The 451687-nt window shown below is 66.8% G+C and carries 399 protein-coding genes, 4 tRNA genes and 1 pseudogene (1 of these 404 cut by a window edge); 204 read left to right on the top strand and 200 right to left on the bottom strand.

Annotation, left to right across the window (positions count from 1 at the left end; all coding sequences use genetic code 11):
• The 4 genes from NOV65_RS04955 to NOV65_RS04940 all read left to right on the top strand — a co-directional run.
• On the top strand, nt 1-294 hold the final stretch of the coding sequence (locus tag NOV65_RS04955) for an alpha/beta fold hydrolase (RefSeq protein ID WP_257304833.1). It extends 540 nt beyond the left edge of the window; the window shows 294 of its 834 coding nt (coding positions 541-834); the start codon falls outside the window, past its left edge; it ends in the stop codon at nt 292-294.
• Nucleotides 295-356: 62 nt separating this feature from the next.
• Complete coding sequence (locus NOV65_RS04950; protein WP_257304831.1) at nt 357-914, top strand: DUF1003 domain-containing protein; 558 nt, start codon at nt 357-359, stop codon at nt 912-914.
• Nucleotides 915-1003: 89 nt separating this feature from the next.
• Nucleotides 1004-2356: a cardiolipin synthase gene (gene cls, locus NOV65_RS04945; RefSeq protein ID WP_257304830.1), complete on the top strand. Its 1353-nt coding sequence runs from the start codon at nt 1004-1006 to the stop codon at nt 2354-2356.
• A 224-nt stretch (nt 2357-2580) separates the two neighbouring features.
• Nucleotides 2581-2991, top strand: coding sequence for a hypothetical protein (locus NOV65_RS04940; RefSeq protein WP_257304828.1), 411 nt, complete (start codon nt 2581-2583; stop codon nt 2989-2991).
• 311 nt (nt 2992-3302) lie between these two features.
• On the opposite strand, the gene NOV65_RS04935 is transcribed toward NOV65_RS04940, so the two are convergent.
• The 3 genes from NOV65_RS04935 to NOV65_RS04925 all read right to left on the bottom strand — a co-directional run bounded on the left by NOV65_RS04935 (nt 3303) and on the right by NOV65_RS04925 (nt 5164).
• Nucleotides 3303-3393: transfer RNA gene (locus tag NOV65_RS04935), tRNA-Ser, on the bottom strand.
• Between the two features lie 76 nt (nt 3394-3469).
• Nucleotides 3470-4918, bottom strand: a complete 1449-nt coding sequence (locus tag NOV65_RS04930; protein WP_257304827.1) for an aminoacyl-histidine dipeptidase — start codon at nt 4916-4918, stop codon at nt 3470-3472.
• A 156-nt stretch (nt 4919-5074) separates the two neighbouring features.
• Nucleotides 5075-5164 (bottom strand) — tRNA-Ser (locus NOV65_RS04925).
• A 54-nt stretch (nt 5165-5218) separates the two neighbouring features.
• Between NOV65_RS04925 and NOV65_RS04920 the strand changes: the two genes are divergently transcribed.
• From NOV65_RS04920 to NOV65_RS04905, 4 genes are all read left to right on the top strand, one after another.
• The gene (locus tag NOV65_RS04920) at nt 5219-6301 is read left to right on the top strand and encodes a DUF2891 domain-containing protein (protein WP_257304826.1); all 1083 of its coding nucleotides are present in this window, start codon (nt 5219-5221) and stop codon (nt 6299-6301) included.
• A 214-nt stretch (nt 6302-6515) separates the two neighbouring features.
• A complete protein-coding gene (locus tag NOV65_RS04915; protein ID WP_257304825.1) occupies nt 6516-7970 on the top strand; it encodes a hypothetical protein in 1455 nt (484 codons plus the stop codon).
• A 39-nt stretch (nt 7971-8009) separates the two neighbouring features.
• Nucleotides 8010-10097: a hypothetical protein gene (locus tag NOV65_RS04910; protein WP_257304823.1), complete on the top strand. Its 2088-nt coding sequence runs from the start codon at nt 8010-8012 to the stop codon at nt 10095-10097.
• A gap of 11 nt (nt 10098-10108) precedes the next feature.
• Nucleotides 10109-11245, top strand: a complete 1137-nt coding sequence (locus NOV65_RS04905; RefSeq protein ID WP_257304822.1) for a PKD domain-containing protein — start codon at nt 10109-10111, stop codon at nt 11243-11245.
• A 9-nt stretch (nt 11246-11254) separates the two neighbouring features.
• Here the strand turns inward: NOV65_RS04905 and tadA are convergent, their stop codons facing one another.
• Nucleotides 11255-11710: a tRNA adenosine(34) deaminase TadA gene (gene tadA / locus NOV65_RS04900; protein WP_257304821.1), complete on the bottom strand. Its 456-nt coding sequence runs from the start codon at nt 11708-11710 to the stop codon at nt 11255-11257.
• Between the two features lie 203 nt (nt 11711-11913).
• Here tadA and carA point away from each other — a divergent pair, with 203 nt between their 5' ends.
• Together carA and carB are read left to right on the top strand one after the other, a co-directional pair.
• Nucleotides 11914-12996 (top strand): glutamine-hydrolyzing carbamoyl-phosphate synthase small subunit, encoded by a 1083-nt coding sequence (carA, locus tag NOV65_RS04895; protein WP_257304820.1) that lies wholly within the window; start codon nt 11914-11916, stop codon nt 12994-12996.
• Nucleotides 12989-16198, top strand: coding sequence for a carbamoyl-phosphate synthase large subunit (gene carB / locus NOV65_RS04890; RefSeq protein WP_257304819.1), 3210 nt, complete (start codon nt 12989-12991; stop codon nt 16196-16198). The genes carA and carB overlap by 8 nt, the downstream gene beginning before the upstream one ends.
• Nucleotides 16199-16261: 63 nt before the next feature.
• On the opposite strand, the gene NOV65_RS04885 is transcribed toward carB, so the two are convergent.
• Nucleotides 16262-17128, bottom strand: coding sequence for a tetratricopeptide repeat protein (locus NOV65_RS04885; RefSeq protein WP_257304815.1), 867 nt, complete (start codon nt 17126-17128; stop codon nt 16262-16264).
• 462 nt (nt 17129-17590) lie between these two features.
• Between NOV65_RS04885 and NOV65_RS04880 the strand changes: the two genes are divergently transcribed.
• The gene (locus NOV65_RS04880) at nt 17591-18001 is read left to right on the top strand and encodes a CoA-binding protein (RefSeq protein ID WP_257304814.1); all 411 of its coding nucleotides are present in this window, start codon (nt 17591-17593) and stop codon (nt 17999-18001) included.
• A gap of 80 nt (nt 18002-18081) precedes the next feature.
• Here the strand turns inward: NOV65_RS04880 and NOV65_RS04875 are convergent, their stop codons facing one another.
• Nucleotides 18082-19116, bottom strand: coding sequence for a hypothetical protein (locus NOV65_RS04875; RefSeq protein WP_257304812.1), 1035 nt, complete (start codon nt 19114-19116; stop codon nt 18082-18084).
• Between the two features lie 51 nt (nt 19117-19167).
• On the opposite strand from NOV65_RS04875, the gene NOV65_RS04870 reads away from it, so the two are divergent.
• From NOV65_RS04870 to NOV65_RS04850, 5 genes are all read left to right on the top strand, one after another.
• Nucleotides 19168-20067: an ACP S-malonyltransferase gene (locus NOV65_RS04870; protein ID WP_257304811.1), complete on the top strand. Its 900-nt coding sequence runs from the start codon at nt 19168-19170 to the stop codon at nt 20065-20067.
• 91 nt (nt 20068-20158) lie between these two features.
• The gene (locus NOV65_RS04865; RefSeq protein WP_257304810.1) at nt 20159-21934 is read left to right on the top strand and encodes an HD-GYP domain-containing protein; all 1776 of its coding nucleotides are present in this window, start codon (nt 20159-20161) and stop codon (nt 21932-21934) included.
• 22 nt (nt 21935-21956) lie between these two features.
• Nucleotides 21957-22484: a type II secretion system protein gene (locus NOV65_RS04860; RefSeq protein ID WP_257304808.1), complete on the top strand. Its 528-nt coding sequence runs from the start codon at nt 21957-21959 to the stop codon at nt 22482-22484.
• Between the two features lie 6 nt (nt 22485-22490).
• On the top strand, nt 22491-23639 hold the full coding sequence (locus tag NOV65_RS04855) for a D-alanyl-D-alanine carboxypeptidase/D-alanyl-D-alanine-endopeptidase (protein WP_257304807.1): 1149 nt from the start codon (nt 22491-22493) through the stop codon (nt 23637-23639).
• A 49-nt stretch (nt 23640-23688) separates the two neighbouring features.
• Complete coding sequence (locus NOV65_RS04850; protein ID WP_257304802.1) at nt 23689-24591, top strand: DMT family transporter; 903 nt, start codon at nt 23689-23691, stop codon at nt 24589-24591.
• Between the two features lie 22 nt (nt 24592-24613).
• Here the strand turns inward: NOV65_RS04850 and NOV65_RS04845 are convergent, their stop codons facing one another.
• The 3 genes from NOV65_RS04845 to NOV65_RS04835 are packed head-to-tail and all read right to left on the bottom strand — an operon-like array spanning nt 24614 to nt 29032.
• Complete coding sequence (locus NOV65_RS04845) at nt 24614-25924, bottom strand: carbohydrate porin (RefSeq protein WP_257304800.1); 1311 nt, start codon at nt 25922-25924, stop codon at nt 24614-24616.
• 53 nt (nt 25925-25977) lie between these two features.
• A complete protein-coding gene (locus NOV65_RS04840) occupies nt 25978-27276 on the bottom strand; it encodes an ABC transporter ATP-binding protein (protein WP_257304799.1) in 1299 nt (432 codons plus the stop codon).
• A 7-nt stretch (nt 27277-27283) separates the two neighbouring features.
• On the bottom strand, nt 27284-29032 hold the full coding sequence (locus tag NOV65_RS04835; protein ID WP_257304798.1) for an ABC transporter permease: 1749 nt from the start codon (nt 29030-29032) through the stop codon (nt 27284-27286).
• A gap of 294 nt (nt 29033-29326) precedes the next feature.
• Here NOV65_RS04835 and NOV65_RS15410 point away from each other — a divergent pair, with 294 nt between their 5' ends.
• Nucleotides 29327-32500, top strand: a complete 3174-nt coding sequence (locus NOV65_RS15410; RefSeq protein WP_306671938.1) for a serine/threonine-protein kinase — start codon at nt 29327-29329, stop codon at nt 32498-32500.
• Here NOV65_RS15410 and NOV65_RS04825 read toward each other — a convergent pair.
• Together NOV65_RS04825 and NOV65_RS04820 are read right to left on the bottom strand one after the other, a co-directional pair.
• A complete protein-coding gene (locus tag NOV65_RS04825; protein ID WP_257304797.1) occupies nt 32497-32850 on the bottom strand; it encodes a hypothetical protein in 354 nt (117 codons plus the stop codon). The genes NOV65_RS15410 and NOV65_RS04825 overlap by 4 nt on opposite strands.
• Before the next feature lie 24 nt (nt 32851-32874).
• Nucleotides 32875-33828 (bottom strand): AAA family ATPase, encoded by a 954-nt coding sequence (locus tag NOV65_RS04820; protein WP_257304796.1) that lies wholly within the window; start codon nt 33826-33828, stop codon nt 32875-32877.
• 165 nt (nt 33829-33993) lie between these two features.
• Here NOV65_RS04820 and NOV65_RS04815 point away from each other — a divergent pair, with 165 nt between their 5' ends.
• From NOV65_RS04815 to NOV65_RS04795, 5 genes are all read left to right on the top strand, one after another.
• Nucleotides 33994-35142, top strand: a complete 1149-nt coding sequence (locus tag NOV65_RS04815; RefSeq protein WP_257304795.1) for a thiolase family protein — start codon at nt 33994-33996, stop codon at nt 35140-35142.
• 34 nt (nt 35143-35176) lie between these two features.
• Nucleotides 35177-37540 (top strand): 3-hydroxyacyl-CoA dehydrogenase/enoyl-CoA hydratase family protein, encoded by a 2364-nt coding sequence (locus NOV65_RS04810; protein WP_257304794.1) that lies wholly within the window; start codon nt 35177-35179, stop codon nt 37538-37540.
• 128 nt (nt 37541-37668) lie between these two features.
• A complete protein-coding gene (locus tag NOV65_RS04805; RefSeq protein WP_257304792.1) occupies nt 37669-39711 on the top strand; it encodes an elongation factor G in 2043 nt (680 codons plus the stop codon).
• A gap of 202 nt (nt 39712-39913) precedes the next feature.
• Nucleotides 39914-41392 (top strand): DUF512 domain-containing protein, encoded by a 1479-nt coding sequence (locus tag NOV65_RS04800; protein WP_257304791.1) that lies wholly within the window; start codon nt 39914-39916, stop codon nt 41390-41392.
• A 32-nt stretch (nt 41393-41424) separates the two neighbouring features.
• On the top strand, nt 41425-42312 hold the full coding sequence (locus NOV65_RS04795; protein ID WP_257304789.1) for a DMT family transporter: 888 nt from the start codon (nt 41425-41427) through the stop codon (nt 42310-42312).
• A gap of 43 nt (nt 42313-42355) precedes the next feature.
• On the opposite strand, the gene NOV65_RS04790 is transcribed toward NOV65_RS04795, so the two are convergent.
• The 4 genes from NOV65_RS04790 to NOV65_RS04775 are packed head-to-tail and all read right to left on the bottom strand — an operon-like array spanning nt 42356 to nt 44989.
• A complete protein-coding gene (locus NOV65_RS04790; protein WP_257304788.1) occupies nt 42356-42850 on the bottom strand; it encodes an ExbD/TolR family protein in 495 nt (164 codons plus the stop codon).
• Nucleotides 42850-43350, bottom strand: coding sequence for an ExbD/TolR family protein (locus tag NOV65_RS04785; protein ID WP_257304786.1), 501 nt, complete (start codon nt 43348-43350; stop codon nt 42850-42852). The genes NOV65_RS04790 and NOV65_RS04785 overlap by 1 nt, the downstream gene beginning before the upstream one ends.
• 59 nt (nt 43351-43409) lie before the next feature.
• Complete coding sequence (locus tag NOV65_RS04780; RefSeq protein ID WP_257304785.1) at nt 43410-44138, bottom strand: MotA/TolQ/ExbB proton channel family protein; 729 nt, start codon at nt 44136-44138, stop codon at nt 43410-43412.
• 53 nt (nt 44139-44191) lie between these two features.
• Complete coding sequence (locus NOV65_RS04775; protein ID WP_257304784.1) at nt 44192-44989, bottom strand: energy transducer TonB; 798 nt, start codon at nt 44987-44989, stop codon at nt 44192-44194.
• Nucleotides 44990-45251: 262 nt separating this feature from the next.
• Between NOV65_RS04775 and tgt the strand changes: the two genes are divergently transcribed.
• The 3 genes from tgt to secD are packed head-to-tail and all read left to right on the top strand — an operon-like array spanning nt 45252 to nt 49615.
• Entirely contained in the window at nt 45252-46400 is a 1149-nt protein-coding gene (gene tgt / locus NOV65_RS04770; RefSeq protein ID WP_306671936.1) for a tRNA guanosine(34) transglycosylase Tgt, read from the top strand.
• On the top strand, nt 46401-46712 hold the full coding sequence (gene yajC / locus NOV65_RS04765) for a preprotein translocase subunit YajC (protein ID WP_257304783.1): 312 nt from the start codon (nt 46401-46403) through the stop codon (nt 46710-46712).
• Between the two features lie 56 nt (nt 46713-46768).
• Nucleotides 46769-49615: a protein translocase subunit SecD gene (gene secD / locus NOV65_RS04760; protein ID WP_257304781.1), complete on the top strand. Its 2847-nt coding sequence runs from the start codon at nt 46769-46771 to the stop codon at nt 49613-49615.
• Between the two features lie 194 nt (nt 49616-49809).
• On the opposite strand, the gene NOV65_RS04755 is transcribed toward secD, so the two are convergent.
• Nucleotides 49810-50841, bottom strand: a complete 1032-nt coding sequence (locus NOV65_RS04755) for an alpha/beta hydrolase family protein (protein WP_257304778.1) — start codon at nt 50839-50841, stop codon at nt 49810-49812.
• A gap of 164 nt (nt 50842-51005) precedes the next feature.
• Here NOV65_RS04755 and NOV65_RS04750 point away from each other — a divergent pair, with 164 nt between their 5' ends.
• Nucleotides 51006-52748, top strand: a complete 1743-nt coding sequence (locus NOV65_RS04750; protein ID WP_257304777.1) for a hypothetical protein — start codon at nt 51006-51008, stop codon at nt 52746-52748.
• On the opposite strand, the gene NOV65_RS04745 is transcribed toward NOV65_RS04750, so the two are convergent.
• Complete coding sequence (locus NOV65_RS04745; RefSeq protein WP_257304776.1) at nt 52741-53643, bottom strand: polysaccharide deacetylase family protein; 903 nt, start codon at nt 53641-53643, stop codon at nt 52741-52743. The genes NOV65_RS04750 and NOV65_RS04745 overlap by 8 nt on opposite strands.
• Before the next feature lie 122 nt (nt 53644-53765).
• On the opposite strand from NOV65_RS04745, the gene NOV65_RS04740 reads away from it, so the two are divergent.
• The 7 genes from NOV65_RS04740 (at nt 53766) to NOV65_RS04710 (ending at nt 60544) form a co-directional block, all read left to right on the top strand.
• The gene (locus NOV65_RS04740; protein WP_257304774.1) at nt 53766-54749 is read left to right on the top strand and encodes a hypothetical protein; all 984 of its coding nucleotides are present in this window, start codon (nt 53766-53768) and stop codon (nt 54747-54749) included.
• A gap of 137 nt (nt 54750-54886) precedes the next feature.
• The gene (locus NOV65_RS04735) at nt 54887-55363 is read left to right on the top strand and encodes a 4Fe-4S dicluster domain-containing protein (protein WP_257304773.1); all 477 of its coding nucleotides are present in this window, start codon (nt 54887-54889) and stop codon (nt 55361-55363) included.
• Between the two features lie 12 nt (nt 55364-55375).
• Entirely contained in the window at nt 55376-57226 is a 1851-nt protein-coding gene (locus tag NOV65_RS04730; protein ID WP_257304772.1) for an aldehyde ferredoxin oxidoreductase family protein, read from the top strand.
• Between the two features lie 15 nt (nt 57227-57241).
• Complete coding sequence (locus NOV65_RS04725) at nt 57242-58486, top strand: NAD(P)/FAD-dependent oxidoreductase (protein ID WP_257304771.1); 1245 nt, start codon at nt 57242-57244, stop codon at nt 58484-58486.
• Nucleotides 58483-58737, top strand: a complete 255-nt coding sequence (locus NOV65_RS04720) for a MoaD/ThiS family protein (RefSeq protein WP_257304770.1) — start codon at nt 58483-58485, stop codon at nt 58735-58737. The genes NOV65_RS04725 and NOV65_RS04720 overlap by 4 nt, the downstream gene beginning before the upstream one ends.
• On the top strand, nt 58737-59018 hold the full coding sequence (locus NOV65_RS04715) for a hypothetical protein (RefSeq protein WP_257304768.1): 282 nt from the start codon (nt 58737-58739) through the stop codon (nt 59016-59018). The genes NOV65_RS04720 and NOV65_RS04715 overlap by 1 nt, the downstream gene beginning before the upstream one ends.
• A gap of 53 nt (nt 59019-59071) precedes the next feature.
• Nucleotides 59072-60544, top strand: a complete 1473-nt coding sequence (locus NOV65_RS04710; RefSeq protein ID WP_257304767.1) for an MFS transporter — start codon at nt 59072-59074, stop codon at nt 60542-60544.
• Between the two features lie 11 nt (nt 60545-60555).
• Here NOV65_RS04710 and NOV65_RS04705 read toward each other — a convergent pair whose 3' ends face one another.
• The 4 genes from NOV65_RS04705 to NOV65_RS04690 are packed head-to-tail and all read right to left on the bottom strand — an operon-like array spanning nt 60556 to nt 65005.
• Nucleotides 60556-61251: a PilZ domain-containing protein gene (locus tag NOV65_RS04705; RefSeq protein WP_257304766.1), complete on the bottom strand. Its 696-nt coding sequence runs from the start codon at nt 61249-61251 to the stop codon at nt 60556-60558.
• 13 nt (nt 61252-61264) lie between these two features.
• Nucleotides 61265-62005 (bottom strand): metallophosphoesterase family protein, encoded by a 741-nt coding sequence (locus NOV65_RS04700; protein ID WP_257304764.1) that lies wholly within the window; start codon nt 62003-62005, stop codon nt 61265-61267.
• Nucleotides 62006-62033: 28 nt separating this feature from the next.
• A complete protein-coding gene (locus tag NOV65_RS04695; protein ID WP_257304763.1) occupies nt 62034-63185 on the bottom strand; it encodes a shikimate kinase in 1152 nt (383 codons plus the stop codon).
• 32 nt (nt 63186-63217) lie between these two features.
• On the bottom strand, nt 63218-65005 hold the full coding sequence (locus tag NOV65_RS04690; protein WP_257304761.1) for an ABC transporter ATP-binding protein: 1788 nt from the start codon (nt 65003-65005) through the stop codon (nt 63218-63220).
• A gap of 90 nt (nt 65006-65095) precedes the next feature.
• On the opposite strand from NOV65_RS04690, the gene NOV65_RS04685 reads away from it, so the two are divergent.
• Genes NOV65_RS04685 through NOV65_RS04670 form a run of 4 tightly spaced genes read left to right on the top strand, consistent with a single transcriptional unit; the run spans nt 65096 to nt 70224 of the window.
• Nucleotides 65096-66847 (top strand): M28 family peptidase, encoded by a 1752-nt coding sequence (locus tag NOV65_RS04685; protein ID WP_257304760.1) that lies wholly within the window; start codon nt 65096-65098, stop codon nt 66845-66847.
• Entirely contained in the window at nt 66844-67908 is a 1065-nt protein-coding gene (locus tag NOV65_RS04680) for a 3-dehydroquinate synthase (protein ID WP_257304759.1), read from the top strand. Before NOV65_RS04685 ends, NOV65_RS04680 begins: the two co-directional genes overlap by 4 nt.
• Nucleotides 67862-69763, top strand: a complete 1902-nt coding sequence (locus NOV65_RS04675) for a tetratricopeptide repeat protein (RefSeq protein WP_257304758.1) — start codon at nt 67862-67864, stop codon at nt 69761-69763. The genes NOV65_RS04680 and NOV65_RS04675 overlap by 47 nt, the downstream gene beginning before the upstream one ends.
• Nucleotides 69760-70224: a hypothetical protein gene (locus tag NOV65_RS04670; protein WP_257304757.1), complete on the top strand. Its 465-nt coding sequence runs from the start codon at nt 69760-69762 to the stop codon at nt 70222-70224. The genes NOV65_RS04675 and NOV65_RS04670 overlap by 4 nt, the downstream gene beginning before the upstream one ends.
• A 49-nt stretch (nt 70225-70273) precedes the next feature.
• Here the strand turns inward: NOV65_RS04670 and NOV65_RS04665 are convergent, their stop codons facing one another.
• The 5 genes from NOV65_RS04665 to NOV65_RS04645 form a co-directional block, all read right to left on the bottom strand.
• On the bottom strand, nt 70274-71104 hold the full coding sequence (locus NOV65_RS04665) for a S1/P1 nuclease (RefSeq protein WP_257304756.1): 831 nt from the start codon (nt 71102-71104) through the stop codon (nt 70274-70276).
• A gap of 6 nt (nt 71105-71110) precedes the next feature.
• Nucleotides 71111-71986: a signal peptidase I gene (gene lepB / locus NOV65_RS04660; protein ID WP_257304755.1), complete on the bottom strand. Its 876-nt coding sequence runs from the start codon at nt 71984-71986 to the stop codon at nt 71111-71113.
• A 21-nt stretch (nt 71987-72007) separates the two neighbouring features.
• A complete protein-coding gene (locus NOV65_RS04655; RefSeq protein WP_257304753.1) occupies nt 72008-72622 on the bottom strand; it encodes a hypothetical protein in 615 nt (204 codons plus the stop codon).
• Nucleotides 72622-75126, bottom strand: coding sequence for a Tex family protein (locus NOV65_RS04650; RefSeq protein WP_306672024.1), 2505 nt, complete (start codon nt 75124-75126; stop codon nt 72622-72624). Before NOV65_RS04650 ends, NOV65_RS04655 begins: the two co-directional genes overlap by 1 nt.
• 105 nt (nt 75127-75231) lie before the next feature.
• A complete protein-coding gene (locus NOV65_RS04645) occupies nt 75232-76242 on the bottom strand; it encodes a CobW family GTP-binding protein (RefSeq protein ID WP_257304750.1) in 1011 nt (336 codons plus the stop codon).
• A 45-nt stretch (nt 76243-76287) separates the two neighbouring features.
• Between NOV65_RS04645 and NOV65_RS15405 the strand changes: the two genes are divergently transcribed.
• Together NOV65_RS15405 and NOV65_RS04635 are read left to right on the top strand one after the other, a co-directional pair.
• Nucleotides 76288-77577, top strand: a complete 1290-nt coding sequence (locus NOV65_RS15405; protein ID WP_341849954.1) for a 3-deoxy-D-manno-octulosonic acid transferase — start codon at nt 76288-76290, stop codon at nt 77575-77577.
• Between the two features lie 23 nt (nt 77578-77600).
• A complete protein-coding gene (locus NOV65_RS04635; protein WP_257304749.1) occupies nt 77601-78512 on the top strand; it encodes an ATP-binding response regulator in 912 nt (303 codons plus the stop codon).
• A gap of 76 nt (nt 78513-78588) precedes the next feature.
• Here NOV65_RS04635 and trxA (NOV65_RS04630) read toward each other — a convergent pair whose 3' ends face one another.
• The 3 genes from trxA (NOV65_RS04630) to ribB are packed head-to-tail and all read right to left on the bottom strand — an operon-like array spanning nt 78589 to nt 80542.
• On the bottom strand, nt 78589-78909 hold the full coding sequence (gene trxA, locus NOV65_RS04630; protein WP_043483480.1) for a thioredoxin: 321 nt from the start codon (nt 78907-78909) through the stop codon (nt 78589-78591).
• Nucleotides 78910-78935: 26 nt separating this feature from the next.
• Nucleotides 78936-79430, bottom strand: a complete 495-nt coding sequence (locus NOV65_RS04625; RefSeq protein WP_257304748.1) for a Crp/Fnr family transcriptional regulator — start codon at nt 79428-79430, stop codon at nt 78936-78938.
• Complete coding sequence (gene ribB / locus NOV65_RS04620) at nt 79427-80542, bottom strand: 3,4-dihydroxy-2-butanone-4-phosphate synthase (protein ID WP_257304747.1); 1116 nt, start codon at nt 80540-80542, stop codon at nt 79427-79429. The genes NOV65_RS04625 and ribB overlap by 4 nt, the downstream gene beginning before the upstream one ends.
• Nucleotides 80543-80645: 103 nt before the next feature.
• Here ribB and NOV65_RS04615 point away from each other — a divergent pair, with 103 nt between their 5' ends.
• The 5 genes from NOV65_RS04615 (at nt 80646) to NOV65_RS04590 (ending at nt 89794) form a co-directional block, all read left to right on the top strand.
• Nucleotides 80646-81683 carry a DUF4388 domain-containing protein gene (locus NOV65_RS04615; RefSeq protein ID WP_257304745.1) on the top strand — a complete coding sequence of 346 codons (1038 nt, stop codon included), beginning with the start codon at nt 80646-80648 and terminating at the stop codon, nt 81681-81683.
• A gap of 114 nt (nt 81684-81797) precedes the next feature.
• Nucleotides 81798-82883, top strand: a complete 1086-nt coding sequence (locus NOV65_RS04610) for a hypothetical protein (RefSeq protein WP_257304744.1) — start codon at nt 81798-81800, stop codon at nt 82881-82883.
• On the top strand, nt 82880-83809 hold the full coding sequence (locus tag NOV65_RS04605; protein WP_257304743.1) for a cell division protein FtsX: 930 nt from the start codon (nt 82880-82882) through the stop codon (nt 83807-83809). Before NOV65_RS04610 ends, NOV65_RS04605 begins: the two co-directional genes overlap by 4 nt.
• Nucleotides 83810-84728: 919 nt before the next feature.
• Nucleotides 84729-89330, top strand: coding sequence for an RHS repeat domain-containing protein (locus tag NOV65_RS04595; RefSeq protein WP_257304742.1), 4602 nt, complete (start codon nt 84729-84731; stop codon nt 89328-89330).
• 113 nt (nt 89331-89443) lie between these two features.
• The gene (locus NOV65_RS04590) at nt 89444-89794 is read left to right on the top strand and encodes a hypothetical protein (RefSeq protein WP_257304741.1); all 351 of its coding nucleotides are present in this window, start codon (nt 89444-89446) and stop codon (nt 89792-89794) included.
• A gap of 454 nt (nt 89795-90248) precedes the next feature.
• Here the strand turns inward: NOV65_RS04590 and NOV65_RS04585 are convergent, their stop codons facing one another.
• From NOV65_RS04585 to murC, 3 genes are read right to left on the bottom strand one after another with little or no spacing between them, the layout of a single operon-like run.
• On the bottom strand, nt 90249-90830 hold the full coding sequence (locus tag NOV65_RS04585) for a UbiX family flavin prenyltransferase (protein ID WP_257304740.1): 582 nt from the start codon (nt 90828-90830) through the stop codon (nt 90249-90251).
• 23 nt (nt 90831-90853) lie between these two features.
• Entirely contained in the window at nt 90854-93481 is a 2628-nt protein-coding gene (locus NOV65_RS04580; RefSeq protein WP_257304739.1) for a M14 family zinc carboxypeptidase, read from the bottom strand.
• A 2-nt stretch (nt 93482-93483) separates the two neighbouring features.
• Complete coding sequence (gene murC, locus NOV65_RS04575) at nt 93484-94851, bottom strand: UDP-N-acetylmuramate--L-alanine ligase (protein ID WP_257304738.1); 1368 nt, start codon at nt 94849-94851, stop codon at nt 93484-93486.
• 367 nt (nt 94852-95218) lie between these two features.
• Between murC and NOV65_RS04570 the strand changes: the two genes are divergently transcribed.
• Nucleotides 95219-95818: a hypothetical protein gene (locus tag NOV65_RS04570; RefSeq protein ID WP_257304737.1), complete on the top strand. Its 600-nt coding sequence runs from the start codon at nt 95219-95221 to the stop codon at nt 95816-95818.
• A 62-nt stretch (nt 95819-95880) separates the two neighbouring features.
• Here NOV65_RS04570 and NOV65_RS04565 read toward each other — a convergent pair whose 3' ends face one another.
• Complete coding sequence (locus tag NOV65_RS04565; protein WP_257304736.1) at nt 95881-96828, bottom strand: diacylglycerol/lipid kinase family protein; 948 nt, start codon at nt 96826-96828, stop codon at nt 95881-95883.
• Nucleotides 96825-97694: an RluA family pseudouridine synthase gene (locus NOV65_RS04560; protein WP_257304735.1), complete on the bottom strand. Its 870-nt coding sequence runs from the start codon at nt 97692-97694 to the stop codon at nt 96825-96827. The genes NOV65_RS04565 and NOV65_RS04560 overlap by 4 nt, the downstream gene beginning before the upstream one ends.
• Nucleotides 97695-97781: 87 nt before the next feature.
• On the opposite strand from NOV65_RS04560, the gene NOV65_RS04555 reads away from it, so the two are divergent.
• Nucleotides 97782-100898, top strand: coding sequence for a C45 family autoproteolytic acyltransferase/hydrolase (locus NOV65_RS04555; RefSeq protein ID WP_257304734.1), 3117 nt, complete (start codon nt 97782-97784; stop codon nt 100896-100898).
• Nucleotides 100899-100956: 58 nt separating this feature from the next.
• Here the strand turns inward: NOV65_RS04555 and NOV65_RS04550 are convergent, their stop codons facing one another.
• The 3 genes from NOV65_RS04550 to NOV65_RS04540 form a co-directional block, all read right to left on the bottom strand.
• On the bottom strand, nt 100957-101547 hold the full coding sequence (locus tag NOV65_RS04550) for a peroxiredoxin (RefSeq protein ID WP_257304733.1): 591 nt from the start codon (nt 101545-101547) through the stop codon (nt 100957-100959).
• 144 nt (nt 101548-101691) lie between these two features.
• Nucleotides 101692-102210 (bottom strand): P-loop nucleotide/nucleoside kinase family protein, encoded by a 519-nt coding sequence (locus NOV65_RS04545; protein ID WP_257304732.1) that lies wholly within the window; start codon nt 102208-102210, stop codon nt 101692-101694.
• A gap of 193 nt (nt 102211-102403) precedes the next feature.
• Nucleotides 102404-102970 (bottom strand): TetR/AcrR family transcriptional regulator, encoded by a 567-nt coding sequence (locus NOV65_RS04540; RefSeq protein WP_257304731.1) that lies wholly within the window; start codon nt 102968-102970, stop codon nt 102404-102406.
• Between the two features lie 168 nt (nt 102971-103138).
• Here NOV65_RS04540 and NOV65_RS04535 point away from each other — a divergent pair, with 168 nt between their 5' ends.
• The gene (locus NOV65_RS04535) at nt 103139-104161 is read left to right on the top strand and encodes a saccharopine dehydrogenase NADP-binding domain-containing protein (RefSeq protein WP_257304730.1); all 1023 of its coding nucleotides are present in this window, start codon (nt 103139-103141) and stop codon (nt 104159-104161) included.
• A 10-nt stretch (nt 104162-104171) separates the two neighbouring features.
• Here NOV65_RS04535 and NOV65_RS04530 read toward each other — a convergent pair whose 3' ends face one another.
• The 14 genes from NOV65_RS04530 to NOV65_RS04470 all read right to left on the bottom strand — a co-directional run bounded on the left by NOV65_RS04530 (nt 104172) and on the right by NOV65_RS04470 (nt 116488).
• Entirely contained in the window at nt 104172-104645 is a 474-nt protein-coding gene (locus NOV65_RS04530; RefSeq protein WP_257304728.1) for a DUF1801 domain-containing protein, read from the bottom strand.
• A 169-nt stretch (nt 104646-104814) separates the two neighbouring features.
• Entirely contained in the window at nt 104815-105873 is a 1059-nt protein-coding gene (locus NOV65_RS04525; protein ID WP_257304727.1) for a medium chain dehydrogenase/reductase family protein, read from the bottom strand.
• 158 nt (nt 105874-106031) lie between these two features.
• A complete protein-coding gene (locus tag NOV65_RS15595) occupies nt 106032-106382 on the bottom strand; it encodes a GNAT family N-acetyltransferase (RefSeq protein WP_425250837.1) in 351 nt (116 codons plus the stop codon).
• A gap of 252 nt (nt 106383-106634) precedes the next feature.
• Nucleotides 106635-107210 carry a hypothetical protein gene (locus NOV65_RS04520; RefSeq protein WP_257304725.1) on the bottom strand — a complete coding sequence of 192 codons (576 nt, stop codon included), beginning with the start codon at nt 107208-107210 and terminating at the stop codon, nt 106635-106637.
• 145 nt (nt 107211-107355) lie between these two features.
• Entirely contained in the window at nt 107356-107958 is a 603-nt protein-coding gene (locus NOV65_RS04515; protein WP_257304724.1) for an outer membrane beta-barrel protein, read from the bottom strand.
• Between the two features lie 133 nt (nt 107959-108091).
• Entirely contained in the window at nt 108092-108466 is a 375-nt protein-coding gene (locus tag NOV65_RS04510) for a hypothetical protein (RefSeq protein WP_257304723.1), read from the bottom strand.
• Nucleotides 108467-108640: 174 nt separating this feature from the next.
• Nucleotides 108641-109387 (bottom strand): SAM-dependent methyltransferase, encoded by a 747-nt coding sequence (locus NOV65_RS04505; RefSeq protein WP_257304721.1) that lies wholly within the window; start codon nt 109385-109387, stop codon nt 108641-108643.
• Nucleotides 109388-110978: 1591 nt separating this feature from the next.
• Complete coding sequence (locus tag NOV65_RS04500) at nt 110979-111959, bottom strand: hypothetical protein (RefSeq protein ID WP_257304720.1); 981 nt, start codon at nt 111957-111959, stop codon at nt 110979-110981.
• A gap of 802 nt (nt 111960-112761) precedes the next feature.
• Complete coding sequence (locus NOV65_RS04495) at nt 112762-113289, bottom strand: hypothetical protein (protein ID WP_257304718.1); 528 nt, start codon at nt 113287-113289, stop codon at nt 112762-112764.
• Between the two features lie 27 nt (nt 113290-113316).
• Nucleotides 113317-113754, bottom strand: a complete 438-nt coding sequence (locus NOV65_RS04490; RefSeq protein ID WP_257304717.1) for a hypothetical protein — start codon at nt 113752-113754, stop codon at nt 113317-113319.
• A 124-nt stretch (nt 113755-113878) separates the two neighbouring features.
• Nucleotides 113879-114334: a GNAT family N-acetyltransferase gene (locus NOV65_RS04485; protein ID WP_257304716.1), complete on the bottom strand. Its 456-nt coding sequence runs from the start codon at nt 114332-114334 to the stop codon at nt 113879-113881.
• A 161-nt stretch (nt 114335-114495) separates the two neighbouring features.
• Nucleotides 114496-114900 carry a VOC family protein gene (locus NOV65_RS04480; protein ID WP_257304715.1) on the bottom strand — a complete coding sequence of 135 codons (405 nt, stop codon included), beginning with the start codon at nt 114898-114900 and terminating at the stop codon, nt 114496-114498.
• 189 nt (nt 114901-115089) lie between these two features.
• Entirely contained in the window at nt 115090-115581 is a 492-nt protein-coding gene (locus tag NOV65_RS04475) for a hypothetical protein (RefSeq protein ID WP_257304713.1), read from the bottom strand.
• A gap of 475 nt (nt 115582-116056) precedes the next feature.
• Nucleotides 116057-116488, bottom strand: a complete 432-nt coding sequence (locus NOV65_RS04470) for an RrF2 family transcriptional regulator (RefSeq protein ID WP_257304712.1) — start codon at nt 116486-116488, stop codon at nt 116057-116059.
• Between the two features lie 122 nt (nt 116489-116610).
• Here NOV65_RS04470 and cysK point away from each other — a divergent pair, with 122 nt between their 5' ends.
• The 9 genes from cysK (at nt 116611) to NOV65_RS04425 (ending at nt 127662) form a co-directional block, all read left to right on the top strand.
• A complete protein-coding gene (gene cysK / locus NOV65_RS04465) occupies nt 116611-117576 on the top strand; it encodes a cysteine synthase A (RefSeq protein ID WP_257304708.1) in 966 nt (321 codons plus the stop codon).
• 1 nt (nt 117577) lies between these two features.
• The gene (locus tag NOV65_RS04460; RefSeq protein ID WP_257304706.1) at nt 117578-118093 is read left to right on the top strand and encodes a DUF4395 domain-containing protein; all 516 of its coding nucleotides are present in this window, start codon (nt 117578-117580) and stop codon (nt 118091-118093) included.
• Nucleotides 118094-118146: 53 nt separating this feature from the next.
• On the top strand, nt 118147-118776 hold the full coding sequence (locus NOV65_RS04455) for a CAP domain-containing protein (protein WP_257304704.1): 630 nt from the start codon (nt 118147-118149) through the stop codon (nt 118774-118776).
• A 130-nt stretch (nt 118777-118906) separates the two neighbouring features.
• Nucleotides 118907-119596 carry a transporter gene (locus NOV65_RS04450; RefSeq protein ID WP_257304703.1) on the top strand — a complete coding sequence of 230 codons (690 nt, stop codon included), beginning with the start codon at nt 118907-118909 and terminating at the stop codon, nt 119594-119596.
• A gap of 41 nt (nt 119597-119637) precedes the next feature.
• Nucleotides 119638-120423, top strand: a complete 786-nt coding sequence (locus NOV65_RS04445; protein ID WP_257304701.1) for an MlaE family ABC transporter permease — start codon at nt 119638-119640, stop codon at nt 120421-120423.
• A complete protein-coding gene (locus NOV65_RS04440) occupies nt 120423-121088 on the top strand; it encodes an ATP-binding cassette domain-containing protein (protein ID WP_257304700.1) in 666 nt (221 codons plus the stop codon). The genes NOV65_RS04445 and NOV65_RS04440 overlap by 1 nt, the downstream gene beginning before the upstream one ends.
• Nucleotides 121085-122050: an MlaD family protein gene (locus tag NOV65_RS04435; protein WP_257304699.1), complete on the top strand. Its 966-nt coding sequence runs from the start codon at nt 121085-121087 to the stop codon at nt 122048-122050. The genes NOV65_RS04440 and NOV65_RS04435 overlap by 4 nt, the downstream gene beginning before the upstream one ends.
• Before the next feature lie 200 nt (nt 122051-122250).
• A complete protein-coding gene (locus NOV65_RS04430) occupies nt 122251-122805 on the top strand; it encodes an OsmC family protein (protein ID WP_257304698.1) in 555 nt (184 codons plus the stop codon).
• A 423-nt stretch (nt 122806-123228) separates the two neighbouring features.
• Nucleotides 123229-127662, top strand: coding sequence for a PAS domain S-box protein (locus NOV65_RS04425; protein ID WP_257304696.1), 4434 nt, complete (start codon nt 123229-123231; stop codon nt 127660-127662).
• 68 nt (nt 127663-127730) lie between these two features.
• Here the strand turns inward: NOV65_RS04425 and NOV65_RS04420 are convergent, their stop codons facing one another.
• Genes NOV65_RS04420 through NOV65_RS04410 form a run of 3 tightly spaced genes read right to left on the bottom strand, consistent with a single transcriptional unit; the run spans nt 127731 to nt 129579 of the window.
• A complete protein-coding gene (locus NOV65_RS04420) occupies nt 127731-128024 on the bottom strand; it encodes a YciI family protein (protein WP_257304694.1) in 294 nt (97 codons plus the stop codon).
• A gap of 23 nt (nt 128025-128047) precedes the next feature.
• Complete coding sequence (locus NOV65_RS04415; RefSeq protein ID WP_257304692.1) at nt 128048-128995, bottom strand: carbamate kinase; 948 nt, start codon at nt 128993-128995, stop codon at nt 128048-128050.
• A 50-nt stretch (nt 128996-129045) separates the two neighbouring features.
• Nucleotides 129046-129579, bottom strand: coding sequence for a GNAT family N-acetyltransferase (locus NOV65_RS04410; protein ID WP_257304690.1), 534 nt, complete (start codon nt 129577-129579; stop codon nt 129046-129048).
• 58 nt (nt 129580-129637) lie between these two features.
• On the opposite strand from NOV65_RS04410, the gene NOV65_RS04405 reads away from it, so the two are divergent.
• From NOV65_RS04405 to NOV65_RS04380, 6 genes are all read left to right on the top strand, one after another.
• Entirely contained in the window at nt 129638-130552 is a 915-nt protein-coding gene (locus tag NOV65_RS04405; RefSeq protein ID WP_257304688.1) for a glycine--tRNA ligase subunit alpha, read from the top strand.
• Nucleotides 130549-132651, top strand: coding sequence for a glycine--tRNA ligase subunit beta (gene glyS, locus NOV65_RS04400; protein ID WP_257304687.1), 2103 nt, complete (start codon nt 130549-130551; stop codon nt 132649-132651). The genes NOV65_RS04405 and glyS overlap by 4 nt, the downstream gene beginning before the upstream one ends.
• A 52-nt stretch (nt 132652-132703) precedes the next feature.
• The gene (locus NOV65_RS04395) at nt 132704-134494 is read left to right on the top strand and encodes a DUF1570 domain-containing protein (protein WP_257304686.1); all 1791 of its coding nucleotides are present in this window, start codon (nt 132704-132706) and stop codon (nt 134492-134494) included.
• Between the two features lie 95 nt (nt 134495-134589).
• Nucleotides 134590-136119: a glutamine-hydrolyzing GMP synthase gene (gene guaA / locus NOV65_RS04390; RefSeq protein WP_257304685.1), complete on the top strand. Its 1530-nt coding sequence runs from the start codon at nt 134590-134592 to the stop codon at nt 136117-136119.
• Nucleotides 136119-136565 (top strand): hypothetical protein, encoded by a 447-nt coding sequence (locus tag NOV65_RS04385; protein WP_257304683.1) that lies wholly within the window; start codon nt 136119-136121, stop codon nt 136563-136565. Before guaA ends, NOV65_RS04385 begins: the two co-directional genes overlap by 1 nt.
• 128 nt (nt 136566-136693) lie before the next feature.
• A complete protein-coding gene (locus tag NOV65_RS04380) occupies nt 136694-137776 on the top strand; it encodes an HD domain-containing phosphohydrolase (protein WP_257304682.1) in 1083 nt (360 codons plus the stop codon).
• Here NOV65_RS04380 and dsrP read toward each other — a convergent pair.
• The 11 genes from dsrP to NOV65_RS04325 form a co-directional block, all read right to left on the bottom strand.
• Nucleotides 137773-139026, bottom strand: a complete 1254-nt coding sequence (dsrP, locus tag NOV65_RS04375) for a sulfate reduction electron transfer complex DsrMKJOP subunit DsrP (protein ID WP_257304681.1) — start codon at nt 139024-139026, stop codon at nt 137773-137775. The two genes, NOV65_RS04380 and dsrP, sit on opposite strands and share 4 nt — an antisense overlap.
• A gap of 4 nt (nt 139027-139030) precedes the next feature.
• A complete protein-coding gene (locus NOV65_RS04370) occupies nt 139031-139963 on the bottom strand; it encodes a 4Fe-4S dicluster domain-containing protein (RefSeq protein ID WP_257304679.1) in 933 nt (310 codons plus the stop codon).
• Nucleotides 139960-140532, bottom strand: coding sequence for a cytochrome c3 family protein (locus NOV65_RS04365; RefSeq protein WP_257304677.1), 573 nt, complete (start codon nt 140530-140532; stop codon nt 139960-139962). The genes NOV65_RS04370 and NOV65_RS04365 overlap by 4 nt, the downstream gene beginning before the upstream one ends.
• A 77-nt stretch (nt 140533-140609) precedes the next feature.
• On the bottom strand, nt 140610-142412 hold the full coding sequence (locus tag NOV65_RS04360; protein WP_257304675.1) for a DUF2339 domain-containing protein: 1803 nt from the start codon (nt 142410-142412) through the stop codon (nt 140610-140612).
• A 364-nt stretch (nt 142413-142776) separates the two neighbouring features.
• Complete coding sequence (locus NOV65_RS04355) at nt 142777-144384, bottom strand: FAD-dependent oxidoreductase (protein ID WP_257304674.1); 1608 nt, start codon at nt 144382-144384, stop codon at nt 142777-142779.
• 10 nt (nt 144385-144394) lie between these two features.
• Entirely contained in the window at nt 144395-145936 is a 1542-nt protein-coding gene (locus tag NOV65_RS04350; protein WP_257304673.1) for a polyamine aminopropyltransferase, read from the bottom strand.
• A gap of 44 nt (nt 145937-145980) precedes the next feature.
• Nucleotides 145981-146340 carry a GxxExxY protein gene (locus NOV65_RS04345; protein ID WP_257304671.1) on the bottom strand — a complete coding sequence of 120 codons (360 nt, stop codon included), beginning with the start codon at nt 146338-146340 and terminating at the stop codon, nt 145981-145983.
• Between the two features lie 10 nt (nt 146341-146350).
• Complete coding sequence (locus NOV65_RS04340) at nt 146351-146569, bottom strand: DUF350 domain-containing protein (RefSeq protein WP_257304670.1); 219 nt, start codon at nt 146567-146569, stop codon at nt 146351-146353.
• Nucleotides 146569-146748, bottom strand: a complete 180-nt coding sequence (locus tag NOV65_RS04335; protein WP_243300654.1) for a hypothetical protein — start codon at nt 146746-146748, stop codon at nt 146569-146571. The genes NOV65_RS04340 and NOV65_RS04335 overlap by 1 nt, the downstream gene beginning before the upstream one ends.
• Entirely contained in the window at nt 146748-148778 is a 2031-nt protein-coding gene (locus NOV65_RS04330) for a DUF4178 domain-containing protein (RefSeq protein WP_257304667.1), read from the bottom strand. The genes NOV65_RS04335 and NOV65_RS04330 overlap by 1 nt, the downstream gene beginning before the upstream one ends.
• Before the next feature lie 26 nt (nt 148779-148804).
• Nucleotides 148805-149962 (bottom strand): pyridoxal phosphate-dependent aminotransferase, encoded by a 1158-nt coding sequence (locus tag NOV65_RS04325; protein ID WP_257304666.1) that lies wholly within the window; start codon nt 149960-149962, stop codon nt 148805-148807.
• 74 nt (nt 149963-150036) lie between these two features.
• Here NOV65_RS04325 and elbB point away from each other — a divergent pair, with 74 nt between their 5' ends.
• Nucleotides 150037-150714, top strand: coding sequence for an isoprenoid biosynthesis glyoxalase ElbB (gene elbB / locus NOV65_RS04320; protein WP_257304665.1), 678 nt, complete (start codon nt 150037-150039; stop codon nt 150712-150714).
• Here the strand turns inward: elbB and NOV65_RS04315 are convergent.
• Nucleotides 150711-151415, bottom strand: coding sequence for a hypothetical protein (locus tag NOV65_RS04315; protein WP_257304663.1), 705 nt, complete (start codon nt 151413-151415; stop codon nt 150711-150713). The two genes, elbB and NOV65_RS04315, sit on opposite strands and share 4 nt — an antisense overlap.
• A gap of 62 nt (nt 151416-151477) precedes the next feature.
• Here NOV65_RS04315 and NOV65_RS04310 point away from each other — a divergent pair, with 62 nt between their 5' ends.
• The 6 genes from NOV65_RS04310 (at nt 151478) to NOV65_RS04285 (ending at nt 156868) form a co-directional block, all read left to right on the top strand.
• Complete coding sequence (locus NOV65_RS04310; RefSeq protein ID WP_257304661.1) at nt 151478-152131, top strand: DUF2520 domain-containing protein; 654 nt, start codon at nt 151478-151480, stop codon at nt 152129-152131.
• Nucleotides 152132-152156: 25 nt separating this feature from the next.
• A complete protein-coding gene (locus NOV65_RS04305; protein WP_257304659.1) occupies nt 152157-153005 on the top strand; it encodes a DMT family transporter in 849 nt (282 codons plus the stop codon).
• Nucleotides 153002-153598: a tRNA isopentenyl-2-thiomethyl-A-37 hydroxylase MiaE gene (gene miaE / locus NOV65_RS04300; protein WP_257304658.1), complete on the top strand. Its 597-nt coding sequence runs from the start codon at nt 153002-153004 to the stop codon at nt 153596-153598. The genes NOV65_RS04305 and miaE overlap by 4 nt, the downstream gene beginning before the upstream one ends.
• An 80-nt stretch (nt 153599-153678) precedes the next feature.
• Nucleotides 153679-154380, top strand: coding sequence for a TetR/AcrR family transcriptional regulator (locus tag NOV65_RS04295; protein ID WP_257304657.1), 702 nt, complete (start codon nt 153679-153681; stop codon nt 154378-154380).
• A 20-nt stretch (nt 154381-154400) separates the two neighbouring features.
• Complete coding sequence (locus NOV65_RS04290) at nt 154401-156200, top strand: M61 family metallopeptidase (protein ID WP_257304656.1); 1800 nt, start codon at nt 154401-154403, stop codon at nt 156198-156200.
• The gene (locus NOV65_RS04285; RefSeq protein WP_257304654.1) at nt 156197-156868 is read left to right on the top strand and encodes a glycosyltransferase family 2 protein; all 672 of its coding nucleotides are present in this window, start codon (nt 156197-156199) and stop codon (nt 156866-156868) included. The genes NOV65_RS04290 and NOV65_RS04285 overlap by 4 nt, the downstream gene beginning before the upstream one ends.
• A gap of 97 nt (nt 156869-156965) precedes the next feature.
• Here NOV65_RS04285 and NOV65_RS04280 read toward each other — a convergent pair whose 3' ends face one another.
• Complete coding sequence (locus NOV65_RS04280) at nt 156966-159014, bottom strand: S1 family peptidase (protein ID WP_257304653.1); 2049 nt, start codon at nt 159012-159014, stop codon at nt 156966-156968.
• 161 nt (nt 159015-159175) lie between these two features.
• On the opposite strand from NOV65_RS04280, the gene NOV65_RS04275 reads away from it, so the two are divergent.
• The 6 genes from NOV65_RS04275 to NOV65_RS04250 all read left to right on the top strand — a co-directional run bounded on the left by NOV65_RS04275 (nt 159176) and on the right by NOV65_RS04250 (nt 164303).
• The gene (locus NOV65_RS04275) at nt 159176-160042 is read left to right on the top strand and encodes a ribonuclease HII (RefSeq protein WP_257304652.1); all 867 of its coding nucleotides are present in this window, start codon (nt 159176-159178) and stop codon (nt 160040-160042) included.
• Nucleotides 160039-160401 (top strand): NUDIX domain-containing protein, encoded by a 363-nt coding sequence (locus NOV65_RS04270; RefSeq protein WP_257304651.1) that lies wholly within the window; start codon nt 160039-160041, stop codon nt 160399-160401. The genes NOV65_RS04275 and NOV65_RS04270 overlap by 4 nt, the downstream gene beginning before the upstream one ends.
• A 56-nt stretch (nt 160402-160457) precedes the next feature.
• Nucleotides 160458-161738 carry a hypothetical protein gene (locus NOV65_RS04265; RefSeq protein ID WP_257304649.1) on the top strand — a complete coding sequence of 427 codons (1281 nt, stop codon included), beginning with the start codon at nt 160458-160460 and terminating at the stop codon, nt 161736-161738.
• Between the two features lie 66 nt (nt 161739-161804).
• Entirely contained in the window at nt 161805-162527 is a 723-nt protein-coding gene (pal, locus tag NOV65_RS04260) for a peptidoglycan-associated lipoprotein Pal (protein WP_257304647.1), read from the top strand.
• A gap of 74 nt (nt 162528-162601) precedes the next feature.
• The gene (locus NOV65_RS04255; protein WP_257304645.1) at nt 162602-163315 is read left to right on the top strand and encodes a tetratricopeptide repeat protein; all 714 of its coding nucleotides are present in this window, start codon (nt 162602-162604) and stop codon (nt 163313-163315) included.
• A gap of 4 nt (nt 163316-163319) precedes the next feature.
• Nucleotides 163320-164303 carry a GHMP family kinase ATP-binding protein gene (locus tag NOV65_RS04250; protein ID WP_257304644.1) on the top strand — a complete coding sequence of 328 codons (984 nt, stop codon included), beginning with the start codon at nt 163320-163322 and terminating at the stop codon, nt 164301-164303.
• Here the strand turns inward: NOV65_RS04250 and NOV65_RS04245 are convergent.
• On the bottom strand, nt 164272-165375 hold the full coding sequence (locus tag NOV65_RS04245) for an A/G-specific adenine glycosylase (RefSeq protein ID WP_257304642.1): 1104 nt from the start codon (nt 165373-165375) through the stop codon (nt 164272-164274). The genes NOV65_RS04250 and NOV65_RS04245 overlap by 32 nt on opposite strands.
• A 133-nt stretch (nt 165376-165508) precedes the next feature.
• On the opposite strand from NOV65_RS04245, the gene NOV65_RS04240 reads away from it, so the two are divergent.
• A complete protein-coding gene (locus NOV65_RS04240) occupies nt 165509-166918 on the top strand; it encodes a Kelch repeat-containing protein (RefSeq protein WP_257304640.1) in 1410 nt (469 codons plus the stop codon).
• Between the two features lie 77 nt (nt 166919-166995).
• On the opposite strand, the gene NOV65_RS04235 is transcribed toward NOV65_RS04240, so the two are convergent.
• The 3 genes from NOV65_RS04235 to aroF form a co-directional block, all read right to left on the bottom strand.
• A tRNA-Leu gene (locus NOV65_RS04235) sits at nt 166996-167081 on the bottom strand.
• 66 nt (nt 167082-167147) lie between these two features.
• Entirely contained in the window at nt 167148-167498 is a 351-nt protein-coding gene (gene secG, locus NOV65_RS04230) for a preprotein translocase subunit SecG (protein WP_257304639.1), read from the bottom strand.
• 38 nt (nt 167499-167536) lie between these two features.
• Nucleotides 167537-168568 (bottom strand): 3-deoxy-7-phosphoheptulonate synthase, encoded by a 1032-nt coding sequence (aroF, locus tag NOV65_RS04225; protein WP_257304637.1) that lies wholly within the window; start codon nt 168566-168568, stop codon nt 167537-167539.
• A 95-nt stretch (nt 168569-168663) separates the two neighbouring features.
• Here aroF and NOV65_RS04220 point away from each other — a divergent pair, with 95 nt between their 5' ends.
• Nucleotides 168664-169428 carry a hypothetical protein gene (locus tag NOV65_RS04220; RefSeq protein ID WP_257304636.1) on the top strand — a complete coding sequence of 255 codons (765 nt, stop codon included), beginning with the start codon at nt 168664-168666 and terminating at the stop codon, nt 169426-169428.
• The gene (locus NOV65_RS04215; RefSeq protein ID WP_257304635.1) at nt 169428-170168 is read left to right on the top strand and encodes a zf-TFIIB domain-containing protein; all 741 of its coding nucleotides are present in this window, start codon (nt 169428-169430) and stop codon (nt 170166-170168) included. Before NOV65_RS04220 ends, NOV65_RS04215 begins: the two co-directional genes overlap by 1 nt.
• Here NOV65_RS04215 and tpiA read toward each other — a convergent pair whose 3' ends face one another.
• From tpiA to NOV65_RS04200, 3 genes are all read right to left on the bottom strand, one after another.
• Nucleotides 170169-170903 carry a triose-phosphate isomerase gene (tpiA, locus tag NOV65_RS04210; protein ID WP_257304634.1) on the bottom strand — a complete coding sequence of 245 codons (735 nt, stop codon included), beginning with the start codon at nt 170901-170903 and terminating at the stop codon, nt 170169-170171.
• A gap of 117 nt (nt 170904-171020) precedes the next feature.
• Nucleotides 171021-172217 carry a phosphoglycerate kinase gene (locus NOV65_RS04205; RefSeq protein WP_257304632.1) on the bottom strand — a complete coding sequence of 399 codons (1197 nt, stop codon included), beginning with the start codon at nt 172215-172217 and terminating at the stop codon, nt 171021-171023.
• A gap of 67 nt (nt 172218-172284) precedes the next feature.
• A complete protein-coding gene (locus NOV65_RS04200; protein WP_257304631.1) occupies nt 172285-173010 on the bottom strand; it encodes a class I SAM-dependent methyltransferase in 726 nt (241 codons plus the stop codon).
• 104 nt (nt 173011-173114) lie between these two features.
• On the opposite strand from NOV65_RS04200, the gene rbfA reads away from it, so the two are divergent.
• Nucleotides 173115-173507, top strand: a complete 393-nt coding sequence (gene rbfA / locus NOV65_RS04195; protein ID WP_257304630.1) for a 30S ribosome-binding factor RbfA — start codon at nt 173115-173117, stop codon at nt 173505-173507.
• Entirely contained in the window at nt 173508-174404 is an 897-nt protein-coding gene (truB, locus tag NOV65_RS04190) for a tRNA pseudouridine(55) synthase TruB (protein WP_257304629.1), read from the top strand.
• Between the two features lie 89 nt (nt 174405-174493).
• On the opposite strand, the gene NOV65_RS04185 is transcribed toward truB, so the two are convergent.
• The 5 genes from NOV65_RS04185 to NOV65_RS04165 form a co-directional block, all read right to left on the bottom strand.
• Nucleotides 174494-176569, bottom strand: coding sequence for a bifunctional metallophosphatase/5'-nucleotidase (locus NOV65_RS04185; protein ID WP_257304627.1), 2076 nt, complete (start codon nt 176567-176569; stop codon nt 174494-174496).
• Nucleotides 176570-176967: 398 nt separating this feature from the next.
• Entirely contained in the window at nt 176968-177231 is a 264-nt protein-coding gene (locus NOV65_RS04180; protein ID WP_257304626.1) for a hypothetical protein, read from the bottom strand.
• A gap of 26 nt (nt 177232-177257) precedes the next feature.
• A complete protein-coding gene (locus NOV65_RS04175) occupies nt 177258-178688 on the bottom strand; it encodes a 2-oxoacid:acceptor oxidoreductase family protein (protein WP_257304624.1) in 1431 nt (476 codons plus the stop codon).
• Nucleotides 178685-180085 (bottom strand): 3-methyl-2-oxobutanoate dehydrogenase subunit VorB, encoded by a 1401-nt coding sequence (gene vorB / locus NOV65_RS04170; protein WP_257304622.1) that lies wholly within the window; start codon nt 180083-180085, stop codon nt 178685-178687. Before vorB ends, NOV65_RS04175 begins: the two co-directional genes overlap by 4 nt.
• Before the next feature lie 155 nt (nt 180086-180240).
• Nucleotides 180241-181119 (bottom strand): NAD(+)/NADH kinase, encoded by an 879-nt coding sequence (locus NOV65_RS04165; RefSeq protein ID WP_257304620.1) that lies wholly within the window; start codon nt 181117-181119, stop codon nt 180241-180243.
• Nucleotides 181120-181147: 28 nt separating this feature from the next.
• On the opposite strand from NOV65_RS04165, the gene NOV65_RS04160 reads away from it, so the two are divergent.
• Nucleotides 181148-183631, top strand: coding sequence for a penicillin-binding protein 1A (locus tag NOV65_RS04160; protein ID WP_257304619.1), 2484 nt, complete (start codon nt 181148-181150; stop codon nt 183629-183631).
• A gap of 73 nt (nt 183632-183704) precedes the next feature.
• Here the strand turns inward: NOV65_RS04160 and NOV65_RS04155 are convergent, their stop codons facing one another.
• Nucleotides 183705-185315, bottom strand: a complete 1611-nt coding sequence (locus NOV65_RS04155) for a DEAD/DEAH box helicase (RefSeq protein WP_257304617.1) — start codon at nt 185313-185315, stop codon at nt 183705-183707.
• 147 nt (nt 185316-185462) lie between these two features.
• Here NOV65_RS04155 and NOV65_RS15400 point away from each other — a divergent pair, with 147 nt between their 5' ends.
• From NOV65_RS15400 to dusB, 6 genes are all read left to right on the top strand, one after another.
• A complete protein-coding gene (locus NOV65_RS15400; RefSeq protein ID WP_306671933.1) occupies nt 185463-186521 on the top strand; it encodes an acyl-CoA thioesterase in 1059 nt (352 codons plus the stop codon).
• Between the two features lie 9 nt (nt 186522-186530).
• Nucleotides 186531-187007, top strand: coding sequence for a SixA phosphatase family protein (locus NOV65_RS04140; RefSeq protein WP_257304616.1), 477 nt, complete (start codon nt 186531-186533; stop codon nt 187005-187007).
• The gene (locus NOV65_RS04135) at nt 187004-187840 is read left to right on the top strand and encodes an alpha/beta hydrolase (RefSeq protein ID WP_257304615.1); all 837 of its coding nucleotides are present in this window, start codon (nt 187004-187006) and stop codon (nt 187838-187840) included. Before NOV65_RS04140 ends, NOV65_RS04135 begins: the two co-directional genes overlap by 4 nt.
• Before the next feature lie 97 nt (nt 187841-187937).
• Nucleotides 187938-189200: a transcription termination factor Rho gene (gene rho / locus NOV65_RS04130; RefSeq protein ID WP_257306008.1), complete on the top strand. Its 1263-nt coding sequence runs from the start codon at nt 187938-187940 to the stop codon at nt 189198-189200.
• Between the two features lie 2 nt (nt 189201-189202).
• The gene (locus NOV65_RS04125) at nt 189203-189814 is read left to right on the top strand and encodes a class I SAM-dependent methyltransferase (RefSeq protein WP_257304613.1); all 612 of its coding nucleotides are present in this window, start codon (nt 189203-189205) and stop codon (nt 189812-189814) included.
• 55 nt (nt 189815-189869) lie between these two features.
• Entirely contained in the window at nt 189870-190850 is a 981-nt protein-coding gene (gene dusB / locus NOV65_RS04120; RefSeq protein WP_257304611.1) for a tRNA dihydrouridine synthase DusB, read from the top strand.
• Between the two features lie 109 nt (nt 190851-190959).
• Here the strand turns inward: dusB and NOV65_RS04115 are convergent, their stop codons facing one another.
• The 5 genes from NOV65_RS04115 to NOV65_RS04095 form a co-directional block, all read right to left on the bottom strand.
• Nucleotides 190960-192429, bottom strand: coding sequence for a DUF853 domain-containing protein (locus NOV65_RS04115; protein WP_257304610.1), 1470 nt, complete (start codon nt 192427-192429; stop codon nt 190960-190962).
• A gap of 53 nt (nt 192430-192482) precedes the next feature.
• A complete protein-coding gene (locus NOV65_RS04110; protein ID WP_257304608.1) occupies nt 192483-193472 on the bottom strand; it encodes a cation diffusion facilitator family transporter in 990 nt (329 codons plus the stop codon).
• A gap of 148 nt (nt 193473-193620) precedes the next feature.
• Nucleotides 193621-194808, bottom strand: a complete 1188-nt coding sequence (locus NOV65_RS04105) for a hypothetical protein (RefSeq protein ID WP_257304607.1) — start codon at nt 194806-194808, stop codon at nt 193621-193623.
• Nucleotides 194805-195653: a bifunctional hydroxymethylpyrimidine kinase/phosphomethylpyrimidine kinase gene (locus NOV65_RS04100; protein WP_257304605.1), complete on the bottom strand. Its 849-nt coding sequence runs from the start codon at nt 195651-195653 to the stop codon at nt 194805-194807. Before NOV65_RS04100 ends, NOV65_RS04105 begins: the two co-directional genes overlap by 4 nt.
• Before the next feature lie 241 nt (nt 195654-195894).
• Nucleotides 195895-196191: an HU family DNA-binding protein gene (locus tag NOV65_RS04095; protein WP_257304604.1), complete on the bottom strand. Its 297-nt coding sequence runs from the start codon at nt 196189-196191 to the stop codon at nt 195895-195897.
• A gap of 420 nt (nt 196192-196611) precedes the next feature.
• Between NOV65_RS04095 and truA the strand changes: the two genes are divergently transcribed.
• Complete coding sequence (gene truA / locus NOV65_RS04090) at nt 196612-197403, top strand: tRNA pseudouridine(38-40) synthase TruA (RefSeq protein ID WP_257304602.1); 792 nt, start codon at nt 196612-196614, stop codon at nt 197401-197403.
• Nucleotides 197404-197414: 11 nt separating this feature from the next.
• Here the strand turns inward: truA and NOV65_RS04085 are convergent, their stop codons facing one another.
• The 7 genes from NOV65_RS04085 to NOV65_RS04055 all read right to left on the bottom strand — a co-directional run bounded on the left by NOV65_RS04085 (nt 197415) and on the right by NOV65_RS04055 (nt 203977).
• Nucleotides 197415-198122: a hypothetical protein gene (locus NOV65_RS04085; protein ID WP_257304600.1), complete on the bottom strand. Its 708-nt coding sequence runs from the start codon at nt 198120-198122 to the stop codon at nt 197415-197417.
• A 23-nt stretch (nt 198123-198145) separates the two neighbouring features.
• A complete protein-coding gene (locus tag NOV65_RS04080; RefSeq protein ID WP_257304598.1) occupies nt 198146-199270 on the bottom strand; it encodes a DUF4388 domain-containing protein in 1125 nt (374 codons plus the stop codon).
• A gap of 127 nt (nt 199271-199397) precedes the next feature.
• Nucleotides 199398-200387, bottom strand: coding sequence for a gluconeogenesis factor YvcK family protein (locus NOV65_RS04075; RefSeq protein WP_257304596.1), 990 nt, complete (start codon nt 200385-200387; stop codon nt 199398-199400).
• Nucleotides 200388-200406: 19 nt separating this feature from the next.
• Nucleotides 200407-200937: a tetratricopeptide repeat protein gene (locus tag NOV65_RS04070; RefSeq protein ID WP_257304595.1), complete on the bottom strand. Its 531-nt coding sequence runs from the start codon at nt 200935-200937 to the stop codon at nt 200407-200409.
• Between the two features lie 83 nt (nt 200938-201020).
• Nucleotides 201021-202211 (bottom strand): ABC transporter permease, encoded by a 1191-nt coding sequence (locus tag NOV65_RS04065; protein WP_257304593.1) that lies wholly within the window; start codon nt 202209-202211, stop codon nt 201021-201023.
• Complete coding sequence (locus NOV65_RS04060) at nt 202211-202972, bottom strand: ABC transporter ATP-binding protein (RefSeq protein ID WP_257304591.1); 762 nt, start codon at nt 202970-202972, stop codon at nt 202211-202213. Before NOV65_RS04060 ends, NOV65_RS04065 begins: the two co-directional genes overlap by 1 nt.
• 123 nt (nt 202973-203095) lie before the next feature.
• Complete coding sequence (locus NOV65_RS04055; RefSeq protein ID WP_257304589.1) at nt 203096-203977, bottom strand: undecaprenyl-diphosphate phosphatase; 882 nt, start codon at nt 203975-203977, stop codon at nt 203096-203098.
• A gap of 205 nt (nt 203978-204182) precedes the next feature.
• On the opposite strand from NOV65_RS04055, the gene NOV65_RS04050 reads away from it, so the two are divergent.
• On the top strand, nt 204183-205211 hold the full coding sequence (locus tag NOV65_RS04050) for a GntG family PLP-dependent aldolase (RefSeq protein WP_257304587.1): 1029 nt from the start codon (nt 204183-204185) through the stop codon (nt 205209-205211).
• Between the two features lie 3 nt (nt 205212-205214).
• Nucleotides 205215-206081, top strand: coding sequence for a periplasmic substrate-binding domain-containing protein (locus tag NOV65_RS04045; protein WP_257304585.1), 867 nt, complete (start codon nt 205215-205217; stop codon nt 206079-206081).
• A gap of 3 nt (nt 206082-206084) precedes the next feature.
• Here the strand turns inward: NOV65_RS04045 and NOV65_RS04040 are convergent, their stop codons facing one another.
• From NOV65_RS04040 to NOV65_RS04025, 4 genes are all read right to left on the bottom strand, one after another.
• Nucleotides 206085-206960, bottom strand: a complete 876-nt coding sequence (locus tag NOV65_RS04040) for a YicC family protein (RefSeq protein ID WP_257304584.1) — start codon at nt 206958-206960, stop codon at nt 206085-206087.
• A gap of 294 nt (nt 206961-207254) precedes the next feature.
• Nucleotides 207255-207857: a 3-isopropylmalate dehydratase small subunit gene (gene leuD / locus NOV65_RS04035; RefSeq protein WP_257304582.1), complete on the bottom strand. Its 603-nt coding sequence runs from the start codon at nt 207855-207857 to the stop codon at nt 207255-207257.
• Nucleotides 207857-209266, bottom strand: coding sequence for a 3-isopropylmalate dehydratase large subunit (gene leuC, locus NOV65_RS04030; RefSeq protein ID WP_257304580.1), 1410 nt, complete (start codon nt 209264-209266; stop codon nt 207857-207859). Before leuC ends, leuD begins: the two co-directional genes overlap by 1 nt.
• Nucleotides 209263-210183: a LysR family transcriptional regulator gene (locus tag NOV65_RS04025; protein ID WP_257304579.1), complete on the bottom strand. Its 921-nt coding sequence runs from the start codon at nt 210181-210183 to the stop codon at nt 209263-209265. The genes leuC and NOV65_RS04025 overlap by 4 nt, the downstream gene beginning before the upstream one ends.
• A 133-nt stretch (nt 210184-210316) precedes the next feature.
• Between NOV65_RS04025 and NOV65_RS04020 the strand changes: the two genes are divergently transcribed.
• The 9 genes from NOV65_RS04020 to NOV65_RS03980 all read left to right on the top strand — a co-directional run bounded on the left by NOV65_RS04020 (nt 210317) and on the right by NOV65_RS03980 (nt 220587).
• On the top strand, nt 210317-211879 hold the full coding sequence (locus NOV65_RS04020; protein WP_257304578.1) for a 2-isopropylmalate synthase: 1563 nt from the start codon (nt 210317-210319) through the stop codon (nt 211877-211879).
• A 4-nt stretch (nt 211880-211883) separates the two neighbouring features.
• Nucleotides 211884-212015 (top strand): hypothetical protein, encoded by a 132-nt coding sequence (locus tag NOV65_RS04015; protein WP_257304575.1) that lies wholly within the window; start codon nt 211884-211886, stop codon nt 212013-212015.
• A 2-nt stretch (nt 212016-212017) separates the two neighbouring features.
• On the top strand, nt 212018-213154 hold the full coding sequence (gene leuB / locus NOV65_RS04010; protein ID WP_257304573.1) for a 3-isopropylmalate dehydrogenase: 1137 nt from the start codon (nt 212018-212020) through the stop codon (nt 213152-213154).
• A gap of 312 nt (nt 213155-213466) precedes the next feature.
• On the top strand, nt 213467-213592 hold the full coding sequence (locus NOV65_RS04005; RefSeq protein WP_257304571.1) for a hypothetical protein: 126 nt from the start codon (nt 213467-213469) through the stop codon (nt 213590-213592).
• 106 nt (nt 213593-213698) lie between these two features.
• On the top strand, nt 213699-215387 hold the full coding sequence (gene ilvD / locus NOV65_RS04000; protein WP_257304569.1) for a dihydroxy-acid dehydratase: 1689 nt from the start codon (nt 213699-213701) through the stop codon (nt 215385-215387).
• A 10-nt stretch (nt 215388-215397) separates the two neighbouring features.
• Nucleotides 215398-217128: a biosynthetic-type acetolactate synthase large subunit gene (gene ilvB / locus NOV65_RS03995; RefSeq protein WP_257304567.1), complete on the top strand. Its 1731-nt coding sequence runs from the start codon at nt 215398-215400 to the stop codon at nt 217126-217128.
• Nucleotides 217129-217138: 10 nt separating this feature from the next.
• Nucleotides 217139-217678 (top strand): acetolactate synthase small subunit, encoded by a 540-nt coding sequence (gene ilvN / locus NOV65_RS03990; RefSeq protein ID WP_257304565.1) that lies wholly within the window; start codon nt 217139-217141, stop codon nt 217676-217678.
• A gap of 36 nt (nt 217679-217714) precedes the next feature.
• The gene (ilvC, locus tag NOV65_RS03985; protein WP_257304563.1) at nt 217715-218737 is read left to right on the top strand and encodes a ketol-acid reductoisomerase; all 1023 of its coding nucleotides are present in this window, start codon (nt 217715-217717) and stop codon (nt 218735-218737) included.
• 122 nt (nt 218738-218859) lie between these two features.
• Complete coding sequence (locus NOV65_RS03980; RefSeq protein WP_257304561.1) at nt 218860-220587, top strand: NAD(P)H-dependent flavin oxidoreductase; 1728 nt, start codon at nt 218860-218862, stop codon at nt 220585-220587.
• A 16-nt stretch (nt 220588-220603) separates the two neighbouring features.
• Here the strand turns inward: NOV65_RS03980 and NOV65_RS03975 are convergent, their stop codons facing one another.
• On the bottom strand, nt 220604-221428 hold the full coding sequence (locus NOV65_RS03975; protein ID WP_257304559.1) for a class I SAM-dependent methyltransferase: 825 nt from the start codon (nt 221426-221428) through the stop codon (nt 220604-220606).
• A gap of 194 nt (nt 221429-221622) precedes the next feature.
• Between NOV65_RS03975 and NOV65_RS03970 the strand changes: the two genes are divergently transcribed.
• Nucleotides 221623-222336: a hypothetical protein gene (locus NOV65_RS03970; protein ID WP_257304557.1), complete on the top strand. Its 714-nt coding sequence runs from the start codon at nt 221623-221625 to the stop codon at nt 222334-222336.
• A gap of 6 nt (nt 222337-222342) precedes the next feature.
• Here the strand turns inward: NOV65_RS03970 and NOV65_RS03965 are convergent, their stop codons facing one another.
• From NOV65_RS03965 to NOV65_RS03950, 4 genes are read right to left on the bottom strand one after another with little or no spacing between them, the layout of a single operon-like run.
• On the bottom strand, nt 222343-223323 hold the full coding sequence (locus tag NOV65_RS03965; protein WP_257304555.1) for a hypothetical protein: 981 nt from the start codon (nt 223321-223323) through the stop codon (nt 222343-222345).
• A 49-nt stretch (nt 223324-223372) separates the two neighbouring features.
• On the bottom strand, nt 223373-224737 hold the full coding sequence (gene radA, locus NOV65_RS03960) for a DNA repair protein RadA (RefSeq protein WP_257304554.1): 1365 nt from the start codon (nt 224735-224737) through the stop codon (nt 223373-223375).
• Entirely contained in the window at nt 224737-225135 is a 399-nt protein-coding gene (locus NOV65_RS03955; protein ID WP_257304552.1) for a cobalamin B12-binding domain-containing protein, read from the bottom strand. The genes radA and NOV65_RS03955 overlap by 1 nt, the downstream gene beginning before the upstream one ends.
• Before the next feature lie 20 nt (nt 225136-225155).
• The gene (locus NOV65_RS03950) at nt 225156-225611 is read right to left on the bottom strand and encodes a tRNA (cytidine(34)-2'-O)-methyltransferase (RefSeq protein WP_257304550.1); all 456 of its coding nucleotides are present in this window, start codon (nt 225609-225611) and stop codon (nt 225156-225158) included.
• An 11-nt stretch (nt 225612-225622) separates the two neighbouring features.
• Between NOV65_RS03950 and NOV65_RS03945 the strand changes: the two genes are divergently transcribed.
• The 9 genes from NOV65_RS03945 (at nt 225623) to mraY (ending at nt 235157) form a co-directional block, all read left to right on the top strand.
• A complete protein-coding gene (locus NOV65_RS03945; RefSeq protein WP_257304547.1) occupies nt 225623-225982 on the top strand; it encodes a histidine triad nucleotide-binding protein in 360 nt (119 codons plus the stop codon).
• 233 nt (nt 225983-226215) lie between these two features.
• A complete protein-coding gene (locus NOV65_RS03940) occupies nt 226216-226701 on the top strand; it encodes a division/cell wall cluster transcriptional repressor MraZ (RefSeq protein WP_257304545.1) in 486 nt (161 codons plus the stop codon).
• 2 nt (nt 226702-226703) lie between these two features.
• The gene (rsmH, locus tag NOV65_RS03935; RefSeq protein ID WP_257304543.1) at nt 226704-227666 is read left to right on the top strand and encodes a 16S rRNA (cytosine(1402)-N(4))-methyltransferase RsmH; all 963 of its coding nucleotides are present in this window, start codon (nt 226704-226706) and stop codon (nt 227664-227666) included.
• Nucleotides 227667-227677: 11 nt separating this feature from the next.
• Nucleotides 227678-228046, top strand: coding sequence for a hypothetical protein (locus NOV65_RS03930; protein ID WP_257304541.1), 369 nt, complete (start codon nt 227678-227680; stop codon nt 228044-228046).
• Between the two features lie 57 nt (nt 228047-228103).
• Nucleotides 228104-230245, top strand: coding sequence for a penicillin-binding transpeptidase domain-containing protein (locus tag NOV65_RS03925; RefSeq protein WP_257304538.1), 2142 nt, complete (start codon nt 228104-228106; stop codon nt 230243-230245).
• Nucleotides 230242-231699, top strand: coding sequence for a UDP-N-acetylmuramoyl-L-alanyl-D-glutamate--2,6-diaminopimelate ligase (locus NOV65_RS03920; protein ID WP_257304537.1), 1458 nt, complete (start codon nt 230242-230244; stop codon nt 231697-231699). The genes NOV65_RS03925 and NOV65_RS03920 overlap by 4 nt, the downstream gene beginning before the upstream one ends.
• Complete coding sequence (locus tag NOV65_RS15535) at nt 231696-232682, top strand: L-threonylcarbamoyladenylate synthase (protein WP_257304535.1); 987 nt, start codon at nt 231696-231698, stop codon at nt 232680-232682. The genes NOV65_RS03920 and NOV65_RS15535 overlap by 4 nt, the downstream gene beginning before the upstream one ends.
• On the top strand, nt 232679-234058 hold the full coding sequence (locus tag NOV65_RS03910; RefSeq protein ID WP_257304533.1) for a UDP-N-acetylmuramoyl-tripeptide--D-alanyl-D-alanine ligase: 1380 nt from the start codon (nt 232679-232681) through the stop codon (nt 234056-234058). The genes NOV65_RS15535 and NOV65_RS03910 overlap by 4 nt, the downstream gene beginning before the upstream one ends.
• A gap of 10 nt (nt 234059-234068) precedes the next feature.
• Entirely contained in the window at nt 234069-235157 is a 1089-nt protein-coding gene (mraY, locus tag NOV65_RS03905; RefSeq protein WP_257304530.1) for a phospho-N-acetylmuramoyl-pentapeptide-transferase, read from the top strand.
• Between the two features lie 205 nt (nt 235158-235362).
• Here the strand turns inward: mraY and NOV65_RS03900 are convergent, their stop codons facing one another.
• Together NOV65_RS03900 and NOV65_RS03895 are read right to left on the bottom strand one after the other, a co-directional pair.
• Nucleotides 235363-238692, bottom strand: coding sequence for a putative Ig domain-containing protein (locus NOV65_RS03900; protein ID WP_257304528.1), 3330 nt, complete (start codon nt 238690-238692; stop codon nt 235363-235365).
• Nucleotides 238693-238744: 52 nt separating this feature from the next.
• The gene (locus NOV65_RS03895) at nt 238745-241825 is read right to left on the bottom strand and encodes a TonB-dependent receptor (RefSeq protein ID WP_257304526.1); all 3081 of its coding nucleotides are present in this window, start codon (nt 241823-241825) and stop codon (nt 238745-238747) included.
• A 329-nt stretch (nt 241826-242154) separates the two neighbouring features.
• Here NOV65_RS03895 and NOV65_RS03890 point away from each other — a divergent pair, with 329 nt between their 5' ends.
• A complete protein-coding gene (locus NOV65_RS03890) occupies nt 242155-244938 on the top strand; it encodes an immunoglobulin domain-containing protein (RefSeq protein WP_257304525.1) in 2784 nt (927 codons plus the stop codon).
• A gap of 59 nt (nt 244939-244997) precedes the next feature.
• On the opposite strand, the gene NOV65_RS03885 is transcribed toward NOV65_RS03890, so the two are convergent.
• Nucleotides 244998-245756, bottom strand: coding sequence for an EAL domain-containing protein (locus NOV65_RS03885; RefSeq protein ID WP_257304522.1), 759 nt, complete (start codon nt 245754-245756; stop codon nt 244998-245000).
• Nucleotides 245757-245812: 56 nt separating this feature from the next.
• Between NOV65_RS03885 and murD the strand changes: the two genes are divergently transcribed.
• The 3 genes from murD (at nt 245813) to NOV65_RS03870 (ending at nt 249251) form a co-directional block, all read left to right on the top strand.
• Nucleotides 245813-247180, top strand: a complete 1368-nt coding sequence (murD, locus tag NOV65_RS03880; protein ID WP_306671932.1) for a UDP-N-acetylmuramoyl-L-alanine--D-glutamate ligase — start codon at nt 245813-245815, stop codon at nt 247178-247180.
• An 86-nt stretch (nt 247181-247266) separates the two neighbouring features.
• Nucleotides 247267-248694 carry an FAD-binding oxidoreductase gene (locus NOV65_RS03875; RefSeq protein WP_257304520.1) on the top strand — a complete coding sequence of 476 codons (1428 nt, stop codon included), beginning with the start codon at nt 247267-247269 and terminating at the stop codon, nt 248692-248694.
• Nucleotides 248695-248744: 50 nt separating this feature from the next.
• Nucleotides 248745-249251: a hypothetical protein gene (locus NOV65_RS03870; protein ID WP_257304519.1), complete on the top strand. Its 507-nt coding sequence runs from the start codon at nt 248745-248747 to the stop codon at nt 249249-249251.
• 72 nt (nt 249252-249323) lie between these two features.
• On the opposite strand, the gene NOV65_RS03865 is transcribed toward NOV65_RS03870, so the two are convergent.
• The 5 genes from NOV65_RS03865 to NOV65_RS03845 all read right to left on the bottom strand — a co-directional run bounded on the left by NOV65_RS03865 (nt 249324) and on the right by NOV65_RS03845 (nt 254816).
• Entirely contained in the window at nt 249324-251096 is a 1773-nt protein-coding gene (locus NOV65_RS03865; RefSeq protein WP_257304517.1) for a cytochrome c biogenesis protein, read from the bottom strand.
• Nucleotide 251097: 1 nt separating this feature from the next.
• Nucleotides 251098-252258, bottom strand: coding sequence for a cytochrome c biogenesis protein ResB (locus NOV65_RS03860; RefSeq protein WP_257304516.1), 1161 nt, complete (start codon nt 252256-252258; stop codon nt 251098-251100).
• Nucleotides 252251-252880 (bottom strand): hypothetical protein, encoded by a 630-nt coding sequence (locus tag NOV65_RS03855; RefSeq protein WP_257304514.1) that lies wholly within the window; start codon nt 252878-252880, stop codon nt 252251-252253. Before NOV65_RS03855 ends, NOV65_RS03860 begins: the two co-directional genes overlap by 8 nt.
• Before the next feature lie 101 nt (nt 252881-252981).
• Nucleotides 252982-253227: a 4a-hydroxytetrahydrobiopterin dehydratase gene (locus tag NOV65_RS03850; protein ID WP_257304512.1), complete on the bottom strand. Its 246-nt coding sequence runs from the start codon at nt 253225-253227 to the stop codon at nt 252982-252984.
• Nucleotides 253224-254816 (bottom strand): aromatic amino acid hydroxylase, encoded by a 1593-nt coding sequence (locus NOV65_RS03845; RefSeq protein ID WP_257304510.1) that lies wholly within the window; start codon nt 254814-254816, stop codon nt 253224-253226. The genes NOV65_RS03850 and NOV65_RS03845 overlap by 4 nt, the downstream gene beginning before the upstream one ends.
• A 94-nt stretch (nt 254817-254910) precedes the next feature.
• On the opposite strand from NOV65_RS03845, the gene NOV65_RS15385 reads away from it, so the two are divergent.
• Nucleotides 254911-255696, top strand: coding sequence for a TrmH family RNA methyltransferase (locus tag NOV65_RS15385; protein ID WP_306671931.1), 786 nt, complete (start codon nt 254911-254913; stop codon nt 255694-255696).
• Here NOV65_RS15385 and NOV65_RS03835 read toward each other — a convergent pair.
• Nucleotides 255693-256262, bottom strand: coding sequence for a thioredoxin family protein (locus tag NOV65_RS03835; protein ID WP_257304508.1), 570 nt, complete (start codon nt 256260-256262; stop codon nt 255693-255695). The genes NOV65_RS15385 and NOV65_RS03835 overlap by 4 nt on opposite strands.
• Before the next feature lie 99 nt (nt 256263-256361).
• On the opposite strand from NOV65_RS03835, the gene NOV65_RS03830 reads away from it, so the two are divergent.
• Entirely contained in the window at nt 256362-256871 is a 510-nt protein-coding gene (locus NOV65_RS03830) for a hypothetical protein (RefSeq protein WP_257304506.1), read from the top strand.
• Between the two features lie 36 nt (nt 256872-256907).
• On the opposite strand, the gene NOV65_RS03825 is transcribed toward NOV65_RS03830, so the two are convergent.
• Nucleotides 256908-257417 (bottom strand): GNAT family N-acetyltransferase, encoded by a 510-nt coding sequence (locus NOV65_RS03825; protein WP_257304504.1) that lies wholly within the window; start codon nt 257415-257417, stop codon nt 256908-256910.
• Between the two features lie 139 nt (nt 257418-257556).
• Between NOV65_RS03825 and NOV65_RS03820 the strand changes: the two genes are divergently transcribed.
• Both NOV65_RS03820 and NOV65_RS15380 read left to right on the top strand, forming a co-directional pair.
• Nucleotides 257557-258600 carry an NAD(P)-dependent alcohol dehydrogenase gene (locus NOV65_RS03820; protein WP_257304502.1) on the top strand — a complete coding sequence of 348 codons (1044 nt, stop codon included), beginning with the start codon at nt 257557-257559 and terminating at the stop codon, nt 258598-258600.
• A 109-nt stretch (nt 258601-258709) separates the two neighbouring features.
• Entirely contained in the window at nt 258710-261268 is a 2559-nt protein-coding gene (locus tag NOV65_RS15380) for a protein kinase domain-containing protein (RefSeq protein WP_306671930.1), read from the top strand.
• A 44-nt stretch (nt 261269-261312) separates the two neighbouring features.
• Here the strand turns inward: NOV65_RS15380 and NOV65_RS03810 are convergent, their stop codons facing one another.
• Nucleotides 261313-261873 (bottom strand): type 1 periplasmic-binding domain-containing protein, encoded by a 561-nt coding sequence (locus NOV65_RS03810; protein ID WP_257304500.1) that lies wholly within the window; start codon nt 261871-261873, stop codon nt 261313-261315.
• Nucleotides 261874-262130: 257 nt separating this feature from the next.
• On the opposite strand from NOV65_RS03810, the gene NOV65_RS03805 reads away from it, so the two are divergent.
• Nucleotides 262131-263081: a winged helix-turn-helix domain-containing protein gene (locus NOV65_RS03805; protein ID WP_257304498.1), complete on the top strand. Its 951-nt coding sequence runs from the start codon at nt 262131-262133 to the stop codon at nt 263079-263081.
• On the opposite strand, the gene NOV65_RS15590 is transcribed toward NOV65_RS03805, so the two are convergent.
• The 7 genes and pseudogenes from NOV65_RS15590 to NOV65_RS03775 all read right to left on the bottom strand — a co-directional run bounded on the left by NOV65_RS15590 (nt 263038) and on the right by NOV65_RS03775 (nt 269271).
• Nucleotides 263038-263403, bottom strand: a complete 366-nt coding sequence (locus tag NOV65_RS15590) for a nuclear transport factor 2 family protein (RefSeq protein ID WP_425250836.1) — start codon at nt 263401-263403, stop codon at nt 263038-263040. The two genes, NOV65_RS03805 and NOV65_RS15590, sit on opposite strands and share 44 nt — an antisense overlap.
• A gap of 84 nt (nt 263404-263487) precedes the next feature.
• Nucleotides 263488-264090 (bottom strand): annotated as a pseudogene (locus NOV65_RS15585) (DUF1572 family protein); the annotation flags it as partial.
• Nucleotides 264014-264532, bottom strand: coding sequence for a GNAT family N-acetyltransferase (locus NOV65_RS03795; RefSeq protein WP_257304495.1), 519 nt, complete (start codon nt 264530-264532; stop codon nt 264014-264016). The pseudogene NOV65_RS15585 and the gene NOV65_RS03795, both read right to left, overlap by 77 nt.
• Nucleotides 264533-264725: 193 nt before the next feature.
• Nucleotides 264726-265175 carry a YybH family protein gene (locus tag NOV65_RS03790; protein ID WP_257304493.1) on the bottom strand — a complete coding sequence of 150 codons (450 nt, stop codon included), beginning with the start codon at nt 265173-265175 and terminating at the stop codon, nt 264726-264728.
• Nucleotides 265176-265330: 155 nt separating this feature from the next.
• On the bottom strand, nt 265331-266623 hold the full coding sequence (locus tag NOV65_RS03785) for a dihydroorotase (protein WP_257304491.1): 1293 nt from the start codon (nt 266621-266623) through the stop codon (nt 265331-265333).
• A gap of 197 nt (nt 266624-266820) precedes the next feature.
• A complete protein-coding gene (gene guaB / locus NOV65_RS03780; RefSeq protein WP_257304489.1) occupies nt 266821-268281 on the bottom strand; it encodes an IMP dehydrogenase in 1461 nt (486 codons plus the stop codon).
• 51 nt (nt 268282-268332) lie between these two features.
• Nucleotides 268333-269271 carry an ABC transporter ATP-binding protein gene (locus NOV65_RS03775; protein WP_257304487.1) on the bottom strand — a complete coding sequence of 313 codons (939 nt, stop codon included), beginning with the start codon at nt 269269-269271 and terminating at the stop codon, nt 268333-268335.
• A gap of 149 nt (nt 269272-269420) precedes the next feature.
• Here NOV65_RS03775 and NOV65_RS03770 point away from each other — a divergent pair, with 149 nt between their 5' ends.
• Nucleotides 269421-269654, top strand: coding sequence for an HP1242/YdcH family protein (locus tag NOV65_RS03770; RefSeq protein ID WP_257304485.1), 234 nt, complete (start codon nt 269421-269423; stop codon nt 269652-269654).
• 67 nt (nt 269655-269721) lie between these two features.
• Here the strand turns inward: NOV65_RS03770 and hutI are convergent, their stop codons facing one another.
• Nucleotides 269722-270930: an imidazolonepropionase gene (gene hutI / locus NOV65_RS03765; protein ID WP_257304484.1), complete on the bottom strand. Its 1209-nt coding sequence runs from the start codon at nt 270928-270930 to the stop codon at nt 269722-269724.
• A gap of 108 nt (nt 270931-271038) precedes the next feature.
• Here hutI and NOV65_RS03760 point away from each other — a divergent pair, with 108 nt between their 5' ends.
• The 7 genes from NOV65_RS03760 to NOV65_RS03730 are packed head-to-tail and all read left to right on the top strand — an operon-like array spanning nt 271039 to nt 282310.
• Nucleotides 271039-273198: a hypothetical protein gene (locus NOV65_RS03760; protein WP_257304482.1), complete on the top strand. Its 2160-nt coding sequence runs from the start codon at nt 271039-271041 to the stop codon at nt 273196-273198.
• A complete protein-coding gene (locus NOV65_RS03755) occupies nt 273195-274139 on the top strand; it encodes a DUF1175 domain-containing protein (protein WP_257304480.1) in 945 nt (314 codons plus the stop codon). Before NOV65_RS03760 ends, NOV65_RS03755 begins: the two co-directional genes overlap by 4 nt.
• Nucleotide 274140: 1 nt before the next feature.
• Complete coding sequence (locus NOV65_RS03750; RefSeq protein ID WP_257304478.1) at nt 274141-278898, top strand: alpha-2-macroglobulin family protein; 4758 nt, start codon at nt 274141-274143, stop codon at nt 278896-278898.
• On the top strand, nt 278895-279758 hold the full coding sequence (locus tag NOV65_RS03745) for a hypothetical protein (protein WP_257304476.1): 864 nt from the start codon (nt 278895-278897) through the stop codon (nt 279756-279758). The genes NOV65_RS03750 and NOV65_RS03745 overlap by 4 nt, the downstream gene beginning before the upstream one ends.
• Entirely contained in the window at nt 279745-280575 is an 831-nt protein-coding gene (locus tag NOV65_RS03740) for a hypothetical protein (protein ID WP_257304474.1), read from the top strand. The genes NOV65_RS03745 and NOV65_RS03740 overlap by 14 nt, the downstream gene beginning before the upstream one ends.
• Nucleotides 280572-282053: a hypothetical protein gene (locus NOV65_RS03735; RefSeq protein WP_257304473.1), complete on the top strand. Its 1482-nt coding sequence runs from the start codon at nt 280572-280574 to the stop codon at nt 282051-282053. The genes NOV65_RS03740 and NOV65_RS03735 overlap by 4 nt, the downstream gene beginning before the upstream one ends.
• Entirely contained in the window at nt 282050-282310 is a 261-nt protein-coding gene (locus NOV65_RS03730) for a GIY-YIG nuclease family protein (protein ID WP_257304471.1), read from the top strand. Before NOV65_RS03735 ends, NOV65_RS03730 begins: the two co-directional genes overlap by 4 nt.
• Here the strand turns inward: NOV65_RS03730 and NOV65_RS03725 are convergent.
• From NOV65_RS03725 to NOV65_RS03710, 4 genes are all read right to left on the bottom strand, one after another.
• On the bottom strand, nt 282294-283148 hold the full coding sequence (locus tag NOV65_RS03725) for a hypothetical protein (protein WP_257304469.1): 855 nt from the start codon (nt 283146-283148) through the stop codon (nt 282294-282296). The genes NOV65_RS03730 and NOV65_RS03725 overlap by 17 nt on opposite strands.
• A 138-nt stretch (nt 283149-283286) precedes the next feature.
• Entirely contained in the window at nt 283287-284042 is a 756-nt protein-coding gene (locus tag NOV65_RS03720; RefSeq protein ID WP_257304467.1) for a hypothetical protein, read from the bottom strand.
• Nucleotides 284039-284725: a ribulose-phosphate 3-epimerase gene (gene rpe / locus NOV65_RS03715; RefSeq protein ID WP_257304463.1), complete on the bottom strand. Its 687-nt coding sequence runs from the start codon at nt 284723-284725 to the stop codon at nt 284039-284041. Before rpe ends, NOV65_RS03720 begins: the two co-directional genes overlap by 4 nt.
• A gap of 114 nt (nt 284726-284839) precedes the next feature.
• Complete coding sequence (locus NOV65_RS03710; protein WP_257304461.1) at nt 284840-286444, bottom strand: amidohydrolase; 1605 nt, start codon at nt 286442-286444, stop codon at nt 284840-284842.
• A gap of 79 nt (nt 286445-286523) precedes the next feature.
• Between NOV65_RS03710 and NOV65_RS03705 the strand changes: the two genes are divergently transcribed.
• The 5 genes from NOV65_RS03705 to NOV65_RS03685 all read left to right on the top strand — a co-directional run bounded on the left by NOV65_RS03705 (nt 286524) and on the right by NOV65_RS03685 (nt 293310).
• The gene (locus NOV65_RS03705; RefSeq protein WP_257304460.1) at nt 286524-288179 is read left to right on the top strand and encodes an acyl-CoA mutase large subunit family protein; all 1656 of its coding nucleotides are present in this window, start codon (nt 286524-286526) and stop codon (nt 288177-288179) included.
• Between the two features lie 109 nt (nt 288180-288288).
• Nucleotides 288289-288540: a hypothetical protein gene (locus NOV65_RS03700; protein ID WP_257304458.1), complete on the top strand. Its 252-nt coding sequence runs from the start codon at nt 288289-288291 to the stop codon at nt 288538-288540.
• A 218-nt stretch (nt 288541-288758) separates the two neighbouring features.
• Complete coding sequence (locus NOV65_RS03695; RefSeq protein ID WP_257304456.1) at nt 288759-290621, top strand: cytochrome b/b6 domain-containing protein; 1863 nt, start codon at nt 288759-288761, stop codon at nt 290619-290621.
• 52 nt (nt 290622-290673) lie between these two features.
• Nucleotides 290674-292848 (top strand): cytochrome b/b6 domain-containing protein, encoded by a 2175-nt coding sequence (locus tag NOV65_RS03690; protein WP_257304453.1) that lies wholly within the window; start codon nt 290674-290676, stop codon nt 292846-292848.
• A 228-nt stretch (nt 292849-293076) separates the two neighbouring features.
• The gene (locus tag NOV65_RS03685) at nt 293077-293310 is read left to right on the top strand and encodes a cytochrome c3 family protein (protein ID WP_257304451.1); all 234 of its coding nucleotides are present in this window, start codon (nt 293077-293079) and stop codon (nt 293308-293310) included.
• Nucleotides 293311-293374: 64 nt separating this feature from the next.
• On the opposite strand, the gene NOV65_RS03680 is transcribed toward NOV65_RS03685, so the two are convergent.
• From NOV65_RS03680 to coaE, 5 genes are read right to left on the bottom strand one after another with little or no spacing between them, the layout of a single operon-like run.
• Nucleotides 293375-295075, bottom strand: coding sequence for a phospho-sugar mutase (locus tag NOV65_RS03680; protein ID WP_257304449.1), 1701 nt, complete (start codon nt 295073-295075; stop codon nt 293375-293377).
• Between the two features lie 34 nt (nt 295076-295109).
• Nucleotides 295110-295730 carry an SAM-dependent methyltransferase gene (locus NOV65_RS03675; protein ID WP_257304446.1) on the bottom strand — a complete coding sequence of 207 codons (621 nt, stop codon included), beginning with the start codon at nt 295728-295730 and terminating at the stop codon, nt 295110-295112.
• A complete protein-coding gene (locus NOV65_RS03670) occupies nt 295730-297118 on the bottom strand; it encodes a TldD/PmbA family protein (protein ID WP_257304444.1) in 1389 nt (462 codons plus the stop codon). The genes NOV65_RS03675 and NOV65_RS03670 overlap by 1 nt, the downstream gene beginning before the upstream one ends.
• A 1-nt stretch (nt 297119) precedes the next feature.
• The gene (locus NOV65_RS03665) at nt 297120-297638 is read right to left on the bottom strand and encodes an O-acetyl-ADP-ribose deacetylase (protein ID WP_257304442.1); all 519 of its coding nucleotides are present in this window, start codon (nt 297636-297638) and stop codon (nt 297120-297122) included.
• Nucleotides 297635-299734 (bottom strand): dephospho-CoA kinase, encoded by a 2100-nt coding sequence (coaE, locus tag NOV65_RS03660; RefSeq protein WP_257304440.1) that lies wholly within the window; start codon nt 299732-299734, stop codon nt 297635-297637. Before coaE ends, NOV65_RS03665 begins: the two co-directional genes overlap by 4 nt.
• A gap of 237 nt (nt 299735-299971) precedes the next feature.
• Here coaE and NOV65_RS03655 point away from each other — a divergent pair, with 237 nt between their 5' ends.
• From NOV65_RS03655 to NOV65_RS03605, 11 genes are all read left to right on the top strand, one after another.
• Nucleotides 299972-301798 (top strand): hypothetical protein, encoded by a 1827-nt coding sequence (locus NOV65_RS03655; protein WP_257304439.1) that lies wholly within the window; start codon nt 299972-299974, stop codon nt 301796-301798.
• Complete coding sequence (locus NOV65_RS03650) at nt 301798-303777, top strand: hypothetical protein (protein ID WP_257304437.1); 1980 nt, start codon at nt 301798-301800, stop codon at nt 303775-303777. Before NOV65_RS03655 ends, NOV65_RS03650 begins: the two co-directional genes overlap by 1 nt.
• A 124-nt stretch (nt 303778-303901) precedes the next feature.
• Nucleotides 303902-304861 (top strand): acetyl-CoA carboxylase carboxyltransferase subunit alpha, encoded by a 960-nt coding sequence (locus NOV65_RS03645; RefSeq protein WP_257304436.1) that lies wholly within the window; start codon nt 303902-303904, stop codon nt 304859-304861.
• Nucleotides 304851-306530 (top strand): single-stranded-DNA-specific exonuclease RecJ, encoded by a 1680-nt coding sequence (locus tag NOV65_RS03640; RefSeq protein ID WP_257304433.1) that lies wholly within the window; start codon nt 304851-304853, stop codon nt 306528-306530. The genes NOV65_RS03645 and NOV65_RS03640 overlap by 11 nt, the downstream gene beginning before the upstream one ends.
• Nucleotides 306527-308275, top strand: a complete 1749-nt coding sequence (locus NOV65_RS03635) for a hypothetical protein (RefSeq protein WP_257304431.1) — start codon at nt 306527-306529, stop codon at nt 308273-308275. Before NOV65_RS03640 ends, NOV65_RS03635 begins: the two co-directional genes overlap by 4 nt.
• Before the next feature lie 52 nt (nt 308276-308327).
• Nucleotides 308328-311597, top strand: a complete 3270-nt coding sequence (locus tag NOV65_RS03630; protein ID WP_257304429.1) for a WD40/YVTN/BNR-like repeat-containing protein — start codon at nt 308328-308330, stop codon at nt 311595-311597.
• 51 nt (nt 311598-311648) lie between these two features.
• Entirely contained in the window at nt 311649-312386 is a 738-nt protein-coding gene (gene lptB, locus NOV65_RS03625) for an LPS export ABC transporter ATP-binding protein (RefSeq protein WP_257304427.1), read from the top strand.
• 2 nt (nt 312387-312388) lie between these two features.
• On the top strand, nt 312389-313954 hold the full coding sequence (gene rpoN / locus NOV65_RS03620) for an RNA polymerase factor sigma-54 (RefSeq protein ID WP_257304425.1): 1566 nt from the start codon (nt 312389-312391) through the stop codon (nt 313952-313954).
• A gap of 71 nt (nt 313955-314025) precedes the next feature.
• Nucleotides 314026-314349, top strand: a complete 324-nt coding sequence (hpf, locus tag NOV65_RS03615; RefSeq protein ID WP_257304423.1) for a ribosome hibernation-promoting factor, HPF/YfiA family — start codon at nt 314026-314028, stop codon at nt 314347-314349.
• Nucleotides 314350-314422: 73 nt separating this feature from the next.
• Entirely contained in the window at nt 314423-314587 is a 165-nt protein-coding gene (locus NOV65_RS03610; RefSeq protein ID WP_257304422.1) for a hypothetical protein, read from the top strand.
• Between the two features lie 2 nt (nt 314588-314589).
• Nucleotides 314590-315690 carry a CofH family radical SAM protein gene (locus NOV65_RS03605; RefSeq protein WP_257304420.1) on the top strand — a complete coding sequence of 367 codons (1101 nt, stop codon included), beginning with the start codon at nt 314590-314592 and terminating at the stop codon, nt 315688-315690.
• A 48-nt stretch (nt 315691-315738) separates the two neighbouring features.
• Here NOV65_RS03605 and NOV65_RS03600 read toward each other — a convergent pair whose 3' ends face one another.
• The gene (locus tag NOV65_RS03600) at nt 315739-316683 is read right to left on the bottom strand and encodes an ion channel (RefSeq protein ID WP_257304418.1); all 945 of its coding nucleotides are present in this window, start codon (nt 316681-316683) and stop codon (nt 315739-315741) included.
• Between the two features lie 120 nt (nt 316684-316803).
• On the opposite strand from NOV65_RS03600, the gene NOV65_RS03595 reads away from it, so the two are divergent.
• Complete coding sequence (locus NOV65_RS03595; RefSeq protein ID WP_257304387.1) at nt 316804-317346, top strand: GreA/GreB family elongation factor; 543 nt, start codon at nt 316804-316806, stop codon at nt 317344-317346.
• A gap of 12 nt (nt 317347-317358) precedes the next feature.
• Here the strand turns inward: NOV65_RS03595 and hisG are convergent, their stop codons facing one another.
• The 16 genes from hisG to NOV65_RS03515 all read right to left on the bottom strand — a co-directional run bounded on the left by hisG (nt 317359) and on the right by NOV65_RS03515 (nt 333278).
• Nucleotides 317359-318009: an ATP phosphoribosyltransferase gene (gene hisG / locus NOV65_RS03590; protein WP_257304386.1), complete on the bottom strand. Its 651-nt coding sequence runs from the start codon at nt 318007-318009 to the stop codon at nt 317359-317361.
• Nucleotides 318010-318257: 248 nt separating this feature from the next.
• On the bottom strand, nt 318258-319244 hold the full coding sequence (locus tag NOV65_RS03585) for an ATP phosphoribosyltransferase regulatory subunit (protein ID WP_257304384.1): 987 nt from the start codon (nt 319242-319244) through the stop codon (nt 318258-318260).
• Nucleotides 319244-319891, bottom strand: coding sequence for a bifunctional phosphoribosyl-AMP cyclohydrolase/phosphoribosyl-ATP diphosphatase HisIE (gene hisIE, locus NOV65_RS03580; RefSeq protein WP_257304382.1), 648 nt, complete (start codon nt 319889-319891; stop codon nt 319244-319246). The genes NOV65_RS03585 and hisIE overlap by 1 nt, the downstream gene beginning before the upstream one ends.
• Before the next feature lies 1 nt (nt 319892).
• The gene (hisF, locus tag NOV65_RS03575; RefSeq protein ID WP_257304379.1) at nt 319893-320645 is read right to left on the bottom strand and encodes an imidazole glycerol phosphate synthase subunit HisF; all 753 of its coding nucleotides are present in this window, start codon (nt 320643-320645) and stop codon (nt 319893-319895) included.
• Nucleotides 320645-321358, bottom strand: coding sequence for a 1-(5-phosphoribosyl)-5-[(5-phosphoribosylamino)methylideneamino] imidazole-4-carboxamide isomerase (locus NOV65_RS03570; RefSeq protein ID WP_257304377.1), 714 nt, complete (start codon nt 321356-321358; stop codon nt 320645-320647). The genes hisF and NOV65_RS03570 overlap by 1 nt, the downstream gene beginning before the upstream one ends.
• A gap of 13 nt (nt 321359-321371) precedes the next feature.
• Nucleotides 321372-322013 carry an imidazole glycerol phosphate synthase subunit HisH gene (hisH, locus tag NOV65_RS03565; protein WP_257304375.1) on the bottom strand — a complete coding sequence of 214 codons (642 nt, stop codon included), beginning with the start codon at nt 322011-322013 and terminating at the stop codon, nt 321372-321374.
• Nucleotides 322010-322594: an imidazoleglycerol-phosphate dehydratase HisB gene (hisB, locus tag NOV65_RS03560; RefSeq protein ID WP_257304373.1), complete on the bottom strand. Its 585-nt coding sequence runs from the start codon at nt 322592-322594 to the stop codon at nt 322010-322012. The genes hisH and hisB overlap by 4 nt, the downstream gene beginning before the upstream one ends.
• Nucleotides 322591-324366 carry an aminotransferase class I/II-fold pyridoxal phosphate-dependent enzyme gene (locus tag NOV65_RS03555; protein ID WP_257304371.1) on the bottom strand — a complete coding sequence of 592 codons (1776 nt, stop codon included), beginning with the start codon at nt 324364-324366 and terminating at the stop codon, nt 322591-322593. Before NOV65_RS03555 ends, hisB begins: the two co-directional genes overlap by 4 nt.
• Before the next feature lie 82 nt (nt 324367-324448).
• Nucleotides 324449-325786, bottom strand: a complete 1338-nt coding sequence (gene hisD, locus NOV65_RS03550) for a histidinol dehydrogenase (RefSeq protein WP_257304369.1) — start codon at nt 325784-325786, stop codon at nt 324449-324451.
• Nucleotides 325787-325847: 61 nt separating this feature from the next.
• Entirely contained in the window at nt 325848-326768 is a 921-nt protein-coding gene (gene lpxC / locus NOV65_RS03545) for a UDP-3-O-acyl-N-acetylglucosamine deacetylase (protein WP_257304367.1), read from the bottom strand.
• Nucleotides 326769-326892: 124 nt separating this feature from the next.
• Complete coding sequence (locus NOV65_RS03540; protein WP_257304365.1) at nt 326893-327597, bottom strand: IspD/TarI family cytidylyltransferase; 705 nt, start codon at nt 327595-327597, stop codon at nt 326893-326895.
• On the bottom strand, nt 327566-328411 hold the full coding sequence (locus NOV65_RS03535; protein ID WP_257304363.1) for an SPOR domain-containing protein: 846 nt from the start codon (nt 328409-328411) through the stop codon (nt 327566-327568). Before NOV65_RS03535 ends, NOV65_RS03540 begins: the two co-directional genes overlap by 32 nt.
• A 134-nt stretch (nt 328412-328545) precedes the next feature.
• Nucleotides 328546-330144 (bottom strand): DUF4388 domain-containing protein, encoded by a 1599-nt coding sequence (locus NOV65_RS03530; protein WP_257304361.1) that lies wholly within the window; start codon nt 330142-330144, stop codon nt 328546-328548.
• Entirely contained in the window at nt 330141-331340 is a 1200-nt protein-coding gene (gene tyrS / locus NOV65_RS03525; RefSeq protein ID WP_257304359.1) for a tyrosine--tRNA ligase, read from the bottom strand. The genes NOV65_RS03530 and tyrS overlap by 4 nt, the downstream gene beginning before the upstream one ends.
• 45 nt (nt 331341-331385) lie before the next feature.
• Entirely contained in the window at nt 331386-331937 is a 552-nt protein-coding gene (locus NOV65_RS03520; RefSeq protein WP_257304357.1) for a hypothetical protein, read from the bottom strand.
• Nucleotides 331938-331946: 9 nt separating this feature from the next.
• Entirely contained in the window at nt 331947-333278 is a 1332-nt protein-coding gene (locus NOV65_RS03515; RefSeq protein ID WP_257304355.1) for a PhoH family protein, read from the bottom strand.
• A 121-nt stretch (nt 333279-333399) separates the two neighbouring features.
• On the opposite strand from NOV65_RS03515, the gene NOV65_RS03510 reads away from it, so the two are divergent.
• From NOV65_RS03510 to NOV65_RS03495, 4 genes are all read left to right on the top strand, one after another.
• On the top strand, nt 333400-335514 hold the full coding sequence (locus NOV65_RS03510; RefSeq protein WP_257304353.1) for a prolyl oligopeptidase family serine peptidase: 2115 nt from the start codon (nt 333400-333402) through the stop codon (nt 335512-335514).
• Nucleotides 335515-335585: 71 nt separating this feature from the next.
• Nucleotides 335586-337727: a prolyl oligopeptidase family serine peptidase gene (locus tag NOV65_RS03505; protein ID WP_257304351.1), complete on the top strand. Its 2142-nt coding sequence runs from the start codon at nt 335586-335588 to the stop codon at nt 337725-337727.
• Between the two features lie 40 nt (nt 337728-337767).
• Nucleotides 337768-337843 (top strand) — tRNA-Thr (locus NOV65_RS03500).
• A 515-nt stretch (nt 337844-338358) separates the two neighbouring features.
• Nucleotides 338359-338532, top strand: coding sequence for a hypothetical protein (locus tag NOV65_RS03495; RefSeq protein ID WP_257304349.1), 174 nt, complete (start codon nt 338359-338361; stop codon nt 338530-338532).
• A 27-nt stretch (nt 338533-338559) separates the two neighbouring features.
• On the opposite strand, the gene NOV65_RS03490 is transcribed toward NOV65_RS03495, so the two are convergent.
• The 8 genes from NOV65_RS03490 to NOV65_RS03455 all read right to left on the bottom strand — a co-directional run bounded on the left by NOV65_RS03490 (nt 338560) and on the right by NOV65_RS03455 (nt 347179).
• Nucleotides 338560-338958, bottom strand: coding sequence for a YchJ family protein (locus NOV65_RS03490; protein ID WP_257304347.1), 399 nt, complete (start codon nt 338956-338958; stop codon nt 338560-338562).
• Between the two features lie 18 nt (nt 338959-338976).
• Complete coding sequence (locus NOV65_RS03485) at nt 338977-341706, bottom strand: WD40/YVTN/BNR-like repeat-containing protein (RefSeq protein ID WP_257304345.1); 2730 nt, start codon at nt 341704-341706, stop codon at nt 338977-338979.
• Nucleotides 341707-341787: 81 nt separating this feature from the next.
• Complete coding sequence (gene hutU, locus NOV65_RS03480; protein WP_257304343.1) at nt 341788-343452, bottom strand: urocanate hydratase; 1665 nt, start codon at nt 343450-343452, stop codon at nt 341788-341790.
• 51 nt (nt 343453-343503) lie between these two features.
• Entirely contained in the window at nt 343504-344364 is an 861-nt protein-coding gene (locus NOV65_RS03475) for an MBL fold metallo-hydrolase (RefSeq protein ID WP_257304341.1), read from the bottom strand.
• Between the two features lie 23 nt (nt 344365-344387).
• Nucleotides 344388-345377 (bottom strand): aldo/keto reductase, encoded by a 990-nt coding sequence (locus NOV65_RS03470; RefSeq protein ID WP_257304340.1) that lies wholly within the window; start codon nt 345375-345377, stop codon nt 344388-344390.
• Nucleotides 345378-345525: 148 nt separating this feature from the next.
• Entirely contained in the window at nt 345526-346176 is a 651-nt protein-coding gene (locus NOV65_RS03465) for an NAD(P)H-dependent oxidoreductase (RefSeq protein ID WP_257304337.1), read from the bottom strand.
• 30 nt (nt 346177-346206) lie between these two features.
• The gene (gene trxA / locus NOV65_RS03460; RefSeq protein ID WP_257304335.1) at nt 346207-346527 is read right to left on the bottom strand and encodes a thioredoxin; all 321 of its coding nucleotides are present in this window, start codon (nt 346525-346527) and stop codon (nt 346207-346209) included.
• 100 nt (nt 346528-346627) lie between these two features.
• Entirely contained in the window at nt 346628-347179 is a 552-nt protein-coding gene (locus tag NOV65_RS03455; protein ID WP_257304333.1) for a flavodoxin family protein, read from the bottom strand.
• Nucleotides 347180-347284: 105 nt separating this feature from the next.
• On the opposite strand from NOV65_RS03455, the gene NOV65_RS03450 reads away from it, so the two are divergent.
• Nucleotides 347285-347683 (top strand): winged helix-turn-helix transcriptional regulator, encoded by a 399-nt coding sequence (locus NOV65_RS03450; RefSeq protein ID WP_257304331.1) that lies wholly within the window; start codon nt 347285-347287, stop codon nt 347681-347683.
• An 81-nt stretch (nt 347684-347764) separates the two neighbouring features.
• On the opposite strand, the gene NOV65_RS03445 is transcribed toward NOV65_RS03450, so the two are convergent.
• The 6 genes from NOV65_RS03445 to NOV65_RS03420 all read right to left on the bottom strand — a co-directional run bounded on the left by NOV65_RS03445 (nt 347765) and on the right by NOV65_RS03420 (nt 354618).
• The gene (locus NOV65_RS03445; protein WP_257304329.1) at nt 347765-348319 is read right to left on the bottom strand and encodes a nucleotidyltransferase family protein; all 555 of its coding nucleotides are present in this window, start codon (nt 348317-348319) and stop codon (nt 347765-347767) included.
• On the bottom strand, nt 348316-349293 hold the full coding sequence (locus tag NOV65_RS03440) for an XdhC family protein (RefSeq protein WP_257304328.1): 978 nt from the start codon (nt 349291-349293) through the stop codon (nt 348316-348318). The genes NOV65_RS03445 and NOV65_RS03440 overlap by 4 nt, the downstream gene beginning before the upstream one ends.
• Nucleotides 349294-349322: 29 nt before the next feature.
• Complete coding sequence (locus NOV65_RS03435; protein ID WP_257304326.1) at nt 349323-351473, bottom strand: xanthine dehydrogenase family protein molybdopterin-binding subunit; 2151 nt, start codon at nt 351471-351473, stop codon at nt 349323-349325.
• Complete coding sequence (locus NOV65_RS03430) at nt 351470-351943, bottom strand: (2Fe-2S)-binding protein (RefSeq protein WP_257304324.1); 474 nt, start codon at nt 351941-351943, stop codon at nt 351470-351472. The genes NOV65_RS03435 and NOV65_RS03430 overlap by 4 nt, the downstream gene beginning before the upstream one ends.
• A 69-nt stretch (nt 351944-352012) precedes the next feature.
• Complete coding sequence (locus tag NOV65_RS03425; RefSeq protein WP_257304322.1) at nt 352013-354160, bottom strand: xanthine dehydrogenase family protein molybdopterin-binding subunit; 2148 nt, start codon at nt 354158-354160, stop codon at nt 352013-352015.
• Nucleotides 354157-354618: a (2Fe-2S)-binding protein gene (locus NOV65_RS03420; protein ID WP_257304320.1), complete on the bottom strand. Its 462-nt coding sequence runs from the start codon at nt 354616-354618 to the stop codon at nt 354157-354159. Before NOV65_RS03420 ends, NOV65_RS03425 begins: the two co-directional genes overlap by 4 nt.
• Before the next feature lie 136 nt (nt 354619-354754).
• Here NOV65_RS03420 and NOV65_RS03415 point away from each other — a divergent pair, with 136 nt between their 5' ends.
• Entirely contained in the window at nt 354755-355333 is a 579-nt protein-coding gene (locus NOV65_RS03415) for a peptidylprolyl isomerase (RefSeq protein WP_306671928.1), read from the top strand.
• On the opposite strand, the gene NOV65_RS03410 is transcribed toward NOV65_RS03415, so the two are convergent.
• On the bottom strand, nt 355308-356018 hold the full coding sequence (locus tag NOV65_RS03410; RefSeq protein ID WP_257304318.1) for a protein kinase family protein: 711 nt from the start codon (nt 356016-356018) through the stop codon (nt 355308-355310). The genes NOV65_RS03415 and NOV65_RS03410 overlap by 26 nt on opposite strands.
• A 305-nt stretch (nt 356019-356323) precedes the next feature.
• Here NOV65_RS03410 and NOV65_RS03405 point away from each other — a divergent pair, with 305 nt between their 5' ends.
• Nucleotides 356324-357445 (top strand): DUF2344 domain-containing protein, encoded by a 1122-nt coding sequence (locus NOV65_RS03405; RefSeq protein WP_257304316.1) that lies wholly within the window; start codon nt 356324-356326, stop codon nt 357443-357445.
• On the opposite strand, the gene ftsW is transcribed toward NOV65_RS03405, so the two are convergent.
• From ftsW to bshC, 7 genes are read right to left on the bottom strand one after another with little or no spacing between them, the layout of a single operon-like run.
• On the bottom strand, nt 357437-358555 hold the full coding sequence (gene ftsW, locus NOV65_RS03400) for a putative lipid II flippase FtsW (protein ID WP_257304314.1): 1119 nt from the start codon (nt 358553-358555) through the stop codon (nt 357437-357439). The genes NOV65_RS03405 and ftsW overlap by 9 nt on opposite strands.
• 3 nt (nt 358556-358558) lie before the next feature.
• Entirely contained in the window at nt 358559-359878 is a 1320-nt protein-coding gene (locus NOV65_RS03395; RefSeq protein WP_257304312.1) for a phosphohexomutase domain-containing protein, read from the bottom strand.
• A gap of 20 nt (nt 359879-359898) precedes the next feature.
• Nucleotides 359899-360720 (bottom strand): dihydropteroate synthase, encoded by an 822-nt coding sequence (folP, locus tag NOV65_RS03390; RefSeq protein ID WP_257304309.1) that lies wholly within the window; start codon nt 360718-360720, stop codon nt 359899-359901.
• Nucleotides 360717-362648 (bottom strand): ATP-dependent zinc metalloprotease FtsH, encoded by a 1932-nt coding sequence (gene ftsH / locus NOV65_RS03385; protein ID WP_425250828.1) that lies wholly within the window; start codon nt 362646-362648, stop codon nt 360717-360719. Before ftsH ends, folP begins: the two co-directional genes overlap by 4 nt.
• A 4-nt stretch (nt 362649-362652) precedes the next feature.
• The gene (gene tilS, locus NOV65_RS03380; protein WP_257304307.1) at nt 362653-363672 is read right to left on the bottom strand and encodes a tRNA lysidine(34) synthetase TilS; all 1020 of its coding nucleotides are present in this window, start codon (nt 363670-363672) and stop codon (nt 362653-362655) included.
• The gene (gene bshB1 / locus NOV65_RS03375; RefSeq protein WP_257304304.1) at nt 363669-364388 is read right to left on the bottom strand and encodes a bacillithiol biosynthesis deacetylase BshB1; all 720 of its coding nucleotides are present in this window, start codon (nt 364386-364388) and stop codon (nt 363669-363671) included. The genes tilS and bshB1 overlap by 4 nt, the downstream gene beginning before the upstream one ends.
• Nucleotides 364385-365560, bottom strand: coding sequence for a bacillithiol biosynthesis protein BshC (gene bshC, locus NOV65_RS03370; protein ID WP_257304301.1), 1176 nt, complete (start codon nt 365558-365560; stop codon nt 364385-364387). Before bshC ends, bshB1 begins: the two co-directional genes overlap by 4 nt.
• Before the next feature lie 80 nt (nt 365561-365640).
• Between bshC and NOV65_RS03365 the strand changes: the two genes are divergently transcribed.
• Entirely contained in the window at nt 365641-366114 is a 474-nt protein-coding gene (locus tag NOV65_RS03365) for a hypothetical protein (RefSeq protein ID WP_257304299.1), read from the top strand.
• A 30-nt stretch (nt 366115-366144) separates the two neighbouring features.
• Nucleotides 366145-367452 carry an MgtC/SapB family protein gene (locus tag NOV65_RS03360; protein ID WP_257304297.1) on the top strand — a complete coding sequence of 436 codons (1308 nt, stop codon included), beginning with the start codon at nt 366145-366147 and terminating at the stop codon, nt 367450-367452.
• Nucleotides 367453-367461: 9 nt separating this feature from the next.
• Here NOV65_RS03360 and NOV65_RS03355 read toward each other — a convergent pair whose 3' ends face one another.
• Nucleotides 367462-367647, bottom strand: coding sequence for a hypothetical protein (locus NOV65_RS03355; RefSeq protein ID WP_257304295.1), 186 nt, complete (start codon nt 367645-367647; stop codon nt 367462-367464).
• 147 nt (nt 367648-367794) lie between these two features.
• Here NOV65_RS03355 and NOV65_RS03350 point away from each other — a divergent pair, with 147 nt between their 5' ends.
• Genes NOV65_RS03350 through NOV65_RS03315 form a run of 8 tightly spaced genes read left to right on the top strand, consistent with a single transcriptional unit; the run spans nt 367795 to nt 374787 of the window.
• Nucleotides 367795-369126 (top strand): aldehyde dehydrogenase family protein, encoded by a 1332-nt coding sequence (locus NOV65_RS03350; protein ID WP_257304293.1) that lies wholly within the window; start codon nt 367795-367797, stop codon nt 369124-369126.
• Nucleotides 369127-369147: 21 nt separating this feature from the next.
• Complete coding sequence (locus tag NOV65_RS03345; protein WP_257304291.1) at nt 369148-369510, top strand: hypothetical protein; 363 nt, start codon at nt 369148-369150, stop codon at nt 369508-369510.
• Nucleotides 369507-370511 carry a phosphate acetyltransferase gene (gene pta, locus NOV65_RS03340; protein ID WP_257304289.1) on the top strand — a complete coding sequence of 335 codons (1005 nt, stop codon included), beginning with the start codon at nt 369507-369509 and terminating at the stop codon, nt 370509-370511. Before NOV65_RS03345 ends, pta begins: the two co-directional genes overlap by 4 nt.
• Entirely contained in the window at nt 370508-371089 is a 582-nt protein-coding gene (gene purN, locus NOV65_RS03335) for a phosphoribosylglycinamide formyltransferase (protein ID WP_257304286.1), read from the top strand. Before pta ends, purN begins: the two co-directional genes overlap by 4 nt.
• 9 nt (nt 371090-371098) lie before the next feature.
• Nucleotides 371099-372493, top strand: coding sequence for an NAD(P)H-hydrate dehydratase (locus NOV65_RS03330; protein ID WP_257304284.1), 1395 nt, complete (start codon nt 371099-371101; stop codon nt 372491-372493).
• Nucleotides 372486-372920 carry a tRNA (adenosine(37)-N6)-threonylcarbamoyltransferase complex ATPase subunit type 1 TsaE gene (tsaE, locus tag NOV65_RS03325; RefSeq protein ID WP_257304282.1) on the top strand — a complete coding sequence of 145 codons (435 nt, stop codon included), beginning with the start codon at nt 372486-372488 and terminating at the stop codon, nt 372918-372920. Before NOV65_RS03330 ends, tsaE begins: the two co-directional genes overlap by 8 nt.
• Before the next feature lie 6 nt (nt 372921-372926).
• The gene (locus tag NOV65_RS03320) at nt 372927-374225 is read left to right on the top strand and encodes a DNA recombination protein RmuC (RefSeq protein WP_257304280.1); all 1299 of its coding nucleotides are present in this window, start codon (nt 372927-372929) and stop codon (nt 374223-374225) included.
• 55 nt (nt 374226-374280) lie between these two features.
• On the top strand, nt 374281-374787 hold the full coding sequence (locus tag NOV65_RS03315; protein WP_257304279.1) for an HNH endonuclease: 507 nt from the start codon (nt 374281-374283) through the stop codon (nt 374785-374787).
• Between the two features lie 6 nt (nt 374788-374793).
• Here NOV65_RS03315 and NOV65_RS03310 read toward each other — a convergent pair whose 3' ends face one another.
• Nucleotides 374794-376074: a chorismate-binding protein gene (locus NOV65_RS03310; RefSeq protein ID WP_257304277.1), complete on the bottom strand. Its 1281-nt coding sequence runs from the start codon at nt 376072-376074 to the stop codon at nt 374794-374796.
• A 156-nt stretch (nt 376075-376230) separates the two neighbouring features.
• On the opposite strand from NOV65_RS03310, the gene NOV65_RS03305 reads away from it, so the two are divergent.
• The 3 genes from NOV65_RS03305 (at nt 376231) to NOV65_RS03295 (ending at nt 378916) form a co-directional block, all read left to right on the top strand.
• Complete coding sequence (locus NOV65_RS03305) at nt 376231-377703, top strand: leucyl aminopeptidase (protein ID WP_257304275.1); 1473 nt, start codon at nt 376231-376233, stop codon at nt 377701-377703.
• Nucleotides 377704-377852: 149 nt separating this feature from the next.
• The gene (locus tag NOV65_RS03300; RefSeq protein WP_026853675.1) at nt 377853-378149 is read left to right on the top strand and encodes an HU family DNA-binding protein; all 297 of its coding nucleotides are present in this window, start codon (nt 377853-377855) and stop codon (nt 378147-378149) included.
• A gap of 29 nt (nt 378150-378178) precedes the next feature.
• A complete protein-coding gene (locus NOV65_RS03295) occupies nt 378179-378916 on the top strand; it encodes a CsgG/HfaB family protein (RefSeq protein ID WP_257304273.1) in 738 nt (245 codons plus the stop codon).
• Nucleotides 378917-378923: 7 nt separating this feature from the next.
• Here NOV65_RS03295 and NOV65_RS03290 read toward each other — a convergent pair whose 3' ends face one another.
• From NOV65_RS03290 to NOV65_RS03275, 4 genes are read right to left on the bottom strand one after another with little or no spacing between them, the layout of a single operon-like run.
• The gene (locus tag NOV65_RS03290; protein WP_257304272.1) at nt 378924-379853 is read right to left on the bottom strand and encodes an alpha/beta hydrolase family protein; all 930 of its coding nucleotides are present in this window, start codon (nt 379851-379853) and stop codon (nt 378924-378926) included.
• Nucleotides 379854-379909: 56 nt separating this feature from the next.
• Nucleotides 379910-380194, bottom strand: a complete 285-nt coding sequence (locus NOV65_RS03285) for a 2Fe-2S iron-sulfur cluster-binding protein (RefSeq protein ID WP_257304270.1) — start codon at nt 380192-380194, stop codon at nt 379910-379912.
• A gap of 11 nt (nt 380195-380205) precedes the next feature.
• A complete protein-coding gene (locus NOV65_RS03280) occupies nt 380206-380631 on the bottom strand; it encodes a hypothetical protein (protein WP_257304268.1) in 426 nt (141 codons plus the stop codon).
• Nucleotides 380632-380677: 46 nt separating this feature from the next.
• Nucleotides 380678-381157 carry a hypothetical protein gene (locus NOV65_RS03275; protein WP_257304266.1) on the bottom strand — a complete coding sequence of 160 codons (480 nt, stop codon included), beginning with the start codon at nt 381155-381157 and terminating at the stop codon, nt 380678-380680.
• 56 nt (nt 381158-381213) lie between these two features.
• Between NOV65_RS03275 and NOV65_RS03270 the strand changes: the two genes are divergently transcribed.
• From NOV65_RS03270 to NOV65_RS03245, 6 genes are all read left to right on the top strand, one after another.
• A complete protein-coding gene (locus NOV65_RS03270; protein ID WP_257304264.1) occupies nt 381214-381681 on the top strand; it encodes a peptidylprolyl isomerase in 468 nt (155 codons plus the stop codon).
• Nucleotides 381682-381760: 79 nt separating this feature from the next.
• Nucleotides 381761-382330, top strand: a complete 570-nt coding sequence (locus tag NOV65_RS03265) for a DNA-3-methyladenine glycosylase I (RefSeq protein WP_257304263.1) — start codon at nt 381761-381763, stop codon at nt 382328-382330.
• A 21-nt stretch (nt 382331-382351) separates the two neighbouring features.
• Nucleotides 382352-384253 (top strand): methionine--tRNA ligase, encoded by a 1902-nt coding sequence (gene metG, locus NOV65_RS03260; RefSeq protein WP_257304261.1) that lies wholly within the window; start codon nt 382352-382354, stop codon nt 384251-384253.
• Complete coding sequence (locus NOV65_RS03255) at nt 384250-384591, top strand: hypothetical protein (protein WP_257304259.1); 342 nt, start codon at nt 384250-384252, stop codon at nt 384589-384591. The genes metG and NOV65_RS03255 overlap by 4 nt, the downstream gene beginning before the upstream one ends.
• 14 nt (nt 384592-384605) lie before the next feature.
• Complete coding sequence (locus tag NOV65_RS03250) at nt 384606-384929, top strand: arsenate reductase family protein (protein WP_257304257.1); 324 nt, start codon at nt 384606-384608, stop codon at nt 384927-384929.
• Between the two features lie 10 nt (nt 384930-384939).
• On the top strand, nt 384940-385716 hold the full coding sequence (locus tag NOV65_RS03245; protein ID WP_257304256.1) for an exodeoxyribonuclease III: 777 nt from the start codon (nt 384940-384942) through the stop codon (nt 385714-385716).
• A gap of 59 nt (nt 385717-385775) precedes the next feature.
• Here the strand turns inward: NOV65_RS03245 and NOV65_RS03240 are convergent, their stop codons facing one another.
• On the bottom strand, nt 385776-386798 hold the full coding sequence (locus tag NOV65_RS03240) for a carboxypeptidase regulatory-like domain-containing protein (RefSeq protein ID WP_257304254.1): 1023 nt from the start codon (nt 386796-386798) through the stop codon (nt 385776-385778).
• A 186-nt stretch (nt 386799-386984) separates the two neighbouring features.
• Here NOV65_RS03240 and NOV65_RS03235 point away from each other — a divergent pair, with 186 nt between their 5' ends.
• From NOV65_RS03235 to NOV65_RS03210, 6 genes are all read left to right on the top strand, one after another.
• On the top strand, nt 386985-387272 hold the full coding sequence (locus NOV65_RS03235) for a DUF1844 domain-containing protein (RefSeq protein ID WP_257304252.1): 288 nt from the start codon (nt 386985-386987) through the stop codon (nt 387270-387272).
• Nucleotides 387273-387283: 11 nt separating this feature from the next.
• Nucleotides 387284-389152 (top strand): tetratricopeptide repeat protein, encoded by a 1869-nt coding sequence (locus NOV65_RS03230; RefSeq protein WP_257304250.1) that lies wholly within the window; start codon nt 387284-387286, stop codon nt 389150-389152.
• A gap of 1 nt (nt 389153) precedes the next feature.
• Nucleotides 389154-390317 (top strand): DUF4388 domain-containing protein, encoded by a 1164-nt coding sequence (locus NOV65_RS03225; protein WP_257304248.1) that lies wholly within the window; start codon nt 389154-389156, stop codon nt 390315-390317.
• Nucleotides 390318-390326: 9 nt separating this feature from the next.
• Entirely contained in the window at nt 390327-390926 is a 600-nt protein-coding gene (locus tag NOV65_RS03220; RefSeq protein WP_257304246.1) for a thymidine kinase, read from the top strand.
• A gap of 167 nt (nt 390927-391093) precedes the next feature.
• Nucleotides 391094-392284: an acyl-CoA dehydrogenase family protein gene (locus NOV65_RS03215; RefSeq protein WP_257304244.1), complete on the top strand. Its 1191-nt coding sequence runs from the start codon at nt 391094-391096 to the stop codon at nt 392282-392284.
• Nucleotides 392285-392346: 62 nt separating this feature from the next.
• Entirely contained in the window at nt 392347-393330 is a 984-nt protein-coding gene (locus NOV65_RS03210; RefSeq protein WP_257304242.1) for a patatin-like phospholipase family protein, read from the top strand.
• Here NOV65_RS03210 and NOV65_RS03205 read toward each other — a convergent pair.
• A complete protein-coding gene (locus tag NOV65_RS03205; RefSeq protein WP_257304240.1) occupies nt 393327-393755 on the bottom strand; it encodes a universal stress protein in 429 nt (142 codons plus the stop codon). The genes NOV65_RS03210 and NOV65_RS03205 overlap by 4 nt on opposite strands.
• A gap of 116 nt (nt 393756-393871) precedes the next feature.
• On the opposite strand from NOV65_RS03205, the gene NOV65_RS03200 reads away from it, so the two are divergent.
• Both NOV65_RS03200 and NOV65_RS03195 read left to right on the top strand, forming a co-directional pair.
• Nucleotides 393872-394570, top strand: a complete 699-nt coding sequence (locus NOV65_RS03200; protein WP_257304238.1) for a pirin family protein — start codon at nt 393872-393874, stop codon at nt 394568-394570.
• Between the two features lie 9 nt (nt 394571-394579).
• A complete protein-coding gene (locus NOV65_RS03195) occupies nt 394580-395446 on the top strand; it encodes a pirin family protein (RefSeq protein WP_257304236.1) in 867 nt (288 codons plus the stop codon).
• Here NOV65_RS03195 and NOV65_RS03190 read toward each other — a convergent pair whose 3' ends face one another.
• Nucleotides 395447-396838 carry a replication-associated recombination protein A gene (locus tag NOV65_RS03190; RefSeq protein ID WP_257304234.1) on the bottom strand — a complete coding sequence of 464 codons (1392 nt, stop codon included), beginning with the start codon at nt 396836-396838 and terminating at the stop codon, nt 395447-395449.
• Between the two features lie 64 nt (nt 396839-396902).
• Between NOV65_RS03190 and NOV65_RS03185 the strand changes: the two genes are divergently transcribed.
• The 5 genes from NOV65_RS03185 to NOV65_RS03165 all read left to right on the top strand — a co-directional run bounded on the left by NOV65_RS03185 (nt 396903) and on the right by NOV65_RS03165 (nt 401999).
• Complete coding sequence (locus tag NOV65_RS03185; protein WP_257304232.1) at nt 396903-397418, top strand: hypothetical protein; 516 nt, start codon at nt 396903-396905, stop codon at nt 397416-397418.
• Between the two features lie 9 nt (nt 397419-397427).
• Nucleotides 397428-398615 carry an alanyl-tRNA editing protein gene (locus NOV65_RS03180; RefSeq protein ID WP_257304230.1) on the top strand — a complete coding sequence of 396 codons (1188 nt, stop codon included), beginning with the start codon at nt 397428-397430 and terminating at the stop codon, nt 398613-398615.
• Nucleotides 398616-398618: 3 nt separating this feature from the next.
• Nucleotides 398619-399464, top strand: a complete 846-nt coding sequence (locus NOV65_RS03175; RefSeq protein ID WP_257304228.1) for an alpha/beta hydrolase — start codon at nt 398619-398621, stop codon at nt 399462-399464.
• 4 nt (nt 399465-399468) lie between these two features.
• A complete protein-coding gene (locus NOV65_RS03170) occupies nt 399469-400629 on the top strand; it encodes a cysteine desulfurase family protein (RefSeq protein WP_257304226.1) in 1161 nt (386 codons plus the stop codon).
• A 110-nt stretch (nt 400630-400739) separates the two neighbouring features.
• The gene (locus tag NOV65_RS03165; RefSeq protein WP_257304224.1) at nt 400740-401999 is read left to right on the top strand and encodes a hypothetical protein; all 1260 of its coding nucleotides are present in this window, start codon (nt 400740-400742) and stop codon (nt 401997-401999) included.
• A 16-nt stretch (nt 402000-402015) separates the two neighbouring features.
• Here NOV65_RS03165 and NOV65_RS03160 read toward each other — a convergent pair whose 3' ends face one another.
• Together NOV65_RS03160 and NOV65_RS03155 are read right to left on the bottom strand one after the other, a co-directional pair.
• Complete coding sequence (locus tag NOV65_RS03160) at nt 402016-402990, bottom strand: YheT family hydrolase (protein ID WP_257304222.1); 975 nt, start codon at nt 402988-402990, stop codon at nt 402016-402018.
• Nucleotides 402991-403014: 24 nt separating this feature from the next.
• Entirely contained in the window at nt 403015-403575 is a 561-nt protein-coding gene (locus NOV65_RS03155) for a hypothetical protein (protein WP_257304220.1), read from the bottom strand.
• Between the two features lie 182 nt (nt 403576-403757).
• Here NOV65_RS03155 and NOV65_RS03150 point away from each other — a divergent pair, with 182 nt between their 5' ends.
• From NOV65_RS03150 to NOV65_RS03140, 3 genes are all read left to right on the top strand, one after another.
• Nucleotides 403758-406010, top strand: coding sequence for an NADP-dependent malic enzyme (locus tag NOV65_RS03150; protein WP_257304218.1), 2253 nt, complete (start codon nt 403758-403760; stop codon nt 406008-406010).
• Nucleotides 406011-406130: 120 nt separating this feature from the next.
• The gene (locus NOV65_RS03145; RefSeq protein WP_257304216.1) at nt 406131-406514 is read left to right on the top strand and encodes a DUF302 domain-containing protein; all 384 of its coding nucleotides are present in this window, start codon (nt 406131-406133) and stop codon (nt 406512-406514) included.
• Between the two features lie 64 nt (nt 406515-406578).
• Complete coding sequence (locus tag NOV65_RS03140; protein WP_257304214.1) at nt 406579-407025, top strand: PAS domain-containing protein; 447 nt, start codon at nt 406579-406581, stop codon at nt 407023-407025.
• Here the strand turns inward: NOV65_RS03140 and NOV65_RS03135 are convergent.
• The 3 genes from NOV65_RS03135 to NOV65_RS03125 are packed head-to-tail and all read right to left on the bottom strand — an operon-like array spanning nt 407022 to nt 410871.
• Nucleotides 407022-407819, bottom strand: coding sequence for a SirB1 family protein (locus NOV65_RS03135; RefSeq protein ID WP_257304212.1), 798 nt, complete (start codon nt 407817-407819; stop codon nt 407022-407024). The genes NOV65_RS03140 and NOV65_RS03135 overlap by 4 nt on opposite strands.
• Entirely contained in the window at nt 407819-408316 is a 498-nt protein-coding gene (locus tag NOV65_RS03130; RefSeq protein ID WP_257304210.1) for a hypothetical protein, read from the bottom strand. Before NOV65_RS03130 ends, NOV65_RS03135 begins: the two co-directional genes overlap by 1 nt.
• Entirely contained in the window at nt 408313-410871 is a 2559-nt protein-coding gene (locus tag NOV65_RS03125) for a SpoIIE family protein phosphatase (RefSeq protein WP_257304208.1), read from the bottom strand. Before NOV65_RS03125 ends, NOV65_RS03130 begins: the two co-directional genes overlap by 4 nt.
• A gap of 25 nt (nt 410872-410896) precedes the next feature.
• Between NOV65_RS03125 and NOV65_RS03120 the strand changes: the two genes are divergently transcribed.
• Entirely contained in the window at nt 410897-411631 is a 735-nt protein-coding gene (locus NOV65_RS03120) for an SDR family oxidoreductase (protein ID WP_257304206.1), read from the top strand.
• Nucleotides 411628-412296: a radical SAM protein gene (locus tag NOV65_RS03115; RefSeq protein WP_257304204.1), complete on the top strand. Its 669-nt coding sequence runs from the start codon at nt 411628-411630 to the stop codon at nt 412294-412296. The genes NOV65_RS03120 and NOV65_RS03115 overlap by 4 nt, the downstream gene beginning before the upstream one ends.
• Before the next feature lie 3 nt (nt 412297-412299).
• On the opposite strand, the gene NOV65_RS03110 is transcribed toward NOV65_RS03115, so the two are convergent.
• The 8 genes from NOV65_RS03110 to NOV65_RS03075 all read right to left on the bottom strand — a co-directional run bounded on the left by NOV65_RS03110 (nt 412300) and on the right by NOV65_RS03075 (nt 419641).
• Nucleotides 412300-413172, bottom strand: coding sequence for a DUF2911 domain-containing protein (locus tag NOV65_RS03110; RefSeq protein ID WP_257304202.1), 873 nt, complete (start codon nt 413170-413172; stop codon nt 412300-412302).
• Nucleotides 413165-415093 carry a site-specific recombinase gene (locus NOV65_RS03105; protein WP_257304201.1) on the bottom strand — a complete coding sequence of 643 codons (1929 nt, stop codon included), beginning with the start codon at nt 415091-415093 and terminating at the stop codon, nt 413165-413167. Before NOV65_RS03105 ends, NOV65_RS03110 begins: the two co-directional genes overlap by 8 nt.
• 38 nt (nt 415094-415131) lie before the next feature.
• Nucleotides 415132-415626: a hypothetical protein gene (locus tag NOV65_RS03100; protein WP_257304199.1), complete on the bottom strand. Its 495-nt coding sequence runs from the start codon at nt 415624-415626 to the stop codon at nt 415132-415134.
• Between the two features lie 7 nt (nt 415627-415633).
• On the bottom strand, nt 415634-416572 hold the full coding sequence (locus NOV65_RS03095; protein ID WP_257304197.1) for an arginase family protein: 939 nt from the start codon (nt 416570-416572) through the stop codon (nt 415634-415636).
• Nucleotides 416562-417242 carry a lysophospholipid acyltransferase family protein gene (locus tag NOV65_RS03090; protein ID WP_257304195.1) on the bottom strand — a complete coding sequence of 227 codons (681 nt, stop codon included), beginning with the start codon at nt 417240-417242 and terminating at the stop codon, nt 416562-416564. The genes NOV65_RS03095 and NOV65_RS03090 overlap by 11 nt, the downstream gene beginning before the upstream one ends.
• On the bottom strand, nt 417242-417778 hold the full coding sequence (locus NOV65_RS03085; RefSeq protein ID WP_257304193.1) for a GNAT family N-acetyltransferase: 537 nt from the start codon (nt 417776-417778) through the stop codon (nt 417242-417244). Before NOV65_RS03085 ends, NOV65_RS03090 begins: the two co-directional genes overlap by 1 nt.
• A 191-nt stretch (nt 417779-417969) precedes the next feature.
• Entirely contained in the window at nt 417970-418986 is a 1017-nt protein-coding gene (locus tag NOV65_RS03080; protein ID WP_257304191.1) for an inorganic phosphate transporter, read from the bottom strand.
• A 7-nt stretch (nt 418987-418993) separates the two neighbouring features.
• Entirely contained in the window at nt 418994-419641 is a 648-nt protein-coding gene (locus tag NOV65_RS03075; protein WP_257304189.1) for a DUF47 domain-containing protein, read from the bottom strand.
• Nucleotides 419642-419754: 113 nt separating this feature from the next.
• Here NOV65_RS03075 and NOV65_RS03070 point away from each other — a divergent pair, with 113 nt between their 5' ends.
• Complete coding sequence (locus NOV65_RS03070; RefSeq protein WP_257304187.1) at nt 419755-421107, top strand: sensor histidine kinase; 1353 nt, start codon at nt 419755-419757, stop codon at nt 421105-421107.
• Here the strand turns inward: NOV65_RS03070 and NOV65_RS03065 are convergent.
• The 6 genes from NOV65_RS03065 to NOV65_RS03040 form a co-directional block, all read right to left on the bottom strand.
• Nucleotides 421104-421808: a response regulator transcription factor gene (locus tag NOV65_RS03065; RefSeq protein ID WP_257304185.1), complete on the bottom strand. Its 705-nt coding sequence runs from the start codon at nt 421806-421808 to the stop codon at nt 421104-421106. The two genes, NOV65_RS03070 and NOV65_RS03065, sit on opposite strands and share 4 nt — an antisense overlap.
• A 14-nt stretch (nt 421809-421822) precedes the next feature.
• On the bottom strand, nt 421823-422488 hold the full coding sequence (gene phoU, locus NOV65_RS03060) for a phosphate signaling complex protein PhoU (protein ID WP_257304183.1): 666 nt from the start codon (nt 422486-422488) through the stop codon (nt 421823-421825).
• On the bottom strand, nt 422488-423270 hold the full coding sequence (pstB, locus tag NOV65_RS03055) for a phosphate ABC transporter ATP-binding protein PstB (RefSeq protein ID WP_257304182.1): 783 nt from the start codon (nt 423268-423270) through the stop codon (nt 422488-422490). Before pstB ends, phoU begins: the two co-directional genes overlap by 1 nt.
• The gene (gene pstA / locus NOV65_RS03050; RefSeq protein WP_257304180.1) at nt 423270-424148 is read right to left on the bottom strand and encodes a phosphate ABC transporter permease PstA; all 879 of its coding nucleotides are present in this window, start codon (nt 424146-424148) and stop codon (nt 423270-423272) included. The genes pstB and pstA overlap by 1 nt, the downstream gene beginning before the upstream one ends.
• Nucleotides 424148-425194 carry a phosphate ABC transporter permease subunit PstC gene (gene pstC, locus NOV65_RS03045; protein ID WP_257304178.1) on the bottom strand — a complete coding sequence of 349 codons (1047 nt, stop codon included), beginning with the start codon at nt 425192-425194 and terminating at the stop codon, nt 424148-424150. Before pstC ends, pstA begins: the two co-directional genes overlap by 1 nt.
• Before the next feature lie 68 nt (nt 425195-425262).
• Nucleotides 425263-426108 (bottom strand): phosphate ABC transporter substrate-binding protein, encoded by an 846-nt coding sequence (locus tag NOV65_RS03040; protein WP_257304176.1) that lies wholly within the window; start codon nt 426106-426108, stop codon nt 425263-425265.
• Between the two features lie 350 nt (nt 426109-426458).
• Between NOV65_RS03040 and NOV65_RS03035 the strand changes: the two genes are divergently transcribed.
• The 3 genes from NOV65_RS03035 to NOV65_RS03025 are packed head-to-tail and all read left to right on the top strand — an operon-like array spanning nt 426459 to nt 431742.
• Entirely contained in the window at nt 426459-428693 is a 2235-nt protein-coding gene (locus tag NOV65_RS03035; RefSeq protein ID WP_257304174.1) for a ribonuclease E/G, read from the top strand.
• A gap of 6 nt (nt 428694-428699) precedes the next feature.
• A complete protein-coding gene (locus NOV65_RS03030) occupies nt 428700-429422 on the top strand; it encodes a ZIP family metal transporter (RefSeq protein WP_257304172.1) in 723 nt (240 codons plus the stop codon).
• A 7-nt stretch (nt 429423-429429) separates the two neighbouring features.
• Nucleotides 429430-431742 (top strand): LPS-assembly protein LptD, encoded by a 2313-nt coding sequence (locus tag NOV65_RS03025; protein WP_257304170.1) that lies wholly within the window; start codon nt 429430-429432, stop codon nt 431740-431742.
• Between the two features lie 9 nt (nt 431743-431751).
• Here the strand turns inward: NOV65_RS03025 and alr are convergent, their stop codons facing one another.
• The 3 genes from alr to kdsB all read right to left on the bottom strand — a co-directional run bounded on the left by alr (nt 431752) and on the right by kdsB (nt 434714).
• Nucleotides 431752-432867 carry an alanine racemase gene (alr, locus tag NOV65_RS03020; protein ID WP_257304168.1) on the bottom strand — a complete coding sequence of 372 codons (1116 nt, stop codon included), beginning with the start codon at nt 432865-432867 and terminating at the stop codon, nt 431752-431754.
• Nucleotides 432868-432887: 20 nt separating this feature from the next.
• On the bottom strand, nt 432888-433856 hold the full coding sequence (gene trxB, locus NOV65_RS03015) for a thioredoxin-disulfide reductase (protein WP_257304166.1): 969 nt from the start codon (nt 433854-433856) through the stop codon (nt 432888-432890).
• Nucleotides 433857-433928: 72 nt separating this feature from the next.
• On the bottom strand, nt 433929-434714 hold the full coding sequence (kdsB, locus tag NOV65_RS03010; RefSeq protein ID WP_257304164.1) for a 3-deoxy-manno-octulosonate cytidylyltransferase: 786 nt from the start codon (nt 434712-434714) through the stop codon (nt 433929-433931).
• A gap of 146 nt (nt 434715-434860) precedes the next feature.
• Between kdsB and NOV65_RS03005 the strand changes: the two genes are divergently transcribed.
• The 7 genes from NOV65_RS03005 to NOV65_RS15530 are packed head-to-tail and all read left to right on the top strand — an operon-like array spanning nt 434861 to nt 444956.
• Nucleotides 434861-436891 (top strand): chemotaxis protein CheA, encoded by a 2031-nt coding sequence (locus NOV65_RS03005; RefSeq protein ID WP_257304163.1) that lies wholly within the window; start codon nt 434861-434863, stop codon nt 436889-436891.
• A complete protein-coding gene (locus tag NOV65_RS03000; protein WP_257304161.1) occupies nt 436884-437315 on the top strand; it encodes a chemotaxis protein CheW in 432 nt (143 codons plus the stop codon). Before NOV65_RS03005 ends, NOV65_RS03000 begins: the two co-directional genes overlap by 8 nt.
• A 50-nt stretch (nt 437316-437365) precedes the next feature.
• Complete coding sequence (locus tag NOV65_RS02995; RefSeq protein WP_257304158.1) at nt 437366-438367, top strand: beta-ketoacyl-ACP synthase III; 1002 nt, start codon at nt 437366-437368, stop codon at nt 438365-438367.
• 16 nt (nt 438368-438383) lie between these two features.
• Complete coding sequence (locus tag NOV65_RS02990) at nt 438384-438926, top strand: RsmD family RNA methyltransferase (protein WP_257304156.1); 543 nt, start codon at nt 438384-438386, stop codon at nt 438924-438926.
• Nucleotides 438877-441426, top strand: coding sequence for a methyl-accepting chemotaxis protein (locus tag NOV65_RS02985; RefSeq protein WP_257304154.1), 2550 nt, complete (start codon nt 438877-438879; stop codon nt 441424-441426). Before NOV65_RS02990 ends, NOV65_RS02985 begins: the two co-directional genes overlap by 50 nt.
• Nucleotides 441427-441471: 45 nt before the next feature.
• Nucleotides 441472-443142, top strand: coding sequence for a sensor histidine kinase (locus NOV65_RS02980; RefSeq protein WP_257304152.1), 1671 nt, complete (start codon nt 441472-441474; stop codon nt 443140-443142).
• Nucleotides 443139-444956 (top strand): response regulator, encoded by a 1818-nt coding sequence (locus NOV65_RS15530; RefSeq protein ID WP_257304148.1) that lies wholly within the window; start codon nt 443139-443141, stop codon nt 444954-444956. Before NOV65_RS02980 ends, NOV65_RS15530 begins: the two co-directional genes overlap by 4 nt.
• Here NOV65_RS15530 and NOV65_RS02970 read toward each other — a convergent pair.
• Nucleotides 444937-445647: a CoA transferase subunit A gene (locus tag NOV65_RS02970; protein ID WP_425250835.1), complete on the bottom strand. Its 711-nt coding sequence runs from the start codon at nt 445645-445647 to the stop codon at nt 444937-444939. The two genes, NOV65_RS15530 and NOV65_RS02970, sit on opposite strands and share 20 nt — an antisense overlap.
• An 82-nt stretch (nt 445648-445729) precedes the next feature.
• Here NOV65_RS02970 and NOV65_RS02965 point away from each other — a divergent pair, with 82 nt between their 5' ends.
• From NOV65_RS02965 to NOV65_RS02940, 6 genes are read left to right on the top strand one after another with little or no spacing between them, the layout of a single operon-like run.
• On the top strand, nt 445730-446803 hold the full coding sequence (locus NOV65_RS02965) for a TolB family protein (RefSeq protein ID WP_257304143.1): 1074 nt from the start codon (nt 445730-445732) through the stop codon (nt 446801-446803).
• Nucleotides 446800-447351 (top strand): D-glycero-alpha-D-manno-heptose-1,7-bisphosphate 7-phosphatase, encoded by a 552-nt coding sequence (locus NOV65_RS02960; protein ID WP_257304141.1) that lies wholly within the window; start codon nt 446800-446802, stop codon nt 447349-447351. The genes NOV65_RS02965 and NOV65_RS02960 overlap by 4 nt, the downstream gene beginning before the upstream one ends.
• On the top strand, nt 447348-448088 hold the full coding sequence (gene sfsA, locus NOV65_RS02955; RefSeq protein ID WP_257304140.1) for a DNA/RNA nuclease SfsA: 741 nt from the start codon (nt 447348-447350) through the stop codon (nt 448086-448088). The genes NOV65_RS02960 and sfsA overlap by 4 nt, the downstream gene beginning before the upstream one ends.
• A gap of 26 nt (nt 448089-448114) precedes the next feature.
• Entirely contained in the window at nt 448115-449230 is a 1116-nt protein-coding gene (gene gcvT / locus NOV65_RS02950; protein ID WP_257304138.1) for a glycine cleavage system aminomethyltransferase GcvT, read from the top strand.
• Nucleotides 449231-449279: 49 nt separating this feature from the next.
• A complete protein-coding gene (gene gcvH / locus NOV65_RS02945) occupies nt 449280-449666 on the top strand; it encodes a glycine cleavage system protein GcvH (RefSeq protein ID WP_257304136.1) in 387 nt (128 codons plus the stop codon).
• 4 nt (nt 449667-449670) lie between these two features.
• Nucleotides 449671-451650 (top strand): LysM peptidoglycan-binding domain-containing protein, encoded by a 1980-nt coding sequence (locus NOV65_RS02940; protein WP_257304134.1) that lies wholly within the window; start codon nt 449671-449673, stop codon nt 451648-451650.
• Nucleotides 451651-451687 lie beyond the last annotated feature (37 nt).

Genomic DNA, 451687 nt, shown 5'->3' with positions numbered 1-451687 from the left:
GGGGCTCTGTGGGGCATGGCTGATCGGCCGGATGCGAGCGCTCGACTCGGCCAGATCCGGGTTCCCACCCTTGTGATCACCAGCGCTGATGACACGGTCATTCCGCCCAGTGAATCGGCAGTCTTGGCTGGTTCCATACCCGGCGCCCAGCTCCGTGTCATCCCCCAGGCGGGCCATCTCGTGGCCTTCGAACGTGCCGATGCCTTCAATGAGGCCTTGAAGGACTGGCTTGATTCCGGAAGCGCCGTCTCCGGGCCCAGAGGGGCCATGTCGGTCAGCCACCAGCCGGGTTGAACCTTCCCTAGCCACAGGAGACCGGTCTGTGAGCCAACCGAAGGATTCCCCAGGGAGACACCATGCGCGAACCCCATGAGATCGCGGCCAAGCTGCTGGGCACGCCCTTCGAAGCCCTGGACGAGCGGACGCAGAAAGTGGCGCGGCATGTGGCCGGGCGAAGGCACATCACGCGGAACATCACGAAGGAAGTCGATGCCGGCAGCACCGTCGGCCAGCGTGCCGCGGATGCCGTGGCTTCCTTCGGGGGATCCTGGATCTTCGTCGGGCTCTTCGCCGGCACCATGGTCGTCTGGGTCGGGCTCAACGCGTTCCTCCTCATGAACCGCGGCAAAACGTTTGATCCGTACCCCTACATCCTCCTCAACCTCTTCCTCTCCATGCTGGCTGCCATACAGGCCCCGGTGATCCTCATGTCCCAGAACCGCCAATCGGAGAAGGACCGGATCCACGCCGAACACGACTACGAAGTGAACCTCAAGGCCGAGTTGGACATCATGCTGCTGCACGAAAAAATGGACCTGCTCCGGGAGACGCAGTGGGAGGAACTGCTGGCCATCCAGAAGGAACAGCTCAAGCTTCTGGCCCAGCTGGGCCCCGGGAAGACAACCTCCTCGTGAGCACCCATCCTTTCCAGGCGCACGCTGTTTCCCGGTGGCTCTCCCATCCACGGCACCGGCCGCACGATTGGGCGCGAGCATGGGAGTGGGTGGGCCTCACCCTCGCGTGCCTTCTCGCCTCGGCTTGTGCACGCCTGCCTGAAGTGAACTACCTGAAGGCGCCCCTCAATGCACCGGTGACACCGCGCGTTGTCGATGGCCAGGGAACCCTCAGCCACGAGGAGGCTTCGTCCCTGCTCACCAAGCGCCTCGGCCATTCCAAGGTGGATGCCAAGACGCTGGCCGGGCTCGAGGAGGCTGCCACAGGGCGGCCCCTCATCGCGGGGAACAAGGTCACCCTCCTCTTCGACGGCCCAAAGACCATCTCCGCGATGACGGCTGCGGTATCGGGTGCCAAGGACTCCATCAACCTGGAGACCTACATCTTCGATCAGGACCCCCTGGGCTTGACGTTCGCGGATCGGCTCATCGCCAAGCAGAAGGAAGGCGTCCAGGTCAGCATCATCTACGATTGCGTCGGCACACTGGGGACCCCGCAGGCCTTTTTCGACCGCATGCAGGAAGCGGGCATCCGCCTTCTCCCTTTCCATCCCGTGAGCCCTCTCCACCGCCCCTGGAACTGGCAGATCAACAACCGTGACCACCGGAAGATCCTGGTGGTGGATGGCAAGGTGGCTTTCGCGGGTGGCGTGAACATCACGGCGGCCTATTCCCGCAGCTCGCTGTTCCGGTCTCCACCCCAGGGCACCGCTCCAGCGGGGTGGCGGGATACCCACATCCAGATCGAGGGTCCGGCCGTCGCCGCCTTGCAATGGATGTTCCTGGACAACTGGGCCAGCCAGAAAGAGGGAGACCTGCCCGAGAGAGACTACTTCCCTGCGCTACCACCCGTGGGAGACAAGGTCCTGCGGGTTCTCAGGAGCGAGCCGGGAAGCAACCACGAAATCTTCAAGGCCTATTTCCTGGCCATCCAGGGCGCCACGAAATCCATCCACATCACCGCGGCCTATTTCATCCCGGATGTCCAGATCCTGAAGGCGCTCCTGGAGGCGGCCAGACGTGGCGTGGACGTGAAGATCATTCTGCCCAAGGCCTCCGACAGCTGGCTCACCACCCATGCCCGGCGTTCCTTCTACACCGAGATGCTGCGGGCGGGCATCAAGGTTCATGAACTGAGGGGCTCGGTGTTGCATGCCAAGACCGCCGTCATCGACGGTAGCTGGTCCACGGTCGGCTCCACCAACATGGATATGCGGAGCTTCCTCCACAACAAGGAGGTCAACGTGGTCGTCATGGGGGACGGCTTCGGGCGGGAGATGGAAGATGCCTTCGGTGAAGATCTGAAGGATTCCAACGAGATCACCCTCGCGCAATGGAAGCATCGCCCGGTAGGCCAGCGATTCACCGAGTGGTTTGCGAGGCTCCTCGCCTACTGGCTTTGAGGTGAGGTGAAGCCGGTTCCCATCGGGTACATCAACTGATCGAATTGATGGAGCCAAGACATCAGCATGATGGGGCCCACCCATGGCCGCCCCTTGAGCGGGGTCCTAAGCGCCTTTGCTGGCAGCGGGTAATGCTCTGGCATGGCATCTGCAAGTTCAGTGCGTGGTCGAGGAGGCCCCTCATGCAAAGACATTTGGCAAGACTGGTTCTACCCGCAGCGCTCATGGCGGTCGGTTGGGTTCCCGCCAGCGCCCAGATCCGCGTAGGCCTGGATTTCGGTGCAGTCCGTATCCGTATCGCCCCCGAGGCGCCACCGCCACCCCAAGTGGAGGTCCGCATGTCGCGGCCCAGCGGGAACTATGTCTGGATCAATGGCTACTGGGATCGCCAGGACGATCGCTGGGCCTGGGCCCCGGGACGTTGGGAAGAGCCCGTCCGCGGTTCAAGCTGGGTCAGGCCGCAGTACCGACACGAGGGCGAAGCCTATCGCTACGAGCCGGGACACTGGTCTCATCAGAGAATGGAGGAAGGCGAGGACTACAGCCGCTGGCGGCAGGAACATGGCCGGGGATCAGGTGGGCGCGGTCACCATGGGCGGGGTCACGAGCGGGATGATGGCCACCGGAACGACTGATCCCTTCCGACAGCCCCCCAGGCTGTCTCCAGGGGCCGCTAGCTGCCAGCATTTCAGTGACTTCGACCCCCCCCCACTTTCCGCCAAACAAGTGCGCCCGCCGATGGGTGAGGCGGAACGATTCTGGGGGATTCCCTCCGGGGCCACCGCTGCGCGGCGTCCCCTCCGGCCGCACGAAATGCTGGCACGCGGCTGATCCCTTCCGACAGCCCCCCGGGCTGTCCCCAGGGGCCGCTACCTGCCAGCATTTCAGTGACTTCGAATCCCCCACTCTCCGCCAAACAAGTGCGCCCGCCGATGGCGGGCGCTTTTGGCGGAGAGTGGGGGATTCGAACCCCCGAACGGCTTTTGACCGTTACACGATTTCCAATCGTGCTCCTTCAGCCACTCGGACAACTCTCCCGTGGCTCCGCGCGGAGGCGGAAGCAGCAAGGTTATCACGGCCCCTGGCTCTGGCCAAGGGCCGTGATCGGCAGGGCTACACGGCCTCGAGGACAGCGGCCAGCAGCTTCCAGAAGTTGCCCACGGAGGGCACGCTCACATGCTCATCGGGAGTGTGGACGTCCCACATGCTGGGACCGAAGGACACCATCTCCATCTCGGTGTACTTCTCGCCGATGAGGCCGCATTCCAGGCCGGCATGGATGGCCATGATCTCCAGCGGCTTGCCGAACACCTTCTGGTTGGTCTCGTTGACGATGCGGACCAGCGAGGCCTTGGGCTCGGGCTTCCAGCCGGGGTACCCGCCGGTGACGTGGGACTCGAACCCGCCCAGGGCGCAGGTGGCGGCGATGCGCTCGGACAGGGCCGCCCTCGAGGCGTTGATGGAGCTGCGGGTGAGGAGGTTCACTTCCACCTCATCCTCGCGGGTCTCGATCACGCCCATGTTCGTGGAGGTCTGCACCAGTCCCGGAATGTCCGGGCTCATGGCCTCGACGCCGTGGGGCAGGGCCAGCAACAGGCGGATCAGGGCATCGGTGTCGGCGCTGGACATGACCTGGGTGGCTTCCCCGGCTTCCAGAGCCAGGTGGAGGCCGGGATCGTGGGCACCGAGGGCAGCACGCCAGTGCGCTTCATGCTCCGCCAGGGCCGTCCTGAAGGCCTGCTCCTGCGCGGGATCCAGGAAGATCTGGGCCGAGGCCTCACGGGGGATGGCGTTGCGCTTGTTGCCACCCTTGATGGCGGCCAGGCTGAACGCGAAGGCCGGCTTCAGGGTGCCCAGGACCTGGGCGAGGATGCGGATGGCATTGCCCCGGCCGGCGTGGATGTCGATGCCGGAGTGGCCGCCCCGGAGGCCGAACACCTTCAGCCGGAAGGCCTTGGTGCCAGTGGGCGCGGCCGTGCGGGTGAGCTTGCGGGTCACGATGGTGTCCTCGCCGCCGGCGCACCCGATGGTGAGGTAGCCCTCCTCCTCGCTATCGAGGTTGAGGAGGAACTTCGCCTGGAGGCGGCCGGGCTGGAGCCCGTTGGCGCCGGTGAGGCCGGTTTCCTCGTCGATGGTGATCAGAGCCTCGATAGGGCCATGGGCGATGTCCTTGCTGGCGAGCACCGCCAGGGCCGCGGCCACGCCGATGCCGTTGTCGGCGCCAAGCGTCGTGCCCTTGGCCCGGAGCAGGTCTCCGTCCTTCCAGACCTTGATGGGATCCTTCAGGAAGTCGTGGCCGGTGCCCTCGTTCTGCTCGCAGACCATGTCCACGTGGGCCTGGAGGCAGACGGTGGGCCGGCCTTCCTTCCCCGGCGTGGCCTTCTTCCGGATGATCACATTGCCGACTTCGTCGCGCTCCACCTCGCAACCCAGAGCTTTGGCCTGATCCGCCACCCAGGCCGCGGCTGCGGCCTCGTTCTTGGACCCGCGGGGGATCTTCGACAATTCAAGGAAATAGGACCAGAACGTTTTCGGTTCAAGGGATTCGAGCAGTGCGTCCACAAAACCTCCGTATGCCCGGCCAGTCAGCCGGGGCGGTTCCGTCAACTGTACCGGCCGGCCGGTGGCCCGGGACGTGACAGGGATCACGGTGTGACACGATTTTCCAATCGTGCCTCCGCGGGCAATGCAGTGCGCCCCGCAGGGCGGGGCGCAAGGTGGCGGAGAGAGAGGGATTCGAACCCCCGAACAGGTTTCCCCGTCTCCGCATTTCGAGTGCGGTGCCATCAACCACTCGGCCATCTCTCCGGGACGCTCATTCTAGCAAACCGCCCGCTAGAATCCAGCATCCGGGAGGCGGTGATGGCTGCAAGGGCTTGGATGCTGGGGCTGGTGCTGGCGGGAGTCGCCCTGACGGCCCAGGAGGCTGACCTGGCGTTGACGGACGCGGCGGCGGACCGCTTCGCCGCGCTGGCGCTGAAATGCGCGCGGCAGGAGTACCCGAACAAGCTGGATCACGTGATGAACGGGGCAGAGGAGGTGAAGTCCCCGAAGGCGCTGCACCCGGCGTTCTACGGCTGTTTCGACTGGCACTCCTCGGTCCACGGGCACTGGATGCTGGTGCGCCTGCTGCGCACTCATCCCGGCATGGCCAGGGCCGCAGAGATTCGCGCGGTCCTGGATGAGAACCTGACGCCCGACCGCATCGCCGCCGAGGTGGCCTACTTCGGCCAGTCCGGGCGCCGGAGCTTCGAGCGCACCTATGGCTGGGCCTGGCTGCTCAAGCTGACGGCGGAGCTGAGGTCCTGGGATGCACCCGAGGCCCGGCGCTGGTCCGCCGCCCTGCAGCCGCTCGCCGACCGGGTCTCCGCGGCCTTCCTTGATTTCCTGCCGAAGCAGACCTATCCGATCCGCACCGGCGTGCATCCCAATTCGGCCTTCAGCCTGGATCTGGCGTTGGACTACGCGCGGGTCGCCAAGGACACCCGGCTGGAGGCGGCGATCCTGGACCGTGCCCTCAGCTGGTTCGGGAAGGACCGCCACGGGCCCCTCGCGTGGGAGCCGGGCGGGGAGGATTTCCTGTCGCCCTGCCTGGAAGAGGTCGCCCTCATGGCCCGCCTGCTGCCCCGGGACCGGTTCCACCGCTGGCTGGACGGCTTCCTGCCCGGCCTGCCGGGCACGCTGGCCCCCGCGACGGTCTCGGACCGGACAGACCCCAAGATCGTCCATCTGGATGGTCTGAACTTGAGCCGCGCCCGGGCTTTGTACGATCTGGCCCGGACCTTCGGACCGAAGGACCCCCGGCGGGCGGCCCTGATCCGCTGCGCCGACCGGCACGCCCGGGCCTCGCTACCCAATCTGGCCACCGGCAGCTACGAAGGGGAGCATTGGCTGGCCACCTTTGCCGTCCGCATGCTCGAGGCCAGGGGCACCGGTATCAGATAGATATCCCGAATGTGAAAAGATAACTTTAAGGTCGTCTACAATTTAGACTCGTGAAAAATACCATTCAAACCCTTGACTCACGGTCTCCTTCGCACGACCATCGGCAGGCATTGCCTGACATTGAGATGCAAGGTTAACGCCCGCAGAGAGTCCGCCGGTTCGGGTTTACCGATCCCTTCGACGGCTCCCCCGGGCCCTGCCGAGGGAGGTTTTCGTGAAATTTCGACATTATTCCATCGCCACCATGGCGCTCGTGAGCGTGTTCCCGCTCGCCACTCCGCTCCAGGCCTGCTGCGACGACTTCTGGAGCTGCGTCGGCGCCGTGGCCTCGGGGGGTCTCACCTGTGCGCTCGAAAGCCTGATCAACAGCATCAACTCCCTCATCCAGAACGTCGGGCGATTGGTGTCGACCCTGGGACAGCAGGCTGCCGATGTCGTCAACCTCGCCAAGGCGGAGTTGAACGGTGCCGCCGGGGATCTGCGCAACCTGGCCGGCCAGGCCGAAGGGGATTTCAACGCCGCGGTCCAGCTGGCCCAATCTGTAGTCAATGAGGGCAGTCGGCCGCAGGTGATGGCTCCCCATGTGGTGACCGGGGCCATGGCCCCGGTCGGTGGCGCGGGAGCGCGGGCCGGAGTGGCGGGCGTCCAGCCTCCGGGAGTCCGCCCCGCGGCGGCCACGCCGAAACCCGTGGCCGCGGGTACGGCCGCAACGGGCTCCATGGCCCGAATCGATCTCCCGGCCGAACCCCAGGAGGTGCAGGATGCCCTCCGGAGGGCCAAGGAGGCCATCGACGCCCTGCGCCCCGACGTGACCCAGCCCATCAATCAGGTTCGCCAGTTCGCCACTCAGGCGGAGCAGCAGGCGGCCTCCGCCGCCTCCTCCGCCGCGAACATCGCCCAGACCGCCCTGCTGGCCCCGCTTCAGACGCTGGGCAACATGCTCACGGATCTGGTGAACCATCCCGAGCGCATCTTCGATCCGAGCCGGATCGTGGATGACGCCATCACCCAGATCACCACCCAGGCCATCACCACCATGACCCAGGTGCATGACGCGGTGATGTCGCAGGCCAAAGCCACCCTCGATCAGGCGCAGCGGCCCATCCAGGACGCCCTGGACCGCGCCGCCGTGGCGAAGAAGATCGCCGACGCCATGCAGAAGGTCCAGCGCGCGAAGACGAAGTCCTCCTGTGATGCGCTTAACGCCCTGATCCCGCGCCAGCGTCTGGATGTGCGCGCCTTTACCCTCCATGTGGCCGGGGCTGCGCCCGCTCCGGGGATCATGGCCCTGAACCTGAACCAGCATAAGACCATGGCCATGGCGCCCTTCAACCGGACGGCGGCCTCGCGCTTGACCGCCAAGACCGTCGGCACCCAGATGGGCGCCAAGCTGAAGGGTCCCTGGCAGGAGTTCAAGCGCATCCAGGCCACAGCCCCCAAGGTGGACCCCGCGGCGAAGCCCCGGGTGGACGCCGAGATCTCCCGCCGCTTTGCCGGGAAGTCGGGGGCCGAGGCGGAGGCCGAGAGGCGGGCTCTGCTGAACGAGGCCCGCACGCGGTTCGCCAAGGATCCGGCGCTGCTCCGGAAAGTCGAAGCCATGCTCGACGGTGACCCGGTCATCAAGGGCCACCTCGGGGGCCCGCGCGGTCTCGCCGCGCGTGAGCAGTAGGACCTTGCCCAGGGTTTCCCCCCTGTCTGGGAGGCATGCTTGATCGACCGTTCTCTGCGGGCCTTCACCCTGGCCGCCACCGCCGCTTGCATCGCGGTGGCGGCCGAGGATGGATTCGAACTGAAGCCGCCTTCGGCACCCGGCGGACCCCTCCAGGGGACCGCCACGGCGCCTGCGGGAACGGAATGGGTGGTGGTCTTCTACCGCGTCGCGGGAGAGGAGGAGTTCTCCAGCTTCAACCTGGATGCCGGTCCCGATGGGGTCTCCTATGCCGGCCAGCTGCTGGCCACGGTTCCCAGCGGGGCGAAGCTTGAATACTACGCAGCTCTGCGCACGCCCTCCGGCATCAAGTACCTGCCCAAGGAGGCACCCGCCGCCTTTGCCAGCCTGCAGATGCCGGGCACGCTCGCGGCGCCCGCGACCGGGACGGGCGCCGCCCAGGCCCAGGCGGGTCAGGCGCCGCCGGTGCTCATGGGCCCGGATACGGGGGCCGGCACAGGCTCGGTCCCGGGTGGGCAGCCCCCAGTCCATGGCCCCATCTATGTCGACGGTGCCTATGAACGGGTGGCCCATCACCAGAATCCGGTACCCGGCGAGCCGCGGAATCTGGCGTCGGGCCAGATCCGGTTCGCCTATCAGAAGGACGAGGCGGGCCAGCAGGTGCTGCTGAACGCCCGGGTGGTCTATACCAACCAGCCCTTCGGAGGCCAGACGCGCTGGAGCCTGGGCGACCTCCAGGCGGCCTACGCGGTCGATGGTCACAAGGTCCAGCTGGGTGACATGGTCGTCCAGGAATCCGAGTTCACCCTGGCCGGCGCGGGGCGGCGGGGCCTGGATTACGCCTATGCCGGACAGCCGCTGGGGGCCCACCTCTTCGCGCTCAACACCCAGGCACACTCGGGAACCGAGGGCCTGGTCTGGCCCGTGAAGGGCAGTGAGGTCTACGGCGGGTCCCTGGGTTACGGGTGGCTCAATGGCAACCTCCGGGCCAAAGTGGTCTTCCTTTCGGGGAAGGACGACCCCGCCACCGCCATGAACCTGGTGTCCGCCTACGCGCCCACCGTGCGGGACGGGTCCACGGGGGCCCTGGTCCTGGACGGACGATTCTTTGACAGCCGGCTGGCCTTGTCCGGAGAGTACGCCCGCAGCCTCTTCACCAAGGATCTGCTGAACGAGGCCTCCCACTTCAGCGACCAGGCCTGGCGTCTGAGCGGCTTCTGGGCCGATGGACCCTTCACTGCCCAATTGGGCTACCACGATGTGGGCCGGGACTTCGGCACCGTGGGCGTGGCCTTCTTCGTCGGCGATCGCCGCACCCTGAACGGCAGCGTCGGCTTCAACCGGGCGACCTGGAGCCTCAGCGCCACCGCCATCGACGAGCGCACCAACCCCACCGGACAGCCAGGCCTGGACCAGGCATGGAACCAGTCCGAGAGCCTGGATGCGCGGGTGGGGCTCACCCAGACCCTGTTCTGGCGAGTGGGCCTCCGGCAGGCTCACCAGGAGGCCGAGCTGATCTCCAATCCGCTCATCCCCTTCAGCAACAGCAAACGCTCCGGGCTGACCACTGGGTTCGATCTGGTGCTGCCGCCCGCCTCCAGCCTGGCTTTCAACGCCCAGTTCGATCGGCTCCGCTCGGAAGGGGCCAGCGACACGACGGGCAGCAGCACCACCTTCTCCCTGGGCGGGAGTCTGGCGCTGGGCCAGCGGGTGCGGCTATCCCCGAACCTGAGCTGGTCCCGCACCCTCAGCGATCCCGGCGACCAGAAGACCACCATGGAGAACGCCTTCCTGAATGCCGATGTGGCCCTGATCCCCGGCATTCTGGGCTTCCTCCTGAACGGCGGCATCTCCCGGACCGTGCTCGTCACCGGCGAGGTCATGGAGAACTCCGTGGCCGAGGGCACTTTGCGCTTCTTCCTGGATACCTTCCTCAAGGGCCGTGGCCGGGCGAGCCTGGGCCTCAAGGGCCGCTACACCCATACTCCCAGCCTGATGGCCCCGCCCCTGGCCGGGACCGGCACGGGAGGAACGGGTACGGGGGGAACCACCCCAGGAGCGCCGGTGGCAGTCGTCATTCCGGGGAACGACAACACGGTCTCCATTCTCCTGAACATCTCGTACTGAGGAGCAGCCCCATGCGAACCCTCCTCATCACCCTCACCCTTTTCTGCGCTCTTGCACTTCGGGCCCAGGGGACGATCACGGTCACCCCGGGTGTCCCGGTCGCCGGGGCACCCGCCACTTTTGTGCTTTCCCCGACCTACCCCCCCGTCGGGCCCGTCTCCTGGGATTTCGGAGACCAGACCCAGCCCCTCAGCGGCGGGATCGTGGCCTCCCATGTCTATGCGCGGACGGGTTCCTACACGGTGCGTGCGTCGTATCCCTACGCCGCGGGCGCGGGGCTTCCAGCCACCGTCCAGGTACCGATCCTCGTGGCGACCCGCCTGGGTCCCTCGGCTCCGTTCACCATCTCCATGCTGCGCCTGCGGTGGGAGGATGGCCGCGTGGACAGGTCGGTGGAGCAGGGCTTCAGCCCCCTGGCGGTGTTTGCTGATCTGAAGTTCGAGGGCACGGGGATCCTCCAGGCCCAGTGGGTGGTGGATGGCATCCCCCTGGGCACCTTTGCGACGCAGCTGGCCTTCGCAGGGACGGTCACGTTGGATTCCCGCAGCATGCTCCCGCTCCCCACCACGGCTCTTGGGGAACACTGGGTCACCCTGAGGATCCTCTCCCCACAGGTGTACGTTGAACCGCCCCAGATCCGCTACTTCGTGAAGCTGGGTGGTGAAGAAGCCCCCCAGGTCGATGAGGTGGTCCCCACGGTGGTACGTCCCGGCGAGGAGACCGAACTGCGGATCCGCGGGCGCCGCTTGGCCCCCGGGATGGTCGTATCCTTCGGCAAGGACATCGCCCTGGTGGCGCCCCTCCGGTTTCCCGAACCCGGCTGGGCCATCGCCAAGGTCTTCGTGGCCCCCACGGCCCATCCCGGATTCCGCGAGGCCCAGGCCTTCAGCAAGGCCGGGCGGAGCCGTGGTCCGGCCAGGCTGGAGGTGCTGCCCAGGTCCATGCGCGCCTCAGCGACCACCAGCCCGACCCCGATTCACCCGTCGCCCCTGGTGGCCTTTCTCTGGTCCGAGGGGGAGGGCGTGACGCGCCCCAGCCTGCTCAGGGCGCTGACGGCCGCGTTCTTCCCTGCGGAGGAAGGCTATTCCGCCGGGGACGTCCCCAACCTGTTCCTGGTCTCGTCCCCAGAGCCGCTCCCGGAGCGTTGACCCACAGCGCTAGGCGCGCCGCCGCCGAAAGAAGGCCTGGAGCTGCTCCCGGCACTCAGGCTCCAGCAGGCCGCCCTCGAACGTGAACCGATGGTTCAGGGCCGCGCCATCGAGCGTGTCCAGCCAGCGGCTGACGCCGACCTTGGGATCCGGGGCGCCGAACACCACCCGGCCCACGCGAGCGTGGATCAAGGCGCCGAAGCACATGAGGCAGGGCTCCAGCGTCACGTAGAGCGTGGCCCCCGTGAGTCGATAGTTCTTCGCCCAGGCCCCAGCGCTGCGCAGGGCCTGGATCTCCGCATGGGCCGTGGGGTCGTTCAGCTTCACCGGGTGGTTGTGGCCACGGCCCAGCAGGGCACCTTCAGACACCAGCACGGCGCCCACGGGCACCTCGTCCAGGCGATCCGCCTTCTCGGCCTCCTCGAGGGCGAGCTTCATGAAGTAGATGTCGTCGCCGCTCCACATGGATCCAGTGTGGCCGAAACCGTGTCGTCTACTTCGGAAACAAAGGAGCAGTATGGCTGAAAAGCCCTTGAACAAAAAGGCTGATCCTCGGTTTTGAGGGTCGCTACACTCACTTTGGTCCTTCGGACCGATGTCATTCTCACGACCCCGCGGTGGCCTGGCCCCCGCGGGGTTTTTGCAGAGCCGCCGAGCGGGGGACGCACATGCAAGCGCACCTGATCCTGAAGGACGGGACCATTTTCCGGGGGCGCGCGCCGTTGGGTTTCGGCGGGGGCGGCGAGGCGGTGTTCACCACGGCCATGGCCGGCTACCAGGAGATCCTCACGGATCCCAGCTTCGCGGGGCAGATGGTCTGCATGACCTTTCCGGAGCAGGGCATCTACGGCATCCACGCCGACCTCAATGAAGGCACGCGGCCCTGGGCCACGGGCCTGCTCTGCCGCCGCCTCACCTTCGCGCCGGACCACACCCGCTCCGAGGGCGACCTGGCGGGCTGGCTCAAGCGCCATCACATCCCCGTGATGACCGACCTCGACACACGGGCCCTCACTCAGCACCTGCGCGACCAGGGCTCCCAGCCTTCCCTCATCTGGACCGAGCTGGACGGCAGCCTGGATGCCGGCGTGGCCAAGGCCAGGGCCCTGCCGGACATGACCGGCCAGGCCTTCTGCGCCGAAGTGAGCTGCAAGGAGCGCTACGAGCTGAACCCCGGCGGCGCCTTCCGCGTGGCGGTGCTGGATGGCGGCATCAAGCTGAGCATCCTGAGGCAACTGGAGGCCGTGGGCCTGCACCTGGAGGTCTTTCCCTGGGACGCTCCGGCTACGGAGCTGGCCGCCAAGCGCTTCCACGGCCTCTTCCTCAGCAACGGTCCCGGCGATCCCGCGGCGCTGCCCGGCATGCAGAAGGAAGTGGAAGCCTGCATCGGGAAGCTGCCCATCTTCGGCATCTGCCTGGGCCACCAGCTGCTGGGCCAGGCCTTCGGCGGCCGCACCTTCAAGCTCAAGTTCGGCCACCGCGGCGCCAACCAGCCCGTGCATGACCTCATGACCGGCCGCATCGAGATCACGGCCCAGAACCACGGCTTTGCCGTGGACGAGGCCAGCCTGCCGAAGGAGATCGAGGTCACCCACAAGCACCTCAGCGACGGCACCGTCGAGGGCCTGCGGCACACCAAGCTGCCGATCTTCTCCCTGCAGCACCATCCGGAGGCGTCACCGGGCCCCCATGACGCCCATCCGGCGTTCCAGCGCTTCGTCGCCATGCTCCAGGAGGTCCACCATGCCTAAGCGGACGGATCTGAAGAGCGTGCTGGTGCTGGGCTCGGGGCCCATCCAGATCGGGCAGGCCTGCGAGTTCGACTACTCGGGGACCCAGGCGCTGAAGGCCCTGCGGGAGGAGGGCATTCGAACGATTCTTCTCAATTCGAACCCGGCCTCGATCATGACGGACCCAGGCCGGGCCGACGCCACCTACATCGAGCCGCTCACGCTGGCGGTGCTGGAGAAGGTCATCGAGGCCGAGCAGCCCGACGCCATCCTGCCCACCGTAGGCGGTCAGACGGCCCTCAACCTCGCCATGGAGGCCCACGAAAGCGGGCTGCTGGAGCGCACGGGCGTCATGCTCATCGGCGCCCAGCCCGAGGCCATCAACCGCGGCGAGGACCGTCAGCTCTTCAAGGCCCTCATGGACGACCTGGGCCTGGAGACCTGCCGTGGCGGCTTCGCCCACAACATGGGCGAGGCCCGCGACCTGCTCAAGCTCACGGGCTTCCCCGCCATCATCCGCCCCAGCTTCACCCTGGGCGGCAGCGGCGGCGGCATCGCCTACAACGTGGACGAATTCGAGACCATCGTGGCGCGCGGCCTGGACCTGAGCCCCACCAAGCAGGTGCTCATCGAGGAGAGCATCCTGGGCTGGAAGGAGTTCGAGCTGGAGGTGGTGCGCGACCTCGACGACAACGTCGAAGTGATCTGCTCCATCGAGAACCTGGACCCCATGGGCATCCACACCGGCGACAGCATCACGGTCGCGCCCGCGCTCACCCTCACGGACCCCGAGTACCAGCGCATGCGCGACGCGGCCCTGGCCGTCATCCGCGCCGTGGGCGTGGAGACGGGCGGCTCCAATATCCAGTTCGCGCTGGAGCCCGAGACCAGCCGCATCATCGTCATCGAGATGAACCCCCGCGTGAGCCGCAGCTCCGCGCTGGCGTCCAAAGCCACCGGCTTCCCCATCGCCTGGGTGGCGACGAAGTTGGCCCTGGGCTACCGGCTCTGGGAGCTGCCCAACGCCATCACCCACATGACCAAGGCGGCCTTCGAACCGGTGCTGGATTACGTGGTGGTGAAGATTCCCCGCTTCACCTTCGAGAAATTCCCGCAGGCCGAGAAGGTGCTGGGCACCCAGATGAAGAGCGTGGGCGAGGTCATGAGCCTTGGCCGCAGCTTCCAGGAGGCCCTGCAGAAGGCCGTGCGCTCGCTGGAGGAAGGCCACAGGGGCATCTCCGGCGCCCTGGAGGGCAAGCTGGATCTGGGCCGCCTCAAGGAACACCTGCTCATTCCCGGGCCCCAGCGCATCTTCTGGGTCTACCACGCGCTGAAGGCCGGCCACAGCGTGGAGGAGCTGCACCGTCTCACGAAGATCACACCCTGGTTCCTGCGCGAGATCGAGGAGATCGTGGTGCTGGAGGGCCGCCTCCGCAGCTTCCCCGTGGACCGGCTGCCGGAGGAGCTGCTGGAGAAGGCCAAGCGCGCCGGCTTCGCGGACGACCAGATCGCCGTGTTCTGCTCGGGCACGGAAGCCGAAGTCGCTGCGCGACGGGCCTCGTTGGGGCTCCATCCCGCCTACAAGCGGGTGGACACCTGCGCCGGCGAGTTCCAGGCCGAGACGCCCTACCTCTACGGCACCTGGGAGGACCACAGCGAAGCGGAACCCACGGACCGCCCCAAGGCCATCGTGCTGGGCAGCGGCCCCAACCGCATCGGCCAGGGCGTGGAGTTCGACTGCTGCTGCGTGCAGGCGGTGGAGGCCATCCGCGCCAGCGGGGTGGAGGCCATCCTCATCAACTGCAACCCCGAGACTGTCAGCACGGATTTCGACACCAGCGACCGCCTCTACTTCGAACCGCTGACCTACGAGCACGTGAAGGCCGTGGTCGACCGCGAGGCCGCCGGCGGCAAGCTCCTGGGCGTCTTCGCCCAGTTCGGGGGACAGACGCCCCTGAAGCTGGCTGGACCCCTGCACGCCGCGGGGGTGAAGCTGTTGGGCACACCGCTCAACGCGATCCTCGACGCCGAGGACCGCGAGCGGTTCGGTCAGGCCCTCAGGCGCCTGGACATCCCGGCGCCGGCCTGGGGCATGGCCACCAGCTACGAGCAGGCCAAGGACATCGCCCAGCGGCTGGCCTACCCCGTGATGGTGCGTCCCAGCTTCGTGCTGGGCGGCCGGGCCATGGCCGTGGTCTTCGATGATGCCGGTTTGGAGAAGTACATGCGGGAGGCCGTGGCCGTGAGCAACGACCAGCCCATCCTGCTGGACCGCTTCCTGGATGGCGCCCAGGAGCTGGACATCGACGTGGTGTGCGATGGCGAGCAGGTGGTCATCGCCGGCCTGCTGGCCCACATCGAGGAGGCGGGCATCCACAGCGGCGACAGCTACGCCGTGATCCCCGCCCTCGGCGTGCCCGAGGACATCCTGGAGACCGTGAAGGGCTATGCCCGGAAGCTGGCCCTGGACCTGGGCGTGCGCGGCCTCATGAATCTGCAGTTCGCCGTGAAGGACGGCATCGCCTACTGCCTGGAGGCCAACCCCCGGGCCAGCCGCACGGTGCCCTTCGTGAGCAAGGCCACGGGCATGGACTGGGCCGGCGTCGCCGCCCGCATCGGCCTGGGCCAGAGCCTGAAGCAGCAGGGCGTCACGGATGGCGTGGCCCGCGCCGTGTCGGTGAAAGGCGTGGTCTTCCCCTTCGCCAAGTTCCCGGGCGTGGACCCGGTGCTCGGCCCGGAGATGAAGAGCACCGGCGAGGTCATGGGCATCGGGGAGGGGTTCGGCGAGGCCTACGCCAAGGCCCTGCTGGCGGCGGGCATTCCCCTGCCGTTGTCGGGCACCGTGTTCCTCACGGTGAACGACAAGGACAAGACCCGCCTGCCGGAGCTGGCCCAGAAGCTCGTGGCGCTCGGCTTCGGCCTCTGTGCGACGGAAGGCACGGCCCGCACGCTGGAAGCCTCCGGACTCAAGGTCCGCAAGATCTTCAAGGTGAACGAGGGCCGGCCCAACGCGGTGGACTTGCTGAAGAACGGCGAGGTGCAGTGGGTCATCAACACGCCCCTGGGCCGCGACGCCTTCTTCGACGAGAGCGCCATCCGCCGCGAGGCCCTGCGCCTGAAGATCCCCTGCCTCACCAACCTCAGCGCCGCCCTCGCCGCCTGCGAAGCCGTCGAGACCCTGCGCGGCGAGATGAAAGTACGGGCCATCCAGTCGCTGGGGTGATTCCTGCCCGCGCCACCAGATGGGGCCGGCAGAGATTCTTCCGGCTCGATCAGGTGACGCGATCTAGGGGCGCATGTTGTAGCGGTTCAGGAACGCTTCCACGGCTCCTGGATTGGCTTTCAGCCAGGCCTCGTAATCAGGCCGGAAGGTCTCGCGGTAGCGCAGCAGGAAGATGGCTGCGTCGAGTTGACCCTCTTTCTGGAAGGTCAGGAACTGGCGAAGGATTCGATCTTTGGGCTCGGTTCCGGCTTTCTGACACGCCTCGGCATAAGCCTTCAGGCCCAGTTCCCAAAAGAAGCGCTCCTGCTGGAACCGGGTCTTGAGGATCGGAGTGTCTTTGCCTCCACCAGAACCGGCATCCACACTGATCCTGTCGAGGATGGCGCCGGCCAGGATCATCCAGACGGATTGGGCCTGGGCGTCCGCGGGGGAATCACTGAGGCTCACAGTCTGGGCCCCGTCCTTGTTCCATCCGACCATGACTCCGGGCCTGAAGGCGAGGCGCGTCATGGGGTGTTCCTCAGCCCTGCGATGCCAGGCCAGGGGCTGCCAGCTGGCGCGGTTGCCAGGGAAGACCTTGATGGCCTCGATCATGGTTGCCTCGGCCTCCTGTTTTCGCCCCAGGGCCTTCTGCGCGTCTGCGAGGTACCGCCAGGCGCGCGGGTCGGCGGGATTCAGCCGCGCTGCCTTTCGGAACCACGAGATGGCATCCTCCATCCGCTTCTCCGCGAAGTAGGCGTCCCCCATATAGAGTGCCGCCTGGGCAAAGGCCGGGCTCTCCTTGAGCGCCTTCAAATAATGGGTGCGGGCCTCGTCCCAGGCCTCTTTTCCAAAGGCCTCCTCTCCAGCGTTGAAGGCCTGGATGGCGGCTGGCGATGGATCAGGAGGTGTCGGGCGCTCCGCATCCCGCAAGTGCTGAAGCAGGAACATGGCATTCGTCGCTGCATTCCTGTCGAGTTCTTGTATGTCTAACATTGCCGTGGCGCTTTCCTCGGCGCACTCCTGGTACCAGGCGGCGGGCCATCCCTTGGATTGCTTGGCCATCTCTCGATATACCTGGGCCCGGATCCAAAGTGGTTGGGCATCTTTTGGATCGCGGGCGATGGCCAAATCCAATTGATCTAGTGCCTCACCAACCTTTCCCGCGTTCAGAAGGTCGATGGCCTTTTGAACGGGAAGAATGGGGGCCATCGGCGGGATGGCAGGCGGTGCGAGTGCCAGGATGGCGGGGGCCAGGAGTGGGAAGGGCATGTGGCGTCCGGGGAATGACTCAGGATTCCCGGAAGGTGGGACGGGGTCAACCGCCCGGGAACCGGGAAGGCTGGAGGCGGCGCATGACATTTGACGTACCGGCGAAGATCATGTCCTTTCGTCATCTAGCCGGAGGTCGTCATGTCCGCGTCCATTGAAGACCGAATCCAGTCCTTCCTGGCCTCGGGCCCCTTCGCGGTGGTGGGGGCCAGCACGGACCGCTCGAAGTACGGCAACAAGGTGCTGCGCTGCTACCAGCAGCACGGGCACGAGGTCTATCCCATCAATCCCAGGGCGCCGGAAGTGGAGGGACTGAAGGCCTACGCTTCTCTGGCTGCCTTGCCCGTGAAGGTGCCGGCCATCTCTGTGATCACGCCGCCGGCGGCCACAGAGCAGGTGGTGCGCGAGGCCGCGGCGGCGGGCGTGAAGCACATCTGGATGCAGCCCGGCGCCGAGAGCGACGAGGCCATCCGCAGGGCGGAATCGCTGGGGATGAACGTCATCGCCGGGGGGCCGTGCCTGCTGGTCGTGATGGGGTACCGCGAGAGCTGAATCTACGGCCCACATTCAGTAGGGAATTCGCTGGGCGAATTCAAAAACCATTCTTTCCTTACTGAATTTGCGCAGCGAATTCAGCCTACGCCAGGCCCAGGCTCCGCCTCACTTCCAGCCGATCCTCCTCGTGGGCCTGGATCACCTTCGGCACCTCGCTCTGCCACAGCTTCGAGAAATCGGCGAAGGAGATGGCCGGCTTCGCTTCGGCGCCAGGGGTCGAGGGTTCGGTTGAGTCCTGCGAGTACATCCCGCGGGTACCAGGTTCGGGGGTCATGGGTTTGGATCCTCAGGAGAGAAAGGTAAGCGGTCTGGAGCTGGTAGGCAACCACCGAATCGATCGGTTTCGGGCGCGCCCGCACGCAGGCGACGGCCTCATGTCCCGTCGTCATGAGGTCCGGGCCCTCGTCGGCCACCCGCACGTGGTACAGCCGCAGGGAACGGCCCGCCCGGGGGGCGAGGCCCAGGAAGGTGAATGGGGCCCAGGCGTGGGCCCGGGCCATGCGGTCCAGGGGCACGTAGCGGCCTTCCCGCTCGGAACGGGCCAGCATGGCCTTGAGGGCGCCGCCAGGGTCGCGATCTGTGTAGACGAGATGCACTTCGCTGGAGCCCGCCTGGCGGATGCGATCAAGGAGGAAGGCCACCCCGTCGGGATCGGTGTGGGGCGCGTCGAACACGGCGCCGAAGGCCGATCCCATGGCCAGCGCGTTGGTGGTCTTCCCCGTGGCCTGGCCACCCATGAAGATGATCACGGGCCCGCCCTGGGCATGGGCCAGGGCCCGGTCGCGCAGGCGCTTGCCCAGGGCGTTCAGGTGGACTGTGGCGCGCCCGGCCGGGTCCTCCAGGGCCTCATAGCCCTGGGTGGGATTCCGCCGCAGGCTGGGCAACAGGGTGGCGAGCACGTCGCCGTTCACCAGCTGGCCATCCAGGGTTCCGGGCCGGGCGGCGTAGTCGTCGAGGGCGGGGCCCGAACGGCGCGCCAGGTCCGCGGCCTCGGCCTCCAGGGCTCCCCGCAGAGCCCTGCGCTCGGCTTCGTCCAACTCCCAGTATGAGCGGCGCTGATGCCAGGGAACCTGCTGCCAGGGCAGCGGAGCCGGAGAGGGAAGGGGGGACATGGTCCCCAGACTACTGGATGGCGGGGGTTCCGGCACCCTATGCTCGGAACCATGCCCGCTCCCGCCTCCACCCTCCTGTTTCCCGGCCAGGGCACCGAGGCCGTGGGCATGTCCCAGGGGTGGGAGGCCCACGCGGCCTGGGAGGGCACCCTGCGGTCCGCCGAGGCCCACACCAGCCGCCCTCTGCGACGGGCCATGGCGGAGGGGCCGCTGGACCTGCTTCGTTCGCAACGGCTGGCGCCCTGTGCCGTCCTGGCCCACTCCGTGGGTGTCTACCGGGCCTGGCGCGCGGCGGGCATGCCTCTTCCCGCGGCTGCCGCGGGTCACAGCATGGGGTTCTATTCGGCTTTGGTAGCCGCCGAGGTGGTGCCGCTGGAGGCGGCCCTGGATCTCATTTCCGCGGTGGAGGATCTCAGTGAAGCCGCGTTTGGCGCCGGGACCATGGGCATGGCCTTCCTCATCGGCGTACCGGAATCGGATCTGCGACAGGCCCTGGCCGGCCATCCAGAGCTGGTGCTCTCCAACCGCAACGGCCAGGCCCAGTTCACGGCCTCGGGGCCGGTGCCCGCGCTGGAATCGCTGGTGCGGGAGCTTGGCCCCACCGCCCTCAAGGCGGGCCTGTTGCCGGTGCAGCATCCCCTGCACGGGCCCCACATGGGGGCGCTGCTGCCGGCCATCGCCCGGAGGCTGGCGACGGTGAAACCAGCCAATCCCGCCTTCCCGCTGATCTCCCACTTCGACGGACGCCTGCTCGGCACGGGTGCGGCGGCCTGGGACGAGGGCATCGCCTCAGTAGCCCTGCCGGTGGACTGGTTGGCGGTGGTGGCGCAATTGAAGGCCCTGGGCGCCCCTCTGGCGGAATGCGGCCATGGCCGGCAGCTGGCGGGACTGACGCGCTGGGCGGAGCGGGAGCTGGTCGTGAACTCCCTTCAAGCGCCTCCAACCCCGTAAAAAACCGCCCGCCCTACGGGGCTGCCTCTAGATCTGCCGGCCGCGGCTCTGCCATCATGGGCTCCCGAATCCTTCGGTCTGGACGCGCTCCATGGCGGTTTCCCCTCTCATTCTCGGTGAAGCGCTGGCAAACCGGTGCTCCCAGGTGCTCTACCGCTGCATGGAAGAGGTTGGCAGCACGAAGGGGGCCCTCTACCTCCGCGTGCCGGGCCAGGGCGCCTTCGAGGTCGTCAGCTTCTACGGATGGCCGCGGGGCACCCGGCCGCCGGTGGCCATTCCGGAGGGTCATCCGCTCCTGCTGAGGACCCAGCGGGCGCGCCGGACCTACGTGGTGAACGACGCCTCGGAATCGCCGGAGCTGTCGGCCTTCGGCCAGGGCGGGGAATGGCCCCGCTACCTGATCACGCCGGTCTACCTCCAGGGCGACTGGGTGGGTCTGCTCATCCAGCGAGACCGCATCAAGGGGGGGACCTTCGAATCAGAGCGGGATGAGCCACCCACCCTGGCCATCTGCGGGGATCTGGTGGAGGCCCTGAAGGAGTTCCACTTCTATGGGGGCCCCCGCACCGCCGTTCCCGTGCAACCGATCGGTCCCGGCCAGGTGCCGGAGGGGCTGCCCACGGCGGCGGACCTCATCGGGGAAGTCGCCCCCGAGCCCGAACGCCTGCTGCCGGCCCGATCTGCGGTCCCGCCCATGCCGGCGCCCGGGCCAGGCATCCCCTCCACGGGGCCCTCGAACAAGGAGCGGCTCTACGGATTTCCCGGCGGCAAGGACGGCTACACCTCCCTGCCCTGGGAGGCGGATCGCACCCTCAGCGGCTGGGTGGCCCCGGCACCGGTGAATTCCGAGCGCCAGAAGGGCATGGTGCCTCCCGAGCAACGGGCCTTCTTCTGGGAGATCGCGGGACTCATCAGCCAGATCCTGCCGGCCACGGCGGTGGCGCTCTGGATCGAAGATCCCGAGGAGATCCGACCCATCCTGGCCTTCAGCACCCTCCCCCTGTCCCCGGACCTCCAGCAGCAGATCCTGGCCCACGCCACGTTCCACCTGCCGACGGTGCGGGAACCGGATCTGCGCCTCATCAGCCGGACGGAAATGCCCGAGGTGCCGCCGCTGACCGGCGCCTTCGCCACCTACATGCCGCTTCTCCTCAACGAGACGCCCCACGGTCACGACCTGGTGATGGTGTTCCGCCTGGAGGATCATTCCTTCTCCCTCGCCGAGGTCGAAGCCATCCAGCAACTGAGCCGGGTGCTGGCGCTCCACCTCCAGGAGGCCCGGCTCCACGAGCGGTACCACCACGCCTTCCTGTCCGTGAGCCACCGCATCCTGCAATCCGGCGAAGGCCGGGTGCCGAGCCTGCGCCCCCACAGCCTGGCCACCGCCCGTCTGGCCCGGGATCTGGCCCTGATGCTCGACATGCCCACCGAGGATGTGGAGGCCGTGAGCATCGCGGCCATCCTGCACGATGTGGGTCTGTTGCTCCTGGATCCCCAGATGCTCGCCAAGCCCGCCTTGACCGAGGAGGACATGAAGAAGGTCCGCGACCACCCGGAGCTGGCGGCGGTCTTCCTCAAGGATCTGCGCTTCCCCTTCGACGTGATCCGGATCATCCGCCACCACCACGAGCGCTGGGACGGCCGGGGCTACCCCGAGGGCCTGCGCGAGACGGCCATCCCCATGGGCAGCCGCATCATCGGCCTCATCGAGGCCTACGAGGTCATGACCAGCGGCAAGGGCTACCGCCGGCCCCAGGGCTTCCGCCAGGCGCTGGCAGAGCTCCGGAACGAGGCGGGTTCGCAGTTCGACCCCGCTGTCGTGGAAGCTTTTTCCGAGCTCATGGCACGGAAAGAGGGAAGGGCCTGATAATTTAGGCCTGGGAGCATTGATGCGGTCCACCCCTCCACTCCGTACCCAGCGTGGCTTCACCATGGCCCTGGCGCTGGCGCTGGCCGTGGTGATGGGCGTGATGCTGATGAAGATGGGCCCCCGGCTGAGCGCCGAGGTCCAGCGGGAGAACGAAGCCGAACTGATCTTCCGGGGCGAGGCCATCGCCACGGCCCTCAGGGTCTATTTCGCCAAGACCAAGCGCTACCCCACGGACCTGGACGAGGTGATGAAGGTCCGTCCCCACATCCTGCGCCAGAAGTACCTGGATCCCATGACTGCCAGTGGCGAATGGCAGTTCGTCACCCAGGTGCAGGCCGGGGCCTCCGGAGACACGCAGGGCCTGCCCATCGTGGGGGTGCGCAGCCGCAGCAACATGGACAGCATCCACGCCTACCAGGGCAAGACCCTGGTGCGGGACTGGTTGTTCACGGCCGATGAGAACCTCCTCGGAGGCGGCGCCACCCTGGAGAACGAACGGACCCGGCGCAGCCTCAGGGGAACCGTGCCAACCCCCCAGAAGCAATGAGGTTCCATGCGGCTGTCCCTCCCGACCTTCTTCCTGGTGCTGCTGTCCGCCCTGCCTGCGGGTGCCCAGGACTTCCAGACCTGGGTGCGGGGCCTGGAGGCCCGCGGGGTCGAGGTGTCTGCCGGGATCTGGGACGTCGACACGGGCAAGGCCCTGGAGCGCCACCACGATGACCTGGCCCTGGTGCCCGCCAGCACCACCAAGGTGGTCACCACCTACGCGCTGCTGAAGACGCTCAAGCCGGACAGCACCATTGAGACCGAGGTGTGGGGCGATCTGAAGGACGGCGTGGTGCAGGGGGACCTCACCTTCAAGGGTGACGGCGATCCCCTCTTCACCAGCGAACGTATCTGGCTGCTGGCCCAGTCGCTGAAGAAGCTGGGCCTCCACCGGGTCACCGGGACCATCCTGCTGGACCAGAGTGCCTTCGATGCCCAGCGGGAGCCACAGGGCTGGGAGAACACCACCGCCGACACCCTGCCGGTCGTGCGGGCGCTCTCCGTGGACTTCAACCGGGCGGAGAACGGGCGCATCGTAGCCGATCCCGACCGCCTGGCCCGGGAGACCATCCAGCGCATCCTCGAGGAGACAGGCATCGCGGTCGAGGGCCGGGTGGGCGTCAACGGCCCGGTCGCCCCCCGCAAGCTGACGTCCTGGACCTCGCCGCCCCTGCGGGCCCTGGTGCAGGACATCAACAAGTGGTCCAACAACTTCATGATCGAGATGCTGGTGCGGAGGTTTGGCGCCGGCTCCTGGCCCCGGGGCATCCAGCGCGTCCAGGCCTTCTACCGGACGGCCTTCGGTCTGGGGCCGGAAGCCCTGCAGATCACGGATGGCTCCGGGCTCAGCAAGGACAATCGCCTGTCGGCCCGGACCCTGGCCATCATCCTGCGAGGGGCGTACCACGATTTCGAGGTGGGGCCTGAGTTCGTCTCATCCCTGAAGATCATCGGGGGCGAGCCCTGGAAGCTGAAGGTGAAGGACCCCAACCTCACCCGCCGGGTGCGGGTGAAGACCGGCCACCTCGACCGGGTCACGAGCCTCAGCGGCTACCTCCAGACCTTCGACGGGAAGGTAAAGGTGTTCGCCATCCTGCTGAACGGGCCTGCCCACGATGAGGATGTCTGGGAGCAGGTCTCCCGCTGGGCGAACTGAGTTCCTTCAGCCCTTGCGCCCTCAGGCATCCGGCGGTGATGCTGGAGCCATGGATGGGACGCGGGCGGGGACGCCGGATCCGAGAGGCCTGGCGGCCCTGATCCTCGGGGCTTCGCTCCTGGGGTTCGCGGCCATGCTGGTGCGCTGGGCCACCCCCGCGGGGCCGCTGGCGGTGGGCTTCTACCGCATGGCCATCGCGCTGCCACCCGTGGCCTGGCTGGCCTGGCGGGCCCGGGGGACGGCGCGGCCGCACATCGGGCGGGCCCGGCTCTGGGCCGGCGTGGCCGGTCTCTGCTTCGTGGGCGACCTGTGGATGTGGCACTCGGCCCTCCATCACACGAGCGCCGCCAACGCCACGCTGCTGGTCACACTGGCGCCCATCTGGGTGGCGGTGGTCTCCGTGGTGTGGATGGGCGCCCGGTTGCGGCGCCGCTTCTGGCTGGGCGTGCTCCTCGCCCTGGCCGGGGCTCTGGTGCTGGGCCTGGCCAAGGGCGCCCGTTGGGGCACGGGGCTGGGTGAGCTGCTGGGGGCCCTGGCCTCCCTGGCCTATGGGGCCTTCACGCTGGTGCTCGGCCGGGCGCGTCAGGAACTCAGCGCCCCGGAGGCCCTGTTCTGGGTGGTGCTCTGCTGCACGGTGGGCTTCGGTGCCCTGGGGCTCATCCAGGGCGAGACGTTCAGCGGCTATCCCGCCCGCGCCTGGTGGGCCCTGGCCGGGCTGGGCCTGGGCGTGCAGGTGGTGGCCTGGTGGCTCATCACCTGGGGCATGGGCCATGTGTCCACGAACGTGGGCGCCATGGGCCTCATGACCCAACCCGTGGCCACGGTCATCCTGGGCTGGCTGCTCCTGGGCGAATCCGTGCGGCCCATGCAGGGGCTGGGCACCCTCCTGGTGCTGGCGGGCATCGCCGCCTGCGCTTTTGCGCCGCCGGTGGCGACCCCCGGGGAGATGTAATCTCCGGGGCTGTCGTCTCTGGTCAGAGCTGCAGATGGAGGCGCAGGCCATAGATGGTGGCCGGGCCCCGGTCGCGGTTGAAGGCGAGGTGCTCGAACCGTTGGGCCTCAAGGCTGAAGCTGCCGAAGGACCCGAAGGCCAGGGCGTAGTAGGCATCCACCACGCGCTCGGCCGAGTAGGCCAGACGACCGTCGCCCACCATGAAGCCGTACCCTCCGGCCGCCAGATAGTCGCGGTGGTCCCGGTTCAATCCGTTGGCCGCGAAACCGAGGCCGACCCGGTCACCACTGCGGCCCCAGGCCCTGCCACTGGCGGACAGGCCCATGGACAGAGTCCGCTCCACTTCGGTGAAGGCCCAGGATTCCGTCTTCCCGTCATTCCAGCCTGCCCGGAGGAACAGGCCCAGGTCCGGGGTGACGGCCTGCTCGGCATTGAGGCCGAACCCATGCTTGGCGCGGCCCGAAGCGCGGGTGGTCGTCACGTCAGGGGAGGCGGGCATGAGGTCGATGGCCTTCCGGTACGACCCCATGCGGGCGTGGTTCTCGAAGGCGAGCAGGCGCAGGGCGCCCTTCTGGCCGCCAAGCTCGTGATCGTGCTCCAGCTCGATCACCTCACCGTGCGCGTGGCGGACGTCGTGGTCCAGCTCCAGCTGGTTTGCCTCCTTCGGCTCCATGAGGGACCCAGCCCGCAGGGCCCAGTCGTCGTGGATCCACTCCAGGGCCACGCCCCAGGTGTAGCCGCGGGTATCCGCCGGGTAGTCCCAGGCTGCGTGGGCCCAGAGGCTCCAGTTGTTGAACTGGGTGCGGGCGTCATGGCTGTAGGTGTTGGCATCGAAGATATCCGTTCCCGACAGCTTGCCGACTGTGAGTACCACGCGGTGGTGGCTCTGGTGGGTGGCCACCTGGTTGGGGCCGTCTGCCACGGCCTCGGTGGCGCTCTCCAGGTTCCAGGTCTGGCGCAGGAAGAGCCGGGCCAGGCCCACCTTGAGCGTGGTGCTGTCCACGCGATAGGTTGCCCCGTTCGGAGGTGCGGCGAGGCCCAGAACCCGGCTGACCCCAGCTCCCGCGAAGGCCTCGGCGTTGGCATAGAGCTCGGCGCCCTCCCACAGCCGGCGACCGGCGAAGAAGGTGGTCGTGAAGGATCCCCGGACCTCGCGGCGGTCCTGGAGGCTGTTGTCGCCCGCGTAGGGAGAGGTGAACCCGCCGTGGCCCTGGAGCTGGTAGGTGAGCTGACCGTGGAGGGACCAGGGATCCGGGGTGGGAGCCTCCGGACCCTGGGCCGCCAGGGCGATGGGCAGGCAGAAGCAGGCAAGGAAGAGTAGGCGCTTCGTCATGGCGCGATCCGATCGGACTCAGGTTGGGTGGCAGGTCGTGGGGGCGGGCCCGGCTACTCCGGCGTGAGGACGCCGCGTTCCTCGCGGTAGGCGAAGAGTTCCCCGAAACGGCCCCAGGCCACAAGGGTCTCGAAGGTCTTCTCCGGGTCCTCCATGGGCAGTCGCGTGGCCAGTTCCTGGAGGAGGATCTCCTCGGACAGCTCGCCGTCCTCGAGGCGCATCATTTCCTGCACGACGCGGAAGAGCCGCAGCTCCAGGAGCTGAGCCCGCCACAGATCCTTGCGATCGTCCATGTTCGCGTTCACGAAGCGCTTGCCCAGGGGCGTGAGCAGAACGCCACGCTTGGGGGTGTCCACCAGGTCCAGCATTTCCGCGGCTTTCACGGTGGTGAGCACCTTCTCGAAGGCGACATGGGTATGCGAGGCCACCTGGAAGAGGTCGCTGGTGCCCCCCTGAGCGTCGAGGAACTCCAGCAGACCCAGGATGTCGCCGCTCTGGGCCATGGGCAGGGGCTCCACCTGGTCCTCCTGGGGGGCGGCGCTGGGGATGGGGGTGGTGATCTGGACATCGGGCAATTCGGCGCTGGTGAAGATGTCGTGGAGGTGATCGACCAGCTTCATGAATTCCGGAGAGCGGCTGTCGCGGGGCCGGGCCATGGGCACGTCCACGATGGTCCGCAACGTGCCCGGACTGCCGGAGAGCAGGGCCACGCGGTCGGCCATGAGCAGGGCTTCGCGGATGGACTGGCTCACCATCACGATGGCCGAGGGGTTGCGTTCCTTGTCCGCCCAGATGTCGATGATCTCGGCCCGCAGCGCCTCCGCGGTGAGGGCGTCCACTTGGCTGAAGGGCTCGTCCATGACCAGGATCTCAGGGTCCACGGCCAGGGCCCGGGCCACGCCCACGCGCTGCTTGGTGCCCCGGGAAAGTTCCCGGGGGAAAGCCTCCTCGAAGCCCTCGAGGCCGACCTTGCGGATGGCCTGATGGGCCCGCTCGCGGACTTCACCCTCGGGCAGGTCCCGGGCGCGCAGAACCACGCGGACATTCTCCTCCACGGTCATCCAGGGGTAGAGGGCGAAGCTCTGGAACACCATGGCAACGCCGGGATTCAGGCCATCGAGCTTCTCGCCGTGGTGGCGGACCTCGCCCTGGGTGGGGGGCATCAGGCCCGCGAGCAATCGCAGGAGGGTGGACTTGCCGGAGCCATTGGGGCCGATGAGGCAGAGGATCTCGTCCGGGCGCACCTCGAGGCGGATGTCCTCAAGCACGCGCTGGACGCCACCCCGGGGCCCGGGGAAGCGCATCTGGACGCCGCGGAGTTCGCAGATGGGGGAGGTGTGGGGCTGCTGCATGTCCACCTCAGCGGTTGAGTGCGTAGCGGGTCTCGGCCAGGCGATAGAGGGGCACCCAGACGAGACGGTTGAAGAGGACGACCAGGGCCGCCATGAGCAGGGCGCTGGCCGCCAGGTGGGGCATGGAACCTTGTTCCGTGGCCAGCACCACCTCGGCGCCCAGGCCGAAGGTCCGGAGCGTGTGCTGCCTGGTGGTGACGATCTCCGTGATGATGCTCGCGTTCCAGGCCCCGCCGGTAGCGGTCACCCAACCGGTGACGAGGAAGGGGAACACCGCCGGGAAGTAGAGGTTCCAGCAGCGCTTCCACAGCGACATCCGATAGGCCGTGGCGGCCTCGCGAAGGTCCGCGGGAATGGCCTGGGCCCCCGCGATGATGTTGAAGAGCAGGTACCACTGGGTGGACAGCACCATCAGGAGCACGCAACTCACACCCAGGCCGATGCCCAGGGAGCTGAACACCAGGATCAGCGACGCGAAGATCAGGGAGGAGGGGAAGGAGGCCGCCACCTGCACCACGGATTGGAGGCGCCGGGACCACTTCGGCGACATGCCGATCCACAGGCCCACGGGCAGGGTCCAGAGGGTGGCCAGGAACGTGGAGAGGAGCACCCGCGACAGGGAGGCCCCGCCGGCCTTGAGCAGGACCAGCCACTTCGCGCCACTCACCTCGGCCAGCAGCCGCACGACGGAGAACGCTCCCAGCGAAAGCAGCGCCAGGATTCCCACCATGGCCGAGGTGGCCACCCATGAGCCCAGCCGCCCGGGCCGCTGGAACTCCTCGTGGGCCTTCCGGATGAAGGCCGGGCGCGGGGTCCGCTGGTGCAGGCGCTGGTTGCGGCGGCGTTCCAGCCACTTCAGGAGCCGGGAGCGGCGGAACAGGCGGAGCAGCCAGTTCTCGCCGGGGTCCACCTCGCCGCCCTCGTCGACCTGGAAACGTTGGGACCACGCGACCACGGGGCGCCAGACCAACTGGTCCAGCAGGATCACCAGCACCAGCATGGTGAGGATGGCGTAGATCTGGGCGCGGGTGCTCCCCTGCTCCACCGCGGTATTCATGTAGGAACCCAGGCCCGGGAGCTGGAAGTTCTTGTTGCCCGCGTGGAAAGCCTCGGCGGACATGAGGAAGAACCAGCTGTTCGCCACGCTGACCATGGAGTTCCAGACCAGGCCCGGCGTGGCGAAGGGGATTTCGACCCAGCGGAGCTTCTGGAGCCAGGTGAAGCCGTAGAGGCTGGAGGTCTCCTCCAGCTCCTTGGGCAGGGTCTTCAGCGACTGATAGAAGCTGAAGGCCATGTTCCAGGCCTGGCAGGTGACGATGAGCAGGATCGCCGACAGCTCCAGCCCGATGTTGCTGCGGGGGAAGAGGGTGAGCATGAGCAGCAGCACTGGCGGCAGGAAGGCCAGCAGCGGCACGCTCTGGAGGATGTCGAGGATGGGCACCAGCACCCGCTCGGCCCGCGGGTCCTTGGCGGCCCAGTAGGCCACTACCAGCGTGAAGGCCAGCGATACGACGTAGGCGGCGATGGCCCGGATCAGGGACAGCAGGAGGTACTTGGGCAGGGCCCAGGCGCTGAGGGCGATCTCCACCGTGGGCCGCTGGACGGCGGTCCATTCCTTCCCCACCAGCCAGAGCGCCGCCAGCGTGCCCACCAGGGCCGCGAGCACGAGCAGGTCGATCCAGCGGCGGTGCCGAATGGGCGCCGTCAGCAGGTTCATCGCCTGGCCCCAGACGGTGTCGAGGAAGCGGTGGATCATGGCCGGTCCGGAGGAGCGGATGGGGCGCTGTGGGGCGCGCCGCCATCCCGTTCAGGGGGCGGATTCGGGGGAGCCGGAAGAACAGGTGATGGCCGCCTCAGCGGGCGGCGCAACACGACGGAGGTTCGGAAAGGTCGGATTGTCGTCCCATCGAACCTCCTTTCCGGCGCCAGGGCCATGGCCAGTCTGACCCCCGCCCCCGCCTTGGTCAACTCGGGAAGTGCTTCACCTGCAACCCCAAAGGGGGCACCATGAACGGTTCATCGAGGAGCGGAATCGTGCGGAACGGCAGCCATGGCGACCGCTGAGGAGCGGGTGCTGGCCTTGGCCGTGGCCCGAGGCCTGCTCGAGCCCGGTGACATCAGCGGCCACCTGGATGACCTGGTGGCCTTGGGGCGCCTGGATGGTGGGGACCGCCGGATGCTGGAGCAGGAACTGGCCGATCTGGAGGCCGTCGAGGCGAACCACTGGTCCGTGGAGATCACGGCGCAGGCGCACGCGGCCTCGGACGGAGCAGCCACTGAGTTGGCCCCCCTGGGAGATCCCTCGCCATCCGCCCTGGAGGCGGCCTTCCCCGCCACCGGACTCCGGCACAGCGGGATCTTCCGTGCCAAGACCCTGGAACGCTGGGGCCGCTTCGAAACCCTCGAGCTCCTTGGCGAAGGCGGCATGGGCCGCGTGTTCCGGGCCACGGACTCCCGCCTCCGCCGGACCGTGGCCCTGAAGCTCCTCCGGCGGGACGACCCGGTCCTCATCCGACGCTTCATCCAGGAAGCCCAGCTCCAGGCCCGGGTCGACCACCCGAACGTCTGCCGGGTGCATGAAGTTGGTGAGTGGCGCGGGCAGCCCTACATCGTCATGCAGTTCATCGCCGGGGAGACCTTGCTGAAGGCCGCGCCCGCGATGTCGTTGGAGGCGCTGCTCCGCCTGCTGACGGAGGTCTGCGAAGGCGTTCACGCGGCCCACCGCGTGGGCCTCATCCACCGGGACCTGAACCCCGCCAACCTCATGGTGGAGCGATTGGAGGACGGGTCCACCCGGGCCTGCGTGCTCGATTTCGGGCTTGCTCGGGGCACCGAGGGGGGGCGCTTCACGGAAACCGGCCAGGTGATGGGCACCGTCAGCTACATGTCTCCCGAGCAGGCGCGGGGGAACACGGCCCTGCTGGACCGCCGGTCGGATGTCTATTCCCTGGGCGCCACCCTCTACGAGCTGCTGACCGGGGATCCGCCCTTCGGGGGGGAAGGACTCGAGTGCATGACGCGGATCGTGAAGGACGACCCCGTGCCCGTCCGGACCCGGGTGCCCACGATCCCGGCCGATCTCGATACCGTGGTGCTCACCTGCCTCCAGAAGGATCCGCGCCGCCGGTACGCCACGGCCCGGGCGCTGGGGGAGGACCTCCAACGCATCCTGGACGGGGAACCCATCCAGGCCCGTGCGGCCACGCCGGTGGAGCGGATGGTCCACTGGGCGCGGAAGCACAAGGCCCTGGTGACGGCATCGGCCGCGGTCTGCCTTTCCATCGCGGTCTTCGGCGGGTTCGCCGTGCGCGAACGGCTGCGGGCCCAGGTCCAGGCCGCCCACGCCCAGCGCTTCGCCCAGGCCGCCGAGCGCATCGAGGCCCTGGGCAGGTACCTGCGTATCCAGCCGGCGCGGGATCTGACGCAGGATCAGGCGGATCTACGGGCTCGGGTGGAGGCCCTCTCCCAGGAGGTCCAGGCCGCCGGCCCGCTGGCTGCGGCGCCGGGCGCCTACGCGCTGGGGCGGGCGCACCTGGCCCTGGACGATCCGTCCGGGGCCCGAACCCAGCTGGAGCGGGCCTGGGCGCTGGGCTTCCGGACACCGGAGGCGGCCCACGCTGAAGGCCGGGCCCTGGCGGCGATCTACCAGATCGAGTTGGGCAAAGCCTCTGCCCTGCCCGATCCGGAGCTCAGACAGCGTCGGCTCGACGAGCTGAAGGAGACCTTGCGGGAGCCCGCGGCTGACTGGCTGAGGCGCGGCGCCAGCGCCAGCCTGGAGCCTGCGGCCTTCCGGGCGGGTCTGCTCAGGCTGATGGAAGGCCAGCCGCAGGAGGCTGTCCGGCTGGCGCGGGAAGCCCAGATCCAGGCCCCCTGGTTCTACGAGGCCCTGCGCCTGGAGGCCGAGGCCTGGCTGACCCAGGCGCGCTTCGCCCAGGAAGCGCAAGTCGCCCAGCCCGCTCTGGAGACGGCGGGCCGAATCCTCGCGCAGGCGGAGCTTCGGGCCCCTTGCGATGTGGATCTCCTCAGTCTGGACATGCGGCGTTGGCAGGAGGCCGTGGCGCGGGGCTGGGAATCGGGGGCTGATCCCAAGGCTCCGGTCCTCGCCCAGGTGGCCGTGGCCGACCGCTGGGCCCAACTCCAGCCTGCAGACGCCGAGCCCCTGGCCTGGCGGGCCCGGGCCCGGGGGGAGATGGCACGGTATCTGACCTTCCGAGAGATCGATCCCGGGGCTTGGCTGACCCAGGCGAAGGCCGATGCGGACGAGGCCCTGCGGCGGGATCCCGGCGAAGTCGAGGCCTTTGCAGCCCAGGCTTCGGTCCTGCGCACGGAAGGCTTCCGCATGGTGAGCCGGGGGGAAGATCCCACGCAGCGCCTGCAGGAAGCGATGGCCGCCGCCGACCGGGGCCTCCGCCTCGATCCCGGGCATATCGTCCTGATGAACATCCGCAATTCTGCTCTGCTGGCCTGGATCGACCATGCCCGCCTGAGTGGCATGTACCGACGCGCCGAGGCGCTGCCATACCTCCAGATGGCCCGGGTGGAGGCGGAGGCGCATCCTGAGGGTGCGTACTACCAGGCAAACCTGGGTGGGGTGGCTCAAGCCATGGCGAAGGCCGAGTTGGCAGCCGGTCAGGATCCTACTGCTGACGTGGACGAGGCCGTCCGGGCCTATGAAGCTGGCCTGAAGCTCCAACCACGCCATACGGGCCTTCATCGGGGCATTCTCATCGCACGGGCCGTCCAGGCCCGGGCCATGGTTCAGAGAGGAGGGGATCCCTCAGGGGTCGCCGAGCAGGCGCGAGCCGCGTTCCGGCGGGCCCAGAGGGCCGAAGTTCCCCTTTCAACCCTGGCGCCGTTTTTCCTGGATGTCCTCCTTTCGGCTGCGACCCAGGCCATGGCGCAGGGCCAGGAGGCTGGCACCTATCTGGACGAGGCGGGCCCGGTGTCCCTCCAGCAGGACAGCAGATCTGAAGATCCGGTGGAGCCGGGCACGATCCGACTGCGCTACATCGCCCTCATGCTGCGCACGGACCATCGACCGCAGCCGCCAGCCCTCCGGGAGACGGGTCAGGCCATTGCCAACGCCCTGGCACGGCTCAAGCCCGTGGACCCGGGCTTCTGGATGGCCCTGGCTCAATTCCGGGAAGCCACCGGCGACGTTACCGCCGCGGCCCAGGCACGGGCGCGGGGCAGGGCCCTGGACTCGAGGCGGCGCCCCCGCTAACCGTTCGTCGGATTCATGATGCTCTTGGACAGGTAGGCGGGTGTCGTCCCGTCCTCCTTGGGGTGGTTCCAGATCTGATTCACCACGGCCGGGGTCATGGGAAGGTGCGGCTGGTCGCCGATGATGGGTTCGCCGTGGGGGAAGTGGCGGAGAAAATCCTCCCGGGTCATCTGCTTGCCTTCGGCGGGCCCGCCCTTGTCGTAGAACTTGCCGAAGACCTCCACGGCCCGATCGCTCCACACGAGCGCGTCGGTGGCCTTGGGATCGATGGTGTGGACCCGCGTGGTGCCGTCGGGCATGAGCACGTTCAGGGTGATGCCGGTGATCCGGGGGCGGGGCGGGGTGGCCATGATGGCTCTCCAGTGACGTGAGGTTCAGGGGCGGGGCACGGCCTGGAGCAATTGGGCAATGACCTGATCCGTGGTGGCGCCGTCCGCCTCGCTCTCGAAGGTGAGCAGCAGGCGGTGGCGCAGCACGTCGGGCGCGAGGTCCACCACGTCCTGGGGCAGCACGTGGTCGCGGCCCTGGAGGTAGGCCAGGGCACGGGTGGAGGCCTGGAGCGAGAGCGAGGCCCGGGGGCTGGCCCCACAGCGCAGGAGTTCCTTGCCCTTCCAGACCTTGCCGTGGCCGGGCCGCGTGGCCTGCACCAACCGCACGATGTAGGTGCGGATGGCGTCGTCCAGGCGCACCTTCTGGGCTTCGCGGCCCGCGGCCAGAAGGCTCGCGGCGTCCACCACAGGGTTCACCTCGTCGCCGTTCAGGTGGGCGCGGCGCAGCACTTCGACCTCCTCTTCCTGCTTGGGGTAGTCCACCCGCAGCTTGAACAGGAAGCGGTCCATCTGGGCTTCGGGCAGGGGGAAGGTCCCCTCCTGCTCCAGGGGATTCTGAGTGGCCAGCACCAGGAAGGGCTCCGGCAGGCGGAAGCTCTCCTCACCCAGGGTGACCTGACGCTCCTCCATGGCCTCCAGCAGCGCGGCCTGCACCTTGGAGGGCGCGCGGTTGATCTCGTCCGCCAGCAGCAGGTTCGTGAAGATGGGGCCGCGCTTGGGCGTGAAGGTGAGTTGCTTGGGGTCGAACACCAGCGTCCCCACCACGTCGCTGGGCAGCAGGTCCGGTGTGAACTGGATGCGGCGGAAGCTGGTGTGGCTGGCCGAAGCGAGCGTCTTGATGGTGCGCGTCTTCGCCAGGCCCGGCAGGCCCTCCAGCAGCACGTGGCCGCGGCAGAGCAGGGCCACCAGCAGCCGGTTGAGCAGCTGCGGCTGGCCCACGATCACCTTGCGGCATTCAGCGAGCAGGGGTTCCAGGGAGTGGGCGGAGGTCGCGGTCATGGGGTGTCCTGAAGGTCCTCTCATCTTGACTGGATCCGGGCTGGACCGGAATGGCGCATTGACCCCCGGTAGGTCAGCATGACCCACGGTAAGTGCTTACGCGCTCTGTGGCCGGTGCTAGGCTCCTCCAAACCCCGATCCCAGTCACTTCCCCATGGAGGACCCATGCGATCCGCAGTCATCGTCGAAGCCAAGCGCACACCCATCGGCCGGGGGGTCAAGGGGGCCTACGCGGCCACCCGACCCGAGCAGCTGGGTGCGGTGGTCATCGAGGCCATCAAGCCCCTGCTGAAGGACTGGTCGGGCCTGGAGGACGTGCTGGTGGGCTGCGCCATGCCCGAGGGCGAGCAGGGCATGAACATGGCCCGGCTGATCAGCTTCCGGGCGGGTCTGCCCATCACCGCCGGCGCCGCCACCATCAACCGCTTCTGCGGCAGCAGCCAGGAGACCATGCTCATGGCCGCCCGGGCCATCATGGCGAACCAGGGCGACCTCTTCCTCACCGGCGGCGTGGAGAGCATGTCCAAGGTGCCCATGATGGGCTTCAACCCCAGCGTGGACCCCTACATCAGCGAGCACTACCCTGCGGCCTACTGCTCCATGGGCATCACCGCCGAGAACCTGGCCAAGGAATACAAGATCAGCCGCAAAGACCAGGACGAATTCTCCTACCAGAGCCACCAGAAGGCCGCCGCCGCCTGGAAGGCCGGGAAGTTCGAAAAGGAGATCGTCCGCTTCGAGGCCAAGGGTCTCGACGGCAAGCCCAACACCCTCCAGCAGGACGAGTGCATCCGCGCCGAAACCACCCTCGAGAAGCTGGGTGAGCTGAAGGCCGCCTTCATGGTCGATGGGTGCGTCACCGCCGGCAACAGCTCCCCTGTCACCGACGGCGCCGCCTTCCTGCTGGTGATGGAAGAAGGTCTGGCGAAGTCCCTGGGGCTGAAGGCCCGGGCCCGGATCATCGGTGGCGCAGTCGCTGGCGTGGAGCCGGATCGCATGGGCATCGGCCCTGTGCCCGCCGTGAAGAAGGTGCTGGACCGCTTCGGCCTCAAGCTGGATCAGATCGACGCCATGGAACTGAACGAGGCCTTCGCCGCGCAGAGCCTGGCGGTCATCCGCGAAGGCGGCTATGACATGGCGAAGGTGAATGCCTGGGGCGGCGCCATCGCCGTGGGCCACCCGCTTGGCGCCAGCGGCGCCCGCATCCTGACGACCCTGCTGAACCGCCTCGAGACCGACGGTGGCAAGTACGGCATCGCCACCATGTGCATCGGTGGCGGCCAGGGCATCGCATCCATCATCGAGAAGCTTTGATCCAACCACGCGAATCGACATCAGGAGGTTGGACATGAACATCAAGAAGATCGGAGTCCTCGGGTCCGGCGTGATGGGCTCGGGCATTGCGGCGCACGTCGCCTCGGCGGGCTGTCAGGTCGAGTTGCTGGACATCGTCATTGACGAGGCGGCGCCGGACAAGCTGGCGGAGGGCGCCCTGGCGGCGCTGGCGAAATCCAAGCCGGCCCTCGCCATGCACGCCTCATACCTCAAGAAGATCCGCCCCGGGAACCTGCGGGACCACCTGGATCGCCTGGCGGACTGCGACTGGGTGGTGGAAGTGGTCAAGGAGGATCTCGCCATCAAGCGGGAGTTGTACGGCCGCCTGGAGCCCAAGCTCAAGGCGGGCGCCTGGATCAGCTCGAACACCTCGGGCATCCCGCTGAAGCTGCTGGTCGAGGGACGCAGCGACGCCTTCCGGCAGCACTTCGTCATCACCCATTTCTTCAATCCGGTCCGCTACCTGCGCCTGCTCGAGTTCGTGAAGGGCCCCGAGGTGGATGAGACGGAGGCCCAGGCCTTCCGAACCTGGCTGGAGGAAGCCCTCGGCAAGGAAGTGGTGCCGGCCTACGACAGCCCCACCTTCATCGGCAACCGCATCGGCATCCACAGCATCATGGCCACCCTGCACATGGCCCTCGCCGAAAAGATCCCCTTCGAGGTGCTGGATTCGGTGCTGGGCGACGCCGCCGCCCGGGCCAAGAGCGCGGCCTTCCGCACGGCGGATCTGGCGGGCGTGGACATCCTCGCCGCCACGGCCAAGAACGTCTACGATCTCTGCCCCAACGACGAAGTGCGCGACGTCTTCAAGTTCCCGGAGTTCCTCCAGTACATGCTGGACAACAAGCTGCTGGGCAACAAGACCAAGCAGGGCTTCTTCAAGAAGGGCCCGAAGGACGCCAAGGGCAAGAAGAGCTTCCTGGCCCTGGACCCCACCACCCGCGAGTACGTTCCGCAGGTGAAGCGGGACTGGCCGATCCTGAAGGAACTGAAGGGCATCGACGATCCCGCGGAGAAGGTAAAGACGCTGCTGACCAGCGACACCGAGGCCGGCCGCCTGGCTTGGCGCTGCATCGCGCCCAACCTCACCTATGCCGTGAACCGGCTGGGCGAGGTGACGGATGGCCCCCTGAACGTGGACCGCGCCATCAAGAACGGCTTCGCCTTCGACCTTGGCCCCTTCGAGACCTGGGACACCCTGGGTGTCGAGCGGGTCGTGGCCCGCATGAAGTTCGAGGAGCTGCCCATCGCACCCCTCGTGGAGAAGATGCTCGCCAAGGGCATCACCAGCTTCTATCGCTGGGAGCACGGCGTCCCCGTGGCGCAGCTCAATCCGAAGACGCTGGCTTACGACGCGATCCTGGAAGACAAGCGCGTGATCATCCTCAAGCGCGAGGAGGGCCGCGGGAAGGTGATCGCGGAGAACGGCAGCTGCCAGCTCTTCGATCTGGGCGATGACGTGGCCTGCCTGAGCTTCCACAGCAAGATGAACGCTCTCGACGACGGCATCATCATGCTGATGGAGGACACCATCCAGAAGCACATCCCCGGCCGCTTCAAGGGTCTGGTGGTGGGCAACCAGGGCCAGCACTTCAGTGCCGGCGCCAACCTCGTCATGGTGCTGAACGCCGCCAAGGACAAGCAGTTCGACCTCATCGAGGAGGTGGCCCGGCGTCTGCAGTACGCCGCCCGCATGCTCACCTACGCACCGTTCCCCACCGTGGCGGCGCCCTTCAACCTGGCCCTTGGCGGCGGTTGCGAGATGACCATGGCCTGCCAGCGGGCCGTGGGCCATGCCGAACTTTACATCGGCCTGGTGGAAGTGGGCGTGGGCGTCATCCCCGCGGGCGGGGGCTGTCTCCAGATGCTCCTCCGCATGGAAGACGCCATGGCCGCCAAGGGCGAGTTGGGCCCCATGCCCAAGGTGAAGGCCTCGTTCCAGTTCATCGGCACCGCGAACGTGAACACCAGCTTCGACGAGGCCCAGCGCAACGGCTACCTGCGGCGCACGGACCGCCGCGTGATGAACAAGGCCTTCCTGCTGAACGAGGCGAAGCAGGAGGTCCTGAAGATGGCCGCCGACTTCCAGCCCGTCAAGGAGCGCACCCTGCGCCTGCCCGGCCGGGGTGGGAGCGAGGCCCTCAAGATGGCCGTCCGCGACTTCCAGCTGCAGGGTCTGGCCAGCGAACACGATGCCGTCATCATGGGCGAGCTGGCCAATATCCTCTGCGGCGGGGACGTGAGCGTGGTCCAGGAGGTCACCGAGGAGCGGATCCTGGAACTGGAGCGGCAGGCTTTCGCCCGCCTGTGCAGCTACGAGAAGACCCAGGCCCGCATGGATGCCATCCTGAAATCGGGAAAGCCCCTGCGAAACTAGGGCGAACCACCGTTATTTTGTGACTTATGCCGCCTTTTTCGAGGCGGCATTTTTTTGGGTTGCCAGGGGGTACACAGGTCGGAACACTTGGGGCGGTCGATATCCGAACCCCACAATCAGGAGGCACTGTGAGCGGCAATTCTCAGTCAACTCCACGCGTAGCGGCCATCGTGGGCCCCTACCTCTCCGGAAAGACCTCCTTGATGGAGAGCCTTCTCTTCGTGGCAGGCGCCCTGCCGCGCAAGGGCTCCATCAAGGAGGGGAACACCGTCGGCGACGCCTCCATGGAAGCGAAGGCCCGCCAGATGAGCGTCGAGGCCAGCCTCGCGGCCTGCACCTACGAGGGTGAGAACTGGACCCTCATCGACTGCCCAGGCTCCGTCGAGTTCCGCCAGGAGACAGTCCACGCCCTCATGGCCGCGGACATCGCCGTGGTGGTGTGCGATCCCGATCCGACCCGCGCATTGATGGCCGCGCCCGCCCTGAAATTCCTCGACGACCACAAGATCCCGCACGTGATGTTCATCAACAAGATGGAGGCCCCTGGCAGCGCGGGGCGGCTGAAGGACGTGTTCAACGCCCTGCAGCTGGTGTCTGAGCGCCCCCTGGTGCTGGTGGAGGTCCCCATCCACGAGGGCGACCAGATCACAGGCTATGTGGACCTCATCAGCGAGCACGCCTACCAGTACGAGGCCGGCAAGGACGCGGATCTCAAGCAGCTGCCGGATTCCGTGTTGCCCGAGGAGCGCGAGGCCCGTCAGCTCATGCTGGAGAAGCTCGCGGACTTCGATGACCACCTCATGGAGGAGCTGCTGGGCGATGTGGTGCCTTCGATCGAGGAGGTCTCCGACGATCTGGCCAAGGACGTGCGGGACGACCTGCTGGTACCAGTCTTCTTCGGCTCAGCGGACAAGGACGCCGGCGTGCGCCGCCTCTTCCAGGCCCTCTGCGACGAAGCGCCCCGGGTGGACGCCACGGCCGCACGGCTGGGGATCCCCGAGGGGAAGGACACGCTGGTGCAGGTGTTCAAGAGCGTCCACGCCCAACACGTGGGCAAGCTGAGCATCTCCCGCGTGTGGCGCGGGGAGGTGGCGGACGGCGCCATCCTGGCGGGCAACCGGGTGAGTGGCATCAACCGGCTGTTCGGCTCCCAGCAGATCAAGCAGGCGAAGGCTTCTGCCGGCGAAGTGGTCGCCCTGGGCCGCATGGACGAGGTGCGCACCAGTGAGGGCCTCACGCCCACCACCCGGCTGGAACTTGCCTGGCCCGAGCCCCTCCAGCCCATGCTGGCCCTCAGCCTGCACACCACCAAGAGCGGCGACGACGTGAAACTGTCGCTGGCCCTCCAGAAGCTTTGCGAGGAGGATGCCTCCCTCCAGGTGGAGCAGAACGCCGAGACCCAGGAGCGCGTCCTCTGGGGCCAGGGCGAGGTCCACCTGAAGTGTGCGCTGGACCGCCTCAAGAGCCGCTTCGGCCTCGATGTCCAGCAACACCCGCCCATGGTCCCCTACCGCGAGACCTTCACGAAGGGCGCCAAAGTGCATGGCCGCCATAAGCACCAGACCGGCGGCCACGGCCAGTTCGGCGATGTCTGGTTCGAGGTCAAGCCATTGCCGCGCGGCACGGGCTTCCAGTTCGAGGAACGCATCGTTGGGGGCGTGGTGCCCAAGAACTTCTTCGGCGCCATCGAGCACGGCGTGGTGGACTGGATGAAGCGCGGCCCCCTGGGCTTCCCGGTCGTGGATATCCATGTGGCCCTGGTGGACGGCAGCTACCACACCGTGGACAGCTCCGACATGGCCTTCAAGACCGCGGCCCGCATCGGCATGACCGAGGCCGCCCCCGTCTGCCATCCGGTGCTGCTGGAGCCCATCTCCGAGGTCCACATCAGCGTCCCCAGCGAGTACACGCCCAAGGCGCAGCGCCTGGTGACCGGAAGGCGTGGCGGTCAAGTCCTCGGCTTCGACGCCAAGCCTGGCTGGAAGGGCTGGGACGTGGTCTCCGCCTACATCCCCCAGGCCGAGATGAGTGACGTCATCGTGGAGCTCCGCAGCCTCACCATGGGCGTCGGCTCCTTCACCTGGTCCTTCCACCATCTGCAGGAGCTGGTCGGCCGGGATGCCGACAAGGTGGTGGAGGCGCGGAAGCAGGCGAAGGCCGCCGCGCAGTGAATGCTCTCCGGGGGTTCCGCGCTGCGCGCACACCCCCGGGCCCCCGCGAAGAAGCCCGGCGAAGCCGGACTTCTTCTTTGGTTTCCGTACCCAGCGGGCGCGGCTCCAGGCAGGGCCGGAGAATAGGAAAAGCCATAAAGCCTTCTGGATGAGACAATCTATCTCCGGATTCCCGACGGGAATCCGGAGCATGGAGCAGCGCTTGGCCCAGAAAGGCGTACAGATCATCGCGGTGGAATCGGACAGCCTGGCCGAGGAGGCCGGCATCCGTCCGGGCGACACATTGCTGGAAATCCATGGCGAGGCGGTGCTGGATCAGCTGAACTACCAGTTCCTCATCACCCGGGAGGACGAGGCGAAACTGCTCGTCCAACGACCCGATGGCAGCACGTTCGAGGCCTTCGTGGAGAACGGCGGCGAGGGCATCGGGGTGGATCTGGCCCAGGACGAGGTCAAGGTCTGCAAGCAGAACTGCGTGTTCTGCTTCGTGCACCAGATGCCCAAGGGCTTCCGGAAGTCGCTCTACCTCAAGGACGAGGACGTGCGCCTCTCCTTCCTCTACGGCCACTTCACGACCCTCTCCAGCAGCGACGAGGCTGAGCTGGATCGCATCGTCCGAGAGCGCCTGAGCCCCATCCACGTTTCGGTCCACGCTACGGATCCAGAGGCGCGGGTGAAGGTGGTGGGCAACCCACGGGAAGGCCACATCCTCCGCAAGATCGACCGCCTGTTGGATGGGGGTATCGATGTCCACACGCAGGCGGTGGTGGCCCCCGGGCTCAACGACGGGGCCATCTGGCAGCAGACGGTGGACGACCTCTGGACGCGCCGGAAGGAGGGCAGGGGCAGCGTCCTGAGCCTGTCCTGTGTGCCCGTGGGGCTCACGTCCCACCGGGAGAACCTGCCCTCGGTGGCCGACGTGGATGCGGCCTTTGCCCGGGACTGGGTGGCCCGCTGGATGCCCGAAGTGCGGAAGTACACCAAGGCCAACGAGGGCGAGCCCTGGCTGCTGCTGGCGGACGAGTGGTTCACCCGGGCGGGCATCGAGGTGCCCGGACGGGCTTTCTACTCGCGCTCCTGGGCCCAGCTGGAAAACGGGGTGGGCCTGGTGCGCCGCTTCCTGGAGCACAGTCGACGGTTCATCAAGAGCCCCCGGGCGAAGGGTTTCACCGGTCGGCGGGTGCTGCTGCTGACGGGCTCGAGCTTCGCGCCCACGCTCGCGCGCGTGGCCGCTGAACTGAACCGCGCCGTCGGGAGCCACCTGCGGGTGGTGCCGGCCCGGAACTTCAGCTTCGGGGACAGCGTCACCGTGGCGGGCCTGCTTTGCGGCGAGGACCTGAAGTATGCCGCTCACGCCGACAGGGATGCCAAGGGTGGCCGGAAAGATTGGGTGGATGCGGTGGTGGTGCCCTCGTCCAGCCTGCGCACGCACACGGGCCCCACGGACCAGTACACCCTGCGCGGCGTGGTGGTGCGGGAGGAGGGCACCTTCCTGGACGACCTCACACTGCCCCAGATGGCGGCGGAGCTGGGTGTGCCCACAGTGCCCAGCGGTGCGAACCTCTCCCACCTCCTGGATCACCTGGAGGCCGCCGACCGTGGCGCCTTCCGGGGGGGGGCCCTGACCTCGGCCTTCCACACCGCGGGCCTGAATCTGCCGCAGGGTGCCTACAACCCCTGACGGGGCGCGGGTTTCGCGGCAGGATGGAGGGTATGACCGCCTCCATCGCTGCCCAGTCCCGCCGTCGCATGGTGGCCCGCGCGGAGTTGGCCGGTTCCGCGGTGTGCTTTGGCCTGATGGCGATCCTGGCGCGAAAGCTCACGCTGCCGGGCATGGGGTTCACGGCGGGCCACCTGGCTGTGCTGCGGTTCGTGGTGGGGGCCCTGGTGAGCCTCGCGGCTTTTGGCCTGATCCCCGGGCTCTATCGCCCCACCAACTACCGGCTGCTGGTGACGCGGGGGCTCTCCGGCGGGGCGGTCGTGGTGCTCTACTTCTACGCCCTGGCCCATATCCCGGCGGGGGAGGCGGGCATCCTCTACAACGTGTTCCCGGTGATCGCCGTGGTGATCTCCCTGGCACTCTTCAAGGAGCGGCCCACCATCCACCTCTGGTTGGCCATCCTGGCGGCCTCCCTGGGCGTGGTGCTGGTGCTCAGCCAGGGGCACCTGGGGCTTGGGCTCGGACGGGGGGAGCTGGCCGCCCTGGCTGCGGCCGTCTTCGCGGCCACCAGCGCCAACGCCATCCGGGCGGCGCGCCACACGGAGAACGCGGCGACCATCTTCTTCTTCTTCTGCATGGCGGGACTGCCTGTGGTGCTGCCCTTCGCCCTCTCCCCATGGCCTGACAGGTTAGGTGCCTGGGGGCTGGCCGTCCTCATGAGCCTGCTGGCCTTCGGGGGCCAGATGCTGATGTCCGAGGCTTACGGGACCCTGGCCGTCTCCGAGGCGGCGGTCTGGCTCCAGCTCCTGCCCATCGTCCAGTACCTGCTGGCGGTGCCACTGCTGGGCGAGCAGGCCACTGGAGCTGGCTTGGCGGGCGTCCTGATCACCGTGGCGGGGGTGGCCTACGGCACGGTGCTGGGGCACCGCCAGCGGACATGAAAAAGGGCCCCGGATGGGGCCCTTTTCGTGGGATCGGGGACACCTAGCTGACGGGCGCGGCCACGATGCGCTTCTTGAGAGAGACAGCGACCTTCACATCGCCGCCGTCCTGGCCCTGGAACTTGTCGAGCTGCTCGAGGGACTTCTTCTTGGCCATTTCCGAAGCGACGCGGATGGCATCGAGCACATCCACCATGGCCTGGAACTTGACGTCCTCATCCACCTTCAGGAAGACCTTCCGGTAGTTAAGGGGCTGCAACATCACGGCATCGGGCAGCTTGGCCTTGAGGCCATCGGCGTCGATCTTGTCCTGCTGGAGCGTCATCGAGCCGTCCTGGTCCACCTGGATCAGGATGTTGTTCGGATCGGGCTTGGGCGGAGTGGAGGTCTGGACGACCTGGGGCACCACCACCTTCATGGCCTTGCTGAGGCCAGGCACCATCACGATGAACACGATCAGGAGCACCAGCACGATGTCGATCAGCGGGGTGACGTTGATATCGGTTTTTGCTTTGCCTTTGGCGCCGCCGGCATCCATCAGTTACCCCCTTCCTTCTTGGTGTCCTTGTCCTCGCTGGTCACGATGGACGCCTCGTCGGCGCCGCCCTTCCGGCAGGACTGGAACAACTCGTTGACGAACTTGAAGGGCAGATCGGCGTCGGCCTTGATGAACACCCGCTTGTCGTTCAGCTGGGACACGTTGCGGTTGATGTAGTCTTCAAGCTTCTGGCGCTGGCCTTCGTCATTGATGAAGAAGCGCTCGTCCTTGGCGTCCTTGTCGTCGATAAGCACGGGGCCGGGACCGGTCACCTCGTACTTGTCGTTGCGCTTGGAGGTCAGCATGAGGGTCAGGTACTTCTGGCCTGCGTCCTGCTGCTGGTCCACCTTCGGGGCATGCTTGGACAACGGCAACTTCACGGCATTGTTAACGGCGGGCGTGATCACGATGAAGATGATCAACAGCACCAGCACGATGTCCACAAGTGGCGTGACGTTGATGTCGGACTTCATCCCACCCTTGGAACCACCTGTATCCATGGTGTGTTCTCCTTAGAAATAGCCCGGGAGCTCGCGCCCCCGGGCTGGGTGGCGGATCCTTAGCTCTGGCTCTCGCGGCGGATGAACTCGTCGATCATCTGGGAAGCCGCGTTGTTGATGTTGGTGACGACGACATCCTGCTTGTTGGTCAGCAGGTTGTAGATCCACACGGCCGGGATGGCGACGAACAGGCCGAGGGCGGTGGTGGCCAGGGCCTCACCGATGGAGCCGGCCAGGGCGTTGATGTCGCCAGCGCCCTTGGTCTTCAGGTCGGAGAAGACCTTGATGATGCCGATCACGGTGCCGAGCAGGCCGATGAAGGGGGCCAGCGCGCCGATGGTGCCCAGGCCGCTCATGCCCTTCTTGAGGAGCTCGACCACCTCGGCGGTGCCGCGCTGGATGGCGCGCTCCACGGGCTGGATGGCGTCGTGGTTGGGGTTCATGGTCTTGAGCTGCTTCTCGTATTGGAAGATGTCCAGGCCGTGCTTCAGCACCAGGGCGATGTGGCTCTTGTTGTGGGTGGTGGCGGCGCGCTTGGCGGCCTCGAAGTCACCGCGGCGGAGGGTGTCCATGAAGAGCTTGAGGAACTTGTCGGAGGCCTGCTTGCTCTGCGCGTAGGTCACGAAGCGCTCGATGGCCACGTAGATCTGGTAGGCCATCAGGATGAAGAGGACGGAGATGATGAACTTGTTGGCGATGGAGGCCGCGCGCCAGATTTCGGCCGCAGAGAAGCTGTCGTGGCCGCCCTCGGCAAGACCGAGCATCAGGGGGGTGATAAGCAGGTTCATGAGGTTTCCTTATGGAATGAGGAGAGAGATTTGGACGTGGGGAAGGGCGCGTGCTACCTGAGCCGGAAGGGCATGGTGAGCTTGAATCGCGCGTACTGGGGTGCGCCGTTCAGGAGGGCGGGCTCGAACTTCCACTGCATGGCATAGGCTTCAGCGGTGGGTCGCAGCTGGGGAGGCCCTTCCTTCGCGACGGCCGAGGTGGGCACACCATCGGGGCCGACCACGATCTCCACGACCACCGTGCCCTGGATCTTGGCGATCTTGGCGAGAGCGGGATAGGGAGGGGCGGGGGGCTGGTACTTCACCTTGATCTGGCTGAAGTCGAAGTCCACCACCTTGCCGGTGCCACCGACGACGCCGCCGACCACACCGCCGACCACACCGCCGATGACGCCACCGGGGACACCGCCGGGGACACCACCGGGGACGCCGCCGAGGGAGTGATCCTGCTTCGGAAGCTCTTTGGGCGCCTGTTCAGGCACCACTTCCTGGCGCGGGTCGATGGGGGTCGAGTCCACCTTGCCTGCGGACACAGCCATGGGCGGCGGTGGCGGCGGCGGTGGCGGCGGTGGCGGTGGCGGCGGTGGCGGTGCGGCCTCAGCCTGTTCGGCGAGGTCGATTGCCATCGTCTTGAGCACCTTCTGACCCGTCTCCGTTCGCTTGGCCAGCTGGAAGGCCACCAGAGCGAACAGGGCATACATGGCCACCGTCGTGGGGATGGTGATCTTGGGATTGCCCCGCTTGATGGCGTCGTTCCCGGCTACGAGGGAGGACTTGTAGACTAAGTCCTCCAGCGTCTCCGCAGGAGCGGCCGATTTGGCAGGGGTTGACTTCTTGGGATCTTTGCTCATGCGACTCCCGTGAAAGATCCAGGGGAAAAAACAGCGAGCCGAATCGACGGGAACATCGATCCGGCTACGGAGATGGAGATAAAGAACTGGGGCGAGCCCAACGGCTAAGATGGCAAAGGGCGGGCCGATGGTCAAGCTGGAATAACGGGCGCAAGTCCCCATGGACAGGGCATTCGGCGTTTTTTTGCTGGGTTTCGCAACACCCATCTGTGTTTCAAAAGGGTGGCATTGTTAATTTTTGTTAAGAAAGTCGGAACTCCCCATGCCGAAGATCACAAGTCCATATTTCTCATTCATCCGCGAGTCCCAGGGCGCATCTGGGGTGGCCCGGGCCGGGAGATTCCATACCTCGCATGGTGAGGTCGAAACCCCAGCATTCATGCCGGTTGGCACCCAGGGCACGGTGAAGGGCATCACGCCGGCGCAGCTTCGGGAGATCGGTCCTCAGGTGATTCTCGGTAACACATACCACTTGGGGCTCCGCCCAGGGGATGCCTTGGTGGCCCAGCACGGCGGCCTGCACCGTTTCATGGGCTGGGATGGGCCCATCCTGACGGATTCAGGCGGGTTCCAGGTTTTCTCGCTCGCCTCCCTGAGAAAGATGACGGAGGAGGGGGTCACCTTCCAGAGCCACCTGGACGGCAGTCCCCAGTTCCTGTCGCCGGAGCGCAGCCTGGAGATCCAGCGGAACCTGGGTTCCGACATCTGCATGGCCCTGGACGAGTGCCCCCCCGGCCGCCTGGAGCGGACCAAGCTGGAGATCAGCATGGCCCGCACCACCCGCTGGCTGGCCCGGAGCCGGGCCGTGCCCCTCCAGCCCCACCAGGGCCTCTTCGCCATCAACCAGGGCGGCACCCATCTGGACCTGCGGCGCAGCCACCTGGCGGAGGCCCTGGAGTTGGACGCGAAGACCCCCTTCCAGGGCTTCGCGGTGGGCGGCCTGAGCGTGGGTGAGCCCAAGGAGCAGATGAATGCCGTGCTGGGGGAATTCGTGCAGGAGCTGCCGGAAGACCGGCCTCGCTACCTCATGGGCGTGGGCACGCCCGAGGATCTGCTCTTCGGCATCGAGCAGGGCGTGGACCTCTTCGATTGCGTGCTGCCCAGCCGGGAGGCCAGGCACGGCCGGATCCTCACGAGCCGGGGCAAGCTCAACCTCAAGAACGCCCGCCACCGGGACGCGGACCAGCCCCTGGACCCGGATTGCGCCTGCTATACCTGCCGGACCTTCAGCCGGGCCTACCTGCACCATCTCTTCCGCTGCGGCGAGTTGCTGGGCTTCACGCTGAACACGATCCACAACCTGAGCTACACTGTGGGGCTCACCCGCGCTGCGCGGCAGGCCCTGCTGGAAAACCGCTTTCCAGTGTTCGCCCAGACCGCACGCGCCCGATGGCAGACCGAGGAGCCTTAGATGATGTACGCCCTTCTTCAGCAGCCCGCGACCGGCGGCGGCCCGGCCTGGATCCAATTCGTGTTCATCGGTGGCATGGCCCTGATGTTCTACTTCCTCCTCATCCGGCCCCAGAGCAAGGCCCGCAAGGAGATGGAGGCCCGCTTGTCCAAGTTGAAGGCCGGTGACGAGGTCGTGCTGACCTCCGGCCTCTACGCCACCATCGATCGCGTCGAGGACAAGCACATCTGGCTGAAGCTCGGCGGCTCCGTGGTCAAGGCCCGGCGCGCGGCCGTGGCGGCCCTGGCCAACGAACCCGAATCCCAGAACTGACCCCTTGACCTCCCGGGCCGGCTTTCCCGCCGGCCCGCTTTCTGTAGGAGCGCCCCGTGACCAAACGGAGCCTCTGGCGTCTCGCCATCGTCCTCGCCGTGCTGTTCGGCTGCGGATACTTCTTTACGCCACTTTCCAAAGTGAAACTGGGTCTCGACCTCCGGGGCGGCGTCCACTTCGAGCTGGAGGTCCAGGGCCAGGAGGCTCTCGCGGCCGACCTGCGCGACAGCAAGGACCGCCTCACGGCCCGGCTCAAGGAAAAGGGCCTTCCAGGCGCCATGGTGCGCGTGGATGGGGATGCTCTCCGCGTCGAGGGCGTGGGGGCGGACCAGAAGGCCACGGTGGAGAAGGTCACCAAGGACTTCTTCTCCGGTTACGCCTTCTCGGCCGAGGGTGACATCTTCCGGCTCAGCCAGAAGGACTCCTACCAGAAGCAACTGAAGGACGACGCCAACAAGCGCGCGCTGGAAGTCATCGAGAAGCGCATCCGCGACATCGACCCCGCCAACGTGCTGGAACCCGAGATCACCGCCAGCGGCGCCGAAGGCAACCGCATCGTGGTGGAGATCCCCGGCATCGAGGAAGGCGACCGCGAGCGCATCAAGAAGCTCCTGGCCACCCCCGGCCACCTGGAACAGCGGCTGCTGGCCAAGGCTCCCCAGCTCTACTTCAACTCCAAGGAGGAGGCCCTGGCCTTCTACAAGGGGACCATTCCCCCGGAGTTCGAGCTGCTGCCCGAGATCGAGAGCGAACGCCAGGCGCGCCGCACCGGCCAGGCTCCCGCGAAAGCCAAGCCCGGCGAGGAGAAGATCAGCCGCTGGGTGTTGCTGGAGAGCCGCGTGGCCGTGGATGGTGCCGACATCATCGACTCGCACCGGGCCTCCAATTCGCAGACCGAGGCCAACGAAGTCAACTTCACCCTCAACAAGAAGGGGGATGACGACTTCGCCCGCCTGACCGGCATCGCCTCCGAAGAGAACCGTTTCATCGCCATCGTGCTCGACCGCAAGATCGTCACGGAGCTGACCGCCAAGGAGAAGATCATCGGCGGCGCCGTGCGCATCAGCGGCAGCTTCAGCGCCCAGGAGGCCGACGACCTCGCCAGCCAGCTCCGCAGCGGCGCCCTCCGCGCGCCCATGAAGTTCCTCGAAGAGCGCGTCATGGGCCCCGGCCTGGGCCGCGACTCCATCCACGCCGGCGTGCGTGCCGCCGTTGTCGGCTTCGCCGCCATCATCGGCTTCATGGTCATCTTCTACCACTGGTCGGGCGTCAACGCGATCGTGGCCCTCACCGTGAACGTGATCGTGATGATGGGCCTGCTGGGCTCCTTCCGGGCCACGCTCACCCTGCCGGGCATCGCGGGCTTCGTGCTCACCCTGGGCATGGCGGTGGACGCCAACATCCTCATTTTTGAACGCATCAAGGAGGAGCTGGGCCTTGGCAAGAGCGTGCCCGGGGCCATCGACGCGGGCTTCGACCGGGTGTTCTGGACCATCGTGGACAGCCACGTGACCCAGCTCTTCTCCGCCCTGCTGCTCTTCATCTTCGGCACGGGCCCTGTGAAGGGCTTCGCCGTGACCCTCACCGTGGGCGTCGTGGCCTCGCTGTTCACCAGCATCTACATCAGTCGCTACATCTACGACTGGGTGTTGGAGCACCACCCCGGCACCAAGACGCTCTCCGTGGGCACCCACACCTTCTTCAAGGGTTCGTCCTACGACTTCATGAAGTACAAGGGCACAGCCATCGCTATCAGCTGGGGCATCATCCTGATCTCGCTCCTCTACGTGCGGCCCTGGAATCTCACTCACAGCAACCGCATCCACCTGGGCATGCAGTTCGTGGGCGGCAACGACATGACGGTGCGGTTCCGCGGCGCCATGGAGCCCGAAACCATCCGGGCCGCCCTGGCCAGGAACGGCTATACGGATGCCACGGTCGTAGCCTACGAGAATGCTGACAAGTCGGTGCGCGATTTCTCCGTGAAGGTGAAGGCCAAGAAGGACGCGGATCAGAAGGACAGCACCATCCAGGCGGATGCCCTCCGCGCCATCTTCAAGCAGATGGATCCCGAAGGCGCCAACAGCGCGCTCCCGGCCCTGAACCTGGAAGGCTCCAAGACGCTGACCGATACCCTGGTGAAGGCGAACCCCGCCGGGATCGGAGGCGACGAGACGGCCCTCGCGGCCGCCTACGCGCCCCTGGCGGAGAAGGTCATCGCGACCCGCGACCGGCTGCCCTCGGGCCTCTACCAGACCTTCGGCGAGCTCCCACAGGATCTTCCCCAGGTCGTCAAGGACACGGTCCAGAAGAGCTACCGACTGGGCTCCGTGGGCATCCTCAAGGACGAGAGCTTCTCGCCCAGCATCTCCGGTGAGTGGACGCGCAAGACCCTCACCGCCGTGGCATGGGCGCTGGCCGCCATCCTGGTCTACGTGATGTTTCGGTTCACGGCCAGCTACGCCGTGGGGGGCATCGTATCCCTGGTCCACGACATGCTCATGGCCCTGGCCCTCTTCGCCGCCTTCGGCTACGAGTTCAACGTACCCGTGGTGGCCAGCTTCCTCACGCTGATGGGCTACTCGATGGCGGACACCATCGTGGTGTTCGATCGAATCCGTGAGAACAGCCACCGGCCGGAGTACCGCCGAGCCACGGTGACCAAGCTGGTGAACGACTCCATCAACCAGACCCTCGGCCGGACGATCCTCACCTCCATGTCCGTGCTCTTCGTCAGCGTCTGCCTCTGGCTCTTCGGTGGTCCGGCCCTCAAGGACCTGGCCTTCCCGCTGGTCATCGGCGTCATCACCGGCACCTACTCGTCCATCTACATCGCCAGCCCCGTGGTGGTGTATTGGGATCAGTGGTTCGGTGGCAAGGACAAGTTGAAGCAGCACGCTTGATGTTGTCCGGGGGTTTCCCCGCCACGCTTGCGTGGCGGGGATCTATGGTCCGCGCTACGCGCCTCCGTCTAACGCCACGCAGTGCGTGGCTCCCACTCGCCTGATGGCTCGTGGAGACGGAGCCTCCCCCCGGGCCCCCGCGAAGAAGCCCGGCTGAGCCGGGCTTCTTCTTTTTCCCCGATAAGCGCTGTGGCCTATTTCAGGTGCTTATCGAGGAACGCGTAGATCTCCTTGCGGGATTCCTGGGCCAGGGTGGTGTCGATGCGGTTGAAGCTGTGGCCGCCGGGGGCGTCCTGGTAGATCCTGCTTTCGAAGGTCTTGCCGGCGGCCTTGAGGGCGTTGATGAGCTGCTCGACCTCCACGACGTTCACGTCCCGGTCATTGGTATTTGTGTGGATGAGCAGGGGGGTGCGGAGCTTCTGGACGTTCCACACGGGGCTGCGACGACGGTACTCGTCCACGGCGTCCTTGGGCTCCTTGCCGATGTGAAACTTCGCGGAGAATTCGGCGACATAATCCTGGCCCAGGTAGCCCAGGCGCGTGATGAGGTCGGATACCGGCACGCCGGCATAGGACGCCGCGAACTTCTCGGGATGATCGAAGACCGCCATGAGGGCGATGAGACCGCCGTGGCTCCAGCCCACGATGGCGCAGCGCTTGGGGTCCACGGGCAGGTGCTCCACGGCCCAGTCCCGGCCCGCCACCACGTCGTCGATCTCCAGGCCGCCGTAGTCGATGGCCTCGTAGAACCCCCTGCCATAGCCCGTGGAGCCCCGGTAGTCCGGGGCGATCACGATGTAGCCGCGCTCGATCATCTCCCGCACGATGTGCACGTGGTAGGTGCCGAAGTCGCCGTGGACGCCGCCGTGGGGCAGCACGATGAGGGGCAGCTTGCGGCCCTTCTCGGCCTTGCGGGGCACGAAGACGTACTGCTGGATCTTCAGGGGGTGGCGCTCGTTCTTGATGCCGTAGGTCTCCTCGCCCTTGGGGTTCGGCGGGCCCGTGTACGTCACCTTATCCACCACGGCCACGTCGGAGAGCCGCAGGAACCAGAGCTGGTCATCCGCGGCTTTCCGCACCGCATCCAGTTCCCAATTGAGGGCGCTGACCCGGGTTTCCACCTGCTTGAGCTGGTCCTCTCCGGGCACGGACTGACCGGACAGCGAGGGCGTCAGCGCCAGGAGGAGGGCCGAAAGGCCGAGGGAAGACCGGGTCGGTGGGCGCATGGCAGGCTCCGGGTTCACGTCGCGGTTTGACAGGTGCTCTAGGCCAAGGCTAGCGCGTGGAACCTCGTCACGCGAGGCCTGAGGCGCCGTGGACAAAAGGAGGCGTTCCTCCGAATATGTCCAATCGATCCTTTTCCCCATCCGTCCCTTCCCTGGAGGAGACCATGAAGCAGGCCTTGAGAGGCTTCGCCACCGTTGCGTCCATCGTGATCTTTGCCGCTTCGGGCCCGGTCCGGGCCCAGGGTCTCCCCCTCCCCATCCTCATCCGGGCCGAACCTCAGGTGATCTACCCCGGCACGCCGGGTTGGCTGGATTCCAACGGTCGCGTAGCCATCTACATTTCCGGGGAGAACCTTTCCCCGGATGATGATCTCGGCCATCCCGCAGGCCCGGACGGGGGCTACCAGCACATCTTCATCCGCGGCGTCTCGCCCCACGGGGACCGGGTTTCGCCTTGGGTTCCCGCCACCGCCGCCAACGGCTGCCAGATCTACGGCGGGGCCGCCCGGACCGTGATCTCCCTCGGCGTGGACCCCTCCCGCTACCTGAGCGAACCCGGGAGCCACCTCCAGGTGAAGCTCTGGGTGTCGCTGTCGGCGACCGGGGCCGCCGATCCGGTCGGCTCCGGCAGCATGAGCAGCCCCTGGTCCGCCATCAAGACCATTGATGTGGCCCCAGCCGGGGCGGTGAAGCCCTCGGCCACCCCGGCGGCGGGCGCCCCCCCGGTCATCAGCCGCATCGTCCCCGCTGACCTCCTCATCGGGTCTGGTCAGGACTACCGTCTCCGCATCTACGGCACCTTCAGCACGGGTGGCTGCAAGGTCATCTTCGCCGGTGATGCAGCGGCCCCGGTGCCGGGCGATGACCCGGCCGTGGGGTACGAGATGACACCCACCTGGACCTCCACCGGGACGGACAACGTCTTCCACGTGACCATCCCCGCCAAGTACCGGCGGACCTCCCCCGGCCAGCTCCGGATCGCGGTCCTGGACAGCGCCGGACGCGCCACCCCCGAGAAGGCGGTGACCTTCAGCACCATGACCGTGCGCGACACCGGGCGTCCCCCGATCTCGGCCCTTCCGACCCAGACCCCCCGGATCGCGACCGTGCCCCCGGCGGCCCCGCCTGTGGCCGTGCAGACCGCGCCTCCCCCGCCTCCAGGTCAGCCCGCCGTGTTCCAGGTGAAGTTGACGGCCCCGCCCAAGCTCGCCGAGATCCCTTCCGATGTGGCCGCACGGGGTCAGCGGCTGGCCGCCAGGGTCCAGGGGGCCGCCCGCCCGCGGTATGACCAGGCGCGAAGCGAGGTGCTGCGGGCCATGCGGACGCCCACCGCGGATGTCCGCGGCACGGCGCAGAATGCGGTCCGGGGCCAGTTCCCAGGGGCCTCGTCCATGGACATCGAGGCCCTCGTGGCCATGGTCCTGATGGAATGTTCCCGTTCGGCGGAGCAGGATCTGCGGGATGCGCTGGCCACCCTGGAGCAGATCAATCAGGCCAAGCAGGCCCAGCGCGACCAGGCCCAGCGGTTGCAGGAGCAGGAACGGCGGCTCCGGACGGAGATGCGCAAGGTTTCCCCCGGTGTGGCGGCGGCGCCTGGACTGCTACGGGTGACGCCCAAGGCCACGCGGAGCGTAACGCGGACCCCGGTCCTGAACCTGGAACTGCCCAGGCTGGCTCCGGGCCTGATTCATCCGCCGGCGCCCCGCCAGGATCTGACGGCCGCCCAGGTCGAGGCGGAACTGGCCAGGACCAAGGGCAACCTGGACGACCTGTCCGAGATGAGCGAGATGCAGCAACTGCAGCTCCAGCAGGCCATGGACCAGCGGGCCAAGGTCCTAGAGCTGGTTTCGAACATCCTGCGGAAGTTCGCCACCACCGAGGATGCGCTGATCCGGAACCTCAAATAGCCGGAGGGCCTTCCCAGCTCACCCAGCCTGCCCGGCCCGGAATCTCCCGACGGGAGATCGCCTTGGCCGGCGGGTTGGCGGCCTTCAGCTCCGGCAGCCAGTTCGCGTGGGTGCGGGCCTGGACGCCGCGCTCTCGCAGGCCGCCCAGGAAGGCGTCGAAGGTCTCGAACAGCGCCCCGCCTTCAACCTCCGTGTGCAGGGCGTAGACGTTCAGCGCGTCCTCCCGCACCAGCTCCCAGACCTCGCGGTTCACCTGGTCCGGCGTGCGGCCCTCCAAACCCAGCAGCTCGTCCAGGGTCGGCAGGGTGGTGGGGATCTGGAGGGTGCTGAGCGTCCGCCCCTTCACGATGGGGTAGAAGGGCGCGAGGCCCCGGCAGTCGCCGGCGTAGGCCAGGCCATAGGTCTCCTGCAGCTCCAGCGTGGTGTCGTTGCAGCGCCAAGCGGGGCTCACGGCACCCAGGGGCTTCTCGCCGAAAACGGTGCCGAAGGCCTCGTGGGCGTTCGCGTACCAGTCGGCCAGCCACTTCCTCGACTTGCGGTCCAGCAGGTCGTGGTACTGCACGTGGTCCCAGGCGTGGATGCCCACCTCATGGCCGGCCGCCTTCGCAGCCTGCATCTCGGTGGCGGCCCGTTTCCAGATGATGGGCGCCGGCAACAGGACACCGTACATCATGGTCTTGAAGCCGTAGAGCTTGGTGGCGTTGGTGCGGCGCATCTTGGCCAGGAAGCCCTTGCGGAAGATGCGCCGGATGGCCTTGCCGCTGTTGTCGGGCCCGAAGCTGAAGTAGAAGCTGGCTCGCATCTGGTGCTTGTCCAGCAAACGCAGCAGGGTGGGGATGCCCGTGACCGAGCCTTCCAGGGTGTCGACGTCCACGCGCAACGAGATGGCTTTCATGGGGATTCCTTCGCAGTCCCATTGCAACCGCGAACGTGGGTCGAGGCAAGGCGCGCAGGTGGTTCCCGGACTGACGACGTGCAGGTATCCTGGGCCGACCCCCCCCCTAAAGAGAGGAATCCATGGCTCAGAAACGTCTCGTACGCTTGGCAGATCTCACCCACCTGAAAACGGTCGCGAAAGGCCCCTGGCAGGGACCGGCGGTGGTGGGGTCCATGCAGGGATTTCCGGTAGCGGCCGCCTGGAACCGCAACGAACGCCAGTCGCAGGTGTCTTTCCTGGTGCGGTTTGCCAAGGGGTCCTGGTCGGCCGGGCCCGATGGGCTCACGACTTTCGCCTCGGCCTCGGGGGAACTGCGGCAGGCCCTGGGCAAGAAGGCGGTGCCCAAGGCTTTGCTGAAATCCTTCAAGCTCACCGAGGACGGCCTCCTTTGCCACTGGCCGTTCTCGCTGTTCGCGCCCAAGCCTGAGGCCGTCGCTACGGTGCTCAAGGTTCTGGTGGGTTTCGCGGCGAAGGCGGCGAAGCCGGTGGCTGAGCAGTGCGAAGGCTGCGGCCGGGAGACCCGGGAGGGCCTCTGGATGGCGGATGGCGTTCCCGTGCGAGTCTGCACGCCCTGCCGCGCCTCCCAGGATGAGCAGGCTCGGCGGGCCCAGGAAGCGTATGAAAGCCTCGCCTCGAATCCCATGGCGGGGCTCCTGTACGGCCTCCTCACCGGAATGGTGCTGGCTGTCCTGTGGGGTGGCCTCGCGTTCCTGATCCACCGGATTTTCCTCTGGGGAGCCATTGGCATCGGCGTGGCGCTGGCGTGGTCCATCAACCGGGGCATGGAGAAGGTGAACCACTTCGGCCGGATGCTCACGGTTCTGCTGACGCTCGCCACGGTGCTCGCGGGCGACTACCTGTTCATCCTGTTCTCGGCCGCCAGGGAAGTGGAAGGAGGACTGAGTCTTCGTCTCGCCATCGTGGCAGCGCAGCATTTCTTCGAAGCGAATTTCCAGAATGGCTCAGGCTACATAAGCCTTCTTTTTGCACTGGTGGGGGCCGGTTACATCCTCTACATGAACCGGCCACCCAGATTCCGTGTCACCTACGAACCCTTGGGTTGAAGGAAAAGAAAAGGGCGCCATCGGGCGCCCTTTTCTTTTCCATCTGGGAGCGAAAAAGAGCGGGGCCATCCACCGTTATCCGATCTATGATCATCGCGATTCATTCTTGATAGCCCCATCACATAGGAGGTTCCGCCATGCAGAAGTCCCTCCACATCGATCCCAACAAGTGCACCGGCTGCCTCCAGTGTGAGATGGCCTGCTCCTGGGAGAACCATCGCAGCTTCACCATCGCCAAGTCGCGCATCAAGGTGTTCACGTTCCACCATGAAGGTCGCTTCGTGCCCTACACCTGCACGCAGTGCGACGAGGCCTGGTGCATGACCGCCTGCCCGGTGGATGCCATCCGCCTGGATCCCGTCACCGGCGCGAAGATTGTGCTGGAGCCCACCTGCGTGGGCTGCAAGGTCTGCACGATCGCCTGCCCCTTCGGCACCATCAACTATGTGGCTTCCTCCGGCAAGGTGCAGAAGTGCGATCTCTGCGGTGGCGAACCGGCCTGCGCCAAGGCCTGCCCGACCGGCGCCATCACCTATGTGGACGCGGACTGGACCGGCCTCGGCAAGATGCGCCAGTGGGCCGGCAAGACCGACACCAACCCGGCGACGGTGTGAGGAGCGACTGCCATGGCATGGACCAAGAACGTTCTCCGCGTGAACCTTGAGGCCGGCACCTGCACGACCGAGCCGCTGAACATGCAGTGGGCCCAGGACTACCTGGGCCAGCGGGGCCTCGCCACCAAATACCTCGTGTCCGAGATCGATCCGAAGGTCGACCCCTTCTCTCCCAAGAACAAGCTGATCTTCGTGACCGGGCCGCTCACGGCCACCATGGCCGCCACGGGCGGACGCTACTCCGTGGTCACCAAGGGGCCGCTTACGGGCGCCATCGCCTGCTCCAATTCCGGCGGCTACTTCGGCGCCGAACTGAAGTTCGCGGGCTGGGACATGGTGATCTTCGAAGGGGCCTCGCCCAAGCCGGTCTACCTTCTCATCAACGATGGCAAGGCCGAGCTGGTGGACGCCGCGCATCTCTGGGGCAAGACCGTCTGGGAGACCGAGGAGACCATCAAGACCCAGCACCAGGATCCCCAGATCCGCGTGGCCGCCATCGGCCGGGCGGGCGAGAACCGCGTGCTCTACGCGGCCATCGTGAACGACCTGCACCGAGCCGCCGGCCGCTCCGGCGTCGGCGCGGTCATGGGCTCCAAGAACCTCAAGGCCGTGGCCGTCCGAGGCACGCGCACCGATGCCTACCAGATGGCGAACCCGGAGGCCTTCTTCGCCGCCACCGAGGCCGGCAAGAAGGTGCTGGCGGCCAATGGCGTGACGGGGCAGGGGCTCCCCACCTACGGCACCCAGGTGCTCATGAATGTCATCAACGAGCTGGGAGCGCTGCCCACGCGCAACCATCGGGACGTTCAGTTCGAAGGCGCCCACGACATCTCCGGCGAGGCCATGCACGAGAAGCGGCCCACGGACGGCAAGGCCAACCTCGTCACCAATGGCGCCTGCTTCGGCTGCACCATCGCCTGCGGCCGCATCTCCCGCATGGATCCCGGCCACTTCAGCGTCAAGGACAAGCCCCAGTACCACGGTGCCTCCGGCGGCGTGGAGTACGAGGCCGCCTGGGCCCTGGGCGCCGCCAATGGCGTGAATGACCTCGAGGCTCTCACCTACGCCAACTTCCTCTGCAACGAGGACGGCTTCGATCCCATCACGTTCGGGGCCACCGTGGGCGCCGCCATGGAGCTTTACGAGATGGGCGTCCTTACCGAGCAGGAGGTGGGCTTCAAGCTACCGTTCGGCTCCACGGAGGCCATGGTCAAGCTGGCGGAGCTGACGGCCAAGGGCGAGGGCTTCGGCAAGATCATGGGCCTGGGCTCCAAGCGACTCTGCACGAAGTACGGCCATCCCGAGCTGTCGATGACGGTCAAGAGCCAGGAGTTCCCGGCCTACGACGGGCGTGCCCTGCAGGGCATGGGTCTGGCCTACGCCACCAACAACCGGGGCGCCTGCCACCTGCGCGGCTACATGGTGTCACCCGAGGTGTTGGGCATCCCCGTGAAGATGGAGCCCCAGGCCACCGAAGGGAAGCCGGCCATGTTGAAGGCGTTCCAGGACCTCACCGCCGTGGTGGACTCCGCGGGCATCTGCCTCTTCACCACCTTCGCCTGGGGCCTGTCGGACATCCAGTCGCAGATCCAGGCCGCCTGCGAGGGCGACTGGTCGGAGGAGCGGCTGCTCCTGGTGGGCGAGCGCATCTGGAACCTGGAACGCGAGTTCAATCTTGCCGCAGGGTTCACGGCGAAGGACGACAACCTCCCGCCGCGGCTGATGAAGGAACCCGCCAAGACAGGTCCACAGAAAGGCGCTGTGTCCAAGCTCGACATCATGCTGCCCGAGTATTACCAACTCCGCGGCTGGACCAAGGAAGGCGTCCCCACCGCCGAGACGCGTTCGCGCCTCGGCGTGTGAGCGGCAGATCGTCCCATGCGACACCTCATCATCGGAAGCGGTCCCGCCGGCGTGGTCGCGGCGGAGACCCTGCGCAAGGCCGACCCCGCCGCGGAGATCACCCTGCTCTGCGGCGAGGGGGAGCCCCCCTATGCCCGGATGGCCATCCCCTACCTGCTGAAAGGGGAGATCCCCGAGGCGGGCACCCACATCCGCCAGGATGCGGAGCACTACGACCGCCTGCGCATCCAGCTGGTGCAGGCCCGGGCGAAGGGCATCGATGTCGCCACCCGCACCGTGGACCTGGGTGACGGCCGGGCACTGCCATTCGATCGACTGCTGATCGCCACGGGCTCGCATCCCAGCCTGGAGAAGATCCCGGGCATGGACCTGCCTGGCGTGCACAGCTGCTGGACCCTCGAGGACGCCCGGACCATCCTCGCCAAGGCCCGGCCCGGCACTCGCATCGTCCAGATGGGCGCCGGTTTCGTGGGCTGCATCATCATGGAGGGCCTGCTGTCGCGCGGCGTGGACCTCACCATCCTCGTCCGCAGTGGCTACATGGTGCGTCGCATGATGAACCCCACCGCCAGCGGCATGATCCGCAAATGGTGCGAGGCCAAGGGCGTGCGGGTCCTCACGCACACGCAGCCCCAGGGCATCACCCTCCAGGATGGGGTCCTCCAGGTGGCCCTGGCCGGGGGAGAAATCCTGCCCGCCGATCTTTACCTCAGCGCCGTCGGCGTTGATCCCAACCTGGGTTTCCTGGGAGGCAGCGGCATCGAGGTGGGTCACGGCGTCCTGGTCGATGCCAGCTTGCAGAGCAGCGTCCCGGGCATCTATGCCGCGGGGGACGTGGCCGAGGCCACAGACTGCCTCACCGGTCAGCGGCGGATCAACGCCATCCAGCCCAATGCGGTGGAGCAGGGCCGCATCGCGGCATTGAACATGGCCGGGAAGCCCGCCGCGTTCCGCGGCAGCTTTGTCTTCAATGTGCTCACCACCCTCGGCCTGGTCTCCTCGTCCTTCGGGGAATGGCAGGGCGTGCCGGACGGGGAATCCACCGAAGTGCTCGACGAGGCCCGGTACCGTTACCTGAATCTGCAATTCGACGGCGACCGGCTCGTGGGCGCGAACTGCGTGGGCTTCGCCGACCACGTGGGTGCCTTCCGTGGGCTCATCGAGGGCCGGGTGCGCCTGGGCAAGTGGAAGCAGCGCCTGCTCGAAGATCCCACGCAGATCATGAAGGCCTACCTGGCCGCGGCCCATCGGGTGGCATGAGAATCACCCTCAAGCTGTTCGCCTCTCTCGCGGTCCACCTCCCGGCGCAGGCCAGATCCCGGCATCGCGTCGAGATGGACGTGGAACCAGGCACCACGGTGGCTGAAGTGATCCGGCGTCAGGGCATTCCGCCGGGCCAGTGCGCCATCGTCCTGGTGAACGGCGTCTGGGTGGCTCCGCCAGAGCGGGCCGCGCGGGTGCTGGCCGAGGGCGAGATCCTGGCCATCTGGCCCCCGGTGGCCGGCGGCTGATGGACCATCACCTGGAGATGACCCTCAGCCGGGAGGAATTCCTCCGTCTCCTGCCTGGGGCGGTGGGGCTGGCCTTCACCATCGGCAAAGAGGGCGCTTTCCAGGGACGCGACGGCCCTATGCAGTGGAGGATCCACCTCCGGCCTCTCCCTGAACTCCGCCTCGGCAGCGTGTGCTTGCCTCGCCACAGGGTCGAGATCCACCTCGATGGCTATTCGGAGGAGGCGGCGGCGGCCTTCCTGGCCCGGTTCCACCGTGGCTTCCAGCGGGGCGGGGGCTAGGTCCACCCGCAACTGTGCCCAAGAATGACCTGCCGGTCCCGTATAATCCCCGGATGCCCACTCAGCGCCCCGCCGGAATTCTGCGAACCTTCCCGCCCGTCTTCTGGCTGGCGAACGTCATGGAGCTCTTCGAGCGGGCGGCCTACTACGGCCTCAACTCGGTGCTCGCGGTCTACCTCACGAACGAGGTCGTGAAGGGGGGCCTGGGCTTCACGGAGCAGTCCGTGGGCTTCCTCCAGAGCCTGATCTACGCCTTCACCTACGTCATCCCCATCGCGGGTGGTGCCCTGGCGGATCGGTACGGCTACCGGCGCATGCTGCTCTTCGCCTTCTCGATCCTGGCGACGGGGTATTTCATCGCTGGGAATGTGACGTCCTATGGGGCGGTGTTCGCGGGGCTCCTCGTGATGGCCACCGGTGCGGGCCTCTTCAAGCCGATCATCTCCGGGACCCTCGCGCGCACCACCACCGAGGAGAACTCCGGGTTCGGCTTCGGCATCTACTACTGGATGATCAACATCGGGGCCTTCCTCGCACCGCTGGTCGTGAGCGTGCTCAAGGGCTTCTCCTGGCGCTATGTGTTCATCGCCTCGGCCCTGTACTGCGCGGCCATGCTGGTACCCACCATCTTCCTCTTCAAGGATCCCCCGAAACCGGCGAACACCAAGAGCCTGCGCGAAGTGGCCCACGGCGCGGCCATGGTGCTGGGCGATGCGCGCTTCATGCTGATGATCGTGGTCTACTCCGGCTTCTGGATCCTCTACTTCCAGAGCTTCGGCTCGGTGCTCTGGTACCTCCGCGACTTCGTGGATGCCACGCCCGTGAACCGGTTCTTCGCGTCCTTCGGCGTGCCGTTGAAGTTCGATGCCGAACACGTCACGGTGGTCAACGGCGGCACGATCATCCTGCTGCAGGTGCTCGTCAGCCGGCTCGTGAAGAACATCCGGCCGCTGCCCACCATGGTGTCGGGCATCGTCATCGGCACCATCGGATTCCTCTGCCTCGCCGCCTCCACCAACGTGTGGGTGTTCATCCTGGGCATCTCGGTCTTCTCGATCGGCGAGATGACGGCGCACCCGAAGTACTACAGCTACGTGGGGCTGGTGGCCCCGGCGGACAAGAAGGCCGTCTACATGGGCTATGCCTTCCTCTACGGCGTCATCGGCAGCCTCATCGGCTCCAGCCTGGGGGGCATGCTTTACGGCTCCATGCTGAAACCCCTGGTGGGCCAGCCCGGTGGCCCGGCGGCGGCGCGGCTCTTCTGGCTGCTCTTCGTGGCCCTGAATATCCTCGCGGCGGTGGGGCTCGTTCTCTATGACCGGAAATTCTCCCTCGATACGCCGGAGACGAACGAGAAGGCCCGGAAGATCATGCTGGGGATCTACGTGCTGCTCCTGGCCGCGGGTGGGCTGTTCGTGTGGTCGGCGGTCTCCGGGGATTCCGTCTCCTACAAGACCCTGGTCCAGGCGGTGATCATGCTTGCCCTCGGCGCGGGCGGGACGATCGTCAGCCTCCGCAAGGCCTGACCCGGTAGAACTCAGCCTTGCCGGAACCCCTGGGACCGATCCGTCCGCCGCGCCTGGATGAAGCGGTGGATGGGCTCGAGATCCATGTCGGGGCCCGGAAGCAGGACCACCCCCAGCCGGGTGGGATAGTCCTGGCCTTCGAGGTAGGCCAGGTGCCGGACCTCGCCGGGGCAGTGGAGGACCGAGCCATCCGGCAGCTTCGCGTCGATCTCCACCGGGGTGTGGAGGTCCACGATCAGGGCCTCCTCCAGGGCGAGGCCGACGCCGGTTTCCGTGAGGTTCACCAGCAGGGCGTCGAGGATCCGTCCGCCCAGGCCCACGCGGACCTTCAGAGGCGACTGCTCCGGGGCGGCCACGCGCATGTCCCGGCGGCGGTGGAGGTGCGCAGGCTCGCGGGGCCAATCGAGGCGGAGGAGGGTGTCTCCACCTTCCTCGGGCAGGGGGGAGAGCAGGATGGATTCCAGCGTGAGCACCTCCTCGCCGAGGAGGACGGTGAGGGTGACGGGGGTGCCTTCAGCAGGGACCGCATCCCGCACGTGGAGACCGGACAATTCCAGGGCCGAACCGGGGCGGAAGCTGTGGATGCGGAGATCGCCCAGCAGCCGGGAACTGACCCCCTGCAGCCTCAGGCTTGCCACGGCCTTGGTGAGGCAGGCCTGGAGGAGGAATTGTTCCAGGACCGGGGCCGACAAGGAGGAATGTCCCATGGGGTGGTGCCTTTCAAATGCCTTGGCTCAGCCGGTCCGCGAGGTTGGCGTGCAGCCCTGCGGCCAGGATCGCTTTGGCGGCGCCTTGCACATCGTAGTCCAGGCGGTGGAGGCGCACCCGCCGGCGTTTGGGGTCATAGGTCATGAACGAGACTCGCGGATCGCGGTCCCGGGGCTGGCCGACGGAGCCGGGGTTCACCAGATAGCGGCAGTGCGGCTGCATCTCGAACCACTCGCCCGACTGGAGGCAGATCCAGTTCAGCCGCCCCTGGGCCTCGTCCAGCTCGAAGCAGCCCGGCAGGTGCGTGTGGCCGAAGAAGCAGAGGGGGCCCTGGAAGGCATCGAAGGCCAGGCTGATTTCGCGCATGTGGAGCAGGTAGGCGTCCTCGTCCATGGGCGAGCCGTGGGCGATCTGGTAGTCCTCGCCCACCCAGCCGGGCCCCACCGGCAGGTCCGCCAGGAAGCGCCAGTTGTCCTGCCGCAGCTTCTCCCGGGTCCAGTCTGCGGCCTGCCGGGCGGGCAGGCTGAAGGCGCCGTAGGGCTCCAGGCCCGCGCAGACCTTGTCGTGGTTGCCCCGGACCATGAACCGCGGCCGCAGCTCGCGCACTTTGTCGAGCAACTGGTTGGGGTGGGCGCCGTACCCCACCAGGTCCCCCAGGAGCACGAACCGGTGGATGGCCCTCCGCCGCGTGAACCGCAACACGGCCCGCAGGGCGTGCAGGTTCGAATGCAGGTCGGAAAGGATCAGATCCAATGGGATATTCCTGGGGAGAACGTCTAGTCTACCAAGCCGTCATCATGGCGGAGACAAGATCCTCAGGGCCATGGCCGAAAGGAAGCAGGACGGGCGCAAGAGACCAGGCGGCGGCGCGGGTCGCGCAGCGGGCCATGAAGGCGCTCCGGTCCTGGGCCAGCGGGCGCCTGGGATCCTGTCCCACCCGCCCCCAGGCCCGGGTCGGGGGCTCGGCCAGCCACAGGGGGGCGAACCCTGCCGCGACGACCAAGTCCCGGTTGGCGGGAGCCTCCCAGGCACCCCCCCCCAGGGCGACCACCGCGGGCGTGGTGAGCAGGGCAGGCAGCAGGCGCGATTCCAGGACCCGGAAGGCCTGTTCGCCACGCTCCGCGAAGATCGCACTCACGGGAACCCCCTGGCCCGCCTCGATCACGTCGTCCAGGTCGTGGAAAGGCAGACTCAGCCGCTGGGCCAGAGCCCGGCCGAGGGTGCTCTTCCCGGCGCCGCTGCCGCCCAGGATCACCACGCCCTGGCCCGGCCGGAAGGGGGGCCGGACTTGCCACCGCGCGCGCTGGACCTCCCAGCCCAGGGCGCCGGGATTGGCGGTCCGGTGGAGTTCGCCCACCATGGCCAGGGCTTCGGCCCCGGCCTCGAAGCAGGTGACCGCATCGGCCGGGCCCAGGCCCCCGATGGCGATGGGTGCGAGGCCCTGGGCCCGCAGCTCCGCGCAACCGGCCCGCAAGCCCTCCAGGCCGATGGGGGCCGCATGGTCAGGCTTGGTGGCTGTGCCCCGGAACGGGCCTACGCCGGCATGGTCACAGGCCGGGTCGACAGCCTCCCACTCAGCTGGACCATGGGTCGAGGCGCCGATATGGCAGCCGCCCAGGCCTGGGAGGCGGAGCGCTTCTGAGGCCGGCAGGTCGCCCTGGCCCAGGTGCAGGCCCCAGGGGGCGAGCCCCTCCTGGGCTGCGAGGAGGGCCAGGTCCGCCCGGTCGTTCACGCAGATGAAGGGCCAGCCGCCGTTCGCCGCGGCATCCGCCAGGGCCGCGCGCAGCTCCAGCCACTGGGCTTTCGCATCCAGGGGCTTGCCCCGGAACTGCACCAGCGGGAAGCCCGCCTCGCCCAGACGCCGGATCTGGGCCGACAGCGGCTCGGGACGCGAGGCGTCAGTGATGGGGTAGAGGGGCGGGAGGGGGAGCATGGGACATCAGTCTACAGACCGGAGCCCGGATCCTAGGCCGCTTCCCCATCCGCGAACTGCAGCCGCACCAGCTTGGCGTAGACGCCGTCCTGGGCGATGAGGCCGTCGTGGGTGCCGCGCTCGACGAGGGCGCCCTGATCCATGACCCAGATCTCGTCGGCGTCGCGGATGGTGGAGAGGCGGTGGGCGATGGTGAAGGTGGTGAGGCGGTGGCTCACGCGCTCGATGACGGTCTGGATCTTGGCTTCGGTCTCGGAATCGATGTTGGCAGTGGCCTCATCCAGCAGCAGTACGGCGGGTTCCAGGTAGAGCATGCGGGCGAAGGCCAGCAGCTGCCGCTCGCCGGCGCTGAGCTTCTGGCCCCGCTCGCCCACCTGGGTGTCCAGGCCCTGGGGCAGGCGGCCCACCAGATCCTTCAGCTGGCTCTGCTCCAGCACGGAGGCCAGTCGCGCCTCATCCATGGGCCGGTCCAGCACGATGTTGTCGCGCAGGGTGCCGGAGAAGACGAAGACATCCTGGAGCACCAGGCCGAAGAGGTCCCTCAGGCTGCGGAGCTTCAGGTCCCGCACGTCCACGCCGTCCACGGTGATGCGGCCCTCGTGGGCATCGTAGAAGCGCATGAGCAGGTTGATGAGGGTGCTCTTGCCGGCGCCGGTATGGCCCACCACGGCCACGCGGCGGCCCTTGGGGATGACCCCGCTCAGCTCGCGGACCACCTTCCGGCCGCCCTCCTCGTAGGCGAAGGTGACGTTCTCGAGACGCACCTCGCCGGAGAACACGGCGGGTTTGGCGTCCGGCGCCTCAGGAATCTCCTCGCGGTTGTCCAGCAGGCGGAAGATGCGCTCGCTGGAGGCCAGGGCCGTCTGCATCACGTTGTAGCGCTCGGCCAGTTCCCGGATGGGCCGGAAGAACCGCCCCGACTGCTGGATGAAGGCCAGCAGCAGGCCCCAGGTGATGGCCCCGGCCTGAAGCTTGAAGCCGGCGTAGAAGATGAGCGCGGCCAGGGTGCCGGAGGTGATGAACTCCACCACGGGGAAGAACACGGCGTAGGCGAAGATGGTGCGCAGGAAGGCCTGGAAGTAGTCCTCGTTCAGGCCCTTGAACTGGGCGTCGCTGCGCGCCTCCTGGGCGTTGACCTGCACGAGGCCCATGCCCGAGATCTGCTCCTGGAGGAAGGCGTTGATGGCGGCATAGCGCCGCTGCGTCTCCCGGAAGGCCTCGCCGGCGCGGCGGCGGAAGATCTCCGTGGCCACCAGCAGGAAGGGCAGGATGCCCAGGGCCACCAGGGCCATGCCCGGGTGGGTCCAGAACATCCAGGCCACGATGGCCAGCAGGGAGAGGGCATCCCCCACGATGGCCACGAAGCCCGAAGCGAACATCTCGTTCAGGTTCTGCACATCGCTGGTGACGCGGGTCATGAGGCGGCCCACCGGGTTGCGGTGGAAGAAGTCCGTGCTGCGGCCCATGAGGTGCGCGAAGAGCTGCACCCGCAGCTCGAGCATGGCCTTCTGGCCCACCCGGGCCAGCAGGAAGTAGCGGGCGAAGCTCACCAGGAAGCCCGCGACGAGCACGCCGAAGAAGCCCGCGATCATGGGCGCCGCGCCCCGCAGGCTGCCCTGGTCCATGAACCGGTTGATGAGCCGGAGGGTCAGTTCCGAGGGCATGACCTCGAGGAAGGCGCCGAGGGCCATGAGGCCGAACAGGGCCAGGAGCGCCGCCCACTGGGGCCGCAGGTAGCCGGCCAGCCGCCAGAGCAGCGTGTGGCGCATGGGCTGCTGGTCCACCCGGTCGGATTGGAAGAAGGCTCCCTGTTCGGACATGGGGTCATTCTCCCACAGGCGCCCCGATTACGGCTCGAACCAGGACGGATCCCCCTCCCGCCTGTAAAGTAGAAGATCTCCGGAGACGACATGGGCCCCTGGATTTCCGCCTTCCTCGCCGCCGCCCTCGTGGCGCAAGTGCCACCGTCCGGATCCGCGGTCGAGGCCCGGCTGCGTCGGGACGTGGCCTTCCTGGCTTCCCCCGCCCTCAAGGGCCGGGGTAATGGGTACCCGGAGCTGGAGCAGGCCGCCGGACGTCTCCTCCGGGAATGGAAGTCCCTTGGCCTGAAGGCGCAGATCCAGCACTTCCCCTTCATCGCGAAGGTCATGCGGGAAGAGCAGGGCGCCCTCCTGACCCATGGTGAAGCGTCGCGTCCGCTCATCTGGGGCCGCGACATCGAGGCTTTCGGCTACAGCGGAGATGCGGATTTCCGCATGAAGCCCCTCGCCTTCGCCGGCCATGGCGTGCGGATCCCCGGCGGCTACGATGATCTCGCGGGCCTGGATGTGAAGGATCACGTGGTGGTCATCGCCCGCACGCTGCCGGACATCGATGTCTTTGCCCACCTGCCCCGGGGCGAGCGAAGCCTGCTGGCCCGCGTCAAGCGCCTGGAAACCGGGAAGGCCGCCGCGGTGCTCGTGCTGGAGGACGGCCCCGTCCGCCCCCTGCAGCGGGAGGAGGGGCCCGTGAAGCTGGACATTCCCGTGCTCAGCCTCTCGGCGGATGCCCTCGGGGATGCCTGCGGCGACCTGCGGGCCCGGCTCAAGGCCATCCGGGACACGGGGAAACCCGCCAGCCAGGACTTCATCTACGCCCCCTGGACCACGCTCACGCTCAAGCTGAGGCTCCGCCGCGAAGAGGCCCAGGTGCCCAACGTGGTAGCCGTGATCCCCGGTCGCGATCCGAAGCTCCGAAAGGAATACATCGTCCTGGGGGCTCACCTGGACCACCTGGGCCTGGGCGAGCGCCACAGCCTGGGCGGCGCGGAGGCGCGGGGGCAGGTGCATCCCGGCGCCGATGACAACGCCTCGGGCACGGCCATGGTGGTGGAGTTGGGCCGGGAGCTGAAGCGGGCCCGACCCCGGCGCTCCATCCTGCTGATGCATTTCGGCGGTGAGGAGGAGGGCCTGCTGGGCTCCAGCTATTGGATCCAGCACCCCACGCACCCCCTGGAGTCCGTGAAGTTCATGCTCAACTTCGACATGGTGGGCCGGCTGGATCCCGCCGCCCCGAAGCTGCTGATGGGCGGCCTGGGCGCTCCGAAAGCCGCGCTGGAGGCCGCGAAGAAGCTCGCGCCGGAAGGGTTCGCCATCAGTGTGGATGTGGGCGCGGCCGTGGGCGGTTCAGACCACATGAGCTTCTCCCAGGCGAAGATCCCCACATTCTTCTTCTTCACGGGGATCCACGGCGAGTACCACCGGCCCACGGATACCGCGGACCGCATCAACTACGCCGGGATGGCGAAGCTCGCCAGCTACGGCCGGACGGTGGCGCTTGACCTGGCCAACGCGGATACGCTGCCCGCCTTCGATCCAGAGACGGCCAAAGTGGTCATGCGGGGTGACGGCGGCCCCATGCGAGTGGCCTTCGGCACCCTTCCCGACTACGCGGACAACCCGAAGGGCTTCCGCATCAACGGCGTGTCCCGCGGGTCTACGGCCGAGGCCATCGGGCTCCAGGCCGGCGACATCATCATCGGATTTGGTGGCCGGACTGTGAAGAACATCTACGATTTCATGGACGCCCTCGGTGCCCACAAGCCCGGTGACAAGGCCGTGATCCAATGGCTCCGGGGAGACCAGATCATGCAGGCCGAGGCTACGTTGAAAGGCCGCTCATGAGGCTCGCCACACCCACCGGATTCGCCACGGAAGTCTTCCTCCAGGAGACTCCGGATCCCGCCCTTCTGCCCGAGGGTCCATGGACCCTTGTGGGCGACCTGCGCCTGCGGGAAGCCTGGCTTGGCGCCGGGCTGCCGGAACCCAGCCACGCCCTCTGGGTGTCGGTGTCGGAAGACGAGAAGAAGCTCCGGACCCTCCTCCCCTGGCTGGAGCACTGGGCCCGGGTGCCCCTGCACCGGGAGGCCACCGTGGTGGCCCTGGGCGGCGGCGTCCTGTCCGACATGGCCGGCCTGGCCTCGGCGCTCTACCTGCGGGGGGTGGCCTGGCAGGTCTGGCCCACCTCCCTGTTGGCCATGGCGGACGCGGCCCTGGGCGGCAAGACCGGCGTGGACCTCGCCGCCGGGAAGAACCTGGTGGGGGCCTTCCATTCGCCTCGCCGCCTGGTGGCCTGCACTTCGTTCCTGGAGAGCTTGCCCCCCCGGCACCTGGAGAACGGTCGCTGGGAACTGGTCAAGACGGCCCTCATCCAGGGCGAAACGACCTGGGCTGTGGAGATGCTGCAGGGTGGTCCGGTGAAGATCCCCTGGGTGGAGCGGACCCTGGCCTACAAGGCCGGCGTGGTGCACCGGGATCCCCGCGAGGCGGGCGAGCGGCGGCTGTTGAACCTGGGTCACACGTTGGGCCACGCCCTCGAGGCGGCCTCGGGCTACGGCCTGCTCCATGGCGAGGCGGTGGGGCTGGGGCTGTTGTGCTCCTGCCTGCTGGCCGAAGATCTCGGTCTGAAGCCCTTCCCGCCCGCCTTCCTCGAATCGCTGGCCCGTCGGCTCGCACCCCTGGCGTCCCTGGTCGCCCCCTGGCCGGCCTGCCTGCCTCTGCTGCTCCGGGACAAGAAGGCCAAGCATGTTCCGGGGCCCGCCGGCGACGAGCCGGCCACCGAGATCGACTGCATCCTTCCGCGCTCCGGGGAACCGGCGATTCAGCGCACACTGGCGCCCCAGGTCTGGGAATCCCCCCATGCCCGTCTCATTGATCTGCTCGACCGAGAGGCTTCCCGTGCCTGATTTCCGGCTTCCTTTCCTCGCCGTCCTCCTGGCCACGAGTCTGGCCTCCGCCCCTCCGGAGGATGCGAGGGCGATGATGCTCCAGGCCCGCGCCCTGCAACTGCGCGGGGGCGGCTCGGACCCCGTGGCGGCCGCGGCCATCTACCGGCGGGTGGCCGTCCTGGTGCCCGAGAGCGCCGAAGTCCAGCTGCGGCTCTCAGAGGCCCTCCAGGAATCCGAGGATGCCCCGGGTGCCGTGGCGCCCGCCCGCCGAGCCGTGGCGCTCGCGCCCAGGAACGCTGAGGCCCGGGCCCATCTCGGCCTGCTCCTCTACCAACTTTTCCAGAAGGATGAAGCCCTGGCCCCGGAGGCGGCCCGGGAACTGCGCGCAGCCACGGCCCTGCTGCCCCAGGATCCCGAACTGTGGGCGCGGCTGGGGGAGGTTTCCGAACGGATGAAGGATGGCGAAGGGGCGCTCCAGGCCTGGTTGCACCTGGGCCGCCTCCGCCCCAGTTTCCAGTCGGCCTGGGAACGGGCGGCCATCCACGCCCGGGCCCTCCAGAACTATGAGGGCAGGCGGGAGTCGGTGCTGGCCCTCAACGCCCGGAACCCGGAGGAACGCCACCTCCGGTTGCTGGAGGAACTGGCCCGGGATCAGATCCAGGCCGGCTATCTGGCCCACGCCGAGGAGAGTTTCCTGCTGCTGGCCCAGCACCTGCCGCAGGAGCCGGGGCTTTGGGAAAACGTGGCCCTGGTGCGCCTCCAGACCTCGCGATTCGAAGAGGCCCTGGACAGCCTGGGGAAGGCGGAAGCCCTCAAGACGACTCCCCGGACCACCTTCAACACAGCTCGTGCCCTCATGAACCTGGGCCGGTTTAAGGAAGCTGAAACCAGGTTGGCGGCGCTTCTCGCGGGAAAGATCGAGGAGACCGGTATTGCCGACGGTTCCCAGGCCCTGTACGCGGAGACGCTGTTGCTGGAAGGCAAGGGCGGTGCCCTGTTGGCCTACCTCAAGGAGCATCCGGGCCGCCCCCAGGTCGCCGGCGAGTTGCAGGTGTTCACCTGCCAGGCCCTCATCAGCCGAAACGACTGGAAGAGCGCCCTGGCGGCGCTGAAGGACGGCATCGCACACTTCCCGAAGGTGCCTTTTTTCCAGCAGGCCGCGGCGCTTCCCCCCGAGTACCTGGAGTATCGCTTCTTCTCGCGGAAGGAGAGTCGGGCGGCCCTGGAGCAACTCCATCTGGAGGGCATGGCGGCCATCTGGTCCGAATTCCAGCGCTGGGACAAGTGCCTGGTGGCGCTCGAAAAGGCCCGCACGCTGGGGCCCATCAAGAACGTGGACATCCTGATCATGCAAAGCAGCGCCTATGAGCAGATGGGACGCACCGATGATTCCCTGCGGGTGCTCCGCGAGGCCCAGAAGGCGAACCCGGACAACCCCATGGTGCAGAACAACCTGGGGTACCTGCTGCTGGAACAGGAGCGGAATCTGGAGGAAGCCGCGGCCCTCATCGAGGCCAGCGCCAAGGCCACACCCGACAATGGCAACGTGGTGGATAGCCTGGGCTGGGCCCAGTTCAAGCTGGGCAGGATCGCCGAGGCCGAGGTCACTCTCCGCCGGGCCGCGGAGCTGAGCCCCTTCAGCCCGGAGGTTCGCAAGCATCTGGGCGAAGTATTGGTGAAGCAGGGCAAGCTGGCCGAGGCGGCCGAACAGTGGGAACGGGCCCTGGCCTTCGTCTTTCCAGACCGCCCGGCCCTGGAGAAACGGCTGGGGGAACTCCGGGTCCGCCTGGCCCGGGAACGGGCCCAGAAGGTTGAGGACGCCCAGGCACCCGCGCAGGACGCCACCCCGGATGACGATGAGGATCAGCCATGATGCCCCTTCAGGCACCCCCGGCCGAGACCGCGCCCGCCCCGGTCCCCCCCGTGCGGGCCCAGTACGGCTGGGGCTACTCGGGCGCCAGTGGTGAGGGGACAGGGACCTTGAACCTGCTGATGGAGCCCGGTTCCGGGCGCCTGGTTGCGGAGCTGCACGGGCTGGGAGAGCGCCTGCTGCTGCTGGAGGGCGACCGGGCCTCGGGCTATCGGCTCCAGGTGCCCCGGCAGAAGCTGGATCAGCGGGCCGCCACCCTGGCGGAGTTGCCGTTGCCCTTTCTTCCCCAGGTGGCCAGTGTCGAGGCTCTGCTGCGCCTGCTCCAGCTGGGTGAGGGCCCGGGTGTGTCCGTGCTGAAGAAGGACGCCGCAGGCCCCTTGAAGCTACACTGGCGGGGCAGGGATCCCCAGGGCAAAGACGAGCAGGTCTGGCTGAACCGGAAGCGCTGGGAGGGCGGGAAGTAGGTTCTGGAAGCCCGTTCCCGCTGAAAGCACCGCCGCGTTCGTGGCGAGGTCAGTGCGCCGGCTTCGCCGGGACCGACGGCCTTCCCGCCGCCATCCAGGCGGTGAGGATGGCATCCCCGAGGTGTCGCCCGGCCAGCTGCAGCTGGCCTTTCACCACCGGGCCCTGCTTCGCCCAGAAGATCATCCAGTAGGCCGGCGTGCGCTGCTTGCCCTGGCTGCCCATGGGCGTGGTGCGGTCGGCGGCCCGGTCGTCCTCCAGCAGCTGTGGCACCAGGGCGTGGGCGGCGCGGAGCCAGTCCCAGGGGCTTTCCATGATGTGGGGATCAGCCTCCGCCGGAAGGGCTTTCAACGCTTCCCGTTGGACGTACCGTTCCACCAGACCCGATTCCCAGCGGCTGTGGACGCCGCGCTGGTTCGTGGCCTGGCCATCGTGATTCTCGGTGGTGTGCAGCGGCACATGGGCGTCCGCCACGTAATGGCTGAGAATCGAGGTGGCCGCGGCCACCCGGGCGGCATCGCCCGACCGGAAGGCGTCCACCAGATCCCGCCACCGGTCCTGGATGATCCAGGGCACCACGCCCTGGCGGTAGAAGTCGCCGCCGAGCTGGGCCTGGGCCTGCTCCACCGTGCGGGGGAGGTGGTCAGGCCCGCCGTAGGGCTCCATGTCCAGGAAGTGCCGGGGTCCTTCCTTGCGATCCTGGCGCCAGTGGTCGGGATCCGAGGCGTGGTCCTCCACCTCGGCTTCCCGCCCCGCGTACCATGCCCGGGGGCCCGAAGGCAGGCCCTCCAGGGCCAAGGCGCAGGTGATGCGGTGGCCCTTGTCGCCCCAGGCGGAGAGGGGCAGGGCCGCGAGGAGCAGCAGGAGGAGAGGAGTCTTCATGTCCGGCTACTCGGGAATGGTGCCGGTCCGCTCCCAGCGGGTGCGGGTGAAGAAGTGGCGGGCGGCGTCGATGAAGTCGGCGGCCACGTCCGTGGGGCCCTCGGGCACCCGGCCGTTGTCGTTGTCCGTGTCACCCTCGCGGAAGCTCCACCACACGATGAAGGGCCGGCCCCGGAGATGATCCGCGGGCAGGAAGCCCCAGTAGCGGCTGTCCATGCTGTTGTCGCGGTTGTCGCCCATGGCGAAGAGGTGGCCAGGCGGTACGGTGACGGGGCCCAGGTTGTCCTTGAACCCCTCCTGGATGAGGCTGTTCATGGCCTGCATCTGGTTGCGGTCGTGGAGGGCCAGCACTTCCGGATCCGCATGGCGCCACAGGCCCACGGGATGTTCCGCCTCGCCGGCATTCCGGGTCAGGGGCCAGGGCCCGGGCGTGGGGCCTTCGGGGCTCCGGCCGAACATGTGTTCGAAGGGGCCGGTGACCTGCTTGCCGTTCACGTAGAGGCGCTTGTTGCGCATCTCTACCGTGTCGCCCGCCAGGGCCACGCAGCGCTTCACGTAGTCCTGGTCGCGGTCGATGGGGTAGCGGAACACGATGATGTCGCCGCGCTTCACGCTCCGCATCGGGAACAGGGTTTCCTCCCAGGCCCACTGGGGCTGGGCGAAGATGAACTTGTTGGCCAGCAGGTGGTCCCCGATCATCAGCGTGTTGCGCATGGAAGCAGAGGGGATCTTGAACTGCTGACCCACGAAGGTCTTGAAGAACAGGATCAGGATCATCGCGAAGCAGATCACTTCCAGGTTGTCCCGCACGGCGCCCTTGGCGGCGCCGGGAGGCAGCTCGATCTCGGCTTCAGGGGTCTTGTCGGCAGTATCAGCGGCCATGTCGGCTCCGGAAATGGTCGATCAGGGACGTCGATCAGGAAGAGGGGCGGGAGGCAGGTCCACGAACCCGCGGGCCACCAGCCGGTTCACGGTGACCCAGCCATCACCATGCTCCTCCTGGGCTTCCACTTCGCCGAGATTGGGCAGGTAGAGGGTTCGGCGGCGGGGCCCCTGGAGGGGTCGGGCTTCCACCCACACCCCCACCGGATCGGAGGTCGCCGGCAGGAGCTTGGCCCCCTCCCACTTGGCGCGGCCCACCACGCGGAACTGGACGCCGCGATCCTCCCAGGCTGTGGTGGCGGGGAAGCCCGGCGGCAGCGTCTGGGCCACCACGCGGCGATCGTCGCCCAGGAGGGCGATGCCACCGTCCTGGTGCCGGACCAGCAGGCTCATCTGGCCCCGGAGGTTGGTGAGATCCAACTGCACGAGGCGCGGCGCGCCCGGTGCCATGGACGACCGGCTTACGCGCACCTGCAGCCGGTCCGCCGAGCGCTGGGGCTGGGGCTGGGAGGGATCCTCGAAGGCCAGCGTGAGGCCCTCTTCCCAGGGGCCGTAGACGGGCGAGGCCCCGCGGGGTTGGCAGGCCAATGACAGCGCCAGGAGCGCAGGCACCACCATTGGCAGGGCTGGGCGCATCAGCGGTGCCCCTTGCTGAACTTGGCGACCAGATCGGTCAGCGAGGCTCCCGAAGCCGGAACCGCGGGCTCACGCTTGGGCTGGGGGGGGCGGGCGTCCCGCTCAGGCCGGGGTGGCCGGGCCTCCTGGGCGCGCGGGGGGCGGGTGCCTTCGGGCCTCGGGGGGCGAGCACCTTCGGGGCGCGGCGGACGTGGTCCTTCCGGGCGAGGCGGACGCGGGCCCTGGGGACGGCCGCCCGCTTGGGATCCTGCCTGCGTCCCGGTTTGGGGCCGAGGTGGGCGGGGGCCTCCCTGCGGCCGGCCGGGACCTCCCTCTGGACGGCCCTGATGACGCCGGTGGTGGGGTTGGGGCCGGTCGGCGCCCTCGGGGGCGGCCAGCATGGCCTTGATGGACAGGGCGATGCGCTTGGCTTCCAGATCCACGGCCAGCACCTTCACCTTCACGGCCTGGCCCACGCTGAGGGCGTCCGCGGGGTTCTTCACATAGCGGTGGGCGATCTCGGAGAGGTGCACCAGACCGTCCTGGTGGACGCCCACATCCACGAAGGCGCCGAAGTCGGTCACGTTCGTGACGATGCCCTGGAGCTCCATGCCGACTTCCAGGTCGCTGGGCTTGTTGACGCCTTCGCGGAACTGCACGGCCTCGAACTGGTGGCGGGGGTCACGGCCGGGCTTCTTCAGCTCGGCGAGGATGTCCTTCACGGTCTCCACGCCGGCCTTCTCGTCCACGAAGAGCTTGGGATCGAGGCCGTCCAGCACCGCGTCATTGCCGATGAGCTCCGAGACGGTCTTGCCCGTGAGCTGGCAGATGCGCTGCACCACGGGATAGCTCTCAGGGTGTACGGCGGAGGCATCCAGCGGATCTTCGCCGTCACGGATGCGGAGGAAGCCCGCGGCCTGCTGGAAGGCCTTGGCGCCAAAGCGGCCGACCTCCATGAGCTGCTCCCGGCGCTTGAAGGCGCCGTGCTCGAAGCGGTGGGCCACGATGCTCTTGGCCAGACCCTCGCCGATGCCCGCCACGTAGGCCAGCAGCTTGTACGAGGCGCTGTTGAGGTCGACACCCACGCGGTTCACGCAGCTCTCGACCACGTCATCCAGTCCCTTCTTGAGGGCGGTCTGGTTCACGTCGTGCTGGTACTGGCCCACGCCGATGCTCTTGGGATCCACCTTCACCAGCTCAGCCAGGGGATCCTGGAAGCGCCGCGCGATGCTCACGGCGCCGCGCACGGTGACATCGTGACCAGGGAATTCCTCGCGGGCGATGTCGCTGGCGGAATAGACCGAGGCGCCGGCTTCGCTGACGCTCACGCAGATGAGGCTCGTGCGGTTCGTCTCGCGCAGCCACTCGCGGATGAAGGCCTCCACCTCGCGGCCCCCGGTGCCGTTGCCGATGGCGATGGCTTCGATGGGGTTTCCGGTGCAGAGCTTCTCGAGGATGGCGCGACTGCCATCCAGGTCGCGCTTGGGCTCCAGAGGGTAGATCACCTCGTTCTGCACCAGTTGGCCCAGACGATTGATGACCACGAGCTTGCAGCCCGTGCGGATGCCCGGGTCCACGCCCAGGGTGCAGCACTGGCCCGCGGGGGGCGCCAGCAGCAGGTGATCCAGGTTCGTCTGGAAGACCTTGATGGCTTCTCCGTCGGCCTTCTTCTTGGCCTCGTAGCGCACCTCGGATTCGATGGTGGGAGACAGCAGCCGGTCGAAGGCGTCGCCCGCCACGTCGTTCAGGAAGCGCCGGTACCCGCTGGCCGGGTTCACGGGCACCTTGGAGACGAGCTGGCTGACCAGGTTCTCGCGCTCCACCAGGAGCTTCACGTTGAGGATCTCCTCCTTCTCGCCGCGGCGCAGGGCCAGCAGGCGGTGGCTGGGGATCTTGCGGATGGGCTCGGAGAAGTCGAAGTAGGGCTTGAAGCGGAGCGCCGCCTGGTCGGCCTTGCGCTCTTCGCGGATCTCGGACTTCAGCACGCCCTGCTCGTGGAACTCCAGGCGCAGCCAGGCCCGGATGTCGGCGTCCTCGGTCAGGCGCTCGGCCAGGATGTGGCCCGCACCCTCCATGCACTCGGAGGGTGAGCGCAGGCCGTCCTCGTCCTTGATGAAGGGCTCGGCGATGAGGAAGGGGTCCGCACCGCTGTCGTCCGCCAGCAGCGAGTCCAGCAGGGGCTCCAGGCCGCGCTCCCGGGCCACCGTGGCCTTGGTGCGCTTCTTGGGCTTGTAGGGCAGGTAGAGGTCCTCGAGCTCGGCCTTCACCCAGGTGGCCTCGATCTTGGCCTTGAGTTCGGGACTGAGCTTGCCCTGCTCGTCGATGGACTTCAGCACGGTCTTCCGGCGGTCCAGCAGATCCTTGTAGTAGGCATGGCGATCTTCGACGGCGCGGATGGCGACCTCGTCGAGCGATCCCGTCGCCTCTTTGCGGTACCGGGCGATGAAGGGCACGGTGTTGCCCTCCTCCAGCAGCGCCACGATGGCAGCTACGCCGGCGCGGGGGAGCTTGAGCTCCTTGGCCATGAGGTCGAGCACTTGATCCACACCTGCTCCTTGCGATCCCGAAATCGGGGGAAATGCGATGATACCAAGGCGGGCGCAGATTCGGCGCGCTGCTCCGAATCCACCCTAGAGAAAGGCTTTGCGGCGCTGGCCCGCGGGGGGACGTTCCAGGGCACGGAGCGCCCGCTTCCAATGGAGGGCATCCAGGCCTGTTCCGATGACGACGGCCGCGCAGGCCTGGGCGCTGCCATCGGCGGCCAAGGGCAGCGGCGAGATCTCCAGCCGACCGTCCGCCAACTGGAAGGCCCAGCGGTCGCTGCCGTCATTCCGCGCGGCCCAGCCCGCGAACACGCAGACACCCTTGGCACGCAACAACTCGCCAGCTTCCGGCGACGCCAGCAACAGGCCCTCCAGGGCTTCGGGATCCACGGGATGGTCCCAGTGCAGGGTGAGCGAGCGCGCCTCCGCGAAACTGGGACCGCCGGCCGCCTCCCAGCCTTCGGGCAGGGGGCGCATATCCCCGCGCCAGGGATCTGGGCTGCCTTCGGAAGCCACGCCGTGGCGGGTGGGCACCAGCGGGATCTGCCGGAAGGCCGCACGCAGTTCGCCCTCCCAGGCTACGGCGGCGGAAGGATCGAGGTCGGCCTTGCTCAGGTGAATGAGGCTGGCCAGTGCCGCCTGACGATGGAGCAGGGGCTTCGTTTTCAGATGATCCACGGGGGCCAGGCTGGAAATCACCGTGAGCAGTCCCGCCAGGCGCAGGCGCCCGGCCAGCGCCGGTTCCAGCTCCAGGTCGAGGAGATCCGTAGGGTCCGCGAGGCCGGTGGTCTCCAGCACCACCCGCTCGGGTCGCTGGCCTTCCGGCTGGTCGCACCAGGCCTGGAGCGTGGCCACCACATCGTTGCGGAGGCTGCAGCAGACGCAGCCGTTCACCAGATTCTCCACGCCCGCCAGTTCGGGTCGCTCCGCGTCCACCAGGGTGCCGTCCACGCTGATGGCGCCGAATTCGTTGATGAGGACCGCCACTCGCCGGCCCGCGGCCACTTCGGCCTTCAACAGGCGGTTCACCACGGTGGTCTTCCCGGCGCCCAGGGGGCCGGTGACGATGAGAACTTCGAGGGGGGCGAGTACCGTCATCCCTCCATGATGCCGCCGAGCCCCGATTCATGAGAGCGTGGATTCGTGGACCTGCTCGACTTCAGCTACCTGGCGACGATCTCCCTGGTGGGGGCCGTGACGCGAGCCTGCGCCCGGGGCCTGCCGGAAGCCTGGCGTCTGCGGCTGGAGGCGGAGGCACCCGACCTGCCGGAGGGCCGCTGGGTCTGGCTCCACGCGGTGAGCGTGGGGGAGCTGCTGCTGGCGGACGGCCTGGTGGCGCGGCTCCGCGACGCCGGCCACCGCGTCCACCTCAGTACGGGCACGCCTGCGGGGCTGGACCTCCTGGCCCGGCGGTTGCCAGGCTGGGATGGAGGTACGGGGCGCGTCAGCGGCGGCGCCTTTCCCCTGGATGATCCCGCCGGGCTGGAACCCTTTCTGCGGCATCCTCCGGGCCTGTTCCTGGCCCTGGAGACGGAACTCTGGCCTGGCCTGCTGCAGGCCCTCGAAGCCCGTGGTATCCCGCGCATGGTGGTGAATGGGCGTCTGACGGAGCGGTCCCTCCAGCGGGGCGGCCCCTGGCTCCGCCGGGCCGCGGCGCGCCTCAGCCTGGTGGCGGCCAGGGACGAGGTCAGCGCGGCGGCCTTCCGCCGTCTGGGCGCGCCCGAGGTCCACCTCGGCGGCAACCTCAAGGCGGACCTCCCCGCCCCGCGCCCCTTGCACGAGGGCTGGGCGGCCCTGCGGGAGGCCTGGGGGGCGCACCCGGTGATCGTCGCCGGGAACACGGTGGCGGCCGAGGAAGAGCTGGCGATCGAGGCCTGGACGACCGCCCGCCGGCAGGCGCCCGGTTTGCGCCTCATCCTGGCCCCGCGCCAGCCGCGCCGGTTCGACGAGGTGGCGGAGCTCCTGGCGGATCGGGGTCTCGCCTTCCGCCGTGCCTCCGCGGACTGGCCCGCGACGGCCGCCTGGTCGGCCGTGGACGTGCTGCTCCTGGATACGCTGGGAGAGCTCTCGGCCGCCTATGCCGAAGGCACCGTGGCCCTGGTGGCCGGCGGCTGGGTTGCCGCCGGTGGGCACAACCCCTTGGAACCCGTCCGTCTGGGCGTTCCCACCCTCGTGGGGCCGGGCTTCGCCAACTTCGAGGACCTGGTGCCGCCCCTGCGCGACGCCGGGCTGCTCCAGGTGGTCGCGGCGCAGGACCTCGGCGGGGCCCTGGCCGACGCTCTGACCGACGCCCTGGCCGCCAGCGCCCTGCGCGCCAAGGGCGTGGCCCCGCTGCCCGAGGCCCTGAGAGGCACGCTCGACCGCACGCTCGGTCTGCTGGCCCCGCATCTGGCGCCGCTCGCGGTCCTCCCGATGGGTCGGGTGGCCTTCTAGTATCCTTGGGAAACGGAGCCCCCATGATCCGCCGCGGGACGCACATCCTCCTGATCGATGACGACCCGTCCGTGCTCGAGATGGTCCAGTCGGCCCTGGCCCATTACGGCATGGAGGTCCATGCCTATCCGGATGCCGCCCAGGCCATGGAACTCCTCCAGAACCCCAATGCCCCCACCTTCGACCTGGTCCTCAGCGACATCAACATGGAGGGGATGGACGGGTTCGAGGTGGTCCACAAGGTGAAGGCGACCCACCCCCACCTCCCGGTGGTGCTCATGACGGGCCAGGCCTCGGTGGACTACGCCATCCAGGCCATGCGCTTCGGCGCCTCCAACCTGTTCATGAAGCCCATCTCCATCCGCGACCTGGTGCAGAGCGTCTTCCGTCTGGTGGACCTCCACCGGGAGCTCCGCAAGGCCGACGACGGCTTGCGCGGCCTGGTGAACGAGCGGCGGCATTTCCTGTTCCGGTCCGACGAGTTGGACATTCCGAGCCTGATGCACCACCTCACGGACCGGCTCGTGCCCATGGGCTTCGCCTCCGCGGGCAACATCGACGTGATCGCCATGGCCATCCACGAGGCCCTGGTGAACGCCCTTGAGCATGGCAACCTCGACCTGGATTCGCGCCTCAAGGTGGACCTCTTCGCGGAAGAGGATCCCTACGCCGTGCTGCGCGCAAAGCGCATGGCGGACCCGGAATACGCGGGGCGGCTGATCGAAGTGCGCCTGGCCATGGACACCGAGCGCTTCGAGGTGGAGATCAGCGACGAAGGCCGGGGTTTCGACGCCGGCCAACTCCTACCCCCACCGCCCGAATCGGAGATGGCCTCCCATTGCGGTCGGGGCCTGCCCCTCATCCTCCTCGTGATGGACGAAGTCCACTTCAACGACAAGGGGAACCAGGTGCGGCTGGTGCTCAGAAGGAAGTAGTTTCCTCCGGCCGAAGGCCGTACATGCAAAACGCCGGCTCGCCGGCGTTTTGCATGGGCTGAAAAGCTTGAAGAATTTAGAACGCACTCTCCACGAACGCCTTGAGCTGGGGCTTGGGCTGGCCGCCGATGAGCTTGTTCACGGGCTTGCCGTCCTTGAACACGATCAGGGTGGGGATGCTCATGATGCCGAACTGGCCGGCCACCTGCGGGTTCTCATCCACATTCATCTTCACGAACTTGGCCTGGCCCTTCATCTCGGCGGCCAGCTCATCCAGGACGGGCGCGATCATCTTGCAGGGGCCGCACCAGGGGGCCCAGAAATCCACGAGGGTGACGCCCTGGGCGACGGCCTGGGGGAACTCGGCGTCAGTGATGTGGGCAACAAGGTCGGACATGGGAACTCCTTTCAAGTTCGGGGTGTTCAGGGTACGGGCAGGGGGCCGCCAGGATTGGCGCCTCCCCACTGGGCGATGGTGAAGATGCTCATGTAGCGGTCATTGGTTTCCCGCAGGCGTTGGGCAAGCACTTCACAGAGGGCATAGAGAATCTTGAGGGCGATCTTGTGCTGCACTTCAATCAGGGAGCGGAGGTCCTGGAGGGGGATGAAGAACAGCTCCCCAGGCTCATTGGCGATGGCGTCCGCCGCCCGGGCCGCCAGGTCGATGAGGGCCATCTCCCCGAAGAAGGCGGGCGGATTCAGCACCGCCAGGGCCTCCTCGCCGGTGGCGCTCCGCTTGGAGATGCGCACGGATCCCTTGAGCACGATGAAGAGGCCATCCCCGGCATCGCCCTCCCGGAAGATCACCTCGCCGGCGCAGACCTGGCGGACCTGGCCGATCATCAGGATCTGGGCGCGCTCCGCCTCGTCCAGGTTCTGGAACAGGGGCGAGCGGGTCAGGAAAAGGGTGTCGATCACTGCCGATCCGTAGGGGGCTGGTCCTGGGATGGTTCCAGAGGCACGTGCGCGCAAAGGTCGAGACCGAAGCCACGGAGGCCAATGTACTTGGTTTCATGACGGCTGAGGAGGCGCATTTTTCCAACACCGAGCTGGCGCAGGATCTGGGCGCCCACGCCGAAGTCGCGATCGTTCATGACCTGGGGCTGGGCGTGGCCCTCTTCGGCCACGCCGGGCGTGTGGGCGTGGCGGCGCAGATAGACCAGCACGCCCCGGCCCTCCTTGGACAGGGCCGCCATGGCCTTCTGGAAGAGGCCCGTCTCGAAGCCATGCAGATCGTCCGGCAGCGTCTCGACATGGACCCGCACCAGGGGCGGGTCGCCGCCCAGGTCACCCAGCACGAAGGCCAAATGGCTGCCGCCATCCAGCAGGCTCTGGAAGCGGTGGACCTTCAGGGCCCCCCACTGGCTGGCCATGGTGCGGACTTCGAGGGGGGCCACCAGGGGCTCCTGTCGCAGGCGGTAGGCCACGAGATCCGCCACGGTCACGAGCGGGAGCCCGTGCTGCCGGCAGAAGGGGACCAGATCCGGGACCCGCGCCATGGTGCCGTCGTCTTTCATGATTTCGCAGATCACGCCGCTGGGATGGAGGCCCGCCAGGCGCGCCAGGTCCACGCTGGCCTCGGTCTGGCCCGTGCGGGTGAGCACGCCGCCGGGACGGGCCCGCAGGGGGAAGACGTGGCCGGGCTTCACGAAGTGCTGGGGCTTGGCATCCGGGGCGATGAGGGCCTGGATGGTGCGGGCCCGGTCCTGGGCGCTGATGCCCGTGGTGGTGCCCTCCCGGGCCTCCACCGAGATGCAGAAGGCCGTCTCGAACGGGCTGGTGTTGTCCCGGACCATGAGGGGGATCTGGAGCCGGTCCAGCACCGATCCTTCCAGGGCCGCGCAGATGAGGCCCCGGCCGAACGTGGCCATGAAGGCGATGGTCTCCGGCGTCACATGCTCGGCCGCCAGGGTGAGATCGCCCTCGTTCTCGCGGTCCTCGTCGTCGACCACCACGACCATGCGGCCTTGCCGGATGGCATCGATGGCCTCCTCGATGGGGGCGAAGGGGGAGTCGGGGCGGGTGCTCATAGACTCCTCAGCATCGCTCAGGAGGACCCGGGGGGGAAGGGCGCACTCCGTGGTAAGGTTGAACATCTCTTATAGGCCTTTATTTTCCCGAGAGGAACGACCCATGTCCCAGGGTGTGATCCAAGGCTCCATGCGCGAGGCGCCGCTGCCCGACATCATCCAGCTCGTGAGCCAGGGTGGGAAATCGGGGTGCTTCCATGTGCAGCAGGAGGCCTCCCGCGCCCGGATCTACCTCAAGGAAGGGCGGATCATCCACGCCGTCACCCCCACCGGCGAGGGCTTCGAAGCCCTCATGGAGGTGGCTCTGTGGCTCGATGGCAGCTACCGGTTCGAGGAAGTGGTGCCCGATGTGCCCGCCACCATCACCAAGCCGAACGCTTCCATCCTCATGGAGCTGGGCCGCCGCATGGACGAGTGGCGCGTCATCAGCCAGAAGATCCCCTCGGTGGACCTCTATCCCGCCTCCACGCTGCTGCCCGGCGAGACACCGCATGGCGTGAACGCCCGGGAAGCGCGCGTGCTGGCCCTGTCCACGGGCTATTACAGCGTCGCCGAAGTGGCCGAGGCGATGCAGAAACCCGTGCTCACCACCGCCAAGGACCTCTACGGCCTGGTGATGGCTGGCCATGTGGTGCTGAAGGGCATCCGGTCCGGCAAGCCACCCAAGGTTGAAGCTCCCGCCGCGCCTGAACCCGCGCCGGCGCAGGCGATGACGAGCCTCCGGGAGGAGGCCCCGGCCTTCGCCCCTCCCCCGCTCCCCCCGCCGGGCCCCGTAGGCTTCCCCGAGGACCACGATCCCCTGCCGGAAACGATCGGTGGCGGGTTCGCCGCGGCCGCCCCGCCGCCCGCCCCAGCCCCCGCCAAACCCGCGCCGATGGATGATCCCCAGCGCATGGTCAAGCTCATGAACTTCACCCAGCGCATCGCCCAGGCCGCCAAGATGGTGCTGCCCGAGCCCCAGCACGAGATGGTGAACCGCCTCCAGGCCAAGGCCACCCAGCAGATCATCTCCGGCGATGGCCCCGAGGCCGTGAAGAACCTGGCCCTGGCCATCAGCCGCGGGGCCGTGGATGCAGGTTGCGATGCCGACATGGTGCGTACCCTGAACACCCACCTCAAGGCGCTCTTCGCCACCAAGTAGGCGGCCTTCCATGCTTCGACGTCCTCTCGCACCGGTGCTCGGTACCGGGAACCTCGCGCGCACCCCGGGCATCCAAGCTCAAGGCGTGCTTCGCCATCAAGCAGGCGGTCTCTCATGATCCGACGTCTTCTCACCGGCTTCGCGGCAGTCGGCCTGCTGCTGGCCCTGGGGTGCAAGGAGCCTGATGGCGGCTCCTCCGGCGGCACCACCGGCGTGGCCCTCTATGCCTACGACAGCACCTCCACGTCGGTGTTCGTCTGGAGCGACCTGAGCGCCCTGTACGACAGCACCACCACGGTGGCGCCCACCAAGACCATCACCTCCTCCGTCTTCGGCAGCAAGATCACCAGCCTGGCCTGGGGCGGGCTCTGCTTCGACCGGCAGAACGGCTATCTCTACCTGGTTTCGGATACCGGCAACATCGTGCGCGTGCGGAACATCCGCACACAGAGCGGCGACGTCGCCAGCTCCGACGTGGTCTCCTTCAGCCTGGCCAGCACCGGCCGCCTCGCCACCTCGACTTTCGGGCAGGCCAGCTTGGACATGCAGACCGACACGCTCTACATCACCGAGAACGGCACCAGCGGGACGCAGATCTGGGTCGTCAGCAACGCCAGCACCCAGCCCCAGAGCGCCACGATCGCGCTCCAGGCCCTGGCGGCCAGCGGCGACACCGGCGGCACTGGCGTCGCCGCAAGCTCAGGGTCGGTCTACGCCTTCATGCTCTCGGGCGATACCGTGGGCACCGTGACGACCTACACCGGGCCCCGCCTCCGCAAGGGCACATCCTCCGGCTTCACAGACGCCAACACGATCATCGGCCCCGCGACCCTCCTCGGCCAGTACGGCTCCCTCGCCCTCGACACCGGCAACGGCTACCTCTTCGTGGCCCGCCACAACACGGATGCCGGCGCCTCGACTGCGCCGATCCTGGTCTTTACCACCGGGATGTTCGGCCAGGCCTACGATCAGGCGCCCACCGCCACTCTGGGAACCGACGCGGATCAGCCCAACCTCCGGGTCATCGCCCACGCCGGCACCAAGGATTGGCTGGTGGGCCTGCGGGGGAGCGGCGCCACGGCCTTCGCCACCATCGACTTGTGGAAGTCGCCCATGGGCGGCACCGCCGCGAAGACCATCACCGCCTCGCCTGCTGGCTCCCTGTTCAAAGGCGTGGCCGTGGACGGGAACGCCTCGTGACGGCGTTCCGGCTGCTGGGCCTGCTGCTCCAGGACGTGCTGCGGGATCTCTTCCGCCACCGCGGCCAGTACCTGCTGGCGGTGCTCACGCTGGCTTCGGGCCTCCTCCTGGCGGGCGGAGGCCTGCTGCTGGTGGAGAGCCTCGATCGCTTCGTGGGGCGCCTGGAGGACATGGCCAAGGTCGTGGTCTACGCCGCCGACGGGAAGACCCTCGACGAAGCGGAGGCCCGCCTCCGGCGCGATCCGCGCTTCCGCGACGTGCGCCGGGTGTCGGCCGCGGAGAATCGGCAGCGGTTCCAGTCCGCGACCCGCGAGGCGGGCCTGCTGTTGGAAAGCGCCGGGCAGGATGCCCTGCCTGAAAGCCTCGAGCTGAGCCTCCGCCAGGATCTGGCCGAAGGCGCCCGGGCGATGGAAGTGGCCGCGAGCCTGCGCGGTCTCCCTGGTGTGGGCGACGTGCTGGCGGACCAGGAGCGGCTGGAGCAGATCCAGCACATGGCCCGCATGCTGCGCTCGGCCCTGGCCAGTCTCGGCGCCGTGCTGCTGGTGGCGGCCGGCTTCGCCACCGGGAACGTCATCCGCATGAGCCTCTTGGCCCGCGAGGAGGAGATCGCCATCATGCGTCTGGTGGGAGCCTCCGAAAGCTTCATCCGCACCCCCCTGGTGCTGGAGGGCGCGGCCCTGGGCCTGGGCGGCAGCCTGCTCGCCCTGCTGGGCCTCTTCGGCCTGTGGCTGCCCATCTCCCGGGGTATGGGCGGCCTCTCGCCCCTGCTGGTGGACCTGGCGCGGCTGGGCTTCTTCTCCACCGGCAGCATGGCCCTGCTGGCCTTCGTAGGCGCCGCCACCGGCGCCCTGGGCGCCCTCTGGGCCTTCTGGAGCACCCGCCGCGCCCAGCGCGCCGAAGCCGCGCTGATGGAGAGCGCGGGGTAGGTGTAGCTGCCTCATCTCCGGGACCTCCATCAACATCTTGGCGAGCGAGCCGTTATCCGTGGCCTTGACTCTCCAGGGGTGTCATTCCACAGCGATGGATGGAAGGGATACGACGGGCTTATGGCTGTCGGCTGCGAGAAGCCCATCAGGGCCGTCGAGTTCGCCAGACGGCACAGACGCATCAACGGCATTGAGTCCTTCCGGACCTACGCCGAACGCCGTCTCGCTCGATTCAATGGGATCCCGGCAACCACCTTCTACTTGCACCCGAAGGAGCGCAAATAGAGACTTCGACCACCGCGTGAAGGATCTCTACCTGACCCTTCTCAAACCGCTACGGTCACACCCTCTCTAGCTCTCTATTTGCTTCCTAAGACCCTCCATGAATACCGTTCGGGTGGCTATCTCATACCGTTCGGCTTTCTTGGTGGACCCAGTCCTCTCTTTGATATTAACTAAAGCAGTTATAGCTTGAAATTCATAATTAAATGCAGTTTAGCATTTTCAATGAATCGTAGGTCATTTACTTATAAGCATTAGTGTTTCTATCCGACTATTTTATGAAAGGACTTGGATTATGTCTTCTTGTCGGTCGCGGCTGGTGATCTTGTTGCTGGCTCTCCTTAGTGCGTCCTCGACTTGGGCTCAGGTGCCTCTCCGCATCTTCAACCCGCCCCAGGCTGCGGGCTCGAACATGGGTTGGACTGTGGACCCCAAGACCGGCCAACTCTTCATGACCGTCCCTGTAGCCACGGTTAGTGGGGAAATACCAATCCCTTTGGCGTTTCGGTTCAATGCCAGTTCTGCCTCGGAAAACCACTGGCTGAAATATTGGGAGCCAACCCCGACTCTTCTGACCCAGGGCAAGACCCTAGCCTCTGCGGGAGTGCAACCTGCACTTCCTCCCGGGGGGCAGTGGATGAACGCCTGGATGCCCATTGGCAGAGCCATTTTTGGGACGGTGCACTTCGGATTCATCACCGACACCACGCCCTATGCCATGACAGACCCTTACGATGGGACCCAGTACACCTATGCGCCCACAAGGTCGTATGTCTTGGAGGATGGAACCCAGTTCACGGATAACGACTTAACATCCTTTGCCACCGCAGTAGGAAGTACCTTCAGCCTCCCCCCGCTGTTTCAGTTCGGTGCTCGATCCGCTACTAGCGTGAATGTGAACTCCCAGGGAACACTCGTTAGTTACGATGCCACGGCCACAGATTTGGGCTCTTGGGCGGCCACGGCCCAATCTCTGGCTCCCGTCGGGTACACCACCGTTTCTGGCTACAAGGTCCTCATGGATCGGGATCGTGCCAGGGTGTATGCCTACGCCAAAGAATTGAACTCCTGGGTACCTATACTCTGGGTTGATCGGTTCCACCATTACGTGGGATTCCAGTGGAAGGCTTTTAAGACGGGGCTTCCAAGCGACATTTCTGTGGTCAACACCGTCAAGGTGCTGAACCACCGAAACAAAGGGGTTCAGGTTCAATGGGCCCAGCCCACGGCCGGAGCCTCGGCTCCCGAGCAAGTTCTGGTACGGGCTGACTTCATCAACATCCAGGCACCCACTCTCCAGGTCTGTGGGTATTCGAGCCTTTATGGAACCATGCAGATGAAGGCCGATACCTCAGGGCCAGTAGTACGGCCCACCGAGATTCGTTTCGGGAATCCGGCAGGATCTACTTTGGTTGCCCCGGCATGGATGACTGCGGCCCTCCCCCAGCCAGCACCTGCAGGGTCATGGGTCTGGCCTGATGATCATGTATGGACGTATGGCTACGATACTTACAAATCCGAGCTCGCTTCGATTACAGATGTTTCCCGTGCCACCACAACGGCTTTTACTTTCACAAACAATCTTCTGTACAACCCGCAATCCTCCACTCCAAATGGCCTTCGGAGCGTTGTTACCGCCAACACCACTGATAACCTTCGTGGCACTTCCCTCAACGCTACATGGACCTGGAATCTCCCGGCCACCTCTTCCTCGTGGACTTGGGTAACCACCTACACCCAGAGCTATTCAGGACCGGATTTCTCGCCAGCTCAAGCCACGACCACCAGGTATGCCTTTGTAGGGCCCGGGGCCCAGGGATATGGCAATGGGCCTCTCTCGACGATCGAAGTCCTCGATTACCAAAACAACAGAATTTCCTTACAGATCTTCAGCCAGAACCTGGTGGGTGTGGACGGGACGTTGAGCTATGTCTATCCGTCCCAGACGAGTGCCGAAAACGTACCGACGGTTTCGGTGAGTCAGACCCTAGATAGCAAATCAGGTACCCCCACTTCGATCACTACGACCTGCGGTGCGTACACGGACACGACCACATACACATACGACCGACACCCCGAATTCCTGGATCCCGGACGGAGAACCGTGATAAGCAACTCTCGGGTGGCTCCTTCGGGAACCTCCTCGGCACCCGCACGAACCACCGTTTTCAATCCCTCCACCATGCTCCCCACCCAGACTTATATCGATGGCGGTTCGCAAGGCACGATCGGCCAGAACATGGGGTACGACTCGGCGGGCCACCCGAATAGCCTCTCCAATTATGCAAGCTACTCCACTTCTGGGACGGCCACTAAAACCTACACCTTGGATCCCGCAAGTGGGCTTCCCACTTCTCTCAGCGTGACCTACGACGGTCCCAGCGGGACCAACTCCTACACACAAACCTTATCCGGATATGACAGCGCCGATCGTCCTACGGTTACCGTGGACGGTCTTGGAGTGACGACAACAACCGTCTTCGATGCCTATGGGCGGCCGACCTCTATTTCAAAAGGGGGGCAGGCTTCTATCAATTACACCTATGGTTCGGACCTACGGACCATGACGACCACGGTCAATGGTTTTTCGGCCGTGGAGACCCGGGATGGTTTCGGGAACTTGATCACTCGGCAAAGGGGTCAGGATGGTGTTCTCGAAACGTACACACCCGATTCCAATGGGCGGATCTCCAGACTCGTGGAGCAGGGGAACTCTTCCCGGACGACCAACTGGACCTACGATGCCTTGGGGCGTAAGACAAACCTGGCACCACCCTCGGACGCTGGAACTCCGGTCTCCTACACCTATTCCGTGGACGCCTCCGGGAACCAGGTGGTAACCAACAATTATTCACCTACCAATTATCCTCCACCCTTCTCTACGCAGCAGAGCCAAGATCTCTGGGGCCAGGTGGTCAGTTCGGTCGACCCACAAGGTAACTCGACCAGCACAGCCTATGACGCCATGGGCCATGTGGTGACCATTGCCCGAACGCCACCCAGCGGAACAGCCCAGCCACGGTCGTTCAACTACGACGCCCTTGGCCGGCTTACCTCCAGGGTAGAGCCAGAAACCGGTACGACCACCTTTAGTTCCTTCAATGCCCAGGGTCTTCCCGGGACCATCGTGGAAGCCGGACTCCGCACGCGTCAGGTTGGGTACGATGGGCTTGGGCGGGTACGCTCCGTCGCAGGAGGGGCAGACAGCCAGACTTTCACGTATAACGGTCTCAAACCCGCCTCTTCCACCGCATCCAGCGCAGGCCAGGCGACCTCAATTCAATATGGCCTGGACCTATACTGTCGCGTGAACGCGGAAACCCTCAGTGCGCCGGGTTCACCCTCCTGGCCAGGGATTGGCTACCACTTCGACTCCGTCGGACGGCTGGATCAGCTGACCTACCCCAGTGGCCGGATCGTGGCCTACCACTATGACGACACATCGACTGGTTTCGGTCGTTTGAAAGACCTGACGACGGGCCTTTCCACGGTCAAGGTGGATTATGACAACTGGGGCAATCGGAAAACAATTTACTATCCCTCAGGCTCCCAGAGCTATTACCAGACGAGCCCATCTGGGATACGCGTGGACTCCTGGAAAGTGACTCCTGTGTCCGGGACGGCAGTGACGAGAACTTACTCCTACGACGGGCTGAACCACCTGCAATCGGCCACCTCTTCCGATCCGGCCAATCCGGAGTGGTCCCAGTTGAACCATGATTCGCTGGGCCAATTGAAGAGTGCATCAGGTTTCGGAGCAGCGATAAATCTGGACTATGACGGCTATGGGAATAACACCTACTCCTCGACTGGATCCGCTCCGGGTGGATACATTAATTTCACGTTCAATCCATTGCTCGACAATCGAATCCCAGCCCAAACGGAGGGAATTCCACTATCTACTACAGGGTGGGACATCAATGCCCGAGGCGAAGCGAAGACGATTGGAACAAACGTGGGAAGTGTGCCTGTCTTGAGCTTTGGATGGGATGGTCTTGGTCGGCTCTCGTCTACCACTCTTAATGCAGCCGCTCAGACTTATGCCTATTTGCCAACTGGTATGAGGGTCCAGATGGTTGACGGCGGCAATGCGGCCAACAATCGCCGCTATGCCTACACCACGGGAGGTCAGCTCTTAGAGGAATACACGGGTTCGGGCACCAGCTGGTCCCGGAAGCGTGAGGTGCTTTACCTCGGGGGTACGGCGGTCCTGGAGATCGATGGGAGCGGGCTCCATGAGCTTCATCTGGACCCACTGGGCACTCCTAGGTTCATCACCAATAGTGGTGGTGCCCAGGAAGGGGTTCAAGCCTTTGGCCCCTACGGGGAAACCCTCCCGGCGCCCTATACGAGTGGTTACGCACCCCTGACGGGCTACACTGGTCACCTGCAGAATGAGCCCGGAACGGGTTTGATCTACATGCGAGGACGGTTCTACAGCCCTGGGTGGCATCGGTTCTTAAATAGCGATCAGGGAGTCGACCCAAAAAACCTTAATCAGTTTGGCTATGTGGGTGGAAGACCTTTTGGTGCATCCGACCCAACCGGAATGACGGCGACCTATCTAAATGGATTTCCAATCGAACCTGCGTTTCTAGGGGCGATGCTTTCACTGTATGGCGGGAGCGCAGCTGTCCAAGGGGCACGGAAGGACGTCCAAGGGTGGTCGAACGAACCTCTAAATATTACAAGTCAAATAAATGGAAGGACTGTTGTCGCTACTTGGAGTCCATATGGCACTCTTCGAGAGAGCCTTGACTATAGTAATTCAATGAGTGGTCAGAGGATCCTAGCCCAAGGGCAGGTGGAGGGTAGCGGATGGTCTATTATTGGTTCGAGGGATATTAATATACAAGGTTGGTACACCTTGTTGTTGTCGCAAACAAACCAGCCGGACAATAGTCCCACCTGGTGGGAAGCGACAAAGAGCCGGTTTAATCAGACAAATTCGGTCATAGCCAAGCCACTAGTCTCTCTTGGCACCAACGTGCTGGCGGCTCAGGCGGGCATTACGGGGGCAAGCGGAGCTACTGGCATCCCAACCCTGTTCCAATTTGCAAATGGGGTTAACGGGATGGCTGCGGCAGGTTCGGGAGCTTCCTTGTCAGCGGTTGGCTGGACTGGTCTCGGAGCGATGGGTCAAGGCGCAGTAGTTGGCGGCTTGGGATTTGCTGCATTCGAGGTTGGGGTAGCTATCGGCAGTGGCATTGGGGGTGCGTGGGACGCATGGGTGCATTAATCAGAAATCAAATCCAGAGTCTATGAGGGAATCCAATGCTTTCTTCCTGGGGATCAAAAACAACACTCCGAAGGGTTAGCGTCACCGTAAGAACCGCCTTGCTTCTCTTGGGCATGATCCTGCTCTATTTCTCATTCCAAGAGGTCAAGCAATGGGTTTGGCTCATGCCGGTGGGTGCCTACCTCGTGAACATGTCCATCTTCATTGGGCGAAAGTGGCTGTCACCACTGAACGGAGAAGGCAGTGGATTGAAGAGCAGGAAATCGACGCTGACTCTGCTGATTGCTTTGTTGCTCGGTGTCTTCTCTTACTACATCTACGTGGTGGTTTCTCTGGATGGACGGTTCTCGTGGCGTGAGAAGCTCATTTACCTCGCCCTTTGGGAGGGCATCTGGTTCCTTGATATGGTCCTTGATTTGCAGTCCCTCAAAGCAAAAAAGGCGATGACAAACACGGTTGGTTGATAAGTCTCATGCCCCGGACCTCCGGGGCTTTTTCATGGTCACGCCCGTGCGTGCGTTCCCCCAGGAAAGGCGCTGGCTTGAGCTGCGGCGCGTGCCTGCGTGCGCGTGTGAGGCATGACGAAGCGGCGTCAGCGTGACCTGGTGCGCGGGGGGCGTGCTTCTGAATGCCACGTTGGTGCTGGATTTCCTGCGCAGCAAGTCACCCGTGTGCGAGCGTGCCTGGATGCAGAAAGCCCCCGGATGAGCCGGGGGTGATGACATTATTCCTATCGTGGAATCAAGCGGCTGCCTGGATTGATTGGGCTCAAAGCCGCTGCCTGCCTGATGATGGACCTGTATTGAAGACCCTGGATTACCAGGGAATTTCATCATCCACGTTGCCAGAAGGAAGCTTCGGCACGTCCGGCATACAACGATCACGAGGGGAGGATGCGGGCTGACGAGCACCCAACTCTTAGCTCTTCCACCGCCGAGGGTCATCCTCCTTCAGGCCCAGCTGGTCCAGCACGCGGGTGGCGAAGGTGTCGTAGAGGTCGTCGAGGGTTTTTGGGCTGCTGTAGAAGCCGGGCATGAGGGGCATGACCACGGCGCCGGCGTCGTGGACGCGGAGCATGTTCTCCAGGTGGACGCGGTTGAGGGGTGTTTCGCGCAGGCAGAGCACGAGGGGGCGGCGCTCCTTCAGGCACACGTCGGCGGCGCGGCTCACCAGGGATTCGCTCACGCCGGTGGCGATGCGGCCCAGGGCCCCGGCGCTGCACGGCACGAGGGCCATGCCGTCGTGGCGGTACGAGCCGGAGGAGATGTCGGCGCCCAGGTCGCGCTCGTCGCGCAGGCCGACTTTCGGCAGGGCGGCGAGGTCCTTGGGCGTGAGGCCGGTCTCGTCCAGCAGGCAGCGCTTCCCCGTGGGCGAGAGCAGCAGCGCGATCTGCGCCACGGCGGGGCTGGCCGACAGGCGCCGCAGCACCGCCACGCCGAAAGCCGAGCCCGAGGCGCCGGTGATGGCGAGGGTGAAGCGCAGGCCGCTGGGGTTCGTCATCCGATCATCCATCATTCCGGGCCTCATTCTGGAGCAGGCCGGTAGGCCCCGAAGAAGATCGCGTTGAACAGCAGGCGCCGCGTGAAGGGCGCCTGCCCGCGGAAGACCGGATCGCCCGCCACCAGGATCACCGCGCCCAGGCCCAGCTTCTCGCGGAAGGCGTAGGCCGTCTGCTGGAGCTTGGCTTCCATGGCCTTGGGCACCAGGCCCGAGACCTTCAGCTCCTCCTTGCCGTAGCGCAGGGGGTTCTCGCCGCCGGGGCTCAGCTCGAGGATGGGATCGCTGGTGTCCAGCACCGCGGCGGTGCCATCGGTGTGGAGGCCCCAGGCCAGGGGGTGGCTGCCGTCCACCTGCACCTTCAGGAAGGCGCCGGGGATGCTCTCCTCCAGGGCCCGTTCCTCGCGCTTGTCCCAGGGCCGCACCAGCTCGGCGGGATCGGCCTTGGGCGCCTCGCGCTTGGGATCCTTCTCCTTGAGCCGGGCTTCCTCGGCAGCCTTGGCCAGCAGGTGGTAGCCCGTGGGGGTGAGGCCCGCGCGGGAGGCGTAGGCCGCGCCGCCCTGGAAGGCCAGGAGGCTGCCGCCCTCGGTGATCCAGGCCTTCAGCTTGGTGGCGCCGCCCTCGCCGAGGGTCTGCTGCCAGGCCTTGCCCTGGGCGCCGTCATCCACCACGACCACATGGGTGAAGCGCGCCAGCGGAACGGCGCCGAAGCGGTCGGCCCGCAGCTGCACGAAGGGCAGGCCCGCCTCGGTGAGGGTGTGGGCCACGGCGCCGAAGGCCATGGGATTGGCGGGGCGGTCCATGAGCACGGCGATGCGCGGCGTGCGGAGGATCAGGGCACGGTTGGAGCCCAGATCGGGCCCGGCGTCCATCTGGGCGGTGTCCACGGCGACCACGGGATGCTGGTTCTCCCGGGCGAGGGCCTGCAGGCGTCCGGAGAGGGCTTCCGGGTTCGTGCGCCGGGGCAGGACGAGGGTGCCTGGCCCGAAGCGCTGGCCCTTGAAGGTGGCGGCTTCCGCCAGGGCCGTGGCGTGGAAGCCCTCCCGGAGCAGGGCCGCCAGCGTGCGCTCGGTGCCCTCCTGACCCCCGGGGAGGAGGTAGCCCCAGGCGGCGGGGGGAATGACGTTCTCCGCGGCGGCCGTAGGAGGTGTGGAGCGCTCCGTGCCGACCTTGGGGCGCAGCTTCGCCCGCCAGGCGGGCACGTGGAAGGCCAGGGGGAGGCTCCAGGCGGTGAGGTCGTAGGTGGGCTTGGGCCCCATGTGGGCCTCGCCTTCGAGCAGGGCCTGGGCCAGGGCGCCCCGGGGCTGGTCGAGGGGCACCAGATAGCTACCGGGGGGCAGGCCGGGAGCCTTCGCGAGGCCGATGGATTCCAGGCCGGCCGTGGCGACGGCAGCCGTGGTGCGCAGCACTTCGATGCCGTTGCGGCCCAGCAGGTCCACCAGGGCGCGCGTCCGGCCCGGATCCGCCCCCTCGGCCAGCAGGAAGGCCCCGGCGCGGTCGCCCTGGGCCACGCGCTCGCGGCGGGCCCGCTGGAAATCCCAGAGCAGGGCCTGATGCTCGGCCGCGGCGGTGGCCACGGTGGCCAGGCTGGCGGCCACGTGGCGCTGGATGCGGCCTTCGAGGGTGAGGAGCTCGCCATCCTGGCGCTTGTAGGCGGGGCCGCCCTGGCCGGCCACTTCGAAGGTCATGCCCACGGCGCCCTGGAAGGTGGGCCAGGAATCCCCGTAGCCGGGATAGAAGAGGTCGAACACGTCGCGGCTGAAGTAGGCCCAGCCGTGGGCGTCGAAGGCCCGCGCCACGCGCTGGCCGAAGGCGGCCTGCCAGCGGCCGGAGAAGGCCTCCGGCAGCGCCTCGTGGATGGGCTGCATGGTGGGTGGGAAGTAGTAGGTGGCCTCGGCCCACATCTCGTGGTGGTCCGCTAGCACCTGGGGGTTCCAGCGCAGGAAGGCGGCGGTCTTGGCGCGGGACTCGCCCTGGGTCTGCCAGGCCCAGTCCCGGTTCAGGTCGAAGAGCCGGTGGTTGAACCGGCCGCTGGGCCAGCGGGTGGTGTTCTGCGCGTCCATGGGATCGCTGGTGCCGAAGGGTGTGGCCGCTTCCGCCACCGCCTGGAGATGCCGGGCCTGGCCATCGGGGTCCTGCGTGAGATCCATGAGGAGCACCACGCGCTCGAGCTGCTTCAGCACCTCGGGGGACCGCCCGGCGGCGAAGTGGTAGGCCACGGCCAGCGCCGCCTCGGAACCCGATGCCTCGGAGCCGTGGACCGAGTAGCCCAGCCACACGAAGGCGGGGTTGGTCTCCGCGATGCGGTGGGCTTCGTCCTCGCTGCAGGTCCGCGGATCCGCGAGCTTGGCATTGAGGGCCTGGAGCTCATCCAGGCGTTGCAGGTTTTCCGGCGAACTGATGACGAGGAAGGGCTGCTCGCGGCCCTCCTCGGTGACGTTCAGGGTGAGGAGCTTCACGCGGTCCGGCGCGGCGGCGGCCAGGGCGCGGACGTAGGCCAGCAGGGCGTGGTGGGGGGTGTAGCGGGCGCCAAGATCCGGTTGGGGCACTTCCGGGCGGTGGTCGCCCGCGGGCAGCAGGCCGGGGGGCAGGCCCGCCAGCAGGGGCGCCAGGGAGAACAGGGCGGGCAGCAGGCGCCGGGCCGGGAAGGCCATGGTCAATCCAGGGCCAGGAAGGCAGGGCCGGCCTGGGTGATGGACCCGGCACCGAACGTGATGAGCAGATCCCCGCTGCGGGTGAGGCGGCGCAGCACCTCCGGCAGGTCGTCCACGCGACCGGCGAGGTGGACCTCCTTCTGCCCGTGGGAACGGAGGGCCTCCACCACGGCCGCGCCGTCAACCCCCTGGATGGGGGGCTCGCCGGCGGGATAGATGTCGGTGACGACCACGGAATCCGCCTCGAAGAACGCCGTGCCGAATTCGTCCAGCAGGGCCTTGGTGCGGCTGTAGCGGTGGGGCTGGAAGGCCGCCACGATGCGCCGGTCGGGGAAGCCCGCGCGGGCCGCCGCGAGGGTGGCAGCGATCTCCGTGGGGTGGTGCCCGTAGTCGTCCACCACCAGCACGCCGTTCTTCTCGCCCTTGAGGTGGAAGCGCCGGTCGGCGCCGGTGAACTCGGCCAGGCTGGTGCGGATGACTTCGCGCTCCACTTCGAGTTCGAGGGCGATGCCGATGGCGGCCAGGGCGTTCAGCACCATGTGGTGGCCGGGCACGCCCAGGCTGAAGGCGCCCAGATCCTCACCGTAGGCGCGGACCTTGAAGTGGGTGTGGAAGCCCTCCTGGCGGATCTCCTGGGCGCGGATGTCCACCTGGGGGTGGGTGCCGTAGGTGCGGACCTGGCGCTTCAGGCGCGGGCGCACGGCGGCGGCGTGGGGATCGTCCATGCAGAGGAACACCGAGCCGTAGAAGGGCACCTTGTTGGCGAAGGCCACGAAGGCATCCTGGATCTCCTCCAGATCCTTGTAGTGGTCCAGGTGCTCCCGGTCGATGTTGGTGATGGTGGCCAGGGTGGGGTTCAGCATGAGGAAGCTGCCGTCGCTCTCGTCGGCCTCGGCCACCAGGACGGGACCCTTGCCCAGCTTGGCGTTGCTGCCGATGGTGCCCAGCTTGCCGCCGATGACGATGGTGGGGTCGAGGCCGCCGTGGCTGAGCACCTGGGCGACCATGCTGGTGGTGGTGGTCTTCCCGTGGGAGCCCGCCACCGCAACGCCGTATTTCATGCGCATCAGCTCCGCCAGCATCTCTCCCCGGGGGATCACCGGCACCTTGGCGGCATGGGCGGCCACGACTTCAGGGTTGTCACCCTTCACGGCCGAGGAGATGACCACCACCTGGGCGCCTTCGATGGCCTCGCTCTGGTGGCCCAGGTGCACCGTGATGCCCAGGCTGCGCAGGCGCTGGGTGACGGCGCTCTCCTTGAGATCCGAGCCGGAGACCTTGTGACCCAGGTTGGCGAGCACCTCGGCGATGCCGGACATCCCGATACCGCCGATGCCCACGAAATGGATATGCTGGATCTTGCCGAACACCTTGAGGCCCCCATGTTTAGACGCCGTCAGAATAACCCAGGCACTGGCATGGCTCTGGCTTGATAATGGTGTTCCACCGGAACCAAGGGGGTGTGCGATGAGGTTCCAGAGTCCGCAATTCCGAGCTGCAGCGGTCTTATCTGGTCTGATTCTGGCCTCGGCCCTCTGTGGCGCTCCGCCACAGCAGTCGCGGAGCCGTGGCGCAATGCCACAGCCGATGCGTTCCCTGGGCGAACGGCCGTCCCCCGGGGTTTCCCGCCAGGACAATCCGAGATCGGCACCCGATGCGGAGACCTCAGACCGGCTGGAACGCCGCCCGGGCACCTTCGCAGGTGGCGGGATCTCACGCCCGGCCGCGGCGCCCCGCGTGACCAGCCTGGCCCTCTATCCCGGCACCCGGACCGTGGTGCCCCCGGCCTGGGACCGGTGCACGGTGTTTCCCACCGCCTTCTACTGGCAGCGCCGGGACATCATCGGAGAGATCCAGTGGATTTCCCGGCGCGGGTTCCTCCCGGTGACAGCCATCGGGCCGAACGTGGATGAAATCAGCGACTACGTCCTCTACCCAGCCGGTTGGCGCGCCTACGGCGTATCCGTCCCGGCCGGCGGCACGGCCCAGTTCGAGGTCAACCACGCGAACCTGGGCTGGTTCCGGCTCATGCTGGTGGACAAGTGGGGCCAGCCCGGCCCGGGCATGCTCCAGGCGGCCATCGCCCACCAGCCTGTGCTCCTGACCTACAAGAACCCCGGCAAGGAGGCCACTGCGGTCTACATCATCGTGGATGATCCCGCCTGGTGGTCTGACGCCAGGAGCCCCTATACCCTGACCGTCCGCCGGGACTGGGATCCGGCTGCCGTGGACCTCAGCCAGGTCAAGATGGTGGCGGGTCTCTGGGGCGCCAGCCCCAGCGTCAGTGCCGAATTCCGTGGGCCCAGCCTGTCGGGACCGGCCGTCTTTCCACGCTAGCCAGGCAGTTCCCCGGTGCAGAAACGGCCCCGAATGGGGCCGCTTCTGCGTGAAGCCTCGCCTTACAGCCAGGGACAGGCGCCCGTCACCTGCATGCGGAACGCCCGCGAATCCACGGTGAGTTCCGCGCGGTCGCGCTCGGCCACGGGTTCGCCGTCCAGGTGCCAGGGCAGGGGGCGCTCCAGGCGCAAGGTGGCGCGGCGCAGGCGGCCCTCCTGGCGCAGGGGCGTGTGGCCGCCCTCCCGGAACAGCGAGGGGGCCTCCGTCAGCAGATCGAACCACGACGGCCGCGCCAGCGTGGCCCACTGGAGGCAGCCGTCGGTGGGATCGGCGGCCGGAGCGATCCACACGCCACCGCCATAGGTCGGAAGGTTGGCAAAGCAGAGGCTCCAGGCGGTGGTCGGCAGACCGGTGCCAGGGGCATGGAAGGCGGCACGGATGCGTTCGATCCGCCCCTTGGCGGAGGGCATGGGCTCCTGTTCGGCATCCCACGTCAGGGCGGCGGCGGGCCAGGTGCGCCAGAGGTGCCAGCAGGCCCGGGCGTAGGTGGTGAACCCGCGGCCGGGCAGGGCGTCGAAGCGGTGGGCCACGGCGGCCTCGAAGCCCGTGCCGCAGACGTTCATGAAGGGGGCCCCGTCGAGGCGGGGCAGGTCCATCCGCAGTTCCCGGCCCTCCAGCAGGCGCTGCAGTGCGCCCGCAGGCTCCAGGGGCGTGCGGAGGCCCCGGGCCAGGCCGTTGCCGCTGCCGCCGGGGATGGCGCCGAGGGGGACTGGACAGCCGCGGTCGATCAGGGCCTTCGCCGCGTGGTGGATGGTGCCGTCCCCGCCCCACACCAGCAGCGGGCCCTCGAGGCGGATGGCCTGGGCGATGGCCGGTTCGAAATCCCAGGGCGGGCCGAAGGGGGTGGGCTCAACCCGGTCCCGCAGATCCTTCGGGAGCGGCCGCAGCAGGGCATCCGGATCCTTCGGCGAGGTGCCCGAGGCCGGGTTGAAGAGGATCGGAAGCTTCATGGCTGGAACCTCGTCGGGGGGGCTTCCAGCCTCAGATCCTCACCCGTGACTGGGTGCTTCAGTCCCAGCCGCCAGGCGTGGAGCCAGAGGCGATCCGAGGGCGCGCCGCCATACAGGGTGTCGCCCAGGACCGGCCGGCCCAGGTGGGCCAGGTGGACGCGGATCTGATGGGTGCGGCCGGTGTGGATGCGGGCCACGAGGTAATGGCCGGGCATCAGGCCGGCCGTTTCCTCCGCCGTGGCCGGGCGGAAATCCGTGCGGGCGGACTTGGGATCCAGGAGGTCGCCCGCGCAGCCGAAGCGGCCTGGATCCGCGCCCCGCAGGCGGCCGATGGGGGCCTCCACCACGCAGGCGTCCAGGGGTTCGGAAACCCGCACCAGGTAGAGCTTCTCCAGATCCCGGCCCGCGAACGCGGCGGCGAGACCGGCGTTGGCCTTCGCATGCTTCGCCAACACCAGCAGGCCCGAGGTGCCCTGGTCCAGGCGGTGGTGCAGGAACAGCTTCAGGTCCGGCCGCTGGGTCTTCAGCAGGGCCAGGAGGTCGTGGCGGTCCGTGGCCCAGGTGCCCTGGGTGGCCAGGCCCGCAGGCTTGTCCACGGCGAGGATCCATTCGTCCTCGTAGACGATGGGGATGGCCGTGGTCGGCACAGGCGGCAGATCGGGATCGAAGGCCACGCGGATCTCGAGGCCGGGTTTCACCAGCTTGCCCGCCACCTTCACGCGCTTGCGGTCCACCTGCACGCCGCCCAGCTTCAGGGCCTCGCGGGCCGCCCGGCGCGACAGCTCGGTGCGCTTGGCGATGAGCTGATCCAGGCGCAACTCTGCGTCCTCGGGGTCCACGGTGAAGGTCCATTTTTTCAGTGCCATCTCCCCAGGGTAGCCGGGCCGCGGGATTGCCTCAAAAAGCGAGGCAATTCGGCGATTTGTTTGGCATCCTCATGGGTGGAGGCTCCCATGATCCGAATGCTTCGCGCCGGGCTGCTGATGGCCCTGGCAGTGCTCGCCAGTGCTGCCGATCTCCCCGTGTCCGGCTTCACCCTGAAGCCCGGGTCCACGGGCCAGGCCCAGGACCTGCGTCTGGTGGCGGTTCCGGCGGGTTCCGAAGCCACGCTGGTCTCGGCCCCTGTGACGCTGAAGGTGGGCGAGCTGTATCGGCTCAGCGCCACCATCCGTGCCGAAGGGGTGAAGGCCGACGCGCTGGTGCGCTATCCCACGGCCCTGGGTGCCTGCCTCTCGATGGAAAGCTTCCCCTTCACCAACGCATCGCCCAGCGTGGCCGGGACCTCGACGCGCCAGGTGTCCGTGCTGTTCCTGGCCACGGCCCCCACCGATCGCGTGCAGCTGCACCTGGGCCGCAACGGTCTGGCCACGGGCGCGGCACTCTTCAGCGGCGTCCGGCTTGAGAAGGTGGAGGACGTCACGGCCTTCATCCCCATGCAGACCGTGCGTTGGGCTGGCAAGGGCTTCCGCTACGAGATGGGGGGCTGGACCTTCCTGCACATCGAGGGCGCTCCCTACGCCCGGGGCCGCCAGCACGGCGAGCTCATGGCCGAGGAGATCGTGCGCTACATCACCAAGCTCGGCGTGCTGAAGAACACGGCTGATCCCGTCCAGGGGTGGGCCGACCAGCGCCAGTTGGCGGACGCGCTCTTCTTCCGCAAGTACGACGTAGAGTTCCTGGAGGAGATGAAGGGCATTGCCGACGGCGCGGTGAAGGCGGGCGCGAAGTTCCGGGGCCGGGACATCGACCTGCTCGACATCGTGACGCTGAACAGCGCCGTGGACATGAGCCAGCTGCGGGAGGGGCTCGCCCACGCCGCCCATCCCCTCAGCGGCCGCACCTTCATGACGGGCGAGGACGAGATGGCCAAGGGCGGGGAGGGCGATCACTGCTCGTCCTTCGTGGCCACCAGGGGCGCCACCAAGAGCGGGCGGTTCATCTTCACGCAGATGTTCATGTGGAACGGCTACACCGGCACCGAATGGAACGTGATGCTGGATGTGGCTCCCGAAAAGGGCCACCGCTTCGTGATGCAGACCTTCGCGGGGGGCATCCACAGCGGCACCGACTGGTACCTGAATGCGGCCGGTCTGGTGATGGGCGAGACCACCGTGGGCCAGACGCCCTTCAACGCTGATGGCACGCCTCAGAGCAACCGCATCCGCAAAGCCGCCCAGTACGCCTCCGGTATCGACGAGGCCACGGACCTTCTGTTCCGGCAGAACAACGGCCTCTACACCAACGACTGGACCATGGCCGACGCCAAGACCGACGAGGGTGCCTGCTTCCTGCTGGGTACGGCGAAGACCCGCCTGTGGCGCACGGGGACGAAAGACAAGCAGGCCGATACGCCGGGCAACCACAAGGACTTCATCTGGGCCAACAACAACAACCGGGACCTCGAGGTACGCAGCGAGTACGGCCCCAACCCCGACAGCGCCCCGGCGGATCTGGCCTTCAATACCTGGAACCGGGACATCGCCTTCCAGGAAGCCTTCAAGGCGTACGGCAAGACCGGCTTCGACATCGACATCGCCACCCGCCTGATGGCCACCAGCCCCATCAACCGGCCCCATGCCTGCGATGCCAAGCTCACCACGGCCGAGATGGCCGAGAAGCTCGTCTTCATCGCCCACCAGGGCAAGACCACGCAGCGCGAGAAGCTGGTGGGCGGCCGCTGGATCGCCGACCTGCCGGGTGCCACCCCGCACCTGACCCACGGGTATACAGCGTTCAGTCCCATCTGGGTGTCCGCGAAGCTCCAGGCGGCGAAGGCCTCCTGGAAAGAGGCAAAGGCGCCGAAGACTGCGCCCGCTCCCGATGTGTCGGGAGTGAAGGAGGCCTACAGCTACGATGCGCGGAAACTCTGGACCGGGACGATCAAGCCCGCGTCGGACGCCGACAACTGGTTCGTCAGCGGCTCAGCCGCCTACTGGCAGCAGCTGAAGCATCTGCCAACCCCCCCTGCGAAGGCTTATGACAGCCAGAGTGCGGTCCTGGCAGATCTCGCCACGCGCCACCTCTGGCTGGAGGTCAAGGAGGGCGTGAAGGCCCCCTTGGCCACCACCACGGACTACGGCCGTTATGGTGCCTACCAGATCCCCCGCATCCGCGGTGTCTTCGCGCTGCACCAGCTGCGCCTGCACCTGGGCAACGCGGCCTTCGCCAAGGCCATGCAGACCGTCCAGGGGCGCTTCAACGACAAAGCCGCCACCACGACTGAGCTTCTGAAGGCCCTGTCCGAGGGTGCTGGCAAGGATGTGGCGCCGATCCTGAAGCCCTGGCTCGAACGCGCCGATCTCCCGGCGCCAAAGATCCACGCCCGCGTCGAAAAGGCCGGCGAGGCCTACGCGGTGAAGCTCGACGTGGAGCAGGCGGGCTTCGCCTATCCCTTCGTGGCCTTCGTGAGCGTGGAAACGGAGCAGGGCGCGAAGCTGGAACGCATCGAGGTGAAGGGTGCCAAGGCCACCTTCAGCTTCCCCAGCCAGGCCCCCCCCACGCGCCTGGTGTTCAATGCTGGGAACGACGTTCCCACGCCCCGCGCCAACTTCTGGGTGCCGGGCAATGTGCTGGACGACTGGAGCGCCACGCTGCTGGTCTTCGGCACGGCCCGTGAAGTCGAGGCCCAGCGCACCCTCGCGCTGAACTACCGCGAGGTGCTGGCGGACAACATGACCGAGGTGCTGCTGCCCCTGAAGTCCGATGCCGAAGTGAGCGACGCCGATCTGGCTGCCAACGATCTGCTGGTCTTCGGCGGCCCCGCCGAGAATGGCCTTGCCGCGCGCCTCCAAGCCGAAGGCAAGCTGCCTTTCGAAGCGGGTTCCGGCTGGTTCAAGTGGCAGGGCCGCACCTATGGCCGGCTTGATGATGGCCTTCTGGCCGCCTTCCCGAACCCCTGGAATCCCAGGCGCATGTTGGTCTTCGTCCTCGCCAACAGCCGTGTCCAGCAGTGGGCCATGACGAAGACGGTGCCCCGGGGCCTTCCTGGCTGGGCCCTGTACCGGGGCGCCGAGGTGAAGGAGAAAGGGCAGGCTGGGGTCGAGGAGACGGTGGTGGCGCTCAGGCCCTGAGCCAGTCCGCGCCAAACCAGCGGGCAAGGCACACTGGATCCTGGATGGCTGCGCAGCACTAGCGCGCAATGCCCGGTTGATGGCCGGGTTGCGCGTTTGTCCGCAGCCACGCCAGGACTTCAGCAGCATTCTGGTCTGGCGGGAAAACGGGATAGAAAGCTTTCTCGATCCGCCCGTCGTGCGTGATCAGGGTCAGCCGCTTGAACAACTCCATCCCTGCCACCGGGAACGTCGGAAGCCGCAGGGTACTCTTGAGCTGCAACGAGCTGTCACTCAGCAGATGGAAGGGCAGGTGCAGCCGATCCCTGGCTTCGCGTTGATAATCGGTGGTCTGCGCACTCAATCCATACACACCAGCGTGCAACGCCGCAAGGTCCGCGTAGTGGTCGCGAAAGCCACAGGACTGCGGCGTGCACCCCCGGGCGCCGGGTATTCCATCCCAGCCGTCTGGCAGTGGGATGTCCGGCCGCCCTGTCAGCGGGTAGACATAGATGACCCAGCGGCCACTCAGCCCTGCCAGGTTGACGCTCGCACCATCGGTGCTGGCGAGTGTGAGCTTCGGGAGGAACAGGCCTTCGAGGTGGGCAGCGGCACCGTCATCGGTTGGCCTCGGAAGATCCTGGGGAAGGTGCGAAAGGTTGGTGTTCATGAAATCCCTCTGGTGTGAGATGCCCACGAAGCAAGCTGGCCAGACCCGCCTGCACCGAGAGGCTGAACGAAGCCGAGGACGCGAGAGAGGGCGGCAGGACCAGCAGGGGTCGAGTGGAGCAGGTGGGCTGGGCTCATCCGTGCGCTAACCGCCGTGACGCTGAATCCAACCGGAAGCCTCGCAACCTGGCTCGACGAGGAGCACTGGTTCATCCGGATCTGGCCACTCGAAGCGAGCGAGGTGGTCAAGCAGCCGCGCTTCGCTCAGCACCGGACGTGTTCCTTCCCGGAGCAGGTGGGAGCGGCGGGAAAGAGCCGCTTCCTCGCTGAGCGGGAACAGAAGAAGCCGTGGGGTCAACCCCGACTCGAGCGCCTGTTGCCGGAAGCGATCTCGGAGCCAGCGGTAGCAAAGGGTGTCGTCGACGATGACGGAGTGGCCACGGGAGGCCAGCGATCCCATCTCCGCCAGCAGGAGGCGCAGGGTTTCCGCCCAGACCGATTCCGGCGATCCTTCACCGCCGAAGGGCAGGCCCCGCTCGGCGTTGATCTGATCGGCCGAGAGAACCACGGCGCCAGTGAGCTTTGCCAGGGCGGAGGCGAAGGTGTTCTTGCCGGCAAGGGACGGACTGCAAAGCAGGTAGGCGATCTGGGGAGGTTTGGTCATGTGGCCCAACGATGGAGGCTAGCCGGCCCAGCCCGTGCCGGGAGGCTGAACGAAGTGAGGAAGACGAATGGAAGGGAAAAAGCGGAAGGCCCTGCAGGCGGCGGCTGGGCTGAGCCAGATGCCGGCCGGCGCGGGGAGCCCCCAGGGAAGGTACCAGGTCAACCGGAGGTAATTGAAGACGAGGCTGCCACGCTCACCCGCGAACGTGCGCGCCTGCCAGCAGCGCCTTCAGGCAGCCGAGCAGCACCTCGGTGGCTTCCTCTGGGTTGAGCAGCGCGGAGCTGACGAAGGCGCCATTGACCAGCACCGCGAGCTGGGCGGCCAGCTGGTCGGGGCGCGGCGTGTCCAGCCGCCTGGCGATGTCCTGCAGACGGCTTCGCAGCGCCTGCATGTGCCGCCGCGAGACTTCGCGGGCCGGGTGGTCCTGGTCGGCAAATTCGGCGGCCACGTTGATCTGGGGGCACCCGCGGTAGTTCGAGCGGGCCAGGCGTGCGCCGATCCAACGCATGTGGGCCTCCAGTTCGCCGGCGGGATCGTCCGGGTGCTGCCTGGCCACGCCGTCCCACAGGGCCCAGAACGCGAGATCCTCGCGCTCCAGGAAGGCGACGATGAGATCGTCCTTGGTGGGGAAGTAGCGATACAGGCTTGTCTTCGCGACCGCAGCCTCCTGCACGACCAGATCGACGCCGACGGCGCGCACGCCCCGCTGGTAGAAGAGGGTGGAGGCGGTGTCGAGGATGCGTTCGCGGACATCGGCCACCGGCTCGGCCGCTGCCCTCCCAGGGCGTCCAGGCCCGAGGGCGCGGCCGGCCGGTGCGGGACTTTGCGGGGAAGGATGAGTGGATCTAGGGCCCATGATTGACATGCTACAGACCTGTCTGTAATGTGTGAAGAACAGACAGGTCTGTATCTCATTTTGGAGGGTCCCATGCATGCCACAGCCCAGGACATCGCCGTGTTTGGCGCCAGCGGCCACACCGGTCAATTTGTCGTCCATGAAGCGCGGCGCCTGGGGCTGCCGGTGGTGGCGATCGGGCGCAGCCTGGCGCGGCTCGAAGCGGCGTTTCCTTCGGCAGTGACCCGGCGCGTGGCGGGGCTCGACGATCCGGCCAGCCTCGAGCGGGCCTTCATCGGCTGCGCGGTGGTCATCAACTGCGCCGGTCCGTTTCTCGACACTGCAGCGCCTCTGGCGCAGGCGGCGCTGCGGGCCGGCTGCCACTACATCGACGTGACGGCGGAGCAGGCTAGCGCCCGAGCCACTTTTGCCGACTTCGATGCACCCGCACGCGAAGCGGGCCGGGTGGTGATTCCGGCGGCCGGCTTTTATGGCGGCCTGGCCGACCTGCTGGCGAGCGCTCTGGCATCTGCCGGCTATATCGACGAGATCACGGTGGCGATTGCGCTCGACCGCTGGTGGCCCACCGCCGGTACGCGCAGGACCGGCGAGCGCAACCAGGTGCCCCGGGTGGTGGTGCAGGGCGGGTGCCTTGCGCCTCTGGTGCCGTCGGCGGAAGGATCGGACTGGACCTTCGCCCCGCCGCTGGGCGATCAGGCCATGGTCGAGCTGCCGTTCAGTGAGGTCATCACCATGGCGCAGCACCTGAAGGTCGGCACGATCCGCTCGCTCTTAAACCGCTCTGCGCTTGCCGACATCCGTGACGCCACGACGCCGCCGCCCACGGCCGTGGACGACAGCGAACGCTCGGCGCAGCGTTTCGAGCTGCAGGTGCGGCTCGTGCAAGGCTCCGCGACCAAGATGGCCAGTGCGCGTGGGCAGGACATCTATGCGGTGACAGCGCCCATCGTGATCCAAGCCGCCCTGCACCTGCTCTCCCCCTCGTACCGGCACAGCGGTGCGTTGGCGTTGGCCGAGGCGATCGATCCCGTTGAACTGTTGCGTGCGCTGCAAGGCCGGGCGCTGGAGCTGTCCGGAGACGCCTTGCCCGGCTGACGCCCGCCCGTCACCGTGGCTTTTTGACGATCGAGCGCTGGTTCTCTGTCACTGCGGCGAGGATGAGGCCTTTGAAAGCTTCGGCATCAAGCACTTCTCCCTCACGGATATCGATCGCACGACGCGTGTTCCCCTCCAAGCTGGAGTTGAAGATGCCCCGCGGGTCGTCCAGGGAAGCCCCTCGGGCGAAGGTCAGCTTGACGACCTGTTTGTAGGCCTCTCCCGTGCAGATGATGCCAGCGCAGGACCACACCGGCACCCCCAATGGATTGCTGGGCTTCATCCACTTGCAATCCTCTTCTATGGTTGGGACCGCCTCGTGGATGAGGCGACGAATGTCCAGCAGGGTTTCGGCCCGCCAATCGCCAAGAGACCGGATCTTCTCGTCAACCTGGGGGGAAGGGGTGGAGGGGTTGCCAGGCGCTGCACTCGACCTGGCCTTCGTGCCTGTCTTTGGATTGCTGCTCTTGGGTTTAAGGGGCAAGGGTCATCCTCCAATTTCTGGTGATGCTCAACGAATGAGGCAAGCCGAGCCTCCGCGGCTGAAACCATCGACAGCGCGATTGGACAGCATGGTGTAGAGGGAAGGGCCCTGCCACCGGTGATCGGGTCTGGGATGAGCTGGAGGTCAGGCAGGGTGAGGGATCAGGTTGTCAGCTTGTGCGAGGGGACTCGTTCATCATGAGCACCACCTTTCCTACCACCCCTCCTCTTTCGAGCAGCTCCTGGGCCTGTCTTGCCTCGGCAAGAGGGAAGCGTCGTGCGATGAGGGGCTTGATCTTCCCCTGCTGAAGGAGGCCTAACAGGGTGATCCAAGCCTGCCGGAATAAATCGGGTTTCAGCCGTTTGAGCGTCTGGATGCTGTAGGGGACCACTCTCTTCCGGCCCGGGAGAAGCCAGCCCCCGAGGATGTACAACGCGAAGAGGGCGGTGCCACGAAAGCGCTGGCGCCGACCCGGCCGACTTGAAGCCAACCCCTCGCCACGTATGGATGAGATAAGACCGTAGCCCACCACCTTGCCGCCTGGGCAGAGGGCCTTGCGGGATTGCCAAAGATGGCCGCCCCCGATGGGATCAAGCACGAGATCCACGCCCTTGCCCGTCAGGCGGAGGATTTCCTTCACGAAGTCCTGAGTCTGGTAATCAATCGGGATGCCGCCCAGATCGGAAACGGCTTGCGCCCCTCGTGAGGAACAGGTCCCGTACATCTCCAGGCCGGCCAGGTGCCCAAGCTGCAAGAGCGCCGTGCCCACGCCTCCAGCCGCGCCGTGGATCAAGGCCCTCTGGCCCGCCTTAACGCCAGCGGAATGGTGCAGCATCTGGTACGCGGTGATGTAGTTCAGTCCAAGACTGACCGCCTCGGCGGCATCCAACCCCGGAGGCACTGGAATCAGTTCTTGATGTGGAAGGCAGACGAATTCCGCATAAGCACCGTGGATCGGCAGTGCAGCAACCATCTGACCCGGCTCAAATCCAGTGACCCCCTCGCCCAACTGATCCACTCTGCCGACCAGATCCCAACCCGGTGTGAACGGCACTTCGGGCGTCTCGGGATGAATGCCCTCCCGGGCCATGACGTCGGGCAAGGCTACGCCTGCCGCAAGCACTTTCACCCGCACTTCACCATGCTTCGGTTCGGGACAATCTTCTTCGATGACCCGAAGCGCGTCCGGTCCGCCGTAGTGGGTAACGAGGATACGCGTGTGTCTCATGGACCCCTTCCTTTCCTGGAGGGCGGTTGAGCGCGTGATGCCTAGCGCATGGATCATACCCGCCTTGCCTGCGCTAGGGCGATGGACGGAGCCGAGAAAGCAGGGAGACGGATAATGAGCGGAATGCCATGGAGACGGCGCCCGGGTGGAGCGGAGCGTCAGGCAGATAGGCTCTTGTTGTATACATGTTGGCTCTTCTTGCGGAGGTAGCCGAGCGACTCGTAAAACCCGTGAGATTCAGGGCGTAAGACATTGGACCTGACGCCGAGGCCGGTCCCCGATTGGTCTAAGACCCATTGTTCTGCAGCTTGGACAAGGGCTTTGCCAATCCCTGACCGCCGAACAGTCCCATCCACAACAAGACCCACGATCTCGAACCTGGTTCCAGATTCCAGCGTGATGCGCCTCTCCGCGGCAAGCCAGGCGAGGAGGCCGTCGCCATCCACTGGTTTCGCCACAAGGACAAGCTGAGCAGGATTAGGAAGTAGCAAAGCCAAGCGCTGAGCCATCTCATCACGTCCGACCGGGTATCCAAGTGCACCAGAAAGACGTGCGATTTCAGAGGCATCGGAAAGGTCGGCCGGCCGAATTTGGTAGCTCATGGGCTGCCTGGCGAAGGAAGCTAACCGGACCCGTCGCATTGAGGCGCTGAGCGAGGCCGAGGAAGCGGGAAGCTGTGAGAGAACGGAAGGTCATGCAGGCGGGGGCGTATTGACCGGAGGGTCAGGCTGGCGTCGAGTTTAACGGGAGAAGCTGGCTGCCTATTTACGCTTAGGGCTCCGTGAGGCCAACACCGCAAGGGAGGCGTTGAGGATCACCACATAGGCTACGAAAGCGGCATGTTCTAGGTTGTAGGTTTGAACCGACAACAAGCTTATTCCGAAGCCGAGTGCGCTGACAGCATAGGCGATCCAACTCTCGGAATGGGGATGCCGGTACGACTTGATGAGGGTCGGTAGGCTCGCCAGCATATCGGCCAGCAACGAGAACACCAAGGCCAGGTTGGGCTTGTCGGTCATGGCCCAGAGGATGATGCCGATGACAGCCGCCGCCATCAGGTAGTAGTCGCGCGGCTCGCTTTTCCAATAGGCTTTCTCATTGAAGAAAGACGCAGCGAAGACAAGCAACGGTGTCAATCCCGCGGCAAATGAAGCCCACGACACACCCGCGACGCCCTGGGCCCTCTGCGCCACAAAAATGACCATCGGAAAGACGCCCCAAAGCAGCCACGTGATGCGGTTGGGCTGGGCGTTACCGACGATGGTTTCATATAAATAATAGAAGCCCCCGAGCGAGCCGATGATGGCACCGATAATCGCGAAATATTCGGGGAGCATGGAACGCCTGACGAGGGAAGCGAACTGGCCCCGCCTGCACCGAGGGGATGAACGGAGCCGAGGAGGCGGGAAGATGAGAGAGAGCGGAAGACGATGGAGGCGGGGTCCGAGTCGAGTGAAGGGTCGGGAGTCGAACCGCGGCCGGTCAGAATCGGTAGCCGATGCTTGTATTGAAGGAATCGAGTTTCATGGATTCGACTTTGGCCGAGTTGAATCGCATACCCATGGACCAATGCTGGTTGAAGTCATAGCCAATGCCCAGCCCATACCCAAGCTGGCTCTTAGTGGTGTCTGGCCCGGAAAAATCTGTAGTCGAGCTAGTAATTGAACTAAGAGTCGAAGTGCCTCGGACCTTAATTGAATAGCGCATTTCCTCGATACCAAGATCCAGATGCCAACCTTCCTGTTTGCCTGAAGGGTAGAAGAGGTAGTCAAGCCCAAATCCACTGCTCGTGATGGAATAGGTGGCATGGATAGTCGTACTTGTCGAACTTGTAAGTGATGTGGTGGTGAGAGATTTGTCCGGGTAATGGGTGTAGTCAAGGCGAGGGCGCAGAATGTGGCCGCCAGCAAGAGACCAGTCGAGCAGAAGTGACCCCCCGATAGCACCTGAGCCGGCCATGTCTTTTAGATCGCCGGTAGGCGAGCTGAGAGCGGCCTGAACTCCAAAGTGGAAATCCTGAGCCTGCCCTGACAGACCGTAGAGCCCAAAGATGGCGATGGCGAGCAGGTTGCTGTATTTGCGCATGCGAGCTCCTAACGAATGAAGCTAACCGGACCGGCCTGCACCGGGGCTAAGAACGAAGCCGAGAAAGCGAGACGAAGAGAAAGGGCGGGAGGCAATGCAGGTGGGATATGAGTTGGGCTAAGGGATAAGACGATCATCGAATGGAAATGGCGCCCTTCTGAACGCTGACCATCTTTCCGTTTTTGATGTACGTAACCGAATAGGTTGCTGACGATCCTGATTTGTCAGTTGAGAACTCGAAGACAAGGGAATAGTTAGCGTCGTGATCACCAATGGTTACCTTGCCGGGTTCACCCTTTTTAAGGATCAGATTGGGAGCGGCGATAAGCCTGCCATCTGCCAGATCAGTGATTTCGGCCTTACAAAGGCAATCCTCAGGCCTGGAATGCGCAGGAGAAATAGAAACTGAAACTGACAGCCCGGTTGGTTCAGAGGCGAACAGTGAATTCGCCAACCCCGAAAACCCAAGAAGAAAGACCATAGCAAGGAACGAGCGATTAAACCGCATGATCTACTCCTGAAGGGAGCCGCCACACCCGTAGCTGAGGAAGGTGGAGCGGCCTAACGAACAGAGTTAACCGGCGTTGTCGAAGCGGCGCAGAACGAAGAGACGAGAATTCCAGTACGCTAGTGGGAGAAGTGGTTCATGGAGGCAACATCCGGGTTGAACGATAGGTTACTCTCACCTCGGCATCAGTGCGAATACACCCCAGCCCAGGTACTCACGCGCGTAAGCGGCATAGCGCTCGGGTTCCGAGGTCAGTTTTGCTCGAACTTCTTTCACGAACTCGTCATCTGGATTAGCTTCAAGCCATCGGCGCATGGTGAGCCATTTGGCCGCCTCGTATCTATCCCAGCCGTCTTGGTCAGCCAGGACCATTTCAACGACGTCGTAGCCAAGGTGGCCGAAAGACGCGAGAAGCTCCGGGAGCATGAGAAAATCGGAGATTGAGTTAGCAAGACACCCCTTGGCAACATCTTCCGTCGGCGGTAACTGCCGCCAGTAGGGCTCACCGATGAGGATGATCCCTCCAGCGCGCAGGCTCCGCGCCAGAAGCTCGATAGTGCCGACGACTCCCCCGGCGATCCAAGTGGCACCCACACAGGCTGCCACACTGACCTTCTCATCGGAGACATAACCGGCGGCGTCGCCATGGATGAACTTAACTTGATTGGCGACGCCGAGTTCTTCAGCACGGAGTTTGGCTTGCTCGGTGAACAACTGGCTCATGTCGATGCCGAAGCCGATGATGCCGTGATCGCGTGCCCAGGTGCAAAGCATCTCTCCTGAACCGCTGCCGAGGTCGAGCACTTGAGTGCCCGATTCCAGACGCAGCGCAAGGCCGAGAGAGGCCAGCTTTTCTGGTGTGAACGGGTTATGGATGCGGTGGGCACTTTCGGTGATGTTGAAGATCCTTGGAATGTCCATCCCGGGAAATCTCCTTATGGGTGTGGGTAGATACGGTCACGGCCTAACGAATGAAGCTAACCGGCCCCGCCTGCAACGAGGCGACGAGCGGAGCCGAGAATGCAGGGAGACGAGAAAGAGCGGAAGGCAATGCAGGCGGGGTCCGAGTTGAGCTAAAGGTTAGGCTGATGCTCAATTCTGCTCCCACGAGAACTCGAAATGACCGGGTTCTGGTGACCAACGAGCCCAACCAGAGCAAAGCTGCCCATTGGTGTCTGTGGCAAAAATTCTATAAACCGGCTGGTGATACACCCCAGCAGAGTGGAAGGGGCCAAAGTTAAGGAAGGCCCGTTTCGATGAAACCAGGTGATAGCCGGAGGCCATTAGAGACCCGGCTAGTTGGGAACTTGATCTGCGTGCAGAACTGAAGTACTGCACCAGAACGAAAACGGCTCCGGCCACCACGACGATAAAGGCAATTGGAAGTAGGTAGGCCATAGGTTACGGACCTGTTTTGTCGAGAAGCCTAACGAATGAAGCTAACCGGCCCCGCCTGCACCGAGGCTACGAGCGAAGTCGAGGAAGCGGGATGCTGAGAGAGAACGGAAGGCAATGCAGGCGGGGTCCGAGTTGAGCGTAAGGTTAGGCCGTACGCCGATTGCCGGGTGAACCGAGCCCATGAGACGGGCACGTTAGGCGGAGGTGGGCGGGAAGGCCACAACGCCGGATCTTACGCCCCGAGCGCTTCAACTTTGGAAAGAGCGAACAGCTGGTTAAACCAGGTCTGACAACGGCAAAGCGAGAGATGGAATGACCCACGATAGCGCGATGGGATGCTGAGGAGGGCTGACTAGAAATCGTTGTGCCGAGCCCGCCCACGTCGGCCTAACGAATGAAGCTAACCGCGCCCCGCCTGCATCGAGACGGTGAGCGGAGCCGAGGAAGCAGGAAGTTGAGAGAGAGCGGAAGACAATGCAGGCGGGGTCCGAGTTGAGCGGAGGGTTAGGTGGCTAGGACGGATGGCTAGAAATTAGCTGACCGTAGCACCCGTTTTGCCGATCCCTTTAAGAATATAGACCCACGGTCCGTCAAGGATTGAGTTGGCGGTGTACTTGAATCGAAATTGATTGACCAATCGAATACCGTCTTGGTCGAATTCATAGGCGCAAATGATAGCCCCCTCTGGGCTGTGCTTGCCATCGTGTTCAGGCCGTAGGTACAGAATCATTCCGGATGTGTTTGAGACAGAATCGTCTGCTGCTTTTGAAAAATATAAAACAGTGGTGTACCCGAAACCGTCTTTGGGGCCGTACTTATGGTGGAACGCCAACGCTTCGTAGGCGTCTTCCCAGTTGATTCGATGAACGGGCCTTGGTGGCCTAGGTACCTCGGTTTGGGCAAAGGCATGAGACGAGAACAATAGACTGGCGGTGAAAACGGTTGCGCAAAAGTTCATGAGCCACCTAACGAATGAAGCTAACCGGCCCCGCCTGCACCGAGACGATGAACGAAGCCGAGGTAGCGAAATGAAGAGAAAGAGCGGAAGGCAATGCAGACGGGGTCCGAGTTGAGCGGAGGGTTAGGCGGCAGGCCTGAGTGATTGATGTGGGAGTTATTGGGACCGGACATTCCGGTGCAGATCTTCTTCAAAATCCGGACCGTGAGAACCAGAAACAATATATGCGAAGATTTCTCTTAAGGCGCGTCTTAGGTGATTTACATCATCATGCATTGTTGGTGAGAATGGGTATTCACCAAAGCGGTTTGAGGGGTGAAGGGTCATGATTCTTTCTTCGTAGAATTCTTCGAAATATTTTTCAAGCTCATCAGGTGCTGAAATTCCAAATGGCTTATCGAAATGCTCATGGAGCCATACCGCGGCATCGTGGGCATTGGGTTCGGGAATTCCTTCTGCTGCCAATACCTCTAATACAATCTGAAACGAGGCTTCTAGGGCAATATACAGAGTCAGAAGAGCCTCTTCCCAAAATTCGTAATGACGGCATAGCATGTCACACTTGATTAACGAATAGACTCCACGGATTAGCACGTAGTCTGACGGAGAAAGACTGTCCCAATAAAGTTGGAGCCGGTCAAGGTTGTACCTTTCTGGCGCGATCAAGGAGAAAGGTTTTCCAAGGCAAGACAAAATTGAGTCTCTTGCGTAGTGTTTGTCGCTGGATTTCGCTGTCTCAAGGAGCAGAGTGCGAACGCTCATTACCGCATCATTGGTGGACAGATCTATTTTGTCAGCGTCCAGATTCAGAGAGACATTCACAAGTGGATAAAAGGAGATGTAGGCATCATCGCGCTTTTCGCAAAGGAGAATGGAAGCGAGAAGGTGAATTTCCTCAGGTGATGCCCAATCAAATTCTGAATATGGCAGATCTGGATCCAACTGGTTCCAATCATTCCCATAAACGACAGAAAATACGATCTCGTCATCAGCATGAAAGAAGCCATTCGGAACATGAATCGTTCCTCGTGGGTAACTTCCCAGTTCGCGAAAGAGCATTACGCGATATATCTTTTCTTTTCGGAGTCTGAATCTTTCTTCAACTGGTAAGAAACCAAGCCTGGGGGTGGACTCCATGATGGTTCCTTTTAGGCATGGAAGGCGGTGATATGCCACCTAACGAATGAAGCTAACCGGACCCGCCTGCGCCGAGGCGACGAGCGGAGCCGAGGAAGCGAGAAGTTGAGAGAGAGCGAAAGGCAATGCAGGCGGGGTCCGAGTTGAGCTGAGGGTTAGGCCGATGACTATTTCATTTTTACTGGCTTTGAAACTTGCGAATTTTGAGAGTATGACTGAATAAGCTTAAGAGAGGTCCCCTCGAGAATGTAGTAATCAATTATGACTGGGAACTTGAATCTCTCTGCGTGGTAAACAACAAGGAGGCGGCTATCTGGGTGATATTGAAAACCGTACGGACCTTTATAGGATTTAGGAATATCCAAAGTTGCCCCGATCGATTCATACACCTTTCCGGATTGCCTATCAATGAGGCAGATTTCTGTGCAACCGATTCCACATGAGTACTCGAATACGGTGAACTTACCCGCAAAATTGACAGGATATTTTTCAGCATCGGGTAGGTATTCGAGTAGTTTCCAGTTGTCGCTGGTTTTGGGCACCTGAATTGGAGCGAATGCTTTTAGCTCAACCCGGGCCACCGGGTAAGAGTCGAATTTGGGCGTAGCCTGGGCTAGTAAAGCTTGGGACACGACGGCGAGAGAAAGCAATCGAATCACGGGAGGCCTAACGAATGAAGCTAACCGGCCGCGCCTGCACCGAGGCGCTGAGCGGAGCCGAGGAAGCAGGGACAAAAGAAAGAGCGGAAGGCAATGCAGGCGGGGTCCGAGTTGAGCGGAGGGTTAGGTTGCTTGACCGTCGATTATAGAAAATGTTCTATTAGGAATTTGATTAGGTAACCCGCAACTGGAGCTGAGAGTAATATACCAAGTGTTTTAAGGTAAAGCGCTCTTACCCGTTCGATTCTGCAACGTTGGATCGTGGTTGTAACTTGTGACTGCCCTCGTTCCTTGACAGTCTGCAGATGCAGCCCCAATTGATGGGGTGGCGCCTTAGCAAGCTTCTCAGCCTTAAGCATGTGTTCATCAATTGTACGGCCAAGATGATCCATGAACCCAGAGCCAATACTTTCGAGCTCAGCAACGAATTTATGACTGGGATAGATGGCTTTCTGAACAACCCACAGCAATTCGTGGGATATCACTACTGCTGCTCGTTCATAGATCGCTTCACAGAGTCTTGAAACTTCTATAACTGTGCCACCTGACTGAAGGTTCCCTTGAGCCGCACGGCGTGCAACGAGTGAGCCCACTTGCTGAGCCAATTGCCCGCGCTCGGCCTGGAGGGCGTTGTCAATTTTTTGGGCTGCGTTGCGGACCAATTCGTTCATGTGAGCGGAGCAACCTAACGAATGAAGCTAACCAGCCACGCCTGCACCGAGGCGCTGAACGGAGCCGAGGAAGCGAGAAGTTGAGAGAGAGCGGAAGGCAATGCAGGCGGGGTCCGAGTTGAGCGAGAGGTTAGGCGCTGCACTTGGGCTGGAGTTTGGAGCAGTTGGGGAATGAGGAAGTATGGGGACCCAGTACCAAAGTAAGTAGATGAACGCTATGACAACTGGAATATGCATAAGGATGGCGAAGGTTCGATTGAATTCGTTTCGAAACGAAATCATTAGAGTTGGTAACCCGATCCAGGTGACCAACCCGACGCCCCAGGCAAGTCCGACACCCTCCCAGTATTCATCGCGGCTCGGATTCAGCGGGCTCGAGTAATAGAGGTAGGTGTAATGGAAAACCAGCCCAAGCATTGCCCAACCCCAAAGGGAAAGCAGGAGCGCAATGATTTTGCGGGCCATGGTGACGCCTAACGAATGAAGCTAACCGGCCCCGCCTGCACCGAGGCGCTGAACGGAGCCGAGGAAGCGGAACGATGAGAGAGAACGGAAGACAATGCAGGCGGGGTCCGAGTTGAGCGGAGGGTTAGGGCGCAACGAGCGATAACAAATGTGTACAGCTCTCGAGTCGAGAGATTGGATGGAAGCCTTGTCGTTCGTAAAATCGCGATGCGATTGGGTTGTCAGTGCGAAGGCTTAAGAGGGTGAAATGCTTACGTGCGACCTCCACCACGGCCTGAACGAGCTGCTGACCAACGCCCAAGCGGCGAAATTCCTTGCGAACATACAGCCGACGAACACGACCCACGCCAGCCTGGACAGAATACGGATCGCGGCTCAACCCGCAAACCCCAACCAGTTGTCCTTGTACTCTGGCTGTGAAGAAGGCCTCGCCAGGTTGATCGAATCGATTACGCGATGAATACCATTCATCCCGAAGGCGACTGACAAACCCAAATCCTTCTACTTCACTTTCTATGACGAGTTCACCCAACTCGGATTCCTGAAGGGTGGTCACTTGTGCAATTTGGACGGTGTTCATGGATGCGCCCTAACGAATGAAGCTAACCAGCCACGCCTGCACCGGGGTGCTGAGCGGAGCCGAGGAAGCGAGATGCTGAGAGAGAGCGGAAGGCAATGCAGGCGGGGTCCGAGTTGAGCGGAGGGTTAGGCCGCATGAGACTCATGCTTGGGTGTTGCAAATCACTGTGGTGCAGGCTGGGAAACCATGTGGAGCAGCCCCCACCCATGGCCATCTAGGTCGAGGAAACTGTGGGTGTACATGAACCCGAAATCCTCAGGCTTATCGTAGGTTGAACCACCAGCGGTAAGAGCCTTGGCAACCAATTCATCTACCTGCTCACGGCTCTCACAACTGAGGGATATCAGGACTTCGACGGCCTGGCTTGTGTCGCAGACAGCTTTGGGTGTGAACTCACGAAACTTGGCGTGGGTGCCCAACATGACAGAAATGGCATCATTGATGATGATGCACGCAGCCGTTTCGTCGCTGAACTTTGGGTCGTGAGTAAATCCAAGCGCCTCGAAGAAGGCGACCGACTTCTGGAGGTCGGCGACCGGAAGGGTTAGGAAAACCTGGTTGATCATGCCGTTCTCCTTTGACTTGGTAGTTGTGACAATGGGTTGCGGCCTAACGAATGAAGCTAACCGGCCCCGCCTGCACCGGGGCGCTGAGCGGAGCCGAGGAAGCGAGATGTTGAGAGAGAGCGGAAGGCAATGCAGGCGGGGTCCGAGTTGAGCGGAGGGTTAGGGCACACGGGATGCCCCATTGGGCTATTAGTCGAGTTCGTAACTCCATTTAACCAGAGTGAGTTTGCTGTTTCGGAACTGGAATACAGCAGAATCCTCCATGGGATCACCAAACACATATTCAAGCTCGTTTGCGGCCGCCCGTGTGGGTTGCCCTAACTGCGCGATAACCTTCTGAGGGGAATCGCCAAGGTTGATGCCGTTAGGCAGTTTGATGGATGAGCTTGAGATGACCAAGGTGTTCAGAAAAACGCGGCGATCCGTTTTGTAGCGGAGGAACCGTGCCGTGAATCCAGAATGAACAGCTGTGCAAATCTCAGCAGGTTCGCCATGCAGGATTAGCTCTTCCTCAACCTTTTCGCTCATTGGTTTGGAGTGGGTAGCTTTGAACAGCTTGGCCCCAAAGTGGACAAAATCTTCAGCTTTGTTCCTGGGTGGATCGCTCGGATTTTGAGATTGGTTCACCCCCATCAGTGAGATGGATGCGAGTGGAACCAGGATGTATTTGGCAGGGTGCACGGGGTGTGCCCTAACTTTGAATTAGGCGATGGGTCTGGGGCCCGGCAGGTTCGCCTAAACGGGGGAGGGGTTGGGCCAGGGGAGCGTAAGTATCAGCTTATCAATCCTGGCTGGTCGCCTAAACAAGTAAGACAAACCTAAATGATTCCGGAAGGATCGTCGGGTGGGCTTGCGGTGGGCGCTTGGGACCTGGGATGGGTGGCATGGCCGACGCGCGGTATCTTCCGTCGCCGGCATCAGTACCGGGTTGGAAGGTCTTCTCGTGTTGGAAGACTCTGCCGTGGCCTCCTGGGACGGGTCGGGCCAGGTCTTCCCGTCCTTGGTTCGTCCGGATGGGGCGGGAGGTGGTCACGAGGGGGCGAGCTCTCGTGACGGCGGGGGTCAGTCTGGCGGGGAGGGTGGCCACGGGCGGATTTCAAACCTGCGGGCTTGCTGATTCGCTCTCTGCGGTTCTTGTTGAGTCCTCGGCAATTTTTCAGATCGAGTAGCCCTGGCTGTCCACCTCCAGGGCCTGATGTCGGTCGGCGAGGTCGGCGAGGGTGGTGCCGCGGAGGACCGTCCGGGCGGCTTCGGTGCTGCGGGACCAGAGTTCGCGGATGGCGCGGGCGCCGTGGGTTGCGTCGGCGGGCAGGCTGCCGGCGACGAAGCGGCCTTCCAGGGCCTCCAGCACGTCCAGTGCCGTGATGTGGCTGGGATGCCGCGTCAGTTCGCAGCCGCCGCTGGGGCCGCGCTGCACCTTGACCAGGCCGGCGGCCTTGAGGTTGCCCAGCAGCACGCGGAGGAACTTGACGGGGAGGGCCTGGCGCTCTGCGATGTCCGCCACCAGCACCGGCCCGCGTCCCGCCTGAAGGGCCAACTCCACCATGAGCAGCAACCCGTAGCGTCCCTTGGCCGACCCCTTCACCATGAAACCTCCCAGGCCAGAATAACCAAATACATAACTAAATCAATTGACAAACTTGACAATTAGATATTCCTTTCCATACTTCAGAATCCGGGCCTCGCCCGAAGCCTGAAGGAGCCCCGACCATGAGCCAGCCGACCCGCCCCACCGACCGCCCCAATCGCGTCGAACACGCCTACGAACTGGTGGGCTACACGCCCGTCGTACGGCTGAACCGCCTGGTGCCGAAGGGCTCGGCCAAGGTCTACGTGAAGCTGGAGAGCGCCAACCCCGGCGGCAGCGTCAAGGATCGCATCGCCCTGAGCATGATCCAGGATGCCGAGGCCCGCGGCGCCCTGAAGCCGGGCATGACGCTGCTGGAGGCCACCAGCGGCAACACGGGCATCGGTCTCGCCTTCGTGGCCGCGGCCAAGGGCTACAAGATCACGCTGGTGATGCCCGACACCATGACCCAGGAGCGCCGCTCCCTGCTGAAGGCCTACGGCGCGGAGTTGCTGCTGACGCCGGGCTCCGGGGGCATGAAGGCCGCCGTGGACAAGGCCCAGGAACTGGCGGATGGCGATCCTTCCTACTTCCTGGTGCGCCAGTTCGAGAACCCCGCCAACCCAGCCGTCCATCGCCGCACCACCGCCCTCGAGATCCTCGAGCAGGTGCCGGAGCTGGATGCCTTCGTGGCAGGCGTGGGCACGGGCGGCACCGTGACCGGCGTGGGCGAAGTGCTGGCCGAGAAGAAGCCCGGCACCCTCGTGGTCGCTGTGGAACCCGAGACGTCGCCTCTGCTGAGCGAGGGGAAGGCCGGCCCGCACAAGCTCCAGGGCCTGGGGCCGAACTTCGTGCCGGGCATCCTCAACAAGAAGGCCTTCCAGCGCGTCCGCCCCGTGGGCTATGACGATGCCATCGCCATCACGCGCCGCCTGGCCCGGGAGGAGGGCCTGCTCACGGGCATCAGCACCGGCGCCATCGTCTTCGCCGCTCTGGAAGTGGCCAAGGAACTGGGCGAGGGCAAGACCGTGGTGGCCGTGCTCTGCGACACCGGCGAGCGGTACCTCACCCATCCCCTCTTCGCCGAGATCGATGGGCCGGCGATCTAGGATGGCGCAGCGTCCTGAGGTGAACCCGAAGGAAACCCGGCCCGGCCCGACTTGCCCCATTGCCCCGGATCTCGTGGACGAAACGGCCGGGCGGGTGGCGGCCTTCCTGTCGCTGGGCCTGCTCGCCCTGGCTGTCTGGCGCGGCTGGGGCGGGGTGGTCCTGGCTCTGGCCGCGGACTTTGCGCTTCGGGCGTCGGGGCACCCGGCCTTCAGCCCCGTGGCTCGTGCGGCGGGGTGGCTTCGCCGCCTGATGGGCCTTCCGATACGAAGGATCAATGCCGGCCCCAAACGCTTCGCGGCCTCGGTGGGCTTCCTGTTCTCCCTGGGGATCGGGCTGGCCCTGGTGGCCGGGTTGCGGGCACTGGGATCGGGGCTGGCCATCGTCCTGGGCATTTGCGCGGGGCTCGAGGCCTTCTTCGGGTTCTGCCTGGCCTGCCAGATCCACCCGTGGCTGCCGTGGGTTCGAGCCGGCGCCGTCCAGCCGATCTCCATTGGAGTCGATGAGCCGACCCTCTGAAGGCATGGGGTGCTCCGGTTCGCTTATTCTTGGGGTTCTTACCCGAGGTGGCCATGAGAACCGTAGCCTTGCCGCTCGTTACGCTGCTGCTTCCGGCCCAGACGATTCCGGCGGCCCCGGCAAAGGCGACAGCCTTTGAGCGGGCCGTGGTCCAGGAGATGAGCGACGTGCGCGTGCGGCCGAAGGTCTACGCGAAATACCTTCGGGAGCTGCGACCATTTTTCAAAGGCACCCTCTGGAATCGCCCGGATCGCGTGCCCCTGCGCACGGAAGAAGGCGTGGCAGCCCTGGACGAGGCCATCGCCTTCCTTGAATCCGCACAACCGGTGGGTCCCCTGCGCTTCAACGAGGGGCTGGCGAGGGCGGCCCGCCTGCACGCGCAGGACATCGGGCCGAAGGGCAGCATCGAACACACTGGCTCGGACGGCAGTCGTCTCAGGGATCGCCTGAACCGGCTGGGGCGGTGGCAGGGGCTCATCGCGGAGAACATCAGCGCCGGCGAGGACGAGGCCCGGCAGGTGGTGATCCAGCTGCTGGTCGACGATGGCGTGACCAGCCGCGGCCACCGGAAGAACCTCTTCAATCCGGATCTCCACCAGGCCGGCGCCGGCTCCGCGCCCCACCGGGACTACCGCACCGTGACGGTGATCGACTACGCCGACGGGTTCGTGGAGAGCCGGTAGGGGCCGCGGCATGGGGCGGGCTGGAACCCTCCTTTCGCGGGCCGGACGGTGGCAGACGCTGGTAGGGGCCGGGCTCCTGGGGGCTTGCCTGCACGCGGGTCCACCCTTCTTCACGGATGATCCGGAGCCGGTGGAACTCCACCACATGGAGCTCTACCTGAGCTGGATGGGACTCCGGGCGCCTGGTGGCGCATCGGGCAGCCTGCCCCTGGTGGAGTTCAACGCCGGCATCCTGCCGGACACGCAATTCCACCTCGTGGCGCCCCTCGCCTACGCCAAGCCCGCGGGCGAACCCGTGACCCGGGGCTATGGCGATACCGAAGTCGGGCTCAAGCTCCGCCTCCTGCACGAAACCGAGGACCTTCCCCAGGTGGGCATCTTCCCGCTGGTAGAGGTTCCGACGGGGTCCGCGGAGCGGCGCCTCGGCGCGGGGCACACCCAGGTGTATCTCCCCCTGTGGCTCCAGAAGAGCTGGGGGCCCTGGACCAGCTATGGCGGGTACGGCTGGTGGCGGAACCCCGGAGAAGGCCAGCGCAACTGGCACTACCTCGGGTGGCTTCTCCAGCGGGATCTGTCGGCGCGGATCACCGTGGGTGGAGAACTGTTCCAGCGCTCGGCGGCCACGCAGGATGGGGTGGCCTCCTCCGGATTCAACCTCGGGGCCATCCTCAACCTGTCGGGGCGGGACCACGTCCTGATCAGCGCGGGCCGGAACCTATCGGGCGACCGGGAGACCCATGTCTACCTCGGCTACCAGATGACCCTGAGCCTGGAAGCGGTCCGGCCCCCGGCGGCCGCGCGCGGGCCGGCCCTCCCCTGAACGGTATTCTGCTAGCCTGGGAGCCAATCCTCGGGTGAATGATGGCTTTCCTTGCGCGGCTGGGTGCGCCGGTGCGCGGCTTCCTGGAGTTCCTGGGCGACCAGGCGCACCTGGTGCTGCGGACGCTGCGCGCCGGGCTCGCCCTCCGGTCCGGCCAGCTGGCGGTGGTGGGCGGCCAGACGAGCCTCCAGATCCGCTTCACAGGGCTTGACGCCGGACTGCTCGTGGTGGGCACGGCCCTGCTGCTCGGGGCGGTGACGTTGATCCAGGCCTTCAGCCAGCTCTCGGGCCTGGGCGCGGAGAACTACATCGGAACGCTCATGGTGCTCATCATCCTGCGGGAGCTGGGCCCGCTGCTGACCGCCGTGCTGGTCATCGGCCGGAGCGCCACGGCCATCTCGGCGGAACTGGGCGCCATGCAGCTCAACGGCGAGGTGGACGCCCTGGCGGCCCACGGCGTGAACCCCTACCAGTACCTGCTGCTGCCCCGCTGGCTTGGGGTGCTCATCTCGGTCTTCGCGCTGGTGGTGTTCTTCGACGCGGCAGCCCTGGCGGGCGGCTTTCTGGTGGCCCGCCTGAAGTACGGCGTCACCTGGGGTTTCTTCATGGGGTCGGTGCGCCAGGCGCTGTCGAATCTTGATTTCACGGCGACTCTGCTGAAGGTCTTCTTCTTCTCCGGTGCCATCACCTTCCACGCCTGCCACTTCGGGCTCCGCGTCCAGCGCAGCCAGACCGAGATCCCACAGGCCGTCACGAGGACCGTGGTGTCCGCCCTGGTGGCTGTGTTCGTCATCGACGGCCTGGTCGCCGCAGTCTTCTACTTCTGATGATCCAGGTCCGCGGCCTCGTTTGCGATCCGCCCGCGGGGCGCGCCCTGCTGGAGGGGCTGGATCTGGACGTATCCAGGGGTGGGACGCTGCTGGTGACGGGAACCAGCGGCTCGGGCAAGAGCCGCCTGTTGAAGCTGCTCGCGGGCACGGAGCGCCCCCGGGGCGGGGAGGTCCGCATCGCGGGCGTCGCCGTCTGGCCCGGCGAGGGCGCCCTGGCCCTGCTGGGGCAGGTCCGGATGGGCTTCGCCTTCGCGGCCGGTGGCCTGCTGTCGAACCTCAGCCTGGAGGACAACGTGGCCATGCCCCTCCGGTTCCTGGGGTTGCCCAAGCCCGAAGTGAAGCAGCGAACCCTGGACGCGTTGGAACGGCTGGGTCTGGCCTCGGTTTCGCGGCTTCGCCCGCATGCCGTGAGCGGCGCGGCACGGAAGCACACGAACCTGGCGCGTGTGCTGGCCCTCGAGCCCGAACTGGTCCTGCTGGATGAACCCCTGGAGGGCCTGGATGCCGCGGATCGGGCCGTGGCTCTGGCCCTCATCGAAGACTGGGCTGCGGATTCCCGCTGCACCCTCGTGCTCGCGGTGGAGGAAAGCAGCGGCTTCCACGAACTGGAGGTCCAGCGGCTGGATCTCCACCCCCTTCCTTGGCCTGCGGAGGCGCCGTGAACTTCGAGAAACAGGATGCCCGTCTGGGGTTGTTCGTTCTTCTGGCCCTGGCCCTCTTCGCCGGGCTGCTGGCCTACAAGAACGCGGGCGCCGTGACCGAGAAGACCTATCCGCTGGTGGTTCGGCTCGACCAGATGGAAGGGCTGGTGCCCGGCACCGACGTGCAGCTGAGGGGCTACCGGGTGGGCGCCGTGGAGCGGCTGGACATGCGCCAGGAGGGCGTGGACTATCACTTCCTGGCCACCCTGGCCGTGCGCGCGGACATCCGCCTCTGGCGGGGCACCCGGGCCGTGGTGGCGCCCAGGGGCGTGGGCAGCGTCATCCTCGACTTGCGCCTGCCTCCGCCCGGGGAACGCACGGTGGCGCTGGTCGCGGGCGACCAGATCCCGGGCGAGGAGGGCGTGTCCCTGGGCGGCGTCCTGGAACGCGCCGACCGTCTGCTGGCGAACCTGAACACGTCTCTGGACGCGGTGCGGGAGCGCGTCCGGCAGAAGGGGCTGGGTGACCTGCTGGAGCATCCCTCCGTGGCCCAGGCCCTGCGCTCCCTGGATGCCACCCTCCGCGAGTTCCAGGCCCTGGCCCGGGAGGGCCGCGGCCTCGCCTCCCACGCGGATCGCAGCATGGGTGAGGCTGACAAGGCCGTGCTGGACCTGGAGAAGAGCCTGGCAGTGACCCGGGCGCTCCTGGAGAAGCGGGCGCCGGAACTGGATCGGATCCTGGTCAACCTGGCCTCGGTCCTCCAGCAGTCGGACACCTTGCTGAGCCGTTTCCAGGCCGAGGATCAGCCGGAACTGGAGGCCAGCCTCAAGACGCTGCGGCGCTCCCTGGATTCCGTGGAGGAACTGCTGCAACTGCTCAAGCAGAAGCCCAATCGTATCGTCTGGGGCACTCCCAGCGAGGGGGAGCGGGAGAAGGCGAGGCGGGCCCTGGAGGCCGCCAAGGCCGCGCCGCCACCCAAGTAGCTGGCTCCGTGTGGGATGCCCTCAGGGGCACCCTGGTTCGAATTTTGCGACCTTGTTTCAGGCGCAACGCGGCCCATGTTGGGAACCTGTTTCCAGGGGGCCCCGTGGCACACGGGACTCTTGTGGGTGTCCCTATACGCGCTTCCAGGCCGGAGGCTGGGCCTTCGCCCGGGACGGCGCCCGATCCAGGAGGAGGATCCATGGGCAACATTGCAACCATCCACAACGGCGTGAACGTGGATGCCCTCAACACCACTGTCGCGATGGTGAAGGCCAATCCCGCCCTCGCCAAGTTCACCTTCAGGTCCCGGGCCAAGTGGATCAACGGCGCCCATTCCCAGAGCACCTTCGATTCACTCTACGGGGCCGGGATGGAGCACATGCGGGGTACGCCGATGTTCCTCGAAGCCGATGAACCCGACGCCCTGCTGGGTACCGACCTGGCGCCCAATGCCGGGGAGGCGGCGCTCCACGCCCTCAGCGCCTGCCTCAGCGTGACCTACGCCTACACCGCCACGGCCATGGGCCTCGACATCAGCAGCCTGAGCTTCGACATGGAGACGGATACGGACCTCCAGGGGTTCCTGGAGTTGGACAAGAACATCCGGCCCGGCCTTTCGCAGATCCGCGTGAAGGTGAACCTCGCCTGCAGCGGCACGCCGGCGCAGATCCAGGAGCTCCATGACAAGGTGATCCGCACCTCGCCTCTGTACGACACCTTCAAGAACCCGGTGGACATCAAGCTGAGCCACTGAGGATTGGATCACGGCAGTAGCAAGCCTGCTCTGAGTGGGGCGGCATGGCCTGGGCCAGCCGCCCCACTGTGATGTACGGGATTCCCCCGGGCGATGGATTCACGCTCGAATCGATTGGAAGAGGGGAGATGGTGCCTCTGAATCAGGATTCGCAGCCTCCGGAAGACGTGGGGCTCCGAATCCCTCAAATCCCTCGAAAGTGGATTGAATCGTCTGAAGCATGAAATAAGCCCTCAAAACGCCAGTCCAAGGGGCAGGTCCAGCATTGATTACCCTCATGTGATTAATATCACAAAGCCGGATTCATGATCGTTAAATCAAGCTATGAAATTCAATGTAATAGCTGGAGAACCTGGACAACTCCGCGACCCTCGCTTTCCAACCGAGTTTTTACCCTGAGTGGATTCCGTCCCTGGAGAGTGGTTGTTGACTGGTCCCTCGCTCATGCAGAAGATCGCCCGACGCGCCGTCATCGGGCTCGGCATGACCATCTGCACGGTGGGAATTCTGACGCCTCTCGGTGCTGTTCTGGGTTTGCGGTACTTCGCCGCCATGAACCAGGGCATGGTTCCCATGTCCCCCGCGGCGGCTGGCTTGGTGCTGTTGCTGGGTGGGGCGTTGCTGATGGAGACGGCCTGGCCGGGCTCTGCGCGGATGCGGCAGGTGGTCCGAGGAATGGCTCTGGTTGGGCTGTGCCTTGGCCTGGCCGTGGTGGCGGGGCGCCTGTTGGGGCCTCTTCCGGTCCTCGGGCGCGGGGCGATTCCTGGACGACCTGCGTCGCTTCTCACGGGGCTGGCCGTTTCCTTCTCCGCGCTATCCATGCTCGTTCGCCAGACCGGTCTGAGGCTGCGCTGGCGGATGCGGCAGGCCGCCTCGCTCCTGGCCCAGGTTCCCCTGGTGATCGGTACGGTGGTGCTGATCAGCTATGCGGCCGGGGCTCCGCTTCTGTACGAGTCGGGTCTCACGCCCATGTCCCTGCCTTCGGCGTTCTGCGCGGTGGGATTCGGCCTTGCGCTGATGCTCGCGGCCGGATGCGATACCTGGCCCTTGGCCGTGTTCGGTTTTGTGCCTGGGCACGGGCGCAGTCCTCAGCCCCTTTGGTTCACCACGGGCCCCCTGGCGCTGTTCCTGCTGCTCGGCGTGCTTGTCCTCAGCGGCGGTTCGTTCTTCCTTAGGGCCCAGCTCAAGGCGACTCGCGCGCAGGTGCAGACGGAGCTGTCGACCATCGCGGAGTTCAAGGCCCATCAGATCGGGGCTTGGCTGGCTGAACGCCGTGCCGTCGCCGATCGGGTATCTCGAGGGAACCTGATCCAGGGCGCGTTCCGGCGGTTCCTGGCTGAAACACCTGGGGCGCCGCCAGAAGCGCAGCTGCGGGCCTCGATGGAAGACCTGCAGCGCGGGACCTACCGGCGGGTGGTGCTGTTCGACCGGCAGGGCCGGGTCCGGATCTCGGTACCCAGTGAAGAGGCCTTCAGTGATGAAGACATGGATGCCTCCGAACTCCAGGCGGCTCTGCGATCCAAGGAGGTCATGATCCGCGACCTCCATCAGCACCCGGGCAAACCGGATATCCACCTCAGCCTGTGGATTCCGATCGGGGCGAATCCGGAGCCTGGCTCGCTGGCCGAGGGAACCCTGCTGCTGGTCATGGACCCCCGGACGTTCCTCTACCCGCTTGTCAGCTCCTGGCCGACGGCCAGCCCCAGCGCCGAGACGCTGCTGGTGCGCCGGGAGGGTGACGAGATCCTCTACCTGAGTGAATTCCGGAACCGGGCCCAGCCGGCCATGAGTCTCCGCCTGCCCCTGAAGGCAGATCCCGGCATGCCCTCGGCCCTGGCCGCGCGCGGCCAGGAGGGCTTGGTGGCAGGCTTGGACTATCGCGGAGAACCTGTTCTGGCAGCCATCCATCAGGTTCAGGTCATGCCCTGGGGTATGGTGACCAAAGTGGACGAGGCCGAAGTGTACGGCCCCCTGCGCCGGCGGGTCTGGGTCGGTGGGATCGGGCTCATCGGTATCGTGATCATTGTCGCCGCCGGACTGGGCCTGATGGTGCGGCATCACGACGCCGAAATGGTTCGCAAGCAGCTGAACCTTTCCCAGCGCTTCGAATGGCTCATGCGCCAGGCCAACGACATCATCCTGCTCATGGATGGGGACGGGTGGATCCGGGAGGCGAACACCCGGGCGGTGGAGCATTACGGGTATTCCCTCACGGAACTTCAGGGCATGAGTGCGATGGACCTGCGTGCGGTGGAGACTCGCGATGAGGGGTTCTCTCTGTTCGCCAAGATGAAGGCCCAAGGGGCGATCCGCTTCGAGACGATCCATCGCCGCAAGGACGGCAGCACCTTTTCAGCGGAAGTCAGTGCCAAGGTGGTGGACCTGGGGGACGAGCAGATCGTCGTCAGCTTCATTCGAGACGTCACGGAGCGCCAAGCCCAGCAACGCGAACTCCAACGCATGACCCAGCTCTATGCCGCCCTCAGCCAGGTGAGTCAGGCCATCGTGTGGGCGGGTTCCCGCGAAGGCCTTTTCGCGAGGCTCTGCGAAGCCCTGGTGAAGTACGGGCGATTCCGGATGGCCTGGATCGGCTTGGACGATCCCATCACGCACCGGGTGACCAGGGTCGCCCAGTGCGGCGACACGGTGGGTTATTTGGACGCGCTTGAGGTGCGCAGCGATGACACGCCCATCGGCCACGGACCCATGGGCACCGCGATTCGGGAGGGCAGCCACTGCCTCTTCAACGATTACCTGGGCCTGCCGGATTCAGGTGCCTGGCGGGAGGCTGCGACCCGCTCCGGCTTCGCCTCCGCCGCCGCCTTCCCCATCCGCGAAGGAGGGAAGGTGATCGGCGCCCTGGCCGTCTATGCCGGAGAGAAACATTTTTTCGGAATCCACGAGACCGAACTGCTCGTCGAGGCAGCCATGGATGTGTCCTACGCTCTGGACCATCTGGCGGGTGAGGAACGCCGCCGCGAGGCCGAGGCCGCGCTGAAGAAAAGCGAGCGCCTGCTGAGGGAAGCGCAGGAAGCTGGCGGCATCGGGACCTATACCTGGGACATCGGGAAGGACCGGTGGACGAGCAGCCCCTACCTCGACCGGATCTTCGGCATCGGGCCTGACTATCCCCGGACGCTGGCTGGCTGGACGGGTCTCGTCCCTCCAGGCGCCCGCGATCAGCTCGCAGGATATGTCGCCGGGATCATCGAACGCCGCGAACGCTTCGATCTCACCTACCCCATCGTCCGCCCATCCGATGGGGCCCTCCGATGGGTTCATGGCCGAGGGGAGGTGCACTGGGACCCTGAGGGCCGGCCAGCGGAACTGGTCGGCGTCATCCAGGACATCACCGAGCAGAAGGAAGACGAGCAGGCGCTCCGCAAGATCTCTGTGGCGGTCGAGCAGAGCCCGCTTTGCGTGGTGATCACGGATCCCGAGGGGACCATCGAATACGTGAACCCGAGGTTCACCCAGGTGACCGGCTACAGCTCCGCGGAGGCCATCGGCCAGAATCCCCGCATCCTGAAGTCGCCAGCCACTCCGCCAGGGGTCTACAGACAGATGTGGAATGCCCTGACCCGGGGCGAGGTCTGGGTGGGCGAATTCGAAAACCTCAAGAAGGACGGTCAGCTCTTCCTGGAGCGGGTGACCATCGCTCCCGTCCGGGACGAAGCCGGCGCGTTGACCAACTACATCGCCCTGAAAGAGGACATCACCGAACAGAAGCGGGTTGAGTCTGAACGCAGGCATCTGGAGGCCCAGCTCTACCAGTCCCAGAAGCTGGAAAGCCTGGGGAGTTTGGCGGGTGGCGTGGCCCATGACATGAACAACGTACTGGGCGCCATCCTCGGGACAGCCTCGATCCTCCATGAGCGGACCGAGCCGTCGGACCGCTCGGCAAGGTCCCTCGAGACGATCATGAGCGCCTGCATGCGCGGCCGGGACGTCGTGAAAAGCCTCCTTTATTTCGCACACAAGGACATTCAGGAAGAGCGGCCGGTCGACCTGAATATCCTTATCCAGGAGATGAGCCAACTCCTGAGCCACACCGTCCTGAAGAACATCCAGTTTGAAGTGGATCTCGAGGAAGGGCTGGGGTTCATCCGGGGAGATGCTGGCGCACTCAGCCATGCGCTCATGAACCTCTGTGTGAATGCCTGCGATGCGATGCCCGACGGGGGCACCCTCCGTATCCAGACCACCAGATCTCCCGAGGGTGGCGTGATCCTCAGAGTGCGGGATACGGGCGGGGGCATCCCCCAGGAAATACTCGCCAAGTGCATGGAGCCGTTCTTCACGACCAAGCCCAAGGGGAAGGGCACGGGTCTGGGGCTGTCGATGGTGTACGGCACCATGAAGGCCCACGAGGGGTCCTTGAACCTCCAGAGCCGAGTGGGGCAGGGAACCGAGGCGATCCTGACCTTCCCAGCCTCGCGGGTGGGAGGCTTGCATCCCGAGCAGGATGCGGCCTCCCCGCTGGCGGTGGGCCCAGGAGGTCGGAAGATCCTGCTGGTGGACGACGATGATCTGTTTCGTGAATCTTTGATGCAGGGGCTGGAATTGCTGGGACACCAAGCCACCCAGGCGCCGGAGGGGCGGGAGGCCCTCCGCCTCCTGGAAGAGGGGCTGCAGACGGATCTGGTGATTCTTGACATGAACATGCCCGGGATGAGTGGCGCCCAGGTCCTGCCGCGCCTCCAGGCCCTGCGGCCAGGCATCCCAATACTCGTGGCCACGGGTTACAGCAGCGACCTCATCGCCCCCCATGTGGACGGGCAGCCGCTGGTACACAGCCTGAGAAAGCCTTTCAGCTTGAAGGAGCTCCAGATCAAGCTGGCCGAACTCCTCCACTGAGTCGGAGCACATGATGTCTTCCAGCCAGGCCAGGGGAGCGTCCGCCTGGAGGCCCCCTGAGCCCCGGATCACATCCGATCCAGCCCGTCCTTGCCGGCCATCACGTTCCAAGGCAGGAGTTCGTAGTTGGCGAGGCCAGCCTGGTAGAAGGGATCACCATCGCGCAGGGTGTCCAGGTCCGCCAGGGGATTCTCGTCCTGAACCCGCACGAGCCAGGCGCCGCCGAAGCGCGGATCCAGAGGGCCCGAGGCCAGGAGGATGCCCTGCTTCTTCAGGGTGTCGAGGTAGGCGCGGTGGGCCCCGGTGACGGTCTCCACCTCGGTGAGTGGGCGGCGGTAGCGAACGAGGATGAGGGCGTACATCTGGAGCTTCCTCTGGAGAACCCTCAGTCTCGCACGATGCGGGTGCCCACGGTGGCGGGGTCCTCGGTGGCCAGGGCCTCGGCGGTGGTGATGAGCACTTCGTGGCCGCCGCCTTCGAGATAGGCCAGGGCGCTTTCGATCTTGGGGCCCATGCTGCCGGGCGGGAACTGGCCATCGGCCAGGTGCTTCCGGGCTTCACTCGCCGTGATGCGGTCTACCCAGCGCTGGGAGGGCTTGCCGAAGTCGAGGGCCACCTTGGCCACACCCGTGAGGATGATGAAGAGGTCGGCTCCCAACTGGGCCGCCAGCAGGGCGCTGAGGCGGTCCTTGTCGATGACGGCCTCCACGCCGACCAGGAAGCCGCTGGCATCGCGGATCACCGGGATGCCACCGCCGCCGCCGGCGATGACCGAGCTGCCGGACTGGAGCAGGGTCTTGATGGCGTCGAGCTGGACGATCTCGATGGGCTTGGGCGAGGGCACCACCTTGCGCCAGCCGCGGCCCGAGTCCTCCTTCATCTTCCAGCGCTTGGACCGCATCAGCTCCAAGGCGCGGAACTCGGGATAGAAGGGACCCACCGGTTTCGTCGGGTCCTGGAAGCCCTTGTCCTCCTTGTCCACCACCACCTCGGTGAGGACGGATGTCACCGGCGCATCCAGGCCCATGAAGCGCAGCCGGTTGATGAGCATGCGCTCCAGCATGTAGCCCATGGAGCCTTGGGTCATGGCGCCGCAGATGTCCAGGCTGTAGGGCGGGATCTGGCCGGACCCGGCTTCCTGCTGGATGAGCAGGTTGCCCACCTGGGGCCCGTTGCCGTGCACCACGCAGAGCGCGTAGCCCTCGGCCACCACCCGCGCCAGCATCTCCGCCGTCTCCCGGGCGTTCTCCAACTGCTCCTCCTGGAGCCCGCGCTCCTTCTCTTTTAGAAGCGCGTTTCCACCAATGGCCAGGAGTGCGATCTTTCGGGTCATGCAGTGCCCCGGGAAACGGGGATTCTAGCAAGGTGTAGGGCTGACGGCCATCACAGTGGACGAACCATCAACCCGTGCACCAGCAGCCGGTCCCGATCCACCTGCTCACCCACGCGGAAGATGGCCTCCCCGGCATCGGTGAACCCGGCCTTGGCGTAGAACCGGATGGCGCGGGCATTCTGTTCCCAGACCTGGAGCCAGACGCCATCGTGGCCTGCCGTGGCGGCATGATCCAGAACAGCGGCCATCAGCTCCTGAGCGGCGCCCCGGCCATGCAGCGTGGCATCCACGTAGAACCGGGCCACTTCAAGCGGGTTGACGAAGTGAAAAGAGGCCGTGGCCGACTCCGGCCTGCAGGCCTGAAGCAGGGCATAGCCCAGCAGGGCGCCGGCGCGTTCGAGCACCAGGGTGTGGCAGTCGGGATCGGCCAATTCCGCGGCCTGCTGCCTTGCCCCGAAGGTCCCCGCCAAGTGCAACTCCAGGTTGGAGGCGGGAATGAGACCGGCATAGGTCTCGCGCCAGAGTCGCTCCCCCAGGGCCGCCAAGGCCTGGGCGTCAGTGGGCAGGGCAGTCCGGATCCGCATCCCGCCAGCTTATCAAGAGGCCGAAAACCCGCTAGAATACTCGTTTTGGCGAGCCTCCATGCACATCCAGGAACTGATCCTCCGCCTCCAGCGGTTCTGGGCCGACCGGGGCTGTCTCATCGGCCAGCCCTACGATCTGGAAAAGGGCGCGGGCACCATGAACCCGCTGACCTTCTTCGGGGCCCTCGGGAGCAAGCCCTGGAACGTGGCGTACGTAGAACCTTCCCGGCGCCCGGCGGATGGCCGCTACGGCGAGAACCCCTTCCGCGTCTACAAGCACCTCCAGTTCCAGGTGATCCTCAAGCCCAGCCCCGCCAAGGTGCAGGACCTCTACATCGAAAGCCTGGAGGCCCTGGGCATCGACCTCACCAAGCACGACCTCCGCTTCGAGGAGGACAACTGGGAGTCGCCTTCCCTGGGCGCCTGGGGCGTGGGCTGGCAGGTGGTGCTGGACGGCATGGAGATCAGCCAGTTCACCTACTTCCAGCAGGTGGGCGGCCTGGACTGCCGGCCCGTGAGCGCCGAGCTGACCTACGGCATCGAGCGCATCTGCATGTTCCTGGGCGGCTACGACAACATCTTCGACCTGGTGCATGGCGAGGTGAAGACGGACGATGGCATCTTCCCCGTCACCTACGGCCAGATGCGCCAGCGCGAGGAGTTCGAGCTGAGCGCGTACAGCTTCGAGCACGCGGACATCGACCTGCACCGCACCCTCTTCGACGCCTTCGAGAAGGAGGGTTGGCGTCTGCTCAAGGATCAAGGCCACTTCCTCAGCGCCTATGAGCAGGCCCTCAAGATGAGCCACACCTTCAACGTGCTCGACGCCCGCGGCGCCGTGAGCACCACCGAGCGCCCCGGCATCATCAAGCGCGTGCGCGATCTGGCTTGCGCCTGCGCCCGGGCCTACCTGGAGCATCAGGAGGGCGCGGCCGTACCTGCCGAGGACAACGGGAAGGTGGGTGCGAAGTGAGCGCGACCAGGACCTTCCTGATGGAACTGCACTGCGAGGAGATCCCGGCGCGGTTCCTCACACCGCTGTGGGAGAACTTCGTCCACCTTCTCGAAGACAAGTTGGAGGCATGGTTCCCCACGGGGGATAGCGCCAACTACCGGAAGAACGCGATCGATAATTCGACCGGGCTGTATTCACCTCGCAAACTCGCGTGGCGCTTGGTGGGACTGCCAGCCGTCCAACCCGACCAGACCGAGACCCAGGTCGGCCCACCCCAGCGCATGTGCGTGGGGGAGGATGGCAAGCCCACCATCCAGGGCCTGAAGTTCGCGGAGAAGTGGGGCATGGATTTCAGCGCCGTGCGTTTCGAGCAGCCGGCAGGGAAGAAGGAACCCTGCGCAGTGGTGACGCTCACGAAGCAGGGCCGTCCCACGGTGGACCTGCTGGCTGAGGCGCTACCAGGGCTCATCGCCGGGCTGCACGTGCCCAAGGCCATGCGCTGGGGCAACTCAGAGTTCGAGTTCGTGCGCCCCATCCGCAACATCCTGTGCCTCTTCGGGGATCAGGTCGTGCCCATCACGGTAGATGGTGTGACCGCCACGAACACCACCTGGGGCCATCGGCTCTACCACCGCGAGCATCCCGCTCCTGTGGTGATCGCCACGCCGGGAGTCTATGAGTCAGCGCTGGAGACCGCTGGTGTCGCGGTCAGCGTGGAGGCCCGCCGGACACGCATCGCCCAGCAGCTGGAGACACTCGCCGCCGAGGTGAAGGGCCGCGTGGTGGCCGATGCGGAGCTGCTGGACACGCTGGCCGAGATCGTGGAGTTTCCCAAGATCGTGCGAGGCGACTTCCCGGCGGATTTCCTGGAGCTGCCCAAGGAGGTGCTGGTCACCAGCCTGCGCGAGCACCAGAAGAGCTTCTGCATCGAGGGGCCGGATGGTGCCTTGCTGCCCTGTTTCCTCACAGCCGCCAACCGCACCGACGACCCCGCTGGCTTCGTGAAGGCCGGCAACGAGTGGGTGCTGAAGGCCCGGCTCTACGACGCGCGGTTCTTCTTCGCGGAGGACCGCAAACACCCGCTGTCCGACCGGCTGGAAAAGCTCATGGCGCTCACGTTCCAGCGGGAGCTGGGCAGCTATCACGACAAGACCGGCCGGGTGGTGGCGCTGGTGAAGCACTTCGCCTCCCGGATGTCGGATGACACCGATCACATCGACCGGGCCCTGGAAGCCGCCCGCATGGCCAAGTGCGACCTGCGCACCCTCATGGTCGGCGAGTTCCCGGAGCTGCAGGGCATCATGGGCGGCGAGTACCTCAGGCACGAAGGTGCGCACGAGGAAGTCTGGATGGCCGTGAAGGAGCACTACCGGCCTGTCGGTGCCGACGACGCCATCCCCGGCACGCCCCTGGGCTGCCTGCTGTCCCTCTGCGACAAGCTGGACACCGTGGCGGGCTGCTTCGCCGTGGGGCTCATCCCCAGCGGTTCCAAGGATCCCCTTGCTTTGCGTCGCGCCGGCCAGGGCATCGTGCGCATCTTGTGGGAGCGTGGCTGGGCTTTTCCTCCCGCCGATCTCATCGCGGCGGCCCTCCGCGTCGTCGGCGCGAAAGCCACCAAGCCCACGGCCGAAACCAACGAAGCCCTCATGGACTTCTTCAGGGACCGTGTGGCCTATCAGCTGGAATTGGCCGGATACGCCGGCTCCGTGCGCCGGTCCGCCCTGGCCGCGGGCTGGGAGGACCTGGTGGACCTGAAGGCTCGCTGTGAGGCTCTGTCTGCCTTTGCCGAGGATACCCGCTTCGCCTCCCTGGCCCAGAGCGCCAAGCGCATCGGGAACATCCTGAAGGACGAAGCCCCCTCGACTGACTTCGATGACAGTCTGCTGGCGCAGCCCGTGGAGAAGGTGCTGGCGGCATGCCTGATGAAGTTGGAGCTTGCACCCGACCAGGCTTCGCTGCTCCACGCGCTGGCGAATCTTGCCGGACCCCTGGAAGCCTTCTTCAACGCCGTCATGGTGAAGTGCGAGGACCCGGCCCTCCGCGCCGCCCGCCTCAGCCTCCTCCACCGTCTCCGTCAGGCTTTCCTGCGCGTGGCGGATTTCAGCCTCTGGCAGTAGGTTCCGGTCGAGGTACCATCAGCCAACTCTCCCTATGAAGGTTGGTGGCTCCATGACGATTCGCAAAGCGCAGGTCCCGGCCGTCCGGATGGCTTCGAGGCGATGGCTCGCCTGCTCACTGCTGGTGCTTCTAGCAGTGGCGGGGCCCGCCCTGCGGGCGGCCCGCAAGGAGACCTGGCTGGAGGTTCGGTCCCCGCATTTCATCGCCTACAGCGAGGCGAGCGAGGCGGAGGCGCGGGAGGTCCTCCGGGGTTTCGAGGCCATGCGCTCCGTGTTCTCGGTGGTGCTTCCGGGCCTCCAGGTGGACCTCCACAGGCCCATGATCATCCTGGTCTCACGGGACGCGGAATCCATGCGCCGGTTCGTGCCGCGGCAGTTCGAAGGAAAGGATCCGAAGCGCCCCGGCGGGCTCTTCTGGCAAGGGCAGGAGCGGAACTACGCCCTGGTGCGGATGGACGTGAACCTGCAGGACGACCAGCCCTTCTTTGTCGTCTTCCACGAGTACACCCATTGCGTGGTGCACCAGAACTTCCCAGAGCTGCCGGCCTGGTTCGACGAGGGCATCGCCGATTTCTATGGCGCCACGCAGGTCCGCACCAAGGACGTCTTTCTCGGTCGCGTGCCCCTGGGCCATCTCCGGACTCTCCAGGGTGTGCGCATGCCCCTGGAAGGGCTGCTCACCGTCACCCGGGATTCGCCGTACTACCAGGAAGGCAGCAAGGCGAACATCTTCTATGCCCAGAGCTGGGCCCTGGTCCACCACCTGTTCCTGGACGAGGGGGCACGGAAGGCGGGCCTGCTCGGACGGTTTCTCCAGGCCCTCGAGCGCGAGCCTGATGCCTTGTCCGCGGCGCGCGCGGGGTTCGGAGATCTGAAGAAGCTCGAGAACGATGTGGCCCGATACGCCACCAAGTCGGTGTTCAGCTTCTGGAATCTGCCCCTGAAGGTGGCCCTGACAGGAGCGGATTTCCAGGTTCGTCCGGTGGATGAGGCCGAGGCCCTGGCCGTGCGGGCAGAATTCCTGCTTTATTCGGACCAGCTCCAGGCCGGCGCCGCGCTGGCGGAACAGGCGAAGGGCCTCGCGCCCGGGCAGGCCGCGACCCAGGCCGCCTGGGGCATGGCCTGCCTTCGCCAGGGCCGATACGAGGAGGCCCGGGGAGCCCTGGCGCGTGCTCTGGAACTGGGTAGCCAGGACTTCCGCGTGCCGTACCACCTGGCGCGTCTGCCCCAGGGATCTCAGGCGGACGCCGGGCAAGTCGAGGCCTGGCTGAGGCGCGGGCTGGTCTTGCAACCCGATTTCCCGGACCTCCACTTGGCCTTGGGCCGCGAACTGGCCCAACGGCCCGAGGCGCAGGAACCTGCCGTCCAGGAAGGTCTGGAGGCGGTGAAGCTCAGTCCCAGCGACTTGGTGCTGCGTCTGAATTTCGGATCGCTCCTCATGAGCATGGGCCGGATCCGCGAGGCCGAGGAGGTGGGCCGGCAGGCCGCCCAGATGGCGTCGAGCCAGCGAGAGCGGGACATGCTTCAGTCCTACCAGGAGCACCTGGCCAAGCTCAGGGACCAGCTCGCGGCGCGACCAGTGGCCCCATCTCCGGCAGAACCCGGTGGCGCCCTCGGCCCCTCCGCGCCCCTGGCCGTCAAGGGGGCGAAGCCCTTGAAATTCTGGCTGCCCGACTCGTTGGCAGCCCTCACCGGGCAAGTTCAGATAGCCATCCTGGAAGGGCGGCTGGATGACGCCATCCAGATGGTCCAGGCGGCCCTACCCAAGGCCAAGGGCCAGTACGAGAAACCTTCGCTCAAGTCGCTCCTGCAGGCCCTCAAGGCAAGGAAGGCCGGGCACTGAACGCGCCGACGAGGCGCCACGACGGCGTTGGATCGGGCACACTGGAGGTGGCCTCCGGGGTGGTCCGGCTACCCAGGGGCCCCCGCAGGAGACCCATGCACCACGAGCGCATCGCCATCATCGACTACGGCAGCCAGTACACGCGGCTCATCACGCGGCGGCTGCGGGAGCTGGGGGCTTTCGGGCTGGTCTACAGCAGCGGGACCACGGCGGCGGAGATCACAGGAGCAGATCTGAAGGGGGTGATCCTGTCGGGTGGCCCCAATTCGGTACTGGAACCAGGGGCGCCGGATCTGGATCCGGCCATTCTTGGCCTGGGCGTGCCCATTCTCGGCATCTGCTACGGCCAGCAGCTCCTGGCCCGGAATCTCGGCGGGCAGCTGCACCGCTCCGCGAGTCGGGAATACGGCAAGGCCGAGATCCAGGCCATGCCTGAAGGATCCATGCTCTTCGAGGGGCTGCCCCACGCCCAGCAGGTGTGGATGAGCCACGGCGATCATGTGGAGGTCGCGCCGGCGGGTTTTACGGTCACGGCGAAGACGCCCAGCGTGCCCGTGGCGGCCATGGAGGATCCCAAACGCGGGATCTACTGCCTCCAGTTCCATCCGGAGGTCACCCACAGCACCCAGGGTACGCCCCTGCTGCTGAACTTCCTCAAGCACTGCGGCATGGCCCTGGACTGGAATGCCGGCAACTTCATCGAGGAGAAGGTGAAGGCCATTCGCGGGCAGGTGGGGCAGGGCACGGTGGTGCTGGGCCTCAGCGGCGGCGTGGATTCCAGCGTGGCGGCCCTGCTGCTGCACAAGGCCATCGGCAAGCAGCTTACCTGCGTGTTCGTGGATCACGGCCTCATGCGCAAGGACGAGATGAAGCAGGTGCAAACCTACTTCGAGCCCTTCGAGCTCAACGTGATCTGGGTGGATGCCTCGGATGAGTTCCTCGGGGCGCTCAAGGACATCACCGACCCCGAGCAGAAGCGGAAGATCATCGGCGGCAAGTTCATCGAGGTCTTCGAACGCGAGGCCAGCAAGGTGAAGGCAGACTTCCTTGGACAGGGCACCACCTATCCGGATGTCATCGAATCCAGCGGTATCGGCGGCGCCATCCTGGTGAAGTCCCACCACAACGTGGGCGGCCTGCCGGAGCGCATGAAGCTCAAGCTGGTGGAACCCCTCCGCGAGCTGTTCAAGGATGAAGTCCGGGCCACCGGCCTGGCCTTGGGCCTCCCCGAGGAGATGAACCAGCGGCACCCTTTCCCGGGTCCGGGCCTGGCCGTGCGCCTGCCGGGCGCCATCACCCGGGAACGGGCCACCATTCTGCAGAACGCTGACGCCATCTTCCTGCAGGAACTGCGGGAGAGCGGCTGGTACGGCCGCACCAGCCAGGCTTTCGCGGTGCTGCTGCCCGTGCAGACCGTGGGCATCATGGGCGACGAGCGCACCTTCGAGTGGATGTGCGCCTTGCGGGCGGTCACCAGTGAGGATTTCATGACGGCCGATTGGGCCCGCCTTCCGCATGAGCTGATGGATCGGATCGCCCAGCGCATCGTCCGCGAGGTCAAGGGCATCAATCGCGTGGTCTACGACATCACCTCGAAGCCGCCCGCCACGATCGAGTACGAATAGTGGCCAAGCGACAGGAGCCCGTCCGCAAGTCGGTGAAGGATGTCCTGGAGGACCTGCGGGCGGGACACCGCGAGGCGGCCTTCAGCGGTCCCGAAGCCGCTCTCAAGTACCTGCGCCGAACCTTCGAGGGGCAGGCCAGCCTGCCGAATGCCGTGAAGGCCATCGCCTACGATCTGACCGCGGATGCCCAGGCCCAGTGCGGGTTGTGGGAGGATTGCATCGCTTCAGTAGCTTCGGCCCTGGGCTACCTGCCCGACCTGGAGGCGGCTTTCCCCCATGAGTACCGCCGGTTGCTGGAGGAGCTGACCTGCTTCGAGCGGGGCATCCAGGCGCACAGTGAGCTGGGGGATTTCCATGCCGCCCTGGAGCTCTGCGAGCGGGCCAGCGGCCTGGGTCTGGGCGCCCACTATGCAGCGAAGCGCGATTCGCTGGAGTGGGCCCGGTAGACAGGGGAAGTGACGAGTCCTTCCGAGGCCCCCGCATGGAGGCTTCATGGTTTTTTCCGCCCATGCGATGATCGACTGCGACGGTCAGCCGAGATGCATGCAGGTGAATATCGAATCAGGGAAGGTCCATGGGCGAAGAAATCCAGGTGGTGCCCCAGCAGGTCAGCATCCTGATCGTGGATGACCTGCCCATCATCCGCCTGTCGCTCGAGCGCATCCTCACGAAGGCTGGCTACCGCTGCCGCGTGGCTGCGGACGTGCCGGGGGCCCTCAAGGCCCTGGAGGAGGAGCCCTCTGACCTGGTCCTCAGCGACATCCAGATGCCGGGCGCCTCGGGCCTCGATCTGGTGAAGGCGCTCCAGCCCCGCATCCCCGATATCTCCGTGGTGATGGTGAGTTCCACGGAGGCGACGGAGACGGCCATCGAGTGCCTCCAGCAGGGGGCATTCGGCTACATCCTGAAGCCCTTCCAGCCCCGGGAGATCGTGGTGCAGGTGAATGCCGCCTTGCGGCGCCGCATGCTGGAGATCGCCTTCCGGGACCGTGAGGCCCAGCTGGCCCGGAAGGTCCGGGAACAGACCGAGCAGATCCGGGCCTCGCGCGAGGAAGTCGCCCTCAGGCTCATTTCCGCCAGCGAGCACCGGGACCACGAGACGGGGACGCATGTCCGCCGCATCGGCCTCTACGCTGCGGAGATGGGAAAGCTGCTCGGCTGGGATCAGGAGGCCGTCGAGACCATCCGGTCCGCCGCGCCCATGCACGATATCGGGAAGGTCGGCGTGCCGGACGCCATCCTCCAGAAACCCGGGGCCCTCACCGAGGAGGAATGGGTCACCATGCGGAGACACACCTCCATGGGCGCCACCATCCTGAAGGGATCCAAGGTTCCGTTCATCCAAATGGGAGCCCGCATTGCCTTCGGCCACCACGAAAAGTGGGACGGCACGGGCTATCCGAAGGGCCTGAAGGGCAAGGCCATCCCCATCGAGGCCCGCATCACCACCCTGGTGGATGTCTTCGATGCGGCCAGCAGCCGCCGGCACTACAAGGACTCCTGGCCCGAAGACCAGGTGGTGGCGCTCATCCAGAGGGGTCGGGGCGTCCATTTCGACCCCCAGCTGGTGGACCTCTTTCTGGCGAATCTGGAACGCTTCGCAGCGATCCTCGCCGCGAACCCCGATGAGGAACGCGACGAGGATCCAGGGATCTAGGCCTGTTGGGGTGGAGCCTCTTTCGGGGTTCTCCCCTTGGTGATCGTGAACTCGCCCAGCATCATGGGCACCGCGGCCTTCAGCATGAGCGTGAAGACCAGGAAGCCGATGGCGAAGATGCCCGCGGCCACGGCGATCTCCGTGAAGGAGGGACGGTAGACGTAGATGTCCCCCAGCACATCGGGCGTGAGGCCGGGGATGATGAGGCCCATGCCCTTCTCGATGTAGACGCTGGCGTAGATCAGTACGCAGCCGATGTTCAGCGTCACCCAGTTGGTGCGGGTGCGGGGTACCAGGAAGAGGATGAAGGCCGCCAGGCCGCAGAGGATCGAGGCCCAGGCGTAGGGCACGAGGGTGGTGTGGCCCTTGAGGCCGAACAGCAGGTACTGGAAGTACACCATGTGCTCGGTGCCCGAGTACAGCTCCTTGAATGCCTCGGCCGCGGTGAGGAAGAGGTTGAAGCCCATGGTGTAGGCCATGAGTTCCGCGATCTTGAAGATGGCCTCGTCCTTGATGCTGAGCTTCGTGGTCTTCCGCAGCACCTGGAGCAGGATGAGCAGGATGGCGGGGCCCGAGCAGAAGGCAGACGCCAGGAACCGCGGCGCGAGGATGGCAGAGTTCCAGAAGGGCCGCGCCGCCAGGCCGTTGTAGAGGTAGGCCGTGACGGTGTGGATGCTCACGGCCATGGGGATGGAGAGCAGCACCAGGGGCAGCACCAGCTTCTTCACATAGTGCCGCTCGGTGTAGGCGCAGAAGAGCAGGTAGGTGACCACGAACCAGTTCAGCAGCAGGTAGAGGTTCAGCACGATCACGTCCCAGGCCAGCATGGACTGGGGCCAGTTGAGACGGCCCACCAGGGGGATGATGTGCCAGAACCGGTCGGGCCGGCCGATGTCCACCATCACGAAGCCCAGGCACATGATGAGGGCGCTGATGGCCAGCATCTCGCCCAGGATGGTGATCTCCTTGATGGGCTCCCAGTCGTAGATGTAGGCCGGGATGACCAGCATGATGGCGGCGGCGGCCACACCCACCAGGAAGGTGAAGTTGCCGATGTAGAAGCCCCAGGAGACCTGGTCCCGCATCCTGGTGACGATGAGCCCGTCCTTGAGCTGGCCGAGGTAGGCGCCGGCCCCGATGGCGATCAGGAGCAGGAGGAAGCCGACCCAGGCGTAGTAGATGCGGCCGCCCTTGGTGATGAGCCGGAACGTGTCGGAAAAGAACCCCGAGAAGTTTTTCAAAGTGAACATGGCCTCACACCCCGTAGAAGTAGAAGAAGTTGGGTTGGGTGTTCAGGTCTTCCTTGAACTTGAAGACGCGCTTGTTCTCGAGGACGTAGCGGATCTCGCTGTCCTTGTCGAGGAGGTTGCCGAACTTGCGCGAACCGGTGGGGCAGATCTCCACGCAGGCCGGGTACTGGCCATTGCGGGTGCGCTGGATGCAGAAGGTGCACTTCTCCACCACGCCCTTGGGCCGCGGCCGGTTCCCGAGGTAGTGCGTCTTCGGATTGACCTCGTCCGCGGGCAGGTGGGGCTCGCCCCAGTTGAAGTGGCGGGCGCCGTAGGGGCAGGCGGCCATGCAGTAGCGGCAGCCGATGCACCAGTTGTAGTCCACGACGACGATGCCGTCCTTGTCGCGCCAGGTGGCGCCCACAGGGCAGACCTTCGTGCAGGGCGGTTTCTTGCACTGCTGGCACTGGACCGGCATGTAGAAGTGGCCTTCCTGGGGCACCTCCTCCGGGTTGTAGTACTGGTCGGCGTGCTGGAGGTTGACGCCCTCCTCCTTGTCCATCTGGAGCACGCGGATCCACTGCACTTCAGGATCCCGGGACTGGTTGTTCTCCTTCACGCAGGCATGGACGCAGCGGCGGCAGCCGATGCAGCGGCTGAGATCCAGGGCATAGCCGAAGATCACGCCGGGGATGGGCGGGGTGTTGGCGACTTTCACCTCCTTGCCGTACTTCGCCTTGTATTCCTTCTCCAGGCGGTCGATGACCGAGAGCACCTCGTCCTTCGACAGCTCCTTGAAGTTGCGTTGGAGGAACTCCTCCTTGCTGAGCGTGCCGCAACCCGTGAGTGCGGTGGCCATCGCGGCCGTGGCCGCGCCGAGGAACTCCCGGCGGCTGCCGCCGACGGAGGCGGAAGGCTCACAGCCCCCGAGGGGGCATTCGGGCTTGTGGTCCGTCATCGGACACCCCCTTTCCGGGCCTGGATCTGTTCGGGATGGGCGGGCGGCGGCAGGGGCTTCAGCGCCTGGAACCTCGGCGTATGCGGGTTGTGGCAATTGACGCAGAGCAGGTACTGCTTGGGCCCATTCCAGCTGCCGGTGCGCTTGCCATGGACACCCACCCGCCAGTCGCGCAGCTTGTCCCCGTGACACTGTCCGCAAAGCAGATAAGAGGAGGTGAAAGCGACCTTTTCGCCGCTGGCCAAGTGGAGGCTGTCGCGGTTGTTGGCATCGTGGCAGTCCAGGCACCACCTGCTGGCCGGTCCGTGGTTCAGGACGATGTCTGTATGCATGTCCTTGAGCTCACGGTGTTTGAAATTGGGTTTCATGCTCTTGCCGTCATGGCAGGAGGTGCAGGGGAAGATGCCATCGCTGAAAGGAGGCTTGGGCACCTGGATGCCTTCGGGCATGGCGGTGTCCTGCGCCTGGGCGGCGGGGGCGGTTCTGGCGGCGGGTGGGTCCGCGAAGGCCGCAGGTCCCAGGAGGACCAGCAGGCCTGCCGCCAGCGTGGACAGAGTCGGGAGGCGCATGGGTGGTTCCTTTCGTGGAGCGGGGCCGCTGGGCGGCGGTGGAATCGGACTGGGGTTTTCGGGATGGTGGTGATGTCTCATGGGGCGTCCTCCCCGTCTTCGTCGGTCTCCGGGGCCGCCGGGTTCCTCAGGAGGCGCGGCGCGGCGATGAGCGTGGCCCCGAAGCCCATGAAGGCCAGGAAGAGGGTGAGGGGGCGCCCCTGGGCTAGGTCCTCGAACAGGAACTTGAGCGTGGTGACGGCCAGGAGCGGGTAGACCATCCAGCGCAGCTCCAGTACGGGCACCCGGCGCCCCAGCCAGGCCAGGGCGATGGCGAGGGCGGACAGCACGAGGGTGCGGGCCAGGGCCAGGCCGCCGGGATCGGGGGTCCGGCCACCGCAGCAGGCCCAGATCCCGAGAGCTCCAAGGCCCACTGCCGCCAGGGCTCCCATCACCAGCACCGCCGGACGCATCAGAACCGTGACGGGATCCGGCGGCCGGCGGGCCAGGAAGACCGCCAGGGTGGCGAAGAGCGCAACCAGGCAGGCCAGTCCGGCTGGCGTGGGCGGGGCGGTAGGTCCGGCAGGATCCATGAACACGTGGAGGGCCCAGGCACCCAGTCCGGAGGCCAGGGCCGAGGCCGTCAGATAGAGGCCGCTCTGGTAGACCAGGACCTTCCGGCGCAGGCGGAGCGCGGCCAGCATGGCCACCAGCCCCAGGACCCCGCAACCGGTGGCGAACACGGGCGGCGGCAGGACGAAGGAACCGCCCAGCAGGAGGAAGATCAGGGCCAGGAACGTGAAGAAGTTGAAGTTCGCCCGGGTCTCCTCCTGGTCGTCCACGAAGGGGACGGCGGCGGCATAGCACCCCACGCCGGCCAGGGAGACCCCGGCGCCGAGGAGGGCCGTGCCCGAGCCGGAGGCCAGGGAGACGCGCACGGCGCCTCCGAAACCCACCAGCAGCACCAGGGCGGTCTGGATGTATTCGAAGGCGTTCACCACCCGGCGCCGCTGGAGCATCCTGACGGCGAAGCTGCCGATGTAGATCGCCGCGAGGGCCAGGGCCAGGAACAGGGCCCGGTTCTGGGACAGCCCCCGGTAGACGCTCTGGGAAACGCCCGGCCAGGCCGCGAGCAGGGTGAGGATCAGCACGCCGGCATCGGCGGCCAGGGCCGTGGGCCAGCGGAGCCCATGCCAGCGCCGCCCGTAGGTGAGCCACAGGGCCCCGGCGCCCAGCGCGAGGAAGGCCGCCGCGAAGGGTTCGATGGCCCGCTGGGCCATCATCACGATGAAACCGGACCCCAGCGCGGCCAGGGTGGCCATCCAGAGAACGGCGTGGAGATCCCGACGCCAGGCCACGACGGCATGGAGTCCCGCGGCGGCGACCAGGATGAAGGCCGCCACCCCCGGCGCCAGGATGCCGAAGTGGGTGGAGGATTCGACGACCAGCGGATAGGCGATGAGGATCGAGGCCAGGGTGCGGAAGGCGGCATCCAGCGGGCGTCTGGCGCGGAGGCCCAGGATGGCCCAGGTCGCGGCGTAGGCGAGGCCGAGGCCCACGCCGACGCCATGGGGAACCGTTCCGGCATCCACCAGGGTCCGGATGAGATAGGCGCCACCGAGGATGAGACAGACCCGTCCGATGAGGCCGAGGACGCGGGTGGGGCTGGGCAGGCTGGGATCCAGCAGGGGCGCCTCTTCGGTCCGGGGCCTGGTGGGGGGAAACGGCAAGGCGGTGGGCGCCGGGCGACCCGGGGTCGCCTGGAGGGTCGCCTCCAGGGCTTCGACCCTGGCCTCCAGTCCGTGGACCATCTGCACCAGTTCACTGAGGCGGGACTCCATCCCGACCGGCGGGGCTTCGCCCGGCGAGGCCTTCAGGGGTGGAACCTGGGCGGTGGACATCGACCTTCCTCCGGGGAGGTGGGACCGAATTTGAATAAGGGTTGGTTAAGACCCATGCTCACCCGCCGGCGAAGGGCGTCAAGTTCCATGAAATCATTCCAAATGGCTCATAAAGAAAACAATGAATGGTGTTATCACACGGTGAATCCGGCCGGATCGCGCCACTACCGGGGGTCATGGGAAGAAACAGTTGGCTGCAAGTGTCGGGACCTTCCAGGCCACTGGGAGAGCATGTGCCCGCCATCACAGGGGAGTCGGGCCTCCGTTGACCTTGCAAACGGAGCTTCCAGGCCTGCCGCCCGATCCGGAGCCCGCTCCATCCGCCGGGTTGCTTCGCCGTCTCGCCGGGTTGGGTTAATCGCTGCTAGCGCCAGCTCTCGCCGCGGCGTCCTGAGGCCGCCAGCACTTCCTCCGCGGCTCGGAGGCCGTGATCCTGGGCTTCCTCGAAGAGGGCCAAGCCGCTGAGTTCTGTATGGGCGAAATGGATGCGGCCGAAAGGTCTGGCGAGCGCCAGGAAGGTGGGATCCCACAGCAGGCCCGGCGCCGGGCAGACCATGGCGTGGCCCCAGCGCATCACGTCGAGGCGCGCCACCAGGCCTTCCAGGTCCGGGTGGGCGGAGTGCAGATCGTCCAATACCATGCGGGCGCAGGTCGGCCAGTCCAGGGACCGCAGGTGGGCCCGCTCGGCTTCGCAGTCGGGGCCCGTGAAGGGCCGGTACCAGGTCCAGACGGTGGGGCCGTAGTCTTTCAGGCTCTGGTGGGTGGCCACCACGTAGCCGAGGGCCGCGCTGTCCCGCAACACGTTATCCCAGGCCAGGGGGAAGGTGGGCTCCTGAGGGCGCGCCCGGAGGGTGAGGTTGGCCACCATCCAGGGGGCGTTGCGGATGCGGGCGGCGGCTGGACGCGCCTCGGCCAGGCCCGCGATGACATGCTTCGCCACATGCTGTGGTCCCGCGAAGATCACGCGCTGGGCCTTCCAGCCCAGGCGCACCTGGTTCACCGCATCCCAGGCCGTGACGAAGAGCCCATCCTTCTCCTCGCGGATGGCGGTGGCCATGACGCCGCAGCGCAGGCGGTCCCCGCTGGCCCGGCGCAGGTGGTTGATGAGGAAGCCATTGCCCTCGGGCCAGGTGAGCAGGGGCCGTGAATCCTCGCCGGGGCCCTGCTTGCGGGCCGCGAAGTAGAAGAGGCCCGCCCAGGCGCTGGTGGTGTCCAGCCGGGAGCCGTAGTCATCCCGGCAGGCGTAGTCCAGCAGCCAGCGCAGGCGGGGCGACGAGAAACCGCGCGCATCCAGCCAGGTGGCGAAGGAGAGGCTGTCCAGGGCCCGGGCCTCGGGTGCATCAGAACAGCGGGAGCGGGGAATGCTGAAGGCGGGGCGCCCCCTCGCATCGCGGAAGGCGGCCCAGCGGTCCACCTCGTGGAAGAAGGCGTGGTACTGACGCTCGTCCTCAGCGGTGGCCCCGGCCCGCAGGTAGAGGCCCTCCCACCATTGGCCGTAGGCGAAGATCCGCTCCTCCGGCGCGCGCACCGTGGCCTCTTCCGCGAACACGGGATCGCCCTTGGCGTCGAAGCCCTCGAGCACGCCGCATTCTTTCAGCAGGCGGAGCACCGCGTGATTGCCGCGATCGGGCACGGGCAGGTAGTGGGCCGCCCAGGGGAAGGCGCTCACATGGTTGCGGCCCGAGCGAGAGGTGCCGCCGGGTTCCCGTTCGAGCTCCAGCACCCGGAAATCATCCAGCCCGCTCCCCGCCAGCCGCCAGGCAGCGCTGAGGCCCGCCACCCCGCCACCCACCACCAGCACTGAGACCGGCTCGAAATGCTCCGGTTCGGCGAAGGCGCCGCCCCGCAGCCAGTGGCCCAGCGCCAGGTCCGGTCCCACGAGCTCGCCCGGGAAGGGGAATGCGGGCTTGCGCCGACAGGCCAGGGGAACCGCGGAAAGGGCGCTCGCGGCGAGGAAGTCGCGGCGCTTCATGGCCACGGACTCAAGACCACCGCCGCCACTCCCGAGCGTAGAGATGGACGAGCACCTGGTTGTCCAGGCGATTCACCTCCGTGGGCACCCGGTCCATGTCCTTGGGGAAGGCGAACATGGCGGCGGTGGCCTCATCCGACAGGTGGCGCAGGCCGGGGAGCACATGGGTGGGGATCTCGAAATCGCGCTTCGACGCCAGGGCGAAGCCCCAGACGCCAAAGGAGGGCACCGCCAGGTGATAGGGATGCACCTTCAGGCCCGCGGCCTCCATGGTGGCGGCGATGCACCAGAAGGATTCCCGGGCCATGAGCGGGGAGGTGCTCTGCACGGCGATCATGGCGTCGTCGGTGAGGCGGCGCTGCAGCAGCCGGTAGAAACGAGAGGTGTAGAGCTTCCCCAGGGCGTAGGTGTTGGGGTCGGGGAAGTCCACCAGGGCGATATCGAAGGGGGGGCTCGTCGTCTCCTTGAGCCAGACCATGGCGTCGGCGTTGATCACCTTTACGCGGGGGTCTTCGAGCGAGGCGCCGTTGAGCTGGCGCACCATGGGCTGGCGTAGGGCCATATCCGTCATGGCCGGGTCCAGGTCCACCAGCACGATTTCCTGGACCGACGGGTGCTTCAGCACTTCGCGCACGGCGAGCCCGTCACCACCACCGCAGATGAGCACCCGCTTCGCCTCCGGCCTCAGGGAGAAGGCGGGATGCACCAGGGCTTCGTGGTACCGGTATTCGTCGGCTGAGGAGAACTGCAGGTTGCCATTGAGGAAGAGTTGGAAACTGCCCCGGCCGCGGGTGAGTACGATGCGCTGGTAGGCGCTGTCCTTGGCGTAGACGATCTCATCCGCGAAGATCTCCTCCTCGAGGGCCACCGTGAATTTCCCGGCGAACCCCAGGCCTACGGCCAGCAGCGCCATGACGGTGAGGCAGCGCAGGCGGATCAGCCGGGTGGGGCCCAACTGGGAGGCGAGCAGGTAGGTGGACCACAGCCCCACCGCGGCGTTCAACAGGCCGAAGATGAGGCTTGTGCGCACCAGGCCCAGCTTCGGCATGAAGAGCAGCGGGAAGAGGATGGAGGCGAAGAGGGCGCCCATGTAGTCGAGGGTGAGCACGCCGGCGATCAGGTCCTTGAAACGCACCTGGTCCTTCAGGATGCGCATGAGGATGGGGATCTCCAGCCCCACCAGCGTGCCCACGACCATCACCACGCCGTAGAGCACGACCCGGAAGGCATGGGTGTGGGCGAAGGCCTGGAAGAGGATGGGCGCTGAATAGCCACCCACCAGGGCCACCGCCAGCTCCAGGTCCACGAACCGCCGCGCCAGACCCCGCTGAAGGTATTTCGACAGGTACGAGCCCAGGCCCATGGCGCTGAGGTAGACCCCGATCACGGTGGAGAACTGCGTGACCGAATCGCCCAGCAGATAGCTCGACAGTGTCCCCGCCACCAGCTCGTAGATCAGCCCGCAGCTGGCGATGAGCAGCACACTGATGAAGAGCAGCGGCGCCTTGAGCGTCGGCTCCGATTGCGGGGTCTCAGAAGCGGAATTAGCCACGGATGAACACAGATGAACACGGATGGGTCACAGGGGAACTCGCTTCACACCGACTTTGGGGAAAAATAGTTAAGGATCAATTCTCTCCGCAGCTCGGTCGCGCGCAGGTAGTTGAGGCATTGGGCGAGGTGGATGTCCTCGAGGTGCTTGACGCACTTCAACTCGAAGATGACAGTCCCAGCGACCAGTAGGTCTGCGATGTACTCCCCCGCCACCATCCCGTCGTACATGACTTTCACCGGAAATTGCTGGGCGACATGAAGCCCCGACCTCCTGAGTTCATGAGCAAGGGCATTTTCGTAGACCTTCTCGAGAAAACCCGATCCAAGCGTGTTGCTCACCTTGAACGCCGCTCCGATGATGGTTTCGCACACGGCATCTAATCCGTGTTCATCCGTGTTCATCTGTGGCAAATCACCCATGGATCGCGGCGGCGATGATGAGGCTGATGCCCAGGATGAGGCTGCCGAGGACAATGCCGAGGGCGACGTTCTGGTCATCCTCCATCTCCTTGCGGAGGGAGAAGGGCAGGACCTTCACGAGCACCAGCCAGACCACACCGAGGATGACGAGGCCCAGGATGGAGAAGATGGCGGCGACGAGGAGCTGGTGGAGCAGTTGGTCCGTGATCATCACTTACCCCCGTGGAATCCGTTGTTGTGCAGGAAGGTGCGGTAGGCGCCGGGTGTCTGGCGCACGCTGGGCGGCAGATCGGCGCGGCGCCGGTTTCCGAAGAACTCCCGGCCGAGGAAGCCATTGGCCACCATCAGGCTGAAGCCGCCGCCGAGGAAGAGCAGGTAGAGGATCCGCATCAGTCATCACCTCCGGAGGAGCCTGCGTTCGGGGCGTACATGCTCTCCTGCCAGCGCCGGCTCTCGAAGGCCACCATGCGGAACACCATGAGCAGGGGCACCAGGAGAATGGCCAGGAGGGCGAGCCCGGGGTACAGCCAGCGCATGACCCCCTGACGGAGGCGCACGTCGATGGTCCGCACGGGCGGCACCTTCCCATCCCACTGGGGGGCGAGGCGCAGCACATAGCTGCCCGGTGGCACGGCGCTCAGGAACACGGTCTGCGCCTGGCCACCCTCGGACCAGGACTCGCCGCCATCCACGCCGTGGTACCAGCTGGATTCCACCAGGAAGAGTTCCGCCACTCCCGTGGTTTCGCTGACCAGGGCGCCCTCCAGCCCGATCCAGCTGTTGTTTACCGGAGCGCTGAGAGTGACCGCAAGGTTGCGGTGGCCTTCCTTGATCTCGATGGGATCAGAAAAGAACACCGGTTCCTGGGGTTCCGCCGGGGCGGGCATCACAGAGCCCGAGGGTGCCTGTGGCCTCCGCGTGGGGATGCCCTGGCGGGCGGTGCCCGGGGCCTCAGGCTGGATCCGGGCCAGGTCGTAGAGGTTCAGTTGCCGGTGGAACAACTCGGTGTTGCGGTGGGTGATGGATTCCGCCATCACCAGGAGCAGCAGCAGGCCCAGGGCCCCCACGAGCCAGAGGGCGGATTTCGCCAGGGCAGCCTTGTGCGGATTGGGCTGGAACGAGGTGATGCCGACGGGTGCGGGCGGTGCCCCTACGAGCTTGAAGGCTTGCCAGACCTCCTCCGGTTCCAGGTAGGTGGAGAGGCTCCAGTTGACCTCGCCACCCCCGCCCTGGTGGGCCTGGCGCTCGCGGGTGAGGCTGCGGGGCGGCGCCACGAATTCGGTCACCTCCACCCGCTCGCCCTGCTCCACGGTCCAGTAGAACTCGCCCCAGACGCCTTCGACGACCGCCTCCACATCCTGGAAGCGCCGCCAGGTGTGGCCCTGAGTCCAGAGGTTCTTCTGCCCATCCCGGGCCTGGGGGACCTCGCCCGGAGCCACGGCCACGGCGAGGCTCCAGTGACCGTCGCTCTGCACCAGCCACTGGAAGCCGTGGCGGCTATCCAGCAGCAGGTACTCGTTCCAGGGGTAGTCCGTCCCCTCGACGTGGCAGCTGCGTCGCAACTGGCCGATGCAGATGACAGGTTCGCCGCGCAGGGTGCCTTCCGCGCCCAGGGGGATCACCACATCCTGGCGGGGCTGCTGGAGGCTCTTGAGAAAGGCGAGCTTGCCGCCTTCCGCCGACAGCAGGCTGCCGCAGCTGGGACAGCCCACACGCAGGGTCTGGTCCGGCGCGCGGAGAGCCAACGGTCCGCCGCACTTGGGGCAGTTGAGGCTCTGGGTGCCAACCTTGGGCGGCTTGCGGGTTCCGCCCTGGATGCCGAGATCGGCCAAGGGGATCTCCCGCCCCAGGAAGAAGAGAGGCGGATCCTCGCCATAGTCGAGCGTGGCAAACGCGCCGTTGCGGCCCGACAGGTCCGCGTAGCGGTAGGTGGCGCCGGGCTCAACGGCCCATGGGATCTCGCCCTCGGCGCTGTGGAAGGCGGCCTCGCTGACCTCGCCCACGGTCCAGAGGCCGTCGGGGCCCAGATCCGCCAGGCCGCCGGGTTGCAGGTCGGCGGGGGCCGGTAGCGGGCCATGCGGCGCCTGGGTGAAGGTGAGGTAGAAGCGGCCCTGGGCTTCCGCCAGCCAGCCCCACCGGCCATCGTCCAGGGCCAGGTACCACTCGTCCCAGACGCCACCCAGGGGGTGCTTCAGTTGCACGCGGCCCGCCAGCGTGAACGAGCGTCCCGTATAGCGTCCCGTGGCGCCCAGGGCCAGCGGAGAGCCGGTGTCCACCAGGTCGGCCACCTTGCCGATGAGCTCGGGATCGCGGTCCCGGCGGGCGGCCAGGGCCTTGCAGTACGGACAGACGGCCACCATGGTCCCGGGGCGGAAGCTCAGGGGGGCGGCGCAGCTGGGGCAGGAGGCGAGGGCGCTCATGGGGTCCCGGTGATTATGCAGGTCGGTCAGAGGCAGGGGAAGATGCGGGTCAGTCCGTCCTGGAAGGTTTCTTCCGGGGTGAGCAGGCTCAGCACCAGGTGGCCGTCGCCGGGAAGGTCGAAGAAGGAACCCGGATGCACCAATGTGGCAGCCTTTTCCAGCAGGCGAAGGGCGCAGGCCTGATCCGCATCCACCGCGGGTCGCCGCAGCAGGGCCGACCAGCCGCCTTCGACGGGCAACCGGGACAGGCGGCCATGGCGCGCCAGGGCCGTGTCCAAGGCCGCGAGGTTGGCCTGCAGACGCCTCCGGACCTGCTGGCGGATGCCGGGCGCCAGGGCCAGCAGGGTGGGCGCGGCGGCCTGCGCGGGCGCGGACACGGACAGGTACTGGTCCGCCAGGAAGGCCAGTGCTTCCAGATGGTCCGCTGCCCCCGGGCCGCGCGCGGCGAGCCAGCCCAGCTTGAGCTGGGGCAGCGCGGCCACCTTGCTGAGGCCCGACAGGAGGAAGACCGGACAAGGTGGGTCGGGTTCCAGGAGGGCCGTGGCCAGGCGGTCGGCGGGCGGCTCCAGGGGGTAGTCCGCGAAGACCTCGTCCACCAGAAGGGCCAAGCCCTGCCTGCCGCAGAGGTCCGTGAGGCCCGCCCACTCCGTTTTCGACAAAAAATGTCCAGTGGGATTATTGGGGTTCACCACCACGATGGCCCGGGTGCGGGGCCCCACCGCTGATTCGAGGGCGCCCAGATCCAGGTGCCAGCGTTCGTGGAAGTACGAAGGCACGGAGCGGGCATGCAGGCCCTCCTGGCGCGCCAGCCAGTCGAAGAGCGGGTAGCTGGGGCTCGGCACCAGCACCTCGTCGCCCGGATCGCCCAGGAGCTTGAAGAGCAGGCCGTAGCCCTCGCTGGTGGAGGCCGTGAGCAGCAGATCCTCGGCCCGCAGGCCATGCCCGTGGTGGGCCGCGATGGCTTCGCGGGCGAGGCGCGATCCCTGCGGATCGGGATCGTAGGCCAGCACGGACGGTGAGGATAGCGCCACGCGGATCTCCGCTTCGGGGTAGACGAATCCGCAGCGGGTGGGGTTCGACACAGTCAGGTCGAGGATCGCGCAGCCCTCCGCGCGCAGCCGCGCCAGCGAAGCTGACAGGGCGTTCGGCTCGAAACCGTGCGGAAGGCGGGAGGACAGGCGCATTCGACCAGGGTAGACGAACTGCCACCTGCGCTTGTTCCTCGGTGGATAATCGACACATCCATCAGGAGGTTCCCATGGCGAAGACCCCCAAGGTCGCGGTGCTGCTGGCCGGTTGCGGCCATCTCGACGGGGCTGAGGTGCGGGAGGCGGTGCTCACGCTGCTGGCCCTGGACCAGCACGGCGCCTCCTTCCAGTGCATCGCCCCCAACGCCGACCAGCACCACGTGATCAACCACGCCACAGGCCAGCCTGCGCCCGGTGAACGGCGCAACATCCTGGAGGAAGCCAGCCGGATCGCCCGCGTGGGCCAGTGCCTGGACCTCGCCCAGGCCAGGGCTGCGGACTATGACGCCCTCGTGATGCCAGGCGGCTACGGTGTGGCCAAGAACCACTGCACCTTCGCCTTCAAGGGAGCGGAGGGCGAGGTGCGACCCGACGTGGCGGCTTTCGTGCGGGCCTTCTTCGATGCGAAGAAGCCGGTGGGCGCCATCTGCATCGCCCCGGCCCTGGTGGCACTGATCCTTTCCGGTAAGGCTTCCACAGACCTGACCCTGGGCAACGATGCGGACTGTGCCGCCGCCGTCCAGAAGCTCGGCCAGCATCACAAGGACACGCCCGACGCGCGGGCGATCGTCATCGACGAAGCCTGCAAGCTCGTCACCACCCCTGCCTACATGTTCGATGACGCGCGGCTGAGCGATGTGTTCGTGGGAATCGAGCGGTGCGTGGCCGAAGTGCTGAAGCGGGCCTAGCCCTCACGCTCTCGCCGCGGGTGCACCATCCGCCGCAAGGCTGGAGTCAGGATACGGCTGGCGGCGAGGATGCGGGCGTCCTCGTCCATGGCCTTGATCCAAGGGGCCGCGTGGCCCAGAGCCAGGCCTGAGTCCGGCAGCGCGAGCGTGCGGTCCAGGGCGCGCAGAACCTGATCCGCCACTGGCCGCACCTCCCGCCAGCGGGAAGTCGCCAGGGCCTCGGCCTGGGGCGGGCGCAGGGGCGGCTGGATGAGCGCGACCAGTGGGTCCAAGCCGAGCTTCGGATTCTGGAGGAAGGCGGCCAGCACGCCGCTGTCGGGGGCCCGCCAGACCAGGGCCCACAGGGGGCGGGGCGCATGCAAGGCCAGACTGCGGCGCTCGCCCGTGGTCATGCCTGTCCATAACTGCTGGAGCTTCTCGGTGGCCTGCTGACGGGCCTGGGGGTGCGCTGCCGGATCCACCGACACCGCTGCCAGGGCCCGCCAGGGCAGGCGCGCCATGAGTGCGGAACGCAGGTGGGCTGGGGCTTTGGCGTGCTGGGCGACCCAGCGCAGCAGGAGAGGGCGTTTCCGCAGCTCTGGCAGTTCCGCAGCCGCCTCCAACCACCCCCGAGGCGGTTCCGGATGCCGCAACATCCGGAGGAACCGCGGCCACGGAAGCTCGGGCGGCAGGGCCCAGGAGGCTGGGGGGGGAAGGGGCATGGGGAAAGTCTAAGGGAATTGAGTCTGGCCTCCGGATTGAGGACTGAAGACTGGGGACTGTTTTGCGTCACACTATCCTCATGACTCCCGAGTTCACCATCCTGGGCCGTGGCCGAGCCGGCCGCGCGCTGGCCGCAGCCTGGGGGCCTCGGGCGGCCCTGGTGGAGCATGGCGCCCGCCCGGAAGGTCTGGTGATCCTCGCGGTCCCGGACCGGGCGGTGGCCGAGCTGGCACCGGCCTTCCCGGGGCGCTGCGTGCACCTCGCCGGGAGCCTCCACCTGCCAGAGGTGCCCTGCGCCCATCCACTCACCAGCTTCGATGGCGAGGCCAGGGATTGGACGGGCACCCCCCTGGCCACCACCGGGGCGGTGCCGGATCGCTTGATGCGCGCCTTCGGTGACCTGGGCTTCCTGGCCTTCGACTTGCCGGCGGAATTGAAGCCGCTCTACCACGCGGCGGCGGTGCTCACCTCGGGGCACGCGGCTTCGTTGTGGCTGGGGGCTGAGACCCTGCTGCGCGCCCGGGGCCTGGTCCTTCCGGGCCGGGGTCTGCTGCCGCTGGCGGAGGCGACCCTGCGCAATGTGGCCACCCTGGGCGCGGCTGGACGGACGGGCCCTTTCGTCCGCCGTGACGAGGCCACCATCGCCCGGGACGCGGAAGCCCTTCCAGAACCCTGGCGGGAGATCTTCCTGACACTGGGGCGGAGCCTCGACTGAAACCTCGAACCACCCGCGGAGCGCCATGTCCCTGCTGCTCATCGTTTCGGTCATCTGGGCCCTGTCCTTCGGCCTCACCGCCAAGGTGAGCGACCTGGGGGCCCCCTTCGTGACCGCGGCCCGAACGCTCATGGCGGCGCTGGTGTTCCTCCCCTTCCTGGACGTGAAGGGGTTGTCCCGGGGGCAGGTGCTGGCTTTCGCGGGCATCGGCGCGCTGCAGTTCGGTCTCATGTACCTGCTCTACATCGCCTCCTTCCGTTGGCTGCAGTCCTCCGAGGTGGCCCTGTTCACGATTTTCACGCCCTTGTTCGTGACCCTCACGGCTGATCTGATGCGGGGGAAGGTCTCCTGGCTGTTCCTGGGCACCGCCGCCCTGGCTGTGGTGGGGACGGGCATCTGCGTCTGGTCGGGGCTGGGCCGGAAGGGGATCCTGGTGGGCTTCCTGCTGATGCAGGCGGCGAATCTGTGTTTCGCCCTGGGCCAGGTGCTCTACCGTAGATTCGCCCCGATCTCGGGCAAGCGGGATCGGGATCTCATGGGCCTGCTTTACCTGGGGGCCTCCGTGGTGGCGGTGGCCATGGCCGCACCCTCCACCTCCTGGGCCAAGGTGCTGGCCATGGATCTGCGCCAGGTGATGGTGCTGGTCTACCTCGGCGTGGTGGCCTCCGGACTGGGCTTCTTCCTCTTCAACGCCGGGGCCCGCCGGACGGACATCGGCACCCTCGCCATCTTCAACAACATGAAGATCCCCCTGGCCATCCTGGCCTCGGGCTTGGTGTTCCGCGACCTGGTGGACTGGCCGAGACTGGCCGCCGGTGGTGCGATCATAGCCTGTGCCCTCGGACTGAACGGCCTCTCTGGAGCCCGGCCATGACCACCTTCTCGCCGCCGCTGGACCTCCGGGCCGAAACCCCCGCCGCCTGGGCTGAGGCGGCTCTGGCCGACCCCGAGGCCCTGTTGTCGGATCACGCCCACTGCGAAAAGAAGGCGGCACTCACCGCCCTGAACCTGGCCCGGCACCTGGGCGATCAGGCCCGCGCCTCCAGCCTGCTGGCGCGACTGGCGGATGAGGAGCTGGACCACTACCGGCGGGTGCTGGAAGGCATCCAGGACTTCGGCTGGACCCTGCTTCCCGATCGGGGAAACCCCTACGCCCAGGCGCTCCACCGCCTGGCTTCGAAGGGGCTGCTGGACCAGCTGCTCATCGCCGCGCTCATCGAAGCCCGCAGCTGCGAACGGCTCTGGCTTCTCGAGCGTGCCGCGGCGAATCATCGGACCCTCGGAGCCGCACCCTGGTTGGCCTTCTTGCTGGAACTGGAACGCTGCGAAGCCGGCCATGCCCATGCCTACCGGAGCCTGGCGGAGGAGCGGTTCGGCCGCGAGGTGGTCCAGCAGCGGCTGGACTGGTGGCTGGACCGAGAGGCGGAGGCGATCCGAACCCAGCCCTGGCGATCTGCGGTCCATTAGGTCTGTTGAATCTGCCGGCCATTAGGTCTTCTGACCGCTGGTAGGCCATGGCATCCTGGATGCGTCCTCCGAGGCAGCCTATGTCCACTGTTCCTGACCATGGTCTCAAAGAGATGGTGCCGGTCTTCGGGCCCGACGCGCTCGGAGCCCATGCCGGCGCGAGCTTCCACCAGGCGTTGGCCCGACTCAGCGAGGGTGGGGACCTCAAGGCCCGCCTCCTGCTGTCCGCGCTCTCCCACTTCGCGGCCAAGGGCTACGATGGCGTCCAGGTGAAGGAAGTGGCTGAGGAGGCGGGCGTTTCGAAGCCCACCCTCTACTACCACTTCGGCAGCAAGGAGGGCCTCTTCCGCCAACTCTGCCTCGTCTCGCTCTCGGCCATGGCGGTGCGCATCCAGGCCCTGGTCGAGCCCTTCCTGGCCGCCCCCATCCGGGGGGCCAAGGCCATCGACGAGGCCAGCGTCAAGCTGGTCCAGGCCTACCTGGACCTGCTCCTGGAGAGCCAGGAATTCACTGGCTTCATCCTGCGTTCCATCGCCGTCCCCTCCCCGGATTCGGGTTTCCGGGATCTCATGCCCCTCGTGGAGAAGGGCTTGAGTCCGCTGGGACTTTACATGAACCACGTCTTCGGCACCGGCCTGGAGCAGGCCCGCAAGGAGGTGCTGCTGTTCACCTCCCTGGTGGGCGCCCTCATCGAGGAGAAGCTCCGGGATCCGCAATACCAGATTTCCGGGGAGGAGGTGCGCTGGGTGGCGCGCCGCTGGCTCCACGGCGTGCTGGGCTGAGAGGCCTGAAGGAAGGCGCCATGGCCAAGCTCGCCCCGATCCGGGCCATCCTCCGTCCGCTGGACCTGGCCCAGCATCTCTTCGAAGTGGAGTTGGCGCTTCCCGCCGAGGCCCTGGCCTCCGGGGCGGTGGCGGCGATGCCGGCCTGGACGCCAGGTTCGTATCTGGTGCGGGACTACGCGCGGCTCGTCGATCGGGTGCGCCTCCAGGAGGGACGCAGGGAACGCCCCCTGGAGAAGCTCGACAAGCAGCGTTGGCAGCTGCCGCCGTCGAAGCGGGAGCTCACGATCCGCTACCGCGTGTACGGGAACGACCTCACCGTACGCACCAATCATCTGGATGACACCCACGCCCAGATCATTCCCGCCGCCACCTTCCTCTACCTGGAGGGCCAGCTGGAGCGGCCGGTGGAGGTGCGCTTCGAGGGGTTCCCCGCGAACTGGAAGGTGGCCTCGGCCCTGCCACAGAAGCAGGGCGCCCACCTGGCGAAGGATTTCGACACGTTGGTGGATTCCCCCTTCGAGCTGGGCACGTTCCGGACCCGCGGTTTCAAGACCGGTGGCACGGCCTTCGAGCTGGTGTTCACCGGCCGGCACAACGGGGATGAAGGCCGCATGGCCGGAGCCACCCGGAAGATCGTGGAGGCCGCGGGGGCCATCTTTGGCGGCTTCCCCTTCAAGCGTTATGTCTTCTTCTTCACTTTCACACCCAAATTGCGCGGGGGCCTGGAACACAAGGACTGCACCAGCCTCATCGCGGACAGCCACGCCTTCGACAAGCCCGAGGGCTACTACGCGCTGAACCAGCTGGTGGCCCACGAGTTCTTCCATGCCTGGAATGTGAAACGCCTCCACGACCCCGCCCTGGGGCCCTTCGATTACAGCCGCGAGAATCCCACGAAGATGCTCTGGTTCCATGAGGGCCTCACCTCGTACATGGAACACGTGATCGTGTTGCGGGCCGGCGTGGTGCCTTGGAGCCATGCCTCGAAGGAATTGGCCAAGTGTTGGGGTGAGCAGGTGCAGCGCCCCGGCCGCCTGGAGCAGAGCCTGGAGGAATCCAGCTGGGACGCATGGATCCGCTTCTACAAACAGCACGAGTTCAGCCCCAACAGCTCGGTCAGCTACTACGACAAGGGTGAGATGGTGGCCTGGCTCATGGATGCGGCCATTCGCGAAGGCAGCCGGGGGAAGGCGGGCCTGCTGGATCTCTTCGCCCTGGTCTGGACACGGCATGGCGAACACGGCCTCACCGACAGCGATGTGCGCCGGGTCTTTCACGAGCTTTCGGGGAAGAATCCTTCGTCCTTCTGGGATGCCTACATCTCCGGCCGCGCCGAGCTGGATTCCACCCAGCTCCGCCGGGCCTTCGGACTGAAGATGGAGACCAGGGCGCCCTGGGAGTCCCTCTCCGCCGAGGAGGCGGAAGATCCAGCGGCGCAGCGGCGCGCCCATGCGTGGACGGGCCTCGTGCTGGCTTCCAACGGGCCCAGCATCCAGAACGTCATTCCCGGCAGTCCCGCAGCCAAGGCCGGCCTCAGCTACGGCATGGAGATCCTCGCGGTGGACGGGTGGCGCACCACGACCGCGGCGGAAGTCCAGCGCGGCCTTGCGGAACCGGGGCCCGGGGGGAAGGTGCTGGTGCTGGCGGCAGACCGGGGCCGGGTTTTCGAAATCTTGGTGCCCGTGGTGGAGACTCCTGACCGAACCTACCGGCTGGCGGCTGACCCCCGGGCCGGAGCCGCGCCACGGGCCGCCTTTGTTGGATCCTATGGCCAACCCTTTCCCGCCGCGCCGGTGAAACGGGGCGGACGCCGGTGAGGATTGCTGCGATCCTCGCCGCCCACGACGAGGCGGATCACATCGGAGCAGTGCTGGATGGATTGAGGCCATTCAGCCTCCACCGTGTGCTGGTGGTGGATGATGGTTCCTCGGATCGAACCGGGGCTGTGGCCGCCTCCCATGGCGCGGAAGTCATCCGTCTGGAGCCGGGACTGGGTGGCGGGAAGGGCCAGGCCATGCGGGCGGGCATCGCCCGACTTCGCCCCGATGACTTCGACTTCTACCTGTTCCTGGATGCGGACGGCCAACACGACCCCGCGGACTTCCGACGGTTCCTGGATCATCTTGCCGCCCACCCGGACGCCGACTTCCTGATCGGCTCCCGGTTCCAGGATCGGGCGAAAATCCCAGCCAAGCGCTGGCGCACGAATGCCCTGGGCACCTGGACCCTGGGCCGCATCGCCGGCGTGCACTGGGAGGACAGCCAGAGCGGCTTCCGCATGATCCGCAAGAAGGTGCTGGATCGGCTGGAGCTCCGCGCCAGCGGCTTCGCCATCGAGATGGAGATCGCCATGAAGGCCGCGGACTGGAAGCTGCGATGGGCCCATGTGCCCATCCGGGCCATCTACCAGCCTGGGCCACCGCGAAGCCATTTCAGGGGCGTGATGGATACTTGGCTGATCGCCTGGGAATCACTCAAGTGTTGAGCTGACTCCTACCCGTACAGACTCCAGCCAGGCGCCACCTTGCTGCACCTGCCTGGAGTCTGATCCGATGATCGCCTGGGATGGCTCTAGACGCGGATCAGTGCGTTCCCGCGGACGGTGCGGGGGCTGGGGCTTTCGCCTGCACCACCGGCAGGGCCGGGCCCGCCCCGGCAGGCGTGATGGCGCGGAGCATGGCCTGGATCCGGGTCTGCATCTCTTTGTCATCCACCTTGCCCACCCGGGCCAGGTAGAGGGTGAACAGGTCCGGGCCCTCGACCGGGGCCGTGCCGGGTTTGAGGAAGGCGGGATGCACCGCCGCGATCCGGCTGGCGCCATCCTCCTCGAAGGTGCGCTGAGTGTAGGGATGCCGCTGCTTGGCGATCTCCTTCCATTGTTTCTGATCGTTCTCAGGCATGCCAGGCGTGGGATGGATGTGCTTGAGCACAACGAAATAGTTGTCTTCCTCGTCCTCCGCGATGCTCACGCGACGCAGATCCCAGGCCACTTCCTGCCCCTGCCGCGAGAAGCCCATGTTCAGGATGAGGAAGGCCTTGGGTGACAAGTCCACGTGGGAGGAATCCAGGTCCAGCTTCGCCCAGAGGGCCTGGAGGTGGAGGAACTTGCCTTCCTTGAAGGAGAAGGCCATGTCTCTGAGGGCTGCGGGAAGCTGGTCGCGGTGCTGAAGGTACTCCACCCAGTCGCTGAGCTTGCCGCTGTAAGGGACGTAGGTGTAGTCCAGGAATTTCGACATGTCGTAGAGCCAGGGCATCAGGGCGGAGGAATCCACGAACTTGACGGCCATCACCACGCCCGAGGGGATGAGCGTGGTGTAGGTGATGACCGTGCCGTCGTCGTAAGGCGTGAACCAGATGGCCTGCTGCCAGGGCCGGGCGAAGCGGTCGATGTGGGGCTTGACCTGGTAGGGGTCGCCGAATGAGGTCACGCGGATGTCCTGTCCGCCGACGGTGCGGGTGACCTGGGCGCCCTTGAGCAGCAGATCCATGGAGAGCTTGGGTTTGGCGAGGAGGTCCCCGAGGTTGACGCCATCCGGGCGGCGCAGCCTGAACAGGTACACGCCATTTGCCTGGGCGTAGCGGAGGCGGCCGTTCTTCGGAAGCTCGTTGCTCTTGTACTCAAGGCCGGAGAAGCTCCAGGTCTTGGTGGTCTTGTCGCGGAAGATGACTTCGGGATCGCCGCTGGTCGGGATATCGCCGATGGCCGCCTCGCTGGCCTCGCTACCGGGGAACAGCTCCGCCCCGAGACTGTTGAAGAGGCTGTCCATGGACTGGGTGTAGAACACGGATTCCCGGGCCGCGAGGTCCTTCCTGAGTTCAGTGTAGGGGCGGGGCAGGGGCAGGTTGAAGGCCCGATCGATGGCTTTCGAGTTCTCCGGGAACAGCGCGAAGGCGAAGCTCATCTTGTTGAAAAAGGCGGCGGTGTTGACCTTCACGGTCTTCAGTTCCTCGATGGGCAGGGAGTAGCAGATGTTGTCCTTCTTGCCCTGGACCAGGCCCACCACCCGTCCCTGCGGGTCCACCAGCGGACCGCCGGAGTTGCCGGGGTTCACGCCGGCGCTGCTCTTCAGCAGGTTCCAGGCGCCGTTCAGGGGTTCGGGCAGCGTGCCGATGACCTCGCCAGGGCGGATCACCAGGCCCTCGCCATAGGCATTCCCCACGGTGAACACGGTTTCGTTGACCTGGAAACCGGGCCGGAGTTCCAGCCATCGGTCGAAGGTCCGGCCCTTGACCGTGAACTTGATCACGTCCCGCTGCTCGTCGAGCGCGAGGATCTGATCCACTTCCCAAACATTCTGCTTGGCATCCCGGATGTAGCAGGTCTGGTAGCCCATGGAGGCGTGGACCGGCTGGAAGACATGGTGCGCCGTCACGAGCTCCGTCTTCGAAATGGCGAAGGCGGTGCCGATGGAAATGTAGCGGTCGTTGCGGATGTTGAACGGCACCAGGTCCCAGGGCAGTTCCTTCTCATACGAGACGGGATCCTTGGCCGGATCGGGGCGGAGGACCACCACCTCGAAACTCGCCTCGGTGACTCGGGCCTTGATGGCCGGGGGGAGGGCCGTCTCCTGCGCCCGGAGAGGCGGATAGAGGAGCAGGGCCGGAAGGAGGAGGGTGGCGAGGAATCTCATGGGGCATCCGTGAATGATGGGAAAACAAACCTTCATCCAGCCTGAGGGCATGGAACCAACGCTTACTGGTCTTGAATGTCCGCAGTGTATCTCAGATGGCCTCAGCCGAATTCGCGGTACCTTGGGCGCATGGAAAGTTTCGAGTCTGGATTTCTCCAACCATGTCTCAAGTTGAGCTACGGGCCGGCGGCAGTTCCGAGCCTCCCTCGGGAGACCCGGTGAATCCCCTGGACTGGGACCTGGGCAACGTGCCGCCGGGGGTGGCCTGGGGGGGCGTGGACGAGGCGGGCCGGGGTGCCTGGGCGGGCCCGGTGGTGGCGGCCTGCGCGGTGCTCGACCCGGAGACGGTGCGGCGATGGGGCCACGTTCTGAGGGGCGTGCGGGACAGCAAGCAGCTGACACCCGAGAAGCGCGAGGTGCTCGCGGCGGAGTTGAAGGCCATCCTGCCGGCTTACGGCATCGCGGAAGTGGAAGCCATGGCCATCGATCGGGAGAACATCCTGGAGGCCACCATGATGGCCATGCGGCAGGCGGTGCAGGCCTTGTCCCTCCGGCCCCGCATCCTGTTCATTGATGGCAATCGCGGGCCCAGAACGGGCCTGCCCGAGCGCCTGGTGGTGGACGGCGATGCAATCAGCTGCGCCATCGGGGCGGCCAGCATCCTGGCCAAGGCCCATCGGGATGCCCTCATGATCGCCCTGGAGGAGGAGCATCCAGGCTATGGCTTCGGCCAGCACAAGGGCTACGGCACCGCCCTGCATCGCGCCCGGATCGCCGAGCTGGGCGTTTCCCCCGTGCACCGCATCAGCTACGCACCGGTGGCCGCCCTGCAGCGCGTGGATGAGGAGCTGCGGGATGCGCTGCACCACAGTCTGGACCGCTGCGCCAACCTGGGGGAGCTGCAGGCCTGGGTGGCAACCGATCTGCGGCCTGCCTACGGTCGCCTGAAGCTGGTGTGGGTGGAGACTCTGCGACGGCGGTACGCGGATCGTCTGGCCCGATTCGCCGGCGAGGAGGGCCCCCCATGACCGACGTGGCCCTGGCCCTGATCCGCCGGGAGGGGCGCTGTTTCCTGCAGCGCCGGGCCGCCGCGAATCCTGTGCTGCCGGGCCTCTGGGAATTTCCGGGAGGGAAGGTGGAACCTTCGGAGACCCCCCTCGCAGCGCTGCGCCGGGAGCTCCTGGAGGAAGTGGCAATGGAACTGGGGGCGGCCACCGCGCTGCCGGTGCTGCAGGGGCCGGTGTGTCTTCATCCCTTCCTGGTCGACGCGCCAGGGCAGCCACGCACGGACCTGGCCTGGGGTTGGTTCACGCTGAAAGAGATCGCGGCGTTGCCCATTCCGCCGGCCAATGCCGCACTCCTCCACGACCTGGAGAGGGCCCTCTGATCGGGCGTCGTGAGTTGATCTGATAGGCTGGACTCTTCCCCAGGCCCGGAGCTGTCATGCCGCGATTCCTCGTTCGGACCTTCCTGTTCGCCCTCGCCGCGCTGGCCCTGCAGGCCCAGCAGACCGAGGTGGTGCTGAGCGCCTCCAGCAGCGCCAAGCTGGTGCTGGGCATGGCCCCACCGAAGCTGTCCGGCCTGGAGGAGGCCCAGGTGGCCACCGAGTTCACGGCCGTGCTGAAGCGGGATCTGGATGAGACAGGGGTATTTGCGGTGCTCCAGGAGCGGCTGCCAGCCGACTCTGCCCCGGCCAAGGCCTGGAAAGAGGCGGGCGCCCAGTGGCTGCTGAGCCTCCGGCTTGCCCGGGCGGCCACGGGCGAGCTCACGCTCGACGCCTCCGCCCTTGACACCGCGGCGGAAAAGGCCGTGTTCACCAAGCCCTACAAGGCAGATCGCCTCGTCCCCCTCCGCCGCCTGGCCCATGCGCTCGCGGATGACCTGGTGGCCCGGCTGACTGGGGAGCGGGGGGTGGCCTCCAGTCGAGTGGTGTTCATCCGCCAGATGGCGCCCGGCGTGAAGGAGCTGTTCCAGATCGACCGTGATGGCGCGAACCTGATCCAACTCACCCGGCACGGCAGCCTCACCCTGTCCCCCACCGTGGCCGCGGATGGTCGGCTGGCCTACGTCACCTACAAGGGGGGCGCGCCTGAGATCTGGGGCCAGCGCCGCCGCGACGGCGCCCACGAGAAGCTTTACCCGGCCAGCGGTTCGGGGGGCATGGTCTCCTCACCGGCCTGGTCGCCGGATGGCCGTCGCCTGGCCTTCGTCCAAGGCGATCGGCGGGGCAACAGCGACATCATGGTCCTGGACCTGGATAGTGGACGCGCGCGGCGCCTGACCGACGGTAATGGCATCAATACCGAACCTAGCTGGAACCCCAATGGCACCCAGATCGCATTTACTTCCGACCGCGAGGGCGGCCCCCAAGTGTTCCTGATGCAGGACGACGGCTCCAACCTCCGCCGCCTGACTGCTGAAGGGATGTACAACGCCAGCCCGGCGTGGAGTCCCAACGGCGCGATGATCGCTTACGTGTCCCGATTCGAGGGCAAGTTCGATCTTTTTATCTATAAGTTGGGAGAAGGAAAGGCTTACCAGATCACCACCGGGGTGAGCACCTCGGAGTCGCCGGCCTGGTCCCCGGATGAGCGCCGGCTTGTGTTTACGAGCAACCGGTTCGGTTCCATGCAAATCTTCACCACGGATCTCTCGGGCCGCCAAGTGGTAAGAATGACGGAGCTTTCTGGCTGTCAGAGCCCCAGATGGACACGAGGCCGTTAAAAAATAAATGACAATTCCCTGAGTATGATCCATCTATACTCAGGCTCATCCAGGAGGAACAATCCCATGAGATACGGAACCTACCTCGTCCCTGCCGCTATCGTGCTCACGCTCGGCAGCCTCGCTTGCAAGCCCCCCAAGACGGCGGAGCAGATCAAGCAGGAGACCCAGGCGGCCTTCAACGAGGGCTACCAGGCGTTCAAGGACGGAAAGGCCCGCGAGACCAATCCCTACTTGAGCGAGAAGGAAGCCAAGGAGAACCCGCACAAGATGCAGGGTTGGTACGAGGGTTGGGACAAGGCCAAGGCCGACAAGGATGCCGCTGACAAGGTCGCCGCCGAGAAGGCTGCTGCCGACGAAGCCGCCCGCAAGGCCGCCGCCGAGAAGGCCGCTGCCGAAGAGGCCGCCCGCAAGGCTGCCGAGGCGGAGAAGGCTGCTGCCTATCAGAAGGCCGCCGAGGCCGCCCTCAAGACCATCCACTTCGACTTCGACAAGTCCGACATCAAGGAAGGCGACCGCGCCCTCCTTCAGGGCATCGCCGACTTCATGAAGGCCTATCCTGCGGCCAAGGTCGAGATCGAAGGCCACTGCGACGAGCGTGGCACCAACGAGTACAACCTGGCCCTCGGCAACCGCCGTGCCGCCGCCGCCCTGGCCTACCTGAAGACCCTGGGTGTCGATGAGGCCCGCTTCACCACCATCAGTTACGGCAAGGAAAAGCCCCTCTGCACAGAGGCCAAGGAGGCTTGCTGGAGCCAGAACCGCCGCGGCGAGTTCAAGCTCAAGTAGCTGTTTTTCATCACGCGAAGCGGGGGCAACTGCCCCCGCTTTTCGTTTAGGATGAAGGGAATCCCGGAGGCTCCATGAACGCCCGTACCCTGCTCCTTCCGGCACTGATCATCCTGCTCACCATCGGATGCAATTCCGAGGATCAGCTCCGCCGCGTGGAGCAGGAAGTCGGCGACCTCAAGCTTGAGGTCTTCAAGCTGCGCCAGCAGGCCGAGGACGGGAACAAGCGCGCCGAGGCCGAGCAGAAGGCCGCCCAGGAGGCCCGGGCCCAGGATCGTCGCTTCCAGGCGGATCTGCAGGAGAGCCTGCGCCAGGTGCAGGACACCACGCGGGTGCTGAACAATCGCCTCAACAGCCTGCCGCGGGGCGGCACGCGACCGGCCACTGAGACTCAGCCGGCGGCGCAGGCCTCCGAGGATGAGCGCGCCTTCAATGTCGCCGTGCTGGACTACAACCGGGGCAACTATCCCCTGGCAGCCGAAGGCCTCGACCACTTCCTGAAGAGCTACCCCCAGAGCGCCAGGCGCCCGGATGCCCTCTTCTTCCTCGGTCTTTGCCATTACAACCTGCGCGCCTACGACAAGGCCCAGCAGGCTTTCGATCGCATCATCAAGGATCACGCCGCCTCGCCCCAGTTTCTGCCGGCCAAGCTCAAGCGCGCCCAGTGCCTGCTGAAACAGGGGCTGAAGCCCGCGGCCGTGAAGGCCTTCCGCGAACTGGTGGACGGCTTCTCGGGTAGCGCCGAGGCCCGCACGGCCCAGCAGGAACTCAGCGACCTGGGGCTCTGAGCGCATGAACCCGGAACACTGGCGCGTTCCCGTCCGCATCGATTTTGCGGGCGGCACCCTCGACCTGTGGCCCATCTACGCCATGATGGGCGGCTGTGTCACGGTGAACGCCGCCGTGGATCTGTGGATCGAACTCGACGTGGTGCGCGGGGGCCCCGGCCACCGGATCACCAGCCGGGACCTGGGAATCGATCTCGCCTTCGACGCCTGGCCCGCTGAGCCGCCCAAGGGGCTTTCCTGGGTGTGGCGAGTGCTGGACGGATCGGGCGCCCCGCCTGCGGCCGTGTCCATCCACAGTCCCGTGCCCCAGGGTTCCGGGCTGGGGGTGTCCTCTTGCCTGGGGGTGGGCCTACTGGGCAGTGCCTTGGGCCTGGAGGCCGGTCAAGATCTTGCGCGCAAGGTGCCGATTCTGAGGGACATGGAAAGTCGGGAACTTCAGACCCCGGCGGGCTGGCAGGACTACTACCCGGCAGCCCTGGGTGGAGCCCTGGCCCTCCACTGGGATGGTCCCGACCCGCGCTGGGAACGCCTGGAACCCCACCCCCGCCTGCTGGCGGATCTCGTAGTGTTCTACACGGGCAAGCCCCACCACTCGGGCCTCACCAATTGGGAGGCCTACAAACGGTTCATCGAGGGGGACACCCAGACCCGCCAGGCTCTGTCCGATATCCGCGGTATCGCCCTGGAGATGGCCCGGGCCCTGCCGGCAGACCCCTCCGAGGTGGCCGGTCTCCTGGAGCGGGAGGGCCAGGCCCGGGTGAAGCTTTCGCCGGCTGTCGAGACGGACGCCATGCGCGCCGTCCGGGAGCGTGGCCGCCGCGAGGGCTGGTACGCCGGCATGAAGCCCTGCGGCGCCGGCGGGGGTGGCTGCTGCCTGCTGGTGGTGAAGGATGGAACGCGGGAGGCCGCTGAGGCCTCGCTGCGAGAGATGGGCCTGCCCCCTCTGGATCTGCGGATCACGCCGAAGGGGCTGCACAGGCTCGGATGAGGGTGGCGGGATCCGGCGCTACCAGGGGTGTTTGACCGGGCGTGGCGAGGAGGTCGCGCAGGCGCTGATCCCGCTTGCCGAGCGGCAGGTTGGGGAGCTCGGCCCTGGGAATCCAGCGCAGGCCCTTGGCTGTCTCGAAGCGTGCTTCCAGGCGGAGATACAGCGGACTCACGTGCTCCCGGCGGTGGGTGTAGACCTGGGTCCAGCCGGGCCAGAAGGTGATCGGGTGGGTCCCCTGGAGCGAAAAGCGGGCCGGGGGGAGCGTTTCCACATCGAGTGCCGGCCAGCGCCAGAGGCCTGCCAGCAGGCCCTTGTCGGCAGGCGCATGCAGCAGCACATGCCCCTCGGCCTCCATCGCCAACAGCCAGAGGCAGGAGGCCTTCGGTTTCGCCCGCTTCGCCACGGGCGGGATTTCGGCGGTGCGATTGGTCACATGCGCACCGCAGCGATCCGCCAGGGGGCACCTGCTGCAGGCGGGCGTCGGTGTGCAGACCGTGGCGCCCAATTCCATGAGGGCCTGCGTCAGGCGGGAGGGGCCATGGGCTTCGAGGGCAGGGGCGAGCCAGGCACGCAGGTCCGCGGCCCGGGCCTTGGGATCGCCCTCGATCACCAGCAGGCGGGCCAGTACCCGAAAGGCGTTGCCGTCCAGGGCGGGGGCTGGCCATTGGAAGGCGATGGCACCCACGGCGGCGGCGGTATAGGGCCCCAGGCCCGGCAGCCGTGCGAGGCCCTCCAGATCGCCGGGCCAGCCTTCGGCGGCGATGCTGTCGACAGCGGCCTTCAGGAACCGGGCGCGGCGGTAGTAGCCAAGGCCCTCCCAGGCTTTGTGGAGGGTGTCCTCATCGGCCTCCGCCAGGGCCCCGGGGTTGGGGAATCGCTCCATCCAGCGCGTGAAATACGGAATCACCGTGGCCACCTGGGTCTGCTGGAGCATCAGCTCCGACACCAGCACCGCGTAGGGATCCGGGTGGGCGGCGTCGAGATCCCCGGCCCGCCAGGGCAGGTCCCGCCGCACGGCCTCGAACCAGGGGGACAGGGGGGCGAGGAGGGTGGAAGCAGGCGGCCAAGGCATACCAGACCCTACCATTCCGGGGCTTGATCGCCCGAGCGGCCCACCGGTGGGGCGGGGTCTTTCCAAGTACGAATTTGGGGGTTTTCGGAAAGCTGAGTCCATTTTAGACTCATTCTTTTTTCACGGATGGCTGATGAAAATGATAACCAACACACCTCGTCTGGCGCGTGTGCTTCTCGGCTTGGGGCTGGCTTCCTTCTGGGCTTGCGGCGGTGGGGGCTCCAGCTCCGACACCGTCGGCACCCCGGCCCCCTCAATCCTGAAGCTCCTGCCCGCATCCAGCGATATCAAGGTGGGTGGCACCCTGCAGGTGTGGGCGGAGGACGCCCAGGGTCATGTGATCCCGGCGGCCTTCTCGGTGGTGGAGTCCCAGGGGGGCACGGTGGACATCACCGGCCGCTACCAGGCACCGCCCACGGCCGGGACCTACCACCTCCGGGCCACGAGCAACCAGGTCCCCGGGGCCGTCGCGGAGGTGCCCGTGAAGGTGTCCGCCTACTTCTCCACGCTGGCTGCGGCGCCCTCCACCCAGTTCAGCCGTTTCGACCACAGCGCCACCCTGCTGCCGGATGGCAGCGTACTGCTGGCGGGCGGGATGGAATCCAGCCAGTTGGAGCGGTACCTGCCTGCGTCGGGTGCCTTCGTGCCCACTGGCGATCTCGGAACCAAGCGCTGGGCCCACCAGGCGTCGGTCCTCCCCGGGGGTGGCGTGCTGCTGACCGGGGGGGCCTACGGTGTGAGCGTCCTGGCCACCGCCCAGGTTTACGAAGTCGGGACCGGCCTGCGCACGGTGGGGGCCCTGACGGCCACACGGATGCTCCATGCGGCGACCGAACTGGCGGATGGGCGCATCCTGCTGACCGGCGGGCTACCCGCCACGGGCTCGGATATCTACGCCACGTCGACCTCGGAGCTCTTCAATCCCGCCACGGGCGGGTTTGCGGCCTCGGGATCCATGGCTTCGCCCCGGACCGGCCACACGGCGACCCGTCTCCCGGATGGGAGGATTCTCATCGCCGGCGGACGGAACAGCACCTGCTGGTACGGGTGTCCGGAGCTGATCTGGGCCTCCGCTGAACTCTACGACCCTGCCACGGGCACGTTCACGCCGACGGGGAGGATGACCCAGGCCAGGTACGGACACACGGCGACGCCGCTTCCGGATGGCCGCATCCTGATCGCCGGAGGCACGACGCCCGACCTTCCCAACACGGACGTGTCCTCCTCCGTGGAGATCTACGATCCCGCCACGGCAACCTTCGCCGCCGCAGGGACCATGCTCCGGCCCCGGAGCCACCACACGGCCACCCTTCTCACGGATGGGCGGATCCTCCTGGCCCATGGGCGGACCCAGGGCGAGGGCTCGATCGCCTCGGCCACGCTGGAAGTGTTCGACCCACTTGTGGCCAGGAGCACCCTGCTGACCTCCAACCTGACCACCCGCTATCGCCACTCGGCGACGCGCCTGCTGTCTGGCGACGTGCTCCTGGCCGGCGGCACCGAGGGCGGCGGCGGCATCAAGCTGGTGGAGGTCTTCCGGTAGCGCGGAAACCGGTCCCCGAAACGAAAGAAGCCGATCCCCGAAACAAAAAACGAGCGCCAGAAGGCGCTCGTTTCGTTTGGTGCCCGCGAGCAGACTCGAACTGCTACGGCTTGTGGCCACCACCCCCTCAAGATGGCGTGTCTACCAATTTCACCACGCGGGCACGTGGAACAATCATCTTCACTCAAAGCGCGAACGCGGTCAATGCCTCGTTTCGCGCGAGGCGAGGCTACTTCTTTGCAGGGGCGGGCGTGGGCGTGTGGGCAGGCGCCGGAGCCGGCGCGGGCACGATCGGCGCAGGCACGATGGCCGCCGGCTTGTCGGAGATCTTCTCCAGCACCGAGCGGTTGCCGCGGATGATCAGGACTTCGATGAGCAGCGTGGTGCCCAGGAAGCCGGCGGCCAGCCAGTAGGTGGCCTTGGAGAGGAACGGCGTGGCGCCCTGCGCGCCGAAGGCGGAGTTCGCGCCGCCACCACCGAAGGAGGCCCCAAGGCCGCCCTTGGTGCCGGGCTGCAGCAGGATCGTCCCGATGAGCAGGACACCGAAGAGGATCAGTAGCGCGAGGGCGAGGCCATTCATGGAAACTCCGAACCACTTAGTCTGGCACAGGGATGGGGTTACATCCAGAGCCCAGTGAGGCTGGGAGCCTGCAGGGCACGGTGCACGGCCTGGGCCCGTTCCACGAGGCGGATGAAATCCGAGGGCAACAGCGCCTGGGGGCCGTCGCTCAGGGCCTTCTCGGGATTGCAGTGAGTCTCCACCAGCAGGCCGTCGGCCCCTGCGGCCACGCCGGCCAGGCCACAGGGGATCACGAGATCCCGGCGCCCCGTGGCGTGACTGGGGTCCACCATGACGGGCAGATGGGTGAGCGCCTTCGCCGCCGGGACCACGCTCACATCCAGGGTGTTCCGGGCGTGATCGGACCAGGTCCGGATGCCCCGCTCACAGAGCACCAGATTGCGGTTGCCCTCGCCCAGCACGTATTCGGCGGCGTAGAGCCATTCCTCCAGGGTGGCCGAGGGGCCGCGCTTGAGGAGCACGGGCTTTTCGCAGCGTCCGGCCCGGCGCAGCAGGGCGAAATTCTGCATGTTGCGCGCGCCGATCTGCACCATGTCGGCGCTGCGCTCCACGTCGTCGAAGGTCTCCACTTCCGTGGCCTCGGTGACGATGCCCAGATCGAATTCGGCCCGGGCCTCCTCCAGCAGGCGCAGGCCTTCCAGGCCCAGGCCCTGGAAGGCGTAGGGGCTGGTGCGGGGTTTGAAGGCGCCGGCCCTCAGCAGCTTCACGCCGGCCTCGGCCACGTAGCGGGCCACGGTGAAAAGCTGCTCGCGGCTTTCCACCCCGCAGGGACCGCCCACCAGGGCCAGGTCGGGTCCACCGATCCGAACGCCATGCACGTCCACCACGGTGCGGCCCGCGGCGGCATCGGCGCTGGCCAGCTTGTAGGGGCTGGTGATGGGCACCACCCGCCGGACGCCAGCCATGGGTTCGATGCGATCCGGCTTCAGCGCTTTGGAGGCGTTCGGCGCCACGATGCTGAGCGCCTCTGGAGTTTCGTTCACCTGGCAGCGGATGCCCGCGGATTCCAGCAGCGCCAGGACTTCGCCCACCTGGTCACGGGTGGCGGCGGGTTCCATAAGAATGAGCATGCGGCCTCACAGGGAAGCTCGATTCTAGCGCTCAGGTGGGACGAGCGCCTGGACACAGGGCGCAGCCGCCCCCAGACTTGGGCGCGGAGGTCCCCATGCGGCGCGCTCCCATCCTGCTCCTCGCTCCCCTGATGCTGGTCCTGGCCTGTCAACGGCCCGATGTGGAAGCCTTCCGGCAGCATCCCGGGCCTGTGAGCGTGTCGGTGAGCCTGCCAACGGGCTTGGCTGATCGCGAGGGCTTCCAGAAGGAATACGCCTCGGCTCTGCGCGCCCGGCTGGCCACCCGGGTGGTGGTCGTTCCCGAGGGCGTGAAGGCACCTGTGGGGGGCGTGGAACTCCAGGTGGACATCCGCGACGTCTCCCCGGCCCCGGGCCAGCCCAGCCCCGCCACGGTGGGTGTGGCTGTGGGTGCGACTGTGGGCGCCCTGAGCGCGGCTTCCGGCAACCGCGGCTGGAGCGTGGTGGATGGCCTCTTCTGGGGTCTGTGGGCCGGTTCGCATGCCGCCATGGCCCAGGAACACACCCGGGACCGTCTGGGCTACCGTCCCCAGGTGGTCCGGGCCCAGGTCCGCCTGATGCAACCCGGGAACCCCGAGCCCCTCTGGACCGAGGCCATCGAGCCCCAGGAGGTGGTGGAAGCCATGGACCCGCTCCCGCCCGGATCCCGGGATGATGACGGCCGCATTCGCGAGGAGGAGGCCAAGGGCTTCGCCCGAGTGGTGGTGCAGAAGCTGTCCGCCGATTTCCGATGGACGCGCTTCACGGAGCAGCGGTTCTACGAGGACCCCGGTGCGAAGAGGGACGAGGCGCCGCCCCCGAAACCCGAACCTGAGCCGAAGACGGAGCCGAAGAAAGACTGATGGAAGCCCAGACCCTCCGCTGTTCCGGCTGCGGCGCTCCGGTACCTCCGGATGCACCGCAGTGTCCCTACTGCCAGGCCCAGCTCGCCACGGTGGCCTGCTCGGCCTGTTTCGCGATGGTGCCGCTGTCGGCCAGCCACTGTCCCGCCTGCGGCGCGGCCCTGGCGCCCCGGGCCTCGGCGACACCAGAGGGAGCGCCCTGTCCGGCCTGCCGGAAACCGCTGGCTGCTGGCCGCGTGGGGGATCTCGAGACGCGGGCCTGTCTGGCCTGTGGCGGTCTGTGGCTGGACCGGGCCGTGTTCGAGCAGCTGGGCGCCAGCCGGGAGCGCCAGGGCGCCGTGCTTGGGGCCCTTCCGGCGCCTTCGGCTCCGCCCGCCACGGCGCTGGAGCCGGTGCAGTACCGCCCCTGTCCTGCCTGCGGGCAGCGCATGAACCGCGTGAACTACGCCCGGCGGTCCGGCGTGGTGCTGGATGTCTGCAAGGCCCATGGCCTCTGGTTCGACCAGGATGAGCTGCGGCGGCTGCTGGCCTTCATCGCCGGAGGCGGCCTGGACCGGGCCCGGGAGCGGGAACTCGAGGAGTTGAAGGGGGTCCAGCGGGCCGCCGTCCAGGTTCCCGGGCATCCCGGTTCTTCGTATGAGTTCGGGCAGCAGATAGGTGCTTCCGGGGGCTGGCTTACCGCGGCTGGACTGGTGGGGTTGGCCCTCGAGGTGGCGGACCACTTTCTCGACAGGGACTGATCAGCCTGCCTGCTTCACCAGGGTGGCGAACTTGAGGGGATCCAGGCTGGCGCCGCCCACGAGGCCGCCGGCCACTTCCGGGATGTCCAGCAGTTCAGGGAAGGTCTCCGGGGTGATGCTGCCGCCATAGAGAATGGGCACCGGGCCGAAATTCTGGTTCATGAGGGTGGTGAGCCTCGACTTGATGAAGGCGTGGGCCTGGCGGATCTGTCCCACCTCGGCGCGCAGCCCGGTGCCGATGGCCCAGACGGGCTCGTAGGCCACCCAGAGCGGCGTGGGCCCAGTCCGGGCCAGGATGGAGATCTGGCGGTCGAGGATCTCCAGCGTCCGGCCCTGCTGCCGTTCCTCAAGGGTCTCGCCCACGCAGAGCAGGGGGAGCAGATTCCAGTCGCGGGCCGCCTTCACCTTGGCGACCAGGGCTTCGTCCGTTTCTCCGAAGAACTGGCGCCGTTCACTGTGGCCGAGGATCACGCCCGAGCATCCGGCATCCTGCAGCTGGGCCATGGAGATCTCGCCCGTGTAGGCGCCATTCGGCTCGGCATGGCCGTTCTGGCCGAACACGCGGACCTGGCGGCTCCGGAGGCTGTCGGCCACGGGCCGGATGAGATGGAAGGGCGGTGCGATGACCGCCGTCACCGAGGGTGATGGCACATAGTCCGCGAGGAAGGCCTCGCAGAAGTCGCGGGCCTGGTCGGACAGGAAGTGCATCTTCCAGTTGGCGACGACGAAGCGCATGGAAACCTCCTGGGTGGCGCAGGACCGGTCGGCGGCAGCAGGGCGGGGCGAACCGTTGGGGGAGACCTAGAGGCTACCAGCGATTCGCCGACCGGGCATGTCCTGCCTGGGGGTTGTTCAGCGCTGAAGCGCTGCCACGCCAGGAAGTTCGAGCCCGCTGAGGAACTCCAGGCTGGCGCCGCCGCCCGTGGAGACGTGGCTCATGCGGGAGGCCACGCCGGCCTTGTTCACGGCGGCCACGCTGTCGCCGCCGCCCACCAGCACGAAGGCGCCCTTGTCCGCGGCCTCGGCCAGTTCCTCGGCCATGGTCAGGGTGCCAGCGGCGTAGGAGGGCATTTCGAAGACGCCCATGGGGCCGTTCCAGAGCAGAGTCTTGGCACTGCGGATTTCGGCCGCGTAGGTGGCGACGGTCTCAGGGCCGATGTCGAGGGCCATGCGGTCGGTGGGGATGTTCTGGTCTACGGTGATGGCGCAGCCCACGTCCTCCTTGAACTCGGTGGCAGCCACATGGTCCAGGGGCAGCAGAAGGCGCGTGCCCTTGGCCTCGGCCTGCTTCAGCAGATCGAGGGCCAGGTCGAGCTTGTCCTCTTCGCACAGGCTCTTCCCGATCTCGAAGCCCTGGGCCTTGAGAAAGGTGTAGCTCATGGCGCCACCGATGAGGATGGCGTCGGCCTTCCCGAGGAAATTCTGGATCAGTTCGATCTTGTCGCTCACCTTGGCGCCACCGAAGATCACGACCAGCGGCTTTTCCGGATTCTCCGTGACTTTGCCCAGGGCCTTCAGCTCCTTCTCCATGAGGAAACCCGCGGCCACGCGGTCTTTGGGGAAGTGGGCCACCATGCCGCTGACGGAGGCGTGGGCCCGGTGGGCCGCGCCGAAGGCGTCGTTCACGTAGGTGTCGGCCAGCTTCGCCAGGCTGGTGGCGAAGTCCTCCTTGTTCTTGGTCTCGCCCTTCTCGAAGCGCAGATTTTCCAGCAGGAGCACCTGGCCGGGCTTCAGGGCGGCGGCTTCGGCCTCCACGGCCTCGCCGTTCACATAGCTGGCGAGCCGGCAGTCGAAACCCTGCTCCTTCAACCAGGCGGCCACGGGGGCGGCGCTGAAGGCAGCCTCGAAGCCCTTGCCCTCGGGCCGGCCCAGGTGGGAGGCCAGCACCACGGAGGCGCCGCCGTCCAGCAGGAATTTCAGCGTGGGGAGCGTTTCGCGGATCCGGGTGGCATCGGTGATGCGGCCCTCCTTGAGCGGCACGTTCAGGTCCGCCCGCAGAAAGACGCGATGGCCCTTCACATTGAGATCCCGCACCGACTGGAAGCCCATGGCTGCTCCTTGCAAATGGCTGGATTCATTCTGACGGAGGATGCACTGCCAGGCTATCCGTCAGCCGTCATCCCACCTTTTCGAAGATGCCGATCCACCGCGGGCTCTCTTCAGAGAAGGCCTCGCCTGTGTAGGTGCCCATGACGTTGCGCAGGCGCAAGCCGGCGTGGGCAGCCATCTCCTCAAGGGCTTCGGGAGGGTAGAGGCGGACGCTCTCCATGGCTTGGCGGGTTTCCCCGGTGTCCAAGCGCGTGAGCCTCATGCGTTTCACGATGCGATCATTTTCGATGGTGCGATGACTGAGAACCCGCACCCCCGCGCGCTCCAGAGTGTCCTCAGACACCAGGGTGCGTCTCACCTCTTCGGCGTTGAGGTAGTCCATCACCAGCACGCCGCCGGGGCGCAGGCGACGCCCCAGATCCAGCAGCAGCCTGAGGTTCTGGTCATCAGAGAAGTAGCCGAAGGGCGTGAACCAGAGGCAGATGCCGGAGAGCGAGTGGTCCTTCACGGGCAGGTTCCGCATGTCGCCACGCAGCAGCCAGGAGCGCAGGTCCCTGGGAGCCAGGCGGAGCAGGGCCCGGGAGAGGTCCATCCCGAAGGCCAGGGGATTGGTCCGGCGCAGGATCTCCAGATGGCGGCCCGCGCCGCAGCCCAGATCCAGCACGGGCCCCTGGCCCAGTTCGGGGGCCACATGCAGGGCCTGGCTCACGGCCTGGCGGGCCTCCTCCGCGTCCCGGTGGGCGTAGAGCAGGGCATAGTCTTCGTCGAACCACGCTTCGAACCAGTTGGCCAAGGCAGCGCCCTTTGAATAACCCAGGGTATCCAACGGCGGGGGCCTGTGCCGCTGGAGAAGGCGAAAAGGCTGGGTGGGCTACAATGGAACGGCAAAGGAAAACCATGCAACGCCCCGAACGCCTTGAAGACCAAGTCCACTTCCTCCTTTCGACGATCGTGCAGCGCGAGCTCCGGGATCCCGAGCTGGGCTTCGTGACGCTCACGGCGGTCCGCCTCTCGCCAGACCGCAGCGTGGCCAAGGTGTACTTCACCGTGCTCCCCGCGAATGGTGGCGACCAGGAAGCCCAGGACGGCCTCACCCGCAAGGCCCTGGGCCGCGCGGCGGGCTTCCTACGCAGCCAGCTGGCCTCACGCCTGAAGATGCGCCGGGTCCCCGAGCTGCGCTTCTTCCCGGACGGCACTCTGGAGGACGGCAACCATATGGAGACCCTCCTGGCGGAGATCGAGAAGGAACGGGCTGCGCGGCCCGCGGATCCGGAAGCGGAAGAAGCCTGAATGGTCGAGTCCGGCATCCACCTCGTCCACAAGGCCGTGGGCCAGAGCAGCTTTGATGTGATCCGCGGCTTCAAGCGCCGGGCCTTCGAGGCAGGCCAGAAGAAGCTGGCCCTGGGCCACGGCGGCACATTGGATCCGTTCGCGGAGGGGCTGCTGCTGGTCATGGCGGGCCAGGCCACGCGGCTCATGGAGCTGATGCATCCGCTGCCCAAGACCTATGTGGCGGAAGTCGCCTGGGGCCTGGAAACCGATACCTGCGATCTGCATGGGAAGCCGGTGTCGGAGGCTTCCGCCGACCACCTGGCACCGGAAGCACTGGATGCCGCCCTGGCGCCCTTCCTGGGGTGGACGGATCAGGTGCCTCCAGCCACCAGCGCCAAGAAGATCGATGGCGAAGCCGCCTACAAGAAGGCCCACCGCGGCGAGGACGTGGTGATGAAGCCCTGCCGCGTGTTCCTGCTCTCGGCCCGTTGGATCGCCCACGACCTACCTCAACGCAGCACTCTGGAACTCACCTGCCGGGGCGGCTTCTACGTGCGCAGCCTAGCCCGGGACCTGGGTCGCACCCTGGGTTGCGGCGCCCACCTGACGGCCCTCCTCCGCACCGCCATCGGGCCCTGGGCCGATCCGGGCGAGGGCTCGGAGCGCCTGCTTGCCGGCGCGGACCTGCTGCCGTGGTGCCCAGCTCGCCTGCTCTCGGATGAAGAGGCCGATCACTTGGCCCACGGCCGCGTCATCCCCACGGGCGAGGCCCAACCTGCCACCTGGGCCATGCCCGAGGGCTTCCCCGACCCCGGTGCGCCCCTGCGGGCCCTGCATGACGGACGTCTCGTGGCCCTGCTCAAGCCCACCGAAGCTGGGCTGAGGACGTTCGCGAATCTGCGGGGCGGGCTGTAAAGGGAAATGCCAGCGCAGAGAACGCCGGGGGGGCTTCCCCAGCGTTCTCTGCGCTGAATCACCGGTTCAACGACTCCAGTCCTGATCCATTACTCCGTACCCGGGCCGGTGCCGATGGCCCGCCTGGGTGCCGCTCCCTCGGCTGACAGGTCGTCGTAGCGAGAGGGGAGGACGCCGCCATTGGCCTGGCAGAGGGCGCGCACGTATTTCGCGAAGGCCTCGTAGGCCTTGATCGAGGAACCGTCCGTGGACCGGAAGAGCATCACCTGGCCGATGTTCGTCACCAGCTTGGTCCCGCCGGCGAAATCCGCGGGCGTGGCGTCGGGCAGCCAGTAGGCGAGTCCCAGGGTCTGGGCCATCAGGGCGAGGTACACGTCCGTCGCCACGACCACCGGCATGTAGGGATAGTTCGCGTTCAGCCAGCCGGCCGGTGAATAGGTGAAATCGAAGATCGGGAAGTCGTAGGTGTCCAGAGCGGCATGGTCCGTGGCGAAGGCGATCCGGGTGACCCTTCCCTTGGCGGGATTGCCCGGGTCCGCCGGGTCGAAGACCGGCCGGGACGTGTCGAAGGTGAAGGAGACGCCTGAGGGCAGCAGGTACTGGTCCGCGCCATTCCTGGTCACGAAGGGGTAAGTGGCGGTGACCTCCAGGATGGCCTTCAGCTCGATGGCGGGGACGGCCACCCGCACCAATCCGAAGCCTGGGGTGTAGTGTCCCAGGGCATCGGGGCCGAGCCCCATGGGGTAGACCCGGAAGGCGTCGGACATCGCGATGGTGCCGCTGTAGCCCAGGGAGATGCCGCCCCGGACGTTGCCGTAGGAGGTGATGCCCACGTGGGTGGGTCCCCCGGAAGCCTCTGCCTCGGCGAGAATCGAATCGGCCGCGAGACGGAGCATGCCGGTCTCCTTGCGGGGCCTGGTCTTCAGCTCGAAGGTGGTGGCGCCCAGCTGCCGGAAGAACAGGTCGCCGGTTGTCTTCGGATCATTCATTACGGCGGCGCCTTCGATGTCGCTGAGGGTCCGCTCGAGCATGGACTGGCCAGCGCCGGTCCATTCCTCGGGAGTCTCGAGGGCCTGGATGGCTTCATCCACCAGGTACCTCATCCTGGGATCGGCGGGGGTGCGGTCATCGACGGGGATCAGGGTGGTCTGGGTGGCATCCATCTGGATGCTTCCGTCCTGCTTGACCTTGAGCACGAGCCGCTCCACAGCTTCGCCGTTCCAGCCGGGTTCCACGACGATCACGTTCTTCCCCGTGGCCGCGTTGGCCACCAGGAAGGGCGGGGTGGTCACATGGGTGTGGCCGCTCAGGATCACGTCGATGCCGGCGATGTTCCGGGCGATCTGGTAGCTCTCGCCCAGTTCGGGAGTATCAGGTTCCGTTCCGGCGTGGGCCAGCAGGATCACCAGGTCCACCTTCTCGGTGTTCCGGAGCTCATTCACCCGAGTCTGCAGCTCCTGGTTGGGATCCTCCGGCACGGTGAAGGAGACCGGGGCTTTGAGGGGGGCGGTGGCGGCCGGGATGGCCCCCAGCGCGCCCAGGATGCCGACCTTCAGGCCGTTGGTGGTCCGGAGCACCAGGTAGGGCCGGATGGGCTTGGCGGTGTCCTGGCCGGTGGGATCGTAGAGGCTGGCCAGGGCCGCGTCGGGTGCGGACGCGTCCCCGGAGAAGTGGATGTTGCTGGCGATGACGGGAACCAGGCCGCCCTGGGTCTGGGCGGCATAGAGGGCGCCAGCCAGGTAGGCCGGACCCGCGTCGAATTCATGGTTGCCCAGGGTTGTGGCATCGTAGCCCAGGGCCTTGAGGGCCCGGTAGTCCGGCGAGGCCGTGAGTGAGGCGGCCTGGAACAGGGTGCCCATGAGGTTGTCGCCCGAGGAGAGGGTCAGGCTGCTCTCCTGCAGGACCTCTGCTCGCTTCCGCTCCGTGGCGAGGATGGAGGAGCGCCGGGCGATGCCTCCCACCAGTTTCCCTTGTGGGGACTTGCCGAGGGCCGGGTAGCCGTCGACTTCAGGGCCCACACCGAGCAGGCGGGAATGCTCATCTGTGGTGTGGAGCAGAACGAGGGTGCGGGTGCCTTCCTTGTCTACGCCGAACCGGCCGCCGCAGGTGATGAAGGGTATCGCGGCGGTAAGGGCCAACAGGGAGGACAGCAGTTGCTTGCGCATGGCAAGGCCTCTTGGAGAAGGGATGGGAATGCGGGGACAGAACCTCTCCGGCCCGCTGATCCGGGCGAAGCGGCCTGAGGGCCCAGGGGAAGGTTGGGATCGCGTCACCCTAGGGGAGTGGCCCGGAGTCAGTTCGAAGGCCGGGCCTTATCGGCAGAAGGGCGGGTACGGTGGCGCAGGGGAAGTATGCGGAACCGATGACACCCTGCCAGTCGTTTACGGCGCGACGTCGTCGAATGACATGATTTGTCGGATCTCCGATCAGAAAATAGAGGCCTTATCGTTCCTGGCGTGCGGAGGGAGTGAACTCCCATCTCCAGGTTCGGAAAGGGGCCCTGAACGGCCAGCGGCCCCGGAGGGGCCGCTGGTATGTCTGAAATGAAATGATCCTGAGTCGCTCAGTCCTGAACTGGCACCCGCGCCGCGATCTCGTCGAGGACTTTCAGCATGTGCTGGCATTCCTCACAGCTGGTGTGGGGGCTGCCGCAGGGGAAGCCGTCGCTCTGCAGGCCCAGGCAGCGGGGCTGCTGGATGAACCGCACCAACTCTCCGAGGAGGCCTGAGACCTTGGTGCGGAGCGGGCTGTCCGGGATCTCCCGGAGGGCCATGACGATCTTCCATTCCTCGGCGTTGAGGGTGGTCTGGATGGCGGTATCCGTCATGGCTGCCTCCTGAGGGAGATGCCGAACTACTGGTTGAGGGCTTCCACAGACTTGATGCCCCAGGCGAAAGCTTCTTCGTTGAGGGGGATCAAGGCGCACTTGTCCTTCAGGGCCACGCGGATGGCTGTGAGCATGGTGTCTTTCGGGAAGATGTTCGTGGCGGCCTGGAGGGCGCCTAGGGCCACGATGTTCTTCACGACGGCCTTGCCCAGATCGGTGGCGATGCCGGTGAAGGGCACGGGGAACATCTTGATGCTGGGATCCAGCACCGGCGCCTCGGTCACCACGGAGCTGTCGTAGATGACGAAGCCGCCCCTGCGCACCGTGGGGCCGAACTTGGCCAGGCTGGGGGTGTTGAAGGCGATGAGCACCTGGGGATCGGGGGAGCCGGGGTTCAGCACCTCCTCCTCGGCCACGTGGACGTCCGCGTAGGACGTGCCGCCGCGGCTCTCTGGGCCGTAGCTGGGGATGTGCGTGGCATCGAAGCCTTCATTGATGGAGGCGCGGGCGATGAGCATGGCCGCGGTCTGGGCGCCGTCACCACCGGAGCCGGCGAGCTTCAGCGAGATGTCGTTCGGCGCCAGGTGCGTGGGGAAGCCCTTGCAGAAGCGCTCGGGGTGCTCGGAGGTGGCGCCGGCCAGGCTGAGGAGCTTCTCACCCTTGAAGCAGGGCGGGTTGCGCTTGAACCAAGGATCGACCGTGACGTCCTTCTTCACACCCAGCGGGTAGACCGGCTCCATGCACTCCTTGACCCACTTCTCGGTGGCTTCGGGGTCCATCTTCAGGTGGGTGGGGCACTCGGCCAGCACCTCGATGAAGGAGTAGCCGCGGCCTTCGACCTGGAGCTTGATGGCTTTCTGGATGGCCTTCTTGGCCTTGATGCGCTGCTTGGCGTCATAGAGGGCCACGCGCTCGACGTAGACGGGCCCATCAAGTCCCGCGATGAGCTCCGCCATCTTCATGGGCTGGCCGTTGTACTCGTTCCGGCCAGAGGGGCTGGTGGTGCTGTTCTGGCCCATCAGCGTGGTGGGGGCCATCTGGCCGCCGGTCATGCCGTAGATGGCGTTGTTGATGAAGATGACGGTGATGGGGGCGCCGAGCTGGGCGGTGGCCACGGTTTCCGCGAGGCCGATGGAGGCCAGGTCGCCGTCGCCCTGATAGCTGATGACGACGCTCTCGGGGTTGGCGAACTTGTGGCCCAGGGCCACCACGGGCGCGCGGCCGTGGGCGGCCTGGCTGTTGCCCACATCGAAGTAGTAGTAGAGGAACACGGAGCAGCCCACGGGGCTGATGGCCACCGTGCGGTCCTGGATGCCCAGCTCGTCGATGGCGTCGGCCAGGTACTTGTGGGCCAGGCCATGGCCGCAGCCGGGGCAGTAGTGGGTGGCGTGGCCCTTCAGACCCTCGCCGTGGGAATGGCGCTCGAACTTGTCGTAGAAGACGCTGGCTTTGCTCATGCGAGCACCTCCTTCCGACCCAGGACCCGGGTCATGATTTCGCTCTGCTGGGGCAGGACGCCGCCCATGCGGCGGACGTTTTCGATCTCAGGGAACTGCCGGACACCAGCCTTGCTGAGGGCGAGGCGGATCTCATCCTCCAGCTGCCCGGCGCTGGCCTCCACCACCACGATGCGCTGGGCGCTGTGGATGGCGGCCTTCAGCTCTTCCACGGGGAAGGGCCAGAGGGTGACGGGCCGGAACAGGCCGGCCTTGATGCCCTGGTGCCGCAGCTCCTGGACCGCGCCCTTGGCGGTGCGGGCCGGGGTGTTGCAGGCGATGAGCACCACCTCGGCGTCGTCGCAGAGGAAGGACTCGGCGCGGGCCTCCACCTGCATGGCCTCGTACTTGGCATTCAGGTGGACGTTGTGGGCCTCGAGATCGCTCTCCGTGAGGAAGATGGACGTGATCACGTTCTTGCGGTGCATGGCGTCGCCGTAGACCGCCCACTTGGGAATGCCGGGCTTGATCATGGTTTCGGGCAGCTGGACCTTGCCCGTCATCTGGCCCAGGTAGCCGTCGCCGAGGAGGATCACGGGGTTGCGGTACTTGAAGCTCAGCTCGAAGGCCAGCATGGTCAGGTCAAGCATCTCCTGGGGCGTGGCGGGAGCGAGCACGATGGCCCGGGTGTTGCCGTGGCCAAGGCCGTGGCAGGCCAGCTTGATGTCGGCCTGTTCGGGGGCGATGTTGCCGAGGCCCGGCCCGCCGCGCATGACGTTCACGAAGACGCCCGGCAGCTCGGCGCCGATCATGTAGGACACGCCCTCCAGCATCAGGCTGAAGCCCGGCGAGGAGGTGAAAGTCATCGTCGGAAGACCCGCGCCGGCGGTGCCGTACATCATGTTGACGGTGGCCACTTCGCTGACGGCCTGGATGAAGGTGCCGTCCAACTTGGGCAGGAACTTGGCCATCAGCTCGGCGCCCTCGGTGGAGGGGGTGATGGGGTAGCCATAGACGTGGCGGCAGCCTGCGAGCAGGGCACCGAGGGCTGAAGCGTACGTGCCCTTGATGACCAGGGGCTCGGTGCGGGGCAGGGGCAGCACTTCAGAGGGCAGATCCACCGGCTCCGGGGCGTCGCTGGGCTTCACGCCGAAGATCTTGGCGGGATCTTCCAGCTCGAAGTCCTGGATCTCGCCCTCATGGGCGGGCCGCAGGCCGTACGGCTCGGGGCAGGCGTCCATGCAGAGGCCGCAGGCGTTGCAGTTCGTGAGGTCCAGTTCCACCGGGACCAGGCCGGTCAGGGGGTTGATCTGGTCGCTCAGGTGGATGCAGTCCTTGGCGCAGGCGTCGAGACACCGGCCGCAGCCCTTGCAATACTCCGGCAGCAAAAAGGGTTTGGGTCGTTCTTTGAGGGCCATGGAGACTCCATGCAGGGACACAGGTCCTACTAGGGGGAAGTGTCATGCCCGCCCCGTGTGCGCGTGGTCACAAGCGGGGCGCGGCGCAGACCGCCGCCGACCAGATGGTCAGGAATGTCGCCCGGCCGGGGCGGTCTGTGGGGGACAGACCGGATCTACCGGTCTCCCCAATGCAGCTTCTGCTGAAGCAGGGCGAAGAAGTCGAGGCCGGGCCGCTGGAGCAGGGTGATGCGGGTCTGGGCCTGGCGCAGGCGGACTTCGTCGCCGGGCAGCAGCTGGTAGCCGATCTGGCCGTCCAGGGTGAGGTGGGCGTCCTCCGCCTCCTCCAGGGTGATGCTGATGGGCTGGGAGGCGGGTACCACGGAAGGTCGCAGCGTCAGCGTGTGAGGGCAGATGGGGGCGATGACGAAGGCTTCGAGGCTGGGGTGCAGGATGGGGCCACCGGCGGACAGCGCATAGGCCGTGGACCCCGTGGGCGTCGCCACGATGAGCCCGTCGGCCTTGATGGGCCCCGCATCCTGATCACCCACGCGCAGATGCATGTCCATGATGCGGGCCAGGGCGCCCTTGGCCACCACCGCGTCGTTCAGCACCGTCTGCTGAGCCAGCAGCCGGTCGCCGCGCCGGAGTTCCACCTCCAACATGGGGCGCCGGTCCGCCACGAGCGTCCCCTCCAGGAAGGCCTGCACCGCGCTGGCAGCCTCGGAGACGGGATGGGCCGTGAGGAAGCCCAGGGAGCCGAGGTTGATGCCCAGAATGGGGGTGCCCCGCATGCCCACGCGCCGGGCCGCGTGGAGCAGGGTCCCGTCCCCCCCGAGAACCAGGCACAGATCCGCGGCTGGTCCCGAGGCGCCCAGATCCGGGTCGAGGGTCAGGCGCGCAGGATCCAGGCCGGCTTCGGCCCAGGCCTCGGCCAACGCGGGCTCGCTCGTCACGAGCCAGCCCCGACCGAGGAAAGATGGCAACGCCTCGCGCAGGGTGGAAGCCAAGCGCGGGGATTTGATCTTGGCCACGAGAATCAGTCGCTGGGGCATGGGATCACTCTAACGCTATCCTTGGGGCATGGCTTCCACCCAGGCATCCTCCTCCACTTCTTCACGCCGGTGGCTCGGCCGGGCGCTGTGGGCCTTCCTGGCCCTCACGCTGGTCGGTGCGGCCACGCTGGCCGTGTCCTGGTCCGTCATGTCCCGGGACGCCGACAGCTTCCTCACCATGTTCGCGATCCGCGTGCCCAAGACCATCACCAAGGTCCTGGATCACGATGGCAACGTCATCGGCATCTTCGCCGAGGAACATCGGGTGGTGATCCCCTACGGCGACATCCCCAAGGCCTTTGTGAATGCCCTCGTGGCGACGGAGGATGCGGATTTCTGGGGGCACAGTGGCGTGTCGGCGCGCGGCCTCATGCGGTCCGGATGGAACTTCGTCACCAGCTTCGGCCGTCGGCGCGAAGGCGCCTCGACACTGACCATGCAGCTCATCCGCACCGTCACCGCCAAGCGTCAGAAGCGCCTGGATCGCAAGCTGAAGGAGATCATCCTCGCCCGCAAGCTGGAGAAGGCCTACTCCAAGAAGCAGATCATGGAGATGTATGCCAACGAGGTGTACTTCGGCGGCGGGCGTTACGGCATCGAGGCTGCCGCGGCGTTCTACTTCGGGAAGAGCGCGCCGCAGCTCAACGTGGAGGAATGCGCCCTGCTGGCTGGGCTGGTCCAGAATCCCAATTGGTACAACCCCTACAACCCGGACCCCAAGGCCCGGGCGGCAGCCAAATCCCGGCGCAACCATGTGCTGGTCCGGATGGTCAAGGAGGGCTACCTCAAGACGCAGGAGGCCAACCTGCTCATCGAGAAGCCCATCCGCCTGGCCCGGGAGAACGCCCGGGAAGAGGCCGTGGCCCCCTATGTTGTGGAGGAGGTCCGCAAGTACCTCTATGAGAAGTACGGCCGCGAGCAGGTGCTGAATGGTGGTCTGGAAGTGACGACCACGGTGGACAGCTACTGGCAGGAGGCCGCGAATCAAGCCGTGCGGGCCGGACTGAAGGTCGTGGACCGGCGTCGCGGATTCCGGAAGGACGCCGTGCAGTTCGTGACGGACCCCGAGACGACGCAGCTCAACGGCTGGAAGCGCTACTTCGAGACCGGCGACAGTGTCCGTGGTGTCATCCTCGGCTGGAAGGGGACCAAGGCCCAGGTGCGCATCGGTACGGTCAGCCTGGAGGTGCCCGAAAGCGCCTTCGCCTGGGCCGGCAAGGACTTCCACAAGCTGCTCCCCCGGGGGGCCGCACCGCTCTTCCTGGTGAAGACGGCAGAGGACGGCACGCCGAAGACCCTGGAACTCGATCAGGAGCCCCAGGTGGAGGGCGCCCTGATGGCCCTGGATCCGAAGACTGGCGAAGTCCGGGCCATGGTGGGCGGCTACGACTTCAACCGCTCGAAATTCAACCGCGCCATCCAGGCCCAGCGGCAGGTGGGATCGACCATGAAGGCCTTCGTCTACGGCGCGGCCTTCACGGCCGGGAAGACTCCCGCCAGCATGGTCCTGGACGTGCCGACGCGCTTCGTGAACACCGTGGACTACCTCACGGTCACGCTGCCGGACGGCACCTCGGAATACAAGCCCCTGCGCGGTGGCGTGAAGCCCTACGAACCCAAGAACTACGAGCGGGATTTCTGGGGCCCCATCCCGATCTGGGAAGCCCTGCGCGATTCCCGCAACGTTCCGGCGGTGCGCACCCTCGAAGAGACCGGCGTCCTCAACGTCGTCGATTTCGCGCGGAAGTGCGGCATCACCGGCCCCATCCCGCCCTATCCCAGCATGGCCCTGGGTTCTGCCGATCTCACCCTGAGGGAGATGGTGCGCGGCTACGCCACCATCGCCAACGACGGCCTGCAGACTCCCGTGCCCTTCTTCATCAAGAAGGTGGTCGATCGCAACGGCCGCATCCTGGAGAGCCACAGCGGGGCGGCCACCGAGCAGGTGCTGGATGCCCAGAGCACCTACCAGCTCATCCAGTGCCTACAGGGTGTGGCCTACAACGGCACCGGGGCCCGCGCCGGGGCGGAATTGCAGTGGCCGGTGGCGGGCAAGACCGGCACCACGGACGACCATACCGATGGCTGGTTCATCGGCTTCTCCACCCGTGTGGTCTGCGGCGTGTGGGTGGGCCTGGATGAGAAGAAGACCATCTTCCGCGGCGCCGATGGCGCCAAGGTGGCTCTGCCCATCTGGATCGATTTCATGAAGGTCGCCCTGCCGACCACCCAGCGGGAGGAATTCCAGGCGCCCGAAGGCATGGAGTGGGCGGACATCGACCGCTACACGGGCCTGCTGGCGACCTCAGCGACCGCCGACAAGGTGCTCCATCTGGCGTTCAAGCCAGGCACCGTCCCCAAGTCAGGCAGTGACGCTGAAGCCATCCAGAAGGTGAAGGAGGCCCGCGACGAGGCCGCGGTCCAGCCAGTGGAGAACCGTATCTGGGGCCGCCCGCCGCAAGTGGAGGAGGCCAAGCCCGTGGATCTGAATGCCAGCGATCCTAATGGATGATCCGATATCCACCCGCTCCAAAACAAAGGGCGCCGAAGGGCGCCCTTTGTTTTTGGGGTGAGGGAAGACGGGGCTACTTCTTCTTCCACGCCTTCGTCGGCGCGGCCTTCCAGGGGCGCGGAGTCTCTTTGGTGGTGGGGCGGTCCTCCCAGGTCTTGCGAGGGCCGGTGGAGGCGCCTGGCTTGGGCTTCACATAGGGACGAGGCTTCTCGTCGAATTCGCTCCGGGGCTTGAAGCTGCCATCGGGGCGGGTTTTCGAGAAGGCGGAATCGGGGCGGGGTGAATCACCGCGGGCGGCGTTGCGTTCCGCATAGGAACGCTGGGGACGGGGCCCACCCTCCTTGCGCTCGCGGGGGCTGTCGAAGCGGGGCTTGGCTTTGCGCTCGGGTTCGTTGGGCAGATCGAAACCGGCGGACTGTTCGGCCTGGACGAGGCCGAGGAGGCCCGCCACGAGTCGCACGGGATCCGCATCCTTCAGCATCTGGGTGGCCTGGGCCAGGAGCGCGGCGCTGGCTGCGCCCTGGATCCCATCCAGGAGCTTGACGGTCTGGGCTTCGCGGATCTCCGCGGGGGTGGGCACGGCGCGCCAGTCCAGCTTCAGTCCACCGCGCCGGCCCCAGGCCAGCAGGATGCGGCTTTCCTTCCAACCCACCAGGGCCAGGCTGGTGCCCTTGGCGCCGGCGCGGCCCGTGCGGCCGCTGCGGTGGATGTAGTTCTCAAGCTGCGTGGGGATCCCCACATGAACCACCAGGGGAAGCCCCTCGATGTCGAGGCCGCGGGCGGCCACGTCCGTGGCCACCAGGTAGCGCAGCTTGCCCTCCTTGAACTGGCCGAGGATGCGGGTGCGGGTGGCCTGGGCCAGATCACCGTGCAGGAAGGCGGCGGGCAGCCCTGAGACCGTCAGCTCTTCCGCGACTTCCTCGGTCTGCGCCTTGGTCTTGGTGAAGATCAGGGCGGAGCTGGGCTGGTCGCGCAGCAGCAGGTTCACGAGCGCCCGCACATGCTGGTGGTCGGGCACCAGCACGGGGGTGTGGGCGATGTCCGCGTGCACGGCGTGCTCGCCAGCCTCAGCCAGCTGGATCTGGACGGGATCCTTCAGGAAACGTTTCGCGAGCTTGGCGATGGGGGCCGGCAGCGTGGCGGAGAACAGGTAGGTCTGCGGACCTTCAGGCACCTTGGCGAGGATGGTTTCCACGTCTTCGAGGAAGCCCATGTTCAGCATTTCATCGCACTCATCGAGGACGATCATGGTCACGTGGCTCAGGTCGAGGGTGCCACGATCCAGGTGATCTTTCACCCGACCCGGAGTGCCCACAACCACGGGCGAACCCATCTGCAGGGCCCGGAGCTGGGGCGGATAGGCCACGCCACCGACGAGGTTGGCGATGGGCAGCTTGGGCACGAGGCTGTGCAGCTCGGCGCCCACCTGCTGGGCCAGCTCCCGGGTGGGGGCGAGGATGAGGGCCTGGGTGTGGCGCTCGTCGGAGAGCCGGTGCAGCAGGGGCAGGCCGAAGGCCAGGGTCTTGCCGGAGCCGGTGCGGCTCTGCACCAGCAAGTCACGGCCTTCGAGACCGGGCTTGAAGGTCTGGGCCTGCACGGGCATTGGGGTCTCGAAGCCGCGCTTGGCCAAGGCGGCCAACAGGGCTTCGCTGCAGCCTAGGGCTGCGAAGGTGGTCTCACTCACGATGTCTCCCGGGGCTATCCCTGCGCGAGTGTGCCGAATGGCAATCTCTGTTGGCGGACAGCGCCAGCCGGGAGGGGCCCAAACGATCAGCATCCCACGAAACGCCTTGATATTCCAGGGAGAATCGCAGATCAGGCATACTGGTCCATGGTCCTCCCCGAAGATCGCATCCTCACGCTGCCTCTCGGTTCCGATCCCGCCCTGCGACGGCGGTACATGGTGCTCGACGAGGATCTCCCGGCCAACGTGCGCTTCGGCCTGATCCTGGAGGTGCTCGACAAGGTGGCGGAGGAGTGCGCCCTCGACTACGTGCGGCAGACCCATCCCCGCGCCCGGGTGGTGACCGCGGCCATCGACAACATCTATGTGCGCAGCGCCGCGGATGTCCACCGGGACCTGGTGTTCCGGGCGCGGGTCAACTTCGTGGGCCGCACGAGCCTGGAGGTGGGCATCCGTGTCGAGCACGCCGCCGGTGCCGACGGCGGCCCGCCCGCGCACATCGCCTCCTGCTATTTCACGATGGTGGCGCGCAGCACGACGGGAGCCGGCGCGGCGAGCCTGACCTTGCCCGCGTTCCAGCCCGACGACCCCCTGGCGGTGCGGCGCTGGGAGCGGGCCATCGCCCGGCGGGAGGGCTACCGGCAGCAGCTGCACCAGGCCCAGGAACCCCCCAGCCGCGAGGAGTACGCGCTGCTGGCCTCCCTGCACGCCGCCCAGGAGGAGCCCGACTTCCGGGGCCTGATGGCCGGCGACTGCGTCACCAGCGGGTGGGAGCGCACCTATCCCGAACACGAGAACGTCCCCACCAAGATCTTCGGTGGGCATCTGATCCGCCAGGCCTTTGAGCTGTCCTCCATCTGCGCCGAGCAGGTGGCCCCCCACCGGCCCGTGATCGTGGCCGTGAACCGAATCAACTTCGTCCAGCCCGTGCGCATGGGCGACAAGCTCCAGTTCCTCAGCCGGGCGGTCTACTCCGGGGACACCAGCGTCGGCGTGGAGACGGACATCATCCGGGTGAGCCGCGACCGGACCCAGACGAATCTTTCCAATAGCTGCGTCTTCACCTTCGCGAACGTGGATGACGAACTGAACCCCCGGCCGGTGCCGTCCATCTACCCCACCACCTACGCCGAGGATGCCCGCTACCTGGCCGCCCACCGGCGGCGCGCCATGCGCCTGGCCTGGAAGGCCTCTCGTAAGAGGTAAGATCGCAGGATGACCACCCTGCTCCTCATCCGTCACGGCATCGCCGAAGATCCCAGGCCAGGTCAACGGGACGCGGACCGCGCCCTGACCCGGGAGGGCTGGGCGAAAACCCGGGCCGCCATGCGGGGTCTTGTGGCCCGGGGCTACATGCCCACCCGGGGCTTCAGCAGCCCCTACCGGCGCGCGATGGAGACCATGATCTGTCTCCAGGAGGCCGCGGGGGCCTTTCCCATGGAGACCTCCCTGATGGTGCTGCCGGAGACCCGCCCCGCGCTGGCGGATCTCTGGCTGCGTGGGCTCGCCGCCGAGGCGGACGGCGTCCTGGTCCTCGTCAGCCACCAGCCGTTCCTCGGGGAGCTGGTGTTCCATCTCACGGGCCGCAGCCTCGAGGTGAAGAAGGCCAGCTGCACCGTCATCCGGTGGGAGGCTGGCGCCTGGCGCTTCGAGGGACAGCACCAGCCCTCCGAGCTGAGGCACGGCTCATGAGGCCCCAGCCGACCTTCGCCACGCTGCCGTCGGGCCTGAAGCTCCACTATCGCGTCCAGGGGAATCCGCAAGGTCCCTGGCTGGTGCTGCTGAATGGCCTGCTCTCGGACACCACCATGTGGGCCGGCGTGCTGCCGGGCCTGACGTCACGCTACCGCGTCCTCACATTCGACAGCCGGGGGCAGGGGAAGTCCGATGCGCCTGAGGAAGGACCCTATGCCACGGCCCTGCTGGCCCAGGAAGCCTGGGAACTGTTCAGCGCCCTGGGGGTGCAGCGCCCCTGGCTGCTGGGGCTGTCCAATGGCAGCGCCATGAGCCTGGAATTGCTCATCACCCACCCCGGCGCCTTCGCGGGAGCGGTCCTCACCAGCGCCATGCCGCGCATCGACTTCGCCATGGCCCTCAAGGCCGAGCACTGGGCCCACTGCCTGGAGGTGGGCGGCCCCCTCCTGCAGTTCGACGCCGTGGCCCCCTTCCTCTGGGGCGACGCGTTCCTGGAGGCCCGCCATGGCGTGCTGCGGGCCTACCATCAGGTGGTGACGGGCGGGGCCGAGAAGCCCATGCACGGCAACCTCCACCAGATTCGGGGGATCCTGGGCTGGGACATCCGGGAGCGGCTGAGTCTCATCCAAGAGCCCGTGCTGCTGCTCTCCGGCGCCGAGGATCTGTTGACGCCCCCCTGGAAATGCCTGGAAACGGCCCGGCGGATTCCGGGTGGGCGCTTCGAGATCGTGCCGGGTATCGGACACGCCTACCCCGTGGAGGACCCCAAGGGATTCGTGGCCAGGGTTCGCACCTTCATGGATAAAGTCGACGCCGGGTTTGGCCGATAGGGGAATCTGGCCTACCATACATGCTTCCCCGAGCCACTTCCGACTCGCCCTGCCCCTGAGGTGACCTATGGCCACCCCTTCTCAGTCTCCCGCCATCTTGAGCTTGCAAGAGCTCAAAGAGCTCTCCATCGGCAAGCTCGCCGAGCTGGCGAAAGATCTCCAGATCGAGAGCCCGCTGTCCATGCGCAAGCAGGAGCTGGTGTTCCGGGTGCTCCAGGCCCAGGCCGAGCGCGAGGGCCAGTTCTTCGCCGAGGGCGTGCTGGAGGTGCTGCCCGAGGGCTTCGGCTTCCTGCGCAGCCCTGATCAGAACTACCTGGCGGGGCCCGAGGACATCTACATCTCGCCCAGCCAGATCCGCAAGTTCAACCTGCGCACCGGCGACACACTCTCGGGCATGATCCGCGCCCCCAAGGAGGGCGAGAAGTTCTTTGCCATGCTGCGGGTGGATGCGGTGAACTTCGATCCCCCGATGCTGGCCAAGGAGCGCATCCACTTCGATGACTTGGTGCCCCTGTACCCCAAGCACCACCTCCGCATGGAGCGGGACGCGCAGGAGCTGAGCACCCGCGTCATGGACCTGATGACGCCCCTGGGCAAGGGCCAGCGCGCGCTCATCGTGGCCCCGCCGCGCACGGGTAAGACCGTGCTGCTGCAGAACATCGCCAACTCCATCACCGCCAACCATCCCGAAGTGTTCCTCATCGTGCTGCTCATCGACGAGCGTCCCGAGGAAGTGACGGACATGGAGCGCAGCGTCAAGGGCGAGGTGGTCTCCAGCACCTTCGACGAGCCCGCCACCCGCCACGTCCAGGTGGCCGAGATGGTCATCGAGAAGGCCAAGCGTCTCGTTGAGCACAAGAAGGACGTGGTGATCCTGCTGGACTCCATCACGCGCCTAGGCCGGGCCTACAACACCGTGGTGCCCCCCAGCGGCAAGGTGCTCTCCGGTGGTGTGGACAGCAACGCCCTCCAGCGGCCCAAACGGTTCTTCGGCGCGGCCCGCAACATCGAAACCGGCGGCAGCCTGACGATCATCGCCACCGCGCTTATCGAGACCGGCAGCCGCATGGACGACGTGATCTTCGAGGAGTTCAAGGGCACCGGCAACAGCGAGATCGTGCTGGACCGCAAGCTCAGCGACAAGCGTATCTTCCCGGCCATGGACATCCAGAAGTCCGGCACTCGCAAGGAGGACCTGCTCATTGACGCGGCCAAGCTCGCCAAGATCTGGGTGCTCCGCAAGATCCTCAGCGCCAGCGGCCCCAGCGAGAGCATGGAACTGCTGGTGGATCGGCTCGGGAAGGCCAAGACGAACGACGAGTTCCTGGCCAATCTCCAGGAGCCGCCCCCGCGGCGGTAGCCATGATCGGCACGGCGCAGCATTGGGAGAAGATCCACGCCACGAAGGGCGATGAGGTGAGCTGGTACCAGCCCACCTCGACGGAATCCGCGCGGCTCATCCGGGCCTGCGGGTTGGTGCCAGGGGCTTCGGTGCTGGACGTGGGGGCCGGAGCTTCAGTGCTGGTGGATGAATTGCTGGAGGCGGGCTACCGTCCCACCTTGCTGGAGATCGCGGAAGCAGCCTTCGTCCGGGTGAAGGACCGGCTGGGGGCAAGGGCCGCGGAGGTGCGCTTCATCCTCGGTGATATCACCGAGACGGAATTGCCCGAGGCCGCCTACGATCTGTGGCACGACCGGGCGGTCTTCCATTTCCTGACGGAGCCTGGCCAGCGGGAAGCATACGTACGGGCCTTGAAGCGGGCGCTGAAGCCGGGCGGTTTCGTGGTGCTGGCGGGGTTCGCGCTGGATGGCCCCACGACCTGCAGCGGCCTGCCGGTCTGCCGGTACGATGCGCAGGGCCTTGCGGAGCAGCTGGGCGAGGGCTTCGAGCTGGTGGAATCATCGAGGGAGCTGCACGCCACGCCCTCCGGTGCCACCCAGTCCTTCCAATACACGCGGTTCCGGCGGCTCTGAATTTGGCCGCCGGCCAGATTCGGAGCCCTCGCTACACTGGAAGGTCGGACAAACCATGACCTTCCCGCACAGCCCCTTCCACATCCGCGACATCGAGGTGCCCAACCGCCTCGTGATGGCGCCGCTCCATGAAATCACCGATCAGCCCTTCCGGAAATTCATCCGGGAGATCGGCGGGGTGGGGCTCACGGTGTCGGAGATGATCAGCAGCGAGGCGCTGATCCGGCATGCGGTGAAGGCGGAGAAGATGATGGCGGCCACGGGCGAGCGGCCCTTGTCCATGCAGATCTCCGGGGGGCGTCCCGAGGCCCTGGCCGAGGGCGCGGCCCTGTGCGAGGCGGCTGGTGCCGACCTGGTGGATCTGAACATGGGCTGCCCGGCCAGCAATGTCACCAAGGGTGGCGCTGGCTCGGCGCTGTTGAAGGACATCCGCCTGGCGGAGCGCTGCGTGACCGCGATGGTGAAGGCCGTGAAGGTGCCGGTGACGGTGAAGATGCGGGCAGGCTGGGACGCTTCGCAGAAGGAGCGGGGCGAGTTCCTGGACTTCCTGCGCATGTTCGAGGCCGTGGGCGTGCAGGCCCTGGCCATCCACCCGCGCACCCGCGCCCAGCAGTACGAGGGCCACGCGGATTGGAGCATCATCGCCCGGGCCGTGGAGGCGGGCACCTCGTATCCCATCATCGGCAACGGGGACGTGAACGCCGCCGCCGACGCCTTCCGCATGGTCGAGGAGACCGGCTGCACCGCGGTGATGATCGGCCGTGGCGCGCTCTACAATCCCTTCCTCTTCCGCCAGATCCTGGAGCCGGAGTTCGTGGTGACCACCGAGATGCGCATCGATGCCACGCTGCGCCTCTTCCAGATCCTGCTGGACCTGCTGGAGCCGCGCGAGGCCCTGCACAAGATCAAGAAGATCGGCGCCTGGTTCACCAAGGGCGTGCCCGGCGGCCACGGCTTCCGCCAGAACCTCCACGCCGCCAGCGATCCCCAGGCCCTCCTGGCGGCCATCGACGCGCTGCGGCATCAAGCGGCCTGACGGCTGGGTCTGGCCACAGATGGACACGGATGAACACAGATCAGGCTCACGCCTCTCATCCGTGTTCATCTGTGTTTATCCGTGGCTGATTCCTTGATCGCCTGGTGGTTCAGCGGCGTCCGCCGCCGCCGAAGATGGAGCCCATGACGCCACGGATGATCTGGCGGCCGATGGCACTGCCGGCGGCGCGGAAGACGCTCTTGCCGAAGGACTCGATCAGGGTGTCGGAGCGGCGGGCTGGCTCTTTCGAGGCTTTGGCCTCCTCATTGGCCTGGGCCTCGGCGGCCTCCTGCTGCATGGCCTGCTCGGTGCGGGTCTTGAGTTTCTCGAAGGCGCTCTCCCGGTCCACGGCCTGCTCGTAGTGGCCGGCCAGCAGGGAGCTCTTGATGATCTGCTGCCGCTCCTCGGGTGTGATGGGCGACAGCTGGCTTTCCGGTGGGCAGACGAAGGCCCGCTCCACGACGGTGGGGCGGCCCTTCTCGTCCAGCAGGGACACCAGGGCCTCGCCCACGGCCAGTTCGGTGATGGCCGTGGCCACGTCGAGGTCGGGGTTGGCGCGGAAGGTCTCGGCGGCGGCCTTCACGGCCTTCTGGTCGCGAGGCGTGAAGGCGCGGAGGGCGTGCTGCACCCGATTGCCCAGCTGGCCCAGGACCTTCTCGGGGATGTCGAGCGGGTTCTGGCTCACGAAGTAGACGCCCACGCCCTTGGAGCGCACCAGGCGCACCACCTGCTCGATCTTGTCCAGCAGGGCGTCGGGCGCGTCGTTGAAGAGCAGGTGGGCCTCGTCGAAGAAGAAGGCCAGCTTGGGCTTCTCGGGATCGCCCACCTCGGGCAGGCGCTCGAAGAGCTCCGACAGCAGCCACAGGAGGAAGGTAGCGTAGAGCTTGGGGGCGTTGATGAGCTTGTCTGCCGCCAGGATGTTGATGACGCCGCGGCCCTTGGCGTCGGTCTGGATGAGGTCGTCGAGATCGAGGGCGGGCTCGCCGAAGAAGGCCTCGGCGCCCTGGCTCTCCAGCTCCAGCAGGCCGCGCTGGATGGCGCCGATGCTGGCGGCGGAGACATTGCCGTACTGGGTCTTGAACTCGGCGGCATGGTCGCCCACGAACTGGAGCATGCTGCGCAGATCCTTGAGGTCCAGCAGCAGCAGGCCGTTGTCGTCGGCGATCTTGAACACCAGGTTGAGCACACCGCCCTGGGTGTCGTTCAGGTTCAGCAGCCGCGCGAAGAGCAGGGGCCCCATGTCGCTGATGGTGGTGCGGACCGGATGACCCTGCTGGCCGTAGAGGTCCCAGAAGGCCACCGGATAGCCTTTGTACTCGAAGCCCTCGAGCTTCAGCTGCCCGACGCGCTCGGTCACTTTCGGGTTGTCGCCGCCGGGCTTGCAGACGCCGGGCAGATCGCCCTTCACGTCTGCCAGGAACACCGGCACGCCGATGGAGGAGAACCGCTCGGCCATGGTGCGAAGCGTCACGGTCTTGCCGGTGCCCGTCGCACCCGCCACCAGCCCGTGGCGATTGGCCATGCGGGGCAGCAGGACGAGTTCGGAGGCGCCTTTGGCGATCAGCAGGGGCTCGGGCATGGAGGCCTCATGACGATGGAATGAGTGTAGCGAAGCTCGCGCAGGCGCGGTGCTCAGGCAGGCCCGGCGGCCGTGGCCTCTTCCAGGACGAAGGTGGTGCCGTCGGTCTGGGGCGCCCGCCGGATGGCGCAGGTCTCCGCGGGGCAGCGCTCACAGTACAGGCGGCCGCAGGGATCCACGTGAGTGTGCACCTCGCCTTCGATATCGGCCTCTTCCAATGCCCGCTTGCCGAAGCCTTCGCAGAGGTCGTGGGCCTGGCGCACGGGGTAGTACTCGGGCACCACCATGTGCACGTCCACGTGGGTGTAGCGGCCCGAGCGGAAGGTGCGCATCTCGTGGACGGCGAGGATGTCCCAGGTGCGGGTGCGATTCATGGCCGCCAGGACCTTGCTGAGCACTTCAGGATCCTCCATGTCCAGCAGGGCCTGGGAGGATTCCTTCACCAGGCGGAAGCCCGTGCGGGCCAGCAGCAGGCCCACGATCATGGCCATGACGGGATCGAGCCACTTGATGCCCGTGAACTTCACCGCGAGCAGGCCGGTGACGATGCCCACGGTGGTCCAGAAGTCGGAGAGGATGTGGTGTCCGTCGGCCTCCAGGGCCTTCGAGCGGGTCTTGCGGCCCTGGGTGAGGAGGAACCAGCCCAGCAGGCCATTGAGAGCGCCGGCCAGCAGGTTGACGGCCAGACCACGGCCCAGATCTTTCAGCACGACACCATGGATGAGTCCCTCGGCGGCCTCGAAGAGGATGAAGGCCGCGGCCAGGGAGATGAGGCCACCTTCGAAGGCCGCGCTGAAGTGCTCGATCTTGCCGTGGCCATAGGGATGTTCCTTGTCCGCGGGCTTGCCGGCAAAGACCACGGCGCCCAGGGCGAACACGGCGGCCACCACGTTCACCACGCTCTCGATGGCGTCGGATTTCAGGGCCACCGAGCCCGAAAGCACGTAGGACAGGTATTTCAGGCCCAGGACGACGGTGCCCGCCGTGATGGACAAGAGGGCGATGCGGACCCGGGATCGTTGTTCGAGGTGTTCGGCGGACATGGCTGCTCCGGACTCCACGGTACCAGCCGAAAGGAAGAAAGGACGCCACGAAGGGCACGAAGTGAAAACGAGAACACGAAGACATAGACTCATCCTTCGTGGTCTGGCTCGTTTCTTCGTGTCCTTCGTGGAGATCCTTATCGCTGGTCTATTCGAAGTCCTCGAAGAGCCCACGCTGGAAGCCGTTGCCGGGATCCGTCGGGAAGGGGAAGGCTGCGGGCACGGACCAGGGGCGATCGGGATCGAAGGGGGGCGGCGGGGGCAGCTCCGGCGGCAACCAGCGGAGGGCGGGAGCAGGCTGGATCTGGGCCAGCATCGCCAGGGCCCCGGCTTCGGGGGGCACGGCTGGCACGCGCAGAAGAATGGCCGGCGGATGGTCCAGGGTGTCGGGCCAGGCGGCGGGCTGGAGGGCGCGGGCTTCGAGTGGCGCGGGGTCGCGCGGATCGGCTGCGAGCCCAGGCGTGAAGGCGCCGGGCGCGGGGGGGAGCGGCAGGCTCGCCCGCCAGGGCAGGCCCTCCCGTAGGGCCTGGCGCCCAAGGAGGGCGGCGGTCCGCGGATCGCCACCGGCACCCAGGTGAATGGGCGTCCGCAGTCGCTCCTGAAGCAGGGCCTTCAGGGCCCGCAACTGGCCGAAGGCCACGGGCCAGGCACCCCCGGCCCGCTGGAACTCGATGCCGCCCACGAGGGCCAGGCGCCAGCCCGCGGCACGTCGCAGGAAGGGGAGATCCACCCAGGCGCCCGCGGACATGCGCTGGGCCAAGCCCCGTTCCGCCGCGCTCTGGGCCTCGGACATCGCGGCGATCAAGGCCTCGCCCGAGGCCAGGGTGGAAAGGGCGCCGAGAGGCAGGACCACTTCGCCCCAGAGCCAGCCGGGAGGCACCTCATCGCCGGGCGCGGGGGTGCCCAGGTCGGGCAGGTGCCAACCGCTTCCTGTTCGTGGAACCCAGCCCACGACACCTTGGCGCCAGGCTTCACCGAGGGGGCCTTCGGGCATCTCCGGGACGTGGAGCCAAGCCCGGAAGGCGCCACCGGGGAGTTGCGCCACCGCCTCGGGTCCAAGGTGCAAGGTCAGGCCCGGGATGGCGGAGATCGCCTCCCACCAGCCCTGCCGCGATTCGGAGGGCAGGGCCTCCATCCAGGCCGGGGGATGGTCCCAGATCAGGCCGAACCCGCCGGGAAGCAGGGCCGCCAGGTTCATGAGCCTAGCCAGGGCACGGCCCGGCGCGGCATGGACCGAAGCCAACCCCTCTTCGAGGAACCGCGAGCCCGCCCAGCCCGCCCAGGGACCGTCCGTCGCCGCACGCAGAATGAAGCCCCGACCTTCGTTCTCCGTCACCGGGCCTCCCTGGTGGCGGAATCTGGAATCAGGGGCAGGGGGGCGAACATCGGTCGGCCCACGCCACCGGGAGAGAAGGCCCGGTCCCAGCGCTCCCTCAGACGGAGGGCGGCTGCCCGGGCGGCTGCCCGGTCCTCCAGCCCCCGCAGGCGCAGGCCCAGCCAGGTCGCCGAGAGGAGACAGCCCGTGCCCCGGCGCTGGCCCGGCAGGCGTGGCGCAGCATCCAGGGCCTCGATGCCGTCTCGCGTGATCCAGAGGTCCTGCACCAGGTCGCCGGGGGCATGACCGCCCTTGAGCCACACGGCCGCGGCCCCGGCCTCCAGCCACGGCGCCGCCAGTGTCTCGGACGCCGCCCCGCGGATAGCCTCCGGTGGCAAACCAGCGAAGGCGGCGGCCTCACCCCGGTTGGGGCTTACCACCCAGCCACCCATGGGCAGCAGGTCCGCGGCCATCCGGCGCAGATCCCCGCCATCATGCAGGCCCACCCCGGCGCTGGGAGCGAGGATGGGATCCCAGATGCGCAGGGGCGGCGCGAGGTGGTGCAGGGTGGCGCAGAGCCGCCTGAAGGTGTCCGCCTCCAGGGCGCAGAGGCCGATCTTCACGCCCCAGCGACCCGCCAGATGGGGCGCGAGGGTTTCGAGGCCCTGGACCGGGTCCAGGCTCGGGGGCTCGATCCGGGTGCAGGCCAAGCCGTTCTGGAGGGTCTCCGCCAGGCTTACGGCCATGGGCTGGCAGCCCAACTCCGCCAGGGCCAGGGCATCGCGCAGGAGGCCCGCGCCGGCGGACGGATCCATCCCGCCCAGGCACAGGGCGACCGGCGGGGCGCTGGGGTAGGTGGCTTCCATGGCGAAGTCCCAGGATGACACAGGATGAACGTCCGGCGCTCCCTCGCGGGCGCATGTGCATCGCAAAGAAAGACGGGGTTTACCGTGTCCCGGCCCCCGGGAAAGCCAGGGATCGGGCCCATCGCGGGTTCATAGGGAGCGGCGCCTGTTAATATTTAAAAAAAGCACTTTGGCATAAAACAGGACCCGCCGAAGCGGGTCCTGCGATCCTGGTTTCCGGCCGAAACCGGTCGGCCTGGTCCTACTTGCGCTTCTTGCCGCCCTTGCCGTTGACTTCGTCAGCCAGCTTCTTGCCGGGCTTGAACTTGGCGACCTTCTTGGCAGCGATCTTGATGGGCTTGTTGTCGCGAGGGTTGCGGCCGGTGCGGGCGCCGCGGTTGGCGACGGAGAAGGTGCCGAAGCCCACGAGGGTGACCTTGTCGCCAGTGCGCAGGGCGGAAGCGATGCCACCGAGCACCTGATCCAGGGCCGCAGCGGCCTGGGCCTTGGTGATACCGGCCTTGTCGGCGACGGCGCTGACCAGTTCAGCCTTGTTCATGGAAACCTCCGAATTTGGGGATCTGTGTCCCCGGGTTGAGGAAAACGGAATCGCCTCCCATTGGAGACGACCGTACCTGCTGAGTTTTCGAATATCATTGGTCCGCAAAGGCCGATGAATACTGTATTTCCTAAACTGCCAAGAAGCTACGCCGCAGACGCAGCATGGTCAAGGCTTTTCTTCGAAAAAAAATCGCAGATCGGCTTCCCTGCGGATTCTCGAGGGCCATGGAACACACGGAAGGCCGGAAATGCTGAAACCTAAGTTCCATGCCTGTCGCAGATCACCGTAGAACGGGCCATTGGGAGAGAGGCTGCCCGCAGAAGGCCAGCAGGGGGGCGATTCACGGCCTTTAAGCGCCAAACAAAACCCCCACACGGCATGGTCTGGTTCCGTCAGACACCCTCTAAGATGGGTCCTATGACGCACCCCTTCTTCCTCACCGTGGCCTACGCAGGTGGTGGCTTTCATGGTTGGCAGATCCAGACGAGCCTGCGGAGCGGGCAGGGGGAACTGTGGAAGGCGCTGTGCGCCTTCGATCCTGAGGCGCCCATGCCCCAGGGCACCGGGCGCACGGATGCGGGGGTGCATGCGCGTGCGCAGGGTGTGCTGATCCATACCGTCCGGGCCTGGGAGCCCTATCGCCTCCTGGCCGCGCTGAATGCGCACCTGCCGAAGGACATCCGGGTGATGCAGGCGCGGCCCGCTCCCGAGGGCTTCTTTCCAAGGCAGCATGCCGTGGCCAAGCGCTACATCTACAGGTTGGGCCTGGGGCCGGCGGAAGATCCCTTGATGGCACCGTTCCGCTGGCATCTCCACCAGGCTGCGCCCCTGGACCTCGCGGCCATGGCGGAAGCGGTGCCTCCCCTGCTTGGCACCCACGATTTCACGAGCTTCCGCAACTCAGAATGCGCCGCCCAGACCCCTGTGCGCACCCTGCATGCCATCCAGCTCACTCCAGGGGATGGCTGCGTGGATCTCATATTCGAGGGCAGCAGCTTCCTCATGCACCAGGTCCGCATCATGACCGGCACGCTGGTGGAGGTGGGGAAGGGACGGCGGAGCCCGGAATCCATGGGCGCCGTGCTGGCCGCGAAGGACCGCAGCCGGGCCGGTCTCACCGCCCCCCCCTGGGGACTGTGCATGGAAAAGGTCTGGTACGAAGCCCGCTGGGGCATGAGCGACCCCAGCCCCTGGGGTGAGCGAGACTGAGGGCCGGCGCCTCAGTCCAGATAGAACCCAACGCCCTGCCAGACCTTGAAGCGGGTCTTGCCATCCTTCGAGGTGGCCGGGTCGAAGACGACCTTCTTTGCGGCTTCCACACAGGCTTCGCCCGCCTCCTTCTCATCCTGGCCGTCGCCGGGGAGGCCCTGGATCAGGCGCGAGGCGATCACTTCGCCCTTCTCGTTCACCAGGACGTTCACCACGACGACGCCCTTGGGCCGGCCGGCGAAGAACCCCGAGGACTTCAGGCGCGGCACCACCCGGTTCAGGTTCAACGGTCGGGCCGGCTGGACCTCCGGACTCAGCACCACCAAGTCCCCCTCGGCCGGGACGGCGCTCACCTTGCTGCGCAGTTCCTCGTTCTCCGCCTTGAGCCTTGCCGCCTCGGCCTTGGCAGCTTCGGCCTCCTGCCGGGCGGCCCGCACATCCTTCAAGATGGCATCACCCCCCCCCTGGTTCTCCTGGAGGGTCGCGCGGACCTGGTCCGCTTCCTTGCGGGCGGTCTCGGCCTCTGCCCGGGACAGGTCCCTGGCCTTCTGGGCGGCGGCGAGTTCCTGCTGGAGATCCTCGGTGGCCGCCAGCCGCTGCTTGAGGTCGTCCCGCTCTTCCGTGAGCCGTTTGACCTGGGCCTGAAGCTGGGCCGGTGTGGGCTTCTTCGCGGCGGCGAGGGGCAGGGTGATCAAGAGCAGGGCGAGGGCGATGCGCATGGTGCCTCCGGATCCGGGAGGGATCAGCGCATGGCACCCGGCTGATCGCTTCCCTTGGTGAGTTTTGACGTCTTGAGAATCCCACGCTTGATGAGCCGGGAGAAGATGGCGAGGCATTCCGCCTGCTCGAACGGTGCGATGGTGAGGATGTCGCGGATGGACCACAGGCCATTCACGCGACTGGCCAGGAAGGCCTCGTTGGAGCCGAGATCGGTGGTCATCAGCTCATCCATGCTCACGGCCAGCTCGGGGACCAGCTCCTGATCCAGCTTCCGGTCCTCCAGGAGGTCTTGCACCACGGCCATCATCTTGCCGGCGTCCACGTGTCTGGGCTGGTCCTTGAGGATGCGGCGCAACTCCTCCTGCGCCTCCTGCAGCTTCTGCTTCTCCACGAGGGCGCGGGCCCGCTGCAGCTGGAGGCTCGGATTCTCCGCGACTCCGCCGCCCTCCTTCACGATGCGCACCAGGCCCTTCTCGTGGAGGTCGAAAAGCAGCTTGTTGATCTTGAACTCGGGCATGCGGATGCTCAGCACGAGCTGATCCACGCAGATCTTCCCATCCAGGCGCGCCAGGAGGTCGGCATCCTCGGAAGCCAGGGGCAGGTGCTCGGCGATGGCCTCGGAAACGGCCATCAGCACGGCATCGCCGCCCCTGATGATCCGCCGGATGCGCTTCCAGTCGTCCATCCGACGGGCGCCCTCAAGCACAATGCCGGTGACGTCGAGGCTGAGCAGCATGGACTTCTGGTGGGAGGCCAGCCCGTCGTGAAACTCGAAGCTGCCTGCGCTCCAGAGGAAGGTGTCGTAGATGCTCTCCTCGACCTTCAACTGCACGATGCGCCGGACTTCGGCCTCGGTGATCAGGTGGCGGTTGATGAGGATGCGGCCCAGCAGTTGCTGCTCGTCCTCCTGGGTGGCCAGAGCTTCCCGCAGCTGGTCTTCGGTGATGCGGTTGGAGGCGAGCAGGAACTGGCCCAGGTACTCCCGCGGATCGGAGGACCACACGCTGGTAATGCGGCCCTCGTGGAAGGCCACACGCTTGGTGTGCAGGGGGCCACGGAGCTCGAGCACACCGGACTTCTTGCCCACGGCGAGCCACTGGAAGAGATCTTCCAGGCCCATCGTCGCCAGATCGCCGCTCAGCGCCAAGAACCTGCCTCCCGTAGGGACAAGGCTACCTCGATCCTTGTTGAAAACACAGGGAGATCAAAAATCTACAAGACGCCGAATCCACCTGGCTTCCGAATCGGCCGGGGCCCAGGTTCCAACTCGGGGGTCAAAGCCGCGTCAGGGTTTCCCGGATGGCCTGATTCAACAGGTCTGGATGGTGCCGCGCCATGGGGGCCTCGGGGTCCAGCAGGGGGAAGCGATGGACGGGGATGCCCAATACCTCTGCGGAGGGGGCGGCAATCGGTTCGCCGCCCTCTTCCCGATAGCGGGCCAGCATTTCCGGCCCGAGCGGGGCCGAGTTGGCGATCACGGCTGAGATGCCCACGCGCCCGAAGGCGGCGATGGCGGCCACATGGTTCTCCAGATCCAGGCCGGAGGTCTCTCCGGGTTCGGTCATGAGGTTGGCCACATAGACCACCGGTGCCCGGGAGATGGCCACGGCCTCCTGGAGTTCCGAAAGGAGGAGGTTGGCGATCGTGGAGGTATAGAGGCTGCCGGGGCTGAGGATCACGAGATCCGCCCGCAGCAGGGCGAGAACCGCCTCAGGCAGGGGTTCGGCTCCGGCGGGCTCCATCCACAGGCGGGCCAGGGGTGGGCGGCAGGAACCCACAGCGGTCTCCCCCTCGTAGCGGCGCCCGTCCATGTCCTCGGCGCAGAGGGTGATGGGCACCACGGTGGAGGGGAAGAGGCGGCCCAGAGTCACCAGCACCCCCGAAAGCTGCCGGATGGCGCGCACCCAGTCGCCCGTGAGATCCGCCAGGGCCCAGAGCATGAGGTTTCCCAGGGAGTGTCCGGCGAGGCTGCCGTCCCCCTTGAACCGGTAGTTCAGGAGGTCGGAGAGAGCCGAATCCTCCAGCGTCAGGGCCGAGAGACAGTTGCGAAGATCCCCCGGCGGGATGCCGCCCAGCTCGTCGCGGAGCCGCCCGGAGGAGCCGCCGTTGTCGGACACGGTGACGATGCCCGTGAGCTTCCAGGGGTCGCGGCTGCGGCCGGCCTCGCGCTTCAAGGCCCGCAGCAAGGCCGCGAGACCCGTGCCGCCGCCCAGGGCCACCACCTTCAGGGGCTGATCGGCATGGAGACCCAGGGGGCCTGACATGAGGCGGTCCGGCGCTGGCCTAGCGGCCTTCGGTGAAGGCGAAGAGGGGGGACTTCCTGACCGTGTTGAAGTCCGGCTCCATATGCCACAGGAAGACCAGATCGCCATCCAGCTCGAGGGCCTTCTTGAGGCTCTCCGCGGAGGCTTCGGTATTCTCCGCCTGGGCGAAGGCCACGGCCCGGAGGTAATGCAGGGGACCCTGCGCGGGGTGTGCCTTGATGGCCTTCTCCAACTGCTTGAGGGCCCCATCCGTATCGTGCCGGTTGAGAGAGGCCTGGATCTCGGTGACGACATCGGGAGTGGCGGCCTTGGGGGGATGCAGCTTCGCTTCGGCCTGGGCGCGGTAGACCTGCGCCCGGCGCTTCACTGCCCAGTCGCCGGTGGCCTGGGCTTCCTCGATCAGGTGGTCCAGGGCCTTCACGGCCTCGGCGTGCTTGCCGACATCCACGAGCTTCACGGCCTTCGCGAATGCGTCCGCGAGCGGGAAGACCTGGACGGCCGGTGCGGGGGCGGACTTGGGAGCGTGTTCTGACTTGGCCTTCGTCGCCATGCGGGATCCTCTGGAAGCCTTGGAGAAACTATAGGATGACAGCTTTTCCCGGGCAAATGCCCCGCAGGCCCCTGAAACCGTCATCAGGCCTTGAACAGGGCCTTCTCCCGGTTGAGGATCCGCGTGGAGAGCCAGGTCATGACGGCCGCCAGCCCCACGGTCATGGCGAAGGCCACCAGATATTCCAGCTGGTTGAACTGCTGGCTGAACAGCTTGCGCAGGGCCAGGCAGACGTTCACCACGGGCACGTAGGAGAGGAAGGCCATCTTGTCCACGCCCGGGGCCATGGTGAAGATGCCGAGGAAGACCACCAGGAAGATGCCAGGCGTGATGGCGCTGCCGGCCTCGATCGTGTTCCGGGCCTGGATGCCCATGAGCAGAATGAAATTCGAGAAGAAGAGGCCAAGCGGCACCATGATCATGAACGTGAGACCCAGAGTCGCGGGGTTCGCCACGGCCGCCATCGCCTGCATGGAATTCGAGGAACCGCTACCCATGAAGGGGATGGAGAGCCCCATGCTCAGCAGGTTCAGCAGAGCCGCGATTACGCCCATGCTGAAGATGTAGAGCAGCTTGCCCAGGATGATCTGGTTCCTCGGCAGGCGGGTGGCCATCAGGCTCAGGAGCGTGTGCCGCTCCTTCTCACCGGCGGTGGCGTAGATCCCGTGCTGCATGGAACCGGTGTACATCATGATCATCAGCAGGTAGGGAAGCAGCCGGCCCATGACTTTGCCCATCTCCAGGGCGGGATCAGCGGCATTCTTCACCTCGAGCTTCAGGGGTTCCGCCAGCTGGGGGGAGGCACCGAGGGTCTGGAGGCGCGCCTGGATCCAGACCTTTTCCTGTCCCGTGAGCGTCTCTCTCACACGCTTGAGAGCCAGTTCGGAGGTGTGCTCGCTTTCATCCACAGTGGCGCCGATGAGGAACGTCGCATGTTTCTGGAGGGCTTCGGTGGCGCCTGGCGCCACGTCCAAGGCCAGATCCAGCTTCTGATCCCGGATCGCTTGCCGGAGGTCGCCTTCGGGTTTCGGGAGCAGCTCGAAGTGCTTCGGATCGGCCCGCATCAGGTCCGTGATGGCGCCGGAGGGATCAGCCACGTAGATCCGGCTGGCCTTGTTGCGGTTCTGGTCCTCGTCCCGCTTCGCCATCTTCGCCATCATGCCGAAGATGGCGGGATAGAGCAGGAAGGGCAGCACGAAGGCGAAGAACAGCGTCTTCCGGTCCTTGGAAAGCTCCAGGAACTCCTTCTTGGCGATGAGCAGGGCGCCGCGCATCAGTGGCCTCCTTCGGATTCAGCCGCCAGCTGAAAGAAGACTTCATCCAGGCTCTTGGCATGCCTGGATTGCAGGATCTCCCGGGGGGGCGCGTCCCCGTGCAGCTTGCCGTCGAAGATGATGCCCACGCGGTCGCAGATGTCTTCCACCATGGGCATGACGTGGGTGGACACGATCACGGTGCGGCCCTCTTCGCGCATGATGCGCAGCAGATCGAGCACGGTCTTGGCGGTGAGCACGTCCAATCCCGTGGTGGGTTCGTCGAAGATCACCACTTTGGGGTCGTGCAGCAGCGCCCGGGCGATGCTCACCTTCTGTTTCTGCCCCGAGGAGAAGCCCTCCATCTTCACGTCCGCGAAATCGGCGAGCTGGAGCTTCTCCAGCAGGTGCATGCCCCGGCGCTCGGCCACCATGGGATCCACGTCCTGGAATTCCCCGAAGATCCGCAGCAGTTCCCGGGGCGTGAAACGGACGTACACGCCCATATCGGTGCTCAGGTAGCCCAGGCAGCCCCGGACTGCCTCGGGCTCTTGACAGGTGTTGTGGCCGCAGACGCTGATGGCGCCGCCATCAGGATCCATGAGGCCCGCGATCATGCGCAGTGTGGTGGACTTGCCGGCGCCGTTGGGGCCCAGCAGGCCGTAGATCTCTCCGGGCTTCACCTCCAGTGAGATCCCGCGCACCGCGTCGATGCGCTTAGTGACGCGAGTTTTCCGATCCTTCACCGTGAAGGATTTGTGGACCTCGTTGAGCTGGATCACCGGACCTCCGGAGGGAAGGCCTCAGTGTAGAGGCAGACGATGGGTTCCCGTTCAGGAGGACCGGCGAACGGAGTGATCAGGCCGGTGAACGGCGGTGCCAGGCCTTCCAGTGGTGGCCTCCGTTCAGTGATGGCCGAGGGCGCCCGTGGCACTCAGGGTCAGCATCACCAGGCCCAGGCCCAGACAGTAGACGGCGAAGCCATTGAGCTTCGGTTTCCGGGTGAAACGGTCCAGGAGACCGATGGCCAGGTAGCCCGAGATGGCCGCCGCCAGGACGCCCACCCCGCAGAGCAGGGCGGGGGAGGCCGACCCGGCGGGGAAGGCCAGGTCGGCCGGCAGGGGCTGGTGCCCGAACAGGGGCTTCAGCAGACCGCGAAGCTCGACCGCTGCTGCCGCTGCGATGGTGGGGATGCCCAGGAGGAAGCTGAATCGCGTCGACACCGGCAGGCGCAGGCCCTGGAACACGCCCATGGCGATGGTGGATCCGGAGCGCGACAATCCGAAGCCGCCGCCGATGCCCTGGATGGCGCCCACGGCCAGGGCGTCCGAGGCCCGGAGATCGCTGATGCCGCGCCCGGCCTTGTCATCACCGGCCAGATTGATCCGCTCTCGGCTGAGGCGGTTGGCGAGGTAGAGCAGGCCGGAGGTGCAGACCAGCCCGATGCCGTAGACCCAGAGGTGGTCCTTCGCCGCCTCCTTCACGCCCTTGGTGGCCAAGCCGAAGACACCTGTGGGGATCATGGCGATGAACAGCCACAGCGCCAGCTTCCGGCCCTCCAGATCCCGGCCCACGCAGCCCATGACCACCTGGAGCAGCTCCCGGCGGAAATAGATCATCAGGGCGATCAGGGTGCCTCCGTGCAGCAGCACGTCGAAGGCCAGGGGCATGGGCCGCCCGCCGAACATCAGGTGTTCAGCGAGGGTGAGGTGCGCCGTGGAGGACACCGGCAGGAATTCCGTCAGGCCCTGGATCAGACCCAGGAGGATGGCGTGCAATAGGTTCATTCAATCTCCGGCACAAAGGAATAGTGTGCCAGAGGCCTCAGGATTCCCGGGGAGCGCCCGCAGGATGGCCAGCCGGGCAGGCTCGTGGATGATCCGATCCAGGTCGAGGTGGCTTTGGGCTTGGTTCTGGTTTTCCCATGGAACAAGTTTGTTTTGAAAACTTGTTTTGCCAACCGCGCGCCTCCGGCTGTGCTTGAATCTCTCCATGCGATCCATCGACCTCCGCTCCGATACCGTGACCCAGCCCTCGAAGGAGATGCGCGCCGCCATGGCGTCCGCGGAGGTGGGGGATGACGTGCTGGAGCACGATCCCACCATGGTCCAACTGGAGATGCGCGTCGCCGGGTTGCTGGGCATGGAGGCCGCGCTCTGGGTGCCCTCCGGCTGCATGGGCAACCTCATCGGCCTGATGCTGCACCTCAAGCGCGGCGACCGCTTCCTGGCGCCCGCCCAGGCCCATGTGCTGGGCGCGGAACTGGGCACCGGTGCCTGGCTGGCGGGCGGCATGCCCGAAGCCCTGGCCTGGGAGGGCGGCCCCGGCCGGCCCACACCGGCCCAGGTGACCCGGGCCGCGGGATCGCCCGGCCCCTACTATTCGTTGCGCACGACCTTGCTCTGCCTGGAGAACACCCACAACTTCGCGGGAGGCGCCGTGACACCCCAGGCCGAGCACCGCGCCCTGGTGGCCGCCGCCAAGGCCGCCAAGCTGGCGGTGCACCTGGATGGCGCGCGGATCTGGCACGCCGCTGCCGCGCTGGGGCTTTCGCCCGCTGCGCTCGCCGAGGGCGTGGACACGGTGCAGGTCTGCCTGAGCAAGGGGCTGGGGGCGCCCATGGGCTCGCTGCTGGCGGGCTCGACGCCGGCCATCGCCGAGGCTCGGCGCCTGCGCAAGATGCTGGGCGGCGGTGTCCGCCAGGGTGGCGTCGTAGCCGCGGCGGGTCTGGTGGCGCTGGATTACCTGCCCCGGATCGCCGAGGATCACGCCAAGACCCGACGGCTCGCCGAAGGGTTGCGCGCCTTCGGCATCGCGGCTCCCCTGCCTGAAACCAACATCCTCCTGGTGGCCGTGCCCGATGCGGCCGCGGCCCTGGCGGCCCTGGAAGCCGTCGGTGTCCGGGCCCTGCCGGTGGGATCAGCCATCCGTTTCATCCCGCATCGCGATCTGGAGATGGCCGACATCGAGGAGGCCCTCCGCCGCATCGAGCCCCTGGCCCACCTCCTCCGGGCAGCCTGAACCATGAAGACCCGCCTCGCCCTCCTGACCCTGGCCCTGCTCGCCCTGGTGGCAGGCGGCATCTGGTGGTACCAGGACACCCTGGTGCCGGTGCCCCTGGCCTCCAACGAAACCTTGTTCGTGCCTGGCCAGCCTGAGTTTGGTGAAGACGAAGCCATGGTGGAGGTGCTATTGCCCGCCGGGCCGGGTACCGAGGCTTTCCTCATCGCGCAGTCCGACCTTGCGCTGCTGGAGAAAGCCCCCGATGGTGGCTGGATGGGCCAGCTGCTGTCCAATCTCGAGGGTTCCCGGCACAGCCGGCGGTGGCGCCTCACGGTGCGCCCGGGTTGGCGGCTGCAGGACGGAACCATGCTTGATGCCGCCCGGACGGCCAAGGCCGTGGCCCTTGTGGCGGGCCAGCTGGGTGGAACCATCCGTGTGCTGGACCCGGCCACCCTCGAGCTGCGCTTCAAGAGCCCTCAGGCGGGCCTGCCCGCCCAGCTCGCCCATTGGCGGGTTCCCGGGAGCGGGCCCTTCGTACGCCAGGGCACGACGCTCCTCCGCTTCGGGCGCTTCACTCCCGGCCGCCCTGGTCTTGCCGGGGTGAGGGTGACCACCGATCCGTCCTTGCTGGAAAGCAGCGCCTGGGCGGGTGGGCTGGCCTCCGGTCGCTGGGCTTGGGCCGTCTTCCCCGGCCAGGTCAGTCCCGAGGACATGGCGAAGGTCCGCATCGCCCCCTACGACGAATACCGCACGAAAGATGGTTCCGTGTGGTTCCTCTCCCGCCGCATGCGGCGCTTGCGGCCGGATCCTTCGGACTGGACCCGCACCCGGCTCTTCGGGGTATGGAAGAGCAGCACAGAGTTGCCCTACGACCCGCTGGGCTTCTAGCCGTCACTCCAGGTTGGCCGACTGCTCGCGGATCTGATCCAGGGCGCCCTTGGCTTCCATGACGGCGCGGGTCATGGCGATGCGTTTGCACTTGCTGCCGGTGGTGTTGAGTTCGCGGAGGACTTCCTGGCACCACACGTCGATGGCCTTGCCTTCAAGGCGGCCGGTGGCCAGGCGTTCGGCGAAGTCGTCCAGGTGTGAGGCGAGGCGGATCAGCTCCTCGCGCACGTCCTGGCGCTCGGCCAGCACGCCGGCTTCCGCCAGCAGGCGCTCAGCGGGGAGCTGGCCGGCGAGGCGGGCGTCTTCCAGCAGCTGTTCGATGCGCTGGCGGTAGAGGCCGGGAAGCTCGGCGGCTTGGAGGTCCGCCTCGGTCTGGAGGCGTTCGCACAGGGAGCACAACCGCGCCAGCCCATCCACGAAGAAGGGGCGCAGCCGTTCGGCCTCACGGGCCCGGCCTTCGTTCCAGGTATCGAGCAGGGCCGCCAACGCCTCGCGCACGGGGGCCTCCATGCGCTCGCCCAGGTCCGAGGCGGGGGCCTGGAAGGCGCCGGGAAGGCGGAAGAAGGCCTCGGCGGTGAGGGGGGGCAGGTTCAGCCATTCCGCATCCTCCTGCCACCCCTTGGCCACGGCCCGCAGCAGGGCGCGGTTCATGCGAGGCTCCAGCGAGGGTTCGTCCTGCACCTCCACAGTGAGGTCCAGCTTCCCGCGCTGGGCGGCCTCGCGCACCTGGGCGCGGAGTCCGGCCTCCAGGGGGAACAGGGCGGGGGGCAGGCGCAGGCTGAGATCCAGGGACTTGCTATTGACGCTGCGGAGGGACAGCCGAAGTTGCCCGGCGGCCAGGGGCCGGACGACCTCGGCGAAGGCGGTCATGGATTTCATGGGCAAGACCTCGGATGCAGTTTGGCCTTCCAGGGTAGCGCGGCGCTGGGCTCGTGCTGATTGCCGGCTTGCATTCGTCTGGAATGATCGAACCGCGAAAGGCGTGAAACGCCCTGCGGGCGCGCGAACGGCGAACGACCATGCTTCCGCCTCCACGCGCGGGGCGGGCCTGGGGGCCGAAGGCCCAGGCGGCCAATCCCCGTCGCGTTTCGCACCCTTTCGCGTCATTCGCGGTTGCTTGCTTTTCTGGCTGAGTCAGGCCGATAACCAGGTTTTATTGAAGGTTCGCCGAATTCAGCGCCCGCCGATGGCCAGCCAGGGTGCCTCGACGCGGCGCCTGGTCTCGTAGGCCTCGATGTCGGCGAGGTTCGCTTCGCTGCGCTTGATCTCGTCCATGCCCTCCAGCAGGGCCGCCTTCCGCGCGGCCTCGATCTCGAAGCGGAAACCGCAATGGGCCCCGCTCACGGTCTGGGTGGGCAGATCCACGATGAGGGGGCCTGCCTCGGCGGCGAGTCGGGCGATGGATTCCGCGGGCAGGACGACCGGCAGGACCCCATTGGAGAAGCAGTTGTTGAAGAAGATGTCCGCGAAACTGGGCGCGACGACGCAGCGGATGCCGAAGTCCAGGAGGGCCCAGGGCGCATGCTCGCGGCTGGAACCGCAGCCGAAATTGGGACCTGAAAGCAGAATGGCGGCTTTCCGGTAGGGCTCGCGATTCAGGATGAAGTCTGGAACCTCCCGGCCCTCCAGATCGTGGCGGAGTTCGTCGAAGAGATGGCGGCCCAGGCCCGAGCGCACCAGCGTTGTGAGGAACTGCTTGGGGATGATGAGGTCCGTGTCCACGTTGGCGCGGAGGAGGGGCGCGGCGATGCCGGTGAGGGTGGTGAAGGGATTCATCAGCGCAGCTCCATCCGGCGGACATCGGTGAAGTGGCCCGCCACGGCGGCGGCGGCGGCCATGGCCGGGTTCACCAGGTGGGTGCGGCTGCCGCGGCCCTGGCGACCCTCGAAGTTGCGGTTGCTGGTGCTGGCGCAGCGCACGCCGGCCTCCAGCCGATCCTCGTTCATGCCGAGGCACATACTGCACCCGGGCTGGCGCCACTCGAAGCCCGCCTCGAGGAAGATGCGATCGAGCCCCTCCGCCTCGGCCTGCCTCTTGACGAGTCCGGACCCGGGCACCACGAGGGCGCGCACGCCCTGCGCGACTTTCCGGCCTCGGGCCACGAGCGCTGCCTCCCGCAGGTCCTCGATGCGGCCGTTGGTGCAGGAGCCGATGAACACGGCCTGGATCCCAATGGCCTCCATGGGGGTGCCCGGCTCCAGGCCCATGTATTCGAGGGCGCGGAGGATGGCATCACGCTCCTCCGCGTTGCGGGCCTGGGCGGGGTCCGGCACGCGCCCGGTGATGTCCGTGACCCACTGGGGACTCGTGCCCCAGGTGACCTGGGGGGCCAGGTCGCGAAGCTCGACCACCACCTCCTGGTCGAAGGTGGCTTCCGGGTCCGAGGCCAGGGTGCGCCAGTGGGCTACGGCCGCATCCCACAGGGCGCCCTTTGGCGCGAGCGGGCGGCCCGCCACATAGGCGAAAGTGGTGTCGTCGGGGGCCACCAGACCGGCGCGGGCCCCCCCTTCGATGCTCATGTTGCAGAGGGTCATGCGGCCTTCCATGGACAACCCGCGGACGGCGGGCCCGGTGTACTCCATGACGCAGCCAGTGCCGCCGGCGGTGCCGATCTGGCCGATGAGGCGCAAGGCGAGATCCTTCGCGCCGGTGCCGGGAGGCAGGGTCCCCTCGAAGCGCACCCGCAGGTTCTTCGAGCGCCGCTGGGGCAGGGTCTGGGTGGCCATGACGTGCTCGACTTCGCTGGTGCCGATGCCGAAAGCCAGCGCCCCGAAGGCGCCGTGGGTGCTGGTGTGGCTGTCGCCGCACACCACGGTGGTGCCCGGCAAGGTGAAACCCTGTTCCGGGCCCACCACGTGGACGATGCCCTGACGGTCGTCCAGGAGGGGGATATAGGGCACGCCGTGGGCCTTCACGTTGGTTTCCAGGGCCTCGATCTGGAGGCGGCAGGTCTCGTCGGCGATGCCCTTCTCGCGGTCCACCGTGGGCACGTTGTGGTCCGCCACGGAGAGGATGTTGTCAGGCCGGCGCAGGGCACGGCCGGCGAGGACCAGGCCTTCGAAGGCCTGGGGGCTGGTGACTTCATGGACCAGGTGGCGGTCGATGTAGATGAGGCTGGTGCCGTCGGCGCGGGTGGCCACCAGGTGTTCATCCCAGATCTTGTCGTAGAGGGTGCGCGGGCTCATGGACGCTTCCTTCCTGCGGCGGGCATGGGTTGGCTGAAATCGATCGAGCGGATCAGTTCGAGGAAGGCCCGGGTGGCGGGGGACAGGGCAGCCTCGCGGCGGGTGATGATGCGGATGAGCTTCTCCACCTGGAGTTCGCGCACGGGTACCTCCACCAACCGGCCTTCGCGGGCGGCTGCGGCGGTGGTCATCTGGGGCAGGATGGCCAGCCCGGCGCCCAGGGCCACGAACTCCAGGATGGTGGCAATGGAGGCGAGTTCCATGGTGAGGCGGAGCGGGGTGTTGCAGCGGGCGAACAGTTCGATGATGGCGGTCCGGGTGGGGGTGGGCGCGTTGTGGGCCACGAAGCGCTCCTCCCCCAGGTCGGTGATGCTGATGCTCTTCCGCCGGGCCAGCCGGTGCCCCGGCGGTACCACCAGCACCATGCGATCCCGGTGGATGACCTCACTCACCAGTTCGGGATGCAGGGCGTCGTAGGACACGAACCCCACGTCCAGGCGTCGTTCCAGCACCTCGGCGGGGATGCGTTCCGAAGTCTGGCGATAGGCCTGGATCTTGATGGCGGGACAGGCCTGCTGGTAGGCCAGCAGGATCTGGGGAAGCAGGAACTCCGAGACGCTCTCGTTCGCGCCCACATTCAGGCGGCCCTGCTGGAGCCCCTTCAGCGCCCCGAAGGTGTCGAGGATCTCCTGGCGAAGATCGAACATGCGCTGCGCCAGGGGGAGCAGCGTCGTACCCGCATCCGTGAGGACGCCCCCCTTGGTGGTCCGGTCCACCAGGATCTCGCCCAGCTCCTCTTCCAGTTTCTTCAGGGATAGGCTTACGGCAGGCTGGGTGCGGAACAGGCGCTCCGCGGCGCGGGAGAAACTCTTCTCGCGCGCCACCACCAGGAATGTTTCCAGTTGCCCGAGGTCCATGGACCCTCCGCCAGGAAGTGTAGAGTTCCAAGTATTACTTATGTAATCATAAAAAAAATTAAATGTATTTATGGAGTGACCTGGGTGATCTTTACGTGATCCCTCCGGCCTCGGCCGGTCGAGGAGTACCCCGATGGGCAGTGAGCGGATCGCCATTTTCGATACCACCCTCCGCGACGGAGAGCAGTCCCCTGGCTGCAGCATGAACCTGGACGAGAAGCTGCTGATGGCCCGCCAGCTCGAGGCCCTGGGTGTGGATGTCATCGAGGCTGGGTTCCCCGTGGCCTCCGAGGACGACTTCGCCGCCGTGCAGGCCGTCGCCCGCGAGTGTCGGAAACCCATCGTCGCGGCCCTCTGCCGGGCCCTTCCCAGAGATATCGAGCGGGCCTGGCAGGCGGTCTCCGGGGCTGCGCGGCCGCGCATCCACACCTTCCTCGCCACCTCGGACATCCACCTGGCCTACAAGCTGCAGAAGACGCGCGCAGAAGCCCTGGTCATGATCCGCGAGGGCGTGCGGGCCGCCAAGAGCTTCACCCAGGATGTGGAGTTCTCCGCGGAGGACGCCACCCGCAGCGACTGGGACTTCCTGGTGGAGGTGTTCACGGTGGCCATCGAGGAGGGCGCCACGGTCCTCAACGTGCCTGACACCGTTGGTTACACGGTTCCTGATGAGTACAGCCGCCTCATCCGCCACTTGCGTAAGAAGGTGCCTGGCATCGACGGGGTCACCATCAGCGTCCACTGCCACAACGACCTTGGTCTGGCCGTGGCGAACTCCCTGGCCGCCGTGGGCGCCGGGGCGCGCCAGGTGGAGTGCACGGTGAACGGCATCGGGGAGCGGGCGGGCAACGCGGCCCTCGAGGAGCTGGTGATGGCGCTCTCGGTCCGGCGGGATGCACTTCCATTCGAGACCGGCATCCACAAGGAGGCCATCTACCGTGCCAGTCAGACCCTGGCCAACATCACCGGTGTCGAGGTGCAACCCAACAAGGCCATCGTCGGCCGGAACGCCTTCGCCCACGAGAGCGGCATCCACCAGCACGGCATGCTGAGCCACCGCTCCACCTACGAGATCATGACCCCCGAATCCGTGGGGGCCCAACGCACGAGCCTGGTGCTGGGGAAGCATTCCGGTCGCCACGCGCTGGCCAAGCGCTTCGAGGAACTGGGCTATCCGCTGGACAAGGCGGCCTTGGAAAAGGCCTACAAGCTCTTCACCAAGCTCAGCGACCAGAAGAAAGAGATCTTTGACGAGGACCTGCTCACCATCGTGCGGGACGGGCTCCCGCAGATCCCCGAGGCGTACAAGCTCCGGTTCGTGCAGGCCACGGCCGGCACCGCCATGTTCGCCACCGCCCTCGTCACCCTCGGGGGCGAGGGCGGGGAGGCCACGGAGACCGCCATGGGGGATGGCCCGGTGAACGCGGTGTTCGCCGCGGTGGACAAGCTCACGGGCCTGAGGGGTCGATTGGTCGATTTTCGCGTGCATTCCATCACGGGCGGCGCGGATGCGGTGGGGGAGGTGTTCGTCCAGGTCGAGTTCGATGGCGTCATCCAAGGGGGGAAGGGCGCCAGCACGGACATCGTAGAGGCCAGCGCTCGGGCCTACCTGAACGCCTCCAACAAGGTTCTGTTCGCCCGCCGGGCGATGGGTGCGTCCGCCGCCAGCGGTCCGGCTCCGGCCGTCACGAGGTGATGCCATGAAGGAATGTCTTCCCGAAGGCCTTGAAGGCGCCGCCACCCGGACAGATATTCCTGTCCTGGCCGCCACGCTGCCCGCCACGCCCCCGGAGGACGGGGCGGATCCTGACCAGTACCTCTGGGGAGTCTGACCGTGGAAGCCCGCATCACCCTTCTTCCCGGCGATGGCGTAGGCCCTGAAGTGGTCCACGAAGCCGCCGCCTGCCTCCTGGCCGTGGCCGCGGCCTACGGCCACCGGTTCCACCTCGAGGAGGCCCTCATCGGCGGCGCCGCTGTGGATGCCACGGGCGACCCGTTCCCGGCGGAGACCCTCGCCAGGTGCCAAGCCAGCCAGGCCGTCCTGCTGGGTGCCGTTGGCGGTCCCGCCTGGGACCGCCATCCCAGGGCCCAGCGGCCCGAGTCCGGACTGTTGCGCCTGCGGCAGGCCCTGGGGCTCTTCGCGAATCTGCGTCCAGTCAAGGTCCATCCGGCGCTCGAAGATGCTTCACCCCTGCGCCCGGAGGTGACTCACGGCACGGATCTGATGATCGTCCGCGAGCTGGGCGGCGGCCTCTACTTCGGCGAGCCGCGCTCCTTCTCCGATGAGCGGGCCGTGAACACGCTGCCCTACACGCGGGCCGAGATCGAACGGGTGGCCAAGGTGGCATTCGAGCTGGCGGCCTCCCGCCGGCGGCGCCTGGTCTCAGTGGACAAGGCCAACGTGCTGGAGACCTCCCGCCTCTGGCGCCAGATCGTGGACGAGCTGGCACCCACCTATCCCACGGTGAAGGTGACGCACGCCTACGTGGACAGCTTCGCCATGGCCCTGATCACGCGCCCTCGCGACTTCGACGTGGTGCTGACGGAGAACCTCTTCGGGGACATCCTCAGCGACGAGGCGGCGGTGCTGGCGGGCTCGCTGGGCCTGCTCCCCTCCGCCAGCCTGGGCGGATCGGTGGGCCTCTACGAGCCCATCCACGGCTCCGCGCCGGACATCGCGGGCCAGGATGCGGCCAACCCCATCGGGACGATTCTTTCGGCGGCCATGCTGCTTCGCCACAGCCTCCACCTCGAAACCGAGGCGCGGGCCCTGGAAGCCGCCGTGGAGCGCGTCCTCAAGGGCGGCCATGGCACCGCCGACCTGCAGGGCCTCAAGCACCACCACGGCACCCGGGCCCTGGGCACCCGGATCCGCGAAGCCATCCGTCCCCCCGGGGCCAAGGGCGCCCGGCTGGCCGACTCCGCCTACGCCTGGTGCGGCTCGCCCGAGGGTGTCCGCAGCCATCTCTGATCTTCAACCGCCTCATTACCTCTGTCCGGAAACCCAACCCATGCCTCCCACCTTTGCCCGCATCGACGTGCTCCCGCCCTTTCGAGTGCGGGCCATCGTCGTGATTACCGGGCTGCCCGGGCTGGTGCTGCGGCTGGCGGGCTAGGGGCGGGGACGGCAGCATCCGGATCCCGGCCCCGCACCTCCAGGCGGGGCCTTTCTGCATCGGCCCGACCCCTTCGAAATCGATACTCCTGAGGATTCCCATGACCCCCCGAAATGGCCTGACTTCCCGGTTGACTTTTCCCGCGCGATCCCTAAAACTCGTCGCCCATGAGCCTCTCCCACCTCGACCACTCGGCTGCTGCGGCGATGTCGTCCGCAGTGGTGCGCCCCGTGGCCGGCCTGGTGGCCATTCCCGCCGTGCTGATTATTAGCGGCGAGGTGGGGGCCTCCTAGACGTTCTCGGAACCAACCGAAACCGGCCCCGCACCTCGAAGGATGCGGGGCCTTTTCACATCGGTTCTGCCATTCCGAGGTCGGCGGCCTTCCACAGAGGAAGACCATGACAGTCCCAGGACAGCCGCTCAATGCCCGCAGCCGGGCCATCACCCAGGGCCCCAACCGCGCTCCCGCCCGGGCCATGCTCAAGGCCATCGGCTTCACGGACGAGGATCTGGCCAAGCCCATCATCGGCATCGCGAACACCTGGACCGAGATCGGCCCCTGCAACTATCACCTGCGGGAGTTGGCGGAACGCGTGAAGGCGGGCGTCCGGGCCGCCGGGGGCACGCCCATGGAGTTCTGCACCGTCTCCATCAGCGACGGCATCACCATGGGCACCGAGGGCATGAAGGCCTCCCTTGTGAGCCGCGAGGTCATCGCCGATTCCATCGAGCTGGTGGCCCGGGGCAACGCCTTCGACGGGATGGTTTGCCTCTCGGGCTGCGACAAGACCAACCCCGGCGTGGCCATGGCCCTGGCCCGCCTGGACATCCCGGGCCTGATCCTCTACGGCGGCTCCACGGCCTCAGGGCACTGCGGCGGCAAGGACCTCACGGTGCAGGACGTCTTCGAGGCCGTGGGCGCCCACAGCGCCGGTCGCCTGGACGACGCGGGCCTGAAGGAGGTGGAGGATGCGGCCTGTCCCGGTGCCGGGGCCTGCGGCGGCCAGTTCACGGCCAACACCATGTCCGCCAGCCTGGAGCTGATCGGCCTGAGCCCCATGGGCCTCAACGGCATTCCCGCCGAGGATCCCCGCAAGGGCGAGGCCGCCGAGACCTGCGGCCGCCTGGTGATGGAACTGCTGAAGCGAGACCTGCGCCCTAGCGCCATCCTGACGCGGGAGGCCTTCGAGAACGCGGTGGCTGCCGTGGCCGCCACGGGCGGCTCCACCAACGCCGTGCTGCACTACCTGGCCCTGGCCCGGGAGGCGGGCGTGCCCTTCACCCTCGAGGACTTCGACCGCGTCAGCGCCCGCACGCCCCTGCTGGCGGACATGAAGCCCGGTGGGCGGTTCATGGCGCCGGACCTGTACGCTGCCGGGGGCATCCGCCTCGTGGCGAACCGCCTGCTGGAGGGTGGCCACATCCACGGCGCGGCCCTGACCGTGACCGGCCGCACCCTGGCCGAGGAACTGGCCGGCGCGCCGGAGACGCCCGGGCAGGAGGTGGTCCGGCCCCTCGACCGCCCCTTGAAGACCAGCGGAGGCCTGGTGATCCTGCGGGGCAGCCTCGCGCCGGAAGGCTGTGTCATCAAGGTGGCGGGCCACGAACGCCTGCACCACACCGGCCCCGCCCGCGTCTTCGAGCATGAGGAGGACGCCTTCGCCGCCGTGCAGGCGGGCCGCATCGACCCCGGCGACGTGGTGGTGATCCGTTACGAAGGCCCCAAGGGTGGACCGGGCATGCGCGAGATGTTGGGCGTCACCGCGGCCCTGGTGGGCGCCGGGCTCGGCGAATCCGTCGCGCTCCTCACCGACGGCCGCTTCTCGGGTGCCACCCGGGGCCTGATGGCGGGTCACGTGGCCCCGGAAGCGGCCGTGGGCGGCCCCATCGCGCTGGTACGGGAGGGCGACACGGTGGTCTTCGACATCCCCTCCCGGCGCCTCGATCTGAAGGTGCCGGAGGCGGAACTGGCGAAGCGCCGGGTCGAGTGGAAGGCCCCCGTGCCGCGGTACAAGACCGGCGTCTTCGCCAAGTACGCCGCCACGGTCGCCAGCGCGGCCGAGGGTGCCATCACCTTGGCCCAGTGAAGGAGGAACCGTGACTCAGAGCGGATCGTATACGGGAGCCCAGCTCATCTGGGAATGCCTGACACGGGAAGGCGTCACCACCGTCTTCGGCTACCCGGGGGGAGCCATCCTCCCCGCCTATGACGCGATGGTGGGTTTCGACATCCGGCATGTGCTGGTGCGTCACGAGCAGAGCGCCGTGCACATGGCCGACGGCTACGCCCGGGCCTCGGGCCGCGTGGGCGTGGTGGTGGCCACCTCGGGGCCCGGCGCCACGAACCTGGTGACGGGCCTGGCCACGGCCATGATGGATTCCACGCCGCTGGTGGCCATCACGGGGCAGGTGGGTTCCGGCGTGCTGGGCACCGACGCCTTCCAGGAAGTGGACATCACGGGCATCACGCTGCCCGTCACCAAGCACAACTACCTGGTCACCCGGGCCGCGGACATCGTGCCAGCCCTGCGGGAGGCCTTCGCCGTCGCGAAGAGCGGCCGCCCTGGCCCCGTGCTGGTGGACATCACCAAGGACGCCCAGCAGGGGCGAGCGGAGCTGGACTGGGAGGCGGCGGAGCCCATCCGCCACCTCCGCCACCTTCCTCCGCCCCTGGATCCCGCGGCCCTGGCCCGCGCCCTGGAGTTGATCCGCTCCGCCAAGCGCCCCCTCATCCTGGCGGGCCACGGCATCCAGCTGTCCGGCGCCCGGACCGAGGTGCTCACCCTGGCCGAACGGGCGGACATCCCCTTCGCCCTGACGCTGCTGGGTCTGGGCGCGGTGCCCGCCACGCATCCCCTCAGCCTCGGCATGATGGGCATGCACGGCGAGTCCTGGGTCAACAAAGCCATCCAGGAGGCGGACCTCCTGCTGGCTCTGGGCATGCGCTTCGATGACCGCGTGACCGGCAAGCTCAAGGAGTACGCCCCCCACGCGAAGAAGATCCACATCGACATCGACGCCAGCGAACTGGGGAAGAACGTGCCGGTAGACGTGGCCATCGCCGGTGACCTGCGCAGCACCCTGCAGGCGCTGCTGCCCGGCGTCCCGGTGGCGGACCGCTCTGCCTGGCTGGGGACGATCCGGGAGTGGCGCGGCGATTCCGCCGTCCGGGACATCAAGAATCTGCCGGACGACGGCCACCTCTACGCCGCCCATGTGATGCACGACCTCTGGCGCCTCACTGACGGCCAGGCAGTGGTGGCCACGGACGTGGGCCAGCACCAGATGTGGGAGGCCCAGTACTACCATCACGACGCGGAGCGCAGCCTCATCACCAGCGGAGGCGCCGGGACCATGGGTTTCGCGCTGCCTGCGGGCATCGGGGCGAAGATCGCCCGACCCGAGGCCGAGGTCTGGGTGGTGGCCGGCGATGGTGGCTTCCAGATGACCTTCGCCGAGCTGATGACCGCCGTGCAGGAGGGCGTGAAGGTGAACATCGCCATCATCAACAACGGCTTCCTCGGCATGGTCCGCCAGTGGCAGGCGCTGTTCTACGAGGGGCGCTATGCCGCCACGCCCATCCTGTCGCCGGACTTCGTGAAGCTGGCCGGCGCCTTTGGCATCCATGGCCAGTGCGTGGATACGCGGGCGGCCCTGGCCGAGGCCGTGGCTGCCGCCCGGGCGGAGCCGGGCACAGCCCTCATCGAATTCCGGGTGGAGCAGGAGGACAGCGTCTACCCCATGGTCCCCGCCGGTGCCGCGCTGCACGAGATGATCCGGCGGCCCGCTGCCAGCGCCATCGCCGAAACTGGGTCCGACCCCGTCTGAAAGGATTGCCATGCCCCATGTGCTTGTGGTCTACACCGACGATGAACCGGGCGTGCTGACGCGGGTGGCCTCCCTGTTCCGCCGCCGGGGGTTCAACATCCACTCCCTCACCGTGGGCCCCACGGAGCGGCCCCGCCAGTCCCGCATGACCATCGTCGTGGACGCGGAGGAGGCCACCGTCCGGCTGGCGGTGGAGCACTTGCGGAAGCAGGTGAACGTCCTCGAGGTCCAGCAGCTGGGCGACCGTCCGAAGGTGGTGCGGGACCTGGCCCTCATCCGGGTGGCGGCGGGACTCGATGTCCGTTCCGAGATCCTCCAGCTGGCCCAGGTCTTCCGCGCCAACGTGGTGGACATCGCGGGAGACAGTCTCGCCATCGAGTGCGCCGGTGGCCCCGACAAGATCGATGCCCTGGTGGATGCGCTGCGCCCCTACGGAATCCTCGAACTGGGCCGCACCGGGGCCGTCGCCATGGCCCGCGGCCCGCGCGCTTCGCCAGAGCGACCCGCCGCAGCCCCCCTACCGGCCAGCAACCAGGCCATGTCCGTCTGACCTTCCACCTTCCGATCACCCCACAAGGAGCCTCCCATGGCCAAGATCCACTACGACGCCGACCTCGGCCTCATCCGCGCCCGCAAGGTCGCCATCCTGGGCTACGGCTCCCAGGGCCACGCCCACGCGCTCAACCTCAAGGACAGCGGCGTGCATGTCCGCGTGGGCCTGCCGGCGACGTCCGCCTCCCGCGCCAAGGCCGAGGCCCAGGGTCTCACCGTCACCACACCCGCCGAGGCCGCGGCCTGGGCGGACGTGATCATGGTGCTCACCCCGGATACGGGCCAGGCGGCCCTCTACCACGAGGCCATCGAGCCGCACCTGACGCCGGGCAAGACCCTGATGTTCGCCCACGGCTTCAACATCCGGTACGGCCTCATCAAGCCCCCCGCGGGCGTGGATGTGAGCCTGGTGGCGCCCAAGAGCCCCGGCCACCGCGTCCGCGAAGTCTTCGTCGAAGGCGGCGGCACGCCGGCCCTGGTGGCCGTCCACCAGGACGCCAGCGGACAGGCCCAGGCGGTGGCCCTGTCCTATGCGGCGGCCCTTGGCCTGACTCGGGCAGGCGTCCTGGAAACGACGTTTACGGAAGAAACCGAAACCGATCTCTTCGGGGAGAAGGCCGTGCTCTGCGGCGGCACCAGCGCCCTGGTGAAGGCCGGCTTCGAGACGCTGGTGGAAGCCGGCTACCAGCCTGAGATCGCCTACTTCGAGTGCCTGCATGAGCTGAAGCTCATCGTGGACCTGATGCAGCGGGGCGGCCTCAGCTACATGCGCTACAGCATCAGCGATACGGCCGAGTACGGCGACTACACCGGCGGCCCCCGCATCGTGACAGACCAGACCAAGGCGGAAATGAGGGAGATCCTCAAGGAGATCCAGGACGGCCGGTACGCCAAGGCCTGGATCGAGGAGAACCGCACGGGCCGCAAGTGGTTCGAGGCCCAGCGGGCTGCGGATCACGACCACCCCCTTGAGCAGGTGGGGCGTGAATTGCGCCGCATGATGCCCTTCCTCGACCCCGTGGAGGCCCCAGCGCCGGCCCAGACGGAGCGCGGCTAGGAGAATCCGGGGGAGTGGATAAGGCTTTTGACTCCAGGTAGAAGGTTGAACCCCGTCACAGGGGGATTGGCCTCACAATAGTCCTTGGGAGATAAGCCTTTTCCGCTCCCCCGGAGCCATGCATGTCCGAGTCTTTCTTCAACACCGCGTCCCTGCCCACCCTCCAGGGCTGGCAGGCGCCCGGTTCGCTGGATTTCCAGGCCGCCTTCCTCCGGGCCGGCGGCTGGGCCTTGCCCCGCACTGAAGCCTTTCCCGATACCGCCAAGCTCCGGGAACGACTGCACGAACTGAGAGCCTCCATGCGCGAGGGCGGCAAGATCGGGCTGGATCTGCGCGGCCTCCGCGATAGTGCAGACGCCGTCATGGCCGCGGCCCGCGAAGCCGGCGTGGCCTTCCTGTTGCACACGGCGGAGTTGCCACCCTCTCTCACCATGCTGCGCCATGCCAACCTGCCCCGCATCGTGGCCGTCCAGAACGCAGAGGAAGCTGCCCAGGCGAAGGCCGGCGGCGCTTCCGCTCTGCTGGCCCGGCCGGGCCTGGTCGCGGCTCTCCGTTCCCTGGGCCTCCCTGTGATGGCCACGGCCGATACCGAAGCCGAGGCGAGACAAGCCATGGCCGACGGTGCCTTCGGCCTCCAGCCCCGCACGCCCTCGATGCTGGATGCGTCGCCGCTGGCAGCCTTCCGGTCGCGCCTCATGGCGGGCCTGGATTCCATGGCCCAGGCCCTGGTGCGCAAGGGTGCCTGCACGCTGCCGCGCCTGCGCATCCGCAACCTCGACCTGGCCTATCCCATCCAGCAGGGCGGCATGGGCGTGGGCATCTCCTGGGAAGGCCTTGCCGGCGCCGTGGCCCACGAGGGCTGCGTGGGCCTGGTCTCGGCCATCGGCACGGGCTATCACGGCTCGGCCAATCCGAAGATGCGTCTGGGCCGCCCTGACGGCTCCGATTCGTTGAACCCGCCCAAGGCCCTGGAGTGGATCATCCGCGAGGCCCGGGAGCGCTCCGCCGGCCGCGGCGCCGTGGGCGTGAACATCCTCTGCGCCATCGAGGGCTACGAAGCCGCCGTGAAGGCCTCCCTCGCGGGCGGCGCCCAGATGATCGTGTCGGGTGCGGGTCTGCCTCTGGGCCTGCCGGGCATGGTGGGCGACGCGGACGTGGCCCTGGTGCCCATCGTGTCCTCGGGCCGGGCCCTCAACGTCATCTGCAAGCAGTGGCAGCGGAAGTACAACCGCCTGCCGGACGCCGTGGTGCTGGAAGGCCCCGAAAGCGGCGGCCACCAGGGGTTCAGCCACGAAGGCTGTGCCGATCCGGCCCATACCCTGGAGAACATCCTGCCCGAGGTCATCGCGGAGCGGGACAAGTGGGGCGACTTCCCCGTCCTGGTCGCGGGCGGCGTCTGGGACCATGCGGACATCCAGAAGTTCCTGACCCTGGGCGCCTCCGGCGTGCAGATGGGCACCCGCTTCATCGGCACCTTCGAGTGCGACGCCTCGCCGATCTTCAAGGAGGTCATCCTCCGCGCCAAGGCTGAGGACATCGGCCTCATGAAGTCCCCCGTGGGCCTGCCGGCCCGCGGCGTGCGCACCTCCCTGCAGGCGCGCATCGAGGCCGGCACCGCGCCCCAGATCCGCTGCGTCAGCAATTGCCTCTCGCCCTGTGGTCACGGCAAGGGCGCCGCCGCGGTGGGCTACTGCATCGCCGACCGCCTGGCCGATGCCATGAAGGGCGACCAGGAGAACGGCCTCTTCTTCACCGGCAGCAACGGCGCCAAGCTCCGCGACCTCATCAGCGTCCGCGACCTCATCGAGGAGCTGACCCAGGATCCGGGGCTGCAGCGGGTCTACGCTTAGACACTTCGCTGGGCGCCTAGCTTCGCCGCTCGGCCACGATCTCCAGGACCATGGGCGTGATCATCAGGGTCCTGGGGTCGGCAGCGGCGTCGCGCAGGGCGGTGCGGACGGCGTTCGTCCAGGCCTTGTCCACACGGCCCAGCTCGAGCAGGCGCTGGAGGTTGATCTCCACGAATTCCGAGGGCCACTTCCAGATGAAGTCGCTGGGCGGAATGACGAAGACTTTCGGCTCGAGGTGTTTCACCGTGAGGCCGGCCGCCTCGAGCAGGGTGGGCAGGGAGAGCGCCACGTCCGGCTCGCCGCCAGAGGCACGCCAGCTGGCCATGACCTCCGCTACGAACGACTCCAGGGGCGGGCAGGGGGGCGCCAGGCGCCAGGTCCGGTAGTCGAGGTACTCGTGGAAGATGGCCACGCCGCCGGGCCGCAGCGCCCGGGCCACGGTGGCCACCAGTTTCGCGGGATCCGACACGAAGGAGGCCACCCAGCGGCACCAGGTGGCATCCATGCCCTGCACGTCCACCGGGCCAGCCATGAGGTCCTGCTCGTGGAAGCGCACGTTCGACAAGCCCCTGGCCGTGCAGGTCTCCCGGGCATGCTGGATGAAGTTGCTGGAGCGCTCAGCGGCGTGGATCTCCCCGGTGGGCCCCACGATCTCCGCCAGATCGACGGTGGCGTAGCCCGGTCCCGCACCCACGTCCAATACGCGTGAACCCGTGGTGATCCCGGCCCGGCGCCAGCATTCCAGCACATGCGGGCGCCAGACCCGGTGCTGGAGCCCCAACCGTTCGATTTCCTCCCGGTGGGTCCCGAGGACGTAGTCGCGCTCACCTGATCCGGCCACCCCTGCCTCCATGCCTGTCATGACGCCAGTCTAGCGGAGGGGGCGGGAATCCCCAGGGAGCGGGCTTGCATGATTGATTTCACGATAAAAAATAATAACGTTAATTTACAATTGATTTTGTGTCTCATGGGCTTAGTTTGAATGGATCACTCCCGAAGCAACTCAGTCACTGGACCCCATCCCGGAGGACGGACATGGCCACCGATTCGCGCTCCATCGCGCTCGCACCCCCGCACCGCCTCTACACCATCGCGGCCTGGGCGGTGGCGGCCATCGTGGTCCTCGGCTTCGCGAAGACCTACTACCTCAAGGCGGTCTTCGGCACGCCCACCCTGTCACCCCTGCTGCACCTGCACGGGCTGGTGATGAGCCTCTGGTTCGGCCTGTTCGTGGTGCAGACGCGGCTGGTGGCGGTCCGCCGGCTGGACCTGCACCGGCAGCTCGGCCTGCTCGGTGCCTTTCTCGCGACGGCGGTTCTGGTGGTCGGTACGGTGACGGCCATCTTGGCCGCGCGGGCGGGACGCTCCCCGGGGCCGCCGCCCCTCATCTTCCTGGTGGTGCCCCTGGGTGACATGGTGGTGTTCGGAACCATGGTGGGCGCGGGGCTCGGCCTTCGGGCCCGGGGGGACTACCACAAGCGGCTCATGCTGCTCTCCTGTGTGGGAATCCTCGCGGCAGCCATCGCGAGGATTCCCCTCGACGCCATCGCCAAGGCCGGACCCCTGGCCTATTTCGGCCTGACAGACCTCGCGGTGATCGGTTGCGCGATCTACGATCGTCGCCGCACGGGCCGTCTGCACCCCGCCTTCCTGTGGGGCGGGCTCTTCGTCATCCTGTCGCATTGGCTGCGCCTGGCCCTTGCAGGTACCGGGCTCTGGATGACCTTCGCCACCTGGGTGACGCGCTAGCCCCGCTCAGCTGGCGTTCGGATGCCGCTCCAGCAGCTGCCGCAGGGGCGCATTGCGCTTCACGGTGTCCTGGCGGCGCAGGTGGGCGATGAGCTGGGGCGGCGTGGCGCTCCAGCGGCCCAGGTTCTGGATGAGCAGGGTGGAGACGTAGGTGCGGCGGCAGAGCAGGGCGGTGGCGTGGCCGTCCAGCGTGAGGCCCACCAGGCTGGCCAGGCAGCGGCCCTCGGTGGTGAAGATGAGCTCGGCTTTCTCCTCGCCCGTGCGCTGGGTGAAGCTGGCGCGGAGGAGGTCGCGGGCCATGGCGCGGACCTGCTCCGGCGCATCGCGAGAGATGGCCACCAGGTACTGTTCCAGGAGGCGCCGGGGGGACCAGAGCCGGCGGTAGAGCCCCGTCGGAAGGAGGGGGTTCTGGAGCAGCGCGCGGCGAACCCCCAGGTCGTTCGTGAAGCCGGTGCGGCCGCCCAGGGCCTCCAGGCCTGCAGCCGTACGGTGATGGGCGGCGATGAGGCGCGCGTGGAGGGGGCCCACCCGCGGGTTCTCCAGCACGGCGCGGATCACTTCCGCCATGGGATCGAAACACCAGGCGCTCAGCTCGGGCTCCACCGCGGTCCGGGCCCGGGCCACGCGCTCATCCACCGGACGGGCGTGGAGCTGGTGCTCGAAGAGCTGGCGGTGGGTCGCCGCCCGGGCGGCGGCGAGGGGGGCATCCTCCTCCAGAGCCTCCCCCTCGGGTTCGCTTTCTTCAGCACCGGGCTCGGTGGCCGGGGGCGGCACCACCGGGACGGCGGGTTCCTCCGCAGCCACGGCGCCCATGGCCACCAGCTCGCGCAGCATCCCAACCAGCTCACCTTCATCCAGGCCGGTGAGCGCCGCGAGGGTGGGCAGGTCCAGGGTTCCATCCAGGCGCGACAACAGGTAGCCCTGGCGGGGATCGAGGGGCAGGGCACGGGCATCCGTGTCCACCCGGGGAAGGGGTCTCCAGGTCATTGGGCGATCATAGGGCGGAATGGATGGCCTGGCACCCCAAGGATCCCGGTCATTCCTCCACAACCCCCTTCAACCAGGCTTTCCCCCGCAAGCGTTCAACGCTGGTCTCTGGGAAGAGGTCGAGGGGGCTTTTCCCTTCCAGACCGAGGCGGGGCACGGCGGCGGCGGCGAAGCCCAGGCGGGCACCTTCCTGGAGTCGCAGGGGAAGCTGGGCCACGGGGCGGACTTCGCCGGTGAGGCCCACTTCGCCCATGAAGAGGCACTTCTCGGCCAGGAGGCGGCCGCCCGCGCTGCTGCAGAGGGCGGCGATCACGGCGAGGTCCGCGGCGGGATCCTCGATTTCCAGGCCTCCGGCCACGTTCATGTAGATGTCCCGGTCGTGGAGCTGCACGCCGCCGCGGCGCTCGGCCACGGCGCAGAGCATGGCCAGCCGCTGCCCGTCGATGCCCAGGGCCGTGCGGCGGGGGATGCCCAGGCCAGCGGCGGCGACGAGCGCCTGGATCTCGACCACCATCGGGCGCGTCCCGCTGAGTACCACGGTGGCGGCGCAACCGGGCCTCGGTTCGGCATCCAGGAAGAAGGGATTGCCCTCCGCCGGCACCAGGCCTTTCTCGGTCATGGCGAAGACCCCCAGCTCGAAGGCGGCGCCGAAGCGGTTCTTGAGGGCCCGTAGCAGGCGATGGTGATGGTGGCGGTCGCCTTCGAAGGCCAGCACCGTGTCCACCAGATGCTCCAGGACCTTCGGGCCCGCCAGGCTGCCGTCCTTGGTGACGTGGCCCACCAGCACCAGGGGCGTGCCCGTGGTCTTGGCCCAGCGGGTGAGCATGGCGGCGCAGCCCCGCACCTGGCTCACGCTGCCGGCGCTGCTTTCGAAATCGGGGTCGAAGAGGGTCTGGATGCTGTCCACCAGCAGCAGGCCGGGCTGCATGCGCTCGGCTTCCTCGAGGATGCGGCGCACGTCCGTTTCCGCCAGCAGGTGGATGCCCGGGTTTTCAGCACCCAGGCGCTGGGCCCGCAGCTTGATCTGGCGCTCGCTCTCCTCACCGCTGGCGTAGAGGACCGTGCCCTGGGTGGTGGCGGCCCACTGGAGCAGCAGGGTGGACTTGCCGATGCCGGGTTCGCCACCCAACAAGGCGACCATGCCGGGAACCACGCCGCCGCCCAGGACGCGGTCAAGTTCGACGAGGCCCGTGGGGCTGCGCTGCGTGTCGGTCACATCCACATCGGGCAGGGCGATGGGGCCCGAGTAGTGGCTTTGCGCATAGGCGGAGCCGGAGCGCTGGAGATCGCGCTTCAGCGTTCCGCGCACCTCCTGGACGGTATCCCAGGCGCCACAGCCCGTGCACTTGCCCATGGCCTTGGGATGGCGGGCGCCGCAGGCGGTGCACTCGAACAGGGGTGAGGTCTTGGCCATCAGGCGGAGATCTCGCGGCGGATGAAGGCCACGATGTCATCGGTGTTCGTGCCGGGCTGGAAGATCTCGCAGATGCCCAGTGCCTTGAGCTCGGGGATGTCCTCGTCGGGGATGATGCCGCCGGCGAAGACCAGCACGTCATCCGCGCCTTGTTCCTTCAGCAGCCGCATCACCTCGGGGAAGATCTGGTTGTGGGCGCCGCTGAGGATGCTCATGCCCAGCACCCGGGCATCCTCCTGCACCACGGCGGCCACGATCTGCTGGGGCGTCTGGCGCAGACCCGTGTAGATGACCTCCATGCCGGCATCGCGCAGGGCCCGGGCCACGACCTTGGCGCCCCGGTCGTGCCCATCGAGCCCGGGCTTGGCGATGACGACGCGGATGGGGGCCTGGCTCATGGGGACTCCGGTAGATGGGGTTACCAGTTCTCAGTCTGCCGCAGCGCCTCGTAAAGGCCAATGGCCGCGGCCTGGGCCAGGTTCAGGCTGCGGTGGTGGTCGCCCAGCATGGGGATGCGCACCAGGTGGTCGCTGTAGGCCGCCAGGAGGTCATCAGGCAGGCCCACGGTCTCGCGGCCGAAGACCAGGCCATCGCCGAAGGCCCAGGGCACCTGGGTATGGCGGCGGGCACCCTTGGTCGTGAAGAACCACAGGCGCATCGTCGGGTTGCGGACCAGGAAATCCTCCCAGCTCTCATAGTGGGTGGGCTCCAGCTTCTCCCAGTAGTCGAGGCCCGCGCGCCGCAGGTAGTAGTCGCTGGTGTCGAAGCCCAGGGGATGGATCAGGTGGAGTTTCGCCCCGTTGTTCACGCAAAGGCGGCCGATGCTTCCGGTGTTCTGTGGAATCTCGGGTTGATGCAAGATGATGTGGAACATGGGGGGTCCTGATGAGCGCCACTACGAGCGGATGCCTGTTCTGCAAGATCGCGCGGAAGGAGATCCCCGCCGCCCTAGTGTACGAAGATGACAGCCTGCTCGCTTTCAAGGACATCTTTCCGCAGGCGCCCGTGCACCTGCTGCTCATCCCCAAGGCCCACTGCGAGGGGTTGGCAGACATGACGCCCGGCATCGCCGAGGCCGTGGGCCGCCTTCCGCAGCTGGCCGCCCGCCTCGCCCATGAACACGGAGTCGACGCCAGCGGTTGGCGCCTCCTGAGCAACAGCGGGCCGGATTCCGGGCAGACCGTCTACCACCTCCATTTCCATCTCCTGGGTGGCAAGCCCCTGGGGGGGAAGCTCTGCCTCTAGCGAAGCGGCCGCCCTTGGCCCTGGTCTAGAAACTCACGGAAATTTCAATTCCATTTGATGAAGACACGCAAAGTTGCGTGTCTTTTTCGCTTTTATTTTCACTTGTTGCATTCCCGCACCTTTCTAGACTTTGAAGTGGTTCTCAGTGGAGAAAAGTGGGTTGAAGTGGATCAAAGTGGTCTCACCTCGATCTCCAAAGTCTCTCCTGAGCCACTGGTTGAAAGGCGATACCGGTGCTGCGACTCCGCGGAAACTCACCGGCCACGGTAGATGAGAAGGGACGACTGAAGCTCCCCTCTTCCTTCAAGGCCGAGCTCGAATCCTTCGCCCAGGGCGAGGGGGCCGAAGCCCTGCGTGAAGGATCCGCTGTCCTGCGGCACTACCTGACTTCTTTGGACGGCCGTTCCGCCCGTCTTTACCCATTGCCGGTCTGGGAGGCCATCGAGGCCCGCCTGGCGGCCCTGCCGTCCACCAGCCCCGCCAAGCGCAAGTTCCTGGAGACCACCGCCTACTTCGGCAGCGAAGTGGAGCCGGATGCCCAGGGTCGCTTCGTCATCCCGCCCATCCTGCGCGAGGCCGCCCAGCTCACGGGTGAAGTCGCCGTGCTGGGGCAGATGGATCACCTCGCCCTGTGGAACAAGGCCGGCTTCGAACGCCGCCTGGCCGCGGAGCCCCTGGGTGCCGAGGATCTGGCTCAGCTCGCGGATCTGGGGATCTGATGATGACGACCCAGCCCCCCACCCATGTCCCCGTCCTCCTCCAGGAGGTGCTGGACAACCTCGTGCTGCCTCCAGCGGCCCGAGTCCTGGATCTCACTCTGGGCCTCGGCGGCCACGCGGAAGCCCTGCTGGCCCGCTGCGACAAGGCCTCCCGCTATCTGGGGGTGGACCGCGATCCCGAGGCCCGCTATCAGGCCCGCCGCCGCCTGGGCGACGACATCCGCCTGGAGATCCTGGCGGGGAACTATGAAGACATCTGGAGTGATGCCCAGTTCCTGGCCTGGAAGGCCGATTTCGCCCCGGGTGGCTTCGACGCCATCCTGGCGGATCTGGGCGTGTCCACCCTCCAGCTCCGGACGCCGGAACGCGGCTTCAGCTTCCGGGACGACGGCCCCCTCGACATGCGCATGGACACTACTTCCGGCCCCACTGCCCTGGAATGGATCGCGGAACAGAGCGACGAAAGCTTGGCCGACGCGATCTACCAGTACGGCGAAGAGCGTGCCAGCCGGCCCATCGCCCGCGCCATCCTCCGAGCGCACCGCGAAGGCCGGCTGGCCACCACCAAGGACTTGGCCCAGGCCGTCTACACCGTGATCCCCCGGGAACCTGCCAAGCGCAAGGGCCAGAGCGATCCCGCCACCCGCACCTTCCAGGCCATCCGCATCGCTGTGAATGGCGAATTGGACCATCTGTCGGGCGCCCTGGAATCCGCCGTGGCCAACCTCCGCCCCAGCGGACGCCTCGCGGTCATCAGCTTCCACAGCCTGGAGGACCGCATCGTCAAGCAGACCCTGCGCCGCCTCGCGGGCATCTACGACGGACCCGGCCGGACGGCCCCGGCCGAACTCCCCAGAATCCTCAAGCTCATCCATCCCGGTGGTCTCGCCCCCAGCGAGGCCGAGGCCGCCGCCAATCCCCCCTCCCGTTCCGCCCGCCTGCGCGTGGCGGAGCGTCTCCCCTGACCGAGGTACCCATGGCTACCGGAACCCTGCCGAGCCCCACTCCTCCCGTCCGCATGGTCGAGAGCGAGGGCATCCTGCGCATGCTGCTCCTGGTGCTGGCCCTGGCCATGCCTCTGGCCACCCTCGCCTACCTGAAGATCCAGAGCACCCGGCTGAGCTACGCCATGGGCGACCTGAAGGAGCGCATCCGCAAGGAAGAGGAACTGCAGCGCAAGCTCCTGCTGGAGCGCAGCCGGTACCAGCGGGATGAGGAAGTCCAGGGCTACGCCCAGAAGGCCGGCCTGCAACCCCGCAAACAGGGGCACCTGATCCGGCGGCCATTCACGCCGGAGGACCAGCGCCTCGCCAAGCTCCGTCCGGTCTCGTCCGATGGGCTGTAGGCTATAGAGCGTGGGCTCCAAGTCCACGCCACCGCTCCATCCAGCCCCGGCCTTCCCGTGTCCCTCCGTTTCGCCACCGAGCCCCGCATCTCCCGCCGCCTGCTGGGCCGGCAGGATCCCCAGGACCTGCTGAGCCAGCGCCTGCCCTGGATCATGGGTGGCATGGCCCTCTGGGCCCTGCTCATCCTGCTGCGGCTGCTCTGGCTGCAAGGGGTGGAACACCAGAGGTACCGGGCCCGGGCTGAACAGCAGCACACCACCATCGTCCCGATCCCCCCCATCCGGGGTGAGCTGCGGGACCGGCGCGGGGAGCCCCTGGCCATCTCCATCAAGGTCGAGAGCCTCTTCGTGGATCCCCGCGTGTTCTACCCGAACTACAAGCCGGGGAAGGGCGACGAGCGGCAATGGGGCGAGCCGGACCGCAAGGCCGCCGCGGCGGTGGCGGTGAAGCTCGCGCCCATCCTGGAGCAGACCCGGGCCCAGGTGCTGGAGAAGCTCCTCCGCAAGAAGACCTTCGTCTACCTGGAACGGCACCTGCCCCCCATCAAGACCGCCGCGGTGCGCGCTCTGAACCTGGACGGCATCGAATTCCAGCCCGAGAGCCGCCGGTTCTACCCCCGGGGCAGTCTGGCGGCCCAGATCATCGGTTTCACCAACATCGACGGGCTCGGCCAGCTGGGCATCGAGCAGACCTACGACAAACAGCTGGTGGGCGTGAAGGGTGAGCTGATCGCGCCCAAGGATGCCCACGGCAAGCTGCTCATCCTCCAGGAGAACTACAGCCAGGTACCGGTGAACGGGGCCTCGCTGCAGCTCAGCATCGATGCCTCCATCCAGCACATCGTGGAGGACACCCTGGAGGAGGGCGTGCGCCTCTCCCATCCGCGCACGGCCTACGCGGTGGTGGTCGATCCCCGGACCGGGGAGATCCTGGCCATGGCAGGCACTCCCACCTTCGATCCGAATCACATCCTGCCCAAGAAGTTCCGCAACCGTGCCGAGTCCGAGCTTTCTTCCGCCGAGCGGGAGGAGCTGCGCCGGGAACTGGAGCGCCAGAAGGCGGCCCGCAAGGTGCATCCGGTGGAGGACGTCTACGAACCCGGTTCCACCATGAAGATCTTCACGGCCGCCATCGCCCTGGAGGAACGCAAAGTCCACCTGGGCGAACGCATCGACTGCATGTCGGGCCGCTGGCTCTACAGCCCCAAGATCCCCCCCATCACGGACACCCATCGCCACGGTCTGCTCACCTTCGAAGAGGTGCTCTGGCAGAGCTCCAACATCGGCGCCGCGAAGATCGGCATCCGCCTCGATCCGGCGGTGCACTACCAGTACCTGCGGAAGTTCGGCTTCGGGGATGCCACGGGTCTGAACTTCCCCGGGGAGAGCTCCGGGCGCCTCATCGCGCCGGACCGTTGGAGCGTGCCCACGCAGTACACGATGTCGTACGGCTACGGCCTCAGCACCACGCCCCTCCAGATCCTCATGGCCGGCTGCGCCCTGGCCAACGGCGGCAAGCTCATGCAGCCGATCCTCGTGCAGCGCATCTACAACGACAAGGGCCTGCTGCTGAAGGAATTCAAGCCCACGGTGCGCGGCCAGGTCCTCAGCGAGGAGACGGCGAACCTCATGAAGGAGACGCTGAAGGGCGTGATCACCCAGGGCACCGGCAAGCGGGCCAAGCTTGACAACGATGTGGAGGCTTTCGGCAAGACGGGCACCAGCCGCAAGCTCATCGACGGCCAGTACGACCCGAAGCGCCACTACGCTTCCTTCATGGGCTTCTTCCCGGCGGACAAGCCCCAGTTCGGTGTGCTGGTGATGCTCGACGACCCAGCGGGCGACACGACCGGCGGTGATGTGGCCGCCCCCCTGTTCAAGCGCATCGGCGACGGCATCCTGCGGTTCCGGCAGACCGCCCCTGATCCGGACCGGGAAGCGGATCTGAAGCTGTCCCTGCGGGACTGGCCCGTGAGCGAATCGGACGAGGCGGCCCTGCACGTGGAACGCGGCCGCGTGCCCGATCTGCAGGGGCTGAGCCTCAAGGCGGCCATCCATCGCGTGGTGCTGGTGGGTGGAAATCCGAAAGTGGAGGCTGCGCCCGGCGTCACCGCCACCCACGTGGTAGGCCAGAGCCCCAGTCCAGGCGCGCCGCTGGAGCCAGGCACCGTGGTGAAGATCAAGGCGGGGATGCCATGAAGCTGGATGCACTCATCGAAGGCTTCGCCACCCGGCGTTCCGGCCCGGACGTCGAAGTGGCGGATCTCACCAGCGACAGCCGGGAAGTCGGCCCCGGCTGGGCTTTCCTGGCCCTCAAGGGCGAGAAGGCCGATGGCGCCGCCTTCATCCCGCAGGCCATGGCGCAAGGCGCCAGCGCGGTGATCGTGGAGCCCGGCACGGCGACGCCAGAATGGATTCCAGCCTGTACGTTCACCGGAGATCCCCGGCTGCGGATGGGCGAACTGGCCCGCCGTCTCCACGGCGCGCCGGACGAGCACCTGGCCCTGATCGGCGTCACCGGGACCAACGGCAAGACCACGACCACCACCCTCATCCGGCAGCTGCTACGCGGCGCGGGGATCGGCTGCGGCCTGGTGGGCACGGTGCTGAACGCCGCGGGTGACCTGGAAGAAGAGGCCGTCCGCACCACCCCGGAGAGCCCGACCTTCTATCGTTGGCTGCACCGCAGCGTGGAGGCTGGTGATAGGGCCTCCGCGGTGGAGGTGAGCAGCCACGCACTGTGCCTGGGCCGGGTCCACGGTGCGCGGTTCCGGGTGGGGGTCTTCACGAACCTCACCCAGGACCACCTGGACTATCACGGCACCCTGGAGGCTTATTTCGAGGCCAAGCACCAGCTGGTTGCCCAGTGCGACCGGTTCCTGGTGAACGCCGACGATCCCTGGGGCCGCGGCCTGCTGGAGCGGGAGGGCCATGTCAGCTACGCCGTGGATCGCCCCGCCTGCTACCGCGCCCATGGTCTGGACCTCGGCCCCACCGGGACGCGGTTCACGCTGCATTCGGCGCAGGGGAGCTGGGCAGTCCAGAGTCCCCTGCTCGGACGCTTCAACGTCTACAACCTGCTGGCCGCCCTGGCGGCCTGCGCCGAGGCCGGCTTCGACCTGGACCACCTAGTGCCCGCGGCCCGGATGGTGAGCGGTGCCCCCGGCCGCCTGGAGCGCGTGGATTGCGGTCAACCCTTCGGGGTGATGGTGGACTACGCCCACACGCCCGACGCCCTGGAGAAGCTGCTGGCGGAGGGTCGGCGTCTGCTGCCGCCAGGCGGCCGGCTGCACGTGCTCTTCGGCTGCGGCGGCGACCGCGACCGCGCCAAGCGTCCCCTCATGGCCGCCGCCGTGGCGGCCGGGGCGGACGTGCTCTGGCACACCAGCGACAATCCACGCACCGAGGACCCCGAGCGCATCCTCGATGACGCCATCCCGGGCCTCCCTGAAGACCTGCGCACCGACGCCGCCCGCTACCACCGGAACGCGGATCGCCGTGAATCCGTGCGACAGGCCCTGGCGGACTGTCGCCCCGGCGACCTGCTGCTGCTGGCGGGGAAGGGCCATGAGCCCTACCAGGAGATCCATGGCGTGAAGCATCCCTACAGCGATCGCGCCGCCGTGGAAGTGGCGCTCGGAGGCCCCAAGTGACACGCCTCCTCCACGTCACGGGACCGGACGATCCGGCCATCCTGGAAGCCGCGGCGGTCCTCGCCCTGGGCGGCCTGGTCGCGTTTCCCACCGAGACGGTGTACGGCCTGGGCGCCGACGGCCTGAACCCCGAGGCCGTGGCTCGGATCTATGCGGCCAAGGGGCGGCCTGTGACGAATCCCGTGATCCTCCATGTGGCCGATGTTGCTGCGGCGCGGGGGCTGGTGTCGCACTGGCCCGCTGAGGCCCAGGTGCTGGCCGAGCGGTTCTGGCCCGGCCCGCTGACCTTGGTGCTGCCGGCTTCAGATCGAGTGCCTTCCATCGTTCGTGCGGGCGGCCCCTCGGTGGCCCTGCGCTGTCCGGACCATCCTGTGGCCCTGGCCTTGATCCGGGCCGCAGGTCGTCCACTGGCCGCGCCCAGCGCCAACCGCAGCCAGCACCTGTCCCCCACGCTCGCCCAGCATGTGGCCTCCAGCCTGGGTGAGGTGGTGGACTTGATCTTGGACGCCGGTCCCACGGAAGCAGGCCTTGAATCCACCATCCTGGATTTGACGGGGAATCGGCCCCGGATCCTGCGTCCTGGCCCCCTCGGACCGCGAGAGCTGGCGGCCCTGGTGGGGCCTGTGGACCTCTGGGAAGGGGCCGTGAAGACCGGTGAAGTGCAGGCGGCCCCGGGCATGGCCCTGCGCCACTACGCACCCCGGGCGAGGCTTGAGCTGGTGGCGCCGGGGACCGGCGTGCGTGCCGTCTCCGGGGCGGTGGCCTACGTGGGTCTGGGGTCGCTCCCCACCCTGCCTGAGGGGGTCCGCGGCATTCTCCTGCCGCTGGATGCGGAGGTGGTGGGTGCGCGCCTCTACGCCCTCCTCCACGAACTGGACGACGCTGGCTTCGAGCGTATCTTCATGGAACGCCCGCCGGAGGGCGAGGCTTGGCTGGCGGTCCGCGACCGGTTGCAGCGTGCCTCCGCGAAGGAGCAGCCATGAGCCTCTGGTCCTTGTTTCAGGCTGCCTCCCAGGTGGGTGGCGAAATCCTGGGCGATGGGGCCGTGGTGCCTTCCTCCCTCTCTTTGGATACCCGGACGATCCAACCCGGTGCGTGTTTCGTGGCCCTGCGGGCCGAGCGGGACGGACACGACTTCACCGCCCAGGCGGTGGCCAAGGGGGCCGTGGCGCTGCTGGTGGATCATGCAGTAGACAGTGATTGTCCACAGCTCGTGGTGCCCGACACGGAGGTGGCCCTCCAACGCTGGGGCCAGGCCCGGCTGGCGGCGGTGCGGCCGAAGGCCGTATTCGGGGTCACCGGCAGCGTCGGCAAGACCAGCACCAAGGAACTGCTGGCGGCGGCCGTGGGGGGGTGGAGGACGCCGGGTAACCGCAACAACACGCTGGGCCTGCCTGAGGCCCTGGCCACCTTGCCGGAGGGCCTGGGAGCGGCGGTGCTGGAGATGGGGATGAGCACGCCCGGGGAGATCCGCCTCCTCACGGAGATCGCGCCCCTGGACTTCGGGCTCGTCACGCTGGTGGGTACCGCCCATGCCGAGAACTTCGCCCACGGCCAGCAGGGCATCGCCGAAGCCAAGGGCGAGCTGGTGGCCGGGCTGGTTCCCGGCGGTGTCTGGGCCCACCTCGCCTCTGACCCGTGGTGCCGTTGGATCGCGGAGCAGCCCTGGGCCCAGCACGCCGAGGCCCTGCCCGTGGGTGAGGGGCAGGCCTACGGTTGGGAGGCCGTCGAATCCCTGGGGGCTTCCGGCGAGACCTTCCGCATGCGGACGCCGAAGGGCGAGTTCCCCGTGCGGATCCAGCTCCCCGGAGAACACCAGGTCCGCAACGCCGCCTTGGCGGCGGCCCTCGCCATTCACGCAGGGTACGACCCGGAGCAGGTGGTGGCGGGCCTCGGAGTGGTGATTCCGGAACCCGGCCGGGGGCGGCTCCATGCCCTGCCTGGCGGCGGGTGGTTGCTGGACGAGACCTACAACGCCAGCCCCGATTCCATCCTGGCCTGCGCGCAGGCCCTGGCTCAATTGCCCGGCGGCGAGGCCGTGGCGGTGCTGGGCTCCATGCGGGAGCTGGGCTCGGAGGCCTCGCAGATCCACCGGGAGACCGGCGCCGCCCTCAAGGCCCTGGGCCTGTCGCGCCTCTGGGCCTACGGTGATTTCGCGGACGATTACGCTGAGGGCTTCGGCCTGCGGGCGGTGGTTTTCCCGGATTTCGAGGCCCTCCGCGAGGATGCCGCCGGCCTCTCCGCAATCCCCCCGGGTGCCCGTATCCTGGTGAAGGGCAGCCGGTTCTGGCGCGCGGAACGCGTCGTGGAGTGGTTCCTCCAGGCCTCAATCTCCAGTTCCCAGTCCTCAGATTCTTGATCGGATCGTCATGCTGCCTTGGCTTCTCTATCCATTCCGCGACGCGGTTCCGGGCTTCTCGGTCTTCCGGTACGTCACCTTCCGGACGGCGATGGCGGCCGCCACAGCCATGGTGCTGAGCCTGCTGCTGGGGCCCTGGGTGATCCGCACTCTGACCGCCCTCAAGATGGGCCAGCACATCCGCGACGTCGGGCCCGAACACCACCATAAGAAGGCCGGGACGCCCACCATGGGCGGCATCCTCATCCTGGTGGTGATCACGGTCTCCACGCTGCTCTGGTGCGACCTCAAGAGCGGTGCCATCTGGGTGGCGCTCATGGCGCTCCTGGGTTTCGGCACGGTGGGCGCGTTTGATGACGCGCAGAAGCTGCTCAAGAAGCAGAACCTCGGTCTCACCAGCTGGCAGAAAATGGCCCTGCTCACGGGCATCTCGCTGCTGGTGGCCTGGCTCATCCTGCATTTCGGCCTCAGAGGCACCGCGACCAGCCAGCTCTCCATGCCCTTCTTCAAAAACTTCCGGCCCGACGTGGGTGTGTTCCTCATCCCCTGGATCTGGCTGGTGATGGTGGGCACGAGCAACGCCGTCAATCTCACGGATGGGCTCGACGGCCTGGCCATCGGCGGCACCCTCATCGTGTCCCTTACCTACGCCATCCTGGCCTACATCGTGGGCCACGCGAAGATCGCGGCCTATCTGGTGGTACCCCATGTACCCGGCGGTGCCGAGCTCTCCGTCTTCATGGGCGCCATGGCGGGAGCCTGCCTGGGCTTCCTCTGGTTCAACGCCCACCCGGCCGAGGTGTTCATGGGCGACACGGGCTCGCTGGGGCTGGGGGGGGCGCTGGGCACCGTCGCCGTGGTCATCAAGCAGGAAGTGCTCCTGGTCATCGCTGGTGGGCTCTTCGTCGTGGAGGCGGTGAGCGTCATCCTCCAGGTGGGCAGCTTCAAGCTGCGCGGAGGGAAGCGGATCTTCCGCATGGCCCCGTTCCACCACCACCTCGAACTGGGCGGGCTCCAGGAGACGAAGGTGGTGATCCGCATGTGGATCACCGCCATCGTCTGCTCAATCTTGGCCCTCAGCTCGCTGAAGCTGCGGTAGAAGCTCCATAAAGCTGCTCGGAGTCCACCTTTATTGGGGTGTCCGCTCCGTGCGCCCCCAGGCACGCTAGGCCTCCCATTCCCGGATGGCCCATCGACCTCTGCCAGAGGGGGCCACGAAGCAGGAAGTCCCTGGGATGGTGCGGGCTTGCTGGCACAAGAAATGGGCCCCGGCCGAAGCCGAGGCCCTTTCTGGGTGAAGCCTTCTACTGGTTGGCGGGTGCCACCACCTTGTAAACGGACTGCGGGGTGGAGACAAGCAGGTCCCCGTCCTGGTTGATGGTCAGGCCCTGAGGCGCGTACAGCACGCCCCCATTCATGGACTGGGCACCCGTCGTCCCGAGGTTGTCGGGGAGCAGGAGGCCGGGTTTCAGGCCGTAGAAGGTGGGCGTGGTCGTGCTGGTGGCAAACCCGAGGAGGGTTGTCACGGCACCCGTCGCGGTGCTGATGGCCCGAATGCCATTGGTGGTGGCAGTCTGGCTGGTGGCGTAGTTGTTCACATAAGCGAATCCATGCGTGTCCACCGCAATACCGGTGGGGGCTGTCAAGCTGGCCGTCGTGGCGGCACCATCGGCATAGCCGGCCGTGCCCGTGCCCACGGTGAGCGCCAGGGTGCCTGTCGTGTCATAGCTCTTGACCTGGTGGGCACCGGTCACGGCGAGCCACAGGGTGCCATCCCCGGCGAGGGCTAGGCCCATGGGGTTGGTGCCCGTGGCAGCTACGAAGTCGCTGCTGGCACCTGTGGTGGCGTCGATCTTGAAGACCTTGGCCGCCGTGGCATCCGAGGCATAGACGAAGCCGCCCACGGAATCCACCGCCAGCCCCAGGTGGTTGGGAGCGACCGGATAGGTTCCGCCGCTGACCACGAAGGTGGCCTCGGTGAAGGTGCCGTCCCCGTTGGGCGTGAACTTGCGGAGCTTCTTGGTGGTGCCGGTGTCGCCCACGAAGAGCGCCACGAGGTCCTTGGTGGTGGGGTTCACCTGGACAGCCACGCTCTTGGGGGCGAGGAAGGCGATGTTGGTGGTTGTGGCATCCTTCAGGGTGGTCACCGTGCCATCGGCGGCGATGGCGCGGACAAGGTTGTTCCCGGTGTCGGCCGCGAAGGTCAGGCTGCCGTCGGGGAGGGTTGCGAGGTTGGCGCCTGAGCCCGTGCCGAAGGTGAACTTGGCGAAGGCCCCGACTCCATCCGCATTGCCGGAGACGCGGGGAGCGCCCGCATAGGCGTAGCCCGCGGGCTTGGCAGGATCATCCAGGGTGTAGGTGGTACCGGCGCTCGGGAAACCGCCGGTCGTGGTTCCGGACACAGTGATGATCCGGATGGCCTGGTTGTCGAAGGTGGCCGCTGCATCGGCCACGTAGATCTTGGTACCTGCCGTTCCATCGCCCTGGATGGCGACATAGTAGGCGTTGCTGAGGGTCTTCACGGCTGAACTGGGCAGGGTGGGATTGGCGCTCAGCGTGATGGCGGCGGAGCCATAGCCCTCACCGGCAGTGCCTGTGGCACCCGCGATGGTCAGCAGGGCGCCTGACCACTCGCCACCAGCAGGGATCATGCGCACCGCGAAGTTGTTGCGGTCGGCGATGTAGACATTGCCGGCGGTATCCACGGCGACGCCCTGGGGGGCGTTCACCGTGCCCGTGGCGGCGGTGAGGCTGTCGGCGAAGCCGGCGGTGCCGGTGCCCGCGATGAGGGTGGCGACGGGGCTGGCCTCGTTGGTGATGTCGATCTTGAAGATTTTGCTGGAACCCACCAGATAAAGCAGCCGGCGCCCGCCATTGAAATCCTTGGCGAGGGCGGTGGCGGCGGTGACGGTCGGGGCCAGATTGGCCATCAGCACTGGGGTCGGGGTTCCCGAGGTCAGGTCCATCTTGTACAGGTTGCCTGTAGAGGCGTTGTACTCGACGAAATACATCATCCGGTTGCTGTCGATCACCAGGGCATTGGTGTTGATGGTGAAACCGGCCACCAGGCTGGGTGTGTAGGTGCCATCGCCGTTGGGAGCGAGCTTCAACAGGCGCTTGGTGGTGTAACCTTCGCCGCCGAGGTAGATATCGCCGGTGACGGGATCCACAGCCGTGTTGCGAGGCTGGTAGAGGGTGTTGACGTCGGCGTTGGTGGTGGCCGTTCCGGCCACGCCGGGGGTGCCGGCGATGGTCGTGACCGTGCGGTCGGCGGCGATGCGCCGCACCAGGTTGCTGCTGTAGTCGCAGACGATCATGCTGCCGTCGTTCGCCTTCTCATCCCAGGCGATGGAGTTGGGACGGTAGAACCGGGCCTTGGAGAAACCGTTCGGATCGAGGCCGCCGTCTACATTGCCACGGCCGGAACCGAAGGAGCCGGCCACATGGTAGAGGGCCTTGGCACCCACCTTCACCGTGGCGGTATCGCCGCCGACGAGATTGGAACCAGCCAGCGTATAGGTCTGCCGGCCGAAGGGCGTGACCGCCTGGCCCAGGCTGCCCAGGACGCTCGCGCCATCAAGGGTGAGATCCAGAGCCGTACCCGTGTAGGACCAGGCCAGGTTCGAAGTGTTGCCGAGCACCACGCTGGAAGGGGTGGCCGTGAAAGAGGTGAAATGCACGGGGGCGGCCCCCACGGTCACATCGGCTGTCTTGGTGACCGCGGCACCTCCGCCCACCGGGGTGGCGGACAAGGTGTAGGTGGTCGTGACCAGCGGGCTCACATTGGCCGTACCGGCCAGGGTGAAGGTGGCTGGGAGCGTGGCATCCGCCGGATTGGCGGTGATGGTGACCGCGCTGAAGACGCCGGCGATCGAGGCGGCATCCCAGCTCAACGTGGTGCTCTGGCCCACGGTGATGGCGGCGGGGCTCGCGGTGAAGGTCAGGGGTGTGGCGGCCACGGCGATCTTGATGTCGCGGGTGGTGCTGCCCACGCTGTTGGAGGCGGTGATCGTGTAGGTGTCCTGGGACGTCTGGGCTGCGGGAGTGCCCGTGATGGCACCGGTGGTGGCGCTCAGCTGCAGTCCATTCGGAAGGGCCTTGTTGACGGCATAGGTGATCGGTGCGGCGCCGCTCACTGTGGCCACGGTGTTGTCAGCGATCTTCACGCCGGCGTAATAAGTGGCATCTTCGTTCGTGTAGGTCAGACCCGCGGGGGACGCCAGCACAGTTACCGTGGCGGTGGCGGTGGCTTTCTGGCCATCCCCACTGGTGACGGTGAGGGTAAAGGTCGTGGTCGTGGTGATGTTGGGGACCGGGAAGGGGGCGTTGCTCGTCACGGGGAGGTTGCCCGGCGTGAGTACCGCCGAGCCGTCCTTGACGCCGAAGTTGGCTCGGAACCAGGCGCTTCCACCCTGAGGGATGGAGAGGGTGGACCCGGTGGGGGTGGGGATGAAGGGGGCGGTGGGAGAAGCCTTCGTTCCGGTGGTGAACTCGGAGATGCTGGGAGCCGGGTGGTCGTAGCTGGAAGAATTCGACGCGCAACCTATCTGCACGACGGCCAGCCCCGAGACCAATCCGAGGGTCAGGCAGGCCGACGCCCAGAGGGCGCTCAGGCGGGTTGAACGGGTTTGCATGGGTGCTCCTGAAGGGTCTTATGCGAATGGAGACAGAGGATGGACCTTTGGCCTAGAACCGGGCCTTGAGGGTGAATTGGACTTCGCGAGAGCGGTTGTCTGGAGTATCGATGGCACCGAAGTACGGGTTGAGCCCGCTGGCCACGGTGTACTGGGTCTGGCGGGTGTACTGGTTGGCCCAATTGAAGGCGTTGTAGACGTCGAGGATGCCTTCCAGTGAGAAGCTCCTGGTGAATCGGAACTGGCGGGAGATCCTCAGATCGAAGGTCTTCTCGGCGGGCTGGCGGTGCGTGTTGCGGCCATCCACGGTATCGATGTACTTCCCGTCACCGTTCTTGTCTTCGTACCAGATGCCATTCCAGGGACGCCCGGTGGTGTAGGTGGTGATGCCGGAAACCCGGATGCCATAGATGGTGGGGGCGAACCAGGCCAAGGTAGCCCGGAAGGCGTGGTCGTTGTCGCTCAGCGCCCAGGAGGCCAGGGGATCGGCCGGGTTTTCCGTGAGCGCGTTGGTGGAGGTGAGGGTGGCCCGCTCGTTGGAGTTGTTGTCTTCAGCCTTGGCAAAGGTCAGGCTGCCTTTGAAGCCCCAACCGCCTTCGCTGGGCCGGCGGCCCGCCTCCAGCACCAGACTGCGGTACCGACCTTCCCCGTCGTATTTAGAGAGAATGACGTCGCCGAAGCCGCTGAGGTCAAGGGCCCGGCCTCTGACGATCGCCCGGCCCGGCCGGTTACTCCGGAAGAACAGGTTGGTCGTGGTGGGGTAGCGATCGTTGTAGATGGCGCTGGGATCTGCCGTCGTACCCCCCGGAGCCGCCTGGCCCAGGTTGATGTTCACGGCGTACTGGAGGTTGAGGAACTTCTTGTAGGTGGCTCGGGCTCCCACGGTGAACCCGTTGCCCAGGTCCTGCTCGACGCCCAGCGAGGCTGCCCGCGCCTGGGTCATCTTGGCTTCGGGATCGATGATCGTCGGCACGATGGTGTCGACCTTGAAGTTGGGATCCGTCCGCAGGGTGCTGAGCGGAATGGCGGTCAGGGAGCCTGGAGCCGTCAGGGGGCCGCTCCAGCGCTGGGAAGAGGAGAGGACGGCGCCAGGCTCGAACAGGGCCGAGTTCGCGGAGGCCGTCATGTAATAGGACACCAGATTGATGCCGTTGTTCATGATGGCGCCCGACACGGTCTGGCCCGGGTTGCTCACACTGAACCAGCCGTAGCCTCCGCGGATGACGGTCTTTCCGGTGCCGAAGAGGTCGAAGGTGAATCCGAATCGGGGGTCCAGGGTCTTGTCGTTGGGCGCGCGGTCCAGGCCCTGGAGCTTGGGGTTGGGATTGGGGTTGCCGCTCCAGATCTCGGTGGTGTAGCGCAGACCCGCGCTCAGGAGCAGGCGCCGGTCGAAGAGGCCGCCGTACTGGGCCTGGAGGTAGCCGGCCAGGTATTTCTCGCTGAAATCGCTGACGCCGTCCGTGGGGGAATCACCCTGCGTGTAGGTGACCCCGCTCAAGGACGCCGCCGCTCCCTGGTTGAACCAGGCCTGGGCCAGGGCATAGGTGGGGAAGACCCAACTGCCGTTGCCATTGGGCAGGTAGCGGTTTTTCATGTCGATGAACTGGAGGTCCATCCCGCCCTTCAGGACCCAGTCTCCGGTCATGTAGGTGAGGTTGTCCTGGATCTGCGTGGTGGTCTCGTCCGTGGTACGGGGATCGATGTAGTACTGACCCGCGTTGATGTCGTAGTTGCTGCCGACCCTCTGGATGCGCACGGGGGAGCTAAGCGTGGTGTTGGGTGTGGTGGGCCGCTTCTCGTTGGCGACCTGGACGCGGGCTTCGTTCAGCAGGCCGGACGAGAGGACCGAATTGAGTTCCAGCACCGTGGAGAGGCTGGTGAACTTCATGGTGGAATTGCCTGATTCAGCGGTATCGTTCCGCCGGGATCCTGCGTAGATATCGTTGAGGCCCTTGTAGTTCTGGGAATTCAATCGCAGGGTCGCGCGGTGATTCTCGTTGATGTCCCAGTCCAGGCGGCCCATGAACACGAGGTTCTTCTGCTCGTCGGTCCAGGCGCGGCGGTTCTCATCTGCCAGGGTGCGGCCCGGCATGGTCTGCAGCAGGGCCCCCATGCCTGTGCCCGGGGCGAAAAAGGCGTTGGAGCCGGTGGAATTGTCGCCGAAGAGGGGGATGCTGTCCTCCCGCTTCCGGGCCATCTCCACGTTCACGAAGTAGTGCAACCGGTCCTTGATGATCGGGCCGCCCACGTTGATGCCCAGCTGGAGGGTCTGGTAGGTGCGGGTGCGGGCCTCGTCGGAATTCACGCCATTCGGCGCATTCGGATCATAGGGGACGGGCTTGACCTTGGCCACCAGGGAGTTGGGACGAAACAGCATGAAGGCCATGCCCTGGGTCTCGTTGGTGCCCGTCTTGGTGACCGCGTTGATGATCGCGCCGACAGCATCACCATACTGGGCATCAAAGGAGTTCGTGATGACCTGCAGTTCCTTGATGGAGTCCTGACCGAAGGTGAAGGGGATGCGGGTGCCGCCGCGTTGTTCGCCATTGAACCTGGAGTTGTAGCTGCCACCGTCGATCTGCAGGTTGTTCTGGATGCCACGCGCGCCTTCCACTGTGGTGTAGTAGCTGGTATTGCCCACCGCGGCGCCGGGAGTCAGCTGAACCAGGTCCGTGAAGTTCCGGCCGTTGATGGGGATCGTGTCGACCAGTTCCTGCGGGATGGAAGTCTGGGTATTGATCTGGGCGGGGTCGAGGATCTGAGCCTGGGCGACCACTTCCACCACGGCGGAGGCTTCGGCCGAATCCAGGGTGAAGTTCAGATCGGTCGTCTGCCCTAGGCTTACCCGGATGCTCGCGGACTTGCCGGCCCGCAGTCCCTGGGCGGTGACAGTCAAGTCGTAGTTGCCGACCGGAAGGAAGACGAACTGATATTCCCCCTGCTCGTTGGTGCTGATTGTCCGGGAGAATCCCGTTTCCGTGTTCCGCGCCAGCAGGGAGGCGCCCTTCACAGGAGCGCCCTGCCTGGATTTCACCATGCCCCGGATCGCTCCTGAGGTCGTGCTGGTCTGAGCATGCCCTACGACGGCACAGGCCAGAGCCGTGAGCAGAATCGAGGTTGTACGCAATCGCATCAAAAAGCTCCTTGCCCGAGGGGGCGCAAACGACCAGGGAAACCCGGGGTCACCGACTGAAGGGGAACGCACCATCATAGACGAGACATGGCTACTTTATGTTTGAGTTTTCATGACGTCACGGTAAAAAAGAAGTAATCTCGCCAGTTTCCTATTGGGACCTCGCCGGATCCCGCCTACGCTGGACGTGCGCAAAACCTGAAGCCCAAATGGGTGCTCGTGCAGGGGGTGAGATTGGCAGCGATGCCGCCTCCTGAATGCCCGTGTGGAGTCCTGCCTGGAATCGAGCCGAGCCCCGTTCCTTGGTATGAGCCTGAGAGAGATTGATGATGAGCCTTCGTAAAGCCGCCTTCCGTTCCCTCACCTTGGCCCTCCTTGCCGGGGCCTTGGCCCTGATGCCCGCCTGCGGGGGCGGTGGTGGTGGCGGCACCACGGGAACTCCGGCCGCCCAGGCTTCTGCCCCTGTCATTACCGCCCAACCCACGGCCCAGACCCTGCTGGAAGGCGCCAGGGCCGGTTTCAGCGTCACGGCCACCGGGAATGGCGCACTCACCTACCAGTGGCAGAAGAATGGGGTGGATCTCACCGGTCAGATGGCGAACACCCTGACCTTCGATCCCGTGGCCCTCACGGACGCGGGCAGCTACACGGTGGTGGTGACCAACACGCTGAACGGCACCGCGGCGAGCGCCACCAGTGCAACCGCCGGCCTCACCGTGAACCCAGTGGCGAAGCAGCCGGTCATAACCGCCCAGCCCGCGGCCCAGATCGTGCTGGAGGGCGCCAGGGCCAGCTTCAGCGTCACGGCCACCGGGAATGGCGCACTCACCTATCAGTGGAAGAAAAACGGGGTGGATCTCACCGGCCAGACGGCGAGCACCCTGACCTTCGATCCTGCGGCCCTTGCCGATGCCGGCAGCTACTCGGTGGTGGTGACCAGCACTTTGAACGGCACCAGCGCCAGCGCGACGAGCACCGCGGCGACCCTCACGGTGAATCCGGCCAGCAGCAGCGCCCCGGTGATCACCACCCAGCCACAGAGCCTCACCGTCATCGCGCCCGATGGGGGCACCTTTACGGTTTCTGCCACGGGAACAGGCACCCTCCGATATCAGTGGCGGAAGAATGGTGTGGACATCGCCGGAGCCACGCAGGCGAGTTGCATGGTCGCCGGCACGGATCTCCAGGAGGTCAGCGCCCAGTTCAGCGTGTTGATCACGGATGACGCTGGCAGCACGCCCAGCCAGAACGCCACCCTCACGGTCATGGCGCCGGAGCCCACCTACGCCGGAGACCCGATCGCTGTTCCCGCCCGGCCATTGACGATCCTGCCCTCCTACAACCTGGGCGCGGCCTTTCCCCACGGTGCCTTCCGCCTGGGCTATGACGAGTCTGTGAAGAACCCCGCCTGGACGGCCTATGCCGACTTCAAGTTCATGAACGCCTTCTCCAACGGGACCCGGACCTTCCTGGCCGACGACCGCCTGGAGGCGCCCCAGGTGACGGACGGCGACTACACCGGCAGCGGCTGGACGCGCGGGCACCAGGTGATGATGTCCGACCTGGCCTACCGCTATGGTTCCCAGGCCGGCACGGACTCCTGCCGCCTGTCGAACGTGGCGCCCCAGGATACGGACAACAACAACAATTTCTGGAACAACCTGGAGCAGGTCGTCGGGGGCAGCTTCACCGGCAGCGGTGGAGCCTGGATGCCTGGCCTGGCCGACGCCTTCGGTCGGGCCTGGATTTATACGGGGCCAACCTTCGACACCAATCCAGCCCTGCTTCCCGGTGCCGTGGCTCCCGTCCGCATCCCGAGCGGCTTCTGGAAAGTAATCGTCCGCGAAGCTGCTCCTGGTCAGCCGAAGGTCCTGGCCGTCCTCACGCCCAATCGGTCAGGGCTGGCCATGTCGGATGCGGAAATCCAGAAGTACACCACCTCCGTCGCCCGCATCGAGGCCCTCACGGGGCTGAACCTCTTCCCGAACCCCGCTGCCCCGCTGCCGGCAAGCTTCAAGGCGGATGTGGACGTACGCGGCTGGGGTAGCCACTTCGAGGTGACGGGCGCACCCAATGTGCACATGGTCGAACCCAGCTGGGATGGCACGGCATCCGTCGGCGTGAGCTACACCTTCCAGGGCCAGGCCACCAGCCCCAACAGCACCGTGGCTTCGGTGCGTTGGGATTTCGGCGACAGCACCACGGCGACCACGCCTACCACCACGCACACCTACACAGCAAACGGCACCTACAACGTGTCCTATACGGCTACTGACGCCCTGGGTGCGAGCCGATCCATCACCCGCGTGCTCACAGTGACCGGGGGCAACCAGGCGCCGGCCATCTCGGGCCTTCCTGCGTCTGCCTCCACGGCTGTGGACATGCCCCTGGACCTTCCCTTCACGGTGAGCGATGACGCCAGCCCGCTGAATGTCACCTTCTCGGCCACCTCCAGCGACGAGAGCACCGTGCCCAACACCGGTCTCACCTTCACTGGGACCATGGCCAGCCAGAACCTCCACATCGTTCCGGCCGCCGGGGCCACCGGTACGGTCACCATCACCATCAAGGTCGCCGATGGCGAATCGGCGAGCGTGACCAAGACGTTGACGCTCTATGTGGGGACGACACCACCACCCGCCGGCATCACGGAGCATTTCACTTGGGCCGGCACGGGCACTGTTTATGCCACGGGCGATTACGCACTCCCCACCGGTCCCTGGCATTTCGTCACGACCATGAGCTATGCCGGCGATGCCAATGACGCCAAGAACGATGGCCAGGGCCTGCGCATGAAGGCCGTGGCCGGTAGTGCCGTGTGGATGAACTTCGACTACGGTGATGCCGCCACGCCCGTCACTTCGGTCAGCGTGGCCTACGGGGTGTACAAGTCCGACGAAACGAACGCCAGATCGGCTGCTTTCTCCCTCTCCTATTCCAACGACCAAGGCGCGACCTGGACCAAGATCGGCAACTCCGTGACGGCCACCTCCAACACCCTCAGCACCGCCACCTTCAGCGGCCTCAGCCTCACCGGCCCGATCAGGTTCAAGCTGGCGGTGGACGGCACTCCAACCGCACGGCTGAACCTGGATGATTTCGTCATCCAGTAGCCCATCCGATGAGTCCTCCGACCGGCCCGCGATACAGAGGCGCCGGTTGGAGGGCGGGCCTACTGCAGAGGATCGAGGGCCAGCGGTTTCGGGCGCGTAGGCCAGGGCTGGCCCAGGATGTAGCCTTGGCCCCAGGGCACGTCGGCGTCCATGACGGCCTCCAATTCATCGAGGGTCTCGATGCCCTCGGCGATGAAGCCGATGCACATGCGCTTGGCGAAGTGGGAAAGCGCATTGAGCAGCGCCGCCTGATAGGGCCGGCGTTGGACCTGTTCCACCAGACTCCGGTCGGCTTTGATGAAATCCGGTGCCAGCCAGGCCATCTGGGTGAGGCTCGCCACGCCGGCGCCAAGATCATCCACCGCCACGCGCAGCCCGACGTCGCGGAGGCGCTTGGCGTAGGTCTGGAGCGCCTCGAGGTCGTGCACCCCCTGGGACTCGGTGAATTCCATCACGACGTATTCCACGGGAAAGGGCAGGGCCTCCAGCCAACGCGGCAGACAACGCCAGAACCCTGGCGCCTCCAGGCTCACGGGCTCCAGGTTCACGAAGTGCAGGTGGGTTCCGTTTCCGCGTTGGGCCAGGGCCATGAAGGTGGCCTCTAGGAATCTCAGATCCAGTGCCAGTCGATCTTTGGCTGATAGCGAGGGATCCTGCAGGATCGGGCCCACGGGATGGGTGACACCCGCCTCGTCCATGTGCCTGGCCAAGTATTCCTGAGCCACCAACTGGTTGTCCCGTAGCCGATAGATAGGCTGAACATGGGGCACGATGGCCCCTTTGCCGCTCAACAGACTTTCCAGGATGCCCTTGGGCATGGCCGCTCCGTACTCGTTCAAGGGACCCACATCCAGTGTAACGCTTCGGGTGGTGCATGCAGGAAGCTTCATCACGGGTTACGCTGGAAACAGGGGGCGACATGCGCACCGTGGTCATGGGAGCGGGACGTTCGGGCGTGGCTGCAGCCCGATTCCTGGCGTCGCAAGGGCGGCCAGTGGTGTTGACCGATAGCCGCCCGGGTCCAGATTCCGCTCTGGAGCTTGACCTTGCGAAAGCCGGGATCCCTGGCGTATGGGGCAGCCATCCTGAATCGCTCCTGGAGCATTGCGGCGAGCTCATCATCAGTCCCGGTATTCCTCCCAGCACACCCTTTGTGGTCGCAGCCATTTCAAAAGGCATCTCCGTGATTGGTGAGGTGGAGCTGGCTCACCGCGTCCTTCGGGCCCGGCACGATGGGAGTCGTGTGCTGGCCGTGACCGGCACCAACGGCAAGAGCACCACCACCGATCTGGTGGCGCACCTGCTGCAGACTTCCGGCCTTCCCGCGGTGGCCTGCGGCAACCTGGGCATCCCGGTCATTGAGGCTGTGGCCGCGGGTGCGCCGGGATCGATCTATGTGGTGGAATTGAGCAGCTATCAACTCGAGACCGTGACGGCCTTCCATGCGGAGGGCGCGGCCTTCCTCAACCTCACCTCGGATCACCTGGCGCGTCATGGCACCCTCGAGGCCTACCGCCGGGCCAAGCTGCGGATCTTCGAACGGCAGGATGCTGTGGATCTGCGGGTGGTGCCAGCGGCCCATCCTGAACAGTGGCAGGATGCGCCAGGCGCCGGACGGAACGCACGTTTCGGCTGGTCCGAGTGCGAGGCCTGGTGTGACGGCGAAGGGCGTCTGAATCTGCATGGCGAAGTGCTCCTCCAGCGAGGCGAGCTGCGCATTCCCGGTGACCACAATGTGGAGAACGCCCTGGCGGCAGCCCTTCTGGCCCGACATGGCGGGGCGGAGCTGGAGGCCATCCGCGCAGGCCTGCGCAGCTACCCCGGGTTGGCCCATCGCATCGCCTTCTGCGGTGAGAAGGGCGGCGTGCGCGCTTACAACGATTCGAAGGGCACGAACGTGGATGCCACGCTCACGGCCATCAAGGCCTTGTCAGGGCCTCTCGTGCTGCTGCTGGGCGGCACGGACAAGGGCGCCAGCTATGAACCCCTGCGGCAGGCCCTCGACGGCAAACTGCGGAGGCTGGTCTTCCTGGGCGAGGCGATTCCGCAACTCACCCGCGATCTGGGCGATCTGCCCCACGAGGTGGTGCCGGTCTTCGATGATGCCGTGCGGACGGCGCTTATGCTCGCTCGATCCGGCGACCAGGTGCTCCTCAGCCCGGCTTGCGCCAGCTTCGACCAGTTCGACAATTTCGAGCAGCGCGGCGAGCGGTTCGAGGCCCTCGTGCGAGCCTGGCTTTGATAACAAAACTCATAGAACGTCTTTGATTGACCCGTCCGGCCCCCGGATTTCTTGCGTCAGAATTGGTCAATCTGCGAGAGGTTTCGATGCCCGATGCCACCCGAATTGCCGCCGACCTGCGAACCATGTTGGGACAGGATGCCGTCCTGACGGCGTTGGAGGATCTCACCAAGTACGAATCCGGCTGGCGGTACGGGAAGGGCAGGGCCCTGCTGGTGGTCCGCCCGGGAACCACTGAGCAGGTCTCCAAGGTCATGGCCTACTGCCACGAGCGGAACCTCCGCGTGTTGCCCCAGGGGGCTAACACGGGCCTGGTCGGTGCCTCCAATCCCGACGCCAGCGGTGAGATGCTGGTGCTCAGCCTGGAGCGGCTAAACAAGCGCCTGGAGATTGATCCCATCAATCGTACGGCTGTGGTGGATGGTGGCGTGCTGCTCAGCACCTTGAACGAGGCGCTCTCGACGCACGGGCTCATGTTCCCCATCGACCTCGGGGCGGATCCGACCATCGGCGGCATGATCGCCACCAATACCGGCGGCACCCGGCTCCTGAAGTACGGCGACGTGCGCCACAACCTCCAGGGCGCCGAGGCCGTACTGGCCGACGGCACGGTGGTCGATGTGATGAACCACCTGCGGAAGAACAACACCGGCCTAGATCTCAAACAGCTTCTCGTGGGCACCAGCGGTGTTTACGGGGTAATCACCGGCGCGGTGCTGCAGGTGGTGCCCGTCCCCCGGCAGCATGCCACGGCCCTGGTGGGTTGCACCTCCGGCGAGGCGGTCCTGGCTCTGCTGAAGGCTCTGGAGCGCGAGTTGGCGGATGTGTTCACGGCCTACGAGGTCATCAGCGCCAACGCCCTGATCCCCGTGTTCAAGCACCATGAGGCGATCCGCAACCCATACGGCGCCGCCAAGCCCCCCGCCTACACGGCCCTGGTGGAGCTCTCCTCCACCCTTCCGGAGACGGCCCTGAATCTGCCGGAAGTCCTGGAGGAGCGGCTGGGGGCCTTCCTGGAAGGGGACAGCGGCGAAGGCCTCACGGACGTCTTCATGGGCAAGCCCGAGGATTTCTGGGCCATCCGCCACCACATCAGCGAGAGCCTGCGGAGCGAAGGCAAGGTGCTGGCCTTCGACATCAGTGTGCCCCGTAGCCGCATGGCCGCCTTCACGGATGCTGCCGTGGCGCTGCTGGCCAAGGACTATCCTTTCATCCGGTCCTGCGACTTCGGCCACTGGGGCGATGGTGGGACCCACCTCAACCTGGTCTGGCAGGAAGCTGACTCACCCAGGCCGACGGCGGAAATCGTCGAGGAATTGCAGTCAACAATCTACGAACTGGCCGTCCGTGGCTTCGACGGCTCGTACAGCGCCGAGCATGGCGTGGGCCCGCACAACCAGCGGTTCTACGACGCTTACACCCCGGAGGCCGTGAAGGCGATGAATCAGGCGCTCAAGCAGCAGCTGGACCCCAAGGGCCTGCTGGGCACTACGCGGCTCGGCCTCCTGCCGTGATCGCACCCGGAGGCGTTCCGGGTTAGATTCGAGGTCTCCAGGGAGCCTCCATGCGTTCGTCTGCCCTCGTCCTCCTGCTTTGCGCGCCCCTCGTGGCACAGACGCCCGCCCCCAAGGCGGACCTCTTCGAACCCGTGCGGTTCCTCGGCGGCGATTGGGTGGGAGAGTCGGACGGGAAGCCCGGCTCCCCCAGCGGCGCAGCCTCCTTCCGCTTCGAGCTGGAGGGGAAGGTCCTGGTGCGGCGCAGCCACGCCGACTACCCAGCGGTCAATGGCCGGCCGGCCGCCCACCACGAGGACCAGATGACGGTCTTCGTCGAGGGTGGCCTGCTCAAGGCCTTCTACGTCGACAACGAGGGCCACGTCATCCGCTACGTGGCCACCGCTATTCCCCAGGGCGTGGCCTTCACCAGCGAACCGGCCCCGGGCCCGCGCTTCCGCCTGACCTACCTCCGCGGGGCCGCCGACAGTGTCACGGTCCGCTTCGAGATCGCCCCGCCCAACGCCCCCGAGGCCTTCAAGACCTACCTGGAGGGGGTCACCCGAAGGGTGAAGTGACTTTCCTGTCGCCGTTCCCTGCTGCAAAACGGGCTCCCGATCGGGAGCCCGTTTTGCAGTGAGGTGAAGGCACTAGGCCTTGCCGTGCGGCTTCTGCACCCAGAACCGCGCGGGCGCGTAGCAGATGGCCATGAAGACCAGCTGGCTGATGATGAAGCCGGTCAGGGCGTAGAAGGCTTGGTCCATGAAGCCATAGGAGTGCAGGCCCACGCCCAGCATGTTCACGCCGAACCAGGAGCAGGCGGTGATGATGTTGCCGAAGATGGCCATCACCATGGTGCCTCGCTCGCGCACGTAGCCGGCCCAGCGGGCGTGGAGGATGATGGCGTTCCACAGCACGATGAGCAGGGCGCCGTTCTCCTTGGGATCCCAGCCCCAGAAGCGGCCCCAGGACTGGTCGGCCCAGATGCCGCCCAGCACGGTGCCCACGAAGCTGAAGAAGAGGGCGAAGCAGATGATGCCGTAGGCCATGTCCACGAGGGCCTTGTCCGTCTCCACATCGACCTTGGTCACGATGTGCTTCCGGATGGCGTAGCCGATGGCGATGGCGCCCGCCAGGAAGGTGCCGGAATAGCCGATGGTGATGGTCACCACGTGGGTGGCCAGCCAGAAATTGGAATCCAGCACGGCCCGCATCATCTCCATGGTGTCGCCCTCGGTGCCCAGGTTCTGGGCCACGATCAGGGACGCGAAGCCCGCGGCGGCGGCCACGGCGGTGCCGAAGCCCTTGCGGTACATCCGCTCGACGATGAGGCCCAGGATCACTGCGCCCCAGCCCACGAAGACGGCGGAGGAGTAGAGGTTCGTCACCGGGGGGCGGCCCTGCAGGATGATGCGCGCCGCCAGACCCAGGGTGTGGACCACCGCGCCCGAGAAGAGCAGGGCATAGGCGGTGGGGCGCAGCAACTCGGGCTTGTAGATCCAGGACACGCACAGCACCAGGAACGCCACGAAATAGATGGAGAGGCCCACGAAGAAGGGCTGGGCGCGATTGAAGACGATTTCGTTGTTCGCATGGCTCAGGGCGCCGGGCTTCAGGGTGGACACCACCCCCTTCATGTCGGCCAAGGCCTGGTTGAAGCTGGCGGCGTCGTTGGCGAGGTAGGCGGCGTTGAGCCGGGCGAGGGGCACCAGGGCCGGGTGGACCCCCTGACCCGCCGCCATGGCACGGAGGCCTTCACCCACGTTCTTCCAGGCGTCGGGCGGGCCTCCGGGCAGAGGAGGCAGGATGCGGAAGGCCGCGAGCTGCATCAGGTCCTGGTGGCGGGCGGAGGCTTCAGCATCGGTGATGGACTGGAGCTCCCAGCCGAGGCCCGGCGATCCGGCCAGCTGCAGGGTGTTCCGGAGCTTGTAGTAGAGGTAGGCCCGGTCGAACAGATTGACGATGGCGCTCTGGAAGCGGGTCCGCTTCTGGGGTGCGATGGGCTGCGCGGTCTGGGCCTGCTTTTGGATCTCCTCCAGGTGGGAGGACAGGTCCGCGAAGCTGAAGTAGTTGCGGTTCTGCTTCTGCTGGGCCCCGATAAGCCCGATGACATCCGGATCATCGATGACAAAGATGGGCTGCTGGTCCGCCACCTGAGGGCGGAACATCACATCAAGGATCCACTCGTCGGGTCCGATGGTGCGACCCTCGTAGCGGAAGCCCTGGCGGCTATGGATGACCAGCAGGGAATTGCGGGCCAGGGAATCCAGCGGCTTGACGCGTCCGCCATCAAGGATGGGGATGTTGCCGAAGCCCGCGGCGTCGAAGCCGCGGACCTTGCCGCCCGGCAGGGCGAAGATCAGCGCGATGAGCAGGGCGAGGGCGCCGGCGCCCCAGGCGAGGTATTTCTGCACGAAGGTCATGTCAGCCCTCCTTCTTGTCCTGGCGTCGCTTCAGCGAGCGCCGCAGGACGATGGCGAAGTGCACGAGCAGGCCCAGGGAGACCAGCACGCACGACACATAGGGGAGAAGCCAGCCGGGATTTTCAACCACGGAAAGGACGGACAGGGTGTCGTTCTTGCCAAAGCTCGCCTGGTAGAAGGTCTTGCCTTCGTACCGCAGCGGCTGGTTCATGTAGATGAGCACCTCCCGCGATTCCTTCTGGGAAGGGTTCACGACCTGCACCAGGCTCGAGAAGTTCTTGGGGATGTCGGTGCCGGGGTAGACGTCATGCCGGAACTGCTTGAGCGTGAAGGCGTACGGCAGGTACTGGCGGCGCAGGCGCATGGAGAGCGAATAGGTGCGGCCTTCATGGGTGAAGGACTGCGGCGCTCCGAGCGCCATGGAAGCCAGCCAGGTGCCATAGCTGCGGCCGCCGGCCACGGGCTCCACGAAGACGGTGCCGGTGTTGATCTCGTTGTCGTTGGTGACCGCGGGGCGTTCGACGACGGAGACTCCGGGGCCCACGCCGGCTGTGGCCAGGGAGGGAGGCGCGCCGGGAGGCAGATTGGAAAGCTCGGCGTTGGGGAAGTAGCGCTTCACGTTCAGGGTGAGCGGCGTGCCTGGGATGGCGATGGAGCCGCCCTTGGCCAGCAGGGTGTCAGGCACCGAGTAGACTTCGTCCCAGGTGGGATCGGTGGTGTCGATGACGGCCAGCTCCATGTTCTTGTAGCTCTGGACGTAGTTGACGGTCTGGCCCACCTCAATGGACATGTTGGTGTCCACCTGCATCATGCCGGCCACGAATTCGCCCGCGAACAGGACCACCAGGCCCGAGTGGACCAGCCACATGCCGGCCTTGGTCCAGCTGCGCTGGATGTCGAGCGTCTTGGCAATGAGGTTGAGCGTGAGCAGGAGGCCCACCAGGCCGCCGCCCGGGAACACGGGCAGGGGGAAGGGCAGGAAGCTGAACTGGCGCTTCACGAAGAAGCTGCGCATGTAGGCGTTCACGGCGCCCTGGGTACCCATCTCCACCTGGGCCAGGGTGCAGAGCACCACGAGCGCCATCAGGCAGGCGAGCAGGACGATGGTGAGTTGGAAGGACTTGAAGAACTTCCAGATGCGGGAGGCGAGTGTCTTAATCAAGGCGGAGGCTCTCCAGGATGCGCATGAAATCAGGCTTGGCCTTGGCCACGGGGGCGGCGTCGCCCGTGAGCTTGAGGAACCAGGTGTTCCCGTCCGGCGTGGAGATCAGACCGGCCACCATGCGGCTCTTGGCCTGGCCGTCGCTGGTGAAGTCGTAGACGTTCAGGGCGCCGGCCTTGGACTTGACCACCACGCGGGCGGCGGTCAGGGCCGCGTCGTCGATGGGGCCCAGGCCGATCTGCCCGCGCCAGCGGTTCACATTGGCCAGCTCGCCGCCAGCGGCACCGGGGAGCACCACCACCGTGGCTTCGTTCTTGCCTTGCACGGGGGACTTGAAGGTGGCGAAGCGCATCCCCTCGCCGGGGACTTCGCTCCAACCCTTGGGCAGGGTCCACTTCAGGGAACCCTGGCCGGAGGGCCTGGGGGGCGCGGGCATCTCGCCGCCGGCCGGGGGCATCCCCTGGCCAGGCGCGGCATGGTCCTCGTGCCCCGGGTGGTCGGGATGATCGGCTACGGCTTCCTTGGGTACCCGGAAGTGGCTGACCTGATCACGGTTGCACCCGACGGCCAGCGCCAGGAGTCCGGCACCGGCCAGGAGAGAGGCCTTCGCGACGAAGGACATGGAACGCTGGGGAGGGATCGATGTTTTCAACAAAGGGTTCCTCTAGGACACATCAGAATACCGGACCTTCCGGGGCGAAGACACGTGACATTGGGCAAGGCTTACAGACCGAAAGGCAGGATGGCTTGATCGATGAGTTTGGCTAATTGTTGATCTTTCTCCGTGATACCCCCCGCATCGTGGGTGGTCAGGGTGATCCGGACATGCCCCCAACCAAAGAGGATATCTGGGTGGTGATTCATGGTCTCGGAAGGTTCCACCACGGCGGTCACAATCCGGAAAGCTGTGATGAAATCCGGGGTCCGGAACTCCCGGACCAGGCAGCCCTCCTGTTCGATCCAGGTCATGACTTCACCTCCTGGGCCAGAGTGGCCTCCAGCTCCGCCAATTCTTCGTGAAGAAGCCATTCGCCGGGATAGGCACGAGCTCTATGGACCAGGGCTTGGACCCTTTGTGCGTCCCGGTCCTCCCTCAAGGTCCGGGTCTCCAGGTAGAGGTCCGCCAGTTCCGGGGACAGGGAGGAGGCCTTGCGGGCCCGGGCCTGGGCTTCGGCCTCGCCTTCCGCGAAGGCCCCCAGCCCGCCGTACCAGCGGTCCCAGGCGCCGGGATCCGCCGGTCCCCCCGCCACCGAGGGCAGGCCCTCGCTCAGGAAGAGCAGGGCCCAGCTGGGCAGGTCCAGTGGGCGGCCATCCTGGTGGCCCCGGAGGTTGATCACTTCGTGCTCGCCCACCCGGAAGCCCGTAAGGAAGAGCCCTGAGGGCAGGTCCAGGCTGAACGGCCCCCGAGGAGGCAGCGTCCCGCGGCCGAAGGCCACCAGCGCTGAGCCAGGCCAGGGCTGATCCTCCGCCACGCCGCCGCGCGACAGCAGCACGGGGCCCTCCACCCGCACCAGGGCCGTGGCCAGGCCCGGGGCCAGCTCGCCGCGGGCGGGGATCCGCGCCACCACCTTGCCCGTGAGCTCAATGCCGCCCTCTAGGCCCAGGTGGTTCACGGTGCGCGCCCGCAGGGCCTCATCCAGGCCGTGGTCGCCGCCCCGCCGCCAGCTTAGGGTGGCCTCGAAGGCGTCCAGCACCTCGAAGAGGTGGTCGAAGTCCCGGGCCACGAAGAGCTGGGGCTGCATGCGCGTGATGTCGTATTCGGTGTCGGCGCAGACGAGGCTGAGGGGCACCTTGGCCACGGCCGGCGTGAGGCAGTGGGCCGCTTCGCCCAGGCTGCTGAGGAGCCCGGCGCCGTAGAGCTTCGGATCGGCCAGGTCACCCACCAGCCCGTACTCGGCGGTCCACCAGTAGAGGCGGCTGGCCTTGGTGCTTTCGCTGACGTACCGGCGGCTGGCGGAGGCGGCCCGAAGCCGTTCCTCGGCCAGGTGGATCTCGGTCTCCGTGGCTTCGGGATCCTCCTTCACCACGCTGAGGTTCCGGATGGCCTCGTAGACCGCCTGATCCTCCACGGAGGCGATGGCCCGGAAACCCGCCTCCCCGCAGCGCTTCAAGTAGTCCGCGTAGCGGCGGTCCGCCAGGATGGGCGCATGGCCGGCGCTTTCGTGGACGATGTCCGGGGCCGGCGTGTACTCGATGTGCTCGTGGCTGCGGATATCGGCGGCGATGGCCAGCACGCCGAGGGATTGGAGCTCCGTGAACACCGCCGGGGGAATGAAGCCCCGGACGCCCACGGCGGACCAGCCCAGGCCCTCCAGCTTGAGGTTCATCTCGTCCAGGCTGGGGATGCGCTCCAGACCGATGCCCGTGGCTGCCAGGCCCGCCAGGTAACTGCCATGGGCCGTATCCTTCAGCCGGTTGGTGAGCCGATGCAGGATGTGCCGCCAGACCGCATGGTCCCGGGGAGTGTAGGCCCCGTAATCCTGATCCGCCACGTAGCGCTGGAGGTGGGTCGGGAGCCGGTCGATGGCGCGCCGGGTAGGTGATGGGACTGGGAGCATGGCGGCCTCGGTATTCATTAAACTTTAAATGATGAACAATTGGTAGAGAACTCCCGATTCATGCGTCGGCGCCAGCGCGGGCTACCCTGGTGCCATGGCCGATTTCGATCCCTGGGACCCCTACCGTGACCTGCGCTTCGCCGGGACGCGTGAGCACCCGGAGTTCGGTTCCTGTTTCATCGCCGAGGGTCGCATCCTGGTGGAGGATCTGCTCGCCGCGGGCCGGGCGGGTCGGCTGCGCGTGGTGTCCGTGGCCGCCACCACCACGGCGGCCGGGGCGGCGCGGGCCCTGCTCCCGGAGGGGACGGAGCTGCTGGTGGCCGAACCCGCGGCGCTGTCGGAACTGGCGGGCTTCTCCTTCCATCGGGGCCTCATGGCCTGTGCGCAGGTGCCCCCGCCGCCTTCCGCGGCGACCCTGAGGGCGGCCCGGCGCCTGCTGGTGCTGCCGCGGCTCTACGACGGCGAGAACCTGGGTCTGCTGCTGCGCAGCGCCGCGGCCCTGGGGCTGGATGGTGTGCTGGCGGGACCGGGACCCGGTCTTTGGAGCCGTCGCACGGTCAGGGTTTCCATGGGCGCCGTCTGGCGCATTCCCGTGTGGCGGGTGGAGGATCCCTGGGCGCTTCTGGCGGACTGGAAGGCGGCGGAAACGGGTTCGGAGATCGTGGCTGCCGCGCTCACCCGGGAAGCGGAGGATGCGCGCGCCTGGCGGCCGGCGACCCGCAGTGCCCTGGTGATGGGCCCGGAAGACACGGGTCTGGATGCGGCTCAGCTCGCCCAGTGCGACCGGACAGTGGCCATCCCCATGGCGTCGGGCATGGATAGCCTGAACGTAGCTGCCGCCGGGGCGATCCTGATGTTCCGGATGGTCGAGAGCCGCTAGGGCTCGCGGCTGACGGCGATATCCACCAGCTGCAGCAGCTCGGCCACGACCTCCCGGCAGACCGGGTCCTGCTGGTAGCGGGCGGCGACCTTCTTCCGCGCGGCGGCTACGTCGCCACAGGCCTTGCCCCGGGCAATGAGTTCCTTGCAGCTGTTGGGCATGGGGCCCCAGTTTCCGCATTCCACGAAGCGGTCACTCAGGAAGATGAATTTGGGGATGGCCTCGCCGCCGTTGGTGAGGAAGCGCACGAACACATCTGGGTGCTGCTCCCGGCTGAGGTAGCGGACCTTCAGGTTCGAGCCGGCCTCGGCCAGGCGCTGGAGCACGGGCGCGTGGCGCACCACGTCACCGCACCAGTCCTCGGCGATGGCCACCACATGCACGGGCCTGGGCAGGGCCGCCATGAATCCGGCCGCCTGGGGATCAAGTGCCAGGGCCGCTCGTTGGACTTCAATCTTGCCCCGCTGTTCCGCGGATTCCGCCGCAGCCAGCCAGGCGTCATAGGTCAGGCCGGAGTCGAAGACATCCTTCCAGTCGATGAGGGGGAGTGTGGCGGGGCGGGGCATGGAACCTCCTCGGGTCATCTGATGCTGGCAGGCCCAACCCTGTTCCAGGACGTACCTTTGGAGTGGCGCGAAGCGTGTCCCGCCGGTAAAGGGGGAGCCATGAAAGCGATCAGGAATTTCACCGCACCACCCCTCGAATGGCTGGATCCCGTCGTGCGGGAACCGCGGTACGAACTCCATGCCGGGGATGAGGTCCTCGCCAGGTTGGCCCTGAAACCTTTATGCCGGACCTTCGCCACCGCTGAAACCGCCGATGGAACCTGGACCTTCCGGGAGACTGGCATTCTCAGCACCCTGGTCCACATCCGGGAGGAGGGCGCCCAGACTGATCTCGCCCAGTTCCATCCCGGTTTCCTGGGCAGGGGCATCCTCCGCTTCGTTGACGGCGAGAGCTTTCGTTGGCGGCGGGAGCACCCTCGGGGCGGATGGGCCTTCCGCGACATGAAGGGGAAGGCTGTCCTCACGCTCCGGCTGGAGCCGCCGCCCGCCGGGGAGCCCTTGCCACACCGGACCCGGGCTGAGGTTGAGATCGGCCCCGATAGTCGGGCGAATCCCAGGATCCCGCTCCTCACGGCTTTTGGCTGGTACCTGCTCGTGCTCCATCAGTAGATCCCACACCTCCGGAACACCGCGGCACGGGCAGGCTCAGGCGAAGTCGATCCGGTACATCACCACCTCATCACCCGGGGTCAGTTCCATCCTTCCCACAGGCAGGAAGGCCAGCGTTTCCAACAGGCGGATCGAGGGTGTGTTGCCTGGCGATACGATGGCCAACATGCCATGCAGCCCGAGCGCTTCACGGCCAAAGGCCAGGCAGGCTCGTGCGGCTTCTCGGGCGAACCCCTGTCCCCAGAATTCCGGCAGGAAGGCGTAGCCCAGGTCCACCTCGGGAAGCGACTCCCGCCGGATGAGGCCGCACATGCCCATGGGCACGCCGGTGCCGCGGTGTTCCACCAGCCAGAGCCCGTGGCCGTGGGCGGCGTAGCTCGCCAGTGGCCCCTGTTGAAGGTAATCCTCGGCCTGCTCAATCGTGCGGACCCCCTTGTCCGCGATGTTTGCGATGAAGGAGGGCTCGTTGAGCAGACGCAGGGTGAAGGGGGCGTCGGTCAGCGTGAACGGACGGATGGCCAGGCGGTCGGTCGGAAGCGGCAACATGCCTTTGATCTCATCATGAAACCACCAGGGAATGCAGCCCCCGCCAGCTTCCCGGAATCCCGGGCACGCACCCGGAGGTGCCTTCTGTCCCTTCTGCATCCCTGGTCTAAAGTGGAAGATTCAGCTTTCAGGAGTTCCCATGGCCACCGCCAAAGCCTACGCCGCGACCTCCCCCACCGCTGCCCTCGCGCCGTTCCAGATCGAACGCCGGGAGGTGGGGCCGCATGATGTCCAGATCGAGATCGCCTACTGCGGCATCTGCCACTCCGACCTCCACCAGGTGCGCGACGAGTGGGGCGGTTCGAAATACCCCATGGTGCCCGGCCACGAGATCGTGGGCCGCGTCACCGCTGTGGGCGCCCATGTGGATGGCTTCAAGGTGGGCGACCTGGCGGGTGTGGGCTGCATGGTGGACAGCTGCCGCACGTGCCCCAGCTGCCAGCGGAAGCTCGAGCAGTTCTGCGAGAAGGGTGCCGCCTTCACCTACAACAGCACGGAGATGGATCGGAAGACCCTCACCTACGGCGGCTATTCGTCGAGCGTCGTGGTGGACGAGGCCTTCACGCTGAAGGTATCCCCCAAGCTCGATCTCGCCGCCGTGGCGCCCCTGCTTTGCGCGGGCATCACCACCTATTCGCCCCTGCGCCATTGGAAGACCAAGAAGGGTGACAAGGTGGGCGTTGTGGGTCTGGGCGGCCTGGGCCACATGGCCGTGAAGATTGCTGCCGCCATGGGCGCTGAGGTGACCATGCTCAGCACCTCGAAGTCCAAGGAGGCGGATGCTCGCAAGCTGGGCGCCCAGCACTTCGGCCTCACCGCGGATGACGCCACCTTCAAGCGGCTGGCCGGCCAGTTCGACCTCATCATCGACACCATCTCCGCCCCCCACGACTACAACAAGTACCTGGGGCTGCTCCGTGTCGAGGGCGCCATGGTGCTGCTGGGCGTGCCCCCCGAACCCACTCCAGTCGCGGCCCACGCCCTCATCGGTGGGCGGAAGACACTCAGCGGATCACTCATCGGCGGCATCCAGGAGACCCAGGAGATGCTCGATTTCTGCGCCGAACACGGCATCGTCTCCGAGATCGAACTCATCCCGGTCCAGCAGGTGAACGAGGCCTACGAGCGCATGCTGAAGAACGACGTGCGCTACCGCTTCGTCCTGGACATGAAGACGTTGTGATTGAATCCGCCTAAACACAACCAGCCACAAGGAAAAAAGCGGTTGGCCGAGTGGATCTGAAGATGTAACCTTCTGGGGCTCCCCGTCTCCTTGAGTGGGCGGAGGTCCCATGCCACCCCTTGCCTGCGGCTCGTCCGTCGGTGCCTACGAGATTGTCGGCACCCTCGGAGCGGGCGGCATGGGGAAAGTCTTCCGGGCCCGGGACACGAAGCTGGGCCGAGAGGTGGCGATCAAGGTCCTGGCTGAATCCTTCGCCTCCGATCCGGCGAGGCTGCGGCGGTTCCACCAGGAAACGCGCGTGCTGGCAGCCATGTCCCATCCCAGCGTGGTCCAGGTTTTCGATGCCGGCGAGGACCACGGTCTCCCCTACCTGGTGATGGAACTGGTGGAGGGCTCCACGCTGCGGCGGCGCATGGCCACCGGACCCATACCCTGGCGCAAGGCTGCTGAGCTCGCGGCGGCCGTGGCGGATGGCTTGGAGGCAGCCCATGCCAAAGGCATCATCCATCGGGACCTCAAGCCCGAGAATCTGATGCTGACGGTCCACGGCCACGTGAAGATCCTCGATTTCGGACTGGCCAAGCTGCAGCAGGCTCAGACCCAGCCACCAGAGGCCACCCCGGCCGATGGAGTCGCCTCGACGAACAGCGGCCTCACCGAATCCGGCCTCGTCATGGGCACGGCCAACTACATGAGCCCCGAGCAGGTCCAGGGCAGGAAGGTGGACGCCCGCAGCGATCTCTTCAGCCTGGGTGTGATCCTGTGGGAGATGACGACGGGAGGCCACCCCTTCCTCCGCGCCACCCACGCGGAAACCATGCGGGCCATCCTCGCAGGCCGACCCCAAGTCTCCCAGGGCGCTGAGCGGCTGCCCTCGCCCCTGGGTCGCATCCTCCGGGTCTGTCTGGCGAAGGATCCCGGGCAGCGCTTCCGGACTGCCCGGGAGCTGGGAGAGGCCCTGCGCTTCGCCGCTCGAACGGACCTGGGGCCCCGTCCCGTCCCGGATTTGGCGCGCCATCCCCGGACGGTGCCTCGCCCCCAGATCCTGGCCGCGGGGATGGCCCTGGTTCTCCTGGGCTCGGGAGTCAGCATCTATGCCTGGCGGCGGAGCCAGCGGACCCCTGTGCCGCCGGCAGCCACCACACCGGCTCTTCCCAGCGTGCTGGCCCTGCCTGCGCGGGTGTACGGGGCCGACGATTCGGCCTACCTGGCGGACGCCGTTTCCAACACCCTGTCGACCCTGCTGGCCAAGGTGGAGGGGCTGGACACGAAGGCTCCTCCCTCCAGCTTCCAGATGGAGAAATGGAAGGGCGATCTGGCCCAGGCCAAAGAGGCCTACCAGGCGGATCACCTGGTGGTCACCACCATCACCAAGAAGGCGAAGCGCCTGATCCTCAACGTGCAGCTGGTGGATACCCGGACCTGGAAGGTGCGGTGGGGACATCAGTACGAAGGCACCCAGGCGGACTACAACGACCTGGTCCGCGAGGCGGCAGAGGCGGTGGCCCGCACCCTGACCCGGGAGGAGGGGCTGACCCAGGTCGTGGCCCGGCCCGCTACCGGTTCCGAGGCCGAGCTGGCCTTCGGCGAAGGGCGGCATTTCCAGTACCGCTATCGGGCGCTGGGGCGGAGCGAGGACTACGACCAGGCCGTGGCGGCCTTCGAGAAAGTCTTCCGCCTGGATCCGCGGCATAGCGAGGCCGCGGTGCAGCTGGCCTGCCTCCACGGGTGGCGGTCCTACGAGGCGGGCACGGCCCAGGACGGGGAAGCCGAGCGGCAATTGGCGGCCACCTGGGCGCGCCGGGCCCTGGACATCGACCCGCGCTGCGGCCTGGCGTGGAGCCTTCTCGGGGCGGTGGAGGTGCAGAGCCGCAGGGAGAACTCCGACCTGGCCGTGGAGTACGCGGTAAAGGGGGTCTGCCTCGCCCCGCAGCAGGCCCAGGTCCACATCACCATGGCCACCATCCTGTCCGGGCCGGGCTCGGAGGGGCTCTTCATCGCGGGGGGCCGGCGGTCCATGGAACTGGAGCCCATGGATCTCACGGGGCCCGCCTTCGTCGCGCTGGGCCTCGCCTGGATGGGCCGGGCGGAGGAGGCATTGGCCATCGCGGACCGGGCTCTCCTGAGGGAGCCGGGGCACGCCCTGCTGAACGGCACGGTCCGGCCCTACGCCCTGGCCCGCCTGGGTCGCCTGGAAGAGGTGGAGGCCCACTACGCGCGCCTGGGCCGGCCCCTCGGGACCACGGTCCGGTTCTGGTGTGCGGTGGAGCGTGGCCAGGAGGCAGAGGCCCGGGCTCTCGCGGGGCCCCTCCTGGCCCACTGGCTCGGCCCCAAGGAGCGGGCCATCGACATTGGGAATGCGGTGTTGTTCGAGGCCCCCTACCTCGTGCGGGTGGGCTTGGCCGACGATGCCTTCCGGCTCCTCCAGCGGAGCGTGGACATGGGGGCCATCCCCTGCCTGGATTGGCTCCTGGACAACCCGGAGATGCAGCGCCTCCGGGGCGATCCCCGCTTCACGCGAATTCTGCGGGCCACGCGGGATGGCGCCGCCATGGTGGCGCGGCACCTGGACCAGGCCAAGGCCCGGGGAGAGTTGCCGGAATACCTCCATAAGCCTCTGGAGGAGTTGCATAGATACATCGCGGTGGCCTCCTCCTTGGGTTCATAAGAAGCGCCCCGCTGGAGCGGGGCGCTTCCGGGCCAGACGAGCGCTCACTTGTACTGGAACACCAGATCCAGGGTGGCGGGCCCTCCCTTGGTGCCGTTCTGCCAGGGAGTGATGGTGACGTCTTCGATGACGCCCCTCTGCAGGTCGAGATCCAGCAACTTGGGATTGAACAGCAGCTCCCAGTTGGTCGCCTGGCCCAAGGCCATGACGCAGCCGTTCTTCAGAGCCGCGGGCGTGGTGCCGAAGGCAGGGATGCTGCCCTTGAGCTTCGCCACGAGACTCGTAGCGAGATCAGAACCGTCGCAGATCAGGGGGTCGCGAGGCAGCAGGGCCAGCAACTCCACGCGGCGCTGCTGGATCATCGTGCTGGCGCGGCCAACCTGCATGGGATGGCGCACATCGATCACGGTGAGGATGGAGCCATCAGGCAGGGCCCGCTGGAGATCGGCCACCTGGTCCTGGCTGCGGCCGTAGTTGCAGACGACGCCGAAGTGATTCATCCCCTGGTAGACGATGCCAGCCGCCTTCACCACGGGGCCGAAATCCTCGGCGACGAGTGAGGTGGTGAGGGCTGCCAGGGCGAGCAGGGTGGTTGGTCGGAACATGGAACACCTCCGTGGAAGGGACCCAGCCGGGCCCAGGTGGCGCCGAGCGGGTGGCTGCGGCAAGGCCCAACCTTGGCCCGGGCACCTCACCGCGCCATGACCGCTATCTGACGGTTCAAATGAAGGTATATGGATGGTTGGATGGGTGATTCCAGGTCCCTTGCGGAGGCGCGAGGAGGTTGTTAGATCCAGGTGAGATGACAGGTTGAAGATGACCCGGTTGGTCGCATACTTGCGACGCTCCCTGGGAGTGCCGAATGACGCGGCTGGCCTTTGGCGGATTCGAGCTGGACCCCCACACGGGCGAACTCCGGAAGGGCGAGGATTGCGTCCGGATCCAGGACCAGCCCCTCAAGCTGCTGCTTTGCCTGCTCGAGCGGCCGGGCCAGATCGTGGGGCGCGAGGAGCTCCAGAAGCGGGTCTGGTCCGGGGACATCCACGTCGGCTTCGAGGATGGTCTCAATGCGGCCGCCTGGCGCCTCCGCCAAGTGCTCGGGGACTCGGCGGAGGCACCCCTCTTCATCGAGACGATCCCCCGCAAGGGCTACCGCTTCGTGGGGAAGGTGGTCCCCCTCCCGGGCAAGCCCCCTCCGCCCTCCGGATCCTTCCCGATGCCGGTCTTCAGGCCCCTGTCTGGTCCCGGGATGGACGCGGTCACGCCCACTCGGGACCGCCGGCTGTGGCGGCCCTGGAAGCTGTGGTTCGGAGTCGCTCTCGGGCTGGGCCTCCTGGGCGCTGGCGTGATGCTTTGGGGGGTCATGAGGACCCCCACCACGACCCTGGTCGTCACCCCGCTGGCCAACGTGACGGGTGACCCCGCTGTGGATTACTTCGCTTCCGCCCTGTCCCGACAGGTCACCCAGGACCTTGTGAACGCCCCGAACCTGGATATCCAGTCCGCCGAAGCCAGGCCCAGTGTGGACAGGCCCCTGCCGAAGGCCGCGCTGACCCTCACCTGGACTCTGGACCGGGGGACACAGGGCTACCGGATCCACGTGAACCTTAGGGATGCCCAGGGGCGCAGCCGGGGGGATCGCACCTTCCCCGTCTCGCCCGAGGAATTGCACCAGGTCCACCGGACCATCGCCGACTATCTTGCCCAGCAGGCCACGGGGGAGGCCGCGCGGGCTGCGGTGGCGCCGCGGATGGACGCGAAGGCCGAAGTCAGGCTGGCGGGATGGGCAGGCCGTACTGGCGGAGGAAGCTGAGCTTGTCCCAGTAGCCGCGCTGGAAGGCGATCCTCCCGTCCACCACGCGGAAGAAGCCGCAGCCGCGCAGGCCCAGGGGATCGCGCCACTCGAGGATCGCCCACTCGCCATCCTCGAAGAGGTTCTCCACCAGGCACACCATCTCCGCCGCCGCGAACTCCCGCGTGAACATGGCCCGGATCGCCTCTCGGCCCGCCACCGGGGTTTCGGCCACCTGGTGGTTCACCGCGTCTTCGTGGTACATCGCGGCCAGCGCCTCGGCATCGCCGCGGTTGAAGGCCTCGACCCAGTCCGAGACCAGGTTTCGTGGGGTGAGTGGCATGGGGACTCCGGGTGGCGGGACGTCAGGCCTGGGGTGATCCTTCATCTTGGCGGCGTTGTAGGCCGCGGTGCCACCCCTGGCGACGCTGAGCGTCTGCCAGGAGTCGCGCCTCAGGAACTTCGCGAGGAAGACGATCTGGCCCGCGTGGTAGGGGTAGTGGGCGAGTTGGCGGTTGATGGCCTCGAGCACGGTGTGGGGCTCATGCCGGATGGTCACCGTGCGCTCGAGGTCGGCGGCGGTGAGGCTTTCCAGGGTATCGAAGAGGCAGATCCAGCCCCGTTCCCAGCGGTCACGCAGGGCCTGTGGGTCGAAGGCTTCTGGATCCTCGAACTCAGCGTCGCGGTCACGATCCGGCTTCTCGCCATCGGTGGTCAGGAAGTCGGTCCAGCGGGAGAGCATGTTGCCCGAGAGGTGCAGCATCAGCGTAGCCAGGCTGTTGGATTCCGGATCCAGCCGGTGCGTCCAGCGTTCCACGGGCACCTGTGCGAGGGCGCGGTCGCACTGGGCGCGCGCTTCGCGGAAGCGCTTGAGGGCGTCGGCCAGGTAGAGGTCGCCGTTCAACGGAAGCTCCTTGGAGGGAATGGCAGGTGGGGCCGACGCCGGACCTGTCTCAGGGCAGGGCGCCCGCGGGAGGGACGTAGGCCTTCGACATCCGCCGGAACTCGATCCGGATGTCCTCGAAGTCATGGAATTCCACGCCCGTTTCCGCGTAGCCCAGGCCCCGGTAGAAGCGGATGGCGCGGTCGTTGCCGTGGTACACCACCAGCCAGGCGGACGGGGCCTTCCGGGCCCTCATCGCCTCCTCGCCCGCCTGCATGAGCCGCCGTCCGATCCCGCTCTGGATCAGATCCGGGTCCACGTAGAGCTTCTGGACCTGCCAGGCCTCCGCACCACCCGCCTTCAACTTCAGGAACCCCTGGAGACGGCCCTCCGCTTCGGCCACGAAGTAGAGGTTGGCCGCCTTGGCCAGGCTTCCGGCGATCTTCCGGGCGGAGTACGTCCCGTCCAGATAGCGGGCCAGCACGTCTTCCCGGAACAGCGCCCCGAAGGCCCAGGAGAAGCTCTTCCGGCCCAGGGAGGCGATGGCTTCGACATCTTCCGCAGCCGCACTGCGCACCGTCGTGTTCATCACAGGCACCTCGAACAGGGGGACCGGCGGGGCTGAGAACGATTCTCGATCGCCGGGAATCCGATTCGAGGATGCCGCCCCGCCCGGGCCTGGGCCACCCGACTCTTGCGGTGTTTGACGATCAGACAACTTTTTCGTCGACCGGGCGGCTGCGCTGGGTCCGATAGCACCGAAGCCACCATGCGTGAATGGCCTAGGGCTTGCCGCAACCGGGACTTCCTTTGTCAAAAACGATGCGCCATTTTCCTGGTTCTTCCAGCCGCCAGATCGACGTGAAGGTCCCGATCAACCTGCCTTTTGAATCGTGAACCGGACCGGTGCTGAGAGCGAGATTGCCGGAATCGAGGACTTCAACGGATTCTGGCTCCCAGGAAAAGGGAGCTTCAGGCTTTTCGAAAAACCGCCTCCACCCCTTCGCGATCTCCTGCTTGCCATGAAGCGGTTTATCACCAGAAAAAAAGATGGCTTCCTCTGAGAGGAAGGAGGCGAAGGCGAGGTGGTCCCGCCTGGCCATCGTCTGCGCGAAAGCACGTTCAGTGTCCTTCACCTGCTGTTTGAGCTCCCCATGGCTGGCGGGTGTTGCCAAGAGGGAACAAAGAGAGGAAAGCGCCACAAGGGCAAGAACGAGGAGATTCTTGCGCATCGATCGATTCCTTTCACGGCGATGAGCGACAACGATGGGTGAGACCTGAGGTCCGCCCCAACCGGATGCGGGGATGCAACAGGATGGGCCGTCCCCGGGAATAACCCCAGCGGGAACGGCCCGTCCATTCGGTTCTGGAAAGAATTTTTGGGGGCCTACCCCCATACCCTCTCGCCGCCCACCCAGGTGCCCAGGATCTTTCCGGGCAGGCTCCATCCCTTGAAAGGCGTGTTGTAGGACTTGGACTGGATGAAAGCGCGGTCCACCTGGACCTGGGCGTTCGGATCGAAGAGCACGAAGTCGGCGGGGGTGCCTGGTTTGAGGGTGCCCAGGCCCTGGCGGTCGAGGTGGAACACCTTGGCGGGCTCCCAGGCCAGCAGGCTGATGGCCTTGGCCAGGCTGATGACCTTGCGGTTCACCAGCAGCTCCAGGGTGAGGGGGAGGGCCGTCTCCAGGCCGATGACGCCGAAGGCGGCGATGGGCAGTTCCACTTCCTTGTCATCCCAGCCGTGGGGGGCGTGGTCCGTGGCGATGGCATCCACAGTGCCGTCGGCGATGGCCTCCAGCACCGCCTGGATATCGGCCTCGGTGCGCAGGGGGGGGTTCATCTTGTAGTCACTGTCGAACTTCATCAGCTCCTTGTCCGACAGGGCGAAGTGGTGCGGCGTCACCTCGCAGGTGACGGCCAGGCCGCGGGCTTTGGCCTCGCGCACCATGCGCAGCGACCCTTTGGTGCTGAGGTGGGCCAGGTGCAGATGGCCACCCGTGTGCTCCGCCAGCACGATGTCCCGGGCCACCATGGCCTCCTCCGCCGCCGCCGGGATGCCCAGGCAGCCGAGCGAGGCGCTCACGGCGCCTTCGTGCATGTAGCCTTTGCCCGCCAGATCCTTGTCCTCCTCGTGAGCCACCACGGGGACGTCCAGCCAGCGGGTGTATTCCAGGGCCCGCCGCATGAGCGAGGCGTTGCCGATGGGCAGCCCGTCGTCGGAGAAGGCGACGCAGCCCGCGGCCTTCAGGGTTCCCATGTCCGCCAGCTCCTCGCCCTTCATCTCGCGGCTGACGGTGCCGATGGGGAAGTAGCGGCAGAGGTTCGCCTTGGCCGCGCGGGCCAGCATCATCTCGGTGATGGCCACGCTGTCGTTCACGGGCTTGGTGTTGGCCATGGCGCACACCGAGCTGAATCCGCCGGCCACCGCCGCCCGGCTGCCCGTCTCGATGCTCTCCTTGCGGGTCTGCCCCGGCTCGCGGAAGTGCACGTGCAGATCCACGAAACCCGGCGCCAGGACCGCGCCCCCGCCGTCGAGGATGTCGGCCCCCACCGCGAGCGGATCGCGCTCCAGGTCTGCCCCGAGGGCCACCACGGCGCCTTCGATCACCAGCAGCGCTCCCGGCCCGTCCAGGTTCTGCGCTGGATCCACAAGGCGGACGTTCTTCACGAGGAGGGACATGGGGGCTCCGGAGACGGGTTTAAGTCTAACGAAAGTCTGGAGTCTGGAGTCTGGAGTCTGGAGGTACGGCCTCCTGCGGCGGCGCAGTGCGCCGCTTCTTCATTTCTACTCGCAGGCGGGCAGCCTGCGAGCCCTCCGCCCCCCTCGGGCAACGCAAGCGTTGTCCGGGATCTCTGGTCAGACTCCGGACGGACCTTCTACTCCATCCGGTAGTTCGGGGCTTCCTTCGTGATCATGACGTCATGGGCGTGGCTTTCGCGGAGGCCCGAGCCGCTTATCTCGACGAGCGTGGCCTTCTGCTGGAAGTCGGCGATGGAGGCGCCGCCACTGAGGCCCATGCCGGCGCGGAGGCCCCCCATGAGCTGGGTGACCAGGTCGGCCATGCGGCCCTTGTAGGGCACCTGGCCTTCAATGCCTTCGGGGACGAGCTTGGCGTCGTCCTTGCCCTCCTGGAAGTAGCGGTCCTTGCTGCCCTGCTTCATGGCGCCCAGGCTGCCCATGCCGCGGTAGGACTTGAAGGTCCGGCCCGCGTAGAAGATGGTCTCGCCGGGGGCCTCGTCGGTGCCGGCGAAGAGGCTGCCGATCATGACGGCATCGGCGCCCGCGGCGATGGCCTTGGCCACGTCGCCGCTGAACTTGATGCCGCCGTCGGCGATGCAGGTGACGCCGGCCTCGCGACAAGCCCGGCTGGCCTCGGCCACGGCGGTGATCTGAGGCATCCCCGCGCCGGTGACGATGCGCGTGGTGCAGATGGAACCGGGCCCGATGCCCACCTTCACGGCATCGGCGCCGGCGGCGGCCAGGTCCTTGGCGCCCTGGTAGGTGGCCACATTGCCGGCGATGACGGAGACAGAAGGGAAGGCCTTCTTGAGGGCCTTCACGGCCTCCAGCACGCCCCTGCTGTGGCCATGGGAGCTGTCCAGGCAGAGCACGTCCACCTTGGCTTCCACCAGAGCGGCGGCGCGGTCCAGCAGTTCCTTGCCCACGCCTACGGCGGCGCCCACCCGCAGGCGCCCGTGGGCGTCCTTGCAGGCGTTGGGGTATTCGATGGACTTCTCGATGTCCTTGACGGTGATGAGGCCCTTGAGCTGGCCCTGGCCGTCCACCACCAGGAGCTTCTCGATGCGGTGCTTCTGCAGGATGCCCTTGGCCTCCTGGAGGGTGGTGCCCACGGGCACGGTGACGAGGTTTTCCTTGGTCATGGCCTCGCGTACGGGGATGTCCCAGCGGGTCTCGAAGCGCAGGTCGCGGTTGGTGAGGATGCCCACCAGGCGGTGGCCCTCCACCACCGGCACACCGCTGATGCGGAACTTGGCCATGAGGGCTTCGGCATCGCGGATGGGCGCGTCGGGCCCGATGGTGATCGGGTCCGTGATCATGCCGGATTCACTGCGCTTCACCTTGTCCACTTCCTCGGCCTGGCGCTCGGGGCTGAGGTTCTTGTGGACGATGCCGATGCCGCCCAGCTGGGCCAGGGCGATGGCCATGCGGCTTTCCGTCACCGTATCCATGGCGGCGGACATCAGAGGGATGCGGAGGCCGATGTCCCTGGTGAGCCGGGTGCCCAGGTCCACCTGGTTGGGGTGGATCTCCGAGTAGCCGGGGACGAGCAGGACGTCGTCGAAGGTGAGGGCGCGCATCAGGGGCAAGGTCAGCATGGGGAGCCTTTTTCCGGACCCGCTGCCTGCGGGACCTTGCATCCCATGGTCTCACGCCCGGGGCGCGGGTTCCAGCGGCCGCTCGCAACGCAGGCCGTCATGCGGGCTCCCCTGCCAGGGCCTCCAATGGTTGCAGTTCTCGTGGAGATCCGGGCACCGGGGCTGGAAGGGGCACCCGGCAGGGCGGTCCTGGGGAGCGGGAAGGAAGCCGGATTCGGATGAGGGTTGTCGCCGGGCGGCCGCCAGCAGGCGGGCCGTGTAGGGGTGCCTTGGGGCTGAAAGCAGGCGGGCGGCTGGTCCGGACTCCACGGCCTCTCCGCCATAGAGGACCAGGAGCCGGTCGCAGGCCTGGGAGCCCAGGCCCAGGTCATGGGTGATCCACAGGAAGCCCAGGCTCCGCTCCCGCTGGAGGTCGAGCACCAGGTCCAGGAAGGCCTTCTGGGCCAGGGGATCCAGGGCCGTGGTGGGCTCGTCCAGCACCAGCAGTTCGGGATCGCAGGAGAGGGCCATGGCCAGGCAGATCCGCTGGCGCTGCCCGCCGCTGATCTGGTGGGGGAGGCGACGGCTGAAATCCACGCCTGCCGGCAATCCCAGGCGCTCCAACAGGGGTGCCAGCCGCCTTTGTGTGGCCGAGGGGCTTTCCTCCCGGTGGATTCCCGGCAGCAGGGCCAAGTGCTGGGCCAGGGTCAGCAGGGGGTTCAGGGCCTGTCGGGGATCCTGGGGCACCCAAGCCATCCGGGCCCCCCTGATGCGGTCGCGCTCCTTTCCCGGGCGGTCCAAGGGGAGGCCGAACGCCGTGAACTTTCCCCCCGCCTGCCGCACTCCAGAGGGCAGGACCCCGAAGAGGGCCTGTGCCAGCAGACTCTTGCCGGAGCCGCTCTCTCCCACCAGGCCCAGACGCTCCCCGGGGGCCAGGTGAAGGGTCAGGGGTCCCAGCAGCCGGACCCCATCCTCCCGTTCCAGGAGCAGCGCATCTATGGCTAGGGACATGGGCCAAGAATTACACGGAAGTGAAGGAAGTCAAAGGGTTCCATAGAGTCCGGGATTGCCCCTTGACGCACTGTGGGGTGGTCCTACTCTTGGGTCCACCCGATCACTCTGCGGGCTCCGTAGCGGGTCCGCCCAGGCAAGGAGGATGCATGGATTTTCTGCGCCCAGATCTCCAGGAGCGCCTGATGAAGGAGCACTTTGAGTTCCGCAAGCTGATGGAGGAGCACCGGGCCGCCGACACGCGCCTCTGCGACCTCCAGAAGAAACCCACCCTCTCCGCCAGGGAATCGCTGGAAGAGGTGGAATTGAAGAAGACCAAACTCCGCGCCAAGGAACGCATCTACTCCATCGTGCAGGAGGCCTCAAGACACGCCGAACAGTAGGCTTTCCGCACTCGCAGGAGAAGCCCCGGGAATTGGCCCGGGGCTTCGTTTTGTACCGGCCCCTGGCTCAGGCCGGCAGGAGCCTGGGCCGGTAGGGCTCACCCACCCAGTACACCAGCTCCAGCATTTCGCTCACGTCCCACAGCAGCACGTCGGCCTTGGCACCGGGAAGGAGGTGGCCGAGATCCCCGCGGCGCAGACTGCGGGCGGGATGGAGGGTGAGGGCCGTGAAGGCCTCTTCGAAGGTCATGCGCAGCTGGAGACAGCCCAGGCGGAGGATCGTGAGGGGATCGACGCAGGGGCAGGAGCCGGGGTTGAAGTCCGTGGCCAGGGCCACGCGGCAGCCGGCCTCGATCATCTTCCGGGCCGGGGCCCAGTCCCGCATGCCCAGGAAGAGCGTGGTGCCGGGCAGCAGCACGGGCGTCACGTCCGCAGCGGCCATGGCCTTCATGCCTGCCTCGCTGCAGAACATGAGGTGATCCGCACTGGCGGCGCCCACCTCGGCGGCCAGTTCGGCGCCGCCGGTCCAGCTCAGCTCATCGGCATGGATCCGGGGGATGAGGCCTAGACGCTTGCCGGCCTCGAAGATGCGGCGGCCCTGGTCGGCGGTGTAGACGCCGGTCTCCACGAATACATCACAAAACCGCGCCACGCCGGGGTGGCGGCGCACCAGCTCCGGCAGCCAGTCCTCGGCCACGGCTCGGGCATTGGCCTCAACGTCCCCGGCGAATTCCGGGGCCAGGTCGTGGGCGGGAAGCAGGGTCACATCGAAGCTCCAGCCCCGTTTCTTCAGTTCGGCATAGGCGGCCGTGAGGCGGGACTCCGCCTCCAGTTCCAAGCCGTAGCCCGTCTTGCATTCGAGGTGGACCACACCGCGCTTGCGGAAGGCCTTCAGGCGTTCTTCGCCCGAAGCCACCAGCTCCGCCACCGTGGCGCTCCGGGTGGCCCGGACGGTCTCCCGGATGCCGCCACCCTCCGCCGCAATCTGCTGGTAGCTGGCGCCGTGGAGCCGGCGGTTGAATTCGCCCGAGCGGTTGCCGCCGAAGAGCAGGTGGGTGTGTGGATCCACGAAGCCGGGCGTGGCCCAGGCGCCGCCGCCGTCCACCTTGGGCGCGTCGATCCAGGCGGCGGGCAGGTCGGTGGCCCGGCCCAGCCAGGCCACCCGGCCGTTCTCCAGGGCCAGGGCGGCGTCCAGGATCCGGTCCACCGCCCAGGCGTGGGCGGGATCGGGGGTCAGCAGGCCCCGGAGGTTCATGAGCACGCGGCGGTCCGACATGGGATCAGTCTGGCAGCAAATAATTCCCTCGAGGTCTCTTGCGCCCGCGGCCCGACTTGATAGCATCGCTCGACACCGGAGGTTCCAGTGCGGGGCAGGGGGCGTGGCATGAGGCGACTCGCACAGGGTTTGTGCGTACTGGCGATCCTGGCATGGGGGGTCGTCCAGGCCCAGGGGACGGTGCCTGCCTGGGCTGAGGAGCGTGCCCAGCGATGGTCCACGTACCGCACAGACGCCCGCGGGCAGCGCATCTGGCAGGCTGTGCCCTTCGCCCAGATGACTCCTAGCGAGCAATGGGACCAGTTCATGGAGCACCTGAAGCGGGGCGGCGAATCCCGCCGGGTGGCGCTGGCCTTCCTCGGCCAGCGCACGGTGTCTGTCTGGGCCGAAGAGGCCCTGAAGACCCGGGATCCAGAGGTGGCTCTCGCCCTTTACCGGCTGGGCTACCGCCAGTCCGGCGCGGATCCGTACGCGTACCTGGGTTCTCCGGATCGGGTGGAGCGTCCCTGGACCCATGGCCTGGGCCTGCACCTGGACAAGGCGGGTTGGCGCTTCCAGTGGATCCCGAGCCCGGCCCTGTTCACGCAATCGGGCGCGGTGGGCTTGCCGAAGGGCCTGAATCAGGCCGCCCAGCCCGGGGTCATCATCCATCTGAAGCAGCTGCGGCCCGGTCTTGAGAAGCTGGTCGCCCTCAGCGGAGGGAGTGGCTCTGACTCGCGCGGAGTGCTGTCCGCACTGGCTCAGGGCAGCCGCGCGGGCTTCGCCATCAGGCATCTGGCACCCTGGCTGAAACAGGCCTCTCCGGTGCTGGAGCCCCTGGCGAACCGTGAGGCCTGGGTGCTGCACTACGGAACCGCCCGGAATGGGGCGGGTGGGCTCCAGGGAACCTTGGTGTTCATTCCTGGGGACCTTCCCGCACGAACCCAGTTGATGATGGCCCTGCTCAAGCTGAATCCGCTGAGTGCCGGAGCCCGCACCCGCGTGGAGAAATGGACAGGCCCTGGCGCATCCACGGAAGTTCAGCAGTTGCGGGGATCCGGTGGTGTCTTCCACCTGATCCAGATGGCCGAGGGCACCTGGATCAGCGATCACGAGGCGCCGCTTCGCGCGTTGCTGTTCCCGGGGCCCGTGCCCGCCCTTGGCGAGCGCCAGGAATGGATGCGTGTGGCCCTTTCGGCCATGGCCCCGGAGACAGAGCTGTCCTTCTGGTTGGCCCCCCGGATCGGCGCGGACGCGGCCTTTGAGAACCAGGCACTCCGCCGCCGCCTGGCCAATTCCCAGCAGGGCACCTGGCCCAATCCCTACGTGGCCAAGGCCGCGCCGCGCACGGGAGCCCTGTCGGTGGCCCTCGGCGCCGGGCCGACGGAGAAGCTGGTGGAGGCGGTCCTCCGCGTGGACGACGCCACCGAATTTCAGATGCCTCAGATGCCGGAGTTCGCCAGCGACGGCCAGGCCCTGAGCCCGACCCAGATGAAGGGTTACCAGAATGCGCTGGCCGGAGCTCGGGATCGTGAGCGCCAGCGCGTGGCCCTACGTCAGGATGCCGCAGCCTTGCAGGCCTGCCTGGATCTCCGGGGCGCGGCGTTGCTCTGGAACGGCTGGGTCAGCGCACCAGCGCTCGGTCCCAAGGAGAAGGCTTCGCTGCTGGAACTGGCCAAATTGCGGAGAGAGGACCCCTGGCGGGCCATGCGACTCCAGCAGGAGGGGAAGGTGTCGGCCTTCGGTGGTTTTGGCGAGCCCGGCATGGCCCCGAGCCTGGCCCTGGCCCTTCCCGTGCAGCCCGGCCGGCGGACCCAGGCTGAGAACCTGCTGAAGAAGGTGCTGCCTCGGCTCTTCCAGGGCCAGAACCAGAAACAGGCCTTGGGTGCGACGGAACTGCACCGCATCCTCACGGCCCAGGCCTTTCGGCCTGCCTGGGTCCTGGTGGCCGACACCCTGGTGCTGGGCACGGATGAGGGCGCTGTGAAGGCCGTGGCGGCAGGACTCCAGGGGCAGGCGCCCACGCTGGCGGACACCGACTCCCGCGCCTGGGCGCGCATGGAGGTGGACGGGGCCCGGGCCTCTTCCGAACTGGAAAACCTGCTGCTGGCCTTCCTCCGCAGCCGCGCGGGCAGCGGGTGGTGGATCGGCGAGGCCGGCGGTCAGGATGAGTCGGCGACGGAACTGGCGATGAGCCTGGGGCCCTTCCTCGGCGCCCTCAAGGCCCTCGGGCCGGTGCGACTCGAGTGGAACTGGACCGCGGGTGGCCTGGAGGGGCGGCCCCGATGAATTCACGCCTCTACCTGGGTGTGGGTGCCGTGCTGGCCGCCTCGACGGTGCTGGTGCCCATCCGGCATCGGGCGGTCCTGGAGGCGGACCCAGCCAATCCGGTGGCCCGCATCCGCCTGGACAGCCGCTCTCTGGCGGGCCTCCGGCTCCCCGGCTGGGGTGTGAGGGTCGTGGGAGTCCAGGCCTGGCGTGGGCCGGAGGGCTTCTTCCTGTTGGCAGATGGGCCGGCTGTGGCGCAGGTCCAGGCCTGGCCTGGTTTCCAACAGTCTTTGTCCATTCCGGCTTCAGGCTCCCGCAATCCGGCCGGGCTCCCGGATGAAGGTGACCGCGAGGCCTTCCGGAGCTGGTTCGTGGCCCTCCTCGAGCAGCAGGTGGAGGCGCCCAGCCCCGCCTGGGAGCCCGCCCAGCGCGACTGCGCGGGCCTGCTCCGCTTCGCCTTCCGCGAGGCCCTCGCCCCCCACACGGCCGAATGGCGGAGTCGTGTCGCCTTCAACGACAGCGCTCCCGGCCAGGATCCATCCCCCGCCCTCGGTGCCGACTGGCGGCAGGGGTTCCCCACCCCCGATGGGCCACGTCCCTTCGCCCGAGGGGTCTTCCTCCGGCGCCTCGCCTGTGTGCCCCTGGGCCGCGATACGGCCTTGGCCCGACCCGGCGATCTGGTGTTCTTCGCCCGCGGCGGAGCCCGCTCCCAGCCCGACCACGCCATGGCCTTCGTGAGGCCGGACGTGGACGGTGCTCCCATGCTGCTCTACCACACGGGACCCGAGGGCAGCGGCCTCACCCAGAAGCCCGGCGAGGTCCGCCGTGTCCGCCTGGACGAGCTGTTGCACCATCCTGACCCCGAATTCCGACCCGTGCCCGAGAACCCCTCGTTCCTGGGCCTCTACCGCTGGCGACCGCTAGCGGGCGGGGCCTCCGAACCATTCCCCCCCAGGTCCTGACATGCGCTGGCTCCAACCCTTTTTCACTCTCATGCTGCCGGCGATCCTGCTGCTGCCTACCACCGGCACAGCCCAGAAGCGGGCTGCGGAAGCCCCCTGGCGTGAGGGCGGCTGGACCGGCGCCTTCGCCACCCTGCGGCCGACCCTCCCCGGAAAGCCCGGCCAGCTTGAGGCCGCGGGCCCCATCCCGGCGGAAGCCCGCATCCGGATCTACCGCGTGGAGGATCCGGAAACCTTCCTGAAGAAAGTCCTGACGGATCGGAACCAGGCCGCGGCGGAGGGCGGACGGGGGGTCCCGGATCCCCTCGACCTGCTGCGCGAAGCCGTCCTGTGGGGCGGACGGCGCGCCTTCGTCACCGTGCATCGCACCGCCACCCAGGCCCTGCGGGACGCCGCCAAGCAGACGGACCGCCTGCGCTCTGCCCGCACCAGCCCGGACCGCGTCCGCGAGGGTTCCGCCCTGCCCATCGAAGGCCAGGCCGGCATCACCTTTGTGACCGAGATCGTCCCCAAGATCAGCGAGGAAATCAGCGGGAAGAAGGGGCACGAGGACGATGAATCCGGCGATGACGGCTTCACCAGCCGTGTGCCGCTGCCGGCCCAGCCCGCGGGCCTCTACCTGGTGGAGGTCATGCGGGGCAGCGATGCTGCCTATGTGCCCTGGATGGTCACCGACCTGGCGTTGCTGTCGGAGCAGGACGGCACTCGCATCCGTGTGGAGGCTGTGGATGGGCGCGATGGGGCGCCGAAAGCCGGCGTCTCCGGCCAGATCATCGAAGGGGCCAAGGCTCAGCCGCTGGTCTTCGATGGGGGCGGGAAAGCCGAGGCCATGGTCACGCCGGGCGTGCGCCGGGTGGTCCTGGCCCGCAGCGGGGGGAGCTTCGCGCTCCTTGCCAGTGAGGGGCAGAGTGCCGCCGCCGTGCGCCAGCGCCTCTATGCCTTCACGGAACGCCCCCTCTACCGTCCGGGCCAGGAAGTCTTCGCCAAGGCCATCCTGCGCCGCGTGGATGAGGGCGAGAACCGGGTGGTGACCGGGGCCGCGAATCTGCCTTTCACGGTGCTCGACCCCGAGGACACGAAGGTTACCGAAGGCCAGGCGAAGCTTCTGAACGCAGAGACCGGAACCTACGCTGCGCAATTCTCCCTGCCGGGCGCGGGCCGCCTGGGTCTCTACCGCATCGTGTTCCAGGGGCCTCAAGGCCCCGGCCAGGCTGAATTCAAGGTGGAGCAGTTCGTGAAGCCCGCCTTCGAAGTGAAGGTCACCACGGAGAAAAGCAAGGTTGGCCTCGGTGATGCCCTGGCTTTCCACGCGAATGCCCGCTACTTCTACGGGGCGGCCGTGCGCGGTGCCAAGGCAGACTGGTTCCTCTACAAGGTGGTCCCCCCCAAGAGCCGCTGGATCTGGGACGAGGAGGACGCCGGCCCGGCGCCGGAGCTGATGGAAAGCGGACAGCTGGAACTCGATGATGAAGGCCAGGCTGATCTGCCCACCTTCAAGGCGGAAAGTGACGGACTCTGGCGCATGGTCGTGAAAGTGGCCGACGCCTCCGGCCAGCGGAACAGCGGCCAGGCACAGGTGCGGGCCGCCGCGGGCGACCTGGTGCTGATGATCGCCGCCGACCGACAGGTGGCCCTGCCGGGCAAGCCCTTCCAGGTGACGGCCCGGGCCCTCGATCTGGATGGTAAGGAGGTGCCGGGGGTGGCCATCGTCCTGCGGGCCACTCGCATCGTGGCCCAGAAGGACAATGCCTACTGGTGGTCGCGGCCCAATGCCCTGAAGCCCGGCGAGACCCTCGCCTCAGCTCAGGGGCCCCAGGCCATGCTGAGCATTCCCGAAGGTGGCGCCTTCCTCCTGGTGGCGGAAGCGAAGGATTCCAAGGGCCGCCCCGTCACGGCCCAGCGCCAGATCACCGTGGCCGCCGAAGGCACACCATTACCCGCGGTGCCGGACCTCCGTGCCGTCGCCGACAAGCCCGAATACCAACCGGGCGACACGGCCCGCATCCTCGTGCAGCTGCCGCGGCCCAAGCTGGCCCTCCACTGGGCCCTGGAGCACGAAGGCCTGGGCCAGCAGCAGAGCCGTGCCGTGCAGGGCACCACGGCCCTGATCGAGATCCCGATCACCGCGGCCATGCAGCCCAATGTCTGGGCCGTCTTTGAGATCGTGAGCGAGGGCCGCCGCCAGCTGGCGGAGGTGCCGCTCCGCGTGCCCAGGCGGGACCGCCGTCTCCAGGTGGCCGTCACCACGGACAAGGAGCGCTACCAGCCGGGCCAGCCCATGAAGGTCTCCGTGGAGGTGAAGGATGCCTCCGGAAGACCCTCTGCCGCGGACCTCAGTGTGGGCGTGGTGGATGAGGCCATCTACGCCCTCAGCCAGGAACTGCATCCTGACCCCGTGCGCTTCTTCCACCCCACGCGCCGCCATGGCGTGCTGCGGTCCGGCTCCACGGACTGGAGCTTCCACGATCTGCTGCGCCGACAACGGCCCGTGTGGAGCCTCAAGCAGACGAAGCGCGGCGACTTCAAGGCGGATGACGACGACAAGGTACGCCAGAACTTCAAGGATACGGCCCACTGGGTGCCCTTCGTGGCCGCTGGCCGTGACGGGAAGGCCAGCGTGGACCTGGTGCTGCCGGACAACCTCACGGCCTGGCGCGCCACGGCCACGGCCATCACCGCTGACACCAAGGTGGGGGTGGGTCGCAGTTCGAAGCCGGCCTCCAAGCCGCTGCAGGTGGCCCTCACGCTGCCGCGCACGCTGAGCGTGGGCGAAGAGGCCCGGGCCATCGCCCTGGTGCGGAATCTTTCAGGTCAGCCCATCCAGGGGAAGATCCGCCTCGAAGTGCAGAACGGCCGCTTCGCAGGCACCCCTGAAGGAGCTTTCAGCCTCCAGGATCAGGGCGAGTACCGCTTCGCCCTGCCGCTGTTCTCCGACAAGACCGGCGCCCTCACCGTCACCGCCCGCGTGGAAGGTGGCGGACTGAAGGATGCCGAGCGGCAGAAGATCACCGTGCAGGATCAGCTCATACCGGCTTCGATGTCGGGCTCCATTCTGCTGGAGGGCGGTTCGCAGACGGTCACCATCCCGGTGCCATCGGCCGCCAAGGGTGAGGCGGCCCTGGTGCTCACGCCCGTGGGCAACCTGGAGCACCTGGCCGGGCCTTCGCTGCCCTATCTCATCGGCTATCCCTATGGTTGCGTCGAGCAGACCCTGTCCAGTTTCGTGCCCAACCTCCTGGTGGCCGACCTCGTGAAGCAGGGCGCCATGCCTGACCTCGACTGGAAGCAGCTCACGAACCTGGATCGCAACATCCGGGATGGCGTCTTCAAGGTGTACGGCTACCAGATGGCCAATGGTGGCTGGGGCTGGTACGCGCCCAACGATTTCGGCTTGGACGCCAATCCCCACACGACGGGCTACGCCATCCAGAGTTTCGCCACCATGAAGCGTTTGGGCTATGCCGTCGACGAGGGTGTCTACCGTCGGGGTCGCCTGGCTGCCATGAACCTCTTTCAGCAGGTGGCCCGGCAGGCGGATCAGGCTGGAGCCGCGGCCAAGGCCAGGAGTGATCACGGGCGCTCAGCGGAACCCGCTGCGGATGCCGCCTTCCTGCTGGTGTCCCTGGCCCAGGCCGGCGAACCCCTCGCGGGCCTGCTGGACAGCGCCGCGGACAAGGTGCTGCGGGGCCAGTGGCCCGGCGATCATGTGCTGGCCATGGTGACCCTCGCCGCCGCCCAGGCCAAGCATCCCAAGACTCCCGCGCTGATCGAACGCCTGGAGCAGCGCGCCGTGGTGAAGGGCGGCCTGGCCCGCTGGGAGGGCCGGCGGGAGTTCTGGTGGAGCTACGCCTCCGGAGACGTGGTGCCTACGGTGATGGCCTTGAAGGCCCTGTGCCTGGCGCATCCCCAGTCACCTCTCATCCGCCAGGGCGAGACCTTCCTGGCCTCGGAATACCGCGGCTACGGGTGGTACTCCACCTGGAGCACCGGCCAGATCGTGGACCTGCTGCCCTACTTGATGAAGACCCGCAAGCTGGACTGGGGACCGCTCGCCCTCCAGGCCGCAGTGCAGGGCGGTCCCACCTGGGACTTCAAGGAGCGGCCGCAACCCCGCCGCTGGAACGCCCGGGAGGTCCGCGCCGGGAGCTTCGTCATGGCGGAACCGAAGCCCGTCACCGTCACTGCCAGCGGCAAGGGCCTGCTGGTATGGACCTACGCCTATCAGGTGCCGGGCAGTGCCGCTGGCATACCGAAAGGCGACGCGTCCTCGGCCCTGCGCCTGTCCGTGACCCGCAACCTCTGGCGGCTGAGGACTCCCCAGGAGACTGGGAACGCCCGCCAAGGTTGGATCCGCCAACCCTGGACCGGGACCATGAAAGCGGGCGACGAAGCCTGGATGGAGGTGTCCTTCCGTACGGACCGCGATGCTGACTACGTGATCCTGGAGGTGCCCATCCCGGGTGGCCTCAACCCGACGGTGAAGCTGGAGGGCTTCGTGCTCGAAGGGAAGCCTTTCACGGATGAGGGGGCCACTGAGACCTGGACGAAGCCCCGCATCGAAGTCCACGCAGACAAGGTGACCTTCCTGTTCCCCCGGACCTGGAGCTGGGACACGCACACAGTGCGAATCCTCCTGCGGGCGGGCATGGCGGGCAGCTACCGGCTGCGGCCGGCCAAGCTGAGCCTCATGTCGAACGAGGGACAGTGGGCCACCTGCGATGGGGCCTCCCTGACGGTGCTGGATGGGGGTGCGCGATGAGGCAGCTGCTGGTGCTCTTTCTCCTGCTGTCAGCCACCCTTCTGAGCGCCCAGAAGGCGCGGGCGACCAAGGCCCCTCAGCCCGCGGCGGCCTATGTGTCCGACCTCAAGCAGTGGCGCCTGGAGGTATCGCCGGCCCTCGGCGGGTGGTCTGGGGACCGCACCGTGAACCTGCGCATCAAGCTCGTGGATCCCACCGATCCCAACCCGCCCAAGGACCAGCCCCAGCCCCGATTCTTCTACGAGGAGGAAGAAGGCGACTACGAGCCCCAGGCGGAGGACACCCGCACCGCCGACCAACTCCGCCAGGAACGGCTGGCGCGGGAGGCTGAAGCCGCCCGGAACGCCTGGCGATCGCGCAGCCTGCAGGTGTGGTTCAACGGTGCGGCGCTGCGCTGGCAAGCCAGCGTGGGCACGACTCTGCACACGGAACTCACGGCCCAGAACGGCGAGAACCGCCTGGAGATCCTGGAACCGGATTCCGGCCTGAAAGTGGTCCGCAGTTGGTGGGTATCCACGGCGCGGACCCGACTTCGCGTGGTGTCCATCCAGGCCAGCGACGAGTATGCCAGTGGCAGTCTCCAGGTGCAGGAGCCCGATGGGGCCCTGGCGGAGGGTGGCCGTCGCACACTTTCGGGCGGCATGCTGCGCTGGTCCGGGGAATACACCCACGAGACCCCGCCCCCGGGCACCTACACCTTGAAATGGATCAGCGGCTGGCGGGGCGGCCGGCCGGCCCGGGTCCGCATCGAGGCCCTGCTGGATGGTGGCACCGACCAGGAGCGCCGCTGGACCTGGGAACGTCTCATCCTGCCTGGCGCTGGACCTGTCACCCTGGGGACCTTCGATGTGGAACCTTAGAGTGGTCGGAATCCTCCTGGCTTTTCGACTGCTGGCCGCGCAACCCGCGCCGGAAGCCAAACCCAGTCCCGCTCTGCTGGCGGCGTCGCGGGCCCCGGTCCTCCGGGCCGGCGAAGGCTTCGCCATCACCCTGGGGGACGGCGAAGTGCGCGCTTTCGGGGAGGCCCGCAAGGAGGCCCCCATGGGCAGCCTCGCCAAGCTGGTCTGGATGCGGCTGGAGGGAGCCGAATGGTCCAGCTCGGGCGTCCAATACCGATGCAAGGGCTCCGATGGGCCCTTCGTGTGCTGGAATCGCGAGGGCCACGGCCGCGTGGACCTCGGCCGGGCGCTTCAGGAGAGCTGCAACCTGGCCTTCCTGGTCTGGATCGCGGGTTCCCGCGAGCGCTGGTTGCAGGACTATGGCCCCGACGCAGCCCGTGCGCGCCTGGAGGAGGTCTTCGGGCCCTTCCTGGGTCGCCGCCTCCCGCCTGGGGAGGAACTCCCCCCCTTGACGCCGGCCTGGGTCGGCGACGGAGATCTGTTGCGGACGAGTCCCGAGGCCTTCCTCCGCTGGCTCATGGAGCCTGACCAGGCGGAGGTCGTCACCTTCGGGAAGCGCTACCTGGCGGGCTATTGGGTGGAATTCATGGACCTGTTCGGCAAGGAGGGCTGGTGGTTCAAGACCGGTACGGGCCCGGTGCCGGGTGATCCCTCAGCCACCAGCGCCTGGGTGGCGGGCGGGCGCGGCTCTGCCCTTGTGGTGCTCCACCTGCCGCGAGGCCGTGGCAAGCAGGAGGGCATGACACGCATCCGGGAGATCCTGGGGCTGAAGCCTTGATCGTTCTGATCGTCGTGGCCCCAGCGCCGCCGTTCGCACCCCCGGTGATCGAAGGAGATCCTGCCGCCCAGCAGGTCATCGAGGACGCGCTGCGGCAGGCATTCGCCGCCACGACCGCCTACGGAGCCTGGCCCGTCGGGCCCTGGCGCGTGGTCATCCATCCTGATGTCGGCGCCTTCGAGCAGGCCACGGGTGGTGCTCCCACGGGGCGCAGCGGCCAGTGGGCGGGGGCCACCCTGCACCTGCGCCCTTGGGAACAGCTGCGACGGCGGGATTTGGGCGCGGTCCTGCGCCATGAACTGACGCATCGGCGGCTGCGGAATGCGGGCCTGCGCCGCTGGATGGAGGAGGCCCGGTGCCTGTGGGCGGAGGGCCATCGAAGGCCGCCGAAGATCTGGCCAACCGAACCACCCTCAGAACGGCAGGCTCATCTCGATCGGGCCCTGGCCGGTGGCACCACCCGCGAGCAGGCCTGGGCCTATCGCTGGCTGCGGGCCTGGCTGCGGGGTGACCTCCTGCCGGAGCCGCCCAGCGCACGGGCGCCAGGGGGCGACGCGTGGGCGAAGGAGACCACCACCCTGGCGGAAACCGTCACCGTGGTCTGGCCGCCTGAACGCCTCCGACACGGGATGACCGTGAATGGACATCGACTGTCGCACCGTTCCGGCAGAACTTGGCGCTTCCTCGGCCAGGTCCGGTTCGGCGGGGACTTTCCTGTCCACACCCTGGCCGGTCGCGTGGTGGTGCGCGCCGAGGCTCGTGGCTGGCGCCTCGCGTGGACGACCTCCCGGATCGCCTGGGCCGCCGCTGCCACCGAGGGTGAACTCGGGGCGGAGGCGCCCTTCGAGGCGCGGCGGGCCCTGGCGGCGGTGCTGCGCCGTTGGCTGGAGGGCCATCGCCACCAGCATCCAGGCGGCGCCCTCTGTCCTCTGACCCACTGCGCGGTGGTGCGAGGCAGCGCCGCCGCGGACACGCTCCGCGCCGCCGCGGCGGCTCCGGCCCTGGACCTGGACCCCCGCTGGGCCTTTTTCACGGGCTCCGCCGGAGGGCGTCCCCTCAGCCCCCGGGAAGTCTGGGGCGTGGGGCCGGATGGTTCCGGTACCGTCGCGGAGGTACCCGGAGACCGCTGGCTGGCCTGGGAGCGCACCCTCAGCGCTGAGCAGGTTGGTGTCCTGAAGCGGGATGTGCGGCCCGGCCTGAAGGCGGGACAGAGAGGCCTGCGCCTGGGGGACTCCGGACCCTATGCGGTCGAGGACCTGCGGCTGGCCGCGGGGCGGCGCTTCGGTTGGACCACCTGGCCCAGCAATGCCTGCGAGGCCGAGCCCCAGCCCGACGGGTCGTTGCGGCTGCGCGGCCGGGGTTGGGGCCACAACGTGGGTCTCTGCCTCGCCGCGGCCCGCTTCCGCGCCAGCCAGGGTGCCTCTGCAGAGCAGATCCTGGCCGAGGCATTTCCGGCCTCGTGGCGGGTCGTCCCATGACCTGGTGGGTGTACCTGGTCCGCTGCGGTGACGGGACGCTCTACTGCGGCATCGCGCAGGATGTGGAGGCGCGGCTGCGGCAGCACGAGGTGGGCAAGGGGGCCAAGTACACCAGGGGCCGCGGGCCCCTGGTGTTGGCGTACCGCGAAGCTTGCGGCTCGAAGTCCGAGGCACTGCGGAGGGAGCGCACCCTTAAGCGCCTGAAGCGCCCGGCCAAGGAGTCGCTGATCGCGGCGGGTGCTACAGGAAGACCGTGACGGCGAGGCGGATGCCCGGATGGCGGGGGTTGACCAGGTAGTAGCCGTCGCCGTAGTAGTCGACGTACACCTCGTCCATCATGTACCAGTCATCCACCCAGAATTCCGGCCAGGGATCCACGATGAGGAACCAGTAGCCTCCGCACCTGAATCGGGGGTAACCCTGGTAGATCACCGGGCGGCTGCCGATGCGGAAGGGATGCTGATAGCCGAAGCGGGAGACGAACTGCGGTTCTGGGATGCGATAGCCGCCATAGCCGCCGCGCTGGGCCCAGGTCCGGTGGTCGCGCTCCCAGTGTTGGGCACGATGCTCACGCCAACTGGAATGGGCCGGCCAGGCGTCACGGCGCCAGGTGTCCCGGGACTGCCAGGCACGGGCAGTCTCGGCAGCGCGCGGAGAGGGACGAGCTTCCCGGCCCTGTGGGCGGGATGGCTCCCGACGGTCGGAGGGGGGCCTCATGGTGCCGGGCGCCTCGCGCCGGTCTACGCGTCCTCCAGGGCGTCCTTCGATGCGCCCCTCAGGGCGTCCCTCAGAGCGTCCCTCGGGTCGGGTGAAGCGTTCTGGCCGCTCCTGTCGCTCGGGTCGTATCTGGCGTTCGGGCCCAGGCATGGGGCGGGTGCGCTCCATGTCCCGTGAGGGACGGGGCGCCTGGGGGGCGGTTCGCATGGGCGAGGGCTGCTCCCGACCTCGCTCGGGGCCTCGTTCGGGGGCGCGGCCTTCATGGGGCCGGTCAGGCCGGGAGCCTTCCTCCCGGCGGTCGTGTTGGGCCGAGGCCGGCATGGCCAGGACTGCCAGAAGCAACAGGACCAGGGGGCTGGACGTTCGATGGCGCGTCATGGACTCCTCCTTTCCAGATCCTCGATGGAGGCACTGGATAAGATGCAGGAAAAGCAGGATCAGTGCCAGCCCATGCGACTCCACCACCGAACCGGGAGCGTCTCGGCACCTCGAGGTCTGGTCTCCGCGTGGCAGGAATCAGTGCTGCAGCAGGTTCCGCAGGTTGTCCATCTGCGTCTTCGAAGCCAGCGGGCGGGCTGGCTGGGAGCCATCGAGGGGCACTGCGAGCACCTCAGCCGATCCGGCCTTCCGCGAATCGTTCCGGGTCTCCACGACCAGGTAGACCGTTCGGCGGAGGCTGTCGTAGTGCCAACTGCCGCACGTGGTTCCCGCGGCCGTGACCGCGTGCAGATTCCGGCCCGACACGTCGCAGAGCCAGATCCTGGCCTCGTCGCCTTCGTCGAGGCGGCCGTTCCCGTTCGTGTCCGAATCGACGATGCTCACCACCAGGCCGTCGACTCGGGCGCTCCTGCCCTCTTCCCCATCCTCGAGGGTGTCGTAGCGGAGGATGAGGCTTTTCTTGGTGAGCAGGGGCCGGGAGGCCAGCGTTTTCGCGTCCACGAAGAGGAGGTTGAAGAGCGGGACGTTCGGGGCGCCCTTGCTGTAGCTCCCGATGCCTCGGGGCCCTTCGGTTTCCTGCGGGAGCCCCTCCACGGGAACGAGCAGGGTGTCCGTGCCCTTCAGGGGTTTCGGGAGGCCAAGACGCAGGATGGCGGCTTGGGAGGGGACGTCTGCGGCCATCGCCGAGGCTCCGGCCGGAAGGCTCTGGCCCCGATCACGAGAGGGCCAGAGCGAGGTGAGGCCAGTGATCAGCAGGAGGAGCAGGCCTACCAGCAGGAGCGTTCCGTTCACGGCCCAGAGGAGGCGGTTGTAGCGCTGGAGGTCGATCCTCATGCTCGCCGCCCTGCGCCCATCTCCTGCAAGAGCGAAGCGACTGCGGCCTTTGGATCCTCGGCCTTGAACACGGCGTTGCCGGCCACCAGGCAGTCGGCGCCGGCGCGGATGAGGTCCGTGGCGTTCTTCATGCTCACGCCACCGTCCACCTGGATGAAGAAGGGCACGCTGCGCTCGGATCGCAGGGCATCCAGGCGCTTCACTTTGTCGAGCACGCGGGGGATGAAGCTCTGGCCGCCGAAGCCGGGATTCACGCTCATGAGCAGGACGAAGTCGAAGTCGCCGACGAGGTCCACCAGGGTTTCGATGGGAGTGCCGGGATTCAGCACGACGCCCGCCTTTCCCCCTGCCTGCCGGATGGCGGCGAGGGTGCGGTGCAGGTGGGGATCCGCTTCCTGATGGATGCTCACCCAGTTGGCACCCGCCTTCACGAAGTCCGCCGCATAGCGCAGAGGCTCCACGATCATCAGGTGGCAATCCAGGGGCAGCGTGGTGGCCTTGCGCAGAGCCTCCACCACCGGCAGGCCGATGGTGATGTTCGGCACGAAGCGGCCGTCCATGACGTCCACGTGCACCACCCGGGCGCCCGCGGACTCGATCATCCGAAGCTCCTCGCCCAGCCGCGTGAAGTCCGCGGAGAGTAGGGAGGGGGCCAGCAGGGGGGCGGCAGGGCGGAGGCTCATGGGTCCAGTATTCCAGAGGCGGTCTTCATCGAGGTTAAAGACCTCCACTAAGGACGAAGGGAAACACAAGAACACGAAGAGTTATCCATTCGTGCCCTTCATGGAGATCCATATTCAGTGCCCGAGCGGCACTTCCACCCCGTTCACCCACAGCCGCCCGGGTTTCACCTTCCGCAGGGCCTCGGGGCTCACGTCTCCAAGGGGCGCCTGGATCCAGAGGAGATCGGCCACGGCCCCCTTCTGGAGCGCGCCCAGGTCCTTGGCGCGGCCCAGAGCCGCCGCGTTGCCGGCCGTGTAGGCGCGCACGGCCTCGATGCGGGTGAGGCGCTGGGCGGGCAGGAAGCCGCCGGGTGGGTTGCCGTCGGGATCCTGGCGGGTTTCGGCGGCGGCCAAGGCGACGAAGGGATTGGCGTCCTCCACTGGGGCGTCGCTGCCGAAGGCGAGCAGGGCGCCCCCGTTCGCGAAGCTGCGCCAGGGGAAGGCCTCGTTCACCCGTTCGGGCCCCAGCCGCGCCGGAGTCCAGCTGTGGTCCGAGGTGCAATGGACCGGCTGGATGCTGGCCACGACGCCGAGCTTTCCGAAGCGGGCGGCATCTTCGGCGGTGACAATCTGGGCATGCTCGATGCGCGGGGGCAGGGCGCCCTTGCCCTTCTTCATGGCCTGGGCGAGCAGGTCGAGGGCGGTTCTGTTGGCGGCGTCGCCGATGGCGTGGATGGCGGGCTGGTAGCCAGCCCGCAGGGTGATCGAGGCATCCAGGGCGACCTTGGCGGGGTCGGTGACCCACAGGCCCCGGGTGGTGGGTTCGTCCGCGTACGGCGCGAGAAGACGGGCGCCGCGGCTGCCCAGGGCACCATCCAGGTAGAACTTCACGCCCTGCACCTGGAGGAAGGACAGGTTCTTCGTCCGCGCGAGCTTAAGCTCCCGGAGCATCACGCGGTGGTCGTGGTTCAGGTAGGCGAAGACGCGGATGGGCAGGGCCCCCGCGGCGGCCATGCGCCGGTAGGCCGCCAGCTCGCGCGCCCCCACGCCCATGTCCGCCACGGCCGTGAACCCGTCCGCGCGCAGGGCGATGAGCCCGGCCTTCAGGCGAGCCTCAAGCTCGGCGGAACTGGGTTCCGGAATGAGCTTCTCCACGAGCTGGACCGCAGCATCCAGCAGGATGCCCGTGGGCCGGCCGGTGGCATCCTTGAGGATGCGACCCCCCTCGGGATCCGGCGTCTTGGGGCCGATGCCGGCCATGGCCAGCGCCGCGCTGTTTACCCAGGCCGCATGGCCATCCACGCGCTGGAGGAAGGCGGGCCGGGTCCCGGTGAACGTGTCCAGGTCGAGGGCCTTCGGGAAGGACTTGGCGGGCCAGCGGTTCTGATCCCAGCCCCGGCCCAGCAGCCAGCCCTGGGGGTGTGCAGAGGCCCAGGCCCGGACGCGGGCCAGGGTGCCGTTCAGGTCTACGAGCCCCGTGAGGTCGACCTTCCGCGACAAGGCGCCGAGGCCACCCACGTGGGCGTGGCCCTCGATGAGTCCAGGCAACAGGGTGCCCCCGGAAAGGTTGACGAGCTGGGCTTTGGGGTGGGCCTTGGCAAGGGTATCCGCGGTGCCCACGGCAAGGATCTTCCCTTTCTGGATGGCCAGGGCCTGGCCAGGTTCCGGGCCGTGATTGGTCCAGAGATCGGCACCGGTGAGGATCAGAATGGGAGCTGGCGGCGGGGGCGGCAGGGGCATGGTGGTCTCTCGGAGGGGGAAGCGCCAGTGTAGCGTCCCCACTCGAGGGGGCGATAAGGTGGATTCATTCGGAGGCCCCATGTACCAGAAGGATTTCCTGGATCAGGTGCGCGCGCAGCTCACGGCGCCGGAGGATCCGGCGAAGCTCCGCCAGCGGGTCTTCGAGACAAGTTCGGGCATCCCGCTGAAGAACAGCTACACGCCGGCGGACTTGGCGGACCATGATCCCCTGCGGGATCTGGGCGCGCCGGGGAAGTTCCCCTTCACCCGCCATGTGCAGCCTACCGGCTACCGGGGCCGCCTCTGGACCATGCGCCAGTACGCAGGCTTCGCCACGGCCGAGGAGAGCAACGCACGCTACCGGTACCTGCTGGAACAGGGCACCACGGGACTCTCCGTGGCTTTCGACCTGCCGACGCAGATCGGCATGGACCCGGATCATCCCATGGCCCTGGGCGAGGTCGGCAAGGTGGGCGTGAGCATCAGCTCCATCCACGACATGCGCACGCTGTTCCGGGACATCCCCCTGGACAAGGTCAGCACCAGCATGACCATCAACGCCCCGGCCTCGGTGCTGCTGGCGTTGTACCTCGCGGTGGCGGAGGAGCAGGGCGTCAGCTGGGACAAGGTGAGCGGCACCATCCAGAACGACATCCTCAAGGAGTACATGGCCCGGGGCACGTACATCTTCCCGCCGCGTCAGAGCCTGCGCCTCATCACCGACATCTTCGCCTTCTGCGCGGAACAGGTCCCCAATTGGAACACCATCTCCATTTCCGGCTACCACATCCGCGAGGCCGGCTGTACCGCAGCCCAGGAAATCGCGTTCACGCTGGGCGACGGCATCGCCTATGTGCAGGCCGCGCTGGATGCGGGGCTGAAGCTGGAGGCTTTCGCGCCGAGGCTCAGCTTCTTCTTCAATGCCCACAACCAGTTTTTCGAGGAAGTGGCCAAGTTCCGCGCCGCCCGACGCCTGTGGGCCCGGATCATGAAGGAGCGTTTCAAAACGGAGGATGCAAAAAGCCAGATGTTGCGTTTCCACACGCAAACGGCCGGCAGTACGCTCACGGCCCAGCAGCCGGACAACAACATCGTGCGCACCACCGTGCAGGCCATGGCCGCGGTTTGCGGCGGCACCCAGAGTCTGCACACCAACAGCCGGGATGAGGCCCTGGCCCTGCCCACGGAACAAAGCGCCATGATCGCGCTGCGGACCCAGCAGATCCTGGCCTATGAATCCCGCGTGGCGGACGTGGTGGATCCCTTCGCGGGCAGCTATCTCATCGAATCCCTGACGGATGAGCTGGAAGCTCGGGCTTCCGCGCTGCTGGCCAAGGTGGACGAGTTGGGAGGCATGGTCGCCGCCATAGAGAAGGGCCTGCCCCAGCGGGAGATCCAGAATGCGGCCTATGCCTACCAGAAGGCTGTGGAGAAGAGTGAGCAGATCGTGGTCGGCGTGAACCGGTTCGCCATCCATGGCGAGGTGAAGCCAGATCTCCTGCGCGTGGATGAGGCCTTGGGCGAGACCCGGCGCCGCCAGGTGGCGGCCGTGCGGGCGGGGCGTGACCAGGCTGCCGCCTCAGCCCGGCTGACGGAACTCACCGCTGCCGCCAAGGGCACGGAGAACCTCATGCCGCGCATCGTCGCGGCCGTGAAGGCCGAAGCCACCGTGGGGGAAATCTGCGATGCCCTCCGAACCGTCTTCGGGGAGTATCAAGAGCACTTGGTGGTCTAAATGGCTTAAAAGCCCGCAGTGTCCTGTAAGATGGTCCGACCAGGCACCCTTATTGCATTGCTGTAACCAACCCGTCCCGCCCCCTGCGGGACCCCATTCCGGAGGCACCATGCGCACTGCCACCCTCATCGCCGCTGCGGCGTTGATTCTCGCCATTCCCGCCCAGGCCAAGATGCCCTTCGTCAAGAAGGCGCAGGAACTCGGCTTCGCCGAGGTCAAGGACTGCAAGGCCTGCCACGTCGGTGTCGCCAAGAAGGGTGGCGAGATGACCGCCCGCGGCAAGTTCCTTGAAGAGACGAAGGCCAAGAAGAAGGCGGCCGAAGTCGATCTGAACTGGCTGAAGGACTACAAGGGCAAGTGAACCGCTGAAGTTGGTTCGTGAACTCCACCGGGCGGTTTTCCGCCCGGTTTTTTCTGTACCCATGGGATCTGACCCCCAATAAATTCGAACAGATGTAGCGACATATATTCACTCATACAATCATTTCCGATATCTGTTCTTGTCGTGATCTAGATCACCAACAGGTATCTTAATGGGAGGCAACCGCGCTAGGCTGATAGCCGACATGTGAGGTAGCTATGCGTCTGCTGCTAGCCGGGCTATTTTCCGTATTCCTTGCGGCGGCTCCCCCCTCGGCCAAGGACTGCGTCTCCTGCCACGACATTGATCTGGCCAAGTTCGCTGTCACAAAACACGGCAGCATGGCCTGCACGGATTGCCACAGCAGCATCACGAACCTGCCCCACGCGGACAAGCCTGCGCCGGTGAAGTGCGCGACCTGTCACGAAGACCAGGTCAAGGCCTACGGGAAGAGCGTCCACGGTGTCGCCAAGCAGAATGGGATGACCGACGCGGCCACCTGCGCCTCTTGTCACGGGCCCGCCCACGGGATCCTCGGGGCCAGCGATCCGGCTTCCAAGGTGGCCAAGAAGAATCTGGCGGACACCTGCGGCAGTTGCCACTCCAATCCCGACTTCCTCGCCAAGCACCAGATCCCCTTCGTGAAGCCGGTGGAGGCCTACCGCCTGAGTGTCCATGGCCGTGAAGTGGCCAAGGGGAATGCCGGTGCGGCTTCCTGCTCCGACTGTCATGGCAGCCACGACATCCTCGCCTCGCGGGACCCCAAGGCAAAGGTGAACCGGGCCAACGTGGCGGAAACCTGTGGTCTTTGCCACAGCGACATCCAGGGCGTCTACGCCGACAGTGTCCACGGGCTGGCCGTGAAGCGGGGGTCCAAGGACTCGCCCACCTGCACCGGCTGTCACGGCGAGCACGACATCCTGGCGCCTTCGGAAGCCGGCTCCCTGGTGAATGCGGCCCGCGTATCCACCATCACCTGCGGCCGCTGCCACGGGGACGAACGGCTGAATACCCGCTACGGATTCGGCGACAAGGTGCCCGCCTACCAGGACAGCTTCCATGGCCTCTCTATCCGGGGTGGCGGCAAGTCGGCCGCGAACTGCGCCTCCTGCCATGGCGTGCACAACATCCTGCCTTCCGCGGATATCCGATCCACCGTGAACCCGGCGAACCTCGCCCAGACCTGCGGCAAGTGCCATCCCGGCGCCGGGGCAAAGCTCGCGGCGGCACCCATCCACGTGCGCACCGCCACGATCTCCGAGCACATCTCCGTGCGCTGGATTCGCCTGGCCTACCTGGTGCTCATCCCCCTGACCATCGGCTTCATGCTGCTGCACAACTTCCTCGACTGGCTGGCCAAGCTGCGGCGTGGCCCGCACCACGGCGGCACCCACGAAGGGTTCCCGCGCATGAACCCGACCTTCCGCGTTACCCACGCCCTGGTGATCGTGAGCTTCGTCTCCCTCGTCATCACGGGGTTCGCGTTGAAGTTCCCCGAGGCGAGCTGGGTGAAGCTCTTCCAGTCGTTCGATCCCACTTCGAGCCTGCGCGGCGTGGTGCATCGCATCGCGGCGGTGGTGATGATGGCGGGCACCGCTTTCCACTTCATCCATCTGGCCCTATCCAAGCGGGATCGGGTGATCCTGGTGGAACTGCTCCCCTCCTGGCAGGACGCCAAGGACATCTTCAACATGCTCCGGTTCAACCTGGGCCTGATCCCGAACCGACCCACCTTCGGCATGTTCGGCTACGCCGAGAAGATGGAGTACTGGGCCTTCATGTGGGGCACCGTGGTGATGGCCGTGACGGGCCTCCTGCTGTGGGCCGAGAACTGGAGTCTGCGGCACTTCCCGAAATGGGTGCTGGATGCGGCCACGGCGGCGCACTGGTATGAAGCCATCCTGGCCACGCTCTCCATCCTTGTCTGGCACTGGTACCTCGTGATCTTCGATCCGGATGTCTATCCCATGGACCTGGCCTGGCTGAACGGGAAGGCCTCCGCGGACCACATGCGCGAGACTCGGCCCGAGTACTACCGGAAGGTCATCGAGAAGCACGAGACCGAGACAGACAACTCCTGATCCTTCGCCCGGCCCCTTACCCCGTCTCCTCCCCACCCCACAGGAACGACCTATGACCCGAACGCCTTCTGATACTCAGGCTCCCGCCGGCGGCAAGCGCCAAGGCGGCAGCCTCCTGCTGGCCCTGCTGACCGGCCTCCTCCTCGCGACCGCGCCCTTACAGGCCGCGCCAGCCAAGGCGGTCGTGAAGGAGAGCTGCTTCGATTGCCACAGCGACAAGGACCTTACCAAGGAGGGGCCGAACGGCACCACCGTGCCGCTCTTCGTGGATGCCAACCGCTTTGGGGGCTCGGTCCACGCATCGCTTTCCTGCAAGACCTGCCATGCCGAGATCCACAAGGACCACCCGGGCGATGGCAACCCGGTGCCGAAGGTGAAGTGCGGAACCTGCCACACAGAGCAGGACAAGGTCTACCAGGGCAGCATCCACGGCATGAGCAAGGCCATGGGTGCCTCGGCCGCGGCGAACTGCACGGACTGCCATGGGAACCACTACATCGTTCCCGTGAAGCAGACGGATTCGCCGGTCTACAAGATGAACCTTTCCCAGACCTGCGCGAAGTGCCACGCAAACAAGAACCTCACCGACGAATACAAGATGAAGTACCCCCAGGTGGCCTCCCAGTACCAGGAGAGCATTCACGGGAAGGCGCTGCTTGTGAAGGGGCTTATCGTGGCTCCAGGCTGCAACGACTGCCATGGCGTGCATGACATCAAGCGCAGCGTCGACCGCAGTTCGCCCATCAACCACGCCAACGTCGCCAAGACCTGCGGCAAGTGCCACGTGACGGTGGAAGAGATCTACAACAAGAGCATCCACGGCCAGCTCCTGGCCAAGGGCGATCCCCGTGGCCCCGTGTGCATCCAGTGCCATTCCGCCCACCAGATCGAAACGCCGGTGAGCGGGCACTTCAAGGCCGGCAGCGACATGGTCTGTGGTAAGTGCCATGCCGACCGCCTGGAGCACTACCGCGACACCTACCATGGCAAGGCCATGGCCCTGGGCAAAGCCAACACCGCCAGCGCGGTGGCCGCCTGCTACGACTGCCACGGGCACCACGACGTCCTGCGCGCCGCGGATCCCAATTCCCGGCTCTCTCCCGCGAACATTGTCAACACATGCAAGCAGTGCCACGCCAACGCTTCGGTCAGTTTTGCGAAGTACGCACCTCATGCGAACCCCATGGATCGCAAGAACTACCCGGTGCTGCACTACGTCTTCCTGATCATGACGACGCTGCTCGTGTGCACCTTCTCCCTCTTCGGCGCGCACACGCTGCTTTGGCTCTTCCGGTCCGTTTGGCTCTATCGTCACGACTCCAAGCAGTTCCGCGAGGCCAAGATCAAGATCCAGGAGGATGACGAGCAGTTCACCCGGTTCCAGCCCTTCGAGCGGTTCCTCCACATCCTGGTGGTGACGAGCTTCCTGCTGCTGACGATCACCGGCATGCCGCTGAAGTTCTACTACACCGACTGGGCGAAGGCGATCTTCCGCTTCTTCGGCGGGGCCGATGTGGCCCGCACCCTCCACCACTTCGGTGCGGTGATCACTTTTGTCTACTTCGCCCTGCACGTGAGCACCACCTTGGGCCACTTCTGGCGGAACCGCGGCTTCCTGAAGGACCCGGAGACGGGCGCCATCCGATTGAATCGGATCTTCAAGGCCATGGCCCATCCGGATTCCATGATCCCCACCAAGCAGGACGTGAAGGACTTCGTGGCCCACAACCGCTGGTTCTTCGGCAAGGGCCCACGCCCTGAGTTCGACCGCTGGACCTACTTCGAGAAGTTCGATTATCTCGCCGTGTTCTGGGGCGTATTCGCCATCGGCATTTCGGGCCTGATCATGTGGTTCCCGGAATTCTTCAGCAAGTTCATGCCGGGCTGGATGATCAATGTGTCGCTCATCATCCATTCCGACGAGGCCCTGCTGGCCGCCGGCTTCATCTTCACGGTCCACTTCTTCAACACGCACTTCCGGCTGGAGAAGTTCCCCATGGACACCGTGATCTTCTCGGGTCGCATCTCCAAATCCGAGATGCTCCACGAGCGGAAGCGCTGGTATGACCGCCTGGTGGCCGAAGGCCGCCTGGACAGCTTCCGTGTCAAGGATGAGTGGGAGGCCTGGAAGGGCATCGCCCGGAGCGCCGGCTACATCTTCTTCGGCGTCGGCCTCGTGCTGCTCTTCCTCATCATCTATGCCATGACCTCGCGCCTCGCACACTGACGCGATGCTGTGTGGAGAAGGGCTCCGGTTCGCGCCGGAGCCCTTCCTCTTGATGGTGAGGCGCCCCGGCCATGCATGGCGCCAAATGGCTTGAAATCAGTTGATTCCGAGTCATGACAAAGCTGTGACTGCCATCACTGACGATTCAGCCTTGCCATACGACACTCAAACCATCGATTCAGCCCTGCTCGGATCGGGTTCAAACCTCTACCCCCCTCAGGAGTTTCCATGCGCCGCATCACCCTCCTCACCGCCGCTCTGATCCTGGCCGTGGCTCCGATGGCCTCCGCCAAGCCGACCACCGTCAAGGGTGCCAAGTGCACTGCCTGCCACGAGGGCGCCCCCAAGGACAAGAAGTTCAACGCCGCCGCCACCAAGATGGTCGCGAAGTACAAGGAAGCCCAGTGCAAGGACTGCCACGGCTTCGCCGAGGGCAAGCTGACCACCATCAAGAAGAAGTAGTCGTTCCACTCTCCAGACATGAGAAGGCGCCGGATTTCCGGCGCCTTCTCGTTTCTGGCGTTGGCTAGAGGCCCAGAAGCGAACGGGCTTCCGTTTCCATGAGATCCAGCTGGGCTTCGCCGTCCCGGCCCTGGAGGTAGACCTTCAGCTTGGGCTCGGTGCCGCTGGGGCGGAAGGCGGCGAAGGCGCCGCTCTCCAGGCGGAACTTTAGGACGTTGCTGCGGGAGATGGGCAGGGCGGCCGCGCGGTTGTCGGGCCGGTCGAGGATGGGTTCACTGCGATCGCCGCCATGCCAGAGGCCGGTCTGGAAGTCCTCCCAGCTGACGACTTTCTCGCCGCCCAGGGTGGCGAGGCCCGCTGTGCGGATGCGGCCCATGGCCTCGGCGAAGCGCTTGGCGCCGCCGGGCCGGGGATCCTCCAGGTTCACCAGACGGTTGCGGAAGGTACCGACCTTGGCCATGAGGGCGTCCACGGCCTCGAACAAGGTCTGGCCCTTCGCCTTGTAGTGTCCAGCCAGCTCGGCGACCACCAGCGCGGCCGTCACACCGTCCTTGTCCCGCAGGTCCGGGGGCAGCAGCATGCCGTAGCTTTCCTCGGCACCGAAGGCATAGGGCTCGCCCAGGGCCTCCAGGCGATCCATGCACACCGCGATGTTCTTGAACCCCGTGAGCGTCCAGACCACGGGCAGGCCATGATGCCGGGCCACTTCGGCCATGAAGTCGGAGGTGACCACCGTGCTGACGACGGCACCCTTGCGGCCCTTCTGGGTGCAAAGGTAATCGAGGGTGAGGGCGGCCAGGTCATTGCCGGACATGAGCTCCCAGGTGCCGGTGCGTTTGGCCACCACGCCGATGCGGTCCGCGTCGGGGTCGTTGGCAAGGATGACCTCGGCGCCCATGGCCTCGGCCTCCTTCAGGGGCGCTGCGTAGGCGGCCAGCTCTTCCGGGTTGGGACGCGGGGCCGTGGGGAAGGTGCCGTCCTGGATCCCCTGGCTGGGGCTGACGGTCATGGCGATGCCGGCCCGTTCGAAGAGAGCGGGAATGAGGGCGATGCCGGTGCCATGGAACGGGGTGTAGAGGATGCGGGCGGCCTCGTAGGACTTCGGCCTCTGGAGCAGGTCCAGGCCCATGGCGAGGTAGGCCTTCTCCACCTCCGCGGGAATGGGCTGGATGCGGCCGGCCGGCACCACCGGCGGTTCGGGCACCAGGGGCAGATCGGCCATGTGGGCCTCCACCTCCGCATCCCAGGGCTCCACCACCTGGCCACCCAGGTCGTTGTAGGCCTTGAAGCCGTTGTATTCCTTCGGATTGTGGCTGGCGGTGACGATGGCGCCGCAGCCGGCGCCCAGGCGCTTCATGGCGAAGCAGAGGAAGGGGGTGGGCAGGGGCCGGTCCCCGAGGAATACCTGGTAGCCCGCGGCAGCCAGCACTTCGGCGCAGGCCATACCGAAGGCCTGCGAATTGAGGCGGGTGTCGAAGCCGACGACGGCGATCATCTTCCCGGGCGCTTTCCGGCTGGCGACGCTGGCCAGGGCCATGGACACGCGGCGGATATTGGGAAGGTTCATGCGGCGAAGGCCCGCGGCCATGAAGCCCCGGAGCCCGCCGGTGCCGAAGGCGAGGGGCTCGGAAAATCGGTCCTCCAGTTCGGCTGCGGCCTTGGCATCGCCGGCCTCGGCGACCCTCAGCAGGGGCTCAAGTTCCGCCCGGAGCTCCGACTCCAGGTGGGGGAAGGCGAGGTAGGCGCGGGCGGAATCAAGGCTCATGGAAGGTCCCGTAAGAACATTCCAGGATCGCAGATCAGGGCCGGGAGGTCGACTCGGAGGGCTTGCGGGCCACCACCTGGACCACGGCTCCCAGGCCATGATGATGGGAGCCTTCGCGGATCTCCCGCACCAGTTCCTGGCCGATCTCCAGTTCCAGGCCGGGAAGCAGGCTGCCCATCTCGGCGAGGGTGCTGAGGAGATCCAACTCCTTCGGGCCGCCGGTGCCGTACTCCAGCTGGCTGGGCGTGTAGGCCTCCAGGATCAGGACACCCCCGGGGGCCAGCGCCGCGGCGCAGCGTGGGTAGAGGGTCCGGCGGAGGGCCGATGGCAGGTGGCAGAAGATGGAGATGATGCCGCTCCAGGCTGTGGTTTCGAGCTCGAACTCTGCGAGATCGGCGACGACGGTGGTGAGAGTCACGCCGCGGCTGGCCGCCAATTCCTGGGCTCGCGCAAGGCCCACCGAGGACTGGTCGACGGCGGTGACCGCGTGGCCCAGGGTGGCGAGATGCACGGCATTCCGGCCCTGGCCCTCACCCAATCCCAAGACGGGGCCTGGGGGGATGCGCGGCGCCATGTCCCGCAGGAAATCGTTGGGTTCTGAGCCGTAGGTCAGCTCGGACTCGCCGTAGCGCTCGTCCCAGAACTCGCGTCCCATCAGGCGCCTCCCAGCGCGATGTCCTCCAGGAGGATGCTCAGGCCGGCACTGCTGCCGTACCAGCGGAGGTCATTGCCCAGTGCGGCGATGCGGGTCAGGAAGTCTCGGAGGTTCCCGGCGAAGGTGAGCTTGTCCACGGGTTCGGCCAGGACGCCGTCGCGGATGCGGATGCCGCTGGCGCCCACGCTGAGGTCGCCGCTGACAGGATCCACAGTGTGCAGACCCATGATCTCCGTGATGAGCACGCCGTTCCCGGCCAGGCGGTAGAGGGTGTCGGGCGCCGTGTTTCCAGGCAGGGGGAAGAGGTTGAAGGTCGTGGCGCCAGGTTGGCTGCCGAAGCCCCGGCCCGCGCTGGCGGTAGGATTCTCGCCCATCTCGGCAGCGGTCTTGAGGGTGTGCAAGTAGGTCTTCAGCACACCGCCTTCGAGCAGGATGTTGCGCCGAGTGGGCAGACCCTCCGCATCCCAGGGCTCGGTGCCGAGGGCCGGGCGGCCCGGCGCTTCGGTAAGGCGGCCGTCGTCCACCAGCGTCAGCAGAGGGGAGGCGATGATCTCGCCCAGCTTGCCGGCGAAGAGGCTGCGGCCCTTGATCACGGACTCGGCATCGAGCATCCCGGCCACGATACCGAGCAGATCCACCGCCACCTCCGGGTGGAGCACCACCGAGTACCTGCCGGCGGGCAGGCGCTGGGGATTCAGCTTCCGCTCACCCTTGAGGGCCGCTTCCGCGCCGATGGCCGCGAGGTCCAACCCCGGCCGACGGGAGACATCCCAGTGCCAGGCCGCCTGTCGCTCCTCACCGTCGGCTACCGCCAGTTCGATGGCCGCGGAACAGCTGGACCACGCATCCGGCGTCCGCACGCCCTTCTGGGTAAGCAACAGGCTGGCGCCGGAGCCATCGCTCCAGGCCGATTCGCGCACAGCGGCCACCTTCGATGAGGCCTTTCTGGCTTCGGCTTCCAGTTCCAACGCCCAGGCGATGCGCTGCTCGGGCGTGAGGGCCTCCACGGCACCGTCGAACCGGCTGGGGAGATCATCCGTGCCTTCGGGATCCGCCTGTCGCAGCCAGGGATCCTCGTCGCCCAGGGCGCTCAACTCCCAGGCCTGGGCGAAGAGGTCGCGGAAATCCGCGGCGGTGAGGTCGGTGGTGGTGGCGAGGCCTGTGCGGAAGCCCTTGCCCCCGGCGCGGATCACCCGTACGCCCAGGCCGCCGCGTTTGCTGGTCGTCAGATCCTCCAGGGCGCCATTCTGCACTTTGGCCTTGCGGCTGCGGGATACGGAGACGAAGGCCTCGGCGCCTTCCGCACCGAGCTTGAGGGCGTGCTGGATGCCGTCCTGGAGGCGGGCTTCCAGAGCATCGGCGATGAAGGTTCGGAACGGATCGGTCATGTCAGCTTTCTTTCTCGAGGGCGGTCTGGAGGACTGTCCGGCTGAGGTCATCGTAGGCCACGAGGGTGACCTCATGAGGAAGGTCGTGGGCCGCGAGCCAGTCGCGGCAGGTTGCCACGGCGATGTCCGCGGCGCGATCCGGAGGGAAGCCGAAGATGCCCGTGCTGACGGCCGGAAAGGCGATGTTCTGGCATTGATGGCGTTCGGCCAGGCGAAGGCTCTCCCGATAGCAGGAGGCGAGAGTTTCCTCTTCGCCGTGCTGGCCCCCATTCCAGACGGGGCCGACGGTGTGGATGACAAATCGGGCCGGCAGGCGGTGTCCGGCGGTCAGCTTCGCCTGCCCGGCAGGACAGCCGCCTAGGCTCCGACATTCCTCCAGCAATCCGGGACCGGCCGCGCGGTGGATGGCACCATCCACGCCGCCGCCTCCAAGCAGGCTGCTGTTCGCGGCGTTGACGATGGCGTCCAGGGCGAGGGTGGTGATGTCGTCCTGCACCACCTGCAGGCGTCCGGGGGTCAAATGACGCTCGGCAGGGGCTCGGCGGTGCCGCCCACGACGAGGGCGGGGCAGAGGATGGTGGGGAGGGCGTCGCTGACGGGGACTCCCTGGCCGTCCTTGCCACAGGTGCCGATGTCGAAGTGGTGGAGGTCGCTGCCGATACGGGTGAGCTGTCTCAGCACTTCGGGTCCGCAGCCGCTGAGGGTGGCGTTCTTCACGGGGTACTTGGGCTCGCCTTTCTCGACCCAATACCCCTCAGTTACCTGGAAGACGAAGTTGCCCGTGACGGTGTCCACCTGGCCGCCGCCCATGTGTTTCACCAGCAGACCGCGATCGAGGTCGCGCAGGATGGCCTCGGGGGCCTCGCTCCCGGCCGCCAGGAAGGTGTTGCGCATGCGGGGGATGGGGAGGTGCCGGTAGCTCTCCCGGCGGCCGTTGCCCGTGGGTTCCGTGGCCATCTTCCGGGAGGTCTTGCGGGATTGCAGGTAGGCCTTCAGCACGCCGTTCTCGATGAGGACCACGCGGCTGACCGGGTTGCCTTCATCATCGATGGCCTGGCTGCCGCGCTTGTGGGGCAGGGTGCCGTCATCGATGATCGTGACGCCTTCCGCCGCGACCTTCTGGCCGAGCTTGCCCGCGAAGGCGCTCATGCCGGCCAGGGCCAGATCCGCCTCCAGGCCGTGGCCACAGGCCTCGTGGATCATGGTGCCACCGGCGCTGCTGCTGAGCACCACCGGGAAGGTGCCAGCCGGGGCGGGCTGGGCCTCCAGGGCCTGCATGGCCAACCGGACGGCCTCATGCGCGGTGTGCGTCACGGCCTCGTCCGTGAACAGCTCGAAACCGCGGGTCTCGCCCAGGGCCTGATAGCCGGACTGCAACTGCTGGCCGTCTCCGGCCGTGGCGTTCACGCGGAGCACCACCTGGGTGCGGTGATCTTCGGTGAGACGGCCGGTCCAGGTTCCGTCCGCCCGCTCGACGGCGGCGATCCAGACCCGCTGGGTGCTGTCGCCGTAGCCGGCGGAAACCTGCTTGAGGGCGCCGGGGCGCAGGGCCTCGGCGTGGGCCCGCGCCAGACCCTCGGCACTCCGCACCAGGGCCACCTTCTCGTCCAGGGGCACGCGGCCGAGATCACGCTCCACGGGGCTGGGCGTGGGATGGACCTTCAGGGTCAGGGTCGGGATCTCCGCCGGCTGCCCCGTGCCCGGCGCCGCCAGGGTTCGGGCGGCCTCCAGCAGCTCCTCGAATCCGGGGGCGATGAGATCCGCGAAACGCGTGGTCTCCCCATCCATCAGCCGGAGGCTGCCACCGAAAGTCTCGGAGGCGAGCACATCCTCCATGCGGCCGTCGTCCATGCCGAGGGCATGGGCCTGCCGGCGTTCGATGAAGGCTTCGCCGTAATCGCCACCCCGGCTGAGGAGGGTCGCCAGGACCTCGCGGAGCTGATCGGCGGTGAAAGGTGCAGGCATCGGGGCTCTCCACGTCCGCGCGCGGCGGACCTTCCAGTTTGACAGAAGGGTCTGGACGGCCCCATCGAGGATTCCGGAGAGATCGCGCCCGTCGTTGGGGATCACCAGGTCCGCATGGAGCGCCCGCTCGGGCGCGCTGACTTGGGCGTGGAGGCGGGCCAGGACGGCGTCGCGGGTCAGTTGATCACGGGCCATCAGGCGCTCCACCCGCAGTTCTTCTGGGGCATCCACAGTCCAGAAGGCGTCGAAGTGATGGGCTCTGCCCCGCTCGACCCAGAGCGCCGCATCCAGCACCGCCCCTCGGGTGGTGGACGGAAGCGCCGCCAGGCGGGCCGCGAGGAGGGTTTCGATGCGGGGATGGAGGAGGGCGTTCAGCCGGGCCCGGGCCGCGTCATCCGCGAACACGTGGGCGGCCATCCAGGCACGGTCCAGGGCACCGTCCGGGCGGAGGCAGGCGGGCCCGAAGGTGGCGACCAGAGCCGCCAGGCCCTCGCTGCCGGGCAGCACCACTTCCCGGGCCAGGGCGTCGGCATCGATCACCGCCCAGCCCCGGGCCGCCAACTTCCCAGCGACGAAGCTCTTGCCAGCCGCGATGCCGCCACTGAGGCCGAGGAGGGGGAAGGGACTGGACAGTTCTGGGATGACCGGCATGGTTTCCACGGGCAGAAAGAGTTTAAAAAGGGTTTCACAATTCGCAAAGGTGTGATGGGCGTCTCTTGCCGACTCGTTCTCCACCTGCCAGCATGCCGGGGATTCCACCAGGAGTAACCCGTGAAAATACGGATCATGTCAGCCGTAGTCTGCTTGACCTTCCGGCTCATGGCCGGAAATGCCTGGCTTCCCATTCCACCGGAAGTCTGGGCTCTCAAGGAGGGCCCAACAGGGGCCGTGATCCTGGAAGACCGGATGAGGCTCAACGTTCTTACCATCGATTACGTCTACCGGGTGCGCGTATTCGCCGAGGCTGGGCGCGAGGCGGCGGAGATCCCCGACCTTCCAAGCACGGCCACCCGCGTGAAGGGCCGGACGGTCTATCCCGATGGCCGCCAAGTGGAATTCAACAGCCGGAAGGATTTCGCGGAGCGGGTCATCGAAAGCGGGAACGGTGAGCAGCGCAAGACCCACTTGGTGGCCCCAGGAGTCACGACGGATTGCGTCGTGGAATTTCAGTGGTCTGAATCAGCAGATGGGCTTCTCAGGGGATTGCCCGCCCGTTTTTATCAGGGGCTCTACGGCGTGTGGACCTTGGCCCATGCCTATCCCACGCAGGTCATGGCCATCGAGGTGGCCCAGCCTTTCCCGCTTGCCTGGTCGTTGAGTCCTGGCGCCGCGCCTGCTCCCGAGGTCACGAGTTCCTGGAGCGGCAAACAGCTGACCTTCAAGAACCTCCCAGCGGTGGAACTGCCGCCTTATAGCCTCAGGCCTACCCTCCGGTTACCGAGGCTGGTCATCTTCTGGCAGCCGGATGATATTCGCAGTTCAGTGAGCGAGGGTGCTGATGCCTACTGGAACCAGGCCATCCGGCAGCATTACAAGCCAGATTATGAAGAGTCGATCGAGAAGGGAGGGGCCTTCAAAACGCTGGCTGTCGAGCTGACGGCCGACCTCGCAGGCACCCCCAGCAAACAGGCCGTCACATTGCTGGAGCGCCTGGATAGCCGTATCGCCAATTTGAGCCAAGCCACGTTCGCGGAGTCCGCGGCCCTGCCGAAAAATTTCTGGAAGGACTTCGAATCCAAGGACCTCGCCGCCGCTGCCAAGACCGGGAGGACCAACGCACAAGGGATGAGGCTCCTCTTCTACCACCTGCTCAAGGCGGCCGGACTGAAACCGATCATCGCCAAGGTACCTGACCGGGAATTCACTCTATTCGATTGGAACCACCTCAACCCTTGGCAGTTCTCGACTGATTTGATCGGTATCGAGGAAACCAACGGGGGGATGATCTGGTTCGATCCCACGCGCCGGTTCGCCGCGCCAGGCGTGGTGCATCCGGACTACACGGCGGTCACTGCCCTGATCATCGACTCCAGCACCTGGAAGGGGAAGAAAGGTCTGGTTGGCAGCCTGGGAGCGAACGCGAACCTGCGCCGCTACACCTACAGACTGAACCTGGACGAGGATGCGGATCGGTTTGAGGTGGACTCGGAATTCGCCGGTTACCCGGAGTATGTAGAGAGAAACCGGTACATGGCCCTTGAACCCAAGGAGCAGTCGAAGCTGCTGAAGGAGAAGTTCGAGAAGGAGATGAAAAACCTTGCCGTGGCCTCGGCTGAGGTGAGGAACACCTCTGACGCCAAAGCCAGCGTCACGTGGCACCTGAAGGGGTCGCTGGAGCGGGAAGCCGGCCGGAAACGAGTGCTGGACCCTTTTCCTGGCATGCCGTGGCCCTTATGGGTTCCTGCAAAGCTGGATGACTCCCGGACGGCGCCGATTGTGTTGCCTTATCAGGCCACTCAACTTGCGATTGCAACTTTCCAGGTGCCACGGGGGTACACCATGGGCCCCCAGCAGGAGCTGAAGCAGCAGAACCTGTTTGGCCGGGTGTTCTGGGTGCCCGCCTTTGATCCCGCCACAGGAATGGGGAAGGTTGTACTTCGGGTGGAGGTGACTGCCCTGTCGGCTCCGTCTGCCCAGTGGGCAGAGTTCAAACAATTCCTGGGCTGGATTGAAGACGCCTGCCGACGGCAGGTCACGCTTTCGCGGGAGGGGTGATGCGCCTTCGATGGATGGGATTGTTCCTTCTGGCGGCGCTGCTGCCCGCCCAGGACTTCGGGCGACTGCCCGAGTGGGCCGCCCAGGTTGCCCGCGCCACGGCCGGGGAGACGGCTCCTGAGAATGCCGTGGCCTGGGTGTTGTTGGATCGGACGGAGATCGCCTACACCGGTAGCGGAGAGATTCGCCAACGGCGATTCAGGCTCGTGAAAGTGCTGGGAGAGCGCGGATTGCGGCAAGGCACCTTTGTCATCCATGGCCTTGGCGGCAAGGGAAACAAGGTGAAGAAGCTGAAGGGATGGAATCTCCGTCCCGATGGCGACCTGGTGAAACTGGATTCAGACGATGTCGTGACCATGAACGACGCATCCGAGGCGGAATTCAGCACAGACACCATCACTGGTGCCGCGCTGGATCGTGTGGTCAAGGGCAGTTACATCGCATTCGAGTCTCTGGAGGCCATTCAAAGTCCTATCGGGCCAGTGGCCGCGACGGGCCTGCTCGAAACGATCCCCGTCCGGCGCTGGGAACTCGATGTGGCCAAGAAGGAGGGGTGGTTCACCAATCTGCAGCAGGTCGATGTGCGCATCGATCGCCGTCACTTCCTCCCCTGGATTGCCAAAGTGGAGCCGCTGGGAGCCACGGGCTTGGCTGTTTCGAATCTGCCGGTGCTACCGGAGGACGAAGGCGGTCATCCCCATCGGTACAATGTGCTGCCGGTAGTCAGGGTTCGATTCCTGGATCCTGCTTTTCCCACCGCTCGTATGTGGGGGACCTGGGATGAGGTCGCACGATGGACGGCCGGAAACTACGCCTCGGCCACGGCCTCGGCGGGGATGGCGGATCTGCATGGCCGGAAGGGCCCAGAAGGCCTCAATGCCCTCTGGTCGTGGATGGCGGCGGCGCTCAACTACAAGCAGGTGTACCTCTCTGCTGAACGCGGGTGGGTACCTGAACAGACAGTCGAAGTGGGGCGAAAACGGTACGGAGACTGCAAGGACCTGTCGGCCTTCTTCATCGCCGAGGCCAGGACGCTCGGTTTCACGGCGCATCCGACGCTGGCAAGGATCAACGAGGGAGAAATCGAGACGCAGGAGGAGCCCTTCCCGGTTTTCAATCATGTGATCACGGCCCTCCGACTGGACAAGAGCCTGGGACTTCCGGGCGAAGTGGAAAGCCCGAAGGGCCGCTTCCTCCTTGTGGACGCCACGGACCCCTTCACACCCTTCGGATTCCTGGGCTCAGGCCATCGCGGACGGCGGGTGATGATCTGCCTGCCCGACGGGGCCCAGTGGGTGACGGTTCCGGATGCCGCAATCCTGCGCGACCGGCTGTCAGTCGATCTTGAAGGGGAGGTGGACGGTTCCGCACTCCGCGCCACCTTGAAGCTCAAGGAGACTGGAACCTACTGGAATCTCCGCGCCATTGCTCACAAGGGAGGCGCAAAGGCCATGCGGGAGGCCCTCATGGGAGGTCGGTTCGACCTGCCGGCCACGGCCCAGATCGAGGTGGTTCGCCTGGGAGACCCGCTTGCCACGGACCGCCCCTTCGAGGTGGAAGTGAAGATCACCCATCCCGACGGATTTCATCGGAACGGCGCCGAATGGAACCTGGCGGCCTGGGGCATTCCCTACCCGCCGGCCCTCATCCAGAAGGCTGGTACACCCCGGCGGTACCCCGTGGCGAGCTTGGCGACGGGGGAACTCAGCTACCACGCCACCTTGACCTTGCCAGCCAAGGTCAAGCCAGTGCTGCCGGAACGCAAAGGTGATACGCCGTTTCGCACCTTCGAGTGGAAGGCCGAAACCGAACCTGCGGCGGGTGGCACGCGCCTGCGGCTCAGCCTTGCGCACTGCTACAAACCGGTTACTTTCGGCTTTGAGCAGCTGGACAAGGGGCTCCAGGCCTGGAAGCAGGACCGTGGCCTCGTTAAAACACTGAGGGAGGACGGCCTGGCTTTCATGGCGGTGGCGAACTAGACATCCGGCACCTTCGCGCAGGGGGGCCCTGGAGGGCGCCGGGGCTACTCTGGGTCAGCCCGGCCTGTTCATTCGTTCCTGGGCCCCCTACACTGGACCGTTGGACTTCCCGGCTTGAGGCTTCATGAAAGACGCGACTCCCGAACAGACCATGGATCTGTCCCAGCTGGAAAAGCCGGTGCTTGAGCTGGAGGCCCAGATCCGGGCCATGGAGATGGACCCCTCCCAGACCAAGGAACGGGAGAAGCTGGAGAAGAAGCTGGACAAGCTGAAGGCCGAACTGTTCACGGATCTCACAGACTGGCAGCGGGCCCAGCTGGCTCGCCACCCCAAGCGCCCCTATACGCTCGATTACCTGGAGCGGATCTGCGAGCGTTTCGAAGAATTGCACGGGGACCGCCGCTTCGGGGACGATGCGGCCATCGTGGCCGGCATGGGCTGGATCGAAGGCAACCCCGTGATGATCATCGGCCAGCAGAAGGGCCGGGACACCAAGCAGAAGATCCTGCGCAACTTCGGCATGCCCAAACCCGAGGGTTACCGCAAGGCCCTGCGCCTCATGAAGCTGGCCGAGAAGTTCCAGCGCCCCGTCCTCTGCCTCATCGACACTCCTGGCGCCTATCCGGGCGTGGACGCGGAGGAGCGCGGCCAGGCCGAGGCCATCGCCCGCAATCTTCTGGAAATGGCCAAGCTCGAGGTGCCCGTGGTGGCGGTGGTCCTCGGCGAGGGTGGCAGCGGCGGGGCTCTGGCCCTGGGCGTGGCCGATCGTGTGCTCATGATGGAGAACGCCATCTATTCCGTGATCTCGCCGGAAGGCTGCGCGTCCATCCTCTGGAAGGACGCCAGCCAGGCTCCCAAAGCCGCGGCGGCCCTGAAGCTCACAGCCCCGCACCTGCTGGAGCTGGGCGTCATCGACGGCATCGTGAAGGAGCCCCTCGGCGGGGCCCATTCGAACTTCGATGCGGCCGCCGCCGCGCTGAAGGAGGCTGTCGTGGAGGCCTTCTCCGAGTTGTCCGAGCTTTCGGCGGAACAACTGGTGGAGGAGCGGTACCAGAAGTTCGCCCGCATGGGCAGTGTCGGCTGATATGGACGCCAAGGCCTGGCGCCTCCGCCGGGAGATCCCGGCGGGTCCGGCGCCTTGGCGGGCCCTGGCCGCGGCGTGGAATCTGGAGCCCCGATTGGCGCGACTCGCGTGGCTGCGCGGGGTGGACCAGCCGGAAGGCCTGGCCTGGCGTCTCGATCCCGCCTGGACCCGCAGCACCGACCCTCACCTGCTTTCGGGCGTGGATGCAGCCGTGGCACGCATCCGCCGAGCCGTGGAGGCCCGCGAGCGCATCGTGATCTATGGTGACTACGACGTGGACGGCGTCACTGCCACGGCTGTGCTGGTGCGTGCGCTGGAGCGGCTCGGCGCCGATGTGTCCTATTTCATTCCCAACCGCTTCTCCGACGGTTACGGCCTGCATTTGGATTGTATCCAGGACCTGAAGGCCACGCGCCAACCGGACCTGCTCATCTCCGTGGACTGCGGCGTGCGTAGCGTGGAGGAAGTGAAGGCCAGCTCGGAGTTGGGCCTCGACTGGGTGATCACGGATCACCATGCCCTGGGCCAGGAGTTGCCCCCGGCCTGCGCCGTCGTGCATCCTCACCTCGACGGCTATGCGAACCCCTTCCTGGCGGGGGTGGGAGTGGCCTTCAAGCTGGCCCAGGCCCTGCTTGGAGCCGTGCCCCACCCCACCGGGGCGGACGCCACGTTTTTGGACGGGATGCTCAAGCTGGTGGCCATCGGCACCGTGGCGGATGTGATGCCGCTGGTGGATGAGAATGCGCTGCTGGTGAGGCGGGGGCTCGATTCCCTCGGCGGCAAGAATGGCCCCGGTCTGGCCGCCCTGTTGCGCGCGGCCAAGAAGGAGGGGGCTCTGGGCGGCCAGGACGTGGCCTTCGGGCTGGCGCCCAGGCTCAATGCCGTGGGGCGCATGGGCGGGGCGGAGGATGCCGTCCGCCTGCTGCTGACCCGCGATCCTGCGGAAGCCGAGACCCTGATGGACCGGGTGGAAGCGCTCAACCAGGAACGCCGCGCCATCCAGGAGGACCTGGCCGCTCGCTTGCCCCGACCCGAGGACACAGCCTTCGATCTGGTGCTGGATCCCACCGCCCACAAGGGCGTCATCGGCATCGTGGCGGGCCATCGCATGCGGGCCACGGGCCGCCCCGCGGGGGTCTGCACGGTGGTCGACGGTGTGGCCCACTGCAGCCTGCGGGCCCCGGAGGGCTACGATCTGGGCAGTCTGCTGGCCCTGGCCCAGCCCTTCCTCCTGGGCGGCGGGGGGCATCGGGCGGCGGCAGGCCTCAGCTTCGAGCCCTCCCGCCTCGCCTTCGTCCGCCAAGCGCTCCAGCGCGGTGCGGCCGACCAGGCGGCCGGGCGGGAGATTCCGCCCCTGCTGCTGGATGGCGGCCATGCGGACCTTCCCGGCGATGCGGATCTGGCCCGCCTGGAGCCCTTCGGCCAGGGGTTCGCGCCACCCTTGGCGCGGCTGGAGGGCAACGTGGCTTCCTCGGCGGCCTTCGGCGCGGACCACTGGAAGCTCCGTCTGGCTGGGACTCCGGATCCCCTCACCTGGTTCGCTGGTCGGGAACGGCCCTCGCAGCCGGCCATCGGCGAGCGGCTCTGCGTGGCCGCCGTGCCCCAGGGCAGCGACCGCTGGGGGCGCTCCTGGCTGGTGGAGACGCCGCTCGGAGAGGCGACCCCATGAAGGTGCTGGCCCTGCTCCAGAATCTGCCGCCAGCCCGGCACCCGCTCTGGCGGGGCCTGGGTTGGGGCCTGGTGGCGGGAACCCTGGGCTTCACCCTGCGCTTCTTGATGGTGGGCAGTGAGGGCATGCCGGGTCGCACCGTGGGCGGTGATCCTTTGTTCGGCGAAGGCACCAAAGGCAGCGTAGGGACCCTCACCGAGCAGTTGGGCCCCAACCGCATGGTGCTGGCCTACCGCACCATCGAAGGGGTGGAGGAGGATCTTCGCCTGGAGACGGTGACGGGTCACTTGGACGAGCCGACCGGGCAGTGGCGCATGCTGTCGCCCAAAGCTCGCCGCCAGGCCGGAGTCTGGACCCTCCAGGGCCCCCTGGATCTGGAGGTGGCCGATCCCGGCACTAAGGCCCTTCTGGGCAAGGGCCGGGTGGAGAACGATGGACCTGCCTTGCGCTGGTTCGGCGGGGAATGGGAAGGGCTGGCCCCCCTGCGCTGGGAGGCCCTGGAAGGATCCGCCCGAGGGGTCTGGAACCTGCCCGCCGGGTGGCATCGCGAAGCCGAAGGCCGGTTCCGTGTAGAGCATGGCCCCGTGCGCTGGCAGGCGCCGACGGATAGGGGCGTGCCCACCACCCTCCAGGCCATGGAGGCGGAACGGCTCTGGGCCATGCCCGGCTTCCAGACGGGGCATCTTGAGGGTGTGACGGCCCGTCTGGCGGAAGGTTCTCTCCAGGCTTCGGTGGCGGACTTGACGCCGGACATGGTCACCTGGCCCGGTCCCCTGGCCTTCGAGCGGGCCGATGGCTGGCATGGCGAAGCGAAAGGTGGCGTGGCGCCGCGACCCGCCCCCGGCGCGACCTTCCAGCAAGTGGAGTTCCGGAAGTTCCAGGCCCGCCGGGCGCTGCCGGCGGGGGAGGAACATCTGTCCACGGACGGGGCCCGGTGGACACCCGCGGGGCTGCGCCTGGAGGGCAGCGTGGTGTGGGATCAGCCCCTGGACGGCCAGCGCCTGGTGCTCAGGGCGCCGCGCGTGCTCATGCGGGAAGGGCCGGGGAGTGACCTGCCGGAATCGCTGCCCATCGGCCATGCCGCGGCCGAGGGTCAGGCCCTCCTCACCTGGGGCCGACGCAGCCTATCTTCGCCCCGCATGCTGGTCGAGCGGGCCAGTCGGCGCTGGAAGCTCCAGGCGCCGGTGCTGGGCCGCGGCGAGGACGGCACCTTCTCCGGCGGTGCCGGGCAGGGGGATCCACGGTCCTGGACCATCGAAGGGCCCGTGCAGGTGAACCTGTTCTCCGGCGGCAGCCTGCGCGGGGCAAAGCTCGTGTGGGAGGACGCCCTGTGGACGCTCACGGGCCGGCCCGCCGCCTGGAGCCGCCTGCGCGAACGGCTGTCCGGCCCCCGCATCATCCGGAAAGGCGAGACGGTGAGCTTCCCGGAAGGGCTGAGTGGCACGCTGGCCGCCGCGGACGGAGACCTGTTCCTGCGCGCCGAGCACGGCCAGAGCGAGGGACAGAAGGTGGTTCTCGGCGGCGGCGTGGAATGCCAGGGCCAGGGCTGGCGGCTGGCGGCGGACTCGGTGACCGTCATCGTGGGGCCGGATCGCACTGCGAAACTCATCCAGGCGCAGGGGGCCGTCACGCTAAGGGGCCGCCTCGGCGAGGGTCAAGGCGAGGCCCTGGATCTGGAACCTGGAAGCCAGACCGTCAAGTGGCAGGGCCGCGTGCGCGGCAAGGGGGCGGGCCCCGGCTGGTGAAGTCCCATCCTTTCTAGGGCATCATGGAGCAAACCTCGTATTAGGAGGCACCATGCCCCGGTTCCGCTCCCTGTCTTCCTTGGCCCTGCTGCTTGCCGCCGTGCCGGTTCTGGCGGCACCGCCCGTGGCGGCCAAGGCTGCGGAGCGGGTGGCCTCGCCCCTGGCGGAACTGCCCTTGCGGAACCTGGGCCCGGCGGTCACCTCGGGCCGGGTCGGAGATATCGCCGTAGACCCTGGCAAGCCGGACACCTGGTATGTGGGGGTGGCCTCCGGCGGGGTGTGGAAGACCGTGAACGCGGGCACCACCTGGACGCCGCTCTTCGACAAAGAGGGCTCGTTCTCCATCGGCTGCGTGACGGTGGATCCCCGGGACTCCCACACGGTGTGGGTTGGCACGGGCGAGAACAATTCCCAGCGCTCGGTGGCCTACGGCGATGGGGTGTACCGCAGCCTGGACGGCGGGAAGCACTGGGAGAACATGGGTCTGAAGGCCAGCGAGCACATCGCCAAGATCCTGGTGGATCCGCGCAACAGCCAGGTGGTGTTCGCAGCCGTCCAGGGCCCGCTCTGGAAGGAGGGCGGCGAGCGCGGCCTCTACAAGACCACCGATGGCGGGAAGACCTGGAAGGCTGTGCTCACCGTGGACGCCCACACTGGCGTTACGGACGTGGTGCTGGATCCCCGCAACCCCGAGGTGCTGTATGCCGCCACCTATCAGCGTCGGCGCCATGTGTGGGGCATGCTGGATGGCGGCCCTGGAGGCGGCATCCACAAGAGCCTGGATGGCGGCCAGACCTGGGTGAAGCTCACGGAAGGACTCCCCAAGGAGGACATGGGCCGCATCGGCCTGGCGGTTCCGGTGGGCGAGCCGGACACGGTCTACGCCACCATCGAGGCCGCCAACAAGGCGGGCGGTTTCTTCCGCAGCCTGGACGGGGGCCGGACCTGGGAGCGACGCAGCGAGCAGGTCTCCGGCAGCGCTCAGTACTATCAGGAGCTCTTCTGCGATCCGAAGGACCCCAAGCGCGTCTATTCCATGGACACCTGGATGCAGGTGACCGAGGACGGCGGCAAGACCTGGCGGCGCGTGGGCGAAACCTCCAAGCACGTGGACAACCACGCATTGTGGATCGATCCCGCCAACAGCGAACATCTCATCTCAGGCTGCGATGGCGGCGTCTACGAAAGCCGCGATCGGGGCGCCACCTGGGAGTTCAAGGCCAATCTCCCCGTCATCCAGTACTACCGTGTGGCGGTGGACAATGCGCGCCCCTTCTACCATGTGTATGGCGGCACCCAGGACAACTTCTCCATGGGCGGCCCCAGCCGCACCCGGAACCTGCATGGCTCGACCAACCTCGACTGGTTCGTGACCCAGGGTGGGGACGGCTTCTACAGCCAGGTGGACCCGGATGATCCGGACACGGTCTACTCCGAAAGCCAGCACGGCGGCCTGGCCCGCTTCGACCGCCGCACGGGCGAGCGCGTGGAGATCCAGCCCCAGCCCGCGCCCGGGGAGGAGCCCTTCCGCTGGAACTGGGACGCCCCGCTGCTGCTCAGCCCCCACAATGGGAAGCGGCTCTATTTCGCCGCCCAGAAGCTCTTCCGCAGCGAGGATCGTGGCGACAGCTGGACTGCCGTGAGTCCGGACCTCACCCGGAAGATCGACCGCAGCCGCCTGAAGATCATGGACAAGGTCTGGGGGGTGGATGCCGTGGCCCGCAACGCCTCCACCAGCTTCTACGGCAACATCGTGGCCTTCACCGAAAGCCCGAAGATCGAAGGGCTGCTCTACGTGGGCACCGATGATGGACTCATCCAGATCAGCGAGGATGGCGGCAAGACCTGGCGGAAGACGGAGCGCTTCCCGGGCGTGTCCGACCTGACCTACGTCTCCTGCCTGTCGGCGAGCCCGCACCAGGCTGGCACGGTGTACGCCGCCTTCGACAACCACAAGACCGGTGACTTCCGCCCCTACCTGTTGCGTTCCCGGGACCATGGTCGCACCTGGGAAGCCATCGGCACGGGGCTGCCCGAGCGAGGCAGCGTGTACACCGTGCGCGAGGATCCGGCCCGCGAAGGCCTGCTCTACTGCGGCACGGAGTTCGGCCTCTTCTTCAGCCTCGACGCCGGGAAGAGCTGGTCGCGCTTCACTCAGCTGCCCACCATCGCCGTGAAGGATCTGACCATCCAGGCCCGCGAAGGCGATCTTGTGGTGGCCACCTTCGGCCGCGGCTTCTATATCCTTGATGACCTCACGCCTCTGCGCGAGGCGAAGTCGGAGGACTTCGATTCCGAGGCCCACCTCTACGGCCTTCGCCCCGCCCAGGCCTACATCGAGGCTGTCCCGTTCGGCGGGCCCGGGAAATCCTTCCAGGGCGATTCCCTCTTCCTGTCGCCCAACCCGCCCTTCGGTGCCGTGTTCACCTATCACCTGAAGGTGGAACCGAAGCCGCTGAAGAAGGAACGCCACGAGAAGGAGAAGGAGGCCGCGAAGGCCGGCCAGGACCCCGTCATCCCCACCTGGGAGGCCCTCAGGGCCGAGGATCGCGAGGCACCCCCGGCAGTGGTGCTGACCATCGCCGCCAGCGACGGACAGGTGGTGCGTCGCATCGCGACGAAACCGGAGAAGGGCCTCCATCGCCTGGCCTGGGATCTCCGCTTCCAGGATCCGGCCCCCATCCACCTGAAGGTTCCCGGTGAGCGGGATCCCTGGGACTATGGCGCCCGCGGGGCCTTGGCCGCGCCGGGTCGGTACCAGGCCACTCTGTCCTTCCAGGTGGACGGCGTGCTGAAGCCTGTGGCTGGACCCGTCGCCTTCGAGGTGAAGCCTCTGGATGCCGACCGGCTGACCCCGGCCCAGTGGACCGAGTACAGCGCCTTCTGTGCCCGCATGGGGGAAGCCCAGCGCCTTGCCATGGGAGCTTCTGAGCGCCTGACCGAGGCCCAGAACCGGTTGGATCACGTCCGGAAGGCCCTGCTCGAAACCCCGGCCGCGGATGCGGCTCTGCTGACCAGGGCCCGGACGCTGCACGGCGACTTGAAGGATCTGCGCGATCTGCTGAGTGGCGACGCCACCGTCGCGACCCGTCAGGAGCCCACGGCCCCCGGCATCCTGGGGAGGATCCGGGAGGTGACGGGCAGCGTCTGGGCCACCACCCAGCAGCCCACCGCCACCCAGCGCCAGAACCTGGCCTGGGCCGAGGAGGGTCTGAAGAGCGTGAACGCCCGCTTCGCCAGTGCCACGGCTGCCCTGAAGGCGCTGGAGGATGCGCTCGAAGCCGCCAAAGCACCCTACACCCCCGGGCGTGCCGCGCACTGAGCGCGTGGCCCCTTCGGGGCAATCCGTCGGCCAGTATGTTCTGATAGATCCATGACCGAACCGACCCCTTGTCTTGAGGCCGTCAACCTCCAGAAGCGCTATGGCGACCGCACCGTGGTGCGGGATGTGAGCCTCTGCGTGGGCATGGGCGAGGTGGTCGGGCTGTTGGGGCCCAATGGCGCGGGCAAGACCACGACCTTCTACATGGTGGTGGGCGTGGAGGCACCAGACCGGGGGGGCATCCGCTGGCTGGGCCAGGATGTGACCGCCCTGCCCATGCACCGGCGGGCGCGGCTGGGCATTGGCTACCTGGCCCAGGAATCCAGCGTGTTCCGTGGTTTGACGGTTTGGGAGAACCTGCTGGCCCTGGCGGAGTTGCAGCCGATCCCGAAGGTCGAGCAGAAAGACCGCTGCGAACGCCTGCTGGCCGATTTCCACCTGGGGAAAGTGCGCGACACTCTGGGCATGAGCCTATCCGGAGGTGAGCGGAGGCGCTGCGAGCTGGCGCGGGCCCTGGTGACCGAGCCCAGGATCATGCTTCTGGACGAGCCCTTCGCTGGAGTGGATCCCAAGTCCGTGCTGGAGATCCAGGGCCTGATCGGCGACCTCAAGGCGCGAGGCATCGGGGTGCTGATCACAGATCACAACGTACGCGAGACCTTGCAGATCGCCGACCGGGCCTATATCTTGGCGGACGGGATGATCATGAAACACGGCCTGCCCAGCGAGATCGCAGAGGATCCGGATATCCGCCGGGTCTACCTGGGCGACCGGTTCAGGTTGGACTGATCGTGGCCGGCCCCTTCCTCTCCCAGCGCCTGGCCCAGAGCCAGACCCTTGCGCTCACGCCCGCCATGCAGCTGAAGCTCAAGCTGTGGCAGATGAACCTGCAGGAGCTGTCGCAGACCGTCGAGCGGGAGCTCGAGGAGAACCCCCTCCTGGAATTGGCCGACGACGGCGACGAAGTGCCCTCCCTCGAGGCCATCGAGGAGGGGCGCGAATCCGATGTGACGGAGGGTTCCGCCGACCAGACCGCTGACAGCATGGAACTGCCCGAAGGGGTGGACACGGTGGATCTGGGACCGATGCTGGATGCGGCGGGCGAGATGAACCCCGAAAGCGATCTGGAGAAGTTCACAGAAGAAGGCGTGGCCCAGGTTCAGGAAACCGAATTGGGCGCCGAGAACAGCTGGGATTCGGACCTGCCCCGGACCAGTAACCTGCCGGAGGAGGATCGGTTCTCCTGGGAGGATCGCCTCAGCGCTTATGAGTCTCTCCAGGACCACCTGGTGGGCCAACTCTACGAGACCTTGGAGAACGATGATCCCCGGGCGGCCCTGGTGGAGCGGCTGATTGACCGGCTCGACCCGAAGGGTTTCCTGCGGCTTGATCCCGACCAGCCCTCCGTGGAGGCCACCCCGGCTGCCCTGGCGGCGGATCTGGGCGTCACGGAGGAGGCGTTGCGCGCAGCCCTGGACGTCCTCCAGGAGTTTGATCCCTCCGGTGTGGGCTGTTTCACGGTGCAGGAGAGCCTGCTGCTCCAGCTACGGCATGCGGGCGCCGAGCCCGACGATCTGGCGGTGCGCATCATCCAGGACCATACGGCCCAGGTGGCGCAGCGGGACAGTGCCAAGCTGCGTCGCGCCCTTGGCTGCACCGACTCGGAACTGTGCGTGGCCATGGACCAGCTCAAGCACCTCAACCCCTCGCCTGGCCGGGCCTTCGATCCCGAAGGCGAACGCGTGGTGAAGCCGGACGTGGTGGTGCTCAAGGGCGAGGATGGCAACTGGAAGATCTACCTCAATGACGAGGGCCTGCCCCGACTCAAGGTGAATGGCGACTACCAGCGGTTCCTGGCGTCCAGCGACGCCAAGGCCGACAAGGACTTCATCCGGGAGCGCTTCCGCAGTGCCCGGGATTTCATCCGGGGCGTGGAGGACCGGAACCGCACTGTCCTGCGGGTCTCGGCCCAGATCGTAGAACTCCAGAAGGAGTTCCTCGAGCATGGCATCGAGCGCCTGCGGCCCATGGTGCTGCGCGACGTGGCGGAGGCCACGGGATTCCACGAGAGCACCATCAGTCGGGTGGTGAAGGCCAAGACCATCCACACGCCCCAGGGGCTCTTCGACTTGAACTACTTCTTCTCGGCACGTCCCAAGGATTCGGACGTGTCCGCCACCGTGGTCAAGCACCGCATCAAGGCGTTCGTGCAGGCAGAGGACCCTGCCAAGCCGCTGTCCGATGAGGCCATCGCCGGCCTGCTCGAGCGGGACGGCATCAAGGTGGCCCGGCGCACAGTGAACAAGTACCGCGAGGAACTCAAGATTCCTCCAGCCTCCCAGCGTCGGCGCCGCTAACAGGGTTGAGGCCCCTTCCAGACGCTGGATCCATGATTTCCGGGCCGCCCGGCCCCTTTCAGGAGTGTCCCATGAAGGTCCACTACACCGGCCGCCACGTGGAGCTCACCGAGCCCCTCAAGCAGTTCACCAAGGAGCGACTGGACAAGATGGCCACCTATCTGGACGACATCATCGACGTCCACGTGATCATGGCCGTGGAGAAGCACCGCCACGAGGCCGAGATCACACTGAAGACCCGCGCCAGTGCGTTCGTCGCCTCGGCCACCACGGACGACATGTATACGAGCATCACCCAGGCCGTGGAGAAGCTGGACGTGCAGGCGCACAAGCACCAGGGCAAACGCAACTCCCGCCCCCACGAAAGTGCCAAAGCCGGCGCCGTCGAAGAGTAGTCATTGCGTGTTTTCCGATCAAAGGCGGCCCATCCGGGCCGCCTTTGATATCCTTGAAGGTCCGGAGTCCGCCATGCCCGATCCCACCCATCTCTACGCCCCGAAGACCAGCACCGAGCCCACGCAGATCTGCGAGAAGTGCCGGAACCCCTACACGTTGGATCATTTCCAGCACGGCGTGGAAGGCCAGGAATGCGTCTGCCGCCGCTGCCTCCAGGTCATGGGGTACAAGGTCTAGACATGCTGAGGACCGTCGAAACCCCCGAGGCGATCCTGGAGGGCATCCTCCAGGGCCGTCGGATTTCCGCCGCCGAAGCACTGCTGCTCATCGAGCGGGCGGAACTGCCCGACCTCGCCGTGGCCGCCACCGCCGTTCGGGATCGCCACAATGATCCCAGGCGGGTGAGCTACGTCATCGACCGCAACGTGAACTACACCGACATCTGCAATGTCTACTGCACCTTCTGCGCCTTCTACCACAAGCCCGGCGACACCCGCGGCTACGTGCTCACGAAGGAGCAGCTCAAGCAGAAGGCCGAGGAGACCAAGGCCATCGGCGGCACGGGCTTCCTGCTCCAGGGTGGCGTGAACCCCGACCTGCCCTGGGACTACTACCTGGATCTGGTGCGCTACCTCCACCACGATCTGGGCATCTGGGTCCATGGCTTCTCCCCAGTGGAGATCCAGATGATGGCGAAACTGAGCGGCCAGACGCTGGGCAAGACCATCGCCGACCTCCGCGAAGCGGGCCTGGGTTCCATTCCGGGCGGCGGCGCGGAGATCCTGGTGGACCGCATCCGCAAGAAGATCGCACCCCTCAAGGGCGGTCGCGAGAAGTGGCTGGAAGTGATGGAGGCCGCCCACGAGGAGGGCGTGAAGACCACGGGCACCATGATGTTCGGCATCACGGAGACCCTGGCCGAGCGCATCGAACATTTGGAGGCCCTGCGCGATCAGCAGGATCGCGCCCTGGCACGGAACAATGGCGGCGGCTACACGGCCTTCGCCGCCTGGCCCTTCCAGAGTGGCCACACGCCCTGGGAAGGCAAAGTGCCCAAACCCACGGATGTGGAGTATCTCCGTACCATCGCCATCGCGCGCATCTTCCTCGACAACTTCGCGCACATCCAGAGCAGCTGGGTCACCATGGGCCGCAAGACCGGCCAGCTGGCCCTCCACTACGGCTGCGACGACATGGGCAGCCTCATGCTCGAAGAGAACGTCGTCAGCGCCGCGGGCACCTGCTACAGCGTGAACAACGACGAGATGACCCGCATGATCCGCGCAGCCGGCTACGAACCCTGGCAGCGGGACAACATCTATGGCGAAGTCCTGGGCTGAGCCCCTCTCAAGGATCGGGCGGGTCTGGCTCCCGCCCCGGTCTGACGATCAGCCCCGGTGGACGGGAGCCAGGTCCTCCAGCGCGTCCAGGTGTTCCACGTCCATCTCGGTCATGCCGTCCGGCCCGATGAAGGCCATGGGCTTGAACCGGGCCCCCCAGCGGACTTCATCGGCGGTGTAGGACGTGCGGGCGTAGATGGTCTGCGAGAAGGTGTCGTCGAAGGCCTTGATGAGCACGATGAACTCCGCCTTCGCCTGGCGGAGGTCCGCCTCCGTCAAACCGAACAGGGGGCTGGTCTCATCAATGGGGTGCACGACCGTCCAGTTGGAGGGGAACAGGTGGATTTTCGGACGCTCCAGGGGCAGCAGCATGAAGCGCCGGGTGGGCGAGGTCGGATCCTGGAGGGAGAGGCTCACGGTGGCCTCCACCTCGATAAGCTCGTTGCTGCGCATGTTCACGAGACGGAACATGAAGCCGGTGAGACCCTGGTAGGGGGCCATCACAGCCGGGTTGCTGAACCGCAGGCACGCCTGAGGCCGGGAGAACCGCCCGTAGAGGAGGCCAGTGGCCAGGGCGAAGCTCAGGAGGCCCAGGAGGGACTCCAGCGCAGCGGCCGTGTTGGCGAGGAACCCGTGGGGGCTGATGTGGCCATAGCCCACCGTGGTCAGAGTCTGGGCGCTGAAGAAGAACGCATCCTGCAGCCGCTCCCGGAATGCCATGCCCCCTTGGCGGGTGAACTGCTCCATGCCGATGCCCAGGTAGATCAAGGCGAAGACGGCATTGGTGGCGAGGAAGGCCAGGAACAGCAGTCCCAGGAAACGTCCCCAGCTCATGGTGATGAGGTGGTGGTAGACGTCGTAGGGACGGAAGCGCGGCAGGCCCATGCGGCGGACGTTGAAGGAGCCGTCCTTGTTGACTCCGCGTTCGCGGCCGGCCTGGAGACCCAGCCCCAGGTCGTCATCGATGGGCGTTCTGCGGAGGTGGGGAATCATGGCGTCCTGAGGATGGGAAATCCCTGAGTGTAGCCTCCAGGGCCGGTCATGGGAGTCCGGGGCTTGATCTGGGCTGGCCGCAGGACTCACCATGGGCTGCGACCTTCCGGGGACGCACCCATGGATGTCCACCCCAATCAATTTCAGAGCGACACGGTGAATCGAGCCTTCATCAAGGATCCGGATGACGCGGGGCGGCCCGAAGCCTTGCCTGACCGGCCCCAGAGCCCCCACACGAACTACGTGACGCCCACCGGGTTGCGGCAACTGCAGGACATGAAGGAGGACCTGGAGGCCCACCAGAGCCGGCTGCTGGCGGAGGGCAAGCTCGCCAACCCCCAGGAGCTGGCCGTCGTCCAGCGCGACCTGCGCTACTACCAGGAGCGTCTGAACCGCGCCGTCCTGGTGGCCTCCGACGGCAAGCCGAAGAACCGCGCGCATTTCGGGGCCGCCGTGGAGGTCTGCGACGAAGCCGGCGTCATCACGACGTACACCCTCGTCGGCGAGGACGAAGCCGATCCCTCCCGGGGCAAGGTCAGCTGGGTCTCGCCGCTGGGCGAGGCCTTGCTGAATGCCGAATCTGGTGATGAGGTCGTGTGGTGGCGGCCCGCCGGGACGATGCGCCTGGAGATCATCAGCGTCCGCCCAGGCGCATCCGGATGATCTGCGCCTGATCTACGCCTTTGTCTTCAGGGCGCCGAGCAGCATGTCCGCCAGGGGGCGGATGCGCCCGGGTTCGCTGAGGTAGGCGCCGCGGGCGGCGACGAGGCGGGCGGAGGAGCGGCCGAGGACGGCCGTTTCCACAAGGCCATGGGCCTTCAGCGTGCCGCCGGTCTGCACCAGATCCACGATGGCGTCCGCCAGACCCAGCAGTGGGGCCAGTTCGGCGCTGCTGCTGAGGGGCACCAGCTCGGCGGTGAGCCCCTCGCGGGTGAGCCAGGCCTCAGTGGCCTTCGGAAATTTGGTGGCCAGGCGCAGGTGCGGCCTGGTGCGCAGCACGTCCAGGGTGACGCCGGCCTTGGCGCAAAGCGACAAGCGGCAGGCGCCAAAGCCCAGGTCCGCCAACTCCAGCAGGTCCATGTCCATCTCATCCAGCGTGTCCGAGCCCACGATGCCGAGCGAGGCCACGCCGGCGGCCACGTAGCGGGGCAGGTCCGCGCCCTTGAGGAGCAGCGCCGCCACGCCGGGGGTGGCGGTGGGGATGCGGAGCACCCGGGACTTCAAAGCCGCGGCGTCGAGGGCGAGCGGCGTACCCGCCAGCTTCGGCACCAGTTCGTCGCCGAGACGGCCCTTGGGGAAGGCGATGAGAAGCGTCGAGTGCGTCATTTAGGAGTGTCTCCAAGTAATGGGTGGGGGCTGCGCTGGGGCGCCAGCCGAGGGAGGCCAGGAAGGCGACGAAGGCCTTGGTGGTGCCAAGGACGAGGAGCCTGACGCAGCATCCCGACGGCTGCCGCCCCAGCCCGAAGGGTTGATGGCAAAGGGCTCCCATGCTGCGTCACCGGGCTTGAACGGTGAACCCGCACCGCCCTGCGCCCACTTCCTTGCCTGGAAACCCTTTGCCATCAACGCAGCCCCTATCGATTACTTGGAGACACTCCCTGTTCCTCGAAGAGGTCGGGCCGGGTGGCGGCCAGGTCGAGCAGGCGGGACAGCCGGACGCAGAAGCCGGCGGCCTGCCAGGGGCGGCCCAGCCCCGGGAAGAGGCGGTCGTAGCGCCCGCCGGCCGCCAGCTCCTGTTGGGCACCGGGGGCCCAAAGACGCAGGGTGGGGCCGGTGTAGAAGTCGAGGCCGGCCACGTCCGCCAGGTCCACGCGCAGCTCCAGGTTGGGCGGGAGGATGGGCAGCAGGGCCTTGAGGGCCCGGTCCATGTGGCTCCGCTCTTCCTCCAGCAGGCTCGCATAGGGGCTGGCTTCCAGGGCCGCCAACGTCCCCGGGCCGTCGAGTTCGGAGAGCAGGGCTTCGGCGTGGGCCGACAGCCGTTTGGCGGAAGGATGGCCGTCGAGGGCCTCGCGCACCCGATGGGGTGCGCGACGCGAGAGGGCGGCCACCACCGCGTACGCCAGCTCGCCGAACAGTCCTTCCGCTTCCAGGGGGCGCCGCACCAGGGCCGCATTGCCCAAGTGCAGGATGGCGCTCTTCAGGCCCAGGAGGCCGGGGATGGCCATGAGCATGCGCGCCAGTTCCACGTCCGCTTCCGCGGCGGGCTCACCCTCCGGTTGGATGCGCTCGCAGCCCACTTCGAAGCGCTCCACCGCCTCCCAGGGCTGGACGGGTCGCCGGAACACCGCGCCCGCATAGGCCACGCGGTCCGGCGGTGTGGGGAAGCTGCGGGCCAGGAGGCCCGCCAGAGCCACCGTGAAGTCCCAGCGCAGGGCCACCAGCTCGTCGCCATCGAAGAAGCGCAGGGCGCCCTCGGGTACGGCTTCGCGCAGGACGAGGGAGGGGTGCAGCTCGCGGTAGCCGTGAGCCTCAAGCAGGCCCATGAGGGCCCCTTCCCAGCGGCGGAGCCGGGCGGCCGAGCCGAAGAGGAGGTCGGGGAAGTGGGGCGTGCGGACGGCCATCAGGCGGGTCCTCCCGTACGGTCGGCGTGACGGTGGTGGAGCACCTCCACCACGTCCAACAGGCTGGCGCCGCGTTCCAGGAGGAGCAGGTCCAGGTGGAAGATCAGGTCCGCGGCCTCGCCCAGGAAGGCCTCGCGATCATCGTTCTTGGCGGCGATGACGACTTCTCCAGCCTCCTCCACCACCTTCTTGGCGATGCGGTCGACCCCCTGGGCGAAGAGCTTCTGGGTGTAGCTGCCGTTCAGGTCCGCCAGCGCCTTGCGGGATTTCAGCAGCGCCTCCAGGCGGCCCAGCCAGGGCAGGGTGGCAGGCCTGGGGGGCGTCTCGGGATGGCCCTCCGGATCAGGGTCGAAGCAGCTTTCCGTACCGCGATGGCAGCTGGGGCCTTCGGGATCGGCCACGATGAGCAGGGCGTCCGCGTCGCAATCCGGGAGGATCTGCACGAGGCGGAGCCGATTCCCGCTGGTCTCACCCTTCACCCAGAGCGATGCGCGCGAGCGGCTCCAGAAGGTGACGAAGCCGGAGTCGAGGGTGCGCTGGAGGGCCTCGCGGTTGAGCCAGGCCATCATGCGCACCTCGCCGGTGCGGTCCTGCACGATGCCGGGGATGAGGCCGGCGGAATCGAACTTCAACGCAGCTAGGTCCATGTCAGATCCGTATGGAGATGTCGTTCTGGGCCAGATAGGTCTTGAGGCGGGGAATGGGCAGGATGCCCTCGTGGAAGAGCGTGGCGGCCAGCACGGCATCGGCGCCATGCTCCAGGGCCTCCAGAAAGTGGATTTCGAGTCCCGCGCCACCGGAGGCGATGAGGGGGATGGGCAGTTCCGAGGCCAAGTCCAGCAGGGGCAGGTCGAAGCCGTCGCCGGTACCGTCACGATCCATGGAGGTGAGCAGGATCTCGCCCGCCCCGAGGTCGTTGAGCTCCCAGAGCCAGTCGATGGCCGACCGTTCCGTGGGTTCAGTGCCGCCCTTCAGGTAGACGCGCCAGCCCAGGTCGGCATCGCGCTTCACATCCACGGCCGCCACCACGCACTGGCGCCCGAAGGCGTTCGCGAGTTCGCAGACCAGATCCGGCCGCAGGGCCGCGGCGGTGTTCACGGCCACCTTGTCCGCACCGGAACGCAACAGGCTGCGGGCGTCCTCCACGCTGGAAACACCGCCGCCCACCGTGAAGGGGATGCTCAATTCCCGGGCCACGTCGCGCACCCAGGCCTCTCGCGTGCCGCGGTTTTCCAGAGAGGCCGCGATGTCGAGGAAGACCAGCTCGTCCGCGCCTTCCAGGTCGTAGCGCCGGGCCAGCTCCACAGGAGATCCGAGGTCGCGGAGCTCCTTGAACTGGACGCCCTTCACGACACGGCCCTTCTTCACGTCGAGGCAGGGGATGATGCGCTTGGCGGGCATCAGGCGCCTCCTGCCAGGGCGGCGCGGGTGCGCGGATCGTCCAGGGGGATGAAGCCCTCCATGAGGGCCTTGCCGCTGATGGCGCCCACCACGCCGGGCAGCGCCTCCAGGGCCGGGAGGTCCGATAGACCCTTCACGCCGCCGGAGGCCTGCACCTGGAAACCCTCACGGGCCACCCAGGCTGCGGCCTCCAGGCCGGGACCCTCCAGAGTGCCATCTCGGCTGACGTCCGTGACGAGCGCCCGATCGAAGCCCAGCATGAGCAGGGCCTCGAAGACATCCGTGGAGGCGCAGGCGCTGGGGGCCTGCCAGCCGCGAGTGACGATGCTCTGGCCCTTGAGGTCGAGGGCCGCGACGATGCGATCCCCAGGCAGACCCCGGAGGGCCGAGGGCTGCTCCACGGCCAGGGTGCCCACCACGGCGTCGAAACCCAGGGCCAGCACTTCCTCGATGGATGTGCGGTCGCGCAGGCCGCCGCCCAGCTGGAAGCGTACCTGGGGGAAGCGGGCGGGGAAGGTGGTGAAGGCCCCCTGGCGGGGCTCGCCGAAGGCGCCATCCAGGTCCACCAGGTGGATGCGCCTGGCCCCCGCCGCGATCAGGTGCTCGACCCAGCCCTCGGGCGTGAAATCGTAGAAGGTGGCTTGGGCGCGGTCGCCATGGCGAAGGCGGACCAGACGGCCCTGCAGCAGGTCCATGCTCGGGATCAATTGCACAACGCCTCCCAGGTCAATTGCATGGTGCCTCCGGAGTGGTCGCGGTGGCGCCCATCCAGGCCAGGGTCGACTGCAGCAGCAGGAGGCCGGTGGGGCCCGATTTCTCGGGGTGGGGCTGGAAGCCCAGGACCTTTCCCCGGGCCTCGACGGCAGCGAAGGGACGTCCGTGGTCAGCCAGGTAGACGGTCTCGGCCGCGGGTTCCAGGGCGTAGCTGTGCACGAAGTAGAGCCAAGCTCCTTCGGGATCCGGCAGGGCCGGATGGGGAGAGGCTTGGCGCACCTGGCTCCAGCCCATGTGGGGAACCTTCACGCCGGGTCCCAAACGGCGCACGATGCCCGGGATCAGGCCGAGGCCCGAGGCGCGGGGGGCCTCCTCGCTGCCTTCGGCCAGCAACTGGAGGCCCAGACAGATGCCCAGAAGGGGGCGGCCCTCTGCCACGAGTTCAGGCAGCAGGCGCCACCAACCACGTTCCTGCAGCGACCTCCGCGCGGACTCGAAGTGCCCCACGCCCGGCAATACAATGGGACCGGACTGCGCCACCTGCTCAGGCGAGGCGGCCCGGACATACGGCAGATCCAGGCGATCCAGAGCCCCTTCCAGCGAGGCCAGGTTCCCGGCCTCGTAATCGATGAGGGTGATGAGGCCGGCGCTCATGCGGACAGGGTCCCCTTGGTGGACGGCACGCCGCCGCCTTCGGTGCGGGTGGCCTGGCGCAGGGCCTTGGCCAGGGCCTTGAAGAGGGCCTCGACCTTGTGGTGCGTGTTCACACCGCGGATGAGGTCCGCGTGAATGGCCAGGCCGCCGCGCATGGCCAGGGCGATGAAGAACTCCCGGACCATCTCCACCTGGAAGCCGTCGCCGAGGACGACCGGCGGCAGGTCCGCGTGGAACTCGCACCAGGGGCGGCCGGAGAGGTCCACCACGACGCGGGCCAGGGCCTCGTCCAGAGGTATGTAGGCGTGGGCGAAGCGGGCGATGCCCGCGCGGTCGCCCAGGGCGGACTTCAGGGCGTCGCCCAGGCAGAGGCCCACATCCTCCACCAGGTGGTGGCTGTCCACGGGCAGGTCGCCGGTGGCCTCCACCTCGAGGCCGAAGCCGCCGTGCTTCGCGAGCTGCATCAGCATGTGGTCGAAGTAGCCCAGGCCCGTGCGGATGCGGGCTTCACCGCCGTCCAGCGAAAGGCTCATCTTCACCTGGGTCTCGGCGGTGGCGCGGGTCAGGGTGGCGGTTCTCATGGCAGCTCCTGGGTCAGCGTGGGCAGCAGGTCGCGCAGGGTTCCGGACTCGGCATCCTCGGCCGCGGCGAAGCGGGCCCGGTCGGGACCCAGGGCCGCGAAGCGCCAGGCCACCTCGGGTTTCAGCCCGGCGGCGGCGCGCAGGCAGCGCGCGTCGTCCACCGTGTCTCCCGCGAAGACGACCTCCTCCGCCCGAAAGGCGTCCGCCAGCTGGAGCAGGCCCGCGGGCTCGGGCTTGCGAAGGTGGGGCGCCGCATCGCAGACCGCGGGCAGCGAAAAGCCCAGCACCTTCCAGGCCAGATCCAGTTCTTCGGGCGGACGCCCGGTGAGCACCGCCAGCTCCCAGCCCGTGGCCTGCAGCTCGGCCAGATCCACCAGGGGGCGTTCCAGGCGGATGGTGTCCGCGTAGTGCTTCTGCACCACGACCTGCGCCGCGGGCTCCAGGGCCTCCATCCGCGCGTCGAGCTCCGGGAAGCCGCGGCCGTCCGCCGCTTCGATCACGGGCCGGAGGTCCATGTCGCCGTGGATCTCGGCCAGGGCCAGGGCGCCCGCTGCGAGACGGAAGTCATTGTTGTAGCCGCCCAGGCGCTTGAAGGCGCGGTAGGCCTCGTCGGACCAGGGCAGGGCGGGACGCAGCTCCGCCAGGGCCCGGGCCACGGCCTCCAGGAAGCTGCGGTCGGCGTCGATGAGCACGCCGTCGATGTCCAGGACCAGCAGGCGCCGGCGCAGTCGTGGCGCAGGCCTCGGCAATGCCGCGCCCAGGGCCGCGGCCACGCGGGTCGTGTCCGGTTCCGTGCCGATGGTGAGCCGCGCGGCGCCGGTGCCGGGCAGGCGGCGCACCTTGATGCCCTCGGCTTCCAGCGCATCCGAGGGATCCGGCGTCACATGGATGAAGTTGCCGGCGCTGGGGGCGGCGGTGTGGGCCGGCAGGGACGCCTTCAGGGAGGCCGCCAGGCGGTCGCGCCGCTCCGGCAGGGCCCGCACGGCGGGCTCGAAGGCCGGGGCGAAGTCCAGGGCCACATCCAGGGCCTCCAGGCTGGCGGCGGGAATGGAGTAGGGCAGCTGCAGGGTGGCGAGCTTCGACACCAGGGCCGGGTCGCCCAGCAGGTAGCCCAGGCGCCAGGAGGCGGAGGCCAGCGCCTTGCTGAAGGTGCGCAGCAGCACCACGTTCGGGTAGCGGTCCACGGCCAGGCGGTGGGTGGCCGGGGCGAACTCCGCATAGGCCTCATCCATCACGATCAGTGGCGGTTCCGGTCGGGCTGCGGCCGCCGCCAGCAGGGGTTCCAGCTCCTCCGGCGATACCCAGGCGCCGGTGGGATTGTTGGGCAGCGTCAACCAGACCTGACGGCAGTCCAGGGACTCGAACCAGGGCTCCAGCGGAAAGCCCGTGCCCTGAGGCACCTTGCACACCTGGCCGCCGTTCCGGCGCACCAGCATGGGGTAGAGGCTGAACCCCGGATCTGGAATGGCCACGGTGTCGCCGGAGCTGAGGCCCGCCATGGCCACCAGGTCCAGGAGGGCGCCGCTGGAGGGCCCCAACAGCAGGCCGCCTTCGGGGGCACCCATGCGCTTCCGCAGGCGCTCGGTGAGTTCCTCCTGGCGCTCGGGGTAGAGGTTGAAGGGCAGGGTGCGGAGCCGCGCCAGCAACGCCTCGCGGGCTTCCGCGGGCCAGTCGGAACCCGCCTCGTTCATGTGCAGGCGGAGGCCGGTGGGCGGCTCAGGGGGGCGCCGGTAGGCGGGCAGGTCGGCAAGGTCGGGTCGGAGGAGGGACATGGGCAGCTCGGGATGAGGGTAGGAGGAAACCAGGCCTCTTGGGAGAAGAAGCGGATCGGAGCGCTCGGCGGAGAGACGCTCCCTAGGGGTGGTGATGGCCGCGCAGACCGGCGCTGCGGCCGTGGTGGGTGAGGCCCTCGGCCTCGGCCAGCTTCTCGACCCAGGGCGCCATGGCGGCGGCATCGGCGGGGGAGAGCCGCAGCAGGCTCTGGCGCTTGAGGAAGGTCGCCACGCCCAGGGGGCTGGTATAGCGGGCGCTGCGGTCTGTGGGCAGCACGTGGTTGGGCCCGGCACCGTAGTCGCCGAAGGCCTCGGCGCTGGCGCTGCCGATGAAGACGGCGCCGGCGGTGGTCAGCGAGGGCAGCCAAGCCTCGGGATCACGGACGCAGAGCTCGAGGTGCTCGGGCGCCCAGGCCTGGGCCAGGGCGATCGCCAGGTCGCGCTCCGCGCAGACCAGCCGTCCGTGGGTGCCCAGGCTCTGCTCGAGGATGGTGCGGCGGGGCGAGGCGGCCACGCGGGTCTGGAGTTCGCCTTCCACGGCTTTGAGCAGGGCGCGGTCGGCGCTCACCAGCACGGCGGCGGCGTCGGGATCGTGCTCGGCCTGGGCCATCAGGTCCTCGGCCAGCCAGGCGGGGTCGGCGCTGGCATCGGCGAGCACCAGCAGCTCCGTGGGACCCGCCAGGGCATCGATGCCGCAGGTGCCGATGAGCTGGCGCTTGGCCTCGGCCACGAAGCGGTTGCCGGGACCGGCCACGAGGTCCACGGCGGGTTCTCCGAAGGCCAGCCAGGCCAGGGCCTGGGCGCCACCGAAGGGGTAGAGTTCTGTGAGGCCCAGCTCTGCGGCACAGGCCAGCACCAGGGGATCCACGCCCCAGGCGCCAGGCAGGGTGGGTTGGGGTTTGGGAGGTGTGACCCCCACGATGCGGGCCACGCCGGCCACCTGGGCGGGAATCACGGTCATGGCGAGGGTGGAGGGATAGAAGGCGCGCCCGCCGGGGATGTAGACGCCCGCGGTCTTCAGGGGGCACCAGCGTTCGCCCACGGTGCCGCCGCCGGGCAGGGGCAGCTCCAGGTCGCGCAGGCAGCCGCGCTGACCCTCCGCGAACCGGCGCACATTGGCGATCATCTGCCGCAGGGCGGCCATGAGCTCAGGCTGGCGGCGATCCAGGTCGGTGCGGGCCGCTGCGAGGGCGGATCCGGGAATGCGCAAGGCCGAGGGGTCGAGGCTCACACCGTCCAGCCGCGCCGTCCACTCCAGCACGGCCTTCAGCCCGTCCCGGCGCACGTCCGCCAGGATGGCCATCACAGCCTTCCGCGTCGCGTCCTCCGTCTCCCCATTCCGCGCCAGCGCGGCCACCCACCCGGGCACGTCCGCCCGGTTCGTCAGGTCATGGCTGGAGATGAAGTAACACCTGTGCACCTCAAGGGCGAAGGATCAAGCCTGCCAGCTTCGCGCGTGGACCACAAGCACTCGATCGAAATCAGGCTGGCTGGGCGGCGATGCTGAGATCGGAGGGCTGGAAGAAGAAGCGCACATTGGTGGGCTCGGCGTCCTCGGTCCACTCCCAGCAGCTGGGATCCGCCAGGATGGCCTGGGCGAGGGCGACGTGCAGGGCGTGGCCGGCGGCGTGGGCTTCCACGAGGCCCAGCAGGGGGGCGCCGAGGAGGGCCAGGTCACCCACCAGATCGAGCATCTTGTGGCGCACGGCTTCATCTTCGAAGCGGAGGGACTCGTTGAGGGGGCCGTCGGCACCGAAGACCACGGCATTGTCCAGGCTGCCGCCCAGAGCGAGGCCGCGGGCGCGCATCATATCGATCTCCTGGGCCAGGCAGAAGGTGCGGGCCGCGCCCAGCTCCCGGCGGTACTTCTCCGGGGTGAGGGTCAGCTCGCGGCTCTGGCGGCCCAGGGCGGGGATGGGGAAGTCGATGACGTAGCGCAGGCGCAGGCCATCGTAGGGAAGGGCGCGGATCCAGCGGTCGCCGTTCCGGACTTCCACGGGCCGGGTGATCTTCAGGAAGCGGCGGCGGCCTTCGAGGGCCTGCGTGCCCGCCTGCAGGATGGCGTCCACCCAGGGGGCGGCGCTGCCATCCAGGATGGGCAGTTCCTCGGCGTCCACTTCGATGCGGAGATGCTCGATTTCCAGGCCGCTGAGGGCCGACAGCAGGTGCTCGATGGTCTGGAGGCGCACAGCATCCTTCACCAGGGTGGTGGCCAGCACCAGATCGCCCGCCAGATCGGCCTTGGCCGGAATCACGGTACCCGTGGGCGTGTGGACAAAGACGAGCCCGGAGGGCTCCGTCACGGGCACCAGCCTCACCGAACAGGGGCGGTTGCCGTGCAGGCCATGGCCCGAGATCGTGATCTCGCGGCTCAAGGTCTGGGGCGTGGTGCTGCGGGGCATGGTTCGTCCTCGCAGATTCGTAAGCCAGTATTGTGCCGTTTTTCTACTCGAATCATTTCATTATTTGAGTAGTGATGGAAAAGGGTTGGATGTGGGTTCATCCACCACACACCGTGGTCAGGGGTCAGCGCGGCTGGGTACGTTCCCAGTCTTCGGGGGTGGTGAGCTTCAGGTTGGAGCTGGGGCTGGGAATCACCTTCACCGTAAGTCCCAAGCGTTCCAGCAGGGCCACATCATCCGTGGCACTGAAACCCGCGGCGTCGGCGGCCTGGAAGGCATGGAGCCAGGTCCCCAGGCGCGCGATCTGGGGAGTCTGGGCCCGGAAGAAGGATTCCCTGGGTTCGGTGCCGAGCACGCGTCCATCGGCATCCACCCGCTTGAGGGTATCGGTGGAGGGTTCGCCGAGGAGGACACCGTCGAATCGGTTCAGGGCCTCCAGGGCCTCCCAGAGCGGGGCGGTGGGAGGGAAGGGGCGAACGGCATCGTGGATCATCACCGGAGCCAAGGGCTGGTCAGGCAGAGCCCGGAGAGCTGACCAGACCGAGGTTTGCCGCGTTTCCCCTCCCGGCACCACCCAGCAGGGCGCGCTGAAGGACCAGGAGCGGGTTTCCTCCAGGTGGCTCTCAGGTACGGCGAGGGCGATACCTGCAAGGTGGGGCATGCCCGGGGCCAGAAAGGCTTCCACCGTGGCCTGGAGCAGGGGGCGGCCGCCCCAATCCCTGAACTGCTTGGGCAGGCCGCCACCCATGCGCAGGCCCCGCCCCCCGGCCGGGATGACCAGGAAGGGGCGCAGGGGTTCAGCGCTGGCGGGTGATGAAGGGTTCGACACCGCGGTCCTTGAGGAGCTTGGCGAGCTGTTCGGCCGCCTGCTCAGCATCCTGGCGGGTGGTGTAGCTGCCGACCCGGACCCGCTTCACAGCCAGACCGCCGCGAGTGGTGGCGCCCTGCAACGTCACCACGCCGAAGGTGTTTTCAAGTTCGCGCGTAAGTGACTCGATGTTCTTGGGATCGGAAAGCGCAGCCACCTGAACGACGAAGGGGTCCATGTGATCCATGGCCGGATCCAGGGCGGTGGGCAGGCCCATGGCGTCCACAGAGCGGAGACGGACCCGCGTGGTGCCTCGGCCCAGGAAGCCCAATTCCTCGGCGCCGCGTTTGGAGAGGTCCAGCATGCGCCCCTTGATAAAGGGGCCGCGATCATTCACCCGGAGGACGGTGCGTTTGCGGTTTTCCAGGTTTTCCACCTCGACGAAGCTGCCGAGAGGCAGAGTCCGGTGGGCACAGGTGAACTGCTCGGGATCGAAAATTTCACCACTGGCCGTTGGCCGGCCAGCGAATCCGTCATCATTGCCGCCGTACCAGCTGGCCACGCCCTCTTCGACGTAGGCCTGTCCATCAGCGGCCAGGGCGCCATTGCGGGACCCGGTGGCTGGCGTCACGTAGGTCGCGGGAGGCCGGGTGCAGTGGAGGGTGAAGCTGAGGGCCACCAGGGTGGCTACCCGGGGGGTGCTCCAGCGCATGAGCCTGAGAACCCCGCCCTTGCCTGGATCCACCGGAGTTGGAGGGTCGAATGCGACATGGATCTCGTGGATCCAGAGCGCGCAGGCCTTGCTCCAATTGGTGGGATGGAAGGGTGACAGCATCGGACTCCACAAAGATCATCAGGTCACGTTTAATGGACCAGCTCGTATACATATAAAGTATGGCGGAGCCTAGCCCTTTTGTAAAGGATCTTAAATTGCAATGGGAATATGTGCGAAGAAGGTCGTAATTATGCCTATTGCCGGCTGGGGATCTGATCCACCCGGAACGGCTTCGGATGGTTTCCCGCCGTCATGAACGCGGAAGGGAGGCGCCGGGCGGCGGCCTGAGCCGCCGACTCAGACTCATAGGCTCCGAGGAAGACCTGGTAGCAGGTCCGCCCATCCCGCATGGCCATGGGTAGGATGAAGAGGTCCGGGTCCCGGCCCTTCAGGAGGCCCGCCGCGTGCTGGATCGTGTCGCCCTGGCAGGCGATTTCCAGGCGCAGGGACCACTTCCCCTCCATCGCGGCCCGATGAGCCGCCCCTTGGCTGAGCGTCAGCTTCCAGTTCCCGTCCCGGATGGCCTTCAGGCGTTCCGCCTTGGAAGGAACCGTGGGGGGCTTGGTGGCTTTCGCCGGCTCGACGGGGGGAGGAGCCGGGGTGGTCGGTACAGGCTCGGGTACGGCCTTCGCTTGGGTTGTTGGGGCCTCTGCCGGGGCGGGCGGCTCTGGCTCTGGTTTGGGCTGCTCCGGGCTCACGGGGGCGGGTTGGGCCAAACGGGGAAGGATGATGGGGTTCCGTTTGTACCACCGCAGACCACCCCACAGCCCCAGGGAGGCCAGGAGGAGTAGAAAGAGGACCAGGGGGCGCCGCGAGGGCACCTTTGATTCAAGGTGAGGCGGTTCAGGGAATTCCGTGCTCCCTGCGGCCGTCTGGAGGATCGGTACCGCGCGTTCCGGAAGAGGTGGGGGCTGGAAGCCTGCTCCAGCGAGGGGTTCATCCACCTCATCCTCAGGTCCCAGCTGATCCAAGGCCTCGGATAGGTGTTCCAGGTTGGTGGTGGGAAGCTGGCTGGCCTGGATTTCCGCAATCAGGGAGGGATAGGAGAGGGTTGGCGGCGGGACTGCGGGGGCCGGGGAGGGGGCGGCCGGAGGCGGCTCCGGGAAGGCGCGCTCCAGGGCGATCGGATTCTGCAATCGGACCCAGCCCATCTCACGCAGAAACAACGCGAAGGCGCCCAGGCGGAAGGGTTCGACTCCGGCTTCGCGACTCAGCTCCAGCAGGGTCCGGTGGCCATCCAGGAGGCTGGGGATGCGAACGAGATCGGGGGGCAGGCTGAGTTCGGGGGGGCGCTTGCCCTCCAGGGCGACCACCTGGTCCAGGGGGCCCAGTTCCGCCAGCAGGCGCTCCCGATCCTGCAGGTTCAGCACACCGGCCAGCAGCATGGCGGGGGTGTCGAAGGGCAGACGGACGGTGGCCGGGCCCAGATCCTTAGCCTCGAAGGCGGGGGGTTCCGCCGCACCGGCCATGGCCCCCCAGACCACCCGTTCCACCTGGGCCCGGGCCACGTCCAAGAGATCGCGCTGGGTGATGAACCCCATTTCAATGAGGTTCCGGCCGATGGACATCGTCGGATTGAGATTGTCCATGGCGTAGTCGAGCTGGACCTGGGTGAGTTTGCCGCGCTCCACGAGCAGGTGGGTGAGACGATCCAGGGGGTGGCTGCTGGAAGCGAACACCACGTTTCCCTGCTCGAAGAAAATGGTCCGGCTGGGCTCCTGGCCCAGGCGCCAGAGGCCCGTGGCTCCCGCCCGATGTCTCGCGAAGAGATCCTTCAGGGCCAAAAGGCTCATGTGACCACCCAGCGCTCGAGCTTGAGCTTGCCGACCTTCACCAGGATGGACTGGCCGGCCCGCAGGGAGAGCCGCAGAGCCGGATCTCCGGCCTTCTGGCCATCCAGGCTCACGGCGCCTTGGCCGATGAGGCGCTCGGCCTCCTTCCGGCTGGCGGCGAGGCCCCGATCCACCAGCAGGCGGCTGAGGGGGACTTCACCCTCCGTGGGCGGCACGGCGACCTCGGGGGCCTCCTCCTGGCTGCGCTCGGAAAACCGGCGCACCCAGCGTTCCTCGGCCTCGCGGCCGACGGCGGAGCCGTGGAAATCCGACACGATCTGCCGGGCCAGGGCCTTCTTCGCATCCATGGGGTGACCCTGCTTGAGGGTTTCGATCTCGGCGGGCAACTTGTCCGTGAGCAACAGGTACCAGTCCCACATGAGGGCGTCGCTGGCGCTCATGGCCTTGCCGAACTGGGTATCCGGATCCTCCATGAAGCCGATGTAGTTGCCCAGGGACTTGGACATCTTCTCGACGCCGTCGAGGCCCAGCAGCAGGGGCACGGTGAGCACCACCTGGGGTTTCTGGCCCGAGGCCTCCTGGAGGATGCGGCCCTGCATGAGGTTGAAGAGCTGGTCGTTGCCGCCCAGCTCGACATCCGCCTGGAGGGCCACGGAATCGTAGGCCTGGGTCAGGGGGTAGAGCAGCTCGTGGAGGGCGATGGGCTCACGGGCCTCCATGCGCTTGGCGAAATCGTTGCGCTCCAGCATCTGGGCCACGGTGAACCGCGACGCCAGGCGAATCCACTGCTCACCGTGGAGGGGGCCCAGCCACTCGCTGTTGAAGCGGACCTTGGTTTTTTCCGGATCGAGGATTTTGAAGACCTGGGCTTTGTAGGTCTCCGCATTGGCCAGCACCTCCTCGCGGGTGAGGGGGGGGCGGGTGGCCTTCTTGCCCGTGGGATCGCCGATGAGGCCTGTGAAATCACCGATGAGGAAGGTCACCTCATGGCCCAGTTTCTGGAACTGCGCCATCTTGCGGATGAGCACACCATGGCCGAGGTGCAGGTCGGGCGCCGTGGGATCGAAGCCCGCCTTGATCCGCAGGGGTCGGCCTTCCTTCAGCTTGGCTTCCAGCTGCTCCACCTTGTGGCAGGTCACGGTGCCCTTCATGAGCAGGGCTATAGCATCAGATACGGATCCGAAAGCGGCGGTCATGCTTGAATCTTGGCGGAAAACAGGCAGATCCTCAATGCGGATCGGTTAGCGGACATCCACTTCGACCACGCGGCGGGGGCCCTTTTCCCCAGGTTTCCGGGCGCTTTCGAAGGTGACGTAGACGGCCCGGCCGGACTTTGGGCTCCAGCCCACCTCCACCTTGCCGCCGAAATCATGGTTGATGCGGAGCCCCTGGTGCTCCATCAAGTCCGGTGTGAGTTCGGGAGTGGGGGCCAAGTCCTGCTGCCACTTGGCCGCAGCCTGGAGAAAGTCGGATTCCGTGGCCCAGGTCTTCGCCAATCCGGGATTCGCCGCATACAGGGCACGGCAGCCCTCGGGCGTGCGCAGCTGGTCGACCACGACGCGGAAGTCGTCCCAGTCCGGGCGCACCTTTTCCAGGGCGAAGCCCATGACCTTGTTCTTGAAGCCTTCCGGGTCCTTCTTGGCTTTGTTCGCCACATAGGCGACGCCGCCCACGCAGGTCACAAGGGCCACCAGAAAGGCGATGCCGCAGCCCATGGCGACTTTCGCCCAGAGCGGGAGGCCAGGTTTGAGGGGAACGCCGTGGCCGCCGTTATCCCAGGATGTATCCGCCATGTGAACCTCTCAGAGAAGATTGCTCGCCAACTCGGCCAGCTTGCTGCGCTCACCCTTCATGAGCGTGACGTGGCCGGAGATATCAAGGTGCTTGAAGTGTTCCGCCAGGAAGCTCAGGCCGTTGGTGCTGGCGTCCACGTAGGGATTGTCGATCTGGTGGGGATCGCCCGTGAAGATCACCTTGGTGCCCTCGCCGGCGCGGGTGAGGATCGTCTTGACCTCGTGGGGCGTGAGGTTCTGGGCCTCGTCCACCACCAGGTACTGCTTGGGGATGCTGCGACCCCGGATGTAGGTGAGGGGCTCCACGCTGAGGTAGCCCGCCTCCTCCAGCTGGCCCGCGGTCATGGTGGTGCGCTTCCGGGCCTCGGTATTCGCCCCCACGATGAATTCGAGGTTGTCGTAGATGGGCTGCATGTAGGGCCGCAGCTTCTCGCTGATGTCGCCGGGCAGATACCCCAGGTCGCGCCCCATGGGCATGACCGGCCGGCTTACGAGGATCTTGTCGTAGGCCTCGTCATCCACCACCTGCTGGAGGCCGGCGGCGATGGCCAGCAGGGTCTTGCCGGTGCCGGCCTTGCCCAGCAACGTGACCACCTGGACGGTGGGATCCAGCAGCAGTTCCAGGGCGAATTGCTGCTCGCGGTTGCGGGGCTTGATGCCCCAGGGATAGGCCTCCATGCGCTTCACGGGCCGCAGGAGCCCTTCCCCAGCCATGAAGCGGGCCAAGGCCGTATGGCTGGGATTGGTCTGGTCCACCAGGGTGAGGAACTGGTTCGGTTCGAGATGCAGCTCGGGATCGGGCTGGAGGCCGCCGTCGTAGAGCAGATCCACCTTGGCGGGGTCCACTTCCCAGGACTTGTGGCCGGTATAGAGCTCCTCCATCTCCACCCGGTCCGTGGTGTAGTCCTCGGCCAGGATGCCGATGGCGTCGGCCTTGATGCGGAGGTTGGTGTCCTTGGTGACCAGGACCACCTTCTCTTTGCAGGTGGTGAGGAGCTGCTTGGCACAGGCCAGGATCTGGTTGTCGGCCTTGTGTTTGTCCTCGCGCAGGATGCCGATGTCCAGGGGATGATTCTCCACGTCCACCTTGAGGGAGCCACCGCCCTCCAGGGGCACGCCACGGCTGAGGCTGCCGCTGGCCCGGAGCTTGTCCAGCATGCGTGAGACCGTGCGGGCGTTGCGTCCCACCTCGGTCTGATCCTTCTTGAAGTGATCGATCTCCTCGATGACCACGATGGGCAATACCACATCGTGTTCCTGGAAATGGAGGATGGAGTTCGGATCGTGCAGGAGGACGTTCGTATCGAGGACGAAGACTTTCTTGCTGGAGGGCGGGACCAAAGAGACCTCCTAGGAGTGTGTCCTAAGCTGGCCGGAGCCTACCACCAAGCGCCCGGCCTTGCACGGCTGGGAATCGGCCTCCCGTTGGTGCGAGAATGGCTGCCCCTTTGGAGACCGACGCATGAGGATCCTTCCCATGGCCCTCGCCATCACCACCGCCCTTGCCGCTACAACCCCCATCAGCTATCCCGCCACGCGGAAGGCCGAGGTGGTGGATGACTTCTTCGGCACCAAGGTGGCCGATCCCTACCGCTGGCTGGAAGACGACAACTCCGCGGAGACCAAGGCCTGGGTGGAGGCTCAGAACAAGGTGACCTTCGCCTATCTGGCCCAGATTCCCGAGCGGGCGAAGATCCGGGAGCGCATCACGAAGCTTTGGGATTTCGAGAAATACAGCGCCCCCTTCAAACGGGGCAGGTACTACTTCTACTCCTACAACACAGGCCTCCAGAACCAGTCCGTGCTGTTCGTGACCGAGGATCCCAAGGCCCAGGGCCGGGTGCTTCTCGATCCCAACACCCTGAGCAAGGATGGCACCGTGGCTCTCAGCGGGGCCAGTTTCACGGAGGATGGGCGCCTCATGGCCTATTCCGTGTCCGTGGCCGGTTCGGATTGGCAGACCTGGAAGGTCAGGGAGGTGGCCACCGGGAAGGATCTGCCGGATGAGATCCGCTGGTCCAAGGCCAGCGGCGCCTCCTGGCTGAAGGACGGCAGTGGCTTCTTCTACAGCCGCTACGAGGCCCCCAAGGAGGGTGGGGCGCTCACGGGGGTGAACAACAACCACCTGCTCTATTTCCACAAGCTGGGCACCCCCCAGTCCGAGGACGCCCTCATCTACCAGCGCCCCGACCAGCCCGAGTGGTATCTCGGCGGCAGCGTGACTGATGATGGCCGCTGGCTGGTGATCACCTGCGGCAAGGGCACCAACCCCGAATCCAGCCTGTTCCTGAAGGATCTCGCCAAGCCGGGCAGTGCCGTGGAACCCTTCCTGGATCGCATGGACGCGGCCTACAGCGTGGTGGACAACGAGGGTGAGACGTTCTTCGTCGTCACCAACCAGGGGGCGCCCCGGAACCGGCTGGTGGCGATCCGGAAAGGGCAGACCGATCCCGCGAAGTGGACGGGCATCATTCCGCAGGCCAAAGGCAAGGATGTGCTGGAATCCGTGTCGCTGGTGGGCGGGCGCTTCATCGCCACATGGATGCGGGACGCCCACTCAGCGGTGGAGTTCTACGATCTCAAAGGCCGGCGGACGGGCAGCCTGGACCTTCCGGCGTTGGGCACGGCCGGCGGCTTCGGCGGGCGGCGCGAGGATGTGGAGACCTTCTACACCTTCGGCAGCTTCGCCTACCCGGGTACCATCTACCGGCTGGACCTGAAGACCGGCAAGAGCGCCATCTTCCGCACTCCGAAAGTGGCTTTCAAGCCCGCGGACTATGAGGTTGAGCAGGTCTTCTACCCCAGCAAGGATGGCACGAAGATCCCCATGTTCCTGGTGCACAAGAAGGGGATCAAGCTCGACGGCCAGAACCCGACCCTGCTCTACGGCTACGGTGGCTTCAACGTGTCGCTGACGCCCGCCTTCTCCGTCTCGCGCATGGTCTGGCTGGAGATGGGCGGCGTCTACGCCATGCCCAATCTCCGCGGTGGCGGCGAGTATGGCCTCGAGTGGTACGACGCGGGCCGCAAAGAGAAGAAGCAGAACGTCTTCGACGACTTTATCGCCGCGGCGGAGTGGCTCATCGCCCACAAGATCACTTCCACCCCGAAGCTGGCCATCAACGGCGGCAGCAACGGTGGCCTGCTGGTGGGCGCCTGCCTCACCCAGCGGCCCGATCTCTTCGGCGCCGCGGTGCCCGAGGTGGGCGTCATGGACATGCTGCGCTTCCACAAGTTCACCCTGGGGTGGGGCTGGAAGAGCGACTACGGTAGCAGCGAGACGAAGGAGGGCTTCGAGACCCTCATGAAGTACTCGCCCCTGCACACCATCAGGCCGGGCGTTAAGTACCCCCCGACCCTCGTGACCACCGGCGACCATGACGACCGCGTAGTGCCCGCGCACAGCCACAAGTTCACGGCCACGCTGCAGATCGCCCAGGCGGGTCCGGCGCCCATCCTCACCCGCATCGAGACCAGCGCGGGCCATGGCGCGGGGAAGCCCACGACCAAGGCCATCGAGGAGCGGGCGGATGTCCTCGCCTTCCTGGTGAAGAACCTGGGCATGCAGCGCCCCTGACGGTTGTCCCAGCCTTTTGTTACGAGGTATCCTGAGGGGCACCCCACCCATGCCCTTCAGGAGGCCCGTTCATGCCCTTCGCCGTGTCCCGATCCTGCCTGCTGGCCCTCATCGCCTCGGCGCTGGTGGCCCAGGCGCCGCTGACCTATCCCACCACCCGCAAGGCGGACGTGGTCGACAACTACTTCGGCACCAAGGTGGCCGATCCCTACCGCTGGCTGGAGGATGACCATTCCGCCGATACGGCCGCGTGGGTGGCCGCCCAGAACCAGGTGACCCAGACCTACCTTGGCCAGATCCCCGAGCGGAAGGTCATCGAGGCGCGGATGACCCGCCTCTGGAACTACGAGAAGTACGGCGCGCCCAGCAAGCACGGGAAGTATTACGTCTATTCCTACAATTCGGGCCTCCAGAACCAGGCCGTCATCTATCTCACAAAGCGCCTGGAAGACAAGGGCCGCGTGCTCTTCGATCCCAACGCCCTCAGCAAGGACGGCACCGTCGCGCTGGGGGGCATGCGCTTCAGCGAGGACGGCGCCTTCGTGGCCTACAGCCTGTCCAAGGGCGGCTCCGACGTGAGCACCTGGAAAGTCCGCAATGTGGCTACGGGCGTGGACCTGCCGGACACCTTCCCCGCGGGCCGCATGGGTGTCAACGGCTGGGCCAAGGATGGCAGCGGCTTCTACTACACCGACTACCCCAAGGTGGAGGCTGGCAAGGCCCTCACCGCCGTCTACAAGAATCAGAAGCTGTTCTTCCACAAGCTGGGTGATCCCGTCGAGAAGGACGTGGTCGTCTACGAGCGCCCCGACCAGCCCGACTGGGGCTTCGGTGCCAGCGTGACCGATGACGGCCACTGGCTGGTCATCTCCCAGCACCAGGGCACCGAGCGGAAGAACCGGGTCTTCCTGAAGGACCTCCGCAAGGTGGGCAGCCCCGTGATGCCCCTGTTCGACCGGTACGATGGTTCCTACGGCATCCTCGGCAACGATGAGGACACCTTCTACGTGCACACGGATGCCGGGGCACCCCGCCACCGCATCGTGGCCGTGGGCCTGAAGGATCCGAGCCCTAAGGCCTGGAGGGACATCGTCCCCGAAGGGAAGGGGCGCGACGTCCTGGCGGGGGCGGACCTCTTCGGCAACACCCTGGCCATCACCTGGAAGGTGGATGCCCTCAACGTGGTGAAGCTCTACGACCTGAAGGGTCGCTTCCTCAAGGAGATCAAGCCTGAAGGGCTGGGCAACCTCAGCGGCTTCAACGGCCGCCGCGAGGACACCGAGACCTTCTACACCTTCACCTCGTACAACCGGCCACCCACTCTCTACCGTTACGACCTGAAGACCGGCAAGAGCTCCGTGTTCCGGCAACCCAAGGTGGACATCAAGCCTACCGAGTACGAGGTGAAGGAAGTCTTCTACCCCAGCAAGGACGGCACGAAGGTGCCCATGTTCCTGGCCTACAAGAAGGGCCTGAAGCTGGACGGCACCAATCCGACCTTGCTCTATGCCTACGGTGGCTTCAACATCGCCCAGTCGCCCGGCTATTCCCCCATTTCCCAGGTCTGGATGGAGATGGGTGGCGTCTATGCGGTGGCCTGTCTGCGAGGCGGCAGCGAGTACGGCAAGGATTGGTGGGAGGCCGGCAAGCGCGAGAAGAAGCAGAACGTCTTCGACGATTTCATCGCCGCTGCCGAGTGGCTCATCAAGGAGAAGTACACCAGCACCCCCCGCCTCGCCATCCAGGGTGGCTCCAACGGCGGCCTGCTGGTGGGCGCCTGCATGACCCAGCGTCCGGACCTCTTCGGCGCGGCGCTGCCCGCCGTGGGCGTCATGGACATGCTGCGCTACCACACCTTCACCATCGGGTGGATGTGGAAGAGCGACTACATGTCCAGCGACACGCCAGAAGGCTTCGCCAACCTCATCAAGTACTCGCCGCTGCACAACCTGAAGCCCGGCGTGAAGTACCCCCCGACGTTGGTGACCACCGGCGACCATGACGACCGCGTGGTTCCGGCCCACAGCCACAAGTTCATCGCGACCTTACAGGCCGACCAGGCCGGCCCGGCGCCGGTCCTCACCCGCATCGAGACCAACGCGGGCCACGGCGCCGGCAAGCCCACCGCCAAGCTGATCGCCGAGCGCGCCGACCTGTGGGCCTTCCTCGTCAAGAACCTCCACATGAAGCTGCCCTCCAGCTTCCCGCAGTAGTTGATTCCAGGGCCTTCCCAGGGCAAACTGGGAGGCCAGCGCCAACTTAGCTCAGCTGGTAGAGCAGCTGATTCGTAATCAGCAGGTCGCAGGTTCGAATCCTGTAGTTGGCTCCAGAGAAAAGGCCCCCGCGAGCGGGGGCCTTTTCTCTGGAGTGAATCCCTTCGGGATTCGAACCTGCGAGTGGGGCCGCCCGAGGCGTGCCTAGATGGCACGCCGAAGCGGGACCGGCGGCTGGCAAAGCCAGGCGCAGTTCGAATCCCGCTCAAGTGGGTAGGCGCCCCTTTCTCTGACCGCCGAAGCGGGACCGGCGGCCGGCAAAGCCAGGCGCAGTTCGAATCCCGCTCAAGTGGGTAGGCGCCCCTTTCTCTGACTGCCGAAGCGGGACCGGCGGCTGGCAAAGCCAGGCGCAGTTCGAATCCCGCTCAAGTGGGTAGGCGCCCCCTTCTCTGACCGCCGAAGCGGGACCGGCGGCTGGCAAAGCCATACGCAGTTCTAATCCAGTCGGGGTGGATCCGCGCCCCTACCCAGGTCGCAAGCCCCGAAACCCAGCAAATCCGGCGCGATGAAATCCATTTGGGGCGGCTCCCGCCTTCTTGCCCTATATTTCTATCAGAGGGGGGACCCGAAGATGAATCGACGGACCAGTCAGAGCCCCTTGAACTACGACCGCGAAGCTGGAACCGAGCGTCGCGCCATGCGTTCCCGGGGTGACCGCCGTCGGCACAGCCGCGCTCTCCGCCTCTTCTTCATTCCCCTGGGCCTGCTGGTGCACAAACTGCGCACGCGCAGCCTGGCCTTCTAAGGCAGGCATTCCCCGGCACTCAGTCGGTCAGGACTTCACCACGCCGTCGACGTAGACCCAGCGGCCATTTTCCCGCGCAAAGGTACTGGTTTCGATGTGGAGGGTGCGGCGGCCGTTGGCCTGGAGGCTGGCGTGGAAGGTGACGATGCCGGTGTCATCGGCCTTGCCACCCTTCTCCTTGCTGATGATCTTCAGGCCCACACAGCTGACTGACTTGCAGTAGGTGGCCAGTTCCTCCCGGTTTTCCTCGGCACGCTTGGCTTCGGGGCGGGTGGAGATCAGGTAATCGACCTTGCCGAGGGCGTAGGCGGAGAAACGGGAGCGCATGAGGAGTTCGGCGGTCTCCGGTGTGGCGGTGCCCGCGTGGAAGGGGCCGCAGCAGCGGTCGTAGGGTTTCTTGGAGGTGCAGGGGCAAGGGCGGGACATGGATCCTCTCCGGGGCTGTCAGCGGGTTTCAATGCCGGTGGCGATGGTGACCTGGACCTTCTGCTGCACTTTGACGGCACCCAGAGTCAGGGTGGCAGTGTAGGTGCCGGGGCGCACGAACTTGTCGGGGCCCAGGCCGCCGTACTCGGTGAGCAGAGTCTTGGTCGGACGCAGGTTCCAGGCCACCCGGCCCAGCCCCGGCGTGCGGGGCAAGGGGAACGTGGCCACGGGCTGGCCTTCGGCGTTGGTGATGGACAGAGTGGGAGCTTCATCGCCCAGATCGCGGATCCAGTAGGTGATAAGCGCGCCCTCCGGCGGGTTCTCTCCGCGGTAGATCCCCTTGCCGGCGGACTCCTCCCAACCGGGTAGCAGATAGGCACCCTGCACGGGCCGCACGGGGAAGAGGTCTACCGGCTTGGCGCTGACTTCGGCCGTGAGGGCCTCCAGGGGAGCGATGTCATCCAGCACGTACAGGCTGCGGCCATGGGTGGCGATGACGAGATCGTGCTCCCGGGGCTGGATCTGAACATCGTCCACGGCCACGGCCGGCAGGCCGCCCAGCTTCACCCAGGCGGCGCCCCGGTCCAGGCTCGCGTACAGGCCAGACTCCGTGCCCGCATAGAGCAGATCGGGATTCACCGGATCCTCCCGAACCACTTTCACGGGGACGTCCGGAGGCAGGTCGGCTGCGAGGCTTTGCCAGGTTCGCCCGCCATCGGCCGTACGGTAGACCAGAGGGGCGTAGAGGCCTGCCCGGTGGGCATCCACGGCGAGGTAGGCCACCTTGGGATCCCGGCCCCCGGGCTCAATGCGGCTCACCCACTGGCCCCGGGCGGGGGCGGGCACGAACGCGCTGAGATCGGTCCAATGGTTCCCGTCGTCTTCGGTGATCCAGAGTTTGCCATCGTCAGTGCCGGCCCAGAGGAGCCCCGCCTTCACGGGCGATTCGGCCAGGGTGTACACCACACCGTAGGTTTCCGCACCGCTGCCCGTGGCGGTGGTCTTCTGGGGATCCTTGGTGGAAAGGTCGGGGCTGATGACTTTCCAGTTCTCCCCGCGCTCCGTCAGGCGGAAGACCCGGTTACCAGCCAGGTAGAGAGCGCCCTTGTCGTGGCGACTGCCGAAGAGGGGCGCGTTCCAGTTGAAGCGGAAAGCAGGCTGACCCTCGGCGGGGTTGGGTCGCAGCGCCTTCAACTCCCCCGTGCGGAGATTGAAGCGGTGCAGCATGCCCTCCTGGCTTTCGGCGTAGATCAGGTCGCGGTCCTGGGGATCGAAGGCGCAGGAAAAGCCATCGCCGCCGCCGATGTTGGTCCAATCGGAGTTGAGGATCCCCTCCTTGGACCGGGTGCGGCTGGGGCCCACCCAGTTGAGGTTGTCCTGGAGCCCCCCGGCGATGCGGTACGGCACGCTGTCATCGAGGGTGATGCGATAGAACTGACCGGCGGGGATGCTGTTCAAGTGGAGCCAGGCTTGGCCGGCCTCGTAGCTCTGATAGACCCCACCGTCCGTGCCCAGCAGCAGCCGTGAGGTGACCGGAGGCAGCTCCGGCTCTCCCGGCGCGGGCGGTTCCGCCTTCGGGGGATCCGCCTTGGGGAAGGCCAGGGCGTGGCAGTCCGAGTGGACCTTGCCGAAGAGATCTTCCCGGAAGCTGCGGCCACCATTGTCGGAGACATGCAGCATGTAGCCGGCCACGTAGACCCGCTGCGGATTCACCGGATCGATGCGGATCTGACTGAAGTAGAAGGGCCGTGGATTCAGCGCGTTCATGCGGGTCCAGCTGTCCCCACCATCTTCGGAGCGGAACACGCCGCCGGCGCGGCTCAGGAGGTCGTCAATGCCCACGGTGCCGCCCTGGTCGCTCTGGATCACCGCCATCACGACCTTTGGGTTGCTGCGGGAGACATCCAGGCCGATGCGGCCGGTGAGCGTGGGCAGGCCCTTTTCGAGCTTGCGCCAAGTGGTGCCGCCGTCGGTGCTCCGGTAGATGCCGCCGACATCCCGCCCCTCCGAAGCGGCGAGGCCATAGCTGAAGGACCAGGGCGTGCGCTGCCGTGCGTAGAGGGTGGCATAGAGGGTGTCCGGGGCCGAGGGGTCCAGAACCACCTCTCCGCAGCCCACGCGGGTACCCAGGCTTCCAGGGGCCTTCAGGACGGCCTTCCAGGTCTTCCCCGCATCGGTGGTCTTGAAGAGGCCCCGCTCGCCGCCGGGATTCCACAGGTCGCCCATCACCGCCACCCAGGCGGTGGCAGGGTCGGTGGGATGCACCACGATGCGCGGGATGGCCATGCTGCCTTCCAGACCCGCACGGGCCCAGGTGGCGCCACCATCCATGGAGCGGTAGACGCCGTTGCCCCAGCCGGAGCTGTTGCGATCGTTGGCCTCTCCTGTTCCGACCCACAGCACCTTCGGATCCGAAGGGGCCACAGCCACGGCCCCAATGGATTGAACGGGTTGTTTGTCGAAGAGGGGGGAGAAGGTGGCGCCCGCGTTCGCAGTCTTCCAGACGCCTCCGGTGGCCAGACCCACGTAGAAGGTGTCGGGATTCACCGGATCCACGGCGATCTCGGAGACCCGGCCGCCCATGATGGCCGGGCCGATGCTGCGGGCCTTCAGGGCCGCCAGACGGGTCGCATCCACGGTCGGGACCTGGGCTTTCGGGGCAGGGGCGGGCGCCTTGGTTTTCAGGCCGGCAGTCAGCGAGGCGCAGAGCAGGAGGGCGGGCAGCAGACGCGGATGGCGGACAGCCATGGATACCTCGACAGGGGAAGCCGACAGCTTACCGCACGAGCCGAGGCATCCGACGCTCAGGCCGACACTCAGGGCAGGTCGTCACCCTTTCATGGGAATGTGCAGGCCGATGGTTTCGGCGTGCGCGCGGGCGGTCTCGTAGCCGGCATCCGCATGGCGGAAGACGCCCATGGCGGGGTCGTTCCAGAGGACCCGGGCGATGCAGCGGTCCGCGCGCTCGGTGCCGTCGGCCACGATGACCACGCCGCTGTGCTGGCTGTAGCCCATGCCCACGCCGCCGCCATGGTGGAAGCTCACCCAGGAGGCGCCACCTCCCACGGCAGTCATGGCGTTGAGCAGCGGCCAATCGCTGACGGCATCGGACCCGTCCTTCATGCCCTCGGTCTCGCGGTTGGGGCTGGCCACGCTGCCGCTATCCAGGTGGTCACGGCCGATGACGATGGGTGCCTTCACCTTACCCGTACGCACCAGCTCGTTGAATTTCAGGCCCGCGAGGTGGCGCTCGCCGGCGCCGATCCAGCAAATGCGGGCGGGCAGGCCCTGGAAGGCGATCTTCTCCTTGGCGGCCTTGAGCCAGCGGATCATGCCTTCGTTCTCAGGAAACAGCTCCATCATGGCGGCGTCGGTGACGGCGATGTCCTCGGGATCGCCCGACAGGGCCGCCCAGCGGAAGGGGCCGATGCCCTTGCAGAAGAGGGGCCGGATGAAGGCCGGCACGAAGCCGGGGAAGGCGAAGGCGTTCTCGCAGCCGGCGCGCTGGGCCTGGGCCCGGATGTTGTTGCCGTAGTCGAAGGTGACAGCACCGCGGCGCTGGAACTCGATCATGGCTTCCACGTGGGTGCGCATGGACGAGAGCGCCCGCTGCACATAGGCCTCGGGTTCGTTCTTCCGCATCACGGCCGCCTGTTCCAGCGAGAGCCCGGCGGGGATGTAGCCGTTGTATTCGTCGTGGGCACTGGTCTGGTCGGTGACCAGGTCGGGCTGGAACCCGCGTTTGAGGAGCTCGGGCAGGAGCTCCGCGGCGTTGCCCAGCAGGCCGATGCTGCGGGCCTCGTGGGCATCCACGTACTGCTGGACCAGGGCCATGGCCGTGTCCAGGTTGTCGGTCCATTCGTCCAGGTAGCGGGTGTCCAGGCGCTTCTGGATGCGGGTCTGATCCACCTCGATGCAAAGAGCTACGCCACCGTTCATGGTCACAGACAAGGGCTGGGCGCCCCCCATTCCGCCCAGGCCGGCGGTCAGGGTCCAGGTGCCGGCGAGGGTGCCGTTGAAATGCTGGCGCGCGGCCTCGGCGAAGGTTTCGTAGGTGCCCTGCACGATGCCCTGGCTGCCGATGTAGATCCAGCTGCCGGCGGTCATCTGGCCGTACATCATCAGGCCCTTCTGATCGAGCTCGCGGAAGTGTTCCCAGGTGGCCCACTTCGGCACCAGGTTGGAGTTGGCGATGAGCACGCGAGGCGCGTCGGGATGGGTCTTCACCACCCCGACTGGCTTGCCGCTCTGCACCAGCAGGGTTTCGTCATCGGCCAGGTGCTTCAGCTCCTTCACGATGGCATGGAAGCAGTCCCAGTTGCGGGCGGCCTTGCCCAAGCCCCCGTAGACCACCAGATCCTCGGGCCGCTCGGCCACTTCCGGATCGAGGTTGTTCATGAGCATGCGCAGCGCCGCTTCCTGCACCCAGCCTTTGCAGTGCAGATGGGTGCCGCGGGGGGCGGTGACGATGGGGGCTTCAGAGGCGGTGGTCATGGGGGACTCCGACGGGGCCCCTAGTCTCCCACGGCCTGCACGAGACGGCGATCAAGAGCCTTTGAGGGCCAGGATGGCCCGTTTCAGCTCAGCCCTCATGACGGCCGGATTTTCGGCGTGGTGGATGCTGCCATGACCAGGCAGCACCCAGGTGAATTCGAAGTCGAGCAGCCTTTCCAGACTGTCAAGCTGCTGCTCCCAGGAATGCCAGTTGTAGGTTCGGGACGCGGACAGGCGCCCCTTGTCCGGGTTCCACCAGAGGTGGTCCCCGGTGAAGAGGAAATCGCGATACAGCAGGCAGATGCTCCCGGCGGTGTGGCCCGGGGTGGGGATCAGCAGCAGATCCTCCGCCAGCAGGATGGGTTCATGGCCGTCCACCAGGTGTTCCAGGCCGGTGAAGCCGTCCGCCCGGTGCATGACGCGTTCGCAGCCGAACCGTGCCCGATACGCGGCGTGGTCCGCCACATCGTCCTGGTGGCTGAGCACGAGCATCGTCACCCCACCCACGGCCTCCAGGTTCTTCATGAGCGGTTCGGCGGCGCGGGGGGAATCCATCAGGACGTTGCCTGCTGGGCGGCGGATCAGGTAGCTCCAGGCGCCGAAGCTCTTCTCGCTGGTATAGCCACAGAAGAAGACATCCTCGGCCAGCGGGTAGGGGAAGGCGCGGGCGGCAACCGGCAGGTCGGCCTTGTCGCTGGTGCCGATGGAGCCCACCGGGCAGGCCACCAAGGCCATCGAGGCCCGCAACCGCGCCGTGGGATCGTCGGGCTGGGCGTACACCTTCGCGTGGTCGCCGCCATCCGCGAAGGTACCGGGCGCGAACTGATAGCAGGTACCGCAGTCGATGCAGGTACGGTCCACGAAGAAGGAACCAGGAACGTTGTCGGGATGGGCATCGGTACGTCGGGCCATGAACCCTCCGTTCCTTCGATGCTTCAGCGGTTCACCATGTGCATCGCCGCTTCGGGGTAGCGGGTTCCCGCAGCGGCCCCCGGCGGGAATAGGCCGCTCAATTCCTGCAGTTCGCCAGGGCATAACACCTGCTGGAGGGCGCCCAGGTTTTCATCCAGGCGGTCTCGCCGCTTGGTGCCGGGGATGGGGACGATATCCCCGCCCTGGCCGAGGACCCAGGCCAGAGCCAACTGGGCGGGGGCGCAGCCGCGGGCGGCGGCCATGTCCTGGAGGCGGGCCACCAGGTCGAGGTTCTTCTGGAAGTTTTCGCCCTGGAAGCGGGGCGAGTTCCGGCGATAGTCACCAGGCTCGAAGTCCTCGAACTTCTGGATCTGGCCTGTGAGGAAGCCTCGTCCCAGGGGGCTGTAGGGCACGAAGCCCACACCCAGTTCCCGGCAGGTCTGCAACAGACCTTCTTCGGGATCGCGGGTCCACAGCGAGTATTCGGACTGGACGGCGCTGATGGGGTGGACCTTGAAGGCTCGGCGCAAGGTCGCCGGGCTGACCTCGGAGAGGCCCAGGAAGCGGACCTTCCCTGCCTGCACAAGCCCGGCCATGGCGCCCACGGTGTCCTCGATGGGTACTTCGGGATCCACGCGATGCTGGTAGTAGAGGTCGATGGTGGCCACGCCCAGCCGCTTCAGACTGGCGTCGCAGGCGCTGCGGACATACTCGGGCCGCCCGCAAACACCGCGTACCGAGGGATCGTTGGGGTCCCGCAGGATGCCGAACTTGGTGGCGATCACCACGCGGTCTCGGACGCCGGCCAGGGCCTTGCCCACCAGGATCTCGTTGAGGTGGGGGCCGTATATGTCGGCGGTGTCGAAGAAGGTGATGCCGCGATCCACGGCGTGGAGGAGGGTGGCCGTGGATTCCGCGTCATCCCGGTGGCCGTAGAAGTCCGACATGCCCATGCAGCCGAGGCCGAGGGCGGATACGGTGAGTCCCTGGGTTCCAAGCGCGCGGGTCAGCATGGGGATCTCCTTGGATGAAGAGGGAATGCCGCGGGAAGAACCACTTCCGCAGAGAAGAGCATGAGAAGGCGGAGGTCGCAGAGGAAGGCATTTCCTTCACCTCTGCATCCTCCGCCTCCTCGGCGGCTCTCTGCGAGTGTTTTTCCGCTCAGCGGTGCTCGACGACGACCTTGGCCTCGAAGCGCACCTTGGGAACGCTGGCGTACTTGTCGTCCGCTGCGCGGTAGCCCAGGGGGCAGGCGCTGATGGTGGTAAAGCCAGAGCCCTTTAGGCCCAGGATCTCGTCGTACTTGGCAGGCTCGATGCCCTCGAAGGGGCAGGCGTCCACACCGAGCAGGGCGGCGGAGGTCATGAGGTTGCCCAGGGCGATGTAGGTCTGGCGGGCGGCCCATTCCTGGATGATGGCGTGCCGGGAGCCCTTCACCAGGTCGCCCACCATGTAGCCCTTGTAGCCGGCTAGGCTTTCGACGGTGGCGCCGCGCACCTCGACGATGCGGGCGATGAAGCGGTCCACATCGGCTTCGGTGATGTCCTGCTTGGCGGTGAGGACCACCAGGTGGCTGCAGTCCTCCACCTGGGACTGGTTCCAGGAGGCGGGACGGAGCTTCGTCTTGAGGGCGGGGTCCGTGACCACGATGAACTTCCAGGGTTGGAGCCCGTAGCTGGAGGGCGTGAGGACCAGGGCCTGTTCGATCACGGCCCAGTCAGCCGCGGAGATCTTCTTCGAGGAGTCGAACTTCTTGGTGGCATAGCGCCAGGTCAGCTGTTGGAGCAGGCTTTCGCCGGAGATGGTGCTCATGGGTGCCTCAGATTCGGGGTGGAGATGATGTTAAATGGCTTGCTGGAGGCGGGTTCGCAGCTGGTCGATGGGCAGGGACCCGACGATGCGATCCAGAGCCTGGCCATCCTTGAAGATCACCAGGGTCGGCATGCTGAGGACATCGTACTGCTCGGAAAGCGGTGTGAAATCATCCACGTTCAGCTTGGCGAAGCCGATCTTCCCCTTGAACTCTGCAGCCAGGGTCTCGGTGATGGGGGCCAGCTCGCGGCAGGGTGCACACCAGGGAGCCCAGAAATCCACCACGGTGTAGCCATGGGCCACAGCCTCGGCGAAGGTCTGGTCGGTCAGGTGCTGGATGAGGTCGGACATTCGAGTGCTCCTGCGAAACCCTTCCAGATTAACGGATCCGGAAGGGTTTCCGGTCATGACAATCTCAGGCGGTCTTGCCTGCGCGGGGTCCGGAGGGTGATCAGGCGCCCTTGGCCCAGCGGGTGGCGGCGGAGGCGATGCGCTGGCCCAGGAACTCGGCGCTCTTGCGATCGGCCAGATTGGGTTCGACGTCGGGAGCCACCTGGCCAGCCTGGGCCATGAGGCCCGTGAAGCTGCCAAGGCGGTTGATGCCCTCCTCATTGCCAGGCATCTCGGCATTGCCGATCCAGACCATGCCGTGCTGCATGGCGAAGATCATCAGGGACTGGAGGGTGTTCAGCTTGTCGCCGCTGGGGCTGCCGCTGATGGTGAAGCCGGCGGCCAGCTTGTCCTTCCACTTCCGCTCGAACCAGGGCTTCGAGCTGGCGTCCATGAAGGTCTTGAAGGGACCGCTGACGTTGCCCATGTAGGTGGGGCTGCCGAAGACGATGGCATCCGCGGCTTCGAGGTCGGCCCAGTGGGCGTCGATTTCCTCGACTGGAATGAGCAGGACCTTGGCGCCGGGGATGGTTTCGGCGCCAGCCTTCACGCTCTCCGCCACCACCCTGGTGTGGCCATAGCCGCTGTGGAACACGATGGCGATTCGGGTCATCCTTGTCTCCTTTTCGGGCACTTGCATTCGTTCGGCCCGTGATCCAAACTTTAGGTGCTTACGATCGAAAAGAAAGTAGGCACCATTTTGGAAGGTAGGCACCCAATGGTTCGCAAAGCATGCACCCTGGCTCCCAACGTCCTCAGCGCCCAGTGCCCGACCCGCCAGGCTCTGGATCTCATCGCCGACAAGTGGACCACCCTGCTGATCTATCTGTTGTCCAAGGGGAAACAGCGCTATGGGGATCTCCACCGGCAGGTGGGCGGCATCAGTCAGAAGATGCTGACGCAGACCCTGCGGAAACTGGAGCGAGACGGGCTCGTGACGCGCCATGTCTACCCCGAGGTGCCACCCCGCACCGAGTACGAGCTGACCAAGCTGGGCCACACGCTCATCGGGCCCCTGGGCGCCCTCTGCGAGTGGGCGGGTATGCATCTTGCGGAGCTGGAGCAGGCCCGCAAGCGCTACGACCACCTGCAGAAGAAGCCCCCCCTCAGCGCCTGATGCTGTCCGGGGGGACCGCCTGCTCGCTTCGCTCGCGATGTCCCCCCGGACCCCCGCGCTTCGGCCGGGCGGAGCCCGCCCTCAGCGCCTGATGCCGTCCAGGTCCCCGGGCGCGTCCAGGTCGTCGGCGCCGGCCGGGAAGGGCAGAGATACCGTCTGCTCACGCAGGAGGAGGGCCTTGGCGCCGCGGTCCCCGCGCAGGGCCAGCAATGCCGGGAAGTGGTGCCGCGGCAGCACGGCGGGGATGCCCAGGGTGCCGGCATAGGCGCAGGCTGCTGGGCGCGTGGGATGGGCCGCGGCCAAGGCCAGCAGCTCTTTCAGCAGGGCGGCATCCACGGCGGGTTGGTCCACTGTCAGCAGCAGGGCGGCTTCCACCTCCGGCGCCATGGCCGCGATGCCCAGGCGGAGGGAGCTGGCCATGCCTTCCCGGGCTGCGGGATTGACGAGCGTCCGGACTTCCAGACCATCGAGGTCCGGGTCCCAGCTTCCGATCACCGCCAGGACGGGGTCGCAGCCCGCCGCCAGGGCCGCCCGGGCGGTGCGACGAAGCAAGGTTTCGCCGTCGATGCGCAGGAGCGCCTTGGGGCCGCCCATGCGCCGCCCCTCGCCGGCCGCGAGGATCACGGCGGCGATCACGGAGGCGACACGCGGGTGCGTGTCGTGCGGAGTGGGCCACCCGCGCGGCCCTGGAAAGCGGCCTGGATCTCCGCCAGTACCGCCAAGGCGATGGTCTCGGGATCCTCGGCGCCGAGGTCCAGCCCCACCGGGCTGTGCAGGCGACTCCCGCAGGAGATGCCTTCCGCGGCCAGTTCCGCCACCATCTTCGCGCTGCGGGCGCGGCTGCCCATGAGACCAAGGTAGCCCGCCCCGGAGAGTCCCAGCAGACGCAGGGCCTCGAGATCCTTCAGGTAGTTGTGGGTCATGAGCACTACGGCGGTGCGTCCATCCAGTTCCAGACCTGGAATGCGTTGCGCCGGATGGCCGGAGAGGACCAGATCCGCCTCGGGGAACCGTTCGGGGCGCGCGAAGGCCGGGCGGTGATCCAGCAGGCCCACCTGCCACCCGAGTTCCTTCGCCAGGCGCACCAGGGGCCGGCTGTCGTCGCTGGCGCCCAGGATCCACAGGGAGACGGGGGGTGGAATGACCTCCAGAGCCTCCTCGGCGCCCGGGCTCTCTTCCTCCTCCAGGCGGCGGCGTGGGAAGGCGCCTTCAAGAGAAGTGGCGAGGCGAAGGGCCCGTCTGTGCCGCGGGACGTCCTCGATCCAGATCAGCCAGGTCGGAGGTGAGGCGGGATCCAGGCGCTCCACCAGGATGTCCAGAACGCCTTCGCAGCCGCTACCGCTGCCCCAGACGAGGTCGGTCTCCCCGCGGAGGTCGTAGCGGAGCAGGCGCGGCTGGCCGTCCGCCAGCACGTCCACGGATCGGCCCAGAACTTCACCTTCGAGGCAGCCTCCACTGAGAGAACCTCGCAGGATCTTCTCTCCGTCCGTCAGCAGCCGAGAGCCGGGCCGCCGGTAGCTGGAGCCCTCGACCCGAAGGAGGGTGGCGAGCGCCAGGGGCGTGGTTTGGCCCCGGATCAGGCCCAGGATGTCCTGGAGTTCTTTGTGCATGAGGGGATTATGCCCTGTGCCGGCGCGGATCAGGCCTTGCGCAGCGCCTGTGGGAGGAGGGGCAGACTGCGCAGGCGCTTGCCCGTGGCCGCGAACACCGCGTTGCCCACGGCGGGCGCCAGGGGCGGCAGGCCCGGTTCGCCCACGCCGCCGGGGGGCAGCTCACTGGGCACGATATGGACTTCCACCTTGGGCATGGACGGGAGCAGCAGGATGGGATGCTCCGAGAAACTGGAGGCGGTCACCCGGCCATCCTTGAGCGCAATCTCGTCGTACAGCGCCGCGCTGAGGCCGAAGGCGATGCCGCCTTCCATCTGCGCTTTCACGTTCCCGGGGTTCAGCACCATGCCACAGTCCACCGCGCAAACGACGCGATGGACGCGGATGCCTCCGTCGGCCTTGGCTTCCACCTCCGCCACCTGGGCCACGTAGGTGCCGCACTCCATGTAGGCGTGGGCCGCGATGCCGCGGCCCCATCCCTTAGGCAGCTTGCGCGTGCCCCACCCGGCCTTGGCCGCGGCCAGCTCCAGCACGGCGCGGTACCGGGCGGGATCGAAGGTGTGCTGGCCCAGCTTTAGGGGTGCCTTCGGAAGGTGCGCCAGCCGGAAGGCGAGGGGATCCTTCCCGGCCGCGTGGGCCAGCTCATCCAGGAAACATTCGGTGACGAAGGGATTGAAGCTCGCGGGCACAGCCCGCCAGAACCAGATGGGCACAGGCGTGTCGCTCTGGCCCCACTCCACGTGCAGGTTCGGGATGTCGTAGGGCAGGTCCGCGGCGCCTGCCAACTCCGTGGCCTCCGGGGGCCAGGGGAAGTGGTTGGCAGCGGCGATGGAGGGCCCCACAAACCGGTGGTTCCAGGCCACGGGGCGGCCATGGGTGTCCAAGCCCGCCTCCAGTTCGTGCAGGGTGGCGGGGCGGTAGCCGTCGTGCTGGAAATCATCGGGTCGGGTCCATTGTGCCTTCACTGGGACGCCAGCGGCCTTGGAGCATTCCACGGCATCGAGGATGAAATCCGCCATGGCGCGGCGGCCGAAGCCCCCACCAGCGAGCGTGACCTGGATCTCGATCTGGTCAGCCTTCAGGCCGGTGAGCGTCTCGACGAAGGGCAGGGTCATGCCGGGTGCCTGGGTGGGCGCCCAGATCATGCAGTGGCCCGGCTTCACATCAGCGACGGCCACCATGGGTTCCATGGTGGCGTGGGCCAGGAACGGCGCGTCGTAGGTGGCCTTGATGCGCTTGGCGGCCTTCGGCAGGGCCTGGGCCGCGTCGCCGACCTGGCGCACCACCTTGCCGGGCGTCTTCAGCCGTTCCTCGTACTGCTTGCGGATGGAGGCGCTGTCCACTTTGGCGGCCGGCCCCTCGTCCCATTGGACCTTCAGCGCCTCGCGACCCGCGAAGGCGGCCCAGGTATCCTCGCCGAAGACAGCCACACCGCTCGACACCTGCAACACCTGCTTCACGCCGGGCACCTTGAGGGCCGCCGAGGCGTCGAAGGACTTCACCTTCCCCCCGAACACGGGGCAGCGTTCGATGCTGGCCACGAGCATGCCGGGGAGGTGGATGTCCGTGGCGAACTGGGCCCGCCCGGTGACGATGTCGGGCCCGTCCAGTCGCAGGGTGTCCTTGCCGAGGATCCGGAAGTCCTTGGGCGCCTTCAGCGGTGGTTCCGCCGGCGGAGTGAGTTTCGCGGCCCTGCCCACCAGCTCCCCATATTCCAGGCTCCGCTTCGTCGGTGGATGCTGGATGCGGCCCGATCGGGCCTGGCACTCGGCCTTGGGCACGCCCCAGGTGTCCGCCGCGGCCTGGAGGAGCATCTCCCGGGCCTGGGCGCCGACTTTTCGCAGGGCCATAGTGGTGGAGAGTGTGGTCTGGCTGCCGCCGGTGACACCGAGGTCACCGAATCTCGGGGCCGTGGAGGCCTGCAGGACCTTGACGCGGGACCAGTCCGCTTCCAATTCTTCAGCGATGGCCATGGCCATGCTGGTGCGGACACCCTGGCCAATCTCCGTTCGCGTGGCCCAGACAGTAACGGAACCGTCCGGATCGATCCGCAGCATGCCGTTGGGCTCGAAGGCCGGGCTTGGGGCCTGGGCAGTGGCCCCCTTCAGGTTCAGGGGCAGGCAGAAGGCCAGGGACAGGCTGCCTGTGGTCTTGAGGAAATCGCGCCGGGTGGTGCTCATCGGGTCACCTCCTTCCGCTGACCCGCAGCCCGGTGGATGGCCTCGCGGATCCTCAGATAGGTACCGCAGCGGCAGACATTCTCGCCCATGGCCTGATCGATGTCGCGATCGGTGGGCTTGGGATGCTTGGCCAGCAGGGCCGCGGCGGTCATGATCTGGCCCGTCTGGCAGTAGCCGCACTGGGCCACATCCACTTCGATCCAGGCCTTCTGCAGGGGATGGGCGCCGTGGGGGTCCAGGCCCTCGATGGTGGTGATGCGCTTCGTGCCGACGTCGCCCACCGGCGTCACACAGGACCGCACAGGCTCGCCACCCAGATGGACGGTGCAGGCGCCACAGAGGCCCTGGCCGCACCCGAACTTGGTGCCTGTGAGCTTGACGCGGTCGCGGAGTACCCACAGCAGGGGCATGTCCGGTGACGCTTCGACCGTATGAGACTGGCCGTTGACCGAGAGGGTGTACTCCGCCATGGGCACCTCCAGCTGGGATAGCGGCCCCCATGCTACGCCTTTTCAAGGGCGAAGGTGCGATATGAAAAATTAGATCAACCCATCCTCAATGGGAACTTTCCGGATCCGCTTCCCTGTGGCGGCGAAGACCGCGTTCAGGACGGCCGGGATGGCCACGGGCACCGGCGGTTCGCCCATGCCGGAAGGGGTCTCGGCGCTGGAAACGATGTGGGTCTCGATGAGGGGCATGTCCGCTAGGCGCAGCACGGGGAAGTCGTGGTAGCCGGTCTGGACGGTGCGGCCCTTCTCCCACGTGATCTGGGAGAACAGCGCGGAGAGGCCGAAGGCGATGCCGCCCTCCACCTGGGCCTCGAGGCCCGCAGGGTTCACCGCCAGACCGCAGTCCACGGCACAGGTGACCTTGTGGAGCTTGAGCCGGCCCTTCACCACGGAGACTTCCGCCACCTCGGCGGCGTAGGTACGGCCGTCGTAGGCGTGGCACGCAAGGCCGAGACCGTGGCCCGCGGGCAACTTGCGGCCCCAGCCGGCCTTCTCCGCGGCCACCTCCAGCACCTTCTTGAGGCGGCGGATGTCGGCCGTGTCCCGGCCGAACTTGACGATGCCGCGGTCGCCCAGCAGATCCAGGCGGAAGCGCAGCGGATCCTTCCCCAGGGCATGGGCGACTTCGTCGAGGAAGCACTCCCGTGCGAAGACATTGGGCACGATCTGGATGCCGCGCCACCAGCCCAAGGGTGTGGGCGCCTCCACCTCCGCGAAGTCCACGGCGATGGCGGGGATGGCGTAGGGGATGTCGTAGGCGCCGTTGGCTTCCGTGGCGGCCTGGGATGGGGCCTTCTGCCCGCCGGTCCAGGAGCGCAGCACGGCGGGACCGGCGATGCGGTGCGTCCAGGCCGAGAGGGCGCCCGCACCGTCGATCCCCGCCCGCAGGCGGTGGAGGGTCGCAGGGTGGTGGAGGTCGTGGCGGATATCGTCCTCCCGGTCCCAGACCACCTGCACGGGCCCACCGCCGGCGGCCTTGGCCACCTGGGCGGCCTCGGTGCTGAAGTCCGTGCCGAGCCGGCGTCCGAAGCCACCGCCGATGAGGGGCACGTTCACCTTCAGCTGTTCGGCCTTCAGGCCCACGGCCGTGGCGGCACGATCCAGGGCCCGGTTCGCGGACTGGCTGCCCACCCACAGCTCGGCGCCGTCGGCGCCCACCTGGGCGGTGGCGTTCATGGGCTCCACAGTGACGTGGGCCTGGTAGGGGAAGCTGTACTCCGCCTCCAGCACTTTGGCTGCGGCTGCCAGGGCCTTGGCGGGATCGCCCTCGCGACGGGCGTCATCGGCGGGGCCGGTGAGGGCGGCGCGGGCCTTCGCCTCGAGCGCGGCGGAACTGAATTCTTTCGCGGTCCCTTCGTCCCAGGTGGTCGCGGCCGTCAGGGCGTCCCGGCCCTTGAAGGCAGCCCAGGTGCTGTCCGCGATGACGGCGAGGCCCGTGGGCACCTTCAGCACGGCCGTCACGCCGCGCACGGCCTTGGCCTTGGTGTCATCCCAGGTCCTGGGCTGGCCGCCGGGCACGGGGCAGCGCAGCACCGCCGCGAAGCGTTGGCCGGGACGCCGCACGTCGAGGCCGAAGACGGCCTTGCCGGTGACGATGGCCGGACCGTCGAAGCGGGGCGTCCGCTTGCCCAGCAGGCGGTAATCCGCGGGTTTCTTCAGCGGGGCATCTTTAGGCACGGGCAGCTTGGCCGCGGCCTCGGCCAGGGCCCCGTAGCCCAGCTTCTTGCCGTCGGGGCCCAGCACGAAACCCTTCTCCGTGCGGCACTGACCCACGGGCACCTTCCACTGGGCCGCGGCCGCGCCCTTGAGCATCTCGCGGGCGGTGGCACCGGCCCGGCGGAGCGTATCCCAGGTGGTGCTCACACTGGTGCTGCCGCCGGTGTTCATGGCCTTGAAGTCCGGCCCGGGCTGCGCGGTGACAACCTCGATCCTCGACCAGTCAAGATCCAGCTCCTCGGCCAGGACCAGGGGCAGGGCCGTGCGCACGCCCTGGCCCATCTCCACCTTGGGCACGGTGATCTGCGCCGTGCCATCAGGCCGGATGGCCAGGAAGGCGTTCGGATGGAAGGCGGCCTTGGCGCTCTCGCCGGGCCGGGGCTTGGCATCGAGGTGGAGGCCCAGCACGAGGCCCGCGCCGGCGGCGCCGGTCACCTTCAGGAAATCGCGGCGGCTGGTCATTTCACACCTCCGGCGGCGCGCTTCACGGCTTTGCGGATGCGGGGATAGGTGCCGCAGCGGCAGATGTGGTCGGCGAAGGCCTCGTCGATGTCATGGTCCGAGAGATGGGCCTTGTGCTTGAGCAGGGCCGCGGCAGTCATGATCATGCCTGGCTGGCAGTAGCCGCACTGGGCCACGTCCTCGGTGATCCAGGCCTTCTGCACGGAATGGGAACCATCCTTCGAGAGGCCCTCCACCGTGACGATGGCGTGTCCGGCAGCCTCTTTCAGGCTCGTCTGGCAGGACCGCACGGCCTGGCCGTCGAGATGGATGGTGCAGGCGCCGCAGACGCCCTGGCCGCACCCGAACTTGGTGCCGGTGAGGCCAAGGGTGTCCCGGAGGACCCAGAGAAGCGGCGTGTCGGCGTCGGCGTCCACGGTGCGGGCACGACCGTTCACGGTGAGCTGGTAGGCGGGCATGGCAGCTCCCTCAAATATCGTGTGGCGAGGCTTCCACCCTACGCCGCCGGCGGCCTCGCCGCAACGGTGGGCCTGACCACTGGCGCACCCGGGGCGGCGTGACGCTATGCTGGGGGACCCCCCCGGAGATGCCCCGATGCGACCCCTGATCGCCGCCTTCCTGTCCTTCGCCGCCATGGCCCTGAGCGCGGGCCCCAAACCCCAGGTGAAGCTCACCACGTCCATGGGCGTAATCGTGATGGAGCTCGAGCCGCAGGCGGCGCCCCGGACCGTGGAGAACTTCCTGAAGTACGTGAAGAAGGGCCAGTACAACGGCACCATCTTCCACCGTGTCATCCCCGGCTTCATGATCCAGGGTGGTGGCTACGTGGACTACCTGGGGAAGAAGCGCACGGAGGCCTCCATCCCCAACGAGGCGGACCGCGCCCTGGCGGCCGGGCTGAAGAACAAGCGCGGCACGGTGGCCATGGCGCGGACGCCGGATCCCCACAGCGCCGCCGCCGAGTTCTTCATCAATGTGGTGGACAATCCTGCGCTGGACTTCAAGAGCAAGGCCAACGACAAGACATGGGGCTACTGCGTGTTCGGCCGGGTCATCAAGGGCATGGATGTGGTGGACCGCATCAAGGCCGTGAAGACCAGCAACAAGCGCAGTGATTTCCTGAACCTGCCGGTGAAGGCCGTCCTCATCAAGGAAGCGGTGCAGATCCAATGACGGCAAGGGCTTCCGCCGGCGCCCCCAGCTTGGTGAGGCTGCGTTCCAGGCGCCTGCGATAGCGGGGCCCCAGGTCCACCCCCCCGGGTTCGAATCCGGCCCGATCCCAGTCGAGGATCAGGGCCCCTCCGTCAGGCGGCAGCAAGATGTTGGTGGCGTTCAGGTCAGGGGACCACAGGCCCCACGTGCAAAGTGAACTGATGGCGTGCTGGATGTCCTTCGCACGCCCTGCGCTCAGATCCCAGCGACGCGGCCAAGCCTCTCCTTGGGCGAACCTGGTGAAGAGTACGCCTTCGACGCCGAAGCCGCTGGGGCGCCAGGCATAGCCGAGGGGCTCGACGGTGGGGAAGCCGGCCTCCCATAGCCCGCGATGAACGGCATGTTCTGCTGCGAAGCGCAGATGGGTGCGGTAGGTCCGTTCATTCAGGTGCCGCAGCAGCCCGCCGCGACGATAGGGCCGCATCACGAAATCACCCACGCGGAGAATGCCGCCGCGACCGAAGGCACCTTCGAGTGGAAAGGTTTCTCCTTCGATCAGTTGGCCGCCGGGGGTGCAGACGCGCCAGCCGCCGCCAAGACCAGGCAGCTCGAGGTTCACGCGGCAACCCAGCGGCCGCAGCGGCCGGCCGGGCTCGTACGGCCACGAGGCGGGCAGGGGAGGGACGATGTAAGGGTCATGAATCATGTGGATTCCAGCTTGGCGGGTACGGCGACGGAAGGCAAAGGCTGTGTCGAAGACCTGGTCGGAACGAGCCCGGTGACACCTGTCAACCACCCATTCAAGGCGGGAACCTGCCACCAAAAATCAGCACGGACCCAAGTGGCTTGAGCTGGAAGGAATTCTTCCGGATTGCACACCCGCTTCCCACAAAGGATGTGGAAATCCCCCCTCGGGGTCTCAGTAAACCGGCCAAGGACTTCTCGATTTCTGCACGTGCGCTCGGTGGGGTTTCCTCCGCGCACCGACCTCGGCCTCACTATCCTGGGACTGTGGACGCACACGCTCATCATCCCTCCATTCCCGCTGAGGCGCTGGCTCGACAAGCCCGCCTGCGGGCGCTCCTGGCCGCCATGGAAGAGGGGCGGGAGAATCGCGAGCCTGGTTCTCTCCAGCTTCTGCGCCGCGCACTGCACGGCGAACCGACGGATCACGCCGCGCTTATTCACGAGCTGATCGACGAAGAGCTTGTGGAGGAAGCGGCCAGCCTGGTCCGCACCGAACGTCGGAAAACCGATGGGGGAATCGCCGAGAAGATTGGTGCACTCCTGGCGCCGCTCGCAGCCAAGGCCATGGAACGGCGCGAAACGGGTTGGCAGTTCGATAGCCGGCGCGCCACCATTCGCCTGGGCTACGCGAAAGAGGGTGAGGCGCTGGACCTCGATGAAGGAGATGTCCACGCCATCCTGATGCAAGCCTTCCGGCTTGAGGGGTTCCGGTTGGCGTTGGACCTCGGCAAGCGCCCCAAGCCCTCGCTCCGGTTGGAATTGCCGCTTCCCGCTGGGGCAGGTGGCCTCGCGGAATGCGCGGAGGCCGTGTTCCGGGTGGAACCACTGGATCCCCCTGAAGCCTTGATCGCTCGTCTGAACAGGCGGCTTCCGACGGGACTGCGGATTCATCGTTGGGATCCCCTCGCACCTTACGCCTCGCCGTTGGGGGACCTGGCGGAGGCCTCCCATTGGTGCTGGAACTGTCCGGCCGAGCGGGTGGAGGAGGCCAGGCTCCGCACCGCTGCCTTTCTTGCCGCGCGGGAATGGCTCTGGGAGAAGGGCGGACGGGTCGAGGGCCGCAAGCAGGTCAAGCAACTGGACCTGCGACCCCTGGTGACGGAACTGCGGTGGGAGGGCGAAATCCTCTTCAGCACAACGCGTGCCGGGAGCGCCCAAGTTGGCAACCCCATCAAGGTCCAGGCGGCCATCCTGGGGTTCGAACCGGTTGTCCTGCGCGGCCTTCTGCGCCTATCGCTGGACCTGAAGGCGGATCCCCGCCTGGCCCAGGCGGAGCGCTTCGAACCCAAACTCAAGAACATGTACGAGGATGCGGTTCTGCTTGGCGGTGGTTCGAACATCACCCTCGTGGATGAGGACGACGACGAACCCCTCCACCTAGGTTGAACCGGCCTCCTTGCTGATGGCCAGCAGCAGGCCCAGGCAGATCAGGCTCGCGATGAGGCTGTTGGGGCCGAAGGAGATGAAGGGCAGGGGAATGCCCTTGTTGGGCGCCAACGACAACACCACGCTCATGTTCATCAGGGCCTGCACCACCAGCAGGAGGACGAAGCCCATGGCACACAGCTTGAGGAAGGTGTCATTCACGCGCCGGGCGATGCGGTAGCCGCGCCAGAGGATCGCGATGAAGAGCGCGAGGATCGCCACCGTCCCGATCAGGCCGGCCTCCTCGGCGATCACCGCGTAGATGAAATCCGTATGCGCCTCGGGCAGGAAGAAGAGTTTCTGCTTCCCGCCACCCAGGCCGACACCCATGAACCCGCCATTGCCCACGGCCACGAGGCTCTGGAGGGCCTGGTGCCCCTTGCCGAGGGGATCGGCGGTGGGATTCAGGAAGCTCGTCACGCGGGCCAGGCGGTAGGGTGACAGCACCACGAAAGCGGTGCCGAGGGCGCCCAGGATCGGGATCGCCAACGCGAAGATCCATTTGGGGGCGCCGCCCATGAACACGACCATCAGCGTCACGAAGACGATGAGGAAGGAAGTCCCGAAATCAGGTTCCCGCAGGATGAGGGCCAAGGGGACCGACATGATGCCAGCCAACCCCAGCAGCTTGGGCAGGGCATCGCGATGGCTGGTCCAGGCCTCCCGGTGGCGCACCATCCATCCGGCGGCGATGAGGACGGACAGGGGCTTGAAGAGCTCCGACGGCTGGAGACTCATGGCTCCCAGGCGGATCCAGCGGTGGGCGCCGTTCACCTTCGGCCCGAAGAGGAGGACTCCCATCAGGAGCAGGACCAGGATGCCGTAGGTGATCTGCAGGGGGCGCGAGTGGTCCTGGAGAGGGGCCAGATCCACCTGGGAGAGCGCCAGCATGCATGCGATGCCGATAGCGCCGCCCAGCAGCTGGCGAGTGAGGAAGGCCGTGGCCGCGGCATGATTCTGGGAAGCCTTGATGGCGGAGGCGGAGTAGATCCACACCATGCCGACGGCGACCAGGGCGAGGGCGAACAGCACCAGCCAGCGATCCACGGGGCGGCGGACGTCGGGCGCCATCTGTCAGGCCAGGGACAGGTCGCGGCGGGCGGCGGATTCGAGTTCGTGAAGGGCCTGGTCCACCCAGGCGGTCTCCTGGGCCTCCACCATGAGTCGCAGTTTGGGTTCCGTGCCGGACCAGCGGACCACCTGGCGCACGCCTTCGCCCCAGCGCGCGTCGATGGCGGCCATGGCGGAGACCAGGCCGGGGCAGGATTCCACGTTCTTGCGGTCCCTTGCGACCACATTCACCAGTCGCTGGGGCCAGGGGCGGAAGGCCCAGGCCCAGCGCCGCTCGGCGGGCCTGTGCAGGAGGGCGCGGAGGATGCCGAGCGCCGCGGCCATGCCGTCGCCACTGGGCCCCACGCGCTTCTGGATGAGATGCCCCGAGGCTTCCGCCGCCAGGTCCCAACCGAGCTTGGCCATCTCCCGCAGCAGGAACTTGTCGCCCACCGGCGTGCGGACGAAGGGGATGCCTGCGTGGGTGAGTGCCTGGGCCAGACCACCGTTGGTCATCACGGTACCCACCACGCCTGGAGGGGTATCACCACAAGCCTGCCGATCCTGGGCGAGCAGCCACACCATCTGGTCACCGTCCACCAGGTCGCCTTGGCCGTCCACGAGCAGGCAGCGGTCCCCATCGCCGTCGAAGGCGATGCCCAGCTGGGCGCCTCGAGCCACGACGGTCGCGGACAGCGTGTTGAGGTGTGTGGAGCCCACACCCACATTGATGGAGGGGCCGTCCGGCGGCACGCCAATCCAGTGAATCGCGTCGCCGCGGAAGAGTTCCTGGGCCGCTTCAGCCGTGGCGCCATGGGCGCAGTCGATCACCACGCCAAAATCCCGCGGCAGATCGATGCCCCCGAGGTGGGCGAGGTAGGGCCGGAGATCCAGATGGCTGGGCGGCAGGGAGATGGTGGTCGGCTCGGGGATGCAATCGAAGGCGGCCTCGATGGCGTGCTCCTGGTCCTCCTCGAGCTTCTCGCCCAGCTCATTGAAGCCCTTGAGGCCGTTGTCCTCCGGAGGGTTATGGCTTGCGGAGATCATGAGGCCCCAGGTCTTATCGCCCTCGACGCTCAGTTTCGCCACGGTCCAGGCCACCGCCGGGGTGGGCGCCATGCCCAGGATCTGCACCTTCAGGCCCATCCCCACGCCCATGATGAAGGCTTCGGCCATGGGGCCGGAGCTCGACCGGGGATCCCAGCCCACCACCAGCCGTTTCACGCTGGCCTCACGGGCGACCTGCGCCCAGGCGGCGCCCCAGCGGGAGACCTCCTCCAGGGTGAGGGGGGAGCGCAGGGCGACCCCGCGAATGCCATCGGTTCCGAAGTAGCGAAGACTCATGCCGCCAGATTAACCGATGCTCAGCCAGGGAGGGCGTGGGTCCGGAAGACCCGGTAACCCCAACCGATGGCTTCCGAGTGGGCCGCGGCCGTGAGGGCGTCCCTCTGGTCGGGGGGAAGGCCCGGGGTGCCGGCCCGGGTCGCCAGGAATCGTTTGCGAGAGATGCCGATGCAGATGCGGTCAACGGGCCAGGCCAGGGCCTCTGGTACTCGGGGCAAGGCCTTCCAGAGGGCCAGATCCTCCATGAAGCTGGTGCCGAAGCCGAAGCCCGGGTCCAGCAGCACACGTTCCGCGGCGATTCCGGCGGTCAGCAGGCGGTCTCGGACGGCGACGAGTTCGGCAAGGGCGGAGGTCGCCTCCTTCGGGGCGGGGTCGCCATAGGGGGGCATGAGGAAACCCGCGCCCAGGCGGCGGCTGCGCATGGCGATGAGACCGCAGCGGGAGCCCGCGGCGAGGTCCAGCATGCCGGGGTCGGCGAAACCGTCGACATCGTTGAGGACGGAGGCTCCCGCGGCAAGGCCCCGGGCGGCCACGGTCGCATGGCGGGTGTCGAGGCTGAGGGGGATGTGCGGCAGGGCCTCTGTCAGGGCTGCCAGTGCAGGTTCGAGGCGGCCCCATTCCGTGGCGGCCTCGACCACCACCGAGCCGGGGCGGGTGCTTTCGGCGCCGAGATCCAGCATGCGGGCCCCGGCCGCCACGAGGCGATGGGCTTGGCTGAGGGCCGCGGCGGGCTCCACGTACCGGCCGCCATCGCTGAAGGAATCTGGAGTGAGATTGAGGATGCCCAGAAAAAGGGGACCGCCCTCAAGGAGCGGTCCCCAATCGAAGGCCGTGCCGGTCACGCGGGTTTCAGAGCCGGGTTCAGGCCGGAATCCGTGGAGGGGCCCTCCACCGTCGCAGGTGCGGTGGGGGTGCTGCCGGGCTTGGGTGGGGGCAGGGTGCCGCCCTTCATGAGGATGTCGATGTCGTCGCCGTCGAGGGTTTCCCGCACGAGAAGAGCCTCGGCGATGGTCACCAGCTGATCGCGGTGGGACTCGATGGCGGCCTTGGCGCGACGGTAGTTCCGGAGGACAAACTCCTGCACCTCGACGTCGATGAGGCGGGCCGTGTCCTCGGAGATCTCGCGATGCTGAGCGAAATCGCGACCGAGGAAGACTTCATGGTTGCCACCACCGCCGAAATTCAGCGGGCCCAGCTTATCGCTCATGCCGAATTCCGTGACCATCGACCGGGCCATTTCGGTGGCCTGCTGGATGTCATTGGCTGCGCCGGTACTGAGCTGGTTGAAGAAGATCTCTTCCGCGATGCGACCGCCCATGGCGATGGCGATGCGGCTCTCCATGTAGTCCCGCGTGGTGTTGTAGCGGTCCGTCACCGGCAGCTGCCAGGTGACGCCCAGCGCCCGACCGCGGGGGATGATGGTGACCTTGTGGAGCGGGTCGCTGTCGGGCACCACCGCGGCTACAACGGTGTGGCCCGCCTCGTGATAGGCCGTGATGCGCTTGTCCGCCTCGGTCATCACCAGGCTGCGGCGCTCGGCGCCCATGTAGACCTTGTCCTTGGCATTCTCGAAGTCGGCCATTTCGACCCACTTCTTGCTGCCGCGGGCGGCGGTGAGGGCGGCCTCGTTGCAGAGGTTGGCCAGGTCGGCGCCAGCGAAGCCGGGCGTGCCGCGGGCGATGACTTCCAGATCCACATCGGGGCTGAGGGGGATCTTATCGGTGGTGTGCACCTTCAGGATCTCGAAACGACCCTTCACGTCGGGGCGGTCCACCACCACGCGCCGGTCGAAGCGACCGGGGCGGAGCAGAGCGGGATCAAGGACGTCGGGGCGGTTAGTGGCGGCGATGAGGATGACGCCCTCGTTGCCCTCGAAGCCGTCCATCTCGACCAGGAGCTGATTCAGGGTCTGTTCGCGCTCGTCGTGGCCGCCGCCCAGGCCGGCTCCGCGGTGGCGACCGACAGCGTCGATCTCATCTATGAACACGATGCAGGGGGCGCTCTTCTTGGCCTGCTCGAAGAGGTCGCGCACGCGGCTGGCGCCCACACCCACGAACATCTCGACGAAGTCGGAGCCGGAGATGGAGAAGAACTGCACCTTGGCCTCGCCAGCGATGGCGCGGGCCAGCAGGGTCTTGCCGGTGCCCGGAGGGCCCATGAGGAGCACGCCCTTGGGGATCTTGCCGCCCAGCTTCACGAACTTGGCGGGATCCTTCAGGAATTCCACGATTTCCTTCAGTTCCTCTTTGGCCTCGTCGCAGCCGGCCACATCGGCGAAGGTGACGCGCTTGGCGCTGCTGGACAGACCCTTGGCGCGGGCCTTGCCGAAGCTCAGGGCCTTGTTGCCGCCCATCTGGGCCTGGCGCATGAACACGAACCAGAGCACCACGAACACCAGCAGAGGTGCCCAGAACATCAACACATAGGCGAAGTTGTTCTCGCTGGGCTTAGCGGCCTTGAACTCGTCGAGCTGGCCCTCGGTCTTCCAGCTGAGGATGACCTTGCCCAGATCCTGCATGGGCGGAGCCACCGTACGGAACTTCTCGATGACCTCGCCCGTCTTGGAGTTCTTCTCGGGCTGCTTGTAGGTGCCTTCGACGTCGAAACCGGACAGTGTCACAGACTTGTACTTGCCCCCCACACCCTCGGTGTAGAAGGTCGAGAAGGGAATCTCGATCTGGCGGCTGTTCTGGGGGATCTGGCGGAAGGCCAGCACCAAGAGGGCGATGATGCCCAGCCAGACCAGCACGCTCTTCATCATGGAATTCAAAGGGTCACTCCTTCGGGCCTTCGCCCAAGTGGCCCTCCAGTGTACTAGGCCCGGGAAGGCAGCTGAACCTAAGATGCAGATACTCGCCATCCGGTTCAGGGTTTAGATGGAAATTCCCCCAGGTCGACGGCTTGCGTCCCCTTGCGAGGCGGGTGGCGAGCCACGGTGTGAGCCCGCGCAACAGGGCGGATTCCCGGGGCCAGTCGAGCTGGCGGAAGGCGGATTCCAGCGTCCAGCGCAGATCCAGTTCGGTCCAGGTGGCCCGCTGGAAGACGATGCAGCGGTCAGCGATGGACCAGCGGGTGCCCTCCCAGCCGGCGATGAGCCTCTGGGCCAGGTGTTCAGCCTCTTCGGCCTGCAGGTGGGTTTCGAACAGGTGGCGGTCCAGGTCGGGCGCCTCCTGTCGCATGGTCTCGAGGATCGGCCGCCAGCGGTTCCGCGCCGTGAAGGGCTCGACGTTGCTGGGATCCTCGCGCCAGGGAAGGTTGCGCGACACCAGGTAGCTGCGCAAATCCGCGCGGCGGATCTCCGCCAGGGGCGACCAGCGCAGGCCCTGGCGCGGCGCCAGGGGGCGCAGGCAGCCCAGGCCGCCGCCCCGGGCCAGGCGCAGGAACACCGTCTCCGTGTGATCGTCCAGGGTGTGCCCGGTCGCCACGGAGCAGGCTCCTGCCTGTTCAGCCTCCTGCCGGAGCCAGTCCCAACGCAACTCCCTGGCGGCCATCTCCAGGCCCTGGGCACTGGCCTCCGCATGCGCCCTCACGCCAAGCGATGCCTCCGCCAGATCCAGGTCGAGGGCCCGGCAGAGGTGGCGCACGAAGTCTGCTTCATCCGGCGATTCCGGCCGCAGTCCGTGGTCCACGTGGGCCACGCTCAGTTCCAGGCCCAGGCTCTTCCGCAGGGCCCACAACAGCGCCAGCAGCGCCACTGAGTCACCGCCACCTGAGCAGGCCACCAGCACACGGCCGGTGACGCCATCGCCCCGGCGCTGGATCTGCGCGAGGAGGTCGGCTTCGAAACGGTTCATGCCGGAGCGTTCAGGCGGTCCACGAGCTGGATCAGGGCCGGGGGCACGGGCCGCTCACACCACAGGGCCTCGGCCCAGTCGCACATGTGGAGCGAGCCCCAGTGCATGGCCCGGCCCAGGACTCCGCGGCGGAAGGCCGGATGGGCGATGCGTGTGGCGGGCTGGGAGGCATCCTGGGTGAACTGGCTGCCGAAGGCGTCGAAGGCAGCCATGCGCCGCTCCCACACGCCACTCACATCCACCAGCAGATCGGGCGGGCCGGGATTTTCCCCGCCTGCCCAGGCCAGGGCTTCCGGGCGCCAGGGTGCTCCATCGCAGGGATAGTTCTTCAGCCCGGCGTAGTAGGCGGCCTCCCGAGCCAGGCGGTGGCTGCGGCGGTGATCGGGATGGCGGTCATCCGGAGCCGGCAGGATCACCAAGCGGGGCCGGAGGCGGCGGATCTCGGCCATCAGGCGCAGCCGGTAGACTTCCTCCTCCGTGAACCGACCATCGGGGAAATCGAGGACGATGCGCGGTACGCCAAGGATGCGGGCAGCCTGCTGGGCTTCGCTGCGACGGGTTTCCGCGGTGCCGCGGGTGCCAAGGTCGCCGCTGGTGAGATCCAGGATGCCTGCTTTCATCCCCCGATCTGAGGCCAGGGCCAGGATGCCCCCCACGTGGACCTCCACATCGTCCGGGTGGGCGCCAAGGGCGAGCAGGTCGAAGTCGTGGCTCATGGTTCCTCCACCAGGATCACGGATGTCGCGCCGTCCATGCACTCCAGGATGCGGTCGAGCAGGGCGCCGTGGCGAAGCCAGGGCAGGCCGGGCAGCACGCGTTCCTGGGGTGCCCCGAACGGGAAGAGGGCTTGGCGCAGGAGCTCAGGGTCACCGCCTACCGATCCGGCCGCGGCTTCCCGGTGCAGGCGATGATCCAGCTTGGCCAGCCGCGCACGGGTGCGGGCCTGCTCCCGCTGGAAGCGTGACTGGAGGGCTTCGGGCCACCCCAGGTCTGGATCGACCGCCTGGAAGCGGGTCGTGGGCAGCGGGCCGGGCCATGGGGCCAGGCGGTCCCAGGCCCCCAGGCGCAGGGCGTCCAGCTGTCCGGCTGATACCTGGAAGCCCCGCGGCACGACGAAGACGCTGGGTCTCGGCAGGATCTTCGGCGCCGCGAGCCCCACGCGCTCCCAGAGCGGTTCGCAAAGCCGCCAGTAGGCTCGTTCCGAGGGGCCCAGCACCACGGCGGCCACGGGCAGCATCAGGGACTGCATCAGGGGGCGAAGGGCCGCACCCGGGCTTAGCCAGCGGCCCGGCGGAAGCGGTTCGCCACGGTCCAGACGCTGGCGGAGGCCGGCGCGGGGATCCAGCGAGAACCAGGCGGCCTGCACCCGGGGATCCAGGGGCAAGGGGGCGCCTTCGGCTCTCAGCCTCTCGGCCTGGCGCAGCAGCAGATCCTCCAGGTCGAGGGACCGCCAGCGTTCCAGTTCGCCCTGGATGGGGTCGCGGACGACGGGGCTGGTGGGCGAGAAAGGTCGCAGGCCGCGCTCCCAGAGCGGTTGCCCCAGAGCCAGGACATGACCGCGGAGCCCGGGCTCCAGGGGCTCGGGCAGGGGGCCCCACAAACGGGCCGCCTCGGCTTGGTGTCCCGCCGTCCAGGGCAGCCAGCCGGTGGCGGTACCGATCCGGGCATCGAACCGGAAGCGGTGGCGTGCCAGGCGGCCGCCACCCCATCCCACCACCGAGGCCACTTCGGCACGGTCGTGATCCTCATCCGCCAGCCAATAGACCGCCTCGGCACCCGTGCGGCGGGCCTCGGCCAAGGCTGCCAGGGCCTTGGCCACGGAGAGGGCGGGACTCCAGCCGGCGCCGATCTGCTGTCCGGTGGCCACCACGGGCGTCATGGCGTTCATGGCCGATCCCCGAAGGTCCGGGTGGTTTGCAAGCCGCGCTTGGGCGTCGTACACATGGGCCCAAGCCTACCCGATCTGCCATGCTCGACGGCATGTGGACCGTGGAACCCTGGCTCCCCCCCGATTCGCCGGATCTGGCCCACCTCGCCATGGAGGCTGCTGACGAGGCGGGCATCGCTTCTCTGCGGGCCTGGCCGGAGATCCGCAAAGGTGGCGTCGCCTTCGGGGACCTGCCCCCTTTCCTGGGCTGGCGGGGCCGGACGGAGGCTGGCTGGCACCTGGTCCTCCTCCAGGCGCGGGAGGTCGGAGCCCTGGTTCCCGGAGCCCGGACGGCGGCCCTGCCGGAGGGTTGGCTGGAGGCCCTGGATCTGCAGACCCTTGCCCGGCCCCTGGCCCGCCATCCCGATTTTCCCGGTGGAGCCTCTGTTCACGTCGTCCACCTGCCCGGAGGCGAGAATGCCCGGGTGCGCACCTTTGGAACTCCGGCTCCAGGCCTTGTGGCTGAAGTCCTGAAACGCACCAGTCACATCCAAAGTTGGCATCTGGCCGATTAGAAGTTGATTAGGGATCGTCGGGAGCACCTCATGCTGAGCCTCGATTTCTCCACCCTGAAAGAAGCCGCCATGGCCGTGGCCCTGGGCCTGATGATGGGCCTGGAGCGGGAGCGGAGCGGCTTCGAGAGGAGTCAGGAGAGCCACGGGGAACCCCGGCGCCGGGAGCTCGATCAGGCTGAATCCCTCCATGGCAGCCTGGGTGCACGCACCTTCGCGCTGCTCACACTGCTTGGCTGGATTTCTGTGAAGGTGGGCGGGGGCGGCCTGGCCATGCCCATCGCGGTGCAGGCGTTCGCCGCGCTCCTGATCGGCCTCTTCTATCACCAGACCAGTTCGTCGGATCGGGGCCTCACCACCGAGGTCGCAGCTCTGGCCGCACCCCTTCTGGGCATGCTCCTCACCCGGGACGCGCTGCTGGCGGTGGCCGTGGCGGTGATCGTGACCTTGCTCCTGCTGTCGAAGCCCTGGATCCGGGCCTGGATCCCCCGGCTGCATCGCGAAGACCTCATCGCGACCATGCAACTTCTCATCGTGTTTGCCATCCTGCTGCCGCTGCTGCCGGCACGGACGCTGGATCCCTGGGGTGCCCTCTCGCCCCAGAAAATGGGTTGGATGGTGGCCCTCATCGCGGCGGTCGATTTCCTCGGCTACGCCCTCAATCGTGTGCTGGGATCCCGGCGTGGCGCCGTGTTGACCGGTCTGGTGGGGGGCATGGTCAGTTCGACCGTGGTCACCGTGACCATGTCCCGGCAGGCCAGGGAAGATCCCTCCTTCCGCGGTTCCGGTCAGGTGGCCGTCATGCTGGCTTGCGCCGTGATGGCCGTGCGCGTGGCCATCCTGGCGGGGGTGGTCGGCGGGCCGGATCTCGTCAGGCCCCTGCTGTTGCCCATGGGGGCCATGGTGGCGACCCTGCTGGGCGCGGCCTGGTGGACCTATCGCTCGGGCCTGGCCAATGGGGCCGGTCCTGAGGAAATGCCCTTGCGGAACCCCTTCCACCTCAAGCGGGCGCTGGGTTGGGGCCTGGCTTTGGCCACGGTCATGCTTGCCTCCGCCGCGGCCCGGGCCTGGTTCGGGGATCGGGGCCTCCTGGTGGCGGCCGGCCTCTCAGGTGTGGCGGACGTGGATCCCATCACACTGGCGGTGAGCAGCCAACTGCACACCAGCAATCTGTCGGCGGGAGTCGCGGTTCTCGCCATCGTGGTGGCGATCGCCGCGAACACCCTCGCCAAGGCTGGGTTCGCCTGGATTTCGGGCGGAAAGGCCTTCGGCCTGCGCCTGACGGCCATGCTGACCGCTTCCCTGGTGGCGGCCCTGGCGATGGTGGCGATGAAGATCTAGGGGAGAGGGCTATTTCCCGCGGTTGCTCATGCGCGTGTGGGCGACGCCGGTCTTGCCCTGGGGCCGGGACGAGGCCTTCACCATGGGCTTGGGGTGGGCATCAGCCTTGGGTTTTCCGGTGTTGGTCACGGAAACCGGCTTGTCCGCGGCCTGGACCTGCTGCAGGAGATCGGCGGGGACGAGAGGCTTGGTCATGATGGTGCTCCTAGGTTCTGATTCTAGCGCAGCATGCCAGCCTACCCGCCGGTGGGGATGTGATCACCCTCAAGCCCATGGGGCGTGGGCCGGGGTTAATCTGGGCGCAGGCGGGGCACGGCACGGGCCTTCCCGGGAGGTTGGACCATGATGGCGGCTATGGGGAACGGCATGGTGGAGGCGGCGCTGGAAGCCTTCGGTGCCTGGCGGGAAACCTCGCGGCTGGAACGGCGGAGGCTGATCGAAGTCTGGCTGGAGCAGCTGGGCCTGATGCGGGAGGAACTCGCCGGGCTCCTCACCCAGGAAACAGGCAAGCCCATCACCCTCTCCCGGGGCGAGGTGGACCGGGCGAAGGCCACCCTGCATGCCACCATGGAGGCGGTGGCTGCGTTCGGGGAAGAGGCTGTCCCCTACGATCTGATGGCGGGAGCCGAGGGGTGCCGGGCGGTCCTCAGGCGCTTTCCCCTGGGCCCGGCCCTCGCGATCACTCCCTTCAACTTCCCGGTGAACCTGGCGGTCCACAAGCTAGGCCCCGCCCTGGCCGCGGGGTGCAGCGTCATCTGGAAACCTTGTCCGCAGGCACCACGGACCTCGAAGTTGCTCTGGGAGAGTTTCGAAGCCGCCCGTCGGCAGGTGGGCGCCCCCACCGCCCTGCTTCAGCTGGCCCCGTCGGATCCGGCCGCCGCGGAAGAGTTGGCGAAGGACCCCCGCATCGCGGTCGTGAGTTTCACGGGCTCTGAGCGGGTGGGGCGGCATTTGGAGCAAGTGCTGGCGGGCAAACGGCTGCTGCTGGAGCTGGGTGGCAACGGCGCCGTGGTGGTGGACGAAGGCGTGGATGCGGCCGCCGTGGCCCGCCAGGTGGCCCCCGCGGCCGTGGCCGGGGCGGGGCAGAGCTGCTCCAAGGCTCAGCGGATCTATGTGCATCGGGCCCTCTGGGCCAGCTTCGCCCCAGCCTTCGTGGCCGCCGTGAAGGCCCTGCCCATGGGTGATCCCATGGATCCCGCGACCGTGGTCGGGCCCCTCATCGATGAAGCCACCGCCTGTCGGATGGATGAAGGCTTGGATCGCGCGGTGGCCGCGGGTGCTGAAATTCTGCTGCGAGGACCTAGGCAGGGAGCGCTTCTCCCGCCCGCCATCCTCTGCGGCCTGCCTGAGGACGACCCTTTCCAGTGCGAGGAGGCCTTCTCACCCATCACGGTGCTGACGCCCGTGGACAGCTTCGAGGAGGGTCTGGACCGAGCGGCTGCAACGAGGTTCGGCTTGCGCGCCAGCGCCTACAGCCGGGATCAGCGGCACCTCCGTCAGGCGGAAGCGAAGCTCCGCGCTGGCGGCGTGCTGCTCAACCTGCCGCCCACCTTCCGCCTGGATGCCGCGCCGTTCGGCGGCGTGCGTGCCAGTGGCAACGGCTTCGAAGGCCCCCGGTGGGCGATGGAGAGCTTCACCGAAGGCCACCTCATCGTCGAAGGTCCGGCCCTGTAAGATTCGATCTGGAGTCGTCCCATGCCTCTTTCCATGCCCTTCCGTCCCGGCGACCTCGTGGTGGTGGTGCTCCACTCCCCACGAGAGCGCCTGTGGGGCCGGATCCTGGGCCTGGAGGCCGCAGGCATCGCTGTCCGCGGTGTGGACCTCTCTCCCTGGACCGAGGTGCTGACCTTGGTCCGCACGGGCCAGGCCGACCAGGTTGCCCTCAGCACGCGCTTCCTCCCCATGCACCGGGTCGAGACCCTGTACCTCGACGAAGCCAGTTCCGGCGCCCCCAGCCTTGCGGACACCTTCCTCGACCACACCGGCCAGGACCCCCACGTCTTCCTGGCAGATCCCCCGTCACCCAAACCCTCGTCCCGACACCGGAGGAATGAATGAGCCACGCCAATCACGCCCGCTGGATGGCGCGTTTCCGTGACCGCGCCAAGGTCCTGAACCGTCACATCGTCCTGCCCGAAGGCCGGGACGACCGGACCCTCCAGGCCGCCCAGCTGCTGCTGGACCAGGGTCTCTGCCGCCTCACGCTGCTGGGCGATCCCGCCGACATGGCGAAGCGGGGCTCGGCCCTTGGGCTCTCCTTGAAGGGGGCTGTGCTGGTGGATCCCGCGGCCAGCCCACTCCTTCCTGAACTGGCCGGTGCCTATTTCGAGCGGCGCAAGGCCAAGGGCATCACCGAAGCCCAGGCGCTGGAGGCGGTGAACAATCCCCTGTGGTTCGGGGCCATGATGGTGCAGAACGGCCACTGCGACGGCATGGTGGCCGGCGCCCTCAACACCACCGCAGAGACGGTGCGGGCCTGCCTCCAGGCCATCGGCCCCGCCAAGGGCATCAAGACGGTCTCCAGCTTCTTCCTGATGATCCACCCCGATGCCGCCTTCGGCGAGCAGGGCGCGGTGATCTTCTCGGACTGCGCCGTGGTGCCGGATCCCACCCCCGAGCAACTGGCGGATATCGCCATCGCCGCCGCCGAGAACGCCCGGAGCGTCATGGACGTGGAGCCCCGCGTGGCCCTGCTCAGCTTCTCCACCCGCGGCTCCGCCGAGCACCCCTGCGTGGACAAGGTCCGCGCCGCCCTGGCCATCGTCAAGGAGCGCCGGCCCGACCTGGCGGTCGACGGCGAGTTGCAGGCCGACGCCTCCCTGCTGCCCTCCGTGGGCCAGAAGAAGGCCCCGGGTTCTGCGGTGGCCGGCCGGGCCAACGTGCTGGTCTTCCCGGACCTCGACGCCGGCAACATCTCCTACAAGATCGCCGAGCGCATGGGCGGTTGCGCCGCCATCGGGCCCTTCCTCCAGGGCCTGGCCAAGCCCGCCAACGACCTGAGCCGCGGCTGCAGCCCCCAGGACATCGCCGACACGGTGGTCCTGACGGCCCTCCAGTGAAGCGGATCGCCCTCTTCATCTCCGGCACCGGCGGCAATGCCCTGAACCTGCTCAGGGCTTGCCGCGAGGGCCGGGTGCCAGCCGTCCCGGTGCTGGGCCTCGCCTCCACCGCCAAGGCCGGCGGCATCCCCCGGCTCGAGGCCGAGGGGTTGCCCACGGTGCCGGTTGTCAGGAAGAACTTCGCGACGGACGAGGCCTTTTCCGAGGCCTGCTACCAGGCTGCCGAAGCGGCCGGAGCGGAGGTCATCTGTCTTTGCGGATGGCTGAAGAAGCTGGCCGTGCCCCGGCGCTGGGAGGGTCGCATCCTCAATATCCATCCGGGTCTGCTACCCCGATTCGGAGGCCCCGGCATGTATGGCATGCACGTCCACCAGGCAGTCCTGGAGGCCGGCGAAGCGGAATCCGGCGCCACAGTGCACCTCGTGGATGCCGAGTATGACCACGGCCGCATCGTGGACCAGTTGCGGGTGCCCGTCCTTCCCGGCGATACCCCCGAGGATCTGCAGAAGCGGGTCTATGCGGCTGAGATGGAACTGTATCCGAGGGCGCTGCGAGCATATCTGGACGAACAGCCCTAGACTGTCCGCATGATTCCCCTCCTCACTGCCGACGAGATGCGGGCTGCGGAGCGCCAGGCCATCGAGGGCTGGGGCATTCCCTCCCTGGTGCTTCAGGAACATGCAGCCCTCGGGGCCCTGGCCCTCCTTCCGCCCGGGAAGCCGATCCACGTCCTGGCGGGTCCGGGCAATAACGGAGGTGATGCCCTGGCCCTGGCCCGGCTCGCGCGCCTGGAAGGGCGGGAGGTCTCCGTGTGGTCGCCCTCCGCCCAGCCGGGCTGGCTCGGCGATGCGGCCCACCAGGCCAGGCTCTGGAAGGGGATCGGCGGGGAGATCCGCACCTCCGCTGCCCCGGCGGAGGCCTTGGCGGTCTGGCGGGGCTGGGTGGTGGACGGGCTCTTCGGATTGGGTACCACGCGACCGCTGGAAGGAGCTGTCCTGGCCTGGGTGCGGGCCCTGAATGCCTCGGGGTTGCCAGTGCTGGCCCTGGACTTGCCTTCGGGCCTGGACCCCAGCGCCGCGGAGATCCCCGGAGAGGCCGTACGCGCGACCCGAACCGCCTGCTTCGGGCGGCACAAGGTCTGCCATGGGCTGATGCCCGCCCGGGAGGCCTGCGGCGAGATCATCGTGGTTCCCATTCCGCTGGATCGGACTCCCGAGGCGGCGCTGCAGCTCCTGGAGCGCCCGATCCTCCCGCCGCGGGCCTGGGATGCCCACAAGGGCAGCTTCGGACATGTGGCCATCCGGGCCGGCAGCCTGGGCATGAGCGGGGCGGCCGTGCTTTCGGCCCTGGGTGCCCTGCGCGTGGGCGCAGGCCTGGTGACCGTGCTGACCGAGCCCGAGGTGCGCGCCGAGGTGGCCGCCCAAGTGCCGGAGGCGATGGTGCGGCCTTGGCAGGGGATGGTGCCCCCCGAGGCGGATGTCCTCCTCGTCGGTCCGGGCGGCATCTCCCAGGTGCCTGATTGGGAGGGGCCTCTGGTGCTGGATGCCTCGGCCTTGAAAGAGGGGGAAGGGAAACGCTGGATGGAGCGACCCGGCACGGCCATCACGCCGCATCCCGGGGAATTCGCACGGCTCTTCCGGCTCCCCCGGCCCATGCTGATGGATGAGCGACTGGCCCAGGCCCGGCAGGTGTCCGCCGGGAAACCGGGCGTCTTGCTGCTCAAGGGCGCCCAGAGCGTGCTTGGCGGCGGCGCCCGCGAGGAGTTGTGGATCAATCCCACGGGCCATCCGGGCCTCGCCACCGGCGGCAGCGGCGATCTGCTCGCCGGCATGGTGGCGGGCTTCCGGGCCCAGGGTCTCCCCATGCGCGAAGCGGTGGCCGCAGCGGCCTGGTTCCATGGGGCCGCGGCGGACTGCCTCCCCGGGGCCGGCCTGCTGCCGCGGGATCTGGCAGACCAGCTTCCGGAGTTGCTGCGTGGCTGAACGCTACCTCGCCGATGACGTCGCCACAGAGGCCCTGGGCGAAGCCCTGGCGCAGATCACGCCACCCGGCGGCACCTGGCTGCTGCATGGGGAACTGGGGGCCGGCAAGACGACCTGGACGCGCGGCTTCCTGCGGGGGCTGGGAGGCGATCCCGACGAGGTGGCCTCACCCACCTACGCCGTGCTGCATCGTTATGAGCTTCCGGCGGGACGACTCTTCCACCTGGACCTCTACCGCCCGGGCCCGGAGGGTGCCTGGGCCCTGGGCCTGGAGGAGACGATCGGGCCCGGGGACCGGCTGGTGGTGGAGTGGGCGGGCAGGGACGGCCCCTGGCCTTCCGATTGGGTGGCCGAACTGGTGCTGGAGCCAGAGGGAGAGGGACGGCGGGCCGAATGGACATGGCCTGGCGAATCAGCCGGGCGATGATGGGACATGAGCCTCTCCCTGGTTGTCTCCTGCCTTGCGTGCCTTGCTGCGATCTTCGCCGTCTGGGCGGCTTGGCGACGGGCTCCCCTGGACCCGGCGCCCTTTGAGGCTTTGCGGCGCCATGCCGAAGACCTGGCGTCGAGGAACCGGTCTGAATCCCACCAGGTCCTCGCGACCCAGATCCGCCCCCTGGCCGCAGAACTCGGTGAGCTCCGCACGGCCCAGGCCGAGAAGCTGGCCGAGGGCTTTCGCCTGCTCACTGCCGCCATCCAGGAGGCGCTTCGGGCTTCCCGCTCCGAACAGGCGGCTCAACTGGATCTGGTCCAGCAGCAGGTCCAGCGGCGGCTTGAGGCCATCCAGGCCGGCAACGAGGCGAAGCTTGAGCAGATGCGCCGGACGGTGGATGAGAAGCTGCACGAGGCCCTGGAGAAGCGGCTTGGCGAGAGCTTCAACCTGGTGGCGCAAAGACTGGAACAGGTCCAGCGCGGCCTCGGCGAGATGCAGGGCCTGGCGCAGGACGTAGGCGGCCTCAAGCGGGCGCTGACCAACGTGAAGGCCCGCGGGGTGTTGGGCGAAGCTCAGCTGGGGGCCCTGCTGGAGCAGTTCCTGTCCCCAGGGCAGTACCAGGCCAATGTCCACATCCGGCCGAGGTCGCCGGAGGTGGTCGAGTTCGCGGTGAAGCTGCCAGGGCCGGATGAGAACGGCCCGGTCTGGCTGCCCATCGACGCCAAGTTCCCCCTGGAGGACTACCAACGTCTGATGGAGGCCTACGAAGCGGGCGATCTCGTGGCTGTGGAAGCCGCCGGGCGGGCCCTGGAGGCGAGGCTGCTCTCCCAGGCCCGGGACATCCGCGACAAATACATCGCCCCACCGAACAGCACGGACTTCGGGCTGCTCTTTCTGCCGTTCGAGGGACTCTATGCAGAGGTCCTCCGCCGCCCGGGCCTTTTTGAACGGCTGCAGCGGGAATGCAAGGTCATCCTGGTGGGTCCCACCACCCTCACGGCCTTCCTCAACAGCCTCCAGGTGGGCTTCAAGACCCTGGCCATCAGTCGGCAGACCAGCGAGATCTGGAAGGTGCTTGGGCAGGTGAAGGCGGAATTCGGCCGCTTCGGGACAGCTCTGGCGGCCGTTCAGAGGAAGCTCGAGGAGGCCAGCGGCAAGCTGGGGGATGTGGCCGCCCGGCGAGATCAGATGGAAAAGAGGTTGGCGGGGGTGGAGGCGGCGCCAGAAGTCGGATTCGTGGGGCTGCCAGGAGAATCTCCAAATCCATCCATGCCTGTATTATCCAATCGAGCAGAATAATTCCCTTCACAAATCACCGGATTGCCTTAGGATACGGGCCAATCCAGGGGGTCTGATGCTGAAGGGACGGGAACGTCACGGGGCGGGCGAGGTGATCGCCGTCGACCGGAACTACGTTCCCATGCAGGAAGTGAGCCGAAGGCGGGCCCTCTGTGCCGTGGTGGCGGGGCGTGCGCACGTGCTCAATCCGGCCACCTTCGAACGGCACAAGAACCTGGAGGGGAGTCTCGAACTCATCATCTTCCCGCACGCTCAGGCCTGCAGCGATTCCAAGCTCCTCATCGGCCGTCTGGAGCGCCGCGTGCTGCGCCGGGACCACTACCTCTGCCAGTACGAAGGCTGCCAGCGCAAGGCCACCACCGTGGATCATGTGGTCCCCCTGTGCCAGGGCGGCTCCACCACCTGGCAGAACCTTGTCGGCTGCTGTCTGCCCTGCAACCAGGTCAAGGGCGGTCGCACGCCCGATCAGGCCGGGATGGTCCTCAAACGCCAGCCCAAGGGCCCCCGAGCCCACCTCTTCGAGCGCTTCGAGGAGCTGCTCAAGCGTGCCAGCGCGGCCTGAGACCCTTCAGCCGCTGATGGCCCGGGTCTTCAGGAACAGCTCCGCCCATTCCCGACCGGGATCGCTGCGGCGGGTGATGCCTCCACCGGCCCAGTAGGTGAGGGCCTCGCCGGCGATCTGGGCGGTCCGGATGGGCAGTGTCAAGTCCAGGTCGCCGTTGGGGGCGATCCAGCCCAGGGCGCCGCAGTAGAACCCCCGGGGCGCGGCCTCGGTCCGGGCGAGGTGCGCACAGACCGCGTGCTTGGGGGCACCCGTGACACTGCCGCCGGGGAGTACGGAGCGGAGCAGCTCAGCCAAACCCAGATCCGGGCGGACTTGGGCTTCCACGGTGCTTACCAGGTGTTGGACGGTGGGGTAGGGCTCCACAGTCATGGCCTGGCTCACCGTGACAGTCCCCGTCCTGGCGACGCGGCCCAGATCATTGCGCACCAGGTCGACGATCATGGTGTGCTCGGCCCGCTCCTTGGGATCCGCGGCCAAAGCCTCGGCCGCGAGCCGGTCCAACTCTGGATCCCCGGTGAGGGGGGCGCTGCCCTTGATGGGCTGCGACCAGATCCGTTCCCCGCGGCGCGACAGGAGCCGTTCCATGCTTAGGCAGAGGAGCCGGAGATCCCCCAGGTCCAGCAAGGCACCGAAAGGGGGACGGGCCCGCCGGAACGTTTCAAGGGCCAGCGCCACTAGGTCATCCGGAAACAGGGCCTCAAAGGGTACGCACAAGTTGGCGACATAGAATCCGCCTTCCAGGATGCGCTCGCGGATGGCCTCGACGGCCGCCCGGTGGTGGGTCTCGGTCCAGCGGGGGTGGAGCGCCGGGGGGGCCGGAGCCCGGGAGACCTCGGGCTGGAGAAGGGCCAGCCAGCGACCCGGATCAGGGGGGATGTCCCAGGACCACAGCTCGGCTTCGCCGCCCTGGAGGTGAAGGGCCTGCCGGAGGCCCCGCCAGTGCTGCCCCAGGGTTCCGGGGGGCAACGCCTGGCGGGGCAGGGCGGCCTCGTCGCAGGCCAGTTCGAAGGTGACGGCGCCGATCCAGGGGCCCGGATGCTCCGGTAGGACGGATTCCAGGGCCTCCCAGGGCGATCCCGGGCGGGCCCGGTCGTCCAGGCGGGAGGTCCAGGCCTCGCCTGACCACCGGGAGGCCAGGATGGGGCCGTCCGGCAGGCCCAGGAGCCCGTCGCCCGTGCCGCCCGTATGGAGCCAGGCCGCGCCCCGCCTGAGAAGGGCCTGGGCGCAGGCAGGCCACGGGCCGGGCAGGGCAAAGGGCTGGCGGTGCCGGGGGGTCAGATCCATGGGGGTATCATCCCATTGGATCCCGGAAATAACTCTATCGCCTAGTGTTGAAAAAGTTGTTGCTAGTAAATTGATGGCCCATGACAAATAACGATGAAAAACAGGCTTTTCTTTTTTTCCCGCAGGATCTAGGCTCTTGGGCCAGGAGGAACCTCCATGCCTTCAGTGGATATCAGTTCTCAGACCGGTAAGGACTTTGCCGGGGATGCCTTGATCGTCCCCGTATTCTCAGGGCGTGAGCGCCATCGTCTGCCGCTCGCCATCAGCAAGGTCGCGCGCCAGGTGATGGATGAAGAGGATTTCAAGGCGGACTATCTCGAAGTTGTGCCGTTGCATCACCCCAATGGTGTCAAGGAGAGCCGCTGGATGGTGCTCGTCGGTCTCGGCGACGAAGAGAAGGTGACGCTCAACAAGATCCGCAAGGCGGTGGGAACCGCCGGCCGCTTCTGCCTCAAGAAGAAGTGGAAGAAGATCGGCGTGCTGTCGCCGTCCACGTCCACCCTGGACCACGACGCGGTGCAGGCCGCCGTGGCCGAAGGCGCGCTGCTGGCGAACTACGACCTGGTGGCTTTCAAGGGGGGCAAGCAGGAGGCGAAGCAGTTCACCTCCATCGAGATCTTCACCAACGGCGATGACACGCGCAAAGCCCGTCGCAAGCTGCCCGTGATCGAAGCCGGGGTCACGGCCTGCCATCGCGTTCGCGATCTGGCCAACACCCCCGCTGGCGATCTCTATCCCGAGCTGTTCGCCGAAATGGCGGTGAAGCTGGCGAAACAGCACAAGCTCCACTGCGAGGTACTGGATGTGCCGGCCCTCGAAAAGGGCGGATTCCGGTCGGTGCTCGCGGTGGGCCAGGGCAGCGTGCGTTCCCCCCGGGTGGTGAAGCTCGAGTACAAGCCCAAGGAGAAGCCCAAAAAGCACGTGGTTCTGGTGGGCAAGGGCGTCTGCTTCGATTCGGGCGGACTGTCCCTCAAGGACGCGTCGGGCATGGAGACCATGAAGGACGACATGACTGGCGCGGCCATCGTCCTGGCCACCCTGGCGGCCTGTGCCCAGCTGGAAGTCCCGGTCCAGGTGACGGGCCTCCTGGGCCTGGTGGAAAACATGCCCTCCGGTTCCAGCTACAAGCCTGGCGATGTGCTCCGCAGCCGCAGCGGCAAGACCATCGAAGTGCTCAACACCGACGCTGAAGGCCGGCTGGTGCTGGCGGACCTGCTCCATTACGCAGGGGAACTGGGCGCGGACCACGTGGTGGACCTGGCGACCCTCACCGGGGCGGCCCTCGTCGCCATGGGGGATGGGGTTTCGGCGGTCATGGGCACCGATCAGAAGCTGGTGGACCGGCTCCTGGATGCCGGGAGCTCTGCAGGTGAGCACCTCTGGCAGCTCCCTCTAGTGGAGGAATACACCGAACTGCTCAAGAGCCCGCTGGCGGACCTGAAGAACATCACCGGGATCCGCTGGGGCGGCACCATCACGGCAGGCCTCTTCCTGCGGGAGTTCGTGGGCAGTGCCTCCTGGGCCCACATCGACCTTGCCGGCAGCTGGTCCGGGAAGGAGCGGGACTACCGAACCCACGGCGCCAGCGGGGAGGGCCCCCGGTTCCTCCTGGAATGGCTCATGGATTGACCCCCGGCCGCGAGACCAGGTCAAAGGGGGGCATTGCCCCCCTTTTTTTCAAATGGATGAAGATATCCCTCTTGACCGCAGGGCATGGATGGGGATTTATTGAGGACTGCCTTCAACCCACCTGAGCGCCCAACCCCTTCGGAGTTCCCATGGAAGCGATGGAGACCCTCACCAAGGCTGACCTCTCCCGGCACCTGATGGAGCGGCTCGAACTCGGGAAGAAGGATGCGGATCTCCTGGTGAACACGTTCCTGGAGAGCATCATCGAGTCCCTCAAGACCGGCGAAGGCGTGGAGCTTCGCGGATTCGGAAGCTTCCGCCTCCGGGATCGGCGGGCCCGCCAGGGCCGGAATCCCCGCAGTGGCGAGAGCATCCAGGTCCCCCCGAAGCGCGTGGTCTATTTCAAGCTGGGTAAGGAACTGCGCAGCAAGCTGATCGACGAGTAGCCGTACAACCCACCATCCACGGAGTCCCCATGCGTTTCCGCAAGCTGCTCCTGGCCCTGCTGGCCGTCCTCGCTGTCGCGACTCCGGCCCTTGCCCAGAAGAAGATGTCCAAAGAGGAGAGGGCGAAGCTGCCACGCATCGCCATCCTCGAATTCAAAGCCGCGCCGGATGCCTGGCATGGTTGGCGCTTTGGCGGCTGGGGCAATCAGATGGGCACCATCTCCAACCAGCTCCGCGACCTCTTCACCACGGAGATCATGGAGAAGGGCCGGGGCAAGATTCGGGTCATCGAGCGCGAGCGGCTCTCCGAGATCCGCGAGGAACTGAACTTCCAGCAGAGCGGCGAGGTGGACACCGCCACCGTCCAGAAGATCGGCAAGCTGCTGGGCGTGAAGTACGTGATGACCGGCAAGATCACGCGCTTCGCCTACAAGGAGGGCGGCTTCGGAACGGGGTGGGGTGTCGGCGCGTTGGTGAGCAAGGTCACAGGCGATGGCATGGCCGGCGCCGTGGCGGGCAGCGTGAATGTGAAGAAAGCCTCCTTCACGGGCCGCCTGGACATCCGACTCATCGAGGTGGAGACGGGTGAAATTCTTGGCGCCTGGAAGGACGAGGACAAGATTTCCGACACCAGCGTGAAGGTGGCGGGCACGGGTGCCGAGGTCCAGTACGACGAAGAGCTGGTGAACAAGGTGTTCGAGCCCATCGTCGCCCGGATCACGCCCAAGTTGCTGCGGGCCACCGTCTCGGCCCACGAAGAGGATTGACCGCGTCTCAGCGCGCCGCGGGGGGCCCTTCGGGGCCCCTCGTCGCATCTGGGAACCAGGTATCCACAGCTTGCTGGATGGTTCCGGCATAGGCCGGTCCCAGCACCTCGGCGCAGTGCAGATGCCAGGTGGGTACCTCCATCACCTGAATGGTGGCGAAGCGCCTCGCCACCGCCCGCTGGATCTCCGGTGGTGCGAGGCGGTCCTGGGTGGCGAGGAAGCACAAGCTGGGCGTCGTATAGCGGAGGTTCCCGGTACGCAGCAGCAGATCCGTGTCCGCAGGGTCGTAACCCCCCATGCGGCCCGCGGCCAGGCTCGCCAGGGCACCGATGGGAGGGGCAAGGACATGCCACCAGCGATCCGCAGGGCCACGCACCAGGCGCTCGGCGAAGCTCCGGCTACTGGCGGGAGCGCCCTCCCAAATGAGCCCGGCCAGGGGCCCCAGACCTTCGCGTTCCAGATCCGCCAGAGCCATCAGGCCCACGGAGGCGCCGAGGCTCCGTCCCATCAGGAGGATCCTCCGTCGCGGGATGCCCGAGGCTTCCAGGTGATGGACGATGCTGACTACGTCCTTGGACTCGGCCACGCCAAACGTCACTGCGGGCGCCGGCCGGTCACCTCGGAGGGCATCGTCCCGCCGCCGATAGGTGAAGATCGCCGCGTCCAGCCTTGGAAACCATTTCAGGGCCGGACTGGTGCCCCAGCGATCGTCGCCGAAGCCATGGAGCAGCAGCACCACGCCAGGCGAAGGCTGCCGGCGCTGGAGACGCCAGAGCTGCAGGCCGTCCACCTCCTCGGAAGACCAGGCACCGCCGGGATCCCCGTCCTCGCCCGAGGCAAGGTTGCGGTAGGTGGCTTCCACCCGCGCCAGAGGCTGGGGGCGGTAGAAGGGAGGGTCCACCAGTTCCCGGGCGACCATCCGAGCTTTCCATGCCACGAATCCCCCGACCGCGAGCAGGGGCAAGGTGCCCAGGGCGAGCCAAGTCCGTGGCCTCACCAGTAGCCCGTGGTGATCAGGACGGTGGCGTACGGTTCGGCCAGTCGGCATTGGCAGCTGAGACGCTGGCCTGGTTCGGCCCCATTGCGGCTGAGCGTTCGGGATTCTCGTGGGCGAAGTGGAGTCAGGTGTGAAGCGCCCTCCAGGACCGTGACCACACATCTGGCGCATGCGCCGCGACCGAGGCAGGCGGAGGCCACCGGCAGGCCTTCGGCCAGGCAGCGGCTCATCAAGGTCCCCTTACCGCCGATGACCAGATCCGCCCGGCGGGTGCGAGCCACCAGTGTCATCGCTATTTGGCGAGCGCCGCGGTCACGCCCGGCAGACCCTCGGCGGTGGGCAGGGGATCGGCTTTACCATAGAGGACGGCATCCAGCTTCTGGATCAGCGTGATCTGATAGATCCCCTTGTCCGCACCCATGTCCAGCTCGCCCAGGTCGGGGCTGAAGGCCTCGCGCTGGCTCGTGAGGAAGAAACGGTGCTTGCCGGTGGCCAGGCCCTTCACAATCAGGCTCGTCGCCCCCTTGGGGAGCTGCTGGACCGGGATGCGGGCCCCATCGAGGCTCAATTCCACCGGACCGTGCACCTTGCGGGTGAAACGGAAGACGACGGTTCCCGTCTGGATGGGGGACCTGGGAGTCAGGGGAACCTTTCGGCAACCCAGGGAGAGAATGGATCCCAGCAGCACCAGGGCGGGAACGAGGGGGTGAAGCTTCATGAAACCTCCGGAACCTTGATGATATGCGATCAGCGATCCAGAGGTCTCAGGGGAGGGCCGCTTCACCTGGGAAGGTGGCCCAGAGTCGGCCTTGCCAGACCGCCGTCTGAGGCTTGCGGGCGATGATGCCCGACAGTGGCCCCAGGCATTCCACCTCCACCCGCCCGCCTGGGCTGTCCTGCAGGGAGATGGGCCGGAGGCGGGTCTTCGCCGTGGCGGCCCAGCTATCCGGGTAAGAACCGGTACTCTGCCGGTGGATGCGGAGCATGTAGAGGCTCCCGGTCTTCAGCACGGTGAGGTCCAGGGCGAAGGGTTGGCCGGGTTCGACCGGCACGAGACGCCCCTGGAGCCGGAACGCGCCCGGAAGGCCGCCTTTGGGCGGGGCGGTAGAAAAGGCCTTGAGTTCAAAGTGGTAGGCGATGGCACCGATCTTCACCTCACCGCCGCCCTTCGCCTGGATGTCGATGGATTGGGCCTGGAGCAGGGTGCCGAGGCAGAGGGCCGCCAGAGGGCGGAAGAAGTTCATGCTGACTCCAGGTGGATGGGCTTCTATTCTGGGGGATTGAACCTGAGAGGTGAACCATGACCCGTGTGTGTTTCCAGACCGACAAGGGCGATATCAATCTGGAATTGTTCCCGAAGGAGGCCCCGGGCACCGTGGCGAACTTCGTGAAACTGATCGAATCGGGTTTCTATGACGGCCTGGCCTTCCATCGGGTCATCCCCGATTTCGTCATCCAGGGCGGCTGCCCCAACACCAAGGCCGGCGCTTCGGGCATGCCCGGCACCGGTGGCCCCGGCTGGAAGATCAAGTGCGAGACGGCCGGCAACCCCCACCAGCACAAGCTGGGCGCCCTCTCCATGGCCCATGCCGGCAAGGACACTGGCGGGAGCCAGTTCTTCGTGGTGAACGGCGACCGACGCAACGTGGCCCACCTCGATGGTGTGCACACGGTCTTCGGGCAGTGCGCCTCGGATGCCGACATCCAGGTGGTGCAGGCCATCAGGACCAACGATCGGATCCTCAAGGCGACGGTCACTGAGGCCTGATCCTGGCTTTTCACGTGCGCAGAATCGGGCGGCAAGGCCGCCCGATTCTGCGCAGGGAAGGGCGATGGGAGGAACGACGATGCCCGAGCGTTGCGGGTGGTGCGGGACGGATCCGCTGTATGTGGCCTACCACGATCAGGAATGGGGCGTTCCCCAGCACGATGACCGGCGTCTCTTCGAGAAGCTGGTGCTGGAGGGGGCCCAGGCCGGGCTCAGCTGGATCACCATCCTCCGGAAGCGCGAGGCCTACCGGAGGCTCTTCCACGAGTTCGATCCGGTGAAGGTGGCCGCGATGACGGATGCCGAGCTGGAGGCCGCCCTCCAGGACCCGGGCATCGTACGGAACCGCCTGAAGGTGTTCTCGGCCCGGAAGAACGCACTGGCCTTCCTGGCGGTGCAGGAGGAGTTCGGGAGCTTCGACACCTTCCTGTGGGCTTTCGTGGGCGGGGCCCCGAAGGTGAACCACCCGCGGACCCTGGCGGAAGTTCCGGCCGTTTCTCCGGAGGCGGAGGCCCTGAGCAAGGCGCTCAAGAAACGGGGCTTCACCTTCGTGGGGCCCACGATCATGTATGCCTATCTGCAGTCCCTGGGTCTGGTGGATGACCACGTGGCCACCTGCTGGAAGCGCCAGGGGCCTGACTCGCTGTAGACTGGAAGGCTCGGAGTTGCCGTGTCCAAGCCCTTCTACATCACCACGCCCATCTACTACGTCAACGACCGCCCTCACATCGGCCACACCTACACCACGGTGCTGGCGGATGTGATCGCGCGGTTCCACCGCATGCGCGGCGAAGAGGTGTACTTCCTCACGGGCACGGACGAGCATGGCCAGAAGGTGGAGAAGGCTGCGGCCGCCCGGGGCATCACGCCCAAGCAGCTGGCGGACGAAGTGGTGGCGAACTACACAGAACTCTGGAAGACCATGGGCATGACCCACTTCCGCTTCATCCGCACCACGGATGAGGACCACAAGGCTCAGGTGCAGCGCCTCTTCAAGCGGTTGCTGGACAAGGGCGATATCTACAAGTCCACCTACAAGGGCCTGTATTCGGTGAGCGACGAGGCCTATGTCACGGAGACACAGGCCAAGGAGTTGCAGGCCCAGGGCCTTGCGCACCAGCTGGTGGAGCTGGAGGAGGAAACCTATTTCTTCCGCCTCAGCGCCTACCAGGACCGCCTGCTTAAGTACTACGAGGAACACCCGGAGTTCGTGCAGCCCGATTTCCGCTTCAACGAGGTGAAGCGCTTCGTGGAGGGTGGCCTGCAGGATCTCTCCATCAGCCGCACCAGCATCAGCTGGGGCATCCCTGTCCCCGGGGACGAGAAACACGTGATCTACGTCTGGTTCGACGCCCTGTTGAACTACCTCACGGGCTGCCCCGCCAACAGCTGGCCACCGGACCTCCAGCTCGTGGGCAAGGACATCCTGCGCTTCCACGCGGTCTACTGGCCCGCCTTCCTCATGGCGGCGGGCATGTTCCAGCCCACCACCATCCTGGCCCACGGCTGGTGGCTCATGGGCGAGGACAAGATGTCCAAGAGCAAGGGCAACGTCGTGCGCCCGGATACGCTGTTGCGCTTCGGGAATGACGCATTGCGCTTCTATTTCATGCGCGACATGCAGGTGGGCCACGACCGCGGTTTCAGCTATGAGGGCTTCATGGATCGCCTCAACGCGGACCTGGCCAACGGCCTGGGCAACCTGGCCTCGCGCACCCTCAGCATGATCCAGCGCTACCGGGGCGGGGTAGTGCCCATGCCCACCGTCCTGGACGATCTCGACCGCGAGATGGCTCAGCAGCTGCTGGCGGTGTTCCCCGAGTACCTGGAGCAGGCACGGGCGAACAATTTCCACGGCGCCCTGGACACCCTGTGGACCTACCTGCGGACCCTGGACGGCTACATCGTGAAGGCCGAGCCCTGGAAGCTGGCCAAGGACCCTGCCAACGATCCCAAACTGGACGCGGTGTTGGCGATCCTCTATCGGGCCCTGCGCGCCACGGCCCTCCTGGTGGCGCCGGTGATGCCGGAGCTGGCCCAGACACTCTGGGAATCCCTGGGCCACGCGACGAACGTGGCCGAGACCACCTTCCACGGCTTCGCCCTGGACGGTCCGGCCATCGGTCCCATCGGCGAACCCAAGCCCCTGTTCCAGCGCATCGACAAGGAGAAGGAAATGAGTGAACCCGAGACCTCCGCGGCCCCCGCCGAGACCAAGCCTGCCCTGGACGTGCCGGAGATCCGCGAGACCGTGGATGCCGACACTTTCTTCAAGGTCGACCTGCGCGTGGGGAAGGTCCTCGAAGCAGAGCGCGTGCCCAAGAGCGACAAGCTCATCAAGATGAAGGTGGACATCGGTCTGGAGCAGCGCACCATCGTGGGTGGCATCGGCAAGGCCTACGAGCCCGCGGATCTGCTCAACCGGCTCGTGGTGGTGGTGGCGAACCTGGCTCCCCGCAAGCTCATGGGCATCGAGAGTCACGGCATGCTGCTGGCCGCCAGCGACAGCGCCAGCAAGCCCTACCTGGTGGCCCCGCCCGCGGATGCCCTGCCCGGATTCCTGGTGAAGTGAAGCACCCCGTCTTCAGCTTCGAGGCTGAGTTCCTCACGGACGCCCCCTACGATCACATCGCCGGGCGGCTGCGGCATGAGGCTCCCTCGGCCTTCAAAAGCTTGCGGCCCCTGACTGGATGGGCCCCACCGGAAGAAGGCGAAGGCCGCCTGGTGCTGCGCTGGAACCGCACGGTTGCGGGGGCGGAGGAATCCGGGGCACTGATCCTAGCCCCGGATCCCAAGGGTGCCTATCTTCGGTTGGAGGGACGCATGAAGGGCTGGTCGGCCTTCCTGTTGTTTGGTCTGCTGCGCTGGCGGACCGATCGCCTGCTGGACCGGTTCGTAGAGGAATTGTGAAGGCGGTGCTATGGATGAAATCGAGCTGCACCACCTGCCGTAGCGCCAAGGCGAAACTGACGGAACTGGGTATCGAGGTGGACATTCGCGACTTCTTCAAAAAGCCGCTGGAGGCCACTGAACTGGAGTGCCTGCTACCCGCGGACCCCGGGCCCATGCTGGGGACGAAAAGCCCCAAGTACAAGGAACTCGGCCTGAAGGACCGCAGGCTGACGAAGGCTGAGGCCATCGCGCTGATGGTCCAGGACAACAACCTGCTCAAGCGGCCCATCCTCGTGCATCCCAAAGGCGTGATCATTGGATTCGATTCCGTCGCCTATGAGAAGCTGGTGTCCTGAGGGAGGAACGATGCGCTTCTACAGCTGGAACGTGAACGGTTTCCGGTCGGTCCTTAAGAAGGGCTTCATGGACTGGCTGGAGGAGACGGAACCGGACGTGCTCTCCCTCCAGGAGATCCGCTGTGAGTGGGAGGAAACGGATCTGGGCGTGCGGCGGCAGATCGAGAGTGCCTACGACGTCTGCTGGTTCCCCGCCACGAGCAAGAAGGGTTACGCCGGCTCTGCGACCTTATCAAAGAAGGACCTGGGTTTCACCCACGCCAAGGGCCTGGGCATCGACGGCTATGACGCCGAAGGCCGCATGATCGTCTCGCGGAAGGACAAGCTCGTCTTCATCGGCGGCTACTTCCCCAACGCCTCCCAGGGGCTGGTGCGCCTCCCCTTCAAGCGCCAGTTCGCCAAGGATCTCGCCACCCTCGTGGCGAAGCATCACAAAGCCGGGGATCAGGTGATCCTCACGGGCGACATGAACGTGGCCCCGGAGGAGATCGATCTGGCGCGCCCCAAAGACAACGTCAAGAACCCAGGGTTCACTCCGGAGGAGCGGGAGGACTTCAAGCTCTACCTGGGAGCAGGCTTGGCGGATGTGCTGCGGGAGCGGAATCCTGATGTCCCGGGACTCTACACCTGGTGGACTGCCCGTGGTGGCGCCCGGGAGCGGAACGTGGGGTGGAGGATAGACCTCTTCCTCGCCAGCCGGACGTTGCTGGATCGCGTGAAGGACGCCCGCATCCACGCCGAGGTGCTGGGCTCCGACCACTGCCCCATCAGTCTCGAATTGCTTTGATCTTTTCCTGACGACAATAAGAGGGCCCCGACCGGGGCCCTCTTATTGCGTTCCAGCGCCTACTTGATGCGCTTCAGCGAGGGATCCTTCAGCATCTCCCGGGCCGTGGCGGCGTTCTTCCCGGCGGGAGCGAGCTCGATGTACTTCTCGAGGTGCGTCTTGGTGCCGCGCAGGTTGTTCTCGCCGAATTCGACCATGGCCAGCAGGTAGTGGGCCTCGGCGTATTTGGGATCGACCTCCAGGGCCTTGAGGAGCTGGGCCTTGGCTTCCTTCGTCTTGCCGGCATTGAAGGCCTCGACGCCCTTGTTGTAGATCACATCCGGATTGGGCCCCTGGATGGCCTCCAGCATGGCGGTGTACTTCTGTTCGGCGGCCACATCGGACTTGGCTTTGCTGGTCGCGATCAAGCCGGCAATCACTCGTTCATCCTTCGGGTTCCGCTCCAGGGCCTTCAGGAGATAGGGCTCGGCCTCCTCCTTCTTGGTGCCGGCCTGCGCAAGGCAAATGCCGAGCACCCGCTCGATCTTCAGGAGTTCAGGAGCCAGCTCCGCCTTGGCTGTTTCATCCTTCAGCTTGGTCAGCGCCTCAGTCAGGGTCTTGTAGGCCTTGTCCACATGCGGAAGGGCCTCCTGATAGTTGCCTTCGTTGTAGAGCGGAATGGCGGCGTTGAAAGCATCACGGCCCTCGGCATCCAGGGCGGCGCCGGGGTCGGCAACGACGGGCTGGGTTCCCGCAGCGGCCAGGTTCGCGGCGCGGGCCTGCTCTGGAGTCAAGAGCGTGATGTTCTTCATCAACGCATCGCCCAGAGGGATCTTGACCATCTCCTTGGAGTCCGCGAAGCCAGCGGCGCTTACGGTGAGTTCGAATTCCTTGGGATCGAGCCCCACCTGAAGGAAATTTCCTTTCTTATCGGTCACAAGTTCCTTGATCCAGGCTATATCGAGGCGTTTCAGGACGACCTTGGCTCCGACGATGGGCTGGCCATCCTTGGACTGCACCCTGCCGCTGATGCGACCTGTGGTATCGGCATACAAAGACAGGCAGGCGGCCGGGATGAGGATTGAAGAGATGAGGCGTCGCATGGGTCTTCCTCCAAACCCATCCATCGTTCCACAGGGCTGCTCCGGCGCCGAGTGCTTTTCGTCAAAAAAGCCTCGTTCCGGTCTCCCGTCCCTGCCTGGCGCGAGGCATTTCACGTCGGATGCAGGAAAATTCGGGCTGTGGTAGGCTTCCGGGCAGACAAGTCCTGAAAGTGTTCGAGGTAGCCCATGAATCCAGCGGTGCCGGAAGCCTCCTTGACCGCTCTGATGCATCTTCTGGCGGAGCAAGCGCTTATGGCCCTTGGGGTACCTCATCCGATGATGAAGGAAACCCCGCCTGCAAACCCGGTCGTGGCGCGGTTCTACGTGGATCTTCTCGGAGTGCTGAAAGAGAAGACCGAAGGCTCCCGGGACGATGCCGAGACGCGCCAGATCGACGACCTTCTGTATGGCCTTCGCATGCGACTCATGGATCTCAAGCCGGCGGCGGGTACTCCTGTGGACCCCAAACCATGAGCCTCGGGAAGATGGCATTGGGATTCCTCCAGACCTTGCGCACGACAGCTCTGGCCGGTTTCGTGGGGCTATGCGCCATGCACGCAGCCCCTGCGCCAGAGGCTCCCAAATCCGTCGCTGCCCCCACGGATACAGCGACGGAGGCAGCTGTGGCACTCAGCCACCGGGCCAACCACCTGTTCGCGGCGCTATCGAAGGGCGATCCCGAGGCGGTGCGGGCCGCTCAGCTCGAAGTGGAGGGACTAAGGCGCACCTACTCCACGTTGGATGTCACCCCACTGGTGGAGGCCGCGGCCTTCTGGGCCCGCGAACAAGGCATGGTCGGACGGCCGACGCTCGGCTTGGAGGCGCTCCAGGCCGTGGATCGATGGGCTCCTGACCACCCCAGCCTGCTTGGCAGCCGCATCGTGCTCATGCGGCAGGAGGGGCTGCGGGGGTGGCTGTGGAGTTTCCCCGATCTGCTCAGGCTTACGCGCTTGAGGCTGGAGCAGCCGGCCCACCGCTGGCTCTGGCTCCTGCAGCACCTGGGGATGTTACGGCTGAGCGCCACGATGCTCCTCTGGGGCTGGGCACTCACCATGGGGCTGCGCTACCGCCATGTGCTCCGCCACATCTGGGAGGAACCGTTCGAGCACAAGGGCATCAGCCCGGCTCTGGCCGCGTTGGTCGGCGCCGCGATCCTGACCGGGCCGGTGCTCCTGGGTCTGGACCCTCTGGTGGCAGCCCTGCTCTGGCTCATTCTGCTGGCCCCCTTCCTTCTGCCTTCCGAGGTGCGGATCACGGCCTTCATCATGCTGTTTCAGCTGGTCCATCCCCTTCTGGCCGTGATGGAGCCCCTGGCGGGCCGCGAGCCAGAACCCAGCATCCAGACCCTCCAGCTTCAACCCCGGGTCCACCCCGTCCCGGCCGCCGCATTGCGGAATCTACCTCCCACGGACCAGTCCTTCCTCAAGGGCTGGGAGCAACTCCAGAATCAGCAATGGAAGGATGCTGAAGAAACCTTCCAGAATCTGGTGGGACGTCATCCGAACCAGGCCGAGGTGTTGAACAATCTTGGTGTCGCACGCTACCAACTGGGGGATGCCGCCGGGGCCGAGCGCACTTTCCAGGAGGCACAACGGGCGGGATCGCGGATGGAGGTGCTCCTCAACCAGAGCATCCTCGCCTTCAACCGGCTCGATACCACGCTGGGCGCCTCCAAACAGGACGAGGCCCAGGCAGCCGATCCCGAGGCGTATGCCCGCCTCATCGCCCTGAACGACGCCCGGAAGGACGTACGCACCTACCCCACGCCCCTGCCAGATACAGCGGCCCGGGTGGAAGCCTTGGCCGAGGCCACGGAAGGGCGCAAGGTGGAGCGGTTGCCCCTCTCCGAACCGCCCTTCCTGGTGGCCCTGCTGTTGCCACTCTTGGGAATTTCGGCCTTCCTGGTGCGAGTCCGGAGGAGCCTGCGGATGGCCCATCCAGGCCAGTGCATCCGCTGCGGTGAGCCCTACCACACGACGGATAGCCCCGACCCTGAAGTGTGCTCGAAGTGCCATCACCTCTTCGTTCTGAGGGACGGGCTCCACACCGAAAGCCGTCGGAAGAAGCTTGATGAAGTGGCCGCCCACCAGCGGGACACCCGCTGGATCCACAAAACGCTGATCGTCCTGCTTCCGGGCTGCGATCTCGCCTTCCTGGGGGAGACGCGGGAGGCCCTGATGGAGTTCCTCCCCTTCTGTCTGGCGGTGGGGATGGTCCTCGCCACAAGCCGGTCGGTGCGCTACCCCGGTGAGATCCTTCCGGATCCCGCCTCCACGTGGCTGGCTCTCGGGGCAGTCCTGGTGGGCCTGCTCTACCTCCGCTCCTGGCTGAAGCTGTTCCTGAGGAGGGCCTGAGATGGCACTGGAAGGATCCCTCCGGGACTTCGACCTCTTCTCCCTCTTCAACATGATCAAGATCCAGGGGAAGAACGGCACCTTGGTGCTTTCCCAGGGCCAGGAGTTCGTCAAAGTCTTCTTTGAGAACGGCGAGATCGTCGGATGTGATTCGAACCAGGTCCGCATGGAGGACCGGCTGGGCACCATGCTCGTGCGCCTGGGCAGGCTCACCGGCGAGGAGCTGCTGAACATGGTCCAGGTCCAAAGACAGACGCTCAAGCGTATGGGCACCCTCCTGCTGGATAGCGGAAAGGTCTCGGCCGCTGATCTCCAGGACGCCCTTTTCAGTCAGGCCACTGCCATCCTCCACCGCGCTTTCCGTTGGGTGGAAGGGGACTACCGGTTCGATTCCTTCCTGCCGGCCGACCTGGACCGGGAACACTTCGTCCCCATTCCCGTCGACACCGTGCTGATGGAAGCCGCCCGCATCCAGGACGAATGGCCCGAGGTGGAGCGCCGGTTGCCAGGGCTCGAGACGCCTCTGGGCAAATCACCCAGGGCCCAGGCTCTGCATCTGGACATCGACCGGGAGGTTTCCTCGGTGCTGGATGGGAAGGGTCAGGTCCACGGTTCCTCTGGCCTTACCCACGAACAGGAGATGGTCCTCTCCTACTTCGACCAGCCCCAGAGCCCCAAAGAGATCATCCAGATCAGTCGCTACGAAGAGTTGGACACCTGCAAGGCCATCGCCGATCTTCTGGAGGCCGGTCTGCTGGAATCCAAATTGGGTGAGGGCGCGGTCAAGGTGGTCCGACCCTGGGTGGGAGGTCATCCGGACCTGACGCCGGAACCCTGGGAGCCCAGCCCGCTGCTCTGGCCCTTGGTCGTGCTGGGATTCGCGATTCCGCTGGCCCTGTACGTGCCGCACCAGCGCGGATCGATGAACCTCGGCCTGGCCAGCCTGCAGCCGGTGGATCTCCATGCGGCGCCCGAAGGGCCGACCCGCTTGCGGCAGGATTGGGCGCTTCGCCTGGCCGCCCCGAGGGATGGCGGCGTGGTGCTGGCGAAGCAGCTTGGAAGTCCCATGGACGGGAAGAACCCGGTACCCGACCTGGCCAGCCTTCCAGACCCCATGGCCCCGGCCAAGGCTCCTGAGCCGCCGCCGCCACGGCCCAAGCGATAAGGATTTCCGATGTTCGTGCACCAGCGCCAGGGTTCCCTGGAGGTGATTTGCGGTCCCATGTTCTCCGGCAAGTCCGAGGAACTGATCCGGCGCATCAAGCGGGCCATCATTGCCAAGCAGAAAGTGCAGGTCTTCAAGCCCGCCCTGGATGACCGCTACGATGCCTCCGCCATTGCCAGCCACAGCCAGCGCAAGCACGACGCCATCCCCGTGAAGGACAGCGTCGAACTGGCCCGGCACCTGGATCCCGAGGCCCAGGTGATCGCCCTGGATGAGGTCCAGTTCATGGACGAAGGACTCATCCCCATCATCGAGGATCTCGCCAACCGCGGGGTGCGCGTCATCGCGGGGGGGCTCGACCAGGATTCCAACGGCGAACCCTTCGGCATCATGCCCATCCTGCTGGCCAAGGCCGAGTACGTCACCAAGCTCCAGGCCATCTGCATGGTTTGCGGCGCCCTCGCGGGCCGCACCCAGCGCATGGTGCACACCGGCGGCCAGGTGCTGGTGGGCGCGGCGGAAGCCTATGAGGCCCGCTGCCGCCACTGCCATGAGACGCCTCACGCTTCAGGTGGGCGGCTGCTGGAGGACCCGGCCCAGGGTTCCTGATTTTTTCACTTCGTCAAGTCGATAGCCGACCTGACACCTAATCGGGGGCGCAGTGGGGGACAGGCCTCCGGCTTGGCCTTGACCCGGCGGTAGACTGGCTCCGGCGCGCTGCTGCAGCGCCGGTTCCACCACTCGCCCGAGGCTTCAGGGCATTCCAGGAGTTCCCCATGGCCGGCGCCTACGCCACCTTCACCCACATCACCGACTACATGGGTTTCGAGGGGCTGCTCACCGAAGAAGAACGAATGATCCGCGAAACAGCGCGGAAGTTCGTGAACGCTGAAGTGCTGCCCATCATCGAGAAACACGCCCAGGATCAGACTTTTCCCAAGCACCTCATCCCCAAGATGGGCGAGCTGGGCTTCTACGGCCCTTCGCTGCCGGAGGAATACGGCTGCATGGGCGTGTCCAACGTCGCCTACGGCCTGCTGATGTACGAGCTCGAGCGTGGCGACTCAGGCCTGCGCTCCTTCGCCTCCGTGCAGGGCAGCCTCGTCATGTGGCCCATTTACACCTACGGCAGCGAAGAACAGAGACGGCACTGGCTGCCCAAGCTGGCCACCGGGGAGAAGATCGGCTGCTTCGGCCTCACGGAGCCCGACTTCGGCTCCAATCCTGGCGGCATGCTCACCAAGGCCGTGCGTGAACCCGGCGGCAAGTGGCGCATCAACGGCACCAAGATGTGGATCACCAACGGCACCGTGGCGGACGTGGCCGTGGTGTGGGCCCAGACTGAGGACGGCATCCGCGGTTTCCTGGTCGAGAAGGGCACCCCCGGCTTCAGCGCCCCCGAGATGAAGGGCAAGTGGAGCCTGCGCGCCTCGACCACCTCCGAGCTGGTGCTGGAGGATGTCATCGTCGACGAGGCCACATCCCTGTTGCCCAACGTGAAGGGACTCAAGGGCCCCCTGGGCTGTCTCACCCAGGCCCGCTACGGCATCGCCTGGGGTGCTCTCGGCGCCGCCGACGCGTGCTACCAGTGCGCGCTCGATTACGCGAAGAGCCGCATCCAGTTCGACAAGCCCATCGCCAGCTTCCAGCTCCAACAGGAGAAGCTGGCCTGGATGGTCACCGAGCTCACCAAGGGGCAGCTGCTGGTGCACCAGCTGGGTCGTCTCAAGGACGCCAAGACCTACACGCCCGCCCAGGTCTCCATGGCCAAGATGAACAACGTGAACGTCTCCCTCGAAATCTGCCGCAAGGCCCGCACCATCCTGGGCGCCAACGGCATCCTCGATGAGTACCCGGTCATGCGCCACATGGCCAACCTCGAAAGCGTCTACACCTACGAAGGCACGCACGATATGCACACCCTCGTCATCGGCCAGGAAGTGACTGGGATCCCCGCGTACCGCTGATCGCCGTTCCCACCGCAGAAAAACGGGCCGCCTGGCCCGTTTTTCTGCGCTTAAAATGCCGGATGCCCAAACCCTTCCGCATCCTCTCCATCGACGGTGGCGGCATCCGCGGCTTGATTCCGGCCCTGCTGTTGGCGGAGCTGGAGCGGCAAACCGGGCGCGCCGTTTCCGATAGCTTCGACCTCATCGCCGGCACCAGCACAGGAGGCATCCTGGCCCTGGGGCTCGCCGCGCCAGGGCAGGGTGGGCGGCCCCGCTACTCGGCGCAGGATCTTGCGGCCCTCTACCTGAAGGAGGGGACCCGGATCTTCGACGAAAGCCTGTGGCGGCGCCTGACGAACCCCATGGGTCTGCGGGCGGCCAAGTATCCGAGTGACGGCATCGAGGAGGTGCTTGAGCAGTACTTCGGAGAATCCCGCCTGAAGGATTCGCTCGTGGAAGTGCTGGTGACGGCCTACGACCTGGAGAAGCGGGACGCCTTCTTCTACCGCCGCCGCCGGGCCAGGGAGGACAACCGCTACGATGTGCCCATGCGCGTGGCGGCGCGGGCCACCAGCGCCGCGCCCACCTACTTCGAACCCCTGCTGGTGCCCTGGCCCGAAGGCCGTGATGTGCTGGTGGATGGTGGCGTCTTCGCCAACAATCCGGCCATGTGCGCGTACGCCGAAGCCCGGCAGACCTTGGCCAAAGAGGCCCGGAACGCGGATGATCTCCTGCTGGTATCGCTCGGCACGGGCCTCTACACCCGGCCCTATCGCTACGAGGACGCGAAGGGCTGGGGTGTGGCCGGGTGGGCCCGGCCCATCCTTGATGTGATCTTCGATGGCGTGGCGGACACCGTGGACTACCAATTGCGCCAACTCCTGTCCCCCGGCGCGGGCGGAGCTACCCGCTACCTGCGCTTCCAGACGGATCTCGATGCCGGTCTCAGCGAGATGGATGACACGAGCCCGGAACACCTGGAAGGGCTCCGCCGCGCCGCCGAGGCCATCCTCCAGCGCCAGTCCGCCGACATGGCAGCCCTCGTCCGGCAGCTCGCAGGCTAGTGCGTCTTTTCGGTCCGGACGACGAGGACATCACAGGGTGCCAGCCGGACCACGCGGGCGGCGGTGCTGCCGAAGAGCAGGCGCTCCAGCGTGGAATGACCCACCTGGGCCACCACCAGCAGGGTCTTCATGTCCGCTTCGGAGACCAGCTCCTCGGCGGGACCGCCCCACTTCACGATGACCTGGGAACCCCCGTACGGCTTCACCCAGGCTTCCAGCTGCTCTCGCGCGTGGTCCTCCATGCTCTTCAGCCAGGCGGGGTCGGGCAGGGCAATCTGCGCTTCGGGCAGCATGGGTGCCGGGGGCTGGAGCACATGCATGGCGACCAGTGGCACGCCGATGCGGGTCGCCCAGGTCCCAGCCCGTTCCAGAGCCTGCTTCGAGGCTTCGGAGAAGTCCACACCCACCAGCACCCGTGTGATCACGGCGTCCTCCGCTTGGATGCCCCCAAGATACGTCCAGGTCATCGATCGGTGCCGTTTTTTTTCAGGAGAGGCTTGAAATACGAGTTACAACATCTATAATGAATCCAGGAGGCACCATGATCACGCTGCGATCTGCCGGGGCCCGGGGCCACTTCGATTTCGGATGGCTGGACACCCGCCACACCTTTTCTTTCGGGGAGTACTTCGATCCCGACCATCAGCAGTTCCATGCCCTGCGCGTGCTCAACGAAGACCGGGTGCAGCCCGGCAAAGGTTTCGGCACCCATGGCCACCGGGACATGGAGATCCTCACCTGGGTGCTGTCCGGCGCTCTGGAGCATCGCGACAGCCTGGGCACCCATGGTGTCATCCGGCCCGGGGAAGCCCAGGTCATGAGCGCAGGCACGGGCATCCGGCATAGCGAGTTCAACGCTTCTGCCACCGAGCCGGTGCATTTCCTCCAGATCTGGATCCTGCCGGAGCGCCAAGGCCTGACGCCCCGCTACGACCAGGTGGCTTTCCCTGAAAGCGAGCTGCGGAACCGCCTGCGCCTCATCGCCAGCCCCGATGGCGCCGAGGGTTCCGTGAAGGTCTTCCAGGATGTGAAGGTCTTCGCAGCGCGCCTGGAGGCTGGCCGCGAAGTGCAGGCCGCCGTCCCGACCGGACGTGCCGGTTTCCTGCAGGTGGCCAAGGGCGCCGTGACACTCAACGGCACCGCGATGAACGCCGGGGACGCCGCCCGCATCGAAGGGGAGCCGTCCTTCACCGTGGTGGCCGATTCGTTCTCAGAAGTCCTGTTCTTCGATCTCGCCTGAGGAGGTTCCATGTCCTTCAAACCTGTCTCCATCCTCGTTCCCGGCCTCCCCACGGAGGACGGCAACCGCGTGCCGCTGACCCGCCTGGTGCCTGGTCAGGGGCATCGCGGCGCCGATGCCTTCCGCGCCATGGATCCCTTCCTGCTCATGGACCACTTCGGTCCCATGGTGCTGCCTCCGGGGACGGACGCGGGGTTTCCTCCCCACCCCCACCGTGGGTTCCAGACCCTCACCTACCTCATCCAGGGTGCCTTCCGGCATCGGGATAGCACGGGCGGTTCGGGCCTGCTGCAGCCCGGCGGCGCCCAACTGATGAACGCGGGCGCGGGCATTGTCCACGAGGAGATGCCGGTGCCCGAGCACCTTGAGACTGGCGGCCCCATCGAGGGCGTGCAACTCTGGATCAACCTGCCCAAGGCCGAAAAACGCAGCGCCCCGGGCTACACGGACCTCCAGCCGGAAGCCATGCCCTGGCAGACGATTCCCGGCGGCCGCATGCGGGTGCTCGCGGGCACCTGGGCCGGCGTGACCGGCCCCGCGCAGACCCCGGCGCGGATCGCCTACGCCCATCTGGAACTGGAAGCTGGCGCACGCTTCCAGCACAGCGTTCCGACCGGGTGGATCGCTGCGGCGGTGCCGCTGCATGGTTCCCTCCGCATCGAAGGCACGGAGGTGCCGGCGGACTCCGTGGCCCTGTTGGGTGATGGGGAGAGCCTCGCCCTGGAGGCCCTCACACCGGTCAGCTTCATGCTGCTCGCGGGGGAACCGATCCGCGAACCCATTGCCCACTATGGTCCCTTCGTGATGAACACATACGATGAGATCGAGCTGGCCATCCGGGACTACCAGGAGGGGCGCATGGGGCACCTCGACTGATCAGATCGGCCTTGCTTCCAGCTTCCGGCCCAGGGTGAACCTGCCCTGGGCCAGTTTGTGGATGGCCCGGGCCAGGCCTTCGCGGCTACAGGCCAGCTCGGCGCTCCAGGCCTCCAGGGGCACGTCGCCGCCCTCGGGATGGGCCTCCACCCAGGCCTCCCAGAGGGCCGAGAGGGCCGCCGAATGGGGCTCCTGGCGGTCCTGCCAGCTGCGCTCCTGGGGGCGTTTCGGTTCGTAAAAGGATGTGCCCCGGAGCTTGTCAGGCAGGAAAGCCTGCTCCCGGTCGTAGTCGTCGTGGGAGTAGTGGTAGCCAGCGCCGCGGCCGGCCTTCCGGGCCGTGGCCGTGTGGGCGTCGCGGATGGCCTCGGGGATGGGCGCGTCCTCGGCCGCCAGGGCCGCGTCCACGGCCAGGACCGTGGCGTTGCTCTTGGGGGCGTTGGCCACGTAGATGACGGCCTGAGCCAGGGGGATGCGGGCCTCGGGCCAGCCGATTTGTTCCACGGCCCGGCTGGCGGCCTCGCAGAGGAGGAAGGCCTGGGGATCGGCGTTGCCCACGTCCTCGGCGGCGCAGACCATGAGGCGCCGGGCGATGAAGCGGGGATCCTCGCCGCCGCGGATCATGCGGCTGAGGTAGTAGAGGGCCGCGTCGGCGTCCGAACCCCGCAGGCTCTTCTGGAAGGCGCTGGCCAGGTCGTAGTGGCCGTCGGCGCGGTCGAACATCATGCGTCCGCCTAGGGCGCCCTGGAGGGATTCCAGATCCGGATCCGGCATCTCCATCCAGGTTTCCAAGCCTGAAAGGGCTGAGCGCAGGTCGCCACCGGCCCAGTGGGAGAGCCACTCGAAGACCTCCGCAGGCTCCGGCTGCCCGGGCTGCTCCTTGGCCCAGGCCCGCTTGAGCACCTGCTGGATGTGGGCCGGCTCCAGGGCCTTGAGGGCGATGAGCTGGCAGCGGCTGCGGAGCGCCGGGTTCAGGTAGAAGGCCGGATTCTCCGTGGTGGCGCCGATGAGGATGGCCTCGCCGCGCTCCAGGAAGGGCAGCAGAATGTCCTGCTGGGCCCGGTTGAAGCGGTGGATCTCGTCCAGGAACACCACGGGCGGCACCGTGCGGAACAGCGGCATCTCGCGGCTGTCGGACAGGAACTTTTTCAGCTCTGCCGCGCTGCCGCTGGCCCCCGAGAACTCCATGAAGCCGTGGCCCGTGGCCTCGGCCAGGATGCGGGCCAGGGTCGTCTTGCCGGTCCCGGGCGGCCCCCACATCACCATGGACGGCAGCCGTCCGCCCGCGGTGAGCCGTGTCAGCGCGCCCTTGGGGCCGAGGAGGTGGGCCTGGCCCACCACCTCGGCCAGCGTCGAAGGTCGCATGCGTTCGGGGAGCGGGGTGGTGTGGCTCACGGTCCTTCCAGCCTAGCGCGTCCCGTCTGCGCGTAGGATAGGACCATCCCTGGCGAGGCTGGTCATGAGGCTCACTTCCAAGACTGTCTTTCTCGGGCTGCCTGTCTTCGAATTGGCGGTGGCGGAGGTTGGTGCGAGCCCCCACCTGAAGGGACCGGCCCGCGCCTGGATTGCCATCGGGGACATCGCCCTCAGTCCCTTCCTGGCCATCGGCGGCCTGGCCTTCGGCACAGTCTCGTTCGGAGGCCTCGCCCTGGGTGGCCTGGCGATCGGTGGTTGCGCCATCGGCGGGCTCGCACTGGGCGGTTGCTCGATCGGAGTGTGGGCGGCAGGCGGGCTGGCGCTCGGTCTCCAGGCGGCGAAGGGAGGCCTGGCCGCCTCGCCGGGCTATGCCCTGGGCGGCGCGGCCTTCGGACCCCGGGCCAACACGCGGGAAGCTGCCGCCTGGTTCGCCGCAGCCCCCTTCTGGATGGTGCCGTCCGGGCGCCTCTTCCTCCTGCTGCTGCCACTGGCGCTGCTGCCGGTCCTTGCCCAGCCACGCACCGTGACAGAAAAGGACCGGGGAATCACTCCGAGGTAGGCTGGTCCCATGGATACGATCCCCGCCTATGAACGCGACCCCTACCTCACCACCCTGGAGACCCGCGTGCTCCGCGCCGGGGAGGAGCAGGGCCGTCCCTTCACGATCCTGGAGGACACGATCCTCTACCCCGAGGGGGGCGGCCAGCCCAGCGACCGTGGGATGTTGCGTGGCGTGGCGGTCCTGGATGTCCAGAAGCTGGAGGGTGAGATCCGCCACTACCTGGCTTCGCCCCTTGTGGAAGGGCCGGCCTCGCTGGAACTGGATTGGGTCCGCCGCTTCGATCACATGCAGCAGCACACGGGCCAGCACCTGTTGACGGCCGTGGCCCAGGATCAGTTCGGTTGGGGCACCACGGCCTTCCACCTGGGGGCCACCGTCTGCGACATCGAACTGGACGCGGCCGCGATCTCGCCCGCGGAGATGGAGCGGTTGGAAGCGGCCGTGGCCGCGGAGATCCGGGCCCATCGCGAGGTCAGCACCCGGCGCGTGAGCCCCGAGGCCTACGGGCAGGAAGCTGTGCGTTCCCGAGGTCTGCCGGAAGGCCACACGGGCGACATCCGCCTTGTGCAGATCGCCGGCGTGGACCTGAACACCTGTGGAGGCACCCACCTGCGCCACACGGGCGAGATCGAGGCCCTCAAGCTGCTGGGCACCGAGTCGATTCGTGGGGGCACCCGGCTCTTCTACGTGGCAGGTGGTCGGGTGCGGGCGCGGTTCGGCGCCCATGAGACCCGCAACGCCGCCCTGCGCGCGCTGCTGGGCGCGCCGGATGAGGAGCTGGTACCCGCCCTCCAGACCAGACTGGATCAGCTCCTGGCCGCCGAGCGCCGCGTCCGCAAGCTGGAGGAAGACCTGGCTGAGGTCCAGGCGGCGGCCTTGGCTGCGCGGCCGGAGGCACTGGTGGAGGCCCATGCCGGGGGCCGCGACATGGCCTTCCTCCAGAAGGTGGCGCGCCAGGTGCTCGCGGCGAATCCCGCCAAGGCCGTGTTCCTCACGGCCGATGCGGGTGGGCTGGGGCTCTTCCTGCTGAGCGCGGGGGAGGCCTCCGCGCTGGATGTGCCCACCCTCGGCCGGGCCGTGGCGGCGGTTCTCGGCGCCAAGGGCGGCGGCTCGGGAAGGAACTTCCAGGGCAAGGCACCAGACTTGGCAGCCCGGGTCGAGGCTTTGGCCTGCCTCCGGGCGAGCGAGGGCTGAGCCATGGTCCGGTCCTGGCCCCTCTGGATCGTCAACTTCCTCAAGCTGGTGGGTTGGGGATTCGGGCTCTACGCGGGGCTCTGCCTCGTGGCCTTCCTGACCCAGCGGCGCATGATGTACTTCCCCGATCGCGAACCCGAGCCGGAGGCCGTTCAGCGGGCTGTTGGCGGACGCGTGGTCCCCTGGCGGGATGCGAAGGGGAGCGTGCTCGGCTGGCGGCGGGCGGCCAGGTTGGGCACCCCCAGGGTTCTCGTCCTGCATGGGAACGCCGGTGACGCCCTGGGTCGTGCGGACTACCTACGGGTGATCGAGGCGGCGGGCTTCGAGGGCGTGCTGCTGGAGTACCCGGGCTACGGTCCCCGGGAGGGCGAACGGTCCGAGGCCTCGCTGGTGGCCGACGCTCGCGCGGCGCTGCGCCAGCTGAAGGCGGAATCCGGCGCGCCGGTGTTCCTGCTGGGGGAGAGCCTCGGGTCCGGTGTGGCGGTGCAGGTGGCTGCCACTGAGCCGAAGCTCGTGGCCGGGCTGCTCTTGGTCACACCTTTCGCCCGGATGACGGAGGTGGCCGCGCGGCACTACCCCTACTTCCCCATGAAACTGATCCTGCGGGACCGCTGGGACAGCCTGGGGGCCATCCCTGGCTATCACGGCCCGGTGGCGATCGTGGTAGCGGGGCGGGATGAGGTGGTGGGTGCCGCGCAGGGGCGCCGGCTGGCCCAGGGCTGCCCGGGACCCGTCCGCACGTGGGAGATTCCCAGCGCCACCCACAACGAATTGCCCCTGGTCCCAGGGCGGCCGCCCTGGTCTGAGGCGCTGGCCTATCTCCGCAACCGGGCGGGGATGGGACAATGACTTCATGGACCTGATCTACCTCGACCACAACGCCACCACGCCCCTCGATCCCGAGGTCTTCGAGGCCATGCGGCCCTGGTTCACGGAGCGCTTCGGCAATGCCAGCGCTGCCTACGCGCTGGGGCACCTGTCGGATGGCGCGGTGGTGGCGGCCCGGGAGCAGGCGGCCGCGCTGGTGGGCTGCACGCCCGCAGAGATCGTGTTCACCAGCGGCGGAACCGAAAGCCTCAACCACGCGTTCCGCGGGGTGTGGGAGGGCGTCCCTGCGAAGCGCCATCTGGTCACCACCGCCGTGGAGCATCCGGCCGTGCGGGCCCTGGTGGGCTGGTGGAAAGGGCAGGGCGGCGAGGCCACGGATGTGGGGGTGGATGATGCCGGCCACTTGGATCTGGATACCCTTGAAGCAGCCGTGCGGCCAGATACAGCCCTGGTGGCCGTCATGGCCGCCAACAATGAATCGGGGGTGCTGTTCCCGGTGGCCGACGCGGCCCGCATCGCGAAAGCCCGGGGGGCCCTCTTCCTGGTGGATGCCACCCAGGCCATGGGCAAGATCCCGGTCGATGCCGGTGCCTGGGGTGTGGACCTGCTCTGTCTCAGCGGTCACAAGTTCCACGGGCCCAAGGGCACGGGCCTGCTCATGATCCGCCGCGGCGTGCGTCTGAAGCCCCTCATGCTGGGCGGCTCCCAGGAGCGCGGCCGGCGCGGGGGTACGGAGAACGTCCCGGGTCTCGTCGGCCTGGGCAAGGCGGCGGAACTGGCGAAGGCCCGGCTGCCGGAGATGGCCCGCGTGCGCGGCCTGAGGGATGCCCTGGAGGCCCGGATCCTCGCCGATATCCCCGACGTGCGCATCCATGGCGCGGCGGCTGATCGGCTGCCGAACACCTGCCTGGTGGGCTTCGCGGGCATCGAGGGCGAGGCCCTGCAGCTGAAGCTGGCGGAGCATGGCATCTGTGTGTCCACCGGCAGCGCCTGCAGTACGGGCATGCGCGAGCCCAGCCATGTCCTGCGGGCCATGCATGTCCCCGACACCTACGCCCAGGGGACCGTGCGCTTCAGTCTGGGGCTAGGCACCACCGCCGCCCAGATCCAGGTCCTGGCCACCTTGCTTCCTGGCGTGGTGGCCGGCCTCCGGCGGGGCCTGGGAAATGCCGCATCGGCCAGGTAAAATGAACGAATATTTAATATTTTCATGATTATTTGAATCGATTCTGAGTGGCATGATGGTTGAGACCGGTGGGAGGCTGGGCTACTCCATCCCCCGGGTAAGAGGGCCGCATGGCCATGGGACTTCTCAAGCGTTTCGCTCAAGCACTCAAACCTGCACCGGTGGAATCCAACGACCAGCGGTGGCGGGCAGCGGCTCCTCTTGATCGGGGCCGCCTCGGCGAGGCCCGCCTGGCGCTGGATCATCGGGGGCGCGGTCTGGCTCTGTGGGAGAACGGCGGCAGCCTGTGGACCATGCCCATGGGACCGGCCGCTTCCCCGGCACTTTCGCGACTCCCATTCGGCGAGGGGGTGAATCCCAGGCTCGCGTTGAACCCCGAGGGCCGAGGCCTTGCGGTCTGGCTGGCGGACCTGGGGGAGGAGCGGCAGATCCTCGGCAAGGCCCTGGGAGCTGGCGAGGACCTGGGGCATGTGGTGTTCCGGACGCCCGGATTGGTCCGTCACCTCCAGGTCGCGGTGGATCGCCGGGGAGACGCACTGGTGGTGTGGCTCCACGAGAAGGTGGGCCGGATCGAAGTCATGGCCCACTCCTTCAGCACGCGGGGAGAGGCCTGGGAGAAGGAACCTGTCATCCTCGGCCTTCCCTCGGATCCGATGGCCTCGCCCCGACTGGCCGCGAATCAGCGGGAACACGCCATGGTGTTGTGGGAGGGCCAGGACAGCCTGTTCGAAGGGCTACTGGCCAGCCATTACTGGCCCTCGGACCGGATCTGGTCTGATCGTCCCGTCCCCGTGGTGGCGCATGCAGCCCATCACCATCAGGTGGCCATGGACGATCACGGGAATGCCCTCGCCTTGTGGATCCACGCCCCCTACGGCCAGCGGGGCGCCCTTGAGGCAAGTTTCTACAATGTCCAGGAGGGCGATTGGAGCGAGCCCGTCACCCTGACCACGTCCCAGGAGATCTCCTCCCCGCGGCTGATCATGAACGGGGAGGGCGAGGCCCTAGCCGCCTGGTGCCAGCGCGAAAGCGGGGGGGTGTCCCGGCTGTTCTCGAAGGCCTTCAGGAGACGGGCCTGGGAACCCGGTGTGGAGTGTCTTGACCAGGACGAGGGGCGTCCCCACGACTATGCGCTCGACATGGGGCCGGACGGACGCGCGGGATTCCTGGTGGTCCAGCGCGGGGCGACCGGGGATCACGTCTCGCTCCGCACCCGCCAGGGTGTCTGGTCCGCCCCCAGAATCATGGGCTCGGCTCCCGGTTCCATCTGCGAATCTCCCAGGCTGGCCATGTGCCCCCATGGAACCTCCGTCCTCTGGACCCAGGGGACGGGAGACGAGAAGACGCTGGTCCTGGTGGACTCCCACTGATCGCACGGGGTGGCGCTCACCCGCGGAGCAGCTCGCGGATGTAGTGGTCGACCGCATAGGGCAACCAGCGATGCCCGGGGAGCTCGCGGCTGAGGTAGCCCATGTGGCCGCCGCAGGGCTCGATGTGGAGGTGGACGGCGGCTGAAGGCTCGGCCTCGGCGGCGTGCCGCCAGGGGATGAAGGGATCGTCCTTGGCCATCAGGATCACGGTGGGAACCGCGATCTTCGAGAGGTGGTGGCGGGCCGAGCAACGGGCGTAGTAGTCGTCGGCGTCCCGGAAGCCCGCGGCCTTCGTGGTGTAGGCATCGTCGAACTCGCGCAGACTCATGAAGGGGCCGGTCCGGTAGACGTCTGGAATGAGGCCATCTTCCACGCGTTGGCGGATCGCCTTGCGGCAGCGCTTGATGAAGCGCAATTCATAGAGCCGGCTGAGGCCGGTGTGGATGCTGGAGGAACAGGCGCCCAGATCCACAGGCGGGTTTACGGCGATGGCGAAATCGGGTTGCGCGGCGGGTTCCGGCAGGCCGCCGCCCAGGTTCAGCAGCAGCGCGTTGGCCGAGAGGGAGTAGCCGATGGCCAGCTGGCGCAGGTGCGGATGGCGCTCCCGCGCGGCAGCGAAGGCCGCGCCCAGATCCTCTCCGGAGCCGCTGTGGTAGGGCCGTTTCGCCAGGCCTCGGCCCTCGCCGCAGCCCCGGTGGTTCACGGTCCAGACGTGGTGGCCGAGCTTCCGGGCCAAGGCGATGCTGCGGCGCACGTAGTGGGCCTGGTCGTCCCCGCCCAGGCCATGGAAGACCATCACCAGCACATCGGTCTCGCCGGGAAAGTGGCGCCCCGTGAGCTGGTCGCCATCCGGCAGCGGGATGCGGAAGGGCTTCGAAGGATAGGCCGAGGGCTCTCCGGGAAGGTAGTTGCCGAGGATGGTCTGGAGGTGCCCCGAAGATGCCCACCAGGGTGGTCGGCAGGAGAGGGGCGGTGGGGCCAGCGGGCGCATCCGCCTAGTTTGCCTGACCCCGGCTCAGTCGTTCCGCTTGAAGACGAGCTTGTAGCTGAACGGATTATCCAGTTTGGGGTGGGTGTAGGTCACCTGCAGGGCCAGCGAGTTCCCATCCTTCCGCATGGAGTAGACGTACTTCAGCGTGTGGCCGTCGCCGATGACTGTCTGGATCATGGTGGGGCCATCCTTGGTGAGGGTGGCCTTGAACACGGTGTCATCGCTGCGCTTCCAGTCGCTTTCCGTGCCGTCCGCAGGCGTGTCGATGGGTCGCTCCCGGCCCATGGTCACCGAGAAGCTTTCCCCCGCCAGGATGTCCAGTTTGTTGAACTCCTTGCAGGCCGACTGGAGCTTTTTCTTCCAGTAGAGCTTCATGGCGAAGTTCAGATCCTTGACGTGGGCTTCGATCTGCTCGTCGAGCTTGTCACTTTGTGAGGCCGCAAGCGTCCATTCGCCATCCCAGTCGACCTTGGCCTCCTTGACCGGCTCGGCGGCCTTGGCTGGTGTCTTGCCGGGCGCCTTGGCCTTCTGGGCCAGGACAGGAAGGGCCAGCAGGCAGGGCAACAGGAAGGGCAGCAGGCGCATGGAGGCTCCGTGATGGGGGTGGTTGGATCCTAATCCAGCCCGGCCCACCGGGAAAGCATCTCTTGTGACCCGTGCAACAACGGGGGGGATTGATGACCTTACAGGCATGATCGCGTATGACGAGGTGTAAGCTTGGTGGCATTCAGCCCATAGACAGGGCACTCAATTCAAGGAGTGTGGCCATGAAACGCAAGCAGGAAGCCCTCGATTACCATTCGCAGGGACGGAAAGGCAAGATCGAGGTCGTCGCCACCAAGCCCTGTTCGACCGCCCGCGACCTGGCCAACGCCTATACCCCAGGGGTGGCAGAACCCTGCCTGGAGATCGAAAAGAACCCCGAGGACGCCTACAAATACACCGCCAAGGGCAACCTGGTGGCCGTGATCTCCAACGGCACCGCCGTGCTGGGTCTGGGCAACATTGGGGCCCTCGCCGGCAAGCCGGTGATGGAAGGCAAGGGCGTGCTCTTCAAGCGCTTCGCCGACATCGACGTGTTCGACATCGAAGTGAATGAACTGGACGTCGATCGCTTCTGCCAGGTGGTGAAGGCGCTGGAACCCACCTTCGGCGGTGTGAACCTCGAGGACATCAAAGCCCCCGAGTGCTTCGAGATCGAGACCCGACTGAAGAAGGAGATGAATATCCCCGTCTTCCACGACGACCAGCACGGCACGGCCATCATCAGCACCGCGGCCCTCATGAACGCGGCCGAGCTGACCGGGAAGAAGCTGGGCGATATGAAGGTGGTGTTCAGCGGCGCGGGCGCCGCGGCCATCGCCTGCGCGAACATGATGATCGCGGCAGGCGTGGACCTGAAGAACCTGTGGTTGTGCGACACCAAGGGACTCGTCTACGAGGGCCGCACGGAGGGCATGAACCCCTACAAGGAGAAGTTCATCAAGAAGTCCGAACACCGGACGCTGGGCGACGTCATCGTCGGCGCCGATGTCTTCGTGGGCTGTTCCAGCAAGGGGGTACTGACGCCCGACATGATCAAGGCGATGGCCAAGAAACCCATCGTTTTTGCCATGGCCAACCCTGACCCCGAGATCGACTACCCCACGGCCAAGGCCACCCGCGACGACATCATCATGGCCACGGGGCGCAGCGACTACCCCAACCAGGTGAACAACGTCCTGGGCTTCCCCTTCATCTTCCGCGGCGCCCTGGACGTGCGTGCCTCAGAGATCAATGAGCCCATGAAACTGGCCGCCGCCAAGGCCCTGGCCGCGCTGGCCAAGGAGGAGGTGCCGGATTCCGTGGTGAAGGCCTACTCCGGGCAGAAGTTCAGTTTCGGGCCTGAATACATCATCCCCAAGCCCTTCGATCCCCGCGTCCTGCTGTGGGTGGCCCCTGCCGTCGCCCGGGCAGCCATGGAGACCGGCGTGGCCAAGCAGCCCATCGCCGACATGCAAGCCTACAAGGAGCGCCTGGAAGGACTCCAGGGGCGCAGCAAGGACGTCATCCGCAGCGTCATCCACCGGGCCAAGGCCAACCCCAAGCGGGTGGTCTTCCCCGAGGGCGACCATCCGCTGATCCTCCAGGCGGTTGCTCAGATGGTGGAAGAGGGCATCTGCATCCCCATTCTTCTGGGCGATCCCGCCAAGGTGAAGGCCGTGGCGGCCGACCACGGCATCTCGCTGGGCGGCATCGAGGTCCTGGATCCCGGCACGGTCACCTGGCGCAAGGAGGCTGAGGATGCCTTCCTGGAACTGCGGAAGCGCAGGGGCGTCACCCGCGATGAGGCCGGGCGCAAGGTGCGGGAACGCATCTATTTCGGGGCCATGATGTGCCGCATGGGCAAGGCCGACGGTCTGATCGCGGGCCTGACGATGTACTACCCCGACACCATCCGGCCCTGCCTGGAGGTCATCGGCACCCGCAAGGGCGTCAAGCGCGTGTGCGGTGTCTACACCATGGTGTTGAAGAACCGCGTGCTGTTCTTCTCCGATACGACCATGAACATCGAGCCCAACAGCGAGGAATTGGCTGAGATCGCCCTGCTCACCGCGGACCTGGCGAAAGACACCTTCAACATGGAGCCTCAGGTCGCCATGCTCTCCTTCTCCGATTTCGGCAGCGTGGACCATCCCCTGGTCCGCAAGGTCCAGAAGGCCGTGGAAATGGTGAAGGCCCAGCGTCCCGGCCTCAAGTGCGACGGTGAGATGCAGGCGGACACCGCCCTGGGCGATGGAATCCTGACCGAGAACTACCCCTGGGTGGACCTCCCGGGCGGGCCGAACGTGCTGATCTTCCCCGACCTCACCAGCGGCAACATCGGCTACAAGCTGGTGCAGCGGCTGGCGGGCGCCGAAGTCATCGGTCCCATCACCTGCGGCATGGCCGCTCCAGTCCACGTACTCCAGCGGCACAGCGACATGAACGACATCATCCATCTCACGGCGCTGACCGTGGTGGAGGCGCAGCAGAAGTAGCTGCCGGTCATCTGATTCAGCAGTCAGCAGCGGGGGCCTTCGGGCCCCCGCTTCGTGATAGGGTTGCGTCCCGGAAACCCGCGGCTTCAGGGCCGTTGTGGCAACCACTGGAGGTGGAAGATGTACTACATCGTCGAATCCGATAAACCCTTCGAGCAGGCCTCGACCGATCTGGAGGCCGCCGTGACGGCGGGGGGCTTCGGAGTGCTCCATGTCCACGACCTGGGGAACACGCTGCGCAGCAAGGGTTTTCCCTTTACCGAAGCCTGCCGCGTGTTTGAGGTGTGCAACCCTGGCCAGGCGGCCAAGGTCCTCGGTCTCGACCTGCGGCTGAACATGGCGCTGCCCTGTCGCATTTCCGTCTACACGGAGCAGGGGAACACGCGAATCGGGCTGATCCCCCCGTCCGACCTGCTTGCAGGGCTTTCGCAGGATCCGGCGCTGCTTCCCATCGCACATGACGTCGAGGCAGCGTTGATCAAGATGGTGGACGCGGCCCGGTGATCGACAGCGACCAACTGTCGGTCATCAGTGTGAGGGGAGCGGTAACCAGCAGACCGGAGCTGCGATGGCAAATGTCCTGTGCGCCTGGTGTGGAGCCCTGATTGGGCAGAGCGAAGCTGCGGACTCCCACGGCATTTGCTGGGCCTGCTATCGCGAGTTGCGGGGGATTCCAGACCTCTCTGAGAGGGAACTGGACGGCCTCCCTTTCGGGGTGATCGTTCTGGCGGTGGATGGGACGGTTCTCAGCTACAACCGCGCGGAAAGTGAACTCGCCAAGCGGGAGCCCCTGAGTGTGATCGGACGGAACTTCTTCACCGAGATCGCCCCGTGCACCTCGGTCCAGGCCTTTCTCGGTGCCTTCCGGGAGTTCTGCCAGGGGAACGAACCTTCGCGAACCTTCCAGTTCACCTTCCCCTTCCTGGACGGCCCGGTCCGGGTGGAGATCGTCTTTCTCCACAAGGGGGAGGATGTCACAGTCGCTATCCGGAAATGCCTCGGCCAGGGCGCCTAGCCTGAGGCTTCCAACTGCTGGAGCCAGGCTTGGATCTCGGGGTCCGGGTCCGGGCTGAGGCGCAGGGCTTCGCGGAGGTCGCGCAGGGCGGGTCCGGGCTCATCCCGCTGGAGATGAACGAAGGCGCGCTCCTTGTGGGACCGCGAATCTCCCGGATTCAGCAGGATCAAGTGGGTGGCCGTCCACAGGGCCTCTTCCCAGTCCTCGGCGTGCATGAAGCGCAGGTGCAGGTTGCGCACCAGCCGCACGAGGATCTGGCGATCCGTGGCAGGGCTCAGCATGTCCCGGTGGAAGGCGATCCGGCCGGCGCTGGCGGCCTTCACCAGGGCGGCTCCGCCCTCTTCACCCACGGCGCGCCCATGGTTGAACGGATCGAAGCAGAGCAGGGCGTGTTCGGTGCGCAGGCCGGCAATGAAGTGCCCGGGCAGTCCCACGCCCACAGCGTCGAAGCCCAGTCGTCGCGCCAGATCGATCCACAGGATGGACAAGGCGATGGGGAGGCCCTTGCGCCTCGTCACCACGGCGGGGAGCAGCGCGTTCAGGGGGTCATCGTAGGTCTCCCGATCGCCCTCGAAGCCCAGTTCGACGAAGAGCAGGTGGTTCAGGGCCTCCAGGGCCTGGTGGGTGTTCCAGGGCAGGGGCATGCGGCCTGCGAGGGTGAAGGCCCAGTCATTCAGTTGCATGATCACCGGCGCGGGGTCGGGGTCTTCCAGGGCCGGGGCCACAGCATGGATCGCGCCTTCGGCCAGGTTCCGGCATTGCGGATCCAGGCGGAGGTATTCGAGGAGCGACATCAGCCCCGCCGGCGGATCACCGAGCGGGCCACCAGGGCGGCCGCCACCAGACCCACGGCGCCCCAGGCCCAGTTCATCCAGGAACTGGTGGCGGCTTGGACCTTCTTGGCCTCCTCCGCCTTCCGGGCATTCTCCTCGATCGAGAGCTTGGAGCGGACCTCCCGGGCATCCTTCACGGCCTTCTGCGCTGATTCCCGGGACGCCTGCAGGTCCTTGGCGGCGCCTTCCTGCTCCTCCTGGATGCCGAGTACCGCGACATGTTCATGGGAGCTGGCCTGGTTTTTGGGGGGCGTGCTCGCGGGCACCGCCTCGGTATCGTCGCTGCCGGAGACAGGGCCCTGGCTGTTATCCAGGGATTCCGTGAGCGCCTGGATGTCCTCGCGCAGGCCCTGCAGCACCTGGTTCTGGCGGTGGAGCTGGGCCCCCTGCAGCCAGAGCATGAGCAACTGGAGCGCCAGAAGGGAGGGAATGGTCCATCGGAGGGCGGGGCGGGTCATGGGTGCTCCCTACCCAGGATAAACAGAGTCCGGTCATCCCGGTTCTGGGTATCGAATGCCGCCACATCCTGGAAGACCGCTTCGCAGGCTGCCCGGGGGCTTCCTGTGCCCCAGAGACGGCGGAGCTGGTTGCACAAGCGGGCCACGCCGTAGAGTTCGCCCTCGTGGTTCATGGCTTCGGACAGGCCGTCGCTGTAGAGCACCATCCACCCCTTGGGAGGGAGGATCCCTTCGACCACCTCCCAGTCGCCGGGCCCCGCGGGGCGCAAGCCCAGGCCGCGGCCATGGGGTGTCATCTCGGTCGAGCAGTCCTCGGAGACCCCTTGGAGCATGAGGGCACCGGGATGGCCGGCCCGGGCCAGCCGATAGCGACCCTGCTCGTCCCATTCCAGCAGGACCAGGGTGAGGAAGCCCCGCTGTCCGAGCAGCTGGCGGAGGGTGTGATCCAGGCACCCGAGCATCTCCTCGAGGCTCTGGTCCTCCCGCTGGGCGGCCTGCTCCAGCAGGGCCGTGGCCTGGGCCATGTAGAGGGCCGCGGCGAGTCCCTTGCCGCAGATGTCTCCCACGGCCGCCAGCCAATTGCCGCTGGGTCGCCGCTTCACGAAGAGCAGGTCACCCCCGGTCTCCAGGGCGGGTTCCAGGCGCAGGGCCACCTGGAAACCCGGGATGGGCGGCAGATGCGAAGTGATCAGCCCCTCCTGGATGCGCCGGGCAGTCTCCAGTTCCTGGCTCAGGCGTTCCTGGGCCAGGAGGCGCTGGTGCATCACAGCCGTCTCCAGCACCTGCCCAGCGGTCAGGGCGACCTCGCGCAGGAGTTCGCGGTCCTCGCGGCCATAGTTCAGTTCGGCATACTTGCCACCCAGGAGTACGGCGCTGTGGGGGTGGTCCCCGGCGAGGATCAGCAGGAGCAGTTGGGCTCCCAAAGCATCCACGTGGGCGCGGATGCCTTCCCCTTGTTCGCGGATCCAATCAGCCTCTTCGCTGCCCAGGCCCAGCACCAGCTCGCGGTTCTCCCGGGCGAGGCGGAGCAGGCCCGGAGGCAGCCGCAGGGGCTGGGGCGGGAAGTGCACCCGCCGGTCGTCGCGATCCGTGGCCTCTGCGGCGGGCAGCAGGAGCTGGCGCGACTCGATGGGCAGCACGTCCAGGAACTGGGGCTGGAAGGCTTCGTCGAGGGCTCGGCGCAGGGACTTCAGCAGGGCCTCCTCGCTGAAGCGTTTCCGGGGTTCGCGCACCGCGCTCAGGGCGATCTCGCGGGTGCTGGAGAAGTCCCGGCGGAAGCGGCGGCGGATGCCCCTCAACAGGCGGCGCAAGGTCCAGCCCAGGGGCAGGGCCAGAAGGCCGATGAGGGCCCCCGCCCAGCCCGGCGGGATCGAGGATAGGTGGGAGAAGGCCCAGGCCAGGCCACCCAGGTAACCGGCCACCGTGAGGGCCAGGATGGCCATGTAGCTCACCCACCGCAGCAGCACTTTCCGCACCTCGAAGAGGCCGTGGCGGAAGATGGCGAAGGCGAAGCTCAGCGGCAGCAGCGGCGCCGGCAGCATGAAGATGAAGACCTGCCGGCGGAAGAGGAGGCTGCCCCCGTAGCGGGCCCGGAGCACGGTCCAGGCCAGCAGGTCCAGGCAGAGCACCGCCGCCACGATGAGGGAGGGCAGGAGGGCCCGGCGGCGGCGCTCGGGGACCTGGAAGGTTCCGGCCAGGAAGAAGCCCAGGCCGGCCAGCGCCGCTCCGGCGTAGAGCGGGATGGGCAGGAACCCAAAGACGTTCAGCGCGGCCTTGAGCACCCCTTCCGGCGGCGCGCCTGAGGGGGTGCGGAGCGCGCCATCACTGAGGGTGACCCAGAGCCGGACGAGGAACTGCAGCACGGCCATCAGCGCGAAGGTCCCATAGACGGCCTGGAGGAAGCGCCGGTTCTTCCGCAGGCGGAAGGGATGGGGGAAGCGCAGGAAGAAGTGGATCCACAGAGGGGGAAGCAGCGCCGCCGTGAGAGAGGCCATGATGTTCACAGCGATCCGCATGGCCATGGGCGCATTCAGTCCGACCGTGGCGCCGGACATCAGCAACGCCGTGGCCGCCAGGTAGAAGAAGTGCCGCGAGGTCTTGCGCTCGGGCGCTGACAGCACCACCAGCAGGCTGATGGCCCAGGCGAGGATGCCGTTCAGCAGCAGGGCCAGCTGTTCCAGGTCCAGAGGTTTCACCAGACGCAGGGGTAACAGGATCTGCCGGTCTTGGCGCTTCACGGTGTAGATCAGGATGGTGCCCTGGGATTTGGCATTGATGAACCGCTGGGCTTTGAGCGTGCCCTCCACCGTGGGTTCGAAGGCCCGACCCTGGATTTTCACCAGCTCGTCGCCCTCAAGGAGGCCCGCCTCCTCGGCCACGCCGTCTGGCAGGATCTCGCGGATGACGATCTTCCCGTTCTCGAGGATCCAGGAGCACTGGTCATCGGAGGCGGCGTACACCCACTGGTTGAGGCCGAAGGACCCCAACGCCAGCGTGAGGCAGGCGAAGCTGATCCAAAGCAGGCGCCAGCGGATGCGTTTGAGGTAGGGGTTCATAGGACCTTTGTGAAAGAATGCCCCGATGGAGCGGATCTCGCGGAACGAAAGGGCCTGCTGGGTGCTGGTGGGCGGAAGGCAGCGGCTGGGCCGGGCCCTGGCGGAAAATCTGGCCCGGGATCACGATCTGGTGTTGACCAGTTCAAGGCCCTGGGACGGCGAAACCTGGGTGAATGACTTGTCGAAGACGGCGAGGATCCGGACACTTGTCTGGAATGCGGAGAGCCCGGAACTGAACTCCCGCATGATGGCAGATCTGGAGAGCCTGAAGGCGGAGGGCTGGGCGATTTCCGGCGCCGTGCTGCTAGCTGGAACCTTCCCCGAACATCCCCTCGGCACCTGGACGCCGGACCTTCTGGAGGCCACCTGGCGCTTGAACCTGGGCTTCCCGTTCCTCTGCGCCCAGACCCTGGCGCCGCACCTTGTCGAAGGCGCCTGCCTCCAGATCCTGCTGGATACCTCGATTCATCGCCCCTGGCTCAAGCGCCTGCCCTACAGCGCCGCCAAGGCCGGGCTCGCCGCGTTGATACCAGGCCTGGCCCAGCTGCTTGCACCCAAAGTGCGGGTGGTGGGCCACGCGCTGGGAGTCCTGTTGCCAGCGGAAGGCAGCGATGGTGCCTTCCTTGCGGAGCGTACCCTGCTGAAGCGCATCGGTGAACCCGCCGACCTCGCCCGGGCTGTGCGTTACGCGGCCGACAGCCCCTTCCTGACAGGTGAGATCCTCACCCTGGATGGCGGGCGGCGCTGGGTGGACCGATGAAGTTCAAGGTTAATGAGATCTTCCATTCGATCCAGGGCGAAGGCGCCCGCATCGGGCGTCCCTGCCTGTTCATCCGCCTCACGGGCTGCCCGCTGCGCTGCTCGTACTGCGATACGGAGTACGCCTTCTACGACGGAACGATGCGTGAGCTGGAGGACCTTCTGGCCGAGACCCGCCAGCGTCTGGGCCCCCCCCGGACGGGCCCCAGTGCTCCCTTCGTGGAATTGACGGGCGGCGAGCCCCTGGCCCACCCTCAGGCACCCGAACTGTTGCGGGCCTTGCTGGGCCTGGGCTACGAAGTGGCCTTGGAGACCGCGGGCAGCCACGATCTGGCACCGGTTCCGCGCGAGGTGGTCAAGATCGTGGACCGCAAGACCCCCGGCAGCGGCGAGGTCCATCGCTGGCTCGAATCGAACCTCGAGCACATGGTCCCCGGCCAGGACGAACTGAAATTCGTGCTCTGCGACCAGGCCGACTACGCCTGGGCCAAGGCCTGGTGTGCCGAACGACAGGTGTGGGACCGGCTGGAGGTCATCTTCAGCCCTGTCTGGGGCAGCCTCGACCCGGCCTGGCTCGCCGAGCAGGTCGTCGCCGACGGCCTACCCGTGCGCGTACAGATGCAGCTGCACAAGGTCATCTGGGGGGCGGAGCAGAAGGGGGTTTGATCCCTACTTCCCGGCCTTCCAGGCCACCATCTCCTTCTCCAGGTTCTCCGTGTACTCCTTCGGGGCCTTGCCCTTGGAGAGGTCGATGGCTTTCTGGAGTTCGGTGATGGCCTCGGGCATGCGCTTGGCGTCCTTGTAGATCCGGGCAGCGGTTTCGTGATTCCAGAAGCTGTCGCCGGCCTTGAGGCTCTTCTCGATCCAGGCCAGAGCCTTCTGGGGTTCGATGGCCTGGTCCTGGCAGTACTTGGCGGCCTGGTACCAGGGCACCCAGTCGTTGTCCGGGGCCTTCTTGAGGGTGTCTTCCAGGTGGGCCCAGTAGATGGCCTTGGTATCGAACGCCACGGGGAAGCTCACGCGGAGGTTCTCCCAGCCCAGTTCCACGGTGGCGTGGCTGCCATCGGTGGGGATCACGCGATAGTCCAGATACTCCATGAAAGGCCCGGTCTGGGGCGTGGCCTCCCAGCGCAGCAGATCCTCCCCGGCTTTGTATTCGTAGGCGCCCCACTGTTTGGCCTTCTTGTTGAGGATGAGGGTCCAGGTCTTCTCGCCGGGAATGGCGAAGAAACCGTAGCTGCCCGCGGGAACATCCTTGCCGGCCACCTTGGCCGCATGGCTGAAGGTGATGGTGGTGGCGTTGTTGGCGCCGGCCCGCCAGACCTGGCCGAAGGGCACGAGCTCCCCCCAGATCTTGCGGCCCTTCACCGCGGGCCGGGCGAAGGCGAGGTCGATCTTGCTGATGCCGATCTCCTGCGACACAGTGCAGGCTGGGCTCAGGCGCAAGGGCGTCAGGCGCACGGGAGCGGGCTTGTCCTCCGCGCGCAGGGGGGCTGCGAGGGGCAGAGCGACCAGCAGAGTGGGGAGGAGCAACCTACGCATGGGAATCTCCTGGGACACGGCTGTCGAGGGTAGCACTCCGGCGAGGAGGGAGGAGGAACCGGCCTGGATTTCGGTTGAAGGCCTTGAGGATCTCCAGCCACAGGTGGCGGCTGGCCCGGCCGCTGAGGTCTCTGGCCCGCAGGGCCGTCCAGAGGGCCAGGGTGAAGGACACCGCGAAGTTCAGGACGCCGATGAGGCCGATGCCGAGCAGCCCCCAGACGACCTCCCGCCAGACCAGAGTGCCCTGGAACCAGAGGGTGGCCGAGCCCAGCGCCAGGGAGGCCGCCTGGAGGGTGACGTGGCGCACTTCCGCGTGGATGCCCGCAAAGGCGAAGGCCATGGGCACGAAGACGAGCAGGGCGCCCAGGGCGGTGTAGCCTGCGAAGCCGGCCAGGTGCCGATGGACGAAGCGGCCCAGGGTTTCCGCGCCGCCCGCTCCGAACCAGGACCGCAGACGGTGGTTCTGGGCCAGGGCCTCGGGCAGGCAGCGGTAGGCACTCCAGTTGGCGGTCCAGCCTGCGGCCAGGCTGGAGAGCCAGAGCAGCACGCCGGTGAGCGCCGCGAAGGCCAGCGTCCAGCCATGGAAGGGGTGCGTGGCCTGGAGGCCATGCAGGGCCGCTTCCTCCGCTATGGGTGCGTGGCCCGTCAGCCAGACCCAGCCGGCCACGAGACCTGCCGCCACGGGCATGGTGACCAGCACATTGCCCAGGGTGGCGATGACCTGGGTGCGGGTGATGGCGGCCACCAGCTCGACCTCCTGCGCCTGGCCGTCATCCTCCTCCAGGGCCCGCGCCAGGGCGGCCGCGGTCATGGCGGGCTGCTTGGAGGCCAGCGTGAAGCCCAGCAACTGCATGGTGCAGAAGCTCACCGCGTAATTGGCGGTCAACGAGACGCCCGAGACCAGGGGCGCCAAGGGCAAGGCGGAGAGGCCGATCTTGAACAGGGCCGTGCCCGCCGTGAGGAGGCCGCCGCCCGCGGCGGACCGGACCATGGCCCACCACTCGGACCGATTCCGGGCGATGTAGTGCTCGCCGGTTTCCCCCGTGTGCTCCACCACCTTGCGGGCCAGGCGCTTGACCGTGGTGCGCAGGAGCGTCAGCAGCCCGTGCTGGGCGGCACTGCCCCGCACCAACTCGGCGGCGAGGGCCGTGCCGTCCCCCTGACCCGCGGCGAAGTCCAGGATCTGGCCGATGCGGGCCAGCTGGGCTTCCAGCAGTTCGAGCCGGAACACCAAGTCGGTGGATACGCCCCGGTCATCAAGGCGGGCCTGGGCCTGGGCCAGGGAGGCGATGCAGGCAGTCCAGCAGGCCTCCCAGGCAGCCCGGGCCTCGGCGTCCCTGGGGCGTTCCCCGGCGTCGTGGACGACTTGGGTGAGGCGGAAAAAGGGGGAATCGACGTCGCTGCCCTCGGGATCCAGGGCCAGCAGGTCGCGGGACAGGCCCACGGCGGCGGCGCGGTGGGCCAACAGATGGGCGGCGTGCGCCCAGATCTCCGGGGGTGGGGCCAGCAGAAGCCCCCAGAGGGCCCGTAGGTCCTCGGGCAAGCCTTCTATCCAGGCCGCGTCAGCCTCCTCCAGGTTCAGCCGGTCCAGCAGGGCGTAGAGATCTCCCTCGGGATCCAGGCGGGGGATGATCCGGTCCACGATCCGCAGGAAGCCCTCGCCCATCAGGGTGGTACGGTCCGGCAGGCCCGTCTCTGCCAGCAGGCGGATGGCCGAGGCGTGGTTCCAGGCTTCAGACAGCGGGCCGGTGAGCCCGCGGAAGGCCAGGGCCGCATGGAGGCGCCGCAACCGGGTGGTCCGGTGGGCCTCGCCGTCCGCGACATCCACGGGCGAAGCCTCCAGCAGCCAGCGCAACAGGGGTTCCAGCCTCGGTTCACCGACGCTCAGCAGTGCATCCAGCCTGGGGTCGGACAAGGCCATCGGGACTCCGGAAGCCGAGTGTCCAGGGTGGCACAAGCCTAGAAATTGGACCCCGATCGATGGGAGGAGTTCCATCTAGATCTATTGAGGAACTGCTGCACAGCTTGCGGATCCACGGTGGCCGGCGTGCCGGACCAGGGCTGGGAGGGCCGCAACATCCCCAGCATGTCGTCCGGGCAACCCACCTGTTCGTAGAGGCGCTCAACCTTGACCGCCAACTGGGCGGCGGTGCTGTCCATGGCCAGGGCCTGACGCAGCAGCGCCTCACGCCAGCGGTCCTGGGCCTGGGACCAGCGGGCGCTGCCGGGCCTGGGGGTCTTCCCGGCGGCCTCGGCGCAGGCGGCCCAAAGGTGGGCCTCGAAGGTGGCGAGGGCGTCACCATCGAGGGCTTTCAACCGGGTCGCGGCCGGGCCGCCGCCGGAGACCCAGGCCTGGATTTCGGCGATGCCCAGAAAACCGAAATCGTGGCCTGCCACGATGTCATCCCAGTTGGGCTCGCCGTGGGTGGCGCGGAAGGCATCGAAGGCGCTCATGGGGACCTCAGGCGAGGAGGTGGAGGGCGAGATGGACGGCGACCCGGGCGCTGGTCTCGGCACCCTCCAACGTGGGGGCCAGTTCCATGAGGTCCGCGCCCACCCAGGGTTCCGGCCAGTGGCGGGCGCCGTGGATGAGGCGCAAGGTTTCCTCGAGGCTGAGGCCGCCCGGCACCGGCTCGGCCACGGCTGGGACCAGGGCGGGATCCAGGGCATCCAGATCCAGGCTGAGATAGGCCGGCCCGCGCCCCACGGCGGCAAGATCCGCGGCGAGGCGGGAATCCAGCCGGGGATCACGCAGATCCTCGGGCGTCCACATGCGGACCCCGGCGGCCTGGAGGAAGGCCAGCTCGGCATCGTCGAAGCGCGGGGCCCGCAGACCCGCCTGCACCACGCGCTGCGGATCCAGCAGGCCCTCCTCGAGCGCCTGGCGGACCCAGGTGCCATGGTGGATCTCCGTGCCCCAGGCGGCGCCGTCGGCGGCATCCGGATGGGCGTCCAGATGCAGCAGCCCCAGGGGCCCATGCTGGAGGGCCTGGGCGCGCAGGGCGCCGAGCGTGAGGGCGTGATCACCGCCCAACAGGAGGGTGCGGCAGCCGGTCATGGCCCAGGCACCCACGGTGGCCTGGACGGTCTCCAGGGCATCGGCCAGGGAGAAGGGCAGGGTGGGGATGTTGCCGCCGTCCAGCCAGCCCTCGGCCGCGCCGGGGCCCGAGGCCGGGCGGCCTTCGCGCAGCCGGGCTGGCATGGGGTGCGTTCCGAGACCCATGGCGGCCGCCCGCAGGGCCCAGGGACCTAGGCGGGCGCCGGGGCGGTTGATGACGCCGGCATCGCACGGCACGCCGAGCACGACCCCGGTGGCGGGACGGGGGTCGAGAACCAGGGGCAGGCCCAGGAAAGGCGTGAGGCCGGTACGGAGACCCTGCATGAGCACATCAGCGGACATCGGAGCTCCGGGGTTCGAGGGCGGCGCGGAAGGCGGTGATCCACTGGTCCGGATTCTTGAAACCGGCGGGGTGCAGGGGTGCCTCCGCCACCACGGTGACGGGCGTGCGAGTGGTGAAGAGGGTGCGGAGGTGGGGGAGCAGGGTCTCGTCGCCAGTCCATGGATAGTGCGGGGCGGGGCTGCTGACCCGGAAGGGTTGAGCCGGCAGGCCCAGCTCATAGATGGCTCGCAAACCCCCCTCGTAGAAGGGCGCCAGGCGCTCGCCCCGGGTGGTGGTGCCCTCCGGGAACAGCAGCATGTCCCGACCCTCGCGGAGCGAGGCGGCGAAGCCTGCCAGGGCCGCGGCCCGGCTGGTGGCGTCTCCCCGGTCCACGAAGTGGATGCCGGATTTCCGCGCCCAGCGCCCGATGAGGGGGTAGCCGGTGACCTCCCCCTTGGCGATGGTACCCATGGGGCGAAGGCTCATGAGCGCGACGGGATCCACCCAGCTGAGGTGATTGGCCACCCAGAGGGGGATGTCCTTCCGGGGGTGCCCGGCCACCTCGAGGTCCACGCCCAGGGCCGGCAGGAGCCGCTTCGCCCAGCGGTGCATGCCGGGCTGGGGCTCCGTTCCAGCCGCCAGGCGGGGAAGCAGGGCGAATGTGGGCCAGAGGACGCCAGCCCAGCTCATCAGCTGACCAGCTTGAGGCGGGTGTAGCGGGCCCGGACGCGCTCGAGGTCCTCGCGGGTGATCGCGGACCAGAGGCGCGTGTCGCCGGGGGCGTAGTAGTCCTGCACCTCAGCCACCACCCGGGCACCCAGGGCATGGTGGATACTGCGGGCATCGTCATTGCCGGGCTCGACGAGGAACCGGCACTCCTCCACGTTCTCCTGGAGCAGCTTGGCCACCATGGCCCGGATGAGCAGGTAGTTCGCCCGACCCTTCTGGTAATCGGGATGCACGGCCAAGGTGGCGCAGTAGACCGTGGTCCCTTTCACGAAGTTGAGGACGTAGCCCACAGGCCGGTCGCCGTCCATGGCGAGAAAGCACCAGTCGCCGTAGAGCTCGGTGCAGAGGCGCAGGTAGTGGGGGCAGAGCTCCCCGGCGCCATCGCCGGACCAGATCTCGGCTTCGAGGCGCTTGAGGTGGGCGAAGTCGGCGCTGGAGAGCGGCCGGACGGCGTAGCGGGCGCCCTCGGGATGGGGGGTGAGGGTCTCGATGGTCATGGCGTACCTCCCTGGTGTCGAAACCAGGATCGGAGGCGGCCATGACGGATCCGAGAAGTTGTTGGTAAATTCTAGAAAACAGGGTTGTTGTAGCTCGTAACGAGCAGTCAGAGAACCGGGCCTTCCAGATTGACCGGGAGCCGTAACGGACCAGCTACCCCGGCGTCACAATGCTGCGACGTCCATCTCGGTCAGAAGAACGGCGCCACCAGCTTGAGGAAGCCCGCTGCGAGGAGGGCGCTGATGGGGATGGTGAGCACCCAGGCGACGACGATGTTGCCGGCCACGCCCCAGCGCACGGCGCTGGCATTCATGGAGGTGCCGACCCCCATGATGGCGCCCGTGATGCTGTGGGTGGTGCTGACGGGGATGCCGAAGTGGGCGGTGGTGAAGAGCACCGCGGCAGCCGCGGTTTCAGCGGCGAAGCCGTGGATGGGGCGCAGCTTCACGATCTTCGAGCCCATGGTCTTGATGATCTTCCAGCCGCCAGACGCGGTTCCCAGGGCCATGAAGCTCGCGCTGCCGATCTTCACCCAGAGAGGGATGATCACTTTCGCCTTGGCATCCATGGGGAGGTGGAACTTGTAGGCGATGAGGGCGAGACAGATGATGCCCATGGCCTTCTGGGCGTCGTTCTGGCCGTGGGTGAAGGACATGGCTGCCGCGCTCACCAGCTGCGCCTTGCGGAAGACCACATTCACCATATGCCCGGAGAAATGGCGCACGACCCACAGGATGATCAGGATGAGCAGCATGCCCACGATGAACCCCATCGCCGGCGAAATGATGATGAAGGCGCCGATCTCCTCGAGCTTCTTGGTGTGCAGGGCTCCAAATCCGGCGTGGGCCACGACGGCCCCGGCCAGACTGCCGAGCAGGGTGTGGCTGGTGCTGGAGGGGATGCCGAACCACCAGGTGAGAAGATCCCAGGTGATGGCCGCCATGAGGGCCGCCGCGATGACCGCCGGAACCACGTGCTGGCTGTCGGCGATGCCCTTGGCGATGGTGGTGGCCACGGAGGTGCCGGCCAGGGCCCCCGCGAAGTTGAGGGTCGCGGACATGACCAGCGCGTACTTGGCGGGGAGCACGCCCGTGCTCACCACAGTGGCGATGGAATTGGCCGTGTCATGGAATCCGTTGATGTAGTCGATGCCCCAGGACAGGAGGATCAGGACCGCCAGGGACGGGATGAGGAACGCTTCGATCATCGAAGCCTCAGGCGTTCTTCATGACGGTGGAGCCGATGACCTTGGCCACCAGCTCGATCCGGTCGGTGGCATCCTCGATCTTCTCGAGCATTTCCTTCCACTTCACCAGTTCGATGGGATCCTTCGGGTTGTCGAAGAGTTGGGCCAGGCCGGCGTGGTAGATGGAATCAGCCTTGTTCTCGAGGGCGTGGACCCTGCGGATGCGGTCTCCGATCTCTTTCTGGTTGGACATGTTGCGCAGGGATCGTGTCAGGTGGAGGATCTCGCCGGCACCCTCCACGATGATGGAGCTGATTTCCGTGACCGCGGGCATCACCGGGCCGATGCGATAGAGGATCAGGCGCTCGCACACGGAGTGGATGCGGTCGATCACATCGTCGATGGCGTGGGTGAGGGTCAGGATGTCTTCGCGGTCGATGGGCGTGACGAAGGTGTGGTTCAGGCGGTCGATGATCTCGTGGGTGATGTCGTCTCCGGTGTGCTCCAGGTCCTTCATCTGTCGGCGCAGCTCCGCGAATCGGGCCGGGTCGCCGCTGCGGATCTCACGATCGAAGAGCTGGGCCGCCTGGTACACATTGCTCGAGGCGGATTCCAGGAGATCGAAAAAAACCATCTCCCTGGGTTTGAGCCAGCGCATCACGGCATTCAAGGACATGACAACTCCCACAGATCTGTCCTCCACTGTACTGGTTCCGCTGGTGTAAACGCAGCGTAAATTGGCCGCGAAGCCGTGGGTGGCGCGCCGCGGACGGTGTATGGTCTGAGAGCATGGTTGTACGTGACACACATCACGAGGCTGGCCCGGGCGTGCGGGTCTTTCTGGGGCGGGCGCTGGTCTGCCTGGGCGCCGTGCTGTTCCTGGGGTTGGGGCTCGGCATGAGCGTCCAGAAGGGCATCTCGCCGCCTTGGGTACTGGGCCTCGTCGCCACTGTGGTCTTGGTGATCATTCTCATGGCCCGATGGCAGGTCCGTCTGGTGGCAGAGCCCTTGGGCCGCCTGCTGGGTGGATCCCGGCCCACCGCCATCGAGGATCTGCCCCGGGCCTGGTCGGCCATGGAGCAGGAGAATCTCGACCTCCGGGAGCGCGCGGCCCGGGAGGACCGCCTGCTTCCCAGCATCATGGCCCGGCTGGAGGAGGGAGTCCTGCTCTTCGGTTCCTCCGGCGGGTTGGAGCAGTTCAACCCGGCGGCCCAGCGACACCTTGGCCTGGGGGCGCCCCTGGGGAAGGGGATGGCGGTGGGTGAGGTATTCGGCGATCCCGACAGTCCTCCGGCCGTGGAGAAGGCCTACCGTGGAGCGCCCTCGGAGTGGCGACTGGCCCGGGCGGGGCGGACGCTGCGGGTGCGGGCCATCCCTTTCGCACCACTGGGCAGTGTTTCTGGCGTGCTGCTCACCCTCGACGATGTCACGAGCCAGGAGGCCCTGGAGACCACCCGCCAGAAGTTCATCTCCAACGTCAGCCACGAGCTGAAGACGCCGGTCACGGCCATCCGGATCGCTGCGGAAAACCTCCAGGAAGAGCCGTTGCCGGATACGGCGCAAGCTGGGGCGCAATCCATCCTCCGGTCCGTGGACCGGCTGGCGATGCTACTGGGCGATCTCTCCGAGCTGAGCCGCATCGAAAGCGGGGCCCTGCACCTCGATCCGGTCCGTCTCGAGCTCGCGCCCTTCATCGCCTCGGTGGTGAAGGATCAGCAGGCCCGACTTGCCGAGGCTTCCGTCCAGCTGGACGTGGACCTCGACGCGCCGGCGGGGAGTGTCCTGCAGGCGGACCCCCTGCGGTTGAGCCAGGTGCTGGAGAACCTCCTGTCCAACGCGATCAAGTTCAGCCCGCCTGGTGGCCGTGTGCGGCTGGGCGTCCACCTCTCGCCCCAGGGCCAGCTGTGGGAGGTGACCGATCAGGGCCCCGGCGTCCCAGAGTCGGAACAGGGGCGCATCTTCGAGCGCTTCTACCGGTCCCAAGCCGCCAAGGCCAAGCCTGGCACGGGCCTGGGGCTGGCCATCGTGAAACACCTCTGCCGCCTGATGGGTGGGGAGGTCACCGTGGAGAGCCATCCGGGGGAAGGAGCCACCTTCAAAGTGATGCTGCCGCCCCAGCCGACCGGAAGCGATCAGGCCTAGGCCTCGCTGGGCCCACCCAGCCGGTAGCCGACACCCACCACAGTCTCGATCTGCTCGGCCGCGACCGGGCCGAGCTTGGCGCGGACACGGCGCACATGGGCGTCGATGGTGCGGCTCTCGCCCAGGTATTCGAGACCCCACACCTGCTGGAGGATCTTCTCCCGCGTCAGGACCCGGCGGGGATTGGTCAGGAAATAGGCCAGCAACTCGAACTCGCGGCGGGTGAGATCGACGACCTGCCCGTCGACCCGGGCGGTGTGCATGTCGAGGTCCACGGTGATGGGGCCGAAGGCCAGCTGCGGGGCACGCTCGGAAACCTCAGTGGGCGTGGATCGACGCAGGATGGCGCGCAGGCGGGCCGCCAGTTCCCGGGTGGAGAAAGGCTTGGAGATGTAATCGTCGGCGCCCAGTTCCAGTCCCAGCACCCTGTCGATCTCCTCGCTCCGGGCGGTCACCAGCAGCACCGGGAGACCGCGGTGTGCGGTGTGGGCGCGGATGGCGCGGAGCACGTCAAGGCCGTCCATGTCAGGCAGGCTCAGGTCCAGAAGGGCCGCATCGATCCTGAGTCCGGAGGTCCCGAGGGCCTGGAGGGCTTCGCGGCCGGTGCCCACGCTGGTCAGGCTGAAGCCCTCCCGGCGCAGATGCTGTTCGAGACCCAGGCGGATCTCGGTGTCGTCTTCCAGGAGGAGGATGTGCGGCATAGAGTCCTTTGCCTTTATTCTACGGAATCGCCGCGGAGATAGGGGTGCTTGGCGCTGTGGCCCTCGAGGATGAAGAGGACCTCTTCCGCGATGTTGGTGGCCTCGTCCGCGATGCGCTCCCAGTTCTTGATGACGAGGATCAAATGGCTGGCCCGCTCGATGCACAGGGGATCCGCCAGCATGATGCGCAGCAGGTCCCGGTAGATCTTCCCGTAGAGGGCGTCCACGCTGTCGTCGCTCAGGATGACGGCGTGGGCCAGGGCGGCGTCGTTGCCCACGAAGGCGTCCACGGCCCGGCGGACCATGCTCCGGGTCTCCGTGCCCAGGCGCTCCAGATCGTTCCCGGCCAGGATGGGTGGATGGACCATGCCCACGCGGCGGGCGATGTTGCAGCAGTGGTCGCCGATGCGCTCCAGCTCGGGGATGATCTTGAGGCTGGAGGCGATGCGGCGCAGGTCCGAGGCCGCCGGGTTCCGGAGCGCCAGCAGGTCGATGCACTGCTGGTCCAGCCTCAGTTCCCACTCATCCATCTTGCGGTCCAGGTGGTTCACCTGCTCGGCCTTGGCGGGCGAGGGTTCAGCCAGGGCCTGGATGGTGAGCTCGATCATGTCCTCCGCCACCCCGGCCATGGCCATGATGCCTTCCCGGAGTTCCTTCAGTTCCACGTCGAACTGGCGCATCAGCCGAACCTCCCCGTGATGTAGTCTTCCGTCATTTGCACCCTCGGCGTGGTGAAGATGCGTTCCGTCAGGTCCATCTCCACCAGCTTGCCCAGCCAGAAGAATGCCGTGTAGTCGCTGACCCGGGCCGCCTGCTGCATGTTGTGGGTGACGATGACGATGGTGAGGTTCTCCTTCAGCTCGCCGATGAGATCCTCGATCTTGGCGGTGGCGATGGGGTCCAGGGCCGAGCAGGGCTCGTCCATCAACAGCACCTCGGGGTTCACCGCCAGGGCCCGGGCGATGCACAGCCGCTGTTGCTGGCCGCCGCTCATGCCGGTGGCGCTTTCCTTCAGGCGGTCCTTCACTTCGTCCCAGAGGGCAGCCTTGCGTAGCGCGTCCTCCACGATGCCATCCAGGCTGGTCCGATCCGAAACGCCGAAGAGGCGGGGGCCGAAGGCCACGTTCTCATAGATGGATTTGGGAAAGGGGTTCGGCTTCTGGAACACCATGCCTACGCGCCGGCGGAGGTCCACCTCGTCGATGCCGCCGCGGTAGATGTCCACTCCGTCCATCAGCATGTCGCCGCTGACGTTCACCGCGCTGGAGACTTCATGGATGCGGTTGAAGCACTTGAGGAAGGTGCTCTTGCCGCAGCCACTGGGACCGATGATGGCGGTCACCCGCTCGGCATGGATGTCCAGGGACAGGCCGTCCAGCACCTTCTTCTCGCCGTAGCTGAAGGCCATGTTGCGGACGGACAGCTTGATGGGTTTGGTTTCGGGGACAGTCGGAATCAGCATCAGCGGGTCCGTCGTCGGATGGCGCGGTCCACGAGGCGGACCAGCAGGTTCAGGGATAGCAGGACCAGGATCATCACGGCGGCGGTGCCGGCTGCGATCTCCCGGGCGTCGGGCAGGGTGCCGTCCGAGGTGACGTACCAGAGGTGCACGGAAAGGGTCTCACCCGGCACCGTGAGGCGGAAGTCCGGGAACTGCGCGCTGGCGTTGGTGCCGGCGGTGAAGACCAGGATGGCGCTTTCGCCGAAGGCCCGCCCTGCGGTGAGCACCAACCCCGTCAGGATGCCCGTGGCGGCGTAGGGCAGAGCCACCTTCAGGATCGTCTGGAGCTTGGTGGCCCCCAGCCCATAGCTGGCTTCCTTCAGTTCCCGGGGGACGGCCAGCAGACTGACCTCGGTGACGCGGGTGATCACGGGGATGTTCAGCAGAGCCAGCGTGAGGGCGCCGGAGCGGATGGAGAAGCTCCAGCCCATGGCCTGCACGAAGACGATCATGCCGAAGAGGGCCAGCACAATGGAGGGGGTGGCCGCCAGCGTCTCGATGCAGAGCCGCAGGAAGTTCAGTGCCCGGCCCTTGCCGGCATACTCGGCCATGTAGACGCCCGCACCCAGGCCCACCGGAAGCGAAATCCCCAGGGACAGGACCACCAGATAGATGGAATTGAAGATCTGGGGCTTGATGCCGCCACCCGCGTCCAGGGTTTCGGGCATCTTCGTGAGGAAGCTGAGGTTCAGGACTGGCCAGCCCTGCTTGAGAATGGCCCCCACGAAAAGGATCAGGACAACCACGAACAGGATCGCGATGGCCCACAGGACACCACGCATCAGGCGATCGACGAGCTTCGAGGAACGGGAGCGGCGGAAGACTGGAGCGGCGCCCATCAGGCCTCCTTCCCGCGGCCCAGCCGGCGGGTGGCCAGGATCAGGACCATGGTCAGCAGGTAGAGCAGCAGGCCCATGGCGAACAGGACGTTGTTCCAGGTCGAGCCGGCCGCGGTATTCGGAAGCTCCTGGACCAGCTCGGTGGTGAGGGTCGCCGCTGGTGTGAACAGGGCGCGGAGGAAGGGGGCCCGGTCCGTGGATTCGCGCATCAGGGCGATCCACTGGGGATTGTTGCCGATGACCATCTGCACGGCCATGGCCTCGCCGATGGCCCGGCCCAGGCCCAGCACCGCGGCGGTGAGCAGGCGGGGGCGGGCGGCGGGGATGAGGACGTGCCAGATGGCCTGCCAGCGGCTGGAACCCAGGGCCTGGGCCCCCTCATCGAGGCTCGACGGGAGGGATTCGAAGGCGTCGGTCGAGAGGCTCACGATGGTGGGCACGATCATGACGGCCAGGATCACAGCGGATACCGCGAAGCCCGAGGCCGGGGCGTCCGCGAGCCACGTGTGGCTCACGAGGGGCAGCACCACAGTGAGCCCGAAGATGCCGTAGACCACCGAAGGGATGCCCACCAGCAGGTCCATCACCTGGCGCATGAGGTTTCGCATCCAGGCCGGGGCCATCTTGGCGATGAACACGCCGGTGAGGATGCCGGCGGGGGCGGCGATGAGGAGGGCCAGCCCGGTGACGCCCAGGGAACCGGCGATGAAGGGCAGGATGCCGAAGCGGTCCGAAGAGGGCGCCCAGTCGGCGGACAGGAAGACTTCAGAAAGGTGGAGAGCCCTTCCCATATTGCCGGCGACGGGCCAGAAGGCGGCCAAGCCCCGGGAGGCCAGGAAGAAGAGGATGCCCCCGATGAGGCCGACCACGAGGAGGCTGCAGGACAGGAAAGCCAGGTGGGCCCAGCGATCCGCCAGCCGGTGGGTCCGGCTGTGCCGGAAGGCGGGCGATTCCGCCGCCTGTGGAACCGTGGGCCTGGATTCCGCAGAACCGCCGCCCCCGTTGGCGGGGACGGCGGTGAGAGAGGTTTCCAACACGTCAGGCATGGGATCGGCTTTCCGCGAACCACCCGGCTGAATGCCAGCCGGGTGGGCAAGGGTGGATCCGATTGGCATTACAGCTTGGTCTTGAGGGACTTGACGTAGTCCACGGGCAGGTAGCCGGCCTTGAGCACGTTCTGCTGGAACTCGTGACTCTGGATGAAGGCCAGGAAGCCCTCCACGGTCTGCTTGACCTTGGGCTCGCCGAGTTTGGCGGGGTTGGTGTAGGCGTGGCCGAAGGAGAAGACAGGGTACTTGCCGGTCTTCACGGCGTCATTGGAGCAGGCCACGCCGTTGTAGCCGATGCCGGCGATGCGGGCCTTGTTCTTCTCGAGGTGCTCCAACTCCACGAAGGAGACGGCGCCGGGGGTGGTGGCCACGGCCGTGACCACGGCGCCGGTGGAGTCCTGGATCAGCACATCCTTGGCGAACTCCTGATCGTGCAGGATCGTCTTCTTCTGGACGGCGCGAGTGCCGGAAGATTCAGGGCGGATCACGCGGACGATCTTCTGGTTCTTGCCGCCGACCTCCTGCCAGTTGCCGATCTTCCCGGTGAAGATCTGCTCGGCCTGCTGGGCCGAGAGGTTGGTTACGCCGACACCGGGGTGGGCGATGAGGGTGAAGGGCTGGACCACGATGTTGTGGTTCTGGATGCCCGCCTTCTCCTGGTCGGGAGTGGCGAAGACATCAGAGATGCCGATGTGGCAGCCGCCGTTGGTCACCTGGTTCAGGCCGGTCATGGATCCGCCGCCGCTGACGGCGATCTGGACTCCGGGGTGGACCTTCATGTAGTCCTCGGCAGCCTTCTTGACGATCGGGCCCAGGGCGGTGGAGCCCATGACGGTCACGGTCTGGGCCTGGGCGGCCCCGGCCACGAGCAGGCCAGCCAGGATGGTTTGCGCCAGGAATCGAATCTTCATGGATGTCTCCCTCAGATGCATCCAAGCCTGGTGGCCGGGGGTGAACGTCCCTGGCCCGGGTTGTGACATCCGTGTAACTTCGCCCCGACCCTGTCACCGGGCTCTCCTGGCGCTCTTTGCTTGCCCCCCCGGAAATAAGTGGGTTTAATGATTGAAGATCCTGTGGGCAGATCGAGGCAGCGCCCTTTGCCCCCGGGGATCACGACCATCCCTTTTTTCCATCCCGGGTGGCCGAAGCCAGGGCAGGGCCCCCTTCGGTTTCCCGACCTCCCATCCCGATATCCATCCCCAAGCAAGGCCGCCGCGCTTCACCTGCGCCAGCCGTCGCCTGGGAACCCACAGGAGAATCCTTGAACCCCAAGAAAATCATGATGATCAATGCCACCGATCCGGAAGAGATCCGCGTGGCCACCCTGATCGACGGTGTGCTGTTCGATTACGACGTCGAGTTCCTTCACAACGAGAAGATCAAGGGCAACCTTTACAAAGCGAAGGTGGTGCGGGCGGACACCAGCCTCCAGGCGGCCTTCGTTCATTTCGGCAGCCAGAAGAACGGCTTCCTGCCTCTCGGCGAGCTGCCCCGTGAGATGAGCGGCGAGGGCCGTCGTGGCCGCATCCAGGACGTCCTCCAGCGGGACCAGGAGATCCTCGTCCAGGCCGTGCGCGAGGAACTGGGCTCCAAGGGCGCCATGATGACGGGCCAGATCAGCCTGGCGGGCCGCTACCTGGTCATCACCCCCGGCAACCCCGTGAACGGCATCAGCCGCAAGATCGAGGGGACCGACGAGCGCCGCCACTTCAAGCAGCTCATCGACACCCTGGACATCCCCGAGGACATCGGCGTGATCGTCCGCACCGCCAGCCTCGGTGTCACCAAGGAGGACTTCCAGCGCGACCTGGAGTACCTGCTGGATACCTACAAGGAGGTGCTGAACCGCTACAAGCACCGCCAAGGGCCCGGCCTGGTCTGGCAGGAGGATGACGTCGTCACCCGCACCCTGCGCGACACCTTCAGCGCCGACGTGGAAGAAGTCCAGATCGACGACCTGGACACGTTCCACGCCGCCCAGTCCTTCTTCAAGCGCACCATGCCCCAGCACCTGGATGTGCTGAAGCACTACACGGGCAAGAAACCCCTCTTCTCCCGCTTCCAGCTGGAGGAGCAGATTGACCGCATCTATGGACGCAAGGTGCCTCTGCCCAGTGGCGGCGCGTTGGCGCTGGATCAGACCGAGGCCCTGGTGGCCATCGACGTGAACAGCGGCAAGACCTCCGGCGATGGCGTGGAGGACATGGCCTTCAAGACGAACATGGAGGCCGCCGAGGAGGTGGCCCGCCAGCTGCGCCTGCGTGATCTGGCCGGCCTGATCGCCATCGACTTCATCGACATGAAGCGCGAAACCCATATCCGGGCCGTGCAGGACTGCCTCGTCGAATGCCTCAAGGCGGACAAGGCCCGCATGGAGGTCGGGAAGATCAACCGTTTCGGCGTGCTGGTCATGACTCGCCAGCGGATCCGCCCCAGCCTGCAGCACGTGAACCACGAACCCTGCCCCACCTGCGCGGGCACCGGCAAAGTGAAGACCATGGAAGCCCTGGTGCTGTCGGTGGTCCGCCGACTGCAGGGCATCCTGGCCAAGGGCGGCATCGGCGAGATCCGCGTGAAACTCGCCCCCGCCATTGCCACCGCACTGCTGAACCAGAAACGCCGCGATCTCTCCCTGATGGAGGAGCAGAGCGACGCGAAGGTCATCATCATGGCCGATTGGTCCATGTCCTACGGTGAGATGTCCGCGGAGATCGAGCGGGCCGAGGAGGCGCCGGCGGAGAAGCCCGTGCCCAAGCCCCATCGCGAGAAGGGCACCCCCGAGGACGAGACCGTGGTCCTGGGCGGCGACAGCCCCATCTCCTTCGACAAGGCGCTGGGTGTCCACGGCGAAGGTCCCAAGGAACCCAAGAAGGAAGCCTTCAAGTACGACCGCCGGGACCTCCAGCGGGCGGCCCTGGACGAGCGGGAGCGCCTGCGCGCCCTCTTCGAGAGCGCCAAGCCGATGGATGAGGAGGACGAGGAGGGGCCTGAGTCCGGTGGCGACGAGACCAAGGGTGATGGCGCCAAGCGGAAGCGTCGCCGCCGTCGTCGCAAAGGCGGCGCCGAGCGGAACGGCGAGGCCGCGACGGCGTCCACGGAGGAGTCCACCGAGTCCACGCATCGGCCCGAACCTCAGTACGAGGCCCAGCCCGAACCCCCCAAAGCCACGGCGGATCTGGTGGCCAGCCTCCTGACCCCCAGCCCCCGGCCAAGGATCGGCGCCGCGGCCCCGGCCGTTTCCGAGCCCGCGGTGGCCGCCGCCAAGCCCAAGCGCACACCCAGGGCCAAAGTGAGTTCCGCCACGGAACCCGCTGCCCCCTCAGCGCCTGTGCCCCCCGCGGTTCCTGAACCCGTGACGGAAGCCCCGACCAAGAAGAAGGCTGCACCGAAGACCAAGACGAAGGCTGCCGCCAAGGCGGAGGACTCCTCCGAAGCCGCCGCCAAACCGGCTCCAAAGCCCAAGGCGACCCGCGCCAAGAAGACCAAAGCCGAGTAGCCTCCCATGTCCATCTACTGGCTGGCCCCTCTCGCGTCCCTGGCCACCCTTCTGGGCGGCTGGGGCGTGGTGCGGTTCCTCCAGGGCAGGGCGCAATTCATGCGCCTGCTTTCGGGCGTGGCTGCGGGCTACCTGCTCTCCGTCACCCTGGTCCGCATCATTCCCGAAAGCATGGAAGCCAAGGGAGGCGAAGGCAATGCGATGTGGGTCCTCGCGGGGTATCTGCTGGTCCACGTCATGGAACATGGCATCACACTCCACTTCCACTACGGCGAGGAGACGCACAAGGACGGTTCCCCCCTCAGCGGCGTCCTCGCGCTGGTGGGCCTCTCCTTGCACAGCCTCATGGATGGCGTGGCCATCGCCGCGGCCCTGGCCACCCACAGCAATCTGGGACCCCTGGTGGTACTGGGCATCCTGTTCCACCGCATTCCCGAGGGCGGCACCATTGCTTCGATCTTTCTGGTGCGGGGCTTCGGGAATCGGGGCGCGATCATGGCCGCCGCGACCTTGGCCCTGGCGGCTCTGGTGGGGGCGGCCGGTCAGTCCATGCTGAATCTCCCGACGGGTCCGATCCTGGGGCTCACGGCGGGCCTCGCACTCTACGTGGCCAGCTCGGACCTCCTGCCGGAAGTGCAGAAGGTCTCCGGCCTGCGCAGCACAGTGGCGCTCCTGAGCGGGGTCGGGATCTTCCTCGTCAGCGCGCGGCTGCTGCCGCATCATCACTGATCGACCCATGGCCCTCCCCGGGAAGACCCGAGGCCTGATGCTGGGTACCCTGCCGGCCTTGCTGGCGGCCCAGGTGCTGCCAGTCATCCCGCGACTTTCCCCGCTCGAGGCGTCCACGGCAGCGGAACTGCTGTCCCTCCGCCCCTTCCGGGTGGAACGGGGGCCAGGGCTGTCCCGGGTGCCTTTCGATTGGCGCGGGGATCGGGTTCGCGAGCAGGGCGATGTCTGGATCCTGGAGCAAGGCGCCATCCAGTCAGAGGGTCTGATGCTCCTCGCGGACCGGATCGAATACCACATCGCGGAAGGCCGCCTGGTGGCGGAAGGGCATATCCGCCTCGAGGGTCCGAGCCTCCGGCTCCGTGGAGAACGTCTGCAGATGGACTGGGAACGCCGATCTGGCGAGGCGTGGGCGCTCCAGATGGACCTGCCTCCGAGTTGGACCTTGCGCTCCAGCCACGTCGCCTTCACCACGCTGCGCACCTGGGCTTTCGACGCAGTGGAATTGAGCCCCTGCCCCGAAGAGCGGCCCGGCTGGAAGGCGCGCCTTTCCTCCCTGAAGGTGGACCTCGACGGCTTCGCGAGCATGTGGAACGCCCGGGTGCTGCTAGGCGCGGTCCCGATCTACTATGTGCCCTACGCCCTCTATCCGGCCCAGTCGGAGCGGACCTCCGGCCTCCTCCCCCCGAAACTTGGCATGTCGAGCTCCTTCGGCACCACCCTTGGGCTTTCCTACTATCAAGTCATGGGCGACTCGGCGGACGCCACGTTGTCGCCGGAATACTTCTCGAAGGAAGGCGTCCTCTGGGGTGGTGAGATGCGCTGGCGGCCGGACCTGACCCATCAGGGCAGCTTCTCCGGCCAGACCATCCATCAGCAGAGCCTGGACACGCGCCGCTATCGGTACTCCCTCAAAGAGGTGTGGCAGCGCGAGGACGGCTGGCAGCTCACGGCGGATGTGAACCAGGCCACGGACAACCTCGTCGACGCGGATTTCGGGAAGGGCATCGGCAACCTGGGCTCGACCAGCTTCGATTCCGCGCTCTATCTGGGGCGCACCTACACCTTCGGAAACCTCAACCTCTCGGCCACCGAGCAGCGCAGTTTCTTCTACACCAAGGATCAGGGGGATCCCTTCTACAGTCCGGGTTTCCCGGCCTCCCTGAAGAGGCAGACGCTGCCGCAGGCCGAGTTCCGCTTCTTCCCCATCTCCCTGCTCGGCCCGTTGTACCTCGATGGCGGCGTCCGGTTGGGCCGCTTCGCCTACCGCATCGAAGGCAGCGCCACGGCCCCCGCGGATACCTATGCCTGGGAACGCCAGGACGCCAACGCACGCATCCACGGCCGCCTGGGACAGTGGGGGCCCTTCAGGGCGGACTTCGAAGCCATGGGCCGCGCGACCCACTACAGCGCGAGTCTGAGTTCCCCAGTGTTCGACCCGGAAGGTGGGGCCACGGACACGGCGGTGAATCCTGCCACCAGCCCCTTCCAGGTGGATGGCGCGGCGGCCACGCGGTTCCTGGGCTCGGCGCACCTTCGCCTGTCCGGGCCCCAGGTGGGCCGGACCTTCAAGGACGTTTCGATCCTCGGCTACAAAGGCGAACTCAAGCATGTGGCCGAGCCCTATTTCGGGTGGACGCAGACCAGCCTGTACGGCGAAGCAGGAACGCTGCCGCGTTTCGATACCGTCGATTCCTTTCCGGGCGTCAATGAAAGCGCTTCGGGGGAGCGGAGCTTCGAACTGGGGCTGAAGCAGCACATCCTGGGACGCCCCAGCTCCGGCTCGGGATTCGCAGACCTGGCCCGGCTGCGCATCGCCACGCGCTACCACGCCTCGCCCATCATCCTCAGCGACGGGCGCTACAAACAGGGCTGGTCCAGTGTCGACACAGACCTGGACGTGGAGCCCGATGATCGGCTGCGGATCAGCCTCCGCCGTTCTTCGGACCTGGGCGCCGGCGGCTCCGACAATGCCCTGAGCCTGGATGTGAAGGCCAAGAACGGCAGCCGCTTCAACTTGGCCTACTTCTCCACCGGGATCAATCGCTTCCTGGTGAGGCAGAAGGGCGTGCAGGTAGGAGGCGTCCAGCGGATCTGGGACGATCGGCTCCGCCTGGAATTCAGCGCCAACTACGATTTCAACCAGAGCGGCTTCGCCTCCAGCCAAGTGGCCCTGGCCTACGTGGAGCCCTGTGTGGCCTACGTGCTGAAGTTCACCCACGTGGCCTTGAACACCAATACCGCTCCCGGGGGGCGGGAGGACCGCCTCGACCTGACCCTGACCCTGCGCGGCCTGGGGGATCTCTTCAGCTTCCGACGCTAGGAGAGCCCATCAGGGCAGGAACCGGCGTGTGATTCGGCGGTGGAGCGCGCAGGTCAGTTCGTAGGGGATGGTGCCGAGGACCTGGGCCAGACGCTCAAGGCTGTGCGCCGCGGCGGGATCCCCGCTATAGAGGATCATGGGATCCCCGGGCGCCACGGGCACATCCAGGGGCAGAGCCACGGTGAGATAGTCCATGGAGATGCGACCCACCACGGGGAAGGTCCTGCCCTGGAAGCCCACCACGGTCCGATTTCCGAGGTCGCGGCGGTAGCCATCCGCATAGCCGCAGGCCAGGGTGGCGATCTGGAGAGGGTGGGGCGCCACGAAGGTGCGGCCATAGCCCACGGTGGTGCCCGCCGGCACGGCCTTCACCCGGGCCACTTCCGCCACCAGTTCCAGGGCCGGTTCAAGGCCCAGGACGCGCCCTTCGGCCAGCATGGTCAGGCCGTACAGCGCCAAGCCTGGACGCACGTGGGTGTCCTGGTCCAGCAAGCCGCGGAGACAGGCATCGCTGTTCCCGTGATGGCGCTGATCCGGATGGATACCCGCGTCCGCCAGCTGGGCGAGGCAGGCATCGAAGACGCGCCGTTGCCGCTGGGCGAAGCCCAGATCTGGATCGTCCGCCGTGGCGAAGTGCCCCATGGCGCCTTCGATCCAGGGCGACAGGCGTTGGAGTTGCGGGAGGTGCTCCCCCAGTTCCGAAGGCAACAGTCCGAACCGCCCCATGCCCGTATCGAGTTTCAGATGGAGTCGGACCGGGTGCTGCGGCAGGGTCCGCGCATAGTCATCGAGATGCTCTGGCCCCACCACGGCGATGGTGAGGTTCTCGGCGCTGGCGGCGGACAGAGCCTCTGGCCGCAGACCGCCCAGCACGAGGATCGGACACTCGATGCCGCCCCGGCGGAGTTCCAGACCCTCCTCCAGGCTGGATACGGCCAGGCCGTGGACGCCCGCCTCCTCCAGGGCCCGACCCACAGGCACGGCTCCGTGGCCGTAGGCGTTGGCCTTCACCACCCCCCAGATCCCCCGGCCCCCCGAGGCGGTCCGGACCCGACCCAGGTTGCGTGCGATACGGCCCAGGTCTACTTCCGCCCGCAGGGCCCGGCCCTCCGGATGCCGCTGCAAGGGTTCGAGATGCTGCTCATTCACTCCGCAAGACCTTGTTCAGCCAGCCAGCGCTCGGCGTCGATGGCGGCCATGCAGCCGCTGCCCGCGGCCGTGATGGCCTGCCGATAGACGTGGTCCTGGACATCGCCGCAGGCGAAAACGCCGGGGATGGAAGTGCGGCTAGAGCCCTTCTCGACCTCGAGGTAGCCGGTCTCGTCCATGGGCAGCTGGCCCGCGAAGAGGCCGGTGTTGGGCTGATGGCCGATGGCGACGAAAAGGCCCTCCACCGGAAGCTCGGACTCGCTGCCATCCAGGGTGTCCTTGAGCTTCAGGGCGCGGATCTTCTCCACTTTCTCGCCCATGGGAGTCTCATGGGTGGCGGTGATCACATCCAGCACGGTCTTGTTCCAGACCGGATGGATCTTTTCGTTCTTCAGGGCCCGGTCCTGCATGGCCTTGGAGGCGCGCAGCTTGTCCCGGCGATGGATGAGATGGACCTTGGTGGCGAACTTGGTGAGAAAGGTGGCCTCCTCGATGGCCGTGTCGCCTCCCCCCACCACGGCGATCTCCTTGCCGCGGAAGAAGAAGCCGTCACAGGTGGCGCAGGCGCTGACCCCTCCGCCGGAGCGGGAGAGTTGCTCGTCCTTGCCGATGCCCAGCCACTTGGCGGAGGCGCCGGTGGCAATGATCACGGCGTCGGCGGTGTATTCGCCCTTGTCGGTGGCGACCTTGAAGGGGCGGCTCTGGAGATCGGCCTTGAGGACCGTCTCGGCCTTGATGATGGTGCCGAAGCGGAGGACCTGTTCACGCATCTCGTCCATGAGGGCGGGGCCGGCGATGCCCTGGCGGAAGCCCGGGAAGTTCTCCACCTCCGTGGTGATGGTGAGCTGACCGCCCGGTTGGACGCCTTCGAAGACCAGGGGGGCGAGGTTCGCGCGGGAAGCATACAGCGCGGCGGTGTAGCCTGCGGGCCCGGTACCGATCACGACGACTTTGTGGTGGCTCACTAGATTCTCCTGGCAAGGAACGGGCGTAGGGCCGCGCTTCGAGTCTACCGCGCCTGGATCACTCAGAGCGCCCTAGCGCGCCAGTCCCCGCTCCCGCAGCAGGGCCTCGGCCGCGGCCACGTCGGCCGGCACATCCACGCCCAGGCTCAGGAAGGGTGTGTCCGCCACCCCGATGGGGATGCCGGCGGCCAGGGCCCGCAGCTGCTCCAGCATCTCCAGTTGCTCCAGGGGATGAGGCGGCAGCTTGGTAAAGGCCCGGAGGGTGTCCGGCCGGTAGGCGTAGAGGCCCAGATGGCGCTTGAAGTGGGAAAGCTGTTCCGGCTTCATCCAGGGGCGGAAGTCGGGCTCGAAGATCGAGGAATGGCGCAAGTAGGGGATGGGGCTGCGGCTGAAGTAGAGGGCCCGGCGATGATCGTCCACCACCACCTTCACGGCGTTGGGATTGAACAGCTCGTCCGCGTGGGCGAAGGGGCAGGCGGCGGTGCCCATGGGCAGGCCCGCCTGGTCCCGCATGAGAGCCACCACGGCAGCGACAGTCTCTGGGTGCATGGCAGGTTCATCGCCCTGGATGTTCAGGACGCAGTCAAAGGGCTCCCCAAGGGCGGCCAGGGCAGCCGCAGTGCGGTCCGTGCCAGAGGGCAGGGCGGGGTCCGTCATTACAGCCTCGCCTCCGAAACCATGCACAGTGCTAGCAATGCGATCGTCGTCCGTGGCCACCACCACCCGGTCCACGCCCTGGGCCCGCCTGGCCGCCTCGAAAACCCACTGGATCATGGGCTTTCCGGCGATGAGGGCCAGCGGTTTGCCGGGGAAACGGGAAGCCTGGAAGCGGGAGGGGAGGACGGCAAGGGTGCGCATGGGGCCTAGTGTAAAGCAGGCCGGGATCCGGAGCCGGGAGGGAGAGCTTCCTGAGGCAGCGCGGGCGACCTCAAGGATCCCTGCCTCCAGACTCCAGACTCCAGACTCCAGACGCTGGTGCCGATGTCGTGTCATCGGGAGTTCTCTTGGAGCCATCCTTCGACGATGTCTGGGCGGAATGCGAGGACCTGTTCGCACAGGCCCGGGAGCAGCTGACGACGCTGAAGACGCCCCAGCCCGCCCACGTGATCCAGGCTTCGGTGAACGCGCTCTTCCGCACGACCCATACCCTCAAGGGCATGGCGGGGATGCTCGGGTTCCCCCGGTTCAGCCAGGCCGCCCATCGCATGGAAGACATCTTCGATCTGATGCGCCAGGGTCGCCTGCGCTCCACGGATTCGCTGATCGAGACCCTCGAATCCGGCATCCAGGCCCTGGAATCAGGTCTGGCGGGCCTCCGGCGTGGGCAGCCGGAGCCGGACGACTACCTGCATGCCCTCCGGCGTCGACTTGGCGAATTGGAGGCACTGGCCCGGCCTCCGGAGGGTGCGGTCCTCGACCTCACTTCGTTGCTGGACCTTCCGCCGGACGTGCTGAAGGCACTGTCCGAATACGAGCGGACCCGGGTGACTGCGGTGCTCCTGGCGGGCATCCCCATCCATGGAATCCGTGTACGTCTGGACCTCCGCACCTTCGACGAACGGCTCCGAGCCCTCAGCGAGGCGGCCGGAGCCCAGGGCGAACTCATCTCGACCCTGCCCCTGGAGGCCCCCGAGGACCAGGAAGAGCTCTGCTTCCTTCTGCTGATCGCGGCCCAGGTCCTGGAGATCCAGGGCCTGGGAGCCCTTCCGGGGGAGGGCCTGGAGGTCCTCGAACTGGCCGATCCGGAACGGATCCCGGCCAGCCTGAGGTCTGAACCCATCGCGTTGTCCGCTCCGGCACCGGCCACCGAAGCCCCACAGCCTTCCCTGCCGGCCGGGGTGGCCAGCCAGGATGTCGAGGTTCTGAGGCTGCCGGCCCAGCGGGTGGAGGAGCTGGAGGCCCGCCTCATGGCCGTTGCGCAAGTGAGGGATTCCGCCAGTCAGGTCCTGCGGCAGCTTCAGGGCGCAGGGGGCGATCGGCCGCTGGTCATGATGGGTGAGATGGAGACCGGGCTGTTGGAGGTCCAGAAGTCCCTGCTCCAGATGCGCATGGTGAAGGTCGAAAGCCTGTTCCGGCGGATCGAGCCCATGGTGAAGGCCCTCAGTCGCGACATGGGGAAGCCGGTGCGTCTCTCCTTCCAGGGGGGGGACCTGGAACTCGAGCGAAGCCTGCTCGGGCGCCTCACAGATCCCTTTCTCCACCTCGTCCGGAACGCCCTCGACCACGGCCTTGAAGGCTCTTCGGAGCGCTTGGCCCAGGGCAAGGCTGAAACAGGCTCTCTGAAGATCTCGGCCTCCCAGCGGGGCCGGAACCTCCGGTTCGACATCCGGGATGATGGGCGTGGGTTCGACCTGGCCCGGATCGAAGCCCGTGGCATCGCCATGGGGCTGCTCAAGGCGGGGCAGGCCCACTCCTCCGAGGACCTGCACCGGCTGACCTTGGAACCGGGCTTTTCCACGCAGGAACGGGCTTCCCAGATTTCCGGCCGGGGGGTGGGGATGGACGTGGTCCGCTCCGAAGTGGAGGGGATGGGCGGGGAGATCCAGATCAGCAGCGAACTGAATAGGGGAAGCCTGGTACGCCTGAGCCTCCCGTTGTCCCGTGCCGTGGTCGGCTGTCTGAAGGTGCGCTGCGGTCACCAGGACTTCGGGATCCCCCTCAGCCACGTGCTCCGGATCCAGGCGAGCCCCGCAGGGCTCACCGGAGGCAGCCGGGTCGAGGTGCTGGGGGAGGACCTGCCCATGGAATCGCTCCAGGCCTGCCTCGGACTACCTGAGCCGGCCGGGGGCCAGCGTCTCCTCGTGGTGCTCCGCCAGCAGGGCGCCACCGTCAATGCCAGTTTGGAGATCGCGCTGGGCGTGGACGAGGTGGTGGGGCGTGCCGACCTCCTGCTGCGCAGCCTGCCGGAACTGGCCCATGCGCCGGGGATCATGGGAGGCAGCCTCCAGGAACAGGGCATCCTGTGGGTGCTGGATCCAGAGGCCGTGATGGGCCTGGCCATGGATTCCCTCATGCGGCGGGTGGCCGGTGTCTGAGACCCTCCTCCTGCTCCATGCCCGCGCCGCCGGACGCGAAATCCTGCTGCCCGTGTCCGACCTCCGCGAGGTGGTGGCCTCCACCGCGGTGACGCCCCTGCCCGGCGGGCCTCCGGGCATCCAGGGCGTGGTCCTCCATCAGGGGGAATTCCTTCCTGTTCTGGACTGGACCGCGATCCAGGGCTGTCCGGCCCGGTTGGAGCCCACCGTGGCGATAGCCGTCCTGCGGCCCCGGCTGGGTCTTCCCCTCGAGGGGTTGACCGGCACGGTGGCAGCCCCGGTGGAGGGTTGGCTTGATTCCGTGGAAGGGGATCCCTGGGGCCCCATCTTGGCGGGGCTCTGCAGGATCGGAGACCGGGACCTGCATCTGCTGGACCCGGATCGGCTTCTGGCCATGCTGCACCGCCTCCGGAAGGGTCGCTGACGGGCCGGGCTGTCCATGCGATGATGATGGTTTCTTGCCCGGAGGCTCTCTTGAATCGTCGCCTTGCCGCCCCCGTCGGAATCACGGCCACTGGGCAATGTTTTCCCCCCAAGGTAGTCACCAACGACGATCTTTCCAAGATCATGGAAACCAACGACGAGTGGATCCGGACCCGCACGGGCATCCGGGAGCGTCGCTGGGTCGAGCCTGGCACCGGTGCTTCCCAGCTGGGGGCCCCGGCCCTTCAGATGGCCTTGGACAACCGCGGCATCAAGGCTTCGGAACTGGACCTGATCCTGGTCACCACTGTGACCCCCGACACCCTGTTCCCGGCCACGGCCTGTCGCATCCAGGACATGGTGGGCGCCACCAACGCCTTTGGCTTCGATCTGAACGCCGCCTGTTCGGGCTTCCTGTACGCCCTGACGACCGCCTCCAGCCTGGTGGCCTCGGGCGCCGTCCGCCGGGTGGGCGTGGTGGGCGTGGACATCATGTCCACGATCATCAACCTCGAGGACCGGGCCACATCCGTGCTGTTCGGCGATGGCGCCGGCGCCGTGATCGTGGAAAAGGTGGAGGAAGGCCTCGGCCTGCTGGACTTCGAGCACAAGGTGGACGGATCCGGAGGCTGCTTCCTCTTCATGCCCGCCGGCGGCTCCCTGAAGCCGGCCACGGCCGAAACCGTTGCCGCCAAGGAACACTACATCCATCAGGCCGGCAGCGAGGTCTTCAAGAACGCCGTGCGCGAGATGGCCGATAACAGCAAGCTGCTCCTGGATCGCAACGGCTTCCGCGGCAGCGACCTGAAGCTCTTCGTGCCCCATCAGGCCAACATCCGCATCATGGATGCCGCCGCCAAGCGGTTGGAGCTCGATCCCACCCGGATGATGGTGAACATCGACCGCTACGCCAACACCACCACGGCCACCATTCCCACGGCTCTCCATCAGGCCGTGGAGGCCAAGCGCGTGGAGAAGGGCGATCTGGTGGTGCTGTCCGCCTTCGGGGCCGGCTTCACCTGGGGCTCGACGCTGCTGCGCTGGGCCTACTGATCCGGCGCCAGGCGCCATGCGGATCATTGCCGGAACCCTGAAGGGACGTCGGCTTGTGGCGCCACCGCCGGGGGACCTGCGGGTGCGGCCGACTTCGGATCGGGCCCGCGAGGCCCTGTTCTCCATCCTCCAGCGCTGGCCCTCTGGTCCCTTCCTGGACCTGTGTGCCGGCACCGGGGCCGTGGGGCTCGAGGCCCATTCCCGAGGGTACGGGCCGGTGACCTGCGTGGAGGCCTCCGAACCTGGATGGTCCTGCCTGACCTTGAATGCCAAAGGCACGGGGATCAACACGATGCAGACCGACCTGCGGCGCCTGCCGGAGGATGCATTCCGGGATCAGGCCGTGGTGTTCCTGGATCCGCCCTACGACCAGGCCGGGGCCTTGTGGGACCGGATGGCCACCCGGTTGAGGTCCTGGATCGCCCCCGGGGGAGTCCTCGTCTTCGAGACAGATCGGCGGACCGGGCTGGAATTACAGGACGGCTGGGTTTTGGCCGAAACACGCGAATATGGCGCAGCCCGATTTCATCTCTGGACCCCGACCCGAACTCAAGGTTGAGGTACCCGCCCAGCTGGACCCGGCGGTCCTGGAACTGGTGCTCACGCGCCTCCGAAGAGGCACGGGGCTCGTCTGGCTCTCGGCCTTCACGGTGGGCTTCGTCCTGTTCTGGTTCGCAGCCCCGGCCGATTTCCATCTCTCCTTCGGGGGGATGGCGGCCGCGCTGGCTTTGCTGGGGCTGGCTGCCGGGGTTTCCATGCTCCAAATTCGGCCCTTGGGCCGGACCCTGGCTGGCGGGACCCTCGGACCGGATCTCTACCGATTTTTGACCCGCTTCCCGCAAACCTCATCCCTGCTGTTCTTCTACCTGGGGGTCTGCCTGAGCGCAGGAGCCTACCCCTGGGAGAAGCTCTACTTGGGCCAGAGCATCCTGGTGAGTTCGGTCACGGTGGCCATGTTTCTGGTGTTGGCCGCCCTGGCGGCCATCAGCCAGTATTTCCTGGCCAAGCAGAACCTGATGAAGGTCTACCGGCTCCTGGCGGGCCAGCCCGGGTTCACCGAGTCGCAAACCCGCTTTGCCACCAGCCTGCGGGCCAAGTTCGGTTTCGGCATCCTGGCCATGACAGGCGGAGTGCTCATGCTCTCCATCCTGGTGTCGGGACTCACACTCCAGTCCTCCATCCGCACCAAAGTCACGAGTTATGCCACGAACGAGCTTGCCAACCTGGCTGACTCCGTGGCCTTCGTGCAGGAGATGAACACAACGCCAGAGGACCTTGATGCCTTCATGGGGACCCTGAAGCTGGGGGCAGGCGGAGGCATCTCACTCCAGCTTCCGGTGAGCAAGGGCGGGCGACTGCTCGGGTCCCGCCTCCAGGCCGGTGGAGCCGGGGACATCGTCGTGGTGCAACCGCTTCCGGACGGATCGAAGCTCAGGGCGGTGATCCCCGAAGCGGAATACGCGGACGCCATCTGGAAGGCGTTGCGCCCCAACCTGGCCATCCTGGCGCTGGCCGGGATCTTCCTGATCTATTTCATCCAGTTGATCCTCCGCGACGTCCAGCAGCCGCTGCTGCTGCTCAGCCGCAATGCCAAGCGGGTCGGGGAAGGGCGCATCGATACGCTGGAACTGGTCTACAGCGACGATGAGGTGGCCTCCCTGGTCCAGGGTTTTGGCCGCATGGTGGGCAGCCTGCGTGGGATGGTGGTCCAGATCCGCGCGGCCAGCCGCGACCTGGCCCGGGCTTCGAGCGCGATCCGGGAATCCGCCGACGGGGTCCGCCAATCCAGCCATGGTCAGCGCGAGCTGATCGAGTCGTTCCACGAGGAGATCAACGAGCTGACCGACACCTCCATCAGCATCAGCGCGAGTTCCATGGAACTGAGCCTGGCCTCGGAGAACACCAACGCGACCATCGTGCAGATGGCCGCCAGCGTGCAGCAGATCAACCAGAGCATGGACGAGCTGCTGCTGGTGGTGGAGGGGATCACTTCCGCCATCCGCGATTTCGACATCTCCATCAAGAACGTCGCCAAGAACGTGGACCATCTCGCCGATCACGCCGAGCACACCCGGGAGTTCGCGGAGAACCTGGAGCAGAGCACCTCCGCCATCGACGACAACGTGAAGATCGCGCAGCGCTATGCCAAGAACGTGATCCACACTGTCGCCCGGGGCATGGAACTGGTGGCCCGGAACCGGGACAAGATCCAGGTCATCGACCGGGTCGTCCAGGATTTCCATGCCACCACCCGCACCCTGCTCCAGTTGGGGACGGACATCGCCAAGATCCTCGACTACATCGGGGATCATGCCCAGCAGACGAACCTGCTCGCCCTGAATGCGGCCATCATCGCCTCGCAGAGCGGCACGGCCGGGGACGGCCAGGCCAAGGGTTTCTCGGTGGTGGCCGATGAGATCAAGCAGCTCGCCGAGCAGACCGGGCGCTCCACTCAGGAGATCCAGCAGATCATCGGCACGCTCCAGGCCGAGATCCGGAAGGCCTATCAGCAGGTGGAGACGGGGATCGATGCCGTGCGGGATGGGGCTGAGTCCGTGGGCCAGAGCGAGGAGGCCCTCCAGGCGATCCTCGAATCCGTGGGCGGGATGGACCGGGTGGTGGAAAGCATCCTCAGCGAGACTCTCCAGCAGGGCGGCCAGGCCAGCCTCATCCACGAGGCGAACCGCAATATCCACCACCAGGTGGAGACCATCCGCTCGGTCATCGAAGAGCAGCAACAGACCAGCAATTACATCCTGTCACTGGCCATGAACGTCCAGCAGGCCACCAGCGTGGTCCGCGATTCCACCCGGGAACAGAGTGCCGGCAGCGATGAGATCGCCAGGGCCACCGAACAGGTCCGGGCCCTGGCCAGCAGCCTCCACGAGATCCTGGCCCGGCAGGAGAATCATGTGCTGTCCCTGAAGGAGACCATGAACCGGGTGCTCGGCAAGGCCGTGGAGAGCGAGCATGCCATCGAGGCCTCCAGCGGGGCCGTGGAGCAATTGGGCGTCCAAGTCCACATGCTCAACCGGGAAGTGAACCTCTTCAAGCTGTAACCCCGCTACCTGCTAGGCTGGAAGCCGCATCCCGGGCCCTCCTGCATGTATCGTCTGTCCATCAAGACCAAGCTGAGCGCTGTCATCAGCATCCTGGTCCTCTCGTTCATCGCCTTCAACCTGTTGTACTACCCGCGTTGGGTGGAACAGCAGATCCGCACCCAGGCTGAATTGAGCGCGCGCCAGGTGGCTGAGACGGCGAGCTATGCGCTGGGTCCGGCGGTGAGTACAGGCAACACCCGGGACATCGCCAAGGTGCTCCAGGGCGTCCAGAACATCCCCTCCTTCCGGTTCAGCGCCGTCTATGGCTCCAACGGGGAAGCGCTGGACAGCACCCCCACCACCCCGGAATGGGCCACGGGCCAGGTCCTGCAGGATGGCATCTCGCACACGTACACCCGCCGGGAAAGCAGCATGCTGGTGGCCGTGGCGCCGGTCTTCTACGAGGAGCCCCGCGCCGATCAGGTGGGCACGCTGGTCCTCGGTTTCACCACCGAGGGGACCCAGCGGGCCGTCCGCGAGAACATCCGCGCCAGCCTGGCCGTGGGCCTGGTAACCCTGGTGCTCGGCATTGGCGTGGCGGTCTTCCTGTCGAACCGCTACCTTCGCCCGGTGATCCAACTCACGGAGGCGGCCCAGAAGGTGGCCCAGGGCCATCTGGAGACGGTCTCCGTGAAGGTCTACACACGGGATGAGATCCAGGACCTGAGCCAATCCTTCGAAGTCATGACCGACAAGTTGCGGGTCTCACGGGATGAGATCGAGCGCCAGAATCGCCTGCTGGAGTACCGGGTCCAGGAGCGCACCCGCCAGCTCATGGAGACCATCTGGGAGCTGGAGGAGATCCGGGCCAATCTCGAACAGCTCGTCCAGGAGCGCACCCGCGGTCTCGAGCAGAGCCGGGTGGAACTCAGGGCCTGGGCCAGCACCCTGGAGGAGAAGGTGCAGGAGAAGACCCAGGAACTGCGCGAACTGAATGACAGCCTGCTCACCAGCTACCAGAAGCTGAAGGAGGTGGACCGCATGAAGGATGAGTTCCTGGCGAACGTGAGCCACGAGCTGCGGACTCCACTGAACTCCATCATCGGCTTCTCGGGGATGCTCATGCAGGATCCAGGCGGGCATATGGGCGCAGAAGCAAAAGAGGATCTAAGGATCATTTATCAAAATGGTCGTTCCCTCCTGGGGCTCATCGACTCGATCCTGGACCTCTCCAAGATCGAGGCGGGCAAGATGGACCTGGAACTGGAGGAGGTGGATCCCGTGGTGCTGCTGGATGAGGTGAAAGCCATGGCGGCGGGTCTGGTCCAGGACCGCGCCATCCACCTCGAATACGAGCGCCCCGACGGTCCGGTCCGGGTCATGGGCGACCCGGACAGGCTCAGGCAGGTCTTCACCAATCTCGTGGGCAACGCCATCAAGTTCACGGAGAGCGGGTCCGTGCGCATCGCCGCAGAAGCCACGGCGGGGCGGTTCCTGGTCCGAATCGAAGATACGGGCATCGGTATGACCGAGGAGGATCTGAGCCGTCTGTTCAAGCCTTTCCAGCAGGTGGACGGAAGCATTTCCCGGCGCTTCGGCGGAACTGGCCTGGGGCTGGCCATCAGCCAGCGGTTCATGGGGCTGATGAACGGTCGCATCAGTGCCACCAGCCGGAAGGGCGTAGGCAGCGCCTTCGTGGTGGAGATGCCCCTTGTATCCGGAGGAGATGCGTGAGCAGCGCTCAGAAGATCCTCTGCATCGAGGACAACGCCATGAACTGGCGGCTGGTCCAGCGGCTCCTCTCGCAGGCCGGCTTCGAACCGCACTGGGCGGACGATGGGCTCAAAGGCTATGAACTGGCCCTGCAGCTCAAGCCAGTCCTGATCCTCCTGGACATCAACCTGCCCGGTCTGTCTGGGTTCGAAGTGGCCACCAAGCTCCGCCAGAACCCGGCCATGGATGGCGTTCTGATCGTCGCGCTCACGGCCAAGACCATGCGCAGCGACCGGGAAACCGCCCTGGTGACCGGCTGCGACGGGTTCATCTCCAAGCCCATTGACCCTTTCCTGTTCGTGGGGCAGGTGGAATCCTACCTGGGCGGTCACCGGGACCGGCTTGAACAGGGCCGGGAAGGGGTGGCCCTCCGCCAGTTCACGCATCAGGTGGTGGAACACCTTGAAACCCAGCTCCGGGAGGCCCAGGAGGGCAACCGGAAACTTCTGGAGGCCCAGGTGGCGCTGGAGCAGCGCAGCCATCACCTCTCCAGGCTGCTCGACCTCAGCAAGGACACCATCCCCGTCCGGGATCCCGACGAGATCCTGTCGCGCGTGCTCGGCCAGCTGCGGGAGGAACTGCGCCTCGACCATCTGAGCGCCTACCGTCTCCACACGAGCGGTGCCTATTTCGAGGGGCGGACCTGGACCCCTGGCGGTTTCATGGAAGCTCCGGTGCTGCCCGGGGAGCAGGCGCTTGTCTCCGGGGCGGAGGCCCTTCCCCGGGGAGCGGTGCTCGTGAATGCGGAACTCCGCCAGACCGACGTCTGGGAGCAGGGGATCGACTTGGGGCTGTGGGATCCGAAAACCCAGGCGATGCTGCTGCCCATGCGCAGCCGTTCAGGCGCAGACCGCTTGCTGGGGTTCCTCGCGGCGGATCGCGCGGGAAGCGTTTTCCAGCCCTTCGAGACGGAACTGGCCGCCCTGTACGCGGGCATCCTGCAGGTGAGTCTGGAGAACGCCGAGCTCATTTCGCACCTGGACGAGACCAGCCGTGCTCTCGGCACCAGCTACGAAGGGCTCGAATCCACCTATGTGGCGCTCAAGGACGCCCAACGCGCCCTGGGCGCCCAGGACCGGAAGACCGCGCTGGGCGGCCTTTTCCTGAAGATGGCCCAGCGGCTCCAGCTACCGGTCCGGACCCTGAAAGAGGAGAGCCACACTCTGTCTATGTACATGGAACGGGCCGATATTCCGCCACCCGAGGAGCGGAAGGTCTGTCACCAGTCCATGGAGTCGGTCCGGCACGCCATCGCCCAGGTGGACGACCTGGTCCGGGCCCTGCTCCGCCGCGCGGGCCAGATTGAGGCCAGTGCCCCCGAGTGGATCCACCTGCACGACCTACTGCGGCAGGAACTCGAGATCTTCCAGGCGGATGGGACCCTGGCCCCGGAATTCCCGGTGGAGCTCAACCTCCAGGCCCCCCGGGACCTGATCTTCGGCGTCTATACGGATTTCTCCGAGTTGCTCGGACACCTCGTGTCCCATGCCCTGGAGGGGGGGGCCAGGCAGATCCACCTGCGCTCCTGGGGCGGGAAGCGGCACTACCGCCTGGAACTGGAGGATGATGGCGGCCCCATCGCCCCCGAGCTCATCGAGCGGGCCTTCGAACCTTTCTCTGGATTGCGGCCCGAAGACCCGCCCCAGGATGCAGGCCGCCGACCCGGTACGGGATTGCCGTCCTGCGCCCACCTCATGGCCGCCTATGGTGGTGTCGTCGAGCTCCTGCCCACGGCGCAGGGATCCATCGTCCGGCTCAACCTTCCGATGGATTGACCCGCGTCACCACCTTCTCGATGCGCTTCTCAAAGGCGGTACCCAGCACCAGCCGGTGAACGAAGATGCCCGGCGTGTGGATGGCATCGGGATCCAGTTCCCCCACTTCGACAATCTCCTCCACCTCGGCGATGCAGACCTTCCCGCAGGTGGCGGCCATGGGGTTGAAGTTCCGGGCGGTCTTCCGGTACACGAGGTTGCCCAGGCGGTCCGCCTTCCAGGCCTTCACCAGGGCGAAGTCCGCGAAGATGCCTGCCTCCATGACGCATTCCCGACCGTGGAACCGCCTGGTTTCCTTGCCCTCGGCCACTTTCGTGCCCGCTCCGGTGGGGGTGAAGAAGGCGGGGATGCCGGCTCCGCCAGCCCGCATGCGCTCGGCCAGCGTGCCCTGGGGCACCAGCTCGACCTCCAGTTCGCCACTGAGGAACTGCCGCGCGAATTCGGCGTTCTCACCGACGTAGCTGCTGACCATCTTGTGGATCTGATGGTTCCTCAGGAGGATGCCCAGCCCGAAATCATCCACCCCGGCGTTGTTGGAGTAGCAGGTGAGGTTCTTCACGCCGGTCTGGGCCAGGGCTGCGATGAGGTGCTCGGGAATGCCGCAGAGGCCGAAACCGCCCACGGCGAGATGGGCTCCTTCGGGGATGTCCTGCACGGCTTCCAGGGCGGTGCTGATGCGCTTGTCGATCATGGGGAGAACCTCGGAACGGCCCAACAGTGTGCCATCTCTGGCATCCTGCTCCAGTCCCTGTTTGAACTGGAAGAAGGCGACCATGAAACGAACGCTGCTTGCCTGCCTCTGCCCGCTGCTCCTCTGGGCCCAACCCGCCTCTCCCGGGCCGGAGGCCCGACCCGCGGCTGGGGATGCGTTGAGGGACACCCGGGAGGTCCACCTGCGAGGTGTGAAAAAGCTCACCAATACCGGTTCAAACGCCGAGGCCTACTGGTCAAACGATGGGAAACGGATCGTCTTCCAGAGCACCCGGGACGGATACCCCTGTGACCAGCTCTACACCATGAACGCGGATGGCACGGATCAGAAGCGGGTCAGCACGGGGAAGGGGCGGGTCACTTGCGGCTGGTTCCTGCCCGGCGACCGGGAGATTCTCTACGCCAGCACCCATGGGGACGGGCCTGAATGTCCCCCGGCGCCGCCCTTCACGCCCGGGAAGTACCAGTGGCCGGTCTTCCAGGGCTTCGACCTTTACATCGTCCCCGCCGCTGGCGGCGAGCCGAAGGCATTCCTGCCCTCGCCGGGCTATGATGCCGAAGCCACAGTCGCGCCCAACGGGCGGTGGATCGTCTTCACCAGTGAGCGGGGCGGCGATGTGGACCTCTGGCGGGTGGACCTCAATGGGAAGCACCTGCTGCGCCTGACCAACGGGGTGGGTTATGACGGGGGCGGCGTGTTCAGCCCGGATTCGAAGCTCATCGCCTGGCGCACGAACTACCCCAAGGGCGAGGTCGCCACGGCCAAATACCGGGACCTGCTGAGGCAGCACCTGGTCGAGCCCATGGAGATGGACATCTGGGTGATGAATGCCGATGGCAGCGGCAAGCGCCAGGTCACCCGACTGCCCGGCGCGGCCTTCGCCCCCATCTTCACTCCGGACGGCAAGGGCCTCGTCTTCGCCACGAACCATCACGACAACCAGGGCAAGGGGCGGGGCTTCGATCTGTTCAGGGTCAACCTGGATGGCACCGGACTCGAGCGGATCACCTGGACCGGCCTCTTCAACTCCTTCCCCCATTTCAGCCCGGACGGGAAGAAGCTGCTCTGGGTGAGCGGTCGGAACCCACGGGGATCCCGCCAGTTCGATGTGTGCGTGGCGGAGTGGCTCCCATGAGGCCCGCGGTCTTTCTCGATCGCGACGGCACCCTCAACGAGGAGGTGGATTACCTCAGCGACCCGGATCGCCTCGTGATGATCCCCGGCGCCGCTTCAGCCGTGGCCCGGCTCAACGCCCGGGGCATTCCCGTGGTGGTGGTGTCCAACCAGAGCGGCATCGGGCGGGGGAAGTACGGGTGGCAGGATTTTGCCGCCGTCATGAGCAGGATGGGAACGCTGTTGGCTCTTGAGAACGCCAGGATCGACGCGGTGTATGCCTCGCCGCACCACGAGAAGGGGCAGGGGGACTACGCCGTGGCGGACCATCCGGACCGCAAGCCGAATCCAGGCATGCTGATCAGGGCGGCCGCAGAGCACGATCTCGACCTGGCGAATTCCTGGATGGTGGGGGACAAGGCCATTGATCTGGACGCCGGGCGCCGCGCCGGTTGCAGGGTGGCCCTGGTCCGCACGGGCTACGGGTCCGAGGTGGATGGATCGGCGGCGGACCTGGTGGCGGCGGATCTGCCGGAGGCTGTGGACCGCATCCTGGCCCAGTGGCCATGATCCTGATCGAGAAGTCCGGCCTGGTCCCGGGCACGCTGCTCCTTCGCTATAAGCGGTTCCTGGCGGATGTGCGACTCGAGGATGGTTCCATCGTCACCGCCCACACCACCAATACCGGCAGCATGAAGACCTGCTGGGAGCCTGGCGACCGGGTGCTGCTGGAGCCTTCGGCCAACCCGGACCGGAAGCTGAAGTTCACCTGGCTGGTCGTGGAACGCCCCGGCGGGTGGGTGGGGGTGGAGACAGGCATGCCGAATCGCGTGGTGGCGGAGGCCGCGCGGCGGGATGCGCTTCCGGGCCTTCCGGGGTTGCGCGAAGTGCGCACCGAAGTGAAATACGGTGCGGAGAACAGCCGCATCGACGTGTTGGCCCTGGATGAGGAGGGGCGCCAGGTATTCATCGAGGTGAAGAACACCACACTGAAGGACGGGCCCTGGGCCCTGTTTCCGGATGCGGTCACCGCGCGCGGCACGAAACACCTGCGTGAGCTGCAGGCCATGGTGCGCGAGGGGCATCGGGCGGCCATCGCGCTGTTCGTGCATCGGACCGATGTGGACCGATTCGATGCGGCCCGGGGAATCGACTCGGCCTACGCGGCGGAGTTGGATCGGGCAGCGGAGACCGGCGTCATCGTCCTACCCCTGGCTGTGCGTCTTGTCACAAGACGGGAACCAGGCGGTCTGTGGAGCGTGGGCTGGGAATTACCGGGCCTTCTGCCTTGGGTTCCCCGGCGATAGACTGGGGCTTCGCACTGGAGATTCGCATGTCCACTTCCGCCACAGAGCTGATGAAGACGCCGCTGAACGCGGCCCACCGGGCCCTCAACGCCAAGATGGTCGATTTCGGCGGCTGGGACATGCCCGTGCAGTACCCGGCGGGAATCCTGGCCGAACATGAGGCAGTGCGCACCAAGGCCGGCCTCTTCGACGTGAGCCACATGGGTGAGATCCGCGTGAAGGGCCCCGGCGCCCTGGCCCTCGTCGAGCACCTGACCCCCAACGCCGTCTCGAAGCTGGCCATCGGCCAGGTCCACTACACGGCCTTTCTTTACGAGAACGGCACCTTCGTGGACGACCTGCTGGTCTACCGCGAGGGCGAGCAGGAGTTCCTGCTGGTCGTGAACGCGGGCAATTCCGACAAGGATTTCGCCTGGGTGCAGCAGAACGCCAAGGGCTTCGACTGCACGGTGGTGAACGAAAGCCCCATCACCGGCCAGATCGCCCTACAGGGCCCGCTGTCCGTGGGCATCCTCCAGCCTCTGACGAAGACCCCGCTGGAGCCCATCGGCTACTACTTCTTCACCCATGGCGAGGTGGCCGGGATCAAGTGCCTCATCAGCCGCACTGGCTACACCGGTGAGGATGGCTTCGAGCTCTACTGCGCAACGGGAGATACCGAGCGACTCTGGAACGCGGTTCTGGCGGCCGGTGGATCCCATGGCCTGCTGCCCGCCGGCCTGGGCTGCCGCAATACGCTGCGCCTGGAATGCAAGATGGCCCTCTATGGTCATGAGATCGACGACACCATCCATGCGCTGGAGGCCGGGCTCGGCTGGATCGTAAAGCTGGACAAGGGCGATTTCATCGGTCGCGAGGCCCTGCTCGCCGCCAAGGCCGCCCCCGCGCCGCGCAAGCTGGTGGGCTTCAAGACCCTGGAGAAGCGCGACATCGCCCGCGATCACATGCCGGTGGTACAAGACGGCAAGCAGATCGGCTTCGTCACCAGCGCCGCGCCCTCGCCTACCTGCGGTATCAACCTCGGCCTGGCCTATGTCCCCACGGAGCTGGCCAAGACCGGCGGTCGCTTCCAGATCGAGATCCGCGGCCGGGCCGTGGACGCCGAGATCATCCCCACGCCGTTCTACAAGCGGCAGAAGTAGCCACCATTCGTCAGCTCTCAGTCAACAAGCGACACAACCTGGAGGATCCATGTTCCCTGCCGACCTGAAGTACACCAAGGACCACGAATGGCTGAAGCCTGCCGGTGATGGCACCGCGCTGGTGGGGATCACCCACTATGCGCAGGACGCCCTGGGCGATGTGGTGTTCGTGGATCTGCCCGAAGCCGGCGCGGCTTTCGGCCAGGGCGAGGAATTCGGCACCGTGGAATCCGTGAAGACCGTCTCAGAGCTGAACATGCCCTCCGCCGGTGAGGTTCTCGAAGTGAACGCCGCCCTGGCGGATCATCCGGAAGCCGTGAACGAGGATCCCTATGGCAAGGGCTGGATGGTCAAGATCAAGCTGACTGGTGCTCTGGCCGGCGACCTTCTGGACGCCGCCGCCTACGAAGCCCTGGTGAGTGCGGAAAGCCACTAGGCTCATGCCGCTGCCGCTTCTGACAGCCCTGCTCTGGGGGACGGTGCCGGTCCTGGGACCCCCACCGTCCCCCCAGCCCCAGGTCGTGGTCGCCCCTGCCCGGGCGCTCGAGTCGGATGCGGCCCGGCTGGCCCGCTTGCGATCCCTCGTGGAGGCTGCGGAGCAGGCTCTGGAGGCGGAAGATGAAGATACGGCCGAGGCCAGGGCCGACGAGGCCGATGTCCTCACTGCCGACTGGTCGCCGGAACTGCTCCGGAGGCTGGAGGTGCAGGACCTGCTCCAGCGGCTGAAGGAGGTCCAGGAGCAACTCTCGGCGGAGGCGCCGGAGGCTCCAGGCGAAGCGGAACCGGGCCTGAAAGCTGCCGAAGAGGTCATCTCCCTCAGTGGCGAGGAACTCCGGAGCGAACTGGAGAAGGTCCGAGTGGCAGAGCAGGGTGCCACCTACGATTTCCCCATCGACCTGAATGACAAGGTGCTCACCTGGGTGAGCCTCTTCACGACCACCAAGCGCGGCTTCATGGAAAACGCCCTGGGCCGGGCATCGGTCTACATGCCCATGATCCGGCAGGTCTTCGCCGAAGAGGGCGTGCCACAGGATCTGGCCTACCTGGCCGTCATCGAATCGGGCTTCCGCAACGAGGCCAAGAGCCGCGCCAAGGCCGTAGGCATGTGGCAGTTCATCCGCTCCACAGGCCGCATCTACGGATTGACCGGGAACGCCTGGATCGAAGAGCGGCGGGATCCCGTCAAGTCGGCCCGGGCGGCGGCCCGCTACCTGAAGCGTCTCTACGAGATCTCGGGCGATTGGTACCTGGCGGCGTCCGGCTACAACGCTGGGCCACTTACGCTGGAGCGTGCCATCCAGAACATCGGCACCCGGAACTTCTGGGATCTGGCCCGGTCCCGGTGGCTGCGCACCGAGACCAAGAACTACGTGCCCGAACTCTGCGCGGCGATCCTGGTCGGGCGTAACCCCGGGCGGTACGGCCTGAACATCGTGCCCCTGGCGCCATATGTCTACGAGACGGTGACTGTGCCCACCATGACCAGCCTCACGGTGCTGGCGCGCTGTGCCGGGACCGATTCCGCCACGTTGAAGGCCCTGAATCCGGAGCTGCTGAGAGGTTCCACGCCCCCGGGCAGCTACACCCTCCGGGTGCCCCCGGGCAAGGCACTGGAGTGCCTGCGTCAGCTCGCCCGCATGCCCGCCGGCAAACGGCTGGACTTCCAGCACTACACCGTACGGAAGGGTGACACCCTCGCCAAAGTCGCGAAGCGCTTCAGGTTGGCGCCGGAGGACTTGCTGGATGCCAACGACATCTCCGCGAGACAGTTCAAGCCCGGGAAGCGCCTGCTGGTGCCGCCTGCCCCCAGTCTCGCTCTGGATGCCCGCGATCTCGCGCCCCGCATCGAGCGGGTGAAGCTGCTGGGGGATCGCCCCCTGGAACCGCTGCCGGTCGTCCCCGTCGATCCTGGCCCGGGGGGAGCCTCCACGCCCACTGCTCCAGGTGCTCCGGGAACCGGGATTGCGGGGGCATCGCCCGTACCGGTGGTTGCGGAAACCACGCGGCCAGCCCCAGCGACTCATGAACCATCCATTGCGGCCAAGGTGAATCCGCCTGTCGCGCCGGTGGCCACGCGTGATCCAGACCAGGAAGGTGCCACCTACCGCGCCAGGGCCGGTGACACGCTCGCCAAGATCGCAAGGGCGAGGCGGATCCCTCTCGGCCAGTTGCTGCGCCTGAATCCAGAGGCCGCGAAGGCGCTGCATCCTGGAGACCTGGTCCAGCTGCCGGGTTTCGCCTCTGCTGAAGTCCCGAAGGGCGCCGCGGCCGCGCCACGGTCCCATGTGGTCCGGCGGGGGGAGACTCTCGCCGCCATCGGCCGCCTGTACGGTCTGGATCCCAAGGATCTCAAAGCCTGGAACCGGATGAAGGGCGACCGCATCCAGGCCGGCCAACGGCTGCGCTTGACGCCTCGATGATCTGTGCTTGCAGAAGCTGAAAAGGAGTGTGATACTG

The sequence above is a fragment of the Geothrix campi genome, from assembly GCF_024609265.1.
In the GTDB taxonomy this organism is placed as follows: Bacteria; Acidobacteriota; Holophagae; order Holophagales; family Holophagaceae; genus Geothrix; species Geothrix campi.
Note: the sequence above shows the minus strand (reverse complement) of the source record. Positions and strands in the feature narration are given on the sequence as shown.

What these genes read in the sequence shown, in the direction of transcription:
- hutI (WP_257304484.1), bottom strand. Translation starts at nt 270,930, where the DNA reads ATGTCGGACCGCCGCGTGCTCATGAACCTCCGGGGCCTGCTGACCCCC.
- NOV65_RS04265 (WP_257304649.1), top strand. Translation starts at nt 160,458, where the DNA reads ATGCCGCGATTCCTCGTTCGGACCTTCCTGTTCGCCCTCGCCGCGCTG.
- NOV65_RS04845 (WP_257304800.1), bottom strand. Translation starts at nt 25,924, where the DNA reads ATGACGAAGCGCCTACTCTTCCTTGCCTGCTTCTGCCTGCCCATCGCC.
- NOV65_RS04715 (WP_257304768.1), top strand. Translation starts at nt 58,737, where the DNA reads ATGGACCATCACCTGGAGATGACCCTCAGCCGGGAGGAATTCCTCCGT.
- NOV65_RS03095 (WP_257304197.1), bottom strand. Translation starts at nt 416,572, where the DNA reads ATGTCCGCTGATGTGCTCATGCAGGGTCTCCGTACCGGCCTCACGCCT.
- NOV65_RS04100 (WP_257304605.1), bottom strand. Translation starts at nt 195,653, where the DNA reads ATGGAAGCCACCTACCCCAGCGCCCCGCCGGTCGCCCTGTGCCTGGGC.
- NOV65_RS03930 (WP_257304541.1), top strand. Translation starts at nt 227,678, where the DNA reads ATGGCTACCGGAACCCTGCCGAGCCCCACTCCTCCCGTCCGCATGGTC.
- NOV65_RS03825 (WP_257304504.1), bottom strand. Translation starts at nt 257,417, where the DNA reads ATGTTGCCGCTTCCGACCGACCGCCTGGCCATCCGTCCGTTCACGCTG.
- ribB (WP_257304747.1), bottom strand. Translation starts at nt 80,542, where the DNA reads ATGAGCACCCGCCCCGACTCCCCCTTCGCCCCCATCGAGGAGGCCATC.
- NOV65_RS04380 (WP_257304682.1), top strand. Translation starts at nt 136,694, where the DNA reads ATGGGCGAAGAAATCCAGGTGGTGCCCCAGCAGGTCAGCATCCTGATC.
- NOV65_RS04485 (WP_257304716.1), bottom strand. Translation starts at nt 114,334, where the DNA reads ATGAACACCGTCCAAATTGCACAAGTGACCACCCTTCAGGAATCCGAG.
- NOV65_RS03250 (WP_257304257.1), top strand. Translation starts at nt 384,606, where the DNA reads ATGAAATCGAGCTGCACCACCTGCCGTAGCGCCAAGGCGAAACTGACG.
- NOV65_RS02970 (WP_425250835.1), bottom strand. Translation starts at nt 445,647, where the DNA reads ATGATCGACAAGCGCATCAGCACCGCCCTGGAAGCCGTGCAGGACATC.
- NOV65_RS03410 (WP_257304318.1), bottom strand. Translation starts at nt 356,018, where the DNA reads ATGATTCATGACCCTTACATCGTCCCTCCCCTGCCCGCCTCGTGGCCG.
- tpiA (WP_257304634.1), bottom strand. Translation starts at nt 170,903, where the DNA reads ATGCGCTTCGTCGTCGCCAACTGGAAGATGCACTTCCTGTCCGACCAG.
- NOV65_RS03875 (WP_257304520.1), top strand. Translation starts at nt 247,267, where the DNA reads ATGCCCGATGCCACCCGAATTGCCGCCGACCTGCGAACCATGTTGGGA.
- NOV65_RS03485 (WP_257304345.1), bottom strand. Translation starts at nt 341,706, where the DNA reads ATGGCTGTCCGCCATCCGCGTCTGCTGCCCGCCCTCCTGCTCTGCGCC.
- NOV65_RS03970 (WP_257304557.1), top strand. Translation starts at nt 221,623, where the DNA reads ATGGCCACCGATTCGCGCTCCATCGCGCTCGCACCCCCGCACCGCCTC.
- hisB (WP_257304373.1), bottom strand. Translation starts at nt 322,594, where the DNA reads ATGAGAACCGCCACCCTGACCCGCGCCACCGCCGAGACCCAGGTGAAG.
- NOV65_RS03110 (WP_257304202.1), bottom strand. Translation starts at nt 413,172, where the DNA reads ATGCGTAGGTTGCTCCTCCCCACTCTGCTGGTCGCTCTGCCCCTCGCA.
- aroF (WP_257304637.1), bottom strand. Translation starts at nt 168,568, where the DNA reads ATGCTCATTCTTATGGAACCCGCCGCCACCCGTGACCAGGTGGGCGAA.
- NOV65_RS04095 (WP_257304604.1), bottom strand. Translation starts at nt 196,191, where the DNA reads ATGAACAAGGCTGAACTGGTCAGCGCCGTCGCCGACAAGGCCGGTATC.
- NOV65_RS03675 (WP_257304446.1), bottom strand. Translation starts at nt 295,730, where the DNA reads ATGGGACGCGAGTTCTGGGACGAGCGCTACGGCGAGTCCGAGCTGACC.
- NOV65_RS04730 (WP_257304772.1), top strand. Translation starts at nt 55,376, where the DNA reads ATGGCATGGACCAAGAACGTTCTCCGCGTGAACCTTGAGGCCGGCACC.
- NOV65_RS03415 (WP_306671928.1), top strand. Translation starts at nt 354,755, where the DNA reads ATGCGACCCCTGATCGCCGCCTTCCTGTCCTTCGCCGCCATGGCCCTG.
- NOV65_RS04015 (WP_257304575.1), top strand. Translation starts at nt 211,884, where the DNA reads ATGAAGGAATGTCTTCCCGAAGGCCTTGAAGGCGCCGCCACCCGGACA.
- NOV65_RS03270 (WP_257304264.1), top strand. Translation starts at nt 381,214, where the DNA reads ATGACCCGTGTGTGTTTCCAGACCGACAAGGGCGATATCAATCTGGAA.
- NOV65_RS03965 (WP_257304555.1), bottom strand. Translation starts at nt 223,323, where the DNA reads ATGACCTGGAGACCCCTTCCCCGGGTGGACACGGATGCCCGTGCCCTG.
- NOV65_RS03605 (WP_257304420.1), top strand. Translation starts at nt 314,590, where the DNA reads ATGCTGAGGACCGTCGAAACCCCCGAGGCGATCCTGGAGGGCATCCTC.
- hpf (WP_257304423.1), top strand. Translation starts at nt 314,026, where the DNA reads ATGAAGGTCCACTACACCGGCCGCCACGTGGAGCTCACCGAGCCCCTC.
- ilvN (WP_257304565.1), top strand. Translation starts at nt 217,139, where the DNA reads ATGCCCCATGTGCTTGTGGTCTACACCGACGATGAACCGGGCGTGCTG.
- NOV65_RS04345 (WP_257304671.1), bottom strand. Translation starts at nt 146,340, where the DNA reads ATGAACACGGATGAACACGGATTAGATGCCGTGTGCGAAACCATCATC.
- NOV65_RS04735 (WP_257304773.1), top strand. Translation starts at nt 54,887, where the DNA reads ATGCAGAAGTCCCTCCACATCGATCCCAACAAGTGCACCGGCTGCCTC.
- truA (WP_257304602.1), top strand. Translation starts at nt 196,612, where the DNA reads ATGACGCACCCCTTCTTCCTCACCGTGGCCTACGCAGGTGGTGGCTTT.
- NOV65_RS04180 (WP_257304626.1), bottom strand. Translation starts at nt 177,231, where the DNA reads ATGACGGATACCGCCATCCAGACCACCCTCAACGCCGAGGAATGGAAG.
- NOV65_RS04920 (WP_257304826.1), top strand. Translation starts at nt 5,219, where the DNA reads ATGGCTGCAAGGGCTTGGATGCTGGGGCTGGTGCTGGCGGGAGTCGCC.
- NOV65_RS03690 (WP_257304453.1), top strand. Translation starts at nt 290,674, where the DNA reads ATGACCCGAACGCCTTCTGATACTCAGGCTCCCGCCGGCGGCAAGCGC.
- NOV65_RS04160 (WP_257304619.1), top strand. Translation starts at nt 181,148, where the DNA reads ATGGCTTCCACCCAGGCATCCTCCTCCACTTCTTCACGCCGGTGGCTC.
- NOV65_RS03920 (WP_257304537.1), top strand. Translation starts at nt 230,242, where the DNA reads ATGAAGCTGGATGCACTCATCGAAGGCTTCGCCACCCGGCGTTCCGGC.
- NOV65_RS04815 (WP_257304795.1), top strand. Translation starts at nt 33,994, where the DNA reads ATGCGATCCGCAGTCATCGTCGAAGCCAAGCGCACACCCATCGGCCGG.
- NOV65_RS04205 (WP_257304632.1), bottom strand. Translation starts at nt 172,217, where the DNA reads ATGGGCTTCCAGTCGGTGCGGGATCTCAATGTGAAGGGCCATCGCGTC.
- NOV65_RS03830 (WP_257304506.1), top strand. Translation starts at nt 256,362, where the DNA reads ATGAAAGCGATCAGGAATTTCACCGCACCACCCCTCGAATGGCTGGAT.
- NOV65_RS15380 (WP_306671930.1), top strand. Translation starts at nt 258,710, where the DNA reads ATGCCACCCCTTGCCTGCGGCTCGTCCGTCGGTGCCTACGAGATTGTC.
- NOV65_RS15595 (WP_425250837.1), bottom strand. Translation starts at nt 106,382, where the DNA reads ATGGCTCAGCGCTTGGCTTTGCTACTTCCTAATCCTGCTCAGCTTGTC.
- NOV65_RS03320 (WP_257304280.1), top strand. Translation starts at nt 372,927, where the DNA reads ATGAGCCTCTCCCTGGTTGTCTCCTGCCTTGCGTGCCTTGCTGCGATC.
- NOV65_RS04880 (WP_257304814.1), top strand. Translation starts at nt 17,591, where the DNA reads ATGTCCGCGTCCATTGAAGACCGAATCCAGTCCTTCCTGGCCTCGGGC.
- NOV65_RS03185 (WP_257304232.1), top strand. Translation starts at nt 396,903, where the DNA reads ATGAGGCTCACTTCCAAGACTGTCTTTCTCGGGCTGCCTGTCTTCGAA.
- NOV65_RS04585 (WP_257304740.1), bottom strand. Translation starts at nt 90,830, where the DNA reads ATGACGAACCCCAGCGGCCTGCGCTTCACCCTCGCCATCACCGGCGCC.
- NOV65_RS04065 (WP_257304593.1), bottom strand. Translation starts at nt 202,211, where the DNA reads ATGCGCGGCGCCCTGCTCATCGCCAAGAAGGAGTTCCTGGAGCTTTCC.
- NOV65_RS03755 (WP_257304480.1), top strand. Translation starts at nt 273,195, where the DNA reads ATGAATTCACGCCTCTACCTGGGTGTGGGTGCCGTGCTGGCCGCCTCG.
- NOV65_RS03695 (WP_257304456.1), top strand. Translation starts at nt 288,759, where the DNA reads ATGCGTCTGCTGCTAGCCGGGCTATTTTCCGTATTCCTTGCGGCGGCT.
- NOV65_RS04860 (WP_257304808.1), top strand. Translation starts at nt 21,957, where the DNA reads ATGCGGTCCACCCCTCCACTCCGTACCCAGCGTGGCTTCACCATGGCC.
- carA (WP_257304820.1), top strand. Translation starts at nt 11,914, where the DNA reads ATGCAAGCGCACCTGATCCTGAAGGACGGGACCATTTTCCGGGGGCGC.
- NOV65_RS04240 (WP_257304640.1), top strand. Translation starts at nt 165,509, where the DNA reads ATGAAAATGATAACCAACACACCTCGTCTGGCGCGTGTGCTTCTCGGC.
- NOV65_RS04470 (WP_257304712.1), bottom strand. Translation starts at nt 116,488, where the DNA reads ATGGTGAAGGGGTCGGCCAAGGGACGCTACGGGTTGCTGCTCATGGTG.
- NOV65_RS04420 (WP_257304694.1), bottom strand. Translation starts at nt 128,024, where the DNA reads ATGTACGCCCTCATCCTCGTTCGCTACCGCCGCCCACTCACCGAGGTG.
- NOV65_RS03040 (WP_257304176.1), bottom strand. Translation starts at nt 426,108, where the DNA reads ATGAAGATTCGATTCCTGGCGCAAACCATCCTGGCTGGCCTGCTCGTG.
- gcvH (WP_257304136.1), top strand. Translation starts at nt 449,280, where the DNA reads ATGTTCCCTGCCGACCTGAAGTACACCAAGGACCACGAATGGCTGAAG.
- NOV65_RS04075 (WP_257304596.1), bottom strand. Translation starts at nt 200,387, where the DNA reads ATGTCAGGCCCCCTGGGTCTCCATGCCGATCAGCCCCTGAAGGTGGTG.
- NOV65_RS03330 (WP_257304284.1), top strand. Translation starts at nt 371,099, where the DNA reads ATGATTCCCCTCCTCACTGCCGACGAGATGCGGGCTGCGGAGCGCCAG.
- NOV65_RS03245 (WP_257304256.1), top strand. Translation starts at nt 384,940, where the DNA reads ATGCGCTTCTACAGCTGGAACGTGAACGGTTTCCGGTCGGTCCTTAAG.
- NOV65_RS03140 (WP_257304214.1), top strand. Translation starts at nt 406,579, where the DNA reads ATGGCAAATGTCCTGTGCGCCTGGTGTGGAGCCCTGATTGGGCAGAGC.
- NOV65_RS03120 (WP_257304206.1), top strand. Translation starts at nt 410,897, where the DNA reads ATGGAGCGGATCTCGCGGAACGAAAGGGCCTGCTGGGTGCTGGTGGGC.
- NOV65_RS04685 (WP_257304760.1), top strand. Translation starts at nt 65,096, where the DNA reads ATGGGCCCCTGGATTTCCGCCTTCCTCGCCGCCGCCCTCGTGGCGCAA.
- sfsA (WP_257304140.1), top strand. Translation starts at nt 447,348, where the DNA reads ATGATCCTGATCGAGAAGTCCGGCCTGGTCCCGGGCACGCTGCTCCTT.
- NOV65_RS04565 (WP_257304736.1), bottom strand. Translation starts at nt 96,828, where the DNA reads ATGAAGCTTCCGATCCTCTTCAACCCGGCCTCGGGCACCTCGCCGAAG.
- pal (WP_257304647.1), top strand. Translation starts at nt 161,805, where the DNA reads ATGAGATACGGAACCTACCTCGTCCCTGCCGCTATCGTGCTCACGCTC.
- NOV65_RS03595 (WP_257304387.1), top strand. Translation starts at nt 316,804, where the DNA reads ATGGATGTCCACCCCAATCAATTTCAGAGCGACACGGTGAATCGAGCC.
- NOV65_RS03360 (WP_257304297.1), top strand. Translation starts at nt 366,145, where the DNA reads ATGCTGAGCCTCGATTTCTCCACCCTGAAAGAAGCCGCCATGGCCGTG.
- NOV65_RS04050 (WP_257304587.1), top strand. Translation starts at nt 204,183, where the DNA reads ATGCGATCCATCGACCTCCGCTCCGATACCGTGACCCAGCCCTCGAAG.
- NOV65_RS03495 (WP_257304349.1), top strand. Translation starts at nt 338,359, where the DNA reads ATGAATCGACGGACCAGTCAGAGCCCCTTGAACTACGACCGCGAAGCT.
- NOV65_RS03630 (WP_257304429.1), top strand. Translation starts at nt 308,328, where the DNA reads ATGCCCCGGTTCCGCTCCCTGTCTTCCTTGGCCCTGCTGCTTGCCGCC.
- NOV65_RS03155 (WP_257304220.1), bottom strand. Translation starts at nt 403,575, where the DNA reads ATGCGCCTGCTGCCCTTCCTGTTGCCCTGCCTGCTGGCCCTTCCTGTC.
- NOV65_RS03835 (WP_257304508.1), bottom strand. Translation starts at nt 256,262, where the DNA reads ATGCCCCGCCCCGCCACACTCCCCCTCATCGACTGGAAGGATGTCTTC.
- NOV65_RS03075 (WP_257304189.1), bottom strand. Translation starts at nt 419,641, where the DNA reads ATGTCCTTGAATGCCGTGATGCGCTGGCTCAAACCCAGGGAGATGGTT.
- ilvC (WP_257304563.1), top strand. Translation starts at nt 217,715, where the DNA reads ATGGCCAAGATCCACTACGACGCCGACCTCGGCCTCATCCGCGCCCGC.
- NOV65_RS03790 (WP_257304493.1), bottom strand. Translation starts at nt 265,175, where the DNA reads ATGCGCAAGAATCTCCTCGTTCTTGCCCTTGTGGCGCTTTCCTCTCTT.
- NOV65_RS03610 (WP_257304422.1), top strand. Translation starts at nt 314,423, where the DNA reads ATGCCCGATCCCACCCATCTCTACGCCCCGAAGACCAGCACCGAGCCC.
- NOV65_RS04610 (WP_257304744.1), top strand. Translation starts at nt 81,798, where the DNA reads ATGATCCGACGTCTTCTCACCGGCTTCGCGGCAGTCGGCCTGCTGCTG.
- NOV65_RS04745 (WP_257304776.1), bottom strand. Translation starts at nt 53,643, where the DNA reads ATGAAAGCCATCTCGTTGCGCGTGGACGTCGACACCCTGGAAGGCTCG.
- NOV65_RS03685 (WP_257304451.1), top strand. Translation starts at nt 293,077, where the DNA reads ATGCGCCGCATCACCCTCCTCACCGCCGCTCTGATCCTGGCCGTGGCT.
- NOV65_RS03070 (WP_257304187.1), top strand. Translation starts at nt 419,755, where the DNA reads ATGGTTGTACGTGACACACATCACGAGGCTGGCCCGGGCGTGCGGGTC.
- NOV65_RS04175 (WP_257304624.1), bottom strand. Translation starts at nt 178,688, where the DNA reads ATGAGCAAAGCCAGCGTCTTCTACGACAAGTTCGAGCGCCATTCCCAC.
- trxA (WP_043483480.1), bottom strand. Translation starts at nt 78,909, where the DNA reads ATGTCCGACCTTGTTGCCCACATCACTGACGCCGAGTTCCCCCAGGCC.
- NOV65_RS04360 (WP_257304675.1), bottom strand. Translation starts at nt 142,412, where the DNA reads ATGTCCACCGCCCAGGTTCCACCCCTGAAGGCCTCGCCGGGCGAAGCC.
- NOV65_RS04870 (WP_257304811.1), top strand. Translation starts at nt 19,168, where the DNA reads ATGCCCGCTCCCGCCTCCACCCTCCTGTTTCCCGGCCAGGGCACCGAG.
- ftsW (WP_257304314.1), bottom strand. Translation starts at nt 358,555, where the DNA reads ATGGCGCCCGACGTCCGCCGCCCCGTGGATCGCTGGCTGGTGCTGTTC.
- NOV65_RS03090 (WP_257304195.1), bottom strand. Translation starts at nt 417,242, where the DNA reads ATGAGCTGGGCTGGCGTCCTCTGGCCCACATTCGCCCTGCTTCCCCGC.
- NOV65_RS03855 (WP_257304514.1), bottom strand. Translation starts at nt 252,880, where the DNA reads ATGTCCTTCGTCGCGAAGGCCTCTCTCCTGGCCGGTGCCGGACTCCTG.
- NOV65_RS03535 (WP_257304363.1), bottom strand. Translation starts at nt 328,411, where the DNA reads ATGCTGTCACCCTTCCATCCCACCAATTGGAGCAAGGCCTGCGCGCTC.
- NOV65_RS04795 (WP_257304789.1), top strand. Translation starts at nt 41,425, where the DNA reads ATGACCGCCTCCATCGCTGCCCAGTCCCGCCGTCGCATGGTGGCCCGC.
- NOV65_RS03195 (WP_257304236.1), top strand. Translation starts at nt 394,580, where the DNA reads ATGTCCTTCAAACCTGTCTCCATCCTCGTTCCCGGCCTCCCCACGGAG.
- NOV65_RS03275 (WP_257304266.1), bottom strand. Translation starts at nt 381,157, where the DNA reads ATGAACTTCTTCCGCCCTCTGGCGGCCCTCTGCCTCGGCACCCTGCTC.
- NOV65_RS03180 (WP_257304230.1), top strand. Translation starts at nt 397,428, where the DNA reads ATGGATACGATCCCCGCCTATGAACGCGACCCCTACCTCACCACCCTG.
- NOV65_RS02965 (WP_257304143.1), top strand. Translation starts at nt 445,730, where the DNA reads ATGAAACGAACGCTGCTTGCCTGCCTCTGCCCGCTGCTCCTCTGGGCC.
- truB (WP_257304629.1), top strand. Translation starts at nt 173,508, where the DNA reads ATGGTCGAGTCCGGCATCCACCTCGTCCACAAGGCCGTGGGCCAGAGC.
- NOV65_RS04720 (WP_257304770.1), top strand. Translation starts at nt 58,483, where the DNA reads ATGAGAATCACCCTCAAGCTGTTCGCCTCTCTCGCGGTCCACCTCCCG.
- NOV65_RS04550 (WP_257304733.1), bottom strand. Translation starts at nt 101,547, where the DNA reads ATGAACACCAACCTTTCGCACCTTCCCCAGGATCTTCCGAGGCCAACC.
- NOV65_RS03230 (WP_257304250.1), top strand. Translation starts at nt 387,284, where the DNA reads ATGGCATTGGGATTCCTCCAGACCTTGCGCACGACAGCTCTGGCCGGT.
- NOV65_RS03475 (WP_257304341.1), bottom strand. Translation starts at nt 344,364, where the DNA reads ATGGCCCGACGTACCGATGCCCATCCCGACAACGTTCCTGGTTCCTTC.
- NOV65_RS04430 (WP_257304698.1), top strand. Translation starts at nt 122,251, where the DNA reads ATGGGCAACATTGCAACCATCCACAACGGCGTGAACGTGGATGCCCTC.
- bshC (WP_257304301.1), bottom strand. Translation starts at nt 365,560, where the DNA reads ATGAACGCCATGACGCCCGTGGTGGCCACCGGACAGCAGATCGGCGCC.
- NOV65_RS03315 (WP_257304279.1), top strand. Translation starts at nt 374,281, where the DNA reads ATGCTGAAGGGACGGGAACGTCACGGGGCGGGCGAGGTGATCGCCGTC.
- NOV65_RS04865 (WP_257304810.1), top strand. Translation starts at nt 20,159, where the DNA reads ATGGCGGTTTCCCCTCTCATTCTCGGTGAAGCGCTGGCAAACCGGTGC.
- NOV65_RS03105 (WP_257304201.1), bottom strand. Translation starts at nt 415,093, where the DNA reads ATGGCCTTGTCCGACCCCAGGCTGGATGCACTGCTGAGCGTCGGTGAA.
- dsrP (WP_257304681.1), bottom strand. Translation starts at nt 139,026, where the DNA reads ATGTTCACTTTGAAAAACTTCTCGGGGTTCTTTTCCGACACGTTCCGG.
- NOV65_RS04460 (WP_257304706.1), top strand. Translation starts at nt 117,578, where the DNA reads ATGGCGCAGCGTCCTGAGGTGAACCCGAAGGAAACCCGGCCCGGCCCG.
- NOV65_RS04340 (WP_257304670.1), bottom strand. Translation starts at nt 146,569, where the DNA reads ATGATCACGGACCAACTGCTCCACCAGCTCCTCGTCGCCGCCATCTTC.
- mraY (WP_257304530.1), top strand. Translation starts at nt 234,069, where the DNA reads ATGCTGCCTTGGCTTCTCTATCCATTCCGCGACGCGGTTCCGGGCTTC.
- NOV65_RS04670 (WP_257304757.1), top strand. Translation starts at nt 69,760, where the DNA reads ATGATGCCCCTTCAGGCACCCCCGGCCGAGACCGCGCCCGCCCCGGTC.
- miaE (WP_257304658.1), top strand. Translation starts at nt 153,002, where the DNA reads ATGACCACCTTCTCGCCGCCGCTGGACCTCCGGGCCGAAACCCCCGCC.
- NOV65_RS03750 (WP_257304478.1), top strand. Translation starts at nt 274,141, where the DNA reads ATGCGCTGGCTCCAACCCTTTTTCACTCTCATGCTGCCGGCGATCCTG.
- NOV65_RS03220 (WP_257304246.1), top strand. Translation starts at nt 390,327, where the DNA reads ATGTTCGTGCACCAGCGCCAGGGTTCCCTGGAGGTGATTTGCGGTCCC.
- NOV65_RS04395 (WP_257304686.1), top strand. Translation starts at nt 132,704, where the DNA reads ATGACGATTCGCAAAGCGCAGGTCCCGGCCGTCCGGATGGCTTCGAGG.
- NOV65_RS04290 (WP_257304656.1), top strand. Translation starts at nt 154,401, where the DNA reads ATGGCCAAGCTCGCCCCGATCCGGGCCATCCTCCGTCCGCTGGACCTG.
- NOV65_RS03145 (WP_257304216.1), top strand. Translation starts at nt 406,131, where the DNA reads ATGTACTACATCGTCGAATCCGATAAACCCTTCGAGCAGGCCTCGACC.
- NOV65_RS04855 (WP_257304807.1), top strand. Translation starts at nt 22,491, where the DNA reads ATGCGGCTGTCCCTCCCGACCTTCTTCCTGGTGCTGCTGTCCGCCCTG.
- NOV65_RS04690 (WP_257304761.1), bottom strand. Translation starts at nt 65,005, where the DNA reads ATGTCCGAACAGGGAGCCTTCTTCCAATCCGACCGGGTGGACCAGCAG.
- NOV65_RS04365 (WP_257304677.1), bottom strand. Translation starts at nt 140,532, where the DNA reads ATGCGCCTCCCGACTCTGTCCACGCTGGCGGCAGGCCTGCTGGTCCTC.
- NOV65_RS04335 (WP_243300654.1), bottom strand. Translation starts at nt 146,748, where the DNA reads ATGCGGATCCTCTACCTGCTCTTCCTCGGCGGCGGCTTCAGCCTGATG.
- radA (WP_257304554.1), bottom strand. Translation starts at nt 224,737, where the DNA reads ATGGCCAAGACCTCACCCCTGTTCGAGTGCACCGCCTGCGGCGCCCGC.
- NOV65_RS03030 (WP_257304172.1), top strand. Translation starts at nt 428,700, where the DNA reads ATGTCCATCTACTGGCTGGCCCCTCTCGCGTCCCTGGCCACCCTTCTG.
- NOV65_RS04045 (WP_257304585.1), top strand. Translation starts at nt 205,215, where the DNA reads ATGAAGACCCGCCTCGCCCTCCTGACCCTGGCCCTGCTCGCCCTGGTG.
- NOV65_RS04535 (WP_257304730.1), top strand. Translation starts at nt 103,139, where the DNA reads ATGCATGCCACAGCCCAGGACATCGCCGTGTTTGGCGCCAGCGGCCAC.
- NOV65_RS04810 (WP_257304794.1), top strand. Translation starts at nt 35,177, where the DNA reads ATGAACATCAAGAAGATCGGAGTCCTCGGGTCCGGCGTGATGGGCTCG.
- NOV65_RS04085 (WP_257304600.1), bottom strand. Translation starts at nt 198,122, where the DNA reads ATGCGCATCGCCCTCGCCCTGCTCTTGATCACCCTGCCCCTCGCCGCC.
- NOV65_RS04165 (WP_257304620.1), bottom strand. Translation starts at nt 181,119, where the DNA reads ATGCCCCAGCGACTGATTCTCGTGGCCAAGATCAAATCCCCGCGCTTG.
- NOV65_RS03910 (WP_257304533.1), top strand. Translation starts at nt 232,679, where the DNA reads ATGAGCCTCTGGTCCTTGTTTCAGGCTGCCTCCCAGGTGGGTGGCGAA.
- NOV65_RS03265 (WP_257304263.1), top strand. Translation starts at nt 381,761, where the DNA reads ATGCCCGAGCGTTGCGGGTGGTGCGGGACGGATCCGCTGTATGTGGCC.
- NOV65_RS04270 (WP_257304651.1), top strand. Translation starts at nt 160,039, where the DNA reads ATGACCGACGTGGCCCTGGCCCTGATCCGCCGGGAGGGGCGCTGTTTC.
- vorB (WP_257304622.1), bottom strand. Translation starts at nt 180,085, where the DNA reads ATGGCCCTCAAAGAACGACCCAAACCCTTTTTGCTGCCGGAGTATTGC.
- NOV65_RS03465 (WP_257304337.1), bottom strand. Translation starts at nt 346,176, where the DNA reads ATGAGCACCATCTCCGGCGAAAGCCTGCTCCAACAGCTGACCTGGCGC.
- NOV65_RS04520 (WP_257304725.1), bottom strand. Translation starts at nt 107,210, where the DNA reads ATGCTCCCCGAATATTTCGCGATTATCGGTGCCATCATCGGCTCGCTC.
- NOV65_RS04595 (WP_257304742.1), top strand. Translation starts at nt 84,729, where the DNA reads ATGAACGCCTGGATGCCCATTGGCAGAGCCATTTTTGGGACGGTGCAC.
- hisH (WP_257304375.1), bottom strand. Translation starts at nt 322,013, where the DNA reads ATGAGCGCCGGCCTCATCACCCTCATCGATTACGAGGCCGGGAACCTG.
- NOV65_RS04680 (WP_257304759.1), top strand. Translation starts at nt 66,844, where the DNA reads ATGAGGCTCGCCACACCCACCGGATTCGCCACGGAAGTCTTCCTCCAG.
- NOV65_RS04495 (WP_257304718.1), bottom strand. Translation starts at nt 113,289, where the DNA reads ATGAACGAATTGGTCCGCAACGCAGCCCAAAAAATTGACAACGCCCTC.
- NOV65_RS03455 (WP_257304333.1), bottom strand. Translation starts at nt 347,179, where the DNA reads ATGACCCGAATCGCCATCGTGTTCCACAGCGGCTATGGCCACACCAGG.
- NOV65_RS03700 (WP_257304458.1), top strand. Translation starts at nt 288,289, where the DNA reads ATGCGCACTGCCACCCTCATCGCCGCTGCGGCGTTGATTCTCGCCATT.
- NOV65_RS03210 (WP_257304242.1), top strand. Translation starts at nt 392,347, where the DNA reads ATGCCCAAACCCTTCCGCATCCTCTCCATCGACGGTGGCGGCATCCGC.
- NOV65_RS03300 (WP_026853675.1), top strand. Translation starts at nt 377,853, where the DNA reads ATGGAAGCGATGGAGACCCTCACCAAGGCTGACCTCTCCCGGCACCTG.
- NOV65_RS04405 (WP_257304688.1), top strand. Translation starts at nt 129,638, where the DNA reads ATGCACATCCAGGAACTGATCCTCCGCCTCCAGCGGTTCTGGGCCGAC.
- NOV65_RS04825 (WP_257304797.1), bottom strand. Translation starts at nt 32,850, where the DNA reads ATGGCCACCCCGCCCCGCCCCCGGATCACCGGCATCACCCTGAACGTG.
- NOV65_RS04850 (WP_257304802.1), top strand. Translation starts at nt 23,689, where the DNA reads ATGGATGGGACGCGGGCGGGGACGCCGGATCCGAGAGGCCTGGCGGCC.
- NOV65_RS03850 (WP_257304512.1), bottom strand. Translation starts at nt 253,227, where the DNA reads ATGACCTGGATCGAACAGGAGGGCTGCCTGGTCCGGGAGTTCCGGACC.
- tgt (WP_306671936.1), top strand. Translation starts at nt 45,252, where the DNA reads ATGCCGAAGATCACAAGTCCATATTTCTCATTCATCCGCGAGTCCCAG.
- NOV65_RS03240 (WP_257304254.1), bottom strand. Translation starts at nt 386,798, where the DNA reads ATGCGACGCCTCATCTCTTCAATCCTCATCCCGGCCGCCTGCCTGTCT.
- NOV65_RS04635 (WP_257304749.1), top strand. Translation starts at nt 77,601, where the DNA reads ATGATCCGCCGCGGGACGCACATCCTCCTGATCGATGACGACCCGTCC.
- NOV65_RS04705 (WP_257304766.1), bottom strand. Translation starts at nt 61,251, where the DNA reads ATGGGACATTCCTCCTTGTCGGCCCCGGTCCTGGAACAATTCCTCCTC.
- leuC (WP_257304580.1), bottom strand. Translation starts at nt 209,266, where the DNA reads ATGAGCCCGCGCACCCTCTACGACAAGATCTGGGATGAACACCTGGTG.
- NOV65_RS04070 (WP_257304595.1), bottom strand. Translation starts at nt 200,937, where the DNA reads ATGGCGACGAAGGCCAAGTCAGAACACGCTCCCAAGTCCGCCCCCGCA.
- NOV65_RS04645 (WP_257304750.1), bottom strand. Translation starts at nt 76,242, where the DNA reads ATGACGGTACTCGCCCCCCTCGAAGTTCTCATCGTCACCGGCCCCCTG.
- NOV65_RS03130 (WP_257304210.1), bottom strand. Translation starts at nt 408,316, where the DNA reads ATGACCCGCCCCGCCCTCCGATGGACCATTCCCTCCCTTCTGGCGCTC.
- NOV65_RS04500 (WP_257304720.1), bottom strand. Translation starts at nt 111,959, where the DNA reads ATGGAGTCCACCCCCAGGCTTGGTTTCTTACCAGTTGAAGAAAGATTC.
- NOV65_RS04655 (WP_257304753.1), bottom strand. Translation starts at nt 72,622, where the DNA reads ATGCGCCCAGCCCTGCCAATGGTGGTGCCTGCGCTCCTGGCGCTGTCA.
- NOV65_RS04020 (WP_257304578.1), top strand. Translation starts at nt 210,317, where the DNA reads ATGGGCAGTGAGCGGATCGCCATTTTCGATACCACCCTCCGCGACGGA.
- guaB (WP_257304489.1), bottom strand. Translation starts at nt 268,281, where the DNA reads ATGCTGACCTTGCCCCTGATGCGCGCCCTCACCTTCGACGACGTCCTG.
- lptB (WP_257304427.1), top strand. Translation starts at nt 311,649, where the DNA reads ATGACCGAACCGACCCCTTGTCTTGAGGCCGTCAACCTCCAGAAGCGC.
- NOV65_RS02980 (WP_257304152.1), top strand. Translation starts at nt 441,472, where the DNA reads ATGTATCGTCTGTCCATCAAGACCAAGCTGAGCGCTGTCATCAGCATC.
- NOV65_RS03555 (WP_257304371.1), bottom strand. Translation starts at nt 324,366, where the DNA reads ATGTCCCTCCTCCGACCCGACCTTGCCGACCTGCCCGCCTACCGGCGC.
- hisIE (WP_257304382.1), bottom strand. Translation starts at nt 319,891, where the DNA reads ATGGACCTAGCTGCGTTGAAGTTCGATTCCGCCGGCCTCATCCCCGGC.
- NOV65_RS04750 (WP_257304777.1), top strand. Translation starts at nt 51,006, where the DNA reads ATGAAGCAGGCCTTGAGAGGCTTCGCCACCGTTGCGTCCATCGTGATC.
- NOV65_RS03740 (WP_257304474.1), top strand. Translation starts at nt 279,745, where the DNA reads ATGTGGAACCTTAGAGTGGTCGGAATCCTCCTGGCTTTTCGACTGCTG.
- NOV65_RS03770 (WP_257304485.1), top strand. Translation starts at nt 269,421, where the DNA reads ATGGATTTTCTGCGCCCAGATCTCCAGGAGCGCCTGATGAAGGAGCAC.
- hutU (WP_257304343.1), bottom strand. Translation starts at nt 343,452, where the DNA reads ATGACCACCGCCTCTGAAGCCCCCATCGTCACCGCCCCCCGCGGCACC.
- NOV65_RS03980 (WP_257304561.1), top strand. Translation starts at nt 218,860, where the DNA reads ATGTCCGAGTCTTTCTTCAACACCGCGTCCCTGCCCACCCTCCAGGGC.
- NOV65_RS04905 (WP_257304822.1), top strand. Translation starts at nt 10,109, where the DNA reads ATGCGAACCCTCCTCATCACCCTCACCCTTTTCTGCGCTCTTGCACTT.
- NOV65_RS03235 (WP_257304252.1), top strand. Translation starts at nt 386,985, where the DNA reads ATGAATCCAGCGGTGCCGGAAGCCTCCTTGACCGCTCTGATGCATCTT.
- NOV65_RS03125 (WP_257304208.1), bottom strand. Translation starts at nt 410,871, where the DNA reads ATGAACCCCTACCTCAAACGCATCCGCTGGCGCCTGCTTTGGATCAGC.
- NOV65_RS03705 (WP_257304460.1), top strand. Translation starts at nt 286,524, where the DNA reads ATGTACCAGAAGGATTTCCTGGATCAGGTGCGCGCGCAGCTCACGGCG.
- NOV65_RS02985 (WP_257304154.1), top strand. Translation starts at nt 438,877, where the DNA reads ATGGCGCAGCCCGATTTCATCTCTGGACCCCGACCCGAACTCAAGGTT.
- NOV65_RS03670 (WP_257304444.1), bottom strand. Translation starts at nt 297,118, where the DNA reads ATGACCGATCCGTTCCGAACCTTCATCGCCGATGCTCTGGAAGCCCGC.
- NOV65_RS03115 (WP_257304204.1), top strand. Translation starts at nt 411,628, where the DNA reads ATGAAGTTCAAGGTTAATGAGATCTTCCATTCGATCCAGGGCGAAGGC.
- pta (WP_257304289.1), top strand. Translation starts at nt 369,507, where the DNA reads ATGAGCCACGCCAATCACGCCCGCTGGATGGCGCGTTTCCGTGACCGC.
- secG (WP_257304639.1), bottom strand. Translation starts at nt 167,498, where the DNA reads ATGAATGGCCTCGCCCTCGCGCTACTGATCCTCTTCGGTGTCCTGCTC.
- pstB (WP_257304182.1), bottom strand. Translation starts at nt 423,270, where the DNA reads ATGCTGATTCCGACTGTCCCCGAAACCAAACCCATCAAGCTGTCCGTC.
- NOV65_RS04455 (WP_257304704.1), top strand. Translation starts at nt 118,147, where the DNA reads ATGAGAACCGTAGCCTTGCCGCTCGTTACGCTGCTGCTTCCGGCCCAG.
- NOV65_RS03080 (WP_257304191.1), bottom strand. Translation starts at nt 418,986, where the DNA reads ATGATCGAAGCGTTCCTCATCCCGTCCCTGGCGGTCCTGATCCTCCTG.
- pstA (WP_257304180.1), bottom strand. Translation starts at nt 424,148, where the DNA reads ATGGGCGCCGCTCCAGTCTTCCGCCGCTCCCGTTCCTCGAAGCTCGTC.
- NOV65_RS03650 (WP_257304437.1), top strand. Translation starts at nt 301,798, where the DNA reads ATGCGCCTTCGATGGATGGGATTGTTCCTTCTGGCGGCGCTGCTGCCC.
- NOV65_RS03950 (WP_257304550.1), bottom strand. Translation starts at nt 225,611, where the DNA reads ATGTTCCACATCATCTTGCATCAACCCGAGATTCCACAGAACACCGGA.
- NOV65_RS04675 (WP_257304758.1), top strand. Translation starts at nt 67,862, where the DNA reads ATGCCCGTCTCATTGATCTGCTCGACCGAGAGGCTTCCCGTGCCTGAT.
- NOV65_RS04355 (WP_257304674.1), bottom strand. Translation starts at nt 144,384, where the DNA reads ATGAAGCGCCGCGACTTCCTCGCCGCGAGCGCCCTTTCCGCGGTTCCC.
- NOV65_RS03355 (WP_257304295.1), bottom strand. Translation starts at nt 367,647, where the DNA reads ATGACCAAGCCTCTCGTCCCCGCCGATCTCCTGCAGCAGGTCCAGGCC.
- guaA (WP_257304685.1), top strand. Translation starts at nt 134,590, where the DNA reads ATGCACCACGAGCGCATCGCCATCATCGACTACGGCAGCCAGTACACG.
- NOV65_RS04740 (WP_257304774.1), top strand. Translation starts at nt 53,766, where the DNA reads ATGGCTCAGAAACGTCTCGTACGCTTGGCAGATCTCACCCACCTGAAA.
- NOV65_RS04140 (WP_257304616.1), top strand. Translation starts at nt 186,531, where the DNA reads ATGACCACCCTGCTCCTCATCCGTCACGGCATCGCCGAAGATCCCAGG.
- NOV65_RS03725 (WP_257304469.1), bottom strand. Translation starts at nt 283,148, where the DNA reads ATGACGCGCCATCGAACGTCCAGCCCCCTGGTCCTGTTGCTTCTGGCA.
- NOV65_RS04275 (WP_257304652.1), top strand. Translation starts at nt 159,176, where the DNA reads ATGTCTCAAGTTGAGCTACGGGCCGGCGGCAGTTCCGAGCCTCCCTCG.
- phoU (WP_257304183.1), bottom strand. Translation starts at nt 422,488, where the DNA reads ATGCGCCAGTTCGACGTGGAACTGAAGGAACTCCGGGAAGGCATCATG.
- NOV65_RS04305 (WP_257304659.1), top strand. Translation starts at nt 152,157, where the DNA reads ATGTCCCTGCTGCTCATCGTTTCGGTCATCTGGGCCCTGTCCTTCGGC.
- NOV65_RS03900 (WP_257304528.1), bottom strand. Translation starts at nt 238,692, where the DNA reads ATGCAAACCCGTTCAACCCGCCTGAGCGCCCTCTGGGCGTCGGCCTGC.
- NOV65_RS04125 (WP_257304613.1), top strand. Translation starts at nt 189,203, where the DNA reads ATGATCGGCACGGCGCAGCATTGGGAGAAGATCCACGCCACGAAGGGC.
- NOV65_RS04440 (WP_257304700.1), top strand. Translation starts at nt 120,423, where the DNA reads ATGATCCAGGTCCGCGGCCTCGTTTGCGATCCGCCCGCGGGGCGCGCC.
- NOV65_RS04840 (WP_257304799.1), bottom strand. Translation starts at nt 27,276, where the DNA reads ATGCAGCAGCCCCACACCTCCCCCATCTGCGAACTCCGCGGCGTCCAG.
- NOV65_RS04025 (WP_257304579.1), bottom strand. Translation starts at nt 210,183, where the DNA reads ATGGACCTCGGGCAACTGGAAACATTCCTGGTGGTGGCGCGCGAGAAG.
- NOV65_RS04280 (WP_257304653.1), bottom strand. Translation starts at nt 159,014, where the DNA reads ATGAGATTCCTCGCCACCCTCCTCCTTCCGGCCCTGCTCCTCTATCCG.
- NOV65_RS04295 (WP_257304657.1), top strand. Translation starts at nt 153,679, where the DNA reads ATGTCCACTGTTCCTGACCATGGTCTCAAAGAGATGGTGCCGGTCTTC.
- NOV65_RS15400 (WP_306671933.1), top strand. Translation starts at nt 185,463, where the DNA reads ATGGTCCTCCCCGAAGATCGCATCCTCACGCTGCCTCTCGGTTCCGAT.
- gcvT (WP_257304138.1), top strand. Translation starts at nt 448,115, where the DNA reads ATGTCCACTTCCGCCACAGAGCTGATGAAGACGCCGCTGAACGCGGCC.
- NOV65_RS03450 (WP_257304331.1), top strand. Translation starts at nt 347,285, where the DNA reads ATGGTTCGCAAAGCATGCACCCTGGCTCCCAACGTCCTCAGCGCCCAG.
- NOV65_RS04510 (WP_257304723.1), bottom strand. Translation starts at nt 108,466, where the DNA reads ATGCGGTTTAATCGCTCGTTCCTTGCTATGGTCTTTCTTCTTGGGTTT.
- tadA (WP_257304821.1), bottom strand. Translation starts at nt 11,710, where the DNA reads ATGTGGAGCGGCGACGACATCTACTTCATGAAGCTCGCCCTCGAGGAG.
- NOV65_RS04725 (WP_257304771.1), top strand. Translation starts at nt 57,242, where the DNA reads ATGCGACACCTCATCATCGGAAGCGGTCCCGCCGGCGTGGTCGCGGCG.
- NOV65_RS03870 (WP_257304519.1), top strand. Translation starts at nt 248,745, where the DNA reads ATGCGTTCGTCTGCCCTCGTCCTCCTGCTTTGCGCGCCCCTCGTGGCA.
- NOV65_RS03100 (WP_257304199.1), bottom strand. Translation starts at nt 415,626, where the DNA reads ATGAGCGCCTTCGATGCCTTCCGCGCCACCCACGGCGAGCCCAACTGG.
- NOV65_RS03785 (WP_257304491.1), bottom strand. Translation starts at nt 266,623, where the DNA reads ATGTCCCTCCTCGTGAAGAACGTCCGCCTTGTGGATCCAGCGCAGAAC.
- NOV65_RS03420 (WP_257304320.1), bottom strand. Translation starts at nt 354,618, where the DNA reads ATGCCCGCCTACCAGCTCACCGTGAACGGTCGTGCCCGCACCGTGGAC.
- NOV65_RS03170 (WP_257304226.1), top strand. Translation starts at nt 399,469, where the DNA reads ATGGACCTGATCTACCTCGACCACAACGCCACCACGCCCCTCGATCCC.
- NOV65_RS04560 (WP_257304735.1), bottom strand. Translation starts at nt 97,694, where the DNA reads ATGGCACTGAAAAAATGGACCTTCACCGTGGACCCCGAGGACGCAGAG.
- NOV65_RS03350 (WP_257304293.1), top strand. Translation starts at nt 367,795, where the DNA reads ATGATGGCGGCTATGGGGAACGGCATGGTGGAGGCGGCGCTGGAAGCC.
- NOV65_RS04215 (WP_257304635.1), top strand. Translation starts at nt 169,428, where the DNA reads ATGGAAGCCCAGACCCTCCGCTGTTCCGGCTGCGGCGCTCCGGTACCT.
- NOV65_RS03295 (WP_257304273.1), top strand. Translation starts at nt 378,179, where the DNA reads ATGCGTTTCCGCAAGCTGCTCCTGGCCCTGCTGGCCGTCCTCGCTGTC.
- NOV65_RS03440 (WP_257304328.1), bottom strand. Translation starts at nt 349,293, where the DNA reads ATGCACAAAGAACTCCAGGACATCCTGGGCCTGATCCGGGGCCAAACC.
- coaE (WP_257304440.1), bottom strand. Translation starts at nt 299,734, where the DNA reads ATGCCGGTCATCCCAGAACTGTCCAGTCCCTTCCCCCTCCTCGGCCTC.
- NOV65_RS15590 (WP_425250836.1), bottom strand. Translation starts at nt 263,403, where the DNA reads ATGCCACTCACCCCACGAAACCTGGTCTCGGACTGGGTCGAGGCCTTC.
- NOV65_RS04055 (WP_257304589.1), bottom strand. Translation starts at nt 203,977, where the DNA reads ATGAACCTATTGCACGCCATCCTCCTGGGTCTGATCCAGGGCCTGACG.
- NOV65_RS04005 (WP_257304571.1), top strand. Translation starts at nt 213,467, where the DNA reads ATGAGCCTCTCCCACCTCGACCACTCGGCTGCTGCGGCGATGTCGTCC.
- NOV65_RS03470 (WP_257304340.1), bottom strand. Translation starts at nt 345,377, where the DNA reads ATGCTGACCCGCGCGCTTGGAACCCAGGGACTCACCGTATCCGCCCTC.
- NOV65_RS04940 (WP_257304828.1), top strand. Translation starts at nt 2,581, where the DNA reads ATGGCGGTCGGTTGGGTTCCCGCCAGCGCCCAGATCCGCGTAGGCCTG.
- NOV65_RS03160 (WP_257304222.1), bottom strand. Translation starts at nt 402,990, where the DNA reads ATGCGCCCGCTGGCCCCACCGCCCCTCTCCTGCCGACCACCCTGGTGG.
- tyrS (WP_257304359.1), bottom strand. Translation starts at nt 331,340, where the DNA reads ATGACCGCCGCTTTCGGATCCGTATCTGATGCTATAGCCCTGCTCATG.
- NOV65_RS03820 (WP_257304502.1), top strand. Translation starts at nt 257,557, where the DNA reads ATGGCCACCGCCAAAGCCTACGCCGCGACCTCCCCCACCGCTGCCCTC.
- NOV65_RS04505 (WP_257304721.1), bottom strand. Translation starts at nt 109,387, where the DNA reads ATGGACATTCCAAGGATCTTCAACATCACCGAAAGTGCCCACCGCATC.
- NOV65_RS04115 (WP_257304610.1), bottom strand. Translation starts at nt 192,429, where the DNA reads ATGCCCGAGCCCCTGCTGATCGCCAAAGGCGCCTCCGAACTCGTCCTG.
- NOV65_RS03425 (WP_257304322.1), bottom strand. Translation starts at nt 354,160, where the DNA reads ATGACCAGCCGCCGCGATTTCCTGAAGGTGACCGGCGCCGCCGGCGCG.
- NOV65_RS03025 (WP_257304170.1), top strand. Translation starts at nt 429,430, where the DNA reads ATGGCCCTCCCCGGGAAGACCCGAGGCCTGATGCTGGGTACCCTGCCG.
- NOV65_RS03200 (WP_257304238.1), top strand. Translation starts at nt 393,872, where the DNA reads ATGATCACGCTGCGATCTGCCGGGGCCCGGGGCCACTTCGATTTCGGA.
- NOV65_RS04370 (WP_257304679.1), bottom strand. Translation starts at nt 139,963, where the DNA reads ATGACGGACCACAAGCCCGAATGCCCCCTCGGGGGCTGTGAGCCTTCC.
- NOV65_RS03435 (WP_257304326.1), bottom strand. Translation starts at nt 351,473, where the DNA reads ATGAGCACCACCCGGCGCGATTTCCTCAAGACCACAGGCAGCCTGTCC.
- carB (WP_257304819.1), top strand. Translation starts at nt 12,989, where the DNA reads ATGCCTAAGCGGACGGATCTGAAGAGCGTGCTGGTGCTGGGCTCGGGG.
- NOV65_RS04790 (WP_257304788.1), bottom strand. Translation starts at nt 42,850, where the DNA reads ATGGATGCCGGCGGCGCCAAAGGCAAAGCAAAAACCGATATCAACGTC.
- NOV65_RS03585 (WP_257304384.1), bottom strand. Translation starts at nt 319,244, where the DNA reads ATGGCCGTCCGCACGCCCCACTTCCCCGACCTCCTCTTCGGCTCGGCC.
- NOV65_RS02990 (WP_257304156.1), top strand. Translation starts at nt 438,384, where the DNA reads ATGCGGATCATTGCCGGAACCCTGAAGGGACGTCGGCTTGTGGCGCCA.
- NOV65_RS04220 (WP_257304636.1), top strand. Translation starts at nt 168,664, where the DNA reads ATGCGGCGCGCTCCCATCCTGCTCCTCGCTCCCCTGATGCTGGTCCTG.
- NOV65_RS03680 (WP_257304449.1), bottom strand. Translation starts at nt 295,075, where the DNA reads ATGAGCCTTGATTCCGCCCGCGCCTACCTCGCCTTCCCCCACCTGGAG.
- leuD (WP_257304582.1), bottom strand. Translation starts at nt 207,857, where the DNA reads ATGAATCCCTTCACCACCCTCACCGGCATCGCCGCGCCCCTCCTCCGC.
- NOV65_RS02940 (WP_257304134.1), top strand. Translation starts at nt 449,671, where the DNA reads ATGCCGCTGCCGCTTCTGACAGCCCTGCTCTGGGGGACGGTGCCGGTC.
- NOV65_RS03345 (WP_257304291.1), top strand. Translation starts at nt 369,148, where the DNA reads ATGCCTCTTTCCATGCCCTTCCGTCCCGGCGACCTCGTGGTGGTGGTG.
- NOV65_RS04615 (WP_257304745.1), top strand. Translation starts at nt 80,646, where the DNA reads ATGTCCCAGGGTGTGATCCAAGGCTCCATGCGCGAGGCGCCGCTGCCC.
- hisF (WP_257304379.1), bottom strand. Translation starts at nt 320,645, where the DNA reads ATGCCCGCCAAGCGCATCATCCCCTGCCTCGACGTGAAGAAGGGCCGT.
- NOV65_RS04820 (WP_257304796.1), bottom strand. Translation starts at nt 33,828, where the DNA reads ATGACCGCGACCTCCGCCCACTCCCTGGAACCCCTGCTCGCTGAATGC.
- NOV65_RS03865 (WP_257304517.1), bottom strand. Translation starts at nt 251,096, where the DNA reads ATGACCTTCGTGCAGAAATACCTCGCCTGGGGCGCCGGCGCCCTCGCC.
- NOV65_RS03225 (WP_257304248.1), top strand. Translation starts at nt 389,154, where the DNA reads ATGGCACTGGAAGGATCCCTCCGGGACTTCGACCTCTTCTCCCTCTTC.
- NOV65_RS04590 (WP_257304741.1), top strand. Translation starts at nt 89,444, where the DNA reads ATGATCCTGCTCTATTTCTCATTCCAAGAGGTCAAGCAATGGGTTTGG.
- NOV65_RS04415 (WP_257304692.1), bottom strand. Translation starts at nt 128,995, where the DNA reads ATGACCCGAAAGATCGCACTCCTGGCCATTGGTGGAAACGCGCTTCTA.
- NOV65_RS03305 (WP_257304275.1), top strand. Translation starts at nt 376,231, where the DNA reads ATGCCTTCAGTGGATATCAGTTCTCAGACCGGTAAGGACTTTGCCGGG.
- NOV65_RS04245 (WP_257304642.1), bottom strand. Translation starts at nt 165,375, where the DNA reads ATGCCTTGGCCGCCTGCTTCCACCCTCCTCGCCCCCCTGTCCCCCTGG.
- NOV65_RS03215 (WP_257304244.1), top strand. Translation starts at nt 391,094, where the DNA reads ATGGCCGGCGCCTACGCCACCTTCACCCACATCACCGACTACATGGGT.
- NOV65_RS03135 (WP_257304212.1), bottom strand. Translation starts at nt 407,819, where the DNA reads ATGTCGCTCCTCGAATACCTCCGCCTGGATCCGCAATGCCGGAACCTG.
- NOV65_RS03745 (WP_257304476.1), top strand. Translation starts at nt 278,895, where the DNA reads ATGAGGCAGCTGCTGGTGCTCTTTCTCCTGCTGTCAGCCACCCTTCTG.
- NOV65_RS04135 (WP_257304615.1), top strand. Translation starts at nt 187,004, where the DNA reads ATGAGGCCCCAGCCGACCTTCGCCACGCTGCCGTCGGGCCTGAAGCTC.
- NOV65_RS04580 (WP_257304739.1), bottom strand. Translation starts at nt 93,481, where the DNA reads ATGGCCTTCCCGGCCCGGCGCCTGCTGCCCGCCCTGTTCTCCCTGGCG.
- NOV65_RS03150 (WP_257304218.1), top strand. Translation starts at nt 403,758, where the DNA reads ATGAAACGCAAGCAGGAAGCCCTCGATTACCATTCGCAGGGACGGAAA.
- cysK (WP_257304708.1), top strand. Translation starts at nt 116,611, where the DNA reads ATGAGCCAGCCGACCCGCCCCACCGACCGCCCCAATCGCGTCGAACAC.
- NOV65_RS03175 (WP_257304228.1), top strand. Translation starts at nt 398,619, where the DNA reads ATGGTCCGGTCCTGGCCCCTCTGGATCGTCAACTTCCTCAAGCTGGTG.
- NOV65_RS04755 (WP_257304778.1), bottom strand. Translation starts at nt 50,841, where the DNA reads ATGCGCCCACCGACCCGGTCTTCCCTCGGCCTTTCGGCCCTCCTCCTG.
- NOV65_RS04780 (WP_257304785.1), bottom strand. Translation starts at nt 44,138, where the DNA reads ATGAACCTGCTTATCACCCCCCTGATGCTCGGTCTTGCCGAGGGCGGC.
- NOV65_RS04490 (WP_257304717.1), bottom strand. Translation starts at nt 113,754, where the DNA reads ATGGCCCGCAAAATCATTGCGCTCCTGCTTTCCCTTTGGGGTTGGGCA.
- tilS (WP_257304307.1), bottom strand. Translation starts at nt 363,672, where the DNA reads ATGAACCGTTTCGAAGCCGACCTCCTCGCGCAGATCCAGCGCCGGGGC.
- NOV65_RS03810 (WP_257304500.1), bottom strand. Translation starts at nt 261,873, where the DNA reads ATGTTCCGACCAACCACCCTGCTCGCCCTGGCAGCCCTCACCACCTCA.
- kdsB (WP_257304164.1), bottom strand. Translation starts at nt 434,714, where the DNA reads ATGCGCACCCTTGCCGTCCTCCCCTCCCGCTTCCAGGCTTCCCGTTTC.
- NOV65_RS03895 (WP_257304526.1), bottom strand. Translation starts at nt 241,825, where the DNA reads ATGCGATTGCGTACAACCTCGATTCTGCTCACGGCTCTGGCCTGTGCC.
- NOV65_RS03165 (WP_257304224.1), top strand. Translation starts at nt 400,740, where the DNA reads ATGGCCATGGGACTTCTCAAGCGTTTCGCTCAAGCACTCAAACCTGCA.
- NOV65_RS03085 (WP_257304193.1), bottom strand. Translation starts at nt 417,778, where the DNA reads ATGACCATCGAGACCCTCACCCCCCATCCCGAGGGCGCCCGCTACGCC.
- NOV65_RS03065 (WP_257304185.1), bottom strand. Translation starts at nt 421,808, where the DNA reads ATGCCGCACATCCTCCTCCTGGAAGACGACACCGAGATCCGCCTGGGT.
- NOV65_RS03645 (WP_257304436.1), top strand. Translation starts at nt 303,902, where the DNA reads ATGAAAGACGCGACTCCCGAACAGACCATGGATCTGTCCCAGCTGGAA.
- NOV65_RS04250 (WP_257304644.1), top strand. Translation starts at nt 163,320, where the DNA reads ATGAACCCGGAACACTGGCGCGTTCCCGTCCGCATCGATTTTGCGGGC.
- NOV65_RS04695 (WP_257304763.1), bottom strand. Translation starts at nt 63,185, where the DNA reads ATGCTCCCCCTCCCGCCCCTCTACCCCATCACTGACGCCTCGCGTCCC.
- NOV65_RS04315 (WP_257304663.1), bottom strand. Translation starts at nt 151,415, where the DNA reads ATGCCCCTTCCCCCCCCAGCCTCCTGGGCCCTGCCGCCCGAGCTTCCG.
- NOV65_RS03395 (WP_257304312.1), bottom strand. Translation starts at nt 359,878, where the DNA reads ATGAGTCTTCGCTACTTCGGAACCGATGGCATTCGCGGGGTCGCCCTG.
- NOV65_RS03795 (WP_257304495.1), bottom strand. Translation starts at nt 264,532, where the DNA reads ATGAACACGACGGTGCGCAGTGCGGCTGCGGAAGATGTCGAAGCCATC.
- NOV65_RS03635 (WP_257304431.1), top strand. Translation starts at nt 306,527, where the DNA reads ATGAAGGTGCTGGCCCTGCTCCAGAATCTGCCGCCAGCCCGGCACCCG.
- murD (WP_306671932.1), top strand. Translation starts at nt 245,813, where the DNA reads ATGCAGGAAGCTTCATCACGGGTTACGCTGGAAACAGGGGGCGACATG.
- yajC (WP_257304783.1), top strand. Translation starts at nt 46,401, where the DNA reads ATGATGTACGCCCTTCTTCAGCAGCCCGCGACCGGCGGCGGCCCGGCC.
- NOV65_RS03365 (WP_257304299.1), top strand. Translation starts at nt 365,641, where the DNA reads ATGCTCGACGGCATGTGGACCGTGGAACCCTGGCTCCCCCCCGATTCG.
- pstC (WP_257304178.1), bottom strand. Translation starts at nt 425,194, where the DNA reads ATGCCTGACGTGTTGGAAACCTCTCTCACCGCCGTCCCCGCCAACGGG.
- NOV65_RS04710 (WP_257304767.1), top strand. Translation starts at nt 59,072, where the DNA reads ATGCCCACTCAGCGCCCCGCCGGAATTCTGCGAACCTTCCCGCCCGTC.
- NOV65_RS04950 (WP_257304831.1), top strand. Translation starts at nt 357, where the DNA reads ATGCGCGAACCCCATGAGATCGCGGCCAAGCTGCTGGGCACGCCCTTC.
- NOV65_RS04775 (WP_257304784.1), bottom strand. Translation starts at nt 44,989, where the DNA reads ATGAGCAAAGATCCCAAGAAGTCAACCCCTGCCAAATCGGCCGCTCCT.
- NOV65_RS03885 (WP_257304522.1), bottom strand. Translation starts at nt 245,756, where the DNA reads ATGCCCAAGGGCATCCTGGAAAGTCTGTTGAGCGGCAAAGGGGCCATC.
- NOV65_RS04555 (WP_257304734.1), top strand. Translation starts at nt 97,782, where the DNA reads ATGATCCGAATGCTTCGCGCCGGGCTGCTGATGGCCCTGGCAGTGCTC.
- NOV65_RS03310 (WP_257304277.1), bottom strand. Translation starts at nt 376,074, where the DNA reads ATGGATCTGACCCCCCGGCACCGCCAGCCCTTTGCCCTGCCCGGCCCG.
- NOV65_RS03760 (WP_257304482.1), top strand. Translation starts at nt 271,039, where the DNA reads ATGAGGCGACTCGCACAGGGTTTGTGCGTACTGGCGATCCTGGCATGG.
- NOV65_RS03520 (WP_257304357.1), bottom strand. Translation starts at nt 331,937, where the DNA reads ATGGCGGATACATCCTGGGATAACGGCGGCCACGGCGTTCCCCTCAAA.
- hisG (WP_257304386.1), bottom strand. Translation starts at nt 318,009, where the DNA reads ATGACGCACTCGACGCTTCTCATCGCCTTCCCCAAGGGCCGTCTCGGC.
- bshB1 (WP_257304304.1), bottom strand. Translation starts at nt 364,388, where the DNA reads ATGAGCCACGACTTCGACCTGCTCGCCCTTGGCGCCCACCCGGACGAT.
- NOV65_RS04665 (WP_257304756.1), bottom strand. Translation starts at nt 71,104, where the DNA reads ATGAAGACTCCTCTCCTCCTGCTGCTCCTCGCGGCCCTGCCCCTCTCC.
- NOV65_RS03730 (WP_257304471.1), top strand. Translation starts at nt 282,050, where the DNA reads ATGACCTGGTGGGTGTACCTGGTCCGCTGCGGTGACGGGACGCTCTAC.
- trxA (WP_257304335.1), bottom strand. Translation starts at nt 346,527, where the DNA reads ATGTCCGACCTCATCCAGCACCTGACCGACCAGACCTTCGCCGAGGCT.
- NOV65_RS03530 (WP_257304361.1), bottom strand. Translation starts at nt 330,144, where the DNA reads ATGAGCCTTTTGGCCCTGAAGGATCTCTTCGCGAGACATCGGGCGGGA.
- NOV65_RS03600 (WP_257304418.1), bottom strand. Translation starts at nt 316,683, where the DNA reads ATGATTCCCCACCTCCGCAGAACGCCCATCGATGACGACCTGGGGCTG.
- NOV65_RS03430 (WP_257304324.1), bottom strand. Translation starts at nt 351,943, where the DNA reads ATGGCGGAGTACACCCTCTCGGTCAACGGCCAGTCTCATACGGTCGAA.
- NOV65_RS03845 (WP_257304510.1), bottom strand. Translation starts at nt 254,816, where the DNA reads ATGCTCCCAGTCCCATCACCTACCCGGCGCGCCATCGACCGGCTCCCG.
- rpe (WP_257304463.1), bottom strand. Translation starts at nt 284,725, where the DNA reads ATGAGCCTCCGCCCTGCCGCCCCCCTGCTGGCCCCCTCCCTACTCTCC.
- NOV65_RS04525 (WP_257304727.1), bottom strand. Translation starts at nt 105,873, where the DNA reads ATGAGACACACGCGTATCCTCGTTACCCACTACGGCGGACCGGACGCG.
- NOV65_RS04875 (WP_257304812.1), bottom strand. Translation starts at nt 19,116, where the DNA reads ATGTCCCCCCTTCCCTCTCCGGCTCCGCTGCCCTGGCAGCAGGTTCCC.
- NOV65_RS04480 (WP_257304715.1), bottom strand. Translation starts at nt 114,900, where the DNA reads ATGATCAACCAGGTTTTCCTAACCCTTCCGGTCGCCGACCTCCAGAAG.
- NOV65_RS03505 (WP_257304351.1), top strand. Translation starts at nt 335,586, where the DNA reads ATGCCCTTCGCCGTGTCCCGATCCTGCCTGCTGGCCCTCATCGCCTCG.
- NOV65_RS02960 (WP_257304141.1), top strand. Translation starts at nt 446,800, where the DNA reads ATGAGGCCCGCGGTCTTTCTCGATCGCGACGGCACCCTCAACGAGGAG.
- dusB (WP_257304611.1), top strand. Translation starts at nt 189,870, where the DNA reads ATGACCTTCCCGCACAGCCCCTTCCACATCCGCGACATCGAGGTGCCC.
- NOV65_RS04325 (WP_257304666.1), bottom strand. Translation starts at nt 149,962, where the DNA reads ATGCGCCTGTCCTCCCGCCTTCCGCACGGTTTCGAGCCGAACGCCCTG.
- NOV65_RS03890 (WP_257304525.1), top strand. Translation starts at nt 242,155, where the DNA reads ATGAGCCTTCGTAAAGCCGCCTTCCGTTCCCTCACCTTGGCCCTCCTT.
- NOV65_RS04515 (WP_257304724.1), bottom strand. Translation starts at nt 107,958, where the DNA reads ATGCGCAAATACAGCAACCTGCTCGCCATCGCCATCTTTGGGCTCTAC.
- NOV65_RS04885 (WP_257304815.1), bottom strand. Translation starts at nt 17,128, where the DNA reads ATGTTCCTGCTTCAGCACTTGCGGGATGCGGAGCGCCCGACACCTCCT.
- NOV65_RS04650 (WP_306672024.1), bottom strand. Translation starts at nt 75,126, where the DNA reads ATGGCCAAGGAGCTCAAGCTCCCCCGCGCCGGCGTAGCTGCCATCGTG.
- NOV65_RS03510 (WP_257304353.1), top strand. Translation starts at nt 333,400, where the DNA reads ATGAGGATCCTTCCCATGGCCCTCGCCATCACCACCGCCCTTGCCGCT.
- ilvD (WP_257304569.1), top strand. Translation starts at nt 213,699, where the DNA reads ATGACAGTCCCAGGACAGCCGCTCAATGCCCGCAGCCGGGCCATCACC.
- NOV65_RS15410 (WP_306671938.1), top strand. Translation starts at nt 29,327, where the DNA reads ATGGCGACCGCTGAGGAGCGGGTGCTGGCCTTGGCCGTGGCCCGAGGC.
- NOV65_RS04410 (WP_257304690.1), bottom strand. Translation starts at nt 129,579, where the DNA reads ATGCGGATCCGGACTGCCCTGCCCACTGACGCCCAGGCCTTGGCGGCC.
- lpxC (WP_257304367.1), bottom strand. Translation starts at nt 326,768, where the DNA reads ATGCCCCGCAGCACCACGCCCCAGACCTTGAGCCGCGAGATCACGATC.
- NOV65_RS04330 (WP_257304667.1), bottom strand. Translation starts at nt 148,778, where the DNA reads ATGAGCGCCCTCGCCTCCTGCCCCAGCTGCGCCGCCCCCCTGAGCTTC.
- NOV65_RS15385 (WP_306671931.1), top strand. Translation starts at nt 254,911, where the DNA reads ATGGCCGATTTCGATCCCTGGGACCCCTACCGTGACCTGCGCTTCGCC.
- NOV65_RS04545 (WP_257304732.1), bottom strand. Translation starts at nt 102,210, where the DNA reads ATGACCAAACCTCCCCAGATCGCCTACCTGCTTTGCAGTCCGTCCCTT.
- NOV65_RS04835 (WP_257304798.1), bottom strand. Translation starts at nt 29,032, where the DNA reads ATGATCCACCGCTTCCTCGACACCGTCTGGGGCCAGGCGATGAACCTG.
- elbB (WP_257304665.1), top strand. Translation starts at nt 150,037, where the DNA reads ATGGCGAAGACCCCCAAGGTCGCGGTGCTGCTGGCCGGTTGCGGCCAT.
- NOV65_RS03775 (WP_257304487.1), bottom strand. Translation starts at nt 269,271, where the DNA reads ATGTCCCTAGCCATAGATGCGCTGCTCCTGGAACGGGAGGATGGGGTC.
- NOV65_RS03490 (WP_257304347.1), bottom strand. Translation starts at nt 338,958, where the DNA reads ATGTCCCGCCCTTGCCCCTGCACCTCCAAGAAACCCTACGACCGCTGC.
- rbfA (WP_257304630.1), top strand. Translation starts at nt 173,115, where the DNA reads ATGCAACGCCCCGAACGCCTTGAAGACCAAGTCCACTTCCTCCTTTCG.
- NOV65_RS03945 (WP_257304547.1), top strand. Translation starts at nt 225,623, where the DNA reads ATGAGCGCCACTACGAGCGGATGCCTGTTCTGCAAGATCGCGCGGAAG.
- NOV65_RS04040 (WP_257304584.1), bottom strand. Translation starts at nt 206,960, where the DNA reads ATGAAATCCATGACCGCCTTCGCCGAGGTCGTCCGGCCCCTGGCCGCC.
- NOV65_RS03710 (WP_257304461.1), bottom strand. Translation starts at nt 286,444, where the DNA reads ATGCCCCTGCCGCCCCCGCCGCCAGCTCCCATTCTGATCCTCACCGGT.
- NOV65_RS04185 (WP_257304627.1), bottom strand. Translation starts at nt 176,569, where the DNA reads ATGCGCAAGCAACTGCTGTCCTCCCTGTTGGCCCTTACCGCCGCGATA.
- lepB (WP_257304755.1), bottom strand. Translation starts at nt 71,986, where the DNA reads ATGGCCGCTGATACTGCCGACAAGACCCCTGAAGCCGAGATCGAGCTG.
- NOV65_RS04445 (WP_257304701.1), top strand. Translation starts at nt 119,638, where the DNA reads ATGGCTTTCCTTGCGCGGCTGGGTGCGCCGGTGCGCGGCTTCCTGGAG.
- rsmH (WP_257304543.1), top strand. Translation starts at nt 226,704, where the DNA reads ATGACGACCCAGCCCCCCACCCATGTCCCCGTCCTCCTCCAGGAGGTG.
- NOV65_RS03955 (WP_257304552.1), bottom strand. Translation starts at nt 225,135, where the DNA reads ATGAGCCAGGCCCCCATCCGCGTCGTCATCGCCAAGCCCGGGCTCGAT.
- NOV65_RS03280 (WP_257304268.1), bottom strand. Translation starts at nt 380,631, where the DNA reads ATGAAGCTTCACCCCCTCGTTCCCGCCCTGGTGCTGCTGGGATCCATT.
- NOV65_RS03805 (WP_257304498.1), top strand. Translation starts at nt 262,131, where the DNA reads ATGACGCGGCTGGCCTTTGGCGGATTCGAGCTGGACCCCCACACGGGC.
- NOV65_RS04785 (WP_257304786.1), bottom strand. Translation starts at nt 43,350, where the DNA reads ATGGATACAGGTGGTTCCAAGGGTGGGATGAAGTCCGACATCAACGTC.
- NOV65_RS04255 (WP_257304645.1), top strand. Translation starts at nt 162,602, where the DNA reads ATGAACGCCCGTACCCTGCTCCTTCCGGCACTGATCATCCTGCTCACC.
- NOV65_RS03720 (WP_257304467.1), bottom strand. Translation starts at nt 284,042, where the DNA reads ATGAGGATCGACCTCCAGCGCTACAACCGCCTCCTCTGGGCCGTGAAC.
- NOV65_RS04110 (WP_257304608.1), bottom strand. Translation starts at nt 193,472, where the DNA reads ATGTCCGCCGAACACCTCGAACAACGATCCCGGGTCCGCATCGCCCTC.